The organism is Thermosynechococcus sp. PKX82 (genome assembly GCF_031583255.1).
Classification (GTDB): Bacteria; Cyanobacteriota; Cyanobacteriia; order Thermosynechococcales; family Thermosynechococcaceae; genus Thermosynechococcus.
On record NZ_CP134169.1, the window covers coordinates 746,683 to 1,202,052 of the forward strand.

General features: G+C 53.1%; 445 protein-coding genes, 3 tRNA genes, 1 other RNA gene, 4 pseudogenes, 1 CRISPR repeat array and 1 riboswitch (2 of these 455 cut by a window edge). Of the genes and pseudogenes, 207 read left to right on the plus strand and 246 right to left on the minus strand.

All coding sequences use genetic code 11. The annotated features are described in order from the left end of the window. On the plus strand, window positions 1–563 hold the 3' portion of the coding sequence (locus tag RHH53_RS03520; protein WP_310744100.1) for a TMEM165/GDT1 family protein. The gene continues 73 nt to the left of window position 1, outside the view; 563 of the gene's 636 nt are visible here — the last part of the coding sequence; its start codon lies beyond the left edge, outside the window; its stop codon occupies window positions 561–563. Window positions 564–592: 29 nt separating this feature from the next. On the opposite strand, the gene RHH53_RS03525 is transcribed toward RHH53_RS03520, so the two are convergent. From RHH53_RS03525 to RHH53_RS03550, 6 genes are all read right to left on the minus strand, one after another. Beyond that, a complete protein-coding gene (locus tag RHH53_RS03525) occupies window positions 593–2,131 on the minus strand; it encodes a hypothetical protein (RefSeq protein ID WP_310744101.1) in 1,539 nt (512 codons plus the stop codon). Window positions 2,132–2,300: 169 nt separating this feature from the next. Continuing rightward, window positions 2,301–2,921 (minus strand): hypothetical protein, encoded by a 621-nt coding sequence (locus RHH53_RS03530; RefSeq protein ID WP_310744102.1) that lies wholly within the window; start codon window positions 2,919–2,921, stop codon window positions 2,301–2,303. A gap of 19 nt (window positions 2,922–2,940) precedes the next feature. Then, window positions 2,941–3,990 carry a SpoIID/LytB domain-containing protein gene (locus RHH53_RS03535; RefSeq protein WP_310438068.1) on the minus strand — a complete coding sequence of 350 codons (1,050 nt, stop codon included), beginning with the start codon at window positions 3,988–3,990 and terminating at the stop codon, window positions 2,941–2,943. A 74-nt stretch (window positions 3,991–4,064) separates the two neighbouring features. Next, window positions 4,065–5,054 (minus strand): glycosyltransferase family 4 protein, encoded by a 990-nt coding sequence (locus tag RHH53_RS03540; protein WP_225901691.1) that lies wholly within the window; start codon window positions 5,052–5,054, stop codon window positions 4,065–4,067. Between the two features lie 91 nt (window positions 5,055–5,145). Continuing rightward, on the minus strand, window positions 5,146–6,093 hold the full coding sequence (locus RHH53_RS03545; protein WP_149820854.1) for a F0F1 ATP synthase subunit gamma: 948 nt from the start codon (window positions 6,091–6,093) through the stop codon (window positions 5,146–5,148). 62 nt (window positions 6,094–6,155) lie between these two features. After that, window positions 6,156–7,121 (minus strand): hypothetical protein, encoded by a 966-nt coding sequence (locus RHH53_RS03550; protein WP_310744103.1) that lies wholly within the window; start codon window positions 7,119–7,121, stop codon window positions 6,156–6,158. Window positions 7,122–7,224: 103 nt separating this feature from the next. Between RHH53_RS03550 and RHH53_RS03555 the strand changes: the two genes are divergently transcribed. Further along, window positions 7,225–8,475 carry an APC family permease gene (locus tag RHH53_RS03555; RefSeq protein ID WP_310744104.1) on the plus strand — a complete coding sequence of 417 codons (1,251 nt, stop codon included), beginning with the start codon at window positions 7,225–7,227 and terminating at the stop codon, window positions 8,473–8,475. On the opposite strand, the gene RHH53_RS03560 is transcribed toward RHH53_RS03555, so the two are convergent. Further along, complete coding sequence (locus tag RHH53_RS03560; protein ID WP_310744105.1) at window positions 8,445–9,029, minus strand: GerMN domain-containing protein; 585 nt, start codon at window positions 9,027–9,029, stop codon at window positions 8,445–8,447. The two genes, RHH53_RS03555 and RHH53_RS03560, sit on opposite strands and share 31 nt — an antisense overlap. A gap of 143 nt (window positions 9,030–9,172) precedes the next feature. Between RHH53_RS03560 and RHH53_RS03565 the strand changes: the two genes are divergently transcribed. After that, entirely contained in the window at window positions 9,173–9,418 is a 246-nt protein-coding gene (locus RHH53_RS03565; RefSeq protein WP_310438071.1) for a DUF6439 family protein, read from the plus strand. Here RHH53_RS03565 and RHH53_RS03570 read toward each other — a convergent pair. Further along, window positions 9,415–9,906: a metal-binding protein gene (locus RHH53_RS03570; RefSeq protein WP_206201086.1), complete on the minus strand. Its 492-nt coding sequence runs from the start codon at window positions 9,904–9,906 to the stop codon at window positions 9,415–9,417. The genes RHH53_RS03565 and RHH53_RS03570 overlap by 4 nt on opposite strands. Window positions 9,907–10,180: 274 nt before the next feature. Between RHH53_RS03570 and RHH53_RS03575 the strand changes: the two genes are divergently transcribed. Further along, window positions 10,181–11,983 (plus strand): N-acetylmuramoyl-L-alanine amidase, encoded by a 1,803-nt coding sequence (locus RHH53_RS03575; RefSeq protein WP_310438072.1) that lies wholly within the window; start codon window positions 10,181–10,183, stop codon window positions 11,981–11,983. Here RHH53_RS03575 and ssrA read toward each other — a convergent pair. The 3 genes from ssrA to RHH53_RS03590 form a co-directional block, all read right to left on the minus strand. Beyond that, window positions 11,981–12,366, minus strand: a transfer-messenger RNA (tmRNA) gene (gene ssrA / locus RHH53_RS03580). The two genes, RHH53_RS03575 and ssrA, sit on opposite strands and share 3 nt — an antisense overlap. Window positions 12,367–12,420: 54 nt before the next feature. Further along, complete coding sequence (locus tag RHH53_RS03585; protein WP_310744106.1) at window positions 12,421–14,124, minus strand: helicase HerA domain-containing protein; 1,704 nt, start codon at window positions 14,122–14,124, stop codon at window positions 12,421–12,423. A gap of 91 nt (window positions 14,125–14,215) precedes the next feature. Continuing rightward, a complete protein-coding gene (locus RHH53_RS03590; protein ID WP_302678858.1) occupies window positions 14,216–15,025 on the minus strand; it encodes a TPM domain-containing protein in 810 nt (269 codons plus the stop codon). A 201-nt stretch (window positions 15,026–15,226) separates the two neighbouring features. On the opposite strand from RHH53_RS03590, the gene RHH53_RS03595 reads away from it, so the two are divergent. After that, on the plus strand, window positions 15,227–15,439 hold the full coding sequence (locus RHH53_RS03595) for a DUF2949 domain-containing protein (RefSeq protein WP_206201090.1): 213 nt from the start codon (window positions 15,227–15,229) through the stop codon (window positions 15,437–15,439). A gap of 8 nt (window positions 15,440–15,447) precedes the next feature. Here the strand turns inward: RHH53_RS03595 and RHH53_RS03600 are convergent, their stop codons facing one another. The 3 genes from RHH53_RS03600 to mrdA form a co-directional block, all read right to left on the minus strand. Beyond that, a complete protein-coding gene (locus tag RHH53_RS03600; RefSeq protein ID WP_310744107.1) occupies window positions 15,448–17,556 on the minus strand; it encodes a M3 family metallopeptidase in 2,109 nt (702 codons plus the stop codon). A 10-nt stretch (window positions 17,557–17,566) separates the two neighbouring features. After that, complete coding sequence (locus tag RHH53_RS03605; RefSeq protein WP_310744108.1) at window positions 17,567–18,526, minus strand: M23 family metallopeptidase; 960 nt, start codon at window positions 18,524–18,526, stop codon at window positions 17,567–17,569. Between the two features lie 77 nt (window positions 18,527–18,603). After that, on the minus strand, window positions 18,604–20,382 hold the full coding sequence (mrdA, locus tag RHH53_RS03610; protein ID WP_315863518.1) for a penicillin-binding protein 2: 1,779 nt from the start codon (window positions 20,380–20,382) through the stop codon (window positions 18,604–18,606). Window positions 20,383–20,505: 123 nt separating this feature from the next. Between mrdA and RHH53_RS03615 the strand changes: the two genes are divergently transcribed. Together RHH53_RS03615 and hisF are read left to right on the plus strand one after the other, a co-directional pair. Then, window positions 20,506–21,165, plus strand: a complete 660-nt coding sequence (locus tag RHH53_RS03615) for a hypothetical protein (protein WP_310438078.1) — start codon at window positions 20,506–20,508, stop codon at window positions 21,163–21,165. A gap of 15 nt (window positions 21,166–21,180) precedes the next feature. After that, window positions 21,181–21,975, plus strand: a complete 795-nt coding sequence (gene hisF / locus RHH53_RS03620) for an imidazole glycerol phosphate synthase subunit HisF (RefSeq protein ID WP_149820833.1) — start codon at window positions 21,181–21,183, stop codon at window positions 21,973–21,975. A 38-nt stretch (window positions 21,976–22,013) separates the two neighbouring features. On the opposite strand, the gene RHH53_RS03625 is transcribed toward hisF, so the two are convergent. The 14 genes from RHH53_RS03625 to RHH53_RS03690 all read right to left on the minus strand — a co-directional run bounded on the left by RHH53_RS03625 (window position 22,014) and on the right by RHH53_RS03690 (window position 38,285). After that, window positions 22,014–24,452, minus strand: a complete 2,439-nt coding sequence (locus tag RHH53_RS03625) for a phosphoketolase (protein WP_302678864.1) — start codon at window positions 24,450–24,452, stop codon at window positions 22,014–22,016. A 239-nt stretch (window positions 24,453–24,691) separates the two neighbouring features. Continuing rightward, a complete protein-coding gene (locus RHH53_RS03630; protein WP_302678865.1) occupies window positions 24,692–25,489 on the minus strand; it encodes a TatD family hydrolase in 798 nt (265 codons plus the stop codon). 5 nt (window positions 25,490–25,494) lie between these two features. Next, window positions 25,495–25,791 carry a 30S ribosomal protein S20 gene (rpsT, locus tag RHH53_RS03635; protein WP_149820827.1) on the minus strand — a complete coding sequence of 99 codons (297 nt, stop codon included), beginning with the start codon at window positions 25,789–25,791 and terminating at the stop codon, window positions 25,495–25,497. Between the two features lie 42 nt (window positions 25,792–25,833). Continuing rightward, window positions 25,834–26,595, minus strand: a complete 762-nt coding sequence (gene larB / locus RHH53_RS03640; protein ID WP_310438080.1) for a nickel pincer cofactor biosynthesis protein LarB — start codon at window positions 26,593–26,595, stop codon at window positions 25,834–25,836. After that, entirely contained in the window at window positions 26,596–28,062 is a 1,467-nt protein-coding gene (locus tag RHH53_RS03645) for a site-2 protease family protein (protein WP_206201098.1), read from the minus strand. 25 nt (window positions 28,063–28,087) lie between these two features. Beyond that, on the minus strand, window positions 28,088–30,016 hold the full coding sequence (gene htpG, locus RHH53_RS03650; RefSeq protein ID WP_310744110.1) for a molecular chaperone HtpG: 1,929 nt from the start codon (window positions 30,014–30,016) through the stop codon (window positions 28,088–28,090). A gap of 37 nt (window positions 30,017–30,053) precedes the next feature. After that, a complete protein-coding gene (gene hemW / locus RHH53_RS03655; protein ID WP_310744111.1) occupies window positions 30,054–31,253 on the minus strand; it encodes a radical SAM family heme chaperone HemW in 1,200 nt (399 codons plus the stop codon). A 7-nt stretch (window positions 31,254–31,260) separates the two neighbouring features. Continuing rightward, entirely contained in the window at window positions 31,261–32,067 is an 807-nt protein-coding gene (locus RHH53_RS03660) for a hypothetical protein (RefSeq protein WP_310438083.1), read from the minus strand. 100 nt (window positions 32,068–32,167) lie between these two features. Further along, window positions 32,168–33,250, minus strand: a complete 1,083-nt coding sequence (psbA, locus tag RHH53_RS03665) for a photosystem II q(b) protein (RefSeq protein WP_310438084.1) — start codon at window positions 33,248–33,250, stop codon at window positions 32,168–32,170. 225 nt (window positions 33,251–33,475) lie between these two features. Next, window positions 33,476–35,017, minus strand: a complete 1,542-nt coding sequence (locus RHH53_RS03670) for a Gldg family protein (protein WP_302678870.1) — start codon at window positions 35,015–35,017, stop codon at window positions 33,476–33,478. 12 nt (window positions 35,018–35,029) lie between these two features. Then, entirely contained in the window at window positions 35,030–35,833 is an 804-nt protein-coding gene (locus RHH53_RS03675) for an ABC transporter permease subunit (RefSeq protein WP_315863527.1), read from the minus strand. Window positions 35,834–35,849: 16 nt separating this feature from the next. Beyond that, window positions 35,850–36,821, minus strand: coding sequence for an ABC transporter ATP-binding protein (locus RHH53_RS03680; RefSeq protein ID WP_302678871.1), 972 nt, complete (start codon window positions 36,819–36,821; stop codon window positions 35,850–35,852). 59 nt (window positions 36,822–36,880) lie between these two features. Further along, on the minus strand, window positions 36,881–37,630 hold the full coding sequence (locus tag RHH53_RS03685; RefSeq protein WP_302678872.1) for an MBL fold metallo-hydrolase: 750 nt from the start codon (window positions 37,628–37,630) through the stop codon (window positions 36,881–36,883). A gap of 52 nt (window positions 37,631–37,682) precedes the next feature. Next, window positions 37,683–38,285, minus strand: coding sequence for an aminodeoxychorismate/anthranilate synthase component II (locus tag RHH53_RS03690; protein ID WP_310453338.1), 603 nt, complete (start codon window positions 38,283–38,285; stop codon window positions 37,683–37,685). A gap of 60 nt (window positions 38,286–38,345) precedes the next feature. Between RHH53_RS03690 and RHH53_RS03695 the strand changes: the two genes are divergently transcribed. Further along, entirely contained in the window at window positions 38,346–39,089 is a 744-nt protein-coding gene (locus RHH53_RS03695) for an HAD family hydrolase (RefSeq protein ID WP_310453339.1), read from the plus strand. 44 nt (window positions 39,090–39,133) lie between these two features. Here the strand turns inward: RHH53_RS03695 and RHH53_RS03700 are convergent, their stop codons facing one another. Further along, a complete protein-coding gene (locus RHH53_RS03700; protein WP_310438087.1) occupies window positions 39,134–39,811 on the minus strand; it encodes a RibD family protein in 678 nt (225 codons plus the stop codon). After that, entirely contained in the window at window positions 39,808–40,161 is a 354-nt protein-coding gene (locus RHH53_RS03705; protein ID WP_302678877.1) for a DUF1830 domain-containing protein, read from the minus strand. The genes RHH53_RS03700 and RHH53_RS03705 overlap by 4 nt, the downstream gene beginning before the upstream one ends. A 214-nt stretch (window positions 40,162–40,375) precedes the next feature. Here RHH53_RS03705 and RHH53_RS03710 point away from each other — a divergent pair, with 214 nt between their 5' ends. The 6 genes from RHH53_RS03710 (at window position 40,376) to RHH53_RS03735 (ending at window position 46,755) form a co-directional block, all read left to right on the plus strand. Then, the gene (locus RHH53_RS03710) at window positions 40,376–41,938 is read left to right on the plus strand and encodes a photosystem II high light acclimation radical SAM protein (protein WP_310744113.1); all 1,563 of its coding nucleotides are present in this window, start codon (window positions 40,376–40,378) and stop codon (window positions 41,936–41,938) included. Window positions 41,939–42,025: 87 nt separating this feature from the next. Beyond that, complete coding sequence (locus RHH53_RS03715) at window positions 42,026–43,039, plus strand: type I glyceraldehyde-3-phosphate dehydrogenase (RefSeq protein ID WP_206201109.1); 1,014 nt, start codon at window positions 42,026–42,028, stop codon at window positions 43,037–43,039. Window positions 43,040–43,073: 34 nt separating this feature from the next. Further along, window positions 43,074–44,228 (plus strand): alanine--glyoxylate aminotransferase family protein, encoded by a 1,155-nt coding sequence (locus RHH53_RS03720; RefSeq protein WP_310744114.1) that lies wholly within the window; start codon window positions 43,074–43,076, stop codon window positions 44,226–44,228. Between the two features lie 3 nt (window positions 44,229–44,231). Continuing rightward, the gene (locus RHH53_RS03725) at window positions 44,232–44,696 is read left to right on the plus strand and encodes an MEKHLA domain-containing protein (protein WP_310744256.1); all 465 of its coding nucleotides are present in this window, start codon (window positions 44,232–44,234) and stop codon (window positions 44,694–44,696) included. 45 nt (window positions 44,697–44,741) lie between these two features. Then, window positions 44,742–45,752 carry a DUF389 domain-containing protein gene (locus tag RHH53_RS03730; RefSeq protein ID WP_310744115.1) on the plus strand — a complete coding sequence of 337 codons (1,011 nt, stop codon included), beginning with the start codon at window positions 44,742–44,744 and terminating at the stop codon, window positions 45,750–45,752. 91 nt (window positions 45,753–45,843) lie between these two features. Then, complete coding sequence (locus tag RHH53_RS03735) at window positions 45,844–46,755, plus strand: branched-chain amino acid transaminase (RefSeq protein WP_206201112.1); 912 nt, start codon at window positions 45,844–45,846, stop codon at window positions 46,753–46,755. Between the two features lie 20 nt (window positions 46,756–46,775). On the opposite strand, the gene RHH53_RS03740 is transcribed toward RHH53_RS03735, so the two are convergent. The 3 genes from RHH53_RS03740 to RHH53_RS03750 form a co-directional block, all read right to left on the minus strand. Then, on the minus strand, window positions 46,776–47,198 hold the full coding sequence (locus tag RHH53_RS03740; RefSeq protein ID WP_315863344.1) for an ATP-binding protein: 423 nt from the start codon (window positions 47,196–47,198) through the stop codon (window positions 46,776–46,778). A gap of 145 nt (window positions 47,199–47,343) precedes the next feature. Further along, window positions 47,344–49,962 carry an AAA-like domain-containing protein gene (locus tag RHH53_RS03745; protein ID WP_310744116.1) on the minus strand — a complete coding sequence of 873 codons (2,619 nt, stop codon included), beginning with the start codon at window positions 49,960–49,962 and terminating at the stop codon, window positions 47,344–47,346. A 188-nt stretch (window positions 49,963–50,150) separates the two neighbouring features. Next, window positions 50,151–50,534, minus strand: coding sequence for a DUF4359 domain-containing protein (locus RHH53_RS03750; RefSeq protein ID WP_302676776.1), 384 nt, complete (start codon window positions 50,532–50,534; stop codon window positions 50,151–50,153). 46 nt (window positions 50,535–50,580) lie between these two features. Here RHH53_RS03750 and RHH53_RS03755 point away from each other — a divergent pair. From RHH53_RS03755 to RHH53_RS03795, 9 genes are all read left to right on the plus strand, one after another. Then, window positions 50,581–50,653: transfer RNA gene (locus RHH53_RS03755), tRNA-His, on the plus strand. 14 nt (window positions 50,654–50,667) lie between these two features. After that, window positions 50,668–52,290: an ABC transporter substrate-binding protein gene (locus tag RHH53_RS03760; protein ID WP_399385509.1), complete on the plus strand. Its 1,623-nt coding sequence runs from the start codon at window positions 50,668–50,670 to the stop codon at window positions 52,288–52,290. After that, window positions 52,287–53,081 carry a TlyA family RNA methyltransferase gene (locus RHH53_RS03765; protein ID WP_302678882.1) on the plus strand — a complete coding sequence of 265 codons (795 nt, stop codon included), beginning with the start codon at window positions 52,287–52,289 and terminating at the stop codon, window positions 53,079–53,081. Before RHH53_RS03760 ends, RHH53_RS03765 begins: the two co-directional genes overlap by 4 nt. A 206-nt stretch (window positions 53,082–53,287) precedes the next feature. Next, window positions 53,288–53,863, plus strand: a complete 576-nt coding sequence (locus RHH53_RS03770; protein ID WP_310744118.1) for an amino acid ABC transporter permease — start codon at window positions 53,288–53,290, stop codon at window positions 53,861–53,863. A 94-nt stretch (window positions 53,864–53,957) separates the two neighbouring features. Next, window positions 53,958–54,551 carry a peroxiredoxin gene (locus RHH53_RS03775; RefSeq protein WP_206201119.1) on the plus strand — a complete coding sequence of 198 codons (594 nt, stop codon included), beginning with the start codon at window positions 53,958–53,960 and terminating at the stop codon, window positions 54,549–54,551. Between the two features lie 130 nt (window positions 54,552–54,681). Continuing rightward, window positions 54,682–55,980: a hypothetical protein gene (locus tag RHH53_RS03780; protein WP_310744119.1), complete on the plus strand. Its 1,299-nt coding sequence runs from the start codon at window positions 54,682–54,684 to the stop codon at window positions 55,978–55,980. A 3-nt stretch (window positions 55,981–55,983) separates the two neighbouring features. Then, window positions 55,984–57,108 carry a hypothetical protein gene (locus RHH53_RS03785; protein WP_310744120.1) on the plus strand — a complete coding sequence of 375 codons (1,125 nt, stop codon included), beginning with the start codon at window positions 55,984–55,986 and terminating at the stop codon, window positions 57,106–57,108. An 80-nt stretch (window positions 57,109–57,188) separates the two neighbouring features. Next, the gene (bcp, locus tag RHH53_RS03790; RefSeq protein ID WP_286625685.1) at window positions 57,189–57,659 is read left to right on the plus strand and encodes a thioredoxin-dependent thiol peroxidase; all 471 of its coding nucleotides are present in this window, start codon (window positions 57,189–57,191) and stop codon (window positions 57,657–57,659) included. Then, on the plus strand, window positions 57,656–58,111 hold the full coding sequence (locus RHH53_RS03795; RefSeq protein WP_206201123.1) for an NUDIX domain-containing protein: 456 nt from the start codon (window positions 57,656–57,658) through the stop codon (window positions 58,109–58,111). The genes bcp and RHH53_RS03795 overlap by 4 nt, the downstream gene beginning before the upstream one ends. Window positions 58,112–58,273: 162 nt before the next feature. On the opposite strand, the gene RHH53_RS03800 is transcribed toward RHH53_RS03795, so the two are convergent. The 11 genes from RHH53_RS03800 to RHH53_RS03850 form a co-directional block, all read right to left on the minus strand. Next, the gene (locus tag RHH53_RS03800) at window positions 58,274–59,044 is read right to left on the minus strand and encodes a precorrin-2 C(20)-methyltransferase (RefSeq protein ID WP_206201601.1); all 771 of its coding nucleotides are present in this window, start codon (window positions 59,042–59,044) and stop codon (window positions 58,274–58,276) included. Next, a complete protein-coding gene (gene feoB / locus RHH53_RS03805; RefSeq protein WP_310744121.1) occupies window positions 59,035–60,825 on the minus strand; it encodes a ferrous iron transport protein B in 1,791 nt (596 codons plus the stop codon). The genes RHH53_RS03800 and feoB overlap by 10 nt, the downstream gene beginning before the upstream one ends. Then, window positions 60,822–63,701 carry a GAF domain-containing protein gene (locus tag RHH53_RS03810; protein ID WP_302678888.1) on the minus strand — a complete coding sequence of 960 codons (2,880 nt, stop codon included), beginning with the start codon at window positions 63,699–63,701 and terminating at the stop codon, window positions 60,822–60,824. Before RHH53_RS03810 ends, feoB begins: the two co-directional genes overlap by 4 nt. Before the next feature lie 30 nt (window positions 63,702–63,731). Continuing rightward, window positions 63,732–64,112, minus strand: a complete 381-nt coding sequence (locus RHH53_RS03815; protein ID WP_206201126.1) for a DUF1818 family protein — start codon at window positions 64,110–64,112, stop codon at window positions 63,732–63,734. A gap of 11 nt (window positions 64,113–64,123) precedes the next feature. After that, window positions 64,124–64,927 carry an MlaE family lipid ABC transporter permease subunit gene (locus RHH53_RS03820; protein WP_206201127.1) on the minus strand — a complete coding sequence of 268 codons (804 nt, stop codon included), beginning with the start codon at window positions 64,925–64,927 and terminating at the stop codon, window positions 64,124–64,126. Window positions 64,928–64,936: 9 nt separating this feature from the next. Further along, complete coding sequence (locus tag RHH53_RS03825; RefSeq protein WP_206201128.1) at window positions 64,937–65,488, minus strand: DUF3172 domain-containing protein; 552 nt, start codon at window positions 65,486–65,488, stop codon at window positions 64,937–64,939. 39 nt (window positions 65,489–65,527) lie between these two features. Further along, a complete protein-coding gene (locus tag RHH53_RS03830; protein ID WP_149820749.1) occupies window positions 65,528–65,800 on the minus strand; it encodes an RNA-binding protein in 273 nt (90 codons plus the stop codon). Between the two features lie 515 nt (window positions 65,801–66,315). Continuing rightward, entirely contained in the window at window positions 66,316–66,513 is a 198-nt protein-coding gene (locus tag RHH53_RS03835) for a hypothetical protein (RefSeq protein ID WP_310453352.1), read from the minus strand. Next, window positions 66,470–66,781 (minus strand): helix-turn-helix domain-containing protein, encoded by a 312-nt coding sequence (locus tag RHH53_RS03840; RefSeq protein WP_310744122.1) that lies wholly within the window; start codon window positions 66,779–66,781, stop codon window positions 66,470–66,472. Before RHH53_RS03840 ends, RHH53_RS03835 begins: the two co-directional genes overlap by 44 nt. Window positions 66,782–67,007: 226 nt before the next feature. After that, entirely contained in the window at window positions 67,008–68,381 is a 1,374-nt protein-coding gene (dacB, locus tag RHH53_RS03845; protein ID WP_310453354.1) for a D-alanyl-D-alanine carboxypeptidase/D-alanyl-D-alanine-endopeptidase, read from the minus strand. Next, complete coding sequence (locus RHH53_RS03850; protein ID WP_399373362.1) at window positions 68,347–68,802, minus strand: GNAT family N-acetyltransferase; 456 nt, start codon at window positions 68,800–68,802, stop codon at window positions 68,347–68,349. The genes dacB and RHH53_RS03850 overlap by 35 nt, the downstream gene beginning before the upstream one ends. Before the next feature lie 299 nt (window positions 68,803–69,101). On the opposite strand from RHH53_RS03850, the gene RHH53_RS03855 reads away from it, so the two are divergent. Genes RHH53_RS03855 through RHH53_RS03865 form a run of 3 tightly spaced genes read left to right on the plus strand, consistent with a single transcriptional unit; the run spans window position 69,102 to window position 72,647 of the window. Next, window positions 69,102–70,829, plus strand: coding sequence for a succinate dehydrogenase/fumarate reductase flavoprotein subunit (locus tag RHH53_RS03855; RefSeq protein WP_206201603.1), 1,728 nt, complete (start codon window positions 69,102–69,104; stop codon window positions 70,827–70,829). 4 nt (window positions 70,830–70,833) lie between these two features. Then, entirely contained in the window at window positions 70,834–71,883 is a 1,050-nt protein-coding gene (locus tag RHH53_RS03860; protein ID WP_302676762.1) for a TrkA family potassium uptake protein, read from the plus strand. Continuing rightward, window positions 71,880–72,647 carry a TrkA family potassium uptake protein gene (locus tag RHH53_RS03865; RefSeq protein ID WP_302676761.1) on the plus strand — a complete coding sequence of 256 codons (768 nt, stop codon included), beginning with the start codon at window positions 71,880–71,882 and terminating at the stop codon, window positions 72,645–72,647. Before RHH53_RS03860 ends, RHH53_RS03865 begins: the two co-directional genes overlap by 4 nt. On the opposite strand, the gene RHH53_RS03870 is transcribed toward RHH53_RS03865, so the two are convergent. From RHH53_RS03870 to psbH, 5 genes are all read right to left on the minus strand, one after another. Next, window positions 72,644–73,462 (minus strand): carbohydrate ABC transporter permease, encoded by an 819-nt coding sequence (locus RHH53_RS03870; RefSeq protein ID WP_206201134.1) that lies wholly within the window; start codon window positions 73,460–73,462, stop codon window positions 72,644–72,646. The two genes, RHH53_RS03865 and RHH53_RS03870, sit on opposite strands and share 4 nt — an antisense overlap. A 120-nt stretch (window positions 73,463–73,582) precedes the next feature. Beyond that, the gene (locus RHH53_RS03875) at window positions 73,583–74,800 is read right to left on the minus strand and encodes an ABC transporter permease (protein WP_206201135.1); all 1,218 of its coding nucleotides are present in this window, start codon (window positions 74,798–74,800) and stop codon (window positions 73,583–73,585) included. A 73-nt stretch (window positions 74,801–74,873) separates the two neighbouring features. Further along, window positions 74,874–75,491: an aminoacyl-tRNA hydrolase gene (gene pth / locus RHH53_RS03880; protein WP_206201136.1), complete on the minus strand. Its 618-nt coding sequence runs from the start codon at window positions 75,489–75,491 to the stop codon at window positions 74,874–74,876. Between the two features lie 5 nt (window positions 75,492–75,496). After that, the gene (locus tag RHH53_RS03885) at window positions 75,497–75,730 is read right to left on the minus strand and encodes a TatA/E family twin arginine-targeting protein translocase (RefSeq protein ID WP_206201137.1); all 234 of its coding nucleotides are present in this window, start codon (window positions 75,728–75,730) and stop codon (window positions 75,497–75,499) included. 3 nt (window positions 75,731–75,733) lie between these two features. After that, the gene (gene psbH / locus RHH53_RS03890; protein WP_149820192.1) at window positions 75,734–75,934 is read right to left on the minus strand and encodes a photosystem II reaction center phosphoprotein PsbH; all 201 of its coding nucleotides are present in this window, start codon (window positions 75,932–75,934) and stop codon (window positions 75,734–75,736) included. An 86-nt stretch (window positions 75,935–76,020) separates the two neighbouring features. On the opposite strand from psbH, the gene psbN reads away from it, so the two are divergent. Continuing rightward, entirely contained in the window at window positions 76,021–76,152 is a 132-nt protein-coding gene (gene psbN / locus RHH53_RS03895; protein WP_206201138.1) for a photosystem II reaction center protein PsbN, read from the plus strand. A gap of 2 nt (window positions 76,153–76,154) precedes the next feature. Here psbN and RHH53_RS03900 read toward each other — a convergent pair whose 3' ends face one another. Further along, a complete protein-coding gene (locus tag RHH53_RS03900; protein WP_315863519.1) occupies window positions 76,155–76,718 on the minus strand; it encodes a photosystem I assembly protein Ycf4 in 564 nt (187 codons plus the stop codon). A 256-nt stretch (window positions 76,719–76,974) separates the two neighbouring features. Here RHH53_RS03900 and clpB point away from each other — a divergent pair, with 256 nt between their 5' ends. Continuing rightward, complete coding sequence (gene clpB / locus RHH53_RS03905; RefSeq protein WP_310744123.1) at window positions 76,975–79,590, plus strand: ATP-dependent chaperone ClpB; 2,616 nt, start codon at window positions 76,975–76,977, stop codon at window positions 79,588–79,590. A gap of 72 nt (window positions 79,591–79,662) precedes the next feature. On the opposite strand, the gene RHH53_RS03910 is transcribed toward clpB, so the two are convergent. From RHH53_RS03910 to RHH53_RS03930, 5 genes are read right to left on the minus strand one after another with little or no spacing between them, the layout of a single operon-like run. Continuing rightward, window positions 79,663–80,133, minus strand: a complete 471-nt coding sequence (locus RHH53_RS03910) for a hypothetical protein (protein WP_310453359.1) — start codon at window positions 80,131–80,133, stop codon at window positions 79,663–79,665. Window positions 80,134–80,144: 11 nt separating this feature from the next. Then, window positions 80,145–80,591 carry a hypothetical protein gene (locus RHH53_RS03915; protein WP_302678898.1) on the minus strand — a complete coding sequence of 149 codons (447 nt, stop codon included), beginning with the start codon at window positions 80,589–80,591 and terminating at the stop codon, window positions 80,145–80,147. Between the two features lie 11 nt (window positions 80,592–80,602). Then, window positions 80,603–81,049, minus strand: a complete 447-nt coding sequence (locus RHH53_RS03920) for a hypothetical protein (protein ID WP_149820185.1) — start codon at window positions 81,047–81,049, stop codon at window positions 80,603–80,605. An 11-nt stretch (window positions 81,050–81,060) separates the two neighbouring features. Next, window positions 81,061–81,582: a hypothetical protein gene (locus tag RHH53_RS03925; RefSeq protein WP_310744124.1), complete on the minus strand. Its 522-nt coding sequence runs from the start codon at window positions 81,580–81,582 to the stop codon at window positions 81,061–81,063. A gap of 11 nt (window positions 81,583–81,593) precedes the next feature. After that, window positions 81,594–81,986: a hypothetical protein gene (locus RHH53_RS03930; RefSeq protein WP_302678899.1), complete on the minus strand. Its 393-nt coding sequence runs from the start codon at window positions 81,984–81,986 to the stop codon at window positions 81,594–81,596. A gap of 539 nt (window positions 81,987–82,525) precedes the next feature. On the opposite strand from RHH53_RS03930, the gene RHH53_RS03935 reads away from it, so the two are divergent. The 20 genes from RHH53_RS03935 (at window position 82,526) to RHH53_RS04030 (ending at window position 104,417) form a co-directional block, all read left to right on the plus strand. Then, the gene (locus RHH53_RS03935) at window positions 82,526–83,776 is read left to right on the plus strand and encodes an MFS transporter (protein WP_206201146.1); all 1,251 of its coding nucleotides are present in this window, start codon (window positions 82,526–82,528) and stop codon (window positions 83,774–83,776) included. Window positions 83,777–83,785: 9 nt separating this feature from the next. Then, on the plus strand, window positions 83,786–84,535 hold the full coding sequence (locus RHH53_RS03940; RefSeq protein ID WP_310744125.1) for a creatininase family protein: 750 nt from the start codon (window positions 83,786–83,788) through the stop codon (window positions 84,533–84,535). Further along, window positions 84,536–85,420: an alpha/beta fold hydrolase gene (locus RHH53_RS03945; RefSeq protein ID WP_310744126.1), complete on the plus strand. Its 885-nt coding sequence runs from the start codon at window positions 84,536–84,538 to the stop codon at window positions 85,418–85,420. Between the two features lie 38 nt (window positions 85,421–85,458). Next, window positions 85,459–85,532 (plus strand) — tRNA-Pro (locus RHH53_RS03950). Between the two features lie 88 nt (window positions 85,533–85,620). After that, window positions 85,621–86,598 carry an ATP-grasp domain-containing protein gene (locus tag RHH53_RS03955; protein ID WP_302678903.1) on the plus strand — a complete coding sequence of 326 codons (978 nt, stop codon included), beginning with the start codon at window positions 85,621–85,623 and terminating at the stop codon, window positions 86,596–86,598. Window positions 86,599–86,620: 22 nt separating this feature from the next. Beyond that, the gene (locus RHH53_RS03960; RefSeq protein WP_302678904.1) at window positions 86,621–87,271 is read left to right on the plus strand and encodes an HAD family hydrolase; all 651 of its coding nucleotides are present in this window, start codon (window positions 86,621–86,623) and stop codon (window positions 87,269–87,271) included. Between the two features lie 16 nt (window positions 87,272–87,287). Beyond that, window positions 87,288–88,037 (plus strand): bifunctional 2-polyprenyl-6-hydroxyphenol methylase/3-demethylubiquinol 3-O-methyltransferase UbiG, encoded by a 750-nt coding sequence (locus RHH53_RS03965; RefSeq protein WP_302678905.1) that lies wholly within the window; start codon window positions 87,288–87,290, stop codon window positions 88,035–88,037. A 6-nt stretch (window positions 88,038–88,043) separates the two neighbouring features. Further along, on the plus strand, window positions 88,044–88,469 hold the full coding sequence (locus RHH53_RS03970) for an FdtA/QdtA family cupin domain-containing protein (RefSeq protein WP_310744127.1): 426 nt from the start codon (window positions 88,044–88,046) through the stop codon (window positions 88,467–88,469). After that, window positions 88,466–89,563 (plus strand): DegT/DnrJ/EryC1/StrS family aminotransferase, encoded by a 1,098-nt coding sequence (locus RHH53_RS03975; RefSeq protein ID WP_310744128.1) that lies wholly within the window; start codon window positions 88,466–88,468, stop codon window positions 89,561–89,563. The genes RHH53_RS03970 and RHH53_RS03975 overlap by 4 nt, the downstream gene beginning before the upstream one ends. Before the next feature lie 5 nt (window positions 89,564–89,568). Next, window positions 89,569–91,080 carry a hypothetical protein gene (locus tag RHH53_RS03980; protein ID WP_310744129.1) on the plus strand — a complete coding sequence of 504 codons (1,512 nt, stop codon included), beginning with the start codon at window positions 89,569–89,571 and terminating at the stop codon, window positions 91,078–91,080. A 2-nt stretch (window positions 91,081–91,082) separates the two neighbouring features. Continuing rightward, window positions 91,083–92,057, plus strand: coding sequence for a glycosyltransferase family 2 protein (locus tag RHH53_RS03985; RefSeq protein WP_310744130.1), 975 nt, complete (start codon window positions 91,083–91,085; stop codon window positions 92,055–92,057). A gap of 6 nt (window positions 92,058–92,063) precedes the next feature. Then, window positions 92,064–93,167 (plus strand): glycosyltransferase, encoded by a 1,104-nt coding sequence (locus RHH53_RS03990; RefSeq protein WP_310744131.1) that lies wholly within the window; start codon window positions 92,064–92,066, stop codon window positions 93,165–93,167. Then, a complete protein-coding gene (locus RHH53_RS03995) occupies window positions 93,157–94,374 on the plus strand; it encodes a glycosyltransferase (protein WP_310744132.1) in 1,218 nt (405 codons plus the stop codon). The genes RHH53_RS03990 and RHH53_RS03995 overlap by 11 nt, the downstream gene beginning before the upstream one ends. Window positions 94,375–94,378: 4 nt before the next feature. Then, window positions 94,379–95,464, plus strand: coding sequence for a glycosyltransferase family 4 protein (locus RHH53_RS04000; RefSeq protein WP_310744133.1), 1,086 nt, complete (start codon window positions 94,379–94,381; stop codon window positions 95,462–95,464). Between the two features lie 5 nt (window positions 95,465–95,469). Beyond that, a complete protein-coding gene (gene asnB, locus RHH53_RS04005; protein WP_310744134.1) occupies window positions 95,470–97,428 on the plus strand; it encodes an asparagine synthase (glutamine-hydrolyzing) in 1,959 nt (652 codons plus the stop codon). Between the two features lie 71 nt (window positions 97,429–97,499). Continuing rightward, complete coding sequence (locus RHH53_RS04010) at window positions 97,500–98,504, plus strand: EpsG family protein (protein ID WP_310744135.1); 1,005 nt, start codon at window positions 97,500–97,502, stop codon at window positions 98,502–98,504. Window position 98,505: 1 nt separating this feature from the next. Further along, window positions 98,506–99,660 carry a glycosyltransferase family 4 protein gene (locus RHH53_RS04015; protein ID WP_302678915.1) on the plus strand — a complete coding sequence of 385 codons (1,155 nt, stop codon included), beginning with the start codon at window positions 98,506–98,508 and terminating at the stop codon, window positions 99,658–99,660. Window positions 99,661–99,729: 69 nt separating this feature from the next. Beyond that, on the plus strand, window positions 99,730–101,007 hold the full coding sequence (gene tviB, locus RHH53_RS04020) for a Vi polysaccharide biosynthesis UDP-N-acetylglucosamine C-6 dehydrogenase TviB (protein ID WP_206201605.1): 1,278 nt from the start codon (window positions 99,730–99,732) through the stop codon (window positions 101,005–101,007). Window positions 101,008–101,034: 27 nt separating this feature from the next. Next, window positions 101,035–102,051, plus strand: a complete 1,017-nt coding sequence (locus RHH53_RS04025) for an NAD-dependent epimerase (RefSeq protein ID WP_302676740.1) — start codon at window positions 101,035–101,037, stop codon at window positions 102,049–102,051. A 17-nt stretch (window positions 102,052–102,068) separates the two neighbouring features. Then, window positions 102,069–104,417, plus strand: coding sequence for a tyrosine-protein kinase domain-containing protein (locus tag RHH53_RS04030; RefSeq protein ID WP_302678916.1), 2,349 nt, complete (start codon window positions 102,069–102,071; stop codon window positions 104,415–104,417). A gap of 10 nt (window positions 104,418–104,427) precedes the next feature. Here the strand turns inward: RHH53_RS04030 and RHH53_RS04035 are convergent, their stop codons facing one another. The 7 genes from RHH53_RS04035 to egtC all read right to left on the minus strand — a co-directional run bounded on the left by RHH53_RS04035 (window position 104,428) and on the right by egtC (window position 111,887). Continuing rightward, a complete protein-coding gene (locus tag RHH53_RS04035; RefSeq protein WP_302676738.1) occupies window positions 104,428–104,871 on the minus strand; it encodes a hypothetical protein in 444 nt (147 codons plus the stop codon). Continuing rightward, a complete protein-coding gene (locus RHH53_RS04040) occupies window positions 104,852–106,486 on the minus strand; it encodes a 2-isopropylmalate synthase (protein ID WP_206201168.1) in 1,635 nt (544 codons plus the stop codon). Before RHH53_RS04040 ends, RHH53_RS04035 begins: the two co-directional genes overlap by 20 nt. A 74-nt stretch (window positions 106,487–106,560) precedes the next feature. Further along, window positions 106,561–107,592: a sirohydrochlorin chelatase gene (locus tag RHH53_RS04045; RefSeq protein WP_302678917.1), complete on the minus strand. Its 1,032-nt coding sequence runs from the start codon at window positions 107,590–107,592 to the stop codon at window positions 106,561–106,563. Window positions 107,593–107,624: 32 nt separating this feature from the next. Further along, a riboswitch (cobalamin riboswitch) is annotated at window positions 107,625–107,766 on the minus strand. A gap of 35 nt (window positions 107,767–107,801) precedes the next feature. Next, window positions 107,802–109,328, minus strand: coding sequence for a peptide ligase PGM1-related protein (locus RHH53_RS04050; protein WP_310438486.1), 1,527 nt, complete (start codon window positions 109,326–109,328; stop codon window positions 107,802–107,804). Between the two features lie 130 nt (window positions 109,329–109,458). Beyond that, a complete protein-coding gene (locus tag RHH53_RS04055; RefSeq protein WP_310744137.1) occupies window positions 109,459–109,851 on the minus strand; it encodes a hypothetical protein in 393 nt (130 codons plus the stop codon). 145 nt (window positions 109,852–109,996) lie between these two features. Continuing rightward, complete coding sequence (locus RHH53_RS04060) at window positions 109,997–111,130, minus strand: SUMF1/EgtB/PvdO family nonheme iron enzyme (protein WP_310744138.1); 1,134 nt, start codon at window positions 111,128–111,130, stop codon at window positions 109,997–109,999. After that, window positions 111,105–111,887, minus strand: coding sequence for an ergothioneine biosynthesis protein EgtC (gene egtC / locus RHH53_RS04065; RefSeq protein ID WP_302678919.1), 783 nt, complete (start codon window positions 111,885–111,887; stop codon window positions 111,105–111,107). The genes RHH53_RS04060 and egtC overlap by 26 nt, the downstream gene beginning before the upstream one ends. Window positions 111,888–112,027: 140 nt before the next feature. On the opposite strand from egtC, the gene RHH53_RS04070 reads away from it, so the two are divergent. Further along, window positions 112,028–112,738 carry a DUF2232 domain-containing protein gene (locus RHH53_RS04070; RefSeq protein WP_206201173.1) on the plus strand — a complete coding sequence of 237 codons (711 nt, stop codon included), beginning with the start codon at window positions 112,028–112,030 and terminating at the stop codon, window positions 112,736–112,738. Here the strand turns inward: RHH53_RS04070 and fni are convergent. The 9 genes from fni to RHH53_RS04115 all read right to left on the minus strand — a co-directional run bounded on the left by fni (window position 112,735) and on the right by RHH53_RS04115 (window position 120,231). Further along, the gene (gene fni / locus RHH53_RS04075) at window positions 112,735–113,763 is read right to left on the minus strand and encodes a type 2 isopentenyl-diphosphate Delta-isomerase (protein WP_310453306.1); all 1,029 of its coding nucleotides are present in this window, start codon (window positions 113,761–113,763) and stop codon (window positions 112,735–112,737) included. The genes RHH53_RS04070 and fni overlap by 4 nt on opposite strands. A gap of 69 nt (window positions 113,764–113,832) precedes the next feature. Beyond that, window positions 113,833–114,969, minus strand: a complete 1,137-nt coding sequence (locus tag RHH53_RS04080; RefSeq protein WP_315863529.1) for a geranylgeranyl reductase family protein — start codon at window positions 114,967–114,969, stop codon at window positions 113,833–113,835. Between the two features lie 56 nt (window positions 114,970–115,025). Next, window positions 115,026–115,916 (minus strand): cation diffusion facilitator family transporter, encoded by an 891-nt coding sequence (locus tag RHH53_RS04085; protein WP_310744140.1) that lies wholly within the window; start codon window positions 115,914–115,916, stop codon window positions 115,026–115,028. 23 nt (window positions 115,917–115,939) lie between these two features. Next, complete coding sequence (ctpC, locus tag RHH53_RS04090; RefSeq protein ID WP_206201176.1) at window positions 115,940–117,241, minus strand: carboxyl-terminal processing protease CtpC; 1,302 nt, start codon at window positions 117,239–117,241, stop codon at window positions 115,940–115,942. Between the two features lie 117 nt (window positions 117,242–117,358). Then, on the minus strand, window positions 117,359–117,649 hold the full coding sequence (locus RHH53_RS04095; protein WP_302678921.1) for a hypothetical protein: 291 nt from the start codon (window positions 117,647–117,649) through the stop codon (window positions 117,359–117,361). 116 nt (window positions 117,650–117,765) lie between these two features. Further along, the gene (argB, locus tag RHH53_RS04100) at window positions 117,766–118,653 is read right to left on the minus strand and encodes an acetylglutamate kinase (protein WP_302678922.1); all 888 of its coding nucleotides are present in this window, start codon (window positions 118,651–118,653) and stop codon (window positions 117,766–117,768) included. A gap of 19 nt (window positions 118,654–118,672) precedes the next feature. Then, a complete protein-coding gene (locus tag RHH53_RS04105) occupies window positions 118,673–119,143 on the minus strand; it encodes an SRPBCC family protein (RefSeq protein WP_225901696.1) in 471 nt (156 codons plus the stop codon). A gap of 179 nt (window positions 119,144–119,322) precedes the next feature. Continuing rightward, complete coding sequence (locus RHH53_RS04110; RefSeq protein WP_206201180.1) at window positions 119,323–119,568, minus strand: chlororespiratory reduction protein 7; 246 nt, start codon at window positions 119,566–119,568, stop codon at window positions 119,323–119,325. Window positions 119,569–119,631: 63 nt separating this feature from the next. Continuing rightward, complete coding sequence (locus RHH53_RS04115; protein ID WP_206201181.1) at window positions 119,632–120,231, minus strand: CAP domain-containing protein; 600 nt, start codon at window positions 120,229–120,231, stop codon at window positions 119,632–119,634. A gap of 184 nt (window positions 120,232–120,415) precedes the next feature. Between RHH53_RS04115 and groL (RHH53_RS04120) the strand changes: the two genes are divergently transcribed. Beyond that, a complete protein-coding gene (gene groL, locus RHH53_RS04120) occupies window positions 120,416–122,047 on the plus strand; it encodes a chaperonin GroEL (protein ID WP_206201182.1) in 1,632 nt (543 codons plus the stop codon). A 67-nt stretch (window positions 122,048–122,114) separates the two neighbouring features. On the opposite strand, the gene bchD is transcribed toward groL (RHH53_RS04120), so the two are convergent. Further along, complete coding sequence (bchD, locus tag RHH53_RS04125; RefSeq protein ID WP_310438476.1) at window positions 122,115–124,127, minus strand: magnesium chelatase ATPase subunit D; 2,013 nt, start codon at window positions 124,125–124,127, stop codon at window positions 122,115–122,117. A gap of 110 nt (window positions 124,128–124,237) precedes the next feature. On the opposite strand from bchD, the gene RHH53_RS04130 reads away from it, so the two are divergent. Beyond that, window positions 124,238–124,600, plus strand: coding sequence for a hypothetical protein (locus RHH53_RS04130; RefSeq protein WP_302676726.1), 363 nt, complete (start codon window positions 124,238–124,240; stop codon window positions 124,598–124,600). 51 nt (window positions 124,601–124,651) lie between these two features. Then, the gene (petM, locus tag RHH53_RS04135; protein ID WP_011057256.1) at window positions 124,652–124,753 is read left to right on the plus strand and encodes a cytochrome b6-f complex subunit PetM; all 102 of its coding nucleotides are present in this window, start codon (window positions 124,652–124,654) and stop codon (window positions 124,751–124,753) included. A gap of 13 nt (window positions 124,754–124,766) precedes the next feature. Here the strand turns inward: petM and RHH53_RS04140 are convergent, their stop codons facing one another. From RHH53_RS04140 to RHH53_RS04155, 4 genes are read right to left on the minus strand one after another with little or no spacing between them, the layout of a single operon-like run. Further along, the gene (locus RHH53_RS04140) at window positions 124,767–125,696 is read right to left on the minus strand and encodes an AEC family transporter (RefSeq protein ID WP_310744141.1); all 930 of its coding nucleotides are present in this window, start codon (window positions 125,694–125,696) and stop codon (window positions 124,767–124,769) included. Next, the gene (gene cbiM, locus RHH53_RS04145) at window positions 125,659–126,390 is read right to left on the minus strand and encodes a cobalt transporter CbiM (protein ID WP_310743428.1); all 732 of its coding nucleotides are present in this window, start codon (window positions 126,388–126,390) and stop codon (window positions 125,659–125,661) included. The genes RHH53_RS04140 and cbiM overlap by 38 nt, the downstream gene beginning before the upstream one ends. Next, entirely contained in the window at window positions 126,348–126,830 is a 483-nt protein-coding gene (locus tag RHH53_RS04150) for a carboxypeptidase regulatory-like domain-containing protein (RefSeq protein ID WP_206201186.1), read from the minus strand. The genes cbiM and RHH53_RS04150 overlap by 43 nt, the downstream gene beginning before the upstream one ends. After that, window positions 126,827–127,588, minus strand: a complete 762-nt coding sequence (locus RHH53_RS04155) for a DUF4382 domain-containing protein (RefSeq protein WP_310744142.1) — start codon at window positions 127,586–127,588, stop codon at window positions 126,827–126,829. The genes RHH53_RS04150 and RHH53_RS04155 overlap by 4 nt, the downstream gene beginning before the upstream one ends. A gap of 178 nt (window positions 127,589–127,766) precedes the next feature. Here RHH53_RS04155 and RHH53_RS04160 point away from each other — a divergent pair, with 178 nt between their 5' ends. The 7 genes from RHH53_RS04160 (at window position 127,767) to RHH53_RS04190 (ending at window position 132,295) form a co-directional block, all read left to right on the plus strand. Further along, on the plus strand, window positions 127,767–128,351 hold the full coding sequence (locus RHH53_RS04160; RefSeq protein ID WP_225901648.1) for a thylakoid membrane photosystem I accumulation factor: 585 nt from the start codon (window positions 127,767–127,769) through the stop codon (window positions 128,349–128,351). A gap of 26 nt (window positions 128,352–128,377) precedes the next feature. Further along, window positions 128,378–128,563 carry a hypothetical protein gene (locus RHH53_RS04165; RefSeq protein ID WP_149820101.1) on the plus strand — a complete coding sequence of 62 codons (186 nt, stop codon included), beginning with the start codon at window positions 128,378–128,380 and terminating at the stop codon, window positions 128,561–128,563. 10 nt (window positions 128,564–128,573) lie between these two features. After that, window positions 128,574–129,317: a dienelactone hydrolase family protein gene (locus RHH53_RS04170; protein ID WP_302678929.1), complete on the plus strand. Its 744-nt coding sequence runs from the start codon at window positions 128,574–128,576 to the stop codon at window positions 129,315–129,317. Window positions 129,318–129,490: 173 nt separating this feature from the next. Further along, window positions 129,491–130,165 (plus strand): hypothetical protein, encoded by a 675-nt coding sequence (locus RHH53_RS04175; RefSeq protein WP_302678930.1) that lies wholly within the window; start codon window positions 129,491–129,493, stop codon window positions 130,163–130,165. A gap of 11 nt (window positions 130,166–130,176) precedes the next feature. Then, window positions 130,177–130,545: an Npun_F0494 family protein gene (locus RHH53_RS04180; RefSeq protein ID WP_302678931.1), complete on the plus strand. Its 369-nt coding sequence runs from the start codon at window positions 130,177–130,179 to the stop codon at window positions 130,543–130,545. A gap of 86 nt (window positions 130,546–130,631) precedes the next feature. Continuing rightward, window positions 130,632–131,774, plus strand: coding sequence for a magnesium-protoporphyrin IX monomethyl ester (oxidative) cyclase (gene acsF, locus RHH53_RS04185; protein WP_149820092.1), 1,143 nt, complete (start codon window positions 130,632–130,634; stop codon window positions 131,772–131,774). Between the two features lie 272 nt (window positions 131,775–132,046). Further along, the gene (locus tag RHH53_RS04190; RefSeq protein WP_190278043.1) at window positions 132,047–132,295 is read left to right on the plus strand and encodes a hypothetical protein; all 249 of its coding nucleotides are present in this window, start codon (window positions 132,047–132,049) and stop codon (window positions 132,293–132,295) included. On the opposite strand, the gene RHH53_RS04195 is transcribed toward RHH53_RS04190, so the two are convergent. Further along, window positions 132,237–133,226, minus strand: a complete 990-nt coding sequence (locus tag RHH53_RS04195; protein WP_302678932.1) for a carbohydrate kinase — start codon at window positions 133,224–133,226, stop codon at window positions 132,237–132,239. The two genes, RHH53_RS04190 and RHH53_RS04195, sit on opposite strands and share 59 nt — an antisense overlap. 114 nt (window positions 133,227–133,340) lie before the next feature. Here RHH53_RS04195 and ndhC point away from each other — a divergent pair, with 114 nt between their 5' ends. From ndhC to RHH53_RS04215, 4 genes are read left to right on the plus strand one after another with little or no spacing between them, the layout of a single operon-like run. Next, entirely contained in the window at window positions 133,341–133,703 is a 363-nt protein-coding gene (gene ndhC / locus RHH53_RS04200) for a photosynthetic/respiratory NAD(P)H-quinone oxidoreductase subunit C (protein WP_149820086.1), read from the plus strand. Between the two features lie 34 nt (window positions 133,704–133,737). After that, window positions 133,738–134,244, plus strand: coding sequence for an NAD(P)H-quinone oxidoreductase subunit J (locus tag RHH53_RS04205; protein WP_206201193.1), 507 nt, complete (start codon window positions 133,738–133,740; stop codon window positions 134,242–134,244). Between the two features lie 6 nt (window positions 134,245–134,250). After that, window positions 134,251–135,375, plus strand: a complete 1,125-nt coding sequence (gene dprA / locus RHH53_RS04210) for a DNA-processing protein DprA (protein WP_302678934.1) — start codon at window positions 134,251–134,253, stop codon at window positions 135,373–135,375. Window positions 135,376–135,404: 29 nt separating this feature from the next. Further along, a complete protein-coding gene (locus RHH53_RS04215; RefSeq protein ID WP_310744143.1) occupies window positions 135,405–135,689 on the plus strand; it encodes a DUF3288 family protein in 285 nt (94 codons plus the stop codon). On the opposite strand, the gene RHH53_RS04220 is transcribed toward RHH53_RS04215, so the two are convergent. After that, the gene (locus RHH53_RS04220) at window positions 135,686–136,252 is read right to left on the minus strand and encodes a J domain-containing protein (protein ID WP_225901650.1); all 567 of its coding nucleotides are present in this window, start codon (window positions 136,250–136,252) and stop codon (window positions 135,686–135,688) included. The genes RHH53_RS04215 and RHH53_RS04220 overlap by 4 nt on opposite strands. 108 nt (window positions 136,253–136,360) lie before the next feature. Between RHH53_RS04220 and RHH53_RS04225 the strand changes: the two genes are divergently transcribed. After that, window positions 136,361–137,134 (plus strand): WecB/TagA/CpsF family glycosyltransferase, encoded by a 774-nt coding sequence (locus RHH53_RS04225; RefSeq protein ID WP_310744144.1) that lies wholly within the window; start codon window positions 136,361–136,363, stop codon window positions 137,132–137,134. On the opposite strand, the gene RHH53_RS04230 is transcribed toward RHH53_RS04225, so the two are convergent. Beyond that, complete coding sequence (locus RHH53_RS04230) at window positions 137,102–138,349, minus strand: YcjF family protein (protein WP_206201197.1); 1,248 nt, start codon at window positions 138,347–138,349, stop codon at window positions 137,102–137,104. The two genes, RHH53_RS04225 and RHH53_RS04230, sit on opposite strands and share 33 nt — an antisense overlap. Before the next feature lie 360 nt (window positions 138,350–138,709). Between RHH53_RS04230 and hisA the strand changes: the two genes are divergently transcribed. Further along, window positions 138,710–139,483, plus strand: a complete 774-nt coding sequence (gene hisA, locus RHH53_RS04235; protein WP_310744145.1) for a 1-(5-phosphoribosyl)-5-[(5-phosphoribosylamino)methylideneamino]imidazole-4-carboxamide isomerase — start codon at window positions 138,710–138,712, stop codon at window positions 139,481–139,483. 38 nt (window positions 139,484–139,521) lie between these two features. Further along, window positions 139,522–141,336: an ABC transporter ATP-binding protein gene (locus tag RHH53_RS04240; RefSeq protein ID WP_206201199.1), complete on the plus strand. Its 1,815-nt coding sequence runs from the start codon at window positions 139,522–139,524 to the stop codon at window positions 141,334–141,336. Here RHH53_RS04240 and ppk1 read toward each other — a convergent pair. Continuing rightward, a complete protein-coding gene (gene ppk1 / locus RHH53_RS04245) occupies window positions 141,333–143,531 on the minus strand; it encodes a polyphosphate kinase 1 (RefSeq protein WP_310744257.1) in 2,199 nt (732 codons plus the stop codon). The genes RHH53_RS04240 and ppk1 overlap by 4 nt on opposite strands. 132 nt (window positions 143,532–143,663) lie before the next feature. On the opposite strand from ppk1, the gene lysS reads away from it, so the two are divergent. The 3 genes from lysS (at window position 143,664) to RHH53_RS04260 (ending at window position 146,377) form a co-directional block, all read left to right on the plus strand. Beyond that, window positions 143,664–145,184, plus strand: coding sequence for a lysine--tRNA ligase (gene lysS, locus RHH53_RS04250; protein ID WP_310438469.1), 1,521 nt, complete (start codon window positions 143,664–143,666; stop codon window positions 145,182–145,184). A 76-nt stretch (window positions 145,185–145,260) separates the two neighbouring features. After that, window positions 145,261–145,542 (plus strand): ATP-dependent Clp protease adapter ClpS, encoded by a 282-nt coding sequence (gene clpS / locus RHH53_RS04255; RefSeq protein WP_024123996.1) that lies wholly within the window; start codon window positions 145,261–145,263, stop codon window positions 145,540–145,542. Window positions 145,543–145,570: 28 nt separating this feature from the next. Beyond that, a complete protein-coding gene (locus tag RHH53_RS04260; RefSeq protein WP_310744146.1) occupies window positions 145,571–146,377 on the plus strand; it encodes a type II CAAX endopeptidase family protein in 807 nt (268 codons plus the stop codon). Here RHH53_RS04260 and RHH53_RS04265 read toward each other — a convergent pair. The 5 genes from RHH53_RS04265 to RHH53_RS04285 all read right to left on the minus strand — a co-directional run bounded on the left by RHH53_RS04265 (window position 146,349) and on the right by RHH53_RS04285 (window position 150,155). Further along, complete coding sequence (locus RHH53_RS04265; protein WP_310744147.1) at window positions 146,349–147,677, minus strand: 16S rRNA (cytosine(967)-C(5))-methyltransferase; 1,329 nt, start codon at window positions 147,675–147,677, stop codon at window positions 146,349–146,351. The genes RHH53_RS04260 and RHH53_RS04265 overlap by 29 nt on opposite strands. After that, the gene (locus RHH53_RS04270; protein ID WP_149820062.1) at window positions 147,668–148,126 is read right to left on the minus strand and encodes a DUF3531 family protein; all 459 of its coding nucleotides are present in this window, start codon (window positions 148,124–148,126) and stop codon (window positions 147,668–147,670) included. Before RHH53_RS04270 ends, RHH53_RS04265 begins: the two co-directional genes overlap by 10 nt. Next, a complete protein-coding gene (locus tag RHH53_RS04275) occupies window positions 148,123–148,683 on the minus strand; it encodes a glutathione S-transferase family protein (protein WP_310438467.1) in 561 nt (186 codons plus the stop codon). The genes RHH53_RS04270 and RHH53_RS04275 overlap by 4 nt, the downstream gene beginning before the upstream one ends. A gap of 94 nt (window positions 148,684–148,777) precedes the next feature. Beyond that, the gene (gene bioD / locus RHH53_RS04280) at window positions 148,778–149,413 is read right to left on the minus strand and encodes a dethiobiotin synthase (protein WP_310801534.1); all 636 of its coding nucleotides are present in this window, start codon (window positions 149,411–149,413) and stop codon (window positions 148,778–148,780) included. 100 nt (window positions 149,414–149,513) lie between these two features. Continuing rightward, window positions 149,514–150,155: an L-threonylcarbamoyladenylate synthase gene (locus RHH53_RS04285; RefSeq protein ID WP_302678944.1), complete on the minus strand. Its 642-nt coding sequence runs from the start codon at window positions 150,153–150,155 to the stop codon at window positions 149,514–149,516. 183 nt (window positions 150,156–150,338) lie between these two features. Here RHH53_RS04285 and RHH53_RS04290 point away from each other — a divergent pair, with 183 nt between their 5' ends. From RHH53_RS04290 to RHH53_RS04315, 6 genes are read left to right on the plus strand one after another with little or no spacing between them, the layout of a single operon-like run. Further along, the gene (locus RHH53_RS04290; protein ID WP_310744258.1) at window positions 150,339–151,322 is read left to right on the plus strand and encodes an alpha-ketoacid dehydrogenase subunit beta; all 984 of its coding nucleotides are present in this window, start codon (window positions 150,339–150,341) and stop codon (window positions 151,320–151,322) included. A 2-nt stretch (window positions 151,323–151,324) separates the two neighbouring features. Continuing rightward, a complete protein-coding gene (gene secD / locus RHH53_RS04295) occupies window positions 151,325–152,755 on the plus strand; it encodes a protein translocase subunit SecD (RefSeq protein ID WP_206201206.1) in 1,431 nt (476 codons plus the stop codon). Continuing rightward, complete coding sequence (gene secF / locus RHH53_RS04300; RefSeq protein ID WP_206201207.1) at window positions 152,752–153,705, plus strand: protein translocase subunit SecF; 954 nt, start codon at window positions 152,752–152,754, stop codon at window positions 153,703–153,705. The genes secD and secF overlap by 4 nt, the downstream gene beginning before the upstream one ends. Window positions 153,706–153,711: 6 nt before the next feature. Further along, window positions 153,712–154,398, plus strand: a complete 687-nt coding sequence (locus tag RHH53_RS04305; protein ID WP_149820050.1) for a phosphate ABC transporter permease — start codon at window positions 153,712–153,714, stop codon at window positions 154,396–154,398. 45 nt (window positions 154,399–154,443) lie between these two features. Further along, entirely contained in the window at window positions 154,444–155,166 is a 723-nt protein-coding gene (locus RHH53_RS04310; RefSeq protein ID WP_310744148.1) for a DUF3120 domain-containing protein, read from the plus strand. 44 nt (window positions 155,167–155,210) lie between these two features. Then, window positions 155,211–155,978 carry an E3 ubiquitin ligase family protein gene (locus RHH53_RS04315; protein WP_302678945.1) on the plus strand — a complete coding sequence of 256 codons (768 nt, stop codon included), beginning with the start codon at window positions 155,211–155,213 and terminating at the stop codon, window positions 155,976–155,978. Window positions 155,979–155,985: 7 nt separating this feature from the next. Here the strand turns inward: RHH53_RS04315 and RHH53_RS04320 are convergent, their stop codons facing one another. From RHH53_RS04320 to RHH53_RS04385, 14 genes are all read right to left on the minus strand, one after another. Further along, complete coding sequence (locus tag RHH53_RS04320; protein WP_149820046.1) at window positions 155,986–156,312, minus strand: hypothetical protein; 327 nt, start codon at window positions 156,310–156,312, stop codon at window positions 155,986–155,988. 144 nt (window positions 156,313–156,456) lie between these two features. Further along, a complete protein-coding gene (psaM, locus tag RHH53_RS04325; protein ID WP_011056052.1) occupies window positions 156,457–156,552 on the minus strand; it encodes a photosystem I reaction center subunit XII in 96 nt (31 codons plus the stop codon). A gap of 105 nt (window positions 156,553–156,657) precedes the next feature. Then, window positions 156,658–157,248 carry a PepSY domain-containing protein gene (locus RHH53_RS04330; protein ID WP_206201210.1) on the minus strand — a complete coding sequence of 197 codons (591 nt, stop codon included), beginning with the start codon at window positions 157,246–157,248 and terminating at the stop codon, window positions 156,658–156,660. Then, complete coding sequence (locus RHH53_RS04335) at window positions 157,245–158,402, minus strand: HAMP domain-containing sensor histidine kinase (RefSeq protein WP_310744149.1); 1,158 nt, start codon at window positions 158,400–158,402, stop codon at window positions 157,245–157,247. The genes RHH53_RS04330 and RHH53_RS04335 overlap by 4 nt, the downstream gene beginning before the upstream one ends. After that, window positions 158,403–158,852, minus strand: coding sequence for a hypothetical protein (locus tag RHH53_RS04340; RefSeq protein ID WP_206201212.1), 450 nt, complete (start codon window positions 158,850–158,852; stop codon window positions 158,403–158,405). Window positions 158,853–159,061: 209 nt separating this feature from the next. After that, entirely contained in the window at window positions 159,062–159,277 is a 216-nt protein-coding gene (locus RHH53_RS04345) for a hypothetical protein (protein WP_206201213.1), read from the minus strand. 501 nt (window positions 159,278–159,778) lie between these two features. Continuing rightward, the gene (locus RHH53_RS04350; RefSeq protein WP_310744259.1) at window positions 159,779–160,576 is read right to left on the minus strand and encodes a glycosyltransferase; all 798 of its coding nucleotides are present in this window, start codon (window positions 160,574–160,576) and stop codon (window positions 159,779–159,781) included. A gap of 166 nt (window positions 160,577–160,742) precedes the next feature. Continuing rightward, window positions 160,743–161,627 (minus strand): PD-(D/E)XK nuclease family protein, encoded by an 885-nt coding sequence (locus RHH53_RS04355; protein ID WP_302676696.1) that lies wholly within the window; start codon window positions 161,625–161,627, stop codon window positions 160,743–160,745. Between the two features lie 187 nt (window positions 161,628–161,814). Next, window positions 161,815–162,456 (minus strand): L-threonylcarbamoyladenylate synthase, encoded by a 642-nt coding sequence (locus RHH53_RS04360; protein WP_206201215.1) that lies wholly within the window; start codon window positions 162,454–162,456, stop codon window positions 161,815–161,817. Between the two features lie 181 nt (window positions 162,457–162,637). Further along, a complete protein-coding gene (locus tag RHH53_RS04365) occupies window positions 162,638–164,995 on the minus strand; it encodes a GH116 family glycosyl hydrolase (protein ID WP_310744150.1) in 2,358 nt (785 codons plus the stop codon). 37 nt (window positions 164,996–165,032) lie between these two features. Continuing rightward, a complete protein-coding gene (locus RHH53_RS04370) occupies window positions 165,033–165,425 on the minus strand; it encodes a Fur family transcriptional regulator (RefSeq protein WP_206201216.1) in 393 nt (130 codons plus the stop codon). Window positions 165,426–165,599: 174 nt separating this feature from the next. Then, on the minus strand, window positions 165,600–165,782 hold the full coding sequence (locus tag RHH53_RS04375) for a hypothetical protein (RefSeq protein WP_302678947.1): 183 nt from the start codon (window positions 165,780–165,782) through the stop codon (window positions 165,600–165,602). A gap of 3 nt (window positions 165,783–165,785) precedes the next feature. Beyond that, the gene (locus RHH53_RS04380) at window positions 165,786–167,069 is read right to left on the minus strand and encodes a folylpolyglutamate synthase/dihydrofolate synthase family protein (protein ID WP_315863520.1); all 1,284 of its coding nucleotides are present in this window, start codon (window positions 167,067–167,069) and stop codon (window positions 165,786–165,788) included. Further along, window positions 167,039–167,671 (minus strand): MORN repeat-containing protein, encoded by a 633-nt coding sequence (locus tag RHH53_RS04385; RefSeq protein ID WP_206201218.1) that lies wholly within the window; start codon window positions 167,669–167,671, stop codon window positions 167,039–167,041. The genes RHH53_RS04380 and RHH53_RS04385 overlap by 31 nt, the downstream gene beginning before the upstream one ends. A gap of 415 nt (window positions 167,672–168,086) precedes the next feature. On the opposite strand from RHH53_RS04385, the gene RHH53_RS04390 reads away from it, so the two are divergent. The 5 genes from RHH53_RS04390 to purU all read left to right on the plus strand — a co-directional run bounded on the left by RHH53_RS04390 (window position 168,087) and on the right by purU (window position 175,072). Further along, complete coding sequence (locus RHH53_RS04390) at window positions 168,087–168,911, plus strand: carbohydrate ABC transporter permease (RefSeq protein ID WP_315862916.1); 825 nt, start codon at window positions 168,087–168,089, stop codon at window positions 168,909–168,911. A 187-nt stretch (window positions 168,912–169,098) separates the two neighbouring features. Further along, a complete protein-coding gene (gene groES / locus RHH53_RS04395) occupies window positions 169,099–169,410 on the plus strand; it encodes a co-chaperone GroES (RefSeq protein WP_149820030.1) in 312 nt (103 codons plus the stop codon). A gap of 69 nt (window positions 169,411–169,479) precedes the next feature. After that, window positions 169,480–171,117: a chaperonin GroEL gene (gene groL / locus RHH53_RS04400; protein ID WP_206201221.1), complete on the plus strand. Its 1,638-nt coding sequence runs from the start codon at window positions 169,480–169,482 to the stop codon at window positions 171,115–171,117. 174 nt (window positions 171,118–171,291) lie between these two features. Beyond that, window positions 171,292–174,153, plus strand: a complete 2,862-nt coding sequence (uvrA, locus tag RHH53_RS04405; RefSeq protein ID WP_310744152.1) for an excinuclease ABC subunit UvrA — start codon at window positions 171,292–171,294, stop codon at window positions 174,151–174,153. A 43-nt stretch (window positions 174,154–174,196) separates the two neighbouring features. After that, the gene (gene purU, locus RHH53_RS04410) at window positions 174,197–175,072 is read left to right on the plus strand and encodes a formyltetrahydrofolate deformylase (RefSeq protein WP_206201223.1); all 876 of its coding nucleotides are present in this window, start codon (window positions 174,197–174,199) and stop codon (window positions 175,070–175,072) included. Between the two features lie 7 nt (window positions 175,073–175,079). On the opposite strand, the gene RHH53_RS04415 is transcribed toward purU, so the two are convergent. Further along, entirely contained in the window at window positions 175,080–175,301 is a 222-nt protein-coding gene (locus tag RHH53_RS04415) for a type ISP restriction/modification enzyme (RefSeq protein WP_225901655.1), read from the minus strand. A 29-nt stretch (window positions 175,302–175,330) separates the two neighbouring features. Further along, window positions 175,331–175,877, minus strand: a pseudogene (locus RHH53_RS04420) (transposase). Window positions 175,878–175,998: 121 nt separating this feature from the next. Here RHH53_RS04420 and RHH53_RS04425 point away from each other — a divergent pair. Further along, window positions 175,999–176,187 (plus strand): annotated as a pseudogene (locus RHH53_RS04425) (hypothetical protein); the annotation flags it as partial. 13 nt (window positions 176,188–176,200) lie between these two features. Here the strand turns inward: RHH53_RS04425 and yidD are convergent. Then, window positions 176,201–176,461: a membrane protein insertion efficiency factor YidD gene (yidD, locus tag RHH53_RS04430; protein ID WP_206201226.1), complete on the minus strand. Its 261-nt coding sequence runs from the start codon at window positions 176,459–176,461 to the stop codon at window positions 176,201–176,203. 36 nt (window positions 176,462–176,497) lie between these two features. Beyond that, the gene (gene cobM, locus RHH53_RS04435) at window positions 176,498–177,283 is read right to left on the minus strand and encodes a precorrin-4 C(11)-methyltransferase (protein ID WP_206201227.1); all 786 of its coding nucleotides are present in this window, start codon (window positions 177,281–177,283) and stop codon (window positions 176,498–176,500) included. A 98-nt stretch (window positions 177,284–177,381) separates the two neighbouring features. Between cobM and RHH53_RS04440 the strand changes: the two genes are divergently transcribed. Continuing rightward, a complete protein-coding gene (locus RHH53_RS04440) occupies window positions 177,382–177,981 on the plus strand; it encodes a DJ-1/PfpI family protein (protein ID WP_310453286.1) in 600 nt (199 codons plus the stop codon). 12 nt (window positions 177,982–177,993) lie between these two features. Further along, entirely contained in the window at window positions 177,994–178,572 is a 579-nt protein-coding gene (locus RHH53_RS04445) for a hypothetical protein (RefSeq protein WP_302678954.1), read from the plus strand. A 33-nt stretch (window positions 178,573–178,605) separates the two neighbouring features. Here the strand turns inward: RHH53_RS04445 and RHH53_RS04450 are convergent, their stop codons facing one another. After that, the gene (locus RHH53_RS04450) at window positions 178,606–180,234 is read right to left on the minus strand and encodes a hypothetical protein (protein WP_310437887.1); all 1,629 of its coding nucleotides are present in this window, start codon (window positions 180,232–180,234) and stop codon (window positions 178,606–178,608) included. Window positions 180,235–180,652: 418 nt separating this feature from the next. Here RHH53_RS04450 and RHH53_RS04455 point away from each other — a divergent pair, with 418 nt between their 5' ends. Beyond that, window positions 180,653–182,467, plus strand: coding sequence for an ABC transporter ATP-binding protein (locus RHH53_RS04455; RefSeq protein ID WP_302678956.1), 1,815 nt, complete (start codon window positions 180,653–180,655; stop codon window positions 182,465–182,467). Here the strand turns inward: RHH53_RS04455 and RHH53_RS04460 are convergent. Then, entirely contained in the window at window positions 182,451–183,608 is a 1,158-nt protein-coding gene (locus RHH53_RS04460) for an MFS transporter (protein WP_310453284.1), read from the minus strand. The genes RHH53_RS04455 and RHH53_RS04460 overlap by 17 nt on opposite strands. Window positions 183,609–183,682: 74 nt before the next feature. Here RHH53_RS04460 and RHH53_RS04465 point away from each other — a divergent pair, with 74 nt between their 5' ends. The 4 genes from RHH53_RS04465 to RHH53_RS04480 all read left to right on the plus strand — a co-directional run bounded on the left by RHH53_RS04465 (window position 183,683) and on the right by RHH53_RS04480 (window position 187,679). Beyond that, window positions 183,683–184,666 (plus strand): AEC family transporter, encoded by a 984-nt coding sequence (locus tag RHH53_RS04465; protein WP_302678958.1) that lies wholly within the window; start codon window positions 183,683–183,685, stop codon window positions 184,664–184,666. 83 nt (window positions 184,667–184,749) lie between these two features. Beyond that, window positions 184,750–186,114 carry a type IV pilus twitching motility protein PilT gene (locus RHH53_RS04470; protein WP_302678959.1) on the plus strand — a complete coding sequence of 455 codons (1,365 nt, stop codon included), beginning with the start codon at window positions 184,750–184,752 and terminating at the stop codon, window positions 186,112–186,114. A 4-nt stretch (window positions 186,115–186,118) separates the two neighbouring features. Beyond that, window positions 186,119–186,847 carry a circadian clock KaiB family protein gene (locus RHH53_RS04475; protein ID WP_302678960.1) on the plus strand — a complete coding sequence of 243 codons (729 nt, stop codon included), beginning with the start codon at window positions 186,119–186,121 and terminating at the stop codon, window positions 186,845–186,847. A 4-nt stretch (window positions 186,848–186,851) separates the two neighbouring features. After that, window positions 186,852–187,679, plus strand: coding sequence for an FAD-binding domain-containing protein (locus RHH53_RS04480; protein WP_206201236.1), 828 nt, complete (start codon window positions 186,852–186,854; stop codon window positions 187,677–187,679). Window positions 187,680–187,681: 2 nt separating this feature from the next. On the opposite strand, the gene RHH53_RS04485 is transcribed toward RHH53_RS04480, so the two are convergent. The 5 genes from RHH53_RS04485 to RHH53_RS04505 all read right to left on the minus strand — a co-directional run bounded on the left by RHH53_RS04485 (window position 187,682) and on the right by RHH53_RS04505 (window position 191,512). Next, window positions 187,682–188,119, minus strand: coding sequence for an ATP-binding protein (locus RHH53_RS04485; RefSeq protein WP_149817272.1), 438 nt, complete (start codon window positions 188,117–188,119; stop codon window positions 187,682–187,684). A gap of 234 nt (window positions 188,120–188,353) precedes the next feature. Beyond that, window positions 188,354–189,298 carry a branched-chain amino acid ABC transporter permease gene (locus tag RHH53_RS04490; protein ID WP_206201237.1) on the minus strand — a complete coding sequence of 315 codons (945 nt, stop codon included), beginning with the start codon at window positions 189,296–189,298 and terminating at the stop codon, window positions 188,354–188,356. 8 nt (window positions 189,299–189,306) lie between these two features. Beyond that, entirely contained in the window at window positions 189,307–189,603 is a 297-nt protein-coding gene (locus RHH53_RS04495; RefSeq protein ID WP_310744153.1) for a hypothetical protein, read from the minus strand. A gap of 14 nt (window positions 189,604–189,617) precedes the next feature. After that, window positions 189,618–190,859, minus strand: a complete 1,242-nt coding sequence (locus RHH53_RS04500) for a hypothetical protein (RefSeq protein WP_206201239.1) — start codon at window positions 190,857–190,859, stop codon at window positions 189,618–189,620. 44 nt (window positions 190,860–190,903) lie between these two features. Beyond that, entirely contained in the window at window positions 190,904–191,512 is a 609-nt protein-coding gene (locus RHH53_RS04505) for a hypothetical protein (RefSeq protein WP_206201240.1), read from the minus strand. A gap of 173 nt (window positions 191,513–191,685) precedes the next feature. Here RHH53_RS04505 and RHH53_RS04510 point away from each other — a divergent pair, with 173 nt between their 5' ends. The 5 genes from RHH53_RS04510 (at window position 191,686) to RHH53_RS04530 (ending at window position 199,015) form a co-directional block, all read left to right on the plus strand. Beyond that, a complete protein-coding gene (locus tag RHH53_RS04510; RefSeq protein ID WP_302676679.1) occupies window positions 191,686–192,696 on the plus strand; it encodes an isochorismatase in 1,011 nt (336 codons plus the stop codon). Window positions 192,697–192,773: 77 nt separating this feature from the next. Then, window positions 192,774–193,820 carry a class 1 fructose-bisphosphatase gene (gene fbp, locus RHH53_RS04515; protein WP_206201242.1) on the plus strand — a complete coding sequence of 349 codons (1,047 nt, stop codon included), beginning with the start codon at window positions 192,774–192,776 and terminating at the stop codon, window positions 193,818–193,820. Between the two features lie 3 nt (window positions 193,821–193,823). Continuing rightward, window positions 193,824–195,353, plus strand: coding sequence for a glucose-6-phosphate dehydrogenase (zwf, locus tag RHH53_RS04520; RefSeq protein ID WP_302678964.1), 1,530 nt, complete (start codon window positions 193,824–193,826; stop codon window positions 195,351–195,353). Window positions 195,354–195,419: 66 nt separating this feature from the next. After that, window positions 195,420–196,754 carry a glucose-6-phosphate dehydrogenase assembly protein OpcA gene (gene opcA / locus RHH53_RS04525; protein WP_310744154.1) on the plus strand — a complete coding sequence of 445 codons (1,335 nt, stop codon included), beginning with the start codon at window positions 195,420–195,422 and terminating at the stop codon, window positions 196,752–196,754. Between the two features lie 11 nt (window positions 196,755–196,765). After that, a complete protein-coding gene (locus RHH53_RS04530) occupies window positions 196,766–199,015 on the plus strand; it encodes a cation:proton antiporter (protein ID WP_310744155.1) in 2,250 nt (749 codons plus the stop codon). Here the strand turns inward: RHH53_RS04530 and RHH53_RS04535 are convergent. The 4 genes from RHH53_RS04535 to RHH53_RS04550 all read right to left on the minus strand — a co-directional run bounded on the left by RHH53_RS04535 (window position 198,979) and on the right by RHH53_RS04550 (window position 202,988). Next, window positions 198,979–199,998 carry an EcsC family protein gene (locus tag RHH53_RS04535; protein ID WP_310744156.1) on the minus strand — a complete coding sequence of 340 codons (1,020 nt, stop codon included), beginning with the start codon at window positions 199,996–199,998 and terminating at the stop codon, window positions 198,979–198,981. The genes RHH53_RS04530 and RHH53_RS04535 overlap by 37 nt on opposite strands. Window positions 199,999–200,048: 50 nt before the next feature. Further along, a complete protein-coding gene (locus tag RHH53_RS04540; RefSeq protein ID WP_206201247.1) occupies window positions 200,049–200,621 on the minus strand; it encodes a Uma2 family endonuclease in 573 nt (190 codons plus the stop codon). Window positions 200,622–200,755: 134 nt separating this feature from the next. After that, window positions 200,756–202,669: a tRNA uridine-5-carboxymethylaminomethyl(34) synthesis enzyme MnmG gene (mnmG, locus tag RHH53_RS04545; RefSeq protein WP_206201248.1), complete on the minus strand. Its 1,914-nt coding sequence runs from the start codon at window positions 202,667–202,669 to the stop codon at window positions 200,756–200,758. Window positions 202,670–202,697: 28 nt separating this feature from the next. Further along, window positions 202,698–202,988: a YggT family protein gene (locus tag RHH53_RS04550; RefSeq protein WP_149817300.1), complete on the minus strand. Its 291-nt coding sequence runs from the start codon at window positions 202,986–202,988 to the stop codon at window positions 202,698–202,700. Between the two features lie 292 nt (window positions 202,989–203,280). Here RHH53_RS04550 and RHH53_RS04555 point away from each other — a divergent pair, with 292 nt between their 5' ends. After that, the gene (locus RHH53_RS04555; RefSeq protein WP_206201249.1) at window positions 203,281–204,231 is read left to right on the plus strand and encodes a hypothetical protein; all 951 of its coding nucleotides are present in this window, start codon (window positions 203,281–203,283) and stop codon (window positions 204,229–204,231) included. A 69-nt stretch (window positions 204,232–204,300) separates the two neighbouring features. On the opposite strand, the gene RHH53_RS04560 is transcribed toward RHH53_RS04555, so the two are convergent. The 4 genes from RHH53_RS04560 to RHH53_RS04575 form a co-directional block, all read right to left on the minus strand. Beyond that, window positions 204,301–205,125, minus strand: coding sequence for a BsaWI family type II restriction enzyme (locus RHH53_RS04560; protein WP_310744157.1), 825 nt, complete (start codon window positions 205,123–205,125; stop codon window positions 204,301–204,303). 7 nt (window positions 205,126–205,132) lie between these two features. Beyond that, the gene (gene dcm / locus RHH53_RS04565; RefSeq protein WP_302676670.1) at window positions 205,133–206,110 is read right to left on the minus strand and encodes a DNA (cytosine-5-)-methyltransferase; all 978 of its coding nucleotides are present in this window, start codon (window positions 206,108–206,110) and stop codon (window positions 205,133–205,135) included. 41 nt (window positions 206,111–206,151) lie between these two features. Further along, window positions 206,152–206,784 (minus strand): Holliday junction branch migration protein RuvA, encoded by a 633-nt coding sequence (ruvA, locus tag RHH53_RS04570; RefSeq protein ID WP_310453314.1) that lies wholly within the window; start codon window positions 206,782–206,784, stop codon window positions 206,152–206,154. Window positions 206,785–206,825: 41 nt separating this feature from the next. Further along, window positions 206,826–206,897: transfer RNA gene (locus RHH53_RS04575), tRNA-Thr, on the minus strand. 142 nt (window positions 206,898–207,039) lie between these two features. Between RHH53_RS04575 and RHH53_RS04580 the strand changes: the two genes are divergently transcribed. From RHH53_RS04580 to RHH53_RS04590, 3 genes are read left to right on the plus strand one after another with little or no spacing between them, the layout of a single operon-like run. Next, on the plus strand, window positions 207,040–208,383 hold the full coding sequence (locus RHH53_RS04580) for an adenylosuccinate synthase (protein ID WP_149817309.1): 1,344 nt from the start codon (window positions 207,040–207,042) through the stop codon (window positions 208,381–208,383). Between the two features lie 14 nt (window positions 208,384–208,397). Beyond that, on the plus strand, window positions 208,398–208,703 hold the full coding sequence (gene rplY / locus RHH53_RS04585; RefSeq protein WP_310437881.1) for a 50S ribosomal protein L25: 306 nt from the start codon (window positions 208,398–208,400) through the stop codon (window positions 208,701–208,703). Between the two features lie 51 nt (window positions 208,704–208,754). Next, a complete protein-coding gene (locus RHH53_RS04590; protein ID WP_310744158.1) occupies window positions 208,755–210,221 on the plus strand; it encodes a TldD/PmbA family protein in 1,467 nt (488 codons plus the stop codon). A gap of 233 nt (window positions 210,222–210,454) precedes the next feature. On the opposite strand, the gene ftsH4 is transcribed toward RHH53_RS04590, so the two are convergent. After that, a complete protein-coding gene (ftsH4, locus tag RHH53_RS04595; protein ID WP_310744159.1) occupies window positions 210,455–212,314 on the minus strand; it encodes an ATP-dependent zinc metalloprotease FtsH4 in 1,860 nt (619 codons plus the stop codon). A 188-nt stretch (window positions 212,315–212,502) separates the two neighbouring features. Here ftsH4 and prfB point away from each other — a divergent pair. After that, window positions 212,503–213,616, plus strand: a protein-coding gene (gene prfB, locus RHH53_RS04600) for a peptide chain release factor 2 (protein WP_302678974.1) whose coding sequence is annotated in 2 segments (ribosomal slippage) — window positions 212,503–212,577 and window positions 212,579–213,616 — 1,113 coding nt in all. Because the reading frame shifts where the segments join, the coding sequence is not laid out codon by codon here. A 55-nt stretch (window positions 213,617–213,671) separates the two neighbouring features. Here the strand turns inward: prfB and atpC are convergent. The 3 genes from atpC to RHH53_RS04615 form a co-directional block, all read right to left on the minus strand. Next, a complete protein-coding gene (gene atpC, locus RHH53_RS04605) occupies window positions 213,672–214,088 on the minus strand; it encodes an ATP synthase F1 subunit epsilon (RefSeq protein ID WP_302676665.1) in 417 nt (138 codons plus the stop codon). Window positions 214,089–214,155: 67 nt separating this feature from the next. Continuing rightward, window positions 214,156–215,604 (minus strand): F0F1 ATP synthase subunit beta, encoded by a 1,449-nt coding sequence (atpD, locus tag RHH53_RS04610; protein ID WP_149817323.1) that lies wholly within the window; start codon window positions 215,602–215,604, stop codon window positions 214,156–214,158. 228 nt (window positions 215,605–215,832) lie between these two features. After that, window positions 215,833–216,027 carry a DUF2862 domain-containing protein gene (locus RHH53_RS04615; protein WP_149817325.1) on the minus strand — a complete coding sequence of 65 codons (195 nt, stop codon included), beginning with the start codon at window positions 216,025–216,027 and terminating at the stop codon, window positions 215,833–215,835. A 72-nt stretch (window positions 216,028–216,099) separates the two neighbouring features. Here RHH53_RS04615 and RHH53_RS04620 point away from each other — a divergent pair, with 72 nt between their 5' ends. The 6 genes from RHH53_RS04620 (at window position 216,100) to RHH53_RS04645 (ending at window position 223,334) form a co-directional block, all read left to right on the plus strand. Beyond that, window positions 216,100–217,131: a D-alanine--D-alanine ligase family protein gene (locus RHH53_RS04620; RefSeq protein ID WP_310437879.1), complete on the plus strand. Its 1,032-nt coding sequence runs from the start codon at window positions 216,100–216,102 to the stop codon at window positions 217,129–217,131. A gap of 107 nt (window positions 217,132–217,238) precedes the next feature. Further along, window positions 217,239–217,772, plus strand: a complete 534-nt coding sequence (locus RHH53_RS04625) for a 4Fe-4S binding protein (protein WP_302678977.1) — start codon at window positions 217,239–217,241, stop codon at window positions 217,770–217,772. A 48-nt stretch (window positions 217,773–217,820) separates the two neighbouring features. Next, a complete protein-coding gene (locus RHH53_RS04630; protein ID WP_206201260.1) occupies window positions 217,821–218,315 on the plus strand; it encodes an isoprenylcysteine carboxylmethyltransferase family protein in 495 nt (164 codons plus the stop codon). Window positions 218,316–218,399: 84 nt separating this feature from the next. Next, window positions 218,400–221,123: a CBS domain-containing protein gene (locus RHH53_RS04635; RefSeq protein ID WP_310744160.1), complete on the plus strand. Its 2,724-nt coding sequence runs from the start codon at window positions 218,400–218,402 to the stop codon at window positions 221,121–221,123. Further along, entirely contained in the window at window positions 221,120–222,055 is a 936-nt protein-coding gene (locus RHH53_RS04640) for a DNA polymerase III subunit delta' (RefSeq protein ID WP_206201262.1), read from the plus strand. The genes RHH53_RS04635 and RHH53_RS04640 overlap by 4 nt, the downstream gene beginning before the upstream one ends. 37 nt (window positions 222,056–222,092) lie before the next feature. Then, window positions 222,093–223,334 (plus strand): efflux RND transporter periplasmic adaptor subunit, encoded by a 1,242-nt coding sequence (locus tag RHH53_RS04645; RefSeq protein ID WP_310744161.1) that lies wholly within the window; start codon window positions 222,093–222,095, stop codon window positions 223,332–223,334. An 8-nt stretch (window positions 223,335–223,342) separates the two neighbouring features. On the opposite strand, the gene RHH53_RS04650 is transcribed toward RHH53_RS04645, so the two are convergent. After that, window positions 223,343–224,851, minus strand: coding sequence for a pyruvate kinase (locus tag RHH53_RS04650; RefSeq protein WP_302678980.1), 1,509 nt, complete (start codon window positions 224,849–224,851; stop codon window positions 223,343–223,345). Window positions 224,852–225,227: 376 nt separating this feature from the next. On the opposite strand from RHH53_RS04650, the gene RHH53_RS04655 reads away from it, so the two are divergent. From RHH53_RS04655 to RHH53_RS04680, 6 genes are all read left to right on the plus strand, one after another. Next, a complete protein-coding gene (locus tag RHH53_RS04655) occupies window positions 225,228–225,560 on the plus strand; it encodes a hypothetical protein (RefSeq protein WP_206201264.1) in 333 nt (110 codons plus the stop codon). Window positions 225,561–225,703: 143 nt separating this feature from the next. Continuing rightward, a complete protein-coding gene (locus tag RHH53_RS04660; RefSeq protein WP_310744162.1) occupies window positions 225,704–225,961 on the plus strand; it encodes a hypothetical protein in 258 nt (85 codons plus the stop codon). A 65-nt stretch (window positions 225,962–226,026) separates the two neighbouring features. Then, the gene (locus RHH53_RS04665; protein WP_206201265.1) at window positions 226,027–227,097 is read left to right on the plus strand and encodes a Fe(3+) ABC transporter substrate-binding protein; all 1,071 of its coding nucleotides are present in this window, start codon (window positions 226,027–226,029) and stop codon (window positions 227,095–227,097) included. 38 nt (window positions 227,098–227,135) lie between these two features. After that, window positions 227,136–228,143: an adenosylcobinamide-phosphate synthase CbiB gene (gene cbiB, locus RHH53_RS04670; protein ID WP_206201266.1), complete on the plus strand. Its 1,008-nt coding sequence runs from the start codon at window positions 227,136–227,138 to the stop codon at window positions 228,141–228,143. A gap of 66 nt (window positions 228,144–228,209) precedes the next feature. Continuing rightward, complete coding sequence (locus tag RHH53_RS04675; RefSeq protein ID WP_302678983.1) at window positions 228,210–229,223, plus strand: PAS domain-containing protein; 1,014 nt, start codon at window positions 228,210–228,212, stop codon at window positions 229,221–229,223. Window positions 229,224–229,336: 113 nt separating this feature from the next. Beyond that, on the plus strand, window positions 229,337–230,521 hold the full coding sequence (locus tag RHH53_RS04680) for a hypothetical protein (RefSeq protein ID WP_206201267.1): 1,185 nt from the start codon (window positions 229,337–229,339) through the stop codon (window positions 230,519–230,521). Between the two features lie 13 nt (window positions 230,522–230,534). Here the strand turns inward: RHH53_RS04680 and RHH53_RS04685 are convergent, their stop codons facing one another. Further along, a complete protein-coding gene (locus tag RHH53_RS04685) occupies window positions 230,535–231,272 on the minus strand; it encodes a 7-carboxy-7-deazaguanine synthase QueE (RefSeq protein ID WP_315862918.1) in 738 nt (245 codons plus the stop codon). 156 nt (window positions 231,273–231,428) lie between these two features. Between RHH53_RS04685 and RHH53_RS04690 the strand changes: the two genes are divergently transcribed. From RHH53_RS04690 to coaE, 3 genes are all read left to right on the plus strand, one after another. Next, on the plus strand, window positions 231,429–232,352 hold the full coding sequence (locus RHH53_RS04690; protein ID WP_206201269.1) for a DUF928 domain-containing protein: 924 nt from the start codon (window positions 231,429–231,431) through the stop codon (window positions 232,350–232,352). Window positions 232,353–232,451: 99 nt separating this feature from the next. Next, window positions 232,452–233,015, plus strand: a complete 564-nt coding sequence (locus tag RHH53_RS04695; RefSeq protein WP_206201270.1) for an FxLYD domain-containing protein — start codon at window positions 232,452–232,454, stop codon at window positions 233,013–233,015. Continuing rightward, window positions 233,008–233,619, plus strand: coding sequence for a dephospho-CoA kinase (gene coaE, locus RHH53_RS04700; protein ID WP_206201271.1), 612 nt, complete (start codon window positions 233,008–233,010; stop codon window positions 233,617–233,619). The genes RHH53_RS04695 and coaE overlap by 8 nt, the downstream gene beginning before the upstream one ends. Here the strand turns inward: coaE and RHH53_RS04705 are convergent. Continuing rightward, window positions 233,590–235,782: an ATP-binding protein gene (locus RHH53_RS04705; RefSeq protein ID WP_206201272.1), complete on the minus strand. Its 2,193-nt coding sequence runs from the start codon at window positions 235,780–235,782 to the stop codon at window positions 233,590–233,592. The genes coaE and RHH53_RS04705 overlap by 30 nt on opposite strands. A 158-nt stretch (window positions 235,783–235,940) precedes the next feature. Here RHH53_RS04705 and cobN point away from each other — a divergent pair, with 158 nt between their 5' ends. Continuing rightward, window positions 235,941–239,618, plus strand: a complete 3,678-nt coding sequence (cobN, locus tag RHH53_RS04710) for a cobaltochelatase subunit CobN (protein ID WP_310437872.1) — start codon at window positions 235,941–235,943, stop codon at window positions 239,616–239,618. Window positions 239,619–239,628: 10 nt separating this feature from the next. On the opposite strand, the gene RHH53_RS04715 is transcribed toward cobN, so the two are convergent. Both RHH53_RS04715 and RHH53_RS04720 read right to left on the minus strand, forming a co-directional pair. After that, window positions 239,629–240,171, minus strand: coding sequence for a biotin transporter BioY (locus RHH53_RS04715; RefSeq protein ID WP_302677817.1), 543 nt, complete (start codon window positions 240,169–240,171; stop codon window positions 239,629–239,631). 74 nt (window positions 240,172–240,245) lie between these two features. Then, window positions 240,246–240,620: an FHA domain-containing protein gene (locus RHH53_RS04720; protein ID WP_206201274.1), complete on the minus strand. Its 375-nt coding sequence runs from the start codon at window positions 240,618–240,620 to the stop codon at window positions 240,246–240,248. Between the two features lie 297 nt (window positions 240,621–240,917). Here RHH53_RS04720 and RHH53_RS04725 point away from each other — a divergent pair, with 297 nt between their 5' ends. The 10 genes from RHH53_RS04725 (at window position 240,918) to RHH53_RS04770 (ending at window position 252,247) form a co-directional block, all read left to right on the plus strand. Next, window positions 240,918–242,252: an HlyD family efflux transporter periplasmic adaptor subunit gene (locus RHH53_RS04725; protein ID WP_310744163.1), complete on the plus strand. Its 1,335-nt coding sequence runs from the start codon at window positions 240,918–240,920 to the stop codon at window positions 242,250–242,252. 163 nt (window positions 242,253–242,415) lie between these two features. Next, window positions 242,416–244,251, plus strand: a complete 1,836-nt coding sequence (locus RHH53_RS04730) for an NAD(P)H-quinone oxidoreductase subunit F (RefSeq protein WP_310437869.1) — start codon at window positions 242,416–242,418, stop codon at window positions 244,249–244,251. A 27-nt stretch (window positions 244,252–244,278) separates the two neighbouring features. After that, on the plus strand, window positions 244,279–245,754 hold the full coding sequence (locus tag RHH53_RS04735) for an NADH-quinone oxidoreductase subunit M (protein ID WP_310744164.1): 1,476 nt from the start codon (window positions 244,279–244,281) through the stop codon (window positions 245,752–245,754). Window positions 245,755–245,769: 15 nt separating this feature from the next. Next, a complete protein-coding gene (locus RHH53_RS04740; RefSeq protein ID WP_310437868.1) occupies window positions 245,770–247,083 on the plus strand; it encodes a CO2 hydration protein in 1,314 nt (437 codons plus the stop codon). A gap of 96 nt (window positions 247,084–247,179) precedes the next feature. Continuing rightward, a complete protein-coding gene (gene grxC, locus RHH53_RS04745) occupies window positions 247,180–247,443 on the plus strand; it encodes a glutaredoxin 3 (protein ID WP_250682073.1) in 264 nt (87 codons plus the stop codon). Between the two features lie 5 nt (window positions 247,444–247,448). Then, the gene (gshB, locus tag RHH53_RS04750) at window positions 247,449–248,405 is read left to right on the plus strand and encodes a glutathione synthase (protein ID WP_206201280.1); all 957 of its coding nucleotides are present in this window, start codon (window positions 247,449–247,451) and stop codon (window positions 248,403–248,405) included. 67 nt (window positions 248,406–248,472) lie between these two features. Continuing rightward, entirely contained in the window at window positions 248,473–249,474 is a 1,002-nt protein-coding gene (locus tag RHH53_RS04755; protein ID WP_310454353.1) for a DNA methyltransferase, read from the plus strand. A 17-nt stretch (window positions 249,475–249,491) separates the two neighbouring features. Next, the gene (locus tag RHH53_RS04760; RefSeq protein WP_206201282.1) at window positions 249,492–250,157 is read left to right on the plus strand and encodes a hypothetical protein; all 666 of its coding nucleotides are present in this window, start codon (window positions 249,492–249,494) and stop codon (window positions 250,155–250,157) included. Between the two features lie 145 nt (window positions 250,158–250,302). Further along, on the plus strand, window positions 250,303–251,706 hold the full coding sequence (leuC, locus tag RHH53_RS04765; protein WP_149817384.1) for a 3-isopropylmalate dehydratase large subunit: 1,404 nt from the start codon (window positions 250,303–250,305) through the stop codon (window positions 251,704–251,706). A gap of 139 nt (window positions 251,707–251,845) precedes the next feature. Next, complete coding sequence (locus RHH53_RS04770) at window positions 251,846–252,247, plus strand: hypothetical protein (protein WP_206201284.1); 402 nt, start codon at window positions 251,846–251,848, stop codon at window positions 252,245–252,247. Window positions 252,248–252,252: 5 nt separating this feature from the next. Here RHH53_RS04770 and RHH53_RS04775 read toward each other — a convergent pair whose 3' ends face one another. From RHH53_RS04775 to RHH53_RS04790, 4 genes are read right to left on the minus strand one after another with little or no spacing between them, the layout of a single operon-like run. Beyond that, window positions 252,253–252,954: an MgtC/SapB family protein gene (locus RHH53_RS04775; protein WP_310437864.1), complete on the minus strand. Its 702-nt coding sequence runs from the start codon at window positions 252,952–252,954 to the stop codon at window positions 252,253–252,255. Between the two features lie 3 nt (window positions 252,955–252,957). Then, window positions 252,958–254,334, minus strand: coding sequence for a magnesium transporter (gene mgtE / locus RHH53_RS04780; protein WP_302676640.1), 1,377 nt, complete (start codon window positions 254,332–254,334; stop codon window positions 252,958–252,960). 13 nt (window positions 254,335–254,347) lie between these two features. Next, window positions 254,348–254,596 carry a hypothetical protein gene (locus tag RHH53_RS04785; RefSeq protein WP_310453268.1) on the minus strand — a complete coding sequence of 83 codons (249 nt, stop codon included), beginning with the start codon at window positions 254,594–254,596 and terminating at the stop codon, window positions 254,348–254,350. A 44-nt stretch (window positions 254,597–254,640) separates the two neighbouring features. Next, window positions 254,641–254,796, minus strand: a complete 156-nt coding sequence (locus RHH53_RS04790; RefSeq protein WP_206201287.1) for a hypothetical protein — start codon at window positions 254,794–254,796, stop codon at window positions 254,641–254,643. A gap of 712 nt (window positions 254,797–255,508) precedes the next feature. Here RHH53_RS04790 and RHH53_RS04795 point away from each other — a divergent pair. Next, window positions 255,509–259,231, plus strand: a complete 3,723-nt coding sequence (locus RHH53_RS04795; RefSeq protein ID WP_310744165.1) for an EAL domain-containing protein — start codon at window positions 255,509–255,511, stop codon at window positions 259,229–259,231. On the opposite strand, the gene RHH53_RS04800 is transcribed toward RHH53_RS04795, so the two are convergent. The 5 genes from RHH53_RS04800 to RHH53_RS04820 form a co-directional block, all read right to left on the minus strand. After that, window positions 259,228–259,677 (minus strand): hypothetical protein, encoded by a 450-nt coding sequence (locus RHH53_RS04800; protein ID WP_206201289.1) that lies wholly within the window; start codon window positions 259,675–259,677, stop codon window positions 259,228–259,230. The genes RHH53_RS04795 and RHH53_RS04800 overlap by 4 nt on opposite strands. Before the next feature lie 9 nt (window positions 259,678–259,686). Further along, entirely contained in the window at window positions 259,687–260,856 is a 1,170-nt protein-coding gene (locus RHH53_RS04805) for a cysteine desulfurase family protein (RefSeq protein WP_310744166.1), read from the minus strand. A gap of 54 nt (window positions 260,857–260,910) precedes the next feature. Then, the gene (locus RHH53_RS04810) at window positions 260,911–261,141 is read right to left on the minus strand and encodes a hypothetical protein (RefSeq protein ID WP_149817400.1); all 231 of its coding nucleotides are present in this window, start codon (window positions 261,139–261,141) and stop codon (window positions 260,911–260,913) included. Between the two features lie 135 nt (window positions 261,142–261,276). After that, entirely contained in the window at window positions 261,277–262,485 is a 1,209-nt protein-coding gene (locus tag RHH53_RS04815; RefSeq protein ID WP_310744167.1) for a ribonuclease Z, read from the minus strand. A gap of 2 nt (window positions 262,486–262,487) precedes the next feature. Beyond that, complete coding sequence (locus tag RHH53_RS04820; protein WP_302678993.1) at window positions 262,488–263,135, minus strand: DUF3386 domain-containing protein; 648 nt, start codon at window positions 263,133–263,135, stop codon at window positions 262,488–262,490. A gap of 163 nt (window positions 263,136–263,298) precedes the next feature. On the opposite strand from RHH53_RS04820, the gene RHH53_RS04825 reads away from it, so the two are divergent. After that, complete coding sequence (locus tag RHH53_RS04825) at window positions 263,299–263,832, plus strand: P-loop NTPase family protein (RefSeq protein ID WP_206201293.1); 534 nt, start codon at window positions 263,299–263,301, stop codon at window positions 263,830–263,832. 12 nt (window positions 263,833–263,844) lie between these two features. On the opposite strand, the gene RHH53_RS04830 is transcribed toward RHH53_RS04825, so the two are convergent. The 6 genes from RHH53_RS04830 to RHH53_RS04855 form a co-directional block, all read right to left on the minus strand. Further along, window positions 263,845–264,711, minus strand: a complete 867-nt coding sequence (locus RHH53_RS04830) for an alpha/beta hydrolase (protein WP_310801574.1) — start codon at window positions 264,709–264,711, stop codon at window positions 263,845–263,847. Window positions 264,712–264,884: 173 nt separating this feature from the next. After that, window positions 264,885–265,082 carry a hypothetical protein gene (locus RHH53_RS04835; RefSeq protein ID WP_206201295.1) on the minus strand — a complete coding sequence of 66 codons (198 nt, stop codon included), beginning with the start codon at window positions 265,080–265,082 and terminating at the stop codon, window positions 264,885–264,887. Window positions 265,083–265,202: 120 nt separating this feature from the next. After that, window positions 265,203–266,015, minus strand: a complete 813-nt coding sequence (locus tag RHH53_RS04840) for a carbon-nitrogen hydrolase family protein (protein WP_206201296.1) — start codon at window positions 266,013–266,015, stop codon at window positions 265,203–265,205. Window positions 266,016–266,075: 60 nt separating this feature from the next. Further along, the gene (locus RHH53_RS04845; protein ID WP_206201297.1) at window positions 266,076–266,273 is read right to left on the minus strand and encodes a hypothetical protein; all 198 of its coding nucleotides are present in this window, start codon (window positions 266,271–266,273) and stop codon (window positions 266,076–266,078) included. A 444-nt stretch (window positions 266,274–266,717) separates the two neighbouring features. Beyond that, window positions 266,718–267,782, minus strand: a complete 1,065-nt coding sequence (gene queA / locus RHH53_RS04850; RefSeq protein WP_206201298.1) for a tRNA preQ1(34) S-adenosylmethionine ribosyltransferase-isomerase QueA — start codon at window positions 267,780–267,782, stop codon at window positions 266,718–266,720. Continuing rightward, entirely contained in the window at window positions 267,782–269,653 is a 1,872-nt protein-coding gene (locus RHH53_RS04855; protein ID WP_310744169.1) for a serine/threonine-protein phosphatase, read from the minus strand. The genes queA and RHH53_RS04855 overlap by 1 nt, the downstream gene beginning before the upstream one ends. Window positions 269,654–270,096: 443 nt before the next feature. Here RHH53_RS04855 and RHH53_RS04860 point away from each other — a divergent pair, with 443 nt between their 5' ends. Then, window positions 270,097–272,415: a diguanylate cyclase domain-containing protein gene (locus RHH53_RS04860; RefSeq protein ID WP_310453263.1), complete on the plus strand. Its 2,319-nt coding sequence runs from the start codon at window positions 270,097–270,099 to the stop codon at window positions 272,413–272,415. On the opposite strand, the gene RHH53_RS04865 is transcribed toward RHH53_RS04860, so the two are convergent. Continuing rightward, complete coding sequence (locus RHH53_RS04865) at window positions 272,410–273,672, minus strand: PAS domain-containing sensor histidine kinase (protein ID WP_206201301.1); 1,263 nt, start codon at window positions 273,670–273,672, stop codon at window positions 272,410–272,412. The two genes, RHH53_RS04860 and RHH53_RS04865, sit on opposite strands and share 6 nt — an antisense overlap. A gap of 57 nt (window positions 273,673–273,729) precedes the next feature. Here RHH53_RS04865 and RHH53_RS04870 point away from each other — a divergent pair, with 57 nt between their 5' ends. From RHH53_RS04870 to RHH53_RS04885, 4 genes are read left to right on the plus strand one after another with little or no spacing between them, the layout of a single operon-like run. Next, on the plus strand, window positions 273,730–275,460 hold the full coding sequence (locus tag RHH53_RS04870; protein ID WP_302678996.1) for an ABC transporter ATP-binding protein: 1,731 nt from the start codon (window positions 273,730–273,732) through the stop codon (window positions 275,458–275,460). After that, window positions 275,461–276,321 carry a 3'(2'),5'-bisphosphate nucleotidase CysQ gene (locus RHH53_RS04875; RefSeq protein WP_302678997.1) on the plus strand — a complete coding sequence of 287 codons (861 nt, stop codon included), beginning with the start codon at window positions 275,461–275,463 and terminating at the stop codon, window positions 276,319–276,321. It abuts the gene before it with no gap. Window positions 276,322–276,349: 28 nt separating this feature from the next. Beyond that, complete coding sequence (ftsY, locus tag RHH53_RS04880; protein WP_206201304.1) at window positions 276,350–277,735, plus strand: signal recognition particle-docking protein FtsY; 1,386 nt, start codon at window positions 276,350–276,352, stop codon at window positions 277,733–277,735. Further along, window positions 277,732–278,931, plus strand: a complete 1,200-nt coding sequence (locus RHH53_RS04885) for an LL-diaminopimelate aminotransferase (RefSeq protein ID WP_206201305.1) — start codon at window positions 277,732–277,734, stop codon at window positions 278,929–278,931. The genes ftsY and RHH53_RS04885 overlap by 4 nt, the downstream gene beginning before the upstream one ends. On the opposite strand, the gene RHH53_RS04890 is transcribed toward RHH53_RS04885, so the two are convergent. Genes RHH53_RS04890 through RHH53_RS04905 form a run of 4 tightly spaced genes read right to left on the minus strand, consistent with a single transcriptional unit; the run spans window position 278,918 to window position 282,664 of the window. Next, window positions 278,918–279,079, minus strand: a complete 162-nt coding sequence (locus RHH53_RS04890; RefSeq protein WP_190278145.1) for a hypothetical protein — start codon at window positions 279,077–279,079, stop codon at window positions 278,918–278,920. The genes RHH53_RS04885 and RHH53_RS04890 overlap by 14 nt on opposite strands. 11 nt (window positions 279,080–279,090) lie before the next feature. After that, complete coding sequence (gene fabG / locus RHH53_RS04895; protein ID WP_206201306.1) at window positions 279,091–279,795, minus strand: 3-oxoacyl-ACP reductase FabG; 705 nt, start codon at window positions 279,793–279,795, stop codon at window positions 279,091–279,093. Beyond that, complete coding sequence (locus RHH53_RS04900) at window positions 279,792–280,514, minus strand: M15 family metallopeptidase (RefSeq protein ID WP_302678998.1); 723 nt, start codon at window positions 280,512–280,514, stop codon at window positions 279,792–279,794. The genes fabG and RHH53_RS04900 overlap by 4 nt, the downstream gene beginning before the upstream one ends. Window positions 280,515–280,555: 41 nt before the next feature. Beyond that, window positions 280,556–282,664 (minus strand): transglycosylase SLT domain-containing protein, encoded by a 2,109-nt coding sequence (locus tag RHH53_RS04905; protein ID WP_310744170.1) that lies wholly within the window; start codon window positions 282,662–282,664, stop codon window positions 280,556–280,558. Between the two features lie 232 nt (window positions 282,665–282,896). Between RHH53_RS04905 and RHH53_RS04910 the strand changes: the two genes are divergently transcribed. From RHH53_RS04910 to mreD, 5 genes are all read left to right on the plus strand, one after another. After that, window positions 282,897–283,211, plus strand: coding sequence for a hypothetical protein (locus RHH53_RS04910; protein ID WP_302676622.1), 315 nt, complete (start codon window positions 282,897–282,899; stop codon window positions 283,209–283,211). Further along, a complete protein-coding gene (locus RHH53_RS04915; RefSeq protein WP_206201310.1) occupies window positions 283,208–283,567 on the plus strand; it encodes a YtxH domain-containing protein in 360 nt (119 codons plus the stop codon). Before RHH53_RS04910 ends, RHH53_RS04915 begins: the two co-directional genes overlap by 4 nt. Window positions 283,568–283,755: 188 nt before the next feature. Further along, on the plus strand, window positions 283,756–284,796 hold the full coding sequence (locus tag RHH53_RS04920) for a rod shape-determining protein (protein ID WP_302679000.1): 1,041 nt from the start codon (window positions 283,756–283,758) through the stop codon (window positions 284,794–284,796). A gap of 12 nt (window positions 284,797–284,808) precedes the next feature. Continuing rightward, the gene (mreC, locus tag RHH53_RS04925; RefSeq protein WP_302676619.1) at window positions 284,809–285,573 is read left to right on the plus strand and encodes a rod shape-determining protein MreC; all 765 of its coding nucleotides are present in this window, start codon (window positions 284,809–284,811) and stop codon (window positions 285,571–285,573) included. Continuing rightward, window positions 285,539–286,066: a rod shape-determining protein MreD gene (gene mreD, locus RHH53_RS04930; RefSeq protein WP_302676618.1), complete on the plus strand. Its 528-nt coding sequence runs from the start codon at window positions 285,539–285,541 to the stop codon at window positions 286,064–286,066. The genes mreC and mreD overlap by 35 nt, the downstream gene beginning before the upstream one ends. 45 nt (window positions 286,067–286,111) lie before the next feature. Here mreD and RHH53_RS13220 read toward each other — a convergent pair. Then, a pseudogene (locus RHH53_RS13220) lies at window positions 286,112–286,282 on the minus strand (hypothetical protein); the annotation flags it as partial. A gap of 247 nt (window positions 286,283–286,529) precedes the next feature. Further along, a pseudogene (locus tag RHH53_RS04935) lies at window positions 286,530–287,208 on the minus strand (IS630 transposase-related protein). Window positions 287,209–287,757: 549 nt separating this feature from the next. Here RHH53_RS04935 and RHH53_RS04940 point away from each other — a divergent pair. Then, window positions 287,758–288,111, plus strand: coding sequence for a hypothetical protein (locus RHH53_RS04940; RefSeq protein ID WP_206201314.1), 354 nt, complete (start codon window positions 287,758–287,760; stop codon window positions 288,109–288,111). Here RHH53_RS04940 and RHH53_RS04945 read toward each other — a convergent pair. The 5 genes from RHH53_RS04945 to RHH53_RS04965 form a co-directional block, all read right to left on the minus strand. After that, window positions 288,108–288,380 carry a DUF3143 domain-containing protein gene (locus RHH53_RS04945; RefSeq protein WP_149817855.1) on the minus strand — a complete coding sequence of 91 codons (273 nt, stop codon included), beginning with the start codon at window positions 288,378–288,380 and terminating at the stop codon, window positions 288,108–288,110. The genes RHH53_RS04940 and RHH53_RS04945 overlap by 4 nt on opposite strands. Then, window positions 288,377–288,850 carry a J domain-containing protein gene (locus RHH53_RS04950; protein ID WP_206201315.1) on the minus strand — a complete coding sequence of 158 codons (474 nt, stop codon included), beginning with the start codon at window positions 288,848–288,850 and terminating at the stop codon, window positions 288,377–288,379. Before RHH53_RS04950 ends, RHH53_RS04945 begins: the two co-directional genes overlap by 4 nt. 8 nt (window positions 288,851–288,858) lie before the next feature. After that, window positions 288,859–290,079: a type II secretion system F family protein gene (locus RHH53_RS04955; RefSeq protein WP_206201316.1), complete on the minus strand. Its 1,221-nt coding sequence runs from the start codon at window positions 290,077–290,079 to the stop codon at window positions 288,859–288,861. A 36-nt stretch (window positions 290,080–290,115) separates the two neighbouring features. After that, the gene (locus tag RHH53_RS04960) at window positions 290,116–291,213 is read right to left on the minus strand and encodes a type IV pilus twitching motility protein PilT (protein ID WP_206201317.1); all 1,098 of its coding nucleotides are present in this window, start codon (window positions 291,211–291,213) and stop codon (window positions 290,116–290,118) included. Window positions 291,214–291,280: 67 nt separating this feature from the next. After that, a complete protein-coding gene (locus RHH53_RS04965) occupies window positions 291,281–293,305 on the minus strand; it encodes a GspE/PulE family protein (RefSeq protein ID WP_302679001.1) in 2,025 nt (674 codons plus the stop codon). A gap of 261 nt (window positions 293,306–293,566) precedes the next feature. Between RHH53_RS04965 and RHH53_RS04970 the strand changes: the two genes are divergently transcribed. The 3 genes from RHH53_RS04970 to RHH53_RS04980 are packed head-to-tail and all read left to right on the plus strand — an operon-like array spanning window position 293,567 to window position 295,500. Next, window positions 293,567–293,779 carry a hypothetical protein gene (locus RHH53_RS04970; protein ID WP_206201319.1) on the plus strand — a complete coding sequence of 71 codons (213 nt, stop codon included), beginning with the start codon at window positions 293,567–293,569 and terminating at the stop codon, window positions 293,777–293,779. After that, on the plus strand, window positions 293,780–293,977 hold the full coding sequence (locus RHH53_RS04975) for a lipopolysaccharide assembly protein LapA domain-containing protein (RefSeq protein WP_206201320.1): 198 nt from the start codon (window positions 293,780–293,782) through the stop codon (window positions 293,975–293,977). Then, entirely contained in the window at window positions 293,974–295,500 is a 1,527-nt protein-coding gene (locus RHH53_RS04980) for a right-handed parallel beta-helix repeat-containing protein (RefSeq protein WP_310744171.1), read from the plus strand. Before RHH53_RS04975 ends, RHH53_RS04980 begins: the two co-directional genes overlap by 4 nt. Here the strand turns inward: RHH53_RS04980 and RHH53_RS04985 are convergent. Then, a complete protein-coding gene (locus RHH53_RS04985; RefSeq protein WP_310744172.1) occupies window positions 295,497–296,459 on the minus strand; it encodes a hypothetical protein in 963 nt (320 codons plus the stop codon). The genes RHH53_RS04980 and RHH53_RS04985 overlap by 4 nt on opposite strands. 90 nt (window positions 296,460–296,549) lie before the next feature. On the opposite strand from RHH53_RS04985, the gene RHH53_RS04990 reads away from it, so the two are divergent. Continuing rightward, complete coding sequence (locus RHH53_RS04990; RefSeq protein WP_310744173.1) at window positions 296,550–297,506, plus strand: glycosyltransferase; 957 nt, start codon at window positions 296,550–296,552, stop codon at window positions 297,504–297,506. On the opposite strand, the gene leuD is transcribed toward RHH53_RS04990, so the two are convergent. Together leuD and RHH53_RS05000 are read right to left on the minus strand one after the other, a co-directional pair. Further along, window positions 297,499–298,089 (minus strand): 3-isopropylmalate dehydratase small subunit, encoded by a 591-nt coding sequence (gene leuD, locus RHH53_RS04995; RefSeq protein ID WP_286626447.1) that lies wholly within the window; start codon window positions 298,087–298,089, stop codon window positions 297,499–297,501. The genes RHH53_RS04990 and leuD overlap by 8 nt on opposite strands. Window positions 298,090–298,098: 9 nt before the next feature. Next, window positions 298,099–299,151, minus strand: a complete 1,053-nt coding sequence (locus RHH53_RS05000; protein ID WP_149817839.1) for an adenosine deaminase — start codon at window positions 299,149–299,151, stop codon at window positions 298,099–298,101. A gap of 211 nt (window positions 299,152–299,362) precedes the next feature. Here RHH53_RS05000 and RHH53_RS05005 point away from each other — a divergent pair, with 211 nt between their 5' ends. The 10 genes from RHH53_RS05005 (at window position 299,363) to cas5 (ending at window position 312,454) form a co-directional block, all read left to right on the plus strand. Continuing rightward, entirely contained in the window at window positions 299,363–301,117 is a 1,755-nt protein-coding gene (locus tag RHH53_RS05005) for an RDD family protein (protein WP_310744174.1), read from the plus strand. A 12-nt stretch (window positions 301,118–301,129) separates the two neighbouring features. Further along, complete coding sequence (locus RHH53_RS05010) at window positions 301,130–301,741, plus strand: hypothetical protein (RefSeq protein WP_310744175.1); 612 nt, start codon at window positions 301,130–301,132, stop codon at window positions 301,739–301,741. A gap of 20 nt (window positions 301,742–301,761) precedes the next feature. Next, a complete protein-coding gene (locus RHH53_RS05015; RefSeq protein ID WP_149817833.1) occupies window positions 301,762–302,334 on the plus strand; it encodes a Uma2 family endonuclease in 573 nt (190 codons plus the stop codon). A gap of 46 nt (window positions 302,335–302,380) precedes the next feature. Beyond that, complete coding sequence (locus RHH53_RS05020) at window positions 302,381–304,039, plus strand: type I-MYXAN CRISPR-associated endonuclease Cas4/Cas1 (RefSeq protein ID WP_302676608.1); 1,659 nt, start codon at window positions 302,381–302,383, stop codon at window positions 304,037–304,039. Window positions 304,040–304,042: 3 nt separating this feature from the next. Next, window positions 304,043–304,336, plus strand: a complete 294-nt coding sequence (gene cas2, locus RHH53_RS05025; protein ID WP_149817829.1) for a CRISPR-associated endonuclease Cas2 — start codon at window positions 304,043–304,045, stop codon at window positions 304,334–304,336. Between the two features lie 252 nt (window positions 304,337–304,588). Further along, window positions 304,589–306,196: direct repeats of the CRISPR family, unit length 36 nt; unit sequence GTGCCTCTACCTTTGATGCCGTAAGGCGTTGAGCAC. 221 nt (window positions 306,197–306,417) lie between these two features. Continuing rightward, window positions 306,418–307,086 (plus strand): type I-MYXAN CRISPR-associated protein Cas6/Cmx6, encoded by a 669-nt coding sequence (gene cas6 / locus RHH53_RS05030; RefSeq protein ID WP_310744176.1) that lies wholly within the window; start codon window positions 306,418–306,420, stop codon window positions 307,084–307,086. Continuing rightward, on the plus strand, window positions 307,076–309,355 hold the full coding sequence (gene cas3, locus RHH53_RS05035; protein ID WP_310744177.1) for a CRISPR-associated helicase Cas3': 2,280 nt from the start codon (window positions 307,076–307,078) through the stop codon (window positions 309,353–309,355). The genes cas6 and cas3 overlap by 11 nt, the downstream gene beginning before the upstream one ends. Before the next feature lie 14 nt (window positions 309,356–309,369). Further along, complete coding sequence (cas8a1, locus tag RHH53_RS05040) at window positions 309,370–310,887, plus strand: type I-MYXAN CRISPR-associated Cas8a1/Cmx1 (protein ID WP_310744178.1); 1,518 nt, start codon at window positions 309,370–309,372, stop codon at window positions 310,885–310,887. Between the two features lie 29 nt (window positions 310,888–310,916). Then, window positions 310,917–311,789: a type I-B CRISPR-associated protein Cas7/Cst2/DevR gene (cas7i, locus tag RHH53_RS05045; protein ID WP_206201331.1), complete on the plus strand. Its 873-nt coding sequence runs from the start codon at window positions 310,917–310,919 to the stop codon at window positions 311,787–311,789. After that, window positions 311,789–312,454, plus strand: a complete 666-nt coding sequence (cas5, locus tag RHH53_RS05050) for a CRISPR-associated protein Cas5 (RefSeq protein ID WP_302676603.1) — start codon at window positions 311,789–311,791, stop codon at window positions 312,452–312,454. The genes cas7i and cas5 overlap by 1 nt, the downstream gene beginning before the upstream one ends. A 52-nt stretch (window positions 312,455–312,506) precedes the next feature. Here the strand turns inward: cas5 and RHH53_RS05055 are convergent, their stop codons facing one another. Further along, window positions 312,507–313,121, minus strand: a complete 615-nt coding sequence (locus tag RHH53_RS05055; protein WP_206201333.1) for a histidine phosphatase family protein — start codon at window positions 313,119–313,121, stop codon at window positions 312,507–312,509. A 123-nt stretch (window positions 313,122–313,244) separates the two neighbouring features. On the opposite strand from RHH53_RS05055, the gene thrC reads away from it, so the two are divergent. After that, window positions 313,245–314,333 (plus strand): threonine synthase, encoded by a 1,089-nt coding sequence (gene thrC / locus RHH53_RS05060; protein ID WP_302679010.1) that lies wholly within the window; start codon window positions 313,245–313,247, stop codon window positions 314,331–314,333. Here the strand turns inward: thrC and RHH53_RS05065 are convergent. From RHH53_RS05065 to rsfS, 7 genes are all read right to left on the minus strand, one after another. Further along, window positions 314,330–314,572, minus strand: a complete 243-nt coding sequence (locus tag RHH53_RS05065) for a hypothetical protein (RefSeq protein ID WP_310744179.1) — start codon at window positions 314,570–314,572, stop codon at window positions 314,330–314,332. The genes thrC and RHH53_RS05065 overlap by 4 nt on opposite strands. Further along, the gene (locus RHH53_RS05070) at window positions 314,544–314,780 is read right to left on the minus strand and encodes a hypothetical protein (RefSeq protein WP_310744180.1); all 237 of its coding nucleotides are present in this window, start codon (window positions 314,778–314,780) and stop codon (window positions 314,544–314,546) included. The genes RHH53_RS05065 and RHH53_RS05070 overlap by 29 nt, the downstream gene beginning before the upstream one ends. 83 nt (window positions 314,781–314,863) lie before the next feature. Continuing rightward, window positions 314,864–319,480 carry a filamentous hemagglutinin N-terminal domain-containing protein gene (locus RHH53_RS05075; RefSeq protein WP_310744181.1) on the minus strand — a complete coding sequence of 1,539 codons (4,617 nt, stop codon included), beginning with the start codon at window positions 319,478–319,480 and terminating at the stop codon, window positions 314,864–314,866. Window positions 319,481–319,802: 322 nt separating this feature from the next. Beyond that, window positions 319,803–321,479 carry a ShlB/FhaC/HecB family hemolysin secretion/activation protein gene (locus RHH53_RS05080; RefSeq protein WP_310744182.1) on the minus strand — a complete coding sequence of 559 codons (1,677 nt, stop codon included), beginning with the start codon at window positions 321,477–321,479 and terminating at the stop codon, window positions 319,803–319,805. Between the two features lie 127 nt (window positions 321,480–321,606). Then, window positions 321,607–324,432 (minus strand): cation-translocating P-type ATPase, encoded by a 2,826-nt coding sequence (locus tag RHH53_RS05085; protein WP_399385529.1) that lies wholly within the window; start codon window positions 324,430–324,432, stop codon window positions 321,607–321,609. Window positions 324,433–324,477: 45 nt separating this feature from the next. After that, a complete protein-coding gene (locus tag RHH53_RS05090; protein WP_310744184.1) occupies window positions 324,478–326,349 on the minus strand; it encodes a GTPase in 1,872 nt (623 codons plus the stop codon). A gap of 3 nt (window positions 326,350–326,352) precedes the next feature. Continuing rightward, the gene (rsfS, locus tag RHH53_RS05095; protein WP_225901661.1) at window positions 326,353–326,736 is read right to left on the minus strand and encodes a ribosome silencing factor; all 384 of its coding nucleotides are present in this window, start codon (window positions 326,734–326,736) and stop codon (window positions 326,353–326,355) included. A gap of 86 nt (window positions 326,737–326,822) precedes the next feature. Here rsfS and RHH53_RS05100 point away from each other — a divergent pair, with 86 nt between their 5' ends. Then, the gene (locus tag RHH53_RS05100; RefSeq protein ID WP_310744185.1) at window positions 326,823–328,109 is read left to right on the plus strand and encodes an AMP-binding protein; all 1,287 of its coding nucleotides are present in this window, start codon (window positions 326,823–326,825) and stop codon (window positions 328,107–328,109) included. A gap of 5 nt (window positions 328,110–328,114) precedes the next feature. Here the strand turns inward: RHH53_RS05100 and RHH53_RS05105 are convergent, their stop codons facing one another. The 8 genes from RHH53_RS05105 to msrB all read right to left on the minus strand — a co-directional run bounded on the left by RHH53_RS05105 (window position 328,115) and on the right by msrB (window position 344,028). Beyond that, window positions 328,115–336,346: a hypothetical protein gene (locus RHH53_RS05105; protein ID WP_310744186.1), complete on the minus strand. Its 8,232-nt coding sequence runs from the start codon at window positions 336,344–336,346 to the stop codon at window positions 328,115–328,117. Window positions 336,347–336,651: 305 nt separating this feature from the next. Further along, complete coding sequence (locus RHH53_RS05110; protein ID WP_206201342.1) at window positions 336,652–338,397, minus strand: ribonuclease J; 1,746 nt, start codon at window positions 338,395–338,397, stop codon at window positions 336,652–336,654. Between the two features lie 58 nt (window positions 338,398–338,455). Beyond that, the gene (gene dapA / locus RHH53_RS05115) at window positions 338,456–339,346 is read right to left on the minus strand and encodes a 4-hydroxy-tetrahydrodipicolinate synthase (protein WP_302679018.1); all 891 of its coding nucleotides are present in this window, start codon (window positions 339,344–339,346) and stop codon (window positions 338,456–338,458) included. Then, window positions 339,343–339,783: a hypothetical protein gene (locus RHH53_RS05120; protein ID WP_310744187.1), complete on the minus strand. Its 441-nt coding sequence runs from the start codon at window positions 339,781–339,783 to the stop codon at window positions 339,343–339,345. The genes dapA and RHH53_RS05120 overlap by 4 nt, the downstream gene beginning before the upstream one ends. Before the next feature lie 6 nt (window positions 339,784–339,789). Continuing rightward, window positions 339,790–340,611 (minus strand): pyrroline-5-carboxylate reductase, encoded by an 822-nt coding sequence (gene proC / locus RHH53_RS05125; RefSeq protein WP_206201345.1) that lies wholly within the window; start codon window positions 340,609–340,611, stop codon window positions 339,790–339,792. Further along, complete coding sequence (locus tag RHH53_RS05130; protein ID WP_206201346.1) at window positions 340,586–341,155, minus strand: cell division protein SepF; 570 nt, start codon at window positions 341,153–341,155, stop codon at window positions 340,586–340,588. The genes proC and RHH53_RS05130 overlap by 26 nt, the downstream gene beginning before the upstream one ends. 288 nt (window positions 341,156–341,443) lie before the next feature. Continuing rightward, window positions 341,444–343,624: a GAF domain-containing protein gene (locus RHH53_RS05135; protein WP_310744188.1), complete on the minus strand. Its 2,181-nt coding sequence runs from the start codon at window positions 343,622–343,624 to the stop codon at window positions 341,444–341,446. Beyond that, window positions 343,624–344,028 (minus strand): peptide-methionine (R)-S-oxide reductase MsrB, encoded by a 405-nt coding sequence (gene msrB, locus RHH53_RS05140; RefSeq protein ID WP_206201348.1) that lies wholly within the window; start codon window positions 344,026–344,028, stop codon window positions 343,624–343,626. The genes RHH53_RS05135 and msrB overlap by 1 nt, the downstream gene beginning before the upstream one ends. 128 nt (window positions 344,029–344,156) lie before the next feature. On the opposite strand from msrB, the gene RHH53_RS05145 reads away from it, so the two are divergent. After that, window positions 344,157–345,533: an isochorismate synthase MenF gene (locus RHH53_RS05145; RefSeq protein WP_302679022.1), complete on the plus strand. Its 1,377-nt coding sequence runs from the start codon at window positions 344,157–344,159 to the stop codon at window positions 345,531–345,533. Here the strand turns inward: RHH53_RS05145 and RHH53_RS05150 are convergent. From RHH53_RS05150 to RHH53_RS05185, 8 genes are all read right to left on the minus strand, one after another. Then, window positions 345,530–345,838 (minus strand): hypothetical protein, encoded by a 309-nt coding sequence (locus RHH53_RS05150; RefSeq protein WP_226971987.1) that lies wholly within the window; start codon window positions 345,836–345,838, stop codon window positions 345,530–345,532. The two genes, RHH53_RS05145 and RHH53_RS05150, sit on opposite strands and share 4 nt — an antisense overlap. A 178-nt stretch (window positions 345,839–346,016) precedes the next feature. Then, entirely contained in the window at window positions 346,017–347,177 is a 1,161-nt protein-coding gene (gene petH, locus RHH53_RS05155) for a ferredoxin--NADP reductase (protein WP_310438441.1), read from the minus strand. A 147-nt stretch (window positions 347,178–347,324) separates the two neighbouring features. Next, window positions 347,325–348,347: a diguanylate cyclase domain-containing protein gene (locus RHH53_RS05160; protein ID WP_310744189.1), complete on the minus strand. Its 1,023-nt coding sequence runs from the start codon at window positions 348,345–348,347 to the stop codon at window positions 347,325–347,327. 34 nt (window positions 348,348–348,381) lie between these two features. Beyond that, complete coding sequence (locus RHH53_RS05165; RefSeq protein ID WP_302679025.1) at window positions 348,382–348,939, minus strand: methanogen output domain 1-containing protein; 558 nt, start codon at window positions 348,937–348,939, stop codon at window positions 348,382–348,384. A 151-nt stretch (window positions 348,940–349,090) separates the two neighbouring features. Beyond that, window positions 349,091–349,555: a PAM68 family protein gene (locus tag RHH53_RS05170; protein ID WP_310744190.1), complete on the minus strand. Its 465-nt coding sequence runs from the start codon at window positions 349,553–349,555 to the stop codon at window positions 349,091–349,093. 5 nt (window positions 349,556–349,560) lie between these two features. After that, entirely contained in the window at window positions 349,561–349,830 is a 270-nt protein-coding gene (gene rpsO / locus RHH53_RS05175; protein WP_310744261.1) for a 30S ribosomal protein S15, read from the minus strand. A 106-nt stretch (window positions 349,831–349,936) separates the two neighbouring features. After that, a complete protein-coding gene (locus tag RHH53_RS05180; protein WP_206201356.1) occupies window positions 349,937–350,977 on the minus strand; it encodes a LysR family transcriptional regulator in 1,041 nt (346 codons plus the stop codon). 194 nt (window positions 350,978–351,171) lie between these two features. Then, entirely contained in the window at window positions 351,172–351,324 is a 153-nt protein-coding gene (locus RHH53_RS05185) for a hypothetical protein (RefSeq protein WP_310438438.1), read from the minus strand. Window positions 351,325–351,346: 22 nt separating this feature from the next. Here RHH53_RS05185 and RHH53_RS05190 point away from each other — a divergent pair, with 22 nt between their 5' ends. Together RHH53_RS05190 and RHH53_RS05195 are read left to right on the plus strand one after the other, a co-directional pair. Beyond that, window positions 351,347–353,524: a CHASE2 domain-containing serine/threonine-protein kinase gene (locus RHH53_RS05190; RefSeq protein ID WP_310744191.1), complete on the plus strand. Its 2,178-nt coding sequence runs from the start codon at window positions 351,347–351,349 to the stop codon at window positions 353,522–353,524. Further along, a complete protein-coding gene (locus RHH53_RS05195; RefSeq protein ID WP_310744192.1) occupies window positions 353,521–353,781 on the plus strand; it encodes a FeoA family protein in 261 nt (86 codons plus the stop codon). Before RHH53_RS05190 ends, RHH53_RS05195 begins: the two co-directional genes overlap by 4 nt. Here the strand turns inward: RHH53_RS05195 and RHH53_RS05200 are convergent. The 5 genes from RHH53_RS05200 to RHH53_RS05220 form a co-directional block, all read right to left on the minus strand. Next, window positions 353,764–355,395, minus strand: a complete 1,632-nt coding sequence (locus RHH53_RS05200) for a CTP synthase (protein ID WP_302676581.1) — start codon at window positions 355,393–355,395, stop codon at window positions 353,764–353,766. The two genes, RHH53_RS05195 and RHH53_RS05200, sit on opposite strands and share 18 nt — an antisense overlap. 79 nt (window positions 355,396–355,474) lie before the next feature. After that, the gene (locus RHH53_RS05205) at window positions 355,475–355,819 is read right to left on the minus strand and encodes a helix-turn-helix transcriptional regulator (protein ID WP_206201360.1); all 345 of its coding nucleotides are present in this window, start codon (window positions 355,817–355,819) and stop codon (window positions 355,475–355,477) included. Window positions 355,820–355,936: 117 nt separating this feature from the next. Further along, window positions 355,937–357,622, minus strand: a complete 1,686-nt coding sequence (locus RHH53_RS05210; protein ID WP_206201361.1) for a B12-binding domain-containing radical SAM protein — start codon at window positions 357,620–357,622, stop codon at window positions 355,937–355,939. 69 nt (window positions 357,623–357,691) lie between these two features. Beyond that, window positions 357,692–358,477: a 3',5'-cyclic-AMP phosphodiesterase gene (cpdA, locus tag RHH53_RS05215; protein WP_310744193.1), complete on the minus strand. Its 786-nt coding sequence runs from the start codon at window positions 358,475–358,477 to the stop codon at window positions 357,692–357,694. 62 nt (window positions 358,478–358,539) lie between these two features. Further along, complete coding sequence (locus RHH53_RS05220; RefSeq protein WP_399364969.1) at window positions 358,540–359,478, minus strand: DMT family transporter; 939 nt, start codon at window positions 359,476–359,478, stop codon at window positions 358,540–358,542. 245 nt (window positions 359,479–359,723) lie between these two features. Between RHH53_RS05220 and RHH53_RS05225 the strand changes: the two genes are divergently transcribed. Genes RHH53_RS05225 through RHH53_RS05240 form a run of 4 tightly spaced genes read left to right on the plus strand, consistent with a single transcriptional unit; the run spans window position 359,724 to window position 364,694 of the window. Further along, window positions 359,724–361,634, plus strand: a complete 1,911-nt coding sequence (locus RHH53_RS05225) for a hypothetical protein (RefSeq protein ID WP_310744194.1) — start codon at window positions 359,724–359,726, stop codon at window positions 361,632–361,634. Window positions 361,635–361,687: 53 nt separating this feature from the next. Continuing rightward, on the plus strand, window positions 361,688–363,496 hold the full coding sequence (locus RHH53_RS05230) for a proline--tRNA ligase (protein ID WP_302679031.1): 1,809 nt from the start codon (window positions 361,688–361,690) through the stop codon (window positions 363,494–363,496). Continuing rightward, entirely contained in the window at window positions 363,493–364,122 is a 630-nt protein-coding gene (locus RHH53_RS05235; protein ID WP_302679032.1) for a methyltransferase domain-containing protein, read from the plus strand. The genes RHH53_RS05230 and RHH53_RS05235 overlap by 4 nt, the downstream gene beginning before the upstream one ends. After that, complete coding sequence (locus RHH53_RS05240; protein ID WP_302679033.1) at window positions 364,119–364,694, plus strand: hypothetical protein; 576 nt, start codon at window positions 364,119–364,121, stop codon at window positions 364,692–364,694. Before RHH53_RS05235 ends, RHH53_RS05240 begins: the two co-directional genes overlap by 4 nt. On the opposite strand, the gene murA is transcribed toward RHH53_RS05240, so the two are convergent. Then, complete coding sequence (gene murA / locus RHH53_RS05245) at window positions 364,650–365,969, minus strand: UDP-N-acetylglucosamine 1-carboxyvinyltransferase (RefSeq protein WP_206201368.1); 1,320 nt, start codon at window positions 365,967–365,969, stop codon at window positions 364,650–364,652. The two genes, RHH53_RS05240 and murA, sit on opposite strands and share 45 nt — an antisense overlap. A gap of 129 nt (window positions 365,970–366,098) precedes the next feature. Here murA and RHH53_RS05250 point away from each other — a divergent pair, with 129 nt between their 5' ends. The 4 genes from RHH53_RS05250 to aroB all read left to right on the plus strand — a co-directional run bounded on the left by RHH53_RS05250 (window position 366,099) and on the right by aroB (window position 371,769). Then, on the plus strand, window positions 366,099–366,530 hold the full coding sequence (locus RHH53_RS05250) for a hypothetical protein (protein ID WP_310744195.1): 432 nt from the start codon (window positions 366,099–366,101) through the stop codon (window positions 366,528–366,530). A 163-nt stretch (window positions 366,531–366,693) separates the two neighbouring features. Further along, window positions 366,694–369,294 carry a glycogen/starch/alpha-glucan phosphorylase gene (locus tag RHH53_RS05255; protein WP_206201370.1) on the plus strand — a complete coding sequence of 867 codons (2,601 nt, stop codon included), beginning with the start codon at window positions 366,694–366,696 and terminating at the stop codon, window positions 369,292–369,294. A gap of 56 nt (window positions 369,295–369,350) precedes the next feature. Then, on the plus strand, window positions 369,351–370,616 hold the full coding sequence (locus RHH53_RS05260; RefSeq protein WP_206201371.1) for an AmpG family muropeptide MFS transporter: 1,266 nt from the start codon (window positions 369,351–369,353) through the stop codon (window positions 370,614–370,616). Window positions 370,617–370,662: 46 nt separating this feature from the next. Then, window positions 370,663–371,769 (plus strand): 3-dehydroquinate synthase, encoded by a 1,107-nt coding sequence (gene aroB, locus RHH53_RS05265; RefSeq protein WP_206201372.1) that lies wholly within the window; start codon window positions 370,663–370,665, stop codon window positions 371,767–371,769. Here the strand turns inward: aroB and RHH53_RS05270 are convergent. After that, window positions 371,766–371,999, minus strand: coding sequence for a hypothetical protein (locus RHH53_RS05270; RefSeq protein ID WP_206201373.1), 234 nt, complete (start codon window positions 371,997–371,999; stop codon window positions 371,766–371,768). The two genes, aroB and RHH53_RS05270, sit on opposite strands and share 4 nt — an antisense overlap. Before the next feature lie 257 nt (window positions 372,000–372,256). On the opposite strand from RHH53_RS05270, the gene RHH53_RS05275 reads away from it, so the two are divergent. Beyond that, window positions 372,257–372,691, plus strand: a complete 435-nt coding sequence (locus RHH53_RS05275) for a hypothetical protein (RefSeq protein WP_206201374.1) — start codon at window positions 372,257–372,259, stop codon at window positions 372,689–372,691. Here RHH53_RS05275 and nusB read toward each other — a convergent pair. The 9 genes from nusB to RHH53_RS05320 form a co-directional block, all read right to left on the minus strand. After that, window positions 372,670–373,308, minus strand: a complete 639-nt coding sequence (nusB, locus tag RHH53_RS05280) for a transcription antitermination factor NusB (protein ID WP_310453421.1) — start codon at window positions 373,306–373,308, stop codon at window positions 372,670–372,672. The two genes, RHH53_RS05275 and nusB, sit on opposite strands and share 22 nt — an antisense overlap. Window positions 373,309–373,332: 24 nt before the next feature. Then, entirely contained in the window at window positions 373,333–374,004 is a 672-nt protein-coding gene (locus tag RHH53_RS05285) for a DUF502 domain-containing protein (protein WP_206201376.1), read from the minus strand. A 33-nt stretch (window positions 374,005–374,037) separates the two neighbouring features. Next, entirely contained in the window at window positions 374,038–375,147 is a 1,110-nt protein-coding gene (locus RHH53_RS05290) for a tetratricopeptide repeat protein (RefSeq protein WP_310744196.1), read from the minus strand. Between the two features lie 43 nt (window positions 375,148–375,190). Beyond that, on the minus strand, window positions 375,191–376,324 hold the full coding sequence (gene dnaJ / locus RHH53_RS05295; RefSeq protein ID WP_302676564.1) for a molecular chaperone DnaJ: 1,134 nt from the start codon (window positions 376,322–376,324) through the stop codon (window positions 375,191–375,193). 17 nt (window positions 376,325–376,341) lie between these two features. Next, complete coding sequence (dnaK, locus tag RHH53_RS05300) at window positions 376,342–378,297, minus strand: molecular chaperone DnaK (RefSeq protein ID WP_206201379.1); 1,956 nt, start codon at window positions 378,295–378,297, stop codon at window positions 376,342–376,344. A 169-nt stretch (window positions 378,298–378,466) separates the two neighbouring features. Further along, on the minus strand, window positions 378,467–379,006 hold the full coding sequence (locus RHH53_RS05305) for a DUF2854 domain-containing protein (protein ID WP_206201380.1): 540 nt from the start codon (window positions 379,004–379,006) through the stop codon (window positions 378,467–378,469). 13 nt (window positions 379,007–379,019) lie between these two features. Next, window positions 379,020–379,511, minus strand: coding sequence for a YajQ family cyclic di-GMP-binding protein (locus RHH53_RS05310; protein ID WP_206201381.1), 492 nt, complete (start codon window positions 379,509–379,511; stop codon window positions 379,020–379,022). Between the two features lie 2 nt (window positions 379,512–379,513). Next, window positions 379,514–380,800 (minus strand): ABC transporter substrate-binding protein, encoded by a 1,287-nt coding sequence (locus tag RHH53_RS05315; protein WP_206201382.1) that lies wholly within the window; start codon window positions 380,798–380,800, stop codon window positions 379,514–379,516. 142 nt (window positions 380,801–380,942) lie between these two features. After that, window positions 380,943–381,305 carry a hypothetical protein gene (locus tag RHH53_RS05320; protein ID WP_206201714.1) on the minus strand — a complete coding sequence of 121 codons (363 nt, stop codon included), beginning with the start codon at window positions 381,303–381,305 and terminating at the stop codon, window positions 380,943–380,945. Between the two features lie 207 nt (window positions 381,306–381,512). Here RHH53_RS05320 and petB point away from each other — a divergent pair, with 207 nt between their 5' ends. After that, entirely contained in the window at window positions 381,513–382,160 is a 648-nt protein-coding gene (gene petB / locus RHH53_RS05325; protein ID WP_011056639.1) for a cytochrome b6, read from the plus strand. 106 nt (window positions 382,161–382,266) lie between these two features. After that, on the plus strand, window positions 382,267–382,752 hold the full coding sequence (petD, locus tag RHH53_RS05330) for a cytochrome b6-f complex subunit IV (protein WP_011056640.1): 486 nt from the start codon (window positions 382,267–382,269) through the stop codon (window positions 382,750–382,752). A gap of 57 nt (window positions 382,753–382,809) precedes the next feature. On the opposite strand, the gene RHH53_RS05335 is transcribed toward petD, so the two are convergent. Both RHH53_RS05335 and RHH53_RS05340 read right to left on the minus strand, forming a co-directional pair. Beyond that, a complete protein-coding gene (locus RHH53_RS05335) occupies window positions 382,810–383,340 on the minus strand; it encodes an NYN domain-containing protein (RefSeq protein WP_302676561.1) in 531 nt (176 codons plus the stop codon). Window positions 383,341–383,736: 396 nt separating this feature from the next. Next, window positions 383,737–384,210 carry a hypothetical protein gene (locus tag RHH53_RS05340; RefSeq protein WP_206201384.1) on the minus strand — a complete coding sequence of 158 codons (474 nt, stop codon included), beginning with the start codon at window positions 384,208–384,210 and terminating at the stop codon, window positions 383,737–383,739. A gap of 175 nt (window positions 384,211–384,385) precedes the next feature. Between RHH53_RS05340 and RHH53_RS05345 the strand changes: the two genes are divergently transcribed. The 6 genes from RHH53_RS05345 to RHH53_RS05370 all read left to right on the plus strand — a co-directional run bounded on the left by RHH53_RS05345 (window position 384,386) and on the right by RHH53_RS05370 (window position 389,349). Continuing rightward, on the plus strand, window positions 384,386–385,837 hold the full coding sequence (locus RHH53_RS05345) for a RecQ family ATP-dependent DNA helicase (protein ID WP_310744197.1): 1,452 nt from the start codon (window positions 384,386–384,388) through the stop codon (window positions 385,835–385,837). Between the two features lie 119 nt (window positions 385,838–385,956). Then, window positions 385,957–386,655: an FxLYD domain-containing protein gene (locus tag RHH53_RS05350; RefSeq protein ID WP_310744198.1), complete on the plus strand. Its 699-nt coding sequence runs from the start codon at window positions 385,957–385,959 to the stop codon at window positions 386,653–386,655. 35 nt (window positions 386,656–386,690) lie between these two features. Continuing rightward, window positions 386,691–387,476, plus strand: coding sequence for an HAD family hydrolase (locus RHH53_RS05355; protein WP_206201387.1), 786 nt, complete (start codon window positions 386,691–386,693; stop codon window positions 387,474–387,476). A 65-nt stretch (window positions 387,477–387,541) separates the two neighbouring features. Beyond that, window positions 387,542–387,823, plus strand: coding sequence for a hypothetical protein (locus RHH53_RS05360; RefSeq protein WP_206201388.1), 282 nt, complete (start codon window positions 387,542–387,544; stop codon window positions 387,821–387,823). A 150-nt stretch (window positions 387,824–387,973) separates the two neighbouring features. Further along, on the plus strand, window positions 387,974–388,540 hold the full coding sequence (locus RHH53_RS05365; protein WP_310438428.1) for a DUF2808 domain-containing protein: 567 nt from the start codon (window positions 387,974–387,976) through the stop codon (window positions 388,538–388,540). A 122-nt stretch (window positions 388,541–388,662) separates the two neighbouring features. Then, the gene (locus RHH53_RS05370; protein ID WP_302679039.1) at window positions 388,663–389,349 is read left to right on the plus strand and encodes a 1-acyl-sn-glycerol-3-phosphate acyltransferase; all 687 of its coding nucleotides are present in this window, start codon (window positions 388,663–388,665) and stop codon (window positions 389,347–389,349) included. 6 nt (window positions 389,350–389,355) lie between these two features. Here the strand turns inward: RHH53_RS05370 and RHH53_RS05375 are convergent, their stop codons facing one another. Together RHH53_RS05375 and hslO are read right to left on the minus strand one after the other, a co-directional pair. Then, the gene (locus RHH53_RS05375) at window positions 389,356–390,729 is read right to left on the minus strand and encodes a 1-acyl-sn-glycerol-3-phosphate acyltransferase (protein ID WP_206201391.1); all 1,374 of its coding nucleotides are present in this window, start codon (window positions 390,727–390,729) and stop codon (window positions 389,356–389,358) included. Between the two features lie 26 nt (window positions 390,730–390,755). Further along, on the minus strand, window positions 390,756–391,655 hold the full coding sequence (gene hslO / locus RHH53_RS05380; RefSeq protein WP_206201392.1) for an Hsp33 family molecular chaperone HslO: 900 nt from the start codon (window positions 391,653–391,655) through the stop codon (window positions 390,756–390,758). Between the two features lie 139 nt (window positions 391,656–391,794). Between hslO and mazG the strand changes: the two genes are divergently transcribed. Continuing rightward, window positions 391,795–392,916 carry a nucleoside triphosphate pyrophosphohydrolase gene (mazG, locus tag RHH53_RS05385; RefSeq protein WP_310742773.1) on the plus strand — a complete coding sequence of 374 codons (1,122 nt, stop codon included), beginning with the start codon at window positions 391,795–391,797 and terminating at the stop codon, window positions 392,914–392,916. On the opposite strand, the gene RHH53_RS05390 is transcribed toward mazG, so the two are convergent. The 3 genes from RHH53_RS05390 to trxA are packed head-to-tail and all read right to left on the minus strand — an operon-like array spanning window position 392,913 to window position 395,227. After that, window positions 392,913–394,661 (minus strand): ABC transporter substrate-binding protein, encoded by a 1,749-nt coding sequence (locus RHH53_RS05390; protein WP_310744199.1) that lies wholly within the window; start codon window positions 394,659–394,661, stop codon window positions 392,913–392,915. The two genes, mazG and RHH53_RS05390, sit on opposite strands and share 4 nt — an antisense overlap. Beyond that, window positions 394,661–394,882 carry a sulfur carrier protein ThiS gene (gene thiS / locus RHH53_RS05395; protein ID WP_302679041.1) on the minus strand — a complete coding sequence of 74 codons (222 nt, stop codon included), beginning with the start codon at window positions 394,880–394,882 and terminating at the stop codon, window positions 394,661–394,663. Before thiS ends, RHH53_RS05390 begins: the two co-directional genes overlap by 1 nt. A gap of 21 nt (window positions 394,883–394,903) precedes the next feature. Then, window positions 394,904–395,227, minus strand: coding sequence for a thioredoxin (gene trxA / locus RHH53_RS05400; protein WP_149817697.1), 324 nt, complete (start codon window positions 395,225–395,227; stop codon window positions 394,904–394,906). A gap of 207 nt (window positions 395,228–395,434) precedes the next feature. Here trxA and psaX point away from each other — a divergent pair, with 207 nt between their 5' ends. After that, window positions 395,435–395,545 (plus strand): photosystem I protein PsaX, encoded by a 111-nt coding sequence (gene psaX, locus RHH53_RS05405; RefSeq protein ID WP_081711791.1) that lies wholly within the window; start codon window positions 395,435–395,437, stop codon window positions 395,543–395,545. A 180-nt stretch (window positions 395,546–395,725) separates the two neighbouring features. Here the strand turns inward: psaX and RHH53_RS05410 are convergent, their stop codons facing one another. The 3 genes from RHH53_RS05410 to RHH53_RS05420 all read right to left on the minus strand — a co-directional run bounded on the left by RHH53_RS05410 (window position 395,726) and on the right by RHH53_RS05420 (window position 397,664). Further along, a complete protein-coding gene (locus RHH53_RS05410; RefSeq protein ID WP_310744200.1) occupies window positions 395,726–396,094 on the minus strand; it encodes a YccF domain-containing protein in 369 nt (122 codons plus the stop codon). A 33-nt stretch (window positions 396,095–396,127) separates the two neighbouring features. Then, window positions 396,128–396,853, minus strand: coding sequence for a hypothetical protein (locus tag RHH53_RS05415; RefSeq protein WP_310744201.1), 726 nt, complete (start codon window positions 396,851–396,853; stop codon window positions 396,128–396,130). A 76-nt stretch (window positions 396,854–396,929) separates the two neighbouring features. Beyond that, window positions 396,930–397,664 carry a glutathione peroxidase gene (locus RHH53_RS05420; RefSeq protein ID WP_310744202.1) on the minus strand — a complete coding sequence of 245 codons (735 nt, stop codon included), beginning with the start codon at window positions 397,662–397,664 and terminating at the stop codon, window positions 396,930–396,932. A gap of 247 nt (window positions 397,665–397,911) precedes the next feature. On the opposite strand from RHH53_RS05420, the gene RHH53_RS05425 reads away from it, so the two are divergent. The 3 genes from RHH53_RS05425 (at window position 397,912) to RHH53_RS05435 (ending at window position 400,694) form a co-directional block, all read left to right on the plus strand. After that, a complete protein-coding gene (locus RHH53_RS05425; RefSeq protein WP_310744203.1) occupies window positions 397,912–398,538 on the plus strand; it encodes a hypothetical protein in 627 nt (208 codons plus the stop codon). A 62-nt stretch (window positions 398,539–398,600) separates the two neighbouring features. Beyond that, a complete protein-coding gene (locus RHH53_RS05430; protein ID WP_310744204.1) occupies window positions 398,601–398,855 on the plus strand; it encodes a hypothetical protein in 255 nt (84 codons plus the stop codon). A 21-nt stretch (window positions 398,856–398,876) separates the two neighbouring features. Further along, window positions 398,877–400,694: an HMA2 domain-containing protein gene (locus RHH53_RS05435; RefSeq protein ID WP_310744205.1), complete on the plus strand. Its 1,818-nt coding sequence runs from the start codon at window positions 398,877–398,879 to the stop codon at window positions 400,692–400,694. A gap of 18 nt (window positions 400,695–400,712) precedes the next feature. On the opposite strand, the gene RHH53_RS05440 is transcribed toward RHH53_RS05435, so the two are convergent. Further along, window positions 400,713–400,889 (minus strand): hypothetical protein, encoded by a 177-nt coding sequence (locus RHH53_RS05440; protein WP_286626373.1) that lies wholly within the window; start codon window positions 400,887–400,889, stop codon window positions 400,713–400,715. Window positions 400,890–400,952: 63 nt separating this feature from the next. On the opposite strand from RHH53_RS05440, the gene RHH53_RS05445 reads away from it, so the two are divergent. Together RHH53_RS05445 and speY are read left to right on the plus strand one after the other, a co-directional pair. Next, window positions 400,953–401,084: a hypothetical protein gene (locus RHH53_RS05445; RefSeq protein WP_255451698.1), complete on the plus strand. Its 132-nt coding sequence runs from the start codon at window positions 400,953–400,955 to the stop codon at window positions 401,082–401,084. Between the two features lie 203 nt (window positions 401,085–401,287). Next, window positions 401,288–402,451 carry a homospermidine biosynthesis protein gene (gene speY / locus RHH53_RS05450; RefSeq protein ID WP_286649814.1) on the plus strand — a complete coding sequence of 388 codons (1,164 nt, stop codon included), beginning with the start codon at window positions 401,288–401,290 and terminating at the stop codon, window positions 402,449–402,451. Here the strand turns inward: speY and RHH53_RS05455 are convergent. Further along, the gene (locus tag RHH53_RS05455; RefSeq protein ID WP_302679049.1) at window positions 402,448–403,194 is read right to left on the minus strand and encodes a metal ABC transporter ATP-binding protein; all 747 of its coding nucleotides are present in this window, start codon (window positions 403,192–403,194) and stop codon (window positions 402,448–402,450) included. The genes speY and RHH53_RS05455 overlap by 4 nt on opposite strands. Next, the gene (locus RHH53_RS05460) at window positions 403,191–404,141 is read right to left on the minus strand and encodes a metal ABC transporter substrate-binding protein (RefSeq protein ID WP_225901664.1); all 951 of its coding nucleotides are present in this window, start codon (window positions 404,139–404,141) and stop codon (window positions 403,191–403,193) included. Before RHH53_RS05460 ends, RHH53_RS05455 begins: the two co-directional genes overlap by 4 nt. A 60-nt stretch (window positions 404,142–404,201) precedes the next feature. Here RHH53_RS05460 and RHH53_RS05465 point away from each other — a divergent pair, with 60 nt between their 5' ends. The 4 genes from RHH53_RS05465 to RHH53_RS05480 are packed head-to-tail and all read left to right on the plus strand — an operon-like array spanning window position 404,202 to window position 407,105. Next, window positions 404,202–405,380 carry a peptidylprolyl isomerase gene (locus tag RHH53_RS05465; RefSeq protein ID WP_310744206.1) on the plus strand — a complete coding sequence of 393 codons (1,179 nt, stop codon included), beginning with the start codon at window positions 404,202–404,204 and terminating at the stop codon, window positions 405,378–405,380. A 38-nt stretch (window positions 405,381–405,418) separates the two neighbouring features. Next, window positions 405,419–405,880, plus strand: coding sequence for a pentapeptide repeat-containing protein (locus RHH53_RS05470; protein WP_310744207.1), 462 nt, complete (start codon window positions 405,419–405,421; stop codon window positions 405,878–405,880). A 3-nt stretch (window positions 405,881–405,883) separates the two neighbouring features. Continuing rightward, window positions 405,884–406,036, plus strand: a complete 153-nt coding sequence (locus RHH53_RS05475; RefSeq protein WP_190278162.1) for a hypothetical protein — start codon at window positions 405,884–405,886, stop codon at window positions 406,034–406,036. Further along, window positions 406,029–407,105, plus strand: coding sequence for an Era-like GTP-binding protein (locus tag RHH53_RS05480; RefSeq protein ID WP_310744208.1), 1,077 nt, complete (start codon window positions 406,029–406,031; stop codon window positions 407,103–407,105). Before RHH53_RS05475 ends, RHH53_RS05480 begins: the two co-directional genes overlap by 8 nt. Here RHH53_RS05480 and dcd read toward each other — a convergent pair. The 5 genes from dcd to petN all read right to left on the minus strand — a co-directional run bounded on the left by dcd (window position 407,072) and on the right by petN (window position 410,145). Continuing rightward, window positions 407,072–407,653: a dCTP deaminase gene (gene dcd, locus RHH53_RS05485; RefSeq protein ID WP_181496856.1), complete on the minus strand. Its 582-nt coding sequence runs from the start codon at window positions 407,651–407,653 to the stop codon at window positions 407,072–407,074. The two genes, RHH53_RS05480 and dcd, sit on opposite strands and share 34 nt — an antisense overlap. An 84-nt stretch (window positions 407,654–407,737) precedes the next feature. Beyond that, a complete protein-coding gene (locus RHH53_RS05490) occupies window positions 407,738–408,001 on the minus strand; it encodes a hypothetical protein (RefSeq protein WP_302676543.1) in 264 nt (87 codons plus the stop codon). Window positions 408,002–408,127: 126 nt separating this feature from the next. Then, window positions 408,128–409,882 carry an arginine--tRNA ligase gene (argS, locus tag RHH53_RS05495; RefSeq protein ID WP_310744209.1) on the minus strand — a complete coding sequence of 585 codons (1,755 nt, stop codon included), beginning with the start codon at window positions 409,880–409,882 and terminating at the stop codon, window positions 408,128–408,130. Then, window positions 409,882–410,037 (minus strand): hypothetical protein, encoded by a 156-nt coding sequence (locus RHH53_RS05500; protein WP_149817663.1) that lies wholly within the window; start codon window positions 410,035–410,037, stop codon window positions 409,882–409,884. Before RHH53_RS05500 ends, argS begins: the two co-directional genes overlap by 1 nt. 18 nt (window positions 410,038–410,055) lie before the next feature. Next, the gene (gene petN, locus RHH53_RS05505) at window positions 410,056–410,145 is read right to left on the minus strand and encodes a cytochrome b6-f complex subunit PetN (RefSeq protein ID WP_011056671.1); all 90 of its coding nucleotides are present in this window, start codon (window positions 410,143–410,145) and stop codon (window positions 410,056–410,058) included. Between the two features lie 94 nt (window positions 410,146–410,239). On the opposite strand from petN, the gene RHH53_RS05510 reads away from it, so the two are divergent. Both RHH53_RS05510 and RHH53_RS05515 read left to right on the plus strand, forming a co-directional pair. Then, entirely contained in the window at window positions 410,240–410,707 is a 468-nt protein-coding gene (locus RHH53_RS05510; protein ID WP_310744210.1) for an ankyrin repeat domain-containing protein, read from the plus strand. After that, complete coding sequence (locus RHH53_RS05515) at window positions 410,704–412,488, plus strand: mechanosensitive ion channel domain-containing protein (protein ID WP_310453432.1); 1,785 nt, start codon at window positions 410,704–410,706, stop codon at window positions 412,486–412,488. The genes RHH53_RS05510 and RHH53_RS05515 overlap by 4 nt, the downstream gene beginning before the upstream one ends. Here RHH53_RS05515 and RHH53_RS05520 read toward each other — a convergent pair. The 3 genes from RHH53_RS05520 to lipB form a co-directional block, all read right to left on the minus strand. Then, window positions 412,485–412,994, minus strand: coding sequence for a cupin domain-containing protein (locus tag RHH53_RS05520; RefSeq protein ID WP_302679057.1), 510 nt, complete (start codon window positions 412,992–412,994; stop codon window positions 412,485–412,487). The genes RHH53_RS05515 and RHH53_RS05520 overlap by 4 nt on opposite strands. Beyond that, window positions 412,975–413,958 carry an RNA polymerase sigma factor, RpoD/SigA family gene (locus RHH53_RS05525; protein WP_315862901.1) on the minus strand — a complete coding sequence of 328 codons (984 nt, stop codon included), beginning with the start codon at window positions 413,956–413,958 and terminating at the stop codon, window positions 412,975–412,977. Before RHH53_RS05525 ends, RHH53_RS05520 begins: the two co-directional genes overlap by 20 nt. A gap of 220 nt (window positions 413,959–414,178) precedes the next feature. Further along, on the minus strand, window positions 414,179–414,859 hold the full coding sequence (gene lipB, locus RHH53_RS05530) for a lipoyl(octanoyl) transferase LipB (RefSeq protein ID WP_206201412.1): 681 nt from the start codon (window positions 414,857–414,859) through the stop codon (window positions 414,179–414,181). A 160-nt stretch (window positions 414,860–415,019) separates the two neighbouring features. Between lipB and hpf the strand changes: the two genes are divergently transcribed. Beyond that, complete coding sequence (gene hpf / locus RHH53_RS05535) at window positions 415,020–415,637, plus strand: ribosome hibernation-promoting factor, HPF/YfiA family (protein WP_302679058.1); 618 nt, start codon at window positions 415,020–415,022, stop codon at window positions 415,635–415,637. A 58-nt stretch (window positions 415,638–415,695) separates the two neighbouring features. Here the strand turns inward: hpf and RHH53_RS05540 are convergent, their stop codons facing one another. The 3 genes from RHH53_RS05540 to RHH53_RS05550 all read right to left on the minus strand — a co-directional run bounded on the left by RHH53_RS05540 (window position 415,696) and on the right by RHH53_RS05550 (window position 417,264). Beyond that, window positions 415,696–416,202, minus strand: coding sequence for a hypothetical protein (locus tag RHH53_RS05540; RefSeq protein ID WP_310438419.1), 507 nt, complete (start codon window positions 416,200–416,202; stop codon window positions 415,696–415,698). A gap of 85 nt (window positions 416,203–416,287) precedes the next feature. Further along, window positions 416,288–416,980 carry a HEAT repeat domain-containing protein gene (locus tag RHH53_RS05545; RefSeq protein ID WP_206201415.1) on the minus strand — a complete coding sequence of 231 codons (693 nt, stop codon included), beginning with the start codon at window positions 416,978–416,980 and terminating at the stop codon, window positions 416,288–416,290. 152 nt (window positions 416,981–417,132) lie between these two features. Then, the gene (locus RHH53_RS05550) at window positions 417,133–417,264 is read right to left on the minus strand and encodes a photosystem II protein Y (protein ID WP_149817644.1); all 132 of its coding nucleotides are present in this window, start codon (window positions 417,262–417,264) and stop codon (window positions 417,133–417,135) included. Between the two features lie 140 nt (window positions 417,265–417,404). On the opposite strand from RHH53_RS05550, the gene RHH53_RS05555 reads away from it, so the two are divergent. Next, on the plus strand, window positions 417,405–418,601 hold the full coding sequence (locus RHH53_RS05555) for a pentapeptide repeat-containing protein (RefSeq protein WP_302676536.1): 1,197 nt from the start codon (window positions 417,405–417,407) through the stop codon (window positions 418,599–418,601). 8 nt (window positions 418,602–418,609) lie between these two features. Here RHH53_RS05555 and rodA read toward each other — a convergent pair whose 3' ends face one another. Beyond that, entirely contained in the window at window positions 418,610–419,878 is a 1,269-nt protein-coding gene (gene rodA, locus RHH53_RS05560) for a rod shape-determining protein RodA (RefSeq protein WP_206201417.1), read from the minus strand. Between the two features lie 146 nt (window positions 419,879–420,024). Here rodA and RHH53_RS05565 point away from each other — a divergent pair, with 146 nt between their 5' ends. After that, window positions 420,025–420,741: a pyridoxine 5'-phosphate synthase gene (locus RHH53_RS05565; RefSeq protein ID WP_206201418.1), complete on the plus strand. Its 717-nt coding sequence runs from the start codon at window positions 420,025–420,027 to the stop codon at window positions 420,739–420,741. Here RHH53_RS05565 and RHH53_RS05570 read toward each other — a convergent pair. Together RHH53_RS05570 and RHH53_RS05575 are read right to left on the minus strand one after the other, a co-directional pair. After that, window positions 420,731–421,192, minus strand: coding sequence for a YbjN domain-containing protein (locus tag RHH53_RS05570; RefSeq protein ID WP_206201419.1), 462 nt, complete (start codon window positions 421,190–421,192; stop codon window positions 420,731–420,733). The two genes, RHH53_RS05565 and RHH53_RS05570, sit on opposite strands and share 11 nt — an antisense overlap. Before the next feature lie 25 nt (window positions 421,193–421,217). Next, complete coding sequence (locus RHH53_RS05575; RefSeq protein ID WP_206201420.1) at window positions 421,218–421,655, minus strand: hypothetical protein; 438 nt, start codon at window positions 421,653–421,655, stop codon at window positions 421,218–421,220. Window positions 421,656–421,850: 195 nt separating this feature from the next. Here RHH53_RS05575 and RHH53_RS05580 point away from each other — a divergent pair, with 195 nt between their 5' ends. The 6 genes from RHH53_RS05580 to scpB all read left to right on the plus strand — a co-directional run bounded on the left by RHH53_RS05580 (window position 421,851) and on the right by scpB (window position 426,376). Continuing rightward, window positions 421,851–422,459: a DUF3038 domain-containing protein gene (locus tag RHH53_RS05580; protein WP_225901665.1), complete on the plus strand. Its 609-nt coding sequence runs from the start codon at window positions 421,851–421,853 to the stop codon at window positions 422,457–422,459. Next, window positions 422,459–423,133: a DUF4335 domain-containing protein gene (locus RHH53_RS05585; protein WP_206201421.1), complete on the plus strand. Its 675-nt coding sequence runs from the start codon at window positions 422,459–422,461 to the stop codon at window positions 423,131–423,133. Before RHH53_RS05580 ends, RHH53_RS05585 begins: the two co-directional genes overlap by 1 nt. A 65-nt stretch (window positions 423,134–423,198) precedes the next feature. Continuing rightward, window positions 423,199–423,732 (plus strand): gamma carbonic anhydrase family protein, encoded by a 534-nt coding sequence (locus tag RHH53_RS05590; protein WP_310454311.1) that lies wholly within the window; start codon window positions 423,199–423,201, stop codon window positions 423,730–423,732. A gap of 117 nt (window positions 423,733–423,849) precedes the next feature. Further along, complete coding sequence (plsX, locus tag RHH53_RS05595; protein WP_206201423.1) at window positions 423,850–424,875, plus strand: phosphate acyltransferase PlsX; 1,026 nt, start codon at window positions 423,850–423,852, stop codon at window positions 424,873–424,875. Next, on the plus strand, window positions 424,875–425,864 hold the full coding sequence (locus RHH53_RS05600) for a beta-ketoacyl-ACP synthase III (RefSeq protein ID WP_310438418.1): 990 nt from the start codon (window positions 424,875–424,877) through the stop codon (window positions 425,862–425,864). The genes plsX and RHH53_RS05600 overlap by 1 nt, the downstream gene beginning before the upstream one ends. Before the next feature lie 2 nt (window positions 425,865–425,866). After that, entirely contained in the window at window positions 425,867–426,376 is a 510-nt protein-coding gene (gene scpB, locus RHH53_RS05605) for an SMC-Scp complex subunit ScpB (RefSeq protein WP_310438417.1), read from the plus strand. Here scpB and RHH53_RS05610 read toward each other — a convergent pair. After that, complete coding sequence (locus tag RHH53_RS05610) at window positions 426,348–427,226, minus strand: FHA domain-containing protein (protein ID WP_310438416.1); 879 nt, start codon at window positions 427,224–427,226, stop codon at window positions 426,348–426,350. The two genes, scpB and RHH53_RS05610, sit on opposite strands and share 29 nt — an antisense overlap. Window positions 427,227–427,277: 51 nt before the next feature. After that, window positions 427,278–427,547 (minus strand): hypothetical protein, encoded by a 270-nt coding sequence (locus RHH53_RS05615; protein ID WP_302676528.1) that lies wholly within the window; start codon window positions 427,545–427,547, stop codon window positions 427,278–427,280. 275 nt (window positions 427,548–427,822) lie between these two features. Between RHH53_RS05615 and RHH53_RS05620 the strand changes: the two genes are divergently transcribed. The 3 genes from RHH53_RS05620 to cysE all read left to right on the plus strand — a co-directional run bounded on the left by RHH53_RS05620 (window position 427,823) and on the right by cysE (window position 430,800). Beyond that, the gene (locus RHH53_RS05620) at window positions 427,823–428,377 is read left to right on the plus strand and encodes a late competence development ComFB family protein (RefSeq protein WP_206201625.1); all 555 of its coding nucleotides are present in this window, start codon (window positions 427,823–427,825) and stop codon (window positions 428,375–428,377) included. Then, window positions 428,374–429,984 carry a citramalate synthase gene (gene cimA, locus RHH53_RS05625; RefSeq protein ID WP_206201427.1) on the plus strand — a complete coding sequence of 537 codons (1,611 nt, stop codon included), beginning with the start codon at window positions 428,374–428,376 and terminating at the stop codon, window positions 429,982–429,984. Before RHH53_RS05620 ends, cimA begins: the two co-directional genes overlap by 4 nt. A gap of 75 nt (window positions 429,985–430,059) precedes the next feature. After that, complete coding sequence (gene cysE, locus RHH53_RS05630) at window positions 430,060–430,800, plus strand: serine O-acetyltransferase (RefSeq protein ID WP_149817618.1); 741 nt, start codon at window positions 430,060–430,062, stop codon at window positions 430,798–430,800. On the opposite strand, the gene RHH53_RS05635 is transcribed toward cysE, so the two are convergent. The 9 genes from RHH53_RS05635 to RHH53_RS05675 all read right to left on the minus strand — a co-directional run bounded on the left by RHH53_RS05635 (window position 430,797) and on the right by RHH53_RS05675 (window position 438,883). After that, on the minus strand, window positions 430,797–431,315 hold the full coding sequence (locus tag RHH53_RS05635) for a DUF721 domain-containing protein (RefSeq protein ID WP_302679064.1): 519 nt from the start codon (window positions 431,313–431,315) through the stop codon (window positions 430,797–430,799). The genes cysE and RHH53_RS05635 overlap by 4 nt on opposite strands. A 16-nt stretch (window positions 431,316–431,331) precedes the next feature. Further along, window positions 431,332–432,219 (minus strand): PRC-barrel domain-containing protein, encoded by an 888-nt coding sequence (locus RHH53_RS05640; protein ID WP_297050936.1) that lies wholly within the window; start codon window positions 432,217–432,219, stop codon window positions 431,332–431,334. Between the two features lie 148 nt (window positions 432,220–432,367). Next, a complete protein-coding gene (locus RHH53_RS05645) occupies window positions 432,368–432,838 on the minus strand; it encodes an allophycocyanin (protein ID WP_302676525.1) in 471 nt (156 codons plus the stop codon). A gap of 21 nt (window positions 432,839–432,859) precedes the next feature. Beyond that, window positions 432,860–433,333: an allophycocyanin gene (locus tag RHH53_RS05650; protein ID WP_310744211.1), complete on the minus strand. Its 474-nt coding sequence runs from the start codon at window positions 433,331–433,333 to the stop codon at window positions 432,860–432,862. Window positions 433,334–433,378: 45 nt separating this feature from the next. After that, the gene (locus RHH53_RS05655) at window positions 433,379–434,065 is read right to left on the minus strand and encodes a V4R domain-containing protein (protein WP_302679065.1); all 687 of its coding nucleotides are present in this window, start codon (window positions 434,063–434,065) and stop codon (window positions 433,379–433,381) included. Window positions 434,066–434,222: 157 nt separating this feature from the next. Continuing rightward, the gene (gene ligA, locus RHH53_RS05660) at window positions 434,223–436,295 is read right to left on the minus strand and encodes an NAD-dependent DNA ligase LigA (protein WP_315863521.1); all 2,073 of its coding nucleotides are present in this window, start codon (window positions 436,293–436,295) and stop codon (window positions 434,223–434,225) included. Window positions 436,296–436,313: 18 nt separating this feature from the next. Then, window positions 436,314–437,234 (minus strand): NAD(+) kinase, encoded by a 921-nt coding sequence (locus tag RHH53_RS05665; protein WP_206201433.1) that lies wholly within the window; start codon window positions 437,232–437,234, stop codon window positions 436,314–436,316. An 8-nt stretch (window positions 437,235–437,242) separates the two neighbouring features. Further along, window positions 437,243–438,235 (minus strand): NAD(P)H-binding protein, encoded by a 993-nt coding sequence (locus RHH53_RS05670; RefSeq protein ID WP_149817603.1) that lies wholly within the window; start codon window positions 438,233–438,235, stop codon window positions 437,243–437,245. A gap of 120 nt (window positions 438,236–438,355) precedes the next feature. Then, window positions 438,356–438,883: a pentapeptide repeat-containing protein gene (locus tag RHH53_RS05675; RefSeq protein WP_225901668.1), complete on the minus strand. Its 528-nt coding sequence runs from the start codon at window positions 438,881–438,883 to the stop codon at window positions 438,356–438,358. Window positions 438,884–438,931: 48 nt separating this feature from the next. On the opposite strand from RHH53_RS05675, the gene aat reads away from it, so the two are divergent. The 4 genes from aat (at window position 438,932) to RHH53_RS05695 (ending at window position 441,376) form a co-directional block, all read left to right on the plus strand. Continuing rightward, window positions 438,932–439,522 (plus strand): leucyl/phenylalanyl-tRNA--protein transferase, encoded by a 591-nt coding sequence (gene aat / locus RHH53_RS05680; RefSeq protein WP_206201435.1) that lies wholly within the window; start codon window positions 438,932–438,934, stop codon window positions 439,520–439,522. 159 nt (window positions 439,523–439,681) lie between these two features. Beyond that, window positions 439,682–440,446, plus strand: coding sequence for a YgcG family protein (locus RHH53_RS05685; RefSeq protein ID WP_206201436.1), 765 nt, complete (start codon window positions 439,682–439,684; stop codon window positions 440,444–440,446). Between the two features lie 74 nt (window positions 440,447–440,520). Beyond that, window positions 440,521–441,039, plus strand: a complete 519-nt coding sequence (locus RHH53_RS05690) for a hypothetical protein (protein WP_024125793.1) — start codon at window positions 440,521–440,523, stop codon at window positions 441,037–441,039. A 76-nt stretch (window positions 441,040–441,115) separates the two neighbouring features. Next, window positions 441,116–441,376, plus strand: a complete 261-nt coding sequence (locus tag RHH53_RS05695; RefSeq protein WP_206201437.1) for a YkvA family protein — start codon at window positions 441,116–441,118, stop codon at window positions 441,374–441,376. Between the two features lie 3 nt (window positions 441,377–441,379). Here the strand turns inward: RHH53_RS05695 and RHH53_RS05700 are convergent, their stop codons facing one another. Genes RHH53_RS05700 through RHH53_RS05720 form a run of 5 tightly spaced genes read right to left on the minus strand, consistent with a single transcriptional unit; the run spans window position 441,380 to window position 444,953 of the window. Then, window positions 441,380–441,649: a hypothetical protein gene (locus tag RHH53_RS05700; protein ID WP_206201438.1), complete on the minus strand. Its 270-nt coding sequence runs from the start codon at window positions 441,647–441,649 to the stop codon at window positions 441,380–441,382. Window positions 441,650–441,651: 2 nt separating this feature from the next. Then, window positions 441,652–442,089, minus strand: a complete 438-nt coding sequence (locus tag RHH53_RS05705; RefSeq protein WP_225901669.1) for a M48 family metallopeptidase — start codon at window positions 442,087–442,089, stop codon at window positions 441,652–441,654. A gap of 12 nt (window positions 442,090–442,101) precedes the next feature. After that, complete coding sequence (locus RHH53_RS05710) at window positions 442,102–442,455, minus strand: iron-sulfur cluster assembly accessory protein (protein WP_206201439.1); 354 nt, start codon at window positions 442,453–442,455, stop codon at window positions 442,102–442,104. A 40-nt stretch (window positions 442,456–442,495) separates the two neighbouring features. Then, complete coding sequence (lpdA, locus tag RHH53_RS05715; RefSeq protein ID WP_310744213.1) at window positions 442,496–443,932, minus strand: dihydrolipoyl dehydrogenase; 1,437 nt, start codon at window positions 443,930–443,932, stop codon at window positions 442,496–442,498. A gap of 58 nt (window positions 443,933–443,990) precedes the next feature. Then, on the minus strand, window positions 443,991–444,953 hold the full coding sequence (locus RHH53_RS05720; protein ID WP_310744214.1) for a DUF362 domain-containing protein: 963 nt from the start codon (window positions 444,951–444,953) through the stop codon (window positions 443,991–443,993). A gap of 142 nt (window positions 444,954–445,095) precedes the next feature. Between RHH53_RS05720 and RHH53_RS05725 the strand changes: the two genes are divergently transcribed. Beyond that, complete coding sequence (locus RHH53_RS05725; RefSeq protein ID WP_149817595.1) at window positions 445,096–445,500, plus strand: hypothetical protein; 405 nt, start codon at window positions 445,096–445,098, stop codon at window positions 445,498–445,500. On the opposite strand, the gene RHH53_RS05730 is transcribed toward RHH53_RS05725, so the two are convergent. Next, window positions 445,474–446,931 carry a site-2 protease family protein gene (locus RHH53_RS05730; RefSeq protein ID WP_206201442.1) on the minus strand — a complete coding sequence of 486 codons (1,458 nt, stop codon included), beginning with the start codon at window positions 446,929–446,931 and terminating at the stop codon, window positions 445,474–445,476. The genes RHH53_RS05725 and RHH53_RS05730 overlap by 27 nt on opposite strands. Here RHH53_RS05730 and RHH53_RS05735 point away from each other — a divergent pair. Both RHH53_RS05735 and RHH53_RS05740 read left to right on the plus strand, forming a co-directional pair. After that, complete coding sequence (locus tag RHH53_RS05735) at window positions 446,930–447,604, plus strand: MBL fold metallo-hydrolase (protein WP_310438405.1); 675 nt, start codon at window positions 446,930–446,932, stop codon at window positions 447,602–447,604. The genes RHH53_RS05730 and RHH53_RS05735 overlap by 2 nt on opposite strands. A 232-nt stretch (window positions 447,605–447,836) precedes the next feature. Next, window positions 447,837–448,274: an Hsp20/alpha crystallin family protein gene (locus RHH53_RS05740; protein ID WP_206201444.1), complete on the plus strand. Its 438-nt coding sequence runs from the start codon at window positions 447,837–447,839 to the stop codon at window positions 448,272–448,274. Window positions 448,275–448,376: 102 nt separating this feature from the next. On the opposite strand, the gene grxD is transcribed toward RHH53_RS05740, so the two are convergent. The 3 genes from grxD to RHH53_RS05755 form a co-directional block, all read right to left on the minus strand. Further along, on the minus strand, window positions 448,377–448,700 hold the full coding sequence (gene grxD / locus RHH53_RS05745; protein WP_181496364.1) for a Grx4 family monothiol glutaredoxin: 324 nt from the start codon (window positions 448,698–448,700) through the stop codon (window positions 448,377–448,379). A gap of 61 nt (window positions 448,701–448,761) precedes the next feature. Beyond that, window positions 448,762–449,013, minus strand: a complete 252-nt coding sequence (locus tag RHH53_RS05750; protein ID WP_149817589.1) for a BolA family protein — start codon at window positions 449,011–449,013, stop codon at window positions 448,762–448,764. Window positions 449,014–449,082: 69 nt separating this feature from the next. Next, complete coding sequence (locus RHH53_RS05755) at window positions 449,083–452,178, minus strand: response regulator (RefSeq protein WP_310744215.1); 3,096 nt, start codon at window positions 452,176–452,178, stop codon at window positions 449,083–449,085. 119 nt (window positions 452,179–452,297) lie between these two features. Between RHH53_RS05755 and petG the strand changes: the two genes are divergently transcribed. Together petG and der are read left to right on the plus strand one after the other, a co-directional pair. Then, window positions 452,298–452,411, plus strand: a complete 114-nt coding sequence (gene petG / locus RHH53_RS05760) for a cytochrome b6-f complex subunit V (protein WP_149817584.1) — start codon at window positions 452,298–452,300, stop codon at window positions 452,409–452,411. 43 nt (window positions 452,412–452,454) lie between these two features. Then, window positions 452,455–453,804 carry a ribosome biogenesis GTPase Der gene (gene der, locus RHH53_RS05765; protein ID WP_206201446.1) on the plus strand — a complete coding sequence of 450 codons (1,350 nt, stop codon included), beginning with the start codon at window positions 452,455–452,457 and terminating at the stop codon, window positions 453,802–453,804. Here the strand turns inward: der and RHH53_RS05770 are convergent. Together RHH53_RS05770 and ilvN are read right to left on the minus strand one after the other, a co-directional pair. Next, the gene (locus RHH53_RS05770; protein ID WP_206201447.1) at window positions 453,801–455,006 is read right to left on the minus strand and encodes an ABC transporter substrate-binding protein; all 1,206 of its coding nucleotides are present in this window, start codon (window positions 455,004–455,006) and stop codon (window positions 453,801–453,803) included. The two genes, der and RHH53_RS05770, sit on opposite strands and share 4 nt — an antisense overlap. Further along, window positions 455,007–455,370, minus strand: partial view of an acetolactate synthase small subunit gene (gene ilvN, locus RHH53_RS05775; protein WP_149817577.1) — the 3' portion only. Its footprint extends 155 nt past the window's final position; only the last 364 of its 519 coding nucleotides appear in the window; its start codon lies beyond the right edge, outside the window; the stop codon is at window positions 455,007–455,009.

A 455,370-nucleotide genomic window follows, 5' to 3' on the forward strand; every position in this document is an offset into this window, starting at 1 on the left:
CCATGATTTTGGCGACCCGTCACAGCAAGCGGTGGGTCTTCCTTGGAGTATGGGCGGCTTTAATTGTGATGACACTGCTTTCAGTGGCCGTGGGCAAGGTCTTTCAACTTTTACCGCAAGAGTTCACCTTCTATGCGGCGATTTTGCTCTTCACTGTTTTTGGTCTCAAGATGCTAATTCAAGGCTGGCGAATGGGGGATAGCCCCTGTGAGGATGAGTGTGAAGCGGCAGTGGAAACCGTTGAAAAGGCGGAAGCCAATCTCAGCCGTTGGGGCAGTAACCCTGCTTGGGTGACTTTTGTGGAGGCCTTTAGTCTCACCTTCATTGCTGAATGGGGCGATCGCACCCAAATTGCAACGATTACCCTTGCTGCCGCGAGCCATGCCTTGGGCGTTGCCCTTGGTGCCATTGTTGGCCACGGGATTTGTGCCGCGATCGCGGTTCTAGGCGGCGGCCTGATGGCTGGACGCATCTCCGAACGGACATTGACCTTGGGCGGTGGTGCCCTATTTTTAATCTTCGCGATTGTTACCGCCTTGCAAGGGATGCCAAGGGCTTCTTGAGCCGCTTCTGAATCTAGAACTCCAATTGGTTATAGGAGGCGGCCAGAGGTGGCAAACTCCTGCACCGCAGCGCGCATAAAGTCTTCAAGGGAGCGTACCCCGGCTTGATCCTCGAACACCTTCGGCAGATTGTTTTGGATTTTTTCGCGGATAAATTGGCGATACTCAGCACTTTGACCCAGTTCAATGGCTTTTTGAATATAGGCAGAAACATCTGGTGCAATTAATTCCGGTAGCTCTAGGAGTGTGAGAATACCAGCGGTATGCCGCCCCCGCATAAAGCGTCCTGGTGTGGTCACCATAGGGACTTGGGCATAGTAGAGGGCTTCAAGGGTAGAATTCCCCCCTGACCATTCAAGGCTGTCTAGGAAAACATCGAGACAATGCAGCATTGAGGTAAAACCATAGAAGTTTAAGGGTCGGCAGAAGAAGCAGTACGCCCTATAGTCAAGGTTTTTGGCAGCAAAAGCTCGTTCTAGACGTCCTTCAAACCGCTGGCGGCTGTTTTTGGTCATAAGGTGGCTTATAAAGACAAATTGGCAATTCCCCACTGCTGCGGCAATTTCGGGATAGATGTCGTCAAACTGGGGGAGATACTTGAAGACACTTTGCAGGCAACCGTAGATAACGGCATCGCTTTTGAGGCCGAATTCCTCCCGCGTAATGGGCGATCGCGGGTCGGGGGGTAGCGGACTAAAGGCAATCCCCAAATTTTTTAGCCTGATCAGCTTTTCTGTGTAATGCGTTTCGCCATCGGGCGGTTCCATCAACTCACTACTGAGGAAATAATCAATTGTGGGTAAGCCAGAGGTGTCGGGATGCCCCCAAGACATACATTGAATCGGCGCTAATTTCAGAGCGGCAATCTTGATCAGTTCCAGATCCATGCCCAGTTCGGGGAAAATCACTAGATGTAATTGATCGGCACGAATCTGCTCAAACCATTCTGCGGGTGATTTGGTGCCCATGACAAAGCGATGGCAGTAGGTTTTTGCTTGCTCCGTACAGCGATCGCCATCATCTCGCACGTAGTAGCCATAAAGCTGAAATTGTGTTTTATCAAGATGTTTAAGCCAGCCGTGGAGCAGCAACTTCCAAACCGTATGCCCACGAAAGTGCCCTGAAACAAACCCAATCCGTAGAGGTTCATTGGCCTTCACTGGTGGCATTGGGGGGCGTTCTTTGGCGGCTGGAATCACACTGGTCATGATTTCGTAGATCATCTGCCCATACTGTTGTTGGACATCGCGGGTTTCTTTCCCTTGATAGGGCAGTAAAAATGTATTCACATTCCCCAGCCACTTCGAGAGATATTGTTTCTTATCTAAAGAGAAACTCTGAAACGTTTGATAGAACTCGGCAACGGATTCTCTGATTTTTTGACGGCAATCCTGTAGCTCTTCTACATCTTTATAAACGTAAATCAAGTACCTCGTACACTTGAGAAAGTCAATGCCAATTTGCCAGTCAGGTCTCAGTTCAATCGCTTTTTCGTAGGCTGCTAGTGCCTGTTGTAAATCACTATCAACACCACTGATCATGCCCAACAGGTACCAACATCTTGCCATGGTAGGATCCATTGCTAAGGCATGGTTGAGGGCTGAGATCACTGCTTGATACTCATTCATCCTCCACTTATCAATCGCCAGTTTTTCCCACCCCTTGGCAAAGGCAAGGTGGCCTTTTTGTTGAGTCGTTCTTGCAATGAACTCTTCGATACACCCCATAACCTGAAACTTAGCAATCCCGACGGTATAAGCGCATGTATTTGAGGATAATCTCCCGTGCCTTCGGGCGTAAATCCCGCTTCAGTTGCGGATTTTCATCCACGCGATTCAGCGCTTGCCAGACTTGACACCAACTGACATCAAAGAGGGTTTGTGCTTCCACAAGGCCGCGTACCATGGCGATCGCATAGCTTTCGGGGTCACGTTCCTGTGCCATATTGAGAAAAGACATCCCCCGCTGTGGTTGAAAGTAGTTGTCCATTGCTGTGAGATACCCTAGGGCCATTAAGTCATCGGCGGTAAGGCTTTCCAGCGGGATATTTTCAGGGGTCGTACCCTGTCTTAGGGCAAGATAGGCGCGGTAGGCTTGACCATTGGCTTTGCCGTTGAAATCCCAGCCGAGGGCATTGATCAGGGCAGCTTTGTGATCTGTGGGAACCTGCGGCGAAGAGAGCCACTCCGACATTTTCAGATCAAGGCGGCCACTGCGCTTGGCTCGCATCACCATGGGCACATCGGTATAGGCTTCGTAGAAGGGGGTGGAGGTCAAGGGCGAATCTGCTCGCCCACTGTATTGAAGGCAGACCACCGTTGTCAAAGCAAGGGCAGTCGCTAAAAGAGGAGATTTCATGGACTTGGCCTCCAAAGAGTTATTGGGTTTGCAGTTGCGATAGACCCGCCCCCGGATAGTAGGTGCCTAAAATTTGCAGGTAGTTGTAGCCGCGCTTGCCCAGTTCATAGGCACCCGTCTGACTCATTCCACGCCCGCCAAAGACATCGCGCACAATGTCGTCGGTTGCTGCATACATCGAAACCATCACTCGTCCACTTTTGGTGAGGACAATGCCCCGCGTGGCTTGGACTGCCGCTTGAGTGGTGTTCCACTCGGTTTCAATCCCACGATACACCTGCCAACGCTCGTCGTTCCCCAGATCAAAAAAGCGGCTGGCGGGTTGAAACATTTGGGCAAGGGCATAGGAACGGGCAGCGATCGCTTGGGCTTTGAGGGTTTCCATTGGCCAGTCGGGATAGACCTCTGAACCCACCACACTCACGAGGTATTGTTCCAAGTCCACTTGATTGACGGCTGTAACCGTGTTTCCCTGAGCAATGAGGCGCACCACACCGCGATACCATTTATCGCCAACAAACGCAAGTTGATTGCTGGGGCGAATCCAGAGGGAGGGGGCAAGGGGTTGGCCATTCCAGAGCAAAAAGCCATCGCGGGCTGTGACCACGACCCCTTGGCTAGGGGCAAGCTGGGTCATCACCTGCTGTTGATCATTCGTAACAGCCGTGGCGACAGCGGTGCCAACGGTCAGTTGACTTTGATCGCGGGCGATCGCCACCCGCACTTGAGGGGCAGGGCCTTGGCTCGGAGGCACGGGTTGCAGGGCAGGAGGGGGCACTGTGGGCAAGATTGCCTTGGCGTGGGTAGAGGCAGCCGCTGGTGGTTGGGGGACTTTGTTGGGGACAGTTGCTAATAGGGGATCGCGGCCATCCAAAATCGGCCGAGGCAGAGGTCGTTCAAGTTGAATTGGGTCAGGTAAAGGAATTGGCTCTGAAAGAGCAATCGGTGTCGGGGATAGGCTCCGCAAAAACCAGAACCCTAGGCTCGCACTGGCGATCGTGGCCATCATAAAGGAAATGAGCAAGGGTGAGTGTCCTCGCTTTGTCCCTTGGAACAGAACCCAGCCCATTCAGGTGTCATCTCCACTAGCACCTTGCCTATTGTATAGGGGAGTACGGAATTTGCCATGCAACATTTGCTGGTTTAGGGCAGAGAGGAAGCTGCTACCCGTTGTAGCCATTGCTCCACCCTATCCCCATAAACAGCTAAGCTATACTCCTGTTCCGCCTGCTGCCGACAGGCCGCCCGATCAATTTGATCAATCTTGCCAATGGCAGCAATTAAGGCCTCGACAGAATCCGGGGTAATGAGAAACCCGGTTTGACCATCACGGACAATTTCACTCGGCCCACCGCGATCGTAGGCAATGACGGGAACGCCACAGGCAAGGCTTTCGATGACAACGTTGCCAAAGGCTTCGACCCAGCGGGAGGTCAGCAACAAAGCGCGACAGCGCCGCAGCTGTGCTTGCATTTCCCGTGTTGGCAAAAAGCCCAGATATTCAATGGGGGCGTTGGGGTAATCTGCTTGAATGCGCTGCCAATAGTCTATATCTTGCAGTTGCCCCATGATTTTCAAAGGGGTACGGGTGACATTGACGGCAGCGACAGCATCTTCGAGACCCTTTTCAGGAGCAATGCGCCCCAGCCAGCACAGGGCATCCTCTGGCTCTGCACAAAAGTCATAGAGGGACAGATCCAGACCACTGCCCAAACACACGCAGCGATCGCCAAAAGGGAAGGTGGCGGCTTGGGTACGGGTATAGACACTAATGGTTTCCGGATAGTCATCAATGACACGGGCGATCGCCTGATCCATGACATCGGAAACTGAGGCCATGCTCACCAGATGCCCCACAGGACGGCTGAGAAAAGGCGTCAGGTAAAAGGGCAGCCAGTCGTAGGCAAAGTTGACAATGACATCAAATTCCTGTTGAAGCTGCCGCACCCGTGCCCACATATTGGCTAACACACTATTGGGGGGCAGTGTAATCGGTTGATCGCGGGTTTGATGCTGCGCTGGCACTTGAAGGGCACCCGCTACTGGTTCAATGGTTGCCGCCACTGGCAAGTGGGAACCCTCGGGGGCAAGGATGTGAATGGTATGCTGGCGATCGCCCAAGGCCTGAGCCATATTGAGGATCGTCAATTCAACACCGCCCCCTTTTCCTGTACCCAGAGGGCCAACCGAAGTGGAAACAAAAAGCAGCTTCAGAGGTCAACTCCTAGCGCAGAGCCTCAGCACCCGCCACCACTTCGAGAATCTCTTGGGTAATGGCAGCTTGACGCGCTTTGTTGTAGGAGAGGGTGAGGGTTCCAATCAGCGCTTGAGCATTATCGCTCGCGTTATTCATTGCCGTCATCCGCGCTGCCAATTCCGAGGCGGCGGCTTCTTGCAGTGCCCGTAGTAACTGGTTATTCAAGTACAGGGGCAGCAGGGCATCGAGAATTTGCACGGGATCCTGCTCAAAAATCATATCGGAGGGCAAAGCGGGCAAGGTTGAGGTGACTTTCTCGCGGTTAACTTCCAGATGTGAACCCCGCGTCGTCAGCCGAAAAATCTCATCATCGGGCGCCTCTAGCCCTTGGGGATCGAGGGGGAGCAGGGTTTGGACAACGGGCTTTGAACTAATGAGGGAGACAAACTTGGTGTAGATGAGTTCCACCCGATCCACCGTTTCCGAAAGAAAGAGGGAGAGCAGTTCACTGGCAATTTGACCCGCTTCACTGGCAGAGGGGATTTGCTCTAGGCCAGAGTACACGGCATCAATGGGATAATTACGGCGCTGGAAGTATTGGGCTGCCTTGCGACCAACAATCACCAGAATATACTTGACGCCCTCGGCTTCGAGTTCTTGGGTACGCTCCTTGGCACGGCGAATAACGTTGGTATTGTAACCGCCGCACAACCCGCGATCGCCCGTCACCACCAGCAGCGCCACCGTCTTCACAGGACGCTTGGCCAATAGCGGTAAATTGGCATCCTCAAAGCGTAGTCGGGTTTGCAAGCCATAGAGCACCTGAGCTAAGCGATCGGCAAAGGGACGGCTCGCCATAACCTGCTCTTGGGCACGGCGAACTTTTGCTGCCGCCACGAGGCGCATAGCTTCGGTAATTTTGCGGGTATCTTTAATCGTTTTGATGCGATCGCGAATAGCTTTGAGATTGGGCACGGTAATCTAAACTCCTAAGCAAAGCGTCCCTGCCCTAAGATTTTAGCCCAGAGGGGGATCGCCTAAGCAGTCTTTTCACTTGACCCACCCCTACCAACCAGCGTTGTAATCACAGGAACTGCCAAAGCGGCGACAGGGGGAATGATGCGGCCAATGGGCTGCGGCAGATTTAAGCTGACGCTCAAAGCAGAAACCACCGTTGCCGCAATGCCACTGATCCAAAGCACGGTGTCACGCCGCCACCGTTGTCGCTTCAGGCGGTGATTTTCCTGGGCAGCAAGGGTGAGTTCAGTGGAAACAACGGTTGAGGATTGGTTGCGCAGCACCTCTAAATCGTGCTGCAGACCGTGCAATTCATTTTGCGCCTGGGCAAGTTCCTCTTGCAGGCGATCGCGCTCCCTTTCCACTTGGGTGAGTTGCCGCGTTATCTCCGCCAGTTGTTGGGCAAGGCCGGCGTCTGGGGGATTACCGAGAAGGGCGGTATCCTCCAAAGAAGCGGGGGGTGAAGCAGCCAATACCGCCTGAAGTTGCTGTTCGAGAGCTGTTTTTTCTGTTTGCAGCGAGGCAAGTTGATCTTGAAGTTCTTGAATTTGTGAGACTTGGAATTGCAGGGTTGCCACTTGACTTTGCAGTTCCTGAATCTGGGAGGCTTGCAGTTGCAGTGTCACCAGTTGCTGCTGAAGTTCGTCTTGCTGAATGAGCGCCTGTGCCAGTTCCTGTTCAAGATTTTGCCGCAGGCCGCTCAAGGTGGCATTTTCTTCTTGGAGGCGGACAAGGTCTTGGCTCAGTTGATCTCGCTGCTGTTGAACGTTTTCCAGTTCTGCGGTGAGCTGCCTAATTTGCTCCTGTAGGGCTTGGTTTTGGGCGATCGCCCGCTGTTCTGCGGTCAGGGTGAGCGACTCCAATTCAGCCGTCAGAGAGTTGAGATCAATATCCTGTGCAGGAGGCTCGTCCAACTCACCCAAATCAGTAATGATGTTTTCTAGGAGATCGTCGGGTTGGTTGCTAGGAGGTTCTGGACTGGCCATGATCCTAATACCTGCGCGCGTGCTAAGAATTGCTCCAATTATAGCGATCGCCGTCCCTATCCTCTAGGCTAGAAGGCGTTCTGCAGTTCTCGAACGAAACTCCATGCTCAAACGCGAACTAGGACTGTGGGGCGCCATTTTAACGGGTCTAGGTTCCATGATTGGTACGGGGCTGTTTGTCAGTTTAGGCATCGCCACCGACCTTGCTGGTTCTTGGGTGTTGATAGCCTTGATCCTTGCCGCGGCGATCGCGCTGTGTAATGGCCTCAGTAGTGCCCAATTGGCGGCCTCCCATCCTGTGAGTGGGGGCACCTACGAGTATGGGTATCGCTATCTTTCTCCCCCTTTCGGCTTTACAGCGGGGTGGATGTTTTTACTGGCCAAATCGGCTTCTGCAGCCACTGCTGCCCTTGGCTGTATGGCTTATCTCTTCCAATGGCTCGGCCTAGAGGACAATAGCGGGCGCTGGCAAATCATGGCTGCTCTGGGGCTACTGGCGGTCTTGATCTGTGTGGTGCTTTTGGGCATCCGGCGATCGGCGCAAGTGAATCTGGGGATTCTCCTAGTCACGTTCACCAGTTTGTTGCTCTTTGTTGGCATTGGCCACGTCCAACAACAGGGAGGGCTACTTTGGTCGGCAGCATCGCAACCACTCTCGCTCAAGAATCTTCTCCAAGCAACGGCACTGCTTTTTGTCGCCTATGCTGGCTATGCCCGTATTGCTGTGCTGGCGGAGGAGGTCAAGACTCCTCGGCGAACCATTCCACGAGCCATTGCCCTAGCCAGTGGTATTGTTGTCCTGCTCTACTTCAGTGTTGTCTTGATTGTTCTGGGGAGTCATGGCTCTGGGAAGTTGACTACGGCTGCCTCTTTAGAGATTGTCGCCAGTGAATTGGGTGTCTCTTGGCTGCCGCCTCTGATTACGCTGGGGGCGATCGCGGCCATGGTCGGGATTCTGCTCAATCTGTTGCTCGGCCTCTCCCGTGTGGTGTTGGCAATGGCGCGACGGCGAGATTTACCGGCAATTTTGGCTCAGATTCCAGCCCAAGGAAAACAACCTGTTGCTGCCGTTCTAGCGGTGAGTGGGGGGATTGCCCTCTTGATCCTGATTGGCAATGTAAAAACTACGTGGTCTTTTAGTGCCTTTAGCGTGCTGATTTACTACGCCATTACCAACCTTGCCACACTGCAACTGAAGGAGCCACAATTTCCCCGCTGGCTTGCGATTGCAGGTTTAATCGGTTGTCTAGGGCTGGCTTTTTGGGTCGAAGTCCAAGTGTGGCTGTCGGGGTGTGGTCTCATTCTTCTTGGACTTGCTTGGCACTACTGGGTGCGGAGGGCAAAGGCCGTTTGAAAGTCTTGCCGGGTCATCGGTTGCGTCACCTCTAGCCCCTCACCCCCTAGGACGCGCAGGGGTTCACCCCCAATGGAAATCCAAACTGGCGCATTGGGATCATTCACTGTTGCTGTGTACAGTACCTGTCCTAGACGTGCTTGCATCGAAGCACTTCCCCCCCCTTTGGTAAAGTCTGGAGAGAGATCCACATGGATGCCATCGGCTTTGACTTCTACACGATTGACACGGGTATTTTCCGGAATGCTGGTGGTGACATCTTGATTGGCAGGACCCGCCAAAAGTCGCTCCAGACGAGATTGAATAAAGAGTTCTGGCCGCGTTGCCGGGGTATTGATCCGTACCGTAGAGGGCACCAAAACGAGGCTATCCCCTTCATTCTTGACCCAAAAAATTTGAGTTTCCTGCTGCTGGGCAACTTCCGCCGGATTAGGAACCGGATCTCCCTGCCGGGGGGGACTCAAGGTTAGCCATGCCGCTGTACCAGCCGAGGCAAGGCCAATAACCGCCAGCAAAATCAAGGCGGGGCGGGAGCGGGTGACTTTTGCTACCATCACGATCTCTCCTTGGCGGGATGCACCTGCCTCTACCTTAGACGCTATGATTCAAGGGTAAAGTTCCAGTGCCTGTGGCCTTAGGGGCAGTTGCCCACTGCTTAAACTAGAGGATAGTTCTCCCTTTAGATCAAGTTTAAGTCATGGTGCAAACGACTCTCCGTGCAGAAGAACTAGCCACTGCCCTCCTTGATGCAGTTAGGATTGCTCCCCAAGATTGGCATCGCCTCAAGGGCAATCGCCGTGCCCGCGCCCTCGAACAAGTGGCTGCCGCCCTTGTCTATCTCCTCAAGGAAAATGATGCTGAGGCACTGGCGCATCTGCAACAGGCAGTGGGTTGGCTCGATCGCTCCATTAGTGCGCCGCCTTGCCCTACGCACCACCATTAGCGGTGCCAGCGTCGCCACCGAGAAACCACCAGATCGCTTGTGACATGAAGCAGTGCCGATAGCTCTAGCCCAAGGGCGATCGCAACTCCCCAGCGCCAGTCAATTCCCTGCCAACGATGTAGCCATTCCTGCACAAGGGAAAGGTGGCCTGTGAATGCGGCGACCCCGGCCACCAGACCCAATCCTAACCCCAACCAAAAGCTGAGATAGAGCAACCGAATCAGCGTGCCCACCACTGGGCCATGGGTCCAAAAGGAGCGATGGTGAAAGGCTTTTTGGTAGGGTAGCCATATTGCCCGCAGCCAGCCCCAACGGTAGTAGGGTAAAGAGGGGGTATCGAGGTCTGGACTGAGGAGAAAGCCGCCAATACCAAAGCTACTGCTGGCAATTGCCCCCCAGATCCAGTCACGGGTGAGGGCACTGGCGGTGAAGCCCACAAGGGGCATGCCGATCCAAGTCAGGCGATCGTGGGTACGGCCACTGGGCATTGAGGATTCCGCAGATATTTCCTAGGGCAAAGCTACGGCAAAACGGGCTAGATCATGCAATCGGCGAACTTATTGAGTGCGGTGGGCGTCTAAGTGAGCTTGAAGCAACTCGGCTGAAATTTGAATCTGATGAAGGGCGATCGCGCAAAACTAAATCGCAGGGTGTGCCAGTTCACATACCTGTCCCCGATCAAGTATGCTGAGCACGTTTGAGCGAGCGGCTTGGCTAGCCAACTTGGCAGGGTATTGTGCATCGCTGGTGGAGGAAGCGTGAATGGATCAACCGTGGCGTTCTTGGCAATTTCGAGCTGTAGTGAGTTTGCTATGGGCACCTGCCGCTGCACTGGTCATGGCTCAGCCTGCTTCAGCCAGCCGTCTACAATTGTGGCGACTTAACCCTGCCACCAATCAACTGGAAATTCGCACGGAGCGTGCTGTTCAGCCCCGTGCTGAGTTAGTCTATAACCCGACCCGCCTTGTCATTGACTTGCCGGGTGTCGTTCTCGGTAGCCCCCAGATCAGTCAAAACTACAGTGGTGCCATTCGCCAAGTGCGGGTTGCTCAGTTTGACCCCCAAACGACGCGGATTGTGGTGGAATATGCGGACGGTTTTACAATTGACCCGCAGCAGGTGCGCTTTCGGGGAGTCACGGCTAATAACTGGTTGGTGCAACTGCCTACCCCCCAGCAGCAAACAGTTTCGCTACCGCCGCCACCCCCACCGTCTCCTCCTTCTGCTCCTCCCGTAACGCCCACAGGGCCGCTGCAAGTGCGAAGTTGGCGAGCAGATGCCACAGGTTTTCTAGTGCTAGCCGATCGCCCCTTACCCGAAGGCAGTTACACCCTGCGCCGCCCCCGTCGGGATCGCATTGAAATTCTCCTCAGCAATAGTGAATTGATTCGCAACTTTAGTCCTCGGCGCTTGGAACTGCGCCGCTTTGGTCGGGATCGCGTCCGGGCAGAGGTACGGACTCAGAGCAATCGCCAAGTCCAAATTACCCTCGACATTGACCCTCAAGATGCCGATTGGCAAGTGATGCCCCGTCATGATGGCTTTGTGATTGTGCCTTCAACCACGGCCATTACACCCCCACCTCCGCCACCGTCCCAACGCCCTAGTGTGATTCCTGCGGCCAGTGCTCAAACTCCTGTCACAACGATTCAGCGCGTTGACTTGGGGGGACGAGAGTTGCTGATTCAAGGCGATCGCACCGTTTTCTATAACGTGGGCTGGGAAGGCAATCGCTATCGCATTCGCCTACGGCAAGCACAGTTGGACAGTAATCTGCGCGAACCCCGCCTAGTTACCGGTAGTCCCTTAAGCAACATTGAATTTCGTCAAGAGGATAACCAAACCGTCTCGATTCTGCTCACCCCAGCGCCCAACTTTCGCATCCTTGGCCCTCGTCCCCTGTCAGCTGAAGCGTTTGTGGTGCAAATTCAGGGAGCAAATGACCCTCCGAGCAGTACGCCCACCCCAATTGATGTTCCCCCCACAGCAACCCCTCAGCCCCCCAATCAGCCCGTCCCCCGCGGCCGGTTTGTGGTGGTCATTGATCCCGGACATGGCGGACGCGATCCCGGTGCCATTGGTATTGGCGGCATTCGTGAAAAGGATATTGTTCTCGATATCAGCCTGCAAGTTTCCCAATTTTTGCAGCAGCAGGGGGTACAGGTGATTCTGACCCGCACTACAGACATTGACTTAGACTTGGCTCCTCGGGTCGCCATTGCGGAACGGGCACGGGCAAATGCCTTTGTGAGTATTCACGCCAATGCTATTAGTCTGGCTCGCCCCGATGTCAATGGTTTAGAAACCTACTTTGCCCCCGGACGCTCCAGTCGTTTGGCATCTGCCATTCACAATAGTATTCTCAATTCCTTGAACATTCGCGATCGCGGGGTGAGGGCGGCACGATTCTATGTGATTCGCAATACGTCAATGGATTCTGCCCTTGTCGAGACAGGGTTTGTCACGGGCGCAGAGGATGCCGCAAACTTCAAGAATCCTGCGTGGCGGACGCAGATGGCACGGGCGATCGCCCAAGGCATTTTGAACTTTTTGCATGGAAGATGATGGAGCTGACGGGAGTCGAACCCGTGTCCGCCCTAGCTATTCATCGACTGCTCCTTCACAGGTTTAGCCTTTCTGACCCTCAGGCGGGAACTGTTCCTTATCCCGAACAGTAGGATGCTCTGGTAGAGTCTTTGCTAAACAGCCCACCAGAGAGAACTGCCTAGCGCATCCGTTGGGGTTAACCCGCTGCCCTTAACGGAGTCGGACAACGAGTGCTCGAACCTGTTTAGAGGTCTTAGGCTACCGCAGCAGCTTTACGAGCGAAAGGAACGATGTTGTTCGCAGTTACTTTTGGTTTGGACTCTGGATTAACGAGAGATAGCCCACTCTCGACCTGCATCACAGCCCAACTTTCACTAGGACGTCGAAGCCGTTTCAGCCCCTTGAATAGAGCTACTCCTAAGCTAGCGCATTTTTTTGGATTTGACAACGGCTAATTATTCGAGCGATCGCCGGCCAATGGTTCGCGGTTTAGGACGGGGTGCCGGGCCTGCCATCGCCACCATGCGATCCAACTGTTTGTGTTGGGCAAAATACTTTTGCCACAGGTCAGGAGCATCCAGCGTGTCACCCCCATGAGTTGTTAAGCGTTGCCGCACCCGACAGAGGACAGGCGTATTCACACAGGCACCCGCAATAATCACTTGCCCCTTGCTGAGGGCAGGCAGTTCTTTGAGCAAATCTCGGCCAGCGGCCTCCACCCCATGCTTGAGGCTCTCTTGATCGACAGGGTTGACAATCCGCAGCATAAACTGGCTCATACACTGGGAGAGCACATCGCTATCCAGTTTGCCAGGACGCTGAGTAATCAGTCCTACCCCAAGGCCAAATTTACGACCCTCACTGAGAATCGTGCGCAGTACCTGCTTACATTGGGAAGGTTCATGGGCAGGGGCAAAGCGGTGCGCCTCCTCAATTAAGATAAACACCGGGTAGGGGAGGTACTGCTCATCCCCCTCAAAGACGCGGTCTTTTTGGGTATTCATGCGGGCATGGTTGGTTTGGCGCAAAATTGCCGTGGCAATCACCTGCTGCTCCTCAAGGGGAATCTCATTCATTTGCAGGATGGTGACTTGGCCGGGGGCAAACAACTCGCAAGGGGGCAAATGCTCATTGGCATGGAAATAGTCAGAGCGCTGCATTTTTTCTAGCTTCCAAGCCAAGGCATCGGCAGAGGAGCCCTGCTTGACATTGCCCTCTTCATCCTTAACGCGATCCACAGCATAGACTTCGGTAATTAAGTCCCGCGTACTCCAATGGCCATTGGGATAGAGGCGGCGTACTGCATCGTGGGCTTTTTTGAGAATGGCCTGCTGGCGATCGCTCATCGGGGGGAGCAGCGTCAGAATATCGTGAAACTCTAGGGAAGAAACACGAATTTTGACCTCTTGGGGCGTAATAATTTTCACCTGAGGTTGATAGCCATCCGCCCCTTGAAAAGCGGGGTGTCCCCTCAGCTGCGCCAGCGTGTGGTATTCACCATGGGGGTCGAGGATCAGCACTGCGGCGCGATTTTTCGGTAAAAGCAATTCCTCCACCAAAACCCCTGCGGTATAGGATTTCCCGGAACCTGTGCCGGCAAGGATGGCCACATGCGTACTCACCAGTTCCTTGACATCGAGGGCAATGGGCACAGCACCCTCCTGCCGCAACAACAGTGAACCGATATGGGCAGCCCCCACCTCCTCTGGCTTTTTCTTGTTGAGAACCCGCCGCAGCAGTTCATCTTCCGCTAAATAGACCTTGGCACCCGGCAGGGGAAGCCGCCGCAAATTATTAAAGCCAAAGACCTCATGAAATTCCCCCATCACTTCTACGGTTATTTCGTAGAGTTCCGCCGGTTCACAGGTAAAACCAATCAGGGCAGCCACCGCACCGGGATTCAGTTCGTGATCAGCAAACATCCGATCCGGTAGATGCTCAATCAGACGGCAGCCAGTAATCTTGCCCAAGACTTGGTGAACCGCAGCAGCATGGGAGTTTGAGGCCACACTTGGGGAATGGCTCAACTCATAATAGACAAATTCACCAATGCGCACTGGCTGTGCATCGGCAGTAATAAAAACATACTCGCTACCGCTATCACCGGGGCCTTTGACAATGCCGACAATGTGGCGAGAAGAAGGGTGGCTACTGTTCATCGCACAGGACGGGTAACCCAAAGAAAGCAAAGAGAGCTAATGTCGTTAACCTCAATCCTACGCGATTTTCCAATTGAGAGCCTGACGGCGCCTACTCTTCTAGAACGGGCGGCGGCTCACTGGGGGCAGGAATTAAAAAGGCAACAATGGCACCCAAGGCAAAACCAGCCACATTGCGCAAGACCGGTAGCCATTCTTGGGTGCGCACCACCACTGGCCCTAAACCAAAGGCAAAGAAAAGCATGCCCCACAGCGGTGAAAAAAGAAGAATCCACGTCCAAGCCACTTTTTGATCCGCACGGCGGGGACGCGCCACAAAGCCCAAAATGATGCCGCCAAAGATGGAGGTGGCAAGGGTGAGCAGCCATTGCTCTTGAGGTAATCCTGGGACAGCGCGGCAGCCCCCTTGGGCAAGGCAGGTTTCAATGGCTTGGAGAGATTGCAGGATCGCTTGGTCTTCGCCGTTGTCTCGGACAAAGTACTGATTGCCAAAGCGGGTTTGCAATTCAACCCAAAAGGTGCGCTGGAGCACTCGGTAGGCGGTGTCGCCAACATTGAAGTTCAAAAGATTGCCACCGCGCGTATCGGCCACCAGCAGAATACTGCGATCGTCTAAGTCCCAAAAATCCCGCACTGCGAGGCCGGGGGTGCGATCGTACTGGGTGAGGACGCGCAACTTCCAGCCCGTCTGTGCTTCAAACTCTGCCAGTTCGCTGTCAAGCCGTTCCTTTTGAACGGGTGTCAGAATCTGCGCTAAGTCAACGACATTGGTTGGCTCCGCGGGCAACAACTCTGGATTGTTGAAGCTGTGGGCAGGGGCGATCGCCCCCAACCAGCAGAGGCTAACCAGCACCATCCCTAAACCAACTTGGTAAAACAAGCGCCGCAATTGCTGAAGCATCGTAATAAAAATTTACAAATAGGGCATCTTTTTTAATTATCTTAAGGGTATGCTGCGAAACATTGCAATCAGCGCTGCCGTCTTCTCAGACAATATGCAGCTTTTGTTAAACTCACCCTATCCTGAGAATCCCATTGCTATACTGCAAGTCTAAATACCTAAACCTTATATCCCTGTTTCATCAGCCACTCCTCACCTACGATGCCCTACTCTTCTCAGCTACTGCACTATCTCGAACAGGAACTGGCACTGCCACCAGAGAGCATTGCAATGGCGGTGCGGCAATGGCAACAGCAACGGGGATCGTTGCCGATTATTCTTTGGCAGTATGGATTGATTACCTTGGAGCAGTTGGATCGGATTTTTGAGTGGCTGGATCAAACGCGGGGCGATCGCCTGCCAAAGGCTCCGTAAGTGGCAAACTAAGTGTTCGACAACAATCCTCGGTGCCGTAGGAGAGGCTCAGTGATCGGTTCACGGCCGCGGAAGGCTTTGAAGATCTCCATCGGGGGTTGGCTGCCGCCAAGGGCAAGCACGGTTTCGCGATAGCGTCGTCCCATTTCAGCAATGGCTTGCTCGTTGTCTAGGCCTGCTTCCTCAAAGGCAGCAAAGGCATCGGCACTGAGAACTTCTGCCCACAAATAGCTGTAGTAACCCGCTGCGTAGCCACCGGCAAAAATGTGGCTAAAGCTACAGAGAAAGGCATCTTCTGGCAGGGGGGGCAAGATTGTTGTGGTCTGCGCTAGGCGATCGCGCACTTGTTGGGGGGTTTCTCCTTGCCCCGATTGATAGCGATGGTGCAGTTCTAAATCTAACAAACTAAAGTGCAACTGCCGCAATAGAGCACTGCCTGCGCGATAGGTGCGGGCGGCAACCAGTTTTTCATAGTAGTGTTCTGGCAGCGGTTCCCCCGTTTCATAGTGGCGTGCCATGCCAAAGAGTGTCGGCCGATGGTAGCACCAATTTTCCATAAATTGACTGGGAAGTTCGACGGCATCCCACTCCACATTGTTGATGCCCGCTGCCCCCGTTTCATCCACCCGCGTCAGCATGTGGTGCAAACCATGCCCAAACTCATGGAAGAGGGTTTCCACTTCGCTAAAGGTCATCAGGCTGGGCTTACCATCCACTGGGGGGGTTTGATTGCACACCAAGTAGGCCACGGGTAAGCGGGTGCGCCATTCCCCCTGAATGCGATATTTGGCACGGCCAAGGCAATCGTCCATCCATGCCCCACCGCGTTTTTCGGCAGGACGGCTGTAGGGGTCAAGATAAAAGTGGGCGATCGTCAGATGATTTTCATCGAGGATGGCAAAAAAGCGCACATCAGGATGCCAAACGGGTACTTGACCATCCGCAGGCACCACCGTCACCCCAAACAGTCGCTTCACTAGCCCAAATAAGCCCTCCAGCACTTGGGGCAAAGGAAAATAGGGACGCAGTTCCTCATCGTTGAAGTCAAAGCGGGCTTCCCGCTGCCGTTCAGCCCAATAGGGAATATCCCAGTGCTGCAGATCGGTGGCTTCAGGTGCCCCTTGGGCAGCAGCAAAGGCTTTCAGTTCTTCCAGTTCTTGCGCCGCCGCACGATAGCTGACTTGCCGCAGTTCCTCGAGGAGCTTTTCCACACTGGCCACACTATCGGCCATTTTGCTGGCAAGGCTGAGTTCAGCATAGGTGTTGAATCCCAAAAGCTGTGCCTCTTCGATCCGCAGGGCAAGGATGCGCTCAAGAATGGGACGGTTATCCCACTCCCCACTGCTGGCACGGGAAATGTAGGCGCGATAGACCTGCTCCCGCAAATCCCGCCGTTGGCTGTGCTGCATAAAGGGACCAAAGCTGGGGAAGTCGAGGGTAATGTGCCATGGCCCTGTTTCGGGGGTGGCGGTCTCAATGCCATCTTGGCGAGCGGTTTGGGCAGCCAGCGCCAGCAAGCTGGGGGGAAGTCCAGCCACTTCATCGGGTTGGGTGAGCTTGAGGCGAAAGGCCTTGGTGGCATCCAAAAGATTGTTGGAAAACTGGGTAGATAGCTCCGCCAATTCCAGTTGAATGGTGTTGAAGCGCTCTTTGGCGGCTCCTGTCAAACTGACGCCACTGTGTTCGGCGTTACGAATGGCGGCCTCAACAATGCGTTTGCGCGCAGGGGGATAGCTCTGAAAGTCTGGACTGGCAGCCAGTGCCTTAAAGCCTTCATAGAGGGGGCGCGATTGACCCAAACGGGTGTAAAACTCCACTACTTGGGGTTGAACGGCTTCGTAGGCTTGACGCAATTCGGGACTATTTTTGACGCCGGTGAGATGACTGACAATGCCCCATGTCCAACCGAGGCGATCGCTCAAACGTTCGAGGGGTTCCACTAGCCCTTCCCACGTGGGCGTGAAGGATTGCTCGAGGGTCTCTAATTCTTGGGTGAGTTCCTGCAAGAGTTGGCGCACGGCTGGCTCAACATGGCTCACCTCAATCTGATCAAAGGGGGGAAAACCATCGCCCCGCAAGAGGGGATTATCGGTGTGAGGGGAAGTCGCAATAACCATCGGTATCCTACTAACTGCGATTCGATTGCTGACGCGCTTGGGCGATCGCCTGCTTTAACTGTGCTAAGGCCAATTCTAACCGCGCTTCGGGGGCAACAGGAATCAACCCCTGAGCCGTCATCTCATGGATCTCAAAATGCAGGTGCGGACCAGTGGAGTTGCCCGTACTACCCACGAGGCCAATGACATCCCCCTGCTTCACCCATTGACCGGGATTGACAAAGCGCTGTGAGAGGTGGGCATAGAGGGTTTGGTGCTGCTCTGGCGGGTGTTGCAAAATGACGGTGAGGCCATAGCCCCCTAGCCAGTTGGACTCAACCACGCGACCATCAAAAACCGCCAACACGGGTGTGCCTTCAGGGGCGCCCAAATCCGTTCCCGAATGGAAGCGGCGATCGCCAAAAATGGGATGGATGCGCCAGCCAAAAGTTGAGGTAATGGGCACCGGAAACGGCAAGGGAAAGAGCATTTGGCCATTGTTGACCTTTAGCCAACGCAAGGGATTCGGTCCCGGAAAGGGCTGGCGTACATAGGTCGGCGCAGCCGTTTGGGCAGATGGCACAAAATTTCTTGGGTTTGCAGCCACCAAGGGGCGATGAGAAGCTGGAGCAGAAGGTGATGTAGCCGTGGGGGTCACTAGGGGTTGTGGAGCACCTTGGGCTTGGCAAATGTTGGGGGGAACGCCCTCGCTAACGATCGCTTGACAGCCTGTGGAGCGCTCTTGGATCACCACGGGGATGGAGCGGGCGGGCTTAAGGTTTTCGAGGGGTTCACTGCCAGGGGGCGGATCCACGGGTTCTGTGGAAAAAACAAGAGGCTCACTGTCCACCGGTTGAACAGGATTGACAAGGATCGGTGCAGCCGCTTCTGGTTCAGCAGGAATCGTTTCAGCAACACTCTGGCGAGTCCCCAAGGCGGTTGTCAAGAGACCTATTGTCAGCCCAAGGGCAATAACCCGCTGCTCCATCATGATTCATCCCATCACACGCATTCCTTCAAATTCTAGGCGCAACCTTGGGGAATGACAATCTGCTTGGCCGCAAGGGGCTAGCGATCGCGAATTTTCATATAGGTCTGAATCACTTTGAGCACCATCGGACCTGCCACAGACCCACCCCCACCACCAGAGTTTTCGGCAAAGGCAACGACCACAATTTCCGGTTTGTCTGCAGGGGCATAGGCACCAAACCAAGTGTGGTTAGGGCGAGGTGGGTCTTCCCCGGTACCACTTTTGCCGGCGATCGCCACCTCAGGAACATTTAGGGCAGCCCCTGTACCACTGGTCACCACCTGCCGTAGGCCTTGACGCAGCACTTGAATGGTAGAGGGCTTTAGGTTCAAGGATTGCCGCCAGCGATGGGGATTGTCGGAAGCAATTAGGTGCGGCCGCACTTTATAGCCCCCATTGGCAGGCACTGCAAACATGACCGCGGCTTGAAGCGGACTCACCTGCAAAGCCCCTTGACCAATGGCGGTAATCAAGGAATCGCCGTCGTACCACCCCTCGCCAAAGGTTTCTTGCTTCCACTGGGGGGTTGGCACAAATCCGGGAGCTTCACCGGGTAAGTCAATGCCGGTTTTAGACCCCATTCCAAAGCGATGCGCCCAATGAATCAGGGTTTCAGGTCCAATGCGGCGCGCCACTTGACCAAAAAAGGTGTTACTACTCCATGCCATGGCACCGGCAAAGCCGAGAGGGCCAAAGCCCGCCCGGTTCCAATCGTGGAAGGCAAAGCCCTCTGTGTAGAGGGCAGGATAGGTCATCAGTACGGTATCGGGGCTAAACTTCCCTGACTCCAAGCCGGCCACCGTTGTCACGATTTTGAAGGTACTCGCGGGAGGAAACCCCTGAAGGGCACGGTTGACAAAGGGAAACTGCCGCCGTTGCAGCTCCTCCCACTGGGCTTGGGTCATGCGGCGGGCAAACCAATTGGGATCAAAGGCAGGGTAACTGGCCAGAGCCAGAATCGCTCCATCACGGGGATCCATGGCCACGATCGCCCCCGGCCGACTCCCTAGGGCTGCTTCCGCCGCTTTTTGCAAGTCCAAATCCACTGACAGCGTGATGTCATTTCCCGGTCGGGCTACCTTTTGACCCAAAATGCGGATCACTTTGCCTTGACCATCCACCTCCACCTGCTGACCACCCCATGTCCCCCGCAGTACGTTTTCGTAGGTGGCTTCGACACCCATTTTGCCCATGACATCGCCAAGGCGGTAGCCCTGATCTCGACGAGCCGCTAGTTCCTCCTCATTCAGTTCGCCGATGTAGCCAATGATGTGAGCCGCCGTTTCGCCATGGGGGTAAAAGCGCAGGGCTTCGCGGTCAATTTCCACCCCTGTCAAGAAATTGCGGTGTTCTTCAAGGGCAATGATTTGGGCTTGGCTAATCCCTTGGGCAATGCGAATCAACGAAGGAGAATTCACCCCTGCTTGCTTGACTCGCGCTTCGATCTCACTGGCAGGGATATTGAGCACCCGCGAGAGAATGTTCACCGTCTGCGGCCATTCGGGCTTTTTCGCCGCAAGGGGCCAGAGAAATACCGAGTAGGAGAACTTATTTCCCGCGAGGATCCGCCCTTTGCGATCCAAAATCTTCCCCCGCTCCGGCGGTTTGGGAATCAGGCGAATACGGTTTTCATCGGCCATCTGGCGGTTGCGATCGCCCTCGACAATTTGCAGGTAGGCCAAGCGACTCCCAATGCCCCCCAGCAAAAATACGGTCATGATCGAGAGCAATACCAAGACCCGCCCCTGTTTGCCAACCACACGATCGTAGGCTTGGTAGGTGAGGGGACGAGGGGGGCGCGTTTTTAGCATTGCCATAAGTTGCGAGGAGTTGATGAGTGATCTATGCTAATTGCCACTGTATTGCCACTCTATCAGATGCGCTAAGACCAGAGGTCAAGAATTCCGATACCCTAGAAGAAGTCTCTGTACTGCCGCTTCATGAAGCGATCGCGCTGCCGTCCCCAAGTCCAAGCCCCCAGTCAAAATCTCGACTCGTTCCTCGATGTCCTCACCAATACCGTGGGGGTGATGATCTTTGTCTGCCTCTTTGCCAGCTTGACAGCAGCGGTGTCTCCTGCTCTTGTGCGCACGCCCATTGCCCGCGAAACCCGCAAGCAGGTCTATTTCTTTGAGTGTCGTGAAAATCGTGCCCTGCCCCTTGAGGAGGATCAAGTCAGTGAGGCCATTGATCGCCACCTGCGGCGCATTACAGAAAATCCCTTTGCAGATCCCCGCCAAATTCAGCAACAACTAGAGTCCTTTCACCACCGTACCCGCTACTACGATGTGCGCCTGAGTCTGGTGCACAGCCAAGGGCAACCAATTTTGCAAACCCTTTTTGAACCCCGCGATCGCAGCGGTGGCGAATCCTTTAGCACGCTGGAAAAACCCGCGTCCAACTTTCGGCGTACCATTGATCGCCTCTCCCCCAGCCGCTATTCCCTTGTCTTTTTTGTGCGTCCCGATAGCTTTGATTGTTTCCGGGCAGCCCGTGCAGTGGCTTGGCGCAGTGGCTTTGATGTCGGTTGGGAACCGATGGCGGAGGGTCGCGCCATTATCTTTGTCAGTGGCGGGGGTCGCCGTGTCACTGTGCAGTAGTCCCAAGGAGGCTAAATGCTTGCCAAACGAATTTTGCCCTGTTTGGATGTGAAGGCGGGTCGCGTCGTCAAGGGCGTGAACTTTGTCAACCTGCGCGATGCCGGCGATCCGGTCGAACTGGCGCAAGCCTACAATGCAGCGGGTGCGGATGAGCTGGTGTTTCTCGATATTACGGCCACCCATGAAGAGCGGAACATTATTATTGATGTCGTCTATCGCACCGCGGATCAGGTGTTCATTCCCCTGACGGTGGGGGGCGGGATTCAGTCCCTGACGATGATCAAAGACCTGTTGCGCGCCGGGGCAGATAAAGTCAGCCTGAATTCGGCGGCAGTGCGGCAACCCGATCTCGTGAATCAGGCTAGCGATCGCTTTGGTGCCCAATGTATTGTTGTCGCCATTGATGCGCGGCGCGAACCCCATTGGGATCCTAAAAACCCCCGTTGGCAAGTCTATGTGCGCGGCGGACGGGAAGCTACGGGGCTAGATGCGATTGAATGGGCGGTGGAAATGGCTAAACGGGGTGCGGGCGAACTGCTGGTGACCAGTATGGATGCCGATGGGACACAGGCGGGCTACGACCTCGAATTGACGCGGGCGATCGCTGAGCGGGTGGAGATTCCTGTGATTGCCTCTGGGGGGGCGGGTACCTGTGAGCATATTCGCGCGGCTCTTGTGGAAGGGAAAGCAGAGGCGGCACTGTTGGCTTCGCTCCTACACTATGGCCAACTGACGATCGCCCAGATCAAGGACTATCTCCATCAGCACCAAGTGCCCGTGCGCCAAGAAGAACCCCTCCCTTGCCGATAAGCGAAGAGAGGGGCAGAGCATCAACCTAGAGGATCAAGCTAAAATGGCCAAGTCCAGTGGCTAAACTCCGGCTTGTCCACACCGTACTCGTAGGCGTAGTTGCGGGCTTCAATTTGCATGTTGCGGAATTTTTCCTTGGCATGGGCACCCGCCACTTGAAGACCGGGGAGGCGATCAATGGCATCAATGGCAAGACTAAAGCGATCAATCTCATTATTGATGGCCAACTCAAGGGGGGTGTTGATGTTGCCCTTTTCTTTGTAGCCGCGCACGTGCAAATTACGGTGATTGTGACGGCGGTACGTGAGACGGTGGATCAACCACGGATAACCATGGAAGTTAAAGATAATCGGGCGATCGAGGGTAAAGAGACTATCAAAGTCGCGATCGCTCAGGCCGTGGGGGTGTTCGGTTTCCGGTTGCAGCTTAAAGAGATCCACCACATTGATATAGCGAATCTTCAGCTCTGGAAACTCCTGCCGCAGGAGGGCGATCGCCGCCAACGCCTCTTGGGTGGGAATGTCCCCGGCACTGGCCATCACCAGATCGGGTTCACAGCCTTGATCATTGCTGGCCCAATCCCAAATGCCTAGCCCCTTCGTGCAGTGAATAATCGCCTGATCCATCGTCAGGTACTGCAAGTGCAACTGCTTGTCGGAGACAATCACATTCACATAGTTTTTGCTCCGCAGGCAGTGATCCGCCACCGACAGCAGTGAGTTGACATCAGGCGGTAAGTAAATGCGCGTAACCTTTGCACTCTTGTTGCAGACAATATCCAAAAATCCCGGATCCTGGTGGGTGAAGCCATTGTGATCCTGCCGCCACACCGTGGACGTAATCAGCAAGTTCAACGAGGCCACATCCGCCCGCCACGAGAGTTCATTGCAGATGCTCAACCATTTGGCATGTTGGTTAAACATCGAGTCAATGACATGGACAAAGGACTCGTAGGTGGAGAAGAAGCCATGGCGACCCGTCAGCAGATAGCCCTCCAGCATCCCCTCCATGGTGTGCTCGCTGAGCATTTCAATGACGCGACCATTAGGGGACAATTCACCGCCATCGGCGTCCTCCTCAAAGTATTCCGCAATCCAGAATTTCTTGCTGACCTCGTAAATGGCATTGAGCTTATTCGAGGTATTTTCATCGGGACCAAAGACACGGAAATTGGTCATGTTATTGCGCATCACATCCCGCAGGAAGACTCCAAGGGGACGGGTATTTTCCACCTCAATTTGGGCGGGTTTCTCAAACGTAATGCCGTACTGCCGAAAGTCGGGCATTTTCAAATCCTTGCGCAATAGCCCACCATTGGCGTGGGGATTCATGCCCATACGGTAGTTGCCGGTTGGCGCCAAGGCTTTGAGTTCAGGACGAAATGTGCCATTCTCATCAAAGAGTTCTTCGGGGCGGTAGCTGCGCAGCCAATTTTCAAGGAGCTTAAGGTTTTCAGGGTTGGTGTGGACATCGGCCATGGGCACTTGGTGTGCTCGCCAGAAGCCTTCCACTTTGTGGCCATTCACTTCCGCGGGGCCTGTCCACCCTTTGGGGGTACGCAGCACAATCATCGGCCAACGGGGTAAGGTGGTAACGCCCTCTTGCCGAGCCGCCCGTTGAATCTCCTTAATTTTAGTCACGCAGTAATCGAGGGTGGCGGCCATTGCTTGGTGCATTGAGGGGCGATCGGAACCTTCCACAAAGCAGGGTTCATACCCTAAACCGCGGAAGAAGTTTTCCAAATCTTGATGGGGAATGCGTGCCAGAATCGTCGGATTGTTAATCTTGTAGCCATTCAAGTTGAGAATCGGCAAGACTGCCCCATCGCGCGCCGGGTTGAGGAATTTATTGATGTGCCATGAGGTGGCCAAAGGCCCCGTTTCTGCTTCCCCATCGCCAACCACTGCCGCCACAATTAAATCAGGATTGTCAAAGGCAGCACCACAGGCATGGGAGAGGACATAGCCCAATTCTCCCCCTTCGTGTATCGAGCCGGGCGTTTCTGGGGTGCAGTGGCTGCCAATGCCACCGGGGAAGGAGAACTGCTTGAAAAATTTTTTGAGGCCGTGGGCATCCTCACTAATGTTGTGGTAAATCTCGGTGTAACTGCCTTCAAGGTAAACAGGTGCCAAAACCCCCGGTGCCCCATGACCGGGACCCGCTAGGAAAATCACCTCCTGTTGGTACTTTTTAATAATGCGATTGAGGTGAAGGTAGCAAAAGGACAGACCCGGACTCGATCCCCAGTGACCAAGGAGGCGTTTTTTGATGTGTTCAGGCTTGAGGGGTTCCTTGAGTAGGGGGTTATCGAGCAAATAGATCATGCCCACGGCCAGATAGTTACAGGCACGGAAGAAGGCATCCATGGCCTCAACTTCACTATCACTCAAGGGCTGTCCTTGAATCGTGGCGCGAGCAGAACCAAAAGCATGAATATCAGCGGTGAGTTCGGTGGGACGGGGAGGAGAGCTAACCATACAGTATCCTCGTCAAGTCAGCATGAGTATCAAGAAAATCAACCGAGATCATATAGATCAAAGTGCTAACGGCGTTGATCAAGAATCCACGAATTGCCTACTTACTAATCGGGACACATCCTAAACTATCGTCTTTAGCCTACAGCCCCATCCTAGGATGCTGAAACGGCTAGGCTCGCAAATGCGCTAGATTTTTTAACGTTGATTCAATTCAGTAAACTTCCCAATGCCTGAGCAATTTATGCGGCAACTTCTGGGGGCAGGGGGAGGCGAAAGAGCTGACAGGCGTTGAGGGTGGTTTGCTGTTCTAATTCCAAGAGGTCACATTGTCGCAGACGGGCGACGGCTTCAGCCACAAAGCGCACATAGCTGGGTTCATTGCGTTTTTCGCCGCGTTTGGGCACAGGGGCAAGGAAGGGGCAATCCGTTTCCACCAGTAGGCGATCGCTGGGAACCATTTGTGCCGAGGCATGGATTTGTTTGGCGTTCTTAAACGTGACGGTGCCGCTAAAGCTGATAAAAAGACCCAGATCGAGAAACCACTCCGTTTCTTCGGGGGTACCGCCCCAGCAGTGCATCACTCCTTGCACCGGCCCGCGATCGCGCACAAACTGTTGAAGTAGATCCCGCGCGGCAGCGGCTGCCTCCCGACAGTGGATAATCACTGGCAGATTCAAGCTGTGGGCAACCTCCAACTGTGCCCAAAAGGCCGCTTCCTGTTCTTCGCGATTCGTGGCTTTGTAAAAATCTAAACCTGTTTCGCCAATGGCCACCACCTTGGGTTCACTGGCGGCAAGGCGGGCAATTTTTTCCTTGAGATCCGGCTGCCACTGCTCTGTATCTAGGGGATGGAGACCCACTGCCATAAAGAGTTCGGGAAACTGCGCGGCAAGGCTCTGAATGGTGGGAAATTCACTGGGTTCAACGCAGGAGTGAACCAGCCGCACCACTCCCGCCGATCGCCAGCGTTCAGCCACTGAGTCCAGATCGGATGCGTACTCTGGAAAGTTGAGATGGACGTGGGTATCCACCAACATGGGGATTAGGCAGCCGGTTGCAGCGTTTTGTTGAGGATACGGGTCAGCCGCGCTTTACGACGGGCACCGGTGTTGCGATGGAGCACACCGCGCTTAACCGCTTTGTCAATTTTGCTAAAGGCCAAGTTGAGTCGCTGCTGGACTTCCGCCAGTTTTTCCGGAGTGGGATCGGCAGCATACTGACTAATAGCCGTCAAGTAGTTTTTAATCAGCGTCCGCACTGCCGAGCGATAGGCTTTGTTGCGAAGACGGTTGCGCTCAGCAATTTGGGCACGTTTAGCGGCAGATTTGATGTTAGCCACAGGTCACCTGATGATCAATCACACGTTAAGAACAAATAACCATTATAACCGTTGACTGAGCGATCGCAAGATCTTGGCCGCCAGCATTGCCGCCCCAAAGCCATTGTCAATATTGACGACACCAATGCCGGGGGCACAGGAGTTGAGCATTGTCAGTAGCGCTGCCAAACCGCCAAAATTCGCGCCATAGCCAATACTGGTGGGTACAGCAATCACGGGTACCGAGACTAGCCCCGCCACCACACTGGGCAGTGCCCCCTCCATGCCCGCAACCACAATGAGCAGGGCCATCTCCTCTAGGCGATCGCGCACACTCAACAGCCGATGAATTCCCGCCACCCCCACATCCCAAAATCGCTCAACCCCAAATCCTGACAGTTGCAACGTCACTGCTGCCTCTTCGGCCACGGGTAGATCCGCTGTGCCGGCACAGACCAAGCCCACCGGCAGGGGAAACTGCGGCGGCAAAATGGGGGCTGTACTGCAAATCCGTGCCTTTTCAAAATAGTGCAGTCCACCAACGCGCGATCGCAGCGCCTCAAACACCTCGGAGGAAATGCGCGTGGCCATCACACAGGGATAGTGGGGACGCATCCGCTGCAAAATCTCGACAATCTGCTGCGGGGTTTTGCCGGGTCCCCAAATCACCTCTGGAAAGCCGGTGCGCTGCTGCCTTTGGTGATCAATGCGTGCAAAATCGCCAATGGGTTCGTAGGACAGGTGTTGCAGTTGGCGATAGGCGGTCTCTACGCTCAGTTGTCCTTGGGCAACTGCCGTCAAAATTTGCCGCAGTGAGTCGGGCATTTAGCCTCCAATTCCCAAGCGACCCGCTAGCCCCGGCGCCATCGGGATCAAGGTAGCGGCCATCAGGAACAACAGCAGCAGACCAAGACCAGCACGGGTATCATCGGGTTCGGTGATCTCATCGAGACTGGGCTGATCCATATCCCGCTGCAACAGCAGAATCACCAACGCCCAATACAAGGCCAAGGGGTTGACGATCGCCACCAAGCCCAAGACCACAAGGGTAATAATCGTCAGTCGTTTGGCGGTTTTGGTACCGTAAATGGCTTGAATAATCCGCCCCCCATCCAGTTGTCCTGCGGGCATCAAGTTCAAGGCCGTCATGATCAAGCCCAGCCAGCCCAAAATCACAAAGGGATGCACCACCACCACTTCACTTTGCAACTGCTGCCCCAAAAAGAGCTTGGCGATCGTCCCCACCAAAATCGAGCCTTGGAAAAAGAGGGTCGGCACCTCTAACCCCTGACTCGTGGGCGAGAGAACAAGGCCAATGGCCAACAGCAGCAGCGAAACACTACCAGCCGCGATCGCCCCTGCTGCACCAATGTCAAAGAGTTGACTGCGATTGGCAAGGAAGGATTCAATGCGGGTCATGGCTCCAAAAGTCCCCAACTGCCACGCGGGTAAAAAGATGGGCGGCCCCAAGCGTGCCCGATAGCGTTTGGCCATTAGCCAGTGACCCCCTTCCCGTATAGCGGCAATGCCAAAGAGACCCAAGGCAAAGGGGAGCGATCGCTGGAAGAGGCCAGTGGTTGGATTTCCCAGTAAGCTAAACCCCTGCAGGATGGCACTGGTCTCGAGACAGGTTCCAAGGGTGGCCACCGCCAAGAAAACCGCTGCCAGCTTCTGAAGATTGCCCGAGCGAATTGGTTCGGTCGTCATTGGTAAAATCACGACCATCGGCTTGCCCTCCCCATTGGCCACCATAAAAAGGCGATAGCGATCGGGCAAGGCGGCCTGTAGGCGTTCAGTGAGTTGCTGATGCACCACTTTGGCCTCTCCCCGCAGATTCCCCGGGCAGATCACGCCCCCTTTGTAGGGAATGTAGTCGGTGGCGAAGTAGGTATCCACGCTAAAGATACTTTGAATGGCTTGTAGGTCTTCGGCGGGAAGGCTGGGTCGTGCAGTAGGCTGGGCTGGGGTCGTCTGCTCTGTGGTGGCTTGCTCTAGTTCCGAACGGCCAGAGGGAGCAGAGGGTAGGGGCAATTCGGCGGTGGCCGCCAGCGATCGCAACCAACGGCCAAGGGCAACATAGGCCACAATCGAGAACACCAGCCCAAAGAGCACGGCAGCAAAGTTAATCACAATCCCAAAGCTGAGGCTGCCAAAAACCACTAGCCAAGGGAGCATCAGGACAAGGGTTTGCAGCCAAGCCACAATCCCCAGCTTGCCGTAGGGCAGGTTGCGGTACAGTCCCCACGCCAGTAGGGCGATCGCCCCCGCCAATAGGCCTACCGTAATAATCATGCGTTACCTCCCGCGTTTGCAAACGTTAGCGCGTGGCCATAGTGGTCAGTTGGGTCAGAACTTGACTGGCACGCTCTGTAAATTGCTGCATACCATTGGCATCAAAGCCCCGCTGTGACAATAGAGCCAAATCGTAGATATACTGACACAGCTTTTCGACCAATGCACCCGTTTCTGAGGTGCCGCTGGTTTGAATAATCGTGCCTTGGTTGAGGCTGAGGAGATTTTGCACCAAGGGATGGGCGGTATTGACAACCAAGATATGCTCCTCTGGCAACTGCGCATTGGGTTGCTGCTGCATCATCGCCATCATCTCCTGCATCCGCCGACTGGTTTCGGGCAACAGGATCATTGCCGGGGGGGCATCGGCCTTGAGGGCCTCGGTGCGAATGGTCAGTTTCGGCTTTTTCAGCACAGATTCAAAGAGCGCCTTGATCTGCTCACTGCGGGTTTTGTTGGTAGCTGGGTCAATGATTTCGCTCTCTTTGCTCTTGTCAATCAGGGTTTCATCCAGTTCAGCGTCCACCCGCAGAAACTTGACATCGCGGTAATTTTGCTCCAGCCACGGCACAAAGTGGGTATCAATGAAACTGTCCATAAACAGAACTTCAATCCCTTGGCTTTTAAGCAGTTGCACGTAGGTGGCTTGGTTCACCTCATCGGTGCAGTAATAGACGCGCTTGCCTTGGCGCTCTTGGTTGCGCTCGAGGTACTCCTTGAGGGTGGTGTAGGTTTTGCCATCCACTTGGATGCCCCCCTCACTGGCCCAGACATCCTCGCTCTCTTTGGAGATGAGTTCGGCCGTGGTGCGGTAGATGAGAATATCTTCCACCTGCTTTTTGAACTTCTCATCGTTGATGGAACCGAATTTGACAAAGGTGCCCAAGTCTTGCCACGAGCGTACGTAGGCCGCCGGGTCTTCGCGGTATAGCTCCTTCAGGCGATCGCCCACCTTTTTGGCAATGTAGTCGGCAATTTTGCGCACCGTGCGATCGTTTTGCAGGAAACTGCGGGACACATTCAGGGGAATGTCGCTGCTGTCAATGACCCCCCGCAAAGGCAGCAAAAAGCGCGGGATCACCTCTTCGCAGTTATCGCTGACAAAGACTTGGTTGCAGTAGAGCTTAATTTGCCCCTTGCTGACATCAATATCGGGGCGCAGTTTGGGAAAGTAGAGAATGCCATTGACCACAAAGGGATAGTCGGTATTGAGGTGAACCCAAAGCAGCGGGTCTTCTTGAAAGGGATAGAGATAGCGGTAAAACTCGAGATAGTCTTCTTTGCTGAGGCTATTGGGAGAACTCTTCCAAGGGGCAATTTGTTTATTAATTTGCTCACCCTCTAGCTTAATTGGCACCGGCAAAAAGTCACAGTATTTGCGCACCAATTCACGAATGCGGCCGGGTTCTAGGTACTCCAACTCACCCTCTTGCAGGGTTAGGGTGACGGTTGTCCCAACACTGGTGCGCTGACCATCGGAGAGGGTAAATTCAGTGGAACCATCACAGGTCCAATGCACGGGGACAGCACCTTCGCGGTAGGAGAGGGTATCAATTTCCACCCGTTCTGAGACCATGAAGGCGGAGTAAAAGCCAAGGCCAAAGTGACCAATGATTGCGTCTTCCCCTTCCCCTTTGTACTTTTGAACGAATTCTTCGGCACTGGAAAAGGCCACTTGGGTAATGTATTTTTTGACTTCCTCGGCGGTCATGCCAATGCCGTTGTCGGCGATCGCCAGCTTTTTGTTTTCTTTGTCAATCGTGATCGTCACTTCCGGGTGATCCACATCGCCGCTATATTCCCCAGAACGTGCCACCATCCGCAGTTTTTGGATTGCATCTACCGCATTGGAGACCAGTTCCCGCAGGAAAATCTCATGATCGGAGTAGAGCCACTTTTTAATGATTGGAAAAATGTTCTCAGTATGGATTGAAATGGTTCCCTGTTCCAACATGATGCTTCCCGTGAGTGTATTCTTGGTCAGACAACCTCTAGTGTATCGGTAGGGGTTGCCCTTGCTGTTGGTGGAAAACCGATCTCTCCATCGCCTCCCAAAGAGTGACAATGACGGTATTGGCCATCAGAAATCCTTCTGGCTGGGTCAAGTGCAGGCGATCGCCCGTCAAAGAAAGCATCTCTGGAGACATGTTTGCCGCTGCTGCTTGTAGGGCTTCAACCCACGACATCGGAAATTCATCCGCCAGAGCAGTTAAAGAGAGGCCATCCCTGAGGCGCAAGCCCAGCATCAGGGTTTCCAACCAGCGATCCCACTGGGCATCTGGACTGACTTGATTGAGGCTCTCGGGTAAACTTTGCAGCCATTGATAGTATTCACGGCGGGTACGCGGACGGCTGAGGCGACGATGCCCGAGATAACTGGTGGCGCCCATGCCAAAGCCATAGTAGGGTTGATTGCGCCAATACACTTGATTGTGACGACAGGCAAACCCCGGTCGGGCATAATTGGAAATTTCGTAGTGATCGTAGCCCGCTGCGGTTAAGATTTCGTGGCCAAGGCGATAGGCAGCGGCGGCCTGTTCTTGGGTGGGTAGGGGGGCTGCTTCGGGTTGATAGCGTTTGCTGAAGACGGTTTTTGGCTCAATGATCAGGTCGTAGATGGATAGATGGGTAGGGTTGAGGGCGATCGCTTGCTCTAGGGAGCGTTGCCAACGTTGCAGGGATTGATTCGGTAGCCCCAAAATGAGATCCATGCTCCAATTTTCCACCCCAACCTCGTGAATCAGAGCCACTGCACGCTCAACATCGGTCACATCGTGACTACGGCCACACACTTGCAATAGCTCATTGTCAAAGGCCTGTACACCCAAGCTGACGCGATTCACCCCTACCCTGAGATAGGCCTGCAATTGTTTTAAGTCAAATGTCCCCGGATCCATTTCCATGGAAATTTCTGCCCCTTGGGCAATGCCTATTTGGCGATCGAGGGCTTCCAGCAGTTGGCCAATGTATTGAGGCGGGACTAGAGACGGTGTTCCCCCCCCAAAAAAAATCGTTTGGAGTGGTGGCGGCTCAGCAGGGGTGTGGGCAATTTCTTGACAGAGTGCAGCCACATACTCTTGGATAAGTGACTCTGCCAGCGTCGGAGAATCTCCCACTACCGTAATCGGAAAGTCACAGTAGAAGCAGCGGCGCCGACAAAAGGGCAGATGAATGTATGCGGCTCTAGTCATTGTTTTCTTAACTGGTTTGTGATGAAATCTGGTCAGGCAGCCGACCTTTGGCAACCAATAACTCCCATGCCCGCAAAACAGCGACCAAATCAGAGGCAAGGCGGTATTCATTGGCTTCAGCAAAGCGCACCGTTGCGGTGGGGGTCGAGACGAGATGAATAGGCACCGGTCGCTCTAGGGGTGTAGGTACAAAGTCAAAGCCATTGAAGCGCTCAAACCGGCGATCGCTCAACCATTGATTAAATTGACTGACTTGAGCAGGTGTCACTGTGCGTAGGGTGCGGCTGAGGGTTTCCCCGCGAGCATTGGTGGTTTGCTGCACAATCCGACCATCGTTATAAAGCAGTGTCGTTGTCGTTACGGGTAGACGGCTCCCAGAGGCATCACTTTGCCGAATCACGCGAAAACTCACGCCCTCAGGAAGGGGGGGCGGCAACTCCTCTGGACTCAGGCGTTGGGGGCGCTGAATGAGGGTGCCGATCATCCGACTGCCAGCGGCATCCCAAAGAATCAGGGAACCACTGTGATTGCTGCGATAGACCCACTGCTGGGGGTAAGGCGCCTTGGGATTTGTCAGGGTAATTTCCCAACCGGGGGTTAAACGCTCAGCACAATCCACCCGCAATCCCCCCAAGCCCAAACAGCCATCAGACCAAACTTTGGGCTGAACTTGAACCACGCTAATTTGCTCTGGTTCCTCACCAAACTGCTCGGCAGCGATCGCGATCGCCCGCGTAATGATCTCTGGAGCTGGTGTTGCTGCTTGCACCACAAGAGGCACTGCCACTGCCAAGAGGGATGTCCAACCATTCATTAACAAAGTCTCTACCCTTTGACCATCATCATAAAAAAAGACCGCCCCCGATGAAGAGGCGGTTCCTTTAACTAAACGCTAGTTAGCGTTGCTCTAGGAATTAGCCGTTGATGCTAGGAGCAATCATGGCCACAGGAGCAGACTCAGCGCTGGCCAAGTCGAGGGGGAAGTTGTGAGCATTACGCTCGTGCATCACTTCCATACCCAAGTTGGCACGGTTGATGATGTCAGCCCAAGTGTTGATCACGTTGCCTTGAGCATCGACAACGGAGTGGTTGAAGTTAAAACCGTTGAGGTTGAAGGCCATCGTGCTGATACCCAGAGCGGTGAACCAGATACCGATCACCGGCCAAGCGGCGAGGAAGAAGTGCAGCGCACGGCTGTTGTTGAAGCTGGCGTATTGGAAGATCAAGCGACCAAAGTAACCGTGGGCAGCCACAATGTTGTAGGTTTCTTCCTCTTGACCGAATTTGTAACCGTAGTTTTGAGACTCGGTTTCGGTGGTTTCACGGATCAAGCTGGAGGTCACCAGAGAACCGTGCATGGCGGAGAACAGAGCACCACCAAAGACACCGGCCACACCCAGTTGGTGGAAGGGGTGCATCAGGATGTTGTGCTCCGCTTGGAACACCAGCATGAAGTTAAAGGTACCAGAGATACCGAGGGGCATCCCGTCAGAGAAGCTGCCTTGACCAATGGGGTAGATCAAGAACACAGCGGTAGCGGCAGCCACAGGAGCGGAGTAGGCCACACAGATCCAAGGCCGCATACCGAGGCGGTAGCTGAGTTCCCACTCACGACCCATGTAGCAGAAGACACCGATCAAGAAGTGGAAGATAATCAGCTGGTAAGGGCCACCGTTGTAAAGCCACTCATCAAGGGAAGCAGCTTCCCAGATGGGGTAGAAGTGCAAGCCAATGGCGTTGCTGGTGGGCACCACTGCACCCGTGATGATGTTGTTGCCATAGAGCAAGGAGCCAGCGACAGGCTCACGAATGCCATCGATGTCCACAGGGGGAGCAGCGATGAAAGCAATCACGAAGCAGATGGTAGCAGCGAGCAGAGTGGGGATCATCAACACACCGAACCAGCCCACATAGAGGCGGTTGTTGGTGCTGGTAACCCAGCTACAAAATTGCTCCCACAGGTTCAGTTGCTCGCGACGTTGTAAAACAGTCGTCATAGTGATAAGTCCTGTTGAACAAGATGAATGAATGTTACAAACCGTTTACACTCCCAAATCGAGTCCCTGAGAGGCCTCAGGCGCACCCGCTGGCGTTGTGCAACGGAATGTAACCTTATATTAACCAATCTCTCAGGAAAATGTAAAGGGTTGTGTCTGAATTTTATATTTTGTTAATGATTTCTCAGGGATCAGGGGTGGTCACGCGCGATCGCCAGTGAAGAGTTAGCGGCGCCGCCACCAGACAAAAACGGCTGAGCCAAACCCGACAAGGGGCAACAGAAAGACACTGATAATCTCTAGCCAACGACTGGTGGTGACATTGAGTTGCAGGCGGCGATTGGTGGTTTCGCGCGGCCGAATCGAGAGTGCCTTTTGGTCGCGATCGCCCAACCAGAGCACGGAATTGACAAAGAGATCACTATTAATCCCTTGGTAGGCAATCACGCCATCGGTGGCGAATTCCGAATCCCCAAAGACCACCAAGCGGGCTTCCTTCGGTGGGTTATCACTCAACTGACGGGTAATCGCTACACCAATCGGCAGCGGCCCTTTGGTATCGACACCTTCAGTGAATTCAAGGTTGCCCGACTGCCAGTCGGTTTCCGCCCAAGTTTGCGGGCCCGAGAGGGCAATTTCCACAATGTCATCATCCTTCACAGGATCAATGCGAATGGCTTGCGCGCGGGGAAAGACACTCGGACCTTGGGCAAAGCGTTGAGTAATCGGGTGATTGCCATAGGTGGTGACAATAATCGTATCGGGACCGAGTCCCACCTGTTGACCCACACCAGAGCCGTCAATCACCCAGCGATTATCGAGGGTGAGTCCCCAGTTTTTCAGTAAATCATCCAGACCGGCGTTGACATCGACATCGAGCATTAGCAAAAGGCTACCACCCCGATTCAGGTACGCCTTGAGCAGATCCTGCTCCAGACGCAAAAAGGGTTGCCGCGGTCCAGCGACCACAATGACATTCGCATCCTCAGGAATTTTGCCCTTCTCCAGCAAATTCAGGGGCAGGAGTTCCACATCTCGCTGTTCGAGGAGTTTAGCCACTTCACTGAGACTGGCGGAGCCACCTGTGAGGGGAAGTTCATTGTGCCCCGTAGTGAAATAGGCACGGATCGTGCGATCGCTCGTCACCCGAATCAGGGCAGGGGTGAGGTTACTTTCGGAAAGGTCTTCATCAATGCGCTGCGTTTTCTCGCCCGCCACAACAATCACTTGCCCCACTTGAGTCACGTTGTACTTTTTAGCAAGGGCGGGTTGCTCTTGGGGGTCAATGAACTCAAATGAAAACTGGTTGCTGGCCTGACGGCGGTACTGTTCCAACAACAGGCGATCGCGACTGGCAGCATTGGCATCAAACACCAATACCCGCACCGGCTGATCCAAAGTTTGCAGAACATCACGGGTTTCTGCCGCTAGGGTAAAGGCACGGTTTTCGGTGAGATCGATTTCAACACTGTAGCGATCGGCCAAAAAATTGACGATGCCCAATAGAGCAATCACCGCAATCACAGTCAGGAGGGCATTGGTACTGGTTTGGGTAGAACGCCGCCCCCAAAACCCTGTGGAGACGCGACTTTGCTGGATCAGCCACAGCAGTAGGGCAATCCCCCCCAAAGCTAAAAGGCTCAAGGGTAACCAATTCCAGCGATTGGTGACGATGCCAGCACTCAAGCCAGCAATGATCAAAAGTGGCGCCGCCCACAGCAATACCGTGGTCAATCGTTCGGGTGAGCCTAGGGCAAAGCGTTTCATGACCGGTACCCCCTAATTGCGCTGGTAACGAAAGGCATCAATGGACTGTGCCGTGAGGAAGATGCCGAGGAAAATATAACTACCAAAGACAACAAGACTACTGCTGCGAAAAATTCCCCGTGTCAGGTTGGTAAAGTGCTCTAGGGGTGAGAGGTAGGTGAGGATATCACTGAGATTCCCGCCAGTATTTTTAGCCAAGACATCCAGCACCCAAAGAATCAGCAACACCGCAAATCCCAAAATGGCCGCCAAGATCGTGCTATCCGTCAACGATGAGAGAAACATCCCCAAGGAGAGAATGGCTGCTGCTAAAAGAATCAATCCGCCATTGCCCGCCAGAATTAGCCAAGGGGAGAGGGGGGGCGTACTCTGCTGGAGCGCCACAAACTGATAGACAATCACGGGCAGCAACAGCGTGGTATAAAACGTGAGCACTGCCAAGAGTTTACCCGTTGCCACACACCAGTTCGTAATCGGTGAGGTGGCCAAAAGTTCGAGGGTGCCGCGTTTGCGTTCTTCGGTGTACAGTCCCATCGAGAGCATGGGCAAAATGACTTGGGAAATGGAGCCGAGGAGTCCAAGGAAACTTTCGAGGATGAGCTTGGGAACGTCAATGGCTTGGCTCGGCGCCCCAAACTGTTGTTGCAGCAAATCCTGCTGAGCCACTTGGCTAATAATTGTCGTCATCACAACGAGGAAAAACAGGCCGCTGAGCAGCCAGAACACCCCGGCAATCACATAGTAGAAGGGGGCACTAAAGTAACTCTGGAGTTCGCGGCGATAGATGGCAAGAATGTTGGCAAGGAGGACACTCAGCCCGTGGAGGGAAACGCTAAGCACGGGCTTCTTCGGTGGTATCGCTGGGTTCTGCGGTGGGTTCATCGGTCGTTAGCTTCAAGAACACCTCCTCTAGGTTGGCACGGGAGCGGCGCATTTCAAAGAGTTGCACCCCATTTTGGACAAGGAGACTGGCGAGATCGGCACCGATTTCTGAAGGACTGCTGACCTGAAGTTGCTGTCGCCCTTGGGGAGTGCTATTGCCCCATGTGATCTGTTGCAGAGCAGGCAACTGTTGGAGGAGGGATTCAATAGCGGCGCGATCGCCCACGAGTTCGAGGTCATAGGTGTAGCTACTGCTGAGGCGTTGCAGCAGTTCATCCAGTTGGCCAATGCCCGCCACTTCGCCTTTATTGATAATCACGGCGCGATCGCAGGTCATGCTCACTTCCGCCAAAATATGGGTAGAAAGGATCACTGTATGCTGCCCCGCCAAGTTTTTAATCAGGTTGCGCACCTCAATAATTTGCCGCGGATCGAGACCCACCGTGGGTTCATCCAGAATGATGGCTGGCGGATCATGAACGATCGCTTGGGCAATGCCGACCCGCTGCCGATAACCCTTCGAGAGTTTGCGAATAATGGTGCGTTGCCGATCCCAGAGGCCGCAGCTTTTGAGGGCATATTCCACCCGCTGGGGGCGATCGCCCGCACTGACGCCCTTGATGCGAGCCACAAAGTGCAAATAGCCCGCCACCGTCATTTCCGTATAGAGGGGGGGATTTTCTGGCAGATAGCCAATGCGCTGCCGCACCGCCATCGGATTCGTGTGGACTTCATAGCCTGCAATAGATGCTGTGCCACTCGTTGCCGGTAGATACCCCGCCAAAATCCGCATTGTGGTGGTTTTGCCTGCGCCATTGGGGCCAAGGAGACCGAGAATCTCACCACTGGCCGCTGAAAAGCTGACATCCCGCAGCGCGACGGTTGTACCGTAAACCTTGGTCAGGTGTTCGACCTGAATCATGGCGTTTCCTCAACTCGTTCTACGGGAAACATTGACACACAATATAGCCGTTTTCCTCATCAAATACTGAGGACTTGGATAGTGGTATTTTGGGGCAGATTGGCTGCCGATAGACTGAGGGAGGCACCCCCACTGCGGCGAACCGGGGTTCCCTCCATAACTTTCAAAAAGTCCTCTAGCCCCGTCAGATCACAATTATTGGGGTCAGCCGCTGCCGTGCGATAGTGGGAAGGAATGACCAAACGGGGTTGCAAAACTTCAATGGCTGCCTTGGCCTCCTCAGCCCTATAGGCTTTGTCACTTCCTCCCACTGGCACAATCATCACATCAGGCCGTCCCATGAGAATGCGTTGTTCAATCGTGATCGGCATGGCAATGCCGCCCATATGCAAAAGATTGATGCCCCCCTGCTGCCAGCGCCAAACCACGTTGACGCCAAAGCGCAAGCCACCGACGCGATCATGACTGGTGCGGATGCCCTGAATACTCAAACCATTGACTTTATAGGAACCGGGTTGAAAAAGCAGTTTAGGCCGACCGGGTAAGCCTTCGATGTAACCCTCGTCCAGGAGGCGACTGCTAATCATGACAATATCCGCAGTGACACGGGGAGGCCGCAATCCTTTGGTGCAACCAATGGGACGGAAGGGATTCACCAGTACCCGCTGACCACTGCCGGTGAAGAGAAAGCAGGTGTGGCCAAACCATTGCAGAGAGAGACCCCCCCCTTGGGCATGGGCTGCCCAGTGTCCACTCAGGCTGGCGATCGCCCCAATTTGTGCCCAACGCAAGAACTGCCGCCGTTCCATTTTCTCTCCCCACACTCCTATTTCCAGCTCAGTGTACCGAAAAGTGGCTGGCTCACAATGATGGACTGGACAGCCGTCGCAAAAAGTTCCGTAGCAGGTCTTTGCCGCAGGTGGTGAGAATGCTCTCCGGATGGAATTGCACCCCTTCCAGCGTCGGATAGTGGCGGTGGCGCACCCCCATAATCAGGCCATCCTCTGTCCAAGCCGTAATTTCCAATAGATCAGGGCAACTGTCACGATCAATAACAAGGCTGTGGTAGCGGGTTGCGGTAAAGGGTTGGGGCAAGTCTTGGAACACCCCCACACCACTGTGGTAAATTTCTGACGTTTTGCCGTGCATGAGGGTTGGTGCGAGCGTCACCGTGCCGCCAAAAACTTCACCAATTGCTTGATGTCCCAAGCAAACCCCCAAGATGGGTAGTGTGCCAGCATAGGTGCGGATCAGGGCTTTAGAAATTCCAGCGTCCGCAGGGCGACCCGGACCAGGAGAAATCACAATACCCGCAGGGGCGAGGGCAGCGATCTCATCGAGGGTGATCTTGTCGTTGCGAAAGACGCGCAGATCCGCAGCAACTGGGAACTCCTGCGCTAGCTCTCCTAGGTACTGCACAAGGTTGTAGGTGAAGCTGTCGTAGTTATCAATAACGATAAGCAAGGGGGCAACGTCCTCTATCTTTTTTATTCTTTATGATCCTACTACCCAGAGGTTTTCTGAATGGTACGGCTCTCCTGTCGCGGACACGCTTTTGAACCTGTGGCAGCGGTGGTGTTTGATAAGGATGGCACCCTCGCAGATGTTGCTGAGTACTTGAAAGAGCTGGCGATCGCCCGCGCTGCGGCAGTTGCTGATCATTTCCCCAATCTCAAGCAATTGTTGCTCCAAGCCTTTGGTGTAAGGGGGGAGCACTTGGATGCAGGGGGATTGCAAGCTGTAGGAACACGGCAGGAGAATCTGATTGCCGCAGCAGCCCTTGTTGCCAGCCAAGGGGTTTCATGGATTGCCGCCCTAGAGCTGGTGAGTGCCGCCTTTGAAGCAGCAGAGCTAAAATTTACAACCAAAGCAGCGTTAACTCCTCCCCTGCCGAGGGTGATTGAATTGGTACAACAGTTGCATGGAATGAACTGTGCCTTGGCGATTATTTCTGGCGATCGCAGGTCGGAAATCGAGGCTTTTTTAGACACCTATCACCTGAAGCCCTTTTTCCAATGCTGGCAGGGGGGAGATGAGCCACCCACGAAGCCCGATCCGCAGGTACTCCTGAGGGTGTGCGATCGCCTTGGGGTGCGACCCGATCAAACCGTGGTTATTGGCGATGCCGATAGTGATGGCCTCATGGCACAGCAGGGGGGGGCAGCGGGCAGCATTGGTGTTACGTGGGGTTGGCATCGGCCACCAGTGCTCAATTACTGTGATTGCATCCTTGCCTCACCCTTGGAGATGCAGATTAGTGCTGACTGAGAACTAATTAGACTCAGTGGTGATTGAGGGTTACTCGCAATGAGTCAAGCATAATTAAGGCGGTAGTGCAGATAAACCTCATTGCCCACGGGCAAGACATTCAGGAGCGTCAACCTCCCTGAGAAGGCAATCTCCTCTGGATAGAGGCTAGGCGCTACCGACCCTAGGAGGAGGGGGCAGAGGGTCAACCACAATTCGTCAATGGCAGCCATCTGCAACAGGGAGGCGAAAAGCTGTCCTCCTCCCAACACGGCCAAGGTTTGTACACCAGCCCCTTGAATGTGCCTAAACGCCTGTGGCCAGTCAATCTCCGCCACCCCAGCAGACCAACAGTGATCAAAGGCAGTGGATCCTTGCCAGCGGCTGGCGCCTTTCTCGGTGGTCAGCAAAGCGCGCGAAATGGGCTGGCGAAAGAAGGGAAGATTGAAGTCTAATTCACCACGGGCAGAGCAGACAATTTGCAGCGGTTGGGGCGATCGCCCTTGGTGCTCACGCTCAGCAATCAGATGGGGAGACTGAAGGCGCATCGCTGTCCCCCCCAAACGCAATGTTGTCGCCCCAAAGAGTACCGCATCCACCTGTGCCACCTGCTGCTCAAGGTGCTGAAAGTCATAGGCCGAGGCAATGCGCTGACCCAAAGCATCGGCACGAGCAAGGCGGCCATCTAAACTACTGGCCAAAACTGCAATGGTGTAGGGGCGATAACTATTGGGTTGACTCAATGGAGCATCACTTTTTCCGTTGCTGCAGCGGACTCATCATACCACTGTAGCCAAGGCTGGGGGTTGCCATCATGGACAAAAACATGATCTGCCCTTTCTTGCACTTGCAGCTTACAACAGGGAATCGTATCGGCAAGAAGGGCACTAGCCATGGTGCCGCTGTGAACCTCCAGTTGTCCCGCTGGCGGTGATTCAAAGAAAAGCCGTTGTCCTGGAAAAACGACTCGCTCAAAATACCAATTGGGAATATTAGTAATGCGCACCACCTGAATTCTGCTAGTGGCGTTGACATAACAGCAGAGGATGCGATCGCAACTATCGCTAGGGACGGGATCAAAGATTTGCGGCATAGGAAGTAATGGTTTCTTATAGGGACGTGTCTTTACCCTTGTTAGCCTAACATTGCCAATTCGATCCAGTTGTAAACTCAACTACAGGATGGACAGTTCATCCTTTCCTTGAGTTCCGGTGATCCCCTGTTGGAAAGGCGTAAATGTGTTAAAACCTAAACAGCGATAGAGATTTATTAAGAATTTAGCGTTTCCATAGATCTTGGGCTAGCCTATGTCCCCGCGTGTCCTTTACGTCCGTCTCCCCTGCAATCCCATTTTTCCCATTGGCGTGGTTTATCTGGCTGACTACATCCACAAGCAACTGCCAAGCATCGAGCAGCGGATTTTTGATCTGGGGACGGTACCGCCCTTGGATTTTCGTCGTGCCCTTGCCCAAGTGATTGATGACTTTGAACCCACGCATCTGGTTTTTTCTTGGCGGGATATTCAAATCTATGCCCCTGTGGGGGGACGGGGCGGCAATCCACTGCAACATGCCTTTGAGGTCTATTACGCCCGCAATCCCTTGGTGAAGCTACGGGGGGCGATCGGGGGTCTGCGGGTGATGAGTGCCTACTATGGTGAACTCTGGCGAAACCTCAATTTAATCCGTTTGGGACTCCACCATGCCAAGCGTCACCATCCGCAAGTCACGACCATTGTCGGTGGCGGTGCCGTCAGTGTTTTTTATGAACAATTGGGGTCTCAATTGCCCAAAGGCACCATTGTTTCCGTTGGTGAAGGGGAAACGCTGCTGCACAAAGTCCTAACGAACCAGCCAATTGCCGGGGAGCGTTGCTACATTGCGGGTGTGGAAAAGCCCCGCGATCGCCTGATCCACGAATGGCCAACCCCCATCGAAAAAACCGCCTGCAACTACAACTACATTGAGACGATCTGGCCCGAATTTGAATACTACCTTCAGGGGGGTGACTTTTATATTGGCGTGCAAACCAAGCGTGGCTGTCCCCACAACTGCTGCTACTGCGTCTATACCGTGGTTGAAGGCAAACAGGTGCGCATCAACCCTGCTGAAGAAGTCGTCGCCGAAATGCGCCAGCTCTACAATCGCGGTGTGCGCAACTTTTGGTTTACCGATGCCCAGTTTATCCCCGCCCGCAAATTTATCCCCGACGCGATCGCCCTGCTGCGGGAAATCCTGAAAGCAGGCATGAATGATATTCACTGGGCAGCCTACATTCGTGCTGACAACCTCACCCCCGAACTGTGTGACCTGATGGTGCAAACGGGGATGAATTACTTTGAAATCGGCATTACCAGTGGCTCCCAAGAATTGGTGCGAAAAATGCGCATGGGCTATAACCTGCGCACCGTGCTGCAAAACTGCCGCGATTTGAAAGCCGCCGGCTTCAACGCCCTTGTCTCTGTGAACTACTCCTTCAATGTCATTGACGAACGCCCTGAAACGATTGCCCAGACCATTGCCTACCACCGTGAACTAGAAGGCATCTTTGGCGCTGACAAGGTGGAGCCAGCCATTTTCTTTATTGGTCTGCAACCCCACACCCATCTTGAGGCATATGCCCTTGAACACGGCATTTTGCGCCCCGGCTACAACCCCATGAGCCTGATGCCTTGGACGGCCAAGAAACTCCTCTGGAACCCAGAACCCATGGGATCCGTCTTTGGCGAAGTGTGCCTAGCGGCTTGGCGACTCAATCCCAATGACTTTGGCCGCACGGTCATGGATCTACTGGAGGAGCGATTTGGCCGTGCCCCCCTCGAGGCGGCATTGTCAGCACCCCTTGCGGAGACTCGTCTTGTGCATCGTTAAAAAAAACGCAATAAAATGACCATTCCCCCTTAGAATGTTTCCTAGATCATTTCTGGCAATGAGTTAGTAAACAGAGGAAGGGATCAGGTGGTTAGAGTCGCTATCAATGGTTTTGGGCGCATCGGTCGGAACTTCATGCGTTGCTGGTTACAGCGGAAAGCCAATAGCAAGCTAGAGATTGTAGGCATCAACGATACCTCCGATCCCCGCACCAATGCCCATTTGCTGAAGTATGACTCGATGCTAGGCATTTTCCAAGATGCCGAAATCAGTGCTGACGACGACTGCATCTATGCTGGTGGCCATGCGGTCAAATGTGTCTCTGATCGCAACCCCGAAAATCTGCCTTGGAGTTCGTGGGGAATTGATCTCGTTATTGAAGCCACCGGGGTTTTTACCAGCCGTGAAGGTGCCAGCAAGCACCTGAGTGCTGGTGCGAAAAAAGTCTTGATTACAGCACCCGGTAAAGGCAATATTCCGACATACGTGGTGGGAGTGAATCACCACACCTACAATCCCAGTGAAGATATCGTCAGCAATGCCAGTTGCACCACCAACTGCTTAGCCCCCATTGTCAAAGTGCTCCATGAAACCTTTGGCATTCAGCAGGGGATGATGACGACGACCCACAGCTACACGGGGGATCAACGCTTACTCGATGCCAGTCACCGCGATCTGCGGCGGGCACGGGCAGCAGCGATGAACATTGTGCCCACCTCTACGGGGGCTGCTAAGGCAGTCGGATTGGTGATTCCCGAGTTGCAAGGTAAGCTGAACGGGATTGCCCTGCGGGTACCCACCCCCAATGTCTCTGTGGTTGATTTTGTTGCTCAAGTGGAAAAACCCACCATTGCTGAGCAGGTGAACCAAGTGATCAAGGAAGCCTCGGAAACCACAATGAAGGGGATTATCCACTACAGTGAATTGGAGCTGGTGTCTTCGGACTATCGGGGTCACAACGCCTCCTCGATTTTGGATGCGTCCCTCACGATGGTGATGGGGGGCAATCTAGTGAAAGTGGTGGCTTGGTACGATAACGAGTGGGGCTATAGCCAGCGGGTTCTGGACTTGGCAGAGCACATGGCCGCTCACTGGGCTTAGTCGTTTCATTTTAAGGATTGGTTCGCAACTCACGATGCAAGATAAATCGATGTTAATGATTCCGGGGCCTACGCCGGTACCGGAGTCGGTTCTTCTGTCCCTCAGCAAACATCCCATTGGCCATCGCAGCGGTGACTTTAGCGAGATCATGGCGGCGGTGACGTCAGGGTTGAAATGGCTGCATCAAACCACGAATGATGTGCTGATTTTGGCGGCCAGTGGCACAGGGGCAATGGAGGCCGGGATCATTAACTTTCTCAGCGCGGGCGATCGCGTGCTCGTAGGCTGTAATGGTAAGTTTGGCGATCGCTGGGCAGAGGTGTGCGATGCCTATGGCCTGAAAACGGAGCGCATTACGGCGCCTTGGGGACAACCCCTCAACCCCGATGACTTCAAAGCCGCCCTCGAGGCAGACACGGCCAAAACCATCAAAGCGGTGATCATTACCCACAGTGAGACCTCAACGGGCGTGATCAACGACTTAGAGGCAATCAACCGCCACGTCAAAGCCCACGGCCAAGCCCTGATCATTGTGGATGCCGTGACCAGTCTGGGCGCTGTGAGTGTGCCCATTGACGAGTGGGGGTTAGATGTTGTCGGTTCCGGTTCCCAGAAGGGGTATATGATCCCGCCGGGCTTGGCGTTTGTCAGCGTCAGTGCCAAGGCTTGGGAAGCCTACAAGACAGCCACGTTGCCAAAGTTCTATCTTGACTTGGGGAAATACCGCAAGGACGCTGCCAAGAACACAACCCCCTTTACGCCACCGGTGAATCTCTTCTTTGCCCTGAAGACCGCACTGGAGATGATGCAAGCGGAGGGCTTAGAGAATATCTTTGCCCGTCACCAGCGCTTGATGCAGGCCACCCGCGCCGCCATGAAGGCACTCAACTTGCCCCTTTATGCGGCGGATCACTGTGCCAGTCCCGCGATTACGGCGGTGGCACCCCAAGGAGTGGAGGCCGAAAAGATTCGCAGCCTAATGAAAAAACGCTTTGACATTGCCCTAGCGGGTGGTCAAGATCACCTCAAGGGGCAAATTTTCCGAGTGGGTCACTTGGGCTTTGTCAGCGATCGCGATATTTTAGCCGCAGTCAGTGCCCTAGAAGCGGTGCTTGGCGAATTGGGATACACCAACTTTAGTCCCGGTGCCGGGGTGGCCGCTGCCAGTCGTGTATTGACCACGGCCTAAGTGATGGAGCCTTGGTTGCAGCCACCGGCAGTCCAGCAGGCACGACGCATTTGCGCCAGTTTTCAGCACTGGACGGGGCGATCGCTCCTAGCTGCTCCGGCTGGGGATGACTTGAGCCTAGCACAGCAGTTGTTTCACTGGTCACAGCCCGTTCTCTCCCATGGGTATGAGGCCGATCCCATCCTCAACTATGGCAACCAAGCCGCTCTCACCCTGTGGGAACTCTCTTGGCCGGAATTGGTGCAGCTTCCTTCGCGGCTGACGGCGGAACCCATGGCTCAAACTGAACGAGCAACCCTCCTTGCCCAAGCAGCCCGCCAAGGCTATGCCAACAACTACAGTGGTGTTCGTATTTCTCGTTCTGGGCGGCGGTTTCGCATTGAAAATGCTTGGATTTGGACGGTTTTGGATGAAGCGGGCAATCCAGTTGGCCAAGCAGCAACGTTTAATCAATGGCAGTTCCTGTAGCATTGATCTAACCCCTTGCGTATAAGTGACTGTACAAGGTTGTCCATGAAAGAACTCCTTGCCCATTGGTTGCATCAGGTTCAAGCCTTCCGCTATCACCGCCGTACGCCAGAAAGCCTCAATCAATTGATTCGGATACTGTATGCTGAATCCCATTTGAATGTTCCCTATGTGGTCTTGATTGTTACTTCCTGCGCGATCGCCACATTTGGTTTGCTCGCCAACAGTGCCGCTGTGATTATTGGGGCGATGGTGATTGCACCGCTGATGCTGCCGATTCGCGGATTGGCCTTAGCCGCTCTCATTGGCGACTTCAAGATGTTTCGTGAGGCAGCGATTGCCTTGATTGTCGGCACCCTCATGGCCATTGGCATGTCTTGGACAATTGGTGTCATGGTGGGTCTTGAGGTCTATGGCAGTGAGATCATGGCCCGCTCCCAACCCAATCTGCTGGACTTGGGCATTGCGGTGGCCGCAGGTGCCGTGAGTGCCTATGCGGTGGCGGAACCCCGTGTTTCAAACACCTTGGCGGGGACAGCGATCGCCGTTGCGCTCATGCCGCCCGTTTGCACAGTTGGCCTTGGGATAGCGCAGTTGAATACGAGTCTGAGTGTGGGGGCAACGCTGCTATATTTCACAAACCTGCTAGGAATTACGCTGGCCTGCATGGTAGTTTTTGTCATTGTTGGCTATATCCCTTTGCATCAAGGGCGCCGTCCCCTCACCATTGCCGCTGCCCTCACCGCTCTGTTGGTGATTCCCCTCGCCATTAGCTTCAGTCGGCTCATTGAACAAGTGCGGTTGCAACAGCAAGTACGAGAGGCACTGACTCGAGGAACGCTGACATTTCAACGCCTCGATCTGTTAGGTATGGAAACGAATTGGGTCAGTAACCCACCCGTGATTCGGGTGAATGTGCGTGCCCGCGAGCCGGTCACCCCAAAACAGGTGGCACTCATGGAAGAGTTTATCCAACAGCGGATGAATCGCCCTTTTCGTCTAGTCCTACAGGTGTCTAGCATTGAAGAGATCACCTCAGAGGAGCCGTTGCCCTAGTTTTTTGAGCGTTAAGCCAAAATGTTAGACTATTGAGACTGCAGCTGATCTTTGGTTGCATCTGTTCTTTGTCAACGCTTCCCATTGACGCATGAGTGACTTTCTCCCCTACGCCTATCTTAACGGTCAGTTTGTGCCCTTTGCAGAGGCCAAAATTTCCGTGGCCACCCATGCCCTTCACTACGGAACAGCGGCCCTAGGAGGCTTGCGCGGTCTCCCTAATCCGGCCAACGCTAGGGAAATTCTCCTCTTTCGTCTGGAGGATCACTGTCGTCGCCTGAGTCGCAGTGCCCACTATCTCGGCTATGAATTGCCCACCAGCGAGATTAAGTCGAAAATTGTTGCATGGGTGCAAAAAAACCAACCTAGCGTGCCCTTCTATATTCGCCCTTTGGTCTATACCTCTGGGCTGGGCATTGCACCACGGCTCCATGACATTGAGAAGGATTTTCTTATTTACGGCATGCCCCTTGGCGATTACCTGTCAGCCGCCGGCGTTACCTGTCGCATTAGTTCATGGCAGCGGCAGTGCGATCGCTCGTTTCCCCTACGGGGCAAGTTGACCACTTCCTATATTGTCTCGGCACTGGCAAAAACAGAGGCTGTTTCCTCTGGCTTTGATGAGGCGATTCTCCTCAATGACCAAGGGAAAGTCTGCGAAGCCTCAGGAATGAATTTGTTTCTGGTGCGGGATGGTCAACTCATCACCCCCAGTGTGGATCAAGACATTCTTGAGGGCATTACCCGCCGCAGTGTCATTGAGCTAGCGCAGGCGGCGGGTGTCAAGGTGATTGAGCGGCCTGTGGATCGTACGGAACTTTTGATTGCCGATGAGGTCTTTTTAACGGGTACGGCTGCGCGAATTGTGCCCGTCAGTCGCATTGAGACCTACACGCTGCCGAGCGATCGCCCCCTGACACGCCAACTGCAAAAACAATTACAGGCGATCGTTGAAGGACGGGAGCCACAGTATCGTCACTGGGTTGATGTCATTCCCCTCTAGCTCAAAGGTTCGTAATCCGCTTAGGTGAGGTACTTACACAGACTTAATTCGGTTCCTTTCGGGTTCCAATAGACCTCATCAAAGATGGCATAGATCAAAAATAAGCCCCGACCACATTCACAGTCGGCGGCTGGCAATAACTCATCAGCAGTCTCAGAAACATTACTAGGAGGAGAGAAACCGTCCCCCTGATCCGTAATCACCCACCAGCATTGATCGGGGAAGAAGGTATAACGCACAAAAACCAGCTTTTCAGGATTGAGTTGATTGCCGTGGCGAGCCGCATTGACGAGGGCTTCTTGGAGGCCTAGCCTAATTTCATCTTTGTACTGGGGGGGAAGATCACTGAGTAGAATGTCTAGGATGGGTTGGAGAAAAAGCGTTGAGGGAAATGCTAGGGTTTGCCATTGAGGCGCAACGTACATTAACGTCATAGACGGCATAACCCGCGAAGGATAACTGGGCAGCGGGATACAGTTCCGAGACTGGTGAGAGTCATTGGCGGATAACCGAACCCCTCTACCTTTAGCTTAGCAAGGGAGTTGTTGCTCGCACAACCGCTGCCTGTCCTGCCAATGATTCAGTCCACTAGTGCAGGCGATCGCCAAAATAGCGGCGGTAAAGATCACAGCGCACCTTAGCTAAATTTCCCTCTAGGGTAATCAGTCCCAAACTGTGGAGCTTAAAGCCAACGGTGCTATCAACCATATTGCCGTTGTCCGCTTGCAGAATCTCCTTAAAGGCAGGCACTAGGTCTGCCTGCTGCTGGAGATGCCACCACTGTCGCCGCAGGTGATCCCGATACAACCCCGTTTCTGAGGCCGCATTGGCTATTAACGCCTGCCATGTCAGGTCTTGGCGGGCGAGGTGATAGAGGCTCAGACGAATCAGATAGGGATGACCTCCCACCAAGTGCTGCAGGTCTTGAAGCTGCTCCTCTGACAGACTCAGGCCATGGAGGCGACACAACTCAGCAATTTGTTCTTGGTTAAATTCCGGCAGATCAATGGCTAAGCCAACGTTAAAGGGGGACTGATTAATGTCTAGGGGAATATAGACCTCCGTACCATGAACCACAATTAGACGGAGATTGCGCCAAATATCGCGGTTTTTGCCCTCTTCATGCCATGCCCGCAACAGGCCAAAGAAGTCACTGGCCACTTCCGGATACTCAAACACCCGATCCACTTCATCAAGACCCAAGACAAGGGGACGACCCTCAAACTGTGTCCCCGCTTTTTGGCAATTGGGTAAGAGATACTCCTCAAAATAGGTAGTGCAGTTGTATTTACTGCCAAAAATGTCATCCCAATACTCATTGAGGCGGTTTTCTAGCCCTAATCGCCGCCCGACACTGGCACAGAGCCAGCGCAGGAGTTTTTCTAAATCACTGAAGACTTGGGCATCTGCCAGTTGGAAACTGAGGGGAACAGTGCCATAACCCTCTTGGGTGGCGCGGTACAGCAGCCGTGCCATGAGTGAGGTTTTGCCCATTTGGCGGGGGGCTTTGATGCGAATGAGGGAGCCGGGTTGCAAGAGGGTTTCGCGACAGCGTTGCTCAATGGGTGGCCGCTCAATATAAAATGCCGAGGCCACTTCCACCTGCCCTTCTGGGAGTTCTGGCTCAGCCACGGGAACAGGCGCACCATCACCCACCAATGTGCCAATTTGCGCAGATTCAGCAATGGTTTCTTGGGCAGCATCGCTACTGGTGGCTACAGGGGCAGTGGTCGCATTCACCAAGTCGAGAATCTCTTGCAGCAGGGTGTCGGTGTCCGCTGGCGATCGCCAGAAGCGCTGTTGTAGGCGATGCAGGTAGCCCCGCAACTCATAGTTCAAGGGCATATCAAGGGGGAAATTGACCCGCACAGGCAAGATAAAGGGACGGCGATCGCCCCGTTGGGCTTGCAACTGTTTGACCGTGCGGACTTCCTCAAGCACCATTTCACTTTGCGCCGCCGTTTGTGAGAGCAACAGAACAAAGAAATCACACCGCTTTAGCTCCTGATCAATCCGCTGTGCCCATGCCTCCCCAAGGCGGATACTTTGGCTGGCCATAAAGGGTTGGTGACCCGCTTTTTGCAACACCTCTTGGAGGGCACTGGCCAACTGCAAATCGGTGCCGTCACTGGAGTGACTGATAAAAACATGGCGACCTTGGTTGGAAAGGGCGGCGGTGGCTGCCGCTGGAGAGGACACTGGTTTCGGTTCGGTGACTTGTGGCGGCAGCGTGGAAACAGCGGGTAGTGGACGGGGCGGCACTGTAGAAGCACCCCCACCTGCCTTTGGCAATCGCGCAGCGCGCCCTTCGGGCGATCGCCAGAGGTCTTGAACAGGAGTTTTGAGAAATTTGCCAAGGCGAAACCAAAAGGATTTGGGCACCTCCACCTGTTGCAGGCTGGCAAGGGCATCGGTAGCCGTGGTAAAGCGCTCGTAGGGAGAAGGGTGAATTAGTTTATTGACAAACTGCACTAGGCGATCGCTGACTGGTTCAGCAGCTTGCCAACACCAACAACCGTAGGGGTCTTGGGTGAGTTGCAGAGGACTCAACCCCGTCAATGCCTGTACCGCCACCATCCCCAAGGCATAGAGATCGCTGGCCGGACGCGGACGCCCTTGGGCTTGCTCTGGGGCCATATACCCTGGTGTGCCAATGGCAATTGTCTGTGGATTGGTCTCTCCCACCAAGGTACCGCCACCAATGGAGACCCCCATCTCCTTCACTGCCCCAAAATCAATGAGCACTAAGCGGTGATCCGATTGGCGACGAATCAGATTATCGGGTTTAATATCGCGGTGGATAACACCACATTGATGCACAAAGGCCAAAACCCGCAGGGCATCTTGGAGCAACGCCATCACCCGTGCCTCTGACCACGCACAGCCCGGCAACAATTCGTGCCGTAGGACTTGACCCTCAATGAAGTCTTGGACAAGGTAAAATTCGTTGTCTTCCTCAAAGTAGGCAAGGAGGCGGGGGATTTGCTCGTGACTGCCCAGCCGCTCTAGAATTTGTGCCTCCCGCTGAAAGAGCGATCGCGCCAAAGGGAGAAAGGCCGCATCCGTACGGGCGGGGCGCAGGTACTTAACCACACACTTGGCACGAATGGGACGGTGAATATCCTCAGCGAGAAACGTTTGGCCAAAGTTCCCAGCCCCTAAAACTCGAATCAATTTGTAGCGCCCGCCAAGGGTTTTCCCAATCATGGTAATTACGTTTTACTGGTTTCTGCGGTTGTTGATATATTTTGGCATAGTCTTTCCCGCCCCCTGCCGAAGGCTCACTAGCTGGCGAACGCCACTGGTTCTAAAAGCAACCCTGCTGCCAAGCAGAGGTCTGGGGAAATGGGTATTTGCATTTTGCACCTGCTGCTGAAATCAGGGAGAGAGGAAGCTTACAGTCTGAGGGGAATAATTTGACCAAAGAGGCCGAGGCTCCAGACGGTGTCAATGGGCAACTCTGTCACAAAGAGGGTGGCAACGCCAAGGTTATAGGATTGGGTGTTGTAGGCGATGTAGCGTTCAATGTCTTCTGCTGGGCGGGATTCCAGTTGATCGCAGACTTCTAAAGCCACCATGGCGATCGCGCTATCGCGATTGATGATCTCTGGACACACTTGAGTCAAAAGGAAGGTATTGATTTCCGCTGCGGCGCGGCGTTGATAGTCGGCAGGGGTGGGATTCGTCAGAACCGCCGCAATGATCCCCAAGAGCAAGAAGGCGCCACCGCCCCACCAAAGAGGGCGTGCCATGACTTGGGAAAGGAGAGGCACTTTCATAAGAGAGTTCTCTATGCTATGCTAGAGGACTAGCTCAGGAAGCATGGCGAGCGTAGCCAAGCGGTTAAGGCAGTGGATTGTGGTTCCACCATTCGTGGGTTCGAGTCCCATCGCTCGCCCTTTATTCTAGTGGATGATGTACCGAGCGGGTGTATCCGTGACACGACGGCTACTGTGGGGATGTCTGGTACTGTTGTTGAGCCTGCTGCTGGTTGCCTGTGGCGGTGATGAGCCTCGCCCAGGGGATGACAGTATTGTCATTGGTACCACGGCTCGCCTGCGCACCCTAGACCCCGCTGATGCCTACGAAAATTTGGCGGGACTGCTGCTATTGAATTTGGGCGATCGCCTCTATACCTACGAAGGCAAAGACCTCATTCCCCAACTGGCCACAGCGCTACCTGAAGTGAGCGAGGATGGCCTGACTTACCGCATTCCCCTGCGGCGGGGGGTTCGCTTCCACGATGGCACACCGTTTAATGCAGCCGCCATGGCCTTTTCCCTTGAGCGATTTATGAATAGTGGTGGCCAACCCGCCTCCCTCTTGGCCGGGCGCGTTAAAGAAATTCAGGCGATCGCGGAGGACTTACTGGAAATTCGCCTCAAGGAACCCTTTGTGGCTTTTCCCCATTTACTGGCCTTTAGTGGCTTGTGTGCCGTTTCGCCGACAGCCTATGGTGCAGCGGGCGATCGCTTTTTGCCGACGCAATTTGTGGGCACAGGCCCTTACCGTTTAGCGGCCTACGGTACCGATGGGATACGCCTTGAACCCTTTGCCGACTATTGGGGAACCAAGCCCCAAAATACGGGGATTCGCCTGCAAATCTTTTCCAGTAGCGCTAATCTCTACAATGCCTTTCGCACGGGGGCAGTGGATGTGGCGATCGGTGCGCTCGATCCCAATCAAATTCGCGCCCTCAAGACTCAAGCGGCAACAAAGCACTGGCAGGTCATTACCGGGGCAGGTAACGCTGTCACTGTCCTAAGCATTAATTTGCGCCAACCCCCTTGGGATCAATTGGCAGCGCGGCAGGTTTTGGCGGCCAGTGTCAATCGTCAACGCCTCGCGGAACGGGTCTTTTTGGGGGAAGCAGAACCCCTGTACTCGCTGGTGCCGAGTTTATTTCCTGAGAGTGAGCCGATTTTTCGCGATCGCTATGGAGATGGAGACGCCGCTCAAATAGCTCACTGGCTAGCCAAGACCTCTATTTCAGCGCAGCAACCCCTCGTCATCAATCTCTGGTACCGTGCCAATGTTCCCAGTAATGTGCTGGCGGCAACGGTTCTTAAAGCTTCACTAGAGCGGGATTTGGGCGATCGCGTGCAGGTGCAATTGGACAGCGCTGACTCGGCTACGATCTACCGCAATTTAGACAGTGGGGCTTACCCCTTGGTCTTGCTCGATTGGTATGGTGATTTTTACGATGCTGACAATTACCTTGAACCTTTCCTGAGTTGCGAGCATGGTTCTGTGGAAACAGGCTGTGAAAGTGGTGCCAGTGCGGCGTGGGGGTCGTTTTTCTATAGCCCTGAGGCCAATGATCTCATTGTTGCCAGTCGCCGTGAGGCTAATCCCCAACGCCGTGGGGTACTATTGCGTCAGCTTCAGGAACTCAATGCCGAGGCCGTGGCCTTTTTGCCCCTGTGGCAGAGTGAAACCACCCTCTTTGCCCAACCCCAGTTGCGCGGGTTAATCCTTGATGTCAACCAGCTCTTTGCCTTTGCCCCCCTGCAGAAAGCACCAAAAGATCAATGAGTCCCCGAAAGCAACGCTTGGATAGTCTTCTGGTGGAGCGGCACCTGTGTGAGAGCCGCCAACAGGCACAACGTTGGATTCGCGCTGGGGAAGTGCAGGTAAACCATGTCCCCATTGATAAGCCGGGCACGCTGGTGGCAGTGGATGCCACGATTCAAGTGAAGGCAAAAGCCGCCTATGTTTCGCGGGGGGGTGAAAAACTTGCCCATGCCCTAGGGGTCTTTCCTGTGGTGGTGCGCGATCGCGTGTGTTTAGATGGCGGTATTTCCACGGGCGGCTTTACGGATTGTCTGTTGCAAGCGGGCGCCAAACGGGTCTATGGCATTGATGTCGGCTATGGCCAAGTGGATTGGAAACTGCGCCAAGACCCGCGCGTTATCCTCAGGGAACGCACCAACCTGCGCTATTTAACCCCCACTGATCTCTACACTGACGATGCGCCCCGCCCCGATCTCGGCGTGGTGGATGTCTCTTTTATTTCCCTGACTAAAGTTTTACCCGCCCTATGGGAATTACTGCTGCCGCCGCGAGACTTGATTGCGCTAATTAAGCCACAGTTTGAGGTGGGGCGCGATCGCCTCGGCAAACATGGTGTGGTGCGCGATGCCAAGGCGCGTCAAGAAGCCGTGGATCAGGTGATTGCCGCCGCCGAAGCGTTGGGGTGGCAGTGCCACGGTGTGACTCCTTCGCCGATTTTAGGGCCTGCGGGCAATCAGGAATTTTTGGCCTACTTTTCTGAGGGTGGTGGGGTCAATGGTTCACCAATAAATGGGGTGGTACCATCATCCTGAGAAAAATTGCGGTTTTCTAAGCATGCAGCAGGTGGCACCGTTTATTCCTCCTTGGGCAAAATGGCTCAATGGCATCTTTTTGGTGTGCCTATTTGATCTCAGTCTTTAGTTTGCTCTTGGCCGTGATTTTGGGGGCGATCGCCACCTGGGCGAGGTTGTATCCTGTCCCGCCATTGCGCTAGCTGAGTACAGTTTACATTGAATTTGTGCGCGGTACCCCAACCTTGGTGCAACTGCTGGTGTGGGGCTTTGGCATTGGTGGGCTCTTGAGTCAATGGGGTTTTGATCCTCGGCAAATTGCCTTTGATGTCATGAGCGTGCTGCAAAGCAACCGCTTGGTGTCGCCACTTTTTAACTACATTTTCTACGGCATTCTTGGCTTGGGCTTTAACTATGGTGCCTATTTGAGTAAGGTCTTTCGCAGTGGCCTAGAGGGGGTTCCCAAGGGACAAACGGGAGCCAGCCTCAGCCTTGGCCTCTCGGGTCGGCAAACTCTATGGCGGATTATCCTGCCCCAAGCTATTTTGATTATCCTGCCTCCCTTTACCAATAACTTCATTACGCTGATGCAGGACTGCGCCCTCTTGGTGGTGATTGGCGTGCCCGAACTGCAAAATATGACGAGCAATATGACGAGCACCTTTGCCAATCCCATGACCGATCCGCAGCGGAAGCTCTTTATCTATGTCTTGGGTGCGATGTTCTACTTTGCCCTCTGTTTTCCTCTGTCACGGCTCTCCCGCTTCCTTGAGCAACGGTGGCAGCGATCGGCTATTTCATAATCAAAACCGTTATGAGTATGATATAGTAAGCATAGCTGTTAAAAAATGTGAACAGCCCTGTTAATTGGTCGTTGCTAAAAGTACGAGGTTTGCTATGTCTCACTGTCTGCGCGTGGGTCAGCCCGCCCCTGATTTTGAAGCGGTTGCTGTTTATGACCAAGAGTTCAAAACCGTCAAGCTCTCGGACTATCGCGGTAAATACGTTGTTTTGTTCTTCTATCCTTTGGATTTCACGTTTGTTTGCCCCACAGAAATTGTTGCTTTTAGCGATCGCTACGATGAATTCGCCAAACTAAACACCGAAATTCTCGGCGTGTCTGTGGATAGCCAGTTCTCCCACTTGGCGTGGACGCAAATGGATCGCAAAGCTGGTGGTGTGGGCGATCTCAAATATCCCCTCGTGTCTGACCTGAAAAAAGAAATCAGCACCGCCTACAACGTGCTGACCGAGGAAGGGGTGGCACTGCGGGGTCTCTTCATCATTGACAAAGAAGGGATCATCCAACACGCAACGATCAATAACTTGGCCTTTGGCCGCAACGTTGATGAGACCCTGCGGGTGCTACAAGCGATTCAATACGTCCAAGCTCACCCCGACGAAGTCTGCCCTGCGGGCTGGCAACCCGGCGACAAAACGATGAACCCTGACCCTGTCAAATCCAAAGTGTATTTTGAAGCGGTGGGCTAATCGCCCCTCTGTCTCAGACTGATCCGTGCTGTGAACCTGCCCTTGGGGTGGGTTCTTTTTTGTCTCGCCAAGACCCGTAGGAAAACGTTAGGGTGGAACAGGAGGCCTTTTGCCGAAAAGGGAGGCAAACATGACGGTCGATCGCCGCCTAATGCAAGCTGTAGAAACACTGGGGTACCGAGTGACCGCAGGGGATGTGGCGGGTACGGTGGGATTACCACTGCAAACGGCTGAAAAAGGATTAATGGCCTTAGCTGCCGATGTTGGCGGCACGCTACAAGTGGCCGAAAGTGGCGATATTGCCTACGTCTTCCCAAGAAATTTTCGCAGTATCCTGCAAGCAAAATACTGGCAACTGCGACTGCGGGCGGTGGCGCAGCGGGTTTGGGGTGTTGTTTTCTATCTGATTCGCATTTCCTTTGGCATTTTTCTCATTGTTTCGATAGTTCTGATTTTTCTAGCGATCGCCATCATTTTGATTGCCCTTTCTAGTCAAGGGCGAGATGGTGAGGATCGCGGCCAAGGCGGCTCTTGGGGGGGCGGTGGCATCAATGTTTGGGTCTTTCCCGACTTTTGGTATTTCTTTGGCGATCCTTCTCCCCAGCGATCGCGCCCCCGGTCACAGGACAATGACGAGGAAATGAACTTCTTTGAGGGGGTCTATTCTTTTCTCTTTGGCGATGGCAATCCCAATGCCGACCTCGAAGAACGCCGCTGGCAACTCATTGGCCAAGTGATCCGCAACAATGGCGGGGCAGTCACGGCAGAGCAAATTGCCCCCTATCTCGATTTAGAAACAGATCCGGGGGATGATGAGTGGTATATGCTGCCGGTGCTCACCCACTTTAACGGTCGCCCCGAAGTCACAGAGACAGGGCAGATTATCTATTGCTTTCCTGAGTTACAAACGACGGCTCAAACTCGCAAAGGTCAACGGCAGACGCTTCCCCCCATCTTGGAAGAACAGCTCTGGCGCTTTAGTCGGGCACCCGCTTGGCAAATTATGGTGGCCATTGGCTTGGGCTGTGTCAATCTGATCGGGGCGCTGATGCTGTGGTACCTCTTGGGAGATGGGGCGATCGCCCAAGAACTGGGGGGGCTGGTGGCCTTTGTGGCCTCCATCTTTTGGATTTTGCTGGGCTATGGTATTGGCTTTTTGGGTATTCCCTTGGGGCGGTACTACTGGTTACTGTGGCAAAATCAACGCATTCGCGATCGCAATGCCCGCCGCTACCACTACGCCAATATTCTGGCCAATCCCACACCGCAGTTGCGTGCCAAAGTACGGGCAGCTCAAGCCTATGCCCAGCAGCGGCAAATCCGTGAACAGGATGTCATCTATCGCTCCGATCAAGATTTAGTGGAGCAGGAACTCGCCCAATCGGAAGCCATCGATCGCGAATGGTTACGCCGACTGGAATCGGAGTAGATCATGACCCGCTCCTCCCTGCGCCCAGCGGCTGCCACAGGAGATCTCGAGGCCATTCAAGCCCTCCTAGAAGCGGCACTTGCCCCCAAGGGGATAGGGGTCACAGCGAGCCAGCGGCGCGAATGTCTCTTGTTGCGCCTGCAGTGTCCAACGAGTGTCCCGGCTGCAATTGTGCTCACACTACTCGCTCGCGAACTGATCCACTGGCCAAGCTATGCCCACAGCAGCATCCTGATCACGGCTTGCCAAGACAGCTATGAACTCTGGGAAGCGGCGCTTGATCTCACCAGTCGCCATGAGTTACAACGCCTTGCCAAGGGGGAGCATCTACGTCAGACTCTCTCCCTCCCTTCTCCTCCTCGCAAGGAAGAGTTTGGCATTCCTGTCCAACCCCTCAGCACTAAAGATTGGCAAGTGATCGTGGCGGGGTTGGGTCTATCACTCCTTCTTCTTACGTCAGAGCAGGTGATGTTTTTGCTCAGTCCGCTGATTACCCTTGTCCACGAAATGGGTCATGCAGTAATGGCGTGGCTCTTTGGCTATCCAGCGGTTCCCGCCTTTGATTTTCGCTACGGTGGTGGCGTCACTCTCCATGGCGATCGCGCGGGCGGCATCATCCTGCTCATTTATACGGGATTGCTGGCCTTGGCCTATTTCTACCGTCACAATCGGCTGACCCTTATTTGCCTTGGGGTCTTTACGCTGCTTTATACCCTTGTGGCCTTTAGTCCAGTCCATGAAATGCTCTTTGTAGCGATGGGGCATGGCTTTGAACTCATTTTTGCCGTCATTTTTCTCTACCGTGCCCTCAGTGGTTGGGGCTGCCGCTATCCCATTGAACGTCCCCTCTACGGTATGGTGGGGTTTTTCATTGTGTTTTTTAATATGCGCTTTGCTTGGCAGTTGCAGTTTAATCCTGTGTTTCGAGAGATGTACCTGATGGGCAAAGGGGGCATTGATCACGATTTTGTTCGCTTGGCTCGCGATTTTCTGCACACTGATTTAGCAACGGTGGTTGGCCTCTACGGCTTTTTTGTGGTTCTGACACCGGCGATCGCCTTCCTGCTCTATCGTTATCGCCAGCTCATGCTGTACCTGTTCATTCGCCTCTTTATCTCTGAGGGCTAAAGGCTACACCCCTTGGCCACCACAGCAGGAGCCAAACTGGGGGAAGATAGATATGGCCAACCATTGGAAATTGCTCAGAAATGTCCCTGACCGTTGGGGCGATCGCCCCTTCCTTTGAACTGGCGGATGCTACGGGTGAGCGGGTGCGTTTGGCTGACTTTCAAGGTCAGTGGGTGATTCTCTACTTTTATCCCCGTGACAATACCCCCGGCTGCACCAAAGAAGCCTGTGCTTACCGCGATGTCAGTGCCACCTTGGGCGATCGCAACGTCGTTATCCTAGGCATTAGCCCCGATAGTGTCGCCTCCCACGCCAAATTTCAGCAAAAGCTTAACTTGCCCTTTCGCCTGCTGGCCGATGTGGACACCAGCGTTGCCCAAGCCTACGGTAGCTATGGCCCGAAAAAGTTCATGGGCAAGGAATATCTCGGTGTTTATCGGGATACATTTCTCATCGATCCCACGGGCAAAATTGCGGCTATTTATCGGCGGGTGAAGCCCGATGCCCATGTGGCGCAAGTGCTGGCGGATCTGGAGCAGCTACAAGCGTGAATTGGTTTTGGCGAGTTGTCCGTTTTTTCCTAAAGCGATTTTGGCGGCATCCCTTTGTGGCGGTGTCGGTGATTGCCTTGACAGCGGGCGATCGCCTGATTTTGATCCAACGCCGCGATACGGGTCAATGGTCGCTGCCGGGGGGCATGATGGATTGGGGAGAAACGATTCTCGATACCGGCGCTCGCGAACTCGCGGAAGAAACAGGATTGCGCCTCAAGAGCTTTGAAGGCTTAGTGGGGGTTTACTCTGACCCAAAGCGAGATCCCCGTGTTCATGCCGTGTGTATCGCGATCGCTGCCCGCGTTGTCGGTGAGCCGCAGGTTTTGGATGTCAAGGAAGTGCGTGCAGTACAAGCCTTTCCCCTCAGTGACCTCCCCTTAGCCGATCTCGCCCACGACCATGCCCAACAGTTACAGGACTATTTGAGTGGACATCTAGGATTGACATGAACACCAAAGCTAGATTGTTAAGTCTTATTTAACGATATCGCACTTTCGTTTAGTGGAACAAACGGCTACTAATGCAAATGAAGGTACAGAGACACGCTAAGAGAATTCACACCACTTGATCTATCGTGAGGAGACGCCCACCCCCGTAGCACCGATAAAGAATCATTGGGTACTGTTGTACATAGGATTGACTTCAGCACTCGCGAAATTCTGCAAGATGGGGCGCCGCTGCCAAACAATGAGCAGCGAAAAGTAGGGCAGGGTTAACTCTGGATAGTTCGTCAGGGGGGTGTAGATTTGCTGTTGAGGGGTTGTTGCCCAGCTCACCACTGCCGCCTGTTCCAAGAGGTGGTGTTCCTTGAGCCAATGCCAGACGTGGCCATAGACCGATCGCACCTTCATTAAAACCACCACCTCCGCCCATGCCCACACCCGCTCGAGGTCATCCCCGTGGTACATTGCTGGCAAAATCGCTAGGCGATCGCTCCCCAAGGTCAGGGGCACCCCTAAGCTAGCCGCTGCGGCCAAAGGCGAGCAAATTCCCGGAATCACTTCAATCGCAATATGGGGGTCAAGGCTCTGGACGGCTGCCGCCAGATAGGAAAACGTACTGTAGAAACTGACATCCCCCTCAGAGACAAAGACCACATCAATGCCTTGAGCGAGATAGGCATAGACTTGCTCTGCCGCCTTTTGCCATGCTTGTTCTAAGACATCTTCTGCAAGAACATAGGGGAATTCGAGGGGCAGATACATTTGCTGGGGGTCTTTGTAGGGGGAAATGATCTCCTCGGCAATGCCGCGCCGTCCCTGTAGTCCCGCCGGAAAGGCAATCACCCTTGCGTGCTGTAGGCGTCGCCAACCCTTGAGGGTAATGAGTTCAGGATCCCCCGGCCCTACGCCAATGCCGCAAAGGGTGGCCATTAGCCCCATCCCCACCAGTGCCCCAGTTGATAGACACTGCCACTCACCACCCACGCCATCACCAAGGCATAGAGGGTCGCAAAAATCGTAAACTGCCCGCGTTTCGATTCACTCCAGAGGGTGGCAAGGGTGCTCAAGCAGGGGGTGTACAGGAGAGTAAAAAGCATAAAGCTGTAGGCCTGTAGGGGCGTTAAATCTCGGGCGATCGCCTGCTGTAACGAGGTACCGGAAAGGTGATAGATCACCGCCAACGCACCAATCACAATCTCCTTGGCCACAAAGCCGACAATCAGGGCGATCGTCAGGGCAGGTGTAATGCCCACCGGTGCCAAAAGCGGCTGTAGCGCTATCCCCAGTTGACCCGCCCACGTTTCTGGACTTGAGGGCGTTGCGTTCAGGGGTAAATGGGTCAATGCCCACACCACCAAGACACCTATCATAATGAAGCCCGTGGCTCGCGAGAGAAAATGCCGCACCTCGCCCCAGGCCCGCAGAATCACCTGTCGCCCCGTCGGCCAGCGATAGGGGGGCAACTCCAGCAAAAAGGGATCCGTATTCGGGAAATAGCCCTGAAAACAGAGGGCAGTGAGCAAGGCCGCCAGAATACTCCAGCCATAGAGAGACAGCAGGACGACTGCCCCCCACTGCGGGGGAAACAAACAGGCAATGAGAAAGACAAACACCTGTAGCCGCGCTGAGCAGAGGGAAAAGGGAATGATCAGCATCGTCAGTAGCCGCAGCCCCGGCGAGCGAATAATGCGGGTGGCCATCAGGGCGGGGACATTGCAGCCAAAGCCCATCAAGCTGAGGACGAAACTGCGTCCATCTAAACCCAAGCGTGCCATCAGGCCATCCATCAGGTAGGCGGCACGGGCAAGGTAGCCACTATCCTCAACGATCGCCATCACAATAAAGAAGATGGTGACTAAGGGCACAAACGCTGCCACCGTGGTCATACCGCCATAGATGCCCTCAATGAGCAAACTGCTGAGCAAGGGGGGCAGCCCCGCGAGGAATGGCGCCAGCACCTGTCCCTGAAAGGTCTCAAACGCATCACTGAGCCAGCCTTGAACCCCCAGCCCTAGCACCCATACCACTTGAAAGACAAGGTATAGCCCCGCAAAAAAGAGGGGCAGTCCCCACAAAGGGTGTAGCAACCAGTGATCCAACTGTTCTGTTAGTCTGCGAACGGTGCGACTGGGGAAAGTAACGGTGCCCGCCAATAGGGGCGCGATCGCCCCCGGTTCAATTTCTGGCAACGTTGGCTTGAAGAGCGGGGCTTGGGGAACGGGTGCCTCTTTGAGGGCATGGCAAATTGTTTCATAGGCCTCCCAATAGCCGCCACCATATTTGGCACTGAGGGCCACCACCGGCACCCCAAGGCGATCGCTCAATTTCTCGGTATCAATCTGAATCCCCAGTTGCCGCGCTTCATCGGCCATATTCAGGAGCACCACCATTGGTAGTCCCCAAGCCTTCACCTGCAGGGCTAAGCGCAATTGATGCTGAATCTGACTGGCATTGAGAATCACCAACACCAGCCGCACCGGCACCCGTTGGAAAAACTCACGCACAAGGGTTTCATCGGCAGCCGTCCCCGCCAGATCGTAGATGCCCGGCAAATCCACCAGTTTAACCATTTCCCCATTGAGGGAGATCTCTGCTTCTATTAGATCCACCGTAATCCCCGGCCAGTTGCCTACATGGGCACGGGCAGCGGCAATGCGATTGAAAAATGTGGATTTACCCGTGTTCGGGAGGCCAAGAAGGGCGATCGTGCTTGGGGTCATTGGCGCGGCTGTGAGGATTGCAATTCAAAGGTACCCGTGTCGCCACTATTCAGGGGAATGAGCAGACGACTCAGGAAGCGGCCATCCTCTAATTTATACATATCGAGGTTATAGCCTAGGCGTTGACACAGGTTAAAGCAGACTTTGAGGTGTCGTCCGGGGGGCTGATCAAGGCTGGAGGGAGCAAGCCAGTCGAGATGTTCGAGTTGGTGCAGTTTAATGAGTAACTGTGGCTCTATTTCCCCATTGTCGGTGATTGACAGTTCCAGCCAAGACTGCATTTTGCCCCCCTGACCCATGCCTTCAATTTGTTGGCACCAGATGTCAATGCGGCCTTGGGAGGGCGATCGCTGGCAGGCAAAAAGCAACAACTCATAAAGGATTAACTCCAGCTTGCTAATGTCACCATTGAGGGTGAGGACAGGTTGATTGTGAACTTGAATCCACAGTTGTTTGCGCTGCTTCCAATTTTCGATGCGATCCATCACTCGCTTGAGGAGCACCGCTAGGCCTGCTGTGTCAGTCGTTTTGTCCAGTTGCCATACCTCATGGCTCAAGAGGGGATGGAGGGATTCCAACTGGGTTTGCAGGAGCGTGCCCAACCGCCGCAGCAGGGGAGCCGCCTCAGGGTGTTGCTGAACCGATTGCATCAGCTGATGGCAGAGACTCGCAAGTTGACCATAGACCTGTTCAAGGCGACGGTGCTTGTACCAGTTGAGGGTTTCAAGGGTTTGCCAACCTTGGGTGAGCATTTGAATGAGGGAAGTACTGCGGTGTGCCCAAGCCAAATGGTTGACAAGGGTAATGAAGGCCTCTAGGTGCAAGGTTGACCACTGGCGATCGCGACGATCAGCGACAATGAGAACCCCTGAAGGTTCGTATTCGGGATCAGTGCGTAGGGCGATCGCCAAAATTTGACCAATGTCTGGCCCTGAGAGCCATTCCCGCGTACGCGGATCTAGTTCTGCTGCTGTGGTTTGAATCAACCAAGTGTAGGGATTACTGGTGACATCGGCTTGGGAGGCCATCAGGGCACTGTGGATCAGCGGATCCTCATAGATGGCAATTTCCGCGTCGTTGCGAATCGCAAATTTGGGATGGCTAGGGGGCGGCGCGACAATCGAGCCAACCGTCTGACCGGGTCGCCAAGTCACTAAGGCCACAAGGGGTACCTGCATTAAGTTCATGAGCTGCTGCAAGCCCGTCAGTTCAATGCGCTCCAAGTTTTGGGTGCGTTGCAGTGCCGTTAACCCCGCCAGCATCGCCGATCGCACTTGCTCCTGCTGCGTATTGGTGTTTTGCAGTTGCCACTGATGGCTAATGAGGCCAAGGGTACGCGCCACCTCCTGTACAAGGGTTTGCTGACTTTTGCCCCAAGCCGTTGGTTCAGTGCGCCCCACTAACAGCAGTGCTTCCAAAGAATGGCCGGGGGTGGTGGTTGCTGCCACAAGGGACTGGATATGCAGCTTGTCGAGAACCTCTTTCCAAGAGTAGAGGCGCAGTTCATGGCTACAGTCCTCAAGGGCAATGGCTGTGGTTGCCGTTTCCAGAAGTTGCCAATCCATTTTTTGTAAGGGCGGGAAGGGCGGATGGCGATCGCGCCCCCGGGGCGCCGGATACTGAAACAGGACATCAAAGACTTGGGTCAGGGAGTTGTAGCTTAACAAAAAGACCCACTGTGCCCCTAAATCTGCCGCTAACCTTTCGCCCGCATGGTGGAGCACTTGCTTCCAGTCCTGTTCATCACAGATGGCTTGCGCCAACTCACTCACCAAGCTTTGGGCCTGCTGGGTCTGTGCCAAGAGGTGTTCAAGGCGTTCAGTGGGGGCTGCCAAGGCCAATAGCTCTGCGGTGACTTGGAGGAGTTTCTTTTCATTGTCATTCCAAGGGTAAGGCTCACTGCGCTCGAATGTGAGAAAGCCCACGACATCCGTGCCCACCAGAATCGGGGTTGCCACAAGGGCACGGCAATTCAGCATTTGCATTAACCGTAAGGGTGCGGTAGCACTGACCACACTTTGACTATCGCTGACACTCACGGTTTGGCCGCTGGCAAGGGCAGTATAACAACCTGCTAACTCCTGCTGTGTAATCGCTAAGGGTTGCCGCTGGCTCTCGCGGCTCTGGGGTTTACCAACGGTGTAACTGCGCCGCCGATAGAGGGGTTGCTCCAAATCTCGCCAAAAGAGGCTGGTACGTTGAGGTTGACAGAATTGGTGCACTGCCAGCAACAGGGCTTCAATGCGTTGACCCAAGCTAGGGGCACGGCTGGCCTCTTGGAGGAGATGGCGCACTGGATCATTACTCGTCATTGTGGGCGCCGCCGCTTGCTTGGTTTCAGGGGCTGGTTTTGCCGCGGTCAAGCGTTCCAATTCCGCCCCAAGGGCACTCACCAGTAAGCTCATGTGGGCCAAATCATCGCCCCGCAGGGTATCGCCCCAAGTGGTAGAACCGATCATGAGAATGCCGAGGGGTTGACGATGGCGGACAATGGGATAGATGGCCGTGCCTTGAATGCCCAAACGGGTGGCGGCTTCTCGTAACTCGCCTAGGCGGGGTTCCTCCTTGAGACTGGGCAAACTAATCGGCTTGCGGTTGATCAACACCTGATCGAGAAGACTACCGGCGGCAAGGGTCAGTTTCTGCTTCAGAAAAGGATGATCGCCAACGGGCGTGGTTCCCCCTTGGCCAATGAGTTGTTTGGCGGCTTCATTGTATAGTCCCAACCAAGCAAAGGACATGCCGAGGATTTCTTGGACAAAGCTCACCAAGGGAGCAATGAGTCCACCAATTTGCTCTTGCTGTTGCAGTTGCTTAATGGTGTTAACCAGTGCCGCCAAAGCGGGGCTGACCTTCGAGGATTTGACAGAGGTCATAGGGGCGATCGCAACCGAGAAGGATGTCTTCTATTCTAAACTTTGCCTCTCCGCAATCCTGTGCTGCAACTCACAGCAGGCAAGGAGAAAGTCTGGGGGCACAGGGGCAGGCCATGTCCCCTCAACCCGGCGATCGCCCAACACAATCAGATGCAGGCTATAGGCATGGGGATAGCCCTCCAATTCCAAATGCACAGCATCGTTGCCGCCACTGAGGGTAATCATTTCCTCTGCCATCAATTCGGGGGCGATCGCCAAAAGCTGCCCGTGGAGTTGGCGAAATAAATCCACAAATGCCTTGAATTCTACTGCAGTAAGTTCCGTGGCCCAATCCTCAGCGCCCACCAGAGCGGCATAGAATTGATCATTGCGCCAGCCCACCCGCCAACCTTCCCCCACCCGCAGTTCCACAGACTAGCCCTCTAAAACGTGGGTACGAGGCTACTGCTGCCGCCAAAGAGGGCCCAAGACAGGAAAAAGTTGAGAATAAAGATCGCCAATAGCGAGATCACCACAGCCGCCGTAGTGGATTGACCGACCCCCTTGGCGCCCCCTGTAGTTGTAATGCCCCAATTGCAGCCAATGATGGCCACCACACCGCCAAAAATGCCTGACTTGATAATTGAACTCCACAGATCCCAAGTTTGCAGAAAGTTCTGAATGGACTCAATATAGACCCCACGGGGAATGCCGTAGAGATAATCGGCAATCACTAGCCCACCCCACAGCCCTGTTACCAATGCCAAGATATTGAGAATCGGCAACATCAACACACAGGCAATAAACCGTGGCACCACCAGATAATCCACCGGATCCGTGCCCAGCATATAGAGGGCGTCAATTTGCTCAGTGACTTTCATGGTGCCAATTTCAGCCGCAAAGGCAGAGCCAACTCGCCCGGCGAGTACCACCGCTGTCAGCACCGGCCCCAGTTCCCGCGCTAGGGCGATCGCCAGCACCCCACCCACCGCAGAGGTGGCACCAAAGGTAATAAATTCACGGGCGACCTGAATCGTAAACACCATGCCCACAAAGGCCGCTGTAATTAGGGCAACACTGAGGGAGGCAGGCCCCACCAAGGCCATTTGCTCGATCGAGTTGCGCAGCGGAATCCGCCCCCGCAGCAAATGATAGGTGACTTGACCCGCCAAGAGAAAGGCTGTGCCCAAGCGTTGTATGCCCTGACTTGCACGCCAGCGCAGCCGTGGCCACTTCCTCGCCTTCATTGTTGCGCCCTAGAAATTACCGGTTTCACCCGCAGCACCATTACCCAAGCCTGAGAGTTTGAGGAAGAGGTTTTTATCTGTTGTGCTCTGATAAACACAGCTGATTTCAGGATTGGCTTCAAGGTTGCCCACATAGCCAAAGGTATTCAGCCGCTGCCGACAACTGCGCAATTGCTCACCGGTAATGAGTTGTCGCTGTTCTAGCAGGGCAACGTTATTGGCACGCAGCACACAGCCCGGTTGCATCACCGGTTGGGAAACAAAGACCGAAAAGGGGTTAAAAGTGACAAAAATCCGCGTATCCACCGCGATCGCGCTCGCACCAAATTGCACGCAAATATCGGGATTGGGCGCCGCCTGATCAATAAACTGCGTTGAAGCCACGTTATCAGGATTGAGGGTGGTGGTTTTGCTAAAGGTGACACCCACACCAACGCCAATAATAAAGACCCCTCCCAACACCGCCAGAGTGCGGGTATTCACTGGTGACTTCGATTCTGGCTGGGGAGGCCGACGAGTTTGGGGACGCGGACGCGGTGGGGATGGCGAACGTCGAGGCATAGCAGGAAGAGTGAACAGCACTTCCCTACCAGTATGCCCTTAGAAGGCAGGGTTTGACTGCCCCCCTGCTTGTTTTGGCTTCGCCTTGTTGACCTTGAGCACCCGTCCTAGCCATGTTGCACCGTCGAGATCATCAATGGCAGCGGCCTCCTGAGTTTCATCCACCAGTTCGACAAAAGCAAAGCCACGCCGTTTGCCTGTTTCTCGATCCACCGGCAACACAATCCGGCGAATAGCACCATATTTTTCAAAAACTTCGCGAAGATCGTTTTCTGTCGCCTCATAGGAGAGGTTGCCGATGTACAGTGTCATAACCCGAACTCAGAAGCAATTTGACAATCATCATAGCCTCTCGCTTTCCCTTACCCATGCGATCCAGACTACAGAACCCAACACCTTGCAAAGAAAATTAACGTTTTCTATCAGCCCCAAAATATACCAAGGTTAAAAAGAAATTAATTCCTCCCTTAATGTCACCTACAGCCCTTTGCACAGGGTTTGAGCCGCGTCCGACAGATTCAGCAAATTGCCGCCAAGCCCATTCTCTCGTGGAATCCACCGGAGTCTCTCTAGGAGAGGATTTGAGTATTTTCAGTGGTCTTGTAGAAAATAATTTCACCCCCCTCGCAAGGGATCCCTCGGAACAGGGGGTTGCAATCCGCTCTGGGAGAGGCTATATTCAAGGTACTCTTGCTTCTCTTCGGGGAAGTGGATTAAATGAGAATGAACCAGCCCGTCAAAGAACGAATCACTGCCGCCATCAGTTGTAACAATACAGCTTGCAGGTTTTGACGCACGGCTTCTAGGGTTTCGAAGGACTGCCATACTCATGCTGCTCGCAGATGTTGCCACAACCGCTCCATGGGATTGACCTCGAAGGCAAACACAGGCACAACATTGCGCACAATGCGATGCACCGTCGGGTAGGCGACCTCAAGCTGATGCTCCTGTCGTAGCCACTGCACAATAGCCTTGTAACTGTCAAACCCGCTGGGGTCTTGTAGGCGTTCCTGCAACTGTGCCATCACTGTTGGGGGGATGCGGCTCCGGGGGCGTCTTGACTGCCAATAACTGCTGGAGTCCTCCTTGGCGATAGGCGTTCAGCCAGCGAGTAATGCTGGACTCGTTGCAATGGAGCAATTGGGCAATTTGTGGGCAGCTGTGGACAAGTCCTTGCTTCAGCCAGTAGAGCATCTGCAAGCGTTCCTGCTGTCGGGCATTGGTTTCATGTTGTAGGCGCCGCTGCAGTTCTTCAGAGCTTTCTGTAATTGTGAGGACGAGCGGGCGAGCCATGAAGGTCTCCTACTGGGATGACTTCAGTTTTAGGATAGACAATTGCCTCGTTTAAGACCTATTTATTAAGCTCAATGTTACAAAGAGCTGGTATTAGCAGAATCAATAAATACAACCCTTTTTTAGAATATGAGACACGTGACGGGTACGCGATCCTCTCCCGCTCTCGCAGTTTTGAACCTGTCTCGGGCTGTAGTTCGAGCTACTGAATGGATGTGGGGTTTTTCTATGGGCGGTGAGGACAGTTCTGCGATTGCGCCAGCAAAACAACTATGCGATCCAAACCAGCACGGAGTTGAGCCGTGGCCTCCCCCCCTTGATTGACCACAAGACTAAAGACGAAAGGGCGATCCTGCAACGGTTCCACGTAGCCCGCTAGGGCAACCACCCCCCGCAATGTGCCGGTTTTCGCCCAGACACGATCCTGAGCCGCTGTATCACGAAAGCGCTGTCGCAGGGTGCCGGATCGTCCGGCAAGGGGGAGCGATCGCCGCCACAGCGAGGCATCCTTTGTTTGCGTTATATGTTGCAGCAGCGTGACTAAACCATTGGGCGTCAGCCAATTTTGCCGCGAGAGTCCCGAACCATCTACTAAAACCGCTGCTTGGACACCGATGCGCTCTAGATAGCGTTGGCGATAGCCGGGTTGTGCTGCCTCCAGAGCCGTAAGGAGCATTTCTGCATAGAAATTGTCACTCTCTTGGAGAACCGGCAAAATTAACGCTTCTAGGGGGGGTGAGGCATGGCGCACCAACACATTGGGTAACGGCTCTGCTGTTTCCACAAGGCGAATTTGCTGCACTTGAATACCGGCTTGGGCAAAGGCCCGCTGCACCTGTTGTTGAAGATAGGGGATCGACTCACTGAGAGGAATGCGCAGTTTTGCCGGTTCACTGCCAATGTGGAGTTGACCCCGCACAATGATCTGCTGGCCGCGCACCTCACTTTCCAGAAATTCTGGCTCAGAGGGGGTCACGGTGCGGGTCTCATTGACCACTCGAAAATGAGTCTGCGGCTGCCGTAGTGCTAAGGGTTGCCCCAACTGTTGTGGTATGACCTCTAGGTTCAGGGCATTTTGATTGAGACTAAAGCGCGTCACTACCGCTGCATAGCCCATCGTCAGGTCTTCGATCGCCCATGTGGGTTCCATCCTCACAGGAGTTACACCGCCGATTTCCAAGATTGGAATCTGGCGAATGCCCTGTTGGCTAAGGCGGAGTGCCATTTGTTGCAGGTCTTGGCTGCTGAAACTGGGGTCAAAACTGCCCTGAAGACGCAGGGTTGTCCTGTCGGGCGATCGCGCGCTGAGGGTGGTCTCAAAGAAATGATTAGCTCCCCAATAGTCTAAGGCGGCAGCCACTGTCGTTAGCTTGACATTCGAGGCCACCAGAAAGAGCTTTTCCCCTTGGTAGTCGTAGAGAAGATCCCCCGTGGTTAAATCCCGCACCACCATGCCCCATTGACCCCGTTGCCATTGGGGATTTTGAATTTCCTGTTGCAGGGCACGAGCCAAGTCTTGGCGGCAGAGACCGAAGGCGGCAGGTGAAACCACCAGGACAATCAAACTAGCAGGGGGCAGAAGCCATCGAAGCCATGCCATGGGGCACTAGATCCTTGACATAGACGCGATCGCAACGCTGCGTTTCCACACCCGTCGCCGGCTGATAGCCCGCCTTTTCGTACAAATGGACGGCTGTAGTCATGATTGAGGCCGTTTCAATCCAGATTTTGCGGTAGCCGGCCGCTGCAATGGCTACCTCCAGATGGTGCAGGAGAAATGTCCCTAGGCCTTGGCCGCGTACGCGGGGATGGAGATACATTTTGCGAATTTCGACAGCCGCTTCGCCCCGCTGAATGGGATAGAAGGCGATCGTGCCCACAACTTCCGAGGCTCGCTCCACCACCCAAAATTGTCCGCCCCGGCGGTGGTAGTAATCTTCAACGTGAACCACATCGGCATCGGCGCCTTCGGGTTGCCAAGAAAGGCCAAACTCACTGAGGACATTAGCAATGAGGTGCATGACCGCTGCGCGATCGCGATCGCACCAATGGCGCACCCCACAATCCCCATAGTGAAGAAAAAATGCACTCAAGGACAGCTGCCTCCCATAAAATTACAGTCCTTTTCACAGAGAGAGAACACGCACAAAAGCATCGAAACCGCTGTGCCCCCAAAAGAACTGTACTGCCACTCTAACGATTCAGCGTGAGGCTCGCAAGATCATTTTGCTACTGTTTTTATCTTTGTTTCATCTTTGCTGCCGCCGCCGCTCTCTTAAGCGCCAACTTAGTATAGGAAAAGATGCTGGACAAACGGACGATGCAAGACTTTGGCGTTGTGATTGTCGGTGGTGGCTTAGCAGGCTGTCGTGCTGCTTTGGAAATTTGCCGCCTAGCCCCAGAGACCCCGATTGCCCTTGTGTCCAAAACCCATCCCATTCGTTCCCATTCCGTTGCTGCCCAAGGGGGCATTGCCGCTACGCTGAAAAATGTCGACAGCGAAGACTCTTGGGAAAGCCATGCCTTTGATACCGTCAAGGGGTCAGACTTTCTTGCGGATCAGGATGCCGTCGCCATTCTTGCCCAGGAAGCGCCCGATGTGGTGATTGACCTTGAGCATTTGGGGGTGCTCTTCTCTCGCCTGCCCGATGGCCGCATTGCCCAACGTCCCTTTGGTGGTCACACGCACCAGCGCACTTGCTATGCAGCCGACAAAACTGGTCATGCCATTCTCCACGAACTCTACTGCAATCTCCTGAAATACAACGTCACCTTTTTTAGTGAGTGGTATGTGCTGCGGCTGATTGTCGAGGATCAGCAGGCCAAGGGGGTCGTTGCCTACCACATTGAAACGGGTCAACTGGACATTCTGCGGGCACCTGCCATTCTTTTTGCCACAGGGGGCTATGGTCGCGTCTTTAATACCACCTCTAATGATTTTGCCTCCACGGGGGATGGCTTAGCGATGACGGCACGGGCAGGCTTGCCCCTTGAGGATATGGAGTTTGTCCAATTTCACCCCACGGGGTTGTATCCAGCGGGGGTTTTGATTTCTGAGGCGGTGCGCGGTGAAGGGGCTTATTTGGTCAATGCCGAGGGGGAACGCTTTATGGCACGCTATGCCCCCAGTCGCATGGAACTGGCTCCCCGTGATATTACCTCGCGGGCGATCGCCATCGAAATTCGCGAAGGGCGCGGCAGCCACAGTGATGGCTCAGCCGGCGGGCCTTTTGTTTATCTCGATGTCCGCCACTTGGGTCGCGAAACAATCATGAGTCGCATTCCCTTCTGTTGGGAGGAAGCCCATCGCTTGGCGGGGGTAGATGCTGTGGTGGAGCCGATTCCTGTACGTCCGACGGTGCACTATTCAATGGGGGGGATTCCGGTCAATGTCAATGGTCAGGTGCGTGCCAATGCCACGGAACTGGTGACCGGGTTTTATGCCGCTGGTGAATGTGCCTGTGTCTCGGTGCATGGTGCCAATCGCTTGGGGAGTAATTCCCTCCTAGAATGTGTGGTCTATGGCCGCCGTACCGGTGGGGCGATCGCCCAAGATTTACCGAGCTTGCCCCAACCCCAATTTGACCCCCAGCCGTATCTACAGGCAGCGGAGCAACAGATTCAGCACCTCTTTAGTCAAGCGGGGGATTTACGCATTGCCCAACTACGGCAGCAGGTTCAAGATTGTATGACCCAATACTGTGGCGTATTTCGCACCGCGGCTCTGATGCAGAGAGGTTTGGAAGAATTGCAGCGGCTGAAAGCAGCCTATGCGCGGATTCGTCTCGACGATCGCCAGCGCTACTGGAACACAGAGCTGTTAGAGGCGTTTGAGTTAGCAAATATCCTCGTGGTTGCGGAAGTGATTTTGAGCAGCGCCCTTGCTCGCCAAGAGAGTCGTGGTGCCCACTTCCGTGAAGACTATCCGCAGCGGGATGATGTCAACTTCCTACGCCACACCCTAGCCACCTACCACAGCGACGGCATGAGGATTGACTATCTGCCCGTCACCATCACCATGTTTCCCCCCCAAGAGCGCAAGTATTAAAGCCATGCGACGGTTACCTGCGACCCCTGCCCTCAACCGTTTTATTATTGGCATCACCCTCTTTGTTCTGATCATGTTGGTGGCGGTGGTGGGCTACACCAGTTTTGGCTGGAACTGGCTCGATGCCCTCTACATGTACGTGATCACCGTCTTTGGCATTGGCTACAGTGAAGTGCGACCCCTGATTACGCCGGCGCAACGCTTCTTTAACATGCTGATCATTGTGGCCGGCAGTGCAGCAACGGTTTATACCATCGGTGCGGTGGTGCAACTGTTTACCGAAGGGGAGATCAAACGCCTACTGGATATTCAGCGGGCGAGCCGCGACATCAACAAACTCAACCGCCATGTCATTGTCTGTGGCTTTGGCCGCATTGGTCAGGTAATGGCTCAGGAATTATCGGCATTAAAAACCCCCTTTGTGATTTTGGATGTCAATGAACAGCGCATTGATCTAGCGATACAGTTGGGCTATTTGGCCTATTTGGGGAGTGCGGCGGAGGAAGAAACGCTGCGCGTGGTGGGGATCGAGCGGGCGATCGCCCTAGCGACGGTGCTGCCCAATGACACGATCAATGTCTTTATTACGCTGACAGCGCGCTCCCTGAATCCGAGCCTGCTGATTGTGGCGCGGGCGAATTTGGCAAGCACAGAAGCAAAGCTACGTATGGCAGGAGCGGATCACGTAGTCTTGCCGACAAAAATTGGTGCCATTCAAATGACTAACCTGATTCGGCGGCCACGCATTGACTTTCTTGAGCAAACGGGCGATCGCGAGACCCTCAACGACCTCTTGAGCCACATTGATGCTCACCTTGAGGAACTGGAGATTACTGCCGATTACCCCTACGTGGGTACGCGCTTGACAGGACTTGAGGTACGCGGCCAAGGGGCATTTATTATTGTTGGCCTGCGCAAAAGTGATGGCCAATTATTCCCGACCCGCGCCAATCCCCTTGTGGAAGTGGGCGATACATTGATTCTATTGGGGCATGCTCAAGATACCCCCAAGCTCATTCGCAAATATACTGCCCGCTCCCGCCACTCCCAATGACAACCCCCGCTCATCTCGCTGACCTTAAGGATCACGTCATCATTTGCGGCTATGGTCCCCTTGGTCGCACCTTAGCGATGAACTTGGCTGCTGCCCAAATCCCCTTTGTCGTGATTGACAACCAGCGGCAGCGACTACGGCTTGCCCAGCAGTCAGGGCACCTTTTCTATCGCGGTGACGATCTCATGGATGAAAATGAGCTGTTGGCGGTGGGGGTGGATCGCGCTCGCACTGTAGTGGCGGTTTTGGCCGATGATGCCAGTAATGTCTTTATCACCCTGATTGCCCGTCGCCTCAATCCCAACTTACAAATTTTGGCCTATGGTGAATTGCCAGCCACAGAGTCCAAACTGCGTTTTGCCGGTGCCGATCATGTGGTCTTGCCCTCGAGTATCAGTGCCCAACGCATGGTGCAGCTCATTACTCGCCCGACAGTCTTGGATTTTCTTGAGGAAAAGGATGAGCGCAGTCACTTGATTGAGCTACTCAGCCAGCTCGATCTTCAGATTGAGGAGTTTACGCTGCCCTTGGAGTCCTCGCTGGTGGGGCTAGCGATCGCCGATGTGGAAGCGAAAGGCCGAGGCCGCTTTATTATTGTTGCTCTCCGCCATCAGAACGGTGCCTTGGTGACCCATCCCCCCTTAACCTTGCCCCTAGGGCCGGGGGATACCCTGATTGCCCTTGGCCGAGCAGCGGAAATTAAAACCTTCTTTCGCCAATATGCCCACCGCCAGCCAATTCGCTATCGCGGCCTAGGAAGCTAGCCCTTCAGGCCAGCAGTGGTTTGGGAGGGAATGATATATCGTTGCAAGAAAATAAACACAATGAACACGGGCACAATTGAAATCACCGAGCCAGCGGCAATGAGTCGCCAATCCAAAGAAAACGTCCCCGCCAAGGTGACCACGCCAATGGGCAGGGTATAAAGTTCTGGCTGATCCAAGACCAACAGGGGCCAGAGAAAATCACTCCAAGCACCAATAAACACAAAAATGCCAAGGGTAACAAGGGCAGGGCGAATGGCCGGCAGCATCACAAACCACCACAGCCCCAATTCTGAGCAGCCATCGAGGCGAGCCGCTTCCTCTAGTTCCTTGGGCACCGCCATAAAGGCCTGTCGCAACAGAAAAATGCCAAAGGCAGAGGCCAAACTCGGCAGAATCATTCCCAGATAGGTATTCCGCAGCCCCAACTGCACCGCCAAAATAAACAGGGGAATCATGATGATTTGAAAGGGAATCATGATCGTGGCCAAAATGGCCGTAAAGATCACCTCACGTCCGCGAAAGGACAGCCGTGCCAAGGGATAGGCGGCTAAGGCCGAGGTCAGGAGATTGCAGGCCACCGTTAAGACTGCCACCAGTGTACTGTTGAACAGGTACTGGCCAAAGGGATTCGTTTGCCAAACCGTAACAAAATTCGCCCAGGTTGGTTCGGCCGGCAGCCAGCGGGGCGGAAAGGCAAAAATATCTTCATTGGCAGACTTGAAGGCGGTACTGGTGAGCCACACCAAAGGCAGCAGCATGACGATCGCGATCGCCACCAACAGCAGGTAGGTCAAGCCTCGCCGCAAGGTCATCGCCGTGTCCAAAGATTGGTAAACATCATCAACAGGCCACCAATGACAATGGCGATCGCAAGGCCGCCAGCAATCCAGTCTAGGGTTGTCGTTTCCATCGGTAATTTCCCAAGGGTACTTTTAGACACTGCGCAAGGCAACAATCGGATCCAGCCGCGCCGCCCGTTGAGCGGGAACCACCCCAAAGAAGAGGCCAATACTGCCCGAAACGCCCACAGCAAGAGCCACAGCAACGGGAGCAACCCCAGCCTCCAAGGGGGTCAACATCACCACTAGCATCACACCACCTACGCCCACTCCCGTGCCAATGAGGCCACCGAGAGCCGAGAGGATCATCGCCTCAATCATAAACTGTGCCAGTATATCCCGCTGTGTGGCACCAATGGCCTTGCGCAGGCCAATTTCTTGGGTGCGTTCGGTTACCGAGACCAGCATAATGTTCATAATGCCAATCCCCCCCACCAGCAGGGAAATGCCGGCGATCGCCGCCAACATCAAGGTCAAGGCATTGCTGATATTGCCAATGATTTGCAGAGCTTCCTTTTGGGTTTGAATTGTAAAATCGTCCTCATCAACAATTTGATGGCGCAGCCGCAGGAGGTTGGTAATCTGAAACTTAGCCGCATCAATGCTCTGTTCATCACGGGCAGATACCGAGATAAAGGTTAGGGAAATCCCATAGGGGGAGCGCTGCCCCACAATACGGGAAGACATCGTCGTAATGGGAATATAGGCGGCCTCATCCTGATTGTTGCCAAGGAAAGCACCCTTTTCGGCCATGACGCCAATCACTTCAAAGGAAAGATTCTTGATCCGTACCTGCTGACCCACAGGATTTTCGTTAATAAAGAGCTTCCTCGCCAAATCCGAGCCTAAAATGACGACGCGGCGATGCCGTTCCACATCCTTATCGGAGATAAAGCGCCCCTGCGCCACTGTAAAACTGCGCACTGAAGGAAAGGTGGGGGTGGTCCCCACAATCAGCACATTCGTGTTGCGTCCTCGATAGGTAACCCGTTGTTGCACTTGAATTTGGGGTGCCACTTCCTTAACGGTGGGCACTTGGGTGGCGATCGCCTTAGCATCCTCAAGGACAAGGGTTTGCGGCACATTAAACGTGCGGTTGCGGGCTTGGGGCGTCCCCGGCACAATAAAAAGCGTATTCGGACCAAGGGATTCAAACTGACTGGCGGCATAGCGCTGTGCCCCCTGACCCACGCCGACCATGGCAATCACCGCTGCGTTGCCAATAATTATCCCCAGCATCGTCAGGCCGCTACGCAGTCGATTGGCCTTGAGGGTGGCGATCGCCATGCGCACACTTTCAGCAATGTCCATGATTCTGCGCCGAAAACACCTGTTTTTAATCTAACTTGAGATCTTCTTTTTCCTCAGACTTCTAGTGGGGGAGTCAGGATTGCGGTAGGGGAATGCTTTTGCCGTTGAAGTGGTTCATCGCTGCCTCCACCCCAGACTGAATACTTAACTCAATGGCATCCACGGCAAGGTCAAGCACAGCAGGTAAAATGGCGAGTTCAGCAGCCGAAAAATGTCCCAAAACAAAGGGCACAGCATTGCGCGGCCCGGTTTGTTGCTGCAGGCGATCGCCAAAGGCAATGCCCACCTTGAGGCGGGGAAACTGCTGCGAATGACAGTGTTGAATAATTGACTTAATGCCGTTGTGTCCGCCCGTCGAGCCACTCAAGCGCAAGCGCAGCCGCCCCAAGGGCAAATCGGCATCATCATAGACGACAAGGGTTCGCTCAAGGGGCAGCTTATAAAAATTCAGCAGGGCATGGAGAGATTGCCCCGAACTATTCATATAGGTAGTGGGTTTGAGGAGGCGTACCTTTTGACCATGAATCGGAACCTCTGCCACCTCTCCCAAGAAGCGCCGCTGCGGGGTCAACTGCACCTTATACCGATCGGCAAGGGCGTCAAGGACACGAAAGCCAATATTGTGGCGCGTCGTCGCATACTCTGCCCCCGGATTCCCAAGGCCGACAATCACACAGGGTTGGAGAACCATGCCACCTAAGCAGAGGGTTCCCGCGATGATTCCGATTCTGCCTTGGCCTGCTGTTCCTGTTCGAGGGCAGCGGTCTGCCGTTTCATTTCATCTTGGAATTCACGGGAGGCTTCCTCAAAGGCACGCTTGGTTTTGCCAAGGCTGCGACCAATTTCCGGCAGCTTTTTAGGGCCAAAGATTAAAAGCGCCACCACCAGAATCACAATCAGTTCCGGCAGACCGATACCAAAAACGTTCATGGGTTATCCTAGTGCTTTCCAACTCACGTTAACACCATCGAGGATGAGTGTCGAGTTGTAGATTTGCAAAATAATCAGCAAAAAGACAAGGAACAGCCCCATAAAGACCGCCATCAAGGGAGTGGTACCCCAGCCGGGGGCGACTTTACCGTATTCAGAGTTCAAGGGGCGCAGGAGATCCCCTAGCCAAGTCCGTCGTGCCATAAATCCCTTTTTTGAACGAGATGAACAGAGTTTTAATGTTTCGTAATATTATAGAAGCACATCTTGCTCCCATTTAGAACGCTTCTATGGAACCTGCAACAGTTCTTAGCATTGCTCTCGCTGCCATCTGCATTGGCGTGACCGGCTACTCTATCTACCTCTCCTTTGGCCCTCCTTCCAAGGAGTTAGCGGATCCTTTTGACGATCACGAAGACTAAAGCTAGAGTCCCTCAACGGGGACACCCAAAAAGCTGGCGATTGTGGCGCCTTGGGTTTCGAGTTCTGCCAACGGCAAGGGCGCACCTACGCGCGTTAGGGGGACTTCGCCGCGACCTTTGATTTTAAGGTAGAGGGCGCGTTTCGGGTTTAGCCCTTCTTTAATCACAATTCTCACGGATTGGACATCGCTGATGGGGCAGCTGACCTCAATGCGGCGATTCTTCCCCGGAAAACCCCAGCGGAAAATGCGGACAAAGCCCGTTTCTTTGTTGAACTCGTTAAAGCCACCGCCAATATCCCAAGCGATCGCCAGCCACAGATACGTTGCCAACAGCAGCGCCGCCACCCCATAAAAGCCAATGGCAATGCCTTGGGGAATAAAGACTAAATCAATTGGGTTCCCAATGGGCAGTAGGTTGCGGTGCAAATAGCTAGAAAGACCGGCCAAAAAGAAACCCAAGCCACCAATGGAGACCGCTGTTGCCCAAAAGTAGTTACTAGGGCGACGGGATCCCAGTACCGGATAGTACAGAACCGCCTCTTGACGCGGTGAGCGCTCAGTCATAGGGGAGTTTGTCATAGCTTGTGTTGCCAACTTGCAGTGCCTTACATTCTATAGAGAAACGGTCTCTCTTCCCAAAGAGGCTTTCCCCAACCCCGCCTCTAGACGCTACGCTGGAACTAATTTGCACTAATTCTTTCGAACTTATTCTGGGGAGTTTATTCTACCCTTAAAGTAGGGAAGTCCGAAAAAGCGTTTTTCTTGCAATTCATACAATATAAATAGTTAAAAACTGGAAAAAGGGGTCAAAGGGTCAGCTATGCAACCATCCAATCCAAATCAATTTACCGAAAAAGCATGGGCTGCGATCGCCCGCACACCAGATCTAGCCAAGCAGGCACAGCACCAGAATCTCGAAAGTGAACACCTGATGAAATCGCTGCTCGAGCAAGAGGGTCTAGCGACACAAATTTTCCAAAAAGCTGGCTGTTCGGTGCAGCGCATTCGCGATCTCACCGATGAATTCATTAACCGTCAGCCGAAAATCAGTAATCCCAGTGGCGTCTATCTAGGACAGAGCCTTGACAAGCTCCTCGATCGCGCCGAAGAGGCACGCAAACAGTTTGGCGATGAGTTTATCTCGATTGAGCACTTGGTATTGGCCTTTGCCCAAGACGATCGCTTTGGCAAAAAACTCCTTCAGGAGGTCGGCCTGAGTGAAAAAGCCCTACGGGAAGCGATTCAGCAAATTCGCGGCTCCCAAAAAGTGACGGATCAAAACCCAGAGGGCAAATATGCGGCGCTGGAAAAATATGGCCGTGATCTGACGCTCTTGGCTCGTCAAGGGAAACTGGATCCCGTCATTGGCCGTGATGATGAAATTCGCCGTGTGATTCAGATTCTTTCCCGCCGTACCAAAAATAACCCAGTGCTCATTGGTGAACCCGGCGTTGGTAAAACCGCCATTGCTGAAGGCTTGGCACAGCGGATTGTGGCGGGGGATGTGCCTGATTCCCTGCGCGATCGCCAGTTGATTGCTCTCGACATGGGTGCCTTGATTGCCGGTGCCAAGTATCGCGGTGAATTTGAAGAGCGCCTCAAAGCAGTTCTCAAGGAGGTCACCGACTCCAACGGCCAAATCATCCTCTTTATTGATGAAATCCACACTGTCGTTGGTGCCGGGGCAACCCAAGGGGCGATGGATGCCGGCAACCTGCTCAAACCGATGTTGGCGCGGGGGGAACTGCGCTGTATTGGTGCCACCACCCTTGATGAGTACCGCAAGTACATTGAAAAGGATGCAGCCTTAGAGCGGCGCTTCCAGCAGGTCTATGTGGATCAGCCCAGCGTTGAGGACACGATCTCGATTTTGCGGGGTCTCAAGGAACGCTATGAGATCCACCATGGCGTGAAAATTTCCGATACCGCCTTGGTGGCAGCAGCTACGCTCTCAACCCGCTACATTAGCGATCGCTTCTTGCCCGATAAAGCCATTGACTTGGTCGATGAAGCCGCCGCGAAACTGAAAATGGAGATTACCTCCAAGCCGGAGGAACTGGATGAGATTGACCGCAAAATCCTGCAGCTGGAAATGGAGCGGCTCTCCTTGCAAAAAGAAACCTCGGCAGCTTCGCGCGATCGCCTTGAGAAACTGGAAAAAGAGCTAGCGGATCTCAAGGAGGAGCAAAGCCGCCTCAATGCCCAGTGGCAAGCAGAAAAAGAGGTCATTGACCGTCTCCAAGCCATCAAAGAAGAAATCGAAAAAGTCAACATCGAGATCCAGCAAGCGGAGCGCAACTACGACCTCAACCGCGCCGCTGAACTGAAGTACGGCAAACTCACAGAACTCCACAAACAACTGGCGGCAGCCGAAGCCAAACTGCGGGAGATTCAAGTGGGGGGTCGCTCTCTGCTGCGGGATGAAGTGACCGAGGCCGACATTGCTGAAATCATCTCCAAGTGGACGGGCATCCCTGTCAGCAAACTGGTGGAGTCGGAAGCCCAAAAACTGCTGCACCTCGAAGAAGAGCTGCACAAGCGGGTTGTCGGTCAAGATGAGGCCGTCACCGCAGTAGCGGAGGCCATTCAGCGCTCCCGTGCCGGACTAGCGGATCCCAACCGTCCCATTGCCAGCTTCATCTTCCTTGGGCCAACGGGTGTCGGTAAAACGGAATTGGCCAAAGCCCTAGCGGCCTTCATGTTCGACACCGAAGAGGCGATGGTGCGGATTGACATGTCGGAGTACATGGAGAAACACGCCGTATCGCGGTTAATTGGGGCGCCCCCCGGTTATGTGGGCTATGACGAAGGCGGTCAACTCACAGAAGCCATTCGCCGCCGTCCCTATGCCGTGGTTCTCTTCGATGAGATCGAGAAAGCCCATCCCGATGTCTTCAACATCTTCCTGCAAATTCTCGATGATGGCCGTGTCACTGATGCCCAAGGGCGGACGGTGGACTTCAAGAACACCATCATCATCATGACCAGCAACATTGGTTCTCAGTACATCCTTGATGTGGCCGGCGATGACAGCCGCTACGGGGAAATGTACAACCGCGTTATGGAGGCGATGCGTGGCCACTTCCGCCCTGAATTCCTCAACCGCGTGGATGAATTTATCATCTTCCACAGCCTGCGCAAGGATCAATTGCGGCAAATTGTTCAATTGCAGGTGCAGCGGTTGCAGCAACGCTTGAGCGATCGCCACATTACCTTGTCCCTCACAGAGAAGGCGATCGACTTTTTGGCCGAAGTGGGTTACGACCCCGTCTATGGTGCCCGTCCGCTGAAACGTGCCATCCAGAAACAACTGGAAACCCCGATTGCCAAAGCTATCCTGCGGGGCGAGTTCTTCGATGGCGACACGATTCTGGTGGATGTGGGCGAAAACGAACGCCTCAACTTCCGGCGTCAAGCGGAACTGGCAACTGTTTAGGTGCAACTAAAACTGATTCAAGAGAGTTGGGTTGGGGCTTTCCCCTCAGCCCTCTTTTTTTGACCAAGCGTTTTAGTAGCCTCCGTCAAACAGGGTAATCTTGGCCAATAGTCCTGCCACCATCAAAAAGAGCGCCACTAGTAGTGCCCAAAGGCGGTTTTCCGTTGAACCTTGACGCTTCCCTAAGTCCACTAACTGCTCACGATTGGTTTGCACTTCCAAGCGGACCGCCTCAATTTTGGCTTCTATAGTGTTGAATTTCTCGTCAATCGTGTTAAACTTCTCGTCAAATTTTGCTTCCAGCGTGTTCAGCTTCTCTTCAAACTTGGCTTCTAGTGTGTTGAACTTTTCTTCAAATCTGACTTCTATAGCATTCAATTTCTCATCTACTATCTGGAACTTTTGATCAATCGTATTGAATTTCTCACGGATTTCCGCGTGACCGACTTTCACCTCAAGGGTAAGTTCCGCCAGTTGCGACTGCATGGCTTTCATGGTCTCGAGGACTTCTGTCAGTTGCGATTGGGTGACGGGTTCACTCATGCTGCTCATCCTTAGACTTGGTCAAACAGGGTAATCTTGGCCAATAGTCCCGCCACCATCAAAAAGAGCGCCACTAGTAGTGCCCAAAGGCGGTTTTCCGTTGAACCTTGACGCTTCCCTAAGTCCACTAACTGCTCGCGATTGGTTTGCACTTCCAAGCGCACTGCCTCGATTTTGGCTTCTATGGTGTTGAATTTCTCGTCAATCGTGTTGAACTTCTCGTCAAATTTTGCTTCTAGCGTGTTCAGCTTCTCTTCAAACTTGGCTTCCAGCGTGTTCAGTTTCTCTTCAAACTTGGCCTCCAGAGTCTGGAATTTTTGGTCAATCGTGTTAAATTTCTCACGGATTTCCGCGTGACCCACTTTCACCTCAAGGGTGAGTTCTGCGAGTTGCGACTGCATGGCCTTCATCGTCTCGAGAACTTCTGCGAATTGAGACTGGGTGACGGGTTCACTCATGCTGCTCATCCTTAGACTTGGTCAAACAGGGTAATCTTGGCCAATAGTCCCGCCACCATCAAAAAGAGCGCCACTAGTAGTGCCCAAAGGCGGTTTTCCGTTGAACCTTGACGCTTCCCCAAGTCCACTAACTGCTCACGATTGGTTTGCACTTCCAAGCGCACTGCCTCGATTTTGGCTTCTATGGTGTTGAATTTCTCGTCAATCGTGTTGAACTTCTCGTCAAATTTTGCTTCTAGCGTGTTCAGCTTCTCTTCAAACTTGGCTTCCAGCGTGTTCAGTTTCTCTTCAAACTTGGCCTCCAGAGTCTGGAATTTTTGGTCAATCGTGTTAAATTTCTCACGGATTTCCGCGTGACCCACTTTCACCTCAAGGGTGAGTTCTGCGAGTTGCGACTGCATGGCCTTCATCGTCTCGAGGACTTCTGTCAGTTGCGATTGGGTGACGGGTTCACTCATGCTGCTCATCCTTAGACTTGGTCAAACAGGGTAATCTTGGCCAATAGTCCCGCCACCATCAAAAAGAGCGCCACCAGTAGTGCCCAAAGGCGGTTTTCCGTTGAACCTTGACGCTTCCCTAAGTCCACTAACTGCTCGCGATTGGTTTGCACTTCCAAGCGCACTGCCTCAATTTTGGCTTCTATGGTGTTGAATTTCTCGTCAATCGTGTTAAACTTCTCGTCAATCGTGTTAAACTTCTCGTCAAATTTTGCTTCTAGCGTGTTCAGCTTCTCTTCAAACTTGGCTTCCAGCGTGTTCAGTTTCTCTTCAAACTTGGCTTCTAGTGTGTTGAACTTTTCTTCAAATCTGACTTCTATAGCATTCAATTTCTCATCTACTATCTGGAACTTTTGATCAATCGTATTGAATTTCTCACGGATTTCCGCGTGACCCACTTTCACCTCAAGGGTAAGTTCCGCCAGTTGCGACTGCATGGCCTTCATCGTCTCGAGAACTTCTGCGAATTGAGACTGGGTGACGGGTTCACTCATGCTGCTCATCCTTAGACTTGGTCAAACAGGGTAATCTTGGCCAATAGTCCCGCCACCATCAAAAAGAGCGCCACTAGTAGTGCCCAAAGGCGGTTTTCCGTTGAACCTTGACGCTTCCCCAAGTCCACTAACTGCTCACGATTGGTTTGTACTTCCAAACGCACTGCCTCGATTTTGGCTTCTATGGTGTTGAATTTCTCATCAAATTTTGCTTCCAGCGTGTTCAGTTTCTCTTCAAACTTGGCCTCCAGAGTCTGGAATTTTTGATCAATCGTATTAAATTTCTCACGGATTTCGGCTTGACCGACTTTCACCTCAAGGGTGAGTTCTGCGAGTTGCGACTGCATGGCCTTCATGGTCTCGAAGACTTCTGCGAGTTGAGATTGGGTGATGGGTTCACTCATGGGTGGAGTTCAAGGGGACTTAAGTTTATTCTAGAGTGACCCAGCAATTTCCGTTTTTAACGTCTCCATAAATGCCGAATAATTTTGGTGGTTGGCTGGGAAGCCGAGTTCTAGCCAAGTCTGGGGTAATGTGTCTGCAATAAACTGACGTGCTTCAGTACCATCGTTAGGCTGGCGATCGCCCCCTTGGTATTTCCCAATTGCTCCTCCAGGCAAGCCAGATTGGGACGATGATTTAGTTCTGCTTCTAAAACGATAATTTCTTATTGGCAGAAAATTAAATGGTTATTAACTCTCAGATGGTAGGGTGTTATATGCTACACAGGCAAGGGTAATTTTTTGTATTTTTGTGTTTTTACTTCCTCCTATCTGGTGATTTTTGCGACCTGTACTCCTCAGAATGCCCAAAACGAACCTCAAAGGATACAGAGACAGGGCAAACGCCGGCAAGGGTCTGACGGTATATTGGATTCAGACTGCCAGCCCCAATCTTTGGTAACGGTGAGGAAACTTGTGTTCATGGTCAGTGAGCAACAGCAATGGTAAGTTCTGGTCCCAAGCCCCGTCCAGAAGGGTTTGCTGCTCTGATGCGGAACAAGAATTTCCTCAAGTTATGGGGCGGTCAAATCATCTCCCAACTGGCGGACAAAATTTTTCTCGTCCTTCTAATTACACTGGCGGTTTCCTACGACGCCAGCTATGAACTGCCCGGCTCTAAGGCCTCAGCCGTAATGATTGCCAATACCCTACCAGCGGTCTTCTTTGGCTCAACGGCAGGCACCTTTGTGGATCGCTACCCCAAGCGGGAGCTAATGAGCATTACCAATATTCTGCGCGGGCTACTGGTTTTTGCTCTGATCTTTATTCCGAAGCGGTTTACGCTGCTGCTCCTGATTGCCTTTTCTGAGTCCATTCTTACGCAATTCTTTGCCCCGGCAGAACAGGCGGCGATTCCCCTGCTAGTGAAGGAGGAAAATCTGCTCTCGGCGAATGCCCTCTTTATCACAACAATGATGGGGTCACTCGTAGTGGGGTTTGCCATCGGTGAGCCATTGCTGAGTGGTGCTGTGGCCATAGGGGGTGTCTATGCCCGTGAAGTCGTTGTCGGTGTGCTGTACGTTATGGCGGGATTGGTTTTAGCCTCGATTCGCTACCGAGAAGCAGTTCATGAGCGCGATCGCCACCTCAATGTATGGCAGGACTTGCAGGAGGGGTTTCACTACGTGCGCAAAAATCGCCTCTTGGGGAATGCCATGCTCCAGTTAACGATCCTCTATTGTGTCTTTGCCGCCTTGACGGTGTTGGCCGTCAGTTTAGCCCAAGAAATTGGCCTGCGTCCTAATCAGTTTGGCTTTCTCTTGGCCGCCGCAGGGCTGGGGTTAATTTTAGGGGCGGGGGTTTTGGGCCAATGGGGGGAAAAATTGCATCATCGACCCCTGCCTTTGATTGGCTTTTTGGTGATGGCAGCTGTCCTACTGGTCTTTGCTTTTGTGCATCATCTGTGGGTGGGTCTGGGCTTAAGTATTTTGCTGGGAATGGGGGCATCTTTAATTGGTATTCCCATGCAGACCCTCATTCAAGTTCGGACGCCGGCGACGATGCGGGGTAAGGTCTTTGGCTTCCAAAATAACATTGTCAATATTGCCCTCAGTGTGCCTTTGGCGATCGCCGGGATTCTTTCGGATTTCCTTGGCCTCACAGTGGTCATGGTGGGGATGGGGGGCGTGGTGGCGATCGCGGGCATTTGGGCATGGCGGAATACACGAGCCGTTCTTGAGGATGCGATTTAGGAGACAGGAATGCCCCTACTACACTTGAGTACTTGGCCAGAGGTCGAAGCCTATCTCAACACTTCCAAGGGGATGATTATTCCCATTGGCTCCACGGAGCAGCACGGCCCTATGGGTCTCATTGGCACCGATGCCCTCTGTGCCGAGGCGATCGCCAAAGGGGTAGGGGAAGCAACTCATGCCCTTGTTGCCCCGACAATTTCCGTGGGCATGGCCTTACACCATACGGCTTTCCCCGGCACGATTAGTTTGCGCCCTAGTACGTTGATTCTTGTCATTCGCGACTATTTGGTGAGCTTGGTACGGGCAGGCTTTCAACGCTTCTTTTTCATTAATGGTCATGGCGGCAATATCGCGACAGTGAAGGCGGCCTTTGCGGAAACCTATGCAGTCTTAGCCGATTTGCACATTCCCGAGGCGGATCAGGTGCGCTGTGAGTTGGCCAACTGGTTTATGTGTTCCTCAGTGATGCAGCTGGCGCGGGAATTGTATGGCGATCGCGAGGGTTCCCATGCCACCCCCAGTGAAGTGGCGGTGACCCAATTTCTCTATCCAGAGGCCATTAAACGCGTTCCCCTCAATCCCGAAGTCAACACCAGTCATGCCATCTACGGTGCCGCAGATTTTCGCCGCCGTTATCCCGATGGTCGTATGGGGGCAGATTCCAGTTTGGCCACCCCTGAGCATGGACAGAAATTCTATGAGCGGGCTGTTCAGGAGTTGAGCGATCGCTACCGTCAATTTCTGCAAGCCGACTAAATGACTTTCTCTCTCCCAGCTCAAACGTGGCATTGGCACGGTTACCCGATTCTCTATCGGCATCAAGGGACTCAGGGCATCCCCCTACTCCTGATTCACGGCTTTGGTGCCTCTAGCTTGCATTGGCGCAAAAACATCCCTGCCCTTGCGGCTCACCATCAAGTCTATGCCATTGATTTACTGGGCTTTGGTGGCTCCGCCAAACCCGCTCCCTCGGTCATCCCCTATACATTTGAGACGTGGGCAACCTTGGTTCTAGACTTTTGCCGCGAGGTCATTGGTCAGCCCACGGTTTTAATCGGCAACTCCATTGGCTGCGTCGTTGCTTTACAGGCCGCTGTTTTCCAGCCTGCATGGGTCAGTCAACTGATCCTGCTGAACTGCTCTTTGCGTCAGCTCCACGATCGCAAGCGATCGCAACTGCCTTTGTACCGCCGCTGGGGAACCAGCCTACTCCAGCAACTTTTAGGCAATCGCACCCTTGGCACCTACTTTTTCCGCCAAATTGCCCAACCCCGTACTGTGCGCCGTATTCTCCACCAAGCCTATGCCAACACTGCCGCCGTCACCGATGAATTGGTAGAGATATTACTCACCCCTGCCCAAGACGTGGGGGCTGCCGAGGTCTTCTTAGCCTTTGTCCGCTATTCCCAAGGTCCCCTACCCGAAGACTTGCTACCGCAGATTATCTGCCCCACCTATTTTCTGTGGGGTGCCGCCGACCCTTGGGAACCCATTGATGAAGGGCAGAAGCTAGCTCAATTTCCCTGTGTGCAGGAGTTTGTCGTCTTGCCAGAGGTGGGCCATTGCCCTCAAGATGAAGCACCTGAGCAGGTGAATGCCCAGATTCTGGAGTGGTTGCGCAAAATTTCCATCACTGACTAGGATGTTCTCTGAACTCGTGTTATACTGGTAAAGCTTAACGGGGCGTAGCGCAGCTTGGTAGCGCACCACTTTGGGGTAGTGGGGGTCGTGGGTTCAAATCCCGCCGCTCCGATTATTCAGTAAGAAAAATCCAGCTTGGCGATGTTAGTGTATGATAACCGTGTGCTAGTGGTCTGCTTTGATTCTATCTCGGGAATTAAATGGTGACTCAAGGAACTATTACTATAGCTGTTGGCTCCAGTGGCTCAGCGACTGGATATACGGTCGTCCAATCTCTGAAACAAACTTGGGGTCAAAGAGGATGCAAGATTATCGCTTGTGATATAAATCCGAGGTACTTAGTTGCAGCCGCATCAATTTCTGATTCCTACATACAGCTACCTTCAGCTTTTGAGGATAAGTTTGCAATTCAAACAGTTGAACTGCTCAAATCTAATAATGTTAATTATTTTTATCCAATTCATGATCAGGAAATATGTGCGACTGCTTCTGCAAAAAAGCTTTTTGAAGAGTTTGGGATAACTATACTTTGTGCATCACCACAAGCTGTAAAATCATGTACTGACAAGTTGGAATCAAGTAAAATACTATCTTCAGTTAATCTAAATAGTCCCACAACTTATTTACTATCAGAAAATACGAGTTTTTTTGGAAAATCAATCGTCAAAGAAAGGTATGGAAATGGTAGCCAATTCATAGAAATTATTAATGATAAAGATCAGCTAGAGTATGTGATCAAAAAAATACTTCCAAGTCATCGTCAGTATATTATTCAAGAGTGGATAGATGAGCCAGAAATTACTATTGATGCCTTTATTATCCCAGACCAGTGTTTTGTAAAAACACTTTGTCGAAAACGTGTTGAAATTAAGAGTGGCATAACTACGAAGGGATATATTTTCTATGATGAAAATTATTCAAAAATTGCTCTAAGTATTGCAGAAGCTTTTCAGTTATTTGGTTCCTTTTGTTTTCAAGTTAGGGGTCATGATAACTATGTTATAGATGTCAACCCAAGAATTGGAGGAGCTACAGCGATGTCTATTGCTCTTGGTTTAGACTTTCCATCTGCTCATGTTGCCTATTTTTTAGGTGAAGACCCAGCCTATTATTTTACTGACATAAAAAAACCTTGCTTTGTAACACGTTCTTATCGTGAACATATTTCGTATCTCTGAGATAAAATACAATAAGTAAGTTATGAATGTTTCAAAAATAATTGCAATTGACTTAGATGGAACAATAATCGATTGTTATCCTCGCCAAGCTGCTGTCACAGAATATATTTTTAATGAACTAGGAATAAATAATATTGACTTTCAGGTTATTTGGGAGCATAAAAGATCTGGTCTTTCTACAGTTGAAGTCTTAAAGTCTTACTTCCCTGAAGTCAATCCAAAAATTATTAAATCTTTTACTCTTAGATGGCTAGAATTAATAGAAGAACCTTATTGGATAACTTTTGATCAACTTTTCCCATGGTCTCAATCTATCCTAGAAACTCTAAACTCAATAGGCTTTAGTTTAGTACTCTTGACTGCACGGCAGCGACCTGAAAATGTCTTTAATTTTCTAACAAATCATGGAATTCATAATTTATTTTCCCAAGTACATATCGTTTCACCTCAAAAAGCAACTGAGCAAAAAGCAGACTTATTGCTTCAAGTAAACCCACTATGTCACTGTGGAGATACTGAGACAGATGCCTTAGCTGCTGAGAAAGCAAATGTAAGATTTATAGGGGTTTCTTGTGGACAAAGATCAAAATATTTCTTAGAACGCTATACTAGCGTAGTAATCCTAGATAATATCAGTGAATTGCCAAAATTTATAATTGACTTTAGTCGTTAACTTGAGGAGATTAATGATGAGTCACGAAGAAATCAACCAACCACCTATTACAGAAATTGATCGCCTTGACAATGTCGCATCTGATAGCTGGTACACTCTTCCGACTGCTATAGCAACGATTGAGTACTCTTACCAAGTTTTTCGGAGGTATTTTCCTCAACCTTTGAATCGTATTTTGGAGATAGGCCCTGCGGAAGGAATAATGACGCAGTTACTAATTAATGATGGAGTAAAACCTGATATATTAGAGGGCTCTACGATTTTTGCTGAAAATTTGCGTCAGCAGTTTCCTGACTTACAGATATACAACTCACTCATTGAAAACTTTCAGCCTGCCTGCTTTTATGATGTGATTATCTTGGGGCACGTCTTGGAACATGTCGATGATCCAGTTCTAATCTTAAGTACGATCCGAAACTGGCTAGTTCCCAAGACAGGTGTTATTCTGGCTGCTGTTCCCAATGCTCGCTCAATTCATCGTCAGGCAGCAGTTGTGATGGGATTGATTCCACACGAGGAAACTATGAGTGAAAAGGACATTCATCATGGCCATCGTCGGATTTATACACCAGAAACCTTTCGGCGTGATTTTACTCTTGCTGGGTTGAGTATCGAATTTTTTGGTGGCTACTGGCTCAAGCCTCTCTCTGATCGACAACTAGAAGAAAGTTGGACGCCAGAGATGTTACGTGCCTTTATGAAGCTAGGTGAGAGGTATCCCGATATTGCCGCTGAATTGGTAATTGTTGCTAAAAAAGAGCAGTAGCTGATTATGCTTGGCCACATAGATAACTGTCGGATTATTCAACTCCCCAAAATTACGGATCCAAGGGGTAATCTGACCTTTATTGAGGGAGAGCGTCATATTCCCTTCAAAATCGAGCGGGTGTTCTACCTCTATGATGTTCCCGGCGGTGCCGATCGCGGTGCCCATGCCCACAAGGCGCTGCATCAATTTGTGGTGGCCATGTCTGGTAGTTTTGATGTTGTCCTCGATGATGGCGATCGCAAGCAGCGTTATCACCTCAACCGCTCCTACTTTGGCCTGTATATTTGCCCAATGATGTGGGGATACCTCGATAACTTCTCCTCGGGTGCCGTGTGTATGGTTTTAGCCTCTGCCCCCTATGATGAAAGCGATTACATCCGCAACTACGACGAATTCCTAGCCCTTGCTCAGAAGCGCTCAATGCCATGACAACGATTCCCTTTCTTGACTTGAGGGCGGCCTACCGCGAACTCAAAGCGGAAATTGATGCTGCCGTTGCCCGTGTGCTTGACTCCGGCTGGTACATCCTTGGTGCAGAGGTAGAAGCCTTTGAAGCTGAATGGGCTGCTTACTGCGGTGCCAATTATGCCATTGGTGTTGGTAATGGTTTAGATGCTCTTGTGCTTGCTTTGCGGGCAATGGGGGTGACCCATGGAGACGAAGTCATTGTTCCCAGCAACACCTATATCGCCACTTGGCTAGCCGTCAGTCAGTGCGGAGCTATTCCTGTGCCAGTGGAGCCTGATCCCCATACCTACAATATTGATCCCCTCAAGATTGAAGCGGCGATCACTGCCAACACCAAAGTGATTCTACCCGTCCATCTCTATGGTCAACCGGCTGATCTTGACCCAATCCTAGAGATTGCTCGCCATTATCAGCTCTGGGTACTCGAAGACGCTGCTCAGGCCCATGGTGCACGCTACAAAGGGAAGCGAATTGGTGCCCACGGGGATGCTGTCGCATGGAGCTTTTACCCCGGCAAGAACTTGGGTGCCCTTGGGGATGCGGGGGCTATAACGACCAATAACCCCGAGTTGAGCGATCGCATTCGTATGTTGCGGAACTATGGCTCACGGGTTAAGTATGTAAATGAAGTGCAAGGGGTCAACAGTCGCCTCGATCCTTTACAGGCCGCGATCCTACGGGTGAAATTGCAGTACCTCGATGAATGGAACCAGCGCCGCCAAAAACTAGCCCAACTCTACCTCACAGAACTACAAGGAACTTCCGTAATACTCCCCTTTGTTCCCCCTTGGGCAGAGCCAGTGTGGCATCTCTTTGTGATTCGCACTCCCCAGCGCCAGACTCTTCAGGAAAACCTGCACGCCGCAGGCATTGGTACCCTAATTCACTACCCCATTCCCCCTCACCGTCAGGCCGCCTATGCCAATCTCGATGTCAGCCAAAAATCCTTCGCGATCGCGGAACGATTTGCCCAAGAAGTGCTAAGCTTACCGATAAGTCCTCACCATTCAGTTAATGAGATTAGCTACGTCATATCTTTACTTAAATCTCTCTGAAGAATATGGAACATTGTTCTTTAAGTAAAAAGAAGGAATTTGCCTACGGTCTTCGAGAGCTAGCTCTTAGAGAAAAAAATCCATACCAAAAAGCGATGCTTGCAGAAATCTATGCGACTTATAACATTCAAAACTTAGTTCCAATTGCTGAAGATTTAGAATTAGAAAAAGATGTACTACTTTCTCTTTCCAAGAGTAGATTTGAGCCTGTAATTGTCAATCATGACTTTATCCATGTCATTACAGAAACCTATGTAACAGGTGGGCATACTCGCTTATTAACGGCCACAGTTGAAGAACAAATCAAGCAAAATCAAGACGTTGCTGTTCTCGTTACTAGAGCTATTGATCCTCAAACCTTGAATTTTTTGGAAGAGATTAGATGTAAGGTCTATCACTTAGAAAAACAGCGTCAATTCTTTGAATTGGTAACAAAAGGAAAAGTCATATCCCATATCCATCATTACGATATTCATTCAACAATTTCACTATGGTTTTCAAAAGAAAAGCATTATTTTGACATCTACTTTGTAAACCATGCTGATCATGTTTTTAATTATGGTCATGCAATTTGCAATAGTATTCTTGAAGTGAGTGCCTACGGTTATTATAGGACAGAAGCTTTGAAGCACTATCAATCACATCACTTAGTGGGAATACCTCTGAATATTTCTCATTTAGAAAAAGTAAAGCATAAGTATAAACTCCAGAGTAATACTCAACAAGGTTTTAACATTATGACAATAGCTAGAGCAGTAAAGCTAAGACCTGCTCAAGGATGGAATTATCCCCTATTTATCAACCAACTTCTCGATGAATGTGCGAATCATAAAGTCACAATCACAATAATTGGCCAATCTGGAAAGGAAGATTGGTGGCAGCAAGGATATATCTCTGAAAAAAATTTAGAAAAAGTTAAGCTGATAGAGTTTTTACCCTATAACGATTTATACAAAAACGCCTATCTCTACAATGCATATTTAGATAGTTTTCCCTTTACAGGTGGTACAGTTATTTCAGAAATTGCGACTATTGGCATTCCCATACATGCGCCCAAATTACCATGTCAAGGATATTCTATGGCAGATCAGATAAGGTCTGACTCTTTAGAGGTAGTCATACAACGACTCAAAGACCATATTATTAGTGGTAAACTTCCCTATGACACTGAACACCTATCTCATAAAGTTCAAAGTTTTCATCATCCCGCAAGTTATTTAGAACGATTAATGAATGTCATGTATGGTCGAGAGGCTAAAGCGCCAAATGAGCTACTAGATTTTAAGGCTGACACACTCTTTTTAGATAAATGCTACGCAACAGAATGGATACAAGGATTGCCTGAGCTACCTTGTGAAACCTCAATTATCAATAGAGTAAAGCTCGTAATTTACTCATTAAAAAATAGAGATATGACTCTAACAATTTCAAAATCAATCAGAACAATTTTGGGCAATGATCATCCCATAGTAAGATTCTTGAGATTCATTAAGAACATCTATAAAACTCTAGATTAGTTATGACAATGCGTATCTCAATTGCAATGGCCACCTATAATGGCGAGAAGTATCTTCAGGAGCAGCTAGATAGCTTCCTAAATCAAACTCGCCTGCCAGATGAGTTAGTTGTTTCAGATGATTGCTCAACAGATAGTACAATGCAAATTCTACACGATTTTGCTAAGAATGCACCATTTGAAGTAAAAATATATCAAAATGAGCACAATCTAGGTTATGCACGTAACTTTGAAAATGCGCTAAAACTAACTTCTGGGGATATTATATTTCTCAGTGATCAGGATGATATATGGTTTTCTGAAAAGATAGAATTCATTATCAACTTTGCTCAGCAAAATACTGAATATCTACTCTACATGAATGATGCTGAAATCTGTTTGGCAGATGGAAATTCTACAAAATTAACTCAGCTAGGGCAAATACTATCACTAGGTTTTTCAGAAAAAGAATTTACATATGGTTGCTGTATGGCTATTAGAAGGCATTTAAAATATCTTGCCTTGCCAATACCGAAATTTCACGCCCATGATACTTGGCTGAATAGATTATCTAATATATTAGAAGTTAAAAAAGTAATCCCCTCTGTTTTACAACTTTACAGACGGCATGGAGAAAATACCTCTAATTGGATAGCCAGTCGGATAAAAAAACAGACACCTTTTGACTTAATTATTCATAAACTGAAATATAATGGCGACCCAAGCTTAGAGCTTGATCAACTCAATAGTGAGCTAGATGCCTTAGCTGCAATCATAGACTCCCCATTAATTACTGACTCCATGAGGGAGAAAATTAATCGAGAAATATCTAGAGTTAAAGTCAAGAAGTTAATAAGAAGGAAAAGGTTGAAAATTCAAGCAATGCCCCATATTTATAGGATAAGATACGTTATAAAATTACTAGCATCAGGACATTACAAGTATTATTCAGGTTGGCAAAGTGCTATAAAAGATTTGTTTTTTTTTACAATTAATTAGTTAAACATGGTTAAGAAGGTATCAATACTTTTACCCGATTTACGATGTGGTGGAGTAGAGAATGTCCGTCTCCGGCTAGCTAGAGAATTTATAAGACGAGGTTATCAAGTTGAGTTCCTACTTCTTGTAAAACAAGGTGAGCTACTTCAGGAAGTTCAGTCTCTATGTGTAGTTCAATCCTTAAATAAACATAAAATATCTGAATCTGTCTTTAAGCTTGTTGAGTACTTAAAAGCTAAAAATCCATCTGTTCTCTTAAGCGCTATGTGGCCATTAACAGTAATTGCTCCCTTTTCTAAAAAATTAGCTCAGTCTAATGTAAGAGTGGTGATTTCTGAACACACTACTCTAACCAATCATTACAAAGATAAGGGCATAGTAACCAACTCACAGCTTCGTCTTTCAACAATGATTGGCTACCGTTTAGCAGATGCTTGTATTGCAGTGTCACAAGGTGTAGCTCAAGATATGTCTCAAATTGCAAAGATTTCACTTAATAAAATTAATGTTATCAACAATCCCGGACGCTTACTGATTGAGCCTAGTAAAGATGAGCTAAATGTAGTTGATCAGATGTGGGGAGTTCCTAAAAAATACAGAGTCCTAAGCGTAGGCAATCTAAAACAAGAAAAAAATCACGCACTCCTCTTGAAAGCATTTGCCCAATTACCCTTTACAGATAGTCGCTTAATGCTAGTTGGCAAAGGTCATTTGGAAGAGAGTCTAAGAGCGTTAGCACACCAACTAGGCATTGGCGATCGCGTCATCTTTGCGGGCTTTCATCCGAATCCCGCTGTATTTTATAAAACGGCTGATCTATTTGTTCTCTCCTCTGACTATGAGGGATTTGGTAATGTCATCGTAGAAGCACTATCCTATGGGCTACCTGTTGTCTCTACCGATTGTCCGAGTGGTCCGCGTGAGATTCTAGCTGATGGCAAATATGGTACGCTGGTTCCTGTCGGCGATGTCAATGCCTTAGCCAAAGCCATGACTGAAGCCCTAATGAGTGCACCAGAACCTGAATTCCTAAAGCAACGAGCGGCTGACTTCTCGGTTGAAAAGATTGCCCAGCAGTATCTTAATGTAATGTTTCCCCATGAGCAGTAATGTACTCTACATTACCTATGATGGTTTGCTAGAGCCACTTGGCCAATCCCAAGTATTGCGCTACCTTGAAAAGCTAAGCGATAGTTACACTATCTACCTCATTAGTTTTGAGAAGGCTAAAGATTGGCAGAATGTTCTTGAGCGCCAGAGAATTCAGAAGAAAGTTCACTCCCATCAAATTCATTCCCATCAAATTCATTGGATTCCTTTAAAGTACCATAAATCTCCCTCTGCTCTGGCGACAACCTATGACTTGTTTCAAGGAATTACAGTAGCTTTATTTATTGCTGTTACAAGAAGGATTAAAATTGTCCATGCTCGCAGCTATGTTCCTTCTGTAATTGCCTTAGTCCTCAAAAAGTTACTACGCACTAAATTTATTTTTGACATGCGTGGCTTTTGGGCAGATGAGCGAGTTGATGGGGGTATTTGGCCTGCAAACAGTCAACTTTATCACTTGGCAAAATGGTTTGAAAAGCAATTTTTGCTCAATGCAGATCATACCGTTTCTCTCACTGAGGCAGCAATTGATATAATTCAGAACTTTAAATACATAAAAGGACGAAGTATTTCAATTAGCTGTATTAGAACCTGTACTGATTTAGAGCTTTTTAATACTAAAGAGAGAATTAAAAACAATAAAGAAGGTTATTTAACAATTGGCTACATTGGCTCTGTTACGGGTTGGTATTTATTTGAGGAAACAATCAAATTTTTTGAAATTATAAATATAATTAAACCCCATAGTCGTTTCTATATCCTTAATAAAGGTGAACATGATTTTATTAGACAAAAATTAGCTTTTTCAAACATAAATACAGAAAACCTGATTCTTGAAGAATCATCCCCACAAGAAATTTCTAGAAAAATGAGTGTCATTAACTTTTGTGTATTTTTCATCAAGCCAGTATTCTCTAAAATAGCATCTTGTCCAACTAAACTCGGCGAACTTTTAGCAAGTGGCATCCCATGTGTAACCAATGATGGAGTTGGGGATATGACTCAGATCATTGAGCAAGAAAAAGTTGGGGTTATCTTAAGAAGTTTTGATGAATCCGCTATGCGTAAAGCCGCTGAAGAGATTTTAGAATTACTACAAGACGAACACTTGAGCCAACGATGTCGTGCAGCAGCCATTAAGTATTTCTCTCTTGAAGAAGGCGTAAAGGACTATCAAAATATTTATCAACAACTAGTAAATGAATAAAATAATGAATGTTTTGTTTTTGACTAAATACGATCGCGATGGTGCTAGTAGCCGCTATCGTTTCTTTCAATACATTAATTACTTAAAAGAAAGAGGGTTTAATTGTGAAATACTGCCCTTACTGAATCAGCAATATCTTCACCACCTTTATACTGGAGATTATAGAAAATATATTCACGCTCTAAAAGGTATATTTAACCGCTTAATTAAGCTATTGAGACTTAATCACTACAACTTAGTTATTCTTGAAAAGGAAATATTTCCTTATATGCCTTTCTTTATCGAGAATTATTTCATTCCGAACGTCCCGATTGTTGTTGATTATGATGATGCCATTTTCCATCAATATGACCAGCACAAAAACAAAATCATCAAATCATTACTCTCTAGTAAGATTGCCTCCATCATGAATTCAGCGACTTTAGTGACTGCTGGCAATAACTATATTGCTGAGTATGCCCGCAATACAGGTGCGAGATCGGTTGAGGTCTTACCTACTGTTGTTGATCTTTCTAAATATACCTTTGTTCAAAATAAAATTAACACAGAGCTGTCTCGCCTCAAAATTGTCTGGATTGGTACACCTAAAACCCAAAAGTATTTACTTCATATTGCTTCAGTACTGGCTCGTTTATCTCAAATTTATAAAATTCAGTTAATCGCGATCGGTACCCATAATCTTCACTTGCCAAAAACTGAAGTTATCTCTGTTCCATGGTCAGAAGAAACAGAAGCTCAAGACATTGCCCAGTGCGATATTGGCATTATGCCCCTTCCCGATGAGCCTTGGGAGCGCGGTAAGTGTGGCCTCAAATTGATTCAGTATATGGCTTGCGGGTTACCTGTTGTTGCTTCTCCTGTCGGAGCCAATCTTGATATTGTTCAGCATGGTGTCCATGGCTTTTTAGCTTCTACAAATGAAGAATGGGCAACTGCCCTTGAAACCTTAATTCAAAATACTGACTTGCGCACTAGGATGGGTCTTGCAGGCCGTCGCCGAGTTGAGCAGCACTACGCTCTTCAAGTGACAGCACCCAAATTGGCGCATCTGCTAGAGTCTGTAGTAGCCAAAGCTCAAGGAGTCCTCTAAGGTTTATGTGTGGCCTAGTTGGTTTTCTCAACGCTGCCTTTTTAGGTGACTGGGCAGCAACTATCCGCAAGATGAATGGCACCCTTTCCCATCGCGGCCCTGATGATGAGGGAGTCTGGATAGATGAGGCGGCAGGTATCGCCCTAGGCCACCGTCGTCTAGCAATTCTTGATCTTTCCCCCGCAGGACATCAGCCGATGGCTTCTGCGTGTGGCCGTTATGTCCTCGTCTTTAATGGTGAAATTTACAACCACCTTGAACTGCGTCAGGAGTTAACAGCGCTTGGTGCAGCCCCCCCTTGGCGCGGACATTCCGATACCGAGACGCTACTGGCGGCTTTTAGCCATTGGGGCGTGACCACAGCCCTAGAAAAGCTAGTTGGCATGTTTGCCCTTGCCCTCTGGGATCGCAAGACTCGTACATTAACCCTAGCTAGAGATCGCATTGGTGAAAAGCCCCTCTACTACGGTTGGGTCAATGGAGCCTTGGTTTTTGCCTCAGAACTCAAAGCGATTCGGGCTTACCCAGCCTTTGCTAACTTGATTAATCGCGATGCCTTAGCGCTGTATTTCCGCTACAGTTGGATTCCTGCTCCCTACAGCATCTATGAACATATCTGGAAGTTACCAGCAGGTACCTATCTCCAGTGGCCTGCTGAAGCCCTCAGCCCCAATACTCAAGGCACACCCCAAGCCTATTGGTTATTGGAAAGCGTTATTGCTAAAGGGCTTGCCCAGCCTTTTCAAGGAACAGAGGACGAAGCAGCAACTGAATTAGAGCGTCTTTTGTGTCAAAGTCTCAAAGGGCAGCTCTTAGCAGATGTTCCCCTAGGCGCATTTTTGTCCGGGGGCGTCGATTCCTCAACAGTTGTGGCTTTGATGCAAAGCCTTTCTTCCCAGTCCGTTAAAACATTTAGCATTGGCTTCTATGAAGACGCCTATAACGAAGCCCAATATGCTAAAGCAGTTGCCCAACACTTGGGTACCGATCACACTGAATATTACCTTACAGGTCAAGAGGCGCGGGATGTCATTCCCAAACTTACCCACCTTTACGACGAACCCTTTGCTGATTCCTCTCAAATCCCTACCCATCTTGTGTCAATGATTGCGCGCCAAGAGGTGACAGTTGCCTTGTCCGGTGATGGGGGGGATGAACTATTTGGCGGATACGTGCGGTACCTTTTGACCCCTGCGATTTTGGGAAAAATAGAACGCTTGCCGAAACCAGTGCGCCGCACCCTTGCATCTTTGCTGAAAAAACTATCCCCTAGACAATGGGATCAGCTTTTTGGGGGACTTAGTATCTTTCTGCCTCAGAATTTAAGATATACAACCATAGGGGATAAAATCGCTAAGCTGGCTAAGCTCTGTGAAATGACCTCTGACAAAGAAGTCTATCTTTCTTTTCTATCACTGATTGATTTACCTTCCCAGTTCGTCCTTAATAGTCAAGAACCATTATTAATCCAAGAAAAGCTTGACCAACTGAGCCATCAACTGCCTTTTGAATCCTATATGATGGCACTTGATCTTTTGACATATCTTCCCGATGATATCCTTGTCAAGGTCGATCGCGCCGCCATGGGAGTGAGTCTTGAGACCCGTATTCCTTTTCTAGATCATCGAATTGTTGAGTTTGCTTGGACACTCCCCCTTGACATGAAAATCAGACAGCGGCAGGGCAAGCAGGTACTCCGTAAACTTTTGTATCGCTATGTCCCGCCGCCTTTGATTGAACGCCCTAAAATGGGGTTTGGTATTCCCCTAGCTCAGTGGTTGCGTTCTGAACTGCGAGACTGGGGAGCAACTTTGTTGAACCCAACCCGTCTTCAGCAGGAGGGCTACCTACACCCTGACCTTGTTTGGCAATACTGGCAGGAGCATCAAACAGGAAAACGCAACTGGGCAGGACAACTATGGGAAGTATTAATGTTTCAGTCATGGTTAGAGCGCTGTTTCTGAATATCTAGCCCTAGCATATGTTTCCCTATTTCTTTGTTTTCTTACTCACGCTAACACCATCGGTTATAGAAATGCCGAAGTGGTATTGGGTATTTCTTTTTAGTATTTATGTCGCTTTTATTGGTCTGAGATTTGAAGTTGGTGGAGACTGGTTGACGTATATAGATATATTAGAAGCTTCTAGATATCAGCCATGGGTAGGCTTTGAAGCCCTACTTGGTGACCCTGCCTATCACTGGATTAATAAGATTGCTGCTGCCCTTAATCAGGAAATTTATTTTGTAAACTTATGTGTTGCAGTGATTTACACAAGCTGTTTATTTGCTTTTTGTCAAAAACTGAAAAATCCTTACTTGGGTTTAACAGTTGCTTTCCCATACTTAACGACTGTTGTAGCAATGGGCTATACTCGCCAAGCAGGAGCGATCGCTTTAGAGCTACTAGCGTTAATGGCATTAGAATCCAATAAAAAAATAAATTCAATTCTGTTTTTTATTTTGGCATTACTGTTTCATAAGACAGCAATATTTCTGATATTAGTGCCGATATTAATGTTTTTATTTGACGCACTAAAAACAGGAAAAATAATTAATATTCTACTTGTGTCAGCATTATTATTGATAGCTCTATCTGGTGCAATTGCAATTACTAGCATCAGCGATAGATTTTTAGTTAGCTATATCGGAGCAGGAATGTCATCTTCAGGTGCTTTAATTCGACTATCCATGAATCTCTTACCTGCAACTATTTTTTTAATCGAATACTATACAGGGCATAATTTCTTTAGAACTTCTTCAAAAGTTTATCTTGCTTTATCTTGGCTAGTTATTTTTTCTTTTGCACTCTTGCTAACAGGTTCTTCAACTGCTGCCGATCGCCTTGCGCTGTACCTAATACCTATTCAGATCTATGTTCTAGGAAATTTGCCCTACCTCTTTCTCACTCAAAGCCGAGAAATATTTTATCGATGGATGCTTCTAGTACTTGGTTACAGTTTTTTAGTATTATGGGTATGGCTGCAATTTGCTGATCATGCTTTCGCGTGGTTACCCTATCGCATGTATCCTTTTATTTAAGATGGCAATCAAAGATCACTATGGAATACCCAAGCTAGATGGGTTGTCATTGATATTGCTTTGCAACAATGCTCAGATGTTAATTAATTTCAGAAGAGATTTGATTTTAGAATTAATTCATACAGGTGCTGAGGTTCATTGTTTAGCTCCAGATTATACAGAAGCAGAAATTTCAAAACTAAGTGAAATAGGTGCCATATGTCATCATTTTTACCTTGTTCGCAATGGTATGAATCCTTGTCAAGAAATTAAATCTCTCTTCTCTATTATTAAAACAATAAAAAAAATTAATGCTGATAGTCTCTTGGCTATTAGCTCGAAGCCAATTATTTGGGGATTACTAGCCTCGAGATTTGTTGGTATAAAATTCCGCTCTGCATTATTCACGGGCTTAGGTTATGCATTTACTCCTGACCATCAATTAAAATCAAAAAAATTGAAGATCATTCTCATTTTTTTATACAGGATATGCTTACCTATTGCGGATAAAATTATCTTTCAAAATAAAGATGACTGTCATGAAATTACTCAAGCATGTGGCCTAAATCCTTGTAAAACTTTAATCATTAAAGGGACAGGCGTTAATCTTCAAGAATGGTCGTATTGCGAGCCTTTTTCTCGTCCATTAACATTTACTTTAGTTGCAAGATTACTCATTGAAAAAGGAGTATTAGAGTTTTTAGAGGCATCTAAATACTTAAAAGCTCTGTATCCTCAAGTTCGATTTTGGTTAATTGGTGGACTAGATAGCAATCCGGGGAGCTTATCTGAAGCACAAATTAAGGAATTTACAGAGCTTGGTATAGTTGAGTGGTTTGGCTTTGTTAATATCAAAGAGTATCTACCCAGTACTAGTGTGTTTGTCTTACCTTCCTACCGTGAGGGTGTTCCCCGCAGTACGCAAGAAGCAATGGCTATGGGTCGACCAGTGATTACTACGGACGTGCCAGGCTGCCGTGAAACGGTTATTGACGGCTATAATGGTTACCTTATTCCGCCTCGGGATGTGAATGCCTTGATAACTGCAATGCGGAAATTTATTGAACAACCTAGTTTGATTCCTTCAATGGGGTATCATAGCTATCAAATGGCTTTGGACTTATTTGATGTCAAAAAGATTAATGCTCAATACCTCAAATTGCTCAGTTCATGTTAGTTTTATTAGGATATTGCAACTCTTTTCAAAAAAGTGAAAGATACCGAAATTAGCGAAGGTGAGTGCATGATGCTTAATTTTTCTGATACTTTTAAGATTGCTGTGATTGGCTTAGGTTATGTTGGTCTTCCTTTGGCCGTTGAATTTGGCAAGAAGTACTATACTATTGGTTATGATGTTAATAGCCAACGTATCGCTGAACTTAAGCAGGGATATGACAGAACAGGAGAAGTCAGTGACACTGATTTGCAAGCGTGTTCCTTGCTAATGTACACAACCTATCTCGAAGATTTAAGAAAATGTAATATTTTTATTATTTCTGTTCCCACTCCAATAGATTATTACAAAGTTCCAGATCTTGAACCTTTAAGAAAAGCTTCCAAGAGTGTTGGTCAGATTTTATCACCTCAGTCTATAGTTATCTACGAATCTACTGTTTATCCGGGTGTAACAGAAGAAGTTTGTGTTCCCATCCTTGAGCAGGAATCCAAACTAAAATTTAATCAAGATTTTTTTGTTGGTTATAGCCCTGAACGAATAAATCCGGGGGATCATAATCATCGTTTAACCACAATTAAAAAAGTTACCTCTGGTTCAACACCTGAAGTTGCTGATTTAGTTGATCGCCTATATGCATCAATTATTCCAGCGGGAACACACAAGGCAAGCTCGATTAGAGTGGCCGAAGCGGCAAAAGTAATTGAAAATATTCAACGAGACATTAATATTGCTTTTGTGAATGAGCTATCTATTATTTTTCACCTATTGGGCATTGATACAGAAGAAGTGTTAGCTGCTGCAAGCACAAAATGGAATTTCTTGCCCTTTCGTCCGGGATTGGTCGGTGGCCACTGTATTGGTGTTGATCCCTACTATCTAACTTACAAAGCAGCAGCTTGCAATTATCACCCTGAACTGATTCTGGCTGGTCGCCGTATCAACGATAACATGGGCTTTTATGTAGCAGCGCAATTTCTGAAGTTACTCGTCAAAAAGGGAATTGACTTACCTAATGCTCGTGTACTTGTTATGGGACTAACCTTTAAGGAAAATTGCCCCGATTTACGCAACACACGTGTCGTTGACATTATCAAAGAACTGCAAAGTTATGGCCTAGGGGTTGATATTTACGATCCTTGGGTAGATCCCCAACAGGCCAAGAGAGAATATGGAATTTCCCTTATTGAAGAGTTATCTCATCAGTGGGACGGAATCATTATTGCTGTTGCCCACCAGCAGTTTCATGAAATGGGTAGTACTGGCATTCGTGCTCTCTTGAAAACACCGGGAGTTCTTTATGATGTGAAGTGGGTATTATCGAAGGAAGATGTGGACGGCCGCCTTTAGCTACTTTTTGTCATTTGAGGAATCAAGATGGATATTTTGGTGACGGGTGTTGCTGGGTTTATTGGCAATGCAGTAGCACTGGAACTACTTAAGCGGGGCGATCGCGTGATTGGTCTCGATAATCTGAACAACTACTACGATGTCAACCTTAAGAAAGCTCGCCTTGAGCGACTCAGCCCTTTCACGGCAGGTGATCAATTTGTATTCAGAAAAATTGACCTCGTAGATTGTACAGGGGTGAACCAACTCTTTAGAGACTTTACCCCCCAACGGGTCATCCACTTAGCAGCGCAAGCGGGTGTACGCTACTCGATTGAGAATCCCTTGGCCTATATTGACAGTAATATTGTAGGTTTTATCCACATTTTGGAAGCCTGTCGCTACCATCAGGTAGAGCATCTCGTCTATGCCAGCACCTCAAGCGTCTATGGTGCCAATAAAAAACTGCCTTTTTCGGTTCACGATAATGTTGATCACCCCTTGAGTCTCTATGCGGCCACCAAGAAAGCCAATGAACTGATGGCACATACCTACAGCCACCTCTATGACCTGCCCACTACTGGACTGCGCTTTTTTACCGTCTATGGCCCATGGGGGCGCCCCGACATGGCACTCTTTAAGTTTACGAAAGCCATTTTGAATAATGAACCGTTGCCTGTCTTTAACTATGGTAAGCATCGCCGCGACTTTACTTACATTGATGACATTGTCGAGGGGATTCTACGGGTGCTGGATCGACCTGCCACACCCAACCCTTCATGGAGTGGCGAAAATCCTGATCCGGCCACTAGTCTCGCACCTTGGCGTGTTTACAACATTGGTGCCCACCGCCCCGTCGAACTCCTACGGTATATTGAACTCTTAGAAACCTATCTTGGGAAGAAAGCGCAGTTAAATCTTCTGCCTCTGCAACCGGGCGATGTCCCCGATACCTACGCGGATGTGCTCGAACTTAGGGCAGACACAGGCTACGAACCCACAACTCCTGTTGAGATAGGCGTACAGCGATTTGTCCACTGGTATCGTGAGTACTATGGTATCTAACGAGTTGAGTTTGCCCTATGTCAAGTGAAAATAACCATCTGTCTTTGCCCTCTGAAGCCGCTCGGCCAAGTTTGTGGCAGCCGCAGCCAATTGATAAGGTGACCATTGATCAAGTACTTCGCGGGCTGAAGCGGCGCTCAGCAGTTGGCATATTGGCAGGTGCACTAGTCTCAATTGGCTTTTTGGGATACTCTTACCTCTTTTTGAGAAGCTATCGACACTCTGTGTTGGTGCAGGTTGAACCTATCCAATCCTCAGGCGCTCGGCCAGGAACATCTTTAGAGTCACTCCGTCAGCTTGCTCCAATATCCCTGCCCCTTTTGTCAGCTGAAACAAAAGGTGATGTGGCAACTTTGGTTCAGGTACTCAATAGCGACATTGTTTTGCGTCCAATTTATGAGAAATTTTTAGTAGCAAATCCTGATCTAGATCCAAAACAATATTCGTATCAATCTTTTATTGGATCCTTGAAAATTCAGCCAGCGAAACTAACCTCAGGTAATAGACTACTAGATCAGTCAAGTCAAAAGATTATAGAAATCCAATTTTCTGCAAGAGAAAAAGAAAAGATAGAATCACTCCTAGGAATCCTTGTTGAAGAATTAAAAAGATTTAGTGAAAAGGAAAAGCAGGATCAAATAGCGGATAATCTGCGCTATGTTAACCAAGAAATTCAGAAGACCCTGAGTCAAATTGATGATCTGGAGGATCAACTTAACCAATTTCGCTTTCAGAATCGGGTAGTACGACCTGACCTAGTTGCTTCCCAGTTTAACTCTGCGGCCTCTGGCAGCAGCGATCTTGAAACTTATCTTAGCCTTTTGGATAATTTGATCTCTGCAAGAAATGAAAATAGAGTAAAACTGGAGTCGGCTCAGGCAACGTTTAACTCCCTCGAAGCACAGTTAAGGTTGTCTCCTACTGAAGCACTTGCTGCCGCCAATCTAGCTGCTTCTCAAAGCTATCAGGAGTTGCTCTTAAAATTAACAGAAACGGAAACCAAGCTAGCTGGGGAGCAGGCCAAGGTAAATGAAAACTCACCGACGGTGCAAGTGCTACAGGAAGAAAAGCGACTACTGCTAGAGCAGGCCAGGCAGCAAGCGCGACAGATTACGATTAGAAATCAAGATCAAGTTCGTCAACCCGAAACGCTGATTGGTTATCAAAGTGCCGTTTCTGAATCTCTAATCGAGAAGTACATAGAGACCAGAATTGAGCTTGAAGCGCTGCGGAGGGCGGATGCTGAATTAAGCAACCAAATTCAGGCCACCGAGGCAGAGATATCGCGAGTAATACGCCTTGCCAATCCTTACCGCAAGATTGAGCAACGTTTTGCAGCAGCACAGGAATCTCTGAGGTTATTACTGCAAACTCGACAGTCCCTCCAACTGCAGATTGCGCAACGAGACTTCACATGGCGAGTCCTCTCAGATATTGACAACAAGGAAGAATATCAGGTAACCCAGCGTTTATTACGGGCACTGGTGATAGCTTTGATGCTGGGGGGAGTGTCGGGGCTATTTCTAGCTCTAGTGCTCGATTGGTTGGATGATCGTTTCCTAGAAGTGGAGCAAATTCGCCAACAAACTCCCTTGCCGATTCTTGGCGAGATTCCTCTGACGAAGACATTTGATCAATTGGCCTTTAGTCGCCTAGAAACACCGTTGACGCTCTGGGGATTGCAGCACCGTTTGCCGAGTGCCACACCTGCTTTTAGGGAAAGTTTTTACTTCCTGTTGACGCAGCTAGAGTCGTTGGGATTGCCGCGCTCTTTGGCAATAACGGGTACAGCGGGCAAAGAAGGACAAACGACCCTTGCGATTTACCTTGCGGTTGCAGCAGCGGCGATGGGAAAACGGGTCTTACTGGTGGATGCCAATTTGCATCAGCCCAGCATGCATCAAGGACTTGGCATTCCCAATGTCGCAGGCCTAGGGGAGTTGTTGCAAGGGGAAATGCCTTTTCCCCACTGGTTCAGTCTTTTGGCAAATCGTGCGGAAAGACTCTGGGTACTGACGGCGGGTCAGGTTCAGCAAGAGCCGATGATACTGCTGAGTTCTGCGCGGTGGTTTGATTTCTTGGAGGGCGCTAAGGATACCTTTGACTGCGTGATTCTGGATGTGCCGCCGATCTTGGCTGCTGCCGAGGCGCATCGGGTTCTGGCAGCGGTGGAGCGGGCGCTCTTGGTTGTGCGGTTAAAGAAAACGCGACGCGAAGCTTTTGCTCAGGCACTGCAGGCTTGTGATCTGAGCTTACAGCAAAAGCTGCTTGGGATTGTCGTCAATGGTGTAGCTGTCAACCACCGAGATTTCAGAGGTTATCAGAACAGTGCTGCTGAGTCAGCGGTGGCACCCCTCGCTGTCTAAGTCTAAGGTCTCACATCTCCCTTTCGGGGGACAAAATAGCCATTAAAACAGGCCCAAAGAGTAGGGCATGGGCAGCTAAGGTGAGGCCGGTCCAAAGAAGGGGAAGCCAGCGCCAAACTCCTGCTTCTAGGGGCGGAAACAGGGCATAGGCTAGCCAGATGAGGGTTGGCGGTAAAATGATGAGCAAAATAGCTAACACAAGGCCAACAACGGTGACCTGAGAAGAGGGGCGGTGGAGCGATCGCCAGCCTGTACCCGTCCACTGCCAGCGAAAAGCGATCGCCCCATCTTCAAGGCGAGCCGTTTGGCGCTCAGGATTAAGGGTAAAAATGTGGCGGCAAAAGTTACAGGCATGGGTTTCCATGAGCACCATGGGGGCAATTTGGCCATGGCGGCAAATGGGGCAGGGGTAGATGCCGTGGTGCTCAAGGGGCTTAGGGAGTGGTTCCACCATGAACCTCAGCGGTCTGGGGGTGGAGGCGTTGCTGCTGGAGCCCGCGATAGAGACGATTGAGGGCATTCATATAGGCATGAGCCGAAGCAACAATAATATCTGTATTGGCGGCATGGCCCGAGTAAATGCGATCCCCGTGTTGCAGGCGAATGGTCACCTCGCCGATGGCATCAATTCCCGCGGTCACTGACTGCACGGAATACTCAATGAGGCGATTGGGAATTTGCACCACGCGGTTAATGGCACGATAGACGGCATCCACAGGGCCTGTGCCAATAGCGGCATCTGTCAGCTCCTCACCACTGGGCAGACGGATGGTTACGGTGGCGGTGGGGCGGGCGCGATCGCCACAGGAGACCTGCACAAATTCCAGCTGGTAGCCTTGAACATCAATGGCTTGGGTTTCATCTTTAACAATAGCTTCTAGATCCCAGTCAGTGATTTCTTTTTTCTTGTCGGCCAGTTCCTTAAAGCGCAAAAACGCCTTATTGAGTTCCGTTTCACTGAGTTCAAAGCCCAGCTCGCGCAGGCGGGTGGCAAAGGCATTGCGACCAGAGAGTTTGCCCAAAACAATTTGATTGTCGGCTAGGCCAATGAGCTGGGCGTCCATGATTTCATAGGTTTGCTTGTGCTTGAGGACGCCATCTTGGTGAATGCCTGATTGGTGGGCAAAGGCGTTGGCACCGACGATCGCTTTATTGGGCTGAATCAGCATGCCCGTTAGATTGGAGACCAAGCGGGAGGTTTTGTAAATTTCGCGGGTGTTGATATTGGTCAGGGGTGCTTCCGATTCGGGGGGACGGCCTAGGAAGGGATTGAAGTACTGCCGCCGCACATAGAGAGCCATCACCAATTCCTCAAGGGCAGCATTGCCGGCGCGCTCCCCAATGCCGTTAACCGTACACTCCAGTTGCCGTGCCCCATTTTTGACTGCTTCGAGGAAGTTGGCAACGGCCAAGCCCAAGTCGTTGTGACCATGGACTGAAATGACGGCACGATCAATATTCGGCACGTTTTCCTTGATGCCTTTGATCAGGGCGCCAAACTCGGCGGGGGTGGTGTAACCCACCGTGTCGGGAATGTTAATTGTTGTGGCACCGGCGTCAATCACCCGTTCCAAAACTTGATAGAGAAACTCAGGATCCGAACGCCCGGCATCCTCAGGGGAAAACTCAACATCATCCACAAAGGACTTGGCATAGGCCACCATTTCGGGGGCAATTTCCAGTACCTCAGCGCGGGTTTTCTTCAGTTTGTACTCTAGGTGGATATCCGAGGTGGCAATAAAGGTGTGAATCCGCGGATAGTAGGCGGGTTTGAGGGCTTTTGCGGCTGCTTCAATATCTTGGCGGGTGGCACGAGCCAAGCCACAGATCACCGGCCCCGTTTCGGTGCCCACGGTTTCAGCAATCCGCTGCACCGCCTCAAAGTCACCGGGACTGGCAAAGGGAAAGCCTGCTTCAATAATATCCACCCCCAGTCGCGCCAGTTGACGGGCGATCGCCAGTTTTTCATCCACATTCAGCGAGGCACCCGGCGACTGTTCACCGTCCCGCAGGGTGGTATCAAAAATTAACACCCGGTCAACCGTCTGGGGAGGATATTTAATACGCATAGACAAGCCCTATCTAAGCTTGAGAAAGAGTAGCAGTCATCATTTACTCTAACATTTTCACTGGGGAGCGATGCCTAGGGAACTTGCCAAATGCGTTGGTGGTAACTGGGCAAGTGATCCAAGTCCACGGTTGATCCATGGTGATGGTGGTGAGGGTGATGCCCCCCGTGATCATGGCTGTGGGAGGGGTGCTCATGATCCTGATGATGGTGGTGATGATGGCTATGGCCTGCCACCAAGCGGAATTTGCAGGCTTCACAGTTCATGGCCACCTGCCCCGTATGGGTTTCAATTTCCCGCTGCCGCGTGAGATAAAATAGTTGCGGGTGCAGGCCAATTTCCGGTAGGTTCACGTATTCAACACTGGGATAGGCGGCTTGGGCTTCTGCGGTAAGGGTATAGATTTTCTTGACTAGTGCCCCTGTAAACATGAAGTGGGGCAGGACAATGACGCGGCGGGGCTGGTAAAGATTCGCCCGCCCAAATCCTTCGGGTAGGCGGGGATGGGTAATGCCAATAAAGCAGACCTCAACGGTTTTGTAGCCACTGCCTTCCCAGAGCATGCGGGCTAGCTTAAAGACATCGCCATTGGCATCGGGATCACTGGAGCCGCGTCCCACCACTAGGAGAACGGTTTCTTCGCGGCCAATGCCTTGGGGATTAAATTCTGGTGAGTCCAAGCGTTCAAGGCGCGATCGCCACAGGGTTAAAATTTCGGGGGCAATGCCATAGTGGCGGCCATAGTGATAGCGCAATTGCGGAAACGCCCGCCGTGCCCGATCCAACTCATTGGTAACGTCAAACTTATTGTGGCGAGCAGCAAAGAGTAAAACTGGCAGCACTGACAAGTCTGTATGGCCTGCGGCAGCACACTGGCTGAGCACCTCAAAAATCGAGGGTTCCGTTAACTCCAGAAAACAGGGAAAAACAGGCCGGCAGGGATCCAGTTGATAATAGGCTTGGGCAAAGTCCAAAAATGCTTGGCGACCTTCCGGATCGCGCGTCCCATGACCGACGAGTAAAAGCGGTCGAGATTGGGGGAGAGGGGGTAAATCAAGACTAAAAACGAGGGGATTGAGAATGGAATCGTTGAGCGTAACAACCACGTTGAAACTCCATGCCCGTGCGACGCAGGCAAACAGAGTGAACCACAGCAAGTAGGCATTCTGGCTGAGGGGGGTTCCCCATCACAGCTGCGGCACAGCACCAGACTTGCACTGGATTTTCCCTACAGGCTGCTCTTCACAGTGAACGTTGCCAATTGTAGCGAGATTCTCAGACCCCTGTCTATGCAGGGGGTGGGCACATGAGAGACCTATAGCGCCGCAGCATCGAGAACGCCAATGGTCTGGTCGTAGATGGCTTGGGCTTCTTCGGGGGTGTTACCAATGCTGACGAGTCCCAGCTTACCAAATTCCGAGAGTGCCCCCATGAGGTGAAAGACAGTGCCCGTTTCGGTGCTGGAGTCAAAGTGGAGATGGTAGCGGGCAATCATATCCAAGAGATCATTGGGCAGGAGGCCGCGATAGTGGGGTTGGCAGAGGTTATCGGAGGCAATGTAATACTTGGGACGGCGGTGCTTGCTGTAAAACAGTCCAGAGGCTAGCTCATAGTGGCCATCGGTGAGGAATTTTAAGGTCATAAAGGGGTGCGTAGTACCACCCTTGCGCAAGTTAATTTCAATGGCGTAAAGCTCCCACCCTGCTGTTGTCTGGGTTGCAACAACGTCCACACCAAAACAGCCGATCACCCCCTGCTGTGCCAAGTACGTCCCTACCTTTTGCCCCAATTCTTGGAGTTGTTGGCGATAGTCGGCATGGGCGGGAAATTCACAGCCAATGAAAATTTGACCTGTGGGGGCATTGAGTAACTGTTCATGGGTGGAGACGATTTCAACACTGCCTTTGGGGGTAATACAGCCTTGGACACTGGGCGATCGCTTGACTGTCCCTTCCACAAAGGCTTCGACAATGCCACCCAGATCCATAAATCGCTGCCGATAGGAGAGCCAAGTTTCATTAGGCGCCTGAAAGACCATCTCCTCTAGGCTATTTTCAATCCGTTGTAGATGATCGGGGGTGTGTGGGCTGCCAAGGGGGCGCAGTGGGCGCAGATCAAGAAGAGCATTGCCTTCTCCGGAAAAAGCCTCATTGAGTTTCACCACCACCCGTTGCAGTTCAGGAGATTTCTCTTGGAGGTGAGCGATCGCCCGCACCAGTTCCGGTACCCCCTGCAAAAAACCGCTGCCCATCGGATGGGGAATGCCTGCGGCCGCAAAAAGTTCCCGACTGCCCGCCTTGGTTCCCCAGTAGAGGAGGTCGGGATCCGTCGAGTAGAGGGGAATGCCTAAGCGTACCGCCAGTTCCCGCTCCAAAGGGGTGGAGTTAAAACACACCATGTAGGCTTGGTTGGGACGCAGGGCTTGACGGATACGCTCCAAAAGGCGAGGCCGCTCTAAAATTTTCGCAGTCAAGGGTTTATCGGAGCGATCGTAGGTGGCCAGCAGCAGCAGGCGATCGCGGGCATGGGAACTGGGTACGCCGGGGAGTAAATCCAGATAATAGTCAATAATGCTGGGGTGCAGCGGCTGGGACGTCACGTAGATCATGCGGGTACGCGGATTCCGCAACTGGATCAGCGTATAGAGTTGCCGCTCCTCGTAGTGGGTATAGCCGGTGATCTTGGCCAGCTCCGGTTGGGGAAAGCTCAGGGAAGGCACCACCACAATATCGCGCTCAATGCCGCCGGGACCCTTGGGTAGTTCAGGAATAAACGTTTCTGTCCCGTCCCAGCACTCCAAGAGTCGCGTTTGCAGTTGGCGGAATTCCTCAGCAATTGACATCAAAACGCCCCTATGCCCTTGTCCCTAGTTTAGGGAGTTTGAGTCGCACTCATCGCTTGGGGGTCATCTTGTTCAAACTTTCTTTACTGAGGAACGGTGCTTCGTTTGCTCAGCTTCAATAGCCAACAAACTAAGGTTTGCCATCAAGTTCAATGTACCTGACATGCACCTGAGCGGGGCGCAGAACAAAGGGATTTTGCCACTTGCCGGCAGGACTGGGGTACGTTTTTTCGGGATAGGAGAGCAAATCGCTGTAAACGGCGCTTAATTCAATGGGAACACCTGCTGGCACATTAGTCATCTTAAAGGTACATTGACCATCCTGAGCACCAGCGGCAGGACCAGTAGCAAATACCTTGATGGGCGGTAAATTTTGCGGTTTAGCAACAACTTGAATCGCTGAGCAGGCAGCCGGTGCAACATTGCCCATTTGATCGCCAAAAAAGATGCGACCTTGCAGCGTTGCTGTGGGAAGTGCCAATGCTGTGACAGTGTGAGCTAGGGTTCCAGTTAGGACAAGCAAAGCGGAAAAAGCGAAGTTTCTCATAAGGTGCCTCGCAAGAGGATAGTTGATAGTCTGATTCTGGCGAAGCCTAAGGAGAGTGCCCGTGAAAAGGATCACAGGATCACGGGGAACTTGGGCACAAAATTAACCCACTTCACCCAGTCTAGGCCTCAGACTCAATCGGGAGTGCTTCTAGTTGAACATAGCGGGCGCCGGCAAACACCTCACGGGTGGTGCGGCTATACCAATTGCGAAATGAGGGTCGCTTGAGAATGGGGCGCGTCCAGTGACTACCGCCTTTTAGAACAAAATGCTTGCCATCAAAGTAGGGCGCAGAATACCCCCGGTAGGGATAGCTCTGGAACTCCGGATAGGGGGCAAAGGGACTTTGCGTCCACTCCCAAACGTAGCCCTGATTCAAGAGTCCCTGCTGAGCAGCAATCTCCCATTCCCGTTCACTGGGGAGACGTTTGCCTTGGAAATGGCCATAGGCTTCAGCCTCATAGAAACTGAGTCCCCACATAGGTAAGTCCAAATCCTCAGGAACGGGGTAAAAGGGTGCTGTGATCCCCTCTGCTTCGCGCCATTCCCAACCACTGCTGGACCACCATTCCCGCCGCTGATAACCACCCGCTTCCACAAAGGTGAGAAATTCCCGCCAGGTCAGCGGTGCCGCATCAATCATAAAAGGAAGTAGTTCGACACTCTGGACTGGCTGCTCGTTATCAAGGGCTAAGAGGTCTTCACTGCCAATGACATAACTGCCAGCGGCAATCCGTTGCCAAGACTGAGGCGACGATAGGAGAGGGGGTAAGGTGGTGAAAATCCCCTGCATCGCCAGCACCATTTGCATCGTTTCACTGTGTTGGGCTTCATGCTGCAAAATCCACCACCAGAGACGGACTTCCCGTTGCCACTGCTCGTCGCTAAGACTGTAGAGGCGATCGCCCGTCTTTTGGCGAATCTCTGCTAAGTAGTCAAGTAGCTGGCCACGCGGCGGTAGATGCTGTCGTTCGGCCTTGGGGCGGCCATCGGCGGCATACCAATAGCGATCGCGATCGCTCACCCCTGAGGATTCCGGCAAGAGCCAAAAAGCTTCTGTGTAGCCAATGTGTCCCAAATGCCACCCCACGGGACTATAGAGGGGATGGGGCTGCGCACAAAGGACGGCCTCGCTCAACTCAGCCACAAGTTGGCGTGTAAATTGCCGCTGGTTCTGAAAGGCTTGCCAAAGGGCTTCGCGATCCCAAGGATTAAACGGGGTTGAGGTCTCAGAAGGTATAAATCTCTGGTTCACTCTGCAAACTCATCAACAGCAGTTTATTTTCGGGTAAAGGATACCACTCCGTTTGCTGATCTACCGGCTCTGAGGTGAGTTGAATTTTCTCGGCATCCTGACTCCAGTACAGGGTGGGGGGTGGTGTGCCCCGCCCACAGCGGGTGGCGAGAATATAGACGCCATCAGTCAGAATCATGGCGGCACTGACACTGGTACGCGCTGCCTGCGCTAGGGAAAAAACAATTTGCAGTGTTTGCCGCAGTACCATCAACGGTGACAGTTGCGGATTCAACACCAATTCATTGCAAAACAGGGCAAAGAGGTGCTCAGAGTCTGTAGAGCCTTCAACAATGTTGTAACAAATATCCGACAGGCGATCGCGCATAGGGCGGTAGAGGGTTTGGCGAAAGTTCTCGATAAAGCCATTGTGCACCCCCAGCCAGCGTCCCCAGCGAAAGGGCTGCGTATTCGTCATCTGCACGGGTTGACCCGGTGTGGCACTGCGGACATTGGCCAAAAAACAGGCAGATTGAATGTAGCGGCTTAAATGCTCAGTAAAGTTAATATCATGCCACATGGGCAGCGTTTGCCGATAAAGAAAGGGGGGCACATCTTGGCGGGCAGCATACCAGCCCACCCCAAAGCCATCGGCATTTAAGCGTCCCGCCGTCATTTCGCGGGGTTGATAACTTTGCACCAACAGGGAATGGGGAGCATCCACCAAGGCATGGGCAAGGGACGTTTTGCGCCCCATATAGGCATAAAGACGGCACATAAATTAACATGTAAGCTTGATAGGAATACCTTACCCCCGATTCTAACTTTCAGCAAAGGATTTTTCAGGGCGCTATATCCAGTTTGAGAGCTGGCAGTAAAGCTTGCTAGAGTGTAGAGAAAAAAGGTTATCTGCAATCAATGAACCCAACGGATTCCCTAGAGGATGATTTTCCCGACGTCGAAGCCATTGTGCCCCCTGAGCAGTCCCAAGCCTTGGGGCGATCGCAAATTCAGCGCACCTTGGTGATCACAGAAACAGCCTTCCTTGCCAGTACCGCTGCCCTGCTGTGGGTGATTAACTTTTATTTGCCCATTGGTCCAGTCTTGCGCCTATTTTTTCCAATTCCCATTGCCTTGGTGTATTTACGCTGGAACCGCCGAGCGGCTTGGATGGCGGCGATTGTCAGTGCCTTGCTCCTTTCTGTGTTGATGGGGCCACCCCGCAGTCTGCAATTTCTCTTGCCCCACGGCATGATGGGGGTGATTTTTGGCGGCTGTTGGGCAAAAAAAGAGAGCTGGGGACGCTCGATTCTCAGTGGCGCTGTAATTGGCACCGCAGGATTTTTCTTTCAGATTAGTCTTGTGTCCATTCTGCTCGGGGAAAACCTCTGGATTTACTTCAATCAGCAGGTCACGAATTTCATTGATTGGGTGCTGGTCAACCTCAACCTGCTGCTGGAGCCAACGGTGACCCTGATCCAAGTCGTGGCACTGCTACTTGTCTTTTTCCAGTCCACGGTGTATGCCTTAGTGGTGCATATTTTGGCATGGACACTGTTGGAGCGATTGGGCAATCCGATTCCGGATCCGCCCCCGTGGCTGCGCACGATCCTTGAAGACCCCCGCTAGATCCTTTCGAGACAGCGACGCTGATAGAGGGCTTGGGGAGTGGCACTGCCGGTACAAAACAGCACGGTTTTCAATTCCTCAAGGATAAAATCAATGCGTTGCGCAAGTGTCTCCTCTGATTGATGGGCGGCCTGCAAAAAGGGGCGCGCTAAACCGGCAAGACTAGCACCGAGGGCAAGGGCCTTGGCCACATCAATGCCATTTTGAAGTCCGCCGGAGGCAATTAGGGGCGTATCTGGTAGGGCAGGATGAATTTGCTCCAGACACTGCGCCGTAGGCATGCCCCATTCGGCAAAGGCCTCTCCGAGGTACTGCTGACGCCCATCCTGAGCACGCGCTGCTTCCACCTTAGCCCAAGAGGTTCCCCCTGCCCCCGCCACGTCAATAGCGGCTACTCCCACCTCCACGAGTTGCTTGGCCACGTCGGCACTGATACCATTGCCCACTTCCTTCACAATTACAGGCACCGGTAGGGCACGGCAGAGAACACCAATTTTCGTCAACAGTCCCTTGAAGTTGCGATCGCCCCCCGTTTGGACGGCCTCTTGTAGGGGATTGAGGTGCAAAATCAAGGCATTCGCCTCTAGGAGATCAATAATCTTTTGGCATTCATTGACGCCACAGCCATAGTTCAACTGCACCGCGCCAAGATTGGCTAAGAGGGGGATAGTGGGTGCCTCTTGACGAATGGCAAACGTGGTCGCCACCTCTGGATGCTCCAGCAGCACTCGCTGGGAACCAACACCCATAGCAATTCCCTTTTGTTGCGCCACCCGGGCTAAACGGCGATTGATGTCTCCCGCTTGGGGGGTGCCACCGGTCATGGAGGAAATCAGCAGGGGGGCAGCGAGTCGCCAGCCCAAAAACTCGACGCTCAGATCAATCTCGGCAAAGTCCAGTTCGGGCAGGGCACAATGGCGAAAGCGATACTTCTCGAAACCGGTGGTGATTTCTTGATGACTGACATCACCTTGAATACAAAGCTCGAGGTGCTCGGCCTTGCGCTGCTCAATGGGACTGCTCACCACTCGTGTTCCTAAAGTTAGGCTGCACCAACATTATAGAAGGCAGCTCAGGGAGCATCCCTATCGGCATTAACGGAAAACCGTCGGCACTCTCAACCCCGCTGCCAACAATTTCAGGCCATTGGCTGCTGCATCGCGGTAACGCAACTGACCGCAGAGAATTTGCCCCATCCGTTGCAGGGCGCTAGGACGTTTGATGGCCACTTCATAGGCCATGTGGGGCATCCGATAAAAAAGAGTCGCTAGACGTTTTGCCCAGACCATATCCGCTCCCCACGCCTGTTGGACTTGACGGGAATAGTCTGCGAGAGCCTCTGGATCACCATTGAGGGCGCGATCAATGGCTTGGGCGGCCAACATGCCAGTCAACAGCGAGGGACGAATGCCTTCGGCAGTAAACGGATCAACGATACAGGCCGCTTCCCCGGCAAGGAGGGCATTTTGGGTGTGCAGGCGCTGGTGCCGCTGCCAACAGTAGAGGGGGTGGCCATAGACCTTGACTTGACTGAAATCAACGCCAAAGGTTTCAGCATATGCTGCCCCGATCGCCCTCAGATTTTGCTTGCGTTTTAGGGAAAACGTGCCCACACCAATCGAGTAGCCCTCCCGTTTAGGAAAGTTCCAAATGTAGCCATTGTGAACGCGACCAAAGTCAAAGTGGGCTGTCCTCAGGGAATGATTGGGCATGGCTGCTTCAACCTCAATGGCTGCTCCTATACGCTGCTGACGATGTTGGAAGCCCAACCACTTGGCCATTGAACCTTTGGCACCATCACAGCCAATCAAATACTGCGCTGTGAAATCCCCCTTGGGCGTATGCACCTGCCAGCGATCGCCCCCCCACGTTAGACCTGTAACGGGAGTTTGAGCCGCTACCTGCGCCCCCTGTTGCTGCGCCTGTTGAATCAGAAAATGATCAAACACATCGCGGCGCACCATCCATACTGCGTGCTCTGGGGGCAGTTCCAGCACTTGCGCTTCCCCACCCTGCCACGTACAGACCATTTGCGTCAGCTTCAGCGAGATAGCAGGAGTAAAGTCAAAGTCAAACCAAGCTTGCACTTGGGGCGACACACCTCCCCCACAGGGCTTGTAGCGGGGCAGAGCTTCCTTTTCCAGAACCAACACCCGCCGGCCTTGCCTAGCCAAGTGATAGGCAGCCGCACCGCCCGCAGGGCCTGAACCAACAACAATGCAGTCGTACACCACAGGGTCACTCCTCAGTTGCTTTGCGCAGATGCTCAAAAAATAGCAAAAATCACCTAAGAGAAGCTGATCTGACTGGATTCGTAGTCGTGGGGTTCGACGTGGATGACAATGCGAGCCGGCCCATAGCGGTCTTGCAGCAGGGCTTCAATTTGCTCAGTAATGTCATGGGCCGTGGGAATATCTTGCGCCTCGACAATTAAGTGCATCTCAATAAACACTTGCCGTCCCACCATTCCCCGCGAGCTAATGTCATGGCAATTAACCACACCGGGCACGGTCATCACTAGCTCATGGATAGCTTCGGGGGCGATCGCCATCTCATCCACCAGCCAAGGAATGTTGCTTTTGAGGACTTCCCACGCACTCCAAAACACAAGAGCCGCGACGGGAAATGCCAACACCACATCCAACCAGGCCCAGTTGAAGGTCCACACCCCAATCAGCCCCAAAAGAACAATAATCGTTGTCCAGACATCGCTCAGGGTATGCTTGGCATCAGCAATGAGCACGGAATTATTCAGCTTGCGCCCCATGTGGTGTTCATAGAGAGTAAGGCCGATATTCATGCCAAGGACAAGGATCACAATCCACAGTTCTGCCCCTGTGATCGTCACGGCACTGCTTTTATGCAGCAGGCGCTCAACCGCACTTTGTAAAATCTCAAAGCACACCATGCCCAGAAAGGCGGCAATCCCCAATGCACCGAGGGCTTCAAACTTTTGGTGACCGTAGGGATGGTCGCGATCGGGATGGGGGTTAGCCCACTGCATGGCCACTAAGCCCAGTATGCTACTCCCGGCATCGGTCAAGCTATGCAGGGCATCGGCCTGTAAACTCAATGAGTGACTGAGAACACCAACAATGGCTTTAATGGCCGTCAGGGCAACATTGACCCCTAGCGCCAAGAACAATACCCGCTGGGCTTGTCGGCGGTGGTCGGCCACGGTGCTTACCTAACAGAGTGAACTTAAGGATTGGCTGTCTGGGGAGGACGCGCTGATTGGGTATTGCGTCGCTCTGCTAGGATGCGTTCATTGAGAACCGCAAGGGCCCGTGTAAATTGAGGATCACGATCGGTGGCAATGTCATCGCGCGTCAGTTGTTCCCGCTGCTGCTCCGTGAGTGTGACTTCAATATCGGGTTCAATGCCTTTCTTGTTAATATCACGGCCACTGGGGGTAAAGTATTTGGCGATCGTCACTGCAATGCCTGCCCCGTCGCCCACCGGCTGGACGGACTGCACCAAGCCTTTCCCAAAGGTGCGCGTTCCCACCAACACGGCACGGCCATTATCCTGTAGGGCACCTGCGAGGATTTCGCTGGCACTGGCCGAGCCGCCATCAATGAGCACCACAAGGGGCTTATTGGTCAAGAAGCCGCGACCGGCACGTAAGCGTTCTGCTTCCCCTTGGCGATTGACCGTAGAGACAATATCGCCCTGCGGTAGAAACATGCGGGCAATTTCAGCACTAGCAAAGAGTAGGCCGCCCGGATTGGAGCGTAAATCCAGAACATAGCCTTCAACGCCTTGCTTTTCTAACTCCCGAATGGCGGCGCGCATTTCTGCTGCTGCATTGGAGCTAAAGGTGACAAGGCGAATATAGCCGACAGGCCCTTGGGGAGTTTGGCGTAGGCTGTGGCGAACGGGATGAATTTCAATGCGGGCACGGGTGATCTCATAGTTCAAGATTTGATCGCCCCGCTGGATCGTCAGGCGCACTTTTGTATTCACCGGGCCACGGATCATGCTGACAGCTTGGTTGAGATCCATGCCCTTGGTGGATTTGCCATCAATTTTCAGGATCACATCCTTGGCCATTAAACCCATCTCAGCGGCGGGACTCCCTTCAATGGGGGAAACCACGGTGATTTCTTTGGTCTTTTCGTCCTGGGTAATGGTGATGCCTACCCCTGTGAGTTCACCAGAGGTTTCAATTTGCATGGAGCGAAACTGCTCCGGATCCATAAAGCGGGTGTAGGGATCATTGAGCTTCTCGAGCATTTCCCGTGCCGCTTTGTAAGCATCCTCGGGTTTGGTGTAGTTCCGAGAGAGAAACTCCCGCCGCACGGCACGCCAGTCATTGCCATTGAAAGTGGCATCAACGTATTCACGGTCAATGACCTGCCATACTTCATCCACCAGTTCCTTAGGACTTTGGCGGAAACCCGCTAGGCTACGGGACCAGTGCAGACCCGCACCCGTGACAGCAACCAATGCCGTCATGACCACTGTCGTACTGACAACGAGCGTGCGGTGTGTGATTCCCATATGATTCGTCCTAAATTTTCGATCCTTTAGCCTACGCCCAATCTAGCACAAAGACTTGCCTTGGCCGTTGGCGATCGCCAGCTAAGTTTTCCGACGCGCAGCAGGGTCAAAAAGTGCCTAGACCCCCAGTTGTTGGCGAATGCAGTAGTTCACACTTTCATCGAGAACCCGCTGTGCCCGCTGTTGGCTAGGAGATTGCAGTTGACCGCCATTGGGATCAAGGGTTTGAAAATCAGTGTAGCTCAATCGCTCTTGAATGTAGTTGATGGAGCACTGACAAATGTTATTCATCACTGAACGGGGCACAATGGGCGCTGATCGCTGGCCACGCTCGATGCAGGTATCCATAAAACTATTCACCGCCACTGGGGGGTAGGGTTGGGGAATGGCGCGTGCTGGCAGTTTCAAGCTAGTGGCTAAGCTGCTACTAATTAAGATTAAAGAGAAGAATTTCATAGGTAATAGACCCTGACGCTAAGACATCCTCGTCATACCCTAGGACGCCCTTCTTCATGCAAAAAGTTTCAATCAGTGAAGGCGCGATCGTAGGCTGCATTGGAACCCACGAGCATTGAGCCAATCCCCGAATCGGTAAAAATTTCTAGCAACAGGGCGTGGGGCACCCGGCCATCAATAATGTGCGCTGCTTTCACCCCTTGAGCGAGCGATCGCACGCAACAGGTGATTTTAGGAATCATCCCGCCAGAGACAACCCCCTCTTTAATGAGTTGCCGCGCTTCGGCAATATCAAGGCGATAAATGAGAGTACTCGGATCACGATAATCCCGTAAAATGCCTGCGGTATCCGTCAGTAAAATCAGCTTCTCAGCCCCCAAAGCCGCCGCAATCTCGCCAGCAACAGTATCAGCATTGATGTTGTAGGCTTGCCCAGTATCATCGGCAGCCACACTGGAGATGACGGGAATATACCCCTTCTCCACTAGTGCCGTAATCACGCGGGTATCCACGCCTTGGACTTCACCCACAAAGCCGATGCTCTCTTCTCCTTGGGCACGGGCACGAATCAGGTTGCCATCTTTGCCGCACAGCCCCACCGCTTTACCGCCCGCCTGATTAATCAGGGTGACAATTTCCTTGTTGACCCGACCCACCAAGACCATCTCCACCACATCCATTGTCGCGGCATCGGTGACGCGCAGCCCATTTTTGAATTGGGGTTCGATGTTGAGCTTAGTTAACCACGCATTGATTTCAGGGCCACCCCCATGAACCACCACCGGCCGAATCCCCACATAGGAAAGAAAGACAATATCGCGAATCACCGAGTCTTTGAGCTGCTCTTCCTTCATGGCGGCACCGCCGTATTTAACGACAAAGGTGCGTCCGGCAAAGGCTTGGAGATAGGGCAGGGCTTCACTGAGAACACGAACGCGATCGCTATCGCTGAGCATAGAGTTTTCTTTTGTCCGTCTAAAAACCTAAGCAGGGATCAATGGGGGGCTGAGCAGAGGGGGGATCTTCCTCAGCCGCAACTGCTAAGCGGGCAGCCAACCCTGCCGCAGAATCGCGAATCAGTGACCAAATCAGCGGCGCCAGCCACCCCCGCAACATCACTGAGCAGGAAATCTGACTCCCCCAGACCGTTGATTCTAAACGATAGGTTACCCGTTCCTCTACCCCCGGCAAGACCAAAATGCGAATACTCAACAGTTTTCCCGGTGATACCCGTTCGACAAAAATCTGAATCGGCCACGGAATCCAACGCGTCATGGCTTGGAAAATAAACCCCGGCTTGGGTACGAGTCCGTAGGGCACATTGGTGCGCAAAATCAAGGGATGCCACGACACATCGGCCAAATTCACCACTTTGCGCCAGATCAAATCCACCGATGCCGAGCTAAGGGCTTGGTAGGTGCCCGCCAACGGCCAACTGTAGGTCATTTGCGGTTTTTTCTTTTGTTGACGACGGCGATCGGCCACAGTCTCGTTACCCTACTATTCCTGACGATTTGGACACCACGAAAGAATAAATAATCGTCTGAACCCTTGATTGATCCAAGAGCCTTATCTATATTAGAACGGAATTTTCCGAGCAGGAGTTTCGTAACTCTGTGTAACGATTATTTTTCTAAACGCACGGCATACCACTGAAGGTAGCCACCATTGGGTAATTGCAGTTCACAACCCGTTGTCATGAGGTGGTGGGCACGACTTTCCACATCGGGCAAAGCAAGTAGATCCGGCGTTAGGGAAACATCGGTTCCTGTTAAATACTCCACCAGCTTGGCCTGTAGCTCCATCGGCGTGAGAAAGGTCTCATCGCTGACAGTAGATTCAAGGACAACATACATCTCTTCAGTGAACATAGCGAATGCGGTTAAGTTGACATTGATTACATTGGAAATTATCCGCGCAGCAACGCTCTGCCTTTACTGGGCTGGCAGTGCAAACATCTGTACAGCATAGACTTCTCCGTGAGCTGAGTTCAAAGCAATGCCAAAGCCAAAGCGGGTAAATTCAGGCCGCAGGATATTTTGGCGGTGCCCCTCACTATACATCCAGCCTTTTTGGAACCGCTCAATCAGCTTATAGTTGAGCACCAATCCGGGGGTGCCCTTCTGCTCCATGATATTTTCACCGACGCCACCGCGTCCCCCCAAGGCGATAAAGCGATCCATTGGGGATTGCCCATCGGGATTGGTATGGCTAAAGTATTGGCGTTTGAGCATATCTTCGGCGTGGCGTTGTGCGGCCTCTGTGAGTAATTCATCGGCAACAAGGGGCGGCAGTCCATTGAGCTGGCGATCGCGATTCACCAATTGCAGGGCAAAGGCTCGTATTTCCGCAAGGGAGCGTTTTGGCTGAGCAGCAATGACATCCACCTGTGGAGCACCAATTTGCCAATCTTGCCCCCCTTGGCCATTGTTCAAGTAAAAATACTCCTTGGCCGCTGCAAGGGCAATGCCGAGCATTAAGGTGACGTACAAGAAGACCTGTAGGCGTTGTTGATTGAGGTGGCGGCCAGCCATGGCTGCGAAGCTTGTTAATCTATTGTCAGTCTATTGTCAGTCTACGCGAGCAAGTGCGGAATCCCCTACATTTTCTGCCATTGCCCTCAGCTGGTTTTCCACAGTACTGTAAACAATGGCTTGAAGCCTGCTAAGTTTGCAGTTCCTCAATCATGACCTCCAAGTTACTAAAGGATAGCCACCCATGGCAAAATTAGTCGCATTTCATGAAGAGTCCCGGCGATCGCTCGAACGCGGAATTAATGCCCTTGCCGATGCCGTGAAAATTACCCTTGGCCCCAAAGGGCGCAACGTGGTGCTTGAGAAAAAGTATGGCGCACCGCAAATTGTTAACGATGGCGTGACGATCGCCAAGGAAATCGAACTGGAAGATGCCTACGAAAATACTGGTGCCCAACTGATTCGGGAAGTGGCCGCCAAAACCAATGATGTCGTCGGTGATGGCACAACCACTGCCACCCTCCTTGCCCAAGCCCTGATCCGTGAAGGCCTGAAAAACGTGGCTGCCGGTGCTAATCCCATTGCCCTCAAGCGCGGTATGGAAAAAGCGATCAAAACCATTGTCGAGGGCATTGCCGAAGTGGCCAAACCCGTTGAAGGAGATATGATTGCCCAAGTGGCCACCGTCTCTGCCGGTAATGACCCCGAAGTGGGAGCCATGATTGGTGAAGCCATGGCCAAAGTCGGCAAAGATGGCGTGATCACCATTGAAGAATCAAAATCCCTGAATACAGAAATGGAAATTGTTGAGGGGATGCAGTTTGATCGCGGCTACATTTCCCCCTACTTTGTCACCGATCCAGAGCGGATGATTGTTCAACTCAACAATGCCTATCTGCTGTTGACGGACAAAAAAATTACCAGCATCCAAGACCTGATTCCCACCCTAGAAAGAGTGGCTCGCAGTGGTCGTCCCCTCGTGATCATTGCTGAAGATGTAGAAGGCGAAGCCCTCGCCACATTGGTGGTGAATAAACTGCGGGGCGTCCTCAATGTGGTTGCCGTGAAAGCCCCAGCCTTTGGCGAACGGCGCAAAGCGATGCTCCAAGACATTGCCATTCTCACGGGCGGTCAAGTCATTTCTGAGGAAGTGGGACTGACCCTAGATGATGTGGAAATCACCATGCTGGGAGAAGCCGCCTCCGTCACCGTGACCAAAGACACCACCACCCTTGTGTCCGAGAAAGGCAATAAAGCCGATATTCAAAAGCGGGTCGAGCAGCTCAAGAAGCAGTTGGCCGAAACCGACTCCGAATACGACAAAGAAAAGCTGCAAGAGCGCATTGCCAAGCTCGTGGGCGGCGTAGCGGTGATCAAAGTGGGGGCTGCCACCGAAACGGAATTGAAGGATCGCAAACTCCGCCTCGAAGATGCCCTCAATGCCACCAAAGCGGCAGTGGCTGAAGGGATTGTGCCCGGCGGTGGTGTGACCTTGCTTCACTTGGCCAGTCGCATTGATGCCCTGCTGCCTAGCCTCAGTCCCGAGGAACAAACAGGGGCACGCATTGTTGCCAGTGCCTTGGCAGCGCCAGTGGCTCAAATTGCTGACAATGCTGGTGTCGAAGGAGCCGTAGTCGTCGAGAATGTCCGTGCCGGTGACTTTAACTATGGCTTTAATGCTGCAACGGGCACCTATGAAGATCTCGTTAGTGCGGGCATTATTGACCCTGCCAAAGTCGTACGCTCTGCCCTGCAAAATGCTGGTTCGATCGCCGGCATGGTACTGACGACAGAAGCCCTTGTGGTCGAAAAACCAGAACCGAAACCGGCAGCTCCTGCGGATGGCGGTATGGGGGGCATGGGCGGCATGATGTAGGCTTACTGCCCCAATAGTTTGCTAGGTTCTCTCCTCTCTAACTGGGGGGAGAGTTTTTTATTGGTGGCTAAAATTGCAGGGCATTCTGTGTCACTTGGGCGATCGCCTGATCGGTGGCCTTGGGCAGATGGTAATACTTACCCCCTGCTTGCTGGGCCAATTCCTTGCCCATCCCCGTGGAGACAAACTTATTCTCGGTATCAATCACCAAGAGCTTCAGACCCAAGGCTTGAATTTTAGCGGCAATTTCCAGTACTTCCGCTTTGACATCGGGCTTGGTCTCCGGCGGAATAGTTTCGCCAAGGGAACGGCTCAGGGGGATATTGCCCCGACCATCGGTAATGGCCACAATCATCACTTGACCAATCTCACCGCTTTGCTTGGCATTCAAACCCACTCGCACCGCTTGGGTCAGGCCGTGGGCAAGGGGAGAGCCACCCCCACAGGGCAGGGTTTCAAGGCGTCGCCGTGCCGCTTCAATGGATCGGGTGGGGGGTAGGAGCACCTCTGCCTGCTCGCCACGAAAGGGAATCAGCGCCACCATATCGCGGTTTTGATAAGCTTGGGTCAATAGGCGTAAAACAGCGCCCTTGGCAGAATTCATGCGGTTCAGTGCCATGGAGCCAGAGGCATCCACGACAAAAATAATCAAGGCACCCGCTTTGCGTACCAAACGTTTAATTCGCAGATCACTGTTTTCAACAATGACGCGGCGTTGGGGTTGGCGTAGGCGACGGGATTTTTGGTAGGGAGCGGCGCTGCGCAGGGTGGCATCCACCGCAATTCGACCCCCTCGGCCACGGGGCAAAATGGGGCGGATATAGCGACCGCGATCTTGGGAGTAAATCAGGCTGCGACTCCCCGATTTCCCTTGGCGTTGGGTCAGTTGGGCAAAGTAGAGCACTGACTCATCCAAGACCGTGCCATCGGCCTCAAAGACAAATTCCTCAGGAATGGGTGGCGTTTCCTGCTGCTCTTCCGGTGGCGTCTCTGGCTCATCGGGTTCTTCTTCGGGGTTAGACTGCTGATTCTCCGGCGGGGGCGGTGGTGGAGGTGGGGGCGGTGGTTGCTCCGGCGGCGGTTCCAGTTGCGTGGCTCGCGGCACAATCACTAGTTCAACAGCGCGGCGTAGATCTTCGGCATTCACTTCACTGCGGCCATTCAGGGCAGCATGGGCTTTGGCCACCCGCACCGCAAAGAGTTCTGCTCGATGGCCTTGAACACCGCCCCGTAGGGCTTCGGTGACCAGATAGGCAATTTGCTGCCGTTGAATTTTTACCTCCTTGAGCCATTCCCGCGCCAGAATAATTTGGGTGCGCAGATCCTCTAGCTCAGCATCGTACTGCTGCAAAAAGGCTTGGGGCGAATCAGCAAATTGGGTGGCATGATCCACCGCTGCAACCCGCTCATCTAAGCCCAGAACCGTATCCGCCGATAGGGCGATCGCAAACCGGTCCAGCAGATGGGGCGGCACTTCTCCCTCATCGGGATTAAAGGTGGCAATCAACAGGGGACGACAGGGGTGATCCAGACTAATCCCCTCCCGTTCAATTGGGTTGCGCCCAGCACTCAGCACGGCCATCAGCACATTGGCCAATTGTTCATCCAAGAGATTGATTTCATCCACATAGAGCACGCCGCGGTGGGCTGCCGCCAAGAGGCCGGGCTGAAAGACCGCTTCACCCCGCTGCACCGATTGACTCACATCCACGGCTCCCAAGAGGCGATCTTCGGTGACCCCTAGGGGAATTTGCACAAAGGGGGCTGGAATCACTTTGGTGGTCAAAGCGACATCGGGATGACTTTGGCGCCAAGCCTGCAAGCGGCTATCCCAGTCTTGGGGACGTTGGGGATCGGGGTTGGCAATGATCGGTACTGGGATCTCCCCTTGATCAATGACTTCAATGGGGGGCAATAGGGCATGAATACCCCGCGCAAGAACAGATTTGGCAGTCCCCCGCCGCCCGGCAATGATCACCCCCCCCAAACCGGGATCAACGGCGGCCAACAGCAGGGCAAGTTTAATGGCTTCTTGACCAACAATGGCGGTAATCGGAAAGGGGGCGATTGCGAGCGTCATTGCATCCCTGTTGAAGGTAAACAGCAGTCGTCATCATCTATCTTACCGAGGGTGAAACCCTTTCCCGCCTCCTTGGCTAGACTGGAGTGAGAAATTGCGGCGAGATGACCATGAGGTTTGTTGGCTCCACCCTAGCGGCTGTTGCCCTATTGACGATGACACCACTGGCGGCACTGGCACGCCCCCTTTCCTGTCGCTCCTATGAAAGTACCTTTGTGGCCACGGAGACTCGTAGCTATTGGGTGAATATCTGTGGGGGCGATCGCCCCGCCTACTATATGGCACGACACAAGCAGGATCCGCGCCTATCAATTCGGCTGCCCCTGCGGGATTGGAGTCCTCAAGGGTACTATTTTGAAGCCGTCAATGGTGAGTACACGTATCTATTGACCAAAACACCCCGCGGGATCTTCTTGACCGTGAATCGTGGTACCCATGAGCTACTGCGGGAACCTGTTTTGGAGCCGTGGTAAGCAAAGGAGCCAAATTGGTTACAATGAGTTCTTGTTAGCTGAGGCCGCCCTATGGCAGAAGAGATTTTCAATACTGCGGTAATTACGTTTACCCTAGTTCTGGTTGGTTTAGGCGCAGGCTACCTGCTGTTGCGCTTGACTCCCGACGATTAGCCATCAAATGCCCCTACCCGGCAAAGAGCACCAGCCACAGGGGCAATAGAAGAATTAAGGCAAAGAGGCTGGTTAAAATCACACTGGCAGCGAAAGCCCGGTCCAAGTGATATACATCCGCCAGAATTAGGGTCATAAAGGCGGGGGGCATGCCAGCTTGGAGTACCATCCCTAGACGGGGCCGGCCGCTGATGCCTACGAGGGTTAATCCGAGACCCAACAGGAGCGGTACCAGTAGCATCTTAATCGTCAGACAGGGAATGATGCGTTCCCAGCGGAGCTTGAGGGGAGCCTCACCGAGGCAGATGCCCATATAGATCAATCCAGCAATCACCATTAACCACCCCAAGGTTAAAAGTCCCTGTTGGGCGATCGCCGGTAGGGGATGTTGTCGTAGCAGCAGTCCGATGCCGACACACCAAAGGGTTGGATTCCGGCCAATGTGCCACAGCAGTTTTGCGATGGAAATGGCGCGATCGCCAAAACTTGCTGCCACGCCAATGCCAGCACTATAGGAAATGAGGAGCGTCCCCATCAGATCAAAAAACAACGCCCAACTGAAGTGCTCTTGCCCCAGCAGTCGCCAAGTAATTGGAAAGCCAATAAAACCCGTGTTGCCCACCATGGTCGCCAAGAGAAAACTGCCCTGCTCCTGCCGCGTGTGAGCGGGATATCGCTGTAACCACAGCCACGCCAAGCTGACGCCGATCCCCATTCCTAGCCACGCCAATAGCGGAGCCAACGTGCTGTGACCCGTAATCGGGGTGGTAACAATAAAACTAAATGCCGTTAGGGGCGTCCCCACCCAGAACAACCCTTGCGCCAGCCAAGCCCCCGTCGTTGATGGCAAAAAACGGCTACTGCCATAGCCAATGCCCATGCACAGAAAGATTAATCCGTAGAGTTCAGCGAGGGTCGGCAGTAGGGTAAGGAGAATTTTCACGGGAAAAGCATACGCCTTGGGACAGGAATTCTGGCTTGACTTTGGCCAAAAAGACCAGCAGTGAAGCCGTGACCACTCCCTCCAACATAGCAAGGGGCAAATGGCCAATCCCAATCGCAGCGATCGCTAGCCATTCCCGCTGTTGATCCAAGGGTGCTGGCAGGCTCAGGAGAATCACTGCGCCAAATAAGAGAACAGCCAACAGCACAGCCCCCGCCCCAAGGATAAACCCGAGGAGCGATCGCCCCCTTGGCGGACAGCGATGCCACAGCCCCCGAAAAACAGCAGCGGCAAGGAGCGCTGGAATCCCCATGATCAGCGCATTGAGACCCAAGGTCGTCAGACCGCCATGACCAAACATCACCGCCTGTAGAAATAATCCCGCCACCACGGCTATCATTGCCCCTTCCCCCAAAAGAATCCCCAGACTGCCAAGGAACATGAGGTGCACACTGGCGGGAGGCAGCGGGATATAAACCGCAGAGGCGGTAAAAAAGGCAGCGGTTAATAGAGCTAATCGCGGCACGATCGCCAGCGGATCCACCGTTGCCCGCTGCAAACGGCGGCAAGACCACCACAGGAGACCACCGCTACCGGCATAACCCAGTCCACACCACAGGGGCGGCACTAAACCATCGGGGATGTGCATGACTACGACTCCACTGGCAGCCGCCGCCGCGACCAAGCAAAGCAAGCTGTGCCAATGGCACCCCAGAGCACTGCCAAGACCATGACCGTGATTTGTGCGGGAGTGTATTGACTCAGGGAAACCGTCCTTGGCGGTTCTGGGACGGCGGTAAGAGCAACCTCAGCCGTTGCTTGGGCATCGGTTGCTATCGGAATCGTGAGTAGGCCGCCATGTCCCCCTTGACGTACCTGCACCTGCCACTGACCGCGGCGATCGGGCACAAATTGAAACTCCCCTTGGGTATTGGTGGTTCCTGTTATTGCTGCTTCTTGGGGGCGATCGGGGGCAAAGACCTGTACCCTAGCATTTGCCATCGGTTCGCCACTGTCATAGCGCGCTGTAATGTGAATCACCTGTTGCGGTTTGTAGCGCAACTCAACCCCATGGGCAAGGGCTTGGGGAACTATCAGTCCTAAGGTAGCCACACTCGCTAAAACTGTTTTCATGAGGAAACCTCCCGACAGTGACCTTCGCCGACATGACCCAAACTCCGCAAAGCTGTCAGCAGTGTTTGAAATTCTTGGGGGCTGAGTTTTTGCTGTAATCCTGTCCAGTCAACCGTGACTCCCTCAGGAGTGCCTAGGGCAGCAAAGGGGTCAAAGCCTACCGCGTCGCGATTGATCTCCGCCGTTGCTGGTTCAGCGCCATCACCAAAAAGATGATCAAAGTGGAGCGTAATCTCTAGCTCAGCGGAACTGTTCGCTGTGACTATTCCCTTGCGTTCATCGCCAATGTAGTCGCCACAAACAAAGGCCAAGGGCTGATCCAACGTAATGTCAAAGGGGAGAGTGACATTGCCCCGCTGCGCTGTTCCCACCAGTTGTAAACTGGGTGCGAGGGTCTGCCACTGCAGGGCATTGAAGTGACCCACCGCCGCCGCAGCACTGCCTACAAGGGGACGCTGATCACTCACCAAATCCACCGTCATAGGATCGCTAAACACAACCGTCACTTCACTGTCGGGGCGATCGCCCGCCTCAGGATCAAAAGGGGGATGGGTTTGGTAGGCAGTCACCGTACCCAACGTCAAATAGACATGGTCAAACTCGAGCTTCCAGCCATCTTTGCTTGTCCATCCCGTTTGCAAGCGCTCTTCACCATTGGCATAGAGCTGGAGAGTGCCCTTTTGCGAGGCGGGCGCACAACTGGCCAGTAGCACTGTACTGAAAATCGTGACTATCCCTAAACGTTGGTATAGATTCATTCCTTTGATCACGCCTGATCACGCCGAAAAAAGCCCCAGAAAGAGCACCCCTGTAGCTATTGGCAAAAGCAATAAAGACACTCTTCCTACCTTAGAAGGGGTGGCATTGGTTCTACAATGCACGGGAGGGGGATGGCGTGGCGGTATAGTGTCTTTACAGAGCGTGATGGAGCGAAAAATGAAACGGGTTTGGGGCTGGTTAGGACTTGTCCTCCTGCTGTGGGGACTGTGGACAGCGCCGAGTTGGGCGGGGTTACAAGACGATCGCTACGATGGGAATATCTTTGCTCTTTACGCTGGCAATGGCTCCTTAGTGCCACCAAAGGTCACCCTAGAGAAATCGCGTCAGAGCGATCGCGCCACATTGCTGCTGTTTTATGTGAACGATAGCCGCGACTGCAAGCAGTTTGCCTCAACCATCTCCCAATTGCAGGGGTACTATGGTCGCGTCACCGATTTCATCGCTATTGATGTCGATGCCTTACCCTTTGGGGCGCAGTTCTCCGCCAATGAAGCGGGCTACTACTACAAAGGCCGGGTGCCGCAAACCCTGATTTTCGATCGCCAAGGCCAATTGCGGCAGGAATTTATCGGTGTGGTGCCCTTTGAAACCCTCGATGACACGTTTCGGGAAGTGTTTGATTTGCTGCCGCGATCGCAATCTCTGGAACTGCGGCCGCGCCCTGTGAATGAAATCAATGTGGAACTGGTGCCCCCGCCACCTGTCAAAGGGAAGAAGCTGGCCAACGAAACGGTAGAGTAATAGTGAGCTTTGCAGCGAGGTACAAGATGGAGTTACCCACCCTACAGGAACGTCTAGCAGTTGTTTTGGCGAAACGGGAGAGCCTCAAAAAGCTCTTGGAACTCCCCGGTCATGGCACCCTCACCATTGACATTGAATCCGCCCTCGCCGAACTCGATGAATTGATTAGCGACTTCAAGCGCACGTTTCCAGACCTCGACATTCCTGCCTAGGAGGTTCACGATGGTGGAGATTACCAGTCGTTGGGTCAAGGTGGTCAATGGCGATCTGCTGATTGATGCCTACTTAGCCGAGCCTGTTGCCCCCGGCCGCTATCCGGCAGTGATTGTCTTTCAGGAAATTTTTGGCGTCAATGCCCATATCCGCGATGTGACCGAACGTATTGCCCGCGAAGGCTATGTGGCGATCGCCCCCGCCCTTTACCAACGCTTTGCCCCCGGCTTTGAAACGGGCTACACCGCCGCTGATATTGATTTGGGGCGGCAGTACAAAAACCAAACCAAAGCCGAGGAACTCCTTAGTGACACCCAAGCGACCATTGCCTATCTGCGCGGCCTTGAAAATGTGGATGGGGATGCCATTGGTACGATTGGCTTTTGCTTTGGCGGTCATGTGGCCTATCTGGTGGCTCAGTTACCGGACATTAAAGCCACGGCCTCATTCTATGGCGCCGGGATGACAACCATGACCCCCGGCGGTGGCCTACCCACCATTGAAATCACACCGAAAATTCGCGGCACGCTCTATGCCTTCTTTGGCGATCGCGACCAAAGTATTCCCATGGAACAGGTGAAGCAAATTGAAACGGCGCTGCGCCATCACGGCATTCGCCACCACATCTTCATCTATCCAGCGGATCATGGCTTCTTCTGCGATCAACGGGATAGCTACGATGCAGCAGCAGCACGGGATGCGTGGGAACAAGTCAAAGAACTCTTCAACACCGTCCTACGGCAGCAACAGTGACCCTATCTTTACAGAACCTTTACATTTGACGCAGTTGCAGCGGAATGGGTTCAATACAAAGGGCTATAGTAAAAGTAGATTGCGTGTTCCCCATCGCCTAAACAATGCCAAAGGCAGTTGCTAAGTTTTAATATTCTTTTAAGTCATGTTCTTTATCCCCGCTGTTGCTGTCTATGACTACTCCTACCCACAAAGTTCTGCTGAAGCAGGGATCCCTTGTTCTCAAGCAGTGCAAAAAAGCCCTTCTTGAACGAGATATGGCTGTCCTTCAGCAGCAGGCACGCATTTTACAAGTTGCAGCAGTGGCATCCCGGCAAACGCTGATTGAGGCAGAAGCACGGCTCTTGGAGCAGGCAGCCCAGCAAAATCAACCCCGGCGAGCAGCGGAAATTCTGATGAAAATCAAAGAATGCTTGGTTGCCCTAGCGGGGGATCAACGTGACTTTGACAGCCTGCCAGGCGTGGCAGCAGAGACTGAGGCACCTGCGAAAAAGCCCCCCTTTATCCAGCGTCCCCATGATGACAGCTACACGAAACGCTTGGGGAACTATCTGGTTGAAGCAGAATTGGTGACACCCGCACAAATTGAAGTTGCCTTAGCCGATCAGCGAGCCACAGGGGCAAGACTCGGCGATATTTTGGTAGCACGGGGATGGCTGCGCAAGGGCACGATTGAGTTCATCATGGAGCGCGTGGTCTTACCCGATCGCCGTCGTCAGGAGGCAGAAACTCCCTCTTCGCCATCAACCTCTCCCGCAACTCAATCGCCCCGCACACCCCCCGCCCCTGGTACGTCAGTGAATGACCGGGCAACCTTCATTGATACCAGCCACTTAAATTCTCTGTAGGTTTGGCGGCAGTGGCGATCGCGTATTCTCCGAAGGTTTTGGAACGGGGCGATCGCGCCCTGCGCTGTAGTCCCTTTTTGCCCCTCTTGTTTCAGACAATGCAGCAGCGGAGTGTGGCACTCCTAGAAATTGTGGGCGAAGCGGGTCTTCAATCGGGATTCACGCGATCGCCCTTGCCTGTGCTCCTAGCAGAAGCAGAGTTGGACTGGTTGATCCGCGTCGGTTTACTGCGCCGCGAAGTGGATGGCCAAGGCCTCACCGATCGCTATCGCCTCACTCCCTTGGGGCAACAGTTGATTCAACGTTATCGCCAACCCACATGGGCGGCCTCTTGGGGCGATCGCTGGCGCAATCAACTCAGCCGCTGGTGGGGAATGTAACGGTTCTGTAATGACCTGTAATGCATTGGGGATTTTCGCTACCATGCTTTATGAGTGCCGTTAGCAAGAGCGAGACGCAGCTTTTTATGGTTAATACCGTCGCCAAACCAGAGTTTGAAGAACTGCGGCCGGGCATTAAAGCCCCCGCCAAGGAAACCATCCTCACGCCCCGCTTCTATACCACTGACTTTGAAGCGATGGCCAATATGGACATTACTGAAAACAAAGCAGAACTTCAGGCCATCCTTGAGGAATTCCGCTGCGACTACAACCGCCACCACTTTGTGCGGGATGCAGAATTTGAACAGTCTTGGGATCACATTGATGGCGAAACCCGCCAGTTATTTATTGAATTTTTGGAGCGCTCCTGCACAGCGGAATTTTCTGGCTTTCTCCTCTACAAAGAACTCAGCCGCAAGCTCAAGGATCGCAACCCCCTATTGGCAGAATGCTTTGCCCTGATGTCTCGCGATGAAGCCCGCCACGCTGGCTTCTTGAATAAAGCGATGGCCGACTTTAACCTATCGCTGGATCTTGGCTTTTTGACGCAGCACCGCAGTTACACCTACTTTGAACCGGAATTCATCTTCTACGCCACCTACCTCTCCGAGAAAATTGGTTACTGGCGCTACATTACGATCTATCGCCATCTGGAGAAGCACCCCGAACATCGCATCTACCCCATCTTCCGCTTCTTTGAGAACTGGTGCCAAGACGAAAACCGCCACGGTGACTTCTTTGACGCCGTGATGCGTGCCCAGCCGCAAATGCTGGATCGGCCGCGCACCTTCTGGCAAAAGATTAAGGAAATTCCCCTGTCCCTCTCTGGTAAGAAATGGGCACGCTACTTCATGGTCTGCTGGCTGCCACCAAAACTGTGGTGCCGCTTCTTCCTGCTCTCGGTCTTTGCCACAATGTACCTCAACGATTTGCAACGGGCGAAGTTCTATGCTGCGATTGGCTTGGATGCCCGCGAGTATGATCGTGAGGTGATTGCCAAAACCAATGAAACCGCAGGCCGTGTTTTTCCGGTGATTCTCGATGTCGATCATCCAGAATTTTATCAGCGGTTAGAGCGGTGTGTCGAAAACAATGCCAAGCTGACAGAAATTAGCAAGCAAAATGGCGGTTTTCTGAAGAAACTTCCCCTCTATCTCTCGAATGTGTGGCAAATGATCAAGTTGTTCTTGATCCCCGCCAAGGCACCCACGACGGCGGCAGTGCGTTAATTTCCTCTGCGGCTTAAAAATATACTGATCTCCATGGGTTGCGTCTGCGGGCGTAACCTTTTTTTCACTTTTCCTACAATTGATGTCCGTATTATTACGGAGTGTTGCGGGAGTATGAAAAGAATCTAAAAGCACTTTTGACCACTGGGGATCGCTAAAACCTGCTTCCTAGGCCTCTTTGACCCTGTGATCACTGCAAAAGTCGCTGAGGACAATTTCATAGGATGGAAGGTAGAGAGCCTAAAGATTTTACTTCGGAGTTGATCCCCGCGATGGACAGCCCAATTCTCACTCCCACAACTTGCCGCTTTTGCCGCTTCTATTATTCCGAAGGGCGGCGTGGTGGTACCTGTGAAAAACTGAATGTGCCGGTGCGGGGGTTTTGGCGGGCCTGTCCCTTGGCGGCAGCCATCCCTAGCCGTGAACATCAGCCAGCGATCGCGACAAGCCCATCAACCACTGCTAGGGCGGTGAGTGCGTCCGTATTTTTCTTTGAGGATGATCCCGAAGCCATTGAGTGACCTCAGCAAGGGTGGGTTGACCAGCGATCGCCCCCCGTTTTGTCGTCACGAGCGCCCCCACCACCGTGGCAAATTCTAAACAAGCAGCCTGCCATTGGGGGTCACGGTAGATTTCCGGGCTGCCCTGTAATAACTGGGCAATCCAACCCGCAACAAAGCCATCGCCGGCACCAGTGGTATCCACAACGGGCATGGCGGGTGGTTGTAATTCCCCTTGATTTCCGTGCCAGCAGTAGTGAATAGTTTGATCCCCGTCAGTAATGACCACAGCATGGTCAGGTGCCGTCCCCCAAAGGGCACGATAGACAACTTGGGGATCACTGTCAGAGAAAAATAATTCCGCCTCTTCCTTGGCCAGTTTCAGGAAATGCGCCTGTGCTAAAAAAGGACGAATGCGTTCAGGAGCAGCACTCGCATCCCGCCAAAAGATCGGTCGCCAGTTGGCATCAATGAGAATAAAGGCACCGTTTTGCCGCAGTTGCTGGACTAGATGTTCAATGGTGGTGGCGGTGGGTTCACTGGCTAGTCCGAGCGTGCCGGTGACGAAAAATTGTGCCCCAGCTAGGAACGATGGCGAGACTTGCTGGCCAGAGAACTGCATATCGGCAAAGACAGAAGTTCCCGCTGGCGCAAATCCCACAAACTGGCGATCGCCCCCCACCAATTGAACGCGCACTTGCCGCGTCGGCACCCCAGCGACCCGCTCGACCGCTTCGATATTGACGCCCAAAGCGGCTAATTCGGCACAGGCTTGCTCCCCTAAGGCATCGTCCCCCACAGCCCCCAAAAAGGCCGCACTCACCCCCAACTTCACCAAACCACAGGCCACATTGGCCGGGGCACCCCCCAGAAAACACTGCGGGGGATCAGGGGGCACTTCTAAACAGTCAAAGAGGACTTCGCCAGCACAGAGGACAGTGGGTTGGGACATCGCTAATGATTCGCTATAGGGCAATTTAGTTTTTTCTATTGATCCCTAGCCTAGCGATCGCTAGGGGAGTGTGTCAAAATGGTAGCAATTCCAAGATCGAGGGACACTGCAACCGTGTTTGTTCTCAGTGGTTACGAGTATTTTCTTGGCTTTTTGATTATCTGTGGTCTGGTACCCGTACTGGCTTTAGCTGCCTCTGCGCTATTGCGTCCCAAATCCGGGCGGATGATCCGCTTGACGACCTACGAATCGGGGATGGAACCCATTGGTGGCGCGTGGATTCAGTTCAATGTGCGCTACTACATGTTTGCCCTCGTCTTTGTCATTTTTGATGTGGAAACGGTCTTTTTATATCCTTGGGCGGTGGCCTTCCATCAGTTGGGCTTACTGGCCTTTATTGAAGCCTTGATTTTCATTGCCATTCTGGTCGTGGCTCTAGTTTATGCGTGGCGCAAACGTGCCCTCGAATGGTCTTGAGTGAGTTGATTGCCTTTAGGTTGGAGCAGCGAACATGAGTGACACCCCCGAAGCCCCCATTGTTGAAGCTGGCCCTGTATGCCGCCTTCTCCAGTCTCAAAACCTGAGTGTGGAATCCCTCGGTACCGATGCCTCTGGCGTAGAAATCATCAAAGTGGATCGCGATCGCCTGCTGGCGGTGTGCCAAGCCCTCTATGCCGACGGCTTTAACTATTTGCAGTGCCAAGCCGCCTATGATTCGGGTCCCGGCCAAGACTTGGTGAGCACATACCACCTGATCAAGCTCAGTGATAATGCCGATCGCCCCCCAGAGGTGCGGATTAAAGTCTTTGTCCCTCGGGATGATGCCCGTGTGCCTTCCGTCTATTGGATTTGGAAAACCGCCGACTGGCAAGAGCGGGAATCCTACGATATGTTTGGCATTGTCTATGAGGGGCACCCAAATTTGAAGCGCATCCTTATGCCCGAGGATTGGGTGGGCTGGCCGCTGCGCAAAGACTACATCACCCCTGACTTCTACGAGTTGCAGGAAGCCTACTAAGCGCCCTTGGTTCCCGCTGATGCTGCCTATTGGTACAGTTGGTCACAGGTACCCGGCCTTGGCTCGGTGTTACTCAAACGCCTCTGGCAGCACTTTGGCGATTTGAAAACTGCTTGGGAAGCCTCCGTAGAAACCTTAGGAAAAGTAGAGGGGATTGGTGCCAAACTCCAAGGGGCGATCGCCCACTATCGTCAGCAGTGCCAACCCCTAGCTCTCTACGAGCACCACTGCCAGCAAAATCCCCACCATTGGGTGCTGAGTGACCCTCGCTATCCACCACTGCTGCGCGAAATTCCCGATCCGCCGCCCTTGCTCTACTATGGCGGGACTCGCATTTTAGAAATTCTCAGTCAACCCACACCAACTGTTGCCATTGTCGGCACCCGTGATCCTTCAGAATATGCGCAGCGTTGGGCGCACAAGCTGGGGTATGCCCTTGCCCAAGCTGGGTTTATTGTTGTTTCCGGCATGGCCGCAGGCATTGATGGCGCGGCGCATCGTGGCTCTTTAGAAGCTGGAGGTGCCACACTGGCCGTCTTAGCCACGGGTGTGGATATGATCTACCCACCAGAAAATCGTTCGCTTTATTACCAGATTCGTGAACGCGGGGGATTCTTGAGCGAGTATCCTAGGGGCGTGGGTGCCGATCGCCCCCAATTTCCCCGTCGCAACCGCATCATTGCTGGTCTGTGCCGTGCGGTGATTATTGCAGAGGCTCCCTACAAATCCGGTGCCCTGATCACTGCTCGCTATGCTGCCGAGTATGGTCGTGATGTCTATGTGCTGCCGGGGCATCTCGATAACCACCGTGCCAAGGGTGCCCTGAGTCTGGTGAATCAAGGGGCACAGATTATCTTGGGAGAAGAAGCTCTCCTCGAACAATTGGGGCATACACCCCCCCTCGATCCAACACCCTTCTCAGCCCCACCCCCAACGCTATCGCCCCCCCAGCAACAGATTCTCGAGGCGATTCAACAACTGAGCCAAGGCAGCAATAGTGTTGCCTTTGATGACATTGTGCAGCGCGTACCCTTGGAAACAGGGGTGGTGATGGCAGAACTAATGCACTTGGAGCTAACGGGTTGGGTCGAGCAGCAGCCGGGGAATCGCTATCGCAAAACTAGCCGTTAAAGTTTCATCAATAAATCTTGGAGGGTAAAATGACAAACTCCCAGAACCTAGAACATCCCCGCGAAGCCCAAGATCGCTTAGTCCTCGAGCGCTTGGGACAAGAGGGCATCAGTGATTACAACTTGGCGGAATTGGGGCGATTGCTGATTCGCTATGATGGCTTCCCCGGTGCCGAAACCAATAAGAAGTTAATGGCAGAGCTGCTAGAAAAATGGCAACTCACGGAGGAAGAACTGTTTGAGCGTACCCGTGCCATTCACGCTCGCGGCGGTGTTTACAAGCTGGGCAGCAATAAACGGGAGGATTGGACTTAGATTTCTTTGCCGTAGAGGCGATCAAGGGTACGAAAGTCCTTTTCTGCTTCTTGCCAAAGGAGTCGGTTATCCGGATCGGCTTTCAGCGCGCGATGCAGGTATTCCCGTGCCGCTTGGGGCTGGCGATCGCGAATGAGTTGCCTCGCCCAGCACTGATAGGTGACGGCTTGCCACTGGCGTACTTCGGCATCTTGAGGCAGCCGACTGGCCAACCCTTCCACAAGGGATATGGCACGTTGATAGCAGCGATATTTGAGAAATTCCTGAAGTTGGCGATAGCTAGCGTGCTTCAGTTCAATCTCAAAGGCAGAGAGAGGCGGCGGTGGCTGCGGTGGGCGAGATTGGGGTTCTGATTTAACAGGGGTAGGCCGAAAGGTGGGCAGTCCTCGTACTAATTTTTCATAGGCCTGTTGGAGGAGAATAAACTTCTCATGGGCAGTGCGATCGCCGGGGTTGACATCGGGATGATAGCGTCGTGCTAGCCGTCGGTAGGCGGATTTCACTTGAGCTAAGGACGCCCCTTGTGGCAACTCCAGAATGCGATAGCACTCTTCTAAATTCATTCCGCAGGGCACAACATGACATCTGCTTTGCATTGTCGGATGTTCACTTCGGTTCTGCAACCAATGTCCTACGCTGGAATCAAGTGAAACATGCGGAGTAGCCCCAGCGTGGAGTCGGCGCACATTTTAGGGACACGGATTGATGTCACCACCTACAACCAAGCCTGTGATCTAATCGCTGAGTGGATTGCTCAAGGCAAGGGGGGCTATGTGGTTGCCGCGAATGTTCATGTGGTGATGACGGGGGTGTGGCGATCGCCCTTTCAACGGGTGGTGAATGGTGCCCAACTGGTGACCTCTGACGGCATGCCCTTGGTGTGGGGCTTACAGCTCTTGGACTTTCCGCAAGCAGAGCGGGTCTATGGACCGGATTTGATGCTGGCGTTGTGCGATCGCGCCCAAGAGGAAGGCTGGCGTATTTTCCTCTATGGCAGTGCACCCCTCGTGTTAGAGCGGCTGCAACGAAATCTGCGAGAGCGCTTTCCCAAAATGCAGTTTGTGGGTGCCTACGCGCCTCCCTTTCGTCCCTTGACCCCTGAGGAGGAGGCCAGCGATCGCCAGCGCATTCTTGATAGCGGTGCTGATCTGGTTTTTGTCAGCCTTGGCTGTCCCAAGCAGGAGGAGTGGATGGCTCGCCAAAGCCCTTTTCTGCCGATTGTCTTGGTGGGTGTGGGAGCGGCCTTTAATTTTCACAGTGGCGTTGTGGCGCAAGCGCCTCGCTGGATGATGGCGATCGGTCTGGAGTGGCTCTTTCGACTCCTGCAAGAACCCCGCCGCCTCTGGCAACGCTATCTGCTGAACAATCCCGCATTTGTTGTGCTTTTTGCCGCTCAACTCCTGCGTTACTGGCTAGGCCGACGGCAAGGCAAGAGACTGTCCTAGGGTTTGCAAGGGAGAGCGTCCCACCTGTTGCTGTGCCCACTGAAGGCTTTGCTGCAATCGAGTCACCAAGGGCAGAGATTTTGCTTGGGGAGCAGTCTCAAAGTAATGGATCAAACTCAAGCCACTCAAGCGCAACACATAGGCTGCCGTTGCCCCCTGTAAACAGCTCCCTGCCAAATAGGTGAGGGAATTGCCCTTGAGCCACTGTCCTAGGGATTGGGTGCCCAGTTCCACAGCCCCCAACTGCACCATTAGCCGCAATAGCTCCTTGGCAAGGGGTTCAGCATCCGCCAAGCGAAAGGAGCGTTGGTAGATTTGACCGAGATCCCACGTGAGGCGCACCAATAGCCCCCCGGCCATGACGAGATCCAGAAGCGGAAGAGGATTCACTGCCGTTGCCGCCGCTGCCAGCCATTGGTAGCGTTCAATGATCGGGGTGGCTCGTTCTTGGCGATACTGGTTGAGGGCGGATTGCGCCTGTTGATGGAGTTGTTGGGCACGGCGATAGGTGCCGGCTAAGACCAGATTCGCTCGCTGTTGGGTGAGACAGTGCAGCACTGCGGAGGTGAGTTCTTGGGGATTGTGGGGTGTAAAGGGAATGAGTTGATCTTGTCCAATCTGGAGTTGTTGCAGTTGCTGCTGTAAATGCACTGCCACGCGATCGCAAAGCGCGCCCTTCGGGCGATCGCGCTCCTGCACCATTTCTGGATACCACACCACAAGAACGTGATAATGGCTTGCTTGCAATACCCGCAGCATCTCAAACTCACTGGCGGTAAGGGCACCCGTTACGGTCAAAAGCACTAAGTCTGCCTGGGGCACCGTTGCCAATGTTTGCTGCTGAAACGTACAGCTATCGAGGGGTAGGGTAGCGACGGCATCGTACACCCGATTGAGAGCATAGGCCGATTGCCCGAGAACACACACCTCAACCGTTGGGCTATCTAACCGCTGTTGGAGTTGGCTGTGGGCTGATTGTAGGGAGGCTTGGCGCTCTATGGGAAGTTCCTGCAAAAGGCTCCGCGTGTCTGCCAGTTGCTTTTCCAGTAATTGAGGATGCAGAGAAGGTTGAGGGGGAGCCGGGTTTGGCGCAGCGGGCGATCGCCGCCAGTACCAATAGCCCAACCCTAGACCAAGAATCAGCAGCCATCCCCACGGATGGTCATTCACCCAGCCACTCAACAACAAGAGAATAATGGCGGCAGCAACAGCCATGTCCTTGTACCCCAAGCAAATCCTTTGTTTGTTAGCTTACCGTGACTGGTGAGCAGCACTCAAATTCCCAAGGCTCGAGGAAATGCAGCCTGAATTTTCTGTCCGCCTATGAAGGTTTCCCCACCTGCTGCGCGAGGATCTGGGGGACATGTTCAAACGGAATCCCATTAAATCTGTTGCATAATCACGCGATCGCCACAGGAATTTAGACAGGGCGCGGCCTTCAATGGGTGGCTCTTGTCAATTCAGGAACGAAGGGGACTATGTTAGCAATCCTCCGATGCGCTTCACCCCTTGTGACTGCTAGGATGGGAGTTACGCTCAAATTTTCAATTTTTCAATTAAGGATTTCTGACGCCAATGGATGTTATCCCCGCCATTGATTTACTTGACGGCAAATGTGTGCGCCTAGTGCAAGGGGACTATGGTAAGGTCAAGGTTTTTCATGATGATCCTCTAAAAGTTGCCCTCTACTGGCAGCGGTTGGGTGCTCCCCGCTTGCATGTGGTTGACCTAGATGCAGCCAAAACGGGCGAACCGCGAAATTATGATCTGATTGCCAAGATCGTCGCCTCCCTTGAAATTCCTGTGCAGGTGGGGGGTGGCTTGCGATCGCGCCAAGCAGTGGCTGATCTCTTTCTCCAAGGTGTCAATCGTGCCATTTTGGGTACCGTGGCTCTTGAGGATCCAGAGCTAGTGGCCAGTTTGGCCGCAGAATACCCCGGACGCATTTGGGTAGGGCTGGATGCTCGCGATGGCTATGTGGCAACGCGGGGTTGGCTAGACACCTCAACGATCTTGGCCACCGATCTTGCCCAAAAAATGGCAACAATGGGGGTAGCAGGGTTTGTTTACACCGATATTCAGCGGGATGGCACTCTCCAAGGGCCGAATATTCCAGCACTGCGGCAGTTATTGGCGGCAACCGATCGCCCAGTCATTGCATCGGGTGGCGTGAGTTCCCTCACAGATATTCTCAGTCTCTTTGCCCTCAGTCCCCAAGGGTTATCGGGGGTGATCGTCGGTAAGGCACTTTATACCAAAGCAGTGGATTTGCGGGAAGCGGTTCGGGCGGTCGGTCAAGGTCGCTGGCAAGATATTCCACCAGATTTGGGAAGCACGACTTGGGCATAAGTAGCCTAAGATCAAGGCGTTGTTACCCCTAAAACGGAATGTTAAAGCACCCTGCACTGCGCTCCCTTGGCAAAATTTGGCGACTATTGGATCGGGGCGATCGCTGGCAACTGGCAGGCATTGGTGTCTTGATGCTCATTGGCAGTATTTGGGAAGCCTTGGGGGTAGGCTTGGTGCTACCCTTTATTGCCGTTATTGAAAAGCCCAGTCGCCTCAATGATCTTCTGTTTTGGCGTCACAGTGCAGCCCCCTTAACCCCACAGGAAGAGTATCAATGGCTGCTCATTCTCAGCATTAGCTTCGCTATCCTCTTTATTTGTAAAAACCTATTTATTGCAGGGAGCAACTATCTTCAGTTTAAGTTTTTGAATGAAAAGCAGCGCAAATTTTCAGTGATGCTCTTGCGCAGCTATCTCTTTAAGCCCTATACTTTTCACTTGCAAAATAATACAGCAAAACTCATTCAAAATGCCAACAATGAAACCACTAATATTTTTAATGGCTACTTACTACCTTTGCTAATTATTATTTCAGAATCTTTGATTGTTTTTGCTATTTTTACAGTAATTATATTGAGTAATCCATTTATTTCCTTAGTTGTCATTGCAATTCTAGCGATTCTATCTTATCTCTTCTTTAGGTTCTTCCGTAAAAAACTGAAAAAAATCGGTGCTCAACGGGTTCACTACGCCCAAAAAGTGGTGCAAAGTATTAATCAAGGCTTAGGGGGTATTAAGGAAGTCAAGGTTTTGGGTCGTGAGCAGATCTTTCTCGATGTCTATGAAGAAAATCTGATTGAGGATCGCAAGGCCAACTTCTTCTTGAATTTTATTAACCAACTGCCCCGCTCCTATTTTGAAACCCTTGCGGTCACAGTCATTATTCTGATTATCATTCTGACACTGATTCAGCAGGGGTCAATGGCTCAGGTCTTACCTTTGATTTCTCTATTTGCGGCTGCTGCGTTTCGACTTTTGCCCTCGGCCAGCCGATTGATGGTGAGTTTGAATAGTGTCATTTTTTACTCTGCTTCTGTAGATATTATTTACGATGACATTTTAGAGGCACGATCGCTAGAAATTCATCAGCCAGAACCTGTTACGATCAAGCCTTTTTGCGATCGCCTCGAACTAATTGATCTGCACTACACCTATCCCAATGCCCCTCGGCCAGCCCTCTGTGGGGTTTCTCTCACAATTAAACAGGGGGAAATGATTGGCTTTGTCGGATCTTCAGGGGCAGGGAAAACCACGATTGTCGATCTAATTTTGGGACTCCTAGAACCTTCTCAAGGGGATATTCGTGTGGATGGTGAGAGTATTTACCACAACCTTGCCCAATGGCAACGGCAGATTGGCTATATTCCCCAAACCATTTATCTTTCCGATGACACGCTGCGCCACAACATTGCCTTTGGCTTACCGGCAGAGGCCATTGATGAAACGGCTTTGTGGGCGGCGGTAGAAGCGGCTCAGTTATCCACGTTTGTCCGTACTCTGCCTGAGGGACTAGATACCGTTGTGGGTGAACGGGGGGTGCGCCTTTCGGGAGGACAGCGCCAGCGAATTGGCATTGCCCGCGCCCTTTACCACAACCCCTCAGTGCTCATTATGGATGAAGCAACAGCGGCTCTTGACAATCAAACGGAAGCGGGAGTGATGGATGCGATTCAAGCCCTTAGTGGTGCAAAAACCATTATTATGATTGCCCACCGCCTCAGCACTGTCATGGCGTGCGATCGCCTGTACCTAATGGCCAATGGCCAAGTGGCGGCTGTCGGGAGCTACCAAGAACTCCTGCAAAACAGTCCAGACTTTCGAGCCATGGCGCAAGGGTATGCAGGCGCTAGCTAGCGGCTCGCTTCTACTTCCTTGAGGGTACGTGCCATTAAAACACGGTGGGTACCGCGTTCGGGTTCGCCGGAGGCTGGCTGTCGTTGCTGGTAGGTGCCATCGGGTTGCAGCTCCCACGCTTGGCGATTGTCTGCCAACATAATTTCCAGCAGCTCTTTGAGTTCCAGTTGAATGGTTGGATCTTGAATGGGGGTAATGGCTTCAACGCGGCGGTCTAAGTTGCGCGATCGCCAGTCGGCACTGCCAATGTAGTACTCTGGCTCGCCATTGTTGCCAAAGTAAAAAATCCGTGAGTGCTCCAAAAAGCGGCCAATGATACTAATCACCCGAATGCGATCGCTCACCCCCGGTACCCCCGGCCGCAGACAGCACATGCCACGAATAATTAGATCAATTTCTACCCCTGCTTGGGACGCCTCATAGAGGGCACGAATCACCTGCGTATCTGTGATCGCATTCATCTTGGCAATAATTCGGCCGGGGTGACCATTGCGGGCGTGTTCAATCTCACGGTAAATCAATTGCAGCGTGCGATCGCGCATTGTGACCGGGGCAACGAGAAGCTGGCGATAATCCCGTTGGCGGGAATAGCCCGTGAGCACATTAAAGAGTTCCGAGAGATCCGCTCCTAACTCGTCACGGCAGGAAAACAGCCCTAGGTCCTCATAGAGGCCAGCAGTTTTGGGATTGTAATTGCCCGTGCCAATGTGGACATAGCGACGAATTTGCCCCGCCTCTTGGCGCACAACCAAAACCGTTTTTGTGTGGGTCTTGAGACCCGGTACGCCATAGACCACGTGGACGCCCACTTTTTCCAGCTTCCGTGCCCAGAGGATATTGTTCTCCTCGTCAAAGCGCGCCTTCAGTTCCACCAAGACCGCCACCTGTTTGCCATTCTCTGCGGCTTTAATCAGGGCACTGACAATCGGCGAGTCCCCTGAGGTGCGATAGAGGGTCATTTTAATCGCCAGCACCTGGGGATCGTGGGCCGCCAAGGTGATAAAGCGCTGCACCGTTGCCGCAAAGGAATGGTAGGGGTGGTGCACCAGAATATCTCCCTCCCGAATCAGGCTAAATAGTTCATTGGCCACGGCTTCCCAGTAGTCGGTGCCCAAAGTTGTAATCTCACTGGTGGTGTCAAACATTGACTCCCGCTCTTCCACCCGCTGAAAACGGGGAGGCACTTGGGGGTGCCATTCCGAATCCTTCAAGTGGGGCAGGGGCAAGCTCATAAAGGCAAACAAATCATTGAGGCACAACAGACCATCCAGTTCATAGACATCAATCTCCTCAAGATCCATCTCTTCCATCAGGGTTTGCCTCAGAAGCGGTGGAATGCCCCGCTGCACCTCTAGACGCACCACCGAGCCAAAGCGACGCTTGCGAATTTCCTGTTCAATGGCAATCAGTAAATCATCCGCCTTGTCCGTTTCCAGTTCAAGATCAGCACTACGGGTAATGCGAAAGGCAAAGTAGGCCTGAATCTCCATGCCCGGAAAGAGAGCCCCAAGGTTGTGGGCAATCATTTCTTCGAGGGGAACCCCAACCCAATGGGCACCTTGAGGCGAGTGCAAATGTTGGGGCAGGGCAACAAAGCGCGGAAACCGATTCGGTACCTTCACCCGTGCCAGTCGCTCTTGGCCAGATTCGGGATCACGGATCAGAACCGCAAGGTTGAGGCTGAGGCTAGAGATATAGGGAAAGGGGTGCGCCGGATCGACTGCTAAGGGGGTGAGCACCGGAAAAACTTGCGCTTGGAAGTAGTCGTTGAGGTAGGCCTGCTGCTCAGGGGTCAACTCATTAAAGCGGGTGAGAAAAATGGCTTCCTTGGCCAAGAGAGCACGCAATTCTTGGTCGAAATAGCGGTGTTGCTCAGTAACGATTGGTAGCAGATATTGCCGCACTGCTTGTAATTGCTCCGCTGGGGGCATGCCATCGGCTCCCCCTTGAACAATGCCACTTTCCACTTGCTGCTTCAAACCCGCCACCCGCACCATGAAAAATTCATCTAAGTTGGAACTGAAAATGGCCATAAATTTCAGCCGCTCTAGGAGCGGTGTGCGGGGGTCATAGGCCTCGTGGAGTACCCGCTTATTAAATTCCAGCCAACTCAGGGAGCGGTTGAAGTAGTACTGCGGATTCTGGAGGTCAATGGGGTTAGACACTTTACGGCGAGGGGACTTCGCAGGGGTCATAGCCGTTTGTTCTACGTTGTCGGTTGCACTAGCATCCACTGTACTCGATTCCCCTTTAGCAGCGTTGGTACCGATTCCAGAGCGTACAATGAGAAGGTTAAGGTTTGCTAATCGTGGAGAGTTTCTACCAATATGGCCGACGTGGGGGCAACGGGAGCCGAAATTCGGGCAACACGGATTGAGAAAGCCAAAACACTGCAAGCACAGGGCATGAACCCCTATGCCTATCGTTGGGAGCGCACCCATACTGCAGCAGTTCTGCAAGAAAAATATGCTCACTTGGCCGCTGGTGAAGCGGTGGGCGATCGCGTCAGTGTCGCCGGTCGGATTATGGCGCGGCGCGTCTTTGGCAAGCTGGCCTTTTTTACACTTCAGGACGACAGCGGCACAATTCAGCTTTACCTCGATAAGCAAACCATTAGCCAAGGCATGGGGGAAGCCGCCTTTGCCGATTTGAAACACCTGACGGATGTCGGCGATATCCTTGGCGCTGTGGGCACCCTCAAGCGCACAGAAAAGGGTGAACTCTCGGTTGTGGTGGAATCCTACACCATGCTCACGAAGTCATTGCTGCCTCTGCCGGACAAGTGGCACGGCCTCACGGATGTGGAAAAACGCTATCGTCAGCGCTATGTGGATCTCATTGTCAACCCCCACGTACGCGATACGTTCCGCAAGCGAGCACTGATCACCGCCGCCATTCGCCGCTACCTCAATGAACAAGGCTTTATTGAAATTGAAACGCCGGTGCTACAGGCGGAAGCCGGGGGAGCCGAGGCTCGTCCTTTCATTACCTATCACAACACGCTGGAGATGCAGCTTTATTTGCGCATTGCCACAGAACTGCACCTGAAGCGCCTGATTGTCGGTGGTTTTGAGAAGGTCTATGAACTGGGGCGCATCTTTCGCAATGAGGGCATCTCAACCAAGCACAACCCTGAATTTACGTCCATTGAGGTCTATCAGGCCTACGCCGACTACAACGATATGATGACGCTGACGGAGGCAATCATCACCACAGCAGCGATGGAGGTGTTGGGCACGCTCAAGATGACTTATCAAGGGAAAACGATTGATCTGACGCCGCCATGGCGACGGGTGACCATGCACGATGCAGTGTTGCAAGCCACTGGGATTGATTTTCGCCAATTGTGCGATCTAGCAGCGGCGAAGAAAGCAGCCCAAAAAGCAGGGGTAAAAGACTTAGACGCCTGTGACACGATTGGCCGAGTGCTTAACGAAGTGTTTGAGCAGACTGTTGAACCGACATTGATTCAACCCACCTTTGTTCTTGACTATCCTGTGGAGATTTCCCCCTTGGCCAAGCCCCACCGCAGCCAACCGGGACTGGTGGAGCGATTTGAATTATTTATCGTTGGTCGCGAACACGCCAATAGTTTTTCGGAGTTAACGGATCCATTGGATCAACGGCAACGCTTGGAGGAACAGGCACGGCGCAAAGCGGCTGGGGATTTGGAAGCCCACAGTGTTGATGAAGATTTCCTCACAGCTCTAGAGCATGGAATGCCACCCACAGGAGGCCTAGGGATTGGTATTGACCGCTTGGTGATGTTGCTGACGGATTCCCCCAGTATTCGCGATGTGATTGCTTTCCCACTGTTGCGTCCGGAATCGGCAAGTGGTCAAGTTTGATCCGTTTGCTAAAATCTTAAGCATATTTGCTGAATTCCTGATACTGAATGTCCACTGAATGGAGGCATGGCCAACAATGTCAGTGCAAACCATTGAAAAACCAGCAACCGTTCGCAAGTTGGCGCCCCGCTATCGTGTGCTCCTTCACAATGACAATGTCAATTCCATGGAGTATGTGGTGGAGGTATTGCTGAAGACGGTGCCGAGCCTCACCCAACCGCAAGCCGTGGATATCATGATGGAGGCGCACCTGACGGGGGTGGCCTTGGTGATCACCTGTGCCCTTGAGCATGCCGAATTTTATTGTGAAGGCCTGAAAATGGCAGGGCTGACGAGTACCATTGAACCGACTGAATAGGCCAATTTTCGCTCAGTTTTGGCGGCAAATGATCCGCCGTCCCTTCTGGATTCGCAGCGTTAGTTTTGCCCTAACGCTGGTGCTGCTGTGGCTGCCCATCGGTTTGAGCATCTATTTTCTCTGGGGAGAGGGCGGTGCTGCCAGCTTTGTCAATATGGGGCTGTTGTACCTCATCTTTATTCTCTTGCTGCGAGTCTGGGGACGGCGGGTACACCAACAGCGATCGCCCCTAGTGTTTTATGGCCTTAAGGGGGGGTGGAACTTTGGGCGGGATGCCCTGCTGGGCTGGCTGGCGGGGGTGTTTTTGGTTGCCCTGCTATTTCTCATCGAAGGACTCTTGGGCTGGGTAACGTGGCAGGGACTGCCGCATCGCTTTGATCTGCTGCTGTTGGATGGCGTCCTCACCGGTGTTGCTGTGGGCTTTGCTGAGGAATTGCTGTTTCGCGGCTGGCTGTTGCAGGAGCTAGAGCTAGAGTACCAACCATGGTTTGCCTTGGTGCTCAATGGCCTGATCTTTGCCGCGTTGCACTATCTGCATCCCTTGGAGGTCATTTTGGCCACATGGCCGCAGTTTTTCGGCTTGGCACTGTTGGGCTGGATTCTTGGTTTGAGTAAATGGATCTTTGGCGGACGATTGGGCTTTCCCATGGGACTCCACGGTGGCTTGGTCTGGGCTTATTTTGGTGTCAACGTGGGCAAATTGGTGAGCTATACGGGGGTAGCGCCAGAGTGGCTAACCGGCATCAATGGCAACCCGATCGCTGGCTTGATGGGGGTAGGTCTTTTAATTTTGGTGGCCTTGGGGCTTAGCTACCGCGTCGCAACCGCACCATAAAAAAGCCATCCATATCGTGCCGTTGCGGCCACACGGTGATCCAGCCTTCGGGGGTAGCTTTGAGGGGAAAGGTTGGGGGTGGCGGCTCAATGTGCCACTGGGGATGGTGAGCTAAAAAGTGTTGAATCTGGGCTTCATTTTCGGCAGGTTCTAGGCTACAGGTGGCATAGACAAGCAAACCTTGGGGTTTCACCCACTGGCAAACATTGGCTAAGAGTTGAGCTTGCAGGGGCACTAGTTCAGCCAAGCGTGTTCTCAGGGGTTGCCAGCGGCTATCGGCATGGCGGTGGAGGGTACCTGTACCGGAGCAGGGCACATCTAAAAGAACGCGATCGCCCATCGCTGCAAAATCCCCTGCTGTTGAACTATCAAGGGTGTGAATTTCAATACTCTTCAGGCCGAGGCGATCGCGATTTTGCGCCAACTTCCGCAGGCGACTGGGGGTGCGATCGCAGGCAATGACGCGGCCTTGGTCAGCCATCAACTCAGCAATATGCGTGGTTTTACCCCCCGGGGCTGCACAGGCATCAATCACAACTTCACCGGGCTGCGGAGCCAGCAAATGACTGACCCACTGCGCTGCCCGATCCTGAACTGACCAGTGGCCTGCGGCATAACTAGGGAGTGACTGCATGGGTTGGCCACAGTGGGGCAGGACGAGTCCTTGGGGCAAGTCGGGAATCGGTTTCAGGCTATAACCTGCTGCCTCAAAGTCAGCCATCAGTTGGTTAGTCGTTGTCCGCAATGGATTGAGGCGCAGATCAAGGCGGGGGGGATGATTAAACCACTGACAGAGGGCAATGCATTGCTCTTGTCCTAAACGCTCCAACCAAGATGCAATCAGCTCATCGGGAAAGCTATAGCGACATCCCAGTTGGGAGACCAAGGGCAGGGGAGCAATGAGAGCCTCAAGGGGATCGGTGGTGGAGCGGCTGTAACGGCGCAAGACCCCATTCACCAGTTTGGCAAAGCCGCCTAAACCCATCTCTTTGACCAGTTCAACACTGGTGTCCACGGCAGCATGGGGGGGAACGCGATCCAGATAGCGCAATTGGTAGAGGCCAAGGCGCAACACTAACTGTACCTTCAAGGGCGGCAGTTGCTGACAAAACCCCTGAACAAGGGTATCTAGGGTGCGCTGTTGGCGGATAGTCCCATAGACCAGTTCAGTGATCAGGGCGCGATCGCCTTCCTTGAGAGACCGCTGCTGCAACACCTGATGAAGTGCCACATCGGCATAGGCTCCCTTGGCCACCCGTTCTAGGGCATCGAGGGCAAGACGCCGCGCACTTAGTTCCACGCCGATTGTTCAATCATTTCCCGCTGTTCACTGGTGGCGATCGGCCATTCGGGGTTGTCACCGCCAATGACAAGCGTTTTTAAGGGTACATAGTCCTCACTGAATTGATTGAGGGCATTAATCAGGACATCCAAGGCTAAAGCGTCACTGGTGCCCAAGTCAAACCAGCAGCGTGCCCAGCGATCGTTGTATTCAAACTCGCCCATATTGTGCATCACGGCCATCATCGAACTGTCGGCTTGGGCGCGATCGTACTCTAGGTAACTGAGGTCTAACCCCGTTTCCTGGACTTGGAGATTCTCAGCATTGAATCCCCCCAGCTTCCCGAGGAAAAACCACGAGTTAAACACTTCCTCAAGGTACTGCTGCTCAACGGATGAAGGCGGTGCGGCAAATTCCACCCAAATCCATAAATCAAAGGGATCGACCTCACGAAAGATCACATTCATACCCCAGCCCCCAGTAAGCCTTTCTGGAATGCAGGCCGTTGTTGCAAGCGAGCCACGTAGTCCGCCACTGCAGGATAGGGACTCAAATCCACCTGAAAGAGCATCTGTAGATAGGCCAGCACTGACCCGAGGGCGACATCGGCAACGGAAAAGTCATTGCCGAGAATGTAGGATTGCCCTGTAAGGGTTGTTTCAATGCCCTTAAGCAAAGGGGGAAGCTGGCGATCGCGCGTTTCAGGCGGAAACATTGCCTGTGTCAAGGTGGAATTGGCAAACAGCACCCACTGATAAACTTGGGCAGCGGCAGCCGCATCCTTGGGTAATTTACCGTGAACTTGGGCAAGATAAAGCAAAATCGCCCCCGATTCCCAGAGCACGACATCCCCATCAACAATCACAGGCACTTTACCCATGGGGTTGAGTTTGAGAAAGTCGGGCTGATGTTGCTCCCCGGCTTGTAGATCCATCAGCACAAATTCATAGGGAATTCCCAATTCTTCTAAATACCAGCGAACAATACTGGCGCGGGATTTAGCACCACCATAGAGCTTTAGCATAGGTCAGTTGCAGCGATCGACGTGTCAATGAAATCTAAATCATTTTTATTATGCGCTTTGATTAGCCTCAAAATAATTTCCCGGCTCGCCGTCCTCAACGCCAAAGCAGATGCAGCGGCCATTCAGCCACTATTTCCGCCAACTGTTCATTGGAGTGTTGACCACAGGGCAGTACCCCCAGCACGGGCACTTGGGTAAAACGGCTGAGAAATTCTGGTGGTGTCCACTGCACAATATCCGTGTCGCTACAGGGGGTGACACAGTTGAGAATCAGACCGCGAATGTCCAGCTTGTACTGCCGTGCAAGGGCAATATTGGCCACAATTTGGGCGATCGCCCCCAAGCGCACCGTTGCCACCAAGACAATGGGCAACTTCCAAGCGGCTGCCAAGTCCGCCACCGTCCACTCCCAAGTCATGGGCGACCCTAGACCGCCAATCCCTTCCACTAAAAGGTAATCAAATCGCTGCTGAAGCTGCTGGTAGGTGTGCCACACAGGGGCTAAATCAATCGTGCGCTGTTCCAACTCAGCGGCAATGGGAGGCGCAAGGGGTGCTGCAAAACTGAGGGGACACACTTCACTGGCGGTTTGTTGCAGAGGCAGAGTTTGGCAGTAGTAGTCACCGTCTCCGATTTCGACCGCAGTACCGCTCTGCATTGGTTTGAGAATGCCCCAGCGTTCTTGGGGACGATAGCGATGGGCGTAAGACCACAGTGCCCGCGTGATCATCGTTTTGCCCACACCGGTATCCACACCCGTAATCAGTAGGGACTGGCAATGCTGAGAAATAGTGACGCCCCCCTAACGCGAAAATGCTCAATCATTATATCTATTTCATTAAATGTGACGGCAAAATAATGTTGGGCAATATTGGTCGCAAGTCATCCACAGACACAGGGCCAAAGTTCATAATGGTTGGGTATTCAAGGGTGAAGTCCACGAGGGTTCCCCGCCGTCCATAGGCACAGCGCCCCCCATCCACAATCAGCGGCACTTGCTCGCCATAGTATTTTTGGGCGTCCTCAAAGCTGACAATGAGTTCCGTCCCCACTTTCACCGTTGCTGCCACCAAAAAGAAGGGCAAGGCACCCACGAGATCGTAGATAAAGCGATCGGGACAAGCGAGATAGACACAATCAAAACCCTGCGTAATTTGTGGGTCTAGGTGGGGCTTGCCCTTGACAATCATAGTGACGGGGTAGGGAAAGTGAGCCAGCAGGGTTTTTGCCTCTTGGGAGAGGTCTGCCACTTCAGCCGCGCGATCGCCCCGGGTGAGAATGGCTAAGGGCTGTTCCGTACTAAAGTGCTTGAGACGACGCAGCTTCGCGATCGCCCTTGGACTCGTGCCGTTGACGACAAAGCTATAGACCGTGGCCATGGGCAGAATAATGACATGATCCTGCTGCAAGTGGGTTTGAATGGTTTGAAAGCTGCGAGTATCAGCGGGGAGCGATCGCGCCAAGGTGGTCATGTTTGGTACTCCGAAAATCATTAGGCAGTAAATGCGCCCTTGATCTCTAGTCTATGCTCAATAGGTTTTAGGGGGAGTTGAGAATAGATTGCGTTTAATGATGAGTCTGATAAGCATGATCGCAAGCGGTGCAGTTTCAACTACCCTAGGAAATAGTCCTTAATGAGTGTATGCCGCGCAACCATGGCCGAGACCTTAATGTTTAATGCCCTTCGTGCTGCCATTGATGAAGAAATGGAGCGTGACCCCACAGTGTTTGTGCTGGGGGAAGATGTGGGACATTATGGCGGCTCCTACAAAGTCACCAAAGACCTCTACAAAAAGTATGGTGAACTGCGTCTATTGGATACCCCCATTGCTGAAAATAGCTTTACCGGCATGGCGATCGGGGCAGCAATGACCGGCTTGCGTCCCATTGTCGAGGGCATGAACATGGGCTTTTTGCTCTTGGCCTTCAATCAAATCGCCAACAATGCTGGCATGCTGCGCTACACCTCTGGCGGCAACTTTAAAATTCCGATTGTGATTCGCGGTCCCGGCGGTGTTGGCCGGCAATTGGGGGCAGAGCACTCGCAGCGTCTTGAAGCCTACTTTCAAGCAGTCCCCGGATTAAAAATTGTTGCCTGCTCAACCCCCTACAACGCCAAGGGCTTGCTCAAATCGGCGATTCGTGATCCCAACCCAGTGCTGTTCTTTGAGCATGTACTCCTGTACAACCTCAAGGAGGATATTCCAGAAGAGGAATATCTGCTGCCCCTCAATAAAGCTGAGATTGTCCGCAGTGGCGAAGATGTTACCATTTTGACCTACTCGCGGATGCGCCACCATGTGCTGCAAGCGGTGAAAACCCTTGAAAAAGAGGGCTACGACCCCGAAGTGATTGACCTAATTTCCCTAAAGCCTTTGGACTTTGAGACAATTGGTGCCTCGATTCGTAAAACGCATCGGGTGGTGATTGTCGAAGAGTGCATGAAAACCGGTGGCATTGGGGCTGAGCTTTCGGCCTCGATTATGGAACGCTACTTTGACGAACTGGATGCCCCTGTGGTCCGCCTTTCCTCCCAAGATATTCCCACCCCCTACAACGGTACCCTAGAGAATCTCACAATTGTGCAACCGCCCCAAATTGTAGCGGCCGTGCAGCAGCTGGTGCAGGGACAGGTCTAACCATGGGTAAATATCGCGGCTGGCTGATTGTCATTTTGGTCTTGCTGATGGCCGCCACGTGGGTCATTGTGCGCACACCGGCTCGACTGGGCTTAGATCTGCGGGGGGGTGCCCAACTGACGTTGCAGGTGCAAACAACGGATAAGGTGCCCCAAATTACGCCCCAAGTGCTGGCGGCAGTGCAAGGGGTGGTGCAACGGCGGATTGATGGCTTGGGTGTTGCCGAAGCTGTGGTGCAAACTGCTGGGGATGACAAGCTCTTGGTGCAATTGCCGGGGGTCACCGATCCTCAGCAGGCGGAACGGATTCTCAAGGGGACGGCACAACTGCTCTTTGCCGCCCAGAAGCCGGGCACAGAGACCCAATTGCAAATTGAGCGGCAACTTCAGTCGCAACTGCTCTTGGAACAGGCGCAACTCTTGGCGGAGCAGGCTCAAAATGCCAATCATCCTGATGCCCTGAAGGAGATTGAGGCAAAGCTGGCCAAAAACCGTGAATCCCTTGAAAAAAGCCAGCAGGCGATCGCCCGCCTCTTCACACCCTCGGATTTGACAGGCGCAATGCTCAGGGAAGCCTTTGCCAGTCCCGTCGCCCCGGGATCCCCGAACTGGAGTGTGATTGTCCGTTTTGACAGCCAAGGGGCTGAACTTTTTGCCCAACTGACCAAGGAGATTGCTGGCACGGGGCGCAGCCTGGGGATTTTTCTTGACGATCGCCTGATTAGTGCGCCAACGGTGGCGGTGGAATATGCAGAAACAGGGATTGTTGGCGGCAGTGCAGAGATTTCCGGTGGCTTCACTGCCCAAACTGCCAATGATTTAGCCATTCAGTTACAAGGGGGGGCGCTGCCCGTTCCCCTCGAGGTGGTGGAAAACCGCACGGTGGGGGCTTCGCTGGGTCAAGATAGCATTCGCGATAGCCTCTATGCCGGTTTGGCGGGCTTGGTGCTGGTGCTGATCTTTATGGTGGCCTACTACCGCCTGCCGGGATTGATTGCCGATATTGCCCTGATTCTCTACGCCATCTTTACCTACGCGGCGTTTCTGCTGTTTGGGGTGACGCTGACACTGCCGGGGATTGCGGGCTTTATTCTCAGTATTGGTATGGCGGTGGATGCCAATGTGCTGATTTTTGAGCGCACCCGCGAGGAATTACGGGCAGGCAAAACCCTCTACCGTTCCGTTGAATCGGGGTTCGATCGCGCCTTTGCCAGTATTCTCGATAGCAATGTCACCACCTTGATTGCCTGTGCTGCCCTCTTTGCCTTGGGGACAGGGTTTGTGCGCGGTTTTGCCGTGACCCTTGCCATCGGGATCGGCATTAGTATGTTTACGGCGCTGACCTGTAGTCGCACGTTCTTGTTTTACGCCATTAGCATTCCCAGTCTGCGTCAGCCCAATTGGTTCTGTCCAAAACTGGAGAGCTTTCGATGAGCTTTAGTGTCAATCGCCAGCGATCGCTCTGGTGGGGGTTATCCTTAGTAGTCATTCTCAGTGGCCTTGTGGCAATGGCCATCTCTTGGGTGTCCCTAGGGAGTCCCCTGCGCTTGGGCTTGGATTTTATCGGTGGCACACGGCTGCAATTTGAACTGGCCTGTAGCGCTACGCAGACCTGTTCTCAGCCGATTGATATTGATGCGGTGCGTCAAGTGCTTAATCAGCAAGGCCTAGGCAACAGCAGCCTGCAAATTATTGATCAGTACGGGGTGAGTATTCGAACGGTACCCCTCGATGTGGATCAGCGCACTCGCCTCAGTGCTGCCCTCACGCAGAAAATTGGTGACTTTGACCCCCAGAAAACGCAGATTGAGACCGTTGGCCCTACCCTTGGCGAAGAAATCCTGCGATCGGGGTTGCTGGCGCTCTTGGTGTCGTTTATTGGCATTACGATCTATCTCACGCTGCGTTTTCAGTTTGACTATGCCTGTTTTGCCCTTGTCGCCCTTGTCCACGATGTGTTGGTGACCACGGGGGTGTTTGCCATTTTGGGACTCGTGGCAGGGGTGGAAATTGATAGCCTCTTTATTGTGGCGCTGCTCACGATCATTGGTTTTTCTGTGAACGATACGGTGGTGATCTACGATCGCGTGCGGGAAACCCTGAAGCTCAACCCTGACCTCGGCATTAAAGAGGTGGTGGATCAGGCGGTTGTGCAAACCCTTGGCCGCTCGATTAATACCACCCTAACGACCCTACTGCCCCTGATTACGATCTTCATCTTTGGCGGTGACACGCTGCGCTACTTTGCCCTAGCGCTGATCATTGGTTTCACGACGGGGGCTTATTCCAGTATTTTTATTGCCAGTACCCTCCTTGCTTGGTGGCGCGATCGCCAGCCGCCTCGTCCCGCCACGAATACACTGGAGACAACGCCTACGCCCTAACTGGTTGTGCTCATTCCCCTCACCCAAGAAAAAGTCCGTCAATTGGTGCCACTGGTGGCCACGGGTTCCCAGTATCGCTATGTTTGGGGCAAACTTCAGGACTTTCTACGACGCTTAACCTTCTCTGTGGTGGCGGTGGCCATTGTTGCTTTTGGTTTGAATTTTTTAGGGGATAGCACCCAACTGGTTTTGGGTCTGATTGCAGGTCTCTATTGGCTCTGGGCACCGGCAGTGTTGGCCTCATTTCGCAATCGTCGCCATCGGCGGTTTCCCTATGGGGGTTTTTGGCGCGGGCGCGTCTTGGATGTCTATGTCACCGAAGAATTGGTGGGCAAAGAGGAGACGGTGAACGACAAGGGGCAACTGGTGATTATCGAGAACCGTGAACGCTGCTTGAATCTGGAGATTGGTGATAAAACCGGCTTTGAAACCAGAGTGCAGGCCAAGTTACTGCGTCAACATCGAGGGATTCGCCCCGGCGATGCAGCGGAAATGCTGGTTCTCTCCCGTCGTCCTGATCTGGCAGAGATTGAACTGATTTCTGAAGTTTTCCTGCCCCGCCATCGCCTCTGGATTGGCACCTACCCCATTTTGCAGCGGGATGCCTTTATTGATCTATCAGAAACACTGCGGCGCAAAGCGCGTTCAAAAGCCCCTCGGCGATCGCCCCGACCACGACGTTCCAGCCTGTGATACCTTAAAGGAAAGAAATAAAAGTTAACAATTCCTGATATTCCCTTGACTGCTCTTACCTCCCCCTCGGTTTTTCCTGCGCTGCGCCTTGGCTCGCGGCTAGCTTGGTCGCTCTTTAGCTTTGCTGCCTTCTTGGTGTCGGTTCCCGTGTTTATTGAAGCGCCCCTCGTGCGGACACAGCCTTGGCTGAGTTTGGCTCTGACGCCGCTGCTTCTAGGTCTTAGTTTCTATCTCCAACGCCAACCCCACTGCCGCTATTGGGGGGAGATGCTCTATGGATTTAGCTGGTGCTGGGGGGCAGGGTCGCTCTACTGGGGATGGTTGCGCTGGGAACCCCTGTGGCACTTGCCCATTGAGGCGCTCCCCATTCCGCTCATGCTCTGGCACCTACGGCAGCGGCAGCAACTGGTGGGGGTGTTCTTTTTTTTGGGTTCTTTTCTGGGCACCGCCGTCACCGATGCCTACTTTTACCTGATTGATGTGATCCCCCATTGGCGAGCCATCATGTACCTTGAAGGGGATGTGATTTCCGTTCAGGAGATGCTGGCACAGGCGATCGCCCAAGCCCAGACCTTTAGTGGCCAAGTGTGGGGGGTTCTCTTGAGCCTGAGTTTGCTCCTCATTGGTTTGCTGCCCCTCTTTGAATCCCAGATTCGTCGTGGCTATCCCGCTGTTTTGCCTGTGTGGGGATTTATGGGCGCTGTCTTGAGTACGCTCGTTGTTGATGGTCTCTTTGGCCTCACCATTGGTTTATTATCCTTGAGTTAAGACAGTTCTCTCTAAAACCATCAGAGAGGGATTGAGCGCCAGTCATGGGGGTTATTGCTCACCTTTGCTTAACGGGGTCGGCCTTTCTCTTTGCCCTTGAGGGCTATTATCGGCTGAAGTTAAAGGCAATGAAGGTGGCCAACCCTAGCTCTATTCGTGAGTTACAGCAATGCCAGCAACAGGTGGCTCAGGAAATCGGTAGCGGCAGTTGGCGCGAGTACGTGCAGGTGGTTGGCCAAGTCACCACGTCTCAACCCTTGCTCTCGGAAGTGAAGCGTATTCCCTGTGTTTATTACAAAACAATCATCAGCCGCGAGTATGAAAAAGAGGGGAGCGATCGCCACAATCGTCGAGAACGCCAGTCGGAAATTATTGGCCGCCATGAGCAGTCAACCCTATTTTTTCTGCGAGATCATCAGGAGGAAATTGAGGTAAACCCCCTCGGTGCTGAGATTGAAGCAATGCAGGTCTTAGACGAACTGCGGCCTGCGGATAAACCCCATTCCTTTGCCTTTTCCTTGGGGTTCTTGTCATTGAATTGGCGCTTTGGTAGCACGACGACGCTGGGTTATCGCTATCAGGAGTGGGTGCTGCCCTTGGGGCAACCTGTTTCAGTGGTGGGCATGGCCTCGGATCAGGGGGGGGTACTCCGCCTGCAAAAGCCACAAAAGCGGGGACAAAAATTCATCATTTCCCTGAGTGTTGAGGATCAACTTAGCCAGCAGTACAAGCGGCAAAAACGGAAAATGACTTATGCGTCCCTCAGTGCTGCCCTCTGTGGTGTCTGTGGTTTAGTCTTGGCCTTGTTGTAGGCTGGGCTTAGTCCGGTTCTTGCTTGGGGTTTTTAGGTTGTACCCAGATGATCCGCCGCTGATTAGCAGCAATTAAATTGGCCTCCTCTTGGGCAATGCGCTGCCGTGCTTGGGGTTGGCGATCGCGCTCCTGTTCCAATTGCAACTCCTTAACTCGTGCCTCCAGCTGCGCCACTTCTGCTTCGAGGGCATGGAGCTTTTGCAGTTGACTGAGTTGATAGGGCACCAGCTTGGCGATCGCCCCTAGGGCAAAGGCGAGCAGGATCAGATTCACTGCAATTTTGGCACCCGCTTCCCAAGCGATCGCAGGAATTTTTCGAGGAGAGTGAACCATGACTAAACCATGAACGGCGAGTTGTCTATCAGTATAAAAAGAAAAAAGCGACCCCTTTGTCTTACCGACAACATCGGGAACCGCCTGATAAATTTTAGTTTGGAGAAATGACGTTATGCAGCCAGTTAGCGATGACAGGTGCAACTACTTGTACAACTCAGTGGACAGCCGAAATGCCAACACCGCAGGTAGCAGCGCAATCACAAGGGCAACGTAAACTTGGGTATCGGTCAGCGCCATGAACAACTCCTTTGTGGAATAACAGTCGCGATCAAGTGCTGTATTTATTACTCCATAGGCGCTTACCTTTGGCAACGCTTGCTCATAGTTTGTAACATTTTGCAGCTAGGTCTCCGGGGTCACCCTAGGACGCCAGTGGGGCAGCCGTCGCAGGAGAGTCAGCATCGAGAGTCCCGTGGCCAGAAGTGTCAGCAAACTCAGACCCACCAAAAGAACATAGAAGGGACGCCCCACCTCGCCCCAATAGGTTCCCTGATGTAGGCTCAGGAAAATCGCCGCCTGTTCTTTGGAGAGGCCAAACCAGTTGCGGCCAAGGCGATAGGCCATTCCCGTCGTGGCACTCACAAGCAAGGGCAATGCCGCAATGGCAGCCAAAAGATGATGCAGCCGCCGTGCTGACCACTGCGCCGGGAGCGATCGCCCCCACAGGAGAGCCAAACCCGTGGCAATGATTCCCAGCAAGCCCAGACCAATGACCAACACATAGAGCGGCACGCCCCATTCCCCCAGATAGCGGCCTTCATGAAGGGTCATCATTGCTCGCCCAAAGTCTTTAGATAGCCCAAACCAACTGCGCCCAAGACGATGGGCGATTCCCGTTGTGGCTGAAATTAATAGGGGTAGGGCAAAGATCACCACAAGGAATTGATGCCCCTGACTGCTGATCTTGGCAAGACGCTGTTTCAGAGCACTCATCGTTCCACCTTCATTGGCAAGGGAATCGTCAGTGTAAAGGCCGTACCGCGATCGCCCTCGTAGGGACTTGTGACCCGCAGACTGAGGCCATAGGGACGCAGCAAATCTTGAGCGATCGCCAACCCCAGACCACTGCCCTCAATCCCACTGTCGGCTTGAATCCCGCGGTAGCCCCGTTCAAAGAGCCGTGACTGCACCTCCAAAGGAATCCCACAGCCGGTATCCCAAACGGTTAATTCTAAGACTGCGGGCGTGAGGGTCAAGCGCAAACCAATGGTGCCGCCTTTGGGGGTGTACTTAAAGGCATTATCCAGCAGATTGCCCACAACCTCCTGAAGCACCCGTTCCTCTAGCCAGATGGGCGGCAGTTGGGGCGGTCTCTCCACGACAAAGGTTTTGCCCTCCATTTCCGCACGGGCTTGGGCGGCGGTGATCAGCGGTGAGAGGGTTTCAGCTAGATCGAGGGGTTTACCCGCAAGGGGTAGGGGCTGGCTGCCCGTGAGGGCGGGAATCTCGTTGCGCTGTTGGCGATAGTCCTCCAACAATGCCATGAGCCGCTCTGTTTCCTTGGCAATGCCTTCGGCGAGAGGGCGCCCTTGGTGATCAGGTTCCAACCGTTTGAGCAGAAGCTTGACAAAGGTGCGAATGGCGGCCACGGGATTGCGCAGTTGATGGAGCAGGTCATCAAAGCGCTGTTGCTGTTGATCCAGTGGGTTGGCAGGGGAGTGGCTGAGCCATTGTTGCCGTTGATCCAAGACGCAGGCGATCGCCAGTGTTTGCGCCACCTGTTGCAATTGTGCCTGCTCTGCCGCTAGCCAAGGACGGTATTGCCGCTGCGCCACCAGTACCCCCAAGACCCAATTTTGGTACATCAGGGGCAGGATCAGTTGATTGGCCAAGGACGAAACGACCTGTTGAGGGCGATAGCTTAACGGGGTCTCTGCTGCTTGGGTTGGCGGTGGCAGTGTTGGGGGAATTGGTAAGCTCAGGGCTGCTGCTGCCTCTGGATAGACAGCAACGGGAGACCACGAGGGGGAGTCGTTGAGCGTTTCACTCAGATAGACCGCCAGCGAAGAGGCACCCAAGCTATTGACAACAAGTTCTAATTGGGCACGACAGAGGGCAGCAAATTCTTCACTGGCTGGCCAGAGCATCTAGGTAGTCCCCCCGGAGTGACTCAACGCTTGCGGGAGCAGCGCTTGAAAGTCACCACTCCCCCTTGTATATTCTTCCAGCAATTGCTTTTCAAGGGGAAGGAGGTTGGGGTCGGGGTCAGCGTCCTGTTCTTTGAGGGTTTCTTCAATGAGTCCCATCTGCTCCTCTGCTTCAGCAAGGGCACTGAACAGTTCTTCATTGATGGGGGCATTGCCATTTTGACTCACGAGCAACTGGTAGCGATCGCGCAGATCGTTGAGTTCCCGCTGCATCGCCTCTTTTTCAGCCGTGAGCTGCTCTGTCATTTGTTTGTAATATTTGAACGCCATCAGAAAAGGAACAAGCTTCTCCCGCAGCGTCATGTGGTCAATATCAAGTTTGGTATAGCGTTCTGCCAGTTGGCTATAGGCTTGGCACAGACGTAGGTAACGTTGGCTGAGATTATCCATAGGTTATCTAAAGAAGTGGCTGTTGACGCGCTATCCCCTATCATAAACGGGCAGCCCATTGGTCACCATTGTCGCAGCTTCACAAATTGAAACAATGTAAAATAGGTTACAAAATTTCGAGTCTCAACTTACTAGTGATATAATTTCTTAGTTGTTTCACATAAGAGTACTACGCAGAAGTGTTGAATTCTGCAACAAAACTTGACATTCTAAGTGACCAGTAGCTCTGGCGGCCAATCAAGGCTCCAATGCCCTATCGAGCAGCGACGACTGAGTTCCAGTTGCAAATATTGCAACTCGTCCAATAGCTTCTTCCCAAAGTATTCAGGATCACTCAGATGCTTTAGATTTGTCGCTATACGAAACACCGCTTGATTCTCGTCAAAAAATTGAACCACGCGATATTTCTCATGATTGAGCTTCATTCTCATGTTATTCTTGATACGTACAATCAATGAACACTTCCTCTCACTCAAAAGAGTTTACTGGTCAGGGTAATGATGGTTCAATCGATAGGAAACAGCGTCAGACTTGAAGCACAATTTCTCTTTTGAGCTTGAGACATCAGTTGAGTGTAAATCCCCTCAAATAAGCGGGTTGTCTGACTTTTATTGGCTTTGGAAAAAGTGGACATGTCAACCGTAATCCCATGAATGATTCAAGCGATAAAATAAGGCGCTCATGCTAGTTAACCCTTAGTCGAGAATGTCGGTCAACCAGATTTTGAAAAATAATTGAGAGTGCAGGACGGGGTAGTCACAAGGGCTGAGCCGATTGAGAATGGACTTGATAAGAGTTGCAAAAGATGACCTAGTAAGTTGATTATTTTTTCTTATTTTCAGGGAAGAATACGACATTTCTTCTTTTTTTCTTGCCTCTCAAACTATCTTTCAACACTTCTGCATCAGGTGCTGAGATCGCGGGATTCATTTTGCGAAAAATCGGCGATTATTCCTGATCTTCTCGCGTATGATGTATGCCAAATTCAACTTCTCACCTATAATGTATATCAAACTCAATGGGAACAAAGTAATTAGAATAGCTCGTTCAAAACCTGTGCTTAACGAGCTGTAATTTCTTAGTTCTTGAATTTTGAACCCCTCAGAGGATTGGCAAAAGAGATCCCAAATTTTTGAGGCGAAGTTTTTATTCGTGGTAAGTGTCTGAACACCACTACTCGTGCAGTCTGAATGAATGCGCTTATACAATACTACCCCGTTGTTTCCCCTAATTTCAGCCCGTGCGAGCAACGCATAGATTAAACGCATGTCCGCTGCTGTTTTGGTTGATACAAGAATGTTAAATACATCTACTGAGAATAAAAGATGCCTCGGATGTATGCCGTAAATAGGGTTGGCCTTACCCAAGAAAGCCGGTTCCAGATAGTATTTCAATCTTCGACTGAGTATTGATCCTGTATAGCTGAAATTTCGTCTATTGGCAGGATGTGGCATTGGATTGCTACTGCTATCGATGGTTTGTAATGTGCCAAAGGCGATACATTGAGTGCGAGCAGAGACAGGCAAAAGAATCTCTATCCATCTTGGATCCCACTTATCATCTGCCGCTGTCCCCATAAAATATTCTCCCCTTGCCTCATCCAGCACATACTTGAAATTCGCTGCCGCGCCCAAATTCTGGGCTTGTCGCACGTAGCGAATCCGTTTATCCTTAGCGGCATATTCCCGACAGATGGCTTCCGTTTCATCGGTTGAAGCATTGATTGTAGGTACCTAGAGAGCAACAGCCACTCAACTGACCCGAACTGCAAAAACTGATAAAGACGTGCTGCAGCCAAGTCATGCTGTAGGGCTCGTAAATACAGGTGCGGGATTCCAATGCTCCAAGCCTGGCCTAGTGGTGGGGCATTTTCACCCGCATTATCGTTTATTACAAGCCCTCCACTGAGTCGGCATAACTATAGAGTTCAATCCCTAGCGCCTCAGCCACAGGTCGTGCACGCGGATCAACCATTGGCGAAATCACAATTTTGCGGTCAATTTGGCGCTGGTGATGCCGCGCATAGAAATTCACCTTACGGTCAAAAATATACATCCCTGCCTTATCAATAGAAGATTTGATTTCACAGGCAATGGTTAAGCCATTTTTGATAATCAAGTCTAGCTCCACCTGATCAGGGCGGCCAAAGACTTCACCCTCATGGTCGTAGAGGGTTAAGTTCAAAACCTCAACCCCAAAGGATTCCGTCAAAATGCCAGCGAGGGCGTTGCGAAAGCTGGTTTCTGAAGCAATTCCCCAGCGAGCACCAAGGGCACCAATTGTACTGTCAAACCGCTTGTCAAGACGCCGAATCTCTGCAAGTTGCTCATGCCACTTGCGATCCTGTTCTTCCCAACGCTTGGCCTGTTCCTGCCAGCGGCGATCCTGTTCTTCCCAACGCCGAACCTGTTCTTGCCACTTGCGGTCTTGCTCTTCCCAACGCTTGGCCTGCTCTTGCCAGCGGCGATCCTGTTCTTCCCAACGTCGAACCTGTTCTTGCCACTTGCGGTCTTGCTCTTCCCAACGCTTGGCCTGTTCTTGCCAGCGGCGATCCTGTTCTTGCCACTTGCGGTTCTGTTCTTCCCAACGCTTGGCCTGTTCCTCGCGATCGCGCTGTAGTTCCGTGAGGATACGGTCAAACTTGATATCTGCCTCACGGCGAGGCAAAGAAACGTCCAAGACCGTGCGCAGGATGAAATCTCTCAAGCTGGGGTCTTGAGCCACAAGCTGCGGTAGCTCACGCTGAATGAGCGCAATAATTTCTTCTCGCTCCATTAAAACTGGCTATTATGAGATGACCTGTAACCCCATTCTAAAGATTTCCGCTTCAAAAGGATGACTACACCCTCCCTGCTATCTTTAAGTCTATTTCGGCTGATCTTGCATCATAGCTCCCGCTTCAGGTTCTGGTCGGTCGTACATAGTGGGGAGTCAAAGGGGCTACTTCTCAAATGAACTATATCTACTTCATTAAATGGGAGGGCAAAATAATATGGGGCAAGATGGGTCGTAAGTCATCCACCGATACAGGACCAAAGTTCATGATTGTTGGGTATGCCAGCGTAAAGTCCACGAGTGTGCCCCGCCGCCCATAGCGACAGCGGCCGCCATCCACAATCAGCGGTACCTGCTCGCCGTAGTATTTTTGGGCATCCTCAAAGTTGACAATCAGTTCCGTTCCCACCTTGACCGTTGCTGCCACTAAAAAGAAGGGCAAAGCCCCCACTAGATCGTAAATGAACTGGTCGGGACAGGCCAGATAAACACAGTTAAACCCCTGCATAATTTGTGGATCGAGGTGGGGTTTACCCTTGACAATCATGGTCACAGGATAGGGAAAGTGATCCACCATGGTTTTAGCATCTCGAGAGAGTTCTGCCACTTCAGCAGCGCGATCGCTCCGCGTGAGAATAGCCAGAGGTTGCTCTGTACTAAAGTGTTTGAGACGGCGTAGGTTCGCTATTGCCCTTGGGCTGGTGCCATTCACCACAAAGCTATAGACGGTAGCCATGGGCAAAATAATCACTTCTTCTTGCTGTAAATAGCGCTCAATAGTGGCAAAGCTAGTGGGATGGGCAGCTAGCGATCGCGCTAAGGGGGTCATGGTGCGTACTCCAGAACCAGTGAAAAGCTATTGTTTCTTGATCTTGAGCCTACACCCTATGGCCTTTAGAGGGAATTGAGGAAAGATAAGATGTGATGATGAGACGGATAAGGCGATCGCAGGGAGTGCAGTTTCAATTACCCTAGAAAACTGAAACAATGTAAAATAGATTACAAAACTTTTAGGTGGCTCGTGATCCCCGGCTGACGAGAGCCAGTGCCCAAATGGCCATGGGTCGCAGATACATACAGGCACGGAACGTCCCATTGGCCGTAATCGCCTCCGGTGTACGAAATTGCAGACCATTCTCGTAGATTTGCCGTACCACCACCTCGGCTAAATGCCATGCTTCGCGGGTCATACCCCGCAGCCACAAAAAGGCGGCCAAGCCAAAGTTAATCCCTGTCCAGACTTCAAGGGGATGGGTAGCGTGGGGGTTTTCGGGTTGACCATTGGGCAATAAACCGTTGGCGGCACCCAACTGGCCATTGTGAAATTCGAGAAAACAGATGTCGTAGATTTTTCGCAGGGCGCGATCGCAACAGTCTGGGGGCACAATATCCGCCAAACCCAAGAGTTGGGCATAGAACTGACCACAGAGCTGATCCGCCATGATCACATCGGAACCACTGCCGGTATCGAGACGATAGTACTCGCCATTCCACAGCAGTTGATGGTAGCGGGGGCGAGCTTGCTTGAGCCACTGGCGGTAGGTCTCCACCTGCGGTTGTTGGAGAATCGTGCCGAGGGCGATCGCTGCCTCGAGGGCTGCCAACCACAAGCCACCACAGTAGGCACTGACCCCCTGTAGCTTCCAGTCATCGTAGGTTTGATCCGGGGCACCGCCATTTTCTGGCAGGCCATCGCCATCGCGATCAAATTGTTTCAAATAGGCCAAGGCCGCCACCACTGCCGGCCAGCATTCGCGCGCAAACTCGAGATCCGTCTGCCCAGTAAACAAAAAGTCGCGATAGACCAAAAGGACAAAGTCAGAAGCTAAATCCTTCCAAAGATTGCAGTCCTGATAAGCAGTGTAGTTCGTCCTTTCCCAAGGATGCTCATTGGGCGCACCGAGATCGTGGGGTACAGCATTGGCCAGTTTGCGAGGGGCTTTGTAGGCGGTTTCGGGGTCACCGCGATAGAAGTAGCCAATGATTCTCCGGGTGGGATCAGCGGTGGGAATCGCCCGCGCAAAGGCACGCATTACGGATTTTTCCAGTTCTGGCCACAGTTGCAGCAGGGCAAAGGAGCCATAGAGCCGCACATCCAGACTTTCATACCAGCGGTAGTCAAGGCATTCTAGAACGGCGAACTGCCCCACGGGGTCGCGATCGCTGGCGGTACTCCAAAGCGTTCCACCACTACTGAGGACGTACAGCTCATTGCACAGAGCCATCTTGAACCAGTCGGGCCAATCGGGGTGGGTGAGAATTGGCGCTTGCCAAGTGCGAATCTGCTGTTGCCATTCCTTGTAATGCTCTAGGCCACGGGCGGCAAGGGTGATAGCATTGGTGCCACTGCGATCGCAAAAATCCGTGTAGCGACGGTAATAGATCACGCCCTTACCAAACTCAGTCACAGGAAAGTCCCACGCCAAGACCACGGGAATTTGTTTTGTTTGCCTAGGTGCCAAGGCAAAGCGCACCGCAAAGGCGGCGGCCACCTGTTCTCCCGCTGCCGCTGGGGTTGGATCATTGACAATTGGTAGGGAACCATCCCCCGAAAATGATTGCCACAGTTGTGCCCCATCCCCCTCTGGCTGCCAGCGACTACAGCCAAAAAACTCACCAAGGCCTGTGGGAACCAATGCTGCCCATTCACCATCGCCTTCTTGGGGTGGGTTCGGGTGGGGCGTACGGCGCAGTCGCCAACCTTGGTAGGACTCCGTTTGAATCAGTTCATTAAAATTGCCGTCACTTTGACCCCAAGGGGGCGTGTAGGTATAGACGGGGCTGCCATCATCGCGGATTTCAATGGCAGAGGAAGGGGTGGTATTGCGAAACCAACCGACGGTATTTTGCCACGAGAACATCAAGCTGAGGGTGAGGGGCTGATCCGTGGGATTGCTAAACGTCCACAGAAACACTGCCACGGGGTAACTGGTTTCTTGGTAGTTGTGGGGCAGAATCGGTGAAAACTGTTCGCAGGTGATCTCAGCCTTAAAGACCCCCTCATAGACAAACCAACTGCGGGGATAGCGGGCAGCGTAGATACCTTTGCCAGCCGGATACCATTGCCAAGTGCTGAGGCGGCCATCGCTAGGGGGAGTCCCTAGGGCATAGGCCTGTGTCTGCTCTCCCTGCTCAAAAAGACTAAATTGACAGGCCGCTAGGGTGCCAAAAATGTGCTCTCCGCCGTCAATATGCCAGAAATTAAAATCCCCAGCAGAAGAACGGCCAATGCAACCTGCGCCAAACCCCCCCAGCGGCATGCCATGCCAAGGGCCATCGTCTAAATTGCTGGCATAGCGAACGCGGTAGGGATTTTCCCAGCCTTGGGCGATCGCCCGTGTCCAGGTACAGTTGGCAAATTCAATCACACCCTTTCTGAAGACCTGTCTGATCCAGAATACCCTTTTAGCGCTGCACCGTCACTTGGCACTTGGCACAAAGACCGAAAAACTCAAGGGTATGGTAGAAAATCTCAAAATGGTAGGACTGTTGTAGCTCAGCTTCTAAGTGCTGGACTGGGCAGCAGTTAATCTGAATCGATGCCCCACAGTGCAAACAGGTGAGGTAGTGTTGATCCTGCTGCACGAGGCTATAGACCAATTCGCCACTGGGCAACGCCCGTGCTTGCACCTCACCATTGATGCGCAGACTATCGAGGGTGCGATAAACCGTTGCCAGTCCTAGGGGAGTTTGCCGCTGCCGTAGTTCCAAAAATAGTTCCTGTGCCGAGAGCGCTCGGCCACTGGCTCTAAGGGCATCGAGAATAATGACTTGGCTACGGGTGCGTCGCGGCGGCATAGCAATAGGACAACATTACCTTGATTTTACCGTTCCGCTCCGGTGGCAGATGGCAAAAAATAGCAATCATCCCATCCCACGCATTTTCACCAAGGTCAACATCCCGCAGATCGCAGTGATAGGTAGTAATGGCGACTCCCCGTTCTTGAGCAAGGCGCTGGGCTTTCGCCAGTCCTAGGCATTCACAGCCGTGACGGCATATCCCTGCTGAGCAAGATAGACGGCATTACGCCCTTCCCCTTCGACGAGGGAGAGAATTTGCCCTTGGGGCACAAAGTCATGGGCATGGGCTTTGAGGAAATCGTTTGGCTCTGTGCCGTAGAAATAAGTGTCTCCTTGAAAGGGAGTGTCCCACATCAATTATGAGTTCTTTCCCAAAACGCCAGCAATTAAGTAAAGGGAGCCACAGACCACACAGCGATCGCCTGCCCTATCGAGTGCCTCAGTCACCTCCTTAAAAAGACGGCATTCCCCTAACTCAGGGCAACAGGTGTAGGCAAGTGCCTTCAAGTCCTCTAAGTCAGCGCTAGCGTGATCCAGTACGGGTACCAACCACAGGCGATCGCCCCCTCGCAGGAGATGTTTGAGAATCCCCTCATGATCCTTATTGGCGAGCATCCCCACCACCCATGTCACCTCTGTCCAGCCCAGTTGATCCACGTATTGCCGTAGGTAGGCGGCGGCAGGAGCATTGTGGGCACCATCAATGAGCAGTTTGCGCCCTTGCCACTGTAACCATTGCAGTCGTCCCGGCCAGCGGGTTTGTGCCATTCCCTGTTGAATCACTTCTCGGGAAATCTGCCAGCCTTGAGATTGTAACTGTTGTAGCGTGGCGATCGCGATCGCTGAATTGACCAACTGCATTTCTCCAGCCAAGGGCAAGGGGTACTCCATCCCCCTCCAAATCGCCCATCCCGGCCGCTTTGCACACCACTGGGCTGGTTCTGGCCAGATCGCTGGGCACCCCAAAGCTTCCAAACGCTGCGCAATCACCGCCTCTGCCTCGGGGGGAACAGGGCCAATGACGGCTGGCACGCCCGGCTTGAGAATACCTGCTTTTTCGCCAGCGATCGCCCCCAAGGTATTGCCCAACCGCTGCCAATGATCCCAACCGATGGAGGTAATCACACTCACCAAAGGGGGCTGACATACATTGGTCGCGTCCAAGCGCCCCCCCAAGCCCACCTCTATCACCGCCACATCCACCCGCTGCTGGGCAAAATACAACCATGCCGCCGCCGTGATCACTTCAAACTGACTGGGGGGATAAGCCACCTGTGGCAGTACCGCTTCAATGTGTTGAATCAAGGTCAAAAAGACCTCAGGGGCAATGGGTTCACCATCGACACAAATGCGCTCACACCAACTCAACAGATGGGGTGAAGTATAACGCCCCGTGCGATAGCCCGCCGCCCGCAAAACACTATCCAAATAGGCACACACCGACCCTTTGCCATTTGTCCCCGCAACGTGGATCAAGGGCACCTGTAACTGGGGAGACCCCAAAGCACTCAGCAGCGCTTGGATGGGTTCAAGGCCAAGGCGCACCCCAAAGCGGGCGTAGGGACTTAGCGCCGCCGTCAGCGGATCACTCACAGCCTGATTGAAGCAGATTAGCGGGGTTCGCGGCGACCATTGCGCCATGTGGCCACAATGCGGGAGCCATCCGGTAGCGTAAAGACCCCCTGTCCTTCAAATAAGCCATTGCGAAACTGTCCGGCATAGCTTGTGCCATCTCCGAAGGAGAGCGTTCCAGTTCCATGATACTTGCCCGCTAGAAACTGCCCCTCATAGCGGGTACCGTCGGGAAAGGTGAGCACCCCCTCCCCATGGTATTGACCATTGAGAAACGTGCCCTCGTAGCGTTGACCATTGGCCAGTTGGAGAGTGCCCTTGCCATTGAAGATGCCATCCACAAACCCCCCTTCGTAGCGTCCCCCATCGGCATAGGTGAGCACCCCCTGACCGTGGTAGCGGCCATTGCGAAATTCCCCTTCATAGCGGTTGCCATTGGCCATTGTGAGGATACCTTGGCCATTAAAACGACCATTGAGCAATTCCCCTTTGTAGGTGCTGCCGTCGGGAAGTGTCATGGTAACATCCCCGGTGACACGCCGCCCTTCATAGACGGCAATTTGGGCAGTTACAGGAGCTAAGTGCAGGGTTGCACATCCTAAACCAACAAGGCAAGAACTCATCACCCAGCGGTAAATAACAGCAGGATTTGGGTTGTACAGATGAGTCATTACTGGACACTCCACAAGGGTGGACAATTGCAACTTCTCTAACTGGCACAGCTTGTCTCCTATGCAAACTTGGGGAGGAAACTCAAAGCTTTGTCTTGGAATCGGTCTCTGTGCCTGCAGCACTTTGAATAAGCAAGTCCTCAGGAGGGTGGTCAAACACTCTCTTGCGAGACGCAAAGGGTGGTATAGTGCTCCCTTGATAGCGTCTTGAGCAAAATCTTGATTGCAAGGATGTCCTCAAGCGCCCTCCCAACCCCCTGAGTGGGGCAGATAAATCTCTATGAAAGGGGGAAGGAGAATGTACCTCACTGGCAGTTAAAGCAGGGATGAGGGAGAATTGGACATGCAGCTCTCAAGAGGCTGGCTTTCCGAAGGGCGCAGGGTTTTGTTTGGGGAGCGGAAGGTTGTGGATGGGCTGAAACGGCTCTTGGGCAGGGGTCACTCCTTGGGGTTGACCCTAGTATTGACATTGGGGGCGTTGCTGGTTCTCAGCCCCCTACTGGTGGTGCTCTGTACGTCGGGCTGGCCACCGGGAACCCTACCTACCCAATTGTTGCCACCCCAAGGCTGGACATGGCAGAGCTATCAGGCAGCATGGCAGGAGGGACACTTTATCTTGGCCTTTGCCAACTCAACGTTTGTGGCTTTAGCGGTAACGGCGCTCCAGTTGGTGACCTCAGCCCTAGCGGGTTACGCCCTTGCGCGACTTTCGTTTCCGGGGCAACAGACGATTTTGCTGCTGATGCTGGCAACCCTAGTGATCCCATTTCAACTTTTGGTGATCCCAATTTTCCTCATCCTCAAGGCGGGTCATCTGATCAATACCTATGGCGCCTTGATCTTGCCGACGGCGGCCAATGGCTTTGGCGTCTTTTTGATGCGGCAGTTTTTTCTCACATTGCCCGTTGCCCTTGAGGAGGCAGCCCTCTTGGATGGGGCAAATCGCTGGCAAGTCCTCTGGCATATTCTCTTGCCCCTGAGCCGACCGGCCTTGGTCACACTCTTTATCTTTACCTTTATTGGGGAGTGGAATGACCTCTTTAAGCCCTTGGTCTTTACCACTAAGCCAGAACTGATCACAGTGCAGCTTTCCTTGGCCAGTTTTCAGGAGCAGTTCACCAATGATTGGCCGTTGATGATGGCGGCGGCGGTGATTGCCACTGTGCCGGTGATGATTTTGTTTATTTTGGGTCAGCGGCAACTGATTCGCGGCATTGCCACGACGGGACTAAAGAGCTAAAGTTCCGTTCGGAAAACCGTACTGCAACAGGAGTTGCGATCGCCAACCGTCTCTCGCTACATTAGCACTCGAAGGGTGAGAGTGCTAAACAACTGCAAGTGATGCTCTTGCCCCCCAAAAACTGCGCGATGAGCCGTGCAGTGAGTGCTATCAATCCATACTCTTACAATTGGGAGAACAGTACGCTATGGCAGCCGTATCTCTAAGCGTTTCAACTGTGAAGCCGTTGGGCGATCGCATTTTTGTCAAAGTCAGCGAAAGTGAAGAACGTACCGCAGGGGGCATCCTCCTGCCCGACAATGCCCGTGAAAAACCCCAAGTGGGCGAAGTGACCGCCGTCGGTCCTGGCAAACTCACTGAAGACGGCAAGCGTCAGCCCATGGATGTGAAAGTGGGGGACAAAGTGCTGTACTCCAAATATGCCGGTACTGAAGTGAAACTGGCGGGCGAAGACTACGTTCTCCTCTCGGAAAAAGACATCTTGGCCATTGTTGGCTAAGTCGCTGACACTCCTTACATTTCTGTGCGATTTTTCATCACTGTTGAACGATTGAGGTAGGAAACACCTATGGCGAAGCGCATTATCTACAACGAAAATGCTCGTCGTGCCCTCGAAAAAGGGATGGACATCTTGGCTGAATCCGTGGCCGTGACCCTTGGTCCTAAAGGACGGAACGTAGTTCTGGAGAAAAAATTTGGCGCCCCCCAAATTGTCAACGACGGGGTGACGATCGCCAAAGAAATTGAACTGGAAGATCACATTGAAAATACCGGTGTGGCGCTGATCCGCCAAGCCGCCTCGAAAACCAATGATGCTGCCGGTGACGGTACGACTACGGCAACGGTTCTTGCCCATGCCATGGTGAAAGAGGGGCTGCGCAACGTAGCTGCCGGTGCTAACCCCATTGCCCTGAAACGCGGGATTGACAAAGCCACCCACTTCCTTGTGGAAAAAATTGCTGAACATGCCCGTCCGGTGGAAGATTCCAAAGCCATTGCCCAAGTGGCAGCAATTTCCGCGGGCAACGATGAAGAAGTGGGTCGGATGATTGCCGATGCCATGGACAAGGTGGGCAAAGAAGGCGTGATCTCCCTCGAAGAAGGCAAATCCATGACCACCGAACTCGAGGTCACTGAGGGGATGCGCTTTGACAAGGGCTACATCTCCCCCTACTTTGCCACCGACACCGAGCGCATGGAAGCGGTGCTTGATGAACCCTTCGTGCTGATCACCGACAAGAAAATTACCTTAGTGCAAGATCTGGTGCCGATCCTCGAACAAGTGGCTCGCGCCGGTAAACCGCTGGTGATCATTGCTGAAGACATCGAGAAAGAAGCCTTGGCGACCCTCGTGGTCAACCGTCTGCGCGGTGTCTTGAATGTGGCTGCGGTGAAAGCTCCCGGCTTTGGCGATCGCCGTAAAGCAATGCTCGAAGATATTGCCGTCCTCACAGCGGGTCAAGTGATCACCGAAGATGCCGGTCTGAAGCTGGAAAATACCAAGCTGGATATGCTCGGTAAAGCTCGCCGCATCACCATCACCAAAGATCACACCACGATTGTGGCCGAAGGCAATGAAAAAGCCGTCAAAGCTCGCTGCGAGCAAATCCGTCGCCAAATCGAAGAAACCGACTCCAGCTATGACAAAGAAAAACTGCAGGAGCGGTTGGCCAAACTGGCCGGTGGTGTGGCAGTGATTAAAGTCGGTGCTGCCACTGAAACCGAAATGAAAGATCGCAAACTCCGTCTGGAAGATGCGATTAACGCCACCAAAGCCGCTGTTGAAGAGGGGATCGTTCCCGGTGGCGGTACCACCTTGGTGCACTTGGCGCCTGAGTTGAGCAACTGGGCGGCTGAGCACCTGACGGGTGAAGAACTGATTGGTGCCAACATTGTTGAGCGTGCCCTTAGCGCTCCCCTGCGTCGCATCGCTGAAAACGCGGGTCAAAACGGTGCCATCATTGTCGAACGGGTCAAAGAAAAACCCTTCGATGTGGGTTATGATGCCGCCAAAGATGAATATGTCAACATGTTCGATGCTGGTATCGTTGACCCTGCCAAAGTCACCCGCTCGGCTCTGCAAAATGCGGCCTCTATTGCCGGTATGGTGCTGACCACCGAGTGCATCATCGTTGACAAACCCGAACCCAAGGACAACAATCCTGCGGGTGCCAGTGCCGGCATGGGCGGTGACTTCGACTACTAAGCCCAACCCGTCGGTGAATCCCTGAAACTCACTGGGTTCAGCGCAAGTAACCTAAGTCACACTCACAGCGGGGAAACCACACCCCGCTTTTTTATTGGATGGTGCCAAACGGGTCTGGCCGCGTTGCTATAATAACCCTCAATGTAACGTTTTTTAACATTCGCAGTTTGCAGCATGGGCGATCCAGTGCCTACGGGTGAAATTCGGGTTCGGGGTGCACGGCAGCATAATCTGAAAAACATTGACCTCGATCTGCCCCGCGATCGCCTGATTGTGATGACAGGGGTTTCTGGTTCCGGTAAGTCCTCTCTGGCCTTTGACACGATTTTTGCTGAAGGGCAACGCCGCTATGTGGAGTCGCTGAGTGCCTATGCACGGCAATTCCTCGGTCAGTTGGATAAGCCGGATGTGGATGCCATTGAGGGGCTGAGTCCAGCGATTTCCATTGATCAAAAGTCCACTTCCCACAATCCTCGCTCGACGGTGGGCACGGTGACGGAAATCTATGATTACCTGCGGCTGCTCTATGGCCGTGCGGGTGAACCCCATTGCCCCCATTGCGATCGCTCGATTCGCCCCCAAACCATTGATGAAATGGTGGATCAGGTGATGCAGTTGCCCCCTCAGACGCGCTTTCAAGTTCTAGCTCCTATTGTCAAGGGGAAAAAGGGCACGCATAAAAAACTGCTGTCGAGTCTTGCTAGTGAAGGTTTTGTGCGGGTTCGCATTAATGGCGAGGTGCGCGACCTCAGTGATGCCATTGAACTGGATAAAAACCATGCCCACACGATTGAAATTGTTGTCGATCGCCTTGTGCTCAAACCTGGCATTGAAGAACGCTTAGCGGACTCGCTGCGAACGGCGTTGCACCATGCCAATGGTACGGCAATGGTCAGTGTGGTACCCCGCGAGGGTGAGGCTAAGGGTCAAACGCTCCTATTTTCCGAAAATTTTGCCTGTCCGGAGCATGGGGCCGTGATGGATGAGCTATCGCCGCGGCTCTTTTCCTTTAACTCCCCCTACGGTGCCTGTCCAGAGTGCCATGGCTTGGGCTATTTGCGCAAATTTAGTCCGGAGTTGATTGTCCCCAATCCTGAACTACCGGTCTATCTGGCGATCGCCCCCTGGGCCGAGAAAGAACACGACTACTACCTTGCTCTCCTCTGTGGCATTGCTGAGGCCTTTGGCTTTGACATCAATACACCGTGGTACCGCCTCACGGAGTTGCAACGGGAAATTATCCTCTACGGCACCGATACCCCAATTCTCATCCCCGCCGATTCCCGCTATCGCAAACGGGACTATTACCGCCAATTCCAAGGGGTGATCCCAATTCTAGAGCGGCAGTACCGCGAGACCACCTCCGAAGCCTACAAGCAAAAATTGGAAGAGTACCAAGTCAATCAAACCTGCCCCGCCTGTGGTGGTCAACGCCTAAAACCCGCCGCCCTAGCAGTGCGCTTGGGGCAATATCGCCTCACGGATCTCACCAGTGTCTCGATTCGTGAGTGTTTAGCACGGCTGCGATCGCTCCAACTGAGTGCCCGCCAACAGCAGATTGCGGAGCTGGCTCTGCGGGAAGTGACCGCGCGATTACAGTTTCTCGTGGATGTGGGGCTAGATTACCTGACGCTGGATCGCAGTGCGGCCACCCTCTCTGGTGGTGAAGCCCAACGCATTCGCTTGGCCACTCAAATTGGCTCTGGCCTGACGGGAGTGCTCTATGTCCTCGATGAACCCAGTATTGGCTTGCATCAGCGGGATAATGATCGCCTCCTGCAAACACTGTTTCGCCTGCGGGACTTGGGGAATACGCTGATTGTGGTTGAACACGATGAGGACACGATCCGCGCTGCCGATCACATTGTTGATATTGGCCCAGGGGCGGGGATCTACGGCGGCCAGATTGTGGCTCAAGGCAGCCTAGAGGCGATTCTCAATCATCCCGACTCCCTGACGGGGGCTTATCTGTCGGGGCGCAAGCGCATTGAAACCCCCAGCGATCGCCGGCCGGGGAATGGTCAATCCCTGATTCTCAAACAGGTATCTCGCAATAATCTCAAGAACATCACCGTAGAAATTCCCCTCGGTAAGCTGGTGTGTCTGACGGGGGTATCGGGGTCGGGGAAATCCACCCTCATGCACGAAGTCCTCTATCCTGCCCTGCAGCACCATCTCGGTCACAGTGTGCCGCTCCCCAAGGGAGTTGGCGAGATTGAAGGCTTAAATGCCATTGACAAGGTGATTGTCATTGACCAGTCTCCCATTGGTCGTACCCCCCGCTCGAACCCTGCCACCTACATTGGGGTGTTTGATGTTATCCGTGAGGTCTTTAGCCAAACCGTGGAGGCCAAGGCACGGGGCTATAAACCAGGGCAATTTTCCTTCAATATCAAGGGCGGACGCTGTGAAGCCTGCGCTGGCCAAGGGGTGAATGTGATTGAGATGAACTTTTTGCCCGATGTCTATGTGCAGTGTGAAGTGTGCAAGGGGGCACGCTACAATCGCGATACCCTGCAAGTGAAGTACAAAGGCTGCTCGATCGCCGACGTTTTGGATATGACCGCCGAGACGGCACTGGCCTTTTTTGAAAATATCCCCAAGGCAGTGAGCAAGCTGCAAACCCTCGTGGATGTGGGCTTGGGCTATCTCAAACTAGGGCAAACGGCACCGACCCTCTCTGGGGGCGAAGCCCAACGCCTCAAATTGGCGGCTGAACTGTCGCGGCGTGCCACGGGCAAAACGCTCTACCTCATTGATGAACCCACCACGGGGCTGTCTTTTTACGATGTGCATAAACTCCTCGATGTATTGCAGCGTCTCGTGGACAAGGGCAACTCGATTTTGGTGATTGAGCACAATCTGGATGTGATTCGCTGTGCCGATTGGATTATTGACCTTGGACCAGAGGGGGGCGATCGCGGCGGAGAGGTGGTTGCCGTCGGCACCCCTGAAGCGGTGGCACTGGTGCCCCAATCCTACACAGGGCAGTACCTCGCCAAGGTGTTAAATCGCGCCGCCAGTCCTCAGCAGTAGTAGAATACAGGTTGCTCTGCCTTGCTTTATTCCCTTTATTCCTATGTCCATGCCCACCATGACCCTCTGCATTTCCTGTCCTGATCAGCGGGGGTTAGTGGCCAAGTTGGCGCAGTTTGTCTATCGCTACAACGGTAACATTGTTCATGCTGATCACCACACGGATGCTGTCGCGGGCATTTTTCTCTCCCGCCTCGAGTGGGAACTAGAGGGCTTTGAAATCCCCCGCGATCAGATTGCTGCCACATTTATCAACTATGCACAGCGGGAAAAAGTCTTTGCCAGTTGGCAAGGGGTGCGCTGGCAGTTGCGGGCGTCGGATATTCCCTATCGCTTGGCCATTTGGGTGAGCCGCCAAGATCATTGCCTGTGGGATTTGCTGCTGCGGCAGCGAGCGGGGGATCTCTTTGCGGAAATTCCCCTGATTATCAGTAACCATGAGCATTTACGTCCCATTGCCGAACAGTTTGGCATTGACTTTCACTATATCCCCGTGACACCAGAGACCAAGCCCCTTGCCGAAGCCAAGCAGCTGCAACTGCTCAAGGACTACAACATCGATCTGGTGGTGCTGGCCAAGTATATGCAGGTACTCAGTCCAGAATTTATTGAGGCCTTTCCCCAAGTGATCAACATTCACCATTCATTTTTGCCTGCCTTTGCGGGGGCGAATCCTTACCACCGTGCCTATGAGCGGGGGGTAAAAATCATTGGTGCCACGGCCCACTATGCTACAGCGGATTTGGATGAAGGACCGATTATTGAGCAGGCAGTTGTGCACATTAGCCATCGCGATACGGTGGCAGATCTGATTCGCAAGGGCAAGGATTTAGAACGGGTGGTCTTGGCACGGGCAGTACGGCTGCATTTGCAAAATCGGATTCTGGTGTATGGCAATCGCACGGCAGTCTTTGCCTAGGCGCTAATCAGGGGGCAGTTGCCTTTTTGCTGAGGAGCTTGAACTTTGGAAGCTGTTGGACAATCTGGAGCGTTTCGACGCTCACTCGCACCACGCGCTTCAGTAAGTCAATAATGTAGCGGGGATCTGCTGACCAGTCGTTGGGGTCATTGCGAATTTGGCTGTCTTTATCCACAGTGACTTGATAGCGATCCATCACCCACTCGATGGCAGGCTTGCCATTCACCACATATAGCTATTCCAATAAGGAATGAGATATCATCCAGCACAATACTTGCGAATCACTTCATCAATCGAACTGTTTGACCCTGCATACATCCGCGCTCGCTTCAGCGCACTGAAGTCGTGCTCAATCACATTCAAATCAGGAGAGTATTTCGGTAAAAATAACACCTCGTGACCCGCCGCTTTCACCACTGCCTGAATCGCCCCTTTTGGATGAATCGGTGCATTATCCATCATCAACAACGACGGTCTCTTTAACGCCGGCAAACAGTACTGACTCAGCCAGCTCACAAACCCTAACGCATTCAAGTATCCGCAAAACAGCATTGGGGCGATGAAGTCTTTCTGGTGTCTATACCGTCCTGCGACTCAACTCTCTCTTTTCTGACGCTTCCCCGCTCGCTCTCCATCAATCGGGATGGGCAGCAACATCGGCTGCTAAAGACGCCCAATCCAGTTTCCAAGGACGACGGGGGACAACCGTGGGGGCTGAGTCCTCTCGCTTCAGCCAGCGATGGATAGTGGCGCGGCTCACCTGGAAGATTTGAGTTGCTTCACTGATTTTGCCACCTTGCTGGATGTAGGAGACAACCCGCTCTCGTCAGTTCAAGCCATAGCTCATATTCTTGAGTAACATTCATGACGCTTTGAGTATAGCCTATCCCTCTTGAAAATATCTCATTCTTTTTCGAAATAGCTATAAATCTTCAATTGACAAGGCAGGGATGTATATCTTTGATCGCAAGGTGAATTTTTATGCACGTCACCCCCAACGCCAAATTGACCGTAAAATCGTGATTTCGCCAATGGTAGAGGATCGGGAACGACCAGTTGCCGCAGCATTGGGAATAGAAATTTATCGCTATGCCGATGCCGTAGAGGGTCGATAGGCTCTCCCGGACACTAACAAGGGGAAGAGGGGGGCACAGAGTCATCGTGGGGATCGGGTACAGGGTCATAGCCGCCGGCGGCAAAGGGATGGCAGCGCAAAATACGACGAATAGCTAAATAGGTTCCCTTGACTGCTCCAAATCGGGCGATCGCCTCAATCGCATAGACAGAACAAGTGGGCCTATAGCGACAGGTGGGCAAAAATAAGGGCGAAATCCAATGCTGATAAGCGCGAATCAAAAAGATCAGTGCTTTGCTTAGCCAGTTGTCCACAGCCTTTGCCTACAAGGTATCCCAATTATACGCAGGTTAATGGGGGCGAAATAGATGGTGATGTTCTGGACTATAGAGGCAGGAGCGCAATGAGCCATGGCCTTGATGTTGTACTGCCAGTGCTGGACTGATCAGGTAAAGGGTGGTGCGCGTCAAGCGCTGCTGCTGACTAAACGCCGCCATTTCAGCCAAGGGAACCAGCCACAACTGCTCATCGGGCCATCCCAAGCGGTAGCCCACAGCAACTGGGGTTTCGGGTGGATAGTGCTGAAGCAAATCTCGCTGGGCACGGTGGACACAATTCGCACTCAGGTAGAGGCAAAGGCTGGCTTTGTGGGCGGCTAGACTGGCCAATTCTTCTGTTGGTGGGACGCGTGTACGGCCACTGGCACGGGTGAGGATAATTGTCTGTACCAATTCGGGTAGGGTGAGTTCGGCATTGAGGCGGGCGGCGGCCAATTGATAGGCACTGATGCCGGGGACAACTTCAACGGTAATGCCTGCTTCGGTGAGGCGGGCAATCTGCTCGTGAATGGCACTGTAGAGGCTCGGATCTCCCGATTGCAACCGTACCACTTTTTTACCCGCTTGGACTGCTTCAACCATCAGCGGAATCATTTCTTCAAGAGTCATTGCGGCTGTGGGAATACAGGTGGCACTCGGCGGTGCAAACTGCAAAATCCCCGTCGGCACAAGAGAATCGGCATAGAAAATCACATCGGCCTCTTGGATCAGCCGTTGTCCCTTGAGGGTGAGTAATTCTGGATCACCGGGGCCAGCACCCACAAAGTAAACCCCAGCCGAGGTCTGTCTTTTTAGCACTACACTGCACCTGATTATTCCCCTTACTAAGATTAACTTTTGCCGGTAACACAAGTTATGTCAGGATCAAGACAGGTCAGTTTAAGAGGCAGCGAATCATGAGCGGCAAACGGATTCTCATGCTTGTGGGTGACTATGTGGAAGATTACGAAGTGATGGTGCCGTTCCAAGCCCTCCAAATGGTGGGTCATGCCGTGCATGCTGTCTGCCCTGATAAAGTCGCTGGGGACATTGTTCGCACGGCAGTTCACGATTTTGAGGGGGATCAAACCTATAGTGAAAAGCGGGGACATAACTTTACCCTCAATGCCACTTTTGCAGAGATTGACCCCGTTACCTACGATGCACTAGTGGTGCCGGGGGGTCGTGCCCCAGAGTATTTGCGCCTCAATCCACGGGTCCTGGAAATCACCAAGCACTTTGGCGAGACCCAAAAACCGATTGCAGCCATTTGTCACGGCCTCCAACTGTTGGCGGCAGCAGGCGTTCTTGCGGGCAAAACCTGTACGGCCTATCCGGCCTGTGGCCCTGAGGTCGTGAGTGCTGGGGGTAACTTTACCAGTGTGGCAGTGGATGCAGTCGTAGTGGATGGCAATCTGGTCACGGCGCCCGCTTGGCCTGCCCATCCCCAGTGGTTGGCGGCATTTTTAGAGATTTTGGGAACAACGATTAGCCACCGACCCTTGGCAGCAGTGTAGGATCACCGTGGCATGGCGATCGCCCTCAGCCAAATTGCCCAATATCTCCAACGGCACCAACTGAACTATCGGTTGAATGCGGCCAACCACCAAATTATTACGGGCGTCAACGGTGATCACCTTGAGCGATTTATCGTCGTCATTGAGCTAGATGAGGGAGGCGAGTTTTTTAAGCTCTATGCCCCCAATCTTTTGCCGGGGATTAAAACCCACCAGTTTCGTGATGCCATTTTGCAAACGCTACTGTGCATTTCGTGGCAGACAAAAATGTTGCAGTGGGAGTACGACCCCAATGAGGGTGAAGTGCGTGCCATGATTGAATTCCCCATTGAGGACAGCACCCTCACCGAACGGCAATTTTTTCGCTGCTTGGGGGCACTCGTGGAAATCGTTGACAATACAGTGCCGCGACTGCGAGAGTTGGTTGAACACGAGCCTCCGCCGCTCGACGCGGATCTGGCCATGGGCGAACGCCTATTGCTGACGATTCAGGAAGAAGCACCGGGGCTATTGGATCTCATTGCCCAAGCTCTTGAAGCCCGTCGCCAACGGGGTCGGGTCAGTTTGAATTTAGAGAATTTAGACACCTAAGTCAGACATCTAGAGTTCTGTTTAGATTCAGATTCAAGACGAGGGGGGTGCAGGGGGCGTTTGCCGCGCGTAGAAGCGGCCATTCTTCATTTCAATCAACCCTTGACACTTTTCACAACTAAAGCGCCACAGCTTACCGACCGGAACTTTCAGCGGGTGATGACAATGGGGACACTCGCCACTCCATACCTCCTCATCCCCAAGCATCCACATACTGCCCACGACCATCGGCAGACCGATGATGGTTCCTAATCCCGTGGCACAAAAGCCCAGACCCATGACTATGCCGGCAAGACCTGCCACCTTTGATTGATGATCGCGGGGGACTTTTTCAATGGTGGGAATGGTGTAAATCTCGGATTCAGAGGGGGGCTGGGGGGGTTCTGTGGCGGTTTCAGGGGGTGGTGGGGGTTCTTGTGTCTTATCTGCCTGAACCGGTGGCTCAGGCTCGGCCTCTAACCAAGGATCCCGTAGGGGAGGATAGTTGGCGGCTTCTTGGTGTTGGGGAAGGGCAGAAGATTCTGAAGGAACTGGGGGTGCAGTGGGCAACATGTCTGAGACTGCCCAAGGATCCTCAACAACAGAGGCAGCGTCTGGGGCGATCGCCCCCTCAGGCGAGGATTCAGCTTCAGCCGTCATCTCAGCAGTCATGGCGGGCTGGGGGTCGATCTCCGCCTCTAAGGCTTCTAGGGCGGCAATATCCTCAGTCGTCGGTTCAGGGAAGTCGTATGCTTCAAGGGTCGGTTGCTCTAGGGTAGCTTCAGAGAGTTCGGGTGCTGGTTCAGGGATCTCAGCAATACTGTCTTGGGCTTCTGGTGTTGCAATGCTCTCTTCTATGGACTCAGAAGCTTCTGGAGGTGGTTCAGCAGCGACTTCGAGGACTGGCAATTCCCATTCCCCTGAGAACCCCCCAACGGTACTGGCTTCAATGTGTTCTTCTTGCAGCGAGGGCGACTCAGATGGAGATTCTTCACGGTCAGTATTGGGTTCTGGTGAGGGTGGGTTGGGGTCAAAGGCGGCAGCTAAATCTGCCAAACTAATGTCCTCATCAGGATCGATTTCTGGAATCTCATCTAGGAAACGCTCTTGCGGCTCACTGATGGGTTCTGCCCCTGTTCCATTCTCAGTGACTTGCTCTAGGGGAGGAGCTACATCCCCATATTCAGGTGTGCTCTCTACTGGAATCGGGTGTTCCTTCTCTTCGGGCGATCGCGCCACAGCATCCTGACTTTCAGATGTGGCAGGTACCTCGGAGGTCATAAAAGCAGACATTAAATCCAGCAGCGTGGGTTCAGGGGAGGGTGGCTCAGTCGCTGCCGTTTCGGTGCCCCATGGATCCTCGACCACGTCTCGATGGGGTTGGGTGGGTGGCAGGACTTGGAGCTGAAAATGACTTTCCCAGAGAGGGACACCCAACACCCGTGACTCAATGAAAACCCGTTGAATCTCTGGCAAGTGCAATTTTTCTAAGGCAGTGCGGATCAAGGTTACGGCTGCCCCCTGATTGAGTATTTTTTCTGAATGCAGCGTGATCATTAACTCCTCGGCCTGACGTACCACAGTGGCCTTTACCCGCTTTGGCAGGAGGACAGCATTCAGCAGCGTACCAATGGCACGGGGGTCGCCCTGCCGCGCAATATCCAGCAAACGGGAATCACTCATAAACCGATCAATAGAATGGAACGGGGTGCCGCTAGTTCTAGCCTACTGCGATTTCAAAAGAGTGATAGGGAGCGGGTGGCGATCGCTTGACTATCCTACGTATCAACAACCAAGCTAACCTACACCCTAAGTTTAGAGCGGTTGAGAAGCTTGGAAAAAATCCCTTCGGCATCAAGGACATCCATACCATTTTCTGAAGCGGCGGCTACAGGATCCTTGATTTGTGCGTTACCCTTTCGGCGTAACTTACCTTTTCGGGGATTTCAGTGGGGCTATGCGGGGGATTAATAGCCCGAACTACCTTTAGTGTAGCTAAGGGATGGCCAGATGACAACTCCCTAAAGCGTGTAAATTGTTACAAACAATTACAAGCACCCACTAGACTGGGAAAAAGGATGTTCACAAATTTCAGCAGGGCATGACAGCGGCAACACGCTCCACGGATTGGCAACTTTTGCAACGACTGATTCCTTACCTCAAGCCCTATCGCTGGGGACTGGTGGGAAGTGGCTTGCTCTTGATTCCCTTGGCGGCAGCAGCAGCATTACAACCGATCATCATTGGTCAGGCGATCGCCTTCCTCAAAGGCGAAGAGAGTACCTATAGCTTTTTGAAACCTTTGACCCTGACCCAAGGGATTGATCTACTGAGCATTGCACTGCTGATTACCGTGGTGCTGCGCTTTGGGGTGCAGGCGGTGCAGGGGTACTGGATTCAAAAAATTGGCCAAAACATTACTGCCGATATTCGCCATGACTTATTTGACCACGTGCTCCGGTTATCGTCGCGCTTTTTTGACCGCACCCCCGTCGGTAAGCTCATTACCCGCTTGACCAGTGATGTGGATGCTCTGGGGGATGTGTTTGCCACTGGCGCCGTGGGGGTTCTCAGCGATGTCTTCTCAATGCTGGTGGTCATCCTGACAATGTTTTTCATTGACCGCCTCCTAGCAACGCTGCTGCTGGCCTTGGTACTGCCGATCACTGCCCTGATTATCTATTTTCAACATCGCTACCGCGTGGCCAACTACAAATCCCGCGAGGAGCTGTCGCTACTGAATGCCGATCTTCAGGAAAACATCGTTGGCATTACCGTGGTGCAACTGTTTCGCCGTGAGGCCTTTAATAGCCAACTGTTTCGGCGGCGCAATCAACGCTACATCAAAGAGGTGGATCGGACGATTTTCTACGATTCGGCAGTATCAGCAACGTTGGAGTGGATTGCCTTTGTGGCGATCGCGGGGGTTCTCTGGCTGGGCGGTGCCTTGGTGGAGCAGCGCACGATTGACTTTGGCACTTTGGCCACGTTTATTCTCTTTTCCCAGCGCGTTTTTGATCCGTTGCGGCAGTTGGCGGAGAAATTTACCACGGTGCAAGCGGGCTTAACCGCCATTGAGCGCATCCATGATCTGCTCTCAGAACCGATTGAAATTCAGGATCCCGATCGCACCTTTTTGCGTTTGCCCAAGCCAGAAAATACAGCCGCTGCCGTTGAGTTTCGCGATGTCTGGCTGGCCTACAAAGACGATGACTACGTCCTCAAGCAACTTTCCTTTCAGATCCATGCTGGCGAAAAGGTGGCGATTGTTGGTCCTACGGGTGCAGGTAAAAGTTCAATTATTCGCTTGCTTTGTCGCCTCTATGATCCAACGCGCGGTGAAGTCCTTGTTAGTGGTCGCAATGTCCGCGACTTTACCCAAGCAGAACTGCGGCAGCACATTGGCGTGATTTTGCAGGATAGCTTTCTCTTTTCAGGGGATGTGAAAAGCAACATTGCCCTCGGTGACAACTACACCCTTGCCGAAATTCAGCGGGTGGCCGCCGAAATGAACATTGCCGACTTCATTGAGCAGTTGCCCCAAGGCTATGACACTCCCCTGCGGCAGCGGGGCACGAATCTATCAGCGGGGCAGCGACAACTTTTAGCCTTTGCGCGGGTAGCGATTCGCAATCCAGAAATCCTTGTCCTTGATGAGGCAACCGCCAATTTGGATGTGGGTACAGAGGTAATGATTCAGGAGGCCTTGAACCGCCTGTTGGTGAATCGAACCGCCATTATGATTGCCCACCGCCTAGCCACGATTCGCCATGTGGATCGCATTTTTGTGCTCAAACGGGGACAACTGGTGGAGCAGGGCACCCACAGTGAACTCTTGGCCCGCAATGGGGTGTATGCCCATCTCTACCGGTTACAGGCGCTTGCCGAAGAAGCAGCCCCTACCCAGGACGCCTGATCCTAATCCACAACAGCAGTGGCAGCCCTAGCAGTTGTAGCCCTACCGACACCAATACCAACAGCCCCAAGGAGCGATCGTAGAGCACTCCCATGAGGAAACTGCCGAGAAACCACGCTAAGCCATAGCCAGTGCTGAAGATGCCATAGGCTGACCCCCGCCGCTCTGGGGGGACGAGGTTGGCGACGATCGCCCGCACAATGGATTCTTGGGCACCCATGCCAATACCCCACAGCACCATGCCCCAAATCACCGCAGAACTGAGGAAGACCAAGGGAGCAAAGCCTACCGACAGCACAACCGCAAGGATCAAGGCCATGATGCCAATGCGATCCAGTAAGTACCCAAAGAGCAGCGCAGCCACGGCATCAACCCCCATCGCCAAGGCGTAGAGCAGCGGGATTTGGCTCGTTTGCAGACTGTCTCCCTGCTGTAAATGAAAAGCAATCAAGGGGAAATCCACATAACCGGCGCCCAGAAAGGCCACGGCCAATAGATAAATCCAAAACAGTGTTGGTAGTCTTTTGGTATTCAGATCCTGCACCACCGTTTCAAAGTCCCGTGGCTCTGGGTACCGCCGCTGCGTCACCAATAAAACGACCAGCCCCATCAGGGCAGGGATGGCGAGGACGGCAAAACTCCATTGATAGTGCTGGGTGCGGGCAAAGACGCCGGCCACCATCAGCGGCCCAACAACGGCACCAATTTGATCCATCGCCTCATGGAGACCAAAGCCAAAGCCGCGACCCACTTGGCGAGCACCGTAGGAGAGCAACACATCGCGGGGGGGTGTACGAATCGCTTTACCGGTGCGCTCAGCAATCATGAATCCCGCTAGGACTTCCCAACGATGGGTCAAGGCCATGAGGGGCACAGCTAAGGTATTGATGGCATAACCAAGGGTGGTAATGCGCCAATAGGCACGGGTACGATCGCTGAGATAGCCAATCCCAAGGCGTAGACCATAGCCGATGAATTCCCCCAAACCCGCTACGAGGCCGACAACGGTACCACTGGCACCCAATACTCCTAAATAGACCCCCGTAAGACTGCGGGCGCCTTCATAGGTGGCGTCGGCACAGAGGGAAACCACCCCTAGGAGCACGACAAACCTGAGGGCGGAGCCTTTTTGGCAAACCATGACTCAACTCCTGTATTTAGGAATTTAGGAATGTCCACAGTATATTGAGTGGAGAATCGTTAAGGGCGATCGCGATGGTGGGTGCACTCAGCGCAGCTAGTCCCTTAGTCATTTGGACAAGTCTGGGGTTCATCTGTGGCCGTTGGTTGCCAGCAGTGATTCCCCAATGGTTGGGGCGCAGCCTCTATTGGGTCGGAGTGCCCATTCAAATTTTTGCTTTGGTGCGGCAAACCAACTTCGCGGGGTTAATTTGGTTGGCACCGCTGCTGGCCTTTGTGGCGCTCATTGTCGGCTATACCCTTGCCCAAGGCCTTTACTATTGGCAGCAACGCTACTTTCAGCCCCAATGGCTCCACTATACTCCTCCCTTCCTGACAAGTACAGTTCCCGAAGGAGAAAGTCGCCGCTTTCAGGGGAGCTATCTGATTGCCAGCATTCTCGGCAATACGGGCTTTGTCGGTTTGGGGGTCACGATTCCTCTCCTGAGTGCCACGGCATTGCCCTGGGCGGCCTTCTATGCCATTACCCAAAATGCCCTCGGCACCTATGGATTGGGTTCATTTCTCGGTCAGTACTACGGTAAGGGCAATGATCAACCTTGGTGGCGCGCCTTGGCGGTGATTCCAACCGTGCCGACCCTTTGGGCCTCCATGGCCGGCTTTGCGACCCATGATCTTTCCTTTCCCGAGGCGATTGAAAAGTTGTGTGAGATGGATATTCACTTGGTGATTCCCTTTGCCTTTGTCCTCACTGGAATTCGTTTGAGTCGGCTCCCCGGCTGGCAAAGTTTTCGTATGGGGTTGCTGCCTATGTTAGTGAAGACGTTGTTGCTGCCATTGACGATGATGGCGATCGCCTATGGTTTGGGCTTGCGGGGCGATACGTTGCTGGCGATCGCGATTATGACTGGTACGCCCACCGCCTTTGCCGCGCTAATTTTGGCAGAGGAATACGAACTCAATACCGAACTGCCACCGGCGGTGATTGCTCTGAGTACCCTGAGCTTTGTGGCGGTGTTACCGCTGTGGGTGTTCCTGTGCCGCCAAGTTTTAACATAACGCTAACGACTGCTCTCCTTTTCCAAGAACAGTGGCACACTGAAAATACCTGATCCATTGCTAGCCCTCTCACGAGTTTCCCTATGACGAATCCCCAAAGTCCTCCTCCTCCACCGCCACGTGTTCCCAATTCACCCCCGATGCCACCGCCCCGGCCGCCAATGGGGGCGGGTGTTCCGCCGCTGCCTCCCCAACCGGGAATGGCGCCTCCCCGTCCTGCTGCCCCCCCACCGCCTCCCCAAGGGATGCCCCCACAGCCCGGCATGCCGCCTCGACCCATGCCACCACAACCGGGGATGCCGCCACGACCAATGCCGCCGCAGCCGGGAATGCCCCAACAGGCAGTACCGACCCAACCGATGCCCACACCAGCCGCGCGGATCTCTGGCCCGACAATGGAACAACTGGTGCGGGAGGCTTTTGAGCACGGCTATTCCGATATTCATGTTGGGGTTGGCGAAGCGCCGCGCTTTCGCGATCGCGGACGTTTAGAAATTACCAACTATCCCGTTACTGATGAGGAAACCTTTAACTACTGGCTGAATGAACTGCTGACCCCCCAACAAATTGAGCAGTTTCGCACCCACCTTGAATACGATGGTGCCTATCAGTACGAAGGGCTATGCCGTGTGCGGATCAACATCTTTGTCGCCCTCAAAGGCCCCGCCATGGTGCTGCGCTTGATTCCGGTGAAGATTCTGACCCTAGAGCAATTGAATTTGCCGCCGGTCTTCAAGGATCTCTGCCACTACCACAAGGGTCTGATTCTGGTGACAGGGCCAACGGGTTCTGGGAAATCCACCACCCTTGCGGCAATGGTGGACTATATCAATACCGAAATGCCGAAGCACATTATCTCCATTGAAGACCCGATTGAGTTTGTGCACCAAAGTCGCCGTGCCCTGATCCGCCAGCGGGAGGTGGGTATCCATACACTGAAGTTTGACAATGCTCTGAAGGCGTCGTTGCGGGAAGACCCCGATATTATTCTGATTGGGGAGATGCGCGATCGCGAGACAGTGAATACAGCCCTAAAAGCAGCGCAAACGGGTCACTTGGTCTTTGGTACGTTGCACACCAACAGTGCCGTGAAAACGATTGAGCGGATCCTCAACCTCTACAACCCCGATGAACAAGGACCGATGCGGATGCAGGTGGCGGAGTCGCTGGTGGCAGTCATTGCCCAAGCCCTTGTGCGTACGACGGATGGTAAGCGGGCAGCGATTCACGAGATCATGATCAACACCGATGCCATCAAGGACTACATTTTGCGGGGTGAAGTGGAGGAAATTGAGGCGATTATTCCGCAGTGTCGGTATGACGGCATGTGCACGATGAACCAATGCCTCTACGAACTCTATGAGGCGGGGCGCATTGATGAGGAAACCGCCATCGAAAACTCCCCCAAACCCAACGAAATGGCGCAAATTCTACGGGGTCGTGTCTAGAGCAATGGTTGGCCTCAAGCCTGTCTTATACAAGGGGTTGGCCCTCTTTACACCGGGGGAGGATGTGGTCTTTTGCCGTGACCCATCAAAACAGGGGCATTGGCATCAGTCGCTTTGTCAAGCCCTGCAACAACTGTTGGATTTGGAGGAGCCGCCCCTTTTTCTATCCCCCTGCTACACAGCGGCGGTAGATTACTGGTTTGATGAGGAGCAGCAATGCCTGCGAGTGGCGGCGGAGGTCTATCCCTTGGCATGGCCCCATCGTCCCCTATTGAATGCCCTCTTTGCCCCTGCTCATCAGCCCACATTGCCGTGGCAGTTGGTACAGGATCCGCAGCATCCCTGCGATGTCCAAGCCCTAGAGGCCTACCGCAGCAGCTTTCCCCAACTGTGGGAGCAGCACCAACTGATCTATGATTTGCAGGAAGCCACCCCCCTGAGCAGTTTTGCACCGCGTCCTTCGGAACCCGATCGCTATGTCTTTCGCCTCTATGTGCGTGGAGAAACCCATGCCACGGAAGTTGCCCTGAAGAATCTCCATGACTTGCTGAGTCGCTTCCTCAAGGTGCCTTATACGCTCAAAGTGGTGGATGTCACCAAGCAACCCGATCTGGCGGAGGAGGATCAAGTGCAGGCCACGCCAACCTTAGTGCGGGTCTATCCCCAGCCGGTGCGCCGCCTTGTGGGACACTTGGATAATCGCGATCGCCTGCAACGTTTATTAAGCCCTTAGACCGATGACAAATTCTGCTAAAGACCTGCTCGCGGCTGCTGCTGTGGAGCGAATGGCGGGAACTCGTGATGCCTATGTGCCCTATCTGCGCCAAGTCTTTGCCGATGTGGTGGGGGAGGATGACGCGGTCAGTGAAACCCGTGGTGGCTTAGCAGCAGCCCAAGAGCGTTTGGCCAAGATACAGCCTCTACGGTATGGCAAGAGTCGCAACTTTTTGGCGGGGGCAGTAACGGGGCTTTCGGCCTATTTGCGCCACGGGGTGATCAGTTTGGCGGCGGTGCGCGATCGCCTGCGGGAAGTGGTGTCTCACCCCTATCAAGCGGAAGCCTTACTGCAACAACTGGCGTGGCGAGACTATTGGCAGCGCCTCTATATCCGTTGGGGCGATCGCCTGTGGCAGGACATCGAACCCTATAAAACGGGTTGGCAAGCAACCGATTATCAAACCGACTTACCTCCTGCACTCATCGCAGCGGAAACGGGACTGGCCTGTATGGATGCCTTTAGTGCCGACCTACAACGAATGGGCTACTTGCATAACCATGCGCGGTTATGGTTGGCAGCCTATGTGGTGCATTGGTGTCGGGTGCGCTGGCAGGCGGGAGCCGCTTGGTTTTTGCAGCATCTCCTCGATGGCGATCCGGCCAGTAATAACCTCTCGTGGCAGTGGGTGGCCAGTACCTTTAGCCACAAGCCCTACTTTTTTAACCGTCAAAACCTCGAGCGCTATAGCGATGGCAAATACTGTCGCCAGTGTGCGATGGGCGATCGCTGTCCCTTTGATGCCACCTACGAGGAATTGGCAGCCCGCCTTTTCCCCCACAAGGAATAGGGTTATTGGGGAGTCGGCTTCACGGTTTTGCGCAGAATCAAACAGTTACCCGTATTGCCCACGCGCTGATAGTCCAATTCATCCATGATGGTTGCCAAGAGGCGTAGGCCGCGTCCCCCTTCGGCATCGAGGGCAATTTGGCTGGGGAGTGTTGCCAGTTTGGCCATCAAATCAAAGGGATCCCCTTGATCCCAAATGCGCAATTCAATCACAGTATCTGCAAGGGAGAGATCAATGCGAATGGGGGTATCGCTGGCGCGATCGCGATGGGCATGGCGCACAGCATTGGTAAACCCCTCGGCAAGGGCGAGTTCCAATTTCAACCACTCTTCGATGGGCAGCGTCGTGGGGCGATATTGATTGAACCATGCCAAGAGAGCCTCCAGTTGGGTCAGGTCACTGGTCAGGGTTAGGGAAACCGTGGTGAAGGGAGGCGTCATAGGCTGAGTTGTCCTTGCTGGGGTGGAATCAGTTGCAGAGCTTTAGGATCGGATACCAAGAGGTCAAAAACAGCTCCGCAGCTCGCCCTGCCCACTGAATGTAAAGGATGCAAATGGAGCCATGACGAATAGACGTTTCGCCGCTGGAGGGCTGCTGAGATGGGCTGCAGGAGAAAGAGGGTTCAATGGGGCAACGCAGATGGGACATGAAGCAGCCAAATGCAGGAGGACTGATTACATTTTCCTCGTTTTGTTGCCCAATAGGGTGCACCAGAGCGATCGCCAGTTGGGAGGCTGGCACAACCCCTGGGGAAAGAACCGTGTGCCGAGGATAATCAGCAACCCATAGAGCATCAGACGGCCATCGCGGAAAAAAGTGGCCACTGCCACTGGCAAATAGGGTTGATCGGCGAGTCCCCGCAGGAGTTCAGGCAGAGCTGTAAAGAGCATACCGCCAGCGATCGCCCCCACAAACGTGCGATTGCCCCCCACCAGCACTGCTGTCAGTGCCAACACCCCCATATCAAACGTGCCCTGACGCGGATTCCAAGTATTCAAAAGATGGGCCGCCAAAACTCCCGCCACCCCCGCTAGAATTGCCCCCAAGACAAAACCCAAAACCTTGTAGCGAGTGGTATCAATGCCAAGGGTCTGCGCCACCAATTCATCGGCACGAATGGCCTGCATCGCCTTGCCCGCACGGGTCTGTTCCAAGCGACCGATGGCGATCGCCACCATGACCAGCAAGGGCAGCGTCAGCCACAAATAGCCCAAGGGTGTACTAAAGGGTTGGGGAATGCCAAAGATGCCGATCGCCCCCCCGGTCACCTCCAGATTGAGTGCCAACACCCGCAGCACCTCAGAGAAAGCAATCGTGGCAATGGCAAAATAAATGCCCCGTAACCGCAGCACCGGCACCCCCAAGCCCCAGCCCACCACACCACAGACCACAGCCGCCAACACCATTTCCCCCAGCACCAAGGGCACGGGATAGGGGTTCAGGTCAGGAAAAAGACGGGTTGAGACCAAGGCAGCAATATAGCCACCCATGGCATAAAACGCTGGACTCGCAAGGGAGAGTTGGCCACTCATCAGGGGCAAATAGAGTGACAAGGCCAGCATCGCCCCCAAGGTCATTGAAACCAGTAGGAAGTCGTACGTGCCGAGCCAACCCGCCATAATTACTGCTAAGCATCCATTGCACAGGCCGGCACGCTGGCCGCAGCAAGCTGCTGCAACTCCGCAATAATGGCTGCTTCGAGGGCTTTATCCCCAAGGCGAATCGTCAGACGCGACAGCCGCAGGGAGGCCGTAATCCGACCGCTAGGGAAATCGAGCCACACCAACTGTTGAAATTGGCGACAGCGACCACCATGGCGCTGGGCAAGGGTAGTGAGTTCCTCCTTGGTGGGCGATCGCCCCAGATCCACATCAACCACCCATGTACCGCCACATTCCCGCCGTTTAGAGAGTTGAATTGGCATTCTCAGAACTTAACTTATAGGCGTTGAGCATAAAATTCACACCAGGGATCACCCTTTTCCCGCGCCTTCACCTCTGCCCCTTGAAACACACCGCCCCGTTGAAAGAGACGATTGTAAAACGCCTCATCTAGGACAGGCTTCTGTTGAATGCGCCCGTTATAGACAATGTTCATCATTGCCGGTACCGCCCCTTGGGCAAAATAACAGGCCGGTTGCAGGGTATGGGGATAGGAAGCCAAGAAGTAGTTGGTTTCGTAGTTGCCATCAATGGCCACCCGACAGGATTCATTCCCGACCACCTCTAGGGCTTGCCAACGCCCCCATCCCAAACTACTGGCAACGGCATACCCCCCGTGAATCCAATCGGTATCGGTTTTTAACATCGGGCCAACGACCGTTTCCCACTCCAAAGACTCCATGATATTGCCAAAGGTGTAAAAGACACAAACATGGCCTGATTCACGGATCAAGGCCTGCCCCACCTCTAAAAGCTGCGGATCTACCTTTTGCAGCTCATCCAAGAAACGGTACTGAATGCGGTTGTAGTAGTTGGCAGGCATCCGCGTCAGCAGCACATTAAAGGCACGAATTTGACCATTCACATCCCCTTCCAGGGGCAGTCCCCAGAGGGCTTCGTTCACCGCATCGTAGTCCACACTGGTTTCTGGCTGCGGCAGGGGCGCCGGTTGATCAATGAGCTTGCCCATTTGCGGACTCGGTGTTAGGGAGCGGCGCACCGGTGCTTTGGTCACATGGATCATGCAGTGATCCTGCCGCGTCACCACCATACAACTGGTTTCTTCAGCCACATAGGTACCCAACGCCGCAAAGGTGGCATCTAGGGCTGCGGCCACATAACCCACCGCCAAGTGATCAATGGGTTTCGTGCGGCTCACCTGCTCACCGTATTTTCCAAGCCAGCCCTCTGCATAGTGGGAGTGGGTTAATTCCACCTCACCCCCTTCTTCTGTCACCTCAAAGTTGAGGCGGCCAAAGCCCAAAAAGCTAAAAATCTGGGCGGCGGTGGCAAGGCGTTCCGCTGGCGTTTGCACTCCCAACGTATTAAAGGCATTGGCGAGCAAGCTATAGAAAATCTCTTGGGCTGAGGTCTGTAGGATACTGACGCCATCAATCCAGTCGGGGTCTTCAATGGTTTGCTGGAGAAATAGGTTGTAGTGGTGGCAGTGGAAAATCACTGGTTCGTCAAAAAAAGCCACCAGCTTGCGGGGGCGATCGATACGGAGATGCTCAAACATAGGGCCAATCTTTTGTTAAATGGTGAAGGGTGAGTCAAATCAACCTAGGGAAGGGCAACCGGCAGGCGTTCCACACCCAAGATATCGGCCACGCCCTTGTAGAGAATGCGCACTTCCCGTTCATCCAACTGGCCTTTTTCCAATCGCTCGCGGTGCAAGCCCGTTTTCAACGACAGCCGCAGCGCCACAAAGTTGGGATCCGGCGCATAGCGACGGGCATAGCTAAGCAGCAGTTGAGCGACGGAGGTGGTGTTGTCTTGGACAGGCGGCAAGAGGGGCTTGCCATCCGCCAAGATCGCCTTGATCCGCTCAAAGACCAGCTTCAGGTTCGTGCTACCCTTGGTGAGAAAGAGAACAAAGTAGGGAGTTTTGCTGAAGGCTTTGATGACCAATCGCACCTCTGCCGAACCCGCTAGCAGATAGTCTGCCTCCGAGGCCGGATCCACCACTTGGCACACGCGATTGTTGGCTCGCAGCAGATCGCTGGCATAGGCCCCCAAAGAACTCAAGGACTCATTTTCAAGGCTATTGCCACTGTAGTTAATTTCGGCAATGGTTGCTCCATCCGTCGTGCGGCCAATTAACACAGCTAACACGCCCGGGACTCCGGCAATATGTTGCTCTAAAACACTCTTGAGTGTACGCACCAGCATTGCGAATTTCCCAATCAAGATTAAGCTTTGACTAACTCTACTTTATAGAGGTAATCAATTGTTGCGCATCCGTAGAATTTCTGATACTCTAGGTTTTTATTAAAAATTAACAATTGTATCCACAAATACTTTTTACACTATTTTGCAGCGGGTCTGCAGCGGATCCCTTGCCTATGGCGCCGATCAAAGAACTGCCTATCCCCGATTTTTTTGATGCCACTAAGGTTGCTCAAGTGTGGCGCGTTCCCTACCAAGAGCGAGCAGTGCAGGCGCGGCAATGGGCACAGCAGTATCAAATTCCCCCTGCCGCTGAGGATCGGCAGCGTACGATCCTTTTGCTCATTGATGTGCAAAACACCTTTTGCCTACCCGACTTTGAGCTATTTGTCCAAGGGGCGGTTGCGGATAATCAACGCCTCTGCCGCTTTATCTACACCCACCTTGCCCACATTAGCGAGATTATCGTTACCCTCGATACCCATACCGCCAGTCAAATTTTTCATCCCCTCTTTTGGCGAGATGCTACCGGGGAACCGCCGCCACCTCTAACCACGATTACCGTTGACGATGTTGAGCGGGGGCGCTGGCAACCCAATCCCCATCTGCTAACCTCCCTCGGCATGACTGATCAAGAGAGTTTGCAGGCCTATGCCCGGCACTACGTTGCCCAGTTAGCCGCCAAAGGCAAATTTCCGTTGACGATTTGGCCTTACCACTCGATGCTGGGGGGGATTGGCCATGCCCTTGTGTCTGCTGTGGAGGAGGCCTGTTTCTTTCATACTGTGGCGCGACAGCAGCAAACCCGCATCGAACTCAAGGGGAGCCACCCCCTGACGGAGAATTATTCGGTGTTGCGTCCAGAGGTGAGCCATGACCTCCAAGGGCGTCCTTTAGTGGCGGTGAATAGCGCTTTGATTGAGCATCTGCTGGCGGGCGATCGCCTGATCATTGCCGGTCAAGCCAAAAGTCACTGTGTTGCTTGGACGGTGGCCGACCTGCTCAGTGAAATTCAGCAGCGCGATCCCCAACTAGCGCAACGCGTCTATCTCCTTGAGGATTGTATGTCCCCTGTGGTGGTGCCGGGGGTCGTGGACTTCAGCGAAACTGCCAATGCAACCTTTGCCCAGTTTGCTGCTGCCGGCATGCACCGGATCAGTACTAGCAGTGCTTCCCTGAATCTTTAGTTGATCTAAAGACTTACCACTTCTGAAAAGAGACAGTTTAGGATCGGGGCTAGATGCATCCTCACTAGGGAGGGGCTATGACTGATTTTGCAGCTCACGAACAAGCCCTCGATCGCGATTGTTTGACCCTATCTCGCCACGTTCTCCAGCAACTCCAAAGCTTTGACGCCGCTGCCCAAGACCTGAGTGCCCTGATGAATCGCATTGCCCTTGCTGGCAAACTGATTGCTCGCCGTTTGAGTCGAGCGGGTCTCATGGAGGGGGTGTTGGGCTTTACAGGGGCAGTGAACATCCAAGGGGAAGACGTCAAAAAAATGGATGTCTATGCCAATGAAGTCTTTATTGCGGCCTTCAAGCAAAGTGGCTTGGTGTGTCGCCTTGCTTCTGAGGAAATGGAAAAGCCCTACTACATTCCCGAAAACTGCCCCATTGGCCGCTACACGCTGCTTTACGATCCCCTCGATGGTTCCTCCAATGTGGACATTAACCTGAACGTAGGCTCCATTTTTGCGATTCGCCAGCAGGAGGGCACTGATCTAGACGGCACCGCTGCTGATCTTCTACAAGATGGCCACAAGCAAATTGCCGCGGGCTATATTCTCTATGGCCCTAGTACGATGCTGGTCTATTCCCTGGGCAGGGGCACCCATGTTTTTGTCCTTGACCCTAGCCTCGGCGAGTTTATTCTGGCGATCGAGAACCTGCAAATTCCCGCTAGTGGCTCCATCTACAGTGTCAACGAAGGCAACTTCTGGGCATGGGAAGAATCCATTCGTAACTATGTCCGCCATGTCCATCGCCAGCCCGGCTACAGTGCCCGCTACAGTGGTGCCCTTGTCGGCGATATTCACCGCATCCTTATGCAGGGGGGGGTCTTTCTCTATCCGGGCACCCAGAAAAATCCCGCGGGGAAGTTGCGTCTACTCTACGAAGCGGCACCGATCGCCTTCCTCGTGGAACAGGCCGGTGGCAAAGCCAGTACCGGCACCCAACCCCTCCTCGATGTCGTGCCTGATCATCTGCACATGCGCACACCACTCATTATTGGCAGCCCTGAGAACGTTGCCCTTGTGGAATCCTTTATTCAGCCTACCCCTGCCAACGCAACTGTGACACAGGTGTAACCCATGGTAACCCTATTTGAAAATCCCCTGCGGGTCGGATTACGCCAAGAGCGCACCCCAGAACCACTGATTCTAGTGATCTTTGGTGCCAGTGGAGATCTCACCCAGCGCAAGCTCATTCCCTCCATTTATCAACTGAAACTGGAACGCCGTCTGCCCCCAGAACTTACGATTGTTGGTGTGGCGCGTCGTAACTGGAGTGATGACTATTTTCGCGAGCACCTGCGCCAAGGGGTCGAGGAATTTGGCGGCGGCATTCAGGCGGAACCCCTGTGGCAGGAATTTGCCCAAGGCCTGTTTTACTGCTCTGGCAATATGGATGATCCCGCCGCCTACACCAAGCTGAAAACCCTGCTGGCTGAGCTGGATGAAAAGCGCCAAACTCGCGGCAATCGCGTCTTTTACCTTGCGGTCGCACCGAACTTTTTCGTTGAAGCGATTCAACAACTAGGGGCAGCCGGTCTATTGAGTGATCCCCAAAAGCATCGCCTCGTCATTGAAAAGCCCTTTGGCCGCGATCTCACCTCTGCCCAAGCCCTCAATGAAGTGGTGCAGTCGGTGTGCAAAGAGGAGCAGGTTTACCGTATTGACCACTACCTCGGCAAAGAAACCGTTCAAAACCTGATGGTGTTTCGCTTTGCTAATGCTATTTTTGAACCCCTCTGGAACCGCCAGTACGTAGATCATGTGCAGATTACCGTTGCCGAAACCGTGGGGGTTGAAGACCGCGCGGGCTACTATGAAACTTCGGGTGCTCTGCGGGACATGGTGCAAAACCACATCCTTCAGTTATTGGCCTTGACCGCCATGGAACCCCCCAATGCCCTCGATGCCGATAGTCTGCGCAACGAAAAGGTGAAGGTGCTCCAAGCCACCCGTTTAGCAGATTTGGATAATCTCGATGCCTGTGCTGTCCGCGGCCAATACCGAGCCGGCTGGATGAAGGGCAAACCTGTGGTGGGTTACCGCGAAGAACCGGGGGTGAGTCCCACCTCCACCACGCCCACCTATGTGGCACTCAAACTGGTGATTGATAACTGGCGCTGGCAGGGGGTGCCCTTTTATTTGCGCACGGGTAAACGCTTGGCAAAAAAAGTGACGGAAATCTCGATTCAGTTTCGCGATGTGCCCCTGCTGATTTTCCAGTCGGCCGCCCGCCAAACCAACCCCAATATTCTAACAATGCGTATCCAGCCGAATGAGGGGATTGCCCTGCGCTTTGAGGCAAAGATGCCCGGTGCAGATCTGCGCACGCGCACGGTGGAAATGGACTTTAGCTACGGCTCCTCCTTTGGAATGGCAACGGCGGATGCCTATGCGCGGCTCTTGCTGGACTGCATGCTCGGGGATCAAACCCTGTTTACCCGGGCGGATGAGGTGGAAGCGGCTTGGCGGGTGGTGATGCCGGTGCTCAGTGCTTGGGATGCCCCTACGGATCCAGACACGATTCCCACCTATGAAGCGGGGACATGGGATCCCGATGCCGCAGAAGCGATGATTAATGCCGATGGTCGGCGGTGGCGGCGACTGTGATCTTTATCCATCATGGGAAGAGATGGGAATCAAGGCCGAACTTCATTCACAGATAGGTACCTAGGTATGGCAACTGAATCAACTCCCCTCGTAGCGCTCCAAGATCCCGTGGATGTCTCATTAGATGATATTGAGCAAAGTTTGCGGCAAATTTGGCTCAGCCATGGCGGGGATGGTACGGCGCCAGCAGCAGTGCGGGCAACCACCTTTACCCTAGTTGTCTATGAGGCGGATGATACCCAACAATTGCTAGCGGCCTTGGGCTACTACACAGGCCCCATTGATGGTATTCTTGGCCCCCGCATGCAGTCGGCGATTCGTGCTGCTGAAAAGAATCACAACTTGCCCTTGACGGGTCGAGTCACGCCCCAACTGCGGCAGGCCTTGCAGGCAGAATATGCTCAGGGAACCCCTCGGAGCGATCGCTATGCCGTGGATATGCGCGGTAGTGGCATTGCTGACGCGATCGCCAGCCAAAATCCCTGTCGGGTGATTGCCCTGTGTCCTACCCTTGGCGAAGATACGGGAATTACTGCTCAGGTGGCGGCCTACTGCCCGATCAACAAAAAGATGCGCAGTTCCCTCGTTTGCTGTGAATACATTACCCTCAAGGGCACCCATAGCGCCTTCCAGCGGGTGGAACCCCTGTTGCAGTCTTTAATCATTCGCGAACTCCCCCGCTTTTTGTGGTGGAAGGGGGACTTGTTCAATAACTTTGAGTTGTTTCAAACCCTTGCGCCCCAATTTAGCCGCGTGATTGTGGATTCCAGTGAATTTCTCGATCCGCTGCGGGGCTTGCGGGCGATCGCGCCTTTGCTGGAGCAGAACCTTCCCCTCGCAGATTTGAACTGGCGCCGTCTGGGGGCATGGCAAGAACTGGCCGCCGAAGCCTTTGATCCCCCCGAACGCCGTTTGGCCATTCAGGAAATTGATCAGGTGGTCATTGACTACGAAAAGGGCAATCCCGCCCAAGCTTTAATGTACCTTGGCTGGTTAGCTTCCCGGCTTCAGTGGCAGCCGCGCCAGATCCGCCACGAGTGCGGTGACTATGATGTCTATCACGTGGAACTGGTGGCCTCCGATCAACGGTTGATTAAGGCAGAATTAGCAGGCATTCCCACGGGTGATGCTGGCCTCGTGCTGGGGGATTTAATTGACCTCAAACTCACCTCCTCCAATCTCCAAGCCGATTGCTGTACAATCATTTGCTCAGAAACCCGTGGCTGTATGCGCATGGAGGCCGGGGGCAGTGCTCAAATGTGCCGTACTTATCATGTGTCTCCCCTGAGTGATCTCACGGCTGAGGTGCTCTTGAGTCAGGAACTTCAGCGCTGGGGACAAGACTTCCTCTACAGTGAGAGTTTTGCCGTTGTGGCTCAGATGCTAGCCTTGATGCCCTAGCATGAGATCCCATGACCGAAGATTTTCGCCTTGTCATTGACCTCAGTGTGGTACTGGGGGCAGCGGCAGTGGGGGGTGTGTTGGCGGCTTTGCTGCGACAACCGATCCTGCTGGGCTACCTTTTGGCCGGTATGTTGGTCGGGCCAACGGGCTTGGGACTCCTCAAGGAAGTACCTCAAGTGGAAGGTTTGGCACAACTGGGGGTGGCCTTTTTGCTCTTTGCCCTAGGGGTGAGCTTCTCCCTCGGTGAAATTCGCAAAGTTCAAGGGGTTAGCTTGGGGGGCAGTGCCCTGCAAATTTTCCTGACCATTGCAGTTACAACGCTCATTTCCGTTGGGGTTGGCTGGGTAAGTTCCCCCAATCAGGGGATTTTCCTCGGTGCTGTCCTCTCCCTCTCTTCAACAGCAGTGGTGCTGCGCAGCCTCATGGATCGCAATGAGCTGGAGTCGATCCAAGGGCAAATTATGCTGGGCATCTTGGTGGTGCAGGATCTGGCGGTGGGCTTGATGATTGCCGTCTTACCCGCCCTGAACAAACCCCCAGAGGAGTTGGGACTTGCCCTCGGCCAAGCAGTCTTGACCATTGCTTTGATTGCCGTGGGGGCGATCGCCGCTGGGATGTGGTTGCTGCCCCCTCTGCTACGGCTACTGGCCAAAACAGAAAGTCGTGAGCTTTTCCTTTTAGGCGTCGTTGCCCTCTGTTTGGGAATTGCCCTGCTGACCCAGTATTTGGGGCTTTCGATTGAGATTGGTGCCTTTATTGCCGGTCTGATGATCTCCGAGGTGGAGTATGCCGATCAAACTCTCGATTACGTGGAATCGATCCGCAATGTCTTTACCACGCTCTTCTTCGCTTCCATTGGTATGCTCATTGATCCAGTGTTTCTCTGGCAGCACTTGGATCGCATTATTGAACTGGTCAGCCTAGTGATTCTGGGTAAATTCCTGATCACCACCCCCATAGTCAAGCTCTTTGGCTATTCGTGGAAAACGTCATTACTGGCGGGGATTGGGCTGGCTCAGATTGGGGAATTTTCCTTTGTGCTGCTGACGGCAGGGCGGGGCTTGGGATTGGTGTCCCAACAAGTTTATCTGCTCACCCTCGGCACGACAGCAGTGACGTTGCTGGTGACGCCCTTTTTGTTAAAGCTGGTGCCTGTGCTGTTGGAACTGCCCCTACTGCGCCGCATCCTCAAGGAAGATGAAATCCTCGACATGGATTTAACGGGGTTGCCGCAGCGGAACCATGTGATTGTCTGTGGCTATGGTCGCGTCGGCAAGAGTGTGGTGAAACTCCTCCAAAAACAAAATTATCCCGTGTTGGTCATTGAGCAAAGTGAAACGGTGATTAACGAAGTGCGCGATGCCCAACTGCCCTACATTTACGGCAATGCCGCTAGTACCACCATTCTGGCCAAAGCAGGCGTCGATCAAGCCCTTGGTATGGCGATCGCCCTCTCGGATAGTATGAGTACCCGCCTCTGTCTCAAGCGTGCCCTAGAGTTTGCCCCGGAACTGGATGTCATTGTGCGCGCCAATAGCGATCGCGACATTGAGTTGCTTTATCAACTGGGGGCACGGGAGGTGGTGCAACCCGAGTTTGAAGCCAGTCTGGAGTTGGCCGCTCATCTATTCTTTACGCTAGGCATGGGTGAACGCCACATTCAGCAGCAGGTACAACAGGTGCGCGACAGCCACTACGCCAATTTGCGCGGCGATACTCCCCCTGAGGGAACCGCCCGTCTCCTGCGGCAAGCAGCTCAGGATATGAATAGTCGCTGGCTGACCGTCCCTGAGGATTCCCCCATTCGGGGCATGAGTCTTGCGGAAATTCAACTGCGCCAGTTGACGGGGGTGACTCTGTTGGCCATTGTCCGTGCCGATGGTACTGAGGTGGATTATCCCAGTGGTGAAACCTGTCTTGAGGGGGGCGATCGCCTCCTGATTGTTGGTCAGCCAGCAGAGTTTGCAGCTTGTGAAGCCCTGATCAATGGCCGTGTCGGTGTGCCCCAAGGGGAAACCTTATTTCTTTGGATCATGTTGCCCAAAGAGATTGGCGAACAACATCGCACCATTGCCGATCTGCATCTGCCTGAGACCGTCACCATCCGTGCCCTGCGGCGAGAGGGAACGCTGCTCTTGGAACCCAAGGAGGACTGTCCCCTAATGGCGGGCGATCGCCTCCTCCTCACTGGCTCTATGGCTGCCCTACAGCGCATTGGCGATCAACTGCAAGCACGATCCACTCCGCTGCCACCGTGAGCACGCAGTAGCCAACGCAACTGATAAACATATCGCGCGGTCGTTGCCACTTCTCGGGCAAATTGTTCGCTTTCCAGAACCCCCAAAGCAGTGCCAATCACGGGGATCAACTCGCCACTCAATTCTTCCCTCAACATCACTAATGCGCGACTCAACACCGCCTCCACCGTGTTGTCGGTAAAAACTTCAAAGGCACTGTCTTCCAAGAGGCCGGCGATCGCCCCCCGTTCACTGTCCTCAGAAGGATGCAGCAAACTCAACAATAGATGCTGACGTTCCTTGGCAGTGCCGGCAAAACTGATCCCCAATGTGCCCCAGATGATGTGCTGTTCAACTGTGGTCTCACTGCCAAAGCCATAGCACAAGCCCACCGCTTGAATGGTTTTGAGACCCAATAGCAGAGTCAACCCCACATCCACCAGTTCGCCCAGAAAGTCAAAGGGAGCAGTGATCAGGGCTTCCAAGGCAGCGTTGGTCAAGGCCGCACCGGCAACCCTAGCTTGCAGGCGATCGCACACCTCTAGGGGTTGATCCTTGAGATCCTGCCAATGATCGACTGGCACCCGAGTGTTCCCCAATCGCTGTTTCAGGTGTTGCCAAGCCTGATCACTATTGGCCAGTAGGCGATCGCCCGCCTGACGCAGAATCGCTAGATGTTCAGGGGACAACATCCGACTGATATGACGCTCGACTGTGGCATTGACCGATTGCACCGCCTGTTGCAGAGGGTTCGTTTCCTCCCGCAGCCACGCACTGATTTTTTTAATTTGTTGCCGCTCATAATCCGTAAGAGCAAGATTGCGGGTCATCGTGGCCACACCCGGCGATAACAAACCGTAAGATGAGAACCTTGCTCCTGCCGCAGCAATTGCCAAGCCGCCACAAACCAGCGCCATAATTCCCCCATAGAGTAACCGCGATAGCGACAAACCACTCCACGAATCAGGGCACTGACCTAGGGCGCGCCAAGCCTCGACACTCATGCTGGGGAAGGGCAGTACGAACGGCAGAGCCGTCCTATAATAGAGAATCCCTAATCCCAAATCAAGGTGAAATCCATTACAAAGTTAGGCAACAGGGGCTCTCCTGAAAGACAAGGGGGATGTTCCAAAACCTGCACAGCTTGCCCAGATCGATAACAGTAAACCTGTCGCATTTCGGGATCAACTAACCAACCCAGTTGGGCACCATTGTCCACATACTCCTGCATCTTGACTTGGAGAGCAGCCAAATCATCGGTTGGCGACTTGAGTTCCAACACAAAATCAGGACAGATGGGGGCAAAGCGGCGCCGTTGCTCAGGGGTGAGGCGTTGCCAGCGACTTTTTTCAATCCAAGCAGCATCAGGGGAGCGAATGGCGCCATTGGGTAAACGAAAACCAGCGGAGGAGTCAAAGGCTACACCCAGCTTTGTTTGTTGGTTCCAGTGCCATAACTGGGCACTGAGACTGAGGTTTTGACGGCTACTTTCACTGCCGGCAGGCGCCATGGCAATCAATTCTCCCTGAGCGCTACGCTCTAGCCGTAGCTCAGGGTTACTACGGCAAAGTTGCTCGAAGGCTTCATCAGTTAATTCAATCGTGGGACGCAGGTTCAGAGCAATCATGGGTTTGTTTTGCAAAAAAGGGAGCTTTTGGCCAAGGGAGATGCTTGCTCGCTTCCCCAACTGGGTTGCCAGAAGTATACAGGGGAGCTTGATGTCTGACATAGGACAACTCTAGTTCAGCCGGCCACACGGTTCTAGCTCCCCACCGCCGTTAGGGATTGCCGCTGCTGTTGCACTTGGAGATAGACCAAAAGGGCATTAATATCTGCCGGGTTGACCCCACCAATACGGCTGGCTTGACCAATGGTGAGGGGGCGGATGGTACTGAGTTTTTCCCGTGCTTCCATTGAAAGGGTGGGGATGGCAAAGTAATCCAAATCCGCAGGGAGCGGACGCTGGTCTTGACGGGCAATCTGCTCAATTTCCCGTTGCTGCCGTTCAATGTAGCCGGCGTATTTAATGGCAATTTCAACCGCCTCTTTCTCTTGGGGAGTCAGATCGGGATTGCCAAGGCCATGGCGATCCAGTAGGTCGTAATGTACCCCCGATCGCCGCAGCAACTCATCAAGGGCAATGGCACTCTTAATCGCTTGACCCGTTGCGGCCACAATCGCTTCGCCCACGGGTTCATGGGCTTTAATGCGCGTCATTTGCAGGCGTTGGGTCTCCGCCGCAAGGCGCTGTTGCTTTGCTTGAAACACTTGCCACTGGGCTTCACTCACCAAGCCAATCTCGTGCCCCAAGGGGGTGAGCCGCTGGTCAGCATTGTCCGATCGCAACACCAAGCGATATTCCGAGCGGCTGGTGAGCATGCGGTAGGGTTCCCGCAGTTCCTTCGTGCACAGATCATCAATCAGGGTGCCGATGTAGCTCTCTTGGCGTGGGAAGGTGATCATCGGTTTCCCCTGAACAAAGCGAGCCGCATTGATCCCGGCCACAATCCCTTGGGCGGCGGCCTCCTCATAGCCGGTGGTACCGTTGATTTGTCCGGCACAAAACAGCCCCTGAATCTTTTTCGTCATCAGGGTGGGAAAGCACTGGGTTGCCGGCAAGTAGTCGTATTCCACTGCATAGGCCGGACGCAGCATGATGCAGTTTTCTAGCCCCGGCAGGGTGCGCAACAGTTGCAATTGCAGCGGTTCCGGTAGCCCCGTGGAAAAGCCTTGGATATAGAGTTCTGGTGTATCGCGGCCTTCGGGTTCAATGAAAATTTGATGGCTTTCTTTGTCAGCAAAGCGGACAATTTTATCCTCAATACTGGGGCAGTAGCGGGGGCCTTTGGCATCCACCCAACCGCCATAGACGGGCGTCAGGTGCAAATTCTCGCGAATGAGTTGGTGGGTAGCAGCGGTGGTGCGCGTCAAGTAGCAGTTCATTTGGGGTCTTTCCACCCATGCGGTGGGGTCAAAGCTAAACCAGCGTACCTGCTCATCTGGGGGTTGCGGTTCCATCTTGCTGTAGTCCACCGATCGCCGATCTACCCGTGCGGGTGTTCCTGTTTTCAGGCGATCCACCTCAAAACCGAGCCGTGCTAAGGTTTGGGAGAGTCCCTCAGCGGCAAATTCGCCAGCCCGACCAGCGGCCATGGATTTATTTCCCACCCAAATGCGGCCACCGAGGAAGGTTCCCGTTGTCAGGATCACTGCTTGACAGCGAAAGGCGACGCCAAAGTAGGTTTCAACCCCAATCACCGTGTCATTGGCATCAAGGACTAAATCCGTGACCATGCCTTCGCGCACGAGCAAGTTGGGCTGATTTTCCACCACCTGCTTCATGACGGCGCTGTATTCGCGCTTATCGGTTTGCGCCCGCAATGCCCAGACCGCTGGCCCCCGTGAGGCATTCAGGAGCCGCTTTTGCAGATAAGTGCGATCGGTCACACGCCCAATTTCGCCCCCAAGGGCATCCACTTCATGCACCAGTTGCGATTTTGCGGGGCCACCCACGGCAGGATTACAGGGCTGCCAAGCAATTTTATCGAGGTTGAGGGTCAGCAAGAGGGTACGACAACCCAACCGTGCCGTTGCCAAGGCCGCTTCACAGCCGGCGTGACCGGCACCAACAACAATGACATCAAATTCATCCTGAAACGCAGGCAGCGTTGACATGGCGATTGCACCCTAGGCTAGTGATGGTTTAGAAGAACGTGGCGCTACTGGAGAACCCCGATAAGAGTTGGACAATAAATTGCAAGAGGAAGAAGGCAATAATCGGCGAAAAGTCAAGGCCACCGATGGGGGGAATCAGGCCACGAAAGATATTCAGGTAGGGATCCGTTAACTGACTGAGAATCGAAAAGGGCGGATTGTACCAGTTGATATTGGGAAACCACGACAGCAGAACCCGAATCAGCAGCACAATTAAGTAGATCTGCAAAAAGTTCGCAATCCCCATCAATAGAATGGGCAATACAGGTGCCTCGGTCATTGGTCTTCCCCTTGCAAATTCAAGTGCATCCCTTATTGTACCAATGCTGGCAAGAAGCTAGCCCCAGCGGTCATTCTCCCTCGCTAGACTAGGAAATAGAAGTTTCTGCATGCATTCCCATAAAGTTATCGCTGTGCCCCTGCATAGGGGAGCGATCGCCAAAGGATAAAGAGATAGAGGCCTGTCCGACAGCGGCTTTGACTGTTTTGGGCGGGTTCCATCCTTGGGAAAAGGGCTGTATTCTGGATGGCGGCGTTTTCATTGACATTCAACTGAAGTTCAGGGGTTCAATATGTTACAGATGTCGGCCACGGGTCATATATTGGTGGGCACCTATGCCCTGATTGGATTTACCATCTCTGGCCTATCGTTTTTGCGGGCTTGGGTACAGCGGCAGTACAAGGGTTCTGTGCAACGTTTGAAGGAAGAGTGCGATCGCCTGCACCGAATTGTCAGCGAACAAGCCCAGCGCATCGAAGGGCTAAAGGAACTGGTCAGCCGTAGTGAACAGGAGCGCGATCGCCAGCGCCAAGAAATTGAGCAATTGCGCTCAGAGGTGGAACGGTTGCAAAACCGCTGTCAAGAGCTAGAAGACCAACAACAGCAACTACACACTCAAGTTAGTGACTATCGCCAACAGGTGGTGGAATTGACGCATGCCCTCAACACTAGCCAAGCGGAAAACGAAGCCCTACGGGACAATTGCGATCGCTATCGCCAAGAGCTAGAAGACCAACAACAGCAACTACACACTCAAGTTAGTGACTATCGCCAACAGGTGGCGGAATTGACGCATGCCCTCAACACTAGCCAAGCGGAAAACAAAGCCCTACGGGACAATTGCGATCGCTATCGCCAAGAGCTAGAAACCGCCTACCAGCGCAGTAGCAGCCTCGAAGAAGAATACGCCAGTCAAACGGCGACATTGACCGCTTCTCTGACCACGATTGAAGCCACCTGTCGCGAAAAAGAGGCAGAACTAGCGGCTTGTCATGCCACAGTCAGCGAGCGCGATCGTGAAATTGACGGGCTACGCCATGAGATTACAGATCTTAACCAAGAAGTTGAGCAGCTTCAGCAAACTGTTGAACACCTGCAAACACAGAAGCAAGGAGCAAATATCTACGCCCAATGGCTGACATGGCTCAGCAGCACCGTGGCGATCGCAACTCTAGTACTCAACCTTGGGCCTTGGAGTCCGCTGTGGACAGCCATCTATTCTCACCTGCCGATGTTTTCCTAGAGATTCAAATTGTTCGCTATAGTTTGCTGATACTAGGGGGCATAAAACTGCCCCTTTTTTATTTGCGGGTTAAAACAAACTAAGCTGAACATAGGGATTTGACAGCTTTTCTATAGCAAATGGAATTAAGTTAGAAAGAGGATAAATAAACGCATCTTCTGTAAAATCTATTATTTCCTTAGCGATAAAAGACCGATCAAAGAATTTCAACATTCCGCGTTGCTGAGGGTTATTAATTTCGTTATAAAAGTTTGTTGTTGCAAAGCAAATAATCGGAACTACTGACGATCGATAGGAGATATTATATTTTTCGCATAATTCAGGGCTATTTAGAGCAACTTCCATTAGGAGTTTCCACTTATAAGTTTGAGCCGCCCTTTCCCTTAAGGATGTTTTAAGAGACAAAATGATATAGCTTTCAGGTGTATGTTTTTGCTTAATATTATTATTTGCATAAATCACAATATCCATATCTGGTTTTTGCACTTCATTTTGGATATTGATATTAATTGACTGCCTGAAATTTGGAACACTTGATAGCTGAGATGTTATGAACATCCATTCAGGTATGTTTTTGCAACACTTGTTAACAAGAAAGATGTAAATTAAGGCGTTTGAAAAAGCATTGCCAGCAATGCTCTTTATTGCTTGATTTTTATTCTCTATTTTCCCCTGTTGAACCTTTTGATCTAAAAGTATTTCCACATCAATCTGAGAAGCTCGTATGATGTCGTGTAACTGGTTAAGCACTAATAGCCATGCTTCCTTAATGTTTTTCTGACTAGCAACCCATTGATTAATTCTCTTAACAATAGGCTTCATGTAATACTTATTGCCTGAACATATCTTTCTTAAAACTTTCTTTTCCTGCTTGCTTAAAACCTTGAATGACATATCTGAACTAAAAGAGCGTAAGCTGCCTAGTTTGTTTTAATAATTTTCCCTGCTTTAGGGATTTTAATATCTCATCAGCAATAACTTTCACCAGCGGCACCACAACTGAATTGCCAAACTGCTGGTATGCCCTTGTATCACTCACCACAATTTTGAAAGAGTCGGGAAACCCCATTAAGCGGGCACATTCCCTTGGCGTCAGGCGGCGGGGATTCTTGTTTTCTTGGGGAATGAGGATTTCCGAGCCATCTTTGTAATACCTTGCGCTTAATGTTCGGGTTACTCCCTCTAAATCAACTAGCCCATAGCCAAATCCATTACCACGGGCACGATGCTTTTCAGCATAGTTTTGCAAATACTGCCACAGATGATTGCTCAACGTATATTTAGCATCTACTGACGGTTCCAGAATATCCCTAACTCTATGTTGCTGAATTGGTACCTGAGGAAATGTAAATTCAAGGGGTTCTCTAAAACCCACAATAAAAATTCTTTCTCGATGCTGGGGCACAAAATGAACAGCATTGATGACTTGGTAATAGATGTAGTATCCTAAATCATTTAGAATTTCTTGAATCCTTTGAAAGGTTCTACCGCGATCGTGGCTTTGAAGATTTTTAACATTTTCTAGCAAAAAAGCCCTAGGACGTTTATCGTTGATGATCCTCGCAATTTCAAAAAATAGATTGCCTTGAGTCGGGTGCTGAAAACCATGATTCATTCCTAGGGCATTGTGCTTGCTGACACCCGCAATGCTAAAGGGCTGACAGGGAAAGCCCGCTAATAATATGTCATGGTCAGGAATCCTCTCCGAGGGGATTTGAGTAATGTCTCCTGCTGGCACTTCGCCAAAGTTTGCTTCGTAGGTTATTTGGGCAAACTTATTCCACTCTGAGCTAAAAACACAGCAACCACCTGCTTGGCTAAAACCGAGCCGCATGCCACCGATGCCAGCAAATAGATCAATGAAGGTTGGCTGCCCCATAGCAGTCTAGAGTTAAGTGTCGTCTCTATTTATCCTAAAGCCTAGGTATTGGCACTTAGCCATGTGATGGCTTCCCGTAGCCATGCCTCTGGATCGCTATTCTTGGCGAGGGTGCTCGTTTGGCCGATGGCAGTAAGGGCAGCTTCAATCTCGCGATCGCTATAACCCAAGGCTAAAAGAGTCAACTCCAGTTCTTCACGCATCGCTTCCGTGGGCAGGCCAGCGGGAGCCGTTGTTAACCCCGTTTCCTGTCGCCAAGCACTCAGGGCGGCTTTCAGTTCCAAGGCAATGCGCTCAGCGGTTTTATTGCCGACTCCGGGCGCGCGGCTGAGACGACGGGTATTGCCACTGACGATCGCTTGGACTAGCTCTGGCAAAGGTAGGGTATCCAGCAACGATAGCGCCATCTGTGGCCCAACCCCATTGACACGGATCAAACGCAAAAAGAGATCCCGCTCCGCTGCCGAGGCAAAGCCATAGAGGAGCATCTGATCCTCACGGACACTGAGATGGGTAAAAATCTGCACCACCTCAGCACTCGGTGGGTACTGCCGCAACAGATGGGACGGGACCAGTAAGCGATAGCCGACCCCATTCACCTCTAGGATGAGGGCAGAGCGATGGCTCCCCTCCGATTGATGGGCAACAACAGTTCCTCTGAGGTAGGCAAACACAGTCTGTTCCTGCTCGCAGACGATTGGAAATGGGTGAGCCAAGCCGATGATGAGATTCGAACTCACGACCGCTCGATTACGAATCGAGTGCTCTACCACTGAGCTACATCGGCATTCAAAGCATTATTTATGCTAGCACGATCGCCCCTAGGACGGGCAGGGCAATGGCAAAATTTTTGCGATCGCGCGCTTGTGTGCATTTGCCCCAAGGGTTACAATAGACGATTGTGTTAATTAACGAGTTAAGAAAATCACTTGGCAAACGTCGTCGTTGTTGGTGCCCAGTGGGGCGATGAAGGCAAGGGTAAAATCACCGATCTCCTGAGCAAGTCTGCCGATGTGGTAGTCCGCTATCAGGGCGGTGTCAATGCAGGTCACACGATTGTCGTCAAAGACCAGACCCTAAAATTGCACCTGATTCCGTCAGGGATTCTCTACCCCGATACCCAGTGCATCATTGGGGCGGGAACGGTGGTGGATCCTAAGGTGCTCCTTGAGGAACTCGAACAACTGGAACAGTTGGGGGTGAGCACTGAGAATCTGCTGATTGCAGAAACAGCCCATGTGACGATGCCCTACCATCGCCAGTTGGATATTGCTGCTGAGGAACGGCGTGGCTCACGGCGCATTGGTACCACAGGACGCGGCATTGGCCCCACCTATGCCGATAAATCGGAGCGCACGGGGATTCGCATGCTGGATCTGCTGGATGCTGATCAGTTGGCCGCCAAGCTGGAGTGGGCGATCGCCCAAAAGAATTTGATCCTCGAAAAGCTCTACGGACTGGCGCCCCTTGAACCGCAGCCGATCATTGAAGAGTACTGTGCCTACGGTGAGCGCCTGCGATCGCACATTGTCGATGGTTCCCTCGTGCTGGATGATGCCATCCGCCGGCGGCGCAACATTCTCTTTGAAGGTGCCCAAGGTACTCTTTTAGACCTTGACCATGGCACCTATCCCTACGTCACCTCCTCAAACCCTGTGGCCGGGGGTGCTTGTGTCGGGGCGGGGATTGGTCCAACGATGATTGACCGCGTCATTGGTGTGGCCAAAGCCTATACCACGCGGGTCGGCGAAGGGCCTTTTCCAACGGAATTACTGGATGAGGTGGGAGAACTCTTGGGCGATCGCGGTGCTGAATTTGGTACCACAACTGGACGGCGCCGCCGCTGTGGCTGGTTTGATGCCGTGATTGGCCGTTATGCGGTGCGCATCAATGGTCTCGATTGCTTAGCAATTACGAAGCTCGATGTCCTCGATGAGCTGCCAGAGATCAAAGTCTGTGTTGCCTATGATATTGACGGTGAGCGCTGCGAACACTTCCCCAGCAATGCCCTCAAATTTGCCCGCTGTCGTCCCATCTATGAAACCCTGCCGGGGTGGCAGCAATCCACCCGTCATTGCCGCTCCCTTGATGATCTGCCCAAGGCGGCATTGAACTATCTCAAGTTTTTGGCTGAAATTATGTCTGTGCCCATCGCCATTGTCTCGTTGGGGGCAGAGCGCAGCCAAACCATCATTGTTGAGGATCCGATCCATGGTCCGAAACGGGCACTCCTCAAGGATGATGGCACCCAAGTCCATCCCGTTTTATCTTAAGTGGAGTTGTAGCAATGTCTCGTTCCTTAGCTATTGAGGGGCAACTACGCCCTGCCGATGCTAAACCCAATGCCCTGCGCCGTAACGGCAAAACCCCTGCCGTCCTCTACGGCCCGACGCTTGAGTCTTCGATTTCCTTGGTGGTGGATACCCATGCCGCCGAATTTTTAGTGCGGGATGCCCGTCTCCAGAAAACCCCGATCCAGCTTTCGATCCCCGATTTGCCGTGGCAGGGAACGGTGGTGCTCCAAGAGGTGCAAGCCCACCCCGCCAAGGATACCCTTTACCACCTCTCCTTTTTAGCCAAAGCTGAAAACTAGGCTGCAAGGGGGAATTTGCTATAGTGGGGATATGTTAAGTGATTGTTAACAATGCCAGCCACGCTCCTTCGTTCTGCAGATCTTGCCCACCTTAGCTATTCCCCCGAAGGCGATCGCTTTGATGGCTCTTGGGAATCTCCCCTCGCTACGCTCCTTGGCCTTGGGCGGGCGGCTGGCGCTGATTTTGTCGAGATTTTCCTTGAGCGCAACCATTACCTCAGTACTCTTGTCGAGGACGATCGCCTGACGAGTGTCTCCCCTCGCTTGAGTTTAGGGGCGGGTATTCGCGTTTTTCGCGGTACCAGTGATTGCTATGTCAGCACCAATGATCTCAGCTTCAACGGCTTGCGCGCCGCCCTTGAAAAAGCCCTTGGCTTAATGGGGCTGCTTTTGCCCAGTCCGCAAGCTTACGTGCCTGAAATCCACCTTGAATTGCTGCGGGACTATGCCCAAGGCCGCAAGGAAGGCTGGCTAGCCGCCTGTAGTTCTATTGCTGAAGTGGCCGATATTCTGCTGGCGGGCAGCGATCGCCTACGCCAGAAAACCCAGCATCTGCAATCCCGCCGCCTCAGTTATTTTCGCGATTGGCAAGAGGTCATGGTGGCCGCCAGTGATGGCACCTTTGGCCGCGATATTCGCCTCACCCAATCAGCAGTGGCCTCTGTTCTCTGTGCGGATGGCGAGCACCGCGCCTCCATTGGTGAGCGCAATGGCGATACCAGTAATCCAGACTTTTTGCGCCAGTGGGACTACACCACCTTGGCCGATACCGTTGCCGAAGCGGCGGGCAAAATGCTCTATGCTGACTATGTGGAATCGGGTACTTACCCGGTGATCATGGCCAACCAATTTGGCGGGGTGATCTTCCATGAAGCCTGTGGTCACCTCTTGGAAACCACTCAAATTGAACGCGGTACGACCCCCTTTGCCGATAAAAAAGGCGAAAAAATTGCCCATGAAAACTTGACCGCTTGGGATGAGGGAATTACCAGCGGTGCCTTTGGCAGTATTGATATGGACGATGAAGGGATGCCGGCGCAGCGCACGTTGCTGATTGAAAATGGCATCCTTAAGAATTTCCTGAGCGATCGCGCGGGTTCGATGCGCACAGGGCACCCTCGCACGGGCAGTGGCCGCCGCCAAAGTTATACCTATGCTGCCGCTTCGCGGATGCGCAATACCTACATTGCCCCCGGTGAATACCGTGTTGAGGACTTAATTGCCTCCATTGATCGCGGCATTTACTGCAAACGCATGGGGGGTGGCAGTGTCGGTGCCACGGGGCAATTTAACTTTGCCGTTGAGGAAGCCTACTGGATTGAACATGGCCAAATCAAACAGCCCCTCAAGGGAGCCACACTGATTGGCGAAGCCAAGGAAATCATGCAGCGAATTTCAATGTCTGCCAACGATCTCGCCCTTGCCCCCGGTTTTTGTGGCTCGATTAGCGGTAGTATCTACGTCACCGTTGGTCAACCCCACATTAAAGTCAATGCCATTACCGTCGGTGGCCGCTAAACTGATTACCTGCGGTTATGGGTTTGAGTAGAAATGCCTAAAGATTTTATATGTGAATTTTTGTGACTCTGGCTACATTATCATGGAAGAAGAAGGGGAGCTAAGGCAGTGCAGCTTTTTGATCGCCCTCACCGCTTTGTGTACGCCTTGACTTCTCTTCTGAGACAAAAACATTGGACTGAATGACCAGTAATCCGCTGGTCTTTTTTTTGGCGGTTTTGCAGCTCCCTTGGTTAGGCAGCGGTTGGGGTTTTTACTTGGCTCAGTAGTTCGTGGAGTTCTTCGCCCTCAATCACTTCTTTTTCCAAGAGTTTTTGGGCGATCGCTTCGAGAAGGTCACGGTTCTCCTTAAGAATACTGAGCGCCTGCTGGTGAGCTGACTCGACAATTTCTTTGACTTCGCGATCGATGGCTTGAGCGGTTTCCTCACTGACTGCCCGTAGCATCATGCCATTGTTCGTCAAAAAGCTCGCCTGTTGTTGCTCAAAGGCAAGAGGACCAAGGACTTTGCTCATGCCGTAGCTGCGCACCATCCGCTCTGCCAAATCTGTGGCCCGTTGTAGATCGTTCGCGGCTCCAGTTGTGATCGTGCCAAAGACAATTTCCTCTGCCGATCGCCCCCCTAGCAACGTGGCAATTTGGGCGCGCAATTCTTGCTCATCAAGGAGGAAGCGATCCTCCGTCGGCAACTGCAATGTGTAACCAAGAGCCGCCATGCCACGGGGCACAATCGAGATTTTCTCTACCCGACCACTGCCTGGCAGCGCACAGCCGACAAGGGCATGACCGACTTCGTGGTAGGCAACAATTTTCTTCTCCTTGTCGTTGAGGACACGGCTTTTTTTCTCAAGGCCAGCCACGATGCGTTCAATGGCTTCAGCAAAGTCCTGCTGCGTCACCACTTCCCGTTGATTGCGCGCCGCCAGTAGGGCTGCTTCATTGACTAGGTTGGCCAAGTCTGCGCCAGCAAACCCCGGTGTACGGGCAGCGATTGCGTGTAGATCCACTTCAGGGGCCAGTTTCACCTTTTTGGCATGAATTTTCAAAATTGCCTCCCGACCACTCAAATCGGGGCGATCGACCAAGACTTGGCGGTCAAAGCGTCCAGGGCGCAGCAATGCCGGATCAAGGGTTTCGGGGCGGTTGGTTGCCGCAAGGACAATGACCGTTGCCCCCGTGGCATCAAAGCCATCCATTTCCGTGAGCAGTTGGTTGAGGGTTTGCTCCCGCTCATCGTTACCGCCATAAAAACCGGCACTGGAACGGGACTTACCAATGGCATCTAACTCATCAATAAAGACAATACAGGGGGCTTGCTTTTTCGCCTGCTCAAAGAGATCCCGTACGCGGGCCGACCCGACACCCACAAATAGCTCGACAAACTCCGAACCCGAAATGGAGAAGAAGGGGACATTGGCTTCGCCAGCAACAGCTTTGGCCAGCAGGGTTTTCCCTGTTCCCGGTGGCCCCACCAGCAGCACCCCCTTGGGAATGCGGGCACCAATTTGAATATAGCGTTGGGGATTTTTCAGAAAATCAACAATTTCGACCAGCTCCGCCTTAGCTTCCTCAACCCCAGCCACATCATCAAAGCGAATCCCCGTGTTGGCACCCTCGACATAGACCTTAGCGCGGCTTTTGCTGATGGAGAGAACCCCCTGAGGACCACCGCCCGCTTGGCGACTGGCAAAGAATTGAAAGATGAGCACAAACACAATCGGCGGAATGACCCAACCAAGGACATTCAACAACCAACTGTTGCGCGGTGGGGGGGCAGCGGCAAACTCAACACCTTTTTCCTGTAGGAGTTTCGGTAGCTCCAGATCAAAGATTGGCGTTGTCGCTAGTACTTGGGGCGGTTTATCTCCCTCTGGCTTTAATTGGTAGAGAATTTCATTTTGGCTGACATAGGCACGCGCCACTTTCCCCTCTTGCACCTGATGGATAAACATACTGTAGGGAACCTGAGGTGGACGGGGGGCAAAAAGTCGGGGGAAAAGTAGGTTCAATAGGAGAAATCCCAACCCCACGAAAAGAAGCAGATTACCAATCCAGCGATTACGGGGTACTTCGGGCGGGTTCTTGATGGCCATAGGTTAGATTCCCCAGAGTTCACCTACCGATCATGGTGACACTTGGAAGGGACTCAGGGCAAGGGCAAGAAGCTTAACATTCGGTCACTCAACCCCGCAGCTAGCCTAGAAATGCCCGACACTACAGTGAGGAAGCGGGCAAGCCTTTGGTAAAATATCAACAGAATTCCTCTCTTTTGCATCGTAGAATGATTGATTTAAGTACCCTCAAACGCGATTTTTCTTTGTTGCGCGATCGCCTGGGTCATACCCAGGACTATCTTTGACCCAGCAGCATTAAGCGCTAAGGTTCACGACCTTGAGCACACCGCCGCTCAGCCAGACTTCTGGAATGATCAAGCGATCGCCCAAGTCACACTCCAACAGTTGACCGAAGCCAAAGACGCCCTCAACCAACTTCAGCAGTGGCAAAAAACGATTGAACACGTGGAAACGGCACTGGAACTGCTGGAGCTAGAACCGGATGAAGGGCTGGTGACAGAGGCGACTACGCTGCTCAAGGATTTAGACGCCCAGTTGAGTCGATGGGAACTGGAACAACTCCTCAGTGGCCCCTACGACAAAAACAACGCCATTCTCACGATCAATGCTGGTGCTGGCGGGACTGATGCTCAGGATTGGGCAGAAATGTTGCTGCGAATGTACACCCGCTGGGCGGAGCGCCATGGTTACCAAACCCATCTGGCCGAGTTATCGGAGGGGGAGGAGGCGGGCATTAAGTCAGCCACCCTAGAAATTCGGGGGCGCTATGCCTACGGTTATCTGCGCTCTGAAAAGGGCACCCATCGGCTGGTGCGCATTTCTCCCTTTAATGCCAATGGTAAACGGCAAACCAGCTTTGCCGGCGTGGATGTGATGCCCGAACTGGATCAATCCGTTACGGTAGAGATTCCCGAAAGCGACTTAGAAATTACCACCTCTCGCAGTGGCGGCAAGGGAGGACAAAACGTCAACAAGGTGGAAACAGCCGTGCGCATTGTCCATAAGCCAACGGGCTTAGCCGTCCGCTGTACGCAGGAGCGATCGCAACTACAAAACAAGGAAAAAGCCCTTGCCATTCTCAAGGCCAAGCTATTAGTCATTGCCCAAGAACAAAAGGCCAAAGAAATTGCTGATATTCGCGGTGATGCTGTTGAAGCGGCTTGGGGCAACCAAATTCGCAACTATGTCTTCCATCCCTATCAACTGGTCAAAGACCTGCGCACGGAGGTGGAAACGACAGCCATTCAAGAGGTCATGGATGGTGACCTCGATCCCTTTATCCAAGCCTACCTGCGGCAGCAAACGGAGGAAGCCAGTTAAACAAAAAACTCCCCCTAGGGGGAGCAATTGCAGTTCAGCAAATCAGGGAAAGAACCTAAATCTCGACCACGCCCCCTGCGGCCTGCAAGCGAGCACGGGCACGACGAAAGGCTTGGGTAGCTTGAATTTTGGCCTGTTTAGATTCCCCCTGTTCGGCTTTAACGAGGGCGGCCTGTGCTTCAGCAAATTCGGCCTTGGCTTTTTCGAGGTCAATTGTGTCCCCGCGCTCAGCACCGTTGACAAGAATGGTCACTTCGTTGTTTTCAACTTCGGCAAAGCCCCCCATGAGGGCGATCGCCACCCATTCGCGGTCTTGGCGCACCCGCATCACGCCCGTTTCCAAGGCGGTTAAGAGAGGGGCATGATTTGAGAGAATACCCAATTGCCCCGTTGTGCTGGGCAAAATCACTTCCTCAGCGGGGGCATCCCAAACGGTTTTATCGGGTGCAATTACCCGGACGGTCATCACCATAACGCTTCCCTTGCCACTCAATGATCAAAGGGCGGGTTGCCCCACCCTGTATGGACACCTGTGAAACCTAGGCTTTGAGTTTTTCAGCCTTAGCTTTGGCTTCTTCGATATTGCCCACCATGTAGAAGGCTTGTTCGGGCAGATCATCCAGCTCACCGCTGAGGATCATCTGGAAGCCTTTGATGGTTTCTTCGAGGGTGACGTATTTGCCGGGGGCACCGGTGAACACTTCCGCCACAAAGAAGGGCTGAGACAGGAAGCGCTCAATTTTGCGTGCCCGCGCCACGGTTAGGCGGTCTTCCTCAGAGAGTTCATCGAGACCCAAAATGGCAATAATGTCCTGCAGCTCTTTGTAGCGCTGAAGGGTCGCTTGCACCGCCCGTGCTGTTTGATAGTGCTCCTGACCCACAATGTCCGGCTGCAACATGTTGGAGGTGGAGCCAAGGGGATCCACAGCGGGGTAAATCCCTTTTGCAGCTAGACCACGGGAGAGCACCGTTGTCCCATCCAAGTGGGCAAAGGTCGTGGCCGGAGCAGGGTCAGTCAGGTCGTCCGCAGGCACATAGACCGCTTGAATCGAAGTAATCGAACCTTCCGTGGTCGAGGTAATCCGCTCTTGTAGGGCACCCACATCGGTACCGAGGGTGGGCTGATATCCCACCGCAGAGGGCATCCGACCGAGTAGCGCCGACACCTCAGAACCGGCTTGCACAAAGCGGAAAATGTTATCAATAAACAGCAGCACATCCTGCTTGTTGACATCGCGGAAGTATTCGGCCATCGTCAGCCCCGACAGACCCACACGCATCCGTGCGCCGGGGGGTTCGTTCATTTGACCGTACACAAGGGCGATTTTAGATTTGCTGGGATCGTTTTTGTCGATCACGCCCGATTCAATCATTTCGTTGTAGAGGTCATTGCCTTCGCGGGTACGTTCGCCCACGCCAGCAAACACCGACACTCCACCGTGTTGGGTGGCAATGTTGTTGATCAGCTCCATCATGATCACGGTCTTGCCGACGCCCGCACCGCCAAAGAGGCCAATTTTACCGCCACGGCGATAGGGGGTGAGCAGGTCAATCACCTTGATGCCCGTTTCAAACACCGAGGGCTTGGTTTCCAGTTGCGTAAAGCTGGGAGCAGGACGGTGAATGGGCAGGGTTTCAGTGGCACTGACAGCGCCTTTTTCGTCCACGGGTTCACCCAGCACGTTGAAGATGCGACCAAGGGTGGCTGTCCCTACGGGCACGCTGATGGGGGCACCGGTATCTACGGCTTCCATTCCCCGCACTAAGCCATCGGTGCTGCTCATGGCAACGGCACGGACGCGGTTATCGCCAAGGAGTTGTTGCACTTCACAGGTTACAGCCACGTCTAAGCCGGCCTCGTTTTTGCCTTGAATCCGCAGGGCGTTGTAAATGGCGGGCATTTTGCCGCTGGGAAATTCAATGTCAACGACAGGGCCAATGACCTGAGTAATAAAGCCTACATTGGTTCGTTCTGCTGATATGACCATGGACGTTTGCCTACTGTCTAGGTAAATTCATTTGCGTTTTTTCAGAGGGCGATCGCTCCCCAAGGGGCACAACGATCGAGACTGAAAGTGGAATGCAGCGTTTGGTGCAAGCGCACCACAATACAACGTACCACTAATGCAGCCTTTTTCTATCGGATTCAGTGGGATCCAAATCTGAGGTCTTATTGACCCCGCTCAGTTGCTGTGAAAAAGGCGGCAGGGCAGGAATTAGCCGACGACTTCAATTTCGTCCTCAAAAAACCAAGTGCTGGAGCGATCGTCGAAGGTGACAATGACGCCAACCCCACTGCCATCGGTCATCTTAAAACCAGTAATTTGACCCACTTGGCCGAGTTTTTGAATGATGTCTTGGGCGACGCGATCGCGAATTCGACAGACGCGCACTTTTTGCCCCACGTCCATAGCAACTCCCAAACTTTGTATAATCCTTGAAAATCGTACCAAGAAACCGTCACATTCACACGGGTTTGTCCTATGGGTCGTCTGCGGGTCGGGCTATTGTTTGGCGGTCGCTCACGGGAGCATGAAGTTTCGGTGGTCTCGGCGGCAGCGATCGCCCAAGCCTTTACCGAGGGCGACAATCGCGATCGCTATGACGTGATTCCGATCTACATCCAAAAAGACGGTCGCTGGCGCTCCACAGACCGCGTTGGCATCCCCGAGGGCGCAGCACCAGAGGACTCCCTGTGGCAGTTTCCTGCGGTTGCCGAAACCATTGATGTTTGGTTCCCGATTCTCCACGGCCCCAATGGTGAAGATGGTACGATGCAAGGCCTGCTGCAATTGATGCAACGCCCCTACGTGGGTTCGGGGGTGGCTGCCTCGGCCATTGGGATGGACAAAATCTTGATGAAAACGGTCTTTGGGGCTGTGGGCTTACCCCAAGTGCGCTACGTAGCCCTGCAGCGCAGTGACCTGTGGTCGGATCCCTGTCGTTACAACCATTTGTGCGATCGCATTGAAACTGAATTGGGCTATCCCTGCTTTGTCAAACCTGCCAACCTTGGCTCCTCAGTGGGCATCTCCAAGGCCAAAAATCGCCAACAACTGACAACTGCCCTTGAGGCCGCTGCCGAACTGGATCGCCGCATCATTGTGGAAGCGGGTGTGGTTGCCCGTGAGCTAGAGTGCGCGGTGCTCGGCAATGATAAACCCCAAGCTTCGGTGGTGGGGGAGATTACCTACAGCAGCGAGTTCTATGACTACGAAACCAAATACACCGATGGCCGCGCTCAACTCCATATTCCTGCGGAGATTCCCCCAGCGGTGAGTGAGCAGATCCGCACGATGTCCCTACAGGCCTTTCAAGCCCTTGATGCCGCTGGCCTTGCCCGCTTTGATTTTTTCTATGTACCCAGCACTGGCGAAATCCTGATTAATGAAGTGAATACCCTACCGGGGTTTACCGCCCTGAGTATGTACCCCCAACTGTGGGCGGCAAGTGGTGTACCCTTTCCAGAATTAGTCCATCGCTTGGTGCAATTGGCCCTAGAGCGGCACGGCTAGCTATTCCCCTGAGCAACGTAAAGAGTCATAAAGACACTGCATCTAGGCCTTGATTTTTTCTATTAAATAACTCTATAGTCATATAAGACTATAAGACTAGGCAGGTTATGAAGCGATCGTTGAGGGGCAAGCCCAGTCAGTGGGCAATGATTTGGCTATTTTTTCTAATTGCGATCGGTGGCCTCTGGTATCCGTGGCTGGGGTACCTCATGCTGGCCATGATGCTGGGTATTCCTGCGCTGGCCTATTTTCGTAGCCGCTATTGGTGTGGCAACCTCTGCCCGCGTGGCGCGTTCCTAGACATTGTGCTTTATCACTTTAGTCCCCACCGTCCCTATCCCAAACTATTCAAAAAACAAAGTTTTCGCTGGGCGGTGTTTAGCTTCATCATGACGGTTTTTGCCCTTCGCATGACATTGGCATGGGGCAACTGGGTGGCGGTAGGTGGCCTCTTTGTCAATATGTGCGTCGTCACCTCCATTGTTGCGATTCTCTTGGGGGTGATCTTTAATCAGCGGGCATGGTGCGCGATTTGCCCGATGGGCACACTCCAAGAATCCTTGGGTAAACTGGGAAGTGGCCAGACGAAGGCGAAAAAGGCCAGTGCGAAAGCCACAAAATTGTTGCCCCCTGTGGAATGAGCGCGCGATCGCTAGAATTGAAGATATCCACCAACAGCGGCAACCAAGGTGAATAAACTGCAAGAGTGGGGCTTCAGCAAAGACTGGTGGCGCAATCAACGGGGAGAATTTTGGGTCATTGGCCAAACGGTACTCAGTATCGGCTTTATTCTCTTGCCAGTGGTCCGAGTGGTTAGCCTGCCCTTGGTGGTGCGCCTAGGATTGACCCTTGGCTTGGGTCTGATTGGCCTTGGTCTAGGCATGGCTGGCTTGTTTCACCTAGGGAACAACTTGACGCCCCTACCCCATCCCAAAGAGGACAGTCAGTTAGTGACCACGGGGGTTTATGGTTGGGTGCGCCATCCGATCTATAGCAGTGTGATCTTTTTGGCCTTGGCCTATGGTGTATGGCAAATGAGTCTTTCCCACGGGCTGGGGGCGATCGCCCTCTTTATCTTCTTTGACCACAAGGCCGCTCAGGAGGAACAGTGGCTGTTGGCCAAGTTTAAGGACTATGCCACGTATCGGCAAAGGGTGAAGAAACTGATTCCCTTCCTGTACTAAAATACTTAACACTAATTTTTGTACTCATTTATTGCCTAGGCCATTAAGCTACGCTATGATTGCAATCCCCTTGCGGAATCTTTGATGGATGTTGTCCTTTGTCATCAAATTGCTGATTTTGACACCCTTGGGGCAGCCGTCGGTGTCACACGCCTTTATCCGGGAACCAAAATTGTCTTGACTGGGGGAACCCATCCCAAGGTGGGGGAGTTTTTGGCCTACCATCGCGATGAATATCCCCTCATTGAAGCAAGAGCCGTTGACCCCAGTCAATTGCGCCAGATTTGGGTGGTGGATACGCAGTGGCGTCGCCAGTTGGGGCAAGCCGCAGGATGGCTGGATCAACCCCAAGTCCAAATTGGCCTGTACGATCACCATTTGGAGATGACGGGGGATATTGTCTCCCAGCAGCAATGGTTAGAACCCGTTGGAGCCACCAGTACTATCATTTGCGAGCAGTTGCAGACCGCAGAGGTTCGCCTCACACCCACAGAAGCAACGGTTCTTGCCCTAGGGATTCACGCCGATACGGGTTCCTTGACCTTTGAGCAAACCACGGTGCGGGATGTGCAGGCCTTGGCATGGCTGTTGAGCCAAGGTGCCAATCAGCGGGCGATCGCCACCTATTCCGAGGCTGGCTTGAGTGCAGACCTGCAACCTTATCTACGCCAAGCATGGGCAAATCTCCAGCAAGTAGTTTATCAGGGCTATCGGCTGGGCTGGGTGCTGCTGCATACGGCGGAGTATCTCCCCGGCCTCTCGCGGTTAATCACCCAATTGGCGGATCTCAGTGAATGCGATGCCATTCTCCTTGGGCATAGCTATCGCCAACATCATCTCGCCATTATTGCCCGCAGCCAAATTCCCAATGTCAATGTTGCCCATTTGCTGGCTCCCCTTGGCGGGGGTGGCCATGCCCAAGCCGCCGCAGTGACGATGACCACAGACCAGCCAGAGGCGGTGCTCAAAGAGATATTTACAGCGCTTCAAGCACAGATTCCCCATCCGCCAACAGCGGCAGAACTCATGTCCTCACCCGTACGAACAGTACGTCCAGAAACCCCCATTGCCGATGCCCACCGCGTCTTGCTGCGCTATGGCCACTCTGGTCTGTCGGTGGTGAGTGCTGCAGGGGAACTTCAGGGGATTATTTCACGGCGAGATTTGGATGTAGCGCTGCACCACGGCTTTGCCCATGCCCCGGTCAAAGGATACATGAAAGCACCGGTGCGCACGGTTTCCCCGACAACGCCACTGCCAGAGATTCAAGCCCTAATGGTGCAGTACGATATTGGGCGATTACCAGTGGTGAATAAGCAAGGTGATCTTGTGGGAATTGTCACCCGTACCGATGTGCTGCGCCACCTCTATGCCCTCAGCCGCGAAACGGAAACGGTCTGCCCCTTGCCAACCCTAAATCTTTACGAGGCACTGCAACAACGGCTGCCGGAGCAACTGTGGACACTACTACAACGGGCGGCAGCGATCGCCAAGGAACGCGGCTGGCAACTATACCTTGTGGGTGGCGCAGTGCGGGATCTACTGCTGGCGATCGCCCAAGGAAATCACCATTTACCGACACGGGAGTTTGATTTGGTGGTGGATGGGGTGCAACAGGAGGAAGCTGCTGGCGTGCATTTGGCACAAGCGCTCCATGACCTCTACCCAGAGACCGATTTACAGATCTACGGTCAGTTTCAAACCGCTGCACTTCACTGGCCGAAGGCCTTGCCCTTAGCCGGGTTTGCTGTGGATATTGCCACCGCCCGCAGTGAGTTTTATCCCTATCCAGCCGCGCATCCGGAAGTGGCTGCCAGTTCGATTCGCCAAGATCTCTACCGCCGCGATTTTACCATCAATGCCCTAGCCATGCGCCTAACACCACCGCGCCATGGGGAAGTCCTTGATTTTTTTGGCGGACGGGAGGATTTGCAGCGGCGACTGATTCGGGTGCTCCACCCCAATAGCTTTATTGAAGACCCGACGCGGATTTTTCGAGCCGTGCGCTTTGCTGTGCGCCTTGGCTTTGACCTAGAGCCGCAAACCCGCCAGTACATTGAATATGCCCTCACCAGCGGTGTCTTTGCCACCCGCGATCGCCCCACCTCAAAACGGCCTTCCCTGCAAAGTCGGCTGCGCAATGAACTGCGCCACATCCTTGAACTGCCCCTTGCGCCAACGGAACACTTTGGCGGTGAGCGTGCCTTGACCCTGCTGGCGGAATTGGGTGCCCTTGAGTGTTTAGATCGCCAAGTGAGGTTTGATCAGGCGGCCAAGGTGCGCTTGAAATTGGTTTGGGAGTGGTGGCCAGAAGTGCCTGAGCGGCAAGAGTGGCAAACCTTTCCCCTGTGGGAGCTAGAACTCTTGGCCTTGATTGTGACTGTCCCCACGGCGGGGGCGATCGCCCGTCAACTGCAACTGGGGGAGCACATCTGTGAGTGGCTGGACACTTTTCCTCAATGCCAACAGGAGTGGCAGAGATTGCGGCAGAGCCAGCAACAGCGCAGTCGCTACTGTGAATTTTTAGAGCGTCACCCCTTACCCGTCATTGTGCTTTTGGCCGCAGTACAGCAGGCAAAAGGTAGCGCAGCCGATTTAGGGGATGTCGCCCTATTGCGGGAGTATCTCTGGCATTGGCGATTGCAAAAGCCGCCCCTAAATGGCCATGATCTGCAACAGTTGGGCTATCCTCGCGGACCGCAGTTACGGCAAATTCTCCTTGCCCTGCGATCGGCAATGCTTGATGGCCTTGTCAGCGATCGCCCCAGTGCCATTGCCTATGTTGCAGCCCATTTCCCCAAACCATGAATTGGTTTCGCTCTGTCATTGGTCAACCAACCGCTGTGCAACTCCTGACCCATGCCCTCGATCGCCAGCGACTCGCCCCCGCCTATCTCTTTATTGGACCTGAAGGGGTAGGCCGTGCCCTCACTGCCCGCTGTTTTCTGCAAGCAATTCTCAACGAGGCCAGTGATCTCAGCAACCACCCGGATGTCCTCTGGATTGAACCCACCTACAGTGTCCAAGGGACGCTCTACACCCGTCGCCAACTCCTCGCCGCTGAGAAGGAGATTCCCCGCAGTGCCCCCCAGATTCGTCTAGAGCAAATTCGCCAACTTAGCCGTCACCTCAGCCAACCGCCGATGCGTGCGTCGCGATCGCTAGTGGTCTTGACCCAAGCTGAAACCATGAACGAAGCCGCCGCCAATGCCCTGCTAAAAACCCTCGAAGAACCGGGGCGTGCCACGTTGATTCTCATTGCTCCCAGTCCGTCAGCACTCTTGAATACGATAGTTTCCCGTTGTCAGAAAATTCCCTTCTATCCCCTCAACCGTTCCGATCTCGAACAGGTCCTGCGACAGGTCGCCCCCCCTGAATTTTGGCAGGAGGTTAGCCCCGCCCTCTTTGACCTAGGAGCTGGCTCCCCAGGAGCAGTTCTGCAAGCGTGGCAAACATGGCGAGAGATTCCTGAGCCGTTCCGCCACCTCGGCAAACAACTGACCACACCCCTCCCTTTACAAACTGCTTTGGAATTGGCACGAGATATTAGCCAATCCCTTGATGTGGAACGACAGCTCTGGCTCCTCGGTCTAATGCAGCAGCAAATTTGGCAAGGGGGATCGTTCCCGCAGAAGGTGTCTATGCTTCAGCAATTGGAGCGTGCCCGTCAGTATTTGCAGCAGTACGTTCAGCCTCGCCTTGTCTGGGAGGTGTTACTGATGCAGTTGGGGACGGTGTGATAGGCTATCGGCAGCAGTTGGGAAGATAAATAGACAGATGATGGCGAAACAACAATGGCTGGGGGCGATCGCGATCGCGGTGCTCTTGGGGGGATGCCAGTCGGCAATAAATCGCTTAGAATCACCGGCAGTCGCGCGTCCGGAGAGTGAAGGGGTTACTGCTGATGTGGCGGTGGCACGCTTGGAACGGCTGGAAACAGGCTCAACCCTGACAGGTACCACTCACCCCTACCGTGAAGTGATGGTGCGATCGCAGGTGGAGGGACAAGTTCTTCACCTGAGTGTAGATGTGGGCGATCGCGTGCAAGCGGGGCAACTGTTGGCGGAGGTGGATCCCGTTGTCCTCAAAAATGCCGTCTTTGCAGCAGAGGCAGAACTGGCTGCCCGTCGCAACGAGGTGATCCAAGCCCAAGCCGCCGTCAATCGCGCCCGTACAGCCGTCGAAGAAGCCCGTCTTACCCTCCAACAGGCGGAAAGTGACGCCCGCCGCCTTGAAACCCTGCTGCGGGATGGTGCCGTCTCAGCACAAGCAGCGGAACAGGCACGCACAACGGCGCAAACAGCACGGCAGGTACTGCGGTCTCGTGAAGCAGAGGTGGTGACCGCCCAACAGGGGGTGGCCGTTGCCCAAGGTCGGGTGCAAGCCCAAATCGCCTTTGTCCAACAGGCACGGGCACGGTTGAATCAAGCCCTCCTGCGATCGCCCCTCAATGGCGTGGTGCTAGAGCGACTGACAGAAGTGGGCAACCTACTGCAACCGGGGGGAGAAGTTCTTCGCCTTGGCGATATTCGTCAACTCAAAGTTGTTGTGGAAGTCTCGGAACGGGAATTAGCGAGATTAGCTCCCGGCCAAGGGGCAACAGTGACGTTTGATGCCGTGCCCAACCGCACCTATGAAGGACGGATTACGCGAATTTCACCTGCCGCCGCCGCTGCCCGTCTGATTCCTGTGGAAGTTGTGATTGACAATGCCGATGAACGCCTGGGCAGTGGTTTACTGGCACGGGTGGCCTTCCAAGGAGCGAATGCGCCGCGTTTGATGATTCCGCAATCCGCCCTCAGTGGTTTTGAGGAGGGGCAACTATCCTCACGGCAAGGCAGCGTTTTTGTGGTGGTTGGCGATCGCGTGCAGGAGCGGCAGGTCACCCTAGGCCAACGGCGGGAGGGCAAAGTGGAAATCCTCAGTGGTTTGAATGCCGGCGATCGCTATGTCGTCCGTTCGGGTCGGCCCCTGCGGGACGGGGATAAAATTCGCCCCAGCATCCTCTCTGAAGGCTAACTAGAGGTTTATTGGCGCACAATTGTCTCGTAGGGGTGCCACGAGTGCAGTGCCCGCAGTTGCGGTGTTTTCTTCTGCTGGTGGGCTTCCATGCGGGCAAGGACATCATCGAGGATATCTACTGCCAGTCCCACATAGGGGCCTTTGTTGAGCATGACACACTCCGCTCGCTCCGCCATCGCCGCATCCGTGATTTCTGCACGGGAGGGCACGCCTTTTTTCACCAAGTTTTCAAGGACTTGGGTGGCCCAAACCACGGGCACATGGGCGGCTTCACAGAGCCAGAGGATTTCCTCCTGCATTTCTGCCAAGCGTTGGTAGCCAATTTCAACCGCGAGATCACCTCGGGCAATCATGACGCCAAAGGGTTGCCGACCCGCCGCTTGGATGATCAGTTCTGGCAGTGCTCGAATTGCTTTCGGGGTCTCAATTTTGGCAATGATGCCCATCTGGTCGGCGCGATCGCCACAACAATGCTCCAGTTCCCGTTGCAGTAGGGCAATATCCTCGGCGGACTGGACGTAGGAGTAGCCAATGATGTCGGCATGGCGGCAAGCAAAGGCCAGATGCTCGCGATCGCTTTCGGTCAGAGGACACAGGCGCAAATCACTGTCGGGGAAGTTCAAGCCTTTGGCCACTTTCAACCGCTGTCCTTCTTTGCAGTGGGTGATAGTCAGTTCCACCCCTTGCTCATCTTTGCTGACAATGCGACCGCCAATGTGGCCATCATCAATCCAAACCCGCTGCCCCACCGCCAATTGCGGCAAAATTTCTGGCAAGGAGCAGGTGAATTGCGGTATTTCTCCACCATCAGGGCAAATTTCCGTTGTCAGCCGCAGGCGATCGCCGCCGTGGACGCGCACCGTTTCCGGAAAAATGTCGGCAATGCGGGGTTTTGGCCCCCCCAAGTCCATGAGAATTTTGCAGGGTTGACCCGTAATGTGGCTTGCCGCTTGCAGGTGCTCAATCATCGCTTCCCAAGTGGCAGGGTCATCGTGGGCACAGTTGATGCGGGCACAGTTCATGCCCTTGCGCAGCAGGGTAATGCTCCATTGGGGGTCAGTCGCCGCCTCAGGGGGCAGGGTCACCATGATGCGCCCATGGCGTTTGCCGCGAATGGATCCAAAGAGTTCTTCCGTCTGGCGGCGCAGTTGGCGATCGCCCGCAAAAAAGGCATCTAAGGGTGGGCGGGGGGGCAGTGACTCATGGGTATGGCACAGGGCGCCCAAAGTATTGATCACCGCATCCAAATTGGGGAGCACCCGCGACTCGATCCGTCCTAAGGACGATAACCCCCAAGGCATCAAGGCCATTTGAATTGCCCGTAGATCCCGCCAGCGCAAGGCCAAATAGTAGGCAAGATTGCGGGCACTAGGTATAAATTCGGATCGCTTAATTTTTGATTGCCACTGTTGAAAACGGGCTTCCCCCTCTTTAGTAATTTCCTGCCGCAGTTCTAACAAGCTATGGAGCAAGGCAACCGGTGAAACCGGTACAGTCGGTGCCTCCAGCAACATAACTGCCTCCTAGATGATTTTAAGGGAATTCATGATTCGGTTGGACTCATGGCAAAGCCAGATTTCATGGGGATTTGCGGGAAATTTAGTGATTCTTGAAAACCATGAATTGATGGCTTAACAATACCCCTCACTGCAAAACATAAATAAACACTTCTTTACATCACTCGGCTGCAACGAACGGTGGTGTAGGAACCGTTGTGCTTTCTGACACAACTCTATCTATCTTTCAGTATATCTGCTGACCTCTTTCGGGAATCTTAATTTTCTCCCAAGCAAAAGGATTAAGAGTTACTACAAGGGTTCCAAACCGATTTCCCAGTTCTGTTATGTTCTCAATAGAGATGTTCATTGTCTTGCCCTGACCAGTGCCCCTATGGATCGTCATCCTTCGTTGCAATTACTCAAATACTCCTATCAGTCCGCAGTGGCTTGGTGCCAAGAACATGGGTGGACAGATCTCTTTATTGAGCAGTACCAGTATTGGGCGTTTCCCCCTGGCGGCGTGATGCCCTTACCTTTGCCCACCGATGGCTTGCAATTCATTGACCTGCCGGCTGCCCCATCCCCGCAGCAACGCCGCCTACAGATGTTGGCACTGGCGATCGCCCTAGTCACCACGGGCTTGAGTGGCTGGCTGCAGTCTTTGCTCCCCCTCGTCATTGGCTTTAGCTGCTGTGCCCTTTTGATTGCCGCCCAAGAACCCTAGGGGGGATTCCTGATACACTGGAAAGCTGGCCTGCACGTTAGCGCATCCCCTTGATTGGCTCAGATTCAACCATAGAACAGCCACCTGTCTTGGCGAGTGGGACTCAATTCTACAGTCCCGGCTATTCATTCAGCTATGAGGTCATGGGTGCCTGTTGTCGCCTTTTTGACCGCGAGCAGTTACCGTGGCCCTGTTGCCGCATTGCTTGGCGCAGCAAAGAACCCAGTTGGCGGCGCATTGGTCGGCGGCTTGTTCTCGACAGTGCCACAAAACGGCATCCCAGCTATTGGGTGCGCCACCTCGAAACGGGGGCAATGATGGTGATTACGCTCTATTGGGTGGAGTTATCCCCTAGCGATCGCCAGTGGTGGTACAGCAAAGACTTAACTTATTGCAACTAAATTGCAAAAACAAAGCCATCGTCCTAGAATATTTCTCAGATTGCATTTAGGAGAAATTCTCAACTATGCAGAAAGTCGGTCGCCGTGTACTCTTGGGCATGGGCGCTGGGGCAACGGCCTATGTCGCCCACCACCTCTGGAACCAAAAAGCAGAATCGAGCAATGCTCAACAGCGGCAGGCAGGGGGTGTGATCAATGTCTATTCAGCACGGCACTACGATACCGACAAAGCCCTCTACAACGGTTTCACCGAGCAAACTGGCATTCGGGTCAATCTCATTGAAGCTGAGGCCGATGCCCTAATTGAACGGATTCGCAGTGAGGGCAGTCGGAGTCCTGCCGATGTGTTGATTACGGTGGATGCTGGTCGCTTGTGGCGAGCCCAGCAGGCCGGTCTTTTGCAGCCGATTCAGTCAAGGGTACTCAACAGCGTGGTGCCAGCCAACCTGCGGGAACCCCAAGGTCACTGGTTTGGCCTCTCGCGGCGCGTACGCGTTCTAATCTACAACAAATCCAGCGTCAATCCCAATCAACTGTCCACCTACGAAGACTTAGCTAATCCTAGGTGGCGGCGGCAGATTCTCACACGCAGCTCCAGCCATGTCTATAACCAATCCTTGGTAGGCTCACTGCTGGCGATTCATGGTTCTCAAAGAACAGAAGAGTGGGTGCGGGGATTGGTTGCCAACTTTGCCCGACCCCCAGAGGGAAATGACACCGCACAAATTCGCGCTTGTGCAGCGGGTGTTGGAGGTATTGCAATTACAAATCATTACTACCTCGCTCGATTAATGGCCTCAGATAAAGCAGAAGACCGCGCAGTTGCTGAGAAGGTTGGTTTGTTCTTCCCGAATCAGCGCGATCGCGGTGCCCACGTGAATATCTGCGGTGGTGGCGTGGTGGCGGGTGCCCCCAATCGGCAAGGGGCCATTCGTTTTCTCGAATACTTAGTGAGTCCCAAGGCGCAGGAGATGTTTGCCATGGCCAACTTTGAATATCCCGTGCGCTCCGGGGTACCCTTGCATCCGGTTGTGCGGCGCTTTGGCAACTTCCGTGGCCAAAATGTCAATGCTGCAGTGTTTGGCCGCAACAATGCCGACGCTCTGCGGATTATGGACCGGGTGGGGTGGCGCTAAGGTTCTAAAATGAGCGATCGCCCCCGTTGATCGTTCCTGTGTCTTGCGCCTTCATTGCCTACACGATTCTTCTGGCTGCTGCCCTCCTTGACTTTGGCCTTGGGGATCCGTGGGGCTGGCCGCATCCCGTGCGCTGGATGGGAGCCTATATTCAATCCCTTAGCAACGGGTTCAACTATGGCCAAGGCTGGCCAGTTTGGGGACAGCGGTTGGGGGGGGCGCTGCTGACACTGAGCTTAATCCTAGGTTCTGCCCTCATCAGTTGGGGGGTGGTGGCACTGGGAATGACGATTTCGCCCCTCCTCGGTTGGGGGATTGCAGTCGTGGGCACCGCCAGTGGCTTTGCGGGTCGTAGTCTGCGGGATGCAGCGGCAGAGGTATTGGCACCTTTGGCGGCTAGCAATCTTGAGGGGGCACGCCAGTCCTTGGCTAAGTATGTGGGTCGCGAGACTGCCCACTTAGAGGCGCCTGAGATTCTGCGGGCGGTTCTGGAAACGGTGAGTGAGAATACGACTGATGGCATGATGGCACCGCTGTTTTATGGGGCGATCGCCACCCTTATCGTTCCGCAACTAACCCCCTTGCCCCTCGTCATGGCCTACAAAGCTGCCAGTACCTTGGACTCAATGATTGGCTATCGCGAGCCACCCTACACCCACTGGGGATGGTTTGCTGCCAAAACCGATGATGTGCTCACGTGGTTGCCCTGTCGGTGGCTCGTCTTTCTAGTTGCCCTTTGCTCTAGGCAGTGGCAGCGGGTATGGCAGTGGTGTTGCCAGGATGCGCCCAAGGATCCCAGTCCCAATTCCGGTTGGAGTGAGTGTGCCTATGCAGCCGCTTTTGGCGTACGGCTGGGGGGTACGAATATCTATCGCGGCACGGTGAAAGTGAAACCCTTTTTAGGAGAACCGCTGCACCCCATTGATCAAGGCACGATTATTGCAGCTCTGCGGCTCAGCCGTTCCCTCTACCTGATCACCCTTACAGCCACAGGCGGCATCGTTTTGGTGTGGCATTTGGTGTGGCATAAAGTGTTTTCCATTTAGCAGTTCATCTTGGCCAGAATCGTTTAGAGTAGATGGATTAAGAAATAAAATTTAGAAACATTGGCCGTGGTTCAGCCCTCTCCTCTGCAAGGCCAGACACTGGCCGCTTCCTCCCTCTCCATGGCCGATCGCCTGTTGGAGATTTTTTTTAACTACAGTGCCCAAGGGCTACTACTGATTGGTGTTTCTGCCACCCGCCCACCCCAATATCAAGTCATTAGCGCCAACAGCATTGGCCAGCAGCTTTTGGGGAATCACCTCTCCGTAGCTTCACTGCTTCAGGATGGAGCACTGCTAACCTTTTTCGACCCCCTGACGGAGATTCCCCAGGCCATCCATAAGGTGCTGGGTCTTTTGGGGGAAATGACGGAGGCCGATCGCGCTTACCTCTTTGAACGTGACCCCGGTACCCAAGGGAGCTTTTCCAATACCTACGAATGGTGCGCCCCCGGCATTGAACCTCAGCAGGAACAGCTTCAGGGGATTGTGACTCAAGACTATCCCCGTTTTTTCGAAGAAATTCAGAGCCAGGATCATGTCATCTGGCCTTGCATCCAAAACCTGCCCAAGGATTCCCCTGATCGCCAAGGTCTAGACGTCCAGCAAATTCAGTCCCTCCTTGTGGTTGCCCTCAATCGCGGTGAGGAGTTGATCGGCTTTTTGGGATTAGACTTTGTACGTCAGGCTCATTCCCACCTAGAGACCCTCCTACCACTGCTGCAAGTGATGGGTCAAGTATTTACCAATGTGCTAGAGCGCCAAGAGATCGAGCGATCGCTCCGCCTTGCCGAGAGCCAGTACCGCAGTATTTTTGAAAATGCCACAGAGGGGATCTTGCAATCTAGTCCCAATGGTCATTACCTCAAAGTCAACCCCGCCTTGGCTCGCATCTACGCTTATGACTCCCCAGCGGATCTACAGGCTCACATCACTGACATTGCTGGTCAGCTCTATGTCAATCCGCGTCGCCGCGAAGAGTTTATCCAAGCCCTCACCGCCACTGGTACTGTTACCGACTTTGAATCGCAGGTCTATCGTATAGGTGTGAGAGCAGCATCCCTTGTGGAGTTTTCCACATAAGGTTAGGATGATGAATCGATTGGCCACTCCGCTTCCCTACATTGCCGCGCCTTAACCCCCACCTGCGATGCGAGGATTAGGGAGTGCAGGCTAAACATGTTCAAGGTCTGCTTATGCGTTTCTATTGGCTGAGTGCGGCAAGTTGTCTGAGTCTGATGTTTTTGGCAGTGGGCTGTCAAGCGGCAACGGTTCCCTCAGCACCAGTAGAAGCATCTGCAACGGTTACAACGTCCCCTGTGGCTGTATCTCCCCTGTACACCGTGCTGGATGAGTTTGGCCAGCCCCAGTTTCAAGTGGATGGGCGGAACCTGTTTCGCGATCGCCCCCTGCCCGCCCACCGCATTAGCACCGCCCCGATGAAGCTGCTGCAAGTGTTGCGTAGCACTCGCCAGTATTTTCAAGACTTTAGGGAAACAGACCCGATTACCCAGCGGGAGGGCATTCTGGCGATTCAGGGGGTGACGCTGCCCCAAGTCCTCGACACCCTAGACTTTATGATTGCGACGCTCACGGAGGATATTAGTCGCAAGCGCCCAATTCGTTTGCAAGACCCCGCATTTATTAATCGGCACTTTCGCGTCATTCAATGGCTGCCCCACAACCCCCGCAATCCGCATCAAACTAAGGAATTGCGCCTCACCAACTATGCGGTATTTACCCATCGCGGATCACGCACCCGCACAGAGACGTACAATACGGCGCTTTATGCTCTGCCGCCCCGTGTTCCCGATCAACCCGAGGACTTATTTTATAAGCAACTGACAAAGCAACAGGTACTGGAAGGGATTTTTGAACCGGGTGGCTCCCTCTATGGACGGGTGAAGCCTTTGGCCTACTTGACGAGGAGAGGGCTTGAGGATGCCCTGATGCAGGGGACGATTCTGGTGCAATTTACCGATGGCACTGAAGCCTTTTTCAATGTGGATCGCAATAATGATATTCCCTTCGTCAAGGGGGTTGATCCCTACGAGCAGCGACGCTACTGGTATTTTCGTGAAGTCCCTTTCCTTAAGGGCTATGGCAGCACCATTGAAAACAAAATCAATACCCAACCTGAGGTGACCTTTGCGGGGGATGTCTGGAATATCGGTCTTGGGCGAGTCATTGTGGTTGAAGATACCCAAGGCGGTCAGCCTAAACTGCGCCTCGGCGTGATTGCCGATACGGGGGGAGCCTTTATGCCCAATCTCTATCAGTTGGACTTTCTAGCGGGAATTTTTCCAGACCGTGCTACCTACCAAGCGGCTGCCCGTCGCATCCCCAATTATGTCCGTGCGTACATTTTGATTAAAAAGTAATTAAAAAATACCCCTAGCGCTGGCCGAGATATTTATGGGTTTGGGGGACGACGCGCACTTGGGTCAGCTGTGCCTTCAATTGCGCTTGCCACCTGAGGAGTTGTTCCGGGGTGGGTGGGGGGGTACAGCGACCGGTACCTACGGGCGTTACAGGTTGGAGAAAGACCGGGATATGGGGATTGACGCTGGCCACAAGGGTAGCGAGGCGGTCTAAATCAGCAGGATCCGTTGTTTGGGAAATAATCACTTTGCAAAAGACCTCGACAGGGGCGCGATCGCACAGGCGCAAAAAGGCTTCATGGGCTGACCAATGGCACTCACCACTGACGCTGGGGAGCTTAATGTCCATGCCGACACTATCGAGATAGGGAAGAATTTGCTCCAGTGCTTCTGGATGGTGTCCGCCAGTTTCAAGGTAGAGGGGCAGGGAGCTATGGGCTTTGAGGAGGGGCAAAAATAGTGCCAGTGTTGCAGCATGGAGCAGCGGTTCGCCGCCGGTGAGACTAATACTGTCGTGGATGGGGGGAGTATTGAGCTGCTGTACGGCTTCGAGAATATGGGCGGCAGTGACGGGATTGGGTACGGTTTGAAAGTAGCGATCGCCCGCTTGTGCTTCAATTAGGGCATGGGCGGGAACAAACCATGTGTGGGCACTGTCACAATAGGTGCAGCGGAGATCACAACCCGCCAAGCGAATAAAAATTTGCCGACACCCCACATTAGCGCCTTCCCCTTGAATCGCTGAGAACATCTCCACCAAGGGAAGCGTGATCGGCGCAAGGGAGGAATGATTGCTCGTTTGCTGCTCTTTTACGGAAATCACAGGGGATGTGCAAGCCTGATCACAATCGGGTTTTCTTTCCGATAGTACCTTAAAGATAGTTAGCATGTTCAGTAGGTAAGTGCTATGTCTACCCACCGTTTTGGCCTTTCGTGGCTGCTTGTCGGTACCTTGGCAATGGGGATGGGTGCCCTGCCAGTTATTTTGCCATCGTTACCTGCTGTTGGCCAAACTTCCCCTAGCGAAGCCAGTGAGTTCGATCGCTACATGCAGCGGGGGTATCAACTCACCGCCAAACGCGACTATCCATCCGCCTTGGTGAATTTCCGCCGTGCCCTCAGTCTGCGCCCCGGTAACCGCTATGCCCTCACAGCGATTAGTAATGTCGAGGCCTATATTGCTCGCGATCGCTACGCTGCCCAATCGAGTAATCGTCTCACCTTTGTACCCTCAAATCGCGGCATGCCAGGGCAACGGATCGCAGGCGCCACCCGCTTTGGGGAATGTACCCAAGGCTCTCTGACAAAAATTGTTGCTCTTGTGCCCGATAACAACTTGGGGATGACCGCTGCGGCCAATCCCAGTCTCTTTTTCTTTGTTCCCCAAAGCACGGCCAAATCGGCGGAACTGATGCTGCTCTCAGAAGCTGGCGATCTGCTCCTCACCCAACAAGTGCCCCTGAATGGTAAAGCCGGCATTTTACCTGTGACAGTGGATGCCAGTAAGGCGAAGCTACAACCGGGGCAAAAATACCAGTGGATCTTCTCCCTCACCTGTAAGTCCAATGAACCCGATGCCAATCCCTTTGTGACGGGCTGGATTGAGCGGGCTGAGCTGGACAGCAACCTTGCCCAGGTAATTACCACCATGCCTCCGGCTGATCGCCTGCCCCTTTTGGCCACCAGTCAACTCTGGAACGATACCTTGGCAACCCTTGTGGAGTTGCAGCAAAGCAATCCCAATGACGCTGCCATCAAACAGCAGTGGCAAGATGTGCTCAAGAGTGCCGGTATTGATCCCCAAATTGTTAATATGCCGCTGTTGCGATAGCTGCCCCTGTGCCGATATTGAGGGCGGTTGGCTGACCCCAAACCCCACATCAAGTTGCAGTAGGATGGAGAGTAGGCTGCATTGACAGGAGCGTGCGCCATGCTAAAGATAACTCGATCGCCATTTCCCCTTTGGCTAACCAGTATTGTGCTTCTTGGAGCGATCGCCCCCCTCCCTGCCTTGGCACAGCGGGCTGCGGGCGACATTGTGATTATTGGCAACTCTCCCTATGAGTGGGGACGCAATCAACGCTACTGGAATCATTTGCTCAACCTTTCTGGCGCAACGGCAGCCGCTTCTACGCCAACACCATCAGAGACGCCCCAAGAAGTCGATCCCAAAGTGCTGGAACAACAGCTCCTACGCAATATCCGTGTGGGGCAGCCGCAGCTTCAACCTGTACTGAAGTTACCAGGCTCTTCAGTGGTGACCGGTACCGTGACGAACAATAACCGCCAACCGGTAACGATTCAATCCGTTAACTATGAGGTCGTGGGGCCTAATGGCCAAATTCTACAAACGGGTGCAGCGACGCCAGAACCGGCAACTGTCGGTCCCGGTCAGACAGTGACCTATCAACAAATGCTCCCCACTGTGCCAGCGGATATTGGGGCACGGGTGCGCTTAATGCAGCCAGCGGTGCGGCTCCAAGGGGGTGTCTAGACCGCTTCGCCTCGGTATCACGGGGGGAATTGCCTGCGGTAAATCGGTGGTGGCTGCCTATTTGCAGCAGCAGTATGGTGTGCCTATTGTCGATGCCGACCAGTTAGCGCGGCAGGCGGTTGCCGTCGGAACGCCCATTTATCAAGCGATTCTCGATCGCTATGGTGTTGAGATTTGCCGTGATGATGGCAGCCTCGATCGCTCCCGTTTAGGGGAAATTGTCTTTGCCCAACCCCAAGAGCGCCACTGGCTAGAAGCGCAAATTCACCCTTGGGTTATTGCCCAGATGCAGCAAGCCATTCAAGCATGTGATCAGCCCCTGCTGACCCTCGTGATTCCCCTATTGTTCGAAGCCCACCTCGAAGGGTTAGTGGATCAGATTTGGGTCGTTGCCACCACACCTGCACAGCAGTTAGCTCGCCTTCAGCAGCGGGATGGTCTCTCTGAAAGTGCCGCCGCCCTGCGCCTAGCCAGTCAACTTCCCCTAGAAGAGAAAATTCGACGAGCAGACACCGTTCTTTGGAATACAAGTGGTCTTCAAGAACTCTACCGTCAAGTGGATCAAGCCTTTTCCCTACTGGGCAGGGATCGCAAGGGAAGTTAGCCCCATCGTTACCTGTTGCAGAAAACTTTCTGGATGAATGGGCAGAGAAATGTGGCGATCGGCCCCCCGATAAGGGCGCTCTGATCCCAAAATAAAAATCTTCAGTTGCTCAGGGGTACAGCGTTGTCGCAATTGATCTACAAGCTCCTGCAAATCCCCAGAGCTAAAGGGTTCTGCCAAAAGAACGGCAATGGGCGTCAGGGCTAGCAACCGTTCCACTTCACCATCGACGAGCCAAATCACTTGGTAACCCGCTGTGGTTAAAATCGAGCAGATGAGGGTGGCTGTGGCTTCCTCTTCACTCACAAGCACAATTCGCCCCTCCGGTTCGACCAGTACATCCGTTGTGGCGAGGGGCGGCACATCCAATTTGACTTTGGTCGGCTCCAAGAGGGTGTCCGTAGAGGTTGCAGGTAAGCCAACGGTGAAGGTGCTGCCTTTGCCTTCAGTGGACTCAACTTCAATCCAGCCATTGTGCAGATCCACCCATTGCTTGGTGAGGGCTAAGCCGAGACCAGCGCCGGTATAGGCACGGCCAAAGGAGCTATCCAACTGCTGAAACTTCTGAAAGAGCAAGGGTTGCAGGTGCGCAGGGATGCCGATGCCATTGTCCTGCACTTGGAAAATCAGTTCATCCTCTTTCCACCATGCCCGCAGAATCACTTCCCCCATCGCAGGCGTGAACTTAATGGCATTACTGAGCAGGTTAATGAGAATTTGCTGGATGCGGCGGTAGTCTCCCCAAAAGCGATCGCGACTTGGCGGGATCATCAGTTGATGCTGCAAGTGAATTTGATGGCGCTGGGCTTGGGATTTGACCACTTCGAGGCAGTCGGTACAGAGTTGTCGAATCGAAAAGGCACTGTAATGCAGCCGCGATCGCCCCAATTCCGCTTGGGAGAGATCAAGAATGCTGTTAATTAACTCCAGCAGGTGCGTGCCACTCTCATGGATAATTTCCAAATACTCCCGCTGTTTTTCCGTTAGCGGACCGAGGGGCCAGCGCAAGAGGGTGGCCGAAACCCCAATCACACAGGTGAGGGGCGTGCGCAACTCATGACTCATGGTGGCCAAAAAGTCATTCTTAATCCGATGGGCGGCTTCCATGGCACTCAGGGCTTCCCGCAGGGCTTGGGTGCGTTCATTCACGCGCTGTTCAAGGGTAGCCTTTTGCTGTTGCAGCTCGCTGTAGAGTTGCGCTTGGTAAATGGCAATACTCAGGTGTTGACTCAAATGGGTCAAAAACTCAACTTCTTGGGGTTGCCATTGGCGGGGGCGATCGCACTGGTGGGCAATGAGCACTCCCCAAAGTTTTTCTTGAACAATGATTGGCACAATTAGCCAGGCCTTGATCTGCCAGCGGACGGCAAAGGCCTGTAGGCAGGGAACCTCTTGATAAAATTCGTCAATGTCACTGACTGTGATGGTTTGGCCACGACTGAGACGCTGATAGCTACTGCTGGGTAGGGCAGACCACTGCCAGCAGTCATCCCAGAGCCCAAGAACCGACGGAATTCCGCCATGGCGGCAAGATTCGTAGGCAATTTGCCCCTGCAATTGACCAGTAGAATTGTAAAACTGTCCCACCAGTAGCCGATCGGCACCTAAAAATTCGCGAATCCGATCCACTGCCATCTTCAACAGTTCTGGTAGCTCCAGACTTTGGCGAATTTGGGTGGTGACCTGATGCAGCAGGCGCTCTTTGGCCTGTCGTTCGCTCAAGGCAGCAGTGACAAGGGGGGCACAATTTTGACACTGCTGAGCCATGTCTTCGCTGAGCACATTCATCAGCGAAAGGGCCAAGTCGGCGGGCAACGTTTGGTCTTTGGCGGTCAAGGGAATCAACTGCTGCAAAACTGAGCGGATCAGGGAACGCTGGCCTAGGGGTGTCTGGCTGCGAATTTTGCGCAGAAAGCGAGCGATCGCCACCGGCTCAGTGAGGATTTTCACCCGATAGGCACTCATCTGCGGTACGGTTTCTGCCTGCAACAGCAGCGCAAAGGTCTCTGCCACGACGACGAGAAAAGGGGCATCGGCAGACGCTATCACCTCTTCACGGGTAAGGACAGTTGCGCCGCGATGGCTAGCTTCTGCGAGCAGGACTGTGGCGATTCGCTCGTAGAAAAATGCTGGTAAAATTCGATCAAAGACGGGCTGGCGCATAGTTTTTGAAGTTCAATCCTTGATCGGTTCATCACAGAAAGTGGCATTGCCATGCGGGTTGCGATCGCTAGAGGCTTTTCCCATTAATTTCTGTTGTAGCGGCTCAAGGGGGACAGGGGGGAAAACCCACCAGTTTCTTTAATGATTGTTGTCAACGCATGCATCGAATTCTTACATTAAATGATCTGACTGTTGCCACAGATAACAGCGATGTTGCATTTCTACAGCAAAGCAGTGCTCCCGTTATTATTTTAACGGCAGCGGATACGGATATTGCCCTGCTGGCTCAAGCCTACAAGCAGCTACCCGAGAACTTTCCCCCTCTACGCTTGGCGAATTTACTGCATTTACAAGCAGCAGCAGCCATTGATGACTATGGCGATCGCGTCCTAGCCAAGGCCGACGTGGTCGTGATTCGCCTTTTGGGGGGACGGGGCTATTGGAGCTATGGCCTAGAGGTGGCGCAGCAAATGGTCAGCGATCGCGGTGGGCAGTTGATCTTATTGCCGGGGGACGATCGCCCCGACTTAGAACTCATGAGCCTCTCCAGTTGGCCGCTGGCCCAAGTTGATCGCCTCTGGCAATACTTCCGCGAGGGCGGACAGGAAAATATTCAGCGTGCCCTAGAGTTCATTGGCCACTACGGTTGCGGTTGGGGTCAGCCCCCCCCACCCCCCCAAAGGATTCCCCGCTGGGGCAGCTATCCGATTGCGGGGCAGATAGCCAGCGACTGGCCGCAGGTGGGGATTCTCTTTTACCGTGCCCATTACTTAGCGGGCAATACGGCGGTGATGGATGCCCTCGCTCAGGCCTTGCTGCAGCGGCAATTGGCACCTGTCCCCCTGTTTGTCTCCTCGCTGCAAGATCTAGACATTCAACGGGAACTGCTGGCGGCATGGCGGGGCAAGGTGGAATTGATTCTCAATACGACGGGGTTCGCGATCGCCAAGCCCAAGGAGGTCAACTTTTGGCAGCAATTGGATGTCCCCGTGCTACAGGTCATTCTCAGCAGCAACACCCACGAGACTTGGCAACACCATCCCCAAGGACTGACGCCCCGCGACCTTGCCATGCACGTCGTCCTGCCGGAGGTGGATGGCCGCATCATTACCCGTGCGGTGTCCTTTAAGGCGGTGTCGCAAATTCAAACAGATGTGGAAACCACCGTGACCACCTATGCCCCGGCGGGCGATCGCCTGCACTGGGTCAGTGATCTGGCAGCCAACTGGCTGAAACTGCGCCACAAAGCCCCCCATGAGCGCCGCATTGCCCTGATTTTAGCCAACTATCCCTGCCGCGATGGTCGTCTTGCCAATGGCGTCGGTCTCGACACCCCCAACAGTACGGTAGCACTCCTGAAGGCATTGCAGCAGGCTGGCTATGATCTTGGTACTGACCCGTTGCCCAAGGATGGCGATGCCCTGATCCACCACCTCAGCCGCTACCGCACCAACGACCCCGAAGGCAATCACTGGCGGCAGCCCCGCTACACCCTTCCCCTTGAGGCCTACCAGCACTATTTTCAGAACCTACCAAGGGCAGTACAGGCGGCCATTAACGAACGCTGGCCGTCGCCCACCACAGACCTCCCCATTGCTGGTGACTGTTGGGGCAACATTTTTGTCGGTGTCCAACCCAGTCGGGGCTACGATCGCGACCCCAGTTTGAATTACCATGCCCCCGATTTGGAACCCACCCCAGCGTATCTCGCCTTTTACTTTTGGCTGCGCCATGTTTTTGGGGTGGATGCGATTGTCCATGTCGGCAAGCACGGCAATCTAGAATGGCTCCCTGGCAAAGGCATTGCCCTCAGTGACACCTGTTTTCCCGAAATTGCCCTTGGCCCTGTCCCCCACTTTTACCCCTTCATTGTCAACGATCCCGGTGAAGGTGCCCAAGCCAAACGCCGTGCTCAAGCAGTGATTTTGGATCATCTGACTCCCCCCCTCACCCGTGCTGAGCTGTACGGTGGTCTAGAGACCCTCAGCCACTACATTGAGGAATACTACGCCGCTGAGCAGTTCGATCGCCCCCGTTTGAGTGTGCTGCGGCAGCAGATTGAAGCCCTCGTCAAAGAACTCGATCTCGATCAAGAAATTGGTGCCCCCAATCCTGAGGAAACCTGGACGGCGTGGCTAGCGCGCACCGATGGCTACCTCTGTGATCTGCGGGATGCCCAGATTCGCGATGGCCTGCATATTCTTGGCCAATGCCCTCAGGGACGGCAGTTGCGAGATCTGATGGTGGCGATCGCCCGCAGTCCCAGTGGCCAGCACATGGGTCTCACTCGTGCCTTAGCAAAGGATCAAGGGGTTGATTTAGATCCCCTGACCGCTAACCCAACCGATCCAAGTCCTGTACCTAGATACCGTTCCGTTGGTGAGTGGCAGCATGCCCTCGAGGAAACCGCGGCAAAACTGGTGGAGGACTTACTGAAGGGCACCCCTGATCTCCCCTGTGGCCGTGCAACTCAGCAGGTACTGGATTGGATTCGTACGGTGCTCTACCCTGCCCTGCAACAGACCCGCCAAGAAATTGACCACTTTCTCCATGGCCTCAATGGCGGCTATGTTCCCAGTGGCGCTGCCGGTGCCCCCAGTCGTGGTCGTCCGGATGTCCTACCCACCGGACGGAATTTCTATGCAGTGGATTTGCGAGCGGTACCGACGGAAGCTGCTTGGGCATTGGCGGAGCGATCGGCGGCAGCCCTCATCGAACGCTATTGTCAAGAGCAGGGAGAATTTCCCCGTACCCTAGGTCTTTCGGTATGGGGCACCGCAACCATGCGCACCGGGGGCGACGATATTGCCCAAGCCCTTGCCCTGTTGGGGGTTCGTCCTGTCTGGGAGGGCGCCTCGCGGCGGGTGGTGGATTTGGAGGTGATTCCCCTGTCGCTGTTGGGACGACCGCGTGTGGATGTCATGCTGCGGATTTCTGGCTTTTTCCGCGATGCCTTTCCCAACCTGATTGCTCTTTTTGATGAAGCGGTGCAGCGGGTGAGCCAGTTGGATGAACCCGCGGATCAAAATCCCTTGGCAGCCCAAGTGGCCAAAGAAACGGCCTATTGGCAACAGCAGGGTCTCTCCCTGAATCAAGCTCAGGAACGGGCACGCTTTCGCATCTTTGGTTCCAAGCCCGGTGCCTATGGGGCGGGACTCCAAGGACTGATCGAAGCCCAAAACTGGCAGGGGGATGACGATCTTGCCCGCGCCTATATTCACTGGAGTAGCTATGCCTACACCGGCGAAGCCCACAGCCACAATGCAGCGGAAGCCCTAGAGCAGCGGCTGAGTCAATTGCAAGTGGTGCTGCAAAACCAAGACAACCGCGAGCATGATCTATTGGACTCCGATGATTATTACCAGTTTCAGGGGGGCTTGACCGTTGCCGTGCGATCGCGATCGGGGCAGCAGCCCACGGTTTACTTTGGCGATCACTCACGGCCAGAGCAGCCAAAAATTCGCACCCTCCAAGAGGAACTGCTGCGAGTCTATCGCTCCCGCGTCATTAATCCCAAATGGCTAGCCGGCATCAAGCGCCATGGCTACAAAGGTGCCTTTGAAATGGCCGCCACAGTGGATTATCTCTTTGGCTATGCCGCTACGGCTCGCTGTGTGCCCGATTATGTGTTTACAGGCATTACTCAGACCTATTTGCTTGATAGCGAAATGCAAGCCTTTGTGGCGCAGCATAATCCTTGGGCACTGCGGGACATGGCGGAGCGACTCCTCGAAGCTGCCCAGCGTCAACTGTGGCAAGCACCGGATCCGCAGATCCTAGACCGCCTGCGAGCGATCGCCCTAGAGGCCGAAGGTTTAATTGAAGGCAAATTTTAATGGTTTAGCTTTAATACAGCAAAATCAAGCGCAATACCCGCGCGATCGCTGCCACCAAGCAGACAATCACCAACTGCCCTGGCAAGGCAAAAAGCGAATACTGCTCTAGTAGCTCCACCAAGGGTTGACTCAACTGCCCTGCAAGAGCCAGACCACTGAGGTAGAGGGCACCGCAGACATGAATGAGCACCAGTCCCCCTAGGCCACTCAAAGCAAGCCATTCTAAACTCACTCGCTTTTGGGGGCGAAAAGCCAGCCAACCACAGACCCAAGCCCCCGGCACAAAACCCAAGAGGTAACCGAATGTCGGTTCACGCCAGTAGTCCAGACCTCCCCCTTGGGAAAACACCTGAAACCCGCTGAGACCCAGAATCAGATAAGCCACCTGAGAGAGGGCGGCGGCTTGCCGTCCCCCCATGCAGCCCACTAGAAGAACCGCCGCAACTTGATAGGAGACGGGTAACCCATACACGGGAACGGCGGCCCATGAACTGGGCAAAACAAATTGCCCTTCCTCATTGAGGAGGTTGGGGAGGGCGATCGCCGCCTCCATGAAGGTTCCAGCCACTGTCAGCAGGAGGCCTAAAATGGCCCACAAAAATTCATCGAGGGGTGACAGGTTGGTTCTCAAGAGCACTGCAACACATTAGGCGGGACAGACGGGGTCGGACTTGTATAGTGAAACGCGAGATCCGTATCCCCCATCATAATAAGGTCTCCATGGTATAAGACTCGCTCCTCCGACAGGGGTGTACCGTTAATTAATGTGCCATTGCGACTATTGTTGTCACGGATCAGGTACACCAGAGCATTGCCCCGAGGGCGTAGTTCAATGGTTGCCTGATGTCGGGAAATATAGGGGTCGTGAATAATAATGTCACAGTCGCTGGCGCGGCCAATTTTCCAGAACGCCTTTCCTGCGAGGTGATACTTGCCGACCACCGTACCTTGGGAGCGCACAATTAGCCATGCTTGTTTGTCAACGTCTGGAAGGTGGGTCATAGGGGTCTGCCACGGATACTTTTATCATACGTACTCTATCCATACTTTTGGGGCGGGCTAAGGCTCTGAAAACCTGTGGTAATCCAAGATTGGATGTCTGTCAGCTTCAGTAGTTGTACGGATAACAAAAGGTTAGTGAGTATGTTTAGATGAAGCTAGTAAAAAAATATTCAAGACTCTTTAAGGTTCAATTGTGAGGGAAACATGAGGCGTTTTTAGCACAAAGCTTTTACCTGTCAATTATGCAAAATAGCTGGGCGATTTTATTCACTTTAATTGACTTGTTGTGAGTTTTCTATGAAAAAGCCAGCTTCAGATTCTGCATCTAGTTTAAGCCAAGTCTCCCCTTTGACGGAGATTAAAAATCAGGTTGTACCGACTCAGCAACTGAAGCTACGGCGATCGCTCCTTGCCAATTTGTTAGTGTTCGCAGCCGGGTGTGGCATCCTTGCCTTTGCAGGCTTGTTTCTCTACCGCCATTTAACAACCGTGCGCAGTCGTGATGCGGTCATTAATGGCGTCATTGTCAATGTGCGGGCTCCGGAGGAAGGAACCCTCCAGCAACTGAGGGCAAAGGTGGGGCAATTTATCAAGCCAGCGGAGGAGACGCCCCTAGCCGTGCTAGAAAATGCCTACCTTAGCCAAGGCAACCTCAAGGAAGTTGAAAAATGGCTGGAACGGCGGCAGGGTGAACTAGAAGCCGCTCAGGCAAAACTGGCTCAGTTGCAGGGACTCCTCGCCTCTGCCCAAGGGGATGAACGCCATCAACAGCTGCTTGAGGTAAAACAAACCAATCGCCAAGTGGCGGCTGCCCAAGCGGAACTAGGGGCTGCTAAAGCGAATCTGGCCGATGCCAAGGCACGCTATCGATTGGCAAAAATTAACTACGGCCGCTTTAGTCGATTGGCACAGCAGGGAGCGGTACCCCAAGCCCAAGCAGATGCGGCTCTAACGGAATTGCAGCAAAGCCAAGCGCAAGTGGCTGCTCGCCAACGGGAAGTGGAGGCTGCCGCTGATAGGGTAGAGGCGCTCAAGGCCGATGCCCGTGCCGCTGAATTGGGACTGACCCTGCGCAACACTCGCAGCAACTATGACCCCCGCCTGCGGCTTCAGGAGCTAAAAATTCAGATTAGCGAACAGCAGGCGATCGTCCAAGGGCTGAAACGGGAAATTGCGGCTCAACAGCGACAGGTTGCCCAAGCCTGGCAGGAGGTTGCTCAGCGCAAGGTGGTGAAGGTAACGGCTCCCATTGCCGGCTATGTCTGGCGGGTGGATGCCCGTCCGGGGATGTTTCTCGGCAAAGGGGATCAAATTTTGCAGTTATTGGATTGTCAACGGCGCTGGATTGATGTGTTTGTAGAGGAACAGTCCCTGCGGCTAATCCACCCCGGTACCAAGGCCAAAATTGAACTCTATGGCAGCAAAGGCAAGGTGGTTTGGGGCACAGTCACCAACATTCGCTCTGGCTTGGGTCGCCTCAACCCCGGCGACGATCAGGTGATCCCGATTCCCGAGAACTATCCGCGTCAAAGCCAAGTGCGCGTTGAATTAGACGCTGATCAAGACTGGGGTGAAGGCAATTTCTGTTATGTGGGCTACACCGCACGGGTGACCTTTCAAATTTCCCCCTAAGCGTTTATAGCTATCCTAAACAATGCTCAATCCTTCATAGTTGCCTTTTATCTGGGCGATAAGAGATATTGATGCAACTTTGCACTTAGCCCTGGAAGGTCTGGTGCCATTCATAGATAAGATTAAATCTAATTAGTCTTGTCCATAGGCATAAGCGGGGTTTATGTTGCAATCATTTGCGGACACAGTATGGCTCATTCCCTTTTACTCGCTGGCGGGAATGGTGCTGTCCTTGATTTGGTCACCGGGGATCACCCGGAAAACGGGACCTCGTCCAGCGGGCTATTTGAATCTCTTGCTCACGTTGTTCTCCTTTGTTCATGCACTGTTGGCCACGGTGGCGATCGCCAACCAACCGCCGCAGTCTTTGCACTGGACGTGGCTGGATGTGGCGGGTCTGCACTTTGACATTCCGGTGGAAATTTCCATCTTGACCACCACCGCCCTGATGCTGATTACGGGTTTGAACCTCATGGCTCAGATCTTTGCCATCGGCTACATGGAGATGGATTGGGGCTGGGCGCGCTTTTTTGCCCTATTGGCTCTGTTTGAGGGGGGGATGGGGGCGCTGGTGCTGCTGGATTCTCTGTTTTTTAACTATGTCATGCTCGAAATTCTGACCCTAGCGACCTATTTGCTCATTGGCTTCTGGTTTAACCAACCGCTGGTGGTGACCGGTGCCCGCGATGCCTTCCTCACCAAGCGGGTGGGAGACTTGGTGCTGCTGATGGGGGTGTTGGCGATTTATCCCCTTGCTGGCTCTTGGAACTACGACGATTTAGCGGCTTGGGCAGCTACGGCTCAGGTGGATCCCACCCTCATTACCCTAATTTGTTTGGCGCTGATTGCTGGGCCAATGGGGAAATGTGCCCAATTCCCATTGCATCTGTGGTTGGATGAGGCCATGGAAGGCCCTGTGCCTGCCTCTATTCTGCGGAATGCCATTGTTGTGGGCACGGGGGCATGGGTGCTGGTGAAGCTGACGCCGGTGCTGAGCCTTTCCTCTGTCGCTCTAACAGGTTTGCTGGTCATTGGTAGCGTCACTGCCTTGGGAGGAACCCTGATTGCCATTGCCCAAGTGGACATTAAACGCGCCCTCTCCTATTTGGTGAGTGCCTACATGGGCTGGGTGTTTATTGCCGTTGGTCTCAAGGAGCCGGGCTTAGCCTTTGTCTTTATCCTCACCTACGGCGTGGCCATGGCACTGCTGATGATGAGCATTGGCAGCATTATTTGGAATAGCATTACCCAAGATCTGCGCCTATTGGGCGGGCTGTGGTCGCGGCGCCCCATTTCCGGTATTTCGTTTCTCGTTGGTTCTGCAGGGTTGCTGGCGGTTCCCCCCTTGGCCAGCTTTTTCCCACAGGCAGAATTGCTGGATACGGCCTTTGCCCAACTGCCTTGGGTGGGGGTGGTGCTTCTATTGATGAATGCGTTTGCTGCCTTTAGTCTTGGTCGCACGTTCTGCCTGATTTGGGGCGGTGAGGTCAAACCAATGACGGCGCGATCGCCCGAGGTCTTTTGGCCGATGATTTTGCCGATGACCGTTGATCTGGGTCTGGTGCTGCACTTGCCCATTCTCATGGGGCGCTTTGATTGGGTGATTTGGACAGATCCTTCCTTAACCACAGCAGCTGCCCTGACGGTAACCGCTATCTTGGGCTGGGGTGCAGCCGCATGGGTCTATCTCGGCCAAGCCATTCCCAAGCCGGTGCAGTTTCCCCTACCGTCGGTACAGGATCTGCTGGCCTACGATTTCTATACGCCGAAGCTCTACAAAGCCACCGTGGTGGGAGCAGTGGATATGATTTCCCGCATGACTGCTTGGTTTGATCGCACGTTTGTGGATGGCACTGGCAATGCCTTTGGCGGGGCAACCCTGTTGGGGGGCGATCGCCTGAAGTACAGTACAACGGGTCAATCCCAAGCCTATATCCTCACCATTTTGATGGGGGTCGCCCTTCTGGTGATTGCCATTTGTTGGCCACTGCTGGCTTAGTGCTCCATTCCTTGAGGTTCTTGCCCTATGCTGACGCTGTTAATTGTTTTGCCTGTCATCGGTGCGCTGCTGATGCCGCTGCTGCCAGAACGAGCCTTGCGTTCGGTTGCTTTGGTGAGCGCTGGTGTCACCTTTGCCCTGTCCCTCTGGATGCTGACGCAGTTTGATGTCCAGCAGACCGCACTACAATTTACGGAATTTGTGCCGTGGCTGTCGCCCTTGGGATTGAACTATTCCCTTGGTGTGGATGGGTTGTCCCTCCCGCTGATTGTCTTGGGAACGTTCTTAACCCTTGTGGTTGTGTTCACGGGTGAAAAAAGTGGCCATCGGCTCTTCTATGCCCTTGTTCTTTTGGCCAATGCGGGAATTACCGGGGCGTTCGCAGCACAAAATCTGCTGCTGTTCATTCTCTTTTACGAAGTTGAGTTGGTGCCCTTTTACCTGTTGATTTTGATCTGGGGCGGGCAGCGTCGCGAGCAGGCAGCGATCAAGTTTCTGATCTATACGGCAGTCTCAGGAATTCTCGTGCTAGCTGCCTTTTTGGGGATGGGCTGGCTCACCCACGCTCCTAGCTTTGACTATCAAGATATTCAGGTTGCTGGCTTGGCACCGACGACCCAAGGGATTCTGCTGCTGCTGTTGATCCTAGGTTTTGGCATCAAAATGCCCTTGGTGCCCCTTCACAGTTGGTTGCCCGATGCCTATGTGGAAGCCTCAATGCCAACCGCCATTCTCCTTGGGGGGATCCTAGCTAAGCTGGGTGCCTATGGCCTAGTGCGGTTTGCCTTAGGCTGTTTTCCAGAGGCTTGGGGGCAGTTTTCTGGCCTGCTGGCCCTTGTGGCGGCTCTTGGCATTAGCTATGGAGCACTGGCTGCGATCGCCCAAAAGGACATTAAACGCATGGTGGCCTATAGCTCCATTGGTCACATGAGCTACGTATTGTTGGCGGCAGCAGCCCATACCCACCTCAGCGTCGTCGGCGCCATTGCCCAAATGATTAGCCATGGCCTGATTTTGGCATTGCTATTCTATTTGGTTGGCGTCATTGAAACGAAAGTTGGCACCCGCGAACTCAATGTGCTCAATGGCTTGCTCAATCCTCTGCGGGGGTTACCGACCACCAGTGCTCTCCTCATTTTGGGGGGGATGGCCAGTGCCGGTATTCCAGGATTAGTGGGGTTTGTGGCGGAATTTTTAATCTTCCAAGGCAGCTATGGTACCTTCCCGATGCCAACTCTAATTGCGGTGGTGGGCACCGGCCTCACGGCTGTTTATTTTGTAATTTTGATTAACCGCACCTGCTTTGGTCGTCTTGACAATGCCACTGCCTACTACCCACGGGTGGTTTGGTCAGAGAAGTTCCCCGCTATGGTACTGACACTGCTGATTCTGGTTCTGGGCATCCAACCAACATGGCTGGTGCGTTGGAGTGAAACCACCAGTGCGCAGCTGGTTGCCGCCATCCCCACTGCCACCGAAACCGTTGCCAGTTTACCCCTATAGCTCAGAGAGGAAACCATGGTTGAAACAATTGAGCGTCCCAGTTCGGCAAAACTGCCCCCACTGGATCACCCCCTCGCCGACATTATTTACCGCCTTGAGGCGGGGGGTGCCCTCATTCCCGACACGCCAGTGAACCTGATGAAGATCATCGGTATGTACAAGGCCTACGCCATTCCGATGGACTTTTACTGGCGGAATTTGCTGTACCTCGGTGAGCGGGTATTTATCCATCCTTTTCCCTTCTTCAAGTATTTTCCAACCAAGGACTACTTTGAGTTGGCCAATCACTATGCTGGGGATACAGCGGATCTGCGGATTTGGCGTGGCCCTGCCCATGCCCACCCCGAATTGATGGAATTTATTGCAAAGGGGGAAACAGGGAAAATGCCGCGTCTGCTCCACCACCTTTGGCACGACCGCATCAACATGGAGTTTTCCGAAAGCTTGGCGCGCTCAATGATGTGGCATCGCATGGGGGGGCAGCTGGATATCTACCTTGACTCTGAAGAGTACAAAGCCGCCGCCGATAGGGCAATCCGCGCCTACTTCAAAGGCAACCCGCTGATGCTCGGGCTGTACAAGCTCTTTCCCGACCTCTTCTTGGAGCAGGCTCGCCAAGCCACCTACATGAACGTGCTGGGGCTATTTTGGGAAGTGATGGCACCCGTCTTCTTCGAGATGAGCGATCGCTATGACGAGGGCAGCATTACCAGCGTCAAGGATGCCATGAACTTCTTGGTCAATGGAATTTTTGCCATTGCCGGTCGCCCGATTTACCACCACGTCTATATTGATGGCGAGGTGCATGTCCTTGTGCCCAAGGAAAAGGGCTTTATGTGGCTCTATGAAGCAGCCTTCCCCTATGTGGAAGCGGTCTTTTACCGCACGGCGCCCTTCCGGGGAACGAAGTCCTACAATGCCCAAGCCAATCAGGTGCCCACTGATCAGGTGGACTTCCACTATGGCATTCTCTTTGCCGATAAATTCCCGGTGGGGACGGCGGGGATTCCCCCCACACTGCTGCATCAGGACATGTATCACTTCCTACCCCAGTACCTGAAGGATTACTTCCACCAGCACTGTCGCGGCGAGGATGATATTTTGGTGCAGTTGGGAATTGCCTTCCAGCATGCGATGTACACGGTAACCTCCGCTGTTTTGCAAGCAACCCGTGCCGCCTTCTACTACCCCTTAGATGATCCCAATCCGGAGCATCTCATGGCCAACCGGCGTTTCTTTGTGGCTCAGATGGATCGCTTTTTGCGACCGCAGTACGGCATTGCTGAAGCCTGCAAAATTCGCAATGTCCAAGATCCCAATTATTTGTAGGGAGTTGTAGGACAGGACATTAGGGAGAGGGGGTGTGTCTCTTCTCCCTTTTTGCTAGGCTGGAATCAAAGTGAATTTTTGTAACGAGGTAAAGCCGTGGCCAACGTGGAAATTTATACGTGGTCTCGTTGTCCTTTTTGTATTCGGGCAAAGCAGCTGTTAACCCGCAAAGGAGTAAAATTTACCGAGTACGTCATTGATGGCGATGAAGCGGCTCGTGCTGCAATGGCTCAACGTGCCCATGGCCGGCGATCGCTCCCGCAAATTTTTATTAACAACGAACACATTGGCGGCTGCGATGATCTTTATGCCCTAGAGGCACAAGGGAAATTGGACGCTCTGTTGCAAGCGGCAGCTTAATGACGGTGGATATTGCCTTTATTATTGACCCGATCGCCCGCCTTGACCCCGGCCACGATACCAGTGTGGCCTTGATGGAAGCAGCGCAAGCGGCAGGCGCACAGGTGTGGGTAACGGAAATTTCCCAACTGCTGATCCGCGAAGGTCAGGTATGGGCAGCGCTCACCCCGATCCAGTTATCGCCCGTGCAACTAGTGGCCAGCCAGTGGCAGATTCCCCAACCTTGGTTTCAGACGGGGGCAGTGGAATGGCGACCCCTCAACACCTTTCGAGCGGTGTGGATGCGCAAGGATCCCCCCGTGAATACCGCCTACCTCTATGCCACGTACTGTCTTGATTTAATCGATCCCCAGACCACCCTTGTCCTCAACTCGCCCGCAGGGTTGCGCCATGCCAATGAAAAGATGTATGCCCTGCAATTTACGAGTGTGACTCCCAAGACCATTGTCACAGGAGATAAGCAGCGCATTCGGGAATTTGTGCAGCAGCAGGGCATGGCCGTTCTCAAGCCCTTGGGGGGCAAAGCCGGAGAAGGCATTCTCTTTTTGCAGGCGGGCGATCGCAACCTCAATTCCATGATTGAAATGAGTACTCAGTGGGGACAGCTACCGGTGATGGTGCAGGAGTACCTACCCGCGGCCAAGGAAGGCGATAAACGAATCATTCTCCTCAATGGGGAACCCATTGGTGCTGTGAATCGGATTCCCACAGGGGATGAATTTCGGGGCAATATGGCCACCGGCGGACGCGTGGCAGCAGTGGAAATTACCGAGCGCGATCGCCAGATTTGTCAAACTTTAGCCCCTGCCCTACGGCGCGATGGCCTGTACTTTGTGGGGATTGATGTCATTGGTGGCTATTTGACAGAAGTGAATGTCACTAGCCCCACGGGCGTTCGTGAGATTGATCGCCTCAATGGGACTTGCCTTGGTCAACAGGTGATGGCTTGGCTATTAGGCTAACATTGAGTTATGCTTAGCCACTCAGGGGATGTGATTCAAACCAGTAATCAAGTTTTGATAAAGCGATATGGTTCACAGCAAAGAACGCGCCCCCAGAAATAGAACAATTACGTTGACCGAGCAAGAACAAGCGAAGTATCGACAGCGACTCCTACGGTTGAGTCATCCTGTGAGCTTATCAGAAATCATTAACCGCACCATCCATCAAGATATCTTTGAGGTCATCAAGTTTCTCCCAAGTCAATTTGTTGATTTGCTGTTTATTGATCCACCTTACAACCTGAACAAAGTATTTAACTCAATTAGCTTCAAGAAAAAAAGTTTAGAGGATTACATTAACTGGCTAGAGTCTTGCTTGTCGAGTCTTGAAAAAATTCTAAAACCAACTGCATCTATTTACATTTGCTCTGATTGGGAATCCTCAACTGCTGTATTTGAAGTCATTAAAGACCGTTTTCAAATCCGCAACCGAATTACATGGGAGCGCGAGAAAGGACGAGGAGCAAGCAAGAATTGGAAAAATGCCTCCGAGGATATATGGTTCTGCACTGTTTCTAATGAGTACACCTTTAATGTTGAGGCTGTTAAGCTCAAGCGTAAAGTCATCGCTCCCTATAGAGTCAATGGACATCCCAAAGATTGGGAAGCCACGGAAGAAGGAAATTACCGCCTAACGCATCCTTCTAACCTGTGGACAGACTTAACTGTGCCCTTTTGGTCAATGCCAGAAAATACAGATCATCCCACCCAAAAGCCCGAGAAACTACTGGCTAAGGTCATTTTAGCTAGCTCCAATCCAGATGACATTATTTTTGATCCGTTCCTCGGCTCCGGAACAAGCTCTGTCGTTGCCAAGAAGCTCGGTAGGCGTTTTTTGGGGGTTGAACTGGATGAGACTTATGCTTGCCTAGCGGAGAAGCGCCTTGAAATGGCTGAAGTAGATGCTTCGATTCAGGGCTATGCTGATGGCGTGTTTTGGGAAAGAAACACATTAAGTGAGCAAGGACGTTTTACGCAAAAGCAGTATCAGTGCGAAAAACTATTTCACCAACCAGAGCTTTTTCCCTAGAGGAAACATAAGAATCAATGGAAAAAAGACATATTTTCTATGGTGATCAGATTGGTCAAATCGAAGAAAACATCAAAGAACTCTTAAACTCACAGGAAGATTTCTTGTCTGCTGTGACAATCAATAGCCCAAGAGCTGTTGGCGATGCTGTTCAGCAAATTCTTGCCAATCATCTACAGGCGGTTCTTGGTGAAGAGATTTGTAAAAACTATTCAGCACATTTTGCCCGTAGAGCCATGGCTGATCTCGCTTTCAAGGATGATCAAGGATTTTACTATGTCATTGACGTGAAAACCCACAGATTGAGTACACAGTTTAATATGCCCAATTTAATTTCTGTAGAACGCCTCACTCGTTTCTATCAATCAGATGAAAATGTTTTTGCAATTTTGCTGATTGCCTATGAGGCTCAAAGAACTCGTATCGGTATTGAAAATGTTCAATTTCTGCCAATCGAGTTTTTGGGGTGGGACTGCTTAACAATTGGCCCTTTGGGTTGGGGGCAAATTCAGATTGCGAACTCTAATGTTTTAACGATTAACCGTGGCTACTCCCGTAAGCAGTGGATGCTTGAGTTGTGTGATGCATTAGCTGAATTCTATCCCCGTGAAATTAGCAAAATTGAAGGGCGGTTGAAATACTTTACAAAGGTTCGCGAGTTTTGGCTTAATCATAGCGATTAAAGCTTTTTTCATAAAGTTAAACATCATAAACCAAGCTGCAACATGGCCGTGATGCGACTGAAAACGGATAGTTGCCTTGTATAATCACTGTACTGAATCTCTTCCTTTTGCCTATAATTGATAGGCTGGATTTTTTCACGAGTCTATGAGTCGCGGCACACTCTTTGATAAGGTTTGGGAACAGCACACGGTGGCGACACTGCCCTCAGGGCAAACGCAGCTCTTTATTGGCCTGCACCTGATTCACGAAGTGACGAGTCCCCAAGCCTTTGCCATGCTGCGGGAGCGGGGATTGGCGGTGCTGTATCCGCAGCGAACCGTGGCGACGGTGGATCATATTGTGCCGACAGATACGCTGGCGCGTCCTCTCCAAGATGCCCTTGCCGAAGAGATGCTGCAAGCCCTTGAGGCGAATTGCCGTGCTCACCATATTCCTTTCTTTGGGATTGGCTCCGGTCGTCAGGGCATTGTCCATGTGATTGCTCCCGAGCAGGGGTTAACGCAACCGGGGATGACGATCGCCTGCGGGGATAGCCACACCTCTACCCACGGTGCCTTTGGGGCGATCGCCTTTGGGATTGGCACCAGTCAAGTGCGGGATGTGTTGGCGACTCAGACCCTCGCCCTCAATAAGCTCAAGGTTCGCAAAGTAGAAGTGAATGGCTCCCTTGGCTCTGGGGTCTATGCCAAGGATCTCATCCTCCACATTATTCGCCACCTTGGTGTTAAAGGCGGTGTTGGCTATGCCTATGAGTTTGCTGGCAGTACCTTTGCCCAGCTCTCAATGGAAGAGCGGATGACCGTCTGCAATATGGCCATTGAAGGGGGAGCCCGCTGCGGTTATGTCAACCCCGATGAAACCACCTTTGCCTATTTACGAGGCCGCCCCTTTGCTCCCCAAGGCAAGGCTTGGGATGAGGCGCTGGTGTGGTGGCGATCGCTCGTCAGTGATGCCGATGCTGAATACGATGATGTTGTCACATTTGCAGCTGCAGATATTGCACCGACGGTCACTTGGGGCATTACCCCCGGCCAAAGCGTTGCGGTGGATGAGACCTTGCCCACCCTAGAGAGTTTGCCCGAGGCAGAACGGGCGATCGCCGCTGAAGCCTATGCCTACATGGATCTGCAACCGGGGCAGCCCATTCAAGGCACCAAGATTGATGTCTGCTTTATTGGCAGTTGCACCAATGGTCGCATTAGTGATCTGCGGCAGGCTGCCAAAGTTGTCGAAGGGCGCAAAGTCAAACCCGGTGTCAAAGCCTTTGTGGTTCCCGGTTCAGAACGGGTGAAAGCGCAAGCCGAAGCGGAGGGTCTCGATGTCATTTTCCAAGCCGCAGGGTTTGAATGGCGCAATCCTGGTTGCTCGATGTGCCTCGCCATGAATCCCGACAAGCTGCAAGGGCGTCAGATCAGTGCCTCATCTTCCAATCGCAACTTCAAAGGACGCCAAGGATCAGCAGCGGGACGGACACTCCTCATGAGTCCAGCGATGGTGGCCGCCGCAGCTATTACGGGTGAAGTTACAGATGTGCGGGCATTTCTTTGATGTCCTGCTTAATAGATATCAAGTTCTTTATCAGCCCTGTCACATTCCCTAAAGTATGAAATTATCCTCCTAGACAATGACAATAGAGACAAGGGGAGGAGCGGTTTATGTTTCCAATCTTTCCAAAAGGAGGCTGTCTATGAAAATGTTACAGGGCTTGCTGGGGGCAGTGGTTCTGGGTATGGCCTCTATTTTGCCTGCTGCTGCTGAGACGCTAGTTTCTGATAGCGGGCTGACTGAAATTTACGGCTACCAGCTTAGCCCCTTGCCGGGAGACATCTTGCCCTACACCACCAAAGTCAATGGACGAGTTTATGAGGGCACCATTAACGTCACGGCAAGCGGCAATGGCTTCGTGCGCGGCTTTTTTAGCGATCGCGATCTTGGCGGTAATTTTGGCTGTAGTGGCGAAGTAACCATTCAATGGGTACGGGATAATCGCTATATTTCCGTGTGGCGAGTTGGCGGTACTTATACGCCGCGTCTGCAATGTCCGCAAGCGGGCACCACGGCTCGTCTGAATATGCGCCTCTATCCCTAGAGAAATCAACCATACTCCTGCTCTGTAATGCGCCAGCGCGCCGAAAGAACACTGGGTTCTAAACTCAAGCGGCTCACTAGCCCTTCTACAAAGTCATCATTGCGCTCTTGACTGAGGAGTTCTGCTTCAATATGGACGCGATCGGGGGTGTCTTCAATATCCTCGCTGAGGAGCGATCGCAACTTCAGCCGACTGCCCGCTAATGACTGCAACAGCAGTGCCCGCAAATGAGCCTCTGCCTCAGCACGGCAGACAATATCACAGCGATAGCACAACTCCACTTCGGTGCCCTTGAGGGGCTGCTGATTGATGCGATAGCCGAGGGGACGCAAGAGCAGATTGGCCACGAGCACTGCCACTGCTCCTAAGGTTGCCTGATAGAGTAATCCCGAACCACACAGTGCCCCCACCGCCGCTGCACACCAGAGAGTAGCGGCCGTATTCAAACCCCGTACTGAGAGGCCTTCCCGCAGGATCACGCCCCCGCCGAGAAACCCAATACCAGAGACAATTTGGGCGGCAATCCGCGTTGGACTCGCTTCCCCCGGCGTCAAAGCCGAGAGCATGACAAATAGTGCTGCCCCCGTTGCCACGAGGGTATTTGTGCGCAGACCGGCCATGCGTTGCCGCCATTGTCGCTCCAAGCCGAGGGCTGCCCCAAGACAAAAGGCTGCTACCAAACGGACAATAAAATCACTCGTTGACATCGGTTAAAACGACAGCCCTAGGAAGACACTCACCAGATAGAAGTAGAGCAACAGCCCTGTAAAGTCCTTGATGGTTGTGATAAAGGGATCCGCCGCTGGCCCGTGGTCAAAGCCCAACTTCAGCAACACCCAAGGAAGCAATGCCCCTAAGATCGCCGCGAAGGTAATTACAACAAAAAGTGAAATCCCTACAGCCAGTCCCAGTTGGGGAATGTCGTTGGGTAGCCCTTGCCAGAAGAAGGCAATCAAGCCGCCAGCAGTTCCCAAGATAAGACCCATGATCGCACCAATGCGAAACTCGCGAAAGAGATAACCGCCATAGCGACGAATATCAATGTGCTGCCAAGCAAGACCACGGGCAAAGACAGTGGTGGATTGGGTACCGACATTGCCTCCCATGTCCATGACCACAGGAATGAAAATGGCTACGGCAACGACGGCTTCCAGAACTTCCTCAAAGTACTGAATCACGCCGCCAACAATCATACCGCCAATGAGGGTAATGATCAGGCAGATAATCCGCAGTTGCACTGCATAGCGAATGGGACCGCGCACCAGTCGTTCACTCCAAGCTTGATCGCGGTTGAGCAAGTTGCCCACACCTGCTTGCGCCAAAATGGTGCTCGTTGCCTCCTCCTCAATCAGGTCAATCACATCATCAAAGGTGATATCGCCCACCAGTCGCCCCTCTTGATCCACCACAGGAATAGCAGGGACATCGTATTCCTTGAGGAGTTTGGCTGCGGATAGTTCCGGCGCGGTCACAGCGATCGCCAGTTCCTGTCCTTGCACCAAATCTTGAAGCGGCTGGTGGGGATTTGCTTTCATCAACTGGATCGGCTGCACAAAGCCACGATAAAAGCGCTGTTCATCAATGACAAAAATAATGCTCAGGTCATTAATATCCAAGGAACTCTCACGGATAGCGGCGATCGCCTGCTCCACGGTCAAGTCTTGCCGCAGCGCCAAGTAGCGCAGATTCATGCGCCGACCAATTGTGCCCTCAGGATAGCCCAACAGCAGGTTCACGGCGTCGCGGGATTCTGAGCTTAACTGGCTGAGCAACCGTTTGGTGACCTTGGCAGGTAATTCCTCAAAGAGACGCACCCGTTGATCGGCCTCAAGGGCTTCTAGAAAATGCAGAATCTCAGGATCCGTCATCCCTTCAATGAGGGTTGCCTGCTCATCGGGAGTCAGGGCTTCAAAGACTGCGATCGCCTTGTCTTTTTCGAGGAGGCGAAAGGCCAATACCCGCTTATGGGGGTCAATTTGGCGCAGGGCGCGCACTAGCTCAGGAATCGTCAGTTGGTTGGCTGTCCGCTTGGCAGCACCGAGACCCTGCGGATAGGTCAGCAGATCATCGAGGGGATTGATTACCATCGCATTGCTCCTTCTATGGTTGACAATTTAGGGTGGGTGAGACAGGGGCATAGGCTTCGCTCAATTGATGCCAGAGATCAGCCAACTGGTTGTAGGCTTCGGATGTAGAAAGTTTCCCACTCGTATGGAGAGCAGCAATAAACCCTGCTCGTTGAGCAAATTTCTGCAGGTAGGCATCAAAGGTCAGCGCGTCTAGGGTGACGTGCCCACGGTAAAGGGTATAGGGGCACAGAAATGCCTGCTTTGCATCGTGGGTTATCATGGTTCTAAGCTCCATTGAGAAACGACAATAGGATGTTTTAGGGTTTAACGAGACAACTCAAAGGGTGAGAACTCTCCCAAGTGGGCGATCGCTTGGCTCATGACCGTAATCATCAGGTGGCCAAGGGCAACACCCAGCACTTCCGAAAGGGTAATTCCCAGCATTTCGGCCATCATGCTGAACAAACAAACTTCAAACATAGAAACTCTCCGTTGCTAATGGTTTTGCCACGCAACAACTTGAGCGATGAAAAGTAGTCGTTCAATAAAAACGCTTGACTACGGGCGATCGCTCTCAACAACAAACAGATTTGAGCCAGCCAACCTTAGGCAGACTCAGGTAGATACGAGACTGAGACCTATTGACCAATTTGCTTCGTGATCCATCTCCATTTGCAGATCGACTGCCTTGGAACGCGCGGAGATGAACCAGAAGTTCAAGCCATTAGGCAGCAGACAAGTCTGAATTCACCTCGGCGATCCTTAGGGGAGAGAGGCTCCACCTATGGCAGGGATCTTCATTAGCGGAGATGGGGTCACCAGAAGCAGCATTACAGTGACTCCTACTAGACTCCATTAAGAAAATCTCCAAAAATAGACAAATGCCAGCAGCCTAGGAAATCTTCCAACTGCCAATAGGCATTTTAGGGGGTGAGCAAGTCTTTGTCAAGGATCATATGAACAGCTAGGGCATTGCAGTGGGGCATTTCTGGTCGTATCGCCCTTTTCACAGCGATCGAACACCCTCACCCCGGTAAAAGCCCCGATGGCAGAGCACCGCACTCCCGTTATGTCGCTGATATTTCAGGAAAGGGCTGTCATTCGCTAAAATTGTTAATCATTACTTAAAGTTTTATAGTGTAAAACGTCCAGAAGTATCTTAATGCGTGATAAAAATTGTGGATTCTAGCGAATGATTATAGATGAATTTGAGCACTTTACTGAATTATTGGTCAACTACACCGATGATCTCATTTGCCTGCACGAACCGGATGGCAACTATTTATATGTGACTCCCTCCAGCAAAACCCTTTTAGGCTATTCTCCTGGAGAACTGATTGGTAAGAGTCCCTACACATTATTTCATCCTGAGGATGCAGAGCGCATTCGCAGTGGTGCCCATGCCCTCGCCCTGCAAGGCAGTGTGAATGTGATAGAAACCTATCGCATCCGCAAAAAGCATGGCGGATATGTTTGGTTGGAAACCCTCACGCACCCCATTTGTGATGCAGGGGGAAATGTTTTATTTTTAGTCTCCACATCGCGGGATATTACCCGTCGCCGTCAACTCGAGCTAGAGCTACAAGCCAAGCAAGAACTACTGGAAGCCTTTTTTCAACAATCCCTTGAGGCCTGCTTCTTCATGATGTTGGATCAGCCCATTCGCTGGGATGACACGGTCAACAAAGAGGAAATCTTGGAGTATGTCCTTGATCATCAGCGGATTACGCGTGTCAACAGTGCCTTTGCCCAGCAGTATCAATTACCGCCGCAGGAGCTGATTGGCCTGACGCCGCGCATTTGCTTTAAGGATGATCTGGAACTCGCCAAACGGCTGTGGCGAGCACTCTTTGATCTGGGCTATTTTCACATTGAAATTGAACTGCACCGCCGCGATGGTAGCTCCTTTTGGGTTGAGGGGAATTATGTGTGTCTCTACAACCAAAATAAGGAAATCATTGGCCACTTTGGTGTGCAGCGGGACATTAGCGATCGCATGCGTCTGCAAGCAGAAATTGCCCAAAAAACGGCTGAATTAGAGTATTTCTTTGGCTCCTCCCTAGAGCTATTTATGATTGCCGATAGTGAGGGACGGCTGCGGCGGGTGAATCAACACTGGCATACCTGCTTGGGCTATGACCTGAATCGGTTGGCAGGGGCAAAGTTTGAGGAATTTCTCCACCCCGGCGATCGCCCCCGCCATCGGGAGATGCAGCAACGTCTCCTTGCTGGGGAGCAAATCAGTAACCACACAATTCGCCTGCGCACCCAAGGGAGAGACTATCGCTGGTACGAATGGCAAGGCCTGCTCAGTCAAGGGCGCATCTATGGTGCTGCACGGGATGTCACGGAACAGCGCCAATTTAGCGATCGCCTGCAAGCGGCCTACAACCAAGTGACTGATATTTTGGAGAGCATGTCGGATCACTTTTTTGAAGTGGATCGCGACTTCACAGTTATCTATGTCAACGGAAATTTTTGCCGTCTAGTGGGGAAATCTGCCTCAGAGATGCTGGGGAAAAACCTCTGGGATCTCTTTCCCGATGCCCGCAACTCAATTTTTGAAAGCCAAAGTCGGCGGGCAATGGCAGAGCAAACTCCCGTCCAATTTGAAGCCTTCTATGAGGGGCTGAACCAATGGTTTGCGGTACGGGCTTTTCCCACTGGCCGAGGCCTTGCGGTTTTCTTCCAGAATATTACGCTTCAGGTGGACTCCACTACTTCGTTACAGCGACGGCAAACCCAAGCGGAACTCCTGCATCGGCTAACCTTGAAAATTCGCCGTTCCCTTGATCTGGAAACGGTTCTTAAAACCGCCCTTGAGGAAGTGCGTCAACTGCTGGGGGTCGATCGCACCCTCATTTTCCAGTTCTATGCCGATGGCCGGGGTGAGGTGGTGGCTGAATCGGTGGCGGCACCGCAGTTTTCTCTCATGCACCGCACCTTCTATGACCCCTGTTTCCACCGTGAGTCTGCCGAAGCCTATCTTCAGGGGCGGGTACTGGCGGTTGCTGATATTAACACCGCTGAAATAACCCAGTGTCATCGCGACTTTCTCAACCAATTGCAGGTGCGTGCCCTCTTAGTGGTACCGATTATTGAGGAGGAACGTCTCTGGGGATTACTCCTGTGCCACCACTGCTCTTCTCCTCGACCTTGGGCGATTGACGAGGTGGAGCTGATCCGCCAACTGGCCGAACAACTGGGCTTTGGCATCAACCGTGCCGAATTGGTCAGTGCCCTCCATCAGGAAAAGGAACGCTATCGGCGTGTGCTGGAGGCACAGACAGAATTGCTCTATCGCTGTACCCCTGAGGGACATCTCACCTTTGGCAATCCCGCTTTCTTTCGCTATCTTGCTGCTGCGGGCATCAATTGTGATCTGGGGGATGTGCTCCAGCATCCCTTTGATCCGCTGACGCAGCAACGCTTCCAGCAGCATCTGCAAGCCCTCACCCCCACGCAGCCCATCAGCACGATTGAATGTGGCGTGACTTTTGGTGAAGGACGTTTTGCTTGGTTTGAATGGACAACCCGTGCTTTTTTTGATCACCATGGCCGCTGTGTGGAGTATCAATGTGTGGGGCGCGATATTACCCCCCGCAAGGAAATGGAGGATCGCTTAATTCACGATGCCCTCCACGATGCCCTAACGGGACTGCCGAACCGCACCCTGCTCCAAGACCGATTGCAGCATTGCTGGCGGCAGTATCAACGCCATCGCGATCGCCCCTTTGCGGTTGTTTTTATTGATATTGATCGCTTTAAGCGGGTTAACGATAGCTTGGGACACCAAGCAGGAGATCAGGTGCTGATTACCCTTGCCCAGCGGATGCAAAGTGTGGTGCCGGAGGGGGATACCTTGGCTCACCTGAGTGGCGATGAGTTTGTGGTGCTGTGTGAAGATCTGGATCCTGAGCAAATGGTGGCTCAGGTAGAAGCACGGGTTGCCGATCTAGAGCGGGTGATTCAGGAGCCCTTGGTCATTGATGGCCATCTGTTAAGTCTCAGTGCCAGCATTGGCGTCACCTTTAGCGATCGCGCCGACACCTCGGCCACTACCCTGTTGCGGGATGCCGATATTGCCATGTACCAAGCGAAAAAACAGGGGCTGGGGCAGTATCGGATTTTTGACCCGCAAATGCACACCCAAGCCCAGAGTTGCTTTACGCTGGAGAGTCAACTGCATCAGGCGATCGCCAACAGTGAGCTACAGGTCTATTTTCAGCCCATTGTTGAACTGGAGAGCGGGGCGATCGTGGGTCTTGAGGCGCTGAGTCGTTGGTTTGATCCTGAAAAGGGTGAAATTCCTGCCGCCGAATTTATTGCCCTTGCGGAGCAAGCCGGTCTCATTGTTAGCCTTGGCCGACAGGTCTTTGAACGGGCGATGCAGGAATTCAGCCAGTGGCGGCAACAGGACAGCCGTCGCCAGACCATGACCTTGGGCATTAATATCTCGCCTCAACAACTGGTGGATGCCAACTTTGTCAGTGATATTTTGGCGGCGCTGCGCCGTGCCCAATTGCCCCCTCATCTGTTGCATCTGGAGATTACGGAAACGACCATGATCCGCAACCTTGAAGCCACATTGCAGGTGGCCGAGGAACTGCAACAACTGGGAGTTGCCCTCAACATTGATGACTTTGGCACGGGCTATTCCTCCCTGAGTCGGTTGCATCAGTTGCCGATCCACGCCCTGAAAATCGATCGCTCCTTTGTCCAGAGCTTAGAGCAGAGCCAAGCGGCCCAAGAAATTATTGGTGCCGTGATTGCCCTCGGTAAAAGCCTGCGCTTAGATGTGGTGGCAGAGGGGGTGGAGACAGCAACCCAAGCCGCCCAATTAATCGACCTCGGTTGTCGCTATGGCCAAGGCTACCTCTTCTATCCACCATTGCCGATTAATCGCTTGTCCTAGGACTTGCTGCTGGTATCCTCATGGGGAAGAAAGGGCAGGCTTTCCCACCAACTTTGATAGTTTTTCGTCATTTCCTGCCACCAGTCGGCGGGCTGTTGCAGTGCCTGTTGCAGGCGATCGCGCTCCTGTTCGAGACGTTGAAGGTTCATCTCCAGTTGGTGATAGGTGGTTTCTAGGGTGGTGAGTTGAGCATTGAGGGCTTGGTGTTGCTGTTGCCAGTAATCGCTGCCTGCTCGCAATTGTTGATTTTCGGCGGCTATTGCCTGAAGTTGGTGCTGGAGTTGATTGCAGTGATCTTGCAGTCGCACGACTTCGGCTTCGAGGGCGGCTTTTTGCGAGGGGTGTTGTAGCGATCGCAGAATCGTCCACAGCAGAATCAGGGTGGCAACCACGCCATAGCTGGCCAGTGCCCAAGTCCCCTGTGCAGATAATGCCGCCCACACCATGGATACACCCTAGGAAAGAGATACCGCTAAGGGGGGGGCGATCGCCTCTGCAAGATATTGCCGCAGCACTATGGCCAGCCAATCGACATCGGCAGCGGTGGTCTCTCGCCCCAAGGTAATGCGTATTCCCGCTTTGGCGGTTTCAGGATCGTAGCCCATGGCCAAGAGGGTGGGACTGGGTTGGGTTTGACCACTTTGACAGGCGGATCCCGCACTAATGCCAATGCCCGCAAGGTTGAGTTGCCGTACAAAGGTTTTGCCATTCAAGGGCTGGCCGTGGCGATCGCGCACGATCAAACTCAAATGATGGGGCAACCGCTGCCATGGATGCCCTGTTCGTTCCACTTGGGGATGATCCTGCAACTGCTGCCACAGGCGATCGCGCAGTTGAGCAAGGCGCATCGGTTCTGTCGCTAGTTCAGTGGCGGCCCATTCCGCTGCCACCCCAAAACCCACCAAGGTCGGCACTGCTTGGGTTCCCGCCCTGAGGCCCAGTTCTTGTCCCCCGCCACGCAAGAGCGGTTCTAGGGGTACCCCCGATCGCACATAGAGCGCCCCCGCTCCCTGAGGGCCATAAATTTTATGACTGGACAGCGAGAGTAAATCCACCCCTAGCCGTTGCACATCCAAGGGAACTCGTCCCGCCACTTGAACCGCATCCGTATGGAAAAGCACCCCCGCCTCTTGGCAAATGGCTGCGAGTTCAGCAATGGGTTGCAGCGTGCCCACCTCACTTTGGCCGTAGATGATCGAGACCAAGACCGTGTTCGGTTGCAGGGCCTGCCGTAGTTGGGCGGGTTCCACCTCTCCCCAGGGATTCACCGCTAAGCGGGTCACTTGCCAGCCTTGAGCTTCAAGGGCAGCCGCCGGTTTGGCCACCGCCGAATGCTCGACCGCCGAAATAATCAGATGCTGAGGTTGGCGATAGCGTTGGCAAATTCCCCACAGGGCAAGATTATCCGCTTCTGTGCCCCCAGAGGTAAAAATGATTTCATCCGCTTGGGCATGAATCAGTGCTGCCACCTGCATCCGTGCCTGCTCAAGGGCGATCGCTGCACGTTGCCCCCACTCGTGAATACTCGATGGATTACCCCACTGCTGTTCATAGGCCGCCACCATCGCTGCAATAGCCTCTGCTCGACAGGGGGTTGTTGCACCATAGTCGAAATACAGTTGCATGGGCAGGAGCAGCTCCCAAAAACCAATGGCGGAACTGTCATAAAACCCAGTCCCTTAAGCCAATTGTAACCGATTATTCCCTAGCTCCTTTTTGCTGCCAAACCGCTGAATCTGAGAGATGACTTGAATTTCCCCCGCAATAATCCCCGTAACCAGCTCCTGCATTGCTTGATATTCCGTGGCGCTCAGGGAACGCTGCCACAATAATTCATTGATCTGCCGCTCTTGAGCAGGGGTTACGATCCGAGTCGCCTGAATACGGCGGATTAGCTCCAGCAGCGTCATACATCAATCCCCTTGCAATTTGCGTGTATGGTCTCAACTATGCCAGTGCTTCACAAAGCTTAACTGTGATCAACAGCACACAAAGACGTTGATCTCAATCACAAGTTCCTATTTGAGACTGAAAATAGTTGCTCTTTAGAACTCCACGTTGAGGGTGTCCCATGCCACCTGCGGATACAGGCGTTCGAGTTCCTCTAGGCAGGTAAACTTTTGCTGCCGCCGCCGCTCCAAAATCGCATTGGCTGTAGCAGCGTCAATTCCCAGTTTCTGCCGCATCTGCTGGCGCGTGGCACGGTTGATGGCGATCGCGGGGGTATTTTTCTGCGCCACCTGATCTGCTGTTGGCTCCCCTTTGTCTACACTGGGCGTTGCCAGTACTTCTGGATTGCTGCAGGAGACTTCCTTGGACATCACGCCATTGCGGGGAATCTCATAGCGCAGGAAATCACGCGCCAGACGAGTATTGGGGAAAATGGCTTGTGCTTCCGCAAGCAGATCCTCCACCTGCACGGGATTGCCGGGGGCGTAGCGGGCACTAAAGTGGGTGAGGAAGAGCAATTTCACTTGGGCAAAGGTCGCCACCTGAGCCGCCATCGTGGATGTAGAATGCAGCCGTGCAAAAGCCAGATCCGCCTCCTGATGGGAAAATGTCGCCTCGTGGATGAGGACATCCGCCTGCTGGGCTAACTCAACCGCGCTTTCACAAAAGACTGTATCGGTGCAATAAACCATACTGCGCCCCCGCTGCGGTGGATCACAGAAGTCGCGGCCATCAAAGGTGCGGCCATCTGCGAGGGTGATCGTTTTGCCCTGCTTGAGTTGACCATACAGTGGCCCAAAGGGAATTCCCAAGGCTTGGGCTTTTTCCACATGAAAGCGACCGGGGCGATCGCTCTCAGTGACGCGGTAGCCAAAGGCAGGTACTCGATGATGCAGCAGCCGACAGGTCACCGTAAACTCGCCATCACTAAAGACTTCCCCCGGCTCGACGGTATGCACCTGCAACTTGTAGGGAAGCCGCATCACAGACCAGCGCAAACAACTGGCAATGTAGCGATCCAATGTCGGCGGGCCATAGACATCAATTTGACTCACGGTTCCCGCAAGGCCACAACTGGCAAGCAAGCCCATCAGGCCAAAGATGTGATCGCCGTGCATGTGGGTAATGAAAATGCGGCGGATCTGACTGGTTCGCAGGTCACTGCGCAGCAATTGGTGCTGGGTGGCCTCACCGCAGTCAAAGAGCCAAATTTCCTTGCGCTGAGGCAGCCGCAGAGCCACACTGGAAACATTGCGGGTGCGGGTGGGTACCCCAGAACTGGTGCCTAGAAATGTAATTTCCACGCTTAGTCGTCTAGGAGTTGCAGGTCATCAAAACGAATTTCCACGGTGCTGGTTTGGCCATTTTCATGGGTGCGCACCACCTGCCGGCTCATCAGGTAGTAATTGCCGACGGGCACATAGGTATCCTCAAACTCCATTTGCCGCAGCACTTCGTTGGTTTGCGGATTGCGGAAGACAGCCACATAGTTGGTGGAAATGTAGCCTGCACCGGTATCAAGGGCTTCACGGTGGGTAATGGCAAAGGCAACTCGCCCCATGACACGGCTGACATAGACAATTTGATTGTCCCGCACCTTGTAGTTCGACCCCATGGCGTCACCGCTAACGAGGATTTCCACTGCCCCACTGGCGTCGGTTTCCCCAGTTTGGAAGGTGTTTTTGCCGTGGGCCTCTTCAAAACGGTTGCGCTTGCGGTGGACAATCACATCCCGCAATTGGTTGTAGAGGGATTCGCGAACTTGTTCGTCTTCTATGCCACTCACTTCAACGGCGTAGTCGCGGCTCACTTTTACCTGCCCGTGGTACGTGCGATCGCCCTCAATGAGCGTGACCTTGGCCGTAAAGCCGGGAAAATTCTCATCCCATGTGTAACGATTTTCGTAGGCAGCGCGAAAGAGCGCCTCAGCATCAAGAGCCTGTGTCGCTGGCATGGGGGCATCCTCAGTAACAGTCACATTGTTTTAAGATAACTCAATTTTCTGACCCCTTGACGACCACGTATATCTAGTGTTCACTAGGGTTAAATCATTGCGCACTACACTAGATGTATAACCCCTAGGGGGTCGTTCTCCTTTTTAACTGGACAGGAACACGATGGTGGCACAACTCGCGGTTTCCGTTTCTGAGGCAGGCTTGCCCCTAACCTATGGTATTGAGGGAGTGGTGCAGGTGTTTACCTGTCGGCAGCGGCACTTTTTCACCACGGTCATGGCGCAAGCGTTGCGGGTAGCTGCTCAAGGCAGCAGCGTCATCATTGTTCAATTGCTCAAGGGGGGAATTCAAACGGGGATTGAACACCCGATTCAGTTGGGACAGCATCTCACGTGGTGGCGACCGGCGCTGCAACGCTGTTTAGGAGAAACGGACACCCTGACTCCTCAAGAAAAGGCGGCAGTACGTGAGCTATGGCAGCATCTGCAAACGACGGTGCAAAGGGGGGAGTATCGTCTGGTGGTCTTAGATGAGGTGAGTGTGGCCATTCAACTGGGGGTGCTGAGTGAAGCGGAGGTATTGAACTTTTTAGAGAATCGTCCGCGGACGCTGGATGTGATCTTGACGGGACCTGAAATGCCGGAATCGCTGCTGGCGATCGCTGACCAAATTACACAGTTGCGGCGTTTAATTTAGGTTGGTTTAGGTCTAATTTAGGGCAGCAGAAACGGTCTCTAGCCACTCTAGCAAATACTCATTGACCAAATCGGGTTGCTCCTGCTGCACAAAGTGGCCACAGTAGTCCAAGTATTGAATTTTCAGTTCCTTGACGTAGGCTTCCGTGCCGTAGGTGAGTTCCATACCCAAGGTGGGGTCTTGGCGCCCCCAGAGCATCAAGGTTGGTACATCTAGGACGCCCCACTCCCGACTCCAGAGACTTTGCAACCCGGCACGGTAGTAGTTGAGCATTCCCGATAGGGCACCCCGTTGGGCGGCCGCATCCTGATAGCGGGCAATGTCCACCGCCCGAATTGCCTGCTGGTTCACCGCTGCCCAGCGAAAGATTTGGGCGATCGCTCCATAGCCCCCCCACTCCAAGAGCAGCTCCGGCAGCCACGGCAGTTGAAACAGCAGCATATAGCTACTGCGCAACCATTGCTCGAAACTCAACAGTTGAAACTTAGCAGGATGGGGACAGGCTAGCACACTCAGGGTTTGAATCCGCTGCGGCACCGCATAGGCCACGCCCCAAGCCACCATCCCTCCCCAATCATGCCCCACCAAATGACAGCGCCGATAGCCAAGGCCGTCAATGACACCAACAATGTCGAGAATTAACTCGTCAAGAACATAGCTAGCGGTATCTTGGGGTTTATCGCTGAGATTATAGCCGCGCAAATCTAGGGCAACGACTTTGTGCTTTTCCGCCAAGACAGGAATTTGATGTCGCCAAGAGTACCAAAACTCGGGAAAGCCATGGAGCAGCAGCACTAACTCCCCTTCTCCTTGGGTGACATAGTGGAGGCGAATCCCATTGGAGACAATAAACTTATGGATCCACGGGCCTTCAATCATATGCACCTTGGGGGCTGGCACTTTACCACTATAACCAAGGGAACGCCAAAGGATAGGGTTGCCCCAACCTCGAATATCAACCCCCCCAAGGAATGCACCGTGAGGGTAATCTGTGACCTCAGGAGTCAGAATGCTGCTCGTAGAAGGGCAAGGCTTACAATTCTTACCAATTTTTAATAGGCAAGGGTTTCGAGAGCCTGACGCAGGTAAGCGGTAACGCAAGCATCGAGATCCGTGGGCTGCTCAACGACAACACTGGCCTGCTTTTCACTGAGCCAACGCTGAAAACCCGAACTGTGGGCGATCGCCCGCTTCAGGGAGTTCCAAACCTCGGCGGAGGCTTGCGGATTGGGAACCGTAACGCTATCCATAGATACTCTCCTAGTGGGTTTGGAGTGAGGGCAAGGATTCACCTATGGTTCTACGATAGCGTAGGAAACTTCCCCCGGCTGTATGCCATGTTACGATTTATTGCAGAATTTGCCCAAAACCTAGAAAAAGACGCGATGTTGCAGGCAGGGCATTTGCTGGCGCACCTGTTCGAGGCGGCTGGGTTCAATGGCCGCAATGGCGAGGCCGGGGCGATCGCCGGCATCCGCCAAAATGGTTCCCCAAGGGTCCACAATCATGGCATGGCCATGGGTTTGCCGCCGCGCATAGTGAATTCCCGTCTGAGCCGGTGCAATCACGTAGCAGGTATTTTCAATCGCCCGCGCTTGTAGGAGAACTTGCCAGTGATCTTTACCCGTGAAGGCGGTAAAGGCCGCCGGCACAAACAGCACCGTTGCCCCCGCTTGGGAGAGCGCGCGGTAAAGTTCTGGAAAGCGAACGTCGTAGCACACCGACAAGCCGATATTCCCCAGTTCCTTACTGGGATAGACAGAGGGCAACTGCCGTCCCGCTAGCACTGTGCCCGATTCGTGGTAGATATTGCCATCGGGCAAATCGACATCAAATAAATGTACCTTTTGGTAACGGCTCAATTCTTCTCCGCTAGGACCAATGAGGACTGCTGTGTTATAGACTTTGCCTGCAGTTGCTGGTACTGGGTAGCCACCCCCCACTAAGGTAATCTGAAATCGCTGCGCCATGCGTTTCAAAAAAGCCTCAGTCCGCTCAGCGATTGTTGCCGCTTGGGCGACCTTCTCGCGATCGTCACCGAGAAAAGAAAAGTTTTCTGGCAACCCAATGAGTTCTGCTCCCCGTCTCACCGCCAATTCAATCAATTCTTCTGCCTGCGCCAGATTTGCCTCAAGATTCGGTTGGCTCGTCATTTGTACTGCGGCAGCGAGATAGGATTTCATGCCCATTGAAAAAAAGACAGCAATCCCTCATTCTATCGTCACAATCTGCCTAGGGCAAGTCTAGCGAGAACGCAGGTTCCGGAAGATCGGATTGCGTTGGGTCGGAAGCTGATGCTCATGGGCAGTGCGGTAGGCCCAAAAGACATAGCCGGCAATAAAGAGGTTCAACAGCACGACTAGCAGTAGCTTGGGACCACTAATGGGATGCAAGCGCGGCGTTTTTTGCCGTGTTTTTTGGGGTAAGAATTGAACGGCCATGGCTGCTCTCAGAACGCAACAGTTCCAGAGTCCACCATCATTAGTCGTTGTTCACTCTCAATTTGTCTTCTCTGGCCAATAATGGCGACGTTCCGGTTGCCCCTACTATAGATCGCTACCCCATTCGCCACCCAGCATCTGAAATGTTTTTTAATGCCTAGTCACAAAACTACACTATCGCTCAGACGCCCCCAACATGCCCCTAAAAAGCCATCCGCCCCCAAGGAAGGCCTTAGGAGCGGTCTGGTGGTTATCGTGGGTATCAACTGCTAGGAGAAGTGGCCTCCTAGGTGTGATTTCAAATCAACAGATGGAGAACAACTCTTCCCTAGAGCTGAGCTACTCCAAAACGACGACCCAAGCGTTTACTACTATCTGCCATGGGCATCACCTCCATCTCCCTGAACGGTAGTTTGCAAAACAACTGGCTTTAAGATAGCACACTCAAACGGTATTGTGGCAAGCGCTGGGCAAAATGAGCATGGCATCGCCAAAGGAATAGAAGCGGTACTGGCGATCGATGGCCTGTTGGTACAACTGAAGCAACCGTTCGCGGCCAATAAAGGCACTGACGAGCATCATCAAACTAGAGCGGGGCAGATGAAAGTTGGTAATGAAGCCCTCGACTATCTTGGGCTGATACCCCGGATAGATATAGAGATCACTCTTGCCACAAAAGGGCTGAAGGGTGCCGGATTGGGCTGCCGTTTCTAGGGAGCGAATAACAGTGGTACCGACGGCAATAATCCGTCCTCCGTCAGCTTTGGCGGCCTGAATCCGCTCGACGGTAGCAGCTGGTACCTCAATCCATTCTTCGTGGAGATGGTGATGGCGAATATCGCTGGCCTCCACAGGACGAAAGGTGCCAATGCCCACGTGGAGCGTCAAAAAACAATGATCAATGCCGTGATAGGCCAACTTACTCAAGAGTTCGGGGGTAAAGTGCAAGCCAGCGGTTGGCGCAGCCACAGCACCGGGACGGCGAGCATAGACGGTTTGGTATTGTTCAGTATCTTCAATGGGGTTGTCAATGTAGGGAGGTAAGGGCACTTCCCCTAGGTGATCAAGATAGGACCACAGGCGATCGCCCGGCGGCAGGTCAAATTCAATCACCCGGCCTCGGGTCTCCTCATCAATGGCCTGTACCGTTGCTTGCAGTGTGCCGATTTGAATCACGGCTCCAGGGCGCAATTTTCGTCCCGGTTTGACAAGGGCTAGCCACTGGCGATCGCTCAATTCTTCGAGAAGAAACACCTCAACGGTACGGCCAGAGCCGCCCACTTTTTGACCCCTCAGCCGTGCCGGAATCACCCGTGTATCATTGAGTATTAGCAAATCCCCCGGTTGCAACAGTTGCGGTAGCTCATAGAAGTGGTGATCGGTAGCAGTCTCCTGTGCCACCACCATCAGGCGGGAATGATCGCGGGGAGAAACGGGCTGTTGGGCAATCCGTTCCGGCGGCAGGTGATAGTCGTAGGCGTCGAGGGAAAAATCGTCAGAACTCGGCATTATTGGGGTGGGGTCAACGGTGAGGGGGATGGCTCTACCACAGAGCGATTCATAGAAGTCATCACAGCCAGAAAGCCAAGGGCAGCGGTGGCAACGCCCACAGCCACCAGCAGTAGCAGCCACGCTTGGAAACGAGACCTTTGGGCTGGCGGCGGTTTAGGTTGGGGTTGAGGGGGTTCCACAATCTGGGAAACCGTCAGGTCGAGATCCGCTGGATCGGGTGGGGGGACGTAGCCCATTGTAATGTCTGTCACCTCTGGCAACTCCCCTTGACAAACAATATCGCTGTAGTCCAAGTCAATGACACCCGCTGCATTCTTCACCCGACAGTGAATGAGCACCACCGTCACATTGTCATGGCCATTGAGGCGATTGGCAAGATCAATGAGTTGTTCGGCCGCAGCAGTGAGGGCAAGCTGACCTTGGAGCACAGGCAGGAGGTACTGTGGCCAGTAGGTTTCGACACGATTAAAATCACTGAGGCCGTCGGAACACAGCAAAAGAATTCCCTCTTCATCCAGTAAAAAGCGTTCTACTGTGGGGTGCAGATGCTGGGAGGGTGCCATCCCCAACGCTTGCACCAAGGAACCACCATAGGGCAGCTCAAGGGCTTGATGGTAGGTACTCATCCCCAAGCGCACATCACGGCTGGCCACATCGTCATCGAGGGTGAGCTGGTAGCAGCCCCAGCGGTTGATCCAGTAGGCGCGGCTATCGCCAATGTGGGCAAGGTAAAGATGGGCGTGTTCAATCAGGGCACCGACAACTGTGGTTCCCATGCGCTGGCGTTCGTGGCGCTGCTCCGTATCATTGCGTTGATTGATTGCATCATTGGTGCGGCGAATAGCGGTTTGAATCGCCTGTTCAACTGTAGCAGGGGACATCTCCAGCAGCTTGAGGGGGGTTAGCGTCTCCTCAAGAATGTCAATGGCCAAACCGGAAGCGACATCGCCCCCTTCATGCCCCCCGACGCCATCACACACGAGGGCGAACACCTGTGATTGGCTCGTGAGATCCCGCTCTGGAAAACACTTGTCCTCATTGCGAGTCCGACTAGGCCCTTGGTCGGAGCGGCTAGCAATATCGTAGTGGTACTCATAGCCAAGGCTGTCGAGGGCCTGTTGAAACAGCGTCTCTAGGGTTGCGCGAATAGATTCAGGGGTGGTTTGCTGAGGATCCTGCATGTGTTGACACAGGATCGTGAAGGCCTGCTGAAAGTTTTCCCCTTGATCAGCAAAGCTGAAATGGGTTTGCCAGAATTTGCCAAGGTCAGCCAAGGTGGGATTATGGCCTGCTTGCAGTTGCAGCAGCCGCACAAGGGATCCCTCGGCTCGCAAAAGCTGGGGATTGAGCAGTGTGAGAGCCACATTTTCTGCCACCAAGGCTGGCCAAAGGGAGATGATTTGCCATAACCAGTTGAGGCGGCGCACTAAATTGGCTTTCTCCCAGATGGTGGTGAGGGGAGCGGCATGGGTGAGACCGGGGGCAATTTGGGCATCGGCAATGTCAATGCAACTGACGGGGGCATGCTCAAGGAGCAACAGTTCACCTTCAGGGAGGGAAAGGGCGCCAAATAATTCCGGGACATGGGGACGCTTGGGAAAGAGGCGCAGATAGGGACGGTAGAGCTGGGAGGTGTTGTCCACACTGGGCGCTGGCTCCCCCGGCAATAGGTCTAAGAGCAAGTGTTTACCTTGCACTAGATAGCGATCGCCCAACAGTTCACCCACCCTGTAGGGATCCAAACCAGAACCGATCGCCCACAAGTAGCGTTTCAGGAGTGGCACCTGACAGTGGCAACACTCAACTTGGTGAATGGAATTTGCAGTGCCACACTCTGGGCAAATGAGATTAGGTGCAGGTGGATTCATCGCTTCAATCCTGAGGGGGCTGCCGCAGTCACAATCACCCGCAGCAGGTACGCACAACGTCTCTGATCCAGTAATTCGCTAGTCCATAGCAGCAGCGAATAGAATACATTCAATTCCCTATCCTAGCTTTTCTCCGGCAACAGCGGAATATCCCAGTGACAGCTCTTTGGCGATGGAGCGAACACACTCAAAACGGTGAAAGCCCCTACAGAAGAGACTCACATCCCATATTTTAGACAAGGGCTTATTCAGCCCTGTCAACATCCCTGATGTTGCCACGAACTATCAAGATAGAATTAGAATAATTAATCCGCGGTAAAAAGGATCACAATTAGTGATACAAACTTTTGTAAGTGTTATTTTTATTTATCAGAACAATTAAAAACGGTAGACGCAACTTTAGACATCACTTTAACAGTATATCTTGGCGAAAGAGGGGCACTATGGAGCAATTGAATTCAGGCTTAAATTTGCAAGCCTTGGTACAGGCTCAGTTAGTGACGATCGCTCCAAGGGGCTCCTTCAATGAGATTCTCCAAGGATTACAAAGCAACCAAGGATTGGGTTTAGTCGTCGAAGAGCAGGGACAGTTTCGGGGCTTGATCACCCAACGGGAAGTGATCCGTGCCCTTGGTAAGGGTTACTCGCCACAGGCGATCACGGCTGCCCAGATCATGCTGCCATCGGATTATTGCCTGCGCCTCAGTGATCTGGATGATCCACTGGCGATTTTAGGGCGTTTTCGCTACTTGGGCGTGGATGCCCTTGCCGTGGTCAATGAATCGGGACGGGTTGAAGGACTGCTGACCCGCCAAGCCTTTCGGGAGAGCCTGCGCCCTGTGGATCTCCTGCGAATTAAACGGGTGGCGGAGGTGATGGTACCCGATGTGGCCACCATTGCAGCGGAAGCTTCGCTACAGGAGGCCGCTGTCCTGATGACCGAACGGGGGGTCACCAGTTTAGTGGTTCCTGAGACATCCGCCTCGGGTGTGCTGCCGCGCGGCATTATTACGGAAAAGGATATTTTTGAGGCACTGCAGGGCCAAGGGGGAGTGCTCACAGGAACCGTTGGCAGTATTATGTCTCAGCCCGTGCTGACCGTGAAGCCCAATCAAAGTTTGTGGCAGGTGAATCATTTCCTCAAGGAGCACCAAGTGCGGCGGGTGGTGGTTGTGGACGATGATGGTCAAATGGTGGGGATTGTGACCCAAAGTAATCTTTTGGCGGCCATTGACATTACGGAAGCTCAAGGGGTGATTCAGGTGCTAACCCAAGAGCTCAATAAGGCCACGGCGGAACTGCGCTGGCAACTGTCACGGCAACAGGCGATTACGGTGGCGATTACGGAGAGCGAACAGCGCTATAACACTCTGATTAGTCATTTGCCCGTTGCGATCTATCGGCGCGATCGCGATCGCCTGTGGCGGTTTAGCTATGTTAGCGATCAGATTTATCACCTCACGGGTTACTTTCCCCAAGATTTACCGGATCTGCGCCAGATTATCCCAGCGCCGGATTTGGCCTTGGCGGAACGGGATATTGAACAGGCAATTCGGCAGCAGCGTGCCTACAGTACCACCTATCGCATTCAACACCGCGATGGTTGTTTCCGCTGGTTGAGCGATCGCGGGCAGCTAGATCCCCAGAGTCACATGCTCCATGGGGTGCTGTTAGATGTGTCGGAGCAACAGCGCACAGAAGAGCGGCTAAAAACTGCCCTAGAGCGGGAAATGATTGTCAGCACAATCATTCAGGACATTCGCCAGTCGATTCGCTTAGAGGACATTTTGCAGCGGGCAGTTACCAGTATTCAACAACTGCTTCTGAGCGATCGCGTGCTGATTTACCGCTTTTTAGCCGATGGCAGTGGCGTTGTGGAAGTGGAAGCCACCACCTCGCCGCAGTATTCAATCCTAGGTCAAGTGATTCACGATCCCTGTTTTAGTAAAGAGACAGCGCAGCGGTTTCTAGAAGGACGCACTGTGACCATTAGCGATGTCAATCAAGCGCAATTACAGGATTGCTATCGTGAGCTCCTAAGTAGCTTGCAAGTTCAGGCGAATCTAGTAGTGCCCCTGCTGCAAGGGCATAACCTGTGGGGACTCCTAATTGCCCACCAGTGTCGTGGCCCTCGCCTCTGGCAGCGGGAGGAGTTGTTCCTACTGCAACGGATTGCTGAACCCCTAACAGTGGCACTGCAGCAGGCGGAGATGTATGCCGCGTTGGAAGCCGCCAATGCCAATCTGCAGCAGATGGTGTACATTGACAGTCTAACGGATATTGGCAATCGCCGCTGCTTTGATGAACTCTTTGCAAAGGAATGGCGACGCTGTCAGCGGGAGCAACAACCGTTAAGTTTAGTGATGCTGGATATTGATTGCTTCAAAGCCTACAACGATCACTACGGCCATTTGCAGGGCGATCAAATTCTCAAGCAGGTAGCAGAAATTTTAGAAAGCCATCTACAGCGGGCAGGGGATTTGGCCGCGCGCTTTGGTGGGGAAGAGTTTGCCCTGCTGCTGCCCAGTACCGACCAAAGGGGAGCTATCCATATTGTTGAGAAGATTCAGGCAGCGCTGGCGGAGGCTAATATCACCCATGCTAAAAGTACCGTTGGGCCAAAGCTAACGGCCAGCTTTGGGATTGCAACGACGCTGCCCACTCCAGAGCATGAGCCAGCCATGTTGTTGCATCTGGCGGATCAGTGTCTCTACGAGGCGAAGACCCTTGGGCGCGATCGCTGGGTCGCCAAGGAACTATAGCGAAGTCAGAGGCAGATAAATACGCAGCCATGCGCCGCCATAGTCGGGATGATTCGCCGCCTGCATATAGCCGCCATGGCATTCAACAATTTGGCGAGCAATGGCTAATCCTAGGCCACTACCACTACCGACGGGGGGCATCCGTCCTTCACTATCCGTAGGAATCACAAAGCGATGCCGCCGTGCCTGTGCCCGATAAAAGCGTTCAAACACATAGGGTAAGTCCTTGGGGGGAAAGCCACTGCCCGTATCAATGACTTCGAGACACAGATAGCCCCCCTCGCGATCGCTCAGCAGCCGCGTCAGCACTTGACCACCCACAGGGCCGTATTTAATGGCGTTGTCGTAAAGATTGACCAGGAGCCGAAACAGTTGCGATTCATTGCCGCAGTAGGAAAATTGCTCTGGGCCTGTGTACTCGTGGTGAATGTTTTTAGCCGCAGCGAGGGGGGCGAGGGATTGCCACGCAGTATCAATGAGTTGGACAAGGTCAAGGGGATGCCGCTCAAGGCTATCGGCGGGAGTGTGACTCAGGCGGTTTAACTCTAGGAGTTCTTGAACAAGGAGGCTGAGGCGAATAATTTCCTCAAGGAGGCGATCGACCCAATCCCGTAAGGACTCCGGCACCCGTTGTTGTAGGGTTTCAGTCACCAAGCGCAGGGAGGTCAAGGGGGTTTTCAGTTCATGGGCGACATCCGCTGCCCAGCGATCGCGCTCATCCCGCAGCCGCACCACCTCTTCGCAGTCCTCAATAAATACACCCACATGCCCCTCGCCAAGGCAGAGTCCCCGTGCCCGCAGGGGTTTGCGCTTGGTTTGCCCCGTCGGTGTGAGGTAGGCATAGAGCCATTCCTGCTCCCGCATCGTTTCCTCTTGGCGCACCTCTTGGATGAGACAGTCCAATTCATAGGAGCGCACCAGTTCCAAAACAAGGCGGCCTTCGGGATGCACCAAACCAAGGAGCGATCGCGCCGCTTCGTTACAGCAGACCACGCAATTGGCCTCATCCACCTCCAAATAGGCAATGGGGGCATATTCAAGGAGCGTTTGACAGCGCAGCATTTTCTGACGGCAGCGTTCTTGTTCCTGAAGCTGTTGGCTGAGTAGGGTTCGCAAGCGTTGCCACGGTGAGGATTTGAAGGGGCGAGCCGCGTACTGCTCAAGGAGCGTCTCCAAAGCGTGTCGCACTTGCTGCCACTGCCAGAACCAGACCATTAGCCCCAACAGCAGGCCAACCCCAAAAAAGATCAACTCCATGCCTAAGTGTCAGAATCGCCTCTATTCTAGGATTATTCCGAGTTGGTTTGCCCTGTGATGTCATCACCCCTTTTGCGTGTGGAAGCACTTACCGTTGACTTTCGCCAAGCCGATCAAACCCTACGGGCAGTGGATGGCATTTCCTTTCGCTTGGAGCGGGGTCAGACCCTTGGCATTGTCGGTGAGTCGGGGTCAGGGAAGTCGGTGACCTGTTTGGCACTTTTGCAGTTACTCCTGCCGCCGGGACAGATCAGCCACGGCGAAGCGTGGTTTCAGCCAGAGCCAGAGGGGGAGGCCATTGACTTGCTGCGCTGCCCCCCCCGCCAAATGCAACAGATTCGGGGTCGCCAAATCAGTATGGTCTTCCAAGAACCGATGAGTTCTCTCAATCCGGTCTATTCCATTGGCTTTCAACTGGCAGAGGCCATTGATCCGCAGCAACGACTGCCCCAAGGGCAATGTCAACAGCGGGCGATCGCTCTCCTTGAGCAGGTGCATCTTCTCAAAGCGGCAGCCCCCCTGGAGGAGAAAAAGCGGTTTCTCCGTCGCTATCCGCACCAACTCTCTGGGGGACAAATTCAGCGGGTCATGATTGCCATGGCCATGGCCGCTTCGCCAGCGCTTTTAATTGCCGATGAACCCACCACTGCCCTCGATGTCACTGTCCAAGCGGCGATCCTACGGCTGTTGCGGGAGTTGCAGCAGCAGTACCCTCTCTCATTGATTTTTGTCAGCCATGATTTGAATCTGATTGCGGAATTGGCGGATCAGGTCGTTGTCATGTACCAAGGGCAAATTGTTGAATCGGGGACAGTTCAGCAGGTCTTTCGTCACCCCCAACATCCGTATACCAAGGGGCTACTGGCTTGTCGTCCCCGCTTGGATCAGCGTCTGGCGATTCTGCCAACAGTGGCGGATTTTCTAGCGGCCACGCCCCCGCGATTAGAAGTGATTTCCGCAGCGCAGCAGCAGGAACGCTTGGCGCATTTGGCGAGCCAACCCCCCTTGGTGCGGGTTGAACATCTCTGGGTCAAGTATCCCGTGGCGGGCAAGCAGCGCTTTGTCACTGCCGTCAGGGATGTCTCGTTTACGATTCGCGCCGGGGAGACCCTTGGCTTGGTGGGGGAATCGGGCTGTGGCAAAACAACACTGGGACGGACCCTCTTGCGCCTCCTAGAACCCGCACAGGGAAAAATTATCTTTGGCGATCGCGACATCAGCCATTTATCGCCTCGCCAATTGCGTCCCCTGCGGCAACGGATGCAACTCATTTTCCAAGACCCCTATAGTTCCCTAGATCCCCGCATGACCATTGGCGAGTTGGTGGCAGAACCCCTGCGGATTCACCGCCGTCATCAGTCGCGACGGCAACACCAAGAGCGGGTGGCCTATCTCCTTGAACGGGTGGGCATTGACCCCCAAGCCCAGAATCGCTATCCCCATGAATTTTCCGGGGGGCAGCGGCAGCGAATTTGTATTGCCCGTGCCTTGGCCTTGAATCCTGAGTTTGTCGTTTGTGATGAGTCAGTGTCGGCCTTGGATGTGTCGGTGCAGGCGCAAGTCCTGAATTTGCTCAAAGAACTCCAGCGGGAGTTTCAACTGACCTACCTCTTCATTTCCCACGATCTCAGTGTGGTGAAATTCATGAGCGATCGCCTCATGGTTATGTACAATGGCGAAATTGTGGAAATGGGTGACGCGGAAACCGTTTACCAACAGCCACAGCACGACTATACTCGCACGCTAATTGCCGCGATTCCCCGTGGTCTTTCCCTTGAGGCAGCCTAGATGTCCCCCGCCCTTGATCTTGAGAATACCCTTGCCACCCTGCGCCCGCTTCTTTGGCAAGCCCTTGAGCAACTGCGCCAGTTTTACCGTCAGGTGCAGGATCTAGCGGTGCAGGACAAAGGCGGTGATCCTGTCACCCTTGCCGATGAAACGGTTGATTGCTTTTTGCGCCACGCCCTCCAAGCTCATTTTCCGCCGACGCAGTTTGGTTATTTAACCGAAGAGACCTACACCCCAGGGCAGCCCTTGCCCCAGCCCTACCAGTGGATCATTGACCCCCTCGATGGCACCTACGACTTTTTGCAGCAAACGGGGGAGTATGCGATTCACGTTGCCCTTGTCCATGAACATCGCCCTTGTTTAGCCGCTGTCGTCTGGCCAGAGCAGGAGGTGATCTACACTGCCATTGCCGGCGCAGGTGCCTATCGAGAGACGCGCCAAGGTGCGACGCGACTGCGGGTACAACCCCCCACTGAGGGGCAGTCGTTGCGGGTGGTGATGAGTCGGAGCCACGGCGGAGAGCGCCTACAGGCCTTTTTAAGAACCCTAGGATGCGTACAGCAAATTCCGATGGGGAGTATGGGCTGTAAAACGGCGAGTATTTGCCAAGGGGATGCAGATCTGTACGTCAATCTCACAGGGCGCAGTGCTCCGAAGGACTGGGATTTAGCGGCACCGGATTTGATCATGCAGGAGGCGGGGGGAGCCTTTACCTATGCCAATGGTGAGTTGCCCCGCTACAATCGCGCCGATGTGCAGCATTGGCCGCCCCTAGTGGTGTGTCATCCAGCTTTGAGTCGCACGGTGGGCGATCGCCTGCAAGCCTTTTTACACGAAAATCAAGGCTATTCTGGGAAATAGGCAAGTTCAGTCGCACAGAGGATAGGCCATGGTTTTTAATTGGTTTCGACGCAAGTTTGGTGGCAGTGGTGAGGAGCCATCGCCCCCTGCAGAAACCCCAACGGCAGCGCCATCCGCAGAATCCCCGCAATCTACAACTGAATCCACTGCTTCCCCCGGCATCCTCAACTGGGCAAAAACGGCACTCCAGTCGATTCAAGCGCGACAGCAATCGGAGAGTGCCGCGACGATTGAAACCATTGAAACCGCTGAAGAAACTCAAGAAACACCGCCTGCCGATGATGCCCCCGTTCCCGTCTCTATCGAGTCTGAAGAGACCGCTGTTGCTGAACCTGCCCCTGTCCAGCCCGTTGTGGAAGCTGAGTCGGTAGAACCAGACTCCTCCCTTGTCCTTGATGAGGGCTTTTTGTGGTCGGCGGAGGTGCTTGCCGCCCAAGGCCGGCGCCCAGAGGAGGTGGATATTGAGGAAATTACTTGGTTGCAACGTCTGCGCCAAGGTCTGGGCAAAACCCGTCGTGGCCTAGTACATCAACTGCGGGCGATCGTCGGCCAAGGCCCCTTAAGTCGGGATGCCGTCGAAGAAATTGAGATGCTGCTGTTGCAGTCGGATGTGGGGGTCAAGGCCACGGATCAGATTATTGCGGCGCTGCAAACAAAAATTCGCCAAGAAACACTCCCTGCCGATCAGGCGATCGCCTACCTGAAGGAAATTCTGCGGGACATTCTCGATCGCCCCTTTGAAGCCGGCTACCGCCGCGACTTTGCTCCGAAAAAAGGCACGCTGAATATCTGGTTGATTGCCGGTGTCAACGGCGTTGGCAAAACCACCACCATTGGTAAACTGGCCCACATTGCCACCCAGTCAGGCTATCGCTGTCTGATTGCAGCGGCAGATACCTTTCGGGCAGCTGCCACGGAGCAGGTGAAAATTTGGGGACAGCGCTCCGATGTCGAGGTGATTGCCAACCCCGGCAAAAATACCGATCCTGCTGCTGTGGTCTTTGATGCCATTGGCGCTGCCCAAGCCCGAGGCACAGAATTGTTGCTAGTGGATACCGCTGGCCGCTTGCAAAACAAGGCCAACCTGATGGAGGAACTCAAGAAAATCCGTCGCATCATTGATAAAAAAGCGGGTGATGCTCAAATTGAATCGCTACTGGTTCTCGATGCCACCCTCGGCCAAAATGGCTTGCGCCAAGCACAGGTGTTTGCAGAAGCGGCGCAACTCACTGGCGTGATCTTAACCAAGCTGGACGGGACGGCCAAAGGGGGAGTGGCCTTGGCGGTAGTGCAGGAATTGGGACTACCGATTCGCTTCATTGGTGCGGGCGAGGGCATTAAGGATCTGCGCCCCTTTTCCAGTTTTGAATTTGTCGAGGCCTTGCTCTCCAGTGAGGTGGAGGTGGCAGCATGAAGCTGGCCGATCGCCTGCGGTATTTCCAAGGCAATGTCTTTGACGCCATGGATCGGGCGAAGGCGGCGGTGGCGGCCACGGGACAGCCAATTGTTGATCTCTCCTTGGGGTCTGCAGATCTACCGGTAGCGGATCATATTCTTGCAGCCATTGAAGCCTCGGTGCGTGATGCCAGTACCTACGGCTATCAACTCTTTGCCAGTACAGCGGCCTTTCGACAGGCAGTGGCCACTTGGTTTGAACGCCGCTTTGGCCTCAGGGTAGATCCCGAGCGGGAAGTGCTGACGCTGATTGGTTCACAGGAGGGGACGGCGCACTTGCCCCTTGCAGTGATGAATCCCCAAGAGTATGCGCTAGTGCTTGATCCGGGGTATCCCTCCCATGCGGGGGGGGTGTATCTTGCGGGGGGACAACTGTATCCCTTGCGCTTGCGGGCAGAAAATCACTTTTTGCCGGATTTAGAGGCCATTCCGTTGCCGGTGCGAGAGCAGGCCAAACTTCTCATTCTCAGCTATCCCCACAATCCCACCACGGCGGTTGCGCCCTTGGACTTTTTCAAGACAGCAGTTGAGTTTTGCGATCGCCACGGGATTTTACTGGTGCATGATTTTCCCTACATTGATCTCGTCTTTGATGCGGAGCGGGCACCCTCGATCTTTGAAGTGGATCGCGATCGCCAAGTGGGCATTGAATTCTATAGCCTGTCTAAGTCCTACAACATGGGTGGGTTTCGCATTGGCTTTGCCATTGGCCGTGCCGACATTATTGCTGCCCTGCGCCAAATTAAATCGGTGATTGATTTTAACCAATACGCTGGCATCCTGCGGGGTGCGATTGCCGCCCTCACGGGAGATCAAACCTGTGTCCAGCAAACGCGGCAGATCTTTCGCCAGCGGCGTGATACCTTTGTCCAAGCGCTTTGCGACCATGGCTGGCCGGTGCCCCTCCCGCCAGCGACAATGTACGTGTGGGCAAAACTCCCTGACCCTTGGCAGCGGGATTCCCTGGGATTTTGCCAAGCCCTTGTTAAGGCAACAGGGATTGCCGCCGCTCCAGGCTCTGGCTTTGGTCAAGGGGGAGAGGGGTATGTGCGCTTTGCCCTCGTGCGCGATCGCCCCTGTTTAGAAGTGGCGGCTGCCCAAATTGCCGAATTTAGCCAAACGGTCGTTCAGGTGTCGGGCGCTAATCGCCCATGATCCATGCCAAGAGTAGGATCAGGCCGCCCCAAAGGACAATTGCAGGAATATGAATGGAGCGCAACACCTCTAGGGGAGTTAAAACTAGCACCTCCGTAAAGAGATGGGTAACCGTACAAAGAAGAATGAGCAAAATGATAAAGAACATGGCAACTCGCTCTAGGCATTGCCATAGATGGGAATCACGGCACCACTGATCGCAGCCGCTCCCTCGGAAATGAGATAGGCAATCAGGTCACCGATCGCCCGAGGACTCACCCAATTGACCGCTTGCGCTTCGCCCATCGCTGCCCGATTGGCAGGGGTATCGATAATGCTGGGAAGGATGACATTGGCGGTAATGTTTTTGCCTTTGGTTTCGGCAGCGATCGCCCGCGTGAAGGCCACGACTGCGGCTTTAGCAGCACAATAGGCAGCCAGTTCAGCCGCTGGTTCAACTGCACCCCGTGAGCCAATGGTGACAATGCGCCCATATTGCTGAGTCTGCATACGTTTGAGGGCGTGCTTACAAACCAAGAAGGTGGTCTCGACATTGAGGCGAAAACTCTGCTGCCAATCACTGAGGGCAAATTGTGCCGTTGCGCCCATGCTAAAGCCACCGACAAGGTGAACCACGGCATCCAATTGCGGCATGCGCTCCACGAGAGCGGCCACTTCACTTTCATTGTTCAAATCCGCTGCCACAAACCGCACGTTGGCCAACTCCGCTGCCGCCAATTGCTTTTCGAGGGCGTCTCGGGCAGCCGCATCAATGTAGGGCACCGTCAGCGTATAGCCTTGACTGAGGAGAACCGGCACTACCCCTTGACCGAGTCCGCCTGTGCCGCCTGTCACTAAAACCGCGCGATGGGCAAATCCCCTCATGGCTGATCCCTCGGTGTGAGTTGTCGTGCTCTGTAGAAGGTTTGCAAACTGTGGCGATCGCCAACGAATCGCCAGTGCCAAGGCTCATAACTCACCCCCTGCGGGTTATGACGGGGAAAGGACAGTTCAAAACTAAAACGCGCTGCATTTTTTTCCAGCCAGCGAAAGGCGGGGGTGTCCTCAAAAGTCTCCTTGAGATGGGTGTCTGGCCGGGCGCCATCGCCAATATCAATGGCATAGCCCGTATGGTGTTCGCTATAGCCGGGGGGCGCACTCACCAATGCCCGCTCACTTGCCCGTTGTGCCCGTTGCTCCTTGACCTCAAAAAAAAGATAGTCCTGATCCTGTTTGGAGCGAAATCCAGAGAGGGGCATCAACACCACCCCCTCCTGCTGCGCAGCGGCGACCATCGCCCGGAACCGTTCTGCTGCGGCTCGCCGTAATTTAATTTGGCCATCGGCACTCACCGGTTCAAGTTCTGAGAGGGGCGCCTCTTCATAGGGCAGATGTCCCAGCAGATTTTCTGTTGGCGTTAGCGTTGGCTCCGTTTCCGTAGCCGTTGGCGATTCCGTGGGACGATTGAGGAACCACACAGCTCCCACGCCCATTAGGCCCACAAGGACAAGGGTGCTGGCGATCGCCCACCCCCCTCGCCGAGGTTCTACTTTGCCCTGAGTGATTGGTTGTAGCCGCTCCGCAACAGGAATATCTTGATCCATGACGCAGTCCCCTGCCTTTTTATGAGAATAGACGATTTTTCCTAGGGCTGGGCATACAGTTGCCAGTAGTTCCAGTAGTTCTCCAAGACACTCTTGACATAGCCATAGGTCTCAGGAAAGGGAATCGATTCCACAAAGCGATCGCTATCGGTCATATCAAAACGCTGCAACCACTGATTGACATTTCCCGGCCCGGCATTGTAACTGGCCAAGGCTAAGAGCGTGTTTTGATTGTACTGATTGTGGGTGTAGTCAACGTACCATGTGCCCAAGCGGATATTGTCCTCTGGATCCACAAGGGAATAGCTCTCTAGGTTCAACTTTTCGGCAATCCAAGCAGCCGTCTCTGGCATCAACTGCATCAACCCCGTTGCCCCCACCACTGAGCGGATCTGCTTTTCAAAGCGAGATTCTTGGCGAATCAAGGCCATCACCAATAGAGGATTTAAGTTGCGAGCTAGGGACCACTTTTCCACTAATTCCCAGTAGGGCAGGGGGTAAAGGGCATACCAGAAGCGGACATCGCGGCGAATGGGCGCAAAGAACGTTGCCACCTCCGGTTCACTGGCTGAGCGCGTAAACAAGTTTTGCAGCATAAAGATGCCATCGAGGTATTCCCCAACGCCAAGGCGAATCAGGCCATCAGTGAGTTGTTCTGCCGCTGTCGGTGTCACCCGATTGTGGAATTCCCACTGCCAGCGCTGCCAAGCCTCCTGAAATTGCCGCAGCAGGTACAGTTCGCGTAGGGTGGCACTCCCCGTGGCCAAGGGAAGGAGGGGCTTGCGATCGCTCGCCACTGAGGGTCGCTGTTGTCGCAGGGTTGTAAAGGTGCCCACGGGTTTCTTGAGCAGACTGGCGGCTCGCCAAGCATAGTAGGTGTGGGGATAGCGCTCCGTAAGCCATTGCCAGGTTTGGCGCTGCCCTTGGGGTTGTCCTGCTTCCCCTTGCCATTTTCCTTGCCAAAAGGCGGCTCGCGGTGCCAGCTCACTCTCAGGGTTCAATCTGAGAATTTCGCTAACCCACTGTTGTGCCTGAGACCACTGCCGTTTTTGGGCAGCCCCTTGGGCCAGTTGCCAGCGCAGTTCCGCTGCGGCGCTGCTTTGGGGATAGGTCTTGAAGAGTTGTTGTTGGCTTTGTTGTGCCCCCTTGGTGTTGCCTAGTTCCTGATGAGCTTGGTACTGTGCCAGAAGGGCATCGGCAGCGATCGCGGGTGCTTGATTTTGCCTCGCTAACTGAAGACACTTGGCCAGCAAAGGGAGACGCTCCGCCGGTGTTTTGACTAAACGGGCAAGGCGCAGTTGGGCAAGGGCTGCTTCGGAACTTTGGGGAAAGCGGTTGATCAGGGCTTGATAGGCGGCGATCGCCCCAGAGGTGTCCTCACTCAGTTGGCGTCCCCGGCCCACCCGATAGAGATTCAAAGGGGTTGGTGGTGCCTTGGCATAGGCCGCTGCTGCCCGAGCATACTGCATTTTCTCCCAATAGCCAAAGGCGATCGCTTCCCAATCGGCGGGCGTCAGTTGATCGGCGTAGCGCTGCCGCAAAATTTCAAGGTAGGTGCCGTATGCCTTAAGAAAGAGGCCGTGGCGTGCCACCAGCTTCAGGTAGGGCACTTGATCGGGATTTTTCTCTAACTGTTGCGCCACATAGTTGACGACGGCAGGATGCTGTGGAAAGCGTTCGATCGCCTTTTGCGGTTGATTGAGGCTCAGGAGTGCCACTGCCGCTTCAGGTTCACTGCCATACTCCCGTAGCAACTGTTCCCACGTTTCCTTCGCCTTGCGGTTATCTCCCCGTTGCCGATAGGCCTCCGCTCGCAGCAGGAGAATGGGTGCGGCCATGGGACGGTAAGTCTGCTCAAGATCTTGGAGCCACTGCAGGGCAGCTTGGGGTTGCTGTTGACTCAGGCTTTCTACGGCCAGAAGATAGCGGGCGCGATCGCGCTTGAGGGGATCCGCAGACTCTGCCCATTGCTTTAACTCTTGCGGACTTTGGGGCGGCGCTTCAACAGTCAGCGTGTAAAGGGGCGAAGGCGATCGCCAATGGTACCAACTGAACAGCCCACCGCCAACCATCAGTGCCGCCAACAACAGCGACACCAGCCAAGGCCGTATGCCTCGCCGCTGCTTTCGTTTTGGGAGTGATTTAACCATAATTTGCAATTCCAGCCAGCAACCCCGCTCTCCAATCTCCACAGTAAACTAGGGAGTACAACCCTATTCTTATTAAGTATGTGGCGGTCTTGGATGCAGCAGTGGCAACTGGGTGCTAGCGAGGGGCGATCGCGCTGAAGGAAATCGAATTAACGACCTCACCCGCACATCGCCCTCCACTATGGCAATCTATGAAAAGATAAACCAACAATCGTAAACTTCGATGCCCCCTATGCCACGAATGGTCTGGATTGTGATTGGCTGCAATTGCCTGATTGCGCTAATTGCCCTGTGGTTGGCATGGCAGTTGGTCAAGCTGCGCCAGATTCTGCGGGGGGTGTCCCGTGCGCTACTAGATGCGGAGCGGAGTACCCACGGGGTCTTAGGCGGTGCCCCTGAGGTGATTATCATTGGCCAGCGGGGGGTGTCGGGCTTGCGATCGCAATTGCCCAAATGGCGGCGGCAACAGCGCAATGTTCGTCTGTTTTTAACCTTGATAAGCTGGATAGGGCGACATGGTATCCGCCTGCAAAGGAGAAAGCGATGAGTCAGCAACAGGGTGGCGGTGGTGCTTTTTGGGGGGGACTGCTCCTAGGGAGCGCGATCGGGACAGTCGTGGGGCTGTTGATGGCTCCCCGCTCTGGCAAGGAAACCCGACAACTCCTGCGCAAATCCGCTGATGCCCTGCCCGAACTGCTCGAAGACATTACTGCGAGTTTTGAGCAACATCGCGATCGCCTCTCAGAAACCACCCAAGAACGCTGGCAAGCCACCTTAGAACGGCTCAAGGAAGCGATCGCCGTCGGTATCGAAGTCACGCAGCAGCAGCGGCAAACCCTGCGGCGCGAAGCCAATGGCATGGCCTTGAGTGACCCTGACGAAGAGGATGCTGTCAATCAATAGCCTGCGGTGGGTCATGAGTCAAGAAATCATGAGCCAAGATAATGAGGAGTTATCCCTTTATCAAACAATCTCGACCGAGGGAGAACCCACCGAGATTTTCCAAACAAAACGTAATACAATCTTGCCATCACGTTTTTTGGTAACAGCACTGTTACAACCAACAGGATTCAAAGAAGGGGTACACCATCGTGGGAGTATTTAGTCGGCTATCACGAGACATCGGCATTGACTTGGGCACAGCCAACACCCTAGTTTATGTGTCTGGGCGGGGGGTGGTTTTAGAGGAACCCTCTGTTGTTGCTATTGACCAAAATACCAAACAACCCCTTGCCGTTGGCGTTGAGGCAAAGCGAATGCTGGGGCGGACACCGGGCAATGTGGTGGCCGTGCGTCCCCTGCGGGATGGTGTGATTGCGGATTTTGAACGTGCGGAACTGATGCTCAAGCACTTTATGCGCCAAGTGCACGGCGGTAAGAATTTGTTTGCCCCCCGTGTGGTGATTGGGATTCCTAGTGGCGTGACCGGTGTCGAACGCCGTGCCATTGAGGATGCTGCGCGGGGTGCTGGGGCGCGGGAAGTGTATTTGATTGATGAACCCGTTGCCGCCGCCTTTGGTGCGGGTTTACCCGTGGAAGAACCGACGGGCAACATGATTGTGGACATTGGTGGTGGCACGACTGAAGTGGCGGTTCTCAGTTTGCAGGGCACCGTTTTGAGTGAATCCGTCCGCGTTGCTGGCGATGAAATTTCTGAGGCGATCGTCCAGTATTTGAAAAAAGTACACAACCTGATTATTGGTGAACGCACGGCTGAGGAGATCAAGATTCGCATTGGCTCTGCCTACCCCAATGACAGCTATGACTCCGAAGCCATGGAAGTGCGCGGACTGCACCAACTCTCTGGCCTACCACGCACAGTTACGGTCAAAGCAGAAGAAATTCGCGAAAGCATGGCCGAGCCCCTCTCGGCGATTATTGAAGCCATCAAGCGTACCCTTGAGCGGACGCCCCCAGAACTAGCCGCAGACATTGTGGATCGCGGGATTATGCTGGCTGGCGGCGGTGCTCTGCTACGGGGTCTCGATACTCTGATTAGCCATGAAACGGGCATTGTCGTTCATGTAGCAGCGGATCCCCTGCGGTGTGTGGTCATGGGTACCGGTCGGGTACTGGAAAACTTCAAAGACCTCGCTCGTGTCTTTTCCACACAATCGGCAGTGATTGGTTAAGGATCAGCAGCTATGGCTTTTCTGCTGCGCTGGTGGGGACGATATGCCGGTGGCTTAGTCCTTGTTGCTTTGGTACTCACAAGTGCTTGGATTTTGCGTGAGACCAATGGGGCAGCAATTCGTGAACTGTACCGCCTTCTTAGTTTGCCCTTTCAAGGCACAGTGGACGATCAGCAAGCCTTGATTCAAGCCCGTACGTGGCAACTGGAGCAGCAACTGGCCGCCGTCCAAGCGGAAAACCAGCGGTTGCGGCAAATGCTGAATGCACCGATGCTGGCCAATTTCAATGGCCGCGTTGTGCCGGTGATTGGTCGCAGTTCCGATCAGTGGTGGCGATCGCTCCTCTTGGGGGAAGGCAGTCGTCAGGGTCTCACCATCGGTTCAGTCGTGGTGGGCAACGGTGGCCTTGTCGGGCGCATTACCAGCATTACCCCCAATACCAGTCGGGTGATGTTGCTCACGGATCCCGCCAGTCGAGTGGGGGTTGTGGTGGGTCGGACGCGGCAGATGGGGATTCTGCGGGGACAACTCAACCAGCAGGTGATTGTCGAGTTTTTAGAGAAAGACCCGAAGGTACAGCCCAAGGATGTCCTCTATACCTCAGCCTTGAGTAGTCTCTATCCAGCGGGCATTCCCATTGGTGAGGTGCAATCGGTAGAACTGAGCGATCCCACCCGCCCCCATGCCACTGTTATTCTGGGCGCACCGATTGATCGCCTTGAGTGGGTCACCGTCATTCCCTATGCTGAACCGACAGACACGTTTACGCCGAACTAGCCTCAACTGGTTGATTATTATTAGCTCTGTGGGACTCTGTGCCCTGCTGAGCTTTATTCACTTACCCAACCTGCATCTATTGGTGCCCGACTGGTTTTTAATCTGGGTGGTGGTGTGGAGTGTCAAGCGATCGTGGTGGCAAGGGGTACTGGCGGGTATTGCCCTTGGCTGGATTCAAGATGGCTTGGTCAGTGCTCATCCTAGCCACGCAGTCAGCTTAGCTTTGGTGGGAGGGCTGACCGCCCTGATGCAAAAGCAGCGCTTTGTTTCTGAGGATTTTATTTCGGTTGCTTTGATTACCTTTGCAATGGCCATTCTTCAGCAAACGGTCATGGCAATGCAAATGAGCCTTGGCAGTGGCTTTCCCCTCGAGGAGATTTGGCAGCACCATCGGCAAGTCGCGCTTAGTTCAGCCATTATGAGTAGTCTTTGGGCACCCTTGCTCTATGCCCCCCTGAATCGCTGGTGGACGTGGTTGCGACAGCAGGAGTAGAGAGCGCAACAATAAACCCGCCTCATGCCCAACTTGCGGCAGCCACTACTCAATCGCTGCTTGCACTTCACCCATAAAGCCGAATGCCCATTCGATGCCCCTGTTTGAGCTTGCCCACCTTTTTGAAGTTCGCCTCAGATGCGCCAGACATTTCTGTTGCCCTTTCACCTCATCACCGTTGTACACACTGAAGTCATCCGAGAGGAGTACCCCTGCAAATCCCTCACCTAATAGGGTCTCTAACTCTGCTCGTAGACGGCTGCCCGCCGCGTGGAATCAGCAAAATCCCCAGTCTCCGAGTGCTTCTACCGTTGGCTTCACGCTTTCTGCTGCTCTGGCATTCGTCTGTTGCAGTATCCCCACTCGGACAGTCGGCGTTCTGAGCGTTTATGAAGGTCACTGAATGGTGGTTTTGATGAAATTCAACTGAAGTTGTATAGCTATTCCAATAAGGAATGAGATATCATCCAGCACAATACTTGCGAATCACCTCATCAATCGAACTGTTTGACCCTGCATACATCCGCGCTCGCTTCAGCGCACTAAAGTCGTGCTCAATCACATTCAAATCAGGAGAGTATTTCGGTAAAAATAACACCTCGTGACCCGCCGCTTTCACCACTGCCTGAATCGCCCCTTTTGGATGAATTGGTGTCTTTCTGGTATCTATACCGTCCTGCGACTCAACTCTCTCTTTTCTGACGCTTCCCCGCTCGCTCTCCATCAATTCGTTGGCCTCGCGCTGACCACCCATACTCACACTCCACTCGAGAGTCAAACCCCCTCTCATCGATAGACACCACCGTTTCCTCCCCATGGCTCTCTACCCATGTGTCAATACGCTTGTCGCTCTGCCTCACACCGTTCTTGGTAACGCATCTGTTTTTTTTGCGGGTGATGCTCATCTGGGCGAGGGCATAACTAATGGTGGAAACTTGGACGCCAAATCGCTGGGCACGGTCGATTAAACGATCATCGGAATGGGTAGCAACATCCGCTGCTAAGGCCGCCCAATCCAGCTTCCAAGGACGACGGGGGACAACCGTGGGCGCTAAGTCGTCTCGCTTCAGCCAGCGATGGATAGTGGCGCGGCTCACCTGAAAGATTTGAGTTGCTTCACTGATTTTGCCACCTTGCTTGATATAGGAGACAACCCGCTCTCGTCAGTCCAAGCTATAGCTCATATTCTTGAGTAACATTCATGACGCTTTGAGTATAGCCTATCCCTCTTGAAAATATCTCACTCCCTTTCGAAATAGCTATATTAGTCGCGCCCGATTTTCGGTGCTAGCTCAATATATCCAGCAACAATCTGAGATTGAGTGACTGCTCCCTCCGGTCGCCCGCCGCCTCACCACTACCTAACTGCTTTGCGGTATAGACGGAGCACTGCGGCGAATTTTGGTAGATTTATATTTCTTAATACTTATAATTTCTTAACGTAAATTTACAATATTCCCAAGTGCCGATAACGTCATGGTTTCCGTGATCTAAATCACATCTAAAAGCCCTTTTACGTGGAATTACGCATGATCCCCAAGTTGCGAAGTTCATAGAATAATAACGTACAGTAAATCAATCCTTAACGAGCAGCTATATCCCCTGTTGATCCCCCACAAAATTTGCCCATGGGTGGAAGTGGACAGCGGGAAATTAATAGATGCTGACATAAGTAATTGGGGGAACACAACATGACAAAATTATTGCCCGTTACTGCCTACACAATTCGCCGTCTGTTGCGGCAATACCAAGGGCAGCTCAAATCCGTGGTGGTGGAAGGGGCTTGCTTAGTCGCTGATCCCGAAGCAGACTTGAATGCGGTGCTCGAGAGCCTTTATTTAGATGAGGAAGAAGTCTGCACCCAAGTGGCTGAAATTGAGAAGCTGATGATGACCCATCAACTCCTGTTGAAAGCAGGGGCAAAAGAGCAAGCAGCAGCCATCGAAGATCAAATCCTCTGGATTTTTGGCCTGAAGCGGATCAAGAATCAAGCCACCCAAGAAGCAGCCCCTGCAATGCCGATTATGATGGCCGTGGGCATTTAAGGCCCCGCAAAAATGGCTTCCTCCACCTCGGCACGGGGGCAGGAGTACTTAAAAGAGCGCTGAATCACACTGCCCTCAAGGCGATCGTGATAGACCACCTGTAGCTCCTCAATATCCAAGCAAATCCGAGCTGACCACTGGGGATACTCTAACTCCCAACAGTGGATATCCGTTTCGTCCCGCACACAGCCCTTTTGCTGTAGCCATGCTTCAATTTGCGGCAGGGCATGGTTGTAGAGGGGGGTTTGGGGATTAGGCAGAGTGTTCATCCAAGTTCTGAGATGCGACTGACAATTTGCAAGATCCATTCTTGCCCCTGTTGGGACAAACCGACAATTACCGCCAGAACCAGACAGCCGACAAACGTGACCCCCAAGATAAACAGAGCAAATAGCTCCCCCGGCGAGAGGGGGCGATCGTCGGGTGGCACGGCAGTAGAGCGAACAGACCCCTGAGAGCGAGAAGAGGCACCTATCCCCATCGTGCCTGACTGTTTTGACTGTGCCCGCAGGCGTAATTGCAAGTCATACCACTGCCGCTGCTCTGGATTGGTCAGCACTGCATAGGCCTCATTGAGGCGATGAAACTCCTCACGAGCGATCGCCACCGGCAACGTCGTCGTATCAGGATGGTAGAGCTTACTCTTTTCTCGATAGGCACGGCGAATCTCCGCCAACGAGGCCGTGGGTGCCACCTCGAGAATGTCGTAGTGGGTTCGCGACGGGGACAGATGTGCCATGGCAAGGCTTACTTGACCAGATCGAAGATCTTGAACATGGGCAGGTACATCGCCACCAGAATTGACCCTACCATACCCCCTAGCACCGCAATCATCAAGGGTTCCATCACACTTGTTAGGGACTTCACCGCCTGTTCCACTTCATCTTCATAGAAGTCGGCCACCTTCATCAGCATCTTATCCAGTTCCCCTGTCTCTTCGCCCACGTTAATCATCTGGGTCGCCAGCACTGGAAAGACCCGTTCCTGTTGCAGGGCAAGGCTGAGCATTCCTCCCTTCTGCACTTCCTGTGCCGCTCGGTCAATGGCATTGGAGATCACTTGGTTCCCCGCTGTGGCACTGACAATTTCAAGGGAACGCAAAATCGGTACCCCTGAACGGGACAGCGAACCAAATGTGCGGCAGAACCGTGCCACCGCTGTTTTTTCCACCAAATCACCAAAGAGGGGTAGCTTCAACAGCAAGCCATCAATCATCAGCCGGCCAGCCGGAGTCTTGTAATAAAAGCGAATCCCCAATACCAAGCCCACCACACAGATAATCAACAATGCCATATACTGCGGCGTGCGCAGGAATTCACTAAGCGCCACCATCATGGCGGTAAAGGGCGGCAATTCCCCCCCCAACTGTTTGAAAATACCCTCAAACACAGGGATCAGGAAAATCACCATCCCCAAGAAGATGCCCACCGCCAGCAGGCCCACCACCACGGGATAGGTCAGGGCGGACTTGATTTGGTTATTGAGGCGGGCTTGATCCTCCAGTAACTTCGAGAGACGGTTGAGCACCTCATCGAGCACCCCCCCCGTTTCCCCCGCTTGGATCATAGCCACAAACAGGTTATCAAAGGCCTCAGGATGGGGACGCATGGCATCAGCAAGGCTGCTCCCCTGTTGAATGTCATTGTTGACGGCCATGAGGATTTTTTTTAATTTCGGGTTGGTGCATTGATCTGCCAAAACACCAATCCCACGCACCAAGGCCACACCTGCATTCACCAGTGCCGCAAACTGCCGCGCAAAGATCGCTCGATCTTTCACCGTAATTTTGGAGAGGAAAGTGAGGTCGAGGTCGGACTTGAGGGTGAGTTTTTTGGCCTCCTTGACCTCTAGAACCTGTACCCCTTGCAATTGCAAAGCCATGCGTGCTTCCCGTGGTGTCGAAGCTCGCTCGCGGACGGTCTTGTATTTGCCTTGGGCATCCCGGATCCGCACTTCATAGGTTGCCATGACTCAATACCCCTTCTTTTTATCAATAATTGCTAACTAGCGTGCTGCTGCCGCAGGTGTACCCGTACCAATCAGACGTTGCAACTCGTCCTGACGCGAGGACTTGGCCATTGCTGCTTCATAGGTGATGATGCCCGCACGATAATAATCGGCCAAGACTTTTTCAAGGGTCTGCATCCCCAGCTTGCCGCCCGTTTGAATTGCCGAATAAATCTGCGAGGTTTTGCCTTCGCGAATCAGGTTGGAGATAGCAGGGGTCACCACCATAATTTCTTGCGCCATAATCCGCCCAAATTCACCGGGCTTGGGATTTTTCTTAGGAACCAGCGTTTGGCTAAAGACCGCCACTAACGAGTTGGACAACTGGACGCGAATTTGCTGCTGCTGCTCTGGCGGGAACACATCCACCATACGGTCAACGGTTTGGGCAGCTGAACTGGTGTGCAAGGTACCAAAGACCAAGTGACCGGTTTCTGCCGCTGAGATGGCAAGCTGAATTGTTTCCAAGTCCCGCATCTCACCCACAAGGATAATATCGGGGTCTTCCCGCAGCGCTGCCCGCAGAGCATTGGCAAAGCTCTTGGTATCTTCCCCCACCTGCCGTTGGTGGATCAGGCTCTTGATGGGTTCATAGACAAACTCAATGGGGTCTTCAATCGTCAGGATATGCTCAGCGCGGGTTTTGTTGATCAAGTCAATCATCGCCGCCAAGGTTGTGGTTTTCCCTGATCCTGTCGGCCCAGTCACCAGAATCAAGCCCCGTGGCCGCTCACTCATTTCGCGGACAACATTGGGCAATCCCAACTGCTCAAACGTGGGAATTTTGGAACTGAGTGCTCGCAAGCAAGCAGCATAGGTTCCCCGGTCTTTATACACATTGACGCGGAACCGGGCGAGGCCACGTACACCATAGGAGCAGTCCAACTCCCAGTTTTGCTCTAGGTGCTTGCGTTGGGTATTGTTGAGCATGCTGAAAATCAGGCGCTGGCATTGCTCTGGGGTGAGGGGTTCGTAGTCGGTCGGGGTTAATTTGCCGCTAATGCGAATGTAGGGGGGTAAGCCAGCGGAGATATGCAAATCGGAGCCACCATTGGCCACCACTTGCTCCATTAGGTCTTCAATCATTAGCTCCATAGGGTGTTCCTCGTCTAAGCAGTTTGGTCAACAACACGAAAGTTCATCACTGACATTAATAATCTTGTTAATCCACAAAGCGGGGTGTCATGCAATAGGGGCATTCTAACCATTCGGGCTGCGCCTCGGCACCGCAGGTACGGCAGGTTAAAGAACTCTTACGTTTGGCCTTGAGTTCTGCCTCTAGTCCAGTGTCCGTAAAGGTGACGCGCTCCACTTCTTCGAGGGTGGTGAGTCCTTCCTTGACTAACCCCAAGCTATAGGCAAGCAGGGTTTTCATGCCCTCTTCGACGGCCGCCTCCTTGATTTGCTCGGTGGGGGCACCTTCGGTAATCAGCCGTTGCAGTCGCTCGGTGATCCGCATAATTTCGTAGACGCCGACCCGTCCTTTGTAGCCCAAACCACCACATTTACTGCAAATGGGTTGGCCAGTTGCCTTAGCCGCTTGAATTTGCTCGGGTGTCAGTTTATTGGCTTTGTAGAGGGTGAGGTTGACATCCTTGGAGGCAGACAAGCCAAAGCGCGCCAGTTCCTCACGGGTGGGTGTATAGGGAATCCGACACTCACTGCATACCCGCCGCATCAGCCGTTGGGCAACAACCCCAATGAGGGAGGCGGAAACCATAAAGGGTTCAATGCCCATTTCCGAGAGGCGGGCAATTGCACTGGGGGCATCGTTAGTGTGCAGGGTTGTCAAGACCAAGTGCCCCGTCAAAGCCGCTTCAATGGCGGTTTTTGCGGTTTCTTTGTCACGGGTTTCGCCCACCAGAATTACATCGGGGTCTTGGCGGAGAAAGGCTCGCAAAATTGAGGCAAAGTCCATGCCTTTTTCGCGAATAACCTGTACCTGCGTTAGGCCGGGGAGCGTGTATTCAATCGGGTCTTCCGCTGTACTGATGTTGACACCGGGACTATTACACTCCGCCAGCGCAGAGTAAAGCGTGGTGGTTTTCCCTGAACCAGTGGGACCTGTAACGAGGATGAGGCCAAAGGGGCGCTTGGTCATCTCCCGCACAATAGCAAGGCTCTCAGGGTCAGTAATCAGCTTGTCGAGACCGAGTTGGGTGGCGGAGTTATCGAGAATCCGCAGTACGACTTTTTCGCCCCAGCGGCTGGGGAGGGTATTCACTCGGAAGTCCACCCGTCGCCCTTGGAACATTTTGCGGATACGACCATCTTGGGGGGCACGCCGCTCAGCAATATCAAGGTCAGCCAAGATTTTGAAGCGGGAAACGACGGCTGGCACGATTTTCTTCGGCAGTGGATCAAAGGCTTGGTGAAGCACCCCATCTTTGCGGAAACGAATCCGCAGGTATTCCTCTTGAGGTTCGATGTGAATGTCGGAAACGCCTTCGGTGAGGGCTTTGGCCAAAATTTTGTTGACAAGGGCAATAATCGGCGCATCTTCTGCACCTTTCAGCGCCTCAGCAAGGTCAACCTCCTGCTCCCCTTCCAGCTCTTCGAGGCTGCCCATGGCTTCGATGTCTTCTTCGATGTTGATGTCACCGATCTCAGCCGGGGCATTTTTGCTAGCGGTGGTTTCAGCTACCTGTTTATTGAGAATCGGGTCAATGAGGCGTTGGTAATCCTCTAGGGTGATCACCATTCGCTTGAGGGTGAGGTTGTGGGCGCGGAGTAAGCGGGTGAGGTTGTCAATGGCTTGGAGGTTATCTGGATCCACCATCGCCACGAGCAGATAGGGGGGATCAGCGTCGAGGTGCTTGGCAATGGGGATGACTTGGTAGGTGCGGCAGGTGTCAATCGGTACAATCGTGTTGATCAGTTCCTCGATTTGCTCGGTGGGGAAACGATTGAGTTCGGGATCGAGGCAATCAACCCCGTAGATCACTTTGAGTTCAAAAAGCTGTTGCTTGTGGTACTGGCGTAACACATCGGGGGGCATGGTGGTGCCCGTAATCTCCTGCAACACGGTTACGAGGGACTTGCCCGTTTTGCGGGCGGTGTTCATGGCTTCCCGCACCTGATCGATACTGGCGTAACCGGAGGCAACAATGGCTCGTTCTGTGGGGCTAGCGGCTCTGCCGCGCACGGTAAGTGCTTTCCGAGAAGAAGATGACGATGTGTTGACCATAGGGCGCGTTAGGGTCTGGATGGCTTGCCTACTATAGTAGCAACAACCTTCCCAGAGATTTCATGGGTATTTTCACGGTTTATGTTTATTGACATTTTTGTTGACAATTCTTGCTATAGACGCTTTGTAACCGCGATCGCGCTCTTTTGCATAGGCTGAAAATTATTTACAATCCTGCGGCACATTAGAAACTATTAGTTATCTGTTCTCCCTGTTAGCGCGTCCTCTTGATTCCGCCATCATCCTGTGGAGGTTTGCCCTATGCGTGTCAAAGACTTGATTTTGCCTGTGCTGGTGGTTGGTTTGGTCTTTGTTGGTTTTGGCGATCGCTTTTTGCCGGCACCTTTGAGTACGGCCAGTGCCAGTACCCGCGAGCAACTGAATGACTTTCTTAAGGGCATGTTTACGGGGTTTTCTGTCTATAACCGCTACCATAAGACGGAGGAGATGATTCGCCAAGCGGAAGGGAAGTAAATGCGCCGCTTTTTGCTCTTTTTACTCTGGATGATCAGCAGCGGGGCGATCGCCCTCTTTTCGGTACAGAATGCAAAAGCGGTGTCGCTGCGATTTTTGTTTTGGCAATCCATTGAGATGCCCCTTGGCTTGCTCTTGATCTTTGTGGCTGCGATCGCCCTCTGGGTGCCCTATTTAGCCCGTCCACTGCGGCGATGAAGTGGCCACACGCGCTGCTCATTCTACTTGTGATTGTTTTGTGCTTGATGGGGCAACCAAGAATTGCGGCCATTCCAGCCTCACCCCTCACCCTAGAAGTCAATCCAGCCGATCCACAAGCCAGCGATGCCGTAACCCCTTTCCGTACGATTGCTGCTGCTTTGGCGTGGGCACAGGCGCACGATCGCCCCAGCGACATTTACATTCATGGCGGCATTTATCGGGAGGCATTGGGAACGATTCATCATCGGCAGATGCCCCTGCGACTGGTGGCTCAGGCGGGCGAACGCGTGATTGTGCGGGGCAGTCAACAATGGTCAGATTGGCAAGAAGTCTCCAGCACCCCTAGGTTCACCATTTACCGTCACCCTTGGACACTGGCTTGGGGCTTTTCGGGTAACCCGTGGACAAACTATGGCATTGAGTTACCCCTCGTAGCGCAGCGGGGCGAACTGGTGTGGTGGCGGGATACTCCCCTGCGGCAGCGACTTTCATTTAGGGAATTGCAGGGGGATGATTTCTACGTGGATGATACGGAGCAACAACTGTATGTGGCTCTGTCTGTGGGCATCTCACCCAGTGAATTGGAAGTAGCCGTTCACCGTGAGGCCTTACGCATCTTAGACAGTGGTTTTATCAGTTTGGTGGGCCTACGCTTTGAGCACTATGGCGGCACATTTAGCCAAGCGGTGCGCATTGAACGCAGCCATGACATTGAGGTTAAAGACTGTACTTTTTGGGGCAATAATTGGGGCGGCCTCGAAAGTCATCAGAGCGATCGCCTGCGGGTGGAACGAACACAGTTTCTGCAAAATGGCTGGCGGGGCATGGCGGGGGTTCATTTGCGGGACTTCACAGTGCAGCAGGTGCTCGTTCAAGGGAATAATTGGCGGGGGGCATGGGCAGGCTTTTACGATTGGGATGCGGGGGATAAGTACTTTCATTTGCGCCGCGCCGTCTTCGATCGCTACCGCGCGATTGAGAATCAAGCGGCCGGTCTGTGGCTTGATACTGATAATCAAAACGTTGAGATTCGGCGATCGCAATTTCTCGGCAATGCCGTTGTCGGTCTTTTCCTCGAGGCGAGCACAGGTCCAGTGACCATTGAAGATTCCTTAATTGCCTATAACTACAGCATTGCCCCGAACTATCTACAAACCCCCGGCATTTTTGGCTGGGCGGCTGCCCATGTTACCCTGCGCCACAACTGGATTTGGGAAAACCAAGGGGCACAAATTGGCGTCCGCGATCCTTCGCCTCGAACCATCACCCTACCCGAAACGGGTGAGGAAGTCACGATGACCTCTCAAGATTGGTACCTAGAGGGGAATTGGATTGGTAGCCGCCAAGAGCAACTCCTGACCACCCTCAAGGGGGAACCCTTCTTGCAAACGCTGAAATTGCAGGATAACCACTGGTGGAGTGAAGCGGCCTATCCCTTTCGCCTAGAGGGGGAAAATCTCACTTGGTCGCAGTGGCAGGAGCAATACGGCAATGCCAGCGATCGCTGGCTCATCCCCTAGAGGCGATCGCGTAACTGATTGACCATCGCTTGAGCCGAGGCCTCATCGACAAACATCCCCAGTTGAATCTTGGTTTGGTCGCCGTTGCCCACCAAAAAGGCATCAGGCACCACAGCTTGGACTTTTTCTAAGTCCGCAGGTTCCTTGTAGGGAGCCAGCACATAGTAGCGACCATTGGGCATTTTTTCCACAAAAAGCTGCGTCGTATGTTCAGGTTCAGCCGGGGTTGGGCTGGCCGTAGGGGTGGGTGAGGCACTGGTTGATGGACTCGCCGCAGGTTCCAATTGGGCAAGGGTGCTGCGATTGACATCGGGAAATTCCCGCGCAGTCATATCAGGGCCGACGGGGGGCGTGGGTGATGCTGCTGTTGGCGTTGCAGGTGATTCAGTGGCAACGGGGGCAGGTCGGCGGTTGAACCACCAGAGGGCTGCGCCACTAAAGCCGGCCAGAATGCCAACCACAATTAACCAGCGTTGCACCAGATGTTGACTATTGCTTTCACGCCGTTGGAACCAAGGCCGCTGTTGGTTTTTTCGGGCCTGCTTGAGCAGCTCGCGGGTAGAGGCAAAGGGGCGCTTTGTTCGGGTTGGCGTTTGCGGGGCAGGGGGATCGCTGGCATAGGACTGGGGCAAGAGTTCTGCTAAATCTATGGGATCAAACTCGAAAAATGGATCAGCCAGTTCTTCATTGGTGCGTTCATCGGTGGCTGCTGCTGTCTCAGGGGTGGGGGTCAAAGAATTGACAACGGGAGGAACGGTTTGGGAAGCTGTTTCTGCGGCAGCAGGGGTGACACTCGGTTCTGGGGAAGTTGCAGACTCGGGAACCGGCGGCGCTGCAAAGGGGGAATGGGCTTGTACCATGCGATGGCAGCGATATTGAGTGAGTTCTGCCTCTAAACTAAGGTTGAGGGAAGCCAAAGCCGCTTGCAAACGTTGGCGATCGACGGTGGCAGAGGTCATAGCAATCGCTCCGAAAACAGTGCCCTACAGTCCCTTCACTTAACGCACCACCCCGATGGATTATGCAGCACCCTGTGCAGGTTCCCAACAATGGCACAAGCACCCCTATTGAGCATTTGCATTCCGGCCTATAACCGTCCCCAAGGATTGGCACAAGCGGTTCGCTCAGTTGTCGCAGCCTTGCCCCCTGAGAGCCACGATCCGGTGGAAGTCATTATTATCGATGATTCTGCCACCCCCACAGCAGTAGAGGATTTACTGGCTGGATGGTCAGGCCGCTGGCACTACCAGCACAATGGGCAACGCTTAGGAATGGTGGCCAATTGGAATGCCAGTTTAGCGCAGGCCGCTGGGGAGTTTATCCTGCTGTTGCACGATGATGATTACCTGTTGCCCCAAGGGATCACAACGATTCTGGAAACCCTCATCCAATATGGTAGCCAGTTTGATGTCTTTCTCTTTGGCGTGCATTTGGTGGATTCGCATCAACGCTGTTTGCGACGGCAGATACCCCGGCAGCAAACATGGCTCTCCCCAGCTCAAGCCCTTAGGCAATTGCTGCGTCATTCCTCGTTTGTGCGATTTCCCGCCTTGATCTGGCGGCGATCGCTCCTCGACGAGGTGGGCTATTTTGATCCCGCCTACAGCGAAGCCACAGACCTCTACCAATGGCTACGCTTCTTTGCCCAGAAGGGGGTTTACACGGTTCCCCGCGCCACTGCTGCCTACACGATCCACGATCAAGCCCTGACAATGGGGATGTTTCAAGCCCAGACCTTGGCTACCCTAGGGAATATTTTTGCCGCCGCTGCGAATTTATCGATTCTCTCACCAGCGGAACTGCGGCAGTGCCAGTGTGACTTTTTTCACCAGTTTATCTTGGCGGGAACGTGGCGATTTTTGCGGCGACGGCAGTGGCAACGGGCAGAGGCAGTGTACCAGCTGTTTGATCTACCAGAGGTGATTGCATTGGGGCGATCGCGCCGCTGGCAAGGCTGGCGTTGGCTCTTTGGGGCTTGGCTTTGGCTACTGCGACGGGTTAACTAACTGCCCACCGCACATAGGGCAGCCGCGCTGCCACGTCGTGAATTTTGTCCTGATTGGCCAACAGTTGACCACAGGCATCCCATTGACCCGAAAGGAGCATTTGCCGCGTACTTTCCGCCATGGTTAAGGGAATCACTTGATCGCCTGCTGTCAAGGTCAGCGCCTGTAAGTCTAGGGTCAGTTCCGTAGTGGGCTGATCTTCTAAGAGAGTTTGCAGTGCTTGTACCTGTTCTGGAGCTGCCGTCAGACAGGGAACCCCCATTGCCAAGCAGTTTCCGGCAAAGATCTCGGCAAAGCTTTCGCTGACAATTGCTTGAATTCCCCAACGGGCGATCGCTTGGGGGGCGTGTTCGCGGCTAGAGCCACAGCCAAAATTGGCATTCACCACCAGAATCCGTGCCCCTTGGTACTGAGGCAGGTCAAAAGGGTGTTGCCCCGACTGGCGATCGTCAGCAAAAACGTGTTCCCCAAGGCCATCAAAAGTGACACAGCGGAGAAACCGTGCGGGAATAATGCGATCCGTATCGATATCGTTGCCCCGCAGAGGAAGGCCACGACCGGTAATGCGTTCAATCTTGCTCATAGGTCTATCTTACTGGATTGCGCAGCCTGCAAGTGCATTTTGGGGGGAATTGCCCTGAAGCAGGTTACTCAACAGTAGGGTCGGCGGTTGCGCATGGGGCCAAGCAAAGGCATGGCGAAAGGCGGCTTCCTGACAGGCTTGTAACTCCTTGAAGTTGAGGATGTCGTGGGTGAGCAAGTTTTCGTACTCAAAGGGCAGCCGCACGTTGTGCAGACCCGCGTTGTCGGTACAGATGGCCACGTCTACCCCCGCTTCAAAACAGCGTTCAAAGACGAGGCGTAATTGCGCGTAGCTCTCAAGGGTACCCGTTTGAAAATAGGTGGTGGGGCACACTTCGAGGCATTGACCGGCTGCCGCCACTTCCTTGAGCAGCTCTGGATAGCGCAGGGGAATTTGAATGCCATGACCAATGCGTTGCAGGTAGGGTAGCAATTCGGGATAGCAGCCATTCACCGTTTCGTAGAGGTGGCCAGTGGTTTTAAGACCGCGATCGCGGGCATAGGCATAGAGTTCAATAAATTCCGCCATGCGATCGCCATAGACGCTATCGCCCCCGGCCAAGTCAATGCCACAGACAAACTGCGGAAAACTCGCCGCCAGATCAACAATGGCACGGTTCACCGCATAGGGTAGCCGCGTGTGCATACAGAGAATTTGGCTCGTGACAATCGGGTATTCTGGTACTTGGCAAGCCAGACCCACCGTTTTAACAATGTCGGCCATCTGCTCAATGCGATCGCTCTGGGATCGCTGCGGATCCGTGCGCAGATAGGGGGTATAGCGCAGCTCTAGATAGGCCAAGTTTTCAAAAATATAGGCGCCGCGAATCAAGCGAAAGATGAAATAGGGCAAAGTTTGCGGCGTTTGCACACTCTCCACTAGGGTGTGGAGTTCGAGGTATTCTTCAAGGGATTGGCGGGGGCGCGTATAAAAGGTTTCAAATTCCTCATAGTCAGGAAAGCGATCTGCAAGGGCGCGATCGTTCCGCTGAAAATACCGCCAAAGAATACGCGGTACAACTGAGCCACCCAAATGCCGATGTAGTTCTGCGTACAGTGCCATACGTGCTCCTTGAACTGGCCAAAACGCAATCAATACCTAAGCTGCCCCGAGGGGTCAATGCCCGCACCTCAGCCATCGAAAACAGAACGAAAACAGTGATGAACGAAGGATTAAATTGTTCTAATGTTAACAAATTTTACAAAGGTGGCGCAGGAACCAATGGGCGCAAACGCTAGGATCATTTCGATCTCCAATTGGTTGGGTATCGCGAATGTGGCCTTTTCGGCGGCGAGGACGGCTTCCCCATTCTCTCTCTAGCGGCAATGTAGTCACGATTGCTTTGCAGCTGTACCGTCATCAGGGCAATCGCTACTTTCTTTTGAGCCTTTTTGCCCATGCGTGGTTTTTTCTGCTCACCATTACCGCCGTGCTGATCGTGGCCGTAGCACTGATTGTTGGGGGGATTCTTGCTGGGGCGATGGATAATGTTGCCCCCTTTCTCTGGCTCACAGGCATTAGTGTCCTCGTAGCTTTGCCCTTTTATCTCTTTGGTTGGACACGGCTAATGGCCAGTGGTGCGCTGCTTTCTCGCCGTATTTACGCTGTCCTGACGGCCCTTGAGGAATCAGAATCGGCAGCCCGCAGCTTTATTTTTCCCAAGATGCTGAATTATTTGCTGGCCACTCTGATGGTCGGTGTCATTTTGCTCTTGGTGTATGGGGTCTTGGGGGCGATCGGCTACTTAATTTATTTGGTGGCATCCCCCTTAGTGCAATTCCTCGAGCAGAATATCCAAACGGAACCCGCAAGAAGTCTCTTCTTTTTAACTTTTCTGCTCAGTATCCTGTTGCTAGTGCTCCTTGCGCTGTTGGTGATTAGCTACTTTATGGCGCGGCTCTCCCTTGTTGATGTGGTCTTAGCCCTTGAACCCGACTGTACGCCCCTCAAATCCGTTCGGCGCAGTTGGCAACTAACGCAGGGACAGGCATGGCATACCCTAACGGTATTTTTTGTTGCTTCCCTTGCAACGATTCCCGCCAATCTCCTTGGCAGTATTATCAACAGCGTGGTGATTCTTCCCGTTGCTGGCCTCTTTGTAGGGGTTTTGCTCCTGCCCCTCTGGCAAGGGATCAAGGCAGTTCTGTATTGGGATCTGCGAGTCCGCAATGAAGGAGCAGCGTTTCAAGTCCGCCCTGAAGCAGTGAATCCCCTGCGCTGGTTGCGGCGGGTCACACTACGCACACCGGAAAGCATCGAGTTGGACTTTGCCCTAGCAGGAATTGGCAGCCGCGTTTTGGCTTGGCTGATTGATCAGGTGATTCTCTACACGGCACTTGTGCTTTTTTCGCTGGCGGCAGGGTACATCTACTTCTATGCCCTTTACCCGTGGCTGATTGAGGTGCTACCCGCTAGTGGCCAAAGTATTGAGGCTTGGAGTTTGGGCATTTACCTATTGGTGATGTTTGCCTTCTACAACGGCTATTACATCTTCTTTGAAACCTACTGGCAGGGACAAACCCCCGGCAAGCGCTATGCAGAAATTCGCGTTGTTCAAGATAATGGCCGCCCCATTGGTCTGCGGGAAGCGACCCTGCGCAGTCTGCTGCAACCCATTGATTTTGCTTTTTTTGGTATAGGGGCACTCCTAGTGGCGTTATCTCGATCAGAAAAACGTTTGGGAGATAGGGTGGCGGGTACCCTTGTGATTCAAGATGAACAGGCGACGCGGTTGGCACCTAAAGCTACAACCGGTCAGCAACCACAGGCGGCTTGGGTGCAGGAGTTGCGATCGCTCGCCCATTGGGAACAGATGACTCCCGAACACTATCTCCTAGTACGCAATTACCTCAACAATCGCGATCGCCTGAGTCCTGTCGGTCGTTATCAAGCGGCTCAAGAGCTGCGCCAGCAATTAGAACCCCTGTTGCTGCCCACCTATCCCGCCAACTGGCCTGCCCTCAGTGCCGAGGACTTCCTAGAAGGTCTATACATGGCCTATCGTCAACAATACCAGTCATCCCCCTAGTGTGAGGCCGTTATGCGTTTGCTGCTGACCCTTGGTTGTAGTCTGACCCTTTTGGGCGCTTTTCCCCTGCTCATAGGTCGGGCGAGTGAAGTGACGATTCAGGCTGCTGCCCCTGTCCCCCAACGCTATCAACTCCTAGGCTTATCCTTTGAAACACCCCTACAATTTTCGCCACCCACTTCTTTTGGTGAAAATGGCGTTGCTGTGGTCTATCCCGCCAATGCCGTACCGGGGGAGCACGAGTTAATGGTGAGCCTGATTAGCCTACCCAAAACAAGTGAGGTACTGGGGGAACTTTCCGATCAGGAGTTGCGCAGTTGGCTACGGTTTACCCAAGTGGGGGGTCCTCTCTCAGCAGCCCCCGCACGCATTGAGCGGCGAATTTTGGGACGGCGAGTCCGTGGTGAACTGTTTTATTATCCAACCCCCCGACCGATTCACCAAGAGTTATATTTGATGCATCTCCAAGGGGGGCAGCGGCTGGCTATTCTCTTTGAAGCCGAAGATCGGGTGCCCTTACCCGTGGTGGAGCAGGTCTTTAACCACGTGGCAGCATCATTGCAGGAATTACCCCCGCGATCGCGAGAATGGAAACGTAGTTTTGAATGGTGGAAAAACCGTTAGATCTTTGAGGAGCAATAGCTATGCACCATGCTCCCCCCGTGTATCTACCCAAAACCCTTCAGTTCACTGAAGAGCAATTCGCAGAGATTATCAAAGCCAATCCTAATCTACGGTTTGAATTAACTGCTGCGGGAGAATTGGTTGTTATGCCCCCTACAGGCGGCGAAACGGGTCGCTACAATGCCGCCCTCACGGCTGACATTAGTCTTTGGAATCGCCAAACTCAACTAGGTGAGGTCTTTGACTCCTCAACGGGATTTCGCCTGCCCAATGGCGCCATTCGCTCACCCGATGTTGCATGGATTACCAAGGAACATTGGCAGCGCCTAACCCCAGAGGAACGCCAAGGCTTTGTGCCTCTTTGCCCCGATTTTGTGATTGAACTCGCATCTGCTAGTGATGACTTGTCCCATTTAAGGGCAAAAATGCAGGAATACATGGACAATGGTTGCCGCCTTGGCTGGTTGATTGTCCCCCAGCAACAAATGGCAGAAATTTATCGCCCCCAGCAAACACCAGAGAGCGTGTCTCTGCCAACAACGCTTTCAGGAGAGGAAATTCTTCCTGACTTTTGCCTTGCATTTTCTCCCTAAGGCCAATGGATAAACCAGTGGAATCTTCGCACTGGAGATATCAATCATGGAACAGACCGTTGCCTGCGCTGAAACGGAAACACTGCGCGTTAGCTCTCTGCGTGCTTTTGCCTACTGTCGGCGGCTATTTTATCTCGAAGAAGTTGAGGAGCTTTATACCCAAAATGAATCCGTCTTTGCGGGGCGGCGGCTCCACGCTGAGCTACAAAAACTAGAACGGGAAGACTGGCAGGAATTTAATCTGGAAAGTGTAGCCCTTGGCTTACGAGGGCGGGTTGATGCACTGCGTACCTTGGAGGGGCATTTGATTCCCTACGAGCACAAAATTGGCCGTTCTTATCGCGATCGCCAGCAGCAGCCCCAAGCTTGGCACAGCGACAGGGTACAAATTCTGGCCTATGCCTGTTTACTAGAAACCGTTCTCGGCGTCACTGTCCCCGAAGGCCGCATTCACTATCACCGCGATAACATCACTGTACGGGTTCCTGTAGATGAGGCAGGCCGCCAACTGGTGCGGGACACAATCGAGCAAGCGCGTCAACTGCGTGCTTCCCTAGAACGTCCCCCTGTCTGTAGCAATGAAAAACTCTGTCTCAACTGCTCCTTGGCACCTGTTTGCCTGCCTGAAGAAGCCCGCCTCGCCCGAGATCCTGAGCATTTACCCCTGCGGTTATTTCCGCGAGATGACGAGCGTGAGATTATCCATGTCACGGCTGGCAAATCGGTAATCAGGCGAGCTGGCGAGCAGCTACGGATTGCCATTGACGATGAACCTGAGCAAAAGCTGCCCATTCAGCAGGTGGGTCAAGTTGTTATCCACAAATTTGCCCAAATTACCACCCCAGCCATTCATCTCTGTGCCTATGAGGATGTCGGTGTTCACTTCATCAGCAGTGGTGGGCGCTATATCGGCAGCATTGACAACCGCAAGGGCAGTATTCAACGGCGTATTCGTCAATATCAAGCCCTGACGAACCCAGACCAATGTTTACGTCTTGCCCAGTTACTGGTGAATTGTCGCGGACAAAGTCAGCGTCGCCTGTTACTCCGAGGACAGCGGAATCGCCAAGATGCTCTGCCTGCATTGCAAGAGACCACTACGCAAATGGATCGGCTCATTAGCAGCATCTCCCACGCCAATTCCCGAGAGGCTCTACGCGGCATTGAAGGCAATCTCGCTGCCCTGTATTTTTCGGGATTGCCCTATCTTCTAGGGGATCAAGTCCCGAAGGAGCTGCGCTTCAACGGTCGCAATCGCCGCCCCCCGAAAGATCGTTTTAATGCGCTGCTCAGTTTTGGCTATGGCATGCTGCTCAAAGACGTAATGAATGCCATTCTTACGGTTGGTCTTGAACCCGCCTTTGGCTTCTATCATCAGCCGCGTACCCAAGCACCACCCCTTGCGTTGGACTTGATGGAAATTTTCCGCGTCCCCCTTGTGGATATGGTCGTTATTGGTTCGATTAACCGTATGCAGTGGAACCTTGACCAATGCTTTGAGGTACGCCGAGATCACGTATGGCTGAGTGACTATGGCCGCCGCAAGTTCATTGAACTCTATGAAGCCCGCAAAGGTGAAACGTGGAAGCACCCAGTAACCAACTACTCGCTCACTTATCGGCGACTCTTGGAGCTGGAAGTGCGTTTGCTTGAAAAGGAATGGTGTGGGGAAGCAGGTCTATTTGGCAAACTCATTTTGCGTTGACCTATGGGTGAATCCAAAAATTGGTACCTCATCTGCTACGACATCCGCGACCCCAAGCGCTGGCGACAGGCTTATAAGCAGTTAGAGGGCTATGGTGAACGATTACAGTTCTCGATTTTTCGCTGTCGTCTCACGCCACGGGAGCGGGAAAAGCTGCGCTGGCAACTGGAAAAAATCCTCACCAAGGAAGACAGTCTCCTAATCGTAGGGTTGTGCAGCCAATGCGTTGAGCGGGTATGCGCTTGCAACCGAGCGGGGACATGGCCAATGTCGGAGCAGAACTTCAAAATCTTTTAGCATGCAAGCACCTCTGGACTCAAATATTCTCCGAACGCACTGATATTCAAATACAGCCCCTTGACTAGGTTTGAGAGTTTTTGTTAGATTTAGAGGTGCTTGAAAATCTCTGAACCTATTCCCCAGAGCGGGATCGACAACTGAATACTGACCGAGGCTAAAAATTTTACAGTCACAAAAAAACGAAGTGCCTGAGGTGCTTGAAAAGTGACTGTGCTAAGCTAGTCATAGAGGCATTTCTAGGGCGCCGCTGTGCCTCTACCTTTGATGCCGTAAGGCGTTGAGCACGGCGCTTCGGTGGGCGCTTCGGTGGGCGCTTCGGGTGCCTCTACCTTTGATGCCGTAAGGCGTTGAGCACTGACGGAAACAGCCAGATAGACCTTTTATGTCTATACGTGCCTCTACCTTTGATGCCGTAAGGCGTTGAGCACATGAGGGCTGAGGGGCTGAGGGGCAAGGGCTGAGGCGTGCCTCTACCTTTGATGCCGTAAGGCGTTGAGCACAGTTGGCGGAGGCTTTTGAACGCACTAGGTCTATGTGCCTCTACCTTTGATGCCGTAAGGCGTTGAGCACACAGTTTCACCGAGATACACACCCCGGGAAACCTCGTGCCTCTACCTTTGATGCCGTAAGGCGTTGAGCACAATCTAACAATGCGAGATACGATTTTTAAGGGCAGTGCCTCTACCTTTGATGCCGTAAGGCGTTGAGCACAAACGGATGTACACCCCTCTCGGGCTTATCTCGACTTGTGCCTCTACCTTTGATGCCGTAAGGCGTTGAGCACAGGCTCTTTTAAGTAAGGGGGAACAGGAGAGGCTCCTGTGCCTCTACCTTTGATGCCGTAAGGCGTTGAGCACAATAAACGACGCTAAAGCAGATAATACCCAAGCAAGGTGCCTCTACCTTTGATGCCGTAAGGCGTTGAGCACGTCAAGGCGCCAAGCCTCTTCTAAGTCAATACCCTGGTGCCTCTACCTTTGATGCCGTAAGGCGTTGAGCACTTCCCAGAGGACAAAAGAGCGCTGAAATTGGCAAAGTGCCTCTACCTTTGATGCCGTAAGGCGTTGAGCACCCAATTATGTACATACTTAGACCCATCAATAAGTGCCTCTACCTTTGATGCCGTAAGGCGTTGAGCACAACATCAATAACTTTTGCTTCCCTGTAAATTACTATGTGCCTCTACCTTTGATGCCGTAAGGCGTTGAGCACGCTTTGCCGCAGTTGGCTTTGCCGCAGTTGGCTTGTGCCTCTACCTTTGATGCCGTAAGGCGTTGAGCACTAGCGTATAATTCAACAACACCTCTATAATCAGGTGCCTCTACCTTTGATGCCGTAAGGCGTTGAGCACCCGCAAGCTTGGCAGCCGACCATTAAGGTTGCTTTTAAGGTGCCTCTACCTTTGATGCCGTAAGGCGTTGAGCACTGGTAGTAAATAAGTTTCCTCAAAATAACCAGCTGGTGCCTCTACCTTTGATGCCGTAAGGCGTTGAGCACTCTAAAGTTTGGATACTCATGATTAACCTCCTACTGTGCCTCTACCTTTGATGCCGTAAGGCGTTGAGCACTTTTGGGTTGTAAGCTTTTCTCAATTTGGCGCGCGTGCCTCTACCTTTGATGCCGTAAGGCGTTGAGCACAACCTAAGTTTTTTACTTATGAGCATTCTTATTCGTGCCTCTACCTTTGATGCCGTAAGGCGTTGAGCACTTTTGGGTTGTAAGCTTTTCTCAATTTGGCGCGCGTGCCTCTACCTTTGATGCCGTAAGGCGTTGAGCACTTTTGCCAGAGGACGTTGTGGACAAGATTAATAGTGATTAATACTGCCTCTACTCCTAGCGCTGTGGGCTAGCCCAGTGGTTGGTTAACTTTCTTGAATAAAAATAAAAATTTGTATCCAAAAGCTTTTTTGCTCCTTGTGGTTACCTACAGTAGAAGTTAAAATTTTTGTAAGTTGACAACTATAAGCCATCCATTAGCATGATTCTTGAAACTAGACAGTGGCTACCCTTGGCAGTGCTCCAGAGACCCATAGTTGAGGGAAAGCATTCAGATTAGGCGGGGATAATAAGATAGCGTTATGACTAGCCACAATCACTTTCTTGAAATCCATTACAGCTTGCGTGGAAGAACACTGCCAGCAGATCATGGCTATGCATTGTACTCTGCTATTAAAAAACAGTTGCAACAATTGGGGCGGCCAGATCTACCTTCAGATATACCAAGTGATCTTCGCCTTAGTAGTATTGCTGGAATTCCTAACGGTGAGGGAATGATTTATCTAAATCGTGCTTCACGCTTTTGCCTTCGCTGTCCTACAGATCAAGTGCAGACGTGGTATCGCTTTTTCCAGAACCAAGTGTTGGATATTCAGGGGCATCTGATTCGCCTTGTGCAACCTCGAATTACATTGCCAGAGCCTTCAGGAACCCTCGCAGCTCGCCTAGTCACTTTCAAATTAGAAGCAATTGATCACCTAGAAGTGCCCCGCTATTTTTTGGAATCTTGTCAAAAAGGCCTAACTCATTTAGGCATTCAGGGAAAGGTATTTATTCCTTCTGATCCGAATGGTGATTTAGCACGGCGCACGATTCAAGTGAAAGGCAAAAAAGTCGTAGGCTACCGTGTGATTGTTGAAGATTTAACTCCTGAAGATTCTCTAAGGTTGCAGTGGCATGGATTAGGAGGACGAAGACATTTTGGCTGCGGCTGGTTTTACCCGGTCAAGGAGGAACCGGATGCCGCCTAGTTCTACACCACCAAAACTGGAACCTGATATCTTATTAGCCAAATCTTCGGTTCCGGGAGCAGCAGATTGGCAAGGAGCTTACCATCTTGTGGGTCATACTGCCGCTGTTGTGAAATCAGTCACCAGCCTCGTGGATTGCTTGGGCGATCGCCTGATCGAGCAATTTGGGCTAACCTGTGAATTTAACACCCTGAGGGCAACGGCACGGCTGGCAGCCTATTTACACGACTGGGGCAAGGCCAATCACCAATTTCAAGGGGTGGTAAGGTACCCGCTCAGGGCTTCAAATCCATCCGTGCAGCCTCAACAGAACCCCTTGCAATACCCACAACTAATCCGTCATGAAGTGGGGTCTGTCTTGCTGGCGTGGGAGTTCCAAAACTGGCTTGGCCAATGCCCCAACGCTGACTTGATGACAGCGATCGCCGCAGCAGGAGGACATCACCTCAAATTAGGCGGTCAGCAGGGGCGAAACACCGGTGCACTGGGGGAGATCCGCGAGGGCAGTGGCGACCCTTACCTGTACTGGTATGTCCATCATCCTTCCTTCCACAAGCTGCTTCGCTATGGGGTGAGAACCCTAGGGCTGCCTCAAATCAAAATCATTCCTCCTTTTGCGTTCTCATCGCGATGGGATATTAAAACAATCAAAGATAAGCGTGACGAAGTCTTGAATGCTTTCATCGAATGGGAACCAGATCTAGCGTTTCTTGCCGTTGTTAAAGCGCTACTGATTGCAGCAGATGCCATTGGTTCTGCCTCGGCGCAGGTTTCAACGAATATTCAGGAGTGGATTCGATCAGAGCTAGAGAATACCCTCACGGAAGCTGATTTACAAAAGGTCATTGATGCGCGTCGGGGGGAATATCCACTACGCCCATTTCAGATTGATCTTAAAGACAAGTCGAAACGGGTAACATTGGCACGGGCAGGTTGCGGTACCGGCAAAACCTTGGGGGCTTATAATTGGGCGCTCCGCCACGGCATTGGACGCAAGTTATTTTTCTGCTATCCAACAACCGGCACCAGCACTGAGGGCTTTCTGGGCTATGTTCATAACCAAGTAGAGTCAGAGCTGTTGCACTCTCGGTCGGCTGTTGATTTGGAGTTGGCTTGCACAGGAGAAGAAGAAGACAATGGTGATGGAGCGGTTAATGAGGCCGCTCAGAAATTAGAAGCCTTCAAGGCTTGGGGGGCAAAGGTCAATGTTTGCACTGTGGATACCGTTTTGGGACTCCTGCAATGTCATCGCCGTCCCCTGTACTGCTTTCCAGCTCTTGCCAAGGCTGCTTTCGTCTTTGATGAAGTTCATTGCTATGACGATGCTCTCTTTGGTGCCTTACTGCGATTTCTCAAGGTTGTTAAAGCGCCGATTTTGCTGATGTCTGCCTCATTTCTACCGGCGCAGGTGGCGGCGATTCAGCAGGCAGTGGCAGAGGAAATTGCAATAATTCAAGGCCCTCAAACGCTAGAAGACCTGCCCCGCTATCGTTTCCATGAGCTAGCACAGCCAGATTGGGAGCGGGTTCAGCAAGAACTTGACCAGGGCGGTAGAGTTCTGTGGGTTTGCAATCAGGTCGATACAGCGATCGCCATCTACCAAGAGGCAAAAAAGAGGGGCTTGACGCCTCTCCTTTATCACAGTCGCTTTCGCTATGAAGATCGGGTGAAACACCATCGTGCCGTGGTGGAGGCTTTCCAGCAAGATCAAGCTGTTCTAGCAATTACGACCCAAGTGGCAGAAATGTCTTTGGATCTATCTGCAACCCTCCTTGTGACTCAAGTGGCGGATCCCGCAGGGCTAATTCAGCGATTGGGGCGACTAAATCGCCAATACTGTGGTCATTCCTGTGATGCTCTCTTTTACCCTGACGAAAACGTTGGTTTTCCCTATAAGCAAGGGGACTTAGAGGCAGGCTGGGCACTGGCACGCGCCTTCAAAAAACAAGATGTGAGTCAAAGGCAACTGTCAGACTGGCTCAAGCAAGTGAATATTAACACCAAGCCAAAGGAGCACTGCATCTGGCTAGACGGTCGCTGGCAAACCTACTCTGCTCCCTTGCGTGAAGCAGGCTATACCATTACTGCACTCCTCGAACAAGAGCTGGAAAAAATTGCCCCACTGAAGTCGAGTGAATTGCCGCGCTACACCCTTCCCCTCCCTACTAAGAACATCAAAGGTTGGCAGCGCCATAAGAGCGGTTATCTCATTGCCCCTAGAGAGCAGTGGCGCTATTGCCCAGAACTGGGTGCTGTTGAACCTAAGTAGGAGGTGAGTGAGCTTTGAGTCAGTTTACCCTGTCCCTTTTTGACCCTAATTTCCTCCTCCCCCATCGCGCAGGGGTTGCAGGATTGGCTCTAGCCTTATCTGAACTGGAGAACCAACGCAATGATGCTCCATTGGCGTGGAACATTACTGATGAAGCAGTTGAGTTGACATGGAAAGACAGTGATCAAAAGGTTGTGACATGGCTGCTAAAGCAAACCTATCAGATTAATCACCAAGGCTATCTAGAGGTTCCTGCCCTCAAGCTTGATGCACAGGGGCAATACACGTTTACCCAAGGGGTACTCACCACATTCCTCCAGCACAATACGCAGCGCAAACTCAGCAACACTTCTGTCACTTGCACGTTCTTAATTGAGCCGGATCAACCAGAGATCTCGATTGAGGTGAAGCCCCTAGAGAGCTGTTATTACACCAGCGACATCAAGGAGGCCTTTAACAATAAGGGAGCCTTCAAAAAAGAAATTCCCCTGAAGGGAAATCATCTGCCCGGACTGGTGGAATGTTTTGTCAATGGTCCCTATCAAGAATCGCCGCAGGGCTTTCTGGCGTTGCTTTTTTTGCCCCTTGCCTGTGGCTACTACCAACTTCCTCCCCAAACTGTTGGTGGCAAGCTCTCTGCCCGCTCAGCACTGGTGATTCCTGAAGTTCAAAATCTAAAGCACTGGGTTAAGCGCCGTCGGGCGATGTCGGGGTGCACCTATCGAGACTTTCGTAGCAGTGGCGCTGGTGAATCTGCTTTGCACTTTCTACTGCAAGAGAAGGCAATAGAAGAGAGTCAGCAGTTTGGCGGGCACTACTGCGAGGTTTACCAGTTGGGGAAGCAAGTCTGGGATGCCCAGCAAGCTTACCTGAAACAGGCGGTGTATCGCGTAGAGGTTACGGATGAAGTCCTCGAATTGTATGAAGTCGCTCGCCAAGTTTTTCCTGCGCACGTGCGACAAAAGGAGAATGGTGAAACTTGGTTAGCTCTTTCTAAAGCACTGCCTTGGATTTGTGACAATTTAATTGGAGGTCAGCCTTGGTATGCAGGTTTCTTTGAGTTTTACAAACGTAATAAGGCCTATGAACGTGAAGGGTTGGTAAAAATGACTGAATACTTGAATCCTGATGAGCGAGTGCTGTTTGAGGTGGTCCAAGGTGCCTTTAGCGTATACCTGTCTGGGCAATTCAAACAGGCTCAAAAGCAAGGTCGCCAATTAGACTATGGGCAAGTGACCGATAAGGTTATCTACCGATTCCAACGTCCGAGTACGCAACAGGAATTTGCTACTGCATTGGTGGATTTCCTAAGCCAGTTTCGCAGCAAGGCCGCTCGCGATAAGGGCCCGCAAATTGTTCACTGGATTCACCGTGAGGAAAACTGGCGGCGAGCAAGAGATCTGGTACTGCTGGCGATCGCTACCTACCGCAGTAAGAGAGGAGACTCTCTCAACGGTGTCGATATCCCCTTGGAATCAATGGCTGAAGGGGATGTCACAGAAGATGAAATGTTTTCCTTCGCCGATGAATAGTTTCTGTCTCTAATTCAGGAGAAATAACAATGACGAAACATCTTTTTGCAACAATTGTAACGACCACTGCTGTCGCAGCCAACAACCGCGGGGAAGGGGATGGCAGCACCCTCTCAACTTTGCAAAAAATCACCCGTGGCAATGATCAATACACTACTGTGAGTGCAGAAGCGATCCGTTGGGGATTGCGGGAGTATTTTCAAAACCATTACGAAAAAGAGACCAACCGTACATTTAACCCTGAAACCGATCGATATAGCTTCAAAGATGAAAAGTTCAGTGCTGAGAAATATATTGATGATGACTTGTTTGGCTACATGGACGCCAAAAAGGGGAAGGATAATGAAGATGCCACGACCAAACGGCGTGGTGCCCTAGAAATTAGTCGCGCTATGAGTCTGGATCCCTATTGGGGGGATATTGCCTTTGGCTCGAAAGGGGGGGAAAAGGGCAAAACCTCGATTCACAGTACAGAGGTGCACTGCACTGCCTATCAGTACACGATCGCCCTCACGCCAGAAAGTCTTAAGAAACCGGAACGGGCACTACTCGCCTTGGATGCTATTGGCGCTGTCCGTCATGTGGGCGGTAACCATGCCCGCTTTTTGTACGACTTTCGTCCAGAGTCCATTGTGCTTCGGATAACCGATGATCCGAGTCCTTGGATTATGGACGTGTTTAAGCGCATTGGCGAATCGGTGGGCTGCCCGCGGCTAGTGCGACTAGTGGAAGTGGGGGATGTGAAGGCTGATGAGCTAATCGTTGGCGGTGAGATTGCCGATACCCCCTATGGTCAGCAGTTAAAGGCGTTAGGGGTTCAGGTCTATCGCGGGGTCAAAGAAGCGATCGCTCACGCCAAAGAACAATTAAAGCAACAACTCAAGCTTGAGGTACCTGTCTAATGCAACTTTACATTGATTGTCCCTGTACCAGTTTTCCCCGCAGCTTTGCCCGTGACTTTAAGGAGACCTACCGCTATCCACCCCCCTCCACGATCTATGGCATGCTCCTTTCCCTGATCGGTGAAGAGAATTTGGATCAACATTGGGGTGTCAAACTGGCCATTGGTATCGTTGGTGCTGACCCGCCCATTTCGCGAATTTTACGCAAACAGCGGCATCACAAGTTCAGTAAGAATCGCCTCGGCACCTATTCCACGAGTAAATTCTCCAAGCCGAATCACCATGAACTGCTCACAGATGTGCAAGTGGTTGTCAAAGTTGATTCGAGTGAGGAAAATGCACCACTGAAGCTGGTTGATCGGCTGGCGATCGCCCTCACCACACCCCAGCAAATTTCCCGCTTTGGTGGCCTGAGTTTGGGGGAGTCGTGGGCACTGGTCAATGGTGTACGCCCCTATCGGGACAACGATGGCTCGATCCGCTGGCTCATTAAAGACAATCGAGGTCTCATTAGCCTGCCCATCTGGATTGATCGTCAGAGCAGCCAAGGAACCTTTCAACGCTTTCGCTTAGGCAACGAATTTGAAGACCATTGCTGGGTCAGGATTCCGCAGCTAACTGTGCCAACCCCAAGATCGCGACCCTCCGCCGCTCGCAGATCTTGATGCCAATCGAGCAAATTGCGGTTTGTTAACAACCTTAGCCTGAGCTGGCCGTCTAGGAGCACTGATTAAAGGCATTGATGCGCCACCAGCGGATATTTTCTGCCTCAAAGCGGCCATCTAAATCCACTCGTACTGAAAAGTCAAACCAAGCAGCGGGGGGAATTTCCATCCCCCACAGGCGATCGCTCCCCAACACAACACTAATCAGGCACTGCAAAAAGCCGCCATGACTAATACACCAAACACACTGCTCATCCCTGTGGCGTCGGAGTTGTTTCCAAGCCTGTTTTGCCCGCTGCCAGGCCATGGCCATTGACTCTGCCTCTGGTACGGGAATCAGGTAGTCACTCTCTTCAAGTTTTTCACAGAGATCGGGATGCTGCGCCTGCGCCTGCGCCCACGTGAGTCCTGTGAAAATGCCCTGATCAATTTCAATTAACTCCGCCAACTCTTGAACCTTTAGGTCAGGACGAGGATTCATGAGCATCGCCGTATCGTGGCAGCGTTGCAGCGGACTCGTGTAAATGGCATTCGGCGGTGGGAGTTTTTCCCGCAGGGCAAGGGCTTGCTGCCGTCCCCGTTCTGTGAGGGGCACATCTTGCCGTCCTAACATGACACCTGAGGCATTACCCACAGCCTCACCATGGCGGATCAAAATTAAGCGCATTGTGTAGCTCTCCCCTAGGGCGGCAATTGGCAAGTGCAACCCCTGATCGCTAAAATTATCGTACTGTGTGGCTGCGCTCTATCCTCAGCCTCAAATTTATTCATATTTCTTGACTGCGTACCTGTGCCTGTAACACTCTCTGCTCCCCCCATCCGTCCTGCTTGGCATGGCCTGATTCACGCCTACCGTGACTTTTTGCCCGTGAGCGATCGCACTCCAGTAGTTACGCTCTATGAAGGCAATACACCACTGATTCCCGTGCCTCAAATTGCTGCACGGATTGGCCGCAACGTCTCGGTTTATGTCAAGTACGATGGCCTCAACCCGACGGGGAGCTTCAAAGATCGCGGCATGACGATGGCCATTTCCAAGGCCAAGGAAGCGGGAGCCGAAGCCGTGATCTGTGCCAGCACAGGCAATACCTCAGCCGCTGCTGCCGCCTATGCCCGCCGAGCGGGACTGCGCGCCTATGTCTTGGTGCCCGAAGGCTATGTTGCCCAAGGGAAACTCGCCCAAGCCCTCCTGTATGGTGCCGAAGTCATTGCCATTGAGGGCAACTTTGATAAAGCCCTAGAGATTGTGCGCCTAATGGCGGAAACTTACCCCGTGACGCTGGTCAATTCCGTCAATCCCTATCGGCTAGAAGGACAGAAAACCGCTGCCTTTGAGGTGGTGGATAGCTTGGGCAATGCCCCCGATTGGCTGTGTATCCCTATGGGTAATGCAGGAAACATTACCGCCTATTGGATGGGCTTTTGCCAGTATCGTGAGCAAAATCGTTGCGATCGCCTGCCGCGCATGATGGGCTTTCAAGCAGCGGGATCTGCCCCCCTTGTCAAGGGTGAGATTGTCACCCATCCGGAAACGATTGCGACGGCCATTCGTATTGGTAATCCTGCCAACTGGCAACGGGCGATCGCTGTCAAAGAAGCCAGTCAAGGTGCCTTTAATGCCGTCACCGATGAGGAAATCCTCAATGCCTATTGCCTGCTGGCTTCTGAGGAAGGTATCTTCTGTGAACCTGCTAGTGCGGCTTCTGTGGCGGGTCTCTTGAAATTGGCCGATCAGGTGCCCAGTGGTGCCACGGTGGTTTGTGTACTGACGGGCAATGGTCTCAAGGATCCAGAAACAGCGCTCAAGCAACAGAGCGATCGCTTCCACCGCCACATTGAACCCACTGAGCAAACCGTAGCCAAGGTCATGGGCTTTTAGAAACCGCGTTCCGCTCGCATCAGGTGGCGACTGGCCTTCAAGAGTTGTACTGCGGCTCGATGGGTGGCTAAGCTGGCAACATTGGCGGTGGTGGGTGCAGCTGCTGTCAAGCTGGCAGGTTGAGCTAACTGCTGAGCACGGCTAAACAGATCGCGCACGGTGGAATTGCCCCCACGAAAGTAGGCCATTTCTGCTTCGGTGCGGGTCAACTCACGACTCAGCGGATTGGGCTTTGGCAATATCTCGAAACGCACTCCTTGCCTCCCGCTCAATGGATCGAGGCGCAGCGGATCCGGGACGCCCTATTGCGGCGGGGGCGATCGTCGTCGGTAGAAACATCGAATTGGCAACGTGGGTGTTGAGCCGCTCAAGACGTGTAAACAGCTCCGCCTTTGACCGGTTGAGCCCAAGGAACAGAAGCTTGAGGGTCTTAGTGAGCGTTGCCATGTTGATACCATACCAATGTCCCGTGTATTTGCAAAAGATATCCCCCCTAAAGGAGGGGGGACTTACAGCACTAAGGGTAATAGTTACTGCAAAGAATCAGTCTTTAGCTCAAGGTTTACGCATTGACCCTCGTCTGTCCACTCCTCATTTTCATATACTGTCAGCTGCGTTAGCGGATCAACAGCTGTTTGTTGGCTATTGATGAGTACAAGACGAGACTTCGATTTACCTTTTTGATCCTCTTCTGTAAATCCCTCCCTATTAGAAGAACAGCTTGCACTGGTTGTTCCTGCTATGGTCACACCACCACGTTGCCCCCCTAAGGTTGCTTTAGAAGCACCTTGGTCACCATTAAGAGGCTGATTCCCACCACTAGGAGGCTGATTGCCGTCACCGGGTAGATTGGGGGCACTAGGAGGCTGATTCCCACCACTAGGAGGCTGATTCCCACCACTAGGAGGCTGATTGCCGCCACCGGGTAGATTGGGGGCACTGGGAGGCTGATTCCCACCACTAGGAGGCTGATTGCCGCCACCGGGTAGATTGGGGGCACTAAGGCCGGTAGTTGTTACAATATCACTACCAACAGTGCTAGTTACTGTACCAATATTAACCGAGTTTAGACCATTGTAAAGCAGGCTACCATTTACCTGTGCAGCAAACAACGTTACGGCAACAGGGGCATTGTTCAGGTCAAAGGTGCCACTGCCCTGCAGACCCAGTCCGGCGGCGGTGATGCTGCCTGTTGCTGTCTGAGTGACCCCACCATTACTGATCAGGGTTAGGTTGCCGCTGCCAAGGTTGCTGCTGGCGGCTAGGGTGAGGGTGTTCCCGCTCTCGATGATGGCATCGTTGTTGGTGGTGGTAAGGCCAGCTGCGGTTGTTGCTGTATCGCTGCCCACCGTGCTGGTGACAGGCCCGCCAATGGTCAGGTCATCACTGTCTTTGAAGCTGACGCCACCATTGACGTTGGCCGCCAAGGTGTTCACATCATTGCTGGCATTGTTCAGGTCAAAGGTGCCACTGCCCTGCAGACCCAGTCCGGCGGCGGTGATGCTGCCCGCTGGCGTTTGACTGACCCCCCCACCGCTGATCAGGGTTAGGTTGCCGCTGCCAAGGTTGCTGCTGGCGCCTAGGGTGAGGGTGTTCCCGCTCTCGATGATGGCATCGTTGTTGGTGGTGGTAAGGCCAGCTGCGGTTGTTGCTGTATCGCTGCCCACCGTGCTGGTGACAGGCCCGCCAATGGTCAGGTCATCACTGTCTTTGAAGCTGACGCCACCATTGACGTTGGCCGCCAAGATGTCCACATCATTGTTGGCATTGTTCAGGTCAAAGGTGCCACTGCCCTGCAGACCCAGTCCGGCGGCGGTGATGCTGCCTGTTGCCGTCTGAGTGACCCCACCATTACTGATCAGGGTTAGGTTGCCGCTGCCAAGGTTGCTGCTGGCGCCTAGGGTGAGGGGACCGACGGTACGGAGGATGACATCAGCGTTGTTGGTGGTAATACCATTAGCAGTTAAGAATGTTGTGCTGGCAGTGCAGCAGTTAGGATATGTTGTAACAAAAGGAATGCTCAGATTCCCAACCGTCAGATCATTCTGATCTCGGTATGTGATGGCGCCAGTTGAACTCGCGGTTGCGATTGTATTGACGTCGTTTGAAGGTTGATTCAGGATAAAACTGCCGCTGCCACCCAAAATTAAGCCACTTGCTGTGAAGGGAGATGTTTGAGTGACAGAGCCCCCATTACTGAAAAGTGCTAGCGTGTTTCCTCCTAATAAGTTAATTGGTGAATTCAGTTGAATGCTGCCCCCTCGAAGGGTAAGGTGTTGATTTCGAGTAATGGGAGTGGGAGAGTTGATGGTAACTGTTCCTGTGCCATTTTCATGGCCAAAGATGACATGACTAAAACCAGTCGTTAGACCAAATTCGGCGTTGCTTAGGGCAAGATGAGTCGTATCGGGCGCTGTCCCAGCAATATCAATATCACGACCCGGTGTAAAGGGCTGGACGACCAAGATACCCCCATTGCTACTTAATGTAGTGGAATTGCTTAGATTAAGCCTGTCACCCACAAGAATAATGTTGCCACCATTCGTACTTTGAATCGTTGGAGTAACACCTGCTGTAGGAATACTCATCCAATCTAGGGTGGTGCTGACAGTAGCAGTATGTTCACCGATTAGGCAGATGTTGCCCGTATTGCTGGTCACTATAAAGGCATTATTAGGGTTACTCGAAGACGAAGTCTCACCAAACTTAATTGCATTATCGGTTGAGTTACCACCCCGCAAAACGCCCTTTAGGGTAATATGGCCTGAACCCGCTGCCGAGATTTCAGCAGAGAAGTTGTCGGTTAAATGACGCTGTAACTCAAGACCGTCTTTGCTTCCGTTATTTGACCCTGTACCTGAATAACCCGTGTAAGTGATGTTGCCGATTCCTGTGGTTTGAACTAAAGCATTCCAGTGAGCAATTCCGTCATCCGTTGCACTGCTGCCGTTGGCATAGCCTGTAATGGTTATGTTTCCATCGTGGTTAGTGATTTTTGTTTGGCGCCTCTGAGGAGGTGGAGGCAGAGTATTGGGATTGTCACCGCTGCTACCGCTGCGTGGAGTTGTTGTAATGAAAACACCATCGTTGTTTTGGCCGCTACCCCCAGGAGCAGTACCGGTAATTGTGATATTTCCTGTGCTATTTTCAATGCGAGCACCCCGGCTGAGATAAACACCATAGTTATTACTACCTCCCGTACCGCCAGTACCGTTGAGGGTAATTTGGCCACTGTTACTTTGCAGCGTGGCATGACCTGTTAGTTGAATACCGTAGTTATTACTACCTGAGGTACCTCCCTTACCCGTGAGGCTAATGTTACCTGAGTCTGTTTTTAGTAGCGTGGGTTGAGTCGCCGTTCCTTCAATGAGGATACCCTTACCTACACCTCCCGTACCGCCAGTACCGTCGAGGGTAATTTGGCCACTGTTACTTTGCAGCGTGGCACGACCTGTTAGTTGAATACCGTAGTTATTACCTGAGGTACCTCCCTTACCCGTGAGGGTAATGTTACCTAAGTTTGTTTCTAGTCGCGTGGGTTGAGCCGCCGTTCCCTGAATGGAGATACCGCTAAAATTAGCTGGAGCAGTAGTATTACCATCGGCTTCTAGTGTGATGCCACCCCCGCTCGTATTTTGGATTATTACACCGGGCTGAATGACAATGTTACGGCCTGCCTGTAGCGTTAGAGTAGTATTCTGACCCCATGTAATGTTTGTACCGCTTTGAACAGTAATTGTCTCCGGGCCACCACTAGTTGCAGCTGCCGTGCTGATGGTCAAGTTAGCCGACCCAAGTTGACCAACGATATGTGCATCATCAAAGGTGTTAGGGCCAGTGTTAGAGCCGGGGCCATTTTGAATGGTAATCGAGCCGGGATCAAGGAGAAGGGTACCAAAGGAACCGTTGGGCGCCCTGAGATCGGCAAAGCCTGTGACGTATAGGTTATTGCGTGCTGAAACTTCGGCAAAGCCGCCATTACCACTAAGGCTGCCCCCGCGGGCACTAATGTGGCCGTGAAAGTGGGTGGCTTCATCTGCCCAAGCAATGACAGTACCCCCATTCCCTTGGGTTAGCGCATTAGCTTCTAGGCGTGCCCCTGCGTCAATGAAGGTGTTTCTGGCATTGGGCAGAGGACCTTGCCCTTGAGGACTGCCGCCAATAAAAATCTGCCCGCCGCCTAGGTTGCCATTGGCCGATAGATGGGCAGTGTTCTGAAGATGAATATCTTGACCTGTTACGGTAATTTGACCGCCGTAAATACCATCTGCATCTAGGCGTCCGCTAATATTCACTTCGCCTGTGGGGCCGCCTGCTAAGATAATCCGCCCTTGACGATTCTCAACTGCACGCGCTTCGATGATGCCATCAACGTTCATCACCCGATCCATGATGCGCTGAGCAGCACTGGCAGAAAGGATAACATGCCCCGCGCTAATGTGCCCCTGCTGATCAATCAGACTAGAAAGTGGGCGACCATAGATATCCGTTACTTGCTGAGATAGATCACTATCTACCCTGACGCTGAGCAACCCATCTCCTGTGAAGTCTAGGGTAACACCAGTGCCGCTCACTAGGGCAACTTGACCCAAACGTGCTGAAATGAACCCTGTGTTTTGAACTGCTGGCGCAATTAGGGACACCACACCTCCCTCCTGGGCAGTGATGCGCCCTTGGTTGGTAATAGCAGCCGGCGGCCTATTGGAGAGGTTGTAAAAGCGGAAATTGTCCTGCAAAAAGTCTTGATCTTTAATGTCAAGGGTACTTGCAATAAGGCTGCCCACATTAACTTGGGCACTGGGTAAAAAGACGATGCCGTTGGGATTGATTAGAAAGATGCGACCGTTGGCGTTTAGTTGACCGGCAATACTTGAGGGGGTTAGCCCTGTCACTCGGTTGAGTGCGGCTGCTGTTGCGCCCGGCTGGACAAAGAATACCCCTTCATTGGCTCCAATGCTGAAGCCCTCCCAGTTAATGATGGCTTTATGACTGCTTTGCAGAATATGAAGCTGATGGGGGGTACTCTGCTGAAAAGAGACTTGCCCCTCACTCACTGTTGGGTTTTGTGGCAGTGCCTCAGCTATCCGAGGATTGAGACTTGTTAGGAAAATACTCGACAGGGTAAGGGTGATACCATTTAGGAACACACTGAATATCCTTTTCATAGGTTCAACCTCAACAGCCTTTGGAGGGTTGCAGAATGGTTTAAGAAGGTAGGTACAGTAGCAGAATTCAATTCTAGATTTTAGAACATCCTTGACTATAAACTCAATAAGTATTTAGGCTGACCTAGTCATTGATTCTAGGGAAGCAGCAGAACCATGTTTCGGCTTCGTGACTCGGTTTTCCTTTCTGCTCCATGCAACTGAATCCCTAAGAACACCAGTTGATGGCTGCTTCCCTACCTCAGAGTCCCTGCGCTGCCCAGTTCTCTTGCCCACAATGTAAGACCGTAGTATCCCCTAAAAGCTAGAATATGCCCTGAACTTGAAAGAATAGACGCGGGCTCCGTTCAAAGGCGGGTTCAATTCTCGTTAGGGGAAAGGCTAGCTCTAGGCGAAGTTGTAGGCTAGGGTTGATGAGCTGTCGCAAACCCAAGCCCGTTGACAAGGCCTCCTGACTGCTAGGCTCAGCAATCGTCGGTCTTTTAAGAAAGGTCTGGCCATAGTCTACAAAGGCATAGGGCTGGCTAGTGAAGCTTGTTTTACGAAATTTATAGGAACGGGTATATTGTAGCTCAAGACGTAGAGCGTAGCCATCATCTCCTAAAATGGCGGATTGAACATAGGCAGAGCCAGAGTTGAAGCCACCAATTCCAAATTGCTCAGAGGCAACAAGGGGAGCGGCTGCTGCTTGGGCTGCACCTGTTAGGCTGACTGACCAATTTTTAGGGAGAAAGAAAATCTGTGTAAAGTCCAAATTTGCTTTGAAGGCTGCAGGGGTAGCATTGAAGCGAGAAAGAGGTAAAGTGGGAGTTCCGCTCAGACGCGCCCCCAAACCTGCAATGCCTTGAGAGAGCTGTATAGAGGCACTAGTGAACCCAACCCGGCTTGTATAAGTGACCTGACTCGATGTACGGAAAACACGAACTCGATCCTGACTGAGGAGAACTTGTGGCCCTAAAAATGTGGTACTAACCGTGCTATTGAGGGCATCAAAAGAAGCACTTGTGAGCAGGTTGAGTTTCCTTGAGCGAATGGGGTAATAGGAAAAGCCTATGCTGCCCAGCCAACTGTTGCTTTTGATCCTGAAGGGGGCAAGGTTATCTCCAGGCTCACTTTCAGCATAACTGAAACTGCCTACAAATTTGAGACTATTGGCGTCTAAGGGAATGTTTACATCGAAGCGACCACTTTTGAGTTCGTTGAAATCGAAAGGAACGGTTGTACTACTCAGAATAAATTGCTCACCTCTGTTGAGCAGAGAATTAAAGTAAGCCCCTGCCTGAAGACGAATAGGACCAACACTGTCGGCATACCAATTGTTGAGTGTAAAGAAGGGTTGAAAGGAATCCTTCTTGGCAGTAATCGTCAGAATAGTTGCGCCGGGCTGGTTACCAGCTTCAAAGCGTCCACTCACTTTGTAGCCGGCCAAATCGCTCATCAATAGTAGGTTACGCTCGAGAACTTTAGTTCTGAGAGGGCGAGAGGATTGAATACGATCAGCATAGGGCTGTAATGGCTTGATCGTTCCCGCGGAACCTTCAAACCGTACTTCCTCGACATAGCCTTCGACAACTTTGAGACGAACAATGCCTTCGGTAACTTCTTGGGCAGGTACAAGGACACGGATTAGAAGATAGCCTGAGCGGCGGTAGTGCTCGCTGATTTTTTGGGCAATGGTATAAATGTCAGCAAGAGTCACGTTGCGATTGAGCTGATCTGCGTATAACGCTTTAAGTGCTTCGGGGGAATAGACAGTTGAGCCACTAATAATGATGTCTTTTAGAAGGAAGCGAATTTGATCGGAATCGGTCGGTGGCCGGATCTCTTGACCCTCAGGAATTGTAATCTTTGGCTCACGAGGGGGCAGGGGAGGGGGTTGAATTTCTTCGATGAGGCGCTCAGGGGAAAAAGCTTGGGCAAGAAGCACTCTTGCTTGCAGTTCGGCAAGATTGGTGTCCAGGAGTCCAAGTACAGAAATCATAGCTTGTCTGTAAAATACTTTCAGTTGCAAAATATCAGAGCCTCTCTCTTTTGTCTAGGTTCTCAAAACGTTAGCCCCTAATTCAGGGGGTAAGCAATAGCGGATATTACGAAATTAGTTAACAAAATTAATCTAGGAGTTGTAATTCATGCCCTTTATGCAACCAGTGGAGCACGAGCTTTTCCAATTCAATCCAGACAAACACCAGTGTGCTGAAGCCGATGCACACGGCTAGCTCAGTTCCCGAGAGCAGATAGGTACCAAAGAACCGTCGCAAAGGGGAGGCGTAGATCAGCAGGAGTTGCAGAATCGTTGTCAAAATGACTGATCCCCAAACAAAAAGGTTGGAGGTGGGGCTCATTTCAAGCGTCAGCCGTGTACTGGAACGGGCGGCAAGGGCATGACCCATTTGAGCGAGACAGAGGGTGGTAAAAACCATGGTTGTCCAACGTCTTGGATCGAGTCCTCCTTCCAGATGTTCAGCGGTGTAGCTGTAGGCCCATACCATCAGGGAGATGCCGACGATCGCCAAGATCAAACCGACACGAATCATATAGGAACCCAAGCCACGGCTAAAAATACTTTCATTGGGTTTAACCGGAGGACGCTTCATGACATCGGGATCCCCCGGCTCAACAGCAAGGGCAAGGGCAGGCAGACCATCCGTCACCAAGTTCATCCAGAGGATTTGCAAGGGCGTTAGAGGCACACCTCCTAGTCCCAGTAGGGGTGAGCAGGCAATCGTGATCACCTCACCAATGTTGGAGCCGAGAATGTATTTAATAAAGCGACGAATATTGCTGTAGATCACTCGCCCTTCCTCGGTAGCGGCGACAATGGTGGCAAAGTTATCATCCAAGAGCACCATATCGCTGGCTTCCTTGGTGACATCCGTCCCCGTAATCCCCATGGCTACGCCAATGTCGGCCTGTTTGAGGGCAGGGGCATCATTCACACCATCCCCAGTCATGGCCACAATTTCACCGTGACGTTGCAAGGATTTCACAATCCGCAGTTTATGTTCTGGAGACACCCGCGCATAGACATTGACGGTCAGGGTTGCTGCATCCAGTTCTGCGGGACTCATTTTTTCGAGGTCTCGACCGGTTAGCGCCTGATCGCCCCACTGACAGATACCAATTTGACTGGCGATCGCCTGTGCCGTCAGTTGATGATCCCCCGTAATCATAATCGGGCGAATCCCAGCAGTGCGACAGGTGGCGACGGCCGCCAGTACCTCTGGACGAGGGGGATCAAGAATGCCCACTAGCCCCAACCAGATCAAATCCTGCTCACTGGTATCTACACTCTCCGCTGGTGGCAGCGCTGACCAGTAGCGATGGGCAATGCCCAAGACCCGCAGCCCTTGAGCGGCAAAGCGATCGTTTTCGGCGAGAATCTCTTGGCGATCGGCCAGTGTTAGGGGTTGAATGTCGTGCCCCACCTGCCGCCATTGACAGCGTTCCAAAGTCAGTTCCGGTGACCCTTTGGTAATCATCCAGTAGGGTTCCTTGGCGGCAATCGCAGGAACGGACTCACTGCGGTAGAACGTACTCATCCGCTTGCGATCGGCATCAAAGGGAAACTCCGCGACCCGCTCCGCCGTTTCCTGCAATGCTTTCAGATCAATGCCCCCCTTAGCGGCCAAGGGCAGGAGAGAGCCTTCGGTCGGGTCGCCGAGAATCACCCATTCGGCTGCGTGTTGTTTGAGCAAGGCATCATTACACAGTGCCCCTGCCAGTAGCAGTAGGTGCCGTTCGTACAATGCTGAGGCATCGTCGGTATTGGCGTCGTAAAAGTCGCCCTTGGGTTCATAGCCATTGCCGCTCACCTTGGCGCGATAGGAGGTAGTAGCCACTGCCTGCACCACCATTTTGTTTTGGGTGAGGGTACCCGTTTTATCCGAGCAGATCGTTGTCACACTCCCCAGTGTCTCCACGGCCGGCAGCCGCCGAATCAGGGCATGGCGTTTCACCATCCGTTGTGTTCCCAATGCAAGGGTGACGGTAATCACGGCGGGCAAGCCTTCGGGAACCACGGCCACCGCCATACTGAGGGAGACTTCAATGAGATGCGGCAGCAGTGAGGGATCGTAGAGACTCCCAGCAATCACGACAATGCTCACCAGCACCAACGCAATGGCGACTAGGCGATTGCCCAGCTCGGTCATCCGTTTTTGCAGGGGTGTGGGTTCCTGCTCCACCCCTTGCAGGGCAGCGGCAATTTTCCCTAGTTCAGTGTCCATGCCGATCGCGGTGACGACGGCGATCCCTCGCCCTTGGTTAACCTCTGTGCCCGCAAAGACTAGATTGGCGCGATCGCCCAGTTCCGTATCAAGGGGCAAGATTTGCGCAGCATTTTTACTGGCGGCTTCTGCTTCACCGGTGAGTGCTGCCTCGCGGATTTGCAGGTTGACCGCTTCAAGGAGGCGACCATCGGCAGCTACTTTGACCCCCGCTTCCAAAAAGAAAATGTCCCCAACCACCAGTTCAGGGGAATCAATTTCCATGACCTTGCCCTCGCGCAGGACACGCACCTTGGGCGCCGCCATACTTTTCAGCGCAGCGAGTGCCTCTTCAGCACGGGCTTCTTGGACATAGCCTAGAATGGCATTGAGAATCACCACCACCAGAATTGCAGTTGCGTCCTTGGGGAAGGGGATGGTGTTTTCTTCGAGGGATTCGAGAATCTCCAATGTGCCAGAGATGAAGGCCACCACGAGCAGCATGATCAGCATGACATTGCGAAACTGATCAATGAAAATCTGCCAGCGCGGGCGGCGGCCATTGTCAACGAGTTCATTGCGGCCATATTGGGCTTGTCGCCGTTGCACTTCTGCAGAACTCAGTCCCTGTTGGCGATCGCTCCCCAGGCGGCTAATGACTTCATCAGCACTCAGAGCATGCCAAACTGATTCACGATCCATGGGGGAGGAGGCATTGGAGGAGGTCATGGCGGGTGAGGAGATGAACAGTTTTTATCCTTTCTTTATCTTCGTCTATTTTTCTGGAACCATACCAAAGCGCTGCCAATAGTCCTCATAGCGCGCCATCAGCGTCAGAGGTGGCTCAGGCTGTGTCCAAAACTCTACGAGGGTGTGTCCCGTTGCCCAAGTGTCTTGATTGAGGGGGCTACGACGTTGTAGCAGCAAGGGAGCCAAGGTTTTCAGATCAAAGGGGCGCGTTGGTACCTCGATGCGATCGCTGGCATTTTGCAACAGCGTGTAGAGTTCATAGGCCAGTTGCAATTTACAAAGAATCACCGGCAGGTGTTCTAGGGGCAGTTGTTCGGCGAGGAGCCATGCAGCGGCGGGAGACCCCGTGAGCATGGTCGAAAGAAACTGGAGCACTGGTCGCTTGAGCAAATCGGTAATGCCCTGACTGGTGGTGATGCGGTGGCAATAGGTGTCAATGAGGCGAGAAGCAGCGTGAAGCCGTGTCTGGCGATCGCTAAGCCAGCGAGCCATGCGGATCTGCTTGGCGGGGGCAATTAAATTCACAAGGGTATCACTGAGGGCATCGAGTCCCCAAGCCATGCGTTCTTCAGTGCCGTTGACAATCGGCAAAATATGGGGCGTATAGGTGCCCAACTGTTCTTGGCGATAGGCCACCGCCTCGCGAATACTCACTTCCTTGGGACGGGTACCCCGTTGCCAGTCGTAGGGGGGATGCCATTCCCGCAGGGGGCGTAGCCGATCCACTTGGGTGACCGCCACCACAATCGGCAAGTCCCTCACCTCTTGGCGAATCAATTGCAGGGCGGTGATGTCCGGGGCAAGGGCAGGATCCAGCGCTGGGGTCAGCAGCAGCACTACATCCATGCGCGGCAGTAATTCCCGCAGGCGAGCTTGAATATCGGCACCGCGAATATCTTCGTAGCCGGGGGTATCCCACAGGGTCAAATCCTGCTGCCAACGGTATTGCCGGATCTCGTTTGTGTTGGGCAAGGGGGAAACACGGGTGGTGGGGGCAGCAAATAAACTATTGATCAGGCTACTTTTGCCTGCGCCGGTGCGACCCACGAGAAAGACGTTCACAGGCTCAGTTTCGGCACGGGCAAGGGGCAGACTCTGCTCTAAAATGTCCTGTAATGTGCCTGTATCTGTGCGCGGGGTGGGTAATTCCAGTTGGGTGAGGCTGCCACTGTAGAGGGCGATCGCCCGCAGTCCCAAGGCCTTGAGCACCTGTTCCCGCAGGGTGAGTCCCAAGTTAGCAATCAGGGCTTGATTGGCCTTTTGCTGCTGCTCTTGGGTAAAGGTTTTGGTAATCGCCACACTTGGATTGAGGAGCCACTGCGCCCAATTCCAAGCCGTAAAGCCCCAACGCGCAACGGGTGCCACCTGCCGTGAAAGTTCATAGGCGCGCACTGCCTGCCCCAGAGTTACCCGCGACAAAATTGGGTTGAGGGTTTCCAGCCAGCGATCCACATCATCAATCGTGTCCCGCAAGAGGCGGTAGGCTTGGGGCACATAGATTTGCAGCAGGGGACGCTGAGCATTGGGATAATAGACCTTGGCAATCTCACTGACGAGGGTTTGTGCCCGCTGCCAAAAGAGTGGCCAATTTTCCCAAGGGGGTGGGTCTTGACGACTCTGCTCAAGGGTGTGTTGGAGAATCTTCAGGGCGCGTTGATCCGTTTCTGAATCACTGCTTCTTGGCAAATCAAAGGGACGGGGGTCAATCTCTGTCGGCTGACCCTTGAGCCAATGGGCAACCCCCCACCGCCACAGCAGCAGAATCAGCACGACTACTGCCCAGACCCAACTCAGTCCCCAAGCATGAATTTGTATTGAGGCCGCGGTGAGGATAAAGCTGGCGATCGCCACCAGTGGCAAGATCAAAAGAATCCACTGCCACCAAGAGGGCTGCATCGGCTAGGTGGTCACTAGTGACTCAAAGGGAATGCGTTGGGCGTGGCCCCAAAAGGCCTCAAGGTTGTAGTATTGACGTTCCTTGGGCAACTGCACATGGACAATCACATCACCGTAGTCCATCAGCACCCATGAACATTCCGCTTGGCCTTCAATATGTTGGGGCTGGCGTTGGCAATGTTCAAGAGCCGCCTCCTCAATCCCTTGATAAATGGCGCGCACTTGGGTTTTTGAGAGTCCCGTAATGATCACAAAGTAATCGGTGAGGTAGGACACACCACTCACATCCAAAAGGCAGATATCCACTCCCTTGCGATCGTCGGCGGCATAGGCTGCGGTCCATGCTAGTTTAAGGCTAGGGTCAGCAATTGCGGCTACCCGTTGCATCTGTTGAATAGTCAGGCTGCTGTCTCCTAAACGCACTCCTTTATCCTTTGATTTTACCTATTGGTTTAGGGAGGGGTAGGACAAATTTGTTACAAAACCTTACGAGTATTGCCCCCCACTGGCTGTGGTATCCCCACAACGGAAAATGGCACATTGCTACCACTAGACTCCTCGAGCAATTAGCCAACTATCAAGAGCAACTCCAAGAGCAACAACCCACTCTCCTCGTTCTCGCAGAACCCGATCCCCTCTCGTTTCTCAGTGGTTTTCTCGCAGCGCTCTCCACAGGGACGCCCCTATTACTGGCCAATCCCCACTGGCAGTCCCAAGAGTGGCAGCAGGTGGCAGCGATCCTACCCCAGAATTTCATGGCTTGGGGAACGGTGCCCCCCCTCGACCCCCAAGGATCTGGAGAACCATTGCCCCAGGGCTGGATTCTGATTCCCACTGGCGGCACTCAAGGGCGGTTGCGCTGGGCAATTCACACGATCGCCACCCTCAAGGCAGCTGTTGCCGGGCTACAAACCCACTTGCAACAAGGGGCGATTCACTGTCTGAGTATTTTGCCCTTGTACCATGTCAGTGGTCTCATGCCCGTGGTGCGATCGCTCTGGAGTGGTGGAGAACTCTATCTCGGTACCCATCTACGGGATCTACGGCAAACGGCACCTCCTGCCAATGTTGATCTGTGGCTGTCTCTGGTACCTCGGCAACTGCAACAGGTGCTTGCAGACCCTCTGCCATGGCTAGCGGATTTAAGGGGCATTTTCGTGGGCGGTGGCCCCACTTGGTCGCAACTATTAGAGGAAGCAGCAACCCAGCGCTTGCCTCTATGTCTCAGTTATGGCATGACAGAAACTGCTGGCATGATCTGTGCCCAACGGCAGGGGGAATTTTTGGCGGGCGATCGCTCCTGTGGTCAGGTCTTACCCCATGCCCAGATTGCTTTAACCCCTACGGGCGAGATTCAGATTCAGGCCGCCTCCCTTGCCCTTGGCTATTACCCTGGGTTATTCCATGAAGGGATATTCCAAACGGACGATCGCGGCGAATGGCGGGGCGATCGCCTCTACATTTTGGGACGCAGCAGCCGCAAAATCATCAGTGGTGGCGAGAATATCTACCCCGAAGAGTTAGAGGCCTTACTCCTTAACAGTGGCCTTGTCCAAGACATCCATATCTATGGCGCACCCGACCCCCTTTGGGGTGAGCAAGTCATTGCCCTCTATGTGGGAGACTCCTCCCCTGAGGAACTCAGCCAATGGCTCAAACGGCAATGCAGCGCCTACAAATGCCCCAAGAAATGGATTTCCGTGCCCCAAATTCCCCGCACGCCCCAAGGAAAAGTGCGACTATCCTCGATTAAGACCTAGCCACTCTAAGCATGACCAAAAAGCCAATACTTATCCCTATACTCAGCAAGGGTTTCGAGGAGTAAGACGGGGGTATTCGGGTTGCCCGCTACTGCTCTGCGAACATATCTATCCTCATCCTGAGCAAGGGCTTCGAGGAGTGAGACAGGGGTATTCGGGTTCCGTGCTACTGCTGCGCGGACATATCTATCCTCATCCTCAGCAAGGGTTTCGAGGAGTGAGACAGGAGTATTGGGGCTCCCCGCTACTGCTGCGCGGACATATCTATCCTCATCCTCAGCAAGGGTTTCGAGGAGTGAGACAGGGGTATTCGGGTTCCCCGCTACTGCTTTACGAACAAAATACCCATCCCCATCCTTCGCAAGGGTTTTGAGGAGTGAGACAGGGGTATTCGGGTTCCCCGCTACCGCTTCACGAACATCGCTATCCTCATCCTCAGCAAGGGTTTCGAGGAGTGAGACAGGAGTATTGGGGCTCCCCGCTACTGCTGCGCGGACATATCTATCCTCATCCTCAGCAAGGGTTTCGAGGAGTGAGGCAGGAGTATTGGGGTTCCTCGCTACCGCTTCACGAACATCGCTATCCTCATCCTCAGCAAGGGTTTCGAGGAGTGAGACAGGAGTATTGGGGCTCCCCGCTACTGCTGCGCGGACATCCGTACAAAAGTGGCTAGCTACCTCTGCTAGTCGGATGGTAGCGGTGTCGTTGCTCTTAGCCTCTTCAATCAACGAAACAATTTCAGGTCTTTCTGCTACTCCTCTGCGAACCTTCCAATACCGATCCTTCGCAAGGGTTTCGAGGAGTGAGACAGGGGTATTCGGGTTCGCCGCTACTGCTCTGCGAACATCCCTATCCTCATCCTCAGCAAGGGTTTCGAGGAGTGAGACAGGAGTATTGGGGCTCCCCGCTACTGCTCTGCGAACATCCCTATCCTCATCCTCAGCAAGGGTTTCGAGGAGTGAGACAGGAGTATTGGGGCTCCCCGCTACTGCTCTGCGAACATCCCTATCCTCATCCTCAGCAAGGGTTTCGAGGAGTGAGACAGGGGTATTCGGGTTCCCCGCTACTGCTCTGCGAACATCCCTATCCTCATCCTCAGCAAGGGTTTCGAGGAGTGAGACAGGGGTATTCGGGTTCCCCGCTACTGCTATGCGGACAACCCGTTTGTTCTCCTTCGCAAGGGTTTCCAAAACAGAAGCAGGAGTATTGGGGTTCCCCGCTACTGCTGCGCAAACATACCAATCCTCAGCAAGGGTTTCCAACACAGAAGCAGGAGTATTGGGGTTCCTCGCTACTGCTGCGCGAACAGCCGTATAAAAGTGGCTAGCTAGCTCTGCTAGTCGGATGGTAGCGGTGTCGTTGCTCTTAGCCTCCTCAATCAACGAAACAATTTCAGGTCTTTCTGCTACTGCTCTGCGGACATCCCTATCCTTATCCTTCGCAAGGGTTTCCAAAACAGAAGCAGGAGTATTGGGGTTCCTCGCTACTGCTCTGCGAACAGCCGTATAAAAGTGGCTAGCTAGCTCTGCTAGTCGGATGGTAGCGGTGTCGTTGCTCTTAGCCTCCTCAATCACCGAAACAATTTCAGGTCTTTCTGCTACTGCTCTGCGGACATCCCTATCCTTATCCTTCGCAAGGGTTTCCAAAACAGAAGCAGGAGTATTCGGGTTCCGCGCTACTGCTGCGCGAACATCCCTATCCTCATCCTTCGCAAGGGTTTCGAGGGCATAGGTAGGCGTCTTCGGGTTCCCCGCTACTGCTGCGCGAACAAACCAATCGTTCTCCTTCGCAAGGGTTTCCAAAACAGAAGCAGGAGTATTGGGGTTCCCCGCTACTGCTCTGCGGACATCCCTATCCTCATCCTTCGCAAGGGTTTCGAGGGCAGAGACAGGAGTCTTCGGGTTCCCCGCTACTACTGCGCGAACATCCTGAGCCTCATATTCATCCTTCGCAAGGATTTCGAGGGCATAGGTAGGCGTCTTCGGGTTCCCCGCTACTGCTGCGCGAACATCCTGAGCCTCATCCTCAGCAAGGATTTCGAGGGCATAGGTAGGCGTCTTCGGGTTCCCCGCTACTGCTGCGCGAACATCCGTACAAAAGTGGCTAGCTAGCTCTGCTAGTCGGATGGTAGCGGTGTTGTTGCTCTTAGCCTCCTCAATCAACGAAACAATTTCAGGTCTTTCTGCTACTGCTTTACGAACATCCCAATCCTCATCCTTCGCAAGGGTTTCCAAAACAGAAGCAGGAGTATTCGGGTTCCGCGCTACTGCTGCGCGAACATCCGTACAAAAGTGGCTAGCTAGCTCTGCTAGTCGGATGGTAGCGGTGTCGTTGCTCTTAGCCTCCTCAATCAACGAAACAATTTCAGGTCTTTCTGCTACTGCTGCGCGAACATCCCTATCCCCATCCTTCGCAAGGGTTTCGAGGGCAGAAGCAGGAGTATTCGGGTTCCACACTACTGCTCTGCGAACATCGCTATCCTCATCCTTCGCAAGGGTTTCCAAAACAGAAGCAGGAGTATTGGGGTTCCACACTACTGCTCTGCGGACATCCCTATCCTTATCCTTCGCAAGGGTTTCCAAAACAGAAGCAGGAGTATTCGGGTTCTCCGCTACTGCTCTGCGAACATCCCTATCCCAATCCTTCGCAAGGGTTTCGAGGGCAGAAGCAGGAGTATTCGGGTTCCACACTACTGCTCTGCGAACAAACCAATCGTTCTCCTTCGCAAGGGTTTCCAAAACAGAAGCAGGAGTATTGGGGTTCCCCGCTACTGCTGCGCGAACATCCCTATCCTCATCCTCAGCAAGGATTTCCAAAACAGAAGCAGGAGTATTCGGGTTGCCCGCTACTGCTGCGCGAACATCCGTACAAAAGTGGCTAGCTAGTTCGGCTAGTCGGTCTGTAGAAGTGTTGCCACTGTTAGCTTCCGTGATTAAAGCAGCAATTTCAGGTCTTCTTGCTACTGCTTTACGAACATCCTGAGCCTCATCCTCAGCAAGGGTTTCCAAAACAGAAGCAGGAGTATTCGGGTTCCCCGCTACTGCTCTGCGAAAATCCCTATCCTCATCCTTCGCAAGGGTTTCCAAAACAGAAGCAGGAGTATTGGGGTTCCCCGCTACTGCTGCGCGAACATCCCTATCCTCATCCTCAGCAAGGATTTCCAAAACAGAAGCAGGAGTATTCGGGTTGCCCGCTACTGCTGCGCGAACATCCGTACAAAAGTGGCTAGCTAGTTCGGCTAGTCGGTCTGTAGAAGTGTTGCCACTGTTAGCTTCCGTGATTAAAGCAGCAATTTCAGGTCTTCTTGCTACTGCTTTACGAACATCCTGAGCCTCATCCTCAGCAAGGGTTTCCAAAACAGAAGCAGGAGTATTCGGGTTCCCCGCTACTGCTCTGCGAACATCCCTATCCTCATCCTTCGCAAGGGTTTCCAAAACAGAAGCAGGAGTATTGGGGTTCCCCGCTACTGCTCTGCGAACATCGCTATCCTCATCCTCAGCAAGGATTTCCAAAACAGAAGCAGGAGTATTGGGGTTCCCCGCTACCGCTGCGCGAACATCCGTACAAAAGTGGCTAGCTAGTTCGGCTAGTCGGTCTGTAGAAGTGTTGCCACTGTTAGCTTCCGTGATTAAAGCAGCAATTTCAGGTCTTCTTGCTACTGCTGCGCGAACATCCCAATCCTTCGCAAGGGTTTCCAAAACAGAAGCAGGAGTATTCGGGTTCCTCGCTACTGCTTCACGACAATACCAATCCTTCGCAAGGGTTTCCAAAACAGAAGCAGGAGTATTCGGGTTCTCCGCTACTGCTGCGCGAACATCCCTATCCTCATCCTCAGCAAGGATTTCCAAAACAGAAGCAGGAGTATTGGGGTTCCCCGCTACCGCTGCGCGAACATCCGTACAAAAGTGGCTAGCTAGCTCTGCTAGTTGGATGGTATCGGTGTCGTTGCTCTTAGCCTCCTCAATCAACGAAACAATTTCAGGTCTTTCTGCTACTGCTCTGCGGACATCGCTATCCTCATCCTCAGCAAGGGTTTCCAAAACAGAAGCAGGAGTATTCGGGTTCCGCGCTACTGCTGCGCGAACATCCAAATACCAATCCTTCGCAAGGGTTTCGAGGACATAGGTAGGCGTCTTCGGGTTCCCCGCTACTGCTGCGCGAACATCGCTATCCTCATCCTCAGCAAGGATTTCCAAAACAGAAGCAGGAGTATTGGGGTTCCCCGCTACTGCTCTGCGGACATCGCTATCCTCATCCTTCGCAAGGGTTTCGAGGGCAGAGGCAGGAGTATTGGGGTTCCCCGCTACTGCTCTGCGGACATCGCTATCCTCATCCTCAGCAAGGATTTCCAAAACAGAAGCAGGAGTATTGGGGTTCCCCGCTACCGCTGCGCGAACATCCGTACAAAAGTGGCTAGCTAGCTCTGCTAGTTGGATGGTATCGGTGTCGTTGCTCTTAGCCTCCTCAATCAACGAAACAATTTCAGGTCTTTCTGCTACTGCTCTGCGGACATCGCTATCCTCATCCTCAGCAAGGGTTTCCAAAACAGAAGCAGGAGTATTCGGGTTCCGTGCTACTGCTGCGCGGACATCACTATCCTCATCCTTCGCAAGGGTTTCGAGGGCATAGGTAGGCGTCTTCGGGTTCCCCGCTACTACTGCGCGAACAAACCAATCGTTCTCCTTCGCAAGGGTTTCGAGGGCATAGGTAGGCGTCTTCGGGTTCCCCGCTACTACTGCGCGAACAAACCAATCGTTCTCCTTCGCAAGGGTTTCGAGGGCAGAAGCAGGAGTATTCGGGTTGCCCGCTACTGCTGCGCGAACAGCCGTACAAAAGTGGCTAGCCAGCTCTGCTAGTCGGATGGTAGCGGTGTTGTTGCTCTTAGCCTCCTCAATCAATAAAACAACAATTTCAGGTCTTTCTGCTACTGCTGCGCGAACATCCAAATACCAATCCTTCGCAAGGGTTTCGAGGACATAGGTAGGCGTCTTCGGGTTCCCCGCTACTGCTGCGCGAACAGCCGTATAAAAGTGGCTAGCTAGTTCGGCTAGTCGGTCTGTAGAAGTGTTGCCACTGTTAGCTTCCGTGATTAAAGCAGCAATTTCAGGTCTTCTTGCTACTGCTGCGCGAACATCCCTATCCTCATCCTTCGCAAGGGTTTCCAAAACAGAAGCAGGAGTATTCGGGTTCCCCGCTACTGCTGCGCGAACAGCCGTATAAAAGTGGCTAGCTAGTTCGGCTAGTCGGTCTGTAGAAGTGTTGCCACTGTTAGCTTCCGTGATTAAAGCAGCAATTTCAGGTCTTCTTGCTACTGCTGCGCGAACAGCCGAATACCAATCCTTCGCAAGGGTTTCCAAAACAGAAGCAGGAGTATTCGGGTTCTCCGCTACTGCTGCGCGAACATCCCTATCCTCATCCTTCGCAAGGGTTTCCAAAACAGAAGCAGGAGTATTCGGGTTCTCCGCTACTGCTGCGCGAACATCCCTATCCTCATCCTTCGCAAGGGTTTCCAAAACAGAAGCAGGAGTATTGGGGTTCCTCGCTACTGCTTCACGACAATACCAATCCTTCGCAAGGGTTTCCAAAACAGAAGCAGGAGTATTCGGGTTCTCCGCTACTGCTGCGCGAACATCCCTATCCTCATCCTTCGCAAGGGTTTCCAAAACAGAAGCAGGAGTATTGGGGTTCCACACTACTGCTCTACGAACAGCGCTACCCTCATCCTTCGCAAGGATTTCCAAAACAGAATTCGCAAGGATTTCCAAAACAGAAGCAGGAGTATTCGGGTTCCCCGCTACTGCTGCGCGAACATCATCCCTATCCTCATCCTTCGCAAGGGTTTCGAGGGCAGAAGCAGGAGTATTCGGGTTCCCCGCTACTGCTGCGCGAACAGCCGAATACCAATCCTTCGCAAGGGTTTCGAGGGCAGAAGCAGGAGTATTGGGGTTCCTCGCTACTGCTTCACGACAATACCAATCCTTCGCAAGGGTTTCCAAAACAGAAGCAGGAGTATTCGGGTTCTCCGCTACTGCTATGCGAACAAACCAATTGCTCTCCTTCGCAAGGGTTTCCAAAACAGAAGCAGGAGTACTGGGGTTCTCCGCTACTGCTATGCGAACAACCCAATCGCTCTCCTTCGCAAGGGTTTCCAAAACAGAAGCAGGAGTATTGGGGTCCCCCGCTACTGGTATGCGAACAAACCAATCGTTCTCCTTCGCAAGGGTTTCGAGGGCATAGGTAGGCGTCTTCGGGTTCCCCGCTACTGCTGCGCGAACATCCCTATCCTCATCCTTCACAAGGGTTTCCAAAACAGAAGCAGGAGTATTGGGGTTCAACGCTACTGCTCTGCGAACATCGCTATCCTCATCCTTCGCAAGGGTTTCCAAAACAGATGCAGGAGTATTGGGGTTCCACACTACTACTGCGCGAACATCCCTATCCTCATCCTTCGCAAGGGTTTCCAAAACAGAAGCAGGAGTATTCGGGTTCCACGCTACTACTGCGCGAACATCCCTATCCTCATCCTTCGCAAGGGTTTCCAAAACAGAAGCAGGAGTATTCGGGTTCTCCGCTACTGCTATGCGAACAACCCAATCGCTCTCCTTCGCAAGGGTTTCCAAAACAGAAGCAGGAGTATTCGGGTTCAACGCTACTGCTGCGCGAACATCCCTATCCTCATCCTTCGCAAGGGTTTCCAAAACAGAAGCAGGAGTATTCGGGTTCAACGCTACTGCTATGCGGACATCCGCAAGGGTTTCCAAAACAGAAGCAGGAGTATTCGGGTTCCGCGCTACTGCTGCGCGAACAGCCGTATAAAAGTGGCTAGCTAGCTCTGCTAGTCGGATGGTAGCGGTGTCGTTGCTCTTAGCCTCCTCAATCAACGAAACAATTTCAGGTCTTTCTGCTACTGCTCTGCGGACATCCCTATCCTTATCCTTCGCAAGGGTTTCCAAAACAGAAGCAGGAGTATTCGGGTTCCGCGCTACTGCTGCGCGAACAGCCGTATAAAAGTGGCTAGCTAGCTCTGCTAGTCGGATGGTAGCGGTGTCGTTGCTCTTAGCCTCCTCAATCAACGAAACAATTTCAGGTCTTTCTGCTACTGCTCTGCGGACATCGCTATCCTCATCCTCAGCAAGGTTTTCCAAAACAGAAGCAGGAGTATTCGGGTTCCGTGCTACTGCTGCGCGGACATCACTATCCTCATCCTTCGCAAGGGTTTCGAGGGCAGAGGCAGGAGTATTCGGGTTCCCCGCTACTGCTCTGCGAACATCGCTATCCTCATCCTTCGCAAGGGTTTCCAAAACAGAAGCAGGAGTATTGGGGTTCCACACTACTGCTCTGCGGACATCCCTATCCTTATCCTTCGCAAGGGTTTCCAAAACAGAAGCAGGAGTATTCGGGTTCCCCGCTACCGCTTGGCGGACATCCCTATTCTCACCCTTCGCAAGGGTTTCGAGGGCAGAGGCGGGAGTATTGGGGTTCCCCGCTACTGCTGCGCGAACATCCGTACAAAAGTGGCTAGCTAGCTCTGCTAGTCGGATGGTAGCGGTGTTGTTGCTCTTAGCCTCCTCAATCAACGAAACAATTTCAGGTCTTTCTGCTACTGCTCTGCGGACATCGCTATCCTCATCCTCAGCAAGGGTTTCCAAAACAGAAGCAGGAGTATTGTGGTTCCCCGCTACCGCTTGGCGGACATCCCTATTCTCATCCTTCGCAAGGGTTTCGAGGAGTTCAGGAAGAATCGTTGTTGCCCTAGCCGCCTGCTGTCTTACTTTTGCGCTTTGACGCTGAACTGCAACTGTCAATGCCCAAGTCGGCGGCTCTGTAAGCTTTAATATTCGTATTAAGGTTTCATCACTAATGCTCTGTCGTTCACTGTCTTGGAGCACAAGGAGTTCCATCCCAGGATTGCGAGCTACTGCCGCCGGAAATTCCTCAGCTAGTTTATAGAGGGTCGCTGGAGGGGTCTGGGGATTCATCGCCACTTTACGGCGGACATTGGCCGCTGGATGTTGTGCTAAAGTTGTCAGGAGAGTATGGGATGCACTGAGGTTCTGGGCAAGAGCTTTTGCTAACGGTTTATTGCTTTGAGCTTCCGATAGCCAAGCCTCTAGGACTTCAGCAGGGGTATTGCCATTGGCAGCAACCGCAAGGCGCACTTTTTCATGGGGGTCATTGGCCAACATCCGCAAAATGTTTGGTGAAGTAGTAGCAGACTGCGCTACCTGCCGACGCACACAAGGGTCAGGATGCTGAGCTGCAGTAGTCATCGAATTAAGATCAAAATCATCAATATCCATTGCGCGCCACAATTTTTATTTGCGACATTGGTACTAGTCAGTTATTGTAATTCTAGCTTTAGTTGTTAACTATGGTCGAGTTGCTTCCTAATCAGTTGAACGTGTTGAGGGGTTATTGCTCGGCAAGAAATCAACTGAAAGCCCCCGAGCGTTTCAACGCTAGCTAGCGCAGCGGCAACAAAAATAAACGGGCAGGGATGCCCTACAAAATAGGCACCTTCTCCTGCCCAAGGGGCTTGATGCTAGCCAACCACAGAAGCGGTGCTGCGACGCCGCCGAATTCCTGTCGTCACAGTGGGGGTGACTTCGATGGGTTGCAGAAGCAATAGGACTGAGGCATTGCCCTGAAGTTCACGGCGCACCAGTCGCACCAGTTCCCGTTCAATGTGGGCTTTGACCCCTGCCCAATCGATATCGCCGTTGCGGGCATATTCACTCCAGCGATCGCTCAAAGCAGTTTCGACCGTGGCATGTACCCAAGCCTGCCAAGCCTGTGGCTCAATCGCCGTGACCACGCCCCGCAGGTGGACTTCAGGAGTAGCTTTCAGACTGCCATCAGTACCCACCGCCACCGCCACGGTGATAATGCCTTCCTCAGCCAGTTGTTGTCGCTCTTGCAGCACATGGGCTTTGACAATGCCACCGCGATCCAGTAACTCAATACCAGCAGGTACCTTATCGACGACCCGAATCGAGTCACGGGTGAGTTCCACCACATCGCCGTTGTCAATAATCACCATATTCTCCGGGGGAATGCCCATGCTCTGAGCCGTTTGGGCATGTTTCACCAGCATGCGGTGCTCGCCATGTACGGGCAAAAAGAACTTGGGCTTCGTCAAGGCCAGCATTAGCTTTTGATCCTCTTGGCAGGCATGGCCAGAGACGTGAATGCCCTGTTCGCGACCGTAGATGACTTTGGCGCCTTGCATCATCAGGCGATCGATCATGTTGACCACGGCAATCGTGTTCCCCGGAATGGGGTGAGCCGAGAGAATCACAGTATCGCCGGGGCGAATTTTAATTTTGTTGTGTTCCCCTTTGGAAATCCGCGTCAGGGCAGACAGAGGTTCCCCTTGGGAGCCAGTGGTCAGGTACATCACCTGATGATCGGGGTACTTGTGCATCATGTGCAGTGGCACAAAGAGATCGTCTGGGCAGTGAATGTAGCCCAACTGCCGCGCATGGGCAATGACATTGAGCATCGATCGCCCCAAGACCGAAACCACGCGGCCATGCTTTTGCGCCAATTCCAAGGCCATACTGAGGCGATGTACCGAAGAGGCAAAGGTGGTAAAAATAATCCGCCCCTCTGCTTGGCTAAAGGCACGATCCAAGTTGGGAAACACCGATCGCTCCGAGGGGGTGTGGCCGGGCACTTCCGAGTTGGTGGAGTCACTAATGAGACAGAGAACCCCCTTCTCCCCATGCTCCGCTAGCCGCTGAATGTCAAAGCACTCGCCATCAACGGGGGTAAAGTCAAATTTGAAATCCCCGGTGTGGATAATCACGCCAATGGGGGTATGAATCGCCACGGAGAAGCTATCGGCAATGGAATGGGTATTGCGGATATACTCCACAAGGAAGTTTTTGCCCAAACGCACCATCTCCCGCGGCTGTACCGTGCGCAGTTCGGTGCGATCGCCAACCCCTGCCTCTTCGAGTTTCCCTTGCAGCAACGCCATGGCAAGGCGAGGGCCATAGATGACGGGAATATCAAACTGCTTGAGATGAAAGGGGATGCCACCAATGTGATCTTCATGACCATGGGTCACAATCATTCCCTTGATTTTTTCGCGGTTTTGCCGCAGGTACGTCATATCGGGTAAGACGATATTGACCCCATGCATGCCATCAGTGGGAAAAGCTAACCCTGCGTCCAGCAAAATAATTTCATCTTGGAATTCAAAAACACAGGTGTTCTTGCCAATTTCGTGCAGCCCACCGAGGGGAATAATTTTCAGGGCAGCAGTTGCAGCGGATTGACTCATAGGTCTCCTTACGATGAAACAACAAAAAGGTGCAGCTTGGGAAATGCCCAGCGTTGTCTTAAGACTTCAGTAGGCCAAGAGCATCTAAAACAGGCTTCAATTGGTCAATCACAGCGTCACTCGCAGACGTGAGGGGCAGTCGGGGAGCACCCACCGCCCAACCTTGCAGGCTGAGGGCAGCTTTGATCGGAATCGGATTCGTCGTCACAAATAAAACCTTGAACAGGGGCAATAGTTGACAATGAATAGCAGTCGCTGTTGCTGTGTCGCCTTGGATAAAAGCTTGGATCATCTCTTGAATCCGTCGACCAACAAGGTGACTGGCCACACTGACGACACCATAACCACCCACGGCCAGCAATGGCAACGTTAGGGAATCATCCCCAGAGTAAATGCGAAAATGTGGCGGCAGCTGGGCACGAAGGGTGCTGGCTTGGTCAAGGTTGCCGCTGGCTTCTTTGATGGCAATAATGTTGGGATATTCGGCAAGGCGGATGACGGTTTCAGGGAGTAGATTTTGCCCTGTACGGCCGGGGATGTTGTAGAGCATGAGGGGAAAGTCCGGCACTGCCTTGGCGATCGCCTGAAAATGGGCATAGAGTCCTTCTTGGGGGGGTTTGTTGTAGTAGGGTACCACCAAGAGGGCACCATCGAGGCCGAGTTCTGCGGCCTTTGCCGTGGCATGAATGGCTTCACGAGTGGAGTTGGAACCCGTACCTGCAATCACCTTGGCTTTGCCTGCCACAGCCTGCTGCACTGTTTGAAAGAGTTGAAATTCCTCTTCCCAAGTGAGGGTGGGGGATTCGCCGGTAGTGCCGCAAACAACAATACCATCGGAACCGTTGGCCACAAGGTGCTGTGCCAGTTCTGCCGCCACATCGTAGGCGATCGCGCCATCCTCTGTAAATGGCGTAATCATGGCGGTAATCACACGTCCAAAGTCAGTCACAGTCCACCCTCAGCCAAGTCCCGTTGTAGTTGCCCAATGGTAACCGCGCGGCTGTACACGCGCCGGCGATCGCCCAAGGTTTCTAAAATAATGGCTCCGCGTCGCCAGCTTTGGGGCGATCGGTAAATCGCCAAATTATTGTCGGTCTCTACACTTCCATAGCCGTTATTCCTCAGCCATGCCTCCAGTTGTGGCATTTGTGGCAGTGACACCGCCAGAACTTTCGTGTGATGCCAATAGGCCGCGATCGCTCCCACGACGACCCCCACGACTAGTCCCCAACGGTAGGGCAGGGGAGACAACAGACTCCAGTGGCAAATTTGGCTCAAACTCAAGGCAGTGATGGCAGTGACACAGGCAAAGTAGTCAATGAACACCACCTTCACATCTAAGCCTTCAATGGCGGGGGGGTCAGCGGTTGTGGGAGAGTTGGGCATAGGCACTTAGTTGAGGGCTTGGGCACGCTCGTAGGCCGCTTTTACCGTTTGCATGAGGGTTCCACGCACACCAGCAGCTTCCAGTACTTCGAGACCCGCAATGGTTGTCCCCGCAGGACTGGTGACCGCATCCTTGAGTTGCGCCGGATGCAGCCCGCGCTCATTAAGTAATTGTACTGTGCCTGCTATTGTGCCATAAACGAGTTCCTGTGTCAGCGATCGCGATAGCCCCACTGCCACCCCCGCATCGCATAGTGCCTCCACCATCAGGGCAACAAAGGCAGGCCCTGAGCCAGAAAGTGCGGTGACTGCGTCCATTTGCCCTTCACTGACAGCCACCACCTGCCCCAGTACCCCTAACAAATTCTTAATCTTGCGAATCTCCAGTTCACTGGCGGCACTATCGCTAACAAGGGCAATCACGCCGGCGCCCACTTGGGCTGGTGTATTCGGCATCGCCCGAAAGATCAACCGCTGGGGAAACAGTCGCCGCAGCCGCCCACTGTTGATCCCTGCCATGATGGAAAGGGCAACGCCAGTGCCCTGAGCTACCGGCGTATCCGCCAGTTCTGACTCAATATCGGCAAAGACCTGTGGCTTGACCGCCAGTAGGAGCGTTTCGGCTGTAGCGACTTCTAGGTTCGTTGTCACCCTGACCCCATAGGTGTGGGCTAGATACTGCTGCCGCTGAGGCGATCGCGCCGATACCCACACCTGCTCTGGCAAGAGACCATCTGCCAGCAACCGCGAAAGCATTGCCTCCGCCATGCGGCCACAGCCAATGATCCCAAGAGCCGGCACCCTAGGCACTACGCTGTTGTTGGGCATTCATCCCCCAAGCGGGTGGGGGGGCAACAGGTGTGGTAGCTGGGCGAACGCCACCCACTTGCGTACTCACTTGCACACAGCTCGGTGTAAACAGGAAAATGCTTTCACCAATACGCTCTTGGTGACCATCAATCGTGAACGTGGCACCGGCAACAAAATCCACTGAGCGTTGGGCTTGCTCCGGCTCCATCAAGGTCAGATTTAGCACCACAGACTTCCGCTCTTTAAGAGCCTTGATCACCTCAGGCATTTCACTAAAACTGCGGGGCTGCATCACCAAAACTTCCGCCACTGCCCCCCACCAACGACCGGCATTGGGCATCCCAATCACATTCGAAGGAGCTGATCCCGTCGGCACTGAACCAGTGGCAACTGAGGGAGACGGACTAGTGTCAAAGTCATGACTCAGGGTTGGCCGCGATGCGGGCAGCGGTTCCACCTCCGGTTCCGTGGTTAGCGTTCGTGCCGTTCCTTGAGGGTATTCCTCATCGTAGATGTCAGTCTCTGGGGTTAGGCCCATGAGGTCACGGAGTTTGCCCAACATAACGACTCACTATTGCTCCTAATAAATAAATGTATGAGTTGTAAGAGTTTTCTGACGTGCCGTAGCGGAGTCACCGCGACAGGTCAGAGGGATAAAAGCCAGATGATATGTTTCATGTCTTAACAATCCTAGTTTCGTGGCTAAAAGGGAACCTATGCACAAACGCCCACGAGAGTTGAGTTAAAACAGAAAGGTTCAACTGGCCATTTTACAGGAAACCGGGAGAAAACGATGAAGTTGGCCTTAAGTCTCTCGCTTTTCCTTGGGTTTGTCAAGGGTAACAATGCTCTAAATTGGGTTGGCTAAGGGAATCCGAAACCAAAACGTCGCTCCCTGCGCATCGCCCTCTTTGACGCCGATTTCACCCCCATGAGCGATAATAATTTCTCGGCAGAGATACAGACCTAAACCAATGCCCGTGCGATGGTGGTTTGCACCGCCACGATAATAGAGATCAAAAAGGTGCGATCGCTGGTCAGGGCGGATGCCGACGCCATTATCCTTGACGGTGCAGTAAAGGCTATCTCCCTGTTCCTCTGCCGTCAGGGTGATGGTGATCCCGGGACGATTGTGTTTGAGGGCGTTGGTGATCAAATTCTCATAGACTCGCCGCAGTTGCATAGGATCAACAGGCACAAGGGGCAACGTGGGGGGGATATCAAGTTTCACGGTGGCTTTATTTTTCTGGAGCAGCGGTTGTAGCTCCGCCAAGATCTCCTTGACAAGCGTGGCTAAGGATGTGGGGGCGATCGCCAAAGAGAGGGAAGGTTGCTGATCCACGTCAATATGCAGCAGTGTTTCAATCAGATGTAGTTGCCGCTGCTGGCTATGCTGAATACAGGTCAAGGTGCTGCGGGGCACAGGAATCGTGTCGCTGGTGTTGTTCTGCAAGAGATGGTTAATGACCATCAGGGTACCTAGGACAGGGGTGCGTAAATCATGGGACACGGCGTGCAAAAAGACATCCTTGAGGTGGTTGAGTTCCTCTAGTTCACGCATTTTTTGCTGCAACTGCTCGGTGCGTTCTGCCACTTGGTGTTCCAAATTGGCATTTAAGGCCGCCAGTTGTTGATAAAGTTCTGCTTGTTGCAGGGCGATCGCCACCTGAGTCGCCAACTGCTCCAAAAAAGCGCGCTCGTAGGGCTGCCACTGTCGCGGGCGGTCACATTGGTGGACTCCCAGTAAAAAGCACAGGCTCTGGGGCTGATGTTGGATCGGAATCAGCAGACAAGACTGGATATGGTGCGCTGCATACACCTGTCGCAGATGGGGATCAAGCATTTCCCGCTCGCAGGAGAGTGTGGCTGGTGTGGTCAGCAGCCGTGAACGGTAATGCACGTTTTGCAGGAGAGCCTCAAGATTCGTGTGCCACTGGGGCGCCATCGCCGCCGCCACCACTTGAATCTCCTCTGTCCTCGGATCAAAAGAGACAATAAACACGCGATCGCTGAGGAGATAGCGGCGCACTTCCACCACCGTGGTATTGAGAATCTCTGGCAATTCCAGCGTTTGGCGAATGCGCAGGGCAATTTCCGCCAGCAGTTGTTGCCGTTGGGCAGCCAATTGTACGTTCTGTTCAGCGGTTTTGCGTTGGGTAATATCCCGTATTCCCACCACCCTCGCCCAGCGCCCCCGATAGAGAATGGATTTTCCCTGAACCTCAACAATCAGTGCTTCACCACTTTTGGTGCGAGCAAGGGCTTCAAAGGGAACATCAATGGGCTGCTGAATTCGCTCTAAAATCAGCGATCGCGCCTCTGGATGGGTCAGCAACAACACCGACTGCCCCACTAGTTCTGAAGCCGTATAGCCAAACAGCCGTTCAGTTGCGGCGTTGACATCAAGAATTGTCCCCTGCTCATGGATGACTACTGCCTCAGAGGTGGCTTGAAAGAAGGTGGCTAAGCGGGCTTCACTTTCCTCTAGTGCTCTGAGGGCACGGTGGCGATCGCGACTTTCCACCACCAAAGACACCAGATCCGCGAGGGAAGCGGCAAACTGCTCTTCGGCAATAGTCCACTGGCGGGGTGAACCAATGTGTTCGTGGCAGAGGATGCCAATCATGCTCCCTTCAACCCAAATCGGCACATCCAACAGCGAGGTAATGCCAAGAGGTTCTAAATAGGTCTTGCGAAACTCCCGCGTGCGGGGATCGTGCCAAGCGTCATGGGCCGTAATGGTGCGCTCCTGTTCAAGGGCAGCAAAATAGTCGGGGTAATGACTAGCGGTGAGGGTCATCCCCACCGTAAAGGCCTGGGGCGACTGCTGAAACAACTGCACACATTGAATTTGCTGGCGATCGCCCGAATAAAACCACAGACTCACCCGTGCCACATTGAGACTGCGGGCACTCGTCCAGAGAATGTCCTGCAAAATCTCCTCAAAGTTTGCTCCGTGGAACGGCTGCCGCCGCGCCAGTTCTACCAAAATGCGGTTGAGACTTTGCAGTTGTTCAATCACGGGGGTCATCAAGAGGCGGCAGAGTCAGGGATAAATTCCAGTGCCGCTGAGTTAATGCAGTAGCGCAGTCCCGTGGGTGGCGGGCCATCCTCAAAGACATGGCCGAGGTGGGCATCACAGACATTACAGAGAACTTCTGTGCGCACCATGCCATGGGACAGATCCCGCTCCATGCGGATATTTTTGGGGTCAAGGGGTTGCCAAAAACTCGGCCAGCCACTGCCAGAGTCATACTTGGTCTCAGAGCGAAAGAGCGGCGTGCCACAGCAGACACAGCGATAGAGTCCGGGCTTTTTGTTATTCCAGTAGCAGCCCGTAAAGGCGCGCTCCGTTCCCTTCTTGCGGGTGACATAGTACTGCTCAGGGGTAAGTTGAGCTTGCCATTCCGCATCTGTTTTCACAACCTTAGCCATGTTTGCCTCAGAAATAGACCGTGATCCTACTCCTCAGCATACTCAGGCAGACAGGGAAGTTCCAGTCTTTTTGCCAAAGGTTCCCTGCCAAGGGGAAAATGTAAGGGCAATCTTGACCTTGTTTGGTTATGCCCGTTTCGCTGCCCCTTACTTTTGATTTGGCCTCTGAGTCCGAGTTTTATACTCAGGTCAGCGCTGGAATGCAGGCAGCACAGCAGGCCAATTGTCAGTTCCTCAGTTTAGGCATCTCCTTACCCACCGTTGATCCCCTGATGCTGTTGGCTGGCCTGATGCAGGTCAGTGGCGAAAGTGAGCATTTTTACCTTGAGCAAGCGGGAGAGATTGTTGCTGCCTGTGGTGCGGTGGCGACCCGCAGTGTTCAGGGACATCAACGGTTTGGGGAACTCCAGCGTTTTAGTGAACAAATCCTCAGCCGAGTGTGGGCGATCGCTCCAGCCGAACCGCGCCTGTTCTGTCAATTTAGTTTTTGGGATCACCTAGGCTCTAACTGGGGGTTCTTACCCCGCTGGCAGGTGATTCAGCGTCTGGATCAGGTTTGGCTCACCCTTAGTTGTGCCTTAGAGACCAGTACACCCCATCGCCTCTGGCAAGACTGGCAACTAGTGCAGCGGGCACTGACCCACATTCTGGCTGATCCGCCCCCCTGTCCACCACCACTGGCGATCGCCCTACCGCCTCTAGCTGAGCAATACGGGCAATTTATTACCAGTGTCCAGCAGGCTCTCAAGCTCCTTGAGGAGGGAGACCTCGAAAAATTGGTTTTGGCCGCTGCCCTCACCCTAGAGCAGCCTCAGGGGTTCAACTGGCTGGGAACGTTGCAAAATCTGCGTCAGCAGTACGCCAATTGCTACATCTTTAGTGTTGGCCAAGAGGGGCAGCAGGTCTTTTTGGGGGCGAGTCCCGAACGCTTGGTCAAGATTGCCGATGGCGTTCTCTGTGCCGATGCTTTGGCGGGTTCCCGTCCCCGTGGGCAAACCCAACAGGAGGATCAAAGCCTGCGCAATGGCCTTTACCACAGCCCCAAGGAACGCTACGAGCATCAGGTCATTGTTGAATTTCTCTGCCAAACCCTCCAACAGTTGGGCATGACCTGTGAGGTGCCTCCCAAACCGCACATCCTTGAGCTAAGTCATATCCAACATCTGCAAACGCTGATTCAGGCCCCGCTGCCGCAACCCATTCATATTCTCCAAGGGGTGGCGGCCTTACATCCAACGCCCGCAGTGGCGGGGTATCCTGCTTCACGGGCACAGGACTGGCTGCGGCAACTGGAACCCTTTGATCGCAATGGTTATGCTGCTCCCCTTGGTTGGGTGACACCCAGCGGAGAAGGGGAATTCATTGTCGGAATTCGCTCTGCCCACCTTCAGGGCAACCATGCCCATCTTTTTGCTGGGGCGGGCATTGTCAAAGGCTCTCACCCGGAACGGGAATGGCAGGAAATCCTGTGGAAATTTCAGACGATGATCTCGGCTTTGGCTTAGCGCAGGGGGGGCTGTTTTTTGCTCATCGTCAGCATCGGCAAGGGCTGGGAGGATTGGGGCGGCAGCGCATACTGGGGCACTTTCTCAGGGAGAGGACGTTCGGGCGATCGCTGGAGCAGGCGATAGAGCAGCGCGCTGCCCATCAAACCTAGACCCAATAGCAGCAGACCGTTGTAGCCCCCCAAGCCACCAATGGTTGAATCCACACCTCCCATTAGCAGAAGGAAGGCGGAGATGGGTTCTTTACGGTAGGCTTTGCGCAGAAAGCGAGGATAAATCATAGGCGATCGCTGGGTACTCACCATTAGAAGAATACGAGAATGCTCATGACTTGGCGTTAAATAGGTTACATTTTAGCGACCCTACGCCACACATTGATTTCTCAGTAACAGCTCGATCAGGCGACTTACTTCTATCCTGACAGATCCAAAGGGCACTTGGCATTGAGGAAAAAAGGGGGCGATCGCCCCCCAATTGATCTCCCTAGTAGGTTTCCACGTGCCAACGGCCTTCTTTTTTGAGCGTGCCCTTGAGGAACTCTTGCCAATCGGCACCATTTTTGGCTGCCACTGCTGCCATTGCTTCATCAATACCCGGCTCCATCCCCTTCAGACCACAAATATACACATGGGTGTTTTTCTTCTGCAGGAGTTGCCAGATTTCATCCGCATGCTCAGCAATGCGACCTTGGATGTACATCTTGCCGCCGTCGGGGGTTTTCTGCTCACGGCTAATGGCATAGGTGAGGCGGAACTGATCGGGATACTTTGCCTGCAGTTCTTCTAACTCATCCTTGTAGAGGATATTCGCGGTATAGGCAACGCCAAAGAAGAGCCATGCCAGACCCTTGAATTGATAGTCTGGATTATTTTCTTTGAACATGCGCCACAAAAAGGCACGGAAGGGGGCAATCCCCGTTCCTGTTGCCAACATAATGATCGTTGCTTCTGGATCATCGGGCAGGAGCATTTCCTTACCCACGGGCCCAGTGATTTTCACTTCATCGCCAGGTTGCAGTTGGTTCAGGTAAGAAGAACAGACCCCATAGATGGTTTCGCCGGTTTCTTTGTCCTTGTACTCTAGGCGCCGCACACACAGGGAGACGGTTTTGTCATCTTGAAAGTCACCGTGGCGGGTCGAGGCAATCGAGTAGAGGCGCAGCTTGTGGGGTTTGCCATTGGCGTCAGTACCCGCAGGAATAATGCCAATACTTTGGCCTTCGAGATAGCGCAACTCGGTACCAGAAATGTCAAAGATGATATGCTTGACGGTTCCCTCGCCCCCTTCGCGCACCAACTCTTCATTGGAAATGACCTTACCAATGCAGGGATTATTGGGACGATAGATATTGACGGGAATATCAACTTTCTTTTCTTTAACTGGGGCAGCACTATTATTGGATACGGGTTCCGTGGTGGCAGCCAAGGGCGCAGCCGTACCATCGAGGGGTTGAATGCTGACAATTTTGCCCCCCCAGCGGGTAATCTGCTGCATAAACTGATTCATGCGGTCATAGGGAACGTTGAAAAATTGACTGCCACTGTTGCGGATGGCATAGTCGGTTTTATCGGTTTCGGCATTTTGTCGCAGTCCCACCACTTCATAGCGAAACATCCGACTGCCAGAATTCGTCGCATTGTACATGGGCTACACGATCTCCAAAAATTTACTCAGCTTTACATTCTGCAACACAACGTCCCAACCGCGATCAACTATCACGTTTTGGCTAGGGGATTGCCGTGCTTTGGCCACCCACATTATATCTAGCAGGGGCAGCTACAGGGGCTTTCCCTAGGGGTAGGGCTGAATTTCTTGGCTGGAAGAGACAGGCGCACTCATCCAAGCATAGGTTTGTAACACATAGCGATCGCGCCCTGAGCGTTTGGCCTCGTACAAGGCAGCATCAGCAGTCGCTACCAGCTCCGCCATTGGGCAGTCCCTAAGGGTGGCGCTCACGATGCAAATGCCGGCACTGACGGTGAGGTAGGGTTGCACTGGTGAACTGGCATGGGGAATCCCTAGGCTGCGAATGTAGTTAAAAATCCGCTCTAAAACGCAAATGGCAACGTCATGGTGGGTGTGGCGCAACAGGAGAATAAACTCTTCACCGCCATAGCGAGCCACGAGATCAGCTTCCCGCACTTGGGATTTAATGGCGTGGGCTACCCGTTGCAGGGCGCGATCGCCCGCCAGATGGCCATAGGTGTCGTTGTAGCGCTTGAAGTGGTCAATATCCAGCAGGGCAATGGCAAAGGGGGTATGGGTGGTGGCCGATTCCCGCCAAGCTGTCCGCAGACAGGCTTCAAAGGCACGGCGATTTGCCAATTTAGTCAGGCTATCTTGCTGGGAGACCCCCTGTAGGTGGCGATTTTCCGCCTCTAGCTGTTTTTGCCGCTGCTGTAGCTCCACAATTAGAGCTGTTTGCCGGGCCATTTGCTCTTGCAAGCGCTGAAACTGCTGCCGTTGGACGATGAACTGTCGCAGAAAACGGGGCTGGCGAAACAGGCGCAGGAGAATCAAGGGGGGCTGGCAACGGTGGATACCCACGGCTTCCACTTCGATTTTTTGTCCTTGGTGGCTGCGGAGGCTGCCGGGTAGCATTTGGGTGGCTTGCTGCCAAAGGGGCAGCCATTGATGCAGTTTCTCTGGCGGGGTGACCACCAGTTCACTGAGGCTGCAACCCAGAACGTTGCCGCCGAAAAATTCACGACCGCTAGGGTTAATGGCCACAATTTGGCCTTGGACATTCATGACCAGCGTTGGCTCTGGCAACAGATCGATCCATGCGCCAATATCGAGTGTAAAGTCGCTCATCTTAACCCCGCCGGAATGTAAGGACTTGACTGGCTTAGACTGACTCAATGCGATAGTATTCTCGCCCCTTGGCCGCTGAGGCCGCAGCAGTAGGTTGGGTATAGATCACCACGTGGCACCCTTGATCCCCATTGGCGATCGCCTTTTCAATACAGACCTTGGCATAGCCCAAATGGTGCGCCACAATCACGCCAAACACATTTGAGGTCATCATGCACAACGAGGGATGACCCACCACGCCACTGCCAAGGGGGCAACGCTGATTCCCTAAGATAATACGTTCCTCATCCTGCTCAATCAGGAAAAATCCCCCTTCAATGCGATTTTTGAGATCCACAAGAATTTGGGCAACCGTCTTGGCATCAAGGGGGCGATCGCCAAGGGCTTGAGTGTAGAGAGCGTTGATTTGATTGCCCATTTGCTGCCCTACAAGGGCAATAAACCCAGAGGCATCATCGAGACCCACGACATCTTCTAGCGTCTCCGCTACCAACCCCAGCAAATTTTGCAGAAAGCTCGAGGACTGTAGGCTGATTTGCAGATTCCCTATCTCTATGGGAGTCTCAACAGGGGACGGTTCAGTGGCTGTCATGGGTAGTGCCCTCAGGGAACGGCGGTTAAGCGACCCTCACTGCCCGAGTGTATAGTAAATAAATCGAGAAAAGCAACTGGAATTCATCAAGAATTCTTTATACTTTTTTGATTTTTTAATCAGAAGCTGCTCCTCGTCTCAAGGGGTGCGCTCACTCGGCATTTTGCGATCGCTGAGCCTGATAGGCCTGCCAACTCTCGACCACACGACCAAAATTGGTGCGAAACTCTCGCCAGCCGAGCCAACTTCCCTGCTCGTGCTCATCCCAAGACGCAGAAAGAATGCCATAGCTCAGTCCCAGCGCCCCAAGGCCAAACAGGCCTAAGCTAACGATAACCACTGCCACATTGGGCAACTTGAACCAGCCCTCGTGGACGACCAAATAGCTCAGGGGAAACGTCATCAATCCCAAAAGCGTGGGGGTACCGCAGCAGATTGCCATCCGGGTAACCATGCGTTGGCTGACAATTTCTGGAATGCCTGTACTTTTTTTGGCTGGCTTGGCTGGGGATTTTGGGGTATTAGAACGGACGGCTGCGGCAGCAGGAGCTTTGCCAGGCTTGGTTGCTCCTTTTTTCTTTTTAGGCTCAAAAGGCAGATCCGACCGTTTTGCCATTGTCTTTAACCCCGAATTCCTAGACGTTCAATGAGTTGGCGATAGCGCTGGGCATCGTGGCGATGGATATAGGCCAGTAGCCGCTTGCGACGGCCAATAATTTTCAGCAGTCCTCGGCGAGAGGCGTGATCTTTTTTATTCGCCTTGAGATGCTCAGAAAGCTGCTTGATCCGCTCCGTGAGGATGGCAACTTGGACATCCGCAGAGCCAGTATCGGTACCGTGGATCTGGTAGGTGTTGATGATTTCTTGTTTAATGTCGTGTTGCAGGACCATGGTCATCAGTTATGAACAGCGCGATCTATTATCATACTCCGATCTTTTGAAATAATAAACTCTCCTGAGCGCGACTATTCTGCCTGTTGGCTGCCACTGCGTCGCCCTAAGAATTACTGACATTGGTGCTGTTTTCCTCAAGGGGGGCGATCGTCAGCAGTTCCTTAAGGGGTTTTTCACTATCGGAGATGGGGGACTTGGCCGTTGTCAGTTCTGTATCAATGGCAAAGGTGGCAAATTGGGTGAGAATTTCACGGCAGAAGACCTCGGCTGCCCGCGATCGGTAGCGATTGGGATTGGTAATCAGTGACAGGGTGCGTTTCACCACCACATTTTCGATACCCATCCGCCGTAGGCTCCCCAGTTGTAACTCCTTCTCAATGGCGGAAATGGAGACAAAGGCAGCCCCCAAGCCCGACTGCACGGCGTTTTTAATGGCCTCAATGGAATTCAGCTCCATCTCCACCTTCAGGCGGCGAGGGTCAATGTTGGCGCGCTGCAGTACCTGATCAATCACCTTGCGAATGGTGGATTGGGCATCGAGAGCAATAAAGCCCAGCTTGTACAAGTCTTCTTTGGTGAGGGTTTCGGCACTAGCCAAGGGATGATCCACGGGTAAGACCAGTGCCAGTTCATCCTCAGCATAGGGGGTGACGGTAATTTGCTCGCTGAGTTCTGAGGGAACTTCACCACCAATAATTGCCAGATCAATTTGACCGTTGACCAAGCTCCAGCAGGTGCGGCGGGTGGAATGCACATGCAGTTGAACAGCGACTTCGGGATATTTGCTGCGAAACAGGCCAATCATGCGGGGCATCAGGTAGGTGCCGGTGGTTTGGCTGGCTCCAATGATCAATGTCCCCCCCTGCAATTTTTGTAAGTCTTCGATGGCACGGCAGGCTTCATGGCACAGGGAGAGAATTTGATCGCCGTAAGCCAGTAGGAGTTGTCCGGCTTCGGTGAGTTGGGCACGGCGTCCCCCGCGGTCAAATAGGGGAACATCCAGTTGGCGCTCAAGGTTTTGCACCTGTAAACTCACTGCGGGTTGGGAGACGTAAAGGCTGTCAGCGGCTCGCTTAAAGCTTCCTTCGAGGGCGATCGCCTTCAGGATGCGCAATTGATCAAGGGAAAAGGGCAGTTCGGACATAGGCATTGAGGCCATAGGCGTGCCACTAAGAGGCGTTTTTCTGAACTTATCAGGAATCATGCCCAATTGATATCTATCCCCGCACAAGAAGGCTGAGTTTGGCGTGCCAATGATGCAAAATAGCACATCTGAAACCTATTGTAAGGGTTCAGTTTCCCCCGCGCGATCGCTGACTTTTGTTACATGTTGTTACATTATTGCGCTGGGGAGCGATCGCCATCTAGCACCAAGAGAACAGTGACCTCTATTGGCTGTATATCCCGTTGCTCATCCCCTAGCAGCAGCGGAAAGGGAAGATGGCGGTTCGCTAAAATCGGTCTAGCGATGCTCTCAAGGCGCCGCTGCACAATTGCGCGAGGAGTTGAAATCGTGCCCTACCCTTGGCCAAAATGGCTGCCGATGCCGGTTGTTGCCACCACACTGGGAGTAGCCGCTGTGGTGATCGGTGTGCGCCAACTGGGACTGCTTCAGCCGTCGGAACTGAGTCTGTATGACTTCTATGTGCGATCGCAACCCGCCCGTGACCCTGATTCGCGTATCCTGACGGTGCTGGTAACGGAGCAGGACATCCAAGCCCAAAAAACGTGGCCCCTGCCGGATGCTACCGTTGCCGATCTCCTCACCCGCCTCAATGCCGCTAGCCCGCGGGCCATTGGCTTGGATATTTTCCGCGATTTGCCCCACCCCCCCGCCCACGACGCGCTGCAAAACATGATTCGCATCAACCCGCGCATTATTCCAGTGTGCAAATCAACGGGGGAAACAGCGGAGCAACCCGAAGTGCCGCCACCACCCAGTATTCCCGCAGCACAGGTGCCAGAGCGAGTGGGCTTTGCCGATATCCCCCTCGATAATGATGGTGTCATTCGCCGCAATCTATTTGTGATCAGCAATCCTAAGGCGCAGCGGTGTACAACGCCCTTTTCCTTTGCCCTGATGCTGGCACTGCGCTACCTAGAACAAGACCCCGCTCAGACTATCAAACTCGATGACAAGGGTTTGACGCTCAATGATGTGCATTTTCCCCTCCTCAGCAGCGATGCCGGTGGCTATGTGGGGGTGGACGATCGCGGCATGCAAACCCTGCTGAAGTACCGCTCACGCACCGCAGTGGGGCCAACGGTTTCCCTAACGGATGTACTGACTGGACGAGTGAGCGAAGACCTGATTCGCGATCGCGTCATTTTGATTGGGGTGTCTGCGCCGAGCATCAAGGATATTTTCCTCACCCCCTATAGCGGTAGTGATGCCGTGACGCAGCAAATGCCGGGGGTGGTTGTTCATGGCCAGATGGTGAGTCAATTCCTGAGTGCGGCCCTCGACGGCGAAAGTCCCATTTGGTATTGGCCGCTGCCGGTGGTGCTTGGCTGGATTCTGCTGTGGGCTGGGGTGGGCAGTGTCCTTGGCTGGTGGTTGCGGCAACCGCTGTGGTTGGGGGGCGCGGTAGTGGGGGGACTCATTGTCCTTTTCGGTGGCGGCTTTGGCATTTTTGTGATCGGGAGTGGCTGGATTCCCGTGGTGCCGCCGGCGATCGCCCTGGTGCTCAGCAGTGTCGGCATGGTTGGCTATGTGAGTTATCAAGCGCAGCAGGAGCAAAAATCTTTCCAAGAAAAAGTACAGGAACAGGAAAAAGCCTTGGCGCTGTTGCGATCGCTGATGGCCGAGGATACGGCAGCCCTCAATGCAGCCCTGCGAGAACCCACAGAAATTACCGGCAAACCCCGTTCTCTCCTCAGTGGTCGCTACAAAATCCAAAAAGTCTTGGGGTCAGGGGGCTTTGGCCGCACCTATTTGGCTCAGGATACCCAGCGACCGGGGAACCCCCTCTGTGTGGTCAAGCATTTGCGACCGGGACGCACCGATGAGCGCTTTATGCAGGTGGCGCGACGGCTCTTTCATACCGAAGCAGAAATCCTTGAAAAGTTAGGACGCCACGATCAAATTCCCCTCTTGCTGGCCTATGTTGAGGAAAATCAGGAATTCTATCTAGTGCAGGAGTTTATTGATGGTGCTTCCCTAAGTGAGGAGCTGAAACGCAAACACACGGAAGCCGAAGCCACCCAAATCCTACGGGAAATCTTGGAAGTGCTGAGTTTTGTCCACAGTCACTATGTGATTCACCGCGATATTAAGCCCGACAATATTATTCGCCGTGCCAGCGATCGCAAGCTGGTGCTGATTGACTTTGGAGCGGTGAAACAAATTCAACCCCAAGAAGTGAAGCAAACCCAAGGGAGCACCGTGATTATTGGCACAATGGGCTACGCCCCCCCCGAACAACTCTCTGGACAGCCCACCCTCAGCAGCGATATTTACGCTGTGGGTATGATTGTGCTGCAGGCTTTAACGGGCATTAAACCCCGCGACCTTCCCCGAGACCCCCGCACGGGTGAAGTGGATTGGCAACAGTGCGTTACAGTCAGTGAGCGGCTAGCGGCAGTGCTAAATAAAATGGTGAAGTTTAACTTTAGCGATCGCTATCCCTCCGCCAAGGAAGCCCTTCAGGACGTGCGGCGCTTGGGAACCCCTGCTGCATCTGTTTCATGAGGCGGTCTGTGTTGCTGTCTGAACTGCCCCTTGGGACGCTGGCACGCATCACTGCCATTGAGGGAACCCCCGCTTGGCAACGCCGCCTTGCAGCCGTGGGATTGACGGTCGGCCAAACCGTCACCCTGTTGCGTCGTGCCCCCTTCAGTCAAACCTTGGCCGTACGGGTGGGTGCCCTGACCGATGTGGCCATACGGGCAACAGATGCTAGCACTATCCTTGTGGAACCGCTACGAAATCTAGAGGCTTGGGACTAACTGGGCATCCTCACGGTTAGAATCCTTGGCTGCTGCTGCCAGCAAACCGTAAAAGAGAGGATGAGGCGCATTGGGACGGGAACGAAACTCGGGGTGAAACTGCACCGCAATAAAGAAGGGGTGAGCCGGATACTCGATAATTTCTACTAAGCGGCCATCAGGCGAGGTGCCCGTAATTTGATAGCCCGTTTCCAAAAAAAGGCTGCGATAGGCATTATTAAACTCGTAGCGATGGCGGTGCCGCTCGTAGATGACCGTCTCCCCATAGAGCTTTTCGGCAAGGGAATTGGGGGCTAGGCGGCAGGCATACAAGCCCAAGCGCATCGTTCCCCCCAAATCCACAATGTCCTGCTGTTCGGGCAACAGGTGAATCACGGGATGGGGGGTATTGGCATCAAACTCAGCACTGTTGGCATTTTCTAAGCCCGCAATATGGCGTGCCCACTCAATGACGGCACACTGCATCCCCAAGCACAGCCCTAAAAAGGGAATCCCCTGCTCACGGGCGTACTGAATAGCCGCAATTTTCCCTTCGACCCCGCGGATGCCAAAGCCCCCCGGCACAACGATGGCCGCCACATTGCTGAGGGCATTTTCCACCCCGTTTTCAACCACTTCCTCGGAGTTGACCCAGCGGATCCGTAGTTCTTGATCAAGGGCGATCGCCGAGTGCCGCAGGGCTTCCACCACCGAAAGATAGGCATCACTGAGGCGGACATATTTGCCCACAATCGCCACCTCTAAGGGGGTATGGGAACGGTAGAGCCGCTCCACCAGAGCCTGCCACTGACTGAGATCCGGTTGCCGTTGCTCCAAGTTCAAAAGACTCAAAACTTGGGTGGCTAACCCTTCGCGCTCAAGCAGCAGGGGCACTTCATAAATACTTTTGGCATCCGGCGAGGGAATGACACATTCCACAGGAACATCACAAAATTGGGAGAGCTTTTCTTTAATGCCGGGGACAAGGGGGCGATCGCAACGACAGATCAGAATATCCGGCTGAATCCCAATGGAGCGCAATTCCTTCACCGAGTGCTGGGTGGGTTTGGTTTTCATTTCCCCTGCCGAGGGAATCCAAGGCACCAAGGTTACATGCATAAACAGCACATGGTGCCGCCCCACCTCCGTGCGAAACTGACGGATGGCCTCTAGAAAGGGCAGCGACTCAATATCGCCAACGGTTCCCCCAATTTCAATGATCACCACATCGGGGTTTTTGTCCTTCGCTACCCGCAGAATGCGTTCTTTAATCTCATTCGTAATGTGGGGGATGACCTGCACTGTTCCCCCCATATAGTCGCCGCGTCGCTCTTTGTTAATCACCGCTTGGTAAATGGATCCCGTCGTGACGCTATTGAGGCGGGACATGGGGGTATCCGTAAAGCGCTCGTAGTGCCCCAAGTCCAAATCCGTTTCGGCACCATCGTCGGTGACAAACACTTCCCCGTGCTGGAAGGGACTCATCGTGCCTGGATCCACATTGATGTAGGGATCCAGCTTGAGAATTGACACGGAATACTGCCGCGATTTCAAGAGGCGGCCCAGACTGGCGGCAACAATTCCCTTACCAATGCTGGAGACAACACCGCCGGTCACAAAAACATATTTCGTCATTGCTAAATGCTAGTGGTGAGCCGCAAAGGGCATACTCGTAACACGTACGCCACTATTCTCGCATATTGGGGCATGGCGCCTAGGAGAAATTGTGCACCAATTCCTTGACCATTTGGGATTGCTCTTCAATCCGCTGCTTCAGCCGCTGACACACCAGATCACACAGCGGAAAGATCGTCGGGTCAGCAATTTCGTAATAGACGGTAACCCCTTGGGGCTGGCGCCGCACCAGACCTGCCTGAGCAAGGGTTTTCAAGTGCTTTGAGACATTGGCCTGCCCCAAGCCCGTTTCCTGAATAATCTCCGAGACATTGCGTCGTCCCTGTTTCAGGGCACAGAGCACTTGCAGCCGACTCGGTTCCGCCAGCACTTTGAAATAGTCGGCAACGTGGACGAGTAACTCAGGGGAAGGGAGATCAACCATAGGGGATATCGCACACTAGAGACACAGATCAAGATAACTTAGCTTAATGATTCTATTATATGACTGTACAGTAAATAAAGCAGCCCACCCTAGGGATGGGGAATGCTGCGAGGAGCGTTAGCGCAGCTTCACTGGCAACTTGATGGCCGATTTGGGTGAGGTGGCCGTTGTGTTTTTTTGCCGTAGCCGTTGGGCATAGAAGGACGCCGCCTCATCACCACGGGCACATTCTTGGGCAAAGTTAATCAGATGATGCCCCACCACACCCACGTGGATCACTTGTTCAATTTGGCCTTTTTTCAGGGCCGGCCCTGCCAGTTTCCAGAAGGTCTTGCGGTAGCTGCCCCAAAGCCCCACGTGCCAGAGGAGATTTTTCATGATCCGCAGTCCCCGCAGGATATTTTCGCGGCTGAGGCGAGCTGGGCTATTCGGCACTGCAATGCGGTTGGGATAGGTGTGTTCCATTTGATAGGCAAACCGCTCGTAGAGAAATTCGGGTTCATAGGCCGTTGTGATGGTGCGGCGCCACATTTCCACCACCTCTTCGTAGGGCATGAGGAACTCAACATTGGACTCGCGGTTTTCATCATGGTTGAGGCGACCTTCTGCTTCCAGCCGGCGCCAGAGAGGCGTACGCGGTAGAGCGTGTAGCAGGTTAATTGTCAGAGTGGGAATGTGGGAGGCGCGAATAAACTCAAGGATGCGATCGCCCGTTTGGGGGGTATCGGTATCAAAGCCAATAATGATCCCAGAAACCACTTCCATGCCGTAACGATTGAGGGTTTGCACCGCCTGCAAAATCGGCATACTTAGATTTTGATCCTTGTGGATGGCGTGGAGGGCTTCAGGTTCCGGGGTTTCAATGCCACAGAAAATGGTACAGAAATAGGCCTCCCGCATCATTTCTAGGAGTTTTGGGCTTTGGGCAATGTTCAGGGTCGCTTCGCAGGCAAATTGCAGCGGGTAGCCATTGGCCCTTTGCCAGTGAATGAGGTGCGGCAGTAATTCGGTCACCGCGCGGCGATTGCCAATAAAGTTATCGTCAACGAAATAGACCGCCCCCGGATTCCCAGAAGCCAGCATTGTATCCAGTTCCTTGAGGATTTGCTGCGGCGTTTTCAGGCGCGGATTGCGGCCATAGAGTTCGGGAATATCACAAAACTCACAGCGAAAGGGACAGCCACTAGAAAACTGCACACTGCCGAGGAAGTAATTTTCCATGCGCACGTGCTGGTAGGCAGGCACAGGAAATTCACTCAAGGGTAACCGTGCCGTGGTTTCAAAGATCAGTTGTTGGGGCGGGCGCTGGCTACCGTACTCGTCAAAGTAAGCAATCATTTTATCGGTGGCATCCCCCAGTTCCCCTAGGTGGAGAATATCCACATCGGGATAGTATTCCGGACAACTGGAGACTGAAGGCCCGCCGAGGGCAGTGAGTTTACCGTGACGATGGGCAATGTCGTTGATTTCTAAAATTTGTGGCCGCTGAATGTGCATGCCGCTAGTAATGACAATATCAGCCCAAGCATAGTCAGCATCGGTTGCTGGCCGTACATTTTCATCAATCAGGCGCACTTCCCAAGATTCTGGAAGATAGGCGGCCACCAACAAAATCCCTTGGGGTGGCATAAAGGCGCGCACCGTGCCCATGAGGGGGTAGGCGTGGTGAAAGGTGCCAAAGGAGCGGCTATAGCGGGGGAAAATGCAGAGAATACGGCGATGATTGCGGGGGGTATAGGGGACTCGACCACTGGTCATCTCGGGAACCGGTTTAATCTCATCGGTGCTCCGACTGAGGTTCATAGCCCACCACTCCTACCTACACGCACTTTTCAATAGGTATAGCCTACAAATGTGGCTATCGCCTAGGTTTTAGTACCCTTTGGCACTAAAGTCCAATGTGAGGGGAATCTCAACCCGCTCAATGTGGGTTCTAAAGGTGCCATCGGGGTATAACGACAGATGACGAAAACCGGGACCAATGGGTTCAAGGGAAAATTCAGGGGCGCGAGGCAAAAACTGGATACAGGTGGAGGGGCAGCCGAGATACATTACCCCTTGCCGCTCGGTGGCAAATTCCTGATGAATATGGCCAAAGAGGACAAGCTTCACCTGCGGATGGCGATCCAACACAGCAAAAAGGTGCTCAGGGTTTTGTAGGCGGCTACTATCAAGCCATGGGGCACCGGTCTCAAAGGGGGGATGGTGCAGGGCAATGAATGTGGGGCGATCGCCCCCGCGACTCAAGGTTGCCTCTAGCCAGCTTAAGGTTTCAGGACGCAATTCACCATGGACTTTGCCATCCGCTTGGGAACTGAGGAGCAGGCCTTGCCAAGTCCCAAGATTGATCTGGCGATCGCCCCTCAGCGGCGGACGTTCCAGCGCCGGCAGCATTACCCTTGGTTCATCATGGTTACCGGGAATCCAATATACGGGACAGGTAAAGTCCCTGAAAGCAGTGGCCAAACGGTCGTAGGTGGTGGCAAGGGGTTCCTGTGCCAAGTCTCCCGTCAACAGCAGGGCAGCAGGGGCATGACGGTGAATTACCCCTAAAACAGCAGCTAGGGATTGAGCCGTGGGCAGGCCAAGGAGTCTGCCTTCATCTGTGGCAAATAGATGCAGATCTGATAACTGGATCAGGTGAAAGGGATCATTCATAGACTTGCTGGGGTGTGGGGACGCTGGGCAGGAAACTGACCTATTTGACTGAGGTTAATCGACTACTTTTGATCGACTACTTTAACGCTGACCGAAGTTGCCGATTCCCGCAAGCGGGCGGGTAAGGGGAGTTGTTGCCACCACCGCCCAAGCACTTGGCGCTGATTGATGATGTAAATGCTCATGAGCGTTAGCCCCACCCCCACCAACTGAACCTGACTCAGGGTTTCCCCTAAGAACCAATGCCCAAAGGTGAGGGCAAATACTGGGGTGAGAAAGGTCAGGGCACTGAGACTAGTCAGATTCCCCTTGGCAGCGAAATAGAAAAAGACACCGTAGGACAGGGCACTACCGAAGAGGGTGGCATAGCCCAAATTAAAGACATCCGGCCACTGTAGAGCCGCCCAAGGTGCTGGGGTATTCAGGCTCGGCAAGAGCAAGAGGGGCAACCCGCCCAAGACCATGTGCCAGCCGGTAGCCACAACGGGATCCGCATAGCGTGCCAAGGGACGCATGAGAATGGTTCCCACGGCCATTGAGAGGGCAGCCAACAGCATCCACAGTTCACCTCGCTGCCACCACTGTCCCCAAGGAATACCTTGCCATGCGCTGGGTTGATGGAGCAACGTCAAGAGATCATCGCCTAGACCAATACCACTAATGCCCACTAAGCCAAGAAATAACCCCAGCCAGCCCCAGCCGCCAACGCGCTCTTGATATAGCCAGCGGGACAGCAATGCCACCGCAAGGGGTTGGGAGTCAATCATGACAGAACCCAGCCCGGCTCCCGTTTTTGCTAAGCCAGTGGCCAGAAACCCCTGAAATAAAAAGCCATCCACAAGGGCAAAAAGACTAATCCATCCCCACGCCCGTAAGCTATTGGGTTGGGGCTTACCGAGGGCGATCGCCACCGCTAAAACCAACAGGCCTGCGGGCACAAGGCGCACACCGGCAACCCACAGCGGCGAGGTATGGGGCATCACCTCTTTCATGGCCACCATGGCAGTTCCCCAAAAGAAAAAGGGGGAAATTAAAATCAAGCGTTGCCAGAGTGCGGTCACAGGCGTTGCAAAATCAGGAGAAATGTTAAGGATTATTGCGATTCGTATCCTTAAATTATAATCCTGCCGTGGGAAACGGCAACTTCAGGAGGGAATTGCCAAGTTGATTTGCTATAACAAGTTCTAACGACCTCCCTAGCATCCTAGGGAAATTGCAGGCAGTGGGTGAGGAGCCGCAGCAGGAAATGAAAGCACTAGAGGTTTGGCAACGGTGGTTCCGGCGGGTTCCTAAGTCAGCGGAGCTAGCGATCGCCCCTGCGGTAACAACAGCTGTTGAATCTATTCCCTCCCGCTGGCAAACCTACCGCCAACGACTCATGGCATATGAGGGGTGGCCTTGGCTCATCCCCTTTTTAATCTCCGGCGTAACCCTGATGACCGCCAGTGCTTGGCTATTGGTTTTACCCCCCTTGCCCGATTGTCGTCACTCCGGCCTCGTCATGAGCGATGGCGATCGCCTCTACTGTGCCGATCAAGCCGCCCTCCACGGCAACTTACCCTCTCTGGCTCAAGCCATTGAAACCGTCAGTCAGTGGCCCGAAGATCACCCCCTTTTTCCCCAAGCAAAGCGGCGTGTGGATGAATGGTCAGCCGCCCTACTCGTGATTGCCCGCCAACAGTTGAGCCAAGGCAATATTGATCTGGCAACGCTGCTCCTGAAAAAAATCCCCACCACCGCAGCGAGCTACTCCCAAGCTCAAGAGCTACTGACCGCAACGAATGTGGGAGAAGGGGGAAACTTGTTGGCCACGGCAGAGGCGGCGCTGCGCCAGCAGGACTGGGGGTTGGCATTACTGCAAGTGAAACTGATGAACCAGTTGGGCACCGACTACTGGCGCGAACAGGCACAAAAGCTCTCGGTGCGTATCTCCCAAGAACAGGATGCGTGGGTGCAATTGGTGCAGGCACGGGATTTGGCGGCTTGGTTAACAGCCAATGAACTGGCCGAGGCGGTCATGCTGGCTCTGCAAATTCCCCCCGAGGCGGTTGTTTATTCCCAAGCCCAAGCGGATATTCGCCGTTGGATTCCTGAAGTGTTTGTGTACGCTGAAGAACGCTTAACGGCCGGTGATCGCGAGGGTGCCCTAGCACTGATTGAAAAAATTGCCCCCGCTCTCGATGTGTCCTACCACGATCGCCCGATTGTCATCTTGGGGCAGGCCAAAGCCCTTGCGGCCAAGGGAACGGTTTTGGGCTACTGGGAAGCGATCGCCCGCGTGCAGCAGATTCCCACCACGGATCCCTTCTATGAATCGGCTCAGGCCTACCTCAAAACATGGCAGCAGCAGTTGCGCAACCAGCAGCATCTTCAGTGGGCATCGTGGCTCGCCAATTCTCATCTGCGCTGGGGGTATGCCTTGGCCATTGCTCAAGCTCGGCAGGTGCCCCTTGGTCAGCCGGAACGGGGTCAAGCCCAAGGTTTGATTGCCCTTTGGCAGCGGGATCTGCGTACGATTAATGAGCAGCCCTTGCTCCATGCGGCGATCGCCCTCGCAGAACAGAAACAGTATCAGGCCGCCCTAGGGGTTCTGCAATACTTCCCCAGCAATGCTGTGCTTGCTTCTGTAGTGGCCAACTACCGCAACGAGTGGCAGGAAAAACTGGAAGAAATTGAGGATCGTCCGATTCTGGATCGAGCGATTCGCTTGGCACGGGAAGGCAAACTAGAGGAAGCCATTCAAACCGCTGAGCAAATTGGTCGCGATCGCGCCCTCTACCGTGAAGCTCTCAATCGCATCTGGCAGTGGGACTATGAACTCAGTGTGCGCCAACGGCAACAGGCAGCACCCACGCCCGCTTGGTGGGAAAGCCCCCCCAGTACTCCTGAAAGGACTTCTGAACCAGTCACCGAACCAGAATCAGCTCCGCCAGCAACACCAAGGACTTCTGAACCAGTCACCGAACCAACATCAGCTCCGCCAGCAACACCCACGCCAGAGGCTGCTACCCCTGCACCCACCCCTGAGGCATCTCCCACCCCTGAAACCACGGTTACCCCTGCCAGACCTGCACCGACACCTGAAGCCACTGCTGCCCCGACGCCGACACCTGTTCAACCGCCAGCAGCGGATCCCGAACCAATGGCTACCCCCTAGCGATCGCTGGTCATCGTAAAATAGAGGCTCTGTGCAGTATCGGTAGCCCAGCTATGCGTCTCTCGCAAATGCTTTTTGTCACGCTTCGCGATGATCCAGCGGAAGCAGAAATTCCCAGCCACAAATTATTGCTGCGGGCGGGATATATTCGGCGGATTGCCAGTGGTATCTATAGCTATCTGCCCTTGATGTGGCGAGTGCTGCAAAAAGTGAGCGCCATTGTCCGTGAGGAAATGAACCGCAGTGGTGCTTTGGAATGTTTGCTGCCGCAATTGCAACCCGCTGAACTGTGGCAAGAGTCGGGACGCTGGGACACCTATACCAAGGCCGAAGGGATTATGTTTTCCCTCACCGATCGCGCTGAGCGGCAGTTGGGACTAGGGCCGACCCATGAAGAGGTCATCACCACCCTCGCTAAGGACTTGATTCGCTCCTATCGTCAGTTGCCCGTTCACCTGTACCAAATTCAAACAAAGTTCCGCGATGAGATTCGCCCGCGATTTGGTCTGATGCGGGGACGAGAATTCATTATGAAGGACGGCTACTCCTTCCATGCCGATGTGGCCAGCCTCAAGGAAACCTATCAGGTGATGTACGACACCTATAGCCGTATTCTTCAGCGCTGTGGCCTGACGTTTCGAGCCGTGGAGGCGGATTCGGGTGCCATTGGCGGATCGGGATCCCATGAGTTTATGGTGCTGGCTGCCGCTGGCGAAGATGAAGTGCTCTATACGGCTGACGGCCAATATGCCGCCAATGTGGAAAAGGCCGTTTCGCTGCCCCCTGACGCGGTGCCCACAACTTACAAAAAGGTGGCGACACTAGATACCCCCAATACAGCAACCATTGATGCCCTTGTTGAGCACTTGCAGTGCCATCCGACGCAAATTGTCAAAAATGTCCTCTATCGAACGGTTTTCGATAATGGGCGGGTGGGTCTGGTGTTGGTGAGTATTCGCGGCGATCAAGAGGTGAATAGCGTCAAGCTGCACAACACCCTCACTTCCCTTGCGCCCAACTACGGGGCAACGAAATTGCTGGATCTGCGGGTGGCGGATGCCAATACCGCCCAAGAGTGGGCAGCCACCCCCATTCCCTTTGGTTACATTGGCCCTGACATAGAGGACGGCGTTATTAAAGCCGATCCCCAGATCATTCCCCACTGGATTCGCATTGCCGATCACACCGTAACGGAGTTAAAGCGGTTTATTACAGGAGCCAATCGCGATCAACAGCACCGTGTCGGTGTCAATTGGGGCAAATCCTGTCCATTACCGGCCATTGTCGCCGATGTTCGCAAAGCCCAAGCCGGCGATCGCGCCTGCCACGATCCAACACAGCACCTAGAGACCGCCCGTGGCATTGAAATTGGCCATATTTTCCAGTTGGGGACAAAGTACTCTGAGGCAATGAAGGCCACCTACACCAATGAACAGGGGGAAGAGGTGCCACTGGTGATGGGCTGCTATGGCATTGGGGTTTCCCGCTTGGCTCAGGCGGCGGTGGAGCAGCACCACGATCCACAGGGCATTATTTGGCCGCTGGCGATCGCCCCCTATCAAGTGATCATTGTCGTTCCCAACATCGAGGATGGGCAGCAAATGCAGGTGGCCACTGACCTCTACGATCAGCTTCAGGCGGCAGGAATTGAGGTGCTCTTCGACGATCGCGATGAGCGGGCAGGGGTGAAATTCAAAGATGCGGATCTCATTGGCATTCCCTATCGCCTAGTGACGGGGCGGGCGATCGCCAATGGTGAAGTGGAACTCGTGATCCGCGCAAGCGGTGCCAAATCCACCCTCCCTATAAGCGAAGTTGTTCGTTATCTTCAAAAGGAGATTGCTCAGCAGTTAGGTCGATGATTCTCAATCCCTACCAGCGCACGAAACTGGATAGCCGCAGCGATGATCTCTTTTACGCGGCACCGCGCTTTGTTACCCACGTGGATGATTTCTTTCTTGCCCGCCTCACGGATCTCTACCGCCAATACTTAAAGCCACAACTGCGGGTTTTGGACTTAATGAGTAGTTGGGTGTCCCATCTACCACCAGAGCTATCCTTTGCGGAAGTGGTGGGCCATGGGATGAATGCGGCGGAGCTAGCCCGCAACCCCCGCTTGGATCGTTATTTCGTTCAGAATCTTAATGAAGAGTTGGCCTTGCCCCTAGAGGATGCCAGTTTTGATGCCGTCTTGATGGCGGTGTCGGTGCAGTACCTCCAGTATCCTGAGGCCACTTTTACAGAAATTGCCCGTATCCTCAACCCCCAAGGGGTGGTCATTGTCAGCTTCTCGAATCGCATGTTTTTTGAGAAGGCGATTCAGGCGTGGCGCGAGGGTACCGAGGGCGATCGCCTGCGCTTGGTGCAAACCTACATTGATAGCATTCCCTCCCTCAAGGTGGTAGAAACTCAGCTGCCCCGTCGCTGGCCTTGGCTGGGATTCACCGATCCCTTCTATGCTGTCGTGGGTCAAAAGCAGTCGGCGTGATGGTCAGAGGAGGCATCTATGAGCAGTTTCGCGGTGCCCTCCTTGGACTTCTGTGGGGCATCGCTAAAGAGGATATCTATCTAGCCCAGGCACTGCCCCACCAATGGTTAACCCCCAACCAAGGGGAGTGGCCCGTTCAGCTGCCGCAGTTGTTGGCATCATGGGATCAACCTTTGATCTCAGTCCCCGCGGCGTTGCAGGAGATTCAGACCCTGCTCCATGAATACCTCGCGGCGGCTTGGGCACCTGAGCCTTTGGCCGTACCTCTAGAGAGAGGAGAGGTGATCCGCTATGCCTTGGCGATCGCCCCGTGGGACTTAGAATTAGCCCATGAAATTGTTATCAAGCAGCAACCCAGTGCTGGTCTTCTCTTAAGCTGTCTTTTTGGTGCCTATTGGGGGGCATTAGCCTTACCCCTCAGAGCTTGGGAGTATTGGACGCCGACAGTGGCTGCAGTGCTGGGGAACGTGATGATGCAATGGACAGGGGGTATGGGAACCGAGATGGCACTTGCCCCCAAGGACGGACTAAAACACTGGAGAAGGGGCTGTACTCGGAACATAACGCTCTAGCTGTGCACCCAAACCCCGCAGCTTGGCTTCAATTTGCCAGTAGCCCCGATCTAAGTGCTGCAAGCCATAGACGTGGGTTTCGCCGTGGGCAGCCAGTCCAGCAACGACTAAAGCCGCTGTGGCACGCAAATCCGTACCTGTTACCGGTGCACCCGAAAGATAGGGCACCCCTCGGATGGCAGCGTGATTTCCCTTGACGCGAATGTCGGCGCCCATGCGATTGAGTTCAGCCACATGGCCAAAGCGATTTTCAAACACCGTTTCGCTGACTAAACTATTCCCCTCACTGATGGCCAGCAACGTCATCATCAAGGCCTGCATATCCGTGGGAAAGCCAGGGTAGGGCAGCGTTTCAATGTCGGTGGCACGATAGCGCTGCGCAGGGGTAAAGCGGACACGGGTGGGATCGGGAAATTCAATCCTCGCTCCCATTTCTTCCAGTTTGGCAACCACAGGTGTTAGGTGACTGGGAATGACCGGTGCCAATGTAATGGCCGAGCGGGTGACGGCAGCCGCCAAGAGAAATGTGCCCGCTTCAATGCGATCGGGGATAATTTCGTATTCAGTGCCGTGGAGGCGATCGACCCCAACAATGGTAATCGAATTGGTGCCTGCCCCATAGATTTTTGCCCCCATGGCGATACAGAAGTTGGCCAAATCCACCACTTCCGGTTCTTGAGCGGCATTTTCAATCGTGGTTTCCCCCTCGGCAAGGGTGGCGGCCATCATCAGGGTTTCCGTTGCACCAACGCTGGGATAGTCCAAATAGATGCGGGTTCCCTTCAGTTTGGGGGCACTGGCGGTAACAACACCGTGGTCAATCGTGACTTCGGCTCCCATCGCTTGCAGACCGCGCACATGCAGTTCCACCGGACGAGCGCCAATAGCGCAGCCGCCGGGCAAGGGAACACGAGCAATCCCCAACCGTGCCACCAATGGACCAATGGCAAAGAAACTCGCCCGCAGTTGGCTGACCAAACTATAGGGGGGATCATTGGTATTTAATTCCGTGGCATCAATGGCGATCGCTTCACTACCGAGGCGGTGTACCTTGACCCCCAATGCCTGTAAAATTTCCCCAAGGCGACGAATATCCGCTAAGTCAGGCACTGCACGAAGAATGGTTGTATCCGCTGCTAAGAGTGCCGCCGCCATCAAGACTAATGCTGAATTCTTGGCTCCGCTAATCCTCACCTCCCCCGATAACCGATAGCCCCCCTGAATCTTGAGGTGTGCCTGCTCTGTGGTCAGCGGCGTTGCGGTCGAGGTTAGCATATTTCACTCTCACAGCCAAAAGAATTCCAAGCGATTATATCCTATCAGTGCGAATTTTATGCAAAGATCAGTATTAACAAAAGAGGGACAAATGCACGCCTGTTGTTTTGCAAATAATTTAAGGATTGGATGGAACACCAAAACCTCAGCGATTTACTGCGGCAAGAGGCAGCTAAACAGCGTCAAGCGCCCAGCAAGCGGAGTCGACACCAGCCCACCAAGGCAGAACTAGAGCAAGAACTGGCCGCCCTCAAAGCAGCGTTAGCAGCGGCAGAAGCTGAGAAAACCGCTCACAGTACCCAGATAGAGCAACTGCAACAGGAAGTGCAAAGGTGGCGCGATCGCGCCCAAGCCCTCGAAACTGAGCTTCAGAACCTCCAAACCCGCCATCAGACCCTAGAAGCCGAATTTGAAGAGGCCAAAGAAGTCATTCGCCAACTCACGGCGCCTCAGCCCTACCGCTTTGAGGATGTGGGATTTAAACCCCTTGTTAATGAAGTTCCCATCCCTAATCCCAATGCCTCTCCCCTTGGGGATGCGGAAATTGGTTGGTTTGATTAGGGATTGCCCAAGGGATTGGCAGACTCTTTGAGAAGATTAAAAAAATGTAAAGGCAGATAAATCAATTATTAAAATTCCCGCAGCGGTAGTCTAATGTACATTTCACAAATCTGTATTAGCCTTAAGTTAAGTGATTGCCGATTCCTTCAGAGCTACAGGTTGCATGAATAATTCCGCCACGCCCAACGGTCATCCTGTTCATTCAGTTTCCCACACCAACCCTACTGCCAACGACGAACACTGCGATTTGTATATCGAGAGCGATCGCACAGGGATGACCGTGCAAACCCTGAAGCGCGCCTTTGTTGATAACCTGCACTACATCCAGGGCAAGGATGCCATGTTTGCCACGCCCTACGATTACTTCATGGCACTGGCCTACACGGTGCGCGATCGCCTGCTGCATCGACGGATTAAAACCGCCCAAACCTATTTTGAGCAGGATGCCAAGGTGGTCTATTACCTGTCGGCAGAGTTTCTCATTGGTCGCTTGCTTCTGAATAATCTGATTAACGTCGGCCTCTATGAGCAAACCAAACAGGCCATGACCGACTTTGGCTTAGATCTCAATGAACTCATGGATCGCGAACCTGAACCAGGCTTAGGAAATGGCGGCCTAGGACGGTTGGCGGCTTGTTTCCTCGACTCCTTAGCCACCCTCGAAATTCCCGCTGTTGGCTACGGCATTCGCTACGAGTATGGGATTTTCGAGCAAATCATCACCAATGGCTGGCAGCACGAAGTCCCCGACAACTGGCTGCGCTTTGGCAACCCTTGGGAGATTGCCCGCCCCGACTACAATGTCGAAGTTAAGTTTGGCGGCCACACCGAAGCCTACACCGATGTCCAAGGGCACTACCGCGTGCGCTGGATTCCCAGTACCACCGTCTTGGGCACCCCCTACGATACACCAATTCCAGGCTATGGCAAAAATACCGTCAATACCCTGCGCCTTTGGAGTGCCCGCGCTGCTCAGGATTTTAATTTACAGGTCTTCAACGCCGGCGACTACACCCAAGCGGTCTCGGAAAAAACCTTTAGTGAGAATATCTCGAAGGTTCTTTACCCCAACGACAACACTCCCCAAGGCAAGGAGCTGCGCCTGCGGCAACAGTATTTCTTTGTCTCCTGTTCGTTGCAGGACATTATTCGCCTTTACCTGCGGCGGCACACCAGCTTTGATGCCTTCCCCGACAAAGTAGCCATTCAGCTCAATGATACCCACCCCGCCATTGGGGTGGCTGAACTGATGCGATTGCTGGTGGATGAGTACCAACTCCCGTGGGAAAAAGCGTGGGACATTACCCAGCGCACTTTTGCCTACACCAACCATACCCTGCTGGCGGAAGCCCTTGAACGCTGGTCGGTGGAACTTTTTGCGCAACTACTGCCGCGCCACCTTGAAATTATTTACGAGATTAACTACCGCTTCCTCAACGAGATTCGCCAACGCTATCCCGGCAACATTGCCCGCTTAGCACGCATGTCCTTGATTGAGGAAGGTCATCCCAAGCAGGTGCGCATGGCGCATTTGGCCTGTGTCGGCAGCCATACGGTCAACGGGGTCGCCGAACTGCACACAGAGCTGATCAAGCAGGAGCTGATGCGGGACTTCTACGAGATGTACCCCAACAAGTTCCAGAACAAAACCAATGGCATTACCCCCCGCCGTTGGCTATTGATGAGTAATCCCCGCTTGGCCAGTCTGATTACCGAAACACTGAAGAGCGATCGCTGGATTACCCACCTTGAAGACCTGCGCGGCCTAGAACCCTACGCCACGGATCCCGCCTTTCAGGCCAAGTGGCAGCAAATCAAGCAAGCCAACAAAGAACGCCTAGCGGAGTACATTTGGCGCCACAACCAGATTGAGGTGGATCCCTATTCCCTGTTTGACATTCAAGTGAAGCGGATCCATGAGTACAAGCGGCAGCACTTGGCGGTGCTCCACATTATTACCCTCTACGAACAAATCAAGGCCAACCCCAGCATTGACATTCAGCCGCGCACATTTATTTTTGGCGGCAAGGCAGCCCCCGGCTACTTCATGGCCAAGATGATCATCAAGCTGATCAATGCGGTGGGGGATATGGTCAACCATGATCGGGATGTCAATGGCCGTCTGCGGGTCGTGTTCCTCAGTAACTATTCCGTTTCCCTTGGGGAAATGACCTATCCTGCGGCTGATCTTTCAGAGCAGATCTCCACCGCTGGTAAGGAGGCCTCCGGCACCGGCAACATGAAATTTGCCCTCAATGGTGCCCTGACGATTGGTACTCTGGATGGGGCAAATGTGGAAATTCGCCAAGAGGTGGGGGCAGAGAACTTCTTCCTCTTTGGTCTGACGGCGCAAGAGGTAATGAGCCTGAAAGCTGAGGGCTACAATCCCTGCGAGTACTACAACAGCAACCCAATGCTCAAGAAAGTGATTGACAGCCTGATTTCCGACTACTTCAATCCACGTGAGCCGGGGCTATTTGAACCGATTGTCAGTTCCCTGCTCAACGAAGATCCCTATATGCTGTTGGCGGACTACCAATCCTATGTGGACTGTCAGCAACGGGTTGCCCAAGCCTTCCGCGAGAAGAGCCACTGGACACAGATGTCTATTCTTAATGTGGCGCGCATGGGCAAATTCTCTAGCGATCGCACGATTGCGGAGTACTGCAAAGACATCTGGCACGTCAAACCCGTCCCCGTTTCCCTAGATACCTGTCGGCCCGCTTTTCGCCCCAGCCGCATCAGTCAAGCCAGTAGTCTTTAGGTGACTGCCCCTTTTGCTCTACACTAGGGCAAGTCTCAAGCAGGGAAACGACATGAATGGCGGGAATCGGCGCAGCTCTACGGGTGTTTCAAAGTCGCAAAATGGCAGCACTGCTCTTGCTGGGCTTTTCCTCAGGGTTGCCCCTGTTTCTCACCAGCCGAACACTGCAAGCATGGATGACCGTTGAGGGCATTGACTTGACCGCTATTGGTCTCTTTAGCCTCGTGGGGTTGCCCTACTCATTGAAGTTTCTCTGGTCTCCCTTACTGGATCGCTATACGATTCCCTTTTTGGGACGGCGGCGGGGCTGGTTACTGCTCATTCAGGTGCTCCTCTTGGGGGCGATCGCCCTAATGGCGGTACAGGATCCCAGTACGAGCCTACGGCTATTGGCAGTGAATGCCTTCGCCATTGCCTTTTTGAGCGCCAGCCAAGATATTGCGGTGGATGCCTATCGTGCCGATGTCCTAGAACCCCTTGAAATGGGGGCGGGTGCAGGTATTTACGTCCTTGGCTATCGCATTGCGCTCTTGGTCACGGGTTCCCTAGCCCTGATTCTTGCCGATCAACTGCCTTGGCCCGTGGTTTACGTCCTGATGGCGCTGCTGATGCTCGTGGGCATGGTCACGACCCTTTGGGCACCGGAACCCGAAGTCCATCCCCCGGCTCCTCCTTCATTGGCACAAGCAGTGATTCGCCCCTTCCTTGATTTTTTCCAGCGCTACGGCTGGGGAACAGGGCTGATTATTCTGCTCTTTATCTGCCTCTACCGCTTGGGGGATGCGCTCACAGGGAACATGATGACCCCTTTCCTGTTGCAGCAGGGCTTTAGCCAAACCCAAATTGGTGCGGTGCAAGGGGGTGTCGGGCTGATTGCCACCATTGTTGGTGCCCTTGCCGGCGGGGCGGCCATCAGTCAAATCGGTATTCACCGTGCTCTTTGGATCATGGGGGGATTGCAAGCTTCTAGCAATGTCTCCTACTTTGTTTTGGCCAATGCCGGTGCCAATCCAACGGTGATGGTGGCCGCCATTAGTATTGATAACTTCTGTGCCGGACTGGCGATCGCTGCTCTGACGGCTCTTTTAATGAGCCTCTGCAACCCTCAATTTAGCGCAACGCAGTATGCCCTGCTCTCTAGCCTTTTTGCCTTTAGTCGAGACGTGCTAGCAGCCCCTGCGGGCAAAGCGGCAGAGATCATGGGGTGGCCGCTCTTTTTTCTCTTTACAATTGGCGCTGCCTTACCCGCACTTCTCCTCCTGCCGTTTTTTGCCCCTTGGCAAGCGAAGCCGGCCTTTCCCCGCCCCGGCAGTGATGACTGAAAATACTTAAAAATACTTAATGTAGTTGTCCCCAGCAAATCCGACAATGACGACGCTGATTCCCGTTCCCCTTGGTGAGCACGCCTACCGAATTGCCATTGGTGCCAACACACGGCGGCAGTTGCCTGCACTGTTGGCTGAATATACGCCCTTGACGCCGAAAGCCCCTGCCCTCATCGTTTCCAATCCGCAAATTTGGCGGCACTACGGCACGGATGTGCAAGAGGCATTAACGCAAGCGGGCTGGCAAGTCACCCCCTGTATTCTCCCAGCAGGGGAACGCTACAAAACCCTCAGAACCGTTGAAAAGATTTATGATGCTGCCCTGAGTCAGCGTTTAGAGCGGGGTTCTACGCTCTTTGCCCTTGGTGGTGGCGTCATTGGCGACATGACTGGCTTTGCGGCGGCGACTTGGCTGCGGGGGATTGCCGTGGTTCAGATTCCCACCAGTCTCTTGGCGATGGTGGATGCGGCGATTGGTGGGAAAACAGGGGTGAACCATCCCCAAGGCAAAAATCTCATTGGAGCCTTTCATCAACCTCGTCTTGTGGTCATTGATCCCGATGTTTTGGCAACCCTGCCCCCCAGAGAATTCCGGGCTGGTATGGCAGAGGTGATTAAGTATGGTGTGATTTGGGATACTGAGCTGTTTGATTTGTTGAGTCAGCTGCCGCGTTTGGATCGCATGGCTGCTGTGCCTGCTGAGCAGTTGCTTCAAATCCTACAGCGTTCCTGCCAAGCGAAGGTGGATGTGGTTAGCAAGGATGAGCGCGAAACCGGACTGCGGGCCATTTTGAATTACGGGCACACCATTGGCCATGCCCTTGAAAGTATGGGCAACTATCGCCTTTTGAATCACGGCGAGGCTGTGGCCATTGGCATGATTGCCGCTGGGGAACTGGCGGTGGCCTTGGGGTACTGGTCAGCAGAAGCCGCCGCTGCCCAACGGGCATTGATTCTCAAGGCAAAGTTGCCGACCACAATCCCGGCTTACTTTGATGTGGAGGGACTGCTGGCACTGCTACAGCATGACAAGAAGGTTCAGGCGCAACAGGTGCGATTTATTCTCCCCACCGCCATTGGCCATGTGGACATTTTTGATCAGGTACCGACCGACTTGATTCGGGAGACACTCCATCGCCTCCAAGCCTAGCTAGGGGGCGCCGTATCTAGCAGCGCTTTTTTGGTTGCTTTCAGTTCTTGCCAAAGGCGTTTAATTTGCTCATAGGCTTCCTGAGGGGAAAGCTTGCCACTGTTTTCGAGACTGGAAATGTAGCTCACTCGGGTCGCAAACTCCTGTAAGTTGGCATCAAATAAAAAGTTTTCGGGTGTAAACTCACCGTGGTAACGGCTGTAGGGATGTAAAAATTCGTATTTATTCATTGCTTACCTATCCTTTTTCTCAGGGGTTAACCTATTCTTAACTTCATTTTAACCATTTTCTCTCGGATAACTGTAGCTGCCGCAACAAAACAGTGATCTTGCTGGGGGCAAAACGGCGCTTTGTTAACAACTATGGGCAAAAGATTAAGCATTATTAACTTTGATTGATCAAATAAAGGAGACTTATCACACTACATATACGAGAGTGATCCCTTGCGATCGCCAGATATCAATGCTGTGATTTAGGAAATGGATAAATGATGCACGGACTCTCCTTGGCTCCCCGTTATCGCTTAGATGATGTTGATCCTTGGCTTCTGGGAATTGATCCCAGCCGTCATTACTGGCTGCAAGTCAATGGGGATCCCCAGCAGCGGGTGGCCATTCCGGGGGTATGTGTCCAGAGCATCTCGGAACTACGGGAAATTATGGAGGCGGTGCGATCACTCCTACCGGGGCAGCAGTTGCAAATTCAGCGAGCAGCCACCTGTTTAGAAATTCACTGCGTGGCTGAAAATCTCTTGGCGATCGCCCACCCTGTTGCCGGTGCCCCTGTTTGGCATCTCTTTGATCGCGAAACCCTCGAAAGTTTAGTGATGAGTGCCCATCCCCACTGGCAATGTCGGCCTGAGGATGTGGAATTGGGGCGGCAGCAATTGTGGCAGTCGTTTCAGTTACCAGTGGCCGCTTGAGCCGTGTCAAGGGCCTCACTGATCCGCCGCAGCACACCATTGATAAAGCGATGACTACCTTGGTCGCTGTAGCGTTTGGCCAGTTCGATCGCCTCGTTGATGGCCACTGGCTTGGCCACGTCAAGATAGCGCATCTCTGCGACGGCCATTTCAATAATGGCGCGATCTAAGTGCGTCAGTCGCTCCAGTTGCCAATCCACCATTGAGCGATTCACCAGTTCTTGAATCTCCGTTTGGTGTCGCTGCAAACTGCGCAGTAGGGCGATCGCGTAGGCTTGAACTTCCTCTTGATGGGCAAAGTAGAGAATTTCGGGTAAATCGAGGGCAGCACCTATTTTGTTCAAGCCCTTTTCCGCCCGCTTGAGGGCATCTTGAAGCACCATCTGTGCCTTTTCGAGGTGGGGCAACTGAAACTCGCTATGGTTGAGCAGTCGCTGACTTTCACTGAGTTCAGTGCCGGCCTGTTCGAGGGTATCGCGCACATCACTCGCCAGCGTCCGTACCGCCATCAGGATCAAGCTGCGGCAGTCACTTTCATCGAGCAGTTTCGGTTGGCGTAACACTTGAGCGGCACTGAGCAACGCCAATTCACGGGCAACACGACGAGCAGTAATCATGGGTAAATCCTCAAAAACGAGTTCTTAACGCAACGACGCAGGGGCGGGGGGCAGGGTCGAGGTCGGAACTGATCCCGGTGTAACAATCCCCCCGGAAATAATCAGCTTAAAGGCATCCTCGATCGAAATATCCAAATCTCGCACATCCCGCTCACTGGCAATCACATACCAACCGGTGGTGGGGTTAGGCGACGAGGGGATAAATAGACTCAACATTGGCTCGGAAAAGACCGTTTGCAATGAACCATTAATCGTGCCAGTGACAAAGGCCACGGCCCACAGACCCGACCGCGGGTATTCTACGAGCACCACTCGGCGAAAGCGATCGCGCGAGTCCCGCAGAATTGTCTCTAGGAGTTGTTGCAGCACCTTATAAATGGTGCCCGCCAAAGGGATGCGCTTGAGAATGCTCTCACCTGTGTTCAACAGCCACTGGCCAAAGATATTGCGTGCCATCAAGCCAATGAGCAAGATCCCTGTTAAGGGCACCAAAATCCCCACCGCCACATTGAGCAGATCCACCAACAGGGGGTGCCATGTTTTGAAGGGGTTCACCTGCTTAGGAATACGGGTGAGGAGATCCAAGACCCAACTGGAGACAGAAATCGATAGCCAAATCGTTGTTGCCAGCGGGATCACCACCAGCAGACCAGCAATGAGATCATTTTTAATTGCTTGTTGGAGTCGGTGCAACACAGATACTCGCACGAGCAGACTTCTGTTTCTAGCTTAGCGGTTGCTGCCACTGCGGTCACGGTGAAAGGCCAAACTGCTGTAGAGCATGAAGGCGGCATCCCAAGGACTGTCTTCACGGCGAAAGAGGTTAATGTGGGGGGGAATTTTACTCAGGAGTTCGCTAAAGTCCAAAGCAGTTTCAGCAAAACTGGTAAAGTCTTGCCACACGGGGCGATCGCCACAGTGCTGCTGCCACAGACTCGATAACTGCCGCCACTTCACCCATGAGGTACTTTGATCCAAATCCAAATCACTCTGGATCACCTCTGCCACTTGATTGAGGGGAATCCCTTGGTGAAACTGGTAACCGCCGCGATAAAAGCGCAGGATTTGATTTTGCTGAAACAGGTGAAGATCACAGCACTGGGCATGATCCTGAATTTGTTCTTTACGGGTGACTTTTCCTTGGCGATCGCGATCGAACACTTGCTCAAAAATCGGCAGCAACCCCTCCACGCGCTGGCTGACCTGTGACCAAGTAAACGTTAACTCCACTGGCTCTGGCGAGAGCGAACTGGTACACACCACACGCGGCTGTGGCTCCAAGGCTGCAAAATAACGCACCTGCAAGACGGGTGTGGCTGTCAGTGCCTCAAAGGGGACACAAAAGAGGGTAAACCCCTGCTGTTTCAGTTCTTGGCAATAGACGGTGAGTTCCGCAAAATTGCCCGTGCGGATCAAACGCCAGCCCCGCGACGGAATCAACAGTCGCGCCGTGTAGGGGTCAATCTTAAACATGGTGGCCAAAAGACGGGCAAGGATCGTCCGCTGCTCAGAGCCAGCCACCCCCTCCAAAACCAGAAGGCCCTGCTGCTCGACTCCCACCACAGCATGGGTTGCTAAAATCGCCTGTTGCCGCTGCTGTTGGCGAATTTGCTCAATTTTTTCAAGGCCGCGCCGAGCCATTTGCGTCAGCTTGGGGCCACAGTTCAGCCGCAGTAATTGGCGAAAGTCTGACTCCGCCTCCTCTAGCCGCTCTGTCTTGAGATAGAGTTGACCTCGGCACAGGAGGACACGGGGGTCTTCAGGAGGCAAGGTGGCCAGCAATTTTTCTGCCTGTTGGAAATTTCCTTGATCCAGTGCTGTCAAAACCTCAGTCAGCATGGCCAGCGCCCCCAACGGTTTTTTCTATTTTAGGCAACGCGCCCTAACCACCAAATAAGCTGCCGAGGAAGCCCTCTAGACCGCCTTTGCCCATACGCTCGCCGCGAATCTTGGCCAATTTCTCCAGCAGTTCTCGCTCTTCATGGGTGATATGGGTGGGAATTTCGACATCAACGGTAATGAGGTGATCGCCCCGCGCCACGGGATTGCCCACACGGGGGACGCCTCGGCCTTCTAGGATTAACACCGTACCGGGTTGGGTGCCTGCGGGAATCTTCAGTTCTGCTTCGCCATCCACGGTACTCACGGGAATCCGACAGCCAAGAATCGCTTGCAGGTAGCTAATTTTAATCCGCGATAGGATGTTGTTGCCTTCGCGCTGAAACTCAGGATCGGGTTCGACAAACAGATACACATAGAGATCGCCGGGAGGGCCTCCGCGCAGACCGGCATCTCCTTCCCCTGAGACCCGCAGCCGGGTGCCATTGTCCACCCCCGCAGGAATCGTAATTTTCAATTTTTTGCTGACTTGGATGTGGCCTTGGCCACCACAGGACTCACAGCGAGATTCAATCACTTCCCCCGAACCGCCACAGGTCGGACAGGTGGTCAATTGGGTAAAACTGCCGAAGGGAGTGCGTGCCGATCGCCGCACTTGACCGATGCCACCACAGGTACTACAAGTGACTGGCCGTGTGCCGGGTTTGGCCCCTGTGCCTTGACAGGTTTTACAGGTTTCCAAATGATTAATGCGAATTTCTTTCTCACCGCCAAACACCGCTTCGCGAAACTCGAGTTTGAGGTCATAGCGCAGATCTTCACCGCGGGTTGGCCCCTGCGACCGCCGCCCACTGCTGGTAAATCCACCAAATCCACCCCCAAAGAAGGTTTCAAAAATATCGGCGAAGCCGCCCATGTCACCAATGCCAAAGTCACTGAAGCCAGCAGCCCCGACGCCACTGACCCCGGCTTCACCAAAGCGATCGTAGTTGGCTCGCGCTTGGGGATCCGAGAGCACCTCGTAGGCGCGGTTGATTTCCTTGAACTTTTCTTCAGCGCCCGGTTCTTTGTTGACATCGGGGTGATACTTGCGAGCCAAGCGCCGATAGGCTCGTTTTAATTCTTCAGCATCCGCAGAGCGTGAGACACCTAAGATCTCATAGAAATCACGAGCCATAGCCACCGTTACCTAAATTAATCAACCGCTTCATAATCTGAAACAACTGTTTCTTCATTATCGCTGATTATTGTGGCATCACTATCTAAAACTTGAGTGGCTTGGGAACTAATCGTAGCACCCCCCATTGTCGGGGTTGAGGTCATCATGGAACCGCCTGCGGTTTGTTGATAGACCACCGTTCCCAAGGTCACCAAGGCCTGCTGCAGGGCTTCCATCCGCTTGCGAATTTCATCGGGGGTAATATTGTCATCCACCATTGCTGCCTGCATACTCTGAACCACCGGCTCAATCCGTGCCCGTAGATCGGGAGTTAATGTGATGCCATGGTTTTTGATGGTTGATTCATAGCTGTACAGCAGGGCATCGGCTTGGTTGCGCAGTTCGGCAATCTCTTTCTTGATTTGGTCGGCTTGGGCATAAATCGTTGCCTCTTGGCGCATGCGCTCGATTTCCATACTGCTGAGGCCACCGCGATTGGTAATGCGCACACTTTGTTGGCGACCGGTGGCGCGATCGACGGCAGACACACTCAGGATACCGTTGGCATCAATATCAAACGTGACATCAATTTGCGGCACGCCGCGAGGGGCAGGGGCAATGCCCGTGAGCTCAAAGCAGGCCAGTTGTTTATTGTCTTTTGCCATCGGGCGCTCCCCTTGATAGACAGCAATTTCCACGACCGTTTGGCCATCGGTAGCGGTGGAAAAGGTCTGCGTCTTACTGGTGGGGAGGGTGGTATTACGTTCGATGATTTTGGTAAAGACACCGCCAAGGGTTTCCAACCCCAGAGACAGCGGGGTGACATCTAGGAGCAGGAGATCTTTGACCGTTGTTTCCTTGCCCAGAATGCCGCCTTGAATGGCTGCCCCTACGGCAACGGCTTCATCAGGATTAACGGAGCGATCGGGAGTTTTGCCACAGAATTCCTTCACCAACTGCTGAATGGCAGGAATACGGGTTGAGCCACCGACAAGTAACACCCGATCAATCTCTTGAACCGTCAAACCGGCATCGGCGATCGCCTGCTGCATGGGTTCGAGGGTGGCCTGAACCAAGTGGGCGCAGAGTTCCTCAAACTTACTGCGGGTGAGTTCCATTTCAAGGTGCTTAGGCCCTGTTTCATCAGCCGTAATGAAGGGCAGGTTAATGGAAGTGCTCAGGGTGCCCGATAACTCCACCTTGGCTTTTTCAGCCGCTTCGCGGAGGCGTTGCAGTGCCATTTTATCTTTCGAGAGATCGATCCCCTCCTGCTCCCTAAAACAGGCCAAGAGCCAATCAAGAATACATTCGTCAAAATTATCGCCCCCTAGGTGGTTATTCCCCGCTGTGGAGCGCACCTCAAAGACGCCATCCCCCAGTTGCAGAATCGAGACATCAAAGGTGCCCCCGCCCAAGTCAAAAACCAAAATGGTTTGATCTTGATCCTGCTTGTCGATGCCGTAGGCCAAGGAGGCCGCCGTTGGCTCGTTGATAATGCGCATTACCTCAAGGCCAGCGATCGCCCCCGCATCTTTGGTGGCTTGGCGTTGCGCATCACTAAAATAGGCTGGCACAGTAATGACGGCTTGGGTCACGGGTTCCCCCAGATAGGCTTCCGCATCCTGCTTCAGCTTTTGCAGGATCATGGCAGAAATTTCTTGGGGGGTATAGGTGCGATCGCGAATCTGCACATCCACCATGCCATCGCGACCCGGCACACAGGTATAGGGCACGCGCCCCCGTTCTTCAGCGGTTTCCTCCCAGCGGCGACCAATAAACCGCTTGATACTGAAAATCGTGTTCTCGGCATTGGTGACAGCTTGCCGTTTCGCCAGTTGACCCACCAACCGTTCGCCCGATTTGCCAAAGGCAACAATACTGGGGGTGGTGCGCCCACCCTCGGCACTGGGGATCACGACAGGATTCCCCCCTTCTAAGACTGCCACACAACTATTTGTGGTTCCAAGGTCGATGCCAATGACTTTACCCATAGCCGTAATCGCCGTTTCCAAAAATGCGTTGTCAGGAGGAGACTGCTTGCAAAAAAGTCTTACTCTTTAGGCTAGAATGCCGCAATGATGATGCTATCGTAACACCTGAATTCAGGGCAAAACGGTTTACCAATCATCTTAGGCAACTGGAACAGGGTTGACCACAGGCTTACTCGCGAATCAGCGCCACTGCCACACGGTTGTTTCCCTGATCCGTCATGCTTACCCGAATATTGGGGCCAAAGAATGTCTGCATCTTGGCTTGCTTCGATTGCCACACCTCAAGGGGAACCGCCGGGGAGTCAAATTCTAAAATTAATGTATAAGCACCGTCTGTTAAGGTCTCGGCGATCGCCACCAAGACAGGACGCTCGGCATCCGAGGGACTCAGACCTAAACTGGCCAATGTGCTATCTAAGTGTGCTTCTTGACCGTAACGATAACGGGTGACATCCTTACGGATTTGCGTTTGGGTGGGGGTTGCTTGGGCACGGCCAGCGATCGCCTCTGGAGTTGGGGCTTCACGATAGGGCACCGGTTTGAGTTCTGCCGCTTTGAGTGCCAAGCCGCCTAAGAGCAGGGGCACACCGTAGAAAAAGCCCGCTAGATTCAAGGTGGCATTCCCTGTGGCATAGGCCACCACTCCCACCACCGTCAGCAGTGAACCGACAATTAACCCCAACGTTCCCAGCGATACAGACCCCAACATGACCCTTTAACCCCTAGCGGTAGTTCGTAAATTGTAATGGCACGGGGTAATCCTCAGTTTTCAGGCGCTGGATCACTGCTTGTAGATCATCCTTTGATTTGGCACTGACCCGTACCACATCCCCTTGGATCGCGGCTTGCACCTTCTTAAATTCATTGCGGATAAGCTTGCTAATCTCTTTGGCTAGTTCTGAATTGATCCCGCGCCGCAATTTGATCAACTGTTTGACCCGTTGACCACCCGCTGCTTCCACAGGCCCATAGTCAAAAATTTTCAGAGACAACTGCCGCTTCGCCGCCTTCTGTTGCAGAATCGTTTGCACTGAATTGAGCGTAAATTCACTATCGGTGTGAATTGTCAGTCCCTCTTTTGTCAGTTCAAGGGTGGTCTGGGTATCCTTGAGGTCATAGCGGGCTTTGATCTCTCGCTCCGTTTGATCCACTGCATTGACCAGCTCTTGCCAGTCAAAATCACTCACAATATCAAAGGAAAATGTGCTTGCCATGCCTAGGGTTTTTGGGGATTCACTTGACCAATTACCTTTAATTTACCGTCATCAGTGACCTGCCAAATGTCATAGACCCCGACAACATCGCCATTTTCATCAATATCGACATTGCCACTGGCGCCTTGATAGTTGATTTCTTTGCCTTCCCGCAGTAAAGCCAGTCCCTTGCACACATCATCCACTTCTTCCCCCGGTGCGTTGGCCACATCGCGCAATTTGCTGCGAATCCCTTCACCCGTATTTTGTCCTGCGGCCTGTGCAGCTAGTACAAGGAGCGCGGCGGCATCCCAAGTCTGAGCACCAAAGGCCGGCAGATCGCTCCCTTTTTTAGCACGCCACAGTTCTCGCAGGCGACTCAGGGCTTGACCATCGGCGCCGGGAACGGTTCCCTTGGCACCGGCAATAATGTATTTGCCATCGGGAGTACGGCCCACTTGCTCAGGGAAACTTTCGGACTTGACGCCATCGGTGAGGAGAATGGCCACGTTTTGGGTGAGACCTTGCTCAAAGGCGGATTTCAGGAGCAGGCTACCCGTTTCCGGATACAAAATAGCCACCACCGCATCGGGGTTCCCGCTAAAAGCGGCAGCGGCTTCTGTTGTGAAGGTGGTTGCCCGCTCATCATAACGGGTGGGGCGGTCTTCATTGATCACGGTTCCCCCTAGGGCTTTGAAAGCGCGGGTAAATTCCTGCTCAAAGCTGCGGCCATAGTCATTGTTGATCACCACGGTGGCGACTCGTTGATACCCCTGTTCTTTGGCCAGTTGGGCAAGGGCTTGGGCTTGGTAATTGTCGGGGGGAGCAGTGCGTGCCCAATAGCCGTTAAAGTCTCCTTTCTTGGCGCGTTCAGTCAGGAGTGTACTCGTACTGCCGGGGGAAATTAGCATCACTTGACCGCGGGTGGCAATATCGGCGGCGGCATTGGAGACACTACTGCCAAAAGAACCAACGACTCCGGCAACTCGGTCAATCTCCACCAACTTCGTCATCGCTTCTGCCCCAGAGGCAGGATTGGATTGATCATCAGCAGCAATAAGCGTGACGGGCTGGCCATTAACACCACCACAGGCATTCACCGTTTCCACCAGCAGGGGGACAACTTCAGCTATAGGGGTTCCCACCGAGGCTAAGTCGCCGGTTGAGGGCAACAATGAGCCAATCCGCAGCCCCTCACCCGTTGGGGTTGTGGTGGTGGTGTCCGCCTCGCAGGCGCCAATGGTAAAGAGGAGGAGTAATCCTGCAAAAATCTTGGCAGCTGCCCATCCGCTTGACGGCTTCTGACCCATAGCTATACACCCTCACAATTTGTCAGCATGCTACTGCAACTGCGGGAATCTTGCAATGCGCAGAGAGGATACCCTGCACAAAAAAAGGGGCATTCCCACATCAACAGCCCCTTTACATCCAATGCTCTGTGGATGAGGTTTCCTAGGTAGAGGGACGAACTTGCCGCGCCATATTCAAGAAGGCAGCCATATTAGCCCCCGGACGACGCCGCGCAAAACGGGTGTAGGGAACACTGGGGGTGACAGGGGTGGGGGTGGGTTCTGCGGGAGCTGTGGCAACGGGGGTGGGTGCGGCGGCAACGGGTTGAGCGGGTTGAGGAGCAGGAGCAGGTTCAGGGGTCGAGGCAGGTTCTGCCGCTTTAGTAGGGGTTGGCGGTGCAGCAGGGGCAGCCGTGCTCTTATCTAATTCAATGTAAAACTCGCCCTTTTTGCCCAAACCAAAGAGTTTCGCGATTGCCCCCAATAGGCCAAAAATCGCACCAAAGAGTTTCTTCAACAGATTCATCTCAAAGCCTCCCAAGCGGTCGTTGTGAGTAAGGTAGCAGAGGAGACAGCCCCAAGTTAGCATCCTGAAGCTGTTGAGACTTTATTATCGGACGCTCGGTGGCGCCAATCAACCTGAGAGTGCCGGTAACTCAATATGGAAAGTCTGAGAGGGCATATGTTACATTTTTCAAAGTAAAGCAGCGGTTTCGCAGGACTAATCACTGTTATGAACAAAGTTTACGACTGGTTTGAGGAACGCCTCGAAATTCAGGCGATCGCTGACGACATCACCAGCAAATATGTGCCGCCTCACGTAAACATTTTTTACTGTCTGGGTGGCATTACCCTCACCTGTTTTTTAATCCAATTTGCCACGGGCTTTGCCATGACGTTTTACTACAAACCGACGGTGGCTGAAGCCTTTGCCTCTGTGCAGTACATCATGAATGAGGTCAACTTTGGCTGGTTGATCCGCTCCATTCACAAGTGGTCGGCCAGCATGATGGTCTTGATGATGATTCTGCATGTCTTCCGCGTCTATCTTACCGGTGGCTTCAAGAAACCCCGCGAACTTACTTGGGTGACGGGTGTGGTCTTGGCGGTGATTACCGTCAGCTTTGGGGTCACGGGCTACTCCCTGCCTTGGGATCAAGTGGGCTACTGGGCGGTCAAAATCGTTTCCGGTATCCCTGCGGCGATTCCCGTGGTGGGCGATCAACTGGTGGAACTAATGCGCGGTGGTGAAAGTGTCGGTCAAGCCACACTCACTCGCTTCTATAGCTTGCACACCTTTGTGCTGCCGTGGTCGATCGCCGTCTTTATGCTGATGCACTTCCTGATGATTCGTAAGCAGGGCATTTCGGGTCCCCTGTAAGCCAAGCATCAAGAAATGTAACAGAGCCTGCTCTTTTCGGCGGTTCCACTTGTTATGCTCCAAGTAATCTCCCCCCTTGCTGACCCTCTAGGAGAACGATTGATTTATGGCAAAAGTTTTGAAAAAGCCTGATTTAACGAATCCGGCGCTGCGGGCAAAACTGAAAAAAGGCATGGGCCACAACTACTATGGCGAACCCGCTTGGCCCAATGACCTGCTCTATATCTTCCCCGTGGTGATTATGGGCACGATCGCCCTTGTGATCGGTCTAGCGGTGATGGATCCTGCCATGGTCGGTGAGCCAGCGGATCCCTTTGCCACCCCCTTGGAAATTTTGCCGGAGTGGTACCTCTATCCCACCTTCCAGATTTTCCGGGTGGTGCCCAACAAGCTGCTGGGGGTGCTCATGAATGCCTCCATTCCCTTGGGCTTGATGCTGATTCCTTTCATTGAAAGTGTCAACAAGTTCCAGAATCCTTTCCGTCGTCCTGTGGCCATGACAGTCTTCCTCTTTGGCACATTGGTGACGCTATGGCTGGGGATCGGTGCTGCTTTCCCCTTGGATAAGTCGCTGACTCTCGGCCTGTTCTAGACATCTTAAGAAAACACCTCATTTGCTTGCGCATCTGGCGATCGCTGGGTGCGCTTTTTAGTTGGGATTTTGCGAGTCAGTTTTTTCAATAAAGGGTCGAATTTCGTTCAAATCAATGTAGCGATCGGTGGCATTGCGCAGCTCACGGGCAATCATGCCTTCGGTGGAAACAACCGTAATGTGGGTGTTTTTAGAGCGCAGGAGTTCGATCGCCCGCTCAAAATCGCCATCGCCACTAAAGAGAACCACGCGATCGTACTGACCGACGGTGTTGAACATATCAATCACAATTTCAATGTCTAAATTGGCCTTTTGGTAATACTTGCCTAGGGTCTCGTCGTAATATTCCTTCAACAGCTTTGTGCGCACCGTATAGCCAAGGTTAATGAGGGCATCGCGAAACGAACGCTGATCTTGTATGTCCTTGAGGCCGGTGTACCAAAAGGCGTTCACCAATACAATGTTGGGGTCACGGGTAAAAAATTCGAGAACACGACGGGGATCAAAAAACCAGCCATTTTTCTGCTGGGCATAGAACATATTATTCCCATCGATAAAAATTGAGAGCCGTTCTTGATGGGGAAGCATAATTAGGGAGAACCTATAGATCAGTGATGTATGTGTAATAGAAGAACCGTTGATAGAAGTTTGAATAGGCGATGGGTTTTATACATTCTATAGGAGAGAATTTGACAGGATTCAAGGGAGCAAGAGCTAGTCCTTCAACAGGTAACAAGATAAAAAGAAGGTAAAAAGAAATATACGATAAGTTTTGCGATCGCTCGTAATCAGAAAAGTAAAAGTTCGCCAATGGTTCAGTGGGAACACTTTTAAGAAAAAGAAAACATTTATTAATGCTTTTTAACCACTGCAATCTATTTTAATGGAACTGCATAGCGGATGCTATAGTTTTTTCTTTGGCGATCGCCCCTTAAACACCAAAAAAGGGGGCAGTGCCCCCACGGGTTCACTTTGCGGCTGAATCTAGTAGAGGGCACGTACCGGCGGAGCTGGCATCACCGCTGGGGGGGGTGGGGGGGCAAAGAAGGGTTGTTGCGGCGGTGGCAGCGGCGACTCCACCATCAAATTGCAGGGAAAGGGCGTACCGTACATCGAGGTACAGAAGGGACTATCAAGATCACGGGTGCGCACAGGGGGTTGATTGCTTTGCTGATACCACGCATCCGTAGAAACGTAGTTGATCCGCCGTGCCCGATTCACAATGTCATTATCCCGATAGGTGGGAAGCCCAAACGTAAAGGCCGCGTCGCCAGCGATCGAATCATCTTGCCAGTACCCCTGACTGCCATCAATACGATCAAAAGCCTGCGGCAAGGTGGGCTGACTGACAGGAAATTGTTGGGGATTGATGGGTTGGCGGCGGCTTTGGGCAGTTGCCGGAGCGACCACCGCTGCCAACATTGCCACGCATACCAGCGGCACAAATTTCATGCCCATAGGTTCATCTCCATAAGCGTTTTACACTTCGGCAACAGTGATAGGCCTAAAGGGTCTTAGGCATCCTAGGATTTCTTGCTTAAAATTATTCTAAATTCACTCCTCTTGCTGTTCCCAGAAGACTGTGCCGCTTTTTGCAACGCTGAGACTTCTCATCAAGGCTTAAGCCAGTGCAATGCCGGATGCCGATTTAGATCTCATACAGGCCGCCCTACAACAATACTGGGGCTATCCTGAGTTGCGATCGCCTCAAGCAGAGGTGATGACGGCACTCTTACAACGGCGGGATGCCTTAATTGTCCTCCCTACCGGAGCGGGCAAAAGTCTTTGTTTTCAATTGCCAGCAGTGCTTCAGGGCGGATTGACGCTGGTGATCTCGCCGCTGCTTGCCCTCATGGAAAATCAGATCACTGAATTGCGGCAACGGGGTCTTGCGGCAGCAGCCTATCATAGTGAACTGCCCAGCCGCCAACGCCGCCAGATTCTCTCGCGCCTAACCCACTACCGCCTGCTGTATCTTTCGCCGGAGTCCCTATTTTCCACCCCCCTTTGGCAGTGCCTCTGTGCAGCACCGATTCAACTCAATGGCTTGATTGTGGATGAAGCCCATTGCCTTGTACAGTGGGGCGATCGCTTTCGACCCGTTTATCGTCGCTTGGGAACGGTGCGGCCTGCCCTGCGCCAATGTAAACCGCTGCACCCCCGGCTGGCGATCGCTGCTTTTACTGCTACCGCCGATCCCAATGCCCAACGCACCCTCATTGAGGTTTTAGGTCTAGAGCAGCCTGTGCAGATCATTCACAGCCCCTATCGTGCCAATCTCCATTTAGCCGTACGCTCTGTGTGGAGTCGGGGGTATCGCCGCCATTGTCTCCAGCAATTTCTCAAGCAGCAGGGCAGAACCTCAGGCTTGATCTATGCCCGCACTCGCCGCGACTGTGAAACCTTGGCCACTTGGCTTCAGGAGCAGGGGTACCGCACCACCGCTTACCATGGCGGACTGCCGGCAGCACAGCGACGCCAAATTGAGAGCGATTGGTTGCAGGATAAGCTACCCTTTGTGGTCTGTACCAATGCCTTTGGTATGGGGGTGAATAAACCCAATGTGTGTTGGATTTGCCACTATCAGCCACCCCTGCAACTCAGTGAATACCTCCAAGAGGTGGGACGCGCTGGGCGAGATGGCCAACCAGCACAGGCACTGGCCTTGGTGAGCGATCGCTGGGGTTTAGATCGCGAAGATCAACAGCGTTGGCACTTTTTTCAGCGCCAAAGTCAAGATACTTACAATCGTGCCATGGCACTTCAGACGCATCTGCCCCTCAGGGGTAATCTTCCGCAACTGCGACAACACTTTCCTGAGGTGGAACTGACCCTAGCATTACTGCATCAACAGGGGGCACTCCGCTGGCAAGACCCTTTTCACTATTGCCGTCAACCCTTAGCACAGGTGCCACCGCCGCCCAAAGACACTCAAGAACAGTTGATGCAAGAGTTTCTCTATCACCGCGGCTGCCGCTGGCAGTTTCTCCTCCAAGCCTTTGGTTTTGCCACTGAGGCAGGGGGATTGCGTTGTGGCCATTGCGATCGCTGTCGGCCTGCGAACCGTACCTGTAAAATACCGTGAATTCACAGATTGGTATCACTGGGACTTTGTGTACACTGGCACATAGAACGGTAGGTTTACCATCGGTAGGTACAGGTTTCCCAGCAGTCATTCTGTTGCCACGGGGTAGGGGTTCGGGCATGGGGCTACTACAAGTTGAGCAAATTCGCGAAATCCTTCAGGATGTGCTTTCAGAACATGCCGTTGTGGTTCAAGTCAATCAGTTTCGCAACCAATTAAACATTGTTTTGAATAAGCCCCCCGGCACCGTTGCCCACTATTCTGCCTTGGTGGATCTCCTCAAATCCCGCTTGGGACAGTTTCACCTCGACGATATTGCTCGCATTAAAATTATTGGCCGCATTCAAGGTTCGCCTAAACCCGATTGGGAAGAGGTCATTGATCTACGCCCCCCCCACCCAGCCCTAGCTGCCCCTGTGTATGCTTCCTCGGCTCCGTGGGTGGTGGCGATCGCCGCTGGGGTTGTGAGTTTACTAGTGATCTTTAGCTATCATCTCGGTCAGTGGCAGCAACAGCAACGCATGCAGCACTTGATTGGCGGTACCCTTGCGCAACAAGGCGTCACTATGGCCGATTTTAAGTGGCACATCGAGGGCGGTGCACCGTTTATTGTGGGCGTTCTGAAAAACTACAGTGAAGAGCACTTGCGCATGATTCAGGCGGACTTTGAACTTTTTGACAAGGCAGGGCAGCGGGTCGGCGCCGTTTCGGTACAGGTTTATGGCCTTGGCCCTGAGGAAACTTGGCACTTCCGTGAACCCGTGGGCAATCATCAGGCAGTGCGAGCACGACTGGTAAAATTACAGTCATTCCATTAAGTTTTCCCCTAAAAGGGGTAGAGTAAAAACCCTCTATGGCTCACCTCAACGCCCTGATTTTTGACGTGGATGGCACCTTGGCGGACACTGAGCGGGATGGCCATCGCATTGCCTTCAATAAAGCCTTTGCTGCGGCAGGCCTAGATTGGGAGTGGGATATTCCCCTCTATGGTCAACTGCTGGCGGTGGCGGGGGGTAAGGAGCGCATGAAGTATTACCTTGATTGCTTTCGTCCCGATTGGCCACGTCCCCAAAATTTGGATGCCCTGATTGCCGACCTGCACAAGGCGAAGACCCGCTACTATACGGAGCTATTGGCAGAAGGGGCGATTCCCCTGCGGCCGGGGGTGAAACGGCTGCTCACTGAAGCCCGTGAAGCAGGATTACGTTTGGCGATCGCCACCACAACCACCCCTGCCAATGTCACCGCACTCCTTGAAAATGCCCTTGCTGCTGATGGCGTCAGTTGGTTTGAGGTGATTGCCGCTGGGGATGTGGTGCCCGCCAAGAAACCTGCGCCCGATATTTACTTCTACACCCTTGAAAGAATGCGCCTCTCGCCCCAAGAGTGCCTTGCCTTTGAGGATTCCGCCAATGGGATTCAGGCAGCCACCGCCAGTCGCCTAGCGACCATTATCACGATCACCGACTACACCAAGGATCATGATTTTCGGGATGCAGCGCTTGTCTTGGATTGCTTAGGGGAACCCGACTACCCCTTTCAAGTGATTCGCGGTGAAGTGGGCTGGACCACCTATGTGGATGTGCCCCTATTGCGATCGCTCCACCAACAGTGGACAAGTACGTTGAGTCACCGATGATTTTCTGGCCACAGCGTTTTACAGTGAAGAATATACGAACCTAGCCTGAGTGATTAAAGAACGCAATGTACACGATTGATTTAATTCTGCGTCATGTCCCCATGCCCGTGAGCATTGAACGCAAGGAAAGTGCCGCAGCGACAGCAGTCTATCAGCAAATTCAGCAGGCGATGGCCAGTGGCACCCCGACTGTCCTCGAACTGACGTGCGATCGCCAAGTGGGCAAGAAGTTAACTGTCCTCACCTCAGAAATTGTGGCCGTACAGATGGCCGATAAGGATGCCCCCTCCAGTGTCGCCAGCCGGGGGGGATTCTTTGCTCAGTTGGTGCAGCAAACCAGCAATTAAGTAAAAATCTCTCAATAAAGTTTAGTTTTTCTTCGCAATGGTGAGTCTTTGCCGTTAGGATACTAAGCAGACTGATCCGTAGGGGAACGTTGAGCGAATCCTCCCCGTCTGAAAGTCAGGTATCTGTGGTGTGTCGTAATAGGGTTGTCTATGGTGAAGCGTTTCCTACCGGTTCTGATTCTGTTGGGGTGTAGTTTTGGTCTTGTGACCCCTGCCCTTGTGCGTGCCCAAGTCAATCAGGGTTTTACCTTCACTTGGGGAGATGGTCCCAGTGGACGGCAGCAACTCCAGTACCATTTAGAAAACGGTACGCCCGGCTTTATGGGCGATCGCTACTGGCTGCGCTTGGGGGAACAAAAAGTCGCGATTAATCGCATTAACATTACTTATCCCGATTACTACAACGGCATTATTGATCCTAGGGGTATCGAGGTACGGGTGGGGGGCGATCGCGGGAATCGCTTTTTTCAATTCCGCCGTAATCTTGGCCAAAAAATTGAACTAGCGGAGGTGTCCCTTGACCGCGATAACCGCGTCATTGACATCGTACCCGCAGAGGTCATTCCCGCAGGCACGCCCGTGCAAGTGATCCTCAACAATGTGCGCAATCCCAATCATGGCGGGATGTACTACTTCAATGCGCGCATTGGCTCCCCCGGCGATATTCCCCTGATGCGTTATATCGGGACTTGGATTCTGAGTATTGCCAATAACTAAGCCAATAACTCACTGGAACTCAATTTGCCAATTTGCGAACTGGTTCGCCATCCCTAGCCAGATTGGGGCGATCGCCCGAGGCTAGTCTTTGTGTGTCACAGCCGGTTCACTCTTCACGCCTGATGCTAGATTCTGTCAAGTCTTCATTCCCCCACATTTCGCCTCTCCTCACTCCCCTGATGTACCGTCTGGTGGGGGATATTGTCCTGCGGCGCTATTTTCGTACCCTTGAGGTGCAAGGGCAGGAGCAGATACCCAAAAGGGGGCCCGTGATCTTGGCACCCACCCATCGTTCCCGTTGGGATGCGCTCATTATTCCCTATGTGACGGGACGGCGGGTGAGTGGACGCGACCTCTACTACATGGTCTCCCACGATGAAATGCTGGGACTGCAAGGCTGGGTAATTGGTCAGTGTGGTGGTTTTCCCGTCAATACCCAAGCGCCTTCGGTGAGTGCCTTGCGGACAGGTGTGGAACTCCTGCGGCGGGGACAGGCCTTGGTGGTCTTTCCTGAGGGCAATATCTTTCGCGATCGCCAGATTCATCCCCTAAAGCCGGGCTTGGCGCGTTTAGCCCTTCAGGCAGCTCAGCGCTGTCAAGAAGCGATCCAGATTCTGCCGATTTTACTCGATTATGCTCAGCCCTATCCGCAGTGGGGAAGCGAGGTCAAGGTGATCATTGGTGCTCCCTTGAGTACGGGCAATTACAATGTTACCCACCCCAAAAGTGCTGCCCAAGAACTGACGAGTGATCTTTTGAGGGCACTGCAGCAGCTTCAAGAGGGGCGATCGCTCCTGTGTTTGGCTTGAATCCCTCTAAGAATCCGTAGGCACAATTAGCGCTTCAAATTGCTGGCGAATCTGGTCAGTGACTTCCTTAACGGCCTGTCGTGCCCCTTGGCGATCGCGACGATACAGCGGCCAATAGCTCTCTAAATTGAGGGGGTCTCCGACACTGAGGCGCACCTGCCGCAAGCCCACCAAGCGATTCACATTGGGGCTTTTTCCCTCTAACCAATCAAACGTCCGCCAGAGGATCAGTGCCACATCGGCAAAGCGATCAATCGTGAATTTCTCACGGATATAGCTACCCGTAATCGAGGTAAATCGCTCCGCAAGACGCATATGACGTAATCGCACATTGGCTTCCTCGGCCAACCAATCGGCTAAACAGCGCTCTACGGCAGACAGTTGTGCCAAATCACCGCGAAACATCCGTTCCCAAGCGGCCTGTTCAATCCGTCGGCAGCGACTCACAAAATCTTCACTGGCCTTAAGACCAAAGTAGGACTCTGCCACTACAAGGGCACTGTTGAGGAGTCGCTGAATCCGTGCTGCCAATTCGGCATTGGGGGAGTCAAAGGGGGGCAGTTCGGGAAAATCTTGGCGGTAGGACGTGGCATAAAAGGTCTCTAGGCGATCCAGCAGATGCATCGCTAAATTGAGCAGGCGGCGGTAGAGGTCCTGCGGTTCGGTACTCTGAGAATTGGTGGGGCAGCCAAGGCGGTTCTCCAGTTGTGCCATCAGCATGGCCATGCGTTCCCAAGAGGGCTGACTGAGGCTGTACTGAATGCCAACGGGGAGAATGACCACAGGGAGCGATCGCCCCGCCTTCGTCAAATCTTCCAGACACCAAAATCCCAGTTGTGCCACGCCCGGCTCTAAAGGTGCGACCAGTTCATTGTGTTCATTCGTTGCCCCCTCCGGCGCTGCTGCTAGGGGAAATCGTCCCTCCAAGAGTAACTCCCGTGCCGATCGCAGGGCTTGGCTATCGAGCTTGCCGCGCATGATGGAAATCCCCCCCAACCGTGAGAAGAGCCAACCAATTTGCTCCCCTGCCCAGAGGGGAATCCCGCGATCGTAGAGAAAATAACCATTCGTGGGGTGACGCAAGCGAATGCCCAGCCGCCGTGCTGTTTGCGGCAATAGATGCCACATCAAATAGCCCATCACCAAAGGATCATCCGTACAAGGATGGCGAAAGGCAATGAGGAGCCGCACCTGTCCCCGCTGAAACTGCTCGTAATAACGGGCAAGGGTCTCGACATTCACCCCTTCCACCCGATTGAGACCAAGGCCGTAGCGGATGTAAAAGGGCAGGAGCCGTGCCGCCGTCCACCAAACTGGATAGCTAAACCGCTGGGGGAGAAAATGCAACGGGGGTTGGGCAGTCGCAACCACACTGGACATGACGCAAACTCCTCAGAAACAAGGGTTTAGACTGAGGCAGTGGCCAACTCCGCAATCAACTGTTCCAACATCGGCTGATCCGCCCAATAGACAGCATTACAGAACTGACAGGTGGCTTCCGCCTTCGCCTCTGTGGCTAGAATATCCTTTAATTCTGCCTCCCCTAGGAGCTTGAGTGCCGCTAGCATCCGTTCATGGGAACAGCCACAGTGGAAGCGCACCATTTGCCGTTGGGGCAAGAGTTGCAAGTCCATATCCCCAAGGAGTTCCTGAAAGATATCTGGCAGTGTCCGCCCCGCCTGTAGCAGGGGTGTAAAGCCCTTGAGATTGGCCACCCGTTCTTCAAGGGTGGCGATCAGGTGTTCATCATTGGCAGCTTTGGGTAGCACCTGTAACATCAACCCACCGGCGGCAGTCACCCCGGCCTCTTCAACAAAAACGCCTAACATCAGGGCTGAGGGGGTTTGCTCTGAAGTGGCGAGGTAGTAGGTGACATCTTCGGCAATTTCCCCGGAGACAAGCTCCACCGTACTGGAATAGGGATAGCCGTAGCCAAGATCGTGGATGACGTAGAGATACCCCTGACGCCCCACTGCCGCACCCACGTCCAGTTTGCCCTTGGCATTGGGGGGCAGTTCAACACTGGGATACTGCACATAGCCGCGAACCGTGCCATCGGCACCCGCATCCGCGAAAACCGTTCCTAGGGGGCCATTGCCTTGAATGCGCACATTCACCCGTGCTTGGGGCTGTTTGAAACTAGAGGCGAGAATTAAGCCAGCGGCCATGGTTCGTCCCAAAGCAGCCGTGGCAACGTAGGAGAGTTGGTGGCGTTGGCGGGCTTCATCGGTGAGTTGAGTGGTAATGACGCCCACGGCACGGATGCCTTCAGCCGCAGCCGTTGCTCGCAACAGAAAATCTGCCATGATTAGCCTAAAGAAATGTTTCGTTACACTTAGTTTATCTCCTTTCAATTGACCCTAAGGGCAGCCACCTGACGGGCAACATTTAGGAGACCCCTAGCAAGAACATCAGGAAATTGGCGATGATAGGCAAACAATCGTGATGCAGCGTCCAGTGATTGCGCCTATGGCCATGTCCTTAACTGTTTTGTCGGCGGCAACTGTCTTGGCAGAAGCAACAGAATTGCCTGAAGGGGGTCTGATTACGGAGATTCCGACGCTGGCGATCGCCCACCGCTTAGCACACCACCTCCGCCACCACTGGCCTTTAGAGACACCCTTGACACTCATTGACGCCCAACACCAGAGCACACTCCTCACCCTTGGCGAATTGGCAGAACTAACAGAGGCCACCTGCCCGCTACAACTGTATGTGCCACCCCCCTTACCAGAGGCACTGATTCAATTTCAACGCTTGATTGACGTGGTTCGAGAACTGCGCCATCCTGAGCGAGGCTGCCCTTGGGATTTGCAGCAAACACCCACCACCCTCATTCCCTACGTTCTTGAGGAGGCCTATGAAGTTGTCCATGCCCTTCAAGAGGGAGACACCGGGGCGATCGCCGAAGAATTGGGAGACCTGTTGCTGCAAGTCGTGCTCCAGAGTCAACTGGCTCAAGAAGCCGATCAATTTACCCTCGCCCAAGTTATTCAAGGGATTACCAATAAGCTGATCCGCCGCCATCCCCATGTCTTTGGTGAAGTGGCACTCACCACTGCGCAAGAGGTGCGCGATCAATGGGAGCAAATCAAAGCGGCTGAAAAAGGGACTGAAGACCGCCTCCCCCTGAGTCAAAAGCTGCAACGCTATGCCCGTACCCTGCCCCCCCTGATGGCGGGTATGAAAATTGGTGAGCGAGCCAGTCGCGCTGGCCTAGATTGGCCAACCATTAGCGGTGCATGGGAGAAATTTTACGAGGAGCTGGCGGAGTTTCAGGAGGCCCTTTTGCAAGGGAATGCCGAGCAACAGGCTGCGGAATTGGGAGACCTGCTCTTTAGTGTGATTAACCTTGCCCGCTGGTGCCAACTAGATCCTGTGAATGCCCTGCAACAAACCTACCAACGCTTTATCCAACGCTTGGAGTGTATTGAGGCGGCCATCGATCGCCCCCTTGAAACTTACACCCTAGAAGAACTGGAAGCCCTATGGCAACAGGCCAAGGTACAGTTAGCCGCAGACAACCGAACCGAAGTGCCACCGGAGACCAAACCCGAAGAGGCCTAATCCATGGCTGCCATTTCCACTTTCAGTTCATCGAGATTCCACAGGGCACCCCCCAGCGCCGTGGGATTCGCGCCCACCACATGATTGCGAAAAGCCGTGAGGGAGAGGGGATTCACCAAGTAGATAAAGGGGAGATATTCCTGAGCCAGCCGCTGGGCTTCAGCGTAGATTTGCTTGCGGCGTTCTAAATTGAGTTCCTGTGCTCCCTGCACATAGAGATCACTAATGCGCTGCTCCCAGTCGGCCACCACTCGACCCGTGATCGGCGGTTGGTTGGGTGCCGGTTGCTGATTGAACGTATGCAAAAGGCCATCCACGCGCCAGATATTGGCACCGCTATTGGGTTCATTGCCACCCCCCGTAAAACCGAGGATATGGGCTTCCCACTCTAGGGAATTGGAGAGACGATCCACGAGGGTGCCAAAGGCCAAAAATTGCAGATCCACCTGCATGCCGATCGCCCCCAAGTCCTGCTGAATTTGTGTCGCTATCGCCTCACGGATTTTGTTGCCCGCATTGGTAATCAGTGAAAAGCGGACGCGGTTCCCTTGAGCGTCAAAGAGGCGACCTTGATTGTCGTAGCGGAAGCCTGCCTCTTGCAGTAATTCCTTGGCTTTGGCCACATCGTAACGGTAGGTGGGCAGTCCCTGCTCTGGGGAGAAGTAAAAGGGACTTTGGACGGGAATGGTGGAATGTTGGGGTGCCCCTAAACCTTGGTAAATGTTGTTAATCATCCGCTGGCGATCGAGGGCATAGGCCACTGCCTGACGGAACCGCACATCGTTAAACCACTCGGACTTCACGGGATCCACAAGGGGCTTGCCATTGCGGCGACCGCGATTGAGATTAAAGGAAAGGAAAAGGGTATTGGGACTCGGCCCACTGTTGTAGATGCGAAACTGGCCGCGCTTTTCTTCCCGCTTGAGGAGGGAAAACATCTCAGGGGTGACGGCAAATAGATCCAGACCGCCCGAGCGAAATTGCAGCATGGCGGTGTCGGTGGATTCCACAATTTGCCAAATAAAGCGTTCCAGATGGGGCAGGGGCGATCGCCAGTAGAAGGGATTGCGCCGAAAAATCAACCGCTGGCTATTCACATAGCGATCCATGACAAAAGGGCCATTGCCAACAATTTGCCGTGGATCCGTATCAGTTCCCCACATGGACAAAAACTTCAATCGCCCTTGGCTATCCCGTTCTCGTACCGCTTGCCGCAGCAGATGGGCGGGTAAAATCGGCAAGCCAGTATTGCGTAAAAACGGCGCAAAGGGTTCAGGGAGCTTAAACGTCACTTGGCGATCGCCTTGGGCGGTCACTTCGGGCAGCAGCCCCTTCTGGCCAATACGGAGAATATCGCGGCTACTGGTGGGAATCTCAGGATTGAAATAGATCTCATTGTAGGTGAAGACCACATCCTCACTGGTGAGGGGCATCCCATCCGACCATTTCAGATTCGGCTTGAGTTGAAAGACAATCTCGAGGGTTTCAGGCTTAATTTGCCAAGATTCAGCGAGGGCTGGCTCCAGCTCACCCGTGAGGCCATTTTCTTGAATTAACCCTGTATAAAGGTAGCTAAAGACATTGGGGGACTCTTGGCTCAGGGCATAGTTAAAGGTTTTTGGGTCTGAGGTGACGGCGGTCACCAATTGGTTGCCACGCGGCGTAATTAGGCCAGCACAGCTTCCGAGGCTGAGGGTGCATAGACAAACCAGTAGCGCAATTAGAGGCCATCGCCACCCGCGCATCAGCCGCCACCGACAATCGTGACAATTTCCAAGCGATCGCCCGCCTGCACATAGGTGGTTTCCCAAAACTGCCGATGTAAAATCTCACCATTGTATTCAATGGCAACAAGGCGGGGGTGAATGTTGAGCAAGTCACAGAGTTCTGGAATCGAGAGCGATCGCCTCAGGGTGTGAGGAGTGCCATTGACATGGATGACGATCGCTGGCTCAACAGGAACCATAGCAGTAGGGGCGTATCCAGCTTAGAGGAACTGGGCAAGGGTTGCTTCAATTTTGGTTTTGGGTACTGCACCCACCAAAATATCCACCTTTTGGCCGCCCTTGAAAATCATCAGTGTTGGGATACTGCGAATACCGTAGTCGGTGGCCACCTTAGAGTTTTCGTCAGTGTTCACCTTGACAACCTTGACTCTGCCTTGGTACTCATTGGCAATTTCATCAACAACGGGAGCCACCATGCGACAGGGTCCACACCAAGGCGCCCAAAAGTCCACCAGTACAGGAATATCACTATTTAATACTTCTTCTTCAAAGGTGGCATCTGTAACGGACAATGCACTGGACATAAACAGAACCCTTATAACGAATCTGTAGCCTTAAAAATATACTCTAGCAACCTTTAGACCAATCTTGGGCTTTAGATTATTTTTTGATACCCTAGGCAGTCTAGCTCGCGGCTAGGTTTGATTTGCAGTATATCACGTCGCCCTCGGCATACAGGAGACTATCGGCGTATAATAGGGTTGCCGTTTCCTATCCAGAGGATGTCAACTATGGCAACAAAATCTGCAAAACCCACCTACGCTTTCCGTACCTTTTGGGCTGTGCTGCTGTTGGCCATTAACTTCTTGGTTGCCGCCTACTACTTTGGCATCCTCAAGTGACGCTCATCCCGCTAGTGAAAGTCCCTGCGGGTGCGGGCAATCTGTTCATGCAGCTTTGCCACTTTCTGTTGAATCTTCTTCCAGTTGGCTGACCCAATCTGTTTCCGCTTCAGTCTGCGTTGCAGCAATTGAAGCTTGCGTAAGCATCGAGGGGGCACCCTAGCCCCCCATTACTGGTAATCACCTCAACTCACGGCCAAAGGGCAGTAATCCTAAAATCATCAGCTTGAAATGCTGCTGCGCAAAGGGCAGGCCAATAATCGTCACCGCCAAGAGCAACCCCCAAAAGAGGTGATTGAGGGCAATGCCCCAGCCCACAACCAAAAGCCACAGGATATTAAAGATCATCGTTAGGGTGCTGTTGGCATCGGGCGCTTCAACAATTTGCTTTCCAAAGGGCAATAGAGCACTCCAACCCAGTTGAATCGCTTTAATCCCAAAGGGAATGCCAATGATCGTCAGGCACAGCGTCACACCGCCCAGCATATAGCCAATGCCCGTCAGGAAGCCGCCAAAGATCAACCAAATGATATTGCCAAGAAGACTCATGATCCGCTACTCCAAACATTACCTAAGCCTAGCCTAGCAAGTAGCCAGTAGATACAGCCCTTGATCCTTAGAATCGCTAGGAAGTTTGGCAAAGGGGTTGGCTTCACCACAGCGTTCACAGAGGGCTGCAAAGGCTTCGAGACTGTCTAGGCGTTCTGAAGTTTCGGCAAAAGTGTCGAGGAATTCTGCATAGGCAATCTGAGTCTGGAACCATGACGGTGGCAGTTGTCCAAAATAGGTCATCGCGAGGATTAGGGTGAGAATCGTTGTTAAAACTGCAAAAACAGTATTTTTGAGCAGGTTTTGGGGAACGCGATCTTGGCGATAACGGGTAATGGCCTCACGAATGCGCTGGGCGAGTTCAATCGCTATTTCTTCTTGCGTTTCTAGGCGATCGCCCACATCGGCTTTTGTAATGGTGACGAGCGGGCGGTTGTCTTGAACCACGCTGACATTGTCGCGATCGCCCACTCTTTTGATGGTAATGCTCTCAACGGGAATATCTTCATCCTCTGCCACTTGCAGGATACGGCGTTGAATCGCTGCCGCCCGTTCCTCGGGGGTAAAGGAGCCAATGCCTTCACGCACCTCAAACAAAACTTCGCCATCGAGGATCACTGGGTATTCCTGAATCTCAGCCGCCGCTGGGGGTACTTGGGCATCTTGCGCCATTAAAGGCCACTGTGCCTGCCCCACCACCAGTAAAAAAGTGAACAATAGGCACAGGAAAAAGCGTGTCCAAAAGCGTGGCTTTGTCATAGATGGCGGGGATGCAGGCAGTTCATTCTCCATTTTTGGGTGAAATCCTTGCCTGCCGCTGCTTTAGCGAAGATCCTTAACAATTGGTCGCTAGGTACTCTGCCAGTGCCTCCGAACCGCCAATGTATTGGCCGTCAATAAAGACTTGAGGAACCGTTGTTGCCCCTGTCACTGCTTGGAGCGATCGCAGGCTAGCCGCCTCACCGATGACAATCTCATCGTAGTGAATGCCCTTTTGCGCCAGCATGGTTTTGGCGTTGGCGCAGTAGGGACAGCCCCGCTTTGTAAAGAGAGAAACACATTGCCGCTTGTAGCTGGGGTTGAGGTAGCAGAGCATCGTTTCCGCATCCGAGACCTTAAAGGGGTCGCCGGGTTCTTCGGGTTCAATGAACATTTTCTCGATGACGCCATCCTTCACCAGCATTGAATAACGCCAAGAGCGCTTGCCAAAGCCAAGGTCTTCCTTATCAACAAGCATTCCCATGCCGGCGGTAAACTCACCATTACCATCGGGAATGAGGCGCACATTCTCGGCTTGCTGGGTTTTGCCCCACTCATTCATGACAAAGGCATCATTCACGGAAATGCAGAGGATATCATCCACGCCACAGTTACGAAATAGGGGTGCTAATTCGTTGTAGCCGGGGAGATGGGTTGAAGAACAGGTAGGGGTGAAAGCGCCCGGCAAAGCAAACACAACAACGGTTTTGCCATTGAACAAATCATTGGTGGTGACATTGACCCATTGATCGCCTTCACGGGTGCGAAAGGTGACGTCGGGAACCCGTTGCCCTTCACGGTTGGGTAGCATGGTGGAGTCCTCTACATAACGTTGCTTTCTAAAGCGTAGTCGTTATGACTTTAATTTGTCAAGCGACAATGGCTCGTTTTTGATCTCAGGTGCTCCCCTCTAGCCTAGGAAGTGATCTACAGCCTTCTGATATGGTCTCCTGATTGACAGGCTATTTGGAAAACTTTGTGGCTTGACTCAAGTTTGCTATCGTACAGGTAGACTTACTCAGCGTACGATTACGACCATAACCTTTGGCGAGCTTCTGATGGAAGAACTGCTTAAAACCAGCCAAGAACTAGCTGAACTGTTCCCTGACGGTGCGATTTTTATTGGCGGAATCGCAGTTTATCTGCACAGCAAATCCCAAGGTCTATTGCATCTTGCTGAAAGCAGTCATGATGGAGACTTCTACATCTCCCTTATTGATTTTGCAGATTTACGAGATTTGGAAGAGATCACACCAAACCGGCGCTTAAATAAGTATCAGCTCATTAAGAATGGATGGGAATTTGATGTCTATGTTGAAAGAAATAATCATCTCGCTATACCCTTTTGTGAGGTCAATGCAGAAAAAATAGTTATTGATAATTTGCCCTGTGCGTGTTTAGAGCATCTATTAATTCTTAAGTTAGATGCTTATTCTGACAGGTTTCATTCATCAAAAGGCGATAAAGATAAGCGAGATATTATTCGCATCTTAAACATGATGAAAAATCCAAGAATTGATATTTTGAAAAACTACTTAGATCAAGAAAAAATAAAACTCATTAAATTGGCAATTAGTGATAATTCAAAGTATCTAGAAATGTGCAAAAACAATTCTCAACAAGCAAGTGCATTACGTAAGTCAACACAGAAAAATAGTCAAATTTTGCTCGATTTAGAAGTATGAGAAAACTATATCGTGTTTTTATACCACCGCCAAAATATGAGAAAAGGTGTTACTCCTATGAAGTGATTTATACACTTGAGGAAATATGTGAAAAAGCGGGCTACAAATTAAAAGTAACAGGATGCCTAACACCGAAAATAATTTTAGCAGAAAAAGAAAATACAATTGCTTTTGATCGAGAGGGAAATCCAATCTATATCGTAGATGTTAGAGGTATTGATTTGTCGAGACCTGAAGGGTGGGAAATGATTTTGGAAACATTAGCCTATGGCTTTATGGATTACGCCACACGAGAAACGGTGCGTCACCTGTCTTGATTGAACTTCACGGGAGCGTTGATGGAGCAGCAAATTGTCCATGCCACAACAGGACGGGTGCGATTTCGGGTGCCGCGTGTGCAGCGAGATTCGGCCTACGGAGAGTTATTGGTGCAGTTGCTGGAGTCTTTGGCCATTGTCGAGCGGGTACGGCTCAATCCCCAAGCGGCAACGGTGGTGGTGGAGTATCAACCCCATTTGCTCCATGAAGCGGCGGTCTATGAAAGTTTGAATCACTGTTTTCAGCAAGCCATGGTGGCCATGCCGCAGCCCTTGCCGGATAGTGCGGCTCCTGCGGATGCGATCGCCCTTGAAGATTACGAAGCACAAGTCGAGGCCGATGCTCGCCTTGAAACCGATTGGGAACGCTTGGGACTGCCCTTAGTGGCCTTGGGAGTCTCGCTCCTCAGTGTGCCCTTGGAATTGCCCTTCGCGGTGGTTGGGGCAACGGTCTTGGCCAGTGCTTGGCCTTGGTTTCAGCGGGTGGGGCATCAAATTAGTCAGGGGCATCCTCCCAATGTGGATTTGCTCGATAGCCTCTGGATGGCACTGCATACCGTCAATGGCCAGTTCTTAGCGCCTGCCTTGAAGACTGCCCTAGTGGGGGTACGGGCAGATGTGCGCGATCGCCAGCGACGACAACAGTTGCATCGATATCCCAGTGTCTTGATGGCTCACTACGAACACCTGACGGTGGAACGCCAAGGACATTCCCTGACGATTGAAAGTCAGGAGTTACAAGCGGGGGATCTCCTGTGGCTGCGGCCGGGGGATGTTGTGCCCGTAGATGGCAGTGTTGTTGCTGGATTGGCGGAAGTGGAGCCTGCCCATTTTGAATTCTCGCGACAGGTGTGGGTGTGTCGTCCCGGCGATGCTCTCTATGCCGGCTGTCAAATCCTGACAGGACAAGTCCAGCTGCGGGTAGTGCGTACTGGCTGGCAAACACGCCTTGGTCTCATTACAGATCTGCTACACACTGAACCGGTCTATGACAGTGCCCTTGCCCACCAACAGGGGGAATTTGCGCGCCATGCGGTGCTGCCAACCCTTGCCCTCAGTGGTGCCCTCTGGTTGGCTACGGGAGCCTATGGGCCAGCGATCGCCCCCCTACAATTTGACTTTGGCAGTGGTGTGCAACTGTCGCTGCGGACGGTAATGCTCTCGGCGCAGGTATTTGCTGTGCAACAGGGGATCTATTTACCCACCGCTGGTACTTTAGAGCAACTGGCACAACTAGAGAGCTTGGTGATTGATGCGCGCGCAGGTCTTCCCCAGCCCCAACGGGCACAAATCCTGATTCAGCAATTGCGACACCTTGGCCTTCATATCTATCTGCTGCAAGATCAAGGCTCGCCCCTTGAGGGCACCACAGATCTGACGAGCGATCGCCTCACCGATCTGCAGGCCTACCTCGTGGGTAAGCGGCGGCGGGTGGGTTGGATTAGCTTTGGTGACACCTGCTCCTGTCCTGAAGCCACATGGCTACCGATTCGCTGGCAGCCCCCTACCTTTGCCCCCAATGCCAAAGTGGTCGTTCTCTTGGATGGCGACTGGTCTGCCCTTGGCCGTGGCATGGCCATTGCCCGCGATGCCCTAGAGCGCACCTATCAAAATGTCGCCTTGATTTCTCTACCCAATTTAGCCGTTACCTTTGGCGGCATGTTTTTGGGCTTGCATCCTGTGGTCAATGTCGTTACCAACAACGCCACTGCCTTTATGGCCGAGTTTTGGCATGGAAACTCACCCCAGTTTCGTACCGCCCTATTGCCAAGTACACCAACGACCGTCCCCCTGCAACCGCTGCCCCTAGAATCCCCGCAACTAGCGGTGGCCTTATAGAGCGAGGCTATCCAAGCGTCAATAGCGCTGCTTCAAGAAGGTGAGCAGCAACCAAAGTCCCGTCAACCAACTGGCCATGGCAAGGATTAAGAAAATTCCTCCCGGCAGCATCGTCAGCCAACCGGTTCCTCGCAAGAGGTAGAGAATGAGGAAGACGGTGAAACAAGTACCAAAAACATAATAGGCACGGCGCACGGCAAATTAGGTAATGAAGTGTTATAGTGATCTCGTAATGTAAGGGCATGGGACTTGTCAACAGTGAAACAATTGACGTTGATGGGCTATCCCAACATCACCACTTGGTATCTCGAAATGGGGTTGCGCCAACGGCGAGCAGCCATCCCTGCACTCTCGGTTGTGGATAATTGCGAAGGACCGAGTATGAGCTGATCGGCCTGCAACTGGAGGTTCACACCGTTGTGAACTGGGTCGATCAGAAGTGTTGAGCACGTTCCGCCCTGTTACGGCACTTTAAGTTTTTAGCTATTCAAAATCATGAAACACCCCTCAGCGGGTTAAGCAATGCTATGGTTGGGGTAGTTCCCGCCTGAGCGGCTGCGCCTGCTGTGGAATTAGCTTGCGAGGAACGACCGATGTCTGCATTTGCTACCCCCATTACCCCTGCTCCCATTCCCGATAATATCAGCCTGACAGAACTCATTGATAAATACTTCACCGCCTATAACTCAGCACGGCTACGGGAAATTTGCCAATTGTTGAGCCAACGGGTGTTTCGGCCAGAAGTGACGGTTGGTCTGAGCCTCTCAGGGGCGATGACGCCTGCGGGTTTGGGAATCTCGGCTCTGGCGCCTTTGGTGCGCGCTGGGTTTATTGATTACATCATCAGTACTGGAGCAAACCTCTACCACGATATTCACTATGCCCTCGGCATGGATCTCTATGCGGCGCATCCTTTTGTCGATGATGTGCAACTGCGCAAGGAAAGCAAAATCCGCATCTATGACATTATCTTTGACTACGATGTGCTCCTTGAAACCGATGCGTTTTTGCGGCAAGTGCTGCGCAGTGAAACCTTCCAACGCCGCATGGGCACCGCCGAGTTTCACTATCACCTAGGGCGCTATGTCCGCGAACTGGAAGTGCAGCGGGGACAAACCCATTCCTGTCTCTTGGCCACGGCCTATGAGTGTGGGGTGCCCATTTACACCTCCTCCCCCGGTGATAGCTCCATTGGTATGAATGTGGCGGCGATCGCCCTCGAAGGGTCGAAACTGATCATTGACCCCGCCATTGATGTCAATGAAACCGCTGCGATTGCCTACTTTGCCCGCGAAGCCGCTGAAGGAAATGGTAAGAGCGCCGCTCTCATTATTGGTGGCGGGAGTCCGAAAAACTTCCTGCTGCAAACCCAGCCACAGATCCACGAGGTTTTGGGATTAGAGGAACGGGGGCACGATTACTTTATTCAGATTACCGATGCGCGGCCGGATACGGGTGGCCTCTCGGGCGCTGTGCCCAGTGAAGCCGTCAGTTGGGGCAAGGTGGATCCCCAAGGGTTGCGGGATACCGTAGTCTGCTACACCGATAGCACGATCGCTCTTCCCATCCTTACCGCCTACTGCCTCAATCGTTGTCAACCCCGTCCCCTCAAACGCCTCTACGATCGCCGCGGCGAAATGGTCGAACGCCTGCAGCAGCTCTACCTGCAAGCGCAACTTCAGCACAAGGTGAAAGACCTGCCCCCTGCAGCACCTGTAGCCACCTATCCCTGTGGTACGCCGATTCGTCGGGGCTAGTCACAGCGGCGGGGGATCCGCAGGGATCCCTCGAAGGCTCGCGCGAGATTTTCAGGGGTAAAGACCTCACTGGTGCGGCCATAGGCTAGGATGCTGCGGTTCACCAGCACCACCTGATCACAAAAGGTGGTAATCGAGGAGAGATCGTGGGTGGAGATGAGAATCGTGTGCCCCTTCTCCCGCTCCGCCATGAGGAGATCAATAATCAGTTTCTCCGTTTTTACATCCACACCCGCAAAGGGTTCATCCAAGAGCAACACCTGTGCTTCTTGGGCAAAGGCGCGGGCAAGGAACATTCGCTTCTTTTGTCCGCCGGAGAGTTCGCCAATTTGGCGGTGCCGCAAGGGCCACAATTCCACCTGTTCTAGACTTTCCCGTACCCGCTGGCGATCGCGCGCGGTTGGTTGGCGCAGCCAGTTCATTTTGCCATAGCGCCCCATCATCACGACATCCCAAACCCGCAGCGGAAACTGCCAGTCCACATCTTCACTCTGGGGGACATAGGCCACCAAGGACTGCCGTTGTACCTGCTGTCGGGGTAAGCCATGAATGCGCACCTGACCTCGGATCGGCTTGACAAACCCCATGATGGCCTTGAAAAGGGTGGATTTACCCGCCCCATTCATGCCCACCACCCCACAGATCGTGCCGGCGGGCAGTTGCAGCGTTGCCCCATGGAGGGCAAGATGGCGATGATAGGCCACCGTCACATCTTGTAAATCAATGGCAGGGCTAGAAATCATGAGGCTGTCCTCCCGGTGAGACCGCGAATCAGGGTGTGGATGTTGTAGCGCAGGAGCTCAAGATAGGTGGGGGCATTGCCCTCAGGGGACGATAGGGAATCCACATAGAAAATGCCGCCAAATGTGGCGCCAGACTCCCGCGCCACCTGTTGTTGCGGACCGGCATTAACCGTACTTTCGCAAAAGACAGCGGGAATCTGTTGCCGTCGCACAATGTCAATCACCCGTGTCATTTGTCGCGGCGTCCCTTCCTCATCGGCATTCACAGGCCAGAGATACACTTCCTCAAGGTCATAGTCCCGCGCTAGGTAGGAGAAGGCACCTTCACAGGTGACGATGTAGCGTTTGTTGGCGGGGAGGGCTGCTAGGGCTTGACGTAGCTCTTGATCAAGGGCGCGAATTTGGGCTTTATAGGCTGCGGCGTTGGCGGCATAGATCTCCGCGCCAGCAGGATCGAGGTCTGTGAGCGCTTTGCGAATGTTGTCAACATAAATCAGGGCATTTTGGGGTGACATCCAAGCATGGGGGTTGGGTTGTCCGCGGTAGGCATCCTCTTGAATGGGAATGGGGGTAATCCCCTCTGTGAGCGTGACGCGGGGCACATTCGGTAGGCTGTTGTAGAAGCGATCGCCCCAGCGTTCGAGGCCAAGGCCATTTTCTAAAATGAGGGCAGCTTCCTGTCCCCGCACAAGGTCACTAGGAGTGAATTCATAGCCGTGGACTTCCGCTCCCGCTTTAATGAGTGACTCCACCCGCAGGCGATCGCCCGCCACCTGCTGCGCCATATCCGCAAGGACTGTAAACGTGGTCAGCACCAAGGGGCGTTCATCCCGGTCGGTTTGCATTTGACCAGTTGTTTCCCGCTGCTCAGGCGCAAGAGCGGCACATCCCCCCACTACGAGTACTCCCACCAATAACCAACTCAGTTGTCGCATTGCATTTTCCATTTTCATAATTCTTTCATAATTCTCAGCCTAACACAGAAGCTTCAAGAAAATGAAATAAAAATGAAAAGCTCCCCCTTGGAGGGCGATCGCCCTGTCCGATACACTGGGGGGAGACGGTCATGGGAAGAAACGGTGAAACGACGCAAACGCTGGCTTGCTGTTTTGGTGATACTGCTCCTCTGGTTGGGAACCTTCCTGCTGCCGCCACTGGCGATCGCGCTGCCTGTTGATCATTCATTAATTGCTGCCCTGCCCCAAGGGAATGCCATTACTGATCCCAAAGCGCTGCTCCGTTGGGCCTTACCGATTGACAATCCAACGGTACGAGAACTGCAAAAGGATCTAGAACAAATCTCTTTTTGGGTGCGGGGCAAACAGTGGTCAAAAATTGCCAGTAACATCAGCAAGGCGAAAGCCATTGTTCGCGATCGCGCCGATGAACTGCTCAAAAGTATCCCTGCCGAGAAACAGGAGGCGGCCAAAACCCTCTTGGCGGAGTTAGAGACCTCCCTCGATACACTTCAGGAAGCCGCCAAAACCAAAGATCGCAGCCAACTCTTGCCCGCTAAAGCCGCTGCCCTCGACAAAGTGGGGGACTTGGAGGCCATGATGGTACAAAACGTGAGCTATACGCCTCCCAAGGGCTACGAGCACCTGCCGCGATTGCTGGGCCGTGCCACCGTGGAAATGGAAACTACTAAGGGGAACCTGACGATTGTTGTCGATGGTTACAGTGCCCCCCTGACCGCCGGCAACTTTGTGGATTTAGTACAACGCCACTTCTACGATGGCCTCCCCTTTACCCGTGCTGAGGAATCCTATGTGCTGCAAGCAGGAGATCCCCCAGGGCCAGAGGTGGGCTTTATTGATCCAGAAACGAACCAATACCGTGCCATTCCCCTTGAAATTCTGGTGGAGGGCGACAAGTATCCCCTCTATGGCATCACCCTTGAGGATGCGGGTCGTTACCTCGAACATCCTGTGCTGCCGTTTGCTGCCTATGGCACCGTTGCCTTAGCCCGACCCAGTGATGATCCCAATGGTGGTTCCTCGCAGTTTTTCTTTTTGCTCTTTGAACCGGAGTTGACCCCCGCAGGACTGAACCTTTTGGATGGTCGCTATGCCGTCTTTGGCTATGTCGTGGAGGGAGAAGAAACCCTGCGGCAACTGCGCCAAGGGGATAAAATTCTCTCGGCTAAGGTGGTGGATGGCCTTGAAAATCTGGTACAACCGGCGTAGGTTAGGATGTCCAGTATAGACACCGTTGAGAGAGTGCGATGATTGCCAAGGTTGCGCCTGCCCTTTTCCTGCTCCTAGTCAGTACCCCTGCTTGGGCCGCCAATCCAGCCCATTTAGAACAACTGCGGCGCACGGGCAACTGCCCCAACTGTGATCTCAGCTATGCCCGCTTGCGGGGTCGGAATCTTCAGGGAGCGGATCTGCGGAGGGCAAACCTCAATGCTGCCAATTTACGCGGTGCCAACCTGAGCAGCGCCAACCTCAGCGGGGCTGTCCTCAATAATGCTGATTTAACGAAGGCCAATCTCACCAATGCCAACCTCAGCGGGGCAAGCCTACTCATCACTCGTTTGGATCGAGCCATTCTCGGGGGGGCAAAGTTAGTGGATGCGATTCTCGGGGGGCGCGATCGCCTAGCACGGGTACGGACATTCCGCGATGCCACCTTGCCCAGTGGGGAAAAGGCCTTCTTTTTAGAAGAATCCAGCCGCCGTCGCTAGCCTATGGGGATTGCGATCGCCAGCTTTATTATTTTGTTCCTGCTCAGCGAAGCCGTATTGCACCTACGGCAGTGGGTAATTCCCTTTCCTGTCGTCTTAATTGCTGCGGTTGGTTTAGTGGTGGCCTCCAATTGGTCGCTCCTTCGCCGTGAGTAGCCTCCCTATCCTAGACATAACGGCTAAATGTCTAGAGGAACTTCTCGCGTGGCATCAGGTGCACCATCCCCAATTGAGTGCCCAATGGCAGCCCCTCTATGAGTTGCGCGATCGCCTCCACCAGAGTGCATGGCACATTGTTGTCTTGGGTCAAGTGAGCCGCGGCAAGTCCGCCCTTTTAAATGCCCTCTATGGCGAAGCGATTTTTCCTGTGGGCGCCCTTCATGGCACGACTCGATGGCCGCGAACGGTTCGCTGGCACTGTCAAGATCAAATCGTCGATCTCACGGATACCCCTGGGCTGGATGAAGTCGCGGGTAGTGAACGGGAAAAAATGACATGGAGTGCCGTTGAGACTGCCGATCTTGTCCTTTTTGTGACCCAAGACAGCCTTACCCCCGTCGAATGCCAAGCCCGCGATCGCCTAAACACCCTTAGGATTCCCCACAAGCTCATTGTCACCAAGGTGGATCTCTACCCGCCAATGGCCGAAGGTATTGCCGTGAGCAGCACAACAGGTCAAGGCATTCCAGAACTGCGACAGCTTCTTCAGCAGTGGTTACAACAGGAGGCTCCCCAAGCCCGTGCCCTGCGAATTCTCCACCAAGCCAGCCAAGTTGAACAGAACCTCGGGGCAGCTCTTGGCACGCAAGACACGTCGGCATGGTCTTGGTTAACCGCACAGATGGTGGGTAGCCTGCTGCTGCCGGGGGGATTTTTCGATGTCGTGCTGGCGATAGTCAGTACCCTTGCCTATATCCGCAAAGCGTGCCAAGCCTATGCCGTGCCCTTTCCCCTACCGGCCTTTGGGAGTCTGAGTCAGTTTGTCTTACTGTGGTATGCGGCGATTTATCTTTCCAGTTGGCAAGGCTTGACCTTCGGCAGTGAACTCTGGGGAGTCAATACGACTGTTGTCCTCCAGGGGGGAGTGATCTTCTGGGGCTACCAACAGATTCGCCGCCGCCTAGACCCCTATCTTCAGCAGGGCTATCAATGGGGACACCATGGACCCCAACGGCTGTTGCAGCAACTCACTCAAACCCGTGCCAATGTGACGGCCTCCGGCTGATCTTGGTATTTGCCCCGCCGCGTTTCATAACTGACATCGCAGGGTTCACCCTCAAAAAAGAGCAATTGCACCACTCCCTCATTGGCATAGATGCGACAGTCTGCACTGGAAGAATTTGAGAATTCTAAGGTCAGATGGCCTCGCCAGCCCGCCTCTGCCGGTGTCAGGTTAGCAATAATCCCCGCACGGGCATAGGAGCTTTTACCAATACACAGAACCGTGACATTTTCAGGAACCTGTAGGCGTTCTAGCGCCACCCCAAGACCGTAGGAATGGGCGGGCAAAATAAAGAAGGCACCATTGGCATCTTCATGGAGGGGCGCAGATTCCAGATTTGCCGGGTTAAAGTTTTTGGGATCCACCACCGTCCCCGGCACATGGCGAAAGATACGAAACTCCTTCGGGCTGAGGCGAATATCGTAACCGTAGGAAGAAAGGCCAAAACTAATCACGGGCTGCTCAGCCACCCGCCGCACCAGTGTCGGTTCAAAAGGCTGAATCATGCCCTGAGCCGCCATGGCTCGAATCCAAATATCATTTTTAATCATTGTGCTGTCGCGATCGCACAAACAACCAATGTATCTTACAGCCCTTTTCCCATGAATAGAACAGGCTCAACACTGTGAAGAGACTTAACGCTTTGCTTCCCACTGACCCCAGCGATAGCCGAGTTCAAACCAGATCAGCGAATTCACAAAATAGATCGCGACCACCGTTAACCCTTGCCATAGTTGACCCAACTCAGGCCAAAGCCACGGCAATAGACCCAAACCCACGGCGATACCCCCTAGCAGACCGAGACCTGTCCCCCCTGCCATGACGAACATGATGAACAAAGCGCCCAGTTCTAGGCTGTTGGGTAACTCACGGCGAAATAGCCGAAAATAAAACTGCATGAGATACATGTGCGGCCATATCAGCAGGAAAATCACCGCCAGCAAAAGGTTAGAGAACAGGCTTCCCTCACTCTAGAAAATTCCAGAAACAACAGTGGTGCTGCGCCCCAGTATAGCGAGAAGGCGCTAAATCCGATCCAAAACCCGAATCCCCAGTAGGGATAGTCCTAGCTTCAGGGTCTGAGCAGTAAGATAGGCAAGGGTGAGACGGGATTGCTTCGTTGGCTCAGTTGCCGAGAGGATGGGACAGCGATCGTAGAACTGGTTGAAAAGCTGGCTCAGTTCAAAGAGGTATTGGCAGAGGCGGTTGGGCAATAGCTCAGCGCTCACAAGGTCGAGGGTTTCCTCCAGTTGCACAAGGTGCTTGGCCAAGTTTTGCTCTGTTTCATCCTCTAGGAAAAGGGGGGTATCTGGTGAGAGGGTGCGCCAATCAATGTCGCCGCGCCGTGTCAGTCCTTGGACACGCACATAGGCATAGAGCAAATAGGGAGCAGTATTCCCCTGTAGGGAGAGCATCTTGTCGTAGCTAAAGACGTAGTTACTGTTGCGGTTTTGGCTAAGATCTGCGTATTTGACAGCACCGATACCGATCGCCCGTGCCACGGTGTCAATGAATTCTGGAGATTCACGACGGCCTTCAGTGGCAAGGCGCTGTTCTAAATCCGCTCGACTGCGGGCGATCGCCTCCGTCAACAAATCCATCAGGCGAATCGTTTCCCCAGAACGGGTTTTCAAGCGTTTGCCATCTTCCCCCAACACTAAGCCAAAGGGGACATGGGTTAACGTGACATGGGGCGGCACCCAACCCGCGCGCTGCGCCACTTGAAAGACTTGGGCAAAGTGGGTGGACTGCCCAACATCGGTAACATAGATAATCCAATCTGCTCGGTCTTTGTCAATGCGGTAGCGCAGGGCGGCTAAATCCGTGGTCGCGTAGTTGTAGCCCCCATCGGACTTCTGAATAATTAAGGGTTGGGGCTGCCCCTCTTTATTGGTGAAACCTTCCAAGAAGACGACCTTTGCCCCCTGATCCTCCACCACGAGGCCAAGAGCGGCTAAGTCCTCAATCACCGCGGGCAAAAAGGGATTGTAGAAGGACTCCCCTCGTTCGGTGAGTTCAATATCCAGCAGATCGTAGATCTTTTGAAACTCGCGGCGGGATTGCTCACACAGCAGTTGCCAAGCGCGGCGACTCTGTTCTTCTCCCTGCTGGAGTGCCACCACCTGCTGCCGTGCCTTCTGCTGAAAGTTTGGATCGCTGTCAAAGCGTTGCTTGGCCTTTTTGTAGAATGTCACCAAGTCACCTAAGTCAAGGGCATTGGCGGTTGTGAGGGCGTCGGGATAAACCTCCTCAAGGTAGGCAATGAGCATGCCAAACTGCGTTCCCCAGTCCCCCACATGGTTGAGCCGCAGGACATTGTGGCCTTGAAACTCCAGAATGCGGGCAATGCAGTCACCAATAATCGTGGAGCGCAGGTGACCCACGTGCATTTCCTTGGCAATGTTGGGGCTAGAAAAATCAACCACCACCCGGCGTGGCTCTCGCGCTGGCGGAATCCCCAAGCGATCGCTCCCAATAGCGGCTTGCAGGCTGCGCGCCAGAAAGTCTGGCTTGAGACGAAAATTGAGAAAGCCCGGACCAGCAATTTCGACGGGTTGACAGAGATCCTCAACATTGAGATGTGCCACCACCTCTTGGGCTAGCTCACGGGGTCCTTTGCCCACCTGCTTGGCGAGGCTCAGGCAAACATTGGATTGATAGTCGCCAAACTTGGCTTGACTGGCCGGCAGCAGGAGCGGCTGGGGATAGGTATCTAAAGGAAGTGCGGTTTGCAGGGCACTGAGGAGGCGATCGCCCAAAAGCCGTAGAGGAGCAACCATTAACGCTTGCGCCCCCGTCGTTGTTCTTTTTGCTCTGCTTGCAGCCGCCGGCGATCGCGCCACTCCGCAAAAGTCAGATAGCCAATGCCACCAGTGACGACAATCAGCAGCAGCAAGGCCACCAGAACCAGAAGATCCGCCAATGAAACCGTCATTGCCCCAGTCCTAGGTGGCTACATGCCGTGGCGACCCCACACCACAAAGGCGATCGAGAGCGTAAAGACACTGAGAACACCCACCCAACCGAGCGTGATAATATCCATTGCATGCGATCCTGAACTCAATGCAGACCTCATTTTAACTCAGATAGATTATCTTTTCTTTATTAGAGGCAGGCTACAGGCAATGACGCAGGGAATGACAGCAATTGAAACCGCCATTGAGCAAGGAGACCTGACCGCTGTCCACGAGGCGATCGCCAACGGTATCGAGTTGAAAACGGAAGCGCTGGCACTGGCAGCAGAACTGGGGCACACGGAGATTGTCAATGCCCTGATTGTCGCCGGCGTCGATGTTAACCAAGGGGACAGCGAGGGTTGGACACCATTGATGGCTGCTGCCGGCGGTGGACATACCGCCATTGTGGAGAAACTGTTAGCCGCCGGTGCCAATGTCAACGCTCAAACGACCTTTGGTTTGACCCCCTTAATGGCCGCAGCAGCCAAAGGAGAGACGGCTACGGTCAAACAACTGATTGCAGCAGGTGCAGATCTCAACGCCAAGGATCAGAATTCTTGGACAGCTTTGGTGTGGGCGTTGGATGGAAAACATGCCGACGTGGTGGCAGTCATTAAAGCCGCTCGCGCACAATCTTTAGGACCATGATGAAGTACCTCAGTTTATTTTTAGCAGCAGCCCCTTCAAGTATTCTCATTGCTCAACTGGCGCGAACTCAACGGCTGCGGGTCGCGCTCATTGAAGCGGCTCAAATTGTGGGGATTGTTGGCATTGCGATGCTCACGGACTGGCTGCTGCTGAACTTGGGGATTCATCAACTGCAACAGCGGCTTGACCAAAAAGCCAGCCAACAATCCCAGCCTTGGCTCTCCCTTGGCGCTAGTCTATTGCGCCTGACGCTGCGGATTTTACTCTGGGCACTCGTTTTATCTTGGATTCTGCAATCGGTTCAAAGTCTTTCCCCTTGGCATGAGCGCATCGATAGCACGATTCAGTTTCTCCTCAAACGGGTGGCCGTGGTGTTTAACACCCCCTTTATGGAGTTGGGGCGGACGCAAATTACCCTAAACTTTCTCTTTTTAATTCTCTTTCTCTCCCTCGCAGTGATTTTTACCTCCCGCTGGGTGAGCGAGTGGCTCAAGAGTCGGATTCTCATGCAGTTACGGGTGGATCGCGGTAGCCAAGAAACCATCACCCGTGTGGTTAGCTATAGCCTCAGCTTTATTGGCTTTATTGTTGTTCTACAAACCGCGGGCATTGACCTCAGTTCCCTGACGGTGTTAGCGGGGGTCTTGGGGATCGGTTTTGGTTTTGGTTTGCAAACCCTCGCCAGTAACTTTATTAGCGGTTTAGCGATTTTGTTGGAACATCCGATTAAAGTCGGCGATTTTATTGAAGTGGATGGCCTGCTGGGCACGGTGGAGAAAATTTCAATTCGCGCTACGATTATCCGCACCAACGATAGCCAGTACGTGATTGTCCCCAACAACCGCTTTATTGAAAAGAACGTCGTTAACTGGAGTTACGGTAGTCCCGATAGCCGTATCCATATCCCTGTGAGTGTCGCCTATGGCAGTGATACGGTTCTGGTGACCGAAGCGCTCCTCAGTGCCGCCCGTCAGGATCCGCGCGTCCTGCTCACCCCACCCCCCAGCGTTTGGTTTCGCGGTTTTGGCGAGAATGCCTACCTCTTTGAACTACTGGTGTGGATTAACCGCCCCCAAGATTCTGAACCCATTAAAAGCGCCCTCAATTTTCTCATTGAGCAGGAATTACGGCAGCGGCAGATTGAAGTGCCTTTTCCCCAGTTGGATTTGCGGTTGCGCGACTTGGGGGAACTGCGCTCCTTGGCTCATTACTACCACCGTTCTGTGGCCAGTGTGCCCGAAACCGCAGCGGTGAGTGAGCCAGTAGCTCCTGAAATGGTCAAAACCGAACCCTCCCTTGCTGATCTACTGCGCAATATCAGTTGCTTTTCCTGCTGTTCCAATGCGGAATTGCAAATGCTGATTGAGTTGGGCAATCGTCAATTTTATGGTGTGGGGGAAATTATCTGCTCTGAGGGCGATCCGGGGGATGCCTTTTACATTGTCCTTGAGGGATCAGTGGAAGTGCGCTCTGAGCAGTTGGATCAAATCTTAGCCACCCTCTATGAGGGCGATTTCTTTGGCGAAATTTCAGTGCTAACGGGAATGCCGCGATCGGCCACAGTGCGGGCGTTAGAAGAAACAGTTCTATTTGTGGTGCATCGTTCAGCGGTACAGCGCCTGCTGCAAGCTCAACCCCAATTGGCGGAAGAGATTGCCCACGAGCTAGCGGCACGACAACAGGTTCTCCAAGAACTCGGCCTCGTGAACTCCCAAGAAATCAAAAGCCTGCCCCCCTTGCAGTGGATTCGTCGCCGCTTGCAAACGCTCTTTAATGTCTAGGGCGTCAAGCGTTCAATTAATCTCTGGTGCTGAGGAAACTGCTGCTGCAATTGCTGGCGATCGCCCAATTCAAAATCGCGAAAGTCAAATCCCGGCGCCACCGTACACCCCACAAGACTAAAACTGTCTGGCGCATCCACCGTTGCTCCAAACCATGCTCCCGCTGGTACCACCTGTTGCCATTGCTCCCCCTGATCGATATTCATCCCCAAGCGCAGGGGCTGATACTCGCCCGTTGGTAGAATCACATGAATCGTCAGGCTACTGCCCGTGTAAAAGTGCCACAGTTCATCACTGGCAATGCGGTGCAGTCGCGAACAGGCCGTGGAGGGGAGCAAAAAGTAAATACTCGTACAGTAGGGGCGATCGCCCCCCTGAAAACCTGAAGGCAAAACCGCTGCGGGAATACTCCCTGCTGAGCGATAGACCTCACGGAAATAGCCCCCCTCTGGATGGGGTTGCAGATCAAGCGCCTCAATCCACGCCTTAGCTGGCCAAGTATTCATACATTTGCTGGCGCCGCCGCCGCAGATGATCAAGGGCTTGCCGCTCCAGTTGCCGCACCCGTTCACGGCTGAGGTTGAGTTGTTCACCCACCTTAGCAAGGGACAGCTCTTGGCCATTCCCTAACCCGTAGCGCAGGGTGAGGACTTGCCGTTGTTGCGGGGTAAGTTCCGCCAGCCACAGGTTGACATCATCGCGGAGGGACTCCACCGTAGTAAATTGCTCTGGCGAAAGACTGTCATCCTCGAGCAGTTCACCGAGTTCAGTGTCCTGATTGTCCCCAACGCGCAGATCAAGGGAAACGGGTTGGCGCGCAAGGGTCAGGTATTCACGAATTTGCTCCGGTTCGAGTTCTAGGGCTGCTGCCACCTCAGCAGGGGTTGCACTCCGTCCCAATTTTTGCGCCAATTCGCGTTGGGTGCGTTTGATCTTGTTCAGCTTCTCGGTAATGTGGATGGGCAGCCGAATGGTTCGCCCCTGTTGGGCGATCGCCCGCGTAATGGCCTGACGAATCCACCAGTAGGCATAGGTAGAGAACTTATAGCCGCGCGTGGGATCAAACTTTTCCACACCGCGTTCAAGGCCAAGGGTGCCCTCTTGCACCAAGTCCAGCAATTCAAGGTTGCGTTTTTGATACTTCTTGGCCACCGAAACCACCAGCCGTAGGTTGGCTTCAATCATTTTTTGCTTGGCGCGTTCGCCGCGCTTAAGGAGATTGCGCAATTCCGCCGGCGTGAGATGAGAGGCCGCCGCCCATTCTTCAAAGGTTGGTTCACGTCCCAGTTCCTTGGTGAGAGCCTCGCGTTTTTCCCGCAGTGCCATCATTTGCTGCACTTGTTTACCCAGAATAATTTCCTGCTCATGGGTCAGCAGCGGCACGCGTCCAATTTCCTGTAGGTAGGTGCGCACCATATCGGTGCTAACAGTGGGTGTAGGGGATGGGGTTTTGGAAGCGGAGTTCATCATAGCAGCACAGATTCTAAACAGTATTTGGCAAGGAAGAATGTAGATAAAAGATTTATCGCGATGAAGATGACGACTCGCACTGATAAAGCTGAGGTTCCTATAGCGTTAGCCTAGCAGGTGAGAGGGAGTTGGCCTGTATCCTAATCTACTTAGACTTAAATTGTGCCCCGAAAGTTGCCAATTCATAACAGCCGATTCCTGAAATAAAGATTAAAGTTTGTCAACTAGAGATGGGGATCAGGAGATCGGCAAGGGCTTTGGGGGCAAATTCGAGGGCAAAAACACGGCCAAAGGCCGTCACAAACTGCTGGCGCACCTCCTCTAGGGTAATGTTGGCACAAAACTGCCGTAGGTTCCCGACGGGGCGATCGCCAATGCCACAGGGGACAATGCGCCCAAAGCCCTTTAGATCGTTCACCACATTGAGGGCAATGCCGTGGAAGGTAATCCAGCGGGTCACCTTGATCCCAATTGCGGCCACCTTGTACCCCTCTACCCAAACACCTGTAAGGCCAGCAACGCGCTCCCCTTTAATGCCATAGTGCCCTAGGGTTTGAATCACAACTTCCTCCAACTGGTGGAGATACCAATGCAAATCGCAGCGGTGGCGGCGTAAATTCAAAATCGGGTAAGCCACCAATTGGCCGGGGCAGTGGTAGGTGACATCGCCTCCGCGCTCAATGCGCAAGACCTCAATGCCAGTAGCCACAGGATCAAAGTGAAGGTGGGCGGTGGTTGCCCCTTGACCAAGGGTGTAGATGGGGGGATGCTCCAAAGTGAGCAGGACATCTCGGGCAGTGGGATTGTGGCAGCGCTCAGCCACCAGTTGCTGTTGCCAGCGCCAAGCATCGCGGTAGGGAATGATCCCCAAGGCACAATGCCAACCAAGGGCAGTTTTCATAGGGGGTGCCAGATTGTCAAGAGCTAGAGGATAAGAATTATCACAGAACACGAATAAAGGTGAAGAGCGGCAGCACACCCTGTAATCGCCGATACGGAGATGTTAGGGTGGAAGTAGATCAGCCTTAGATGTATCTGTTTTGCTCAGGGGAGGCAACCCTATGAGGCTAGTGATTCATGGTAAAAACATTGATATTACGGATGGCATTCGCAGCTATGTGAACCAAAAAATTGAGCGAGCCACCCATCATTTCCAAAATGTGATTAATGAAGTTGATGTGCATCTTTCCGTTGCCCGTAACCGTAGCACCGCTCCCAAACAAACTGCTGAAGTGACCCTCTTTGTCAATGGCTCCATCATTCGCGCCGAAGAAAGCAGTGAAAATCTCTACGCCAGTATTGATCTCGTTGCCGACAAAATTGCGCGCAAACTCCGTAAACTCAAAGAAAAACGCCAAGACAAGTCCCGCGCTAAAGACACCAATAGTGTGGTGGAGCCCGCAGTGGTGACCGACTTAGTGGGCGATCGCACCCCCCAACTGCCCGAACAAGTCGTGCGCATGAAATACTTTGCCATGCCCCCCATGAGTATCCAAGAAGCCCTTGAGCACCTAGAAATGGTGGATCACGACTTCTATGTCTTCCGCAATCGCGATACGGGAGAAATTAACGTGGTCTATGAACGCAATCATGGGGGCTATGGGGTGATTCAACCCCGCCCCACCTCCCAAGAAAATCATCACCCTGCGGCTAAACCCATGGCTAAGGCAGCACCCTAGAACCACACTCAAACAGCAATCACAAAAGGGATGCCCTCTGCCTCTGGTTTTCCTGCTGCTAGGGGCGGAGGGTGAGTTGCCACTCTTGGGTCTGGCGATCGCGCTGAAGTTCGCTATTTTCACCAATCACATAGGGTCCCCAGTAGCGTTTGGAGCCATCCAGCGTGAAAGCAAGGACAATATCCCCTGACTGAAGTGCCAGCTTGCCCTCTGGCAGCGTTAATAGTAATCCCTTAATACTGCCCTCCATGGGGGCAAAATCCCAGTGAACTGCTCCTTCATTAGGATGGGCGCGATCGCTGGCAGCGAGCAACACCACGCGCACCGGAAAGGCCGTTTGATTACTGATGCGTAGCCCATTCGGTTGCGGGTTGGCTGGCGTTTGGGGAGGGGGTAAGGGCTGAACAGTAGTGGTTTCTGGTTCTGCCTCGACAATGGGGGGCGGTTGGGTCAGCAGGTCTGGCTCCCACCAGAGCGCAAAATGTAGTTGTGAAAGAATAATCGCACCCACCACCCCGACCAGCACTGCCACGAGGTAAGGAAGAAATTTAATTCGGATAGACATAGAGATAGGTTACTGCGGATGCCGCGCCTTTCTTTCCAGTTTAGAGAGTTGTGGCAGAAACCGCAGTGGGCAAAAAAGTTTGATCTCAATTGCCAGGGCCCTGAACTTCGGAGGAAAGTCGCTCTTGCAAGCGTTGCAAAGAAATCTGGGCTGCCGTCGCCACATGGGGATGCTCATCTTTAGCGAGGTATTCCAAAGCGGCTTGGGTTTTCGGGCTAGGGAGATTGCCCAGAGCTTCAGCGAGCCGTTGCCGTACCAACCAATCCTCTGTGGTCACAAAGGGCAAAATATCTTCGACAACACTGGGATCGCCAATTTCCCCCAGAGCGGCGATCGCCCCTTGGAGCATCACGACTTCCTGACTTTTCAGCGCCGAGCGCAATACATCCACCGCGCGGGGATCCTTAAGATTGCCCAGCGCCACAGCAGCACTAAAGCGCACTAACCAATCGGTGTCTTCATAAAAGGCGCGCACTAGCGGTTCAAAGGCACGCCCATCTTCGAGATAGCCCAAGGCACCCGCAGCATCGGCACGAATACCATAATCCGGTTCACTCTCGAGCAACTGCACCAGAATGTCAAAGCACTCCGGTGTGGATTTAACCCCAAGGGCAAACACAGCCATTGAGCGAATCTGTAGATTTTCGTCCCAAAGGACTTTTTTAATCAGGGGTACGGCATCCGCAGAGGGGACATCCCGTAGCGCGGCTAGCGCCAGCAGGCGATCGCGGGAATTGGGACTTTCCAGTTGATGGGCAAGCTGTTCGAGGGAAGGCATGGCAGTAACCTGAAAGCTAATTTACAAAAGTTAACAATATACTTCCTATTATAAAAAAGTCTCCCCAAAGTAAAACCAAGATCACACTCGGTCTGGTTCCTTGGGGAGCGCTTGCCCAACAATTCCACAGAGGATACAGCCGTATCAATGTCCTAGGCTGCTTTGGCTTTTTGCAGGAGCTTTTGAAACTGCTTGACAGCATAGGGCAGAATGTTACGAACTGCCCAACCCGCAGCCAGTAGGACAGGTAACAGGACAATCAGGACACGCCAATCCATACCCATAACCTCCCAAAACGTTTTCTGAAAACTTTATGAATTATTGTACAGCCTTCTCTAAGGGGAGAAGGGGAACTTTCTATGGATGTAACGAAGAAAAATCTGATTATGATTGGGTTAATTCCTGAACTGTAGGCCAAATCCTGATGGGCGAAGACAAAATGACCCTCCGTGACAACCAAACGGCGGCTGCTTTGCGTCTCAGTAAAGTGTTAGCCGCTCGTAATCGTTGGCGCACGGGTTGGCAGTCTCTGCGTTCGGTGTTGATGCCGATCGCCATGGTCACTGTCTTGCTGGCTTGGGGACTCGATTGGGATGCGGTGGGTGTGGTGGCTGCTTTGGTGCTGGGGGGACTGAGTTTCCCCTTGGTCTGGACTTCGACCTATCACTGGTTTACTGAAGATCTCACGGAACAGCAACGGCAGTTCATTTTGGCCTCACTGGGCCTGAGTTTGACGGTGGTGGCACTCATTGCCATGACTGGCGCCATGGACTGGATTCGAGGACGCTTTCAAGGTACGAATTGGGATGCGGTGGGGGCACTGGCGGAGGGCTTCGGTGCTTTGGGACAGATTTTGGTGGCGCTCTTGGCCGCCTATGTGGCTTGGCGACAATACGTGATCTCGCGGGATTTGACGACGCAACAAAACCGCATTACCCAACAGCAAACGATTGACAGTTATTTCCAAGGGATTGCCGATCTCATTCTTGACGATGAGGGATTATTGGAGGATTGGCCGCCGGAGCGGGCGATCGCCGAGGGACGCACTGCTGCCATCTTGGGGGGGCTCGATGCCGAAGGCAAGGCCAAAATCATTCGCTTTTTGTCAGGCGCAAAGTTACTCTCGCCGCTGAAGCGCGATCGCCGACTGGGACGGGCGATTTTTGATGGGCTGGGTGGCTATGAGGAAGACATTGAGTATGGTGTGCGGGTGATTAACCTTGGCAGCATGCTAGCGGGCGCTGATCTCAGTGGTACCGATTTGCGCTGGACCGAATTGAGTGATGCCAATCTCACAGGCACCCTCTTTCGCAACTGTAATTTGACACGAGCCAACCTAGCAGGGGCAATTTTGCAGGGGGCGGATTTCACCAATGCCGATCTCAGTCGGGTTCGCTTCTTTTATGGCACCGCTGATCAGGCCAGCCCCCGCGATCGCCTGCATCCTCCCAACTTTCGCACTGGGGCGCAGACAGGTGCAGTGGTCGAGGATGTCAACTTTACCAATGTCAAGAACCTCTCCGAAGAACAACGCTACTATTGCTGTGCTTGGAGTGGTAGCCGTTCCCGTGAAACGATTCCCGGTGGCTGTGAGGGCATTCCGAATAAACTAGGACGCTAGCGCCTCGGTTAGTAGCGCGATCGCGGGCGATGATTCGCCACGGAGAGCACCATCCCTAAGCCAAGATAGGTCGCCAGCAGGGCTGAGCGGCCATAACTCACCAGCGGTAACGGCATTCCTGTCACGGGGAGCAGACCAATGGTCATGCCAATATTCACCACCACTTGAAACAGGATCATGGCAAATAGACCGATCGCCAGCAACGAGCCAAAGTCATGACCGGCACTATTGGCAATTTGCAATAAGCGCAAACCGATTAACCAAAAAAGGCATAGGAGAACTAAACTGCCAATGAAGCCCGTCTCCTCAGCGATCGCTGAAAAAATAAAGTCTGTATGCTGTTCGGGAATAAATCCCAACTGGGTCTGGGTGCCTTGAAAAATGCCCCGCCCCCATAGCCCACCAGCACCAATGGCAATCCGCGATTGAATCAAGTGGTAGCCAGCCCCAAGGGGATCCTTGTCGGGGTCAAGAAACATGAGAATACGGGTTTTTTGATAGTCCTTGAGCACGCTCCAAAGCAGCTGCCCCAAGCCAGCCCCCCCGAGATTGAGCACCAGCCCCCCCAAGCCACCGACCCAGCCCAAGGGCAAGCTCCGCCAAGCGACGACGGCCATCGCCAGTGTCCACACCAACCAGAGGATCAGGTTCAGTTGGTAGGGCAGAGGCAGGGCAACGAGAATCGCTGCCACCAAAGGGGAAAGCATCAAGACAATCCAGCTGCCGGGGGTATTCGCCCAGTAGAGCATTGTCAATGTAATGGCAATGAAAACAAGAGACGTGCCCAAATCCGGCTGCGTCAAAACTAGGAAAAAGGGGGGGGCGGTGGCTGCAAAGACACTGAGAATGCCCTTCAGAGAGTGGCCTGAAATGCGGTGCAACAGCGCCGCTTGGGTAAGAATGAGGGAGATTTTGGCAAACTCCGAGGGTTGCAGGTTAAAGCCGCCAATCGCCAACCAGCGCTCTGCTCCCTTGGCCTCGACCCCCACGAGATCAACCGCTAGCAGCAGGGCACAGCTCAGGCCGTAGATGACCCAATGACTGCCCATAAAGACCGATTCCGGAACGCGGGCAAGGATCAGGGCAAGCATCGTACCCATCCCCCCCACCAATAAATGCTGGAGACTATCGTTTTCCTCTAGGTGTAGTTGACTACTGTGGATGAAGACCGCCCCAATGACCGTGGTTGCCCAAACAGCCCCTAACAGCAGCCAATCCACGCCTCGCCATGGATAAAACCAGCCAAAAGTCCGCCGTCGGGGTACTCGCCAAGTCATCAGCCACTGTCCTGTCTCTCCTAGGGGGTTAGTCTATCGGCTGGCTCAAAAGGTTGCAAACGGCCAGCGCGGACAACCGACATGGCACCTTGCCTTGGTGTATTATCCGAAAGGTTGGGCTTCTATTCCGACAAGGAGCGATCGCAGTGGCAACCCTAGGGGTCAACATTGATCATGTGGCAACGATTCGCCAAGCGCGGCGCACAGTTGAACCCGATCCCGTAGCCGCAGCCGTTTTGGCAGAACTGGGGGGAGCTGATGGCATTACCGTACATCTGCGGGAAGATCGTCGCCATATTCAAGAGCGGGATGTGCGCCTGCTGCGGCAAACGGTACGCACCCATTTGAACCTAGAGATGGCTGCCACTTCCGAAATGGTGGCGATCGCCCTTGACATTCGGCCAGATTACGTGACGTTGGTACCTGAGCGGCGCGAAGAAGTCACCACCGAAGGGGGGCTAGATGTGGTGGGTCAGCGGCAACCCTTGACCCAAGTGGTGCAAACGTTGCAAGGCGCAGGAATTCCTGTGAGTTTATTCATTGACGCGGATCCGGCCCAACTGGAAGCCGCCGCTAAAACCACGGCTCAATTTATTGAACTGCACACTGGTCGCTATGCCGAAGCCAAGGGGGAAGCGGCGCAACAACAAGAGTTAGCAATTTTAGCTCATGGTGTCCAACAAGCAAAATCCTTAGGCTTGCGGGTGAATGCAGGCCATGGCCTGACCTACACCAATGTGGGGGCGATCGCCCGCCTTGAAGGCATTGAAGAACTCAATATTGGCCACACGATTATCAGCCGCGCTGTTCTTGTGGGCATGGTGCAAGCCGTACGGGATATGAAAGCCCTCATTAGCTCTTAAACTCAGCCCTGAGGGCGTCATCATAGTCATCAGCGAGTGTCGCCACAATCGTAATTAGGCGGGAAATTTCACCCGCAGTAATCCCCCCTAGGGTGCGGGTAGCCACGACTTGGACTTGGTCTTCAGCAATGGCAAAGTGTGCCTCGAGGGTGGTGAGCCAGTTCAACGTCAGGAGCTTACGATAGAGTGCCAATTCATCCGCTACGGGCAGAGGCAGTACCGGTGACCAAATGGTGAGAAAGTCTTCCGCCGTATGGCCACTCAACTGCACAAAGACCTCGGCACTGCCATAGCGAAACATCCAAATTTTGCCACTGTCCGTTTGGCCAACGAGGGGGGCGCCCCCCTGATGGAGACTAGAAATCACCGTTTCAATAATCTCAACCGCATTTTCTAGGGGCGTGTCAAGGGATGCTGCGGGGATGGGCTGCACTTCACTGACCATGGTCATTCCTTTCGTGAATCAGGACAACTTGTTAGAGGACTTGGTGGGTGTAGGCGTGTTGTTTGACATTGTCGGCAGCGGTAACGATACGCTCGGAGTTGAGCACCCGTTTGCGTTCTGTGGAGGTATTAAAGTTGCGGTAAGTCTCGCCAAGGGGAATATGGCGGGTACTTTGGGGACGGGCAATGTAGGTGCGTGCGGCTGCTGCAAGGCGATCGCCATAGTCATCACACAGATGGGCACTGGGGGGAAACTGCTGCTGCACTTGCTGCGGATCTTGGGCTGTACCATAGGTGAGGGCATGGGCTTCACTATAAGAAGTGGGCAAGCCATGGAGCAAGGCTTCCAACGCCGCTGAGGGAATCGGCTCAATCACCTCTACGGGCTGGAGTTTTCCCTCCACCTGCACAAAACAATGAGCGAGTCCAAGCACCACATAAGCTTCTGGGGGGGGAATCTCTTGACTCATTGCAACCTCACAATCATGTGGTTCTCCTCAAGTCTAGCCTGCTTTTCGAAAAATCAGCGCAGTGGGCAACATATAAAAAGAGGCGGCAGTCGTCAGTGGAGAAACGGCTAAGATCGTTTAGGCCTATTTCACCATGAGTCCTGTCATTATTGCTGTATAGTGAGCACTCTAGAGAGTATGGAAACGGCAAACTCAATGCCAGCAACAATCGAATCCCCTGAAGTTGAGCTATTACCTCCGATGTTGGCAGCACTGCCCGACCCCCAAGGGGTGAGTGTGTGTCCTCGGCGGGCACGTTGGCAATTAGACTTATTGTTGCTTGCCCTAGAGTGCGTTGATTTGCATGCCTCTGAGTTGATGTTGCAAGTGCTGCGAGATCTGCAACTGCAAGTGATGATCCCCAATCGGGTCGTATTTTGGCAAATTCGCTGCACCAATCCCTTTCGCCAAATTACCCAGCGTACCCCCTTGCCCTTAGCGGAAACAAAGGCACTCACCGCAGTGGTTGTGCAAGTGGCGCGGCGGCAGACGGCAATCCTGCGGCATTTACTTTTGGTGTTGGATCAATTGCAGGCGCAAAATTTGCCCCCGGAAACCTATGCCCCCTTGGCGGAGTATTTAGACCGCTTTCGCCGCCATTTTCGCAAACGCATGAACCTCCAGCGATCGGGTCTCTTTCTCTACAAAAATAACCAAGCCCTCAATGAGTTGGGTCTAAAGCTGTTGGCACAACTTCTGCTCTGTGCAGGCACAAAGGGCATGGAACGCCTTTGGTTTAGTTTATTTGATGGGGAAGTAAGTTAATGCTGCTGCAACGCCAGTATTCATTGCCCAATTGCACACTGCGAATTGAAGGGCTGAGTGGTCAAGCCGGCGCAGAGCAGTTGGATATTGTCACCCTCTGCGAGTGGGAGATTATTGGCCAGAATCAGCGGGTCAAGGGCGGGAAAGAATTCCTTGTGGCATTGCTCAATAGTGTGCCTGCAGCAGCGCAAACGTGGTTGAGTGGTGTTAAGTTACGGCGATCGCCCCAGTACCCGATTCAGGTCGAGATTCAGGCCTCTAATCAGGTAGTGCTGCATATTCCCCGCCAGCTATTGCAAGGCTCGCCTACAGAAAATGCCGATACCCCTGCCCAGAATGGCGCTGGTGAAACCCTAGAAGTGCAGCTCACTTGGTTGCAGCTAGCGGATTTAGTGGAGGCATTGGATCAACTCTGTAGTGATAGCCAAACACTGCCTACCCTGATACCAACATTCCATTCCCTCCCCCGGCAGGCGATCGCCCCTGCTGTGCCTTTGCGCAAACAACTGATGCCCTTGGGGATTGGCGCTGCTAGCTTAGCCGTCATGGCTGCGATCTTTTTCCATCTACCAGTGCCCGAACGCCGTCCCCCCCGCGAGGAAGCCGTGCCCCCCACCGCCGAAGCCGTCACACCCTCACCGGCACCCACGACACCAGCAACCCCGAATCCGTAAGCCCATTTCAGGCCTACCCGCAATTTGGCAACTGTCGTTTAGCTTTTTGATGCTTGGAATCAACCATGGTAATCACTGCCCCTAGTGCTTTTTGGCCCCCCGTTGCCAGCGATCGCGCTGCCTTTATTGCCCCCAATGCCACCCTTGTTGGCGATGTCCGCTTGGGTGAAGGCTGTAGCATTTGGTATGGCGCTGTTTTACGCGGTGACGTGGCGTACATCGAGATTGGTGCCCACACCAATGTTCAAGATGGCGTCATCCTCCATGGTGATCCGGGACAACCCACGATCCTTGGGGAAGAGGTGACGGTTGGGCATCGCGCGGTGATTCATGGCGCAACCGTGGAAGATGGCTGCTTAATTGGCATTGGCGCCGTGATTCTCAATGGCGTTCGAGTTGGAGCGGGCAGTATTGTCGGTGCAGGGGCAGTGGTGAGCAAAGATGTCCCCCCCCGCTCTTTGGTTGTGGGCATTCCCGCTAAGGTGGTGCGGGAAGTGAGTGACACTGAGGCCGCCGATCTACGTCAGCATGCCCGTAAGTATGCACAACTGGCCCATGTCCACAACGGCACAGGCACTGATCTAGGGTTCCATCCCTAGAGGTTGCATCCAAGGCTGTCCTACACTGATTCCGACGGTGTTGGCTGTTGGCCATTCTTAGGAAAAGGGCTGTCATCTGCTAAAATTCTGAAGGATTTTCTCGTAAGAGTTCAGCCAATGACTCGTGCACGGATTGCTGTGGATGCCATGGGGGGTGACTATGCTCCCGATGAGATTGTTGCCGGTGCCCTCAGAGCCAGTGAAGAATTAGACGCCGATATCCTCCTTGTGGGTGATCCGGTGCCCATTCAGCGCTACCTCAATGAACATGCCCCCACAGCCAAGACCCAAATTGTCGAAGCGAGTGATGTTGTGGAAATGGGGGAAGAACCCCTGACCGCCCTGAAAAAGAAACCCAAGGCCTCAATTAACGTGGCGATGGATCTGGTCAAAGCGGGTGCGGCTGATGCGGTTGTTTCCGCTGGTCACTCAGGGGCAGCGATGGCTGCGGCGCTATTGCGCTTGGGTCGACTCCCTGGCATTGATCGCCCCGCCATTGGTGCCGTCTTACCCACCCTCATCCCCGGCAAATCCGTTCTTGTCCTCGATGTCGGTGCCAATGTGGACTGCCGCCCGAAATACCTTGAGCAATTTGCGGTCATGGGTTCGATCTACAGCCAGTACGTCTTGGATGTCGAAGATCCCAAGGTGGGCTTGCTTAATATTGGCGAAGAGGACTGCAAAGGCAATGATCTGGCCCTAAAGGCACATCAACTGCTGCGGCAAAATCGCCAAATCTCCTTTTTGGGCAATGCCGAAGGCCGCGATGTCCTGTCGGGACAATTTGATGTCGTGGTCTGTGATGGCTTTGTTGGCAATGTTCTGCTTAAATTTGCTGAATCCTTGGGTAGTGTCCTCGTCCAAATTCTCCGCGAAGAGCTACCTCGGGGCTGGCGCGGGCAACTGGGTACGGCGCTGCTGCGTCCCAATCTCCGCAAAATTAAACAGCGCATTGATCATGCCGAACATGGCGGTGGCCTCCTCTTGGGCGTGGATGGCATCTGCATCATTAGCCATGGCAGTTCCCAAGCACCTTCGATTTTTAATGCCATTCGCTTGGCCAAAGAAGCGGTGGATCATCGCGTTTCAGAGCGGATTCAAGCTTGTTACCAGCATGCCGTTGCCGTTGAGGATCAGGCTTAGTGGCTGTGCAGGGCGTTAAATTTAGCGGCGTGGGCGCGGCAATCCCCCGTCAATGCTTGACCAATGCCCACCTCAGTGCCCTTGTGGATACGTCTGATGAGTGGATTCAATCCCGTACCGGCATTCAAGAACGGCACGTGGCAGCTCCTGACCAGCGCCTTGTGGATTTGGCCAGCGAAGCGGCAGGCGCAGCCCTACAGATGGCCGGCCTAGAACCCACAGCAGTCGATTTAATCATCTTGGCTACCTCTACGCCCGATGATCTCTTTGGCACCGCCTGCTTGGTGCAAACTCGCATTGGTGCGCTAAATGCCGTGGCTTTTGACTTAACGGCTGCCTGTTCTGGCTTCCTTTTTGCCTTGGTTACGGCGGCTCAGTATTTGCGCACCGGTGCCTACCGCAGTGCCTTGGTCATTGGTGGTGATATTCTGTCGCGCTGGGTGGATTGGGGCGATCGCCGCACCTGCATTCTCTTTGGCGATGGCGCCGGCGCAATGGTGTTGCAAGCGAGTGACGTGGATCAGCTTTTGAGCTTTGAGCTGCGCAGTGATGGCCGTCTCAATGAGCACCTCACCCTTGCCTTTGCCGGAACCCCTCAATCTCTAGGGGAGCAGCTGGCGATCGCCCAAGGGGGATTTGCTCCCATTGCCATGAATGGCCGTGAAGTTTATCGCTTTGCCGTCACCCAAGTCCCTGAAGTCATTGAGAAAGCCCTGCACCGCGCGGGGTGTACGGTTGAAGACATTGACTGGCTGGTGTTGCATCAGGCCAATCAACGCATTCTTGACGCGGTTGCCCAGCGTTTGGGCATTCCTCAGGAAAAGGTGATTAGCAATGTGGGTCAGTATGGTAATACCTCCGCCGCCTCGATTCCCCTTGCTCTGACGGCTCCGATTCAACAGGGGCATATTCAACCCGGAGACTTAATTGCCACCGCTGGCTTTGGTGCGGGGTTAACTTGGGGAGCTGCCCTGTTCCGCTGGCAATAGCTATGCAAAGGGACACTGACCTGCGTACATTAACGATGCGGGTGGAGGCCATTCTCTACCTGAAGGCGCAGCCCCTCACCCTTGCTGAACTAGCAACCCTCGCCGCCACTGCTCCTGAGGCCGTTGAACTGGCACTGATTGAGCTACTCAACGACTATGCCCATCGCCAAACGGCCCTTGAAATTGTCCAAATTGACGATAGATACAGCCTGCAACTCAAGCCTGCCTTTCAAGAATTGGTTCAGTCCCTTGTCCCCGTTGAATTGGGGGTTGCGGCACAGCGCACATTAGCCCTGATTGCTTTTCGTGGCCCCATGCGCCAAGCAGAGGTGATTGAACTGCGGGGATCCAGTGCCTACCAACACATTCAAGAACTCCTCACCCTTGGGTTTATTCAGCGGCGGCGGGATAGCCAAAGTCGCTCCTACATCCTCCAAGTCACTGAGCGCTTTCACCAGTATTTTCAGGTGGATCAACTGCCAACTATTCAGGGGAAAAGGGCGGACGATTGACATACTCACTGAGCAACTGGGAGGGCAAATCATCATTGGTCGCCAATTGCAGATTCAAGAGAGCCACTGCAAGCTTGTCTTGCTCTAGTTTGTTGCGTCCCAAGGCCTTGAGAATGCGCCGTAATTGAGCCGCAATTTCTGCCCCAAACATGGTGAGATTTTCATCGGGCAGTGCGGGCAGCCAATCAATTGCCCCATGTTCTACTGCCCATTGTCGCTGCATGGGGGAAATGTGGTTGTCGTAGCGGTCAATAATGAAACTGCGCAGCTTGGGATAGGTTGCCTTGATCCAATTCAAAAGGTTACCAATATCCGGGGTTTCCAGTTGCGAATCAAGGAGCAACAGGTCAGGGTTGCGCTGCATCACGGTCACAAAATCACTAATGATGCGGCGGCTATTGATTTGCCCCGATTCAACGATAACTTCTAACCCCTGACTACGCAGCAATTCTTGCCAAATTTGTACTTGAATGCCGGGGGGTTGAATGATGAGAATGGTGGGTTGAAGGGCAAGAGGAGCATCCGGCGGGGTGGTGGAGACAGCCTCATCGGTACGAAATTCAAGGGTTGTTTTGCCGATAATAAAGCGATCGCCCGTTTTGAGGAGCGTCGGCACCTGAATCATTTGACCATTTAGCACACAGCCATTACGACTCCCCAAATCAATGAGATAATAATCGTCATTATCCAGACGCTGAATCATGGCATGGCGACGGGAAGACCAGCGATCCGCTAAAACAATTGTGCAGTCTTTACCTCGACCAATCACCCATGAATTGCCTTGGGTAAGAGGGACGATATAGGTGCTGGCCTCTGTGGAGATGACCAATTGTGGATACTGTGGTAACAAGGTGACCCCTCTTCCAACTCCCTGTAGGAATAAATTCGGTCTCTCAGTCCTCTATTCAAAATGATAATCGGGACATTGAATGGCGGCTTCCGTTGCTGCCCAATCGGGATGTAGTGAACACTTGAGGCGATAGTCTCCTGAAAAGAAACGACAGCGAGAACAGGGAATTTGATGTAAGCGGCGGGCGATCGCCAGCCCTTCTTGGGTGAATTGCCACACATTCCACGCCATGATTGCCAGCAGCAGCCAAGCAACACAAAAACAAATTGGTACTAGTAATGGCTCTACGGTATGTAAAAAAGATGACAACCAAACAACCATAGGCTGCAACAGAAGAAGAAATGAGAATGATGTGGGCGACTGCTAGCCTTTAATTATTTCCTACGACAATTTTACCACTTGGCTATACAGGTATGAAGATTTCGTAGGATTTGGCAGTTCTTTGCAACAGTTCTCATCGTTATCTTAGCGTTACCGCCTTTTTCTAAAATATGGACTACCTACAGTGCAAAATTGCCCCTGCCCTTGGCAGTTCCTCGGCATATACTAAATTTGAGTGGGGGAGTGCCCCTACAGCAATTACAGCGGAAACACGTATGGGGATTCAAGAGATTGTTGAACAAGCACTGCGCAATGGTTATCTCACACCAACGCAGGAGGCAGAAGTCGGACGCATTTGCGACAAAGCCACCGAACTCTCCGTGGAAGACTATATGGCGTTGGATCGCCTTATGGGTGCTCTCTTGACGGGGCAAGTGGTGGCGGTTCCCCGCAAGCAATTTATCAACGTTATGGAAGAATTGGTGCTCACCGAGGCAATTACCCGCATTGCCGCCATTGAAGCAGAGCAAGAATGCGCCCTTGATTTGGGAGATATTGCCGCCTACGCCCTCAACCGCCTTCCCCCGCTCTACGCCACAACCGAAGAGGGCGCACAGTATCAACGCCAGCGGGCTGAAGAGGAACTCATGGATCTGATTCGCGCCCAAGTCCAAGAGGCCATTAACCGCAGCATGGCACGGCCACAATTTCATCCGGAGCGATCGGCCATCGGCAAAACCTCCGGCAAAGAGGTCTTTTCCCAAGTCAGTTCTTTGCTGCAAGCCTACGCCAATGACTATGAGCGTCCCAAGGGAGAGTCAGCACAGTGAAAATTTGGCTGTACGATACCACCCTGCGTGATGGTGCCCAGCGGGAAGGTCTTTCCCTCTCCCTCGAAGATAAACTGCGGATTGCTCGTCAACTGGATCGCCTAGGGATTCCTTTTATTGAGGGGGGCTGGCCGGGCGCCAATCCCAAGGACGTACAGTTTTTTTGGCAGTTGCAGGAAACGCCCCTCCAACAGGCAGAAATCGTTGCTTTTTGTGCTACTCGTCGCCCCGGCCGCAAGGCCGCAGAAGAGCCAATGTTTGAGCCGATTCTAGCGGCCGGTACCCGTTGGGTGACACTCTTTGGCAAATCTTGGGATCTGCATGTCACCGACGGCCTCAAGACCACCTTGGCCGAAAACTGCGCCATGATTGCCGATTCCATTCAGTTCCTGAAATCCCATGGGCGACGGGTGATCTACGATGCCGAACATTGGTTTGACGGTTACTTTGCCAACCCCGACTATGCGCTACAAACCCTTGAAACCGCTTTAGCGGCGGGTGCCGATTGGTTAGTTCTCTGCGATACCAATGGCGGTTGTCTGCCCCATCAAATTCAGGCAGTGGTCGCCGAGGTGGTGGCGCATTTTGGTGCCTTGGACTGCTTGGGCATTCACACCCACAACGATGCTGGCACAGCCGTAGCCAATGCCCTTGCGGCGGTTCAAGCGGGGGTGCGAATGGTGCAGGGAACGATCAATGGCTATGGCGAACGCTGCGGCAATGCCAATCTGTGCACCCTGATTCCCAATCTGCAATTGAAACTGGGCTATGACTGTGTCACCCCAGAGCAGTTGGCAACCCTCACAGAAGTGAGCCGCCACGTGAGTGAAATTGTCAACCTTGCCCCCGATGATCACGCGCCCTACGTGGGGCTGTCGGCCTTTGCCCATAAGGGGGGAATTCACGTCAGTGCCGTGCAGCGCAACCCCCGTACCTACGAGCATATTGAGCCGCATTGGGTGGGCAATCAACGGCGCATTATTATTTCTGAGCAGGCGGGCATCAGCAATATTTTGGCGAAAACCAGTGAACTTGGCTTTGAGTTGGATCGGCAGCATCCCCTGAGTCGGACAATTTTGGAGCGGATTAAGCATCTCGAAAGCGAAGGCTATCAATTTGAAGCGGCGGAAGCGAGTTTTGAACTCCTGATTCAGGAGGTTCTAGGGCAACGCCAGCGACCCTTTACCCTCAAGGGCTTTGATGTCTTTTGCCGCACCGATTCACGTCAACTGGAGGCCACGATTCGCAGCCAGTCTCTGGCCACGGTCAAAGTTGAAGTCAATGGGGAGGAGATGCTCACGGCGGCAGAGGGCAATGGTCCTGTCTCGGCATTGGATCAGGCGCTGCGCAAGGCCTTGATGTCCTTCTATCCAGAGATTGCCGAGTTTCACCTCACGGACTACAAGGTGCGGATTTTAGATGGCCATGCCGGCACGGCAGCCAAAACACGGGTGCTGGTGGAATCCAGTAATGGGCGCGATCGCTGGGCAACAGTGGGTGTCTCTGCCAATATCATTGAAGCCTCCTACCAAGCGGTTGCCGAAGCCCTCGAATATGGCCTACAGCGCACTCGGCGATCCCAACCGTCCCCTTTGGTGGCCTCCTGAAGCCTCTTAGACCTTGGCAAAATCCGCTAAGATCAAAACTGCTGTTTAGGTTGCATCACTGCCAAGGAGCCGCGTGTGCTCAGCACCCTCAAAGCAGATTTCCAAATTATCTTTGAGCGGGATCCCGCTGCCCGCAATTGGTTAGAGGTTGTTTTTTGCTATCCCGGACTTCAGGCCATTGTTCTCCATCGGTTGAGCCACTGGCTTTGGCGGCGGGGTATTCCCTTTATCCCCCGCTTTATTTCTCACATTGCTCGCCTGCTGACGGGGATTGAAATTCACCCCGGCGCCACGATTGGCAAGGGCGTTTTCATTGATCACGGCATGGGGGTCGTCATTGGCGAGACTGCGATTGTGGGCAATTACTGTTTGATTTATCAGGGAGTGACCCTCGGCGGTACCGGTAAAGAAACGGGAAAGCGGCACCCTACCCTCGGTGAAAATGTGGTTGTCGGTGCTGGGGCAAAGGTGTTGGGCAACCTCACGATTGGGGACAATGTGCGCATTGGCGCGGGGTCTGTGGTGCTGCGGGATGTGCCCTCGGATTGTACCGTGGTGGGGATTCCCGGGCGAATTGTCTATCGTGCAGGTGCCAAAATTGCCCCCTTGGAACACGGTCAACTGCCAGACTCTGAGGCCGAAGCAATTCGCTATCTCTTGGATCGCATTGAACTCCTAGAGAAACAGGTGCAAACACTGCAACAGCAGGAAAAGGTGCCTGCTCTGGCGCAAGGACATTTGCAAGCCTCCCAAGGTCAAGCCTGCCGCCTCAGCGATCGCCCCATTGAGGAGTTTCTCAACGGCTCTGGCATCTAGGCTGGCCGCATATAACACAGGCCACAGAGTCCCCAGCGCTGCAATTCTTTGATGGGTGTAGGGCACTGACAGCGGGGGCAGAGGGGATAGTCTCGCGATCGCTGACGCACTTGGGCTTGCCATCGTTGAAAAGCCTCTTGGGGAGTGGCGGCAGGTGTCACATTGGGAAGATGCCCGACTTTCGGTAAGGCCTCATGGCTAGCGATCGCCGAGCGTTGGGGGTGCCAGTCCCGATTGGAAAAGCGAATATCGCTGAGGACAATGCCAAGGGTCTGCTGAATTTTGACCATGAGGGGCGATCGCGAGAACATCAGATGGTGCGCCCAAGTACTACTGGCAACGGCCACATGTAAAACCCCTTGACTGGTGAGTTCCACAGGAACAGCGTGCTCAGCGACGACCGCCCCCACGAGCTGCGGCCACTGCTCCAAGAGACGCAAGAACCGCTGCGGCTGCTGCCATTCAGGAGCCTGCTGCCATTGCTGAAGTACCGTGGCCAGTGGGACATAGGCCATCGTGGACTATTCCCGACTATTCGTGATCGTATTCCTCTTGCTTCTGCCGCTGCTCAAGGCGAATCGGTTGTTGCTCTTCCCAAGGATCGGCAGTGGGTTCCGATTCCGGCAGTTCTACGGGCATGGCTTGAGCTGGAGGTTTAACTTGACGCGAGCGGGGACGCTCTTCATACTCATACTCCTCCTCATACTCCACATACTCAGGCTGGCGACGCCGACGCCGGGGAGCGGTTTCCCAATCGGCTTCGTAATCACTGCGGCTGCGTTGGGGGGGATAGACGGGCGATCGCGCTCCGGAGGGCAATTGATTACTGCTCGGCGTAACGGGCTGATAGTACTCGTCCTCGTCGCTTTCCCAAGGGGGTGCCCCCAAGCCGACCCGTTCTAAGAGACCCACTGTTAATTGCCGCAGGCGGGTTTCTGCCCCTTCAAAGACAATAATGCGATCAGGGCCGGTGCTGACAATTTCCTCAATGGGCAACTCGTAGGTGCTAATCAGTTGCGCCGGAATCCAAGGCAAGCCAATGGAAGCTAAAATCAAATCCGTAATGTCGCCCGTTTCAGGATCAAACTTAAAGCCCCGTACCTTACCCAGCACTTCGCCGGTTTCGGTGACAATCTCACTATCAATCAGTGTGCTGTAGTTGTAGGTATTGAGAGCTTCGGTGACATCATCATCGTGCTCAACGAGAATGACATCGCCAATTTGGCGAATACTGTCGAGAAGAATGTAGCGTTGCTCCCCTGTAAAGAGGGTATTGCGTACCCCCAAGGCCACCACTTGCCGCTGGTCAATATCGACCCAAACTTGATTAATGACGCCTAACTTCCGACCAGTATCACGGGTAATTACCTGTGTACCGATCAAATCTGCCCGTTGCAGCAATTGCGCCGATATGGTCATGCCTTTGTGTATCCCAATGAATCTTAGTAATACTATAGCGGCGAATACCAATGGTACGCCAAAGGCGATCGCAGGAGTGATAAATTGCCCCGTGCAATCGGTGCTTCTAGGCTAGCGCATTTTTGCCACACTGCTGAGTGGGGTGAGTCTATTCCCCTAGGATGGACTGGGTCAGTGCCATCACAGGCTGCATTAACGGTGTTTCCTCACCCGAGAGCACTTGATTGACCACTTGGGGCAGGACTTGGTACGTTACTTGTGCCACCTTCTCATCCTTGAAGGCCTTAATGATCGTGCGGTACCACAGCAAGAAGCCATCCCGCAGGGCATCCAAATCGGCAAATAACATCGCCGCTGCCGCTAGGCGTAGTACATGCTTGCGATCGCGCCGACACACGGCGGAATAGTCGTGATTGCCCTTACGGAAAATATGGGGACTTTTGGCGCGCAGTTGCTGCTCCACCTGATCTAGGATTTTCTCTTCAGCATCGCGGATTTTTTCGTAGGCACGAATGCGCTGCTCCGCTGCCGCTAGATAATTTCTGAGAAATTCCAGTTCCTTGGCACTGGCATAGCGGCCATCGGCCTCAAGGCTGAGTTTTTCTAGTTGACGCAGCATCAGTCCCACCCCACAACAACTCTATTCTGACAAAATTGAACTGCCGAGGGCAAGGACAGGCTGCATCACCCGTTGTTCTTCGGGCGTGAGCAGTTGCTTTATCATATTCGGCAGGTACTTGCCATAGGTGGAGGAGGCAGTTGCTTCGTAGTTAAAGGATTTGACAATGGTGCGGTACCAAAGTAAGAAATTATCCCGCAGCAAGTCCAACTCCGCAAAAAGCATGGCCGAGGCACACAGACGAATGGTATCCACTAAATCACGACGGCAAATTTCTGAGCGATCGCCATTGATGAAATGGAAGCAGCGGGGATTTTCTGCCTTTTGCATGGATTGAATTTTATCCACCATCATTTCCGCCTCAGTGCGGATTTTTTCGTAGGCACTGATGCGACTCTCCACCGAGGCCAAGTACTCCCGCAGAAAATCTAATTCCTCGGCCCGGGCATAGCGACCATCGGCAACAACAGTTAAGTGATTCAACTGACGGAACATAGGGCAACCCTCGCTAGAAAATAAATGAACACACTCGCTTGTGGCTTATCGTTTCACCAACTCCCCTTGGCGCAGGCGTTTTTCAATATCCCGTGCCGTAGCCCCTTCGTTTTGCCAGAAGGCAGCAGCATCAATGCGATCCTGTTTACCAACGAGAAACTTACAGTAGGTTTCCCCCATGGCATAGCACTGCAACTCGATACAACTCAGGGGCTTTTGAATCAATCCCGTAAAGAAGCCCGCAAACAGACCGGCATAGATGTAGCAGACGGGCTTACCCACATCCCCAAGGGTGCGCGCCACCACGGAGTCAAAGATATTGATGAACATAAAACCATTCTTTTGCTCCGTGAGATCCACTTCCCAGTTGCCCCAGCCTAGGGTTGTCAAGGGCCACCACCAAGCCTCGAGGATAAATGTCAAGGTGGCCTTGCGTAGTTCGCGCTGGTACTCCTGCTCAAAGTGTTGCTTAAAGACAACCGCATCGCGTTTGCCCCACTCTTCGCCAATTTTGTACATGACGAGGGCAGAGGCAGGGCCAACTTCCTCTTCGAGACCTTCCACTAGGCCAATGACAAAGTCTTCTGTCGCTAGAGCGATCCGCTGATCATACCAGTCGGTAATGCTGCCCCGTTGGCGATCAAATTGCAGATAGTCCCGCAAGCTATAGTGATTGGTGCGCATCGGATGAGTTTGGTGTAACTGATGCTGATAGTCCTGAGCACGGGTCATAGCATTGGCACTCCCAGCAGGTTGAGACGGCGTGACAGAAACCATAGATCAGCGAATTGCCCCCTATTGTGCTTGAACGTTAGGTACTGAGCAGCCACACTTTTTAGGCTAAAAGATTTTTCAGGGTCGTGGCTCCGCACTCCCACTGATTTTTTGTCTAACGACACATTTCTATAAGTTCTGTTTCATTGATGCAGGGGATGCCCAATTCTTGAGCGCGTCGCAGTTTACTCCCCGCTTTTTCGCCCACCACTAGATAATCCGTTTGCCGACTGACACTCTCACTCACTTGACCGCCATGTTGCTGGATCAGCGTTTTGGCTGCTTCACGGGTGAGGCTGGGCAGGGTGCCTGTAATCACAAAACGTTTGCCCGCAAGGGATTGTCCAGTCGTTGGTGCAGTGGCGATCGCCGCCGCCAGTTGTAGCCCCAAGGCTTTGAGATCAGCAATGAGGGTTTGGTGCGCTGGGTCTTGGAACCACTCGTGAACCGCTTGGGCAATTTCCTCACCAATGCCATAGACCCCACACAGATCGGCGACGGTAGCAGCGGCCAGCTCCTCAACAGACTTGAATTGATCGGCAAGCACTTGGGCATTGACACTCCCCACATGGCGGATGCCTAGGCCATAGAGCACCCGTGGCCACGGTTGTTCTTTCGAGTCAGCGATCGCCTGCAACAATTTAGCAGCGGACTTTTGACCCATGCGCTCGAGGCGCAACAGTTGTGCTGCCGTCAGGCGATAGAGATTTGCCGGGGTGTGCACCAACTCCTTGGCCACCAATTGCTGTACTAGCTTTTCCCCTAACCCTTGAATATCCAAGGCATCCCGACTTGCCCAGTGGAGGATTTGGCCGCGCACGATCGCCGGACACCGCGGATTGACACAGCGACTCACCGCTTCGTTGGCAGGGCGCACCACCGGCTGATGACATTCAGGACACACGGTGGGCATCGTAAAGGGTTGAGCCGTTGGCGATCGCAATTCGGGAAAGACCCGCACAATCTCTGGAATGATTTCGCCGGCTTTGTGGATCACCACCTTATCGCCAATGTGCAAATCCAATTCGGCAATGTAGTCTGCATTGTGCAGCGTTGCCCGTGATACCGTGGTACCCGCTAATTGCACTGGCACCAGTTCAGCGACTGGGGTGAGCGCACCCGTGCGTCCCACTTGAATGGTAATGGCCACCACATCAGTAATGGCCTGCTCTGGTTCGTACTTCCAAGCAACACAGCCGCGGGGAAACTTTTGCGTAAACCCAAGGGTCTGTTGCAGCGTTAAATCATTGAGCTTGACCACAATGCCATCGGTCAGATAAGGCAGTTGGTGGCGGGCGGTTTGCCAGTGGTCGTAGTAGGCTTTCACCGCCTCTAGGTCAGGGCAGTCGGCATTGTGGGGATTGACCCGAAAGCCAAGGCGTTGCAGCGCATTGAGCACTTGCCGCTGCGATTGGGGTTCCCCTGCTTGGTTCTCATCCCAAGGAACGCTACCCCCTTCAGGTAAATGCAGCGCATAGGCAAAGAAGTCCAGTTGGCGTTGGGCAACAATGCGCGGATCCAGTTGACGGAGAGTACCGGCGGCGGCATTACGGGGATTAGCAAAGGGAGCTTCTCCTTGGGCTTGGCGTTCTTGGTTGAGTTGATGGAATCGCGCCAAAGGCAAAAAAGCTTCCCCACGAACTTCAACGATTGGGGGTGGGTTCTCGATGGCTAGCCGCAGGGGAATGGTGCGAATCGTGCGCACATTGCTGGTAATATCCTCACCGCGTTGGCCATCGCCCCGAGTTGCCCCCCGCACCAATAACCCGTTTTCATAGGTCAAAGCAAGGGCCACGCCATCCATTTTGAGTTCGCAGACATATTCCGTCGGGGGAATTGGCTCCTCTCGCCGTAGGCTACGCCAATAGCGCTGCCAGCGTTCCTGCCACGCCACCATATCGGCAAAGGTAAAGGCATTTTCGAGGCTATAGAGGGGAATGCGATGGCTGACACTCTCAAATTGACTGACGGGAGCTTCGCCGACCCGCTGGGTAGGGCTGTCGGGGGTGATGTACTCAGGATGAGCCGCTTCGAGTTCCTGCAGTTCGCGATAGAGCTGGTCATAGACTTCATCTTCCATGATCGGCTGATCGAGGGCATAGTAGGCGTAGCTCGCCCGCTGAAGCAGGTGCCGCAGTTGTTGAATCCGTTCGGCTGCTGTCGTCATCGGGGGTTCCTTCGAGACCATTTGCCCCAGGGATTTGGACTATTCTTGACTATTCTTGGGGCGTGGTTTGGCCACATGGGGCAGTCCCCAGCCCAGTTTTTGCCGCAGCACATGGAAGAATTCTGGCGCACGCAGGCGAATGAAGCGGGCACGGTAGGGGGCACGTTGTACAAAAACTTGATCCTCCGGCTGAATGTAGCAGCCCGCATTGCCATCCACCACCAGAATGAGGTGCTTGAAGGGGTTCGCCGGATAGATCCACACCGGTTCGCTGTTGGCAAAGACAAGGGCACGGGAGGCTAAAGAGTGGGGACAAATGGGCACCAATTGTAAAGCCGCCACACCGGGGGTAATCACAGGGCCACCCGCCGAGAGGGCATAGGCCGTAGAACCGGTGGGGGTGGAGAGAATCAAGCCATCAGCAGCAATATCCACGCGGGCATGGGCACCCACATCCACTTCAAAGTGGCACATTCCCGTCAGGGGTTCTTTGTGGATCACCATTTCATTGAGGGAGAGGGCTTCCCAAATAACGGTTTGATCGCGGAGAACTTGAACCGTGAGCATCGTGCGATCTTCAATCGTGTAGTCGCCGCGCAGCACTTGATCAAGGGCAGGTTCTAAATCGGCGACATAGCCCTCGGTGAGAAAGCCCAAGTGGCCGGTGTTGATGGTGAGCAGCGGAATCTCACAGGGAGCCAACTGGCGAAAGGCAGAAAGCACAGTGCCATCGCCGCCAAGAACAACCGCAAAGGCCATGGAAGCATCAAAGCCGGGGGGCACCAGTTGATCAATGGGGGTATGGCAGACGGGACTATCGGGACGGGAATAGCCAAGAATGCCACCAATCCCCGTGGCCATGTGCACTTCCCAGCCCTGAAGCTCTAAGATTTGACGGACATGGGTAGCCAATTCGACCGCAAGGGGTTTGCCTTCGTTGTAGATGATCCCCGCCTTCACAGCAACTCCTAGGGGGTGGACTTAAAGGGACTGCGTTTTTTGCGTCCAGATTTTTTCTGTTTGGCTTTTTCGTAATCCAATTCTTTGAGTTTACGCAGAATTCGGGTGAAATAGTCCTGTAAATAGGCCTCAAGGGTCAGGGTTTCGCTGGGATCGAGGTCAAAGGTGCGATAGACTTCCTCCATCGGGGCATTGAAGACTTGACCACTGGCAATCACTTCCGTAAAGGCAAGGCGATCGCTAATGTTCCATGTCCACTGAAACCACTGGGTGGCCTGCCGTGCGGCTCGCAAAACCCCAATGGGCAAGCGAGTAATTTTTGCCTCCTGCCCTGAGAGATTTTCACATAGCTTAATAATTTCATCGGCTGTCCAAGCGCGGGTGCCCGCTAGATCAAAGGTTTTGCCATAGGTGGCAGGCCGATCAATGGCACGCACGGCAAATTTGGCCACGTCCTGAGTATCCATGTAGGCAATGGCGGTGGACTCTCCCAAAACCCAAATGGATTGATTTTCCAGAATCGGGATCGCATATTGGCCAATCAAGCCCTGAAAGAAGCCACAGGGACGCAGGATCGTGTAGTTTAGCCCTGATTCGCGCAAGAAGTCTTCGGTACAGTGTTTGATTTGCATCAGGGGCACGTGGGGATAGTCCTGCGCTCCCATAATCGAGAAAAAGATCAGGTGCTCAATATCAGCAGCTTGGGCAGCCTGAATCAAGTTGACTTTGCCTTGCCAATCCACTGCTTCGATGGTTAGGGTATCGGTGGGGCGAGTGGCAGAGGCATCAATGACCACTGAGGCCTTGGCGTACTGCAATGCCTCAAGAATACTGTCAGCAGCACAGAGGTTTCCCTGCAGAATGGTGGCGCCCCATTCCCGCAGAAACGTGGCTTTGGCTGGACTGCGGACAAAACAATAGACCTGATGTCCTTCATCTAAAGCGCGGCGCACAATTTGCCGCCCTAGGGTACCCGTACCGCCAACAATAAAAACGTTCATGAAAAACTCTAGTCATAAATCTTAACTTTTGTAATACTTTATCAGAATTCCCGACACGGGCGATCGCGCAGCGTGTTCTACGGACAATCGTGGGGATCATCCTGAGCAAACGCAGACGGATTAAGTGGCAAAGTCTTCACAGTGGAGCGTTTCCCATGTTTTGCGCCCCGTCACAGGATTAGTGCCACTGGCAACCTTGCAGAGCTTGCGTTGGGCGTCTTCCCGCAGTTCCACATCGGTAAAGTCAGCACCGGTGATAATGGCATCGTCAAAGTTGGTATTAAAGGCAAAGGCACCTTCAAGGATGGCATTGGTGAGATTGGCCTTGGTCAGCCGTGCGGTGTCCAATGTGGCGTAGCGTAAATCGGCACCTTCAAGGTTAGCCGTTTCCATGTTGGCACCAAAGAAGCTTACCCCCTGAAGATTGGTGTGGCTGAGGTTACTGTGGAAGAGGTTGGCTTTTGTGAATTCCGACCCCCGCAGATCCCGCCCGGAAAAATCCATATTGATCAGGGCTTCTTTCGTGTAATCTTCGGCGATCGCCCCCGTGGGGGTGAGCAGAATCCACAGGATGGCCAATAGCAATGCTACACACCAGCGCCAGTAACGGCTAATGGTTGTCGTGACAGCCGAGAATGAGAGTAGCATAGGCAACACTAGAGTTAATGTGAAGTGTCTATTGTTCAGATTATCAGCATGGAGATTTCTGAGGCCGAGTGGGTACGCGATACCTTTATTGATGATGGCTATGCCGAAGGCTACTTTCTCATGGGGGAAGGCGATCACCTAGAGTGGTACACCAGCCGCCAGCGGGCATTGATTCCCCTCGATGAGCGGTTTTGCTATCCGAAGTCTTTGCAGCGAGTGCTCAATCAAAATCGCTTTCAAGTTGCGATTAACCGGGACTTTGCTGCTGTGGTTGAGGGGTGTGCCGATCGCCCGAGTACATGGATAACACCCCGTCTTAAGGACGTGTACCATCTGCTTTACGGCACAGGTTGGGCAGTAAGTTTTGAAACGTGGCAGGGCGATGAACTGGCAGGGGGCATTCTCGGTATTGTGATTGGCGGCGCATTTATCGGCGAGTCCATGTTCTATCGCATCCCCGACGGCTCGAAAGTGGCGATGGTGAAACTGGTGGAGCATCTGCGGCGTCGCGGCTTTCTGCTGTTTGATGCCCAACTGCAAAATCCCCATCTTGAGCGCTTTGGGGCGTATGTTGTCAGCGATCGCGAGTATCGGCAGTTATTGGCACAGGCAATTCGTCAACCCTGTCAATTTCTCTAATACTCTCAGACCAGTGCCTGCGTCAATTATCTATCAAAAACAATTAATCTATTCTTAAACCAAACTTAGTCATAAATTAGTCATCAATACACACATTATTGAGAATGTTTTTGAGCAGAAAAGCTATACTGTGATTCAAGACGCACTCCCTTCAAAAAAATGATGACTTTGCGCTGGCGAAACCGCCCTTTGTTGCCGCTCCTTTCTGTGGTGGCCGGTTTGATGTTGACGCTGGCGCCGTCGCCGATTCAAGCCTATGTGCGCTTCCCTGATTTACCCGATACCTACGTCAACGATCTAGTGAAGGTGTTAGAGGATCCTCAGCGGGAACAGGTTCGCTCCGAACTTCAAGCGTTTCATCAACGCACGAATCAGCAAGTCCTACTGGTAACGATTCCTTCCTATCGCGATTACAGCAACCAACACTCAAGTTTTGAAGCCTTTGCCACGGATTTATTTAACCATCGGGGCGTGGGTAGCCGTTGGCGCAATGATGGCGTGATGATGTTGGTTGCCCCTGGCGATCGCAAGGTGCGGATTGAATTGGGCAGTGCCTATGGCAGTGGTTGGAACCCACGCATGCAAACCGTGATTGATCGCTATATGCTGCCGGACTTTCGCCGGGGCCAGATGGCGCAGGGCATCATGAATGGGGTGCGTGCTCTGCTCAATGAACTGGGGACCAATCAGTTGACCACCTCCAGTAGCTCTGTCCCCTCAACTTACACCAGCACTGCCGGCGGGGACATTATTACGGGCATCTTCATCATTGTTGGTCTGATCATTCTTATTCCTTCCAGCATCATTTCTGCGATCGTCAAGTTTATTTTCAATAGTTCCTCCAGCTATGACGACAGTTACTCGAGCCGCAGTGATGATGAGGGTGGGCATTCCTCAGGTGGGGGGGCTTCGGGCAGTTGGTAACTGGATTCACCCCTACTAGAATTGAAGGCCAAAATGCTAAAATAGCGTCGTTCCGTAGCATATGAGACACGCTCTTGACGCAGGCGACGAATCTTCCGGGCATTGATTCCCCCCAAATTGATGAGTTTTTGCAGGAATTAGCGACAATCCAAGACTCTGGTCCGAAGCGGATTGCGCTCCTTGGCTCGCGTCACGTCCCGATTACGCATCAGCACCTCATTGAAATGATGAGCTATGCCCTCGTGCTGGCGGGTAACCGCTTGATGACCTCAGGTGCGGTGGGAACCAATGCAGCGGCAATTCGGGGAGCCATGCGGGCAGACCCCAATTTGCTAACGGTGATCTTGCCCCAAAGTCTTGAGCGCCAGCCTCGCGAGTCCCGCCAACAACTGGATAAGGTGATGCACTTGGTGGAGAAGCCCGAAAACGATCACCTGCCCCTCGCAGAAGCCAGTTCCCTCTGCAATCAGGAAATTATTTCCCGCTGCCAGCAACTGATTTGTTTTGCTTTTCACGATAGCCACACACTGCTGCAAACCTGTGAACTGGCGGAAGAGCAGCATAAGGTGGTGACGCTCTTTTACTTTGATTAACCGCGGACGGTTTTCCCCACCTAGGGCCATTGAGTCCCTATGCCAGAATAGGAGCAGGATTCAAGGTTGATACGCCATGAGCGGCTTCTACAACTGGTATCGGAATGTGTTGCGGCATCCTAAATATCGCTGGTTGATCATTGCCGCCAGCTTGATCTATTTGCTCAGTCCTCTGGATATTTCACCCGATCTAGTGCCGATCATCGGTCAATTGGATGATGTCACGGTCATGGTGATCCTTGCCAGTGAGCTAACGCAATTGCTGGTGGAGCGGATTAAAAGCCGGCGATCGCCCAACATCACCACCACGGTAGATGTGGAAGCAGAGCAAGTTTAGGGATTAATCCCGCGATCGCAAGTCACTGCCAACAGAGCGCAGCAGCCAGCGGTTTTGCACATAACTCAGGGCACCGTTAATGAGTGCGGCGGCCATCAAGATGCCAATCGCAGGCATAAAGAGGGGTTCCCAGAGGCTGATCCAGAGATCAAAGCCAAGGGGTAGCGCCAAGGAGCGCCCTACAAGGGCAACCACAAACCAGCCAAAGCTAGCCAAGACAAAGAAGGTATCCGCCACCAAGAGCCAATTGATCACGTCCCGCAGCCGTGCCATAGCTATCCCCCCAATACCCACTGTTTGACGCGGGCAAGGGTCTCCCAATCGGGTTTGCGCTGCAGGCCGTCGGCAAAGTTATCGATGACCTCTTGGCGCAGCTCAGCGACAGCAGCAACAACGGTTTGCGCCAATTCAATGTGGGGACGAACCCCCTTTTGGCCTGTTTCTAGCATCGCTACCGCAAGGTTAATGCGGGCTTGGGGGTCTTCAGGATTTAGCTTGACCGCTTTTTGGGCGGCCTTCAGGGCAGATTGGGGCTTGTCATCGAGGAGATAGAGCCACGCTAAGCACGTCCAAGCGGCGCTACTTTTTTGAGCACGCTGGCAAATCTCTTTGAAGGTGGGAATCAGTTCTCCAGGCGGTGCCCCTTCTTTGTAGCGGGCGATCGCCGCCTCAAATTGACGTTCAACGTCACTCACGGGTTGAGATGTGGTCAAGGGCAGGACTCCTTAGGCAGAAAATGAGGTACCACAGCCACAGGTTTGGGTGGCATTGGGATTCGTAAACTTAAAGCCGCCACCAATAAGGGCGTTGCTGTAGTCGAGCACCAAGCCATAGATGTAGAGCATACTCTTGGGATCGGAGACCACTTTGAAGCCATCATAGTCAAAGACTTCATCATCGGGACGGATATTGGCGGGGTCTTCAAAGTCCATCGTGTAGGACATGCCGGAGCAGCCACCCCCTTTGACGCCGACCCGCAAACATAGGTCTTTGCCGTGCTTATCGCGGAGTTCAAGCACGTGCTTGAGGGCAGCTTCGGTCATCATGATTCCCTTGGCGGGTTGTGTGGCCTGTGTCATCACCCACTCCTGAAAGACTCCAAACTTTATCGTAGCAAGTTCAGCGGTGGCTCACCATCTCGTGGGCACGCTTAAAGGCTTCGTCAAGCACCTCCGAGAGGGTGGGATGGGTGTGGACATTAAAGGCTAAGTGGCTCACGGTTTGGCGATCGCGAATGGCATTGGCGGCCTCTTGAATTAAATCCGAAGCATGGAGACCAAAGATATGCGCCCCCAGTAGCTCGCCCGTATCCGCACGGAAGATCACCTTGGCGAGGCCATCGGTTTCCGTTTCCGCCAGTGCCTTGGAGTTGCCCTTAAAGTAGGTACGTGCCACTTGTACCTCAAAGCCTTCTTTTTCCCCTAGCTCACGGGCTTGGGGTTCCGTCAAGCCGACAAAGCTCATTTCCGGATGGGTAAAGGCCGCCGCAGGAATACTGCGATAATCCACTTGGCGCGGCCGCCCGACAATGGTTTCAACAACAGCAATCCCCTGCGCCGAAGCGGCATGGGCAAGCATCATTTTCCCCGTGGCGTCACCGATCGCCCACAGGTGGGGAACGGGTTTCCCTTTTTTCGTTACTGCCAAATACTCATTGACGGGGATAAAGCCACGCTTATCGGTGTTGACGCCCACACTCTCTAGGCCAATATCTTGAGTGGCGGGAATGCGACCGGTGGCCACAAGGCAGGCATCCACCTCTAGGACATCCACCACTTCTTTGGTTTTGGCATCCGCCAATTCAATGACCACTGGACTACCGGGAATCACCCGCTTGGCTAGGGTACCGCTGTAGGTTTCAATGTCGCGAGGGGCAATCAAGACCCGCTGTGCCTGTTTGGCAATATCTGGATCAAAGGTGGGCATGAGTTGATCCAGTGCCTCAATCATGGTCACTTCGCAACCCAAGGCGGTGTAAATATCGGCAAACTCTAGGCCAATATAGCCACTGCCAATGATGGCTACCCACTGCGGCAACCAATCCAGCTTAATGGCATCATCACTGGTATAAACGGTCTTGCCATCCACTTCAATGCCGGGGGGAACCCAAGGGACTGAGCCGGTGGCAATAATGATGTCCTTGGCCGTAACCGTTTTCTCACCCGTGGGGGTGGTAATGCTGACTTTCTGACACCCCGCTACTTTGCCCCGACCAATAAGGGTGTCTACGCCAAGGCGCTTGAGGCTGTTTGTCAGATCACTGCGGATTTTTTGTACCAAATTGGCGGCATGGGCAGCCACACCCGCGCGATCCACATTCACCTGCCCCAGTTGAATCCCCAAGGCTTGCCAATGACTGGCTTGACGCAGTTCTCGTACCCGTCCGGCTGCCGCAAGGAGTGCTTTTGAGGGAATACAGCCGCGATTGACGCAGGTGCCCCCCATTTCTGCGGCTTCGACAATGGCCGTTTTCAGACCGACGCTGACGGCATGCAGGGCAGCCCCATGACCCCCCACACCCGCACCGATAATGACGAGATCGTAGTCAAAGCTCAAGGACGGTTCTCCCCAACAGCATTTTCCTAGCTTATCAAAGGGCGTCCCCGCTGAGAACTTAGACCTTTTGGCTATAGGCGGTTAGGGGTTCCTTGATCCAGCGAATATAGAGGTGTTTGAAGGTGGACTTGAGGACACGCGGCGCACCAAAGTCAATGGGCATCATCTGCTGGGGTAGTTGCCAGTCTCGAACAGCTAATTCGTGGGGCTGTGCCAAGGGAAATATAATCTCACTCAGCTCATAGTTGTAGCCAAGGGCGGTGGCGGCACGTTGGGTAGGAATGCGCTCAGGATCCACATTCAGGATAGCCACGAGGGCGCGATCGAGGGCAAAGACATCACGACTGGCACCCAAAATATTCAGGGGGCGCGGCGTTCCCCCACTGGGGCCATTGCCTTCATGGCCAATAATGCCATCCACAATCGTGAGGTCGGGGGCGATCGCCCGTGCAGTTTCGACGAGCATGCGGCCAAAGCGATCAGCATCCTTACCCGCTTCCATATGCCACCATGCCTTCATTTTGCCGGGGACACAGCCAAAGAGATTCTTGACCCCAAGGGTGAGGGTGAGTTGCACATGGGATTTCACCTTGGGTAGGTTAATGACGACATCGGCGGCCATCGCTTCTTTGCTCAGGCGCAGGTGGGCAAATTCAGGATTGTCCGTAGCATAGCGATCGCCATGGAATTCAATGACCGGTAAATTCAATTCCTGAATAAAGGGCAAATAGCCATTGTTGCGGGCGACCCCCAATGCCGAGCCAAAGGCAGGTCCATCCCCTAGGAAGGGCTGTCCCCCCACCACCTGCACCATTTTGGCAACGCAATAGACCAGTTCTGGGCGAGTGACGCATTCGTGTTTTGGTCGTGCGCCGGTGAGTAAGTTCGGCTTGAGCAGCACGCGATCGCCCGGTTTGACGATCGCCGCCATTCCCCCCAAGGGCGCTAGGAGTTCCTCAAGGGATGCACTGAGACGGTCAAGGTCATAGGATGTTGCCCGCAGTAAACTCACGCTTGGCATCGGAGGCTCCTTGTCACTGGCATTGTTTCTCAACAGTGTGCCACAAAGATAAAATTGAGGCTTTGCAATCCCTGCCCAATGATCCTCTCAAACCAACATTAGATGATGAAAAAGCTGCAAAAAGATACGATAGAGAAGAGACATGTCTGCTAATGAGCGATCGCGAATGCCCCAAGGCCTTGAGTCAGAATTTCGGCAGCAGGTGGATCGCCTGCATCGCTTTACCGTTCTCATGCGCTGGAGTGTAGTGCTCTTTCTTTGGCTGACGGTTGGCACATTGAGTCTCTGGGGCTTCCGTTATGAAATTAGCCTGATGCGCGAGCACTTTACGTGGGCAGCGTTGCGTTATGGCATTCTCTTCAATCGGCTGCCGGCGATCGGTTTGGCGCTGTGCATTGGCATGACCCTGAGCGTTCTCTACTGGCAGACCCGCAACATTTTCTGGGGCAGATCCCCCAAGTGGCAGCAACGCCTAGAAAAACAAGTCCTGCGCATTCGTCAACAGGGGCAACGCCATCCCCTATGGCATTGGGTGTGTCGGCAGTAGCAAATCCCCCAGGGGTGCCGGCACCGGCAAAATAATGAGCAATAGCAACACCAGTGCCATCAAGCCAAGGGCATCGCGCCAGTTATCCAATTCACTGACATCATTGAGGGCAGGTTCATCAAAGGCGGGCATAAAGAAGAGGATCAAGGCCCAGACAAAGAGCCACGGTTGAATAAAGGAGAGAATCAGCACCAGTAAACGGCTGACTTGGCCAATGACTGCCCCCGCCCGATGACCATACATCGCATGGACAATGTGCCCCCCATCCAATTGACCCACCGGCATCAAGTTCAAAGCCGTCACCACCAAGCCCAGCACTCCCGCCACTGCCATCGGATGGAGGTGTAGCGCACTATCACTCTTGAGGGCAGCGCCAAAAATGGCTTTGGCAATCAGGGCAAAGAGAATCGAAATGCGGGGACTAAACACTTGGGGATTGAGGGGCTGCTCGGAAGCATTGGCGGGCAGTTGTACCACCTCGGACTGCTGTAGTCCCCAAACTAGAATCGGTAGGGTCACGAGCAATCCCGCAAGGGGACCCGCCATACTGATGTCAAAGAGGGCACGGCGATGGGGAACGGGCGATCGCATCTGGATAAAGGCCCCCAGTGTGCCCATGGCAAAGGGTAGAGGAATAAAGTAGGGCAGCGTTGCTTTGACGCGGTAATACCACGCAGTGGCAAAGTGTCCCAGTTCATGGATGCCCAAAATCAACAGCAGACTGACACTGTAGGGCAACCCCTGCCAGAGCAAACTGGGATTGAGTCGCAGTTCCGCCGCCGTCAGCTCAGGCGCTACGAGTGCCAAGCCAGCAACCGTTGTCGTCAGAAACGTTAAAGCCAATAGTCCAAGGCTGAGGCCGGGACGAAACAGCTGTTGGGGCTGGGGCAAGCGATCGCGGGGAATCAAGGCAAAAAAGGGCTTATTACTCAAACCCATTTGAAACATGACCAGAAAGCGATCGCCAAAGCGTTGGGCAATATTGCGCTCCACGGTTTCATAGACTTGGTTCGCATCCCCGCGCATTTGCCCCCGGCAGATCACCGCCTGCGGACGATACTCAATTTGTTGCAGATAGTACATGCCCCAAGGGAAACAGCTCTGCAATTGCGTTTCTTCATCCTGATTGAGGAGCTTGCCATTTTCCGTCGGTGTGGGCGGTGGGGGTGTGGGTGGTGCCGCTGGTAAGGAGGGCTGGCCTCGGCGCAAAAGCACAAGATAGAGCACCGAACTGGTGACAAAAACAAGGATCAACCATCCCGACGGCACAGGGGTATTCCCTAAAAGCAGCATCCAACCCCCAATAAAAAATGCTGGCAACATCAGCACCAGCCATAGGAGCCACCAAGGGGTTTGACTGACACGGGCAGCACTCTGGCGGACAATAAAGACCAAGATCAAACCCAATACAATAAGGGAAATCCATGTCATGATTTCGATCCCTGTGGCTCAACAACAGAAACCGCCCCGCCTTGTATTGCCCATGGTTTACGGGTTTCCACCAAACCGCGAGACGCTGGGAGGCACTGCTTATCTCATTGTAGAAAATGATGGCAATACCCTTATTGATTCCCCCCCTTGGACAGAGAGCAGCCAAAATTGGCTCAGGGAGCAGGGTGGCGTTCAGCGCCTCATCCTTACCCATCGAGGGGCGATCGCCCGCGTTCGTGAGCTGCAGCGCACCTTTAACTGTGAAGTAATCATCCATGGTCAAGAAGCCTATCTTCTACCCCAAGTGACCGTAACCCCGTTTAACCACCATCTAGCGATTAGTGAAACCCTCGAAATCCTCTGGACACCCGGTCACTCCCCCGGCAGCGCCTGTGTCTATTGGTCTGGCCAAGGGGGTGTTCTCTTTAGCGGTCGTCACCTACTCCCTACGCCGACGGGAGAACTGGCCCCCATCAAGACCGCCACCACCTTCCACTGGCCTCGACAACTGCGCAGTGTTGAGACATTAAAAGCCTTTTGTCGGCAGAAGTCCCTGAGTTATCTCTGTCCGGGGGCAAATATTGGTTTTCTGCGGGGGACACTGGCGATCGCCAACGCCCAAGCCATTCTGCAAGAAATCCCTGTTGATAACCTTTTGGCTAACAAGGTTTAATGTTTCCTTAATTTCCCCATCAGGATAATACAGGTTCGGGAAAAGGAACTTGGAGAGATCGTTAAACCCCACTTAGATCAAAACTTGCATCCTCTATAGTGAAGGTAGGCAGAGGGAATAAGCCCAAGCAATACCAAGGCAAACAAAAACAAAGTTAATTGTTGGTGCTGTTCTCTCTGTAAATCATCCCGTGGGCAATCTAAAACCTTAAGGAATACAGGAGGATCAGCGTATGGCACTCGTTCGTTGGGAACCGTTCCGCGAAATCGATGCGCTACAACGCCAAATGAACCGTCTATTTGATGAATTGATTCCCTTGACCGAACGTCGCAGCGATCTCAGCTTCTTGCCGGCAGCCGAACTCGAAGAAACGCCTGATGCTTTGCTTCTAAAAATTGAACTGCCCGGCATGGAGGCCAAAGACCTCGACATTCAAGTCACGGCGGATGCCGTCTCTGTCAGTGGTGAACGCAAATCTGAAAGCCAAAGCGAAAGCAATGGTATCAAACGCACCGAATTCCGCTACGGTAAATTCCAACGGGTCATTCCTCTGCCAGTGCGGATTCAAAACACCGATGTCAAAGCCGAATACAAAGATGGCATCCTGCACCTGACCCTGCCGAAAGCGGAAGAAGAGAAAAACCGCGTCGTCAAAGTGAACCTTGGCTAATCCGCCACTTTCTCGGCCAAACGGTCAAGGTTGTTGAACAGATGATGAAGCTCCCCCAGCAATGGGGGATTTATTTTGGGCGTCAGTGAAGGTGAGAAAAAACTATGAAGCTAAGGCCACCTCAACCAGTTGTTGCAACTCACCACTTTGGTATAGCTCAATGAGAATGTCCGAGCCACCAATAAACTCACCATTGATAAACACTTGGGGAATCGTTGGCCAGTTGGAATACTCCTTAATCCCTTGGCGAATCTCAAAATCCTCAAGGACATCCACCGTTTCATAGGGAACACCGAGGGCATTCAGGATTTGCACCGCATTGTTGGAAAACCCGCATTGGGGCATGAGCTTGCTGCCCTTCATAAAGACAATGATTTTGTTGCTTTTGACGAGGTGATCAATTTTGGCGTGGAGTTCGGGTGTCATCGTTGGCTTTCCCTCTTGAGTTCACAAGTGACAAAAGAACAGCAATAGATTGCATTCTAAATCACTGGCGTTGTGCCCATTGCTGGGGGGTATAGGTCTTGAGGGCAAGGGCGTGGAGTTCATTGCTAGCCATGAGATCCTTAAGGCTGCTATAGACCAATTGGTGCTGCTGCACCAGTCGCTTACCCTCAAAGGCGGCAGAGACCACTACAGCTTCGTAATGATCGCCACCCCCGGTCAAATCTTGCACTTGAACAAAGGCATCGGGCAAGCTGGATTGAATTAAGGTGGTTAGTTGTTCAGGGGTAACCATAGATAATTATTTATTCCTAACTGGAATCAAGAACCAATTAATCTATCTCCTTTAGTCTATCGCTAAATGTTAAGTTGTTGAGGTCTGGAGGGGATGGCACTGACGGAGGGCACGCACCAAGTCTTCAAGGTTAATGGGCTTGCTCACATAGTCGTCCATACCGGCATCCAAGCAAAGCTGGCGATCGCTCTCCATGGCATTGGCGGTCATGGCAATAATTCGCGGACGGGGTTGGTTCAGCTGTTGAAACAGATTAATCACCTCACGGGTAGCCGTTATCCCATCCATCTCCGGCATCTGCATATCCATCAAAATCACATCATAGGGCTGCCGTTGCACCGCATCCAGCACCTCCAAACCATTGGCAGCAATATCACCGCGATAGCCCAATTTTTCTAAGATGCGCAGTGCCACCATTTGATTGACTTTGTTATCCTCGGCAATGAGAATCCGCAGCGGCGGCAGACCGGCTTTTAAGTCTTCAAAGGATAGGGCAGCCGCTGGCTTAGGCGATACCGTTGTCGGCTTTTTGTCAAATAAATGGTTAAGGACATTGTACAGGGTGGACTGTTTGACCGGCTTGCTGATCAGGGCAGAGAATAAAGCAGTTTCCGACTCTGGCAGTGTATTGCCTAGGGAGGTTAGCAGAACCAGGGGCAATTGCGTGTAGGTGGCGCGAATTTTACGAGCAAGGGAAATGCCATCCATCTCCGGCATTTGCAGATCTAAAATGGCCACATCCGGCAGGGCTTGTTGTTGAAGAAGCACAAGGGCCTTGGGGCCACTCTCAGCCACAAGGGGGTGCATTTTCCAGTTTTTGGTTTGTAGGGCCAGAATTTGCCGGTTAGTAGCATTGTCATCCACAATGAGCACGCGCCGATTTTCAAGATGGCCGACCCCCCTGCTCTCTTTGGAAATGGCCCGCGGATTGACGAGAAATTTGACAGTAAAGTAAAAAACAGAGCCACTTTCTTCAATTGGGATCGATTCATAGTTGGCTGGGGGTGTGCCGCCAACGGCCAAAGGATCTGTGGCCGTTTTACTTTCTACCCAAATTTGCCCCCCCATATGCTCCACAAGGCGTTGACAAATGACAAGGCCCAAACCTGTGCCGCCGTAGTGCCGAGTGGTCGAGGCATCCACTTGCATAAAAGGCTGAAAGAGGCGAGCCATGCCCGTTGGCGAAATGCCGATGCCCGTATCCTGAATGGCAAACCAGTATAAGTAATAGGGGGGCATAAACTCATACTGGCTCATTGGTGCAGGCATGCCCTTAAGGTAGAGGGTCACATTGCCACCTTGGGTAAATTTGATGGCATTGCCCATGAGATTCACCAAGACCTGCCGCAGTCGCCCCATATCACCAATGACCTCATAGGGAATCCCTGGCTCAATATGGGCAGCTAGTTCCACCTGGCGATCGCTGGCTCGACCGGCCAAAAGGTCGAGGACTTCTTCGACGCAGTTACACAGGTTGAAGGGATAGCTCTCTAACTGTAGCTTGCCCGACTCAATCTTAGAAAAATCGAGAATATCATTGATGATGGCAAGTAGGGCGTCACCACTGAGGCGAATGGTGTTGACAAATTCCCGCTGTTGGGGATTGAGGGGGGTATCCAGCAGTAATCCAGTCAGGCCAATGATGGCATTCATTGGGGTGCGAATTTCATGGCTCATGGTGGCCAAAAATTCACTCTTAGCCCGGCTGGCTTCCTCAGCAGCCCTGCGCGCTTGCTCTAGGAATTCCTGTTGCTGGATCATTTGGGAGATGTCTTCCCAAGTGCCGACAAAGCGATCTTTGCCACGGCTTTGCTGCAGAGGAATAATCCGCGCCCTAATCCAGCGACTGCTGCCGTCTTCTTTAACCACCCGGAAGCGCTCATTGAGGGGTACCCTCTTTCGCTGGCAGACAGCCCATGCCTTCAAGACCCGATCGCGATCCTCAGGGTGCAGGCGTTCTATCCACTGTTGTTCGGCTTCCTCCAGACTGTTGACGCCCAACAGGTCTAGGAGTGCCTGATTCAAAAAGGTAGGTCGTCCCTCGGCATCTAGGGTAAAAATGCCCACCGGCGCCATTTTGCTGACACTACGAAAGCGCGCTTCACTTGACCTTAGGAGTTCCCGCAATTGCTCTTTGCGCTGGCGATCGCGGGCAATGATCAGGATAGCACCACCCACCAAAACGGATAGGGCAGCAAAGAGGACAAGGAACTCCTGATGTAGGCGGCGGCTGTATTGCGCCAACCGGGTGTCAGAGAGCCGCGAAACCAACCACCAACGGGTGCTGCTCGAGTCACGAGCTGAATTGGTTGCCCGATCGGCAGAAAGGTAGTTGGCCTTTAGGGGAAAAAAGGCTTGATAGATAAATAGCCCCTGGGCGCTGAATAGGCTGCCTCGAGGCCGTCGTTGCATTTGTTGCCACAGCAGCGGATATTGATTACGGATCGTAAACTGCTGTCGCTCAGGATAATAGAATCCCCATTCCTGGTGATGATTTTCTGCAATGAACCAATAGCCTTGGTCATCCGCTAGGAGGCAGCTGCTGTTCCCTAGATTGCAATTGTTGATCAACTGATTGAGAAGGTGGCTGGCGCGGTAACGAACCAGCAAAACCCCCCTTGGTGCTGCTTTTTGGTACAGGGGTACCCCAATATACAAAACAGGTTGAGCCAAGCTGAAACCGGTGCCCTCTATTAAATCCAAGGGGGAAACAAAAATCTGGTTGGGGGTCAATCGCTGTAGGATAGGCCAGTAACGGTCAATTGTCTTGGTCGCAGCGGCATCCGTTGCTTTGGGTGTGGCATGCCACTGAAAACGCACCCTGCCCTCTGGATCAAGAAAATAAAATTGATCATAGTGTTTTTTGAGGTGTTGCCATGCTGCCAGTCCTGCCTTTGCCTTTTCGTGAGCCTCTTCCCCAGCAGAAGCCTCCATTAAATTAGACAACACCTGCAGTGCCATCAAAGCTCTCAAATCTTCAACCGCGTCATCTAAGATCATTCTTAGGAGCAACCGGCTGCGCTCTAGTTTATACTCCTCCTGCAGTTGTAAGTCCTTCAGAAGGGCGTAGCGTTGACTAAAATACAGGGGTGTTAACAGAGCGGCAATGACTGCTGTTGTGGGCAAAAATAACTTAATAAAAGAGAAAAGAGGAAAGCGAAACATGGACGTTCTCGCTGGCGGTGAGGATGATTTTTCCTGATCAACAGGGAGATGCCGATACAGCGCCCATTCATTAGTGTATCGTGGGGAATGGAGTTGATGGTTAAAAGGGGTGTAAGACCATGATTGAACCTTTACTGTGCGGCATTGTGCTGGGGCTAATTCCAGTCACATTGGCGGGGTTGTTCTTTGCTGCCTACCAGCAGTACAAGCGCGGCAGTCAATTTGAGACCTAGGTTGAGGGGTAAACTCAAGCCTGATTCTACGAACAACACGCCTATGGCTTTGCCTGTTGTTGCCGTTGTAGGACGCCCCAATGTGGGCAAGTCCACCTTTGTCAATCGCTTGGCCGGGGAACGGGATGCCATTGTCCACGATCAGCCCGGTGTAACCCGCGATCGCACCTACCGCCCAGCCTTTTGGCGCGATCGGGAGTTCTTGGTGGTGGATACTGGCGGACTCGTCTTTGACGATGACAGTGAGTTTCTCCCCCTGATTCGCCAACAGGCGGAACTGGCTCTGCAGGAGGCAACAGCTGCAATTTTAGTGGTAGATGGCCAAGCAGGACCCACTGCCCTAGACTATGAGATTGCGGCTTGGTTGCGGCAGCATCCTGTCCCCGTTTTGGTGGCGGTCAATAAATGCGAATCTCCTCAAATGGGTCAGGCGCAGGCGGCAGAATTTTGGGCGCTGGGTCTAGGGGAACCCTACCCCATTTCCAGTATTCATGGCAGCGGTACGGGGGAATTGCTGGATCAGTTGATGACCTACTTACCCGCAGCGGCAACGCTCCCCGAGGCGCCGGAAATTCAGGTGGCCATTGCTGGGCGTCCCAATGTGGGGAAATCCAGTTTGCTCAATGCCTTGATTGGGAGCGATCGCGCCATTGTCAGTCCGATTTCAGGTACCACCCGTGACGCCATTGATACCGTGATTGAACACAATGGCACCCAGTACCGCTTCATTGATACCGCCGGCATTCGTAAGCGGAGTCATGTGGCCTACGGGCCTGAGATGTTTAGTGTGCATCGCGCCTTTAAGGCGATTCACCGCTCCGATGTCGTGCTGTTGGTGTTGGATGCTCTCGAAGAAATTACGGAACAGGATCAGCGCTTGGCGGGGCATATTGCCGATCAGGGGCGTGCCTGTGTCCTAATTGTGAACAAGTGGGATGCCGTTCCCGAAAAGGATACCTATACGATCAATACCTATCGCGATCGCCTGTATCAGCGATTGAATTTTCTGGAGTGGGCAGATGCCCTCTTTGTCAGTGCCCATACGGGTCAACGCCTCGACAAAATTTTTGCAGCAGTAGATGCAGCGGTTGAACAACATCGTCGCCGCGTCAGTACAGCCGTAGTCAATGAAGTGATTCAAGAAGCTCTGCGCTGGCACACGCCCCCCGCCACTCGTCAAGGTCGCCAAGGAAAAATCTACTACGCCACCCAAGTGGCCACTCAGCCGCCAACATTTGCGATTTTTGTCAATGATGCCAAACTCTTCAAGGACAACTATCGCCGCTACATTGAAGGGCAAATTCGCCAACAACTGGGATTTCGAGGCACCCCCATTCGTCTCCTTTGGCGCAGTAAGAAACCTCGTGAAGCTGCCGAATTAGCAGTCCGTTAGGGTTGGCGTTCAACTTTTTTCACTAAACTAAACTTCCCACTCTGGCCATCGTCACTCATCTCAATCTGGCCAACGTAAAAGAAGCGTTGCAGCACTTCGCCTTCAGGGGTAAAGCGAATTTCCCCAAGGGGGGTTTCATAGACTCCCTTGAGAATCTCTTGATTCAAGGCCTGACGCAAATCGGCAAGGGGCAATTCCGACAAGTTCTTTTCTTGGGACAGTCGTGCCAAGGAGTCCGCAAAGACTTGAACTGCCGTAAAGGCTTGAGCACTGAATTGAGAGGGGGCTTGACGATATTTGGCTGCAAAGGCGTCGCGAAACTTGACATTCATGGGATCGGGGTTTTCAGGATTATAGGCCTGAGCCACCAGAACGCCATTACAGAGGCGACGACAAACGGGGAAGAGGTTGACTGTGTTGACGCCATTCCCGCCCAAAATTAGGCCTTGGTAGCCCAATTCCCGTAGTTGGCGAATCAAATTGCCGCCGTCGGCTGCTAAGCCGGAGATAACAATTAAATCAGGTTTGAGATTGAGGGTGGCATTGATTTGGGCTTGGAAATTGGTATCCGTGGTTTGGGTCTGCTGGACAGTCACCAGTTCAAGCTTGGGGTTCTCGCGAATGGCCTTTTGAAAAATCTCGGTTTCTGAGCGACTAAAGGCATCGTCTTGGGCAAAAAAGACTGCCACTCGGCGAATGTTGGGATTAATCTCAAGGGCTGCTTGAATTGCCGTGGGCGCCACCACATCCACCCCTGCGGAGACGCGACTAATGAAGGCACCGATTTCGGGAATGCCACGGGCGGTATTGGAAGGAGCCACCACGGGGACACCAGCCTGCTCGGCAATAGGATCGGCACTAAAAGCCTGCTGCGAGAGGGTGGGGCCAACAATGCCAATCACGCGATCGCGATTGATTAAGGTTTGAAAAACATTCACTGCCCCCGCTTCATCACTGCCGGTATCCTGAATCACCAGCCGTAGGGTCTGCCCCTTGATCTGGCCGGCTTGGTTGAAAAACTCCCCGGCGACTTGCACCCCCTGTAGAGCCTCTTGGCCGTAGAGAGCGGCATTACCGGTTTGAGCGAGGGCAACCCCAAGGGGTAATGCATTGTTGCTTACTGAGGGAGACTCCGTTGCGGTACAGCTACTGAGGGCGATCGCCCCTAGTGCAAGTAATAACCAGCGATACTTCCCCGCCAATTAGACCCGTGCCTCCAAGGACTTCAGGTATTCCGTATTCACCCCCGACTCACGCACAAGGGCAATTTTACCGGTGCGGGCAATTTCGCGAATCCCAAATTTATTCAGCATTTGGACAATGGCCACCATCTTGCCGGGGTCACCGGAGACTTCAATGGTCAGGGAATCATCGGACACATCCACCACCTTGGCACGGAAGATTTGTACCAGTTCCAAGATTTCAGAGCGGGTGCTGGCGGTGGCATTCACCTTCAGGAGCATCAGTTCCCGTTCCACACAGGGAATCGTGGTAATATCCTGCACCTTGAGGACATTGATCAGCTTGTAGAGTTGCTTGGTCAATTGCTCAATGATGGCATCGTCG

What these genes read in the sequence shown, in the direction of transcription:
- RHH53_RS03525 (WP_310744101.1), bottom strand. Translation starts at nt 2,131, where the DNA reads ATGGCAAGATGTTGGTACCTGTTGGGCATGATCAGTGGTGTTGATAGT.
- RHH53_RS03530 (WP_310744102.1), bottom strand. Translation starts at nt 2,921, where the DNA reads ATGAAATCTCCTCTTTTAGCGACTGCCCTTGCTTTGACAACGGTGGTC.
- RHH53_RS03535 (WP_310438068.1), bottom strand. Translation starts at nt 3,990, where the DNA reads ATGGGCTGGGTTCTGTTCCAAGGGACAAAGCGAGGACACTCACCCTTG.
- RHH53_RS03540 (WP_225901691.1), bottom strand. Translation starts at nt 5,054, where the DNA reads ATGGCTCAGGCCTTGGGCGATCGCCAGCATACCATTCACATCCTTGCC.
- RHH53_RS03550 (WP_310744103.1), bottom strand. Translation starts at nt 7,121, where the DNA reads ATGGCCAGTCCAGAACCTCCTAGCAACCAACCCGACGATCTCCTAGAA.
- RHH53_RS03555 (WP_310744104.1), top strand. Translation starts at nt 7,225, where the DNA reads ATGCTCAAACGCGAACTAGGACTGTGGGGCGCCATTTTAACGGGTCTA.
- RHH53_RS03560 (WP_310744105.1), bottom strand. Translation starts at nt 9,029, where the DNA reads ATGGTAGCAAAAGTCACCCGCTCCCGCCCCGCCTTGATTTTGCTGGCG.
- RHH53_RS03565 (WP_310438071.1), top strand. Translation starts at nt 9,173, where the DNA reads ATGGTGCAAACGACTCTCCGTGCAGAAGAACTAGCCACTGCCCTCCTT.
- RHH53_RS03570 (WP_206201086.1), bottom strand. Translation starts at nt 9,906, where the DNA reads ATGCCCAGTGGCCGTACCCACGATCGCCTGACTTGGATCGGCATGCCC.
- RHH53_RS03575 (WP_310438072.1), top strand. Translation starts at nt 10,181, where the DNA reads ATGGATCAACCGTGGCGTTCTTGGCAATTTCGAGCTGTAGTGAGTTTG.
- RHH53_RS03585 (WP_310744106.1), bottom strand. Translation starts at nt 14,124, where the DNA reads ATGAACAGTAGCCACCCTTCTTCTCGCCACATTGTCGGCATTGTCAAA.
- RHH53_RS03590 (WP_302678858.1), bottom strand. Translation starts at nt 15,025, where the DNA reads ATGCTTCAGCAATTGCGGCGCTTGTTTTACCAAGTTGGTTTAGGGATG.
- RHH53_RS03595 (WP_206201090.1), top strand. Translation starts at nt 15,227, where the DNA reads ATGCCCTACTCTTCTCAGCTACTGCACTATCTCGAACAGGAACTGGCA.
- RHH53_RS03600 (WP_310744107.1), bottom strand. Translation starts at nt 17,556, where the DNA reads ATGGTTATTGCGACTTCCCCTCACACCGATAATCCCCTCTTGCGGGGC.
- RHH53_RS03605 (WP_310744108.1), bottom strand. Translation starts at nt 18,526, where the DNA reads ATGATGGAGCAGCGGGTTATTGCCCTTGGGCTGACAATAGGTCTCTTG.
- mrdA (WP_315863518.1), bottom strand. Translation starts at nt 20,382, where the DNA reads ATGGCAATGCTAAAAACGCGCCCCCCTCGTCCCCTCACCTACCAAGCC.
- RHH53_RS03615 (WP_310438078.1), top strand. Translation starts at nt 20,506, where the DNA reads ATGAAGCGATCGCGCTGCCGTCCCCAAGTCCAAGCCCCCAGTCAAAAT.
- hisF (WP_149820833.1), top strand. Translation starts at nt 21,181, where the DNA reads ATGCTTGCCAAACGAATTTTGCCCTGTTTGGATGTGAAGGCGGGTCGC.
- RHH53_RS03625 (WP_302678864.1), bottom strand. Translation starts at nt 24,452, where the DNA reads ATGGTTAGCTCTCCTCCCCGTCCCACCGAACTCACCGCTGATATTCAT.
- RHH53_RS03630 (WP_302678865.1), bottom strand. Translation starts at nt 25,489, where the DNA reads ATGTTGGTGGATACCCACGTCCATCTCAACTTTCCAGAGTACGCATCC.
- larB (WP_310438080.1), bottom strand. Translation starts at nt 26,595, where the DNA reads ATGCCCGACTCACTGCGGCAAATTTTGACGGCAGTTGCCCAAGGACAA.
- RHH53_RS03645 (WP_206201098.1), bottom strand. Translation starts at nt 28,062, where the DNA reads ATGATTATTACGGTAGGCCTATTGGCGGGGGCGATCGCCCTACTGGCG.
- htpG (WP_310744110.1), bottom strand. Translation starts at nt 30,016, where the DNA reads ATGTTGGAACAGGGAACCATTTCAATCCATACTGAGAACATTTTTCCA.
- hemW (WP_310744111.1), bottom strand. Translation starts at nt 31,253, where the DNA reads ATGACTAGAGCCGCATACATTCATCTGCCCTTTTGTCGGCGCCGCTGC.
- RHH53_RS03660 (WP_310438083.1), bottom strand. Translation starts at nt 32,067, where the DNA reads ATGAATGGTTGGACATCCCTCTTGGCAGTGGCAGTGCCTCTTGTGGTG.
- psbA (WP_310438084.1), bottom strand. Translation starts at nt 33,250, where the DNA reads ATGACGACTGTTTTACAACGTCGCGAGCAACTGAACCTGTGGGAGCAA.
- RHH53_RS03670 (WP_302678870.1), bottom strand. Translation starts at nt 35,017, where the DNA reads ATGAAACGCTTTGCCCTAGGCTCACCCGAACGATTGACCACGGTATTG.
- RHH53_RS03680 (WP_302678871.1), bottom strand. Translation starts at nt 36,821, where the DNA reads ATGATTCAGGTCGAACACCTGACCAAGGTTTACGGTACAACCGTCGCG.
- RHH53_RS03685 (WP_302678872.1), bottom strand. Translation starts at nt 37,630, where the DNA reads ATGGAACGGCGGCAGTTCTTGCGTTGGGCACAAATTGGGGCGATCGCC.
- RHH53_RS03695 (WP_310453339.1), top strand. Translation starts at nt 38,346, where the DNA reads ATGGTACGGCTCTCCTGTCGCGGACACGCTTTTGAACCTGTGGCAGCG.
- RHH53_RS03705 (WP_302678877.1), bottom strand. Translation starts at nt 40,161, where the DNA reads ATGCCGCAAATCTTTGATCCCGTCCCTAGCGATAGTTGCGATCGCATC.
- RHH53_RS03710 (WP_310744113.1), top strand. Translation starts at nt 40,376, where the DNA reads ATGTCCCCGCGTGTCCTTTACGTCCGTCTCCCCTGCAATCCCATTTTT.
- RHH53_RS03720 (WP_310744114.1), top strand. Translation starts at nt 43,074, where the DNA reads ATGCAAGATAAATCGATGTTAATGATTCCGGGGCCTACGCCGGTACCG.
- RHH53_RS03725 (WP_310744256.1), top strand. Translation starts at nt 44,232, where the DNA reads ATGGAGCCTTGGTTGCAGCCACCGGCAGTCCAGCAGGCACGACGCATT.
- RHH53_RS03730 (WP_310744115.1), top strand. Translation starts at nt 44,742, where the DNA reads ATGAAAGAACTCCTTGCCCATTGGTTGCATCAGGTTCAAGCCTTCCGC.
- RHH53_RS03735 (WP_206201112.1), top strand. Translation starts at nt 45,844, where the DNA reads ATGAGTGACTTTCTCCCCTACGCCTATCTTAACGGTCAGTTTGTGCCC.
- RHH53_RS03740 (WP_315863344.1), bottom strand. Translation starts at nt 47,198, where the DNA reads ATGCCGTCTATGACGTTAATGTACGTTGCGCCTCAATGGCAAACCCTA.
- RHH53_RS03745 (WP_310744116.1), bottom strand. Translation starts at nt 49,962, where the DNA reads ATGATTGGGAAAACCCTTGGCGGGCGCTACAAATTGATTCGAGTTTTA.
- RHH53_RS03750 (WP_302676776.1), bottom strand. Translation starts at nt 50,534, where the DNA reads ATGAAAGTGCCTCTCCTTTCCCAAGTCATGGCACGCCCTCTTTGGTGG.
- RHH53_RS03760 (WP_399385509.1), top strand. Translation starts at nt 50,668, where the DNA reads ATGATGTACCGAGCGGGTGTATCCGTGACACGACGGCTACTGTGGGGA.
- RHH53_RS03765 (WP_302678882.1), top strand. Translation starts at nt 52,287, where the DNA reads ATGAGTCCCCGAAAGCAACGCTTGGATAGTCTTCTGGTGGAGCGGCAC.
- RHH53_RS03775 (WP_206201119.1), top strand. Translation starts at nt 53,958, where the DNA reads ATGTCTCACTGTCTGCGCGTGGGTCAGCCCGCCCCTGATTTTGAAGCG.
- RHH53_RS03780 (WP_310744119.1), top strand. Translation starts at nt 54,682, where the DNA reads ATGACGGTCGATCGCCGCCTAATGCAAGCTGTAGAAACACTGGGGTAC.
- RHH53_RS03785 (WP_310744120.1), top strand. Translation starts at nt 55,984, where the DNA reads ATGACCCGCTCCTCCCTGCGCCCAGCGGCTGCCACAGGAGATCTCGAG.
- bcp (WP_286625685.1), top strand. Translation starts at nt 57,189, where the DNA reads ATGTCCCTGACCGTTGGGGCGATCGCCCCTTCCTTTGAACTGGCGGAT.
- RHH53_RS03800 (WP_206201601.1), bottom strand. Translation starts at nt 59,044, where the DNA reads ATGGGGCTAATGGCCACCCTTTGCGGCATTGGCGTAGGGCCGGGGGAT.
- feoB (WP_310744121.1), bottom strand. Translation starts at nt 60,825, where the DNA reads ATGACCCCAAGCACGATCGCCCTTCTTGGCCTCCCGAACACGGGTAAA.
- RHH53_RS03810 (WP_302678888.1), bottom strand. Translation starts at nt 63,701, where the DNA reads ATGACCTCTGTCAAATCCTCGAAGGTCAGCCCCGCTTTGGCGGCACTG.
- RHH53_RS03820 (WP_206201127.1), bottom strand. Translation starts at nt 64,927, where the DNA reads ATGAAGGCGAGGAAGTGGCCACGGCTGCGCTGGCGTGCAAGTCAGGGC.
- RHH53_RS03825 (WP_206201128.1), bottom strand. Translation starts at nt 65,488, where the DNA reads ATGCCTCGACGTTCGCCATCCCCACCGCGTCCGCGTCCCCAAACTCGT.
- RHH53_RS03830 (WP_149820749.1), bottom strand. Translation starts at nt 65,800, where the DNA reads ATGACACTGTACATCGGCAACCTCTCCTATGAGGCGACAGAAAACGAT.
- RHH53_RS03835 (WP_310453352.1), bottom strand. Translation starts at nt 66,513, where the DNA reads ATGGCACAGTTGCAGGAACGCCTACAAGACCCCAGCGGGTTTGACAGT.
- RHH53_RS03840 (WP_310744122.1), bottom strand. Translation starts at nt 66,781, where the DNA reads ATGGCTCGCCCGCTCGTCCTCACAATTACAGAAAGCTCTGAAGAACTG.
- dacB (WP_310453354.1), bottom strand. Translation starts at nt 68,381, where the DNA reads ATGGCATGGCTTCGATGGCTTCTGCCCCCTGCTAGTTTGATTGTCCTG.
- RHH53_RS03850 (WP_399373362.1), bottom strand. Translation starts at nt 68,802, where the DNA reads ATGCACCTCATTGCTAATGTCCTCAGTGAGTTTGGCCTTTCTTGGCAA.
- RHH53_RS03855 (WP_206201603.1), top strand. Translation starts at nt 69,102, where the DNA reads ATGCAAGACTTTGGCGTTGTGATTGTCGGTGGTGGCTTAGCAGGCTGT.
- RHH53_RS03860 (WP_302676762.1), top strand. Translation starts at nt 70,834, where the DNA reads ATGCGACGGTTACCTGCGACCCCTGCCCTCAACCGTTTTATTATTGGC.
- RHH53_RS03865 (WP_302676761.1), top strand. Translation starts at nt 71,880, where the DNA reads ATGACAACCCCCGCTCATCTCGCTGACCTTAAGGATCACGTCATCATT.
- RHH53_RS03870 (WP_206201134.1), bottom strand. Translation starts at nt 73,462, where the DNA reads ATGACCTTGCGGCGAGGCTTGACCTACCTGCTGTTGGTGGCGATCGCG.
- RHH53_RS03875 (WP_206201135.1), bottom strand. Translation starts at nt 74,800, where the DNA reads ATGGACATTGCTGAAAGTGTGCGCATGGCGATCGCCACCCTCAAGGCC.
- pth (WP_206201136.1), bottom strand. Translation starts at nt 75,491, where the DNA reads ATGGTTCTCCAACCCTGTGTGATTGTCGGCCTTGGGAATCCGGGGGCA.
- RHH53_RS03885 (WP_206201137.1), bottom strand. Translation starts at nt 75,730, where the DNA reads ATGAACGTTTTTGGTATCGGTCTGCCGGAACTGATTGTGATTCTGGTG.
- psbH (WP_149820192.1), bottom strand. Translation starts at nt 75,934, where the DNA reads ATGGCACGACGGACTTGGCTAGGGGATCTCCTGCGCCCCTTGAACTCT.
- psbN (WP_206201138.1), top strand. Translation starts at nt 76,021, where the DNA reads ATGGAACCTGCAACAGTTCTTAGCATTGCTCTCGCTGCCATCTGCATT.
- RHH53_RS03900 (WP_315863519.1), bottom strand. Translation starts at nt 76,718, where the DNA reads ATGACTGAGCGCTCACCGCGTCAAGAGGCGGTTCTGTACTATCCGGTA.
- clpB (WP_310744123.1), top strand. Translation starts at nt 76,975, where the DNA reads ATGCAACCATCCAATCCAAATCAATTTACCGAAAAAGCATGGGCTGCG.
- RHH53_RS03910 (WP_310453359.1), bottom strand. Translation starts at nt 80,133, where the DNA reads ATGAGTGAACCCGTCACCCAATCGCAACTGACAGAAGTCCTCGAGACC.
- RHH53_RS03915 (WP_302678898.1), bottom strand. Translation starts at nt 80,591, where the DNA reads ATGAGTGAACCCGTCACCCAGTCTCAATTCGCAGAAGTTCTCGAGACG.
- RHH53_RS03920 (WP_149820185.1), bottom strand. Translation starts at nt 81,049, where the DNA reads ATGAGTGAACCCGTCACCCAATCGCAACTGACAGAAGTCCTCGAGACG.
- RHH53_RS03925 (WP_310744124.1), bottom strand. Translation starts at nt 81,582, where the DNA reads ATGAGTGAACCCGTCACCCAGTCTCAATTCGCAGAAGTTCTCGAGACG.
- RHH53_RS03930 (WP_302678899.1), bottom strand. Translation starts at nt 81,986, where the DNA reads ATGAGTGAACCCATCACCCAATCTCAACTCGCAGAAGTCTTCGAGACC.
- RHH53_RS03935 (WP_206201146.1), top strand. Translation starts at nt 82,526, where the DNA reads ATGGTAAGTTCTGGTCCCAAGCCCCGTCCAGAAGGGTTTGCTGCTCTG.
- RHH53_RS03940 (WP_310744125.1), top strand. Translation starts at nt 83,786, where the DNA reads ATGCCCCTACTACACTTGAGTACTTGGCCAGAGGTCGAAGCCTATCTC.
- RHH53_RS03945 (WP_310744126.1), top strand. Translation starts at nt 84,536, where the DNA reads ATGACTTTCTCTCTCCCAGCTCAAACGTGGCATTGGCACGGTTACCCG.
- RHH53_RS03955 (WP_302678903.1), top strand. Translation starts at nt 85,621, where the DNA reads ATGGTGACTCAAGGAACTATTACTATAGCTGTTGGCTCCAGTGGCTCA.
- RHH53_RS03960 (WP_302678904.1), top strand. Translation starts at nt 86,621, where the DNA reads ATGAATGTTTCAAAAATAATTGCAATTGACTTAGATGGAACAATAATC.
- RHH53_RS03965 (WP_302678905.1), top strand. Translation starts at nt 87,288, where the DNA reads ATGAGTCACGAAGAAATCAACCAACCACCTATTACAGAAATTGATCGC.
- RHH53_RS03970 (WP_310744127.1), top strand. Translation starts at nt 88,044, where the DNA reads ATGCTTGGCCACATAGATAACTGTCGGATTATTCAACTCCCCAAAATT.
- RHH53_RS03975 (WP_310744128.1), top strand. Translation starts at nt 88,466, where the DNA reads ATGACAACGATTCCCTTTCTTGACTTGAGGGCGGCCTACCGCGAACTC.
- RHH53_RS03980 (WP_310744129.1), top strand. Translation starts at nt 89,569, where the DNA reads ATGGAACATTGTTCTTTAAGTAAAAAGAAGGAATTTGCCTACGGTCTT.
- RHH53_RS03985 (WP_310744130.1), top strand. Translation starts at nt 91,083, where the DNA reads ATGACAATGCGTATCTCAATTGCAATGGCCACCTATAATGGCGAGAAG.
- RHH53_RS03990 (WP_310744131.1), top strand. Translation starts at nt 92,064, where the DNA reads ATGGTTAAGAAGGTATCAATACTTTTACCCGATTTACGATGTGGTGGA.
- RHH53_RS03995 (WP_310744132.1), top strand. Translation starts at nt 93,157, where the DNA reads ATGAGCAGTAATGTACTCTACATTACCTATGATGGTTTGCTAGAGCCA.
- RHH53_RS04000 (WP_310744133.1), top strand. Translation starts at nt 94,379, where the DNA reads ATGAATGTTTTGTTTTTGACTAAATACGATCGCGATGGTGCTAGTAGC.
- asnB (WP_310744134.1), top strand. Translation starts at nt 95,470, where the DNA reads ATGTGTGGCCTAGTTGGTTTTCTCAACGCTGCCTTTTTAGGTGACTGG.
- RHH53_RS04010 (WP_310744135.1), top strand. Translation starts at nt 97,500, where the DNA reads ATGCCGAAGTGGTATTGGGTATTTCTTTTTAGTATTTATGTCGCTTTT.
- RHH53_RS04015 (WP_302678915.1), top strand. Translation starts at nt 98,506, where the DNA reads ATGGCAATCAAAGATCACTATGGAATACCCAAGCTAGATGGGTTGTCA.
- tviB (WP_206201605.1), top strand. Translation starts at nt 99,730, where the DNA reads ATGCTTAATTTTTCTGATACTTTTAAGATTGCTGTGATTGGCTTAGGT.
- RHH53_RS04025 (WP_302676740.1), top strand. Translation starts at nt 101,035, where the DNA reads ATGGATATTTTGGTGACGGGTGTTGCTGGGTTTATTGGCAATGCAGTA.
- RHH53_RS04030 (WP_302678916.1), top strand. Translation starts at nt 102,069, where the DNA reads ATGTCAAGTGAAAATAACCATCTGTCTTTGCCCTCTGAAGCCGCTCGG.
- RHH53_RS04035 (WP_302676738.1), bottom strand. Translation starts at nt 104,871, where the DNA reads ATGGTGGAACCACTCCCTAAGCCCCTTGAGCACCACGGCATCTACCCC.
- RHH53_RS04040 (WP_206201168.1), bottom strand. Translation starts at nt 106,486, where the DNA reads ATGCGTATTAAATATCCTCCCCAGACGGTTGACCGGGTGTTAATTTTT.
- RHH53_RS04050 (WP_310438486.1), bottom strand. Translation starts at nt 109,328, where the DNA reads ATGTCAATTGCTGAGGAATTCCGCCAACTGCAAACGCGACTCTTGGAG.
- egtC (WP_302678919.1), bottom strand. Translation starts at nt 111,887, where the DNA reads ATGTGCCGTCTTTATGCCTATATGGGGCGCAAAACGTCCCTTGCCCAT.
- RHH53_RS04070 (WP_206201173.1), top strand. Translation starts at nt 112,028, where the DNA reads ATGAACCCAACGGATTCCCTAGAGGATGATTTTCCCGACGTCGAAGCC.
- ctpC (WP_206201176.1), bottom strand. Translation starts at nt 117,241, where the DNA reads ATGGGAATCACACACCGCACGCTCGTTGTCAGTACGACAGTGGTCATG.
- argB (WP_302678922.1), bottom strand. Translation starts at nt 118,653, where the DNA reads ATGCTCAGCGATAGCGATCGCGTTCGTGTTCTCAGTGAAGCCCTGCCC.
- RHH53_RS04105 (WP_225901696.1), bottom strand. Translation starts at nt 119,143, where the DNA reads ATGACCTACAGTTGGCCGTTGGCGGGCACCTACCAAGCCCTTAGCTCG.
- RHH53_RS04110 (WP_206201180.1), bottom strand. Translation starts at nt 119,568, where the DNA reads ATGTTCACTGAAGAGATGTATGTTGTCCTTGAATCTACTGTCAGCGAT.
- RHH53_RS04115 (WP_206201181.1), bottom strand. Translation starts at nt 120,231, where the DNA reads ATGGCTGGCCGCCACCTCAATCAACAACGCCTACAGGTCTTCTTGTAC.
- groL (WP_206201182.1), top strand. Translation starts at nt 120,416, where the DNA reads ATGGCAAAATTAGTCGCATTTCATGAAGAGTCCCGGCGATCGCTCGAA.
- bchD (WP_310438476.1), bottom strand. Translation starts at nt 124,127, where the DNA reads ATGACGCTCGCAATCGCCCCCTTTCCGATTACCGCCATTGTTGGTCAA.
- RHH53_RS04130 (WP_302676726.1), top strand. Translation starts at nt 124,238, where the DNA reads ATGAGGTTTGTTGGCTCCACCCTAGCGGCTGTTGCCCTATTGACGATG.
- petM (WP_011057256.1), top strand. Translation starts at nt 124,652, where the DNA reads ATGGCAGAAGAGATTTTCAATACTGCGGTAATTACGTTTACCCTAGTT.
- RHH53_RS04150 (WP_206201186.1), bottom strand. Translation starts at nt 126,830, where the DNA reads ATGAAAACAGTTTTAGCGAGTGTGGCTACCTTAGGACTGATAGTTCCC.
- RHH53_RS04155 (WP_310744142.1), bottom strand. Translation starts at nt 127,588, where the DNA reads ATGAATCTATACCAACGTTTAGGGATAGTCACGATTTTCAGTACAGTG.
- RHH53_RS04160 (WP_225901648.1), top strand. Translation starts at nt 127,767, where the DNA reads ATGAAACGGGTTTGGGGCTGGTTAGGACTTGTCCTCCTGCTGTGGGGA.
- RHH53_RS04165 (WP_149820101.1), top strand. Translation starts at nt 128,378, where the DNA reads ATGGAGTTACCCACCCTACAGGAACGTCTAGCAGTTGTTTTGGCGAAA.
- RHH53_RS04170 (WP_302678929.1), top strand. Translation starts at nt 128,574, where the DNA reads ATGGTGGAGATTACCAGTCGTTGGGTCAAGGTGGTCAATGGCGATCTG.
- RHH53_RS04175 (WP_302678930.1), top strand. Translation starts at nt 129,491, where the DNA reads ATGACTACTCCTACCCACAAAGTTCTGCTGAAGCAGGGATCCCTTGTT.
- acsF (WP_149820092.1), top strand. Translation starts at nt 130,632, where the DNA reads ATGGTTAATACCGTCGCCAAACCAGAGTTTGAAGAACTGCGGCCGGGC.
- RHH53_RS04190 (WP_190278043.1), top strand. Translation starts at nt 132,047, where the DNA reads ATGGACAGCCCAATTCTCACTCCCACAACTTGCCGCTTTTGCCGCTTC.
- RHH53_RS04195 (WP_302678932.1), bottom strand. Translation starts at nt 133,226, where the DNA reads ATGTCCCAACCCACTGTCCTCTGTGCTGGCGAAGTCCTCTTTGACTGT.
- RHH53_RS04205 (WP_206201193.1), top strand. Translation starts at nt 133,738, where the DNA reads ATGAGTGACACCCCCGAAGCCCCCATTGTTGAAGCTGGCCCTGTATGC.
- RHH53_RS04215 (WP_310744143.1), top strand. Translation starts at nt 135,405, where the DNA reads ATGACAAACTCCCAGAACCTAGAACATCCCCGCGAAGCCCAAGATCGC.
- RHH53_RS04220 (WP_225901650.1), bottom strand. Translation starts at nt 136,252, where the DNA reads ATGAATTTAGAAGAGTGCTATCGCATTCTGGAGTTGCCACAAGGGGCG.
- RHH53_RS04230 (WP_206201197.1), bottom strand. Translation starts at nt 138,349, where the DNA reads ATGGCTGTTGCTGCCGCCATTATTCTCTTGTTGTTGAGTGGCTGGGTG.
- hisA (WP_310744145.1), top strand. Translation starts at nt 138,710, where the DNA reads ATGGATGTTATCCCCGCCATTGATTTACTTGACGGCAAATGTGTGCGC.
- RHH53_RS04240 (WP_206201199.1), top strand. Translation starts at nt 139,522, where the DNA reads ATGTTAAAGCACCCTGCACTGCGCTCCCTTGGCAAAATTTGGCGACTA.
- ppk1 (WP_310744257.1), bottom strand. Translation starts at nt 143,531, where the DNA reads ATGACCCCTGCGAAGTCCCCTCGCCGTAAAGTGTCTAACCCCATTGAC.
- lysS (WP_310438469.1), top strand. Translation starts at nt 143,664, where the DNA reads ATGGCCGACGTGGGGGCAACGGGAGCCGAAATTCGGGCAACACGGATT.
- clpS (WP_024123996.1), top strand. Translation starts at nt 145,261, where the DNA reads ATGTCAGTGCAAACCATTGAAAAACCAGCAACCGTTCGCAAGTTGGCG.
- RHH53_RS04260 (WP_310744146.1), top strand. Translation starts at nt 145,571, where the DNA reads ATGATCCGCCGTCCCTTCTGGATTCGCAGCGTTAGTTTTGCCCTAACG.
- RHH53_RS04270 (WP_149820062.1), bottom strand. Translation starts at nt 148,126, where the DNA reads ATGAATGTGATCTTTCGTGAGGTCGATCCCTTTGATTTATGGATTTGG.
- RHH53_RS04275 (WP_310438467.1), bottom strand. Translation starts at nt 148,683, where the DNA reads ATGCTAAAGCTCTATGGTGGTGCTAAATCCCGCGCCAGTATTGTTCGC.
- bioD (WP_310801534.1), bottom strand. Translation starts at nt 149,413, where the DNA reads ATGATCACGCGGGCACTGTGGTCTTACGCCCATCGCTATCGTCCCCAA.
- RHH53_RS04285 (WP_302678944.1), bottom strand. Translation starts at nt 150,155, where the DNA reads ATGACCACCTTGGCGCGATCGCTCCCCGCTGATACTCGCAGCTTTCAA.
- RHH53_RS04290 (WP_310744258.1), top strand. Translation starts at nt 150,339, where the DNA reads ATGGCCGAGACCTTAATGTTTAATGCCCTTCGTGCTGCCATTGATGAA.
- secD (WP_206201206.1), top strand. Translation starts at nt 151,325, where the DNA reads ATGGGTAAATATCGCGGCTGGCTGATTGTCATTTTGGTCTTGCTGATG.
- secF (WP_206201207.1), top strand. Translation starts at nt 152,752, where the DNA reads ATGAGCTTTAGTGTCAATCGCCAGCGATCGCTCTGGTGGGGGTTATCC.
- RHH53_RS04315 (WP_302678945.1), top strand. Translation starts at nt 155,211, where the DNA reads ATGGGGGTTATTGCTCACCTTTGCTTAACGGGGTCGGCCTTTCTCTTT.
- RHH53_RS04320 (WP_149820046.1), bottom strand. Translation starts at nt 156,312, where the DNA reads ATGGTTCACTCTCCTCGAAAAATTCCTGCGATCGCTTGGGAAGCGGGT.
- psaM (WP_011056052.1), bottom strand. Translation starts at nt 156,552, where the DNA reads ATGGCGCTGACCGATACCCAAGTTTACGTTGCCCTTGTGATTGCGCTG.
- RHH53_RS04330 (WP_206201210.1), bottom strand. Translation starts at nt 157,248, where the DNA reads ATGAGTGCTCTGAAACAGCGTCTTGCCAAGATCAGCAGTCAGGGGCAT.
- RHH53_RS04335 (WP_310744149.1), bottom strand. Translation starts at nt 158,402, where the DNA reads ATGCTCTGGCCAGCCAGTGAAGAATTTGCTGCCCTCTGTCGTGCCCAA.
- RHH53_RS04340 (WP_206201212.1), bottom strand. Translation starts at nt 158,852, where the DNA reads ATGGATAATCTCAGCCAACGTTACCTACGTCTGTGCCAAGCCTATAGC.
- RHH53_RS04345 (WP_206201213.1), bottom strand. Translation starts at nt 159,277, where the DNA reads ATGAAGCTCAATCATGAGAAATATCGCGTGGTTCAATTTTTTGACGAG.
- RHH53_RS04355 (WP_302676696.1), bottom strand. Translation starts at nt 161,627, where the DNA reads ATGGAGCGAGAAGAAATTATTGCGCTCATTCAGCGTGAGCTACCGCAG.
- RHH53_RS04360 (WP_206201215.1), bottom strand. Translation starts at nt 162,456, where the DNA reads ATGACCCCCTTAGCGCGATCGCTAGCTGCCCATCCCACTAGCTTTGCC.
- RHH53_RS04370 (WP_206201216.1), bottom strand. Translation starts at nt 165,425, where the DNA reads ATGCCGCCGCGACGCACCCGTAGCCAAGTCATTATTCTCGATGCCCTT.
- RHH53_RS04375 (WP_302678947.1), bottom strand. Translation starts at nt 165,782, where the DNA reads ATGTGGGACACTCCCTTTCAAGGAGACACTTATTTCTACGGCACAGAG.
- RHH53_RS04380 (WP_315863520.1), bottom strand. Translation starts at nt 167,069, where the DNA reads ATGGCGCAATGGTCGCCGCGAACCCCGCTAATCTGCTTCAATCAGGCT.
- RHH53_RS04385 (WP_206201218.1), bottom strand. Translation starts at nt 167,671, where the DNA reads ATGACTCATCTGTACAACCCAAATCCTGCTGTTATTTACCGCTGGGTG.
- groES (WP_149820030.1), top strand. Translation starts at nt 169,099, where the DNA reads ATGGCAGCCGTATCTCTAAGCGTTTCAACTGTGAAGCCGTTGGGCGAT.
- groL (WP_206201221.1), top strand. Translation starts at nt 169,480, where the DNA reads ATGGCGAAGCGCATTATCTACAACGAAAATGCTCGTCGTGCCCTCGAA.
- uvrA (WP_310744152.1), top strand. Translation starts at nt 171,292, where the DNA reads ATGGGCGATCCAGTGCCTACGGGTGAAATTCGGGTTCGGGGTGCACGG.
- purU (WP_206201223.1), top strand. Translation starts at nt 174,197, where the DNA reads ATGTCCATGCCCACCATGACCCTCTGCATTTCCTGTCCTGATCAGCGG.
- RHH53_RS04440 (WP_310453286.1), top strand. Translation starts at nt 177,382, where the DNA reads ATGAGCGGCAAACGGATTCTCATGCTTGTGGGTGACTATGTGGAAGAT.
- RHH53_RS04445 (WP_302678954.1), top strand. Translation starts at nt 177,994, where the DNA reads ATGGCGATCGCCCTCAGCCAAATTGCCCAATATCTCCAACGGCACCAA.
- RHH53_RS04450 (WP_310437887.1), bottom strand. Translation starts at nt 180,234, where the DNA reads ATGAGTGATTCCCGTTTGCTGGATATTGCGCGGCAGGGCGACCCCCGT.
- RHH53_RS04455 (WP_302678956.1), top strand. Translation starts at nt 180,653, where the DNA reads ATGACAGCGGCAACACGCTCCACGGATTGGCAACTTTTGCAACGACTG.
- RHH53_RS04460 (WP_310453284.1), bottom strand. Translation starts at nt 183,608, where the DNA reads ATGGTTTGCCAAAAAGGCTCCGCCCTCAGGTTTGTCGTGCTCCTAGGG.
- RHH53_RS04465 (WP_302678958.1), top strand. Translation starts at nt 183,683, where the DNA reads ATGGTGGGTGCACTCAGCGCAGCTAGTCCCTTAGTCATTTGGACAAGT.
- RHH53_RS04470 (WP_302678959.1), top strand. Translation starts at nt 184,750, where the DNA reads ATGACGAATCCCCAAAGTCCTCCTCCTCCACCGCCACGTGTTCCCAAT.
- RHH53_RS04475 (WP_302678960.1), top strand. Translation starts at nt 186,119, where the DNA reads ATGGTTGGCCTCAAGCCTGTCTTATACAAGGGGTTGGCCCTCTTTACA.
- RHH53_RS04480 (WP_206201236.1), top strand. Translation starts at nt 186,852, where the DNA reads ATGACAAATTCTGCTAAAGACCTGCTCGCGGCTGCTGCTGTGGAGCGA.
- RHH53_RS04485 (WP_149817272.1), bottom strand. Translation starts at nt 188,119, where the DNA reads ATGACGCCTCCCTTCACCACGGTTTCCCTAACCCTGACCAGTGACCTG.
- RHH53_RS04490 (WP_206201237.1), bottom strand. Translation starts at nt 189,298, where the DNA reads ATGGCGGGTTGGCTCGGCACGTACGACTTCCTACTGGTTTCAATGACC.
- RHH53_RS04495 (WP_310744153.1), bottom strand. Translation starts at nt 189,603, where the DNA reads ATGCCAATTCAACTCTCTAAACGGCGGGAATGTGGCGGTACATGGGTG.
- RHH53_RS04500 (WP_206201239.1), bottom strand. Translation starts at nt 190,859, where the DNA reads ATGTTTGAGCATCTCCGTATCGATCGCCCCCGCAAGCTGGTGGCTTTT.
- RHH53_RS04505 (WP_206201240.1), bottom strand. Translation starts at nt 191,512, where the DNA reads ATGCTGGTGCGTACACTCAAGAGTGTTTTAGAGCAACATATTGCCGGA.
- RHH53_RS04510 (WP_302676679.1), top strand. Translation starts at nt 191,686, where the DNA reads ATGGCGCCGATCAAAGAACTGCCTATCCCCGATTTTTTTGATGCCACT.
- fbp (WP_206201242.1), top strand. Translation starts at nt 192,774, where the DNA reads ATGACTGATTTTGCAGCTCACGAACAAGCCCTCGATCGCGATTGTTTG.
- zwf (WP_302678964.1), top strand. Translation starts at nt 193,824, where the DNA reads ATGGTAACCCTATTTGAAAATCCCCTGCGGGTCGGATTACGCCAAGAG.
- opcA (WP_310744154.1), top strand. Translation starts at nt 195,420, where the DNA reads ATGGCAACTGAATCAACTCCCCTCGTAGCGCTCCAAGATCCCGTGGAT.
- RHH53_RS04530 (WP_310744155.1), top strand. Translation starts at nt 196,766, where the DNA reads ATGACCGAAGATTTTCGCCTTGTCATTGACCTCAGTGTGGTACTGGGG.
- RHH53_RS04535 (WP_310744156.1), bottom strand. Translation starts at nt 199,998, where the DNA reads ATGAGTGTCGAGGCTTGGCGCGCCCTAGGTCAGTGCCCTGATTCGTGG.
- RHH53_RS04540 (WP_206201247.1), bottom strand. Translation starts at nt 200,621, where the DNA reads ATGATTGCTCTGAACCTGCGTCCCACGATTGAATTAACTGATGAAGCC.
- mnmG (WP_206201248.1), bottom strand. Translation starts at nt 202,669, where the DNA reads ATGTCAACGCTGCCTGCGTTTCAGGATGAATTTGATGTCATTGTTGTT.
- RHH53_RS04550 (WP_149817300.1), bottom strand. Translation starts at nt 202,988, where the DNA reads ATGACCGAGGCACCTGTATTGCCCATTCTATTGATGGGGATTGCGAAC.
- RHH53_RS04555 (WP_206201249.1), top strand. Translation starts at nt 203,281, where the DNA reads ATGTTACAGATGTCGGCCACGGGTCATATATTGGTGGGCACCTATGCC.
- RHH53_RS04560 (WP_310744157.1), bottom strand. Translation starts at nt 205,125, where the DNA reads ATGTCATTCAAGGTTTTAAGCAAGCAGGAAAAGAAAGTTTTAAGAAAG.
- dcm (WP_302676670.1), bottom strand. Translation starts at nt 206,110, where the DNA reads ATGGGGCAGCCAACCTTCATTGATCTATTTGCTGGCATCGGTGGCATG.
- rplY (WP_310437881.1), top strand. Translation starts at nt 208,398, where the DNA reads ATGTCTCGTTCCTTAGCTATTGAGGGGCAACTACGCCCTGCCGATGCT.
- RHH53_RS04590 (WP_310744158.1), top strand. Translation starts at nt 208,755, where the DNA reads ATGCCAGCCACGCTCCTTCGTTCTGCAGATCTTGCCCACCTTAGCTAT.
- ftsH4 (WP_310744159.1), bottom strand. Translation starts at nt 212,314, where the DNA reads ATGGCCATCAAGAACCCGCCCGAAGTACCCCGTAATCGCTGGATTGGT.
- atpC (WP_302676665.1), bottom strand. Translation starts at nt 214,088, where the DNA reads ATGGTGATGACCGTCCGGGTAATTGCACCCGATAAAACCGTTTGGGAT.
- atpD (WP_149817323.1), bottom strand. Translation starts at nt 215,604, where the DNA reads ATGGTCATATCAGCAGAACGAACCAATGTAGGCTTTATTACTCAGGTC.
- RHH53_RS04615 (WP_149817325.1), bottom strand. Translation starts at nt 216,027, where the DNA reads ATGGACGTGGGGCAAAAAGTGCGCGTCTGTCGAATTCGCGATCGCGTC.
- RHH53_RS04620 (WP_310437879.1), top strand. Translation starts at nt 216,100, where the DNA reads ATGGGTCGTCTGCGGGTCGGGCTATTGTTTGGCGGTCGCTCACGGGAG.
- RHH53_RS04625 (WP_302678977.1), top strand. Translation starts at nt 217,239, where the DNA reads ATGAAGCGATCGTTGAGGGGCAAGCCCAGTCAGTGGGCAATGATTTGG.
- RHH53_RS04635 (WP_310744160.1), top strand. Translation starts at nt 218,400, where the DNA reads ATGGATGTTGTCCTTTGTCATCAAATTGCTGATTTTGACACCCTTGGG.
- RHH53_RS04640 (WP_206201262.1), top strand. Translation starts at nt 221,120, where the DNA reads ATGAATTGGTTTCGCTCTGTCATTGGTCAACCAACCGCTGTGCAACTC.
- RHH53_RS04645 (WP_310744161.1), top strand. Translation starts at nt 222,093, where the DNA reads ATGATGGCGAAACAACAATGGCTGGGGGCGATCGCGATCGCGGTGCTC.
- RHH53_RS04650 (WP_302678980.1), bottom strand. Translation starts at nt 224,851, where the DNA reads ATGTTGCTGGAGGCACCGACTGTACCGGTTTCACCGGTTGCCTTGCTC.
- RHH53_RS04655 (WP_206201264.1), top strand. Translation starts at nt 225,228, where the DNA reads ATGGATCGTCATCCTTCGTTGCAATTACTCAAATACTCCTATCAGTCC.
- RHH53_RS04660 (WP_310744162.1), top strand. Translation starts at nt 225,704, where the DNA reads ATGGGTGCCTGTTGTCGCCTTTTTGACCGCGAGCAGTTACCGTGGCCC.
- RHH53_RS04665 (WP_206201265.1), top strand. Translation starts at nt 226,027, where the DNA reads ATGCAGAAAGTCGGTCGCCGTGTACTCTTGGGCATGGGCGCTGGGGCA.
- RHH53_RS04680 (WP_206201267.1), top strand. Translation starts at nt 229,337, where the DNA reads ATGCGTTTCTATTGGCTGAGTGCGGCAAGTTGTCTGAGTCTGATGTTT.
- RHH53_RS04685 (WP_315862918.1), bottom strand. Translation starts at nt 231,272, where the DNA reads ATGTTCTCAGCGATTCAAGGGGAAGGCGCTAATGTGGGGTGTCGGCAA.
- RHH53_RS04690 (WP_206201269.1), top strand. Translation starts at nt 231,429, where the DNA reads ATGTCTACCCACCGTTTTGGCCTTTCGTGGCTGCTTGTCGGTACCTTG.
- RHH53_RS04695 (WP_206201270.1), top strand. Translation starts at nt 232,452, where the DNA reads ATGCTAAAGATAACTCGATCGCCATTTCCCCTTTGGCTAACCAGTATT.
- RHH53_RS04705 (WP_206201272.1), bottom strand. Translation starts at nt 235,782, where the DNA reads ATGCGCCAGCCCGTCTTTGATCGAATTTTACCAGCATTTTTCTACGAG.
- cobN (WP_310437872.1), top strand. Translation starts at nt 235,941, where the DNA reads ATGCATCGAATTCTTACATTAAATGATCTGACTGTTGCCACAGATAAC.
- RHH53_RS04715 (WP_302677817.1), bottom strand. Translation starts at nt 240,171, where the DNA reads ATGGAGGCGGCGATCGCCCTCCCCAACCTCCTCAATGAGGAAGGGCAA.
- RHH53_RS04720 (WP_206201274.1), bottom strand. Translation starts at nt 240,620, where the DNA reads ATGACCCACCTTCCAGACGTTGACAAACAAGCATGGCTAATTGTGCGC.
- RHH53_RS04725 (WP_310744163.1), top strand. Translation starts at nt 240,918, where the DNA reads ATGAAAAAGCCAGCTTCAGATTCTGCATCTAGTTTAAGCCAAGTCTCC.
- RHH53_RS04730 (WP_310437869.1), top strand. Translation starts at nt 242,416, where the DNA reads ATGTTGCAATCATTTGCGGACACAGTATGGCTCATTCCCTTTTACTCG.
- RHH53_RS04735 (WP_310744164.1), top strand. Translation starts at nt 244,279, where the DNA reads ATGCTGACGCTGTTAATTGTTTTGCCTGTCATCGGTGCGCTGCTGATG.
- RHH53_RS04740 (WP_310437868.1), top strand. Translation starts at nt 245,770, where the DNA reads ATGGTTGAAACAATTGAGCGTCCCAGTTCGGCAAAACTGCCCCCACTG.
- RHH53_RS04755 (WP_310454353.1), top strand. Translation starts at nt 248,473, where the DNA reads ATGGTTCACAGCAAAGAACGCGCCCCCAGAAATAGAACAATTACGTTG.
- RHH53_RS04760 (WP_206201282.1), top strand. Translation starts at nt 249,492, where the DNA reads ATGGAAAAAAGACATATTTTCTATGGTGATCAGATTGGTCAAATCGAA.
- leuC (WP_149817384.1), top strand. Translation starts at nt 250,303, where the DNA reads ATGAGTCGCGGCACACTCTTTGATAAGGTTTGGGAACAGCACACGGTG.
- RHH53_RS04770 (WP_206201284.1), top strand. Translation starts at nt 251,846, where the DNA reads ATGAAAATGTTACAGGGCTTGCTGGGGGCAGTGGTTCTGGGTATGGCC.
- RHH53_RS04775 (WP_310437864.1), bottom strand. Translation starts at nt 252,954, where the DNA reads ATGTCAACGAGTGATTTTATTGTCCGTTTGGTAGCAGCCTTTTGTCTT.
- mgtE (WP_302676640.1), bottom strand. Translation starts at nt 254,334, where the DNA reads ATGGTAATCAATCCCCTCGATGATCTGCTGACCTATCCGCAGGGTCTC.
- RHH53_RS04785 (WP_310453268.1), bottom strand. Translation starts at nt 254,596, where the DNA reads ATGATAACCCACGATGCAAAGCAGGCATTTCTGTGCCCCTATACCCTT.
- RHH53_RS04790 (WP_206201287.1), bottom strand. Translation starts at nt 254,796, where the DNA reads ATGTTTGAAGTTTGTTTGTTCAGCATGATGGCCGAAATGCTGGGAATT.
- RHH53_RS04795 (WP_310744165.1), top strand. Translation starts at nt 255,509, where the DNA reads ATGATTATAGATGAATTTGAGCACTTTACTGAATTATTGGTCAACTAC.
- RHH53_RS04800 (WP_206201289.1), bottom strand. Translation starts at nt 259,677, where the DNA reads ATGGTGTGGGCGGCATTATCTGCACAGGGGACTTGGGCACTGGCCAGC.
- RHH53_RS04805 (WP_310744166.1), bottom strand. Translation starts at nt 260,856, where the DNA reads ATGCAACTGTATTTCGACTATGGTGCAACAACCCCCTGTCGAGCAGAG.
- RHH53_RS04810 (WP_149817400.1), bottom strand. Translation starts at nt 261,141, where the DNA reads ATGACGCTGCTGGAGCTAATCCGCCGTATTCAGGCGACTCGGATCGTA.
- RHH53_RS04820 (WP_302678993.1), bottom strand. Translation starts at nt 263,135, where the DNA reads ATGCCAGCGACACAGGCTCTTGATGCTGAGGCGCTCTTTCGCGCTGCC.
- RHH53_RS04825 (WP_206201293.1), top strand. Translation starts at nt 263,299, where the DNA reads ATGGTGGCACAACTCGCGGTTTCCGTTTCTGAGGCAGGCTTGCCCCTA.
- RHH53_RS04830 (WP_310801574.1), bottom strand. Translation starts at nt 264,711, where the DNA reads ATGATTGAAGGCCCGTGGATCCATAAGTTTATTGTCTCCAATGGGATT.
- RHH53_RS04835 (WP_206201295.1), bottom strand. Translation starts at nt 265,082, where the DNA reads ATGGATAGCGTTACGGTTCCCAATCCGCAAGCCTCCGCCGAGGTTTGG.
- RHH53_RS04840 (WP_206201296.1), bottom strand. Translation starts at nt 266,015, where the DNA reads ATGAAATCCTATCTCGCTGCCGCAGTACAAATGACGAGCCAACCGAAT.
- RHH53_RS04845 (WP_206201297.1), bottom strand. Translation starts at nt 266,273, where the DNA reads ATGGCCGTTCAATTCTTACCCCAAAAAACACGGCAAAAAACGCCGCGC.
- queA (WP_206201298.1), bottom strand. Translation starts at nt 267,782, where the DNA reads ATGCCGAGTTCTGACGATTTTTCCCTCGACGCCTACGACTATCACCTG.
- RHH53_RS04855 (WP_310744169.1), bottom strand. Translation starts at nt 269,653, where the DNA reads ATGAATCCACCTGCACCTAATCTCATTTGCCCAGAGTGTGGCACTGCA.
- RHH53_RS04860 (WP_310453263.1), top strand. Translation starts at nt 270,097, where the DNA reads ATGGAGCAATTGAATTCAGGCTTAAATTTGCAAGCCTTGGTACAGGCT.
- RHH53_RS04865 (WP_206201301.1), bottom strand. Translation starts at nt 273,672, where the DNA reads ATGGAGTTGATCTTTTTTGGGGTTGGCCTGCTGTTGGGGCTAATGGTC.
- RHH53_RS04870 (WP_302678996.1), top strand. Translation starts at nt 273,730, where the DNA reads ATGTCATCACCCCTTTTGCGTGTGGAAGCACTTACCGTTGACTTTCGC.
- RHH53_RS04875 (WP_302678997.1), top strand. Translation starts at nt 275,461, where the DNA reads ATGTCCCCCGCCCTTGATCTTGAGAATACCCTTGCCACCCTGCGCCCG.
- ftsY (WP_206201304.1), top strand. Translation starts at nt 276,350, where the DNA reads ATGGTTTTTAATTGGTTTCGACGCAAGTTTGGTGGCAGTGGTGAGGAG.
- RHH53_RS04885 (WP_206201305.1), top strand. Translation starts at nt 277,732, where the DNA reads ATGAAGCTGGCCGATCGCCTGCGGTATTTCCAAGGCAATGTCTTTGAC.
- RHH53_RS04890 (WP_190278145.1), bottom strand. Translation starts at nt 279,079, where the DNA reads ATGTTCTTTATCATTTTGCTCATTCTTCTTTGTACGGTTACCCATCTC.
- fabG (WP_206201306.1), bottom strand. Translation starts at nt 279,795, where the DNA reads ATGAGGGGATTTGCCCATCGCGCGGTTTTAGTGACAGGCGGCACAGGC.
- RHH53_RS04900 (WP_302678998.1), bottom strand. Translation starts at nt 280,514, where the DNA reads ATGGATCAAGATATTCCTGTTGCGGAGCGGCTACAACCAATCACTCAG.
- RHH53_RS04905 (WP_310744170.1), bottom strand. Translation starts at nt 282,664, where the DNA reads ATGGTTAAATCACTCCCAAAACGAAAGCAGCGGCGAGGCATACGGCCT.
- RHH53_RS04910 (WP_302676622.1), top strand. Translation starts at nt 282,897, where the DNA reads ATGCCACGAATGGTCTGGATTGTGATTGGCTGCAATTGCCTGATTGCG.
- RHH53_RS04915 (WP_206201310.1), top strand. Translation starts at nt 283,208, where the DNA reads ATGAGTCAGCAACAGGGTGGCGGTGGTGCTTTTTGGGGGGGACTGCTC.
- mreC (WP_302676619.1), top strand. Translation starts at nt 284,809, where the DNA reads ATGGCTTTTCTGCTGCGCTGGTGGGGACGATATGCCGGTGGCTTAGTC.
- mreD (WP_302676618.1), top strand. Translation starts at nt 285,539, where the DNA reads ATGCTGAACCGACAGACACGTTTACGCCGAACTAGCCTCAACTGGTTG.
- RHH53_RS04940 (WP_206201314.1), top strand. Translation starts at nt 287,758, where the DNA reads ATGACAAAATTATTGCCCGTTACTGCCTACACAATTCGCCGTCTGTTG.
- RHH53_RS04945 (WP_149817855.1), bottom strand. Translation starts at nt 288,380, where the DNA reads ATGAACACTCTGCCTAATCCCCAAACCCCCCTCTACAACCATGCCCTG.
- RHH53_RS04950 (WP_206201315.1), bottom strand. Translation starts at nt 288,850, where the DNA reads ATGGCACATCTGTCCCCGTCGCGAACCCACTACGACATTCTCGAGGTG.
- RHH53_RS04955 (WP_206201316.1), bottom strand. Translation starts at nt 290,079, where the DNA reads ATGGCAACCTATGAAGTGCGGATCCGGGATGCCCAAGGCAAATACAAG.
- RHH53_RS04960 (WP_206201317.1), bottom strand. Translation starts at nt 291,213, where the DNA reads ATGGAGCTAATGATTGAAGACCTAATGGAGCAAGTGGTGGCCAATGGT.
- RHH53_RS04965 (WP_302679001.1), bottom strand. Translation starts at nt 293,305, where the DNA reads ATGGTCAACACATCGTCATCTTCTTCTCGGAAAGCACTTACCGTGCGC.
- RHH53_RS04970 (WP_206201319.1), top strand. Translation starts at nt 293,567, where the DNA reads ATGCGTGTCAAAGACTTGATTTTGCCTGTGCTGGTGGTTGGTTTGGTC.
- RHH53_RS04975 (WP_206201320.1), top strand. Translation starts at nt 293,780, where the DNA reads ATGCGCCGCTTTTTGCTCTTTTTACTCTGGATGATCAGCAGCGGGGCG.
- RHH53_RS04980 (WP_310744171.1), top strand. Translation starts at nt 293,974, where the DNA reads ATGAAGTGGCCACACGCGCTGCTCATTCTACTTGTGATTGTTTTGTGC.
- RHH53_RS04985 (WP_310744172.1), bottom strand. Translation starts at nt 296,459, where the DNA reads ATGACCTCTGCCACCGTCGATCGCCAACGTTTGCAAGCGGCTTTGGCT.
- RHH53_RS04990 (WP_310744173.1), top strand. Translation starts at nt 296,550, where the DNA reads ATGGCACAAGCACCCCTATTGAGCATTTGCATTCCGGCCTATAACCGT.
- leuD (WP_286626447.1), bottom strand. Translation starts at nt 298,089, where the DNA reads ATGAGCAAGATTGAACGCATTACCGGTCGTGGCCTTCCTCTGCGGGGC.
- RHH53_RS05000 (WP_149817839.1), bottom strand. Translation starts at nt 299,151, where the DNA reads ATGGCACTGTACGCAGAACTACATCGGCATTTGGGTGGCTCAGTTGTA.
- RHH53_RS05005 (WP_310744174.1), top strand. Translation starts at nt 299,363, where the DNA reads ATGTGGCCTTTTCGGCGGCGAGGACGGCTTCCCCATTCTCTCTCTAGC.
- RHH53_RS05010 (WP_310744175.1), top strand. Translation starts at nt 301,130, where the DNA reads ATGCGTTTGCTGCTGACCCTTGGTTGTAGTCTGACCCTTTTGGGCGCT.
- RHH53_RS05015 (WP_149817833.1), top strand. Translation starts at nt 301,762, where the DNA reads ATGCACCATGCTCCCCCCGTGTATCTACCCAAAACCCTTCAGTTCACT.
- RHH53_RS05020 (WP_302676608.1), top strand. Translation starts at nt 302,381, where the DNA reads ATGGAACAGACCGTTGCCTGCGCTGAAACGGAAACACTGCGCGTTAGC.
- cas2 (WP_149817829.1), top strand. Translation starts at nt 304,043, where the DNA reads ATGGGTGAATCCAAAAATTGGTACCTCATCTGCTACGACATCCGCGAC.
- cas6 (WP_310744176.1), top strand. Translation starts at nt 306,418, where the DNA reads ATGACTAGCCACAATCACTTTCTTGAAATCCATTACAGCTTGCGTGGA.
- cas3 (WP_310744177.1), top strand. Translation starts at nt 307,076, where the DNA reads ATGCCGCCTAGTTCTACACCACCAAAACTGGAACCTGATATCTTATTA.
- cas7i (WP_206201331.1), top strand. Translation starts at nt 310,917, where the DNA reads ATGACGAAACATCTTTTTGCAACAATTGTAACGACCACTGCTGTCGCA.
- cas5 (WP_302676603.1), top strand. Translation starts at nt 311,789, where the DNA reads ATGCAACTTTACATTGATTGTCCCTGTACCAGTTTTCCCCGCAGCTTT.
- RHH53_RS05055 (WP_206201333.1), bottom strand. Translation starts at nt 313,121, where the DNA reads ATGCGCTTAATTTTGATCCGCCATGGTGAGGCTGTGGGTAATGCCTCA.
- RHH53_RS05070 (WP_310744180.1), bottom strand. Translation starts at nt 314,780, where the DNA reads ATGGCAACGCTCACTAAGACCCTCAAGCTTCTGTTCCTTGGGCTCAAC.
- RHH53_RS05080 (WP_310744182.1), bottom strand. Translation starts at nt 321,479, where the DNA reads ATGATTTCTGTACTTGGACTCCTGGACACCAATCTTGCCGAACTGCAA.
- RHH53_RS05085 (WP_399385529.1), bottom strand. Translation starts at nt 324,432, where the DNA reads ATGACCTCCTCCAATGCCTCCTCCCCCATGGATCGTGAATCAGTTTGG.
- RHH53_RS05090 (WP_310744184.1), bottom strand. Translation starts at nt 326,349, where the DNA reads ATGCAGCCCTCTTGGTGGCAGTGGATTCTTTTGATCTTGCCACTGGTG.
- rsfS (WP_225901661.1), bottom strand. Translation starts at nt 326,736, where the DNA reads ATGCAACGGGTAGCCGCAATTGCTGACCCTAGCCTTAAACTAGCATGG.
- RHH53_RS05110 (WP_206201342.1), bottom strand. Translation starts at nt 338,397, where the DNA reads ATGAGTCAATCCGCTGCAACTGCTGCCCTGAAAATTATTCCCCTCGGT.
- RHH53_RS05120 (WP_310744187.1), bottom strand. Translation starts at nt 339,783, where the DNA reads ATGCCCAACTCTCCCACAACCGCTGACCCCCCCGCCATTGAAGGCTTA.
- proC (WP_206201345.1), bottom strand. Translation starts at nt 340,611, where the DNA reads ATGCCCAACAACAGCGTAGTGCCTAGGGTGCCGGCTCTTGGGATCATT.
- RHH53_RS05130 (WP_206201346.1), bottom strand. Translation starts at nt 341,155, where the DNA reads ATGTTGGGCAAACTCCGTGACCTCATGGGCCTAACCCCAGAGACTGAC.
- RHH53_RS05135 (WP_310744188.1), bottom strand. Translation starts at nt 343,624, where the DNA reads ATGACCCCCGTGATTGAACAACTGCAAAGTCTCAACCGCATTTTGGTA.
- msrB (WP_206201348.1), bottom strand. Translation starts at nt 344,028, where the DNA reads ATGGCTAAGGTTGTGAAAACAGATGCGGAATGGCAAGCTCAACTTACC.
- RHH53_RS05145 (WP_302679022.1), top strand. Translation starts at nt 344,157, where the DNA reads ATGCCCGTTTCGCTGCCCCTTACTTTTGATTTGGCCTCTGAGTCCGAG.
- RHH53_RS05150 (WP_226971987.1), bottom strand. Translation starts at nt 345,838, where the DNA reads ATGGTGAGTACCCAGCGATCGCCTATGATTTATCCTCGCTTTCTGCGC.
- petH (WP_310438441.1), bottom strand. Translation starts at nt 347,177, where the DNA reads ATGTACAATGCGACGAATTCTGGCAGTCGGATGTTTCGCTATGAAGTG.
- RHH53_RS05160 (WP_310744189.1), bottom strand. Translation starts at nt 348,347, where the DNA reads ATGAGCGACTTTACACTCGATATTGGCGCATGGATCGATCTGTTGCCA.
- RHH53_RS05165 (WP_302679025.1), bottom strand. Translation starts at nt 348,939, where the DNA reads ATGACAGCCACTGAACCGTCCCCTGTTGAGACTCCCATAGAGATAGGG.
- RHH53_RS05170 (WP_310744190.1), bottom strand. Translation starts at nt 349,555, where the DNA reads ATGGCAAAACGGTCGGATCTGCCTTTTGAGCCTAAAAAGAAAAAAGGA.
- rpsO (WP_310744261.1), bottom strand. Translation starts at nt 349,830, where the DNA reads ATGGTCCTGCAACACGACATTAAACAAGAAATCATCAACACCTACCAG.
- RHH53_RS05180 (WP_206201356.1), bottom strand. Translation starts at nt 350,977, where the DNA reads ATGTCCGAACTGCCCTTTTCCCTTGATCAATTGCGCATCCTGAAGGCG.
- RHH53_RS05195 (WP_310744192.1), top strand. Translation starts at nt 353,521, where the DNA reads ATGAGGCGGTCTGTGTTGCTGTCTGAACTGCCCCTTGGGACGCTGGCA.
- RHH53_RS05200 (WP_302676581.1), bottom strand. Translation starts at nt 355,395, where the DNA reads ATGACGAAATATGTTTTTGTGACCGGCGGTGTTGTCTCCAGCATTGGT.
- RHH53_RS05205 (WP_206201360.1), bottom strand. Translation starts at nt 355,819, where the DNA reads ATGGTTGATCTCCCTTCCCCTGAGTTACTCGTCCACGTTGCCGACTAT.
- RHH53_RS05210 (WP_206201361.1), bottom strand. Translation starts at nt 357,622, where the DNA reads ATGAACCTCAGTCGGAGCACCGATGAGATTAAACCGGTTCCCGAGATG.
- cpdA (WP_310744193.1), bottom strand. Translation starts at nt 358,477, where the DNA reads ATGAATGATCCCTTTCACCTGATCCAGTTATCAGATCTGCATCTATTT.
- RHH53_RS05220 (WP_399364969.1), bottom strand. Translation starts at nt 359,478, where the DNA reads ATGGTGGCCATGAAAGAGGTGATGCCCCATACCTCGCCGCTGTGGGTT.
- RHH53_RS05225 (WP_310744194.1), top strand. Translation starts at nt 359,724, where the DNA reads ATGAAAGCACTAGAGGTTTGGCAACGGTGGTTCCGGCGGGTTCCTAAG.
- RHH53_RS05230 (WP_302679031.1), top strand. Translation starts at nt 361,688, where the DNA reads ATGCGTCTCTCGCAAATGCTTTTTGTCACGCTTCGCGATGATCCAGCG.
- RHH53_RS05235 (WP_302679032.1), top strand. Translation starts at nt 363,493, where the DNA reads ATGATTCTCAATCCCTACCAGCGCACGAAACTGGATAGCCGCAGCGAT.
- murA (WP_206201368.1), bottom strand. Translation starts at nt 365,969, where the DNA reads ATGCTAACCTCGACCGCAACGCCGCTGACCACAGAGCAGGCACACCTC.
- RHH53_RS05250 (WP_310744195.1), top strand. Translation starts at nt 366,099, where the DNA reads ATGGAACACCAAAACCTCAGCGATTTACTGCGGCAAGAGGCAGCTAAA.
- RHH53_RS05255 (WP_206201370.1), top strand. Translation starts at nt 366,694, where the DNA reads ATGAATAATTCCGCCACGCCCAACGGTCATCCTGTTCATTCAGTTTCC.
- RHH53_RS05260 (WP_206201371.1), top strand. Translation starts at nt 369,351, where the DNA reads ATGGCGGGAATCGGCGCAGCTCTACGGGTGTTTCAAAGTCGCAAAATG.
- aroB (WP_206201372.1), top strand. Translation starts at nt 370,663, where the DNA reads ATGACGACGCTGATTCCCGTTCCCCTTGGTGAGCACGCCTACCGAATT.
- RHH53_RS05270 (WP_206201373.1), bottom strand. Translation starts at nt 371,999, where the DNA reads ATGAATAAATACGAATTTTTACATCCCTACAGCCGTTACCACGGTGAG.
- RHH53_RS05275 (WP_206201374.1), top strand. Translation starts at nt 372,257, where the DNA reads ATGATGCACGGACTCTCCTTGGCTCCCCGTTATCGCTTAGATGATGTT.
- nusB (WP_310453421.1), bottom strand. Translation starts at nt 373,308, where the DNA reads ATGATTACTGCTCGTCGTGTTGCCCGTGAATTGGCGTTGCTCAGTGCC.
- RHH53_RS05290 (WP_310744196.1), bottom strand. Translation starts at nt 375,147, where the DNA reads ATGCTGACTGAGGTTTTGACAGCACTGGATCAAGGAAATTTCCAACAG.
- dnaJ (WP_302676564.1), bottom strand. Translation starts at nt 376,324, where the DNA reads ATGGCTCGTGATTTCTATGAGATCTTAGGTGTCTCACGCTCTGCGGAT.
- dnaK (WP_206201379.1), bottom strand. Translation starts at nt 378,297, where the DNA reads ATGGGTAAAGTCATTGGCATCGACCTTGGAACCACAAATAGTTGTGTG.
- RHH53_RS05305 (WP_206201380.1), bottom strand. Translation starts at nt 379,006, where the DNA reads ATGTTGGGGTCTGTATCGCTGGGAACGTTGGGGTTAATTGTCGGTTCA.
- RHH53_RS05310 (WP_206201381.1), bottom strand. Translation starts at nt 379,511, where the DNA reads ATGGCAAGCACATTTTCCTTTGATATTGTGAGTGATTTTGACTGGCAA.
- RHH53_RS05315 (WP_206201382.1), bottom strand. Translation starts at nt 380,800, where the DNA reads ATGGGTCAGAAGCCGTCAAGCGGATGGGCAGCTGCCAAGATTTTTGCA.
- RHH53_RS05320 (WP_206201714.1), bottom strand. Translation starts at nt 381,305, where the DNA reads ATGAATCTGTTGAAGAAACTCTTTGGTGCGATTTTTGGCCTATTGGGG.
- petB (WP_011056639.1), top strand. Translation starts at nt 381,513, where the DNA reads ATGAACAAAGTTTACGACTGGTTTGAGGAACGCCTCGAAATTCAGGCG.
- petD (WP_011056640.1), top strand. Translation starts at nt 382,267, where the DNA reads ATGGCAAAAGTTTTGAAAAAGCCTGATTTAACGAATCCGGCGCTGCGG.
- RHH53_RS05335 (WP_302676561.1), bottom strand. Translation starts at nt 383,340, where the DNA reads ATGCTTCCCCATCAAGAACGGCTCTCAATTTTTATCGATGGGAATAAT.
- RHH53_RS05340 (WP_206201384.1), bottom strand. Translation starts at nt 384,210, where the DNA reads ATGGGCATGAAATTTGTGCCGCTGGTATGCGTGGCAATGTTGGCAGCG.
- RHH53_RS05345 (WP_310744197.1), top strand. Translation starts at nt 384,386, where the DNA reads ATGCCGGATGCCGATTTAGATCTCATACAGGCCGCCCTACAACAATAC.
- RHH53_RS05350 (WP_310744198.1), top strand. Translation starts at nt 385,957, where the DNA reads ATGGGGCTACTACAAGTTGAGCAAATTCGCGAAATCCTTCAGGATGTG.
- RHH53_RS05355 (WP_206201387.1), top strand. Translation starts at nt 386,691, where the DNA reads ATGGCTCACCTCAACGCCCTGATTTTTGACGTGGATGGCACCTTGGCG.
- RHH53_RS05360 (WP_206201388.1), top strand. Translation starts at nt 387,542, where the DNA reads ATGTACACGATTGATTTAATTCTGCGTCATGTCCCCATGCCCGTGAGC.
- RHH53_RS05365 (WP_310438428.1), top strand. Translation starts at nt 387,974, where the DNA reads ATGGTGAAGCGTTTCCTACCGGTTCTGATTCTGTTGGGGTGTAGTTTT.
- RHH53_RS05370 (WP_302679039.1), top strand. Translation starts at nt 388,663, where the DNA reads ATGCTAGATTCTGTCAAGTCTTCATTCCCCCACATTTCGCCTCTCCTC.
- RHH53_RS05375 (WP_206201391.1), bottom strand. Translation starts at nt 390,729, where the DNA reads ATGTCCAGTGTGGTTGCGACTGCCCAACCCCCGTTGCATTTTCTCCCC.
- hslO (WP_206201392.1), bottom strand. Translation starts at nt 391,655, where the DNA reads ATGGCAGATTTTCTGTTGCGAGCAACGGCTGCGGCTGAAGGCATCCGT.
- mazG (WP_310742773.1), top strand. Translation starts at nt 391,795, where the DNA reads ATGCAGCGTCCAGTGATTGCGCCTATGGCCATGTCCTTAACTGTTTTG.
- RHH53_RS05390 (WP_310744199.1), bottom strand. Translation starts at nt 394,661, where the DNA reads ATGCGCGGGTGGCGATGGCCTCTAATTGCGCTACTGGTTTGTCTATGC.
- thiS (WP_302679041.1), bottom strand. Translation starts at nt 394,882, where the DNA reads ATGGTTCCTGTTGAGCCAGCGATCGTCATCCATGTCAATGGCACTCCT.
- trxA (WP_149817697.1), bottom strand. Translation starts at nt 395,227, where the DNA reads ATGTCCAGTGCATTGTCCGTTACAGATGCCACCTTTGAAGAAGAAGTA.
- psaX (WP_081711791.1), top strand. Translation starts at nt 395,435, where the DNA reads ATGGCAACAAAATCTGCAAAACCCACCTACGCTTTCCGTACCTTTTGG.
- RHH53_RS05410 (WP_310744200.1), bottom strand. Translation starts at nt 396,094, where the DNA reads ATGAGTCTTCTTGGCAATATCATTTGGTTGATCTTTGGCGGCTTCCTG.
- RHH53_RS05415 (WP_310744201.1), bottom strand. Translation starts at nt 396,853, where the DNA reads ATGACAAAGCCACGCTTTTGGACACGCTTTTTCCTGTGCCTATTGTTC.
- RHH53_RS05420 (WP_310744202.1), bottom strand. Translation starts at nt 397,664, where the DNA reads ATGCTACCCAACCGTGAAGGGCAACGGGTTCCCGACGTCACCTTTCGC.
- RHH53_RS05425 (WP_310744203.1), top strand. Translation starts at nt 397,912, where the DNA reads ATGGAAGAACTGCTTAAAACCAGCCAAGAACTAGCTGAACTGTTCCCT.
- RHH53_RS05435 (WP_310744205.1), top strand. Translation starts at nt 398,877, where the DNA reads ATGGAGCAGCAAATTGTCCATGCCACAACAGGACGGGTGCGATTTCGG.
- speY (WP_286649814.1), top strand. Translation starts at nt 401,288, where the DNA reads ATGTCTGCATTTGCTACCCCCATTACCCCTGCTCCCATTCCCGATAAT.
- RHH53_RS05455 (WP_302679049.1), bottom strand. Translation starts at nt 403,194, where the DNA reads ATGATTTCTAGCCCTGCCATTGATTTACAAGATGTGACGGTGGCCTAT.
- RHH53_RS05460 (WP_225901664.1), bottom strand. Translation starts at nt 404,141, where the DNA reads ATGGAAAATGCAATGCGACAACTGAGTTGGTTATTGGTGGGAGTACTC.
- RHH53_RS05465 (WP_310744206.1), top strand. Translation starts at nt 404,202, where the DNA reads ATGAAAAGCTCCCCCTTGGAGGGCGATCGCCCTGTCCGATACACTGGG.
- RHH53_RS05470 (WP_310744207.1), top strand. Translation starts at nt 405,419, where the DNA reads ATGATTGCCAAGGTTGCGCCTGCCCTTTTCCTGCTCCTAGTCAGTACC.
- RHH53_RS05475 (WP_190278162.1), top strand. Translation starts at nt 405,884, where the DNA reads ATGGGGATTGCGATCGCCAGCTTTATTATTTTGTTCCTGCTCAGCGAA.
- dcd (WP_181496856.1), bottom strand. Translation starts at nt 407,653, where the DNA reads ATGATTAAAAATGATATTTGGATTCGAGCCATGGCGGCTCAGGGCATG.
- RHH53_RS05490 (WP_302676543.1), bottom strand. Translation starts at nt 408,001, where the DNA reads ATGCAGTTTTATTTTCGGCTATTTCGCCGTGAGTTACCCAACAGCCTA.
- argS (WP_310744209.1), bottom strand. Translation starts at nt 409,882, where the DNA reads ATGGTTGCTCCTCTACGGCTTTTGGGCGATCGCCTCCTCAGTGCCCTG.
- RHH53_RS05500 (WP_149817663.1), bottom strand. Translation starts at nt 410,037, where the DNA reads ATGACGGTTTCATTGGCGGATCTTCTGGTTCTGGTGGCCTTGCTGCTG.
- petN (WP_011056671.1), bottom strand. Translation starts at nt 410,145, where the DNA reads ATGGATATTATCACGCTCGGTTGGGTGGGTGTTCTCAGTGTCTTTACG.
- RHH53_RS05510 (WP_310744210.1), top strand. Translation starts at nt 410,240, where the DNA reads ATGACAGCAATTGAAACCGCCATTGAGCAAGGAGACCTGACCGCTGTC.
- RHH53_RS05515 (WP_310453432.1), top strand. Translation starts at nt 410,704, where the DNA reads ATGATGAAGTACCTCAGTTTATTTTTAGCAGCAGCCCCTTCAAGTATT.
- RHH53_RS05520 (WP_302679057.1), bottom strand. Translation starts at nt 412,994, where the DNA reads ATGAATACTTGGCCAGCTAAGGCGTGGATTGAGGCGCTTGATCTGCAA.
- RHH53_RS05525 (WP_315862901.1), bottom strand. Translation starts at nt 413,958, where the DNA reads ATGATGAACTCCGCTTCCAAAACCCCATCCCCTACACCCACTGTTAGC.
- lipB (WP_206201412.1), bottom strand. Translation starts at nt 414,859, where the DNA reads ATGAAAACTGCCCTTGGTTGGCATTGTGCCTTGGGGATCATTCCCTAC.
- hpf (WP_302679058.1), top strand. Translation starts at nt 415,020, where the DNA reads ATGAGGCTAGTGATTCATGGTAAAAACATTGATATTACGGATGGCATT.
- RHH53_RS05540 (WP_310438419.1), bottom strand. Translation starts at nt 416,202, where the DNA reads ATGTCTATCCGAATTAAATTTCTTCCTTACCTCGTGGCAGTGCTGGTC.
- RHH53_RS05545 (WP_206201415.1), bottom strand. Translation starts at nt 416,980, where the DNA reads ATGCCTTCCCTCGAACAGCTTGCCCATCAACTGGAAAGTCCCAATTCC.
- RHH53_RS05550 (WP_149817644.1), bottom strand. Translation starts at nt 417,264, where the DNA reads ATGGGTATGGATTGGCGTGTCCTGATTGTCCTGTTACCTGTCCTACTG.
- RHH53_RS05555 (WP_302676536.1), top strand. Translation starts at nt 417,405, where the DNA reads ATGGGCGAAGACAAAATGACCCTCCGTGACAACCAAACGGCGGCTGCT.
- rodA (WP_206201417.1), bottom strand. Translation starts at nt 419,878, where the DNA reads ATGACTTGGCGAGTACCCCGACGGCGGACTTTTGGCTGGTTTTATCCA.
- RHH53_RS05570 (WP_206201419.1), bottom strand. Translation starts at nt 421,192, where the DNA reads ATGACCATGGTCAGTGAAGTGCAGCCCATCCCCGCAGCATCCCTTGAC.
- RHH53_RS05575 (WP_206201420.1), bottom strand. Translation starts at nt 421,655, where the DNA reads ATGAGTCAAGAGATTCCCCCCCCAGAAGCTTATGTGGTGCTTGGACTC.
- RHH53_RS05580 (WP_225901665.1), top strand. Translation starts at nt 421,851, where the DNA reads ATGCCAGCAACAATCGAATCCCCTGAAGTTGAGCTATTACCTCCGATG.
- RHH53_RS05585 (WP_206201421.1), top strand. Translation starts at nt 422,459, where the DNA reads ATGCTGCTGCAACGCCAGTATTCATTGCCCAATTGCACACTGCGAATT.
- RHH53_RS05590 (WP_310454311.1), top strand. Translation starts at nt 423,199, where the DNA reads ATGGTAATCACTGCCCCTAGTGCTTTTTGGCCCCCCGTTGCCAGCGAT.
- plsX (WP_206201423.1), top strand. Translation starts at nt 423,850, where the DNA reads ATGACTCGTGCACGGATTGCTGTGGATGCCATGGGGGGTGACTATGCT.
- scpB (WP_310438417.1), top strand. Translation starts at nt 425,867, where the DNA reads ATGCAAAGGGACACTGACCTGCGTACATTAACGATGCGGGTGGAGGCC.
- RHH53_RS05615 (WP_302676528.1), bottom strand. Translation starts at nt 427,547, where the DNA reads ATGGTTGTTTGGTTGTCATCTTTTTTACATACCGTAGAGCCATTACTA.
- RHH53_RS05620 (WP_206201625.1), top strand. Translation starts at nt 427,823, where the DNA reads ATGGGGATTCAAGAGATTGTTGAACAAGCACTGCGCAATGGTTATCTC.
- RHH53_RS05635 (WP_302679064.1), bottom strand. Translation starts at nt 431,315, where the DNA reads ATGGCCTATGTCCCACTGGCCACGGTACTTCAGCAATGGCAGCAGGCT.
- RHH53_RS05640 (WP_297050936.1), bottom strand. Translation starts at nt 432,219, where the DNA reads ATGACCATATCGGCGCAATTGCTGCAACGGGCAGATTTGATCGGTACA.
- RHH53_RS05645 (WP_302676525.1), bottom strand. Translation starts at nt 432,838, where the DNA reads ATGCTGCGTCAACTAGAAAAACTCAGCCTTGAGGCCGATGGCCGCTAT.
- RHH53_RS05650 (WP_310744211.1), bottom strand. Translation starts at nt 433,333, where the DNA reads ATGTTCCGTCAGTTGAATCACTTAACTGTTGTTGCCGATGGTCGCTAT.
- RHH53_RS05655 (WP_302679065.1), bottom strand. Translation starts at nt 434,065, where the DNA reads ATGACCCGTGCTCAGGACTATCAGCATCAGTTACACCAAACTCATCCG.
- ligA (WP_315863521.1), bottom strand. Translation starts at nt 436,295, where the DNA reads ATGGTCTCGAAGGAACCCCCGATGACGACAGCAGCCGAACGGATTCAA.
- RHH53_RS05670 (WP_149817603.1), bottom strand. Translation starts at nt 438,235, where the DNA reads ATGAACGTTTTTATTGTTGGCGGTACGGGTACCCTAGGGCGGCAAATT.
- RHH53_RS05675 (WP_225901668.1), bottom strand. Translation starts at nt 438,883, where the DNA reads ATGCTACTCTCATTCTCGGCTGTCACGACAACCATTAGCCGTTACTGG.
- aat (WP_206201435.1), top strand. Translation starts at nt 438,932, where the DNA reads ATGGAGATTTCTGAGGCCGAGTGGGTACGCGATACCTTTATTGATGAT.
- RHH53_RS05685 (WP_206201436.1), top strand. Translation starts at nt 439,682, where the DNA reads ATGATGACTTTGCGCTGGCGAAACCGCCCTTTGTTGCCGCTCCTTTCT.
- RHH53_RS05695 (WP_206201437.1), top strand. Translation starts at nt 441,116, where the DNA reads ATGAGCGGCTTCTACAACTGGTATCGGAATGTGTTGCGGCATCCTAAA.
- RHH53_RS05700 (WP_206201438.1), bottom strand. Translation starts at nt 441,649, where the DNA reads ATGGCACGGCTGCGGGACGTGATCAATTGGCTCTTGGTGGCGGATACC.
- RHH53_RS05710 (WP_206201439.1), bottom strand. Translation starts at nt 442,455, where the DNA reads ATGACACAGGCCACACAACCCGCCAAGGGAATCATGATGACCGAAGCT.
- RHH53_RS05720 (WP_310744214.1), bottom strand. Translation starts at nt 444,953, where the DNA reads ATGCCAAGCGTGAGTTTACTGCGGGCAACATCCTATGACCTTGACCGT.
- RHH53_RS05725 (WP_149817595.1), top strand. Translation starts at nt 445,096, where the DNA reads ATGTCTGCTAATGAGCGATCGCGAATGCCCCAAGGCCTTGAGTCAGAA.
- RHH53_RS05735 (WP_310438405.1), top strand. Translation starts at nt 446,930, where the DNA reads ATGATTTCGATCCCTGTGGCTCAACAACAGAAACCGCCCCGCCTTGTA.
- RHH53_RS05730 (WP_206201442.1), bottom strand. Translation starts at nt 446,931, where the DNA reads ATGACATGGATTTCCCTTATTGTATTGGGTTTGATCTTGGTCTTTATT.
- RHH53_RS05740 (WP_206201444.1), top strand. Translation starts at nt 447,837, where the DNA reads ATGGCACTCGTTCGTTGGGAACCGTTCCGCGAAATCGATGCGCTACAA.
- grxD (WP_181496364.1), bottom strand. Translation starts at nt 448,700, where the DNA reads ATGACACCCGAACTCCACGCCAAAATTGATCACCTCGTCAAAAGCAAC.
- RHH53_RS05750 (WP_149817589.1), bottom strand. Translation starts at nt 449,013, where the DNA reads ATGGTTACCCCTGAACAACTAACCACCTTAATTCAATCCAGCTTGCCC.
- RHH53_RS05755 (WP_310744215.1), bottom strand. Translation starts at nt 452,178, where the DNA reads ATGTTTCGCTTTCCTCTTTTCTCTTTTATTAAGTTATTTTTGCCCACA.
- petG (WP_149817584.1), top strand. Translation starts at nt 452,298, where the DNA reads ATGATTGAACCTTTACTGTGCGGCATTGTGCTGGGGCTAATTCCAGTC.
- der (WP_206201446.1), top strand. Translation starts at nt 452,455, where the DNA reads ATGGCTTTGCCTGTTGTTGCCGTTGTAGGACGCCCCAATGTGGGCAAG.